Origin of the sequence: Pseudomonas rhizosphaerae (genome assembly GCF_000761155.1) — a bacterium.
GTDB lineage: Bacteria > Pseudomonadota > Gammaproteobacteria > Pseudomonadales > Pseudomonadaceae > Aquipseudomonas > Aquipseudomonas rhizosphaerae.
Map to the genome: position 1 here is coordinate 2410539 of NZ_CP009533.1, position 461373 is coordinate 2871911.

At 62.0% G+C, this 461373-nt stretch carries 399 protein-coding genes, 6 tRNA genes, 3 rRNA genes and 8 pseudogenes (2 of these 416 running past the window's edge); 212 read left to right on the forward strand and 204 right to left on the reverse strand.

Going from position 1 to position 461373, the window contains the following annotated elements; translation table 11 throughout:
• A protein-coding gene (locus LT40_RS10745) for a SulP family inorganic anion transporter (RefSeq protein ID WP_043189814.1) crosses the window boundary here: on the forward strand, positions 1 to 910 show its 3' portion. Its footprint begins 542 nt before the window's first position; the window shows 910 of its 1452 coding nt (coding positions 543-1452); its start codon lies beyond the left edge, outside the window; its stop codon occupies positions 908 to 910.
• Positions 911 to 1106: 196 nt separating this feature from the next.
• Positions 1107 to 1451, forward strand: a complete 345-nt coding sequence (locus LT40_RS10750) for a hypothetical protein (protein ID WP_052393394.1) — start codon at positions 1107 to 1109, stop codon at positions 1449 to 1451.
• A gap of 5 nt (positions 1452 to 1456) precedes the next feature.
• On the opposite strand, the gene LT40_RS10755 is transcribed toward LT40_RS10750, so the two are convergent.
• Entirely contained in the window at positions 1457 to 1837 is a 381-nt protein-coding gene (locus LT40_RS10755; protein ID WP_193385561.1) for a helix-turn-helix domain-containing protein, read from the reverse strand.
• A 303-nt stretch (positions 1838 to 2140) separates the two neighbouring features.
• Between LT40_RS10755 and LT40_RS10760 the strand changes: the two genes are divergently transcribed.
• Positions 2141 to 2401, forward strand: coding sequence for an Ogr/Delta-like zinc finger protein (locus tag LT40_RS10760; protein WP_043189819.1), 261 nt, complete (start codon positions 2141 to 2143; stop codon positions 2399 to 2401).
• 106 nt (positions 2402 to 2507) lie between these two features.
• On the opposite strand, the gene LT40_RS10765 is transcribed toward LT40_RS10760, so the two are convergent.
• The gene (locus LT40_RS10765) at positions 2508 to 3467 is read right to left on the reverse strand and encodes a 2-hydroxyacid dehydrogenase (protein WP_043189821.1); all 960 of its coding nucleotides are present in this window, start codon (positions 3465 to 3467) and stop codon (positions 2508 to 2510) included.
• A 203-nt stretch (positions 3468 to 3670) separates the two neighbouring features.
• Here LT40_RS10765 and LT40_RS10770 point away from each other — a divergent pair, with 203 nt between their 5' ends.
• Positions 3671 to 5212 carry a sensor domain-containing diguanylate cyclase gene (locus LT40_RS10770; protein WP_052393395.1) on the forward strand — a complete coding sequence of 514 codons (1542 nt, stop codon included), beginning with the start codon at positions 3671 to 3673 and terminating at the stop codon, positions 5210 to 5212.
• A gap of 7 nt (positions 5213 to 5219) precedes the next feature.
• On the opposite strand, the gene LT40_RS10775 is transcribed toward LT40_RS10770, so the two are convergent.
• The gene (locus LT40_RS10775; RefSeq protein WP_043189823.1) at positions 5220 to 5504 is read right to left on the reverse strand and encodes a hypothetical protein; all 285 of its coding nucleotides are present in this window, start codon (positions 5502 to 5504) and stop codon (positions 5220 to 5222) included.
• A 525-nt stretch (positions 5505 to 6029) separates the two neighbouring features.
• Here LT40_RS10775 and tusD point away from each other — a divergent pair.
• The 11 genes from tusD to modC all read left to right on the forward strand — a co-directional run bounded on the left by tusD (position 6030) and on the right by modC (position 13866).
• Positions 6030 to 6422, forward strand: a complete 393-nt coding sequence (gene tusD, locus LT40_RS10780) for a sulfurtransferase complex subunit TusD (protein WP_043189826.1) — start codon at positions 6030 to 6032, stop codon at positions 6420 to 6422.
• A gap of 1 nt (position 6423) precedes the next feature.
• A complete protein-coding gene (gene tusC / locus LT40_RS10785; RefSeq protein WP_043189828.1) occupies positions 6424 to 6783 on the forward strand; it encodes a sulfurtransferase complex subunit TusC in 360 nt (119 codons plus the stop codon).
• Positions 6783 to 7076: a sulfurtransferase complex subunit TusB gene (gene tusB / locus LT40_RS10790; protein ID WP_043189830.1), complete on the forward strand. Its 294-nt coding sequence runs from the start codon at positions 6783 to 6785 to the stop codon at positions 7074 to 7076. Before tusC ends, tusB begins: the two co-directional genes overlap by 1 nt.
• The gene (locus LT40_RS10795; protein ID WP_043189832.1) at positions 7073 to 7408 is read left to right on the forward strand and encodes a TusE/DsrC/DsvC family sulfur relay protein; all 336 of its coding nucleotides are present in this window, start codon (positions 7073 to 7075) and stop codon (positions 7406 to 7408) included. Before tusB ends, LT40_RS10795 begins: the two co-directional genes overlap by 4 nt.
• Positions 7405 to 8424: a glycosyl transferase family protein gene (locus tag LT40_RS10800; protein ID WP_043189835.1), complete on the forward strand. Its 1020-nt coding sequence runs from the start codon at positions 7405 to 7407 to the stop codon at positions 8422 to 8424. The genes LT40_RS10795 and LT40_RS10800 overlap by 4 nt, the downstream gene beginning before the upstream one ends.
• A gap of 262 nt (positions 8425 to 8686) precedes the next feature.
• Positions 8687 to 9694 carry a glutathione S-transferase family protein gene (locus tag LT40_RS10805; protein WP_043189837.1) on the forward strand — a complete coding sequence of 336 codons (1008 nt, stop codon included), beginning with the start codon at positions 8687 to 8689 and terminating at the stop codon, positions 9692 to 9694.
• A gap of 5 nt (positions 9695 to 9699) precedes the next feature.
• Complete coding sequence (gene alkB, locus LT40_RS10810) at positions 9700 to 10350, forward strand: DNA oxidative demethylase AlkB (RefSeq protein ID WP_043189841.1); 651 nt, start codon at positions 9700 to 9702, stop codon at positions 10348 to 10350.
• Between the two features lie 73 nt (positions 10351 to 10423).
• Positions 10424 to 11272 carry a bifunctional DNA-binding transcriptional regulator/O6-methylguanine-DNA methyltransferase Ada gene (gene ada / locus LT40_RS10815; protein WP_052393396.1) on the forward strand — a complete coding sequence of 283 codons (849 nt, stop codon included), beginning with the start codon at positions 10424 to 10426 and terminating at the stop codon, positions 11270 to 11272.
• Between the two features lie 80 nt (positions 11273 to 11352).
• A complete protein-coding gene (gene modA / locus LT40_RS10820) occupies positions 11353 to 12102 on the forward strand; it encodes a molybdate ABC transporter substrate-binding protein (protein WP_148308549.1) in 750 nt (249 codons plus the stop codon).
• Positions 12102 to 12782 carry a molybdate ABC transporter permease subunit gene (modB, locus tag LT40_RS10825; RefSeq protein WP_043189847.1) on the forward strand — a complete coding sequence of 227 codons (681 nt, stop codon included), beginning with the start codon at positions 12102 to 12104 and terminating at the stop codon, positions 12780 to 12782. Before modA ends, modB begins: the two co-directional genes overlap by 1 nt.
• A 4-nt stretch (positions 12783 to 12786) precedes the next feature.
• Complete coding sequence (modC, locus tag LT40_RS10830) at positions 12787 to 13866, forward strand: molybdenum ABC transporter ATP-binding protein (protein ID WP_043189850.1); 1080 nt, start codon at positions 12787 to 12789, stop codon at positions 13864 to 13866.
• A 422-nt stretch (positions 13867 to 14288) separates the two neighbouring features.
• Here the strand turns inward: modC and LT40_RS10835 are convergent, their stop codons facing one another.
• The 3 genes from LT40_RS10835 to LT40_RS10845 all read right to left on the reverse strand — a co-directional run bounded on the left by LT40_RS10835 (position 14289) and on the right by LT40_RS10845 (position 19838).
• Positions 14289 to 15497 (reverse strand): EAL domain-containing response regulator, encoded by a 1209-nt coding sequence (locus LT40_RS10835; RefSeq protein WP_043189853.1) that lies wholly within the window; start codon positions 15495 to 15497, stop codon positions 14289 to 14291.
• A gap of 88 nt (positions 15498 to 15585) precedes the next feature.
• The gene (locus LT40_RS10840) at positions 15586 to 19173 is read right to left on the reverse strand and encodes a transporter substrate-binding domain-containing protein (RefSeq protein WP_043189856.1); all 3588 of its coding nucleotides are present in this window, start codon (positions 19171 to 19173) and stop codon (positions 15586 to 15588) included.
• Between the two features lie 38 nt (positions 19174 to 19211).
• Positions 19212 to 19838: a response regulator transcription factor gene (locus LT40_RS10845; protein WP_043189858.1), complete on the reverse strand. Its 627-nt coding sequence runs from the start codon at positions 19836 to 19838 to the stop codon at positions 19212 to 19214.
• 434 nt (positions 19839 to 20272) lie between these two features.
• Here LT40_RS10845 and LT40_RS10850 point away from each other — a divergent pair, with 434 nt between their 5' ends.
• Together LT40_RS10850 and LT40_RS10855 are read left to right on the forward strand one after the other, a co-directional pair.
• A complete protein-coding gene (locus tag LT40_RS10850) occupies positions 20273 to 21307 on the forward strand; it encodes a DNA topoisomerase IB (RefSeq protein WP_043189860.1) in 1035 nt (344 codons plus the stop codon).
• Positions 21308 to 21378: 71 nt separating this feature from the next.
• Positions 21379 to 23883: an excinuclease ABC subunit UvrA gene (locus LT40_RS10855; RefSeq protein ID WP_043189862.1), complete on the forward strand. Its 2505-nt coding sequence runs from the start codon at positions 21379 to 21381 to the stop codon at positions 23881 to 23883.
• 46 nt (positions 23884 to 23929) lie between these two features.
• Here the strand turns inward: LT40_RS10855 and LT40_RS21745 are convergent, their stop codons facing one another.
• Positions 23930 to 24073 (reverse strand): hypothetical protein, encoded by a 144-nt coding sequence (locus LT40_RS21745; protein WP_167335525.1) that lies wholly within the window; start codon positions 24071 to 24073, stop codon positions 23930 to 23932.
• A 152-nt stretch (positions 24074 to 24225) separates the two neighbouring features.
• Between LT40_RS21745 and LT40_RS10860 the strand changes: the two genes are divergently transcribed.
• The 3 genes and pseudogenes from LT40_RS10860 (at position 24226) to csrA (LT40_RS10870) (ending at position 27290) form a co-directional block, all read left to right on the forward strand.
• Complete coding sequence (locus LT40_RS10860; protein ID WP_043189864.1) at positions 24226 to 25026, forward strand: glucose 1-dehydrogenase; 801 nt, start codon at positions 24226 to 24228, stop codon at positions 25024 to 25026.
• Positions 25019 to 26836, forward strand: a pseudogene (locus LT40_RS10865) (glycoside hydrolase family 15 protein). The gene LT40_RS10860 and the pseudogene LT40_RS10865 overlap by 8 nt, the downstream one beginning before the upstream one ends.
• A 256-nt stretch (positions 26837 to 27092) precedes the next feature.
• Entirely contained in the window at positions 27093 to 27290 is a 198-nt protein-coding gene (gene csrA, locus LT40_RS10870; RefSeq protein ID WP_043189867.1) for a carbon storage regulator CsrA, read from the forward strand.
• An 85-nt stretch (positions 27291 to 27375) separates the two neighbouring features.
• Here the strand turns inward: csrA (LT40_RS10870) and LT40_RS20950 are convergent, their stop codons facing one another.
• Positions 27376 to 27708 (reverse strand): hypothetical protein, encoded by a 333-nt coding sequence (locus LT40_RS20950; RefSeq protein ID WP_052393397.1) that lies wholly within the window; start codon positions 27706 to 27708, stop codon positions 27376 to 27378.
• A 186-nt stretch (positions 27709 to 27894) separates the two neighbouring features.
• Between LT40_RS20950 and csrA (LT40_RS10880) the strand changes: the two genes are divergently transcribed.
• Entirely contained in the window at positions 27895 to 28092 is a 198-nt protein-coding gene (gene csrA, locus LT40_RS10880) for a carbon storage regulator CsrA (RefSeq protein WP_043189870.1), read from the forward strand.
• A 40-nt stretch (positions 28093 to 28132) separates the two neighbouring features.
• Here the strand turns inward: csrA (LT40_RS10880) and LT40_RS10885 are convergent, their stop codons facing one another.
• From LT40_RS10885 to LT40_RS10895, 3 genes are all read right to left on the reverse strand, one after another.
• Complete coding sequence (locus tag LT40_RS10885) at positions 28133 to 30511, reverse strand: response regulator (RefSeq protein ID WP_043189875.1); 2379 nt, start codon at positions 30509 to 30511, stop codon at positions 28133 to 28135.
• A 105-nt stretch (positions 30512 to 30616) separates the two neighbouring features.
• Positions 30617 to 31078, reverse strand: a complete 462-nt coding sequence (locus LT40_RS10890; RefSeq protein ID WP_043189877.1) for a response regulator — start codon at positions 31076 to 31078, stop codon at positions 30617 to 30619.
• Between the two features lie 3 nt (positions 31079 to 31081).
• Entirely contained in the window at positions 31082 to 33370 is a 2289-nt protein-coding gene (locus tag LT40_RS10895) for an ATP-binding protein (protein WP_148308551.1), read from the reverse strand.
• Between the two features lie 218 nt (positions 33371 to 33588).
• On the opposite strand from LT40_RS10895, the gene LT40_RS10900 reads away from it, so the two are divergent.
• Together LT40_RS10900 and LT40_RS10905 are read left to right on the forward strand one after the other, a co-directional pair.
• Positions 33589 to 33674 (forward strand) — tRNA-Leu (locus LT40_RS10900).
• 106 nt (positions 33675 to 33780) lie between these two features.
• Positions 33781 to 34887 carry a Gfo/Idh/MocA family protein gene (locus LT40_RS10905; RefSeq protein ID WP_043189882.1) on the forward strand — a complete coding sequence of 369 codons (1107 nt, stop codon included), beginning with the start codon at positions 33781 to 33783 and terminating at the stop codon, positions 34885 to 34887.
• A gap of 55 nt (positions 34888 to 34942) precedes the next feature.
• Here LT40_RS10905 and LT40_RS10910 read toward each other — a convergent pair whose 3' ends face one another.
• The 16 genes from LT40_RS10910 to LT40_RS10985 form a co-directional block, all read right to left on the reverse strand.
• A complete protein-coding gene (locus LT40_RS10910; protein ID WP_043193589.1) occupies positions 34943 to 36340 on the reverse strand; it encodes an FAD/NAD(P)-binding protein in 1398 nt (465 codons plus the stop codon).
• Positions 36341 to 36369: 29 nt separating this feature from the next.
• Positions 36370 to 39255, reverse strand: coding sequence for a bifunctional diguanylate cyclase/phosphodiesterase (locus LT40_RS10915; protein ID WP_084139789.1), 2886 nt, complete (start codon positions 39253 to 39255; stop codon positions 36370 to 36372).
• A gap of 219 nt (positions 39256 to 39474) precedes the next feature.
• A complete protein-coding gene (locus tag LT40_RS10920) occupies positions 39475 to 41565 on the reverse strand; it encodes a putative bifunctional diguanylate cyclase/phosphodiesterase (protein ID WP_043193592.1) in 2091 nt (696 codons plus the stop codon).
• 67 nt (positions 41566 to 41632) lie between these two features.
• Positions 41633 to 43072, reverse strand: a complete 1440-nt coding sequence (locus tag LT40_RS10925) for an efflux transporter outer membrane subunit (RefSeq protein ID WP_043189884.1) — start codon at positions 43070 to 43072, stop codon at positions 41633 to 41635.
• Complete coding sequence (locus LT40_RS10930; RefSeq protein WP_043189885.1) at positions 43069 to 46176, reverse strand: efflux RND transporter permease subunit; 3108 nt, start codon at positions 46174 to 46176, stop codon at positions 43069 to 43071. Before LT40_RS10930 ends, LT40_RS10925 begins: the two co-directional genes overlap by 4 nt.
• Positions 46173 to 49328 carry an MdtB/MuxB family multidrug efflux RND transporter permease subunit gene (locus tag LT40_RS10935; protein WP_043189888.1) on the reverse strand — a complete coding sequence of 1052 codons (3156 nt, stop codon included), beginning with the start codon at positions 49326 to 49328 and terminating at the stop codon, positions 46173 to 46175. The genes LT40_RS10930 and LT40_RS10935 overlap by 4 nt, the downstream gene beginning before the upstream one ends.
• Positions 49325 to 50620 (reverse strand): MdtA/MuxA family multidrug efflux RND transporter periplasmic adaptor subunit, encoded by a 1296-nt coding sequence (locus LT40_RS10940; protein ID WP_043189890.1) that lies wholly within the window; start codon positions 50618 to 50620, stop codon positions 49325 to 49327. Before LT40_RS10940 ends, LT40_RS10935 begins: the two co-directional genes overlap by 4 nt.
• 280 nt (positions 50621 to 50900) lie before the next feature.
• On the reverse strand, positions 50901 to 51401 hold the full coding sequence (tpx, locus tag LT40_RS10945; RefSeq protein ID WP_043189892.1) for a thiol peroxidase: 501 nt from the start codon (positions 51399 to 51401) through the stop codon (positions 50901 to 50903).
• A gap of 125 nt (positions 51402 to 51526) precedes the next feature.
• Positions 51527 to 51790 (reverse strand): DUF1652 domain-containing protein, encoded by a 264-nt coding sequence (locus tag LT40_RS10950; protein WP_043189894.1) that lies wholly within the window; start codon positions 51788 to 51790, stop codon positions 51527 to 51529.
• A 298-nt stretch (positions 51791 to 52088) separates the two neighbouring features.
• Positions 52089 to 52583 (reverse strand): hypothetical protein, encoded by a 495-nt coding sequence (locus tag LT40_RS10955; protein ID WP_043189897.1) that lies wholly within the window; start codon positions 52581 to 52583, stop codon positions 52089 to 52091.
• Between the two features lie 88 nt (positions 52584 to 52671).
• The gene (locus LT40_RS10960; RefSeq protein ID WP_043189900.1) at positions 52672 to 53949 is read right to left on the reverse strand and encodes a serine/threonine transporter; all 1278 of its coding nucleotides are present in this window, start codon (positions 53947 to 53949) and stop codon (positions 52672 to 52674) included.
• 162 nt (positions 53950 to 54111) lie between these two features.
• Positions 54112 to 56073 carry a putative bifunctional diguanylate cyclase/phosphodiesterase gene (locus LT40_RS10965; RefSeq protein ID WP_052393398.1) on the reverse strand — a complete coding sequence of 654 codons (1962 nt, stop codon included), beginning with the start codon at positions 56071 to 56073 and terminating at the stop codon, positions 54112 to 54114.
• A gap of 82 nt (positions 56074 to 56155) precedes the next feature.
• Positions 56156 to 57457, reverse strand: a complete 1302-nt coding sequence (locus tag LT40_RS10970) for an NTP/NDP exchange transporter (RefSeq protein ID WP_043189903.1) — start codon at positions 57455 to 57457, stop codon at positions 56156 to 56158.
• Between the two features lie 12 nt (positions 57458 to 57469).
• Positions 57470 to 58390, reverse strand: a complete 921-nt coding sequence (locus LT40_RS10975) for an aldo/keto reductase (protein WP_043189906.1) — start codon at positions 58388 to 58390, stop codon at positions 57470 to 57472.
• A 351-nt stretch (positions 58391 to 58741) separates the two neighbouring features.
• A complete protein-coding gene (locus LT40_RS10980) occupies positions 58742 to 59680 on the reverse strand; it encodes a hypothetical protein (RefSeq protein ID WP_043189910.1) in 939 nt (312 codons plus the stop codon).
• Positions 59681 to 59911: 231 nt separating this feature from the next.
• Positions 59912 to 60241, reverse strand: a complete 330-nt coding sequence (locus LT40_RS10985; RefSeq protein ID WP_084139885.1) for a hypothetical protein — start codon at positions 60239 to 60241, stop codon at positions 59912 to 59914.
• Positions 60242 to 60352: 111 nt separating this feature from the next.
• On the opposite strand from LT40_RS10985, the gene LT40_RS10990 reads away from it, so the two are divergent.
• Positions 60353 to 60781, forward strand: a complete 429-nt coding sequence (locus tag LT40_RS10990; RefSeq protein ID WP_043189913.1) for a DUF4174 domain-containing protein — start codon at positions 60353 to 60355, stop codon at positions 60779 to 60781.
• Positions 60782 to 60790: 9 nt separating this feature from the next.
• Here LT40_RS10990 and hemB read toward each other — a convergent pair whose 3' ends face one another.
• Positions 60791 to 61765, reverse strand: a complete 975-nt coding sequence (gene hemB / locus LT40_RS10995) for a porphobilinogen synthase (protein WP_043189916.1) — start codon at positions 61763 to 61765, stop codon at positions 60791 to 60793.
• Between the two features lie 243 nt (positions 61766 to 62008).
• Between hemB and tkt the strand changes: the two genes are divergently transcribed.
• Positions 62009 to 64078, forward strand: a complete 2070-nt coding sequence (tkt, locus tag LT40_RS11000; RefSeq protein WP_043189919.1) for a transketolase — start codon at positions 62009 to 62011, stop codon at positions 64076 to 64078.
• Between the two features lie 289 nt (positions 64079 to 64367).
• Positions 64368 to 65159: a TSUP family transporter gene (locus LT40_RS11005; protein WP_043189922.1), complete on the forward strand. Its 792-nt coding sequence runs from the start codon at positions 64368 to 64370 to the stop codon at positions 65157 to 65159.
• On the opposite strand, the gene nudC is transcribed toward LT40_RS11005, so the two are convergent.
• From nudC to gnd, 5 genes are read right to left on the reverse strand one after another with little or no spacing between them, the layout of a single operon-like run.
• Entirely contained in the window at positions 65127 to 65957 is an 831-nt protein-coding gene (gene nudC, locus LT40_RS11010; RefSeq protein ID WP_043189925.1) for an NAD(+) diphosphatase, read from the reverse strand. The genes LT40_RS11005 and nudC overlap by 33 nt on opposite strands.
• 34 nt (positions 65958 to 65991) lie before the next feature.
• The gene (locus tag LT40_RS11015) at positions 65992 to 67806 is read right to left on the reverse strand and encodes a glycoside hydrolase family 15 protein (RefSeq protein ID WP_043189928.1); all 1815 of its coding nucleotides are present in this window, start codon (positions 67804 to 67806) and stop codon (positions 65992 to 65994) included.
• Positions 67807 to 67862: 56 nt separating this feature from the next.
• Positions 67863 to 68690, reverse strand: coding sequence for a Cof-type HAD-IIB family hydrolase (locus tag LT40_RS11020; protein ID WP_043189931.1), 828 nt, complete (start codon positions 68688 to 68690; stop codon positions 67863 to 67865).
• Positions 68687 to 70195, reverse strand: coding sequence for a glucose-6-phosphate dehydrogenase (gene zwf / locus LT40_RS11025; RefSeq protein ID WP_043189933.1), 1509 nt, complete (start codon positions 70193 to 70195; stop codon positions 68687 to 68689). The genes LT40_RS11020 and zwf overlap by 4 nt, the downstream gene beginning before the upstream one ends.
• Positions 70192 to 71169, reverse strand: coding sequence for a phosphogluconate dehydrogenase (NAD(+)-dependent, decarboxylating) (gene gnd / locus LT40_RS11030; RefSeq protein ID WP_043189937.1), 978 nt, complete (start codon positions 71167 to 71169; stop codon positions 70192 to 70194). The genes zwf and gnd overlap by 4 nt, the downstream gene beginning before the upstream one ends.
• Positions 71170 to 71806: 637 nt before the next feature.
• On the opposite strand from gnd, the gene glgA reads away from it, so the two are divergent.
• The 9 genes from glgA (at position 71807) to LT40_RS11075 (ending at position 85183) form a co-directional block, all read left to right on the forward strand.
• The gene (gene glgA, locus LT40_RS11035; RefSeq protein ID WP_043189940.1) at positions 71807 to 73369 is read left to right on the forward strand and encodes a glycogen synthase GlgA; all 1563 of its coding nucleotides are present in this window, start codon (positions 71807 to 71809) and stop codon (positions 73367 to 73369) included.
• Between the two features lie 39 nt (positions 73370 to 73408).
• Positions 73409 to 75199, forward strand: a complete 1791-nt coding sequence (gene treZ, locus LT40_RS11040) for a malto-oligosyltrehalose trehalohydrolase (protein WP_043189943.1) — start codon at positions 73409 to 73411, stop codon at positions 75197 to 75199.
• Positions 75196 to 77277, forward strand: coding sequence for a 4-alpha-glucanotransferase (gene malQ, locus LT40_RS11045; RefSeq protein ID WP_043189945.1), 2082 nt, complete (start codon positions 75196 to 75198; stop codon positions 77275 to 77277). The genes treZ and malQ overlap by 4 nt, the downstream gene beginning before the upstream one ends.
• Positions 77274 to 80063 (forward strand): malto-oligosyltrehalose synthase, encoded by a 2790-nt coding sequence (locus LT40_RS11050; RefSeq protein WP_043189948.1) that lies wholly within the window; start codon positions 77274 to 77276, stop codon positions 80061 to 80063. Before malQ ends, LT40_RS11050 begins: the two co-directional genes overlap by 4 nt.
• Before the next feature lie 15 nt (positions 80064 to 80078).
• Positions 80079 to 80435 carry a DUF2934 domain-containing protein gene (locus LT40_RS11055; protein WP_043189951.1) on the forward strand — a complete coding sequence of 119 codons (357 nt, stop codon included), beginning with the start codon at positions 80079 to 80081 and terminating at the stop codon, positions 80433 to 80435.
• A 221-nt stretch (positions 80436 to 80656) separates the two neighbouring features.
• Positions 80657 to 82819, forward strand: a complete 2163-nt coding sequence (gene glgX / locus LT40_RS11060; RefSeq protein WP_043189953.1) for a glycogen debranching protein GlgX — start codon at positions 80657 to 80659, stop codon at positions 82817 to 82819.
• Positions 82816 to 83823 (forward strand): acyl-CoA dehydrogenase family protein, encoded by a 1008-nt coding sequence (locus LT40_RS11065; protein ID WP_043189956.1) that lies wholly within the window; start codon positions 82816 to 82818, stop codon positions 83821 to 83823. The genes glgX (LT40_RS11060) and LT40_RS11065 overlap by 4 nt, the downstream gene beginning before the upstream one ends.
• Complete coding sequence (locus tag LT40_RS11070) at positions 83820 to 84578, forward strand: PIG-L deacetylase family protein (protein WP_043189958.1); 759 nt, start codon at positions 83820 to 83822, stop codon at positions 84576 to 84578. Before LT40_RS11065 ends, LT40_RS11070 begins: the two co-directional genes overlap by 4 nt.
• Positions 84575 to 85183, forward strand: coding sequence for a class I SAM-dependent methyltransferase (locus LT40_RS11075; RefSeq protein WP_043189960.1), 609 nt, complete (start codon positions 84575 to 84577; stop codon positions 85181 to 85183). Before LT40_RS11070 ends, LT40_RS11075 begins: the two co-directional genes overlap by 4 nt.
• Positions 85184 to 85256: 73 nt before the next feature.
• On the opposite strand, the gene glgB is transcribed toward LT40_RS11075, so the two are convergent.
• The 3 genes from glgB to LT40_RS11090 form a co-directional block, all read right to left on the reverse strand.
• The gene (gene glgB, locus LT40_RS11080) at positions 85257 to 87500 is read right to left on the reverse strand and encodes a 1,4-alpha-glucan branching protein GlgB (protein WP_043189962.1); all 2244 of its coding nucleotides are present in this window, start codon (positions 87498 to 87500) and stop codon (positions 85257 to 85259) included.
• Entirely contained in the window at positions 87497 to 90820 is a 3324-nt protein-coding gene (gene treS / locus LT40_RS11085) for a maltose alpha-D-glucosyltransferase (protein ID WP_043189966.1), read from the reverse strand. The genes glgB and treS overlap by 4 nt, the downstream gene beginning before the upstream one ends.
• Positions 90821 to 90915: 95 nt before the next feature.
• Positions 90916 to 92943, reverse strand: a complete 2028-nt coding sequence (locus tag LT40_RS11090) for an alpha-1,4-glucan--maltose-1-phosphate maltosyltransferase (protein WP_052393400.1) — start codon at positions 92941 to 92943, stop codon at positions 90916 to 90918.
• Positions 92944 to 93163: 220 nt separating this feature from the next.
• Between LT40_RS11090 and LT40_RS21750 the strand changes: the two genes are divergently transcribed.
• From LT40_RS21750 to LT40_RS11100, 3 genes are all read left to right on the forward strand, one after another.
• Positions 93164 to 93328, forward strand: coding sequence for a hypothetical protein (locus tag LT40_RS21750; RefSeq protein WP_167335526.1), 165 nt, complete (start codon positions 93164 to 93166; stop codon positions 93326 to 93328).
• 105 nt (positions 93329 to 93433) lie between these two features.
• Entirely contained in the window at positions 93434 to 94849 is a 1416-nt protein-coding gene (gene mapR / locus LT40_RS11095) for a GntR family transcriptional regulator MpaR (RefSeq protein WP_043189969.1), read from the forward strand.
• Between the two features lie 375 nt (positions 94850 to 95224).
• A complete protein-coding gene (locus tag LT40_RS11100) occupies positions 95225 to 96613 on the forward strand; it encodes an MFS transporter (RefSeq protein ID WP_043189972.1) in 1389 nt (462 codons plus the stop codon).
• A 53-nt stretch (positions 96614 to 96666) separates the two neighbouring features.
• On the opposite strand, the gene LT40_RS11105 is transcribed toward LT40_RS11100, so the two are convergent.
• Positions 96667 to 97203 carry a hypothetical protein gene (locus LT40_RS11105; RefSeq protein ID WP_043189976.1) on the reverse strand — a complete coding sequence of 179 codons (537 nt, stop codon included), beginning with the start codon at positions 97201 to 97203 and terminating at the stop codon, positions 96667 to 96669.
• Positions 97204 to 97519: 316 nt separating this feature from the next.
• Here LT40_RS11105 and LT40_RS11110 point away from each other — a divergent pair, with 316 nt between their 5' ends.
• From LT40_RS11110 to LT40_RS11120, 3 genes are all read left to right on the forward strand, one after another.
• Positions 97520 to 98815 (forward strand): Nramp family divalent metal transporter, encoded by a 1296-nt coding sequence (locus LT40_RS11110; protein WP_043189980.1) that lies wholly within the window; start codon positions 97520 to 97522, stop codon positions 98813 to 98815.
• A 145-nt stretch (positions 98816 to 98960) separates the two neighbouring features.
• On the forward strand, positions 98961 to 99296 hold the full coding sequence (locus LT40_RS11115) for a hypothetical protein (RefSeq protein WP_043189983.1): 336 nt from the start codon (positions 98961 to 98963) through the stop codon (positions 99294 to 99296).
• Between the two features lie 34 nt (positions 99297 to 99330).
• Positions 99331 to 99564, forward strand: a complete 234-nt coding sequence (locus LT40_RS11120; RefSeq protein ID WP_043189986.1) for a hypothetical protein — start codon at positions 99331 to 99333, stop codon at positions 99562 to 99564.
• Between the two features lie 30 nt (positions 99565 to 99594).
• On the opposite strand, the gene LT40_RS11125 is transcribed toward LT40_RS11120, so the two are convergent.
• From LT40_RS11125 to LT40_RS11140, 4 genes and pseudogenes are all read right to left on the reverse strand, one after another.
• Positions 99595 to 99825, reverse strand: coding sequence for a hypothetical protein (locus LT40_RS11125; protein WP_043189989.1), 231 nt, complete (start codon positions 99823 to 99825; stop codon positions 99595 to 99597).
• 160 nt (positions 99826 to 99985) lie between these two features.
• Complete coding sequence (locus tag LT40_RS11130) at positions 99986 to 101404, reverse strand: short-chain fatty acid transporter (protein ID WP_043189992.1); 1419 nt, start codon at positions 101402 to 101404, stop codon at positions 99986 to 99988.
• Between the two features lie 55 nt (positions 101405 to 101459).
• Positions 101460 to 102116: a CoA transferase subunit B gene (locus LT40_RS11135; RefSeq protein WP_043189994.1), complete on the reverse strand. Its 657-nt coding sequence runs from the start codon at positions 102114 to 102116 to the stop codon at positions 101460 to 101462.
• Between the two features lie 39 nt (positions 102117 to 102155).
• A pseudogene (locus LT40_RS11140) lies at positions 102156 to 102853 on the reverse strand (CoA transferase subunit A).
• 129 nt (positions 102854 to 102982) lie between these two features.
• Here LT40_RS11140 and LT40_RS11145 point away from each other — a divergent pair.
• On the forward strand, positions 102983 to 103876 hold the full coding sequence (locus LT40_RS11145; protein ID WP_043189996.1) for a LysR family transcriptional regulator: 894 nt from the start codon (positions 102983 to 102985) through the stop codon (positions 103874 to 103876).
• A 184-nt stretch (positions 103877 to 104060) separates the two neighbouring features.
• Positions 104061 to 104882 carry an aldo/keto reductase gene (locus LT40_RS11150; RefSeq protein WP_043189998.1) on the forward strand — a complete coding sequence of 274 codons (822 nt, stop codon included), beginning with the start codon at positions 104061 to 104063 and terminating at the stop codon, positions 104880 to 104882.
• Between the two features lie 30 nt (positions 104883 to 104912).
• Here the strand turns inward: LT40_RS11150 and LT40_RS11155 are convergent, their stop codons facing one another.
• Complete coding sequence (locus tag LT40_RS11155; protein WP_043190000.1) at positions 104913 to 105446, reverse strand: DUF4174 domain-containing protein; 534 nt, start codon at positions 105444 to 105446, stop codon at positions 104913 to 104915.
• A 34-nt stretch (positions 105447 to 105480) separates the two neighbouring features.
• Positions 105481 to 106380 (reverse strand): EamA family transporter, encoded by a 900-nt coding sequence (locus LT40_RS11160; RefSeq protein ID WP_148308552.1) that lies wholly within the window; start codon positions 106378 to 106380, stop codon positions 105481 to 105483.
• 213 nt (positions 106381 to 106593) lie between these two features.
• On the opposite strand from LT40_RS11160, the gene LT40_RS11165 reads away from it, so the two are divergent.
• From LT40_RS11165 to prpF, 10 genes are all read left to right on the forward strand, one after another.
• Complete coding sequence (locus LT40_RS11165) at positions 106594 to 107019, forward strand: hypothetical protein (protein ID WP_043190004.1); 426 nt, start codon at positions 106594 to 106596, stop codon at positions 107017 to 107019.
• Between the two features lie 52 nt (positions 107020 to 107071).
• A complete protein-coding gene (locus LT40_RS11170; RefSeq protein ID WP_043190007.1) occupies positions 107072 to 107794 on the forward strand; it encodes a GNAT family N-acetyltransferase in 723 nt (240 codons plus the stop codon).
• 75 nt (positions 107795 to 107869) lie between these two features.
• Positions 107870 to 109597, forward strand: a complete 1728-nt coding sequence (gene ggt, locus LT40_RS11175; RefSeq protein WP_043190009.1) for a gamma-glutamyltransferase — start codon at positions 107870 to 107872, stop codon at positions 109595 to 109597.
• 147 nt (positions 109598 to 109744) lie between these two features.
• Positions 109745 to 110308, forward strand: coding sequence for a type 1 glutamine amidotransferase domain-containing protein (locus LT40_RS11180; protein ID WP_043190012.1), 564 nt, complete (start codon positions 109745 to 109747; stop codon positions 110306 to 110308).
• Between the two features lie 33 nt (positions 110309 to 110341).
• Complete coding sequence (locus LT40_RS11185) at positions 110342 to 111424, forward strand: alkene reductase (RefSeq protein ID WP_043190015.1); 1083 nt, start codon at positions 110342 to 110344, stop codon at positions 111422 to 111424.
• 178 nt (positions 111425 to 111602) lie between these two features.
• On the forward strand, positions 111603 to 112304 hold the full coding sequence (locus LT40_RS11190) for a GntR family transcriptional regulator (protein WP_043190018.1): 702 nt from the start codon (positions 111603 to 111605) through the stop codon (positions 112302 to 112304).
• Positions 112301 to 113188 (forward strand): methylisocitrate lyase, encoded by an 888-nt coding sequence (gene prpB / locus LT40_RS11195; protein WP_043190021.1) that lies wholly within the window; start codon positions 112301 to 112303, stop codon positions 113186 to 113188. The genes LT40_RS11190 and prpB overlap by 4 nt, the downstream gene beginning before the upstream one ends.
• Positions 113189 to 113228: 40 nt before the next feature.
• Positions 113229 to 114356 (forward strand): bifunctional 2-methylcitrate synthase/citrate synthase, encoded by a 1128-nt coding sequence (gene prpC / locus LT40_RS11200; RefSeq protein WP_043190022.1) that lies wholly within the window; start codon positions 113229 to 113231, stop codon positions 114354 to 114356.
• Positions 114357 to 114506: 150 nt separating this feature from the next.
• Positions 114507 to 117122, forward strand: coding sequence for a Fe/S-dependent 2-methylisocitrate dehydratase AcnD (gene acnD, locus LT40_RS11205; protein WP_043190025.1), 2616 nt, complete (start codon positions 114507 to 114509; stop codon positions 117120 to 117122).
• A 10-nt stretch (positions 117123 to 117132) separates the two neighbouring features.
• Positions 117133 to 118317: a 2-methylaconitate cis-trans isomerase PrpF gene (prpF, locus tag LT40_RS11210; protein ID WP_043190026.1), complete on the forward strand. Its 1185-nt coding sequence runs from the start codon at positions 117133 to 117135 to the stop codon at positions 118315 to 118317.
• Positions 118318 to 118332: 15 nt separating this feature from the next.
• Here prpF and LT40_RS11215 read toward each other — a convergent pair whose 3' ends face one another.
• The 3 genes from LT40_RS11215 to LT40_RS11225 all read right to left on the reverse strand — a co-directional run bounded on the left by LT40_RS11215 (position 118333) and on the right by LT40_RS11225 (position 120446).
• Entirely contained in the window at positions 118333 to 119034 is a 702-nt protein-coding gene (locus LT40_RS11215; RefSeq protein WP_043190028.1) for a dihydrofolate reductase family protein, read from the reverse strand.
• A 56-nt stretch (positions 119035 to 119090) separates the two neighbouring features.
• Positions 119091 to 119561, reverse strand: a complete 471-nt coding sequence (locus LT40_RS11220; RefSeq protein ID WP_052393526.1) for a GNAT family N-acetyltransferase — start codon at positions 119559 to 119561, stop codon at positions 119091 to 119093.
• Between the two features lie 99 nt (positions 119562 to 119660).
• Positions 119661 to 120446 carry a sulfite exporter TauE/SafE family protein gene (locus tag LT40_RS11225; RefSeq protein WP_043190030.1) on the reverse strand — a complete coding sequence of 262 codons (786 nt, stop codon included), beginning with the start codon at positions 120444 to 120446 and terminating at the stop codon, positions 119661 to 119663.
• Positions 120447 to 120716: 270 nt separating this feature from the next.
• Here LT40_RS11225 and LT40_RS11230 point away from each other — a divergent pair, with 270 nt between their 5' ends.
• From LT40_RS11230 to LT40_RS11245, 4 genes are all read left to right on the forward strand, one after another.
• Entirely contained in the window at positions 120717 to 121439 is a 723-nt protein-coding gene (locus tag LT40_RS11230) for a pirin family protein (RefSeq protein WP_043190032.1), read from the forward strand.
• A 163-nt stretch (positions 121440 to 121602) separates the two neighbouring features.
• Positions 121603 to 122607 (forward strand): GTP 3',8-cyclase MoaA, encoded by a 1005-nt coding sequence (gene moaA / locus LT40_RS11235; RefSeq protein WP_043190034.1) that lies wholly within the window; start codon positions 121603 to 121605, stop codon positions 122605 to 122607.
• A gap of 186 nt (positions 122608 to 122793) precedes the next feature.
• Positions 122794 to 123975, forward strand: coding sequence for an acetyl-CoA C-acetyltransferase (locus LT40_RS11240; protein ID WP_043190036.1), 1182 nt, complete (start codon positions 122794 to 122796; stop codon positions 123973 to 123975).
• A 90-nt stretch (positions 123976 to 124065) separates the two neighbouring features.
• Positions 124066 to 124368 (forward strand): RcnB family protein, encoded by a 303-nt coding sequence (locus LT40_RS11245; RefSeq protein WP_043190038.1) that lies wholly within the window; start codon positions 124066 to 124068, stop codon positions 124366 to 124368.
• 10 nt (positions 124369 to 124378) lie between these two features.
• On the opposite strand, the gene cysG is transcribed toward LT40_RS11245, so the two are convergent.
• The 6 genes from cysG to LT40_RS11275 are packed head-to-tail and all read right to left on the reverse strand — an operon-like array spanning position 124379 to position 131982.
• Positions 124379 to 125770 (reverse strand): siroheme synthase CysG, encoded by a 1392-nt coding sequence (gene cysG / locus LT40_RS11250; RefSeq protein ID WP_043190040.1) that lies wholly within the window; start codon positions 125768 to 125770, stop codon positions 124379 to 124381.
• Positions 125771 to 127051 (reverse strand): serine--tRNA ligase, encoded by a 1281-nt coding sequence (serS, locus tag LT40_RS11255; RefSeq protein ID WP_043190044.1) that lies wholly within the window; start codon positions 127049 to 127051, stop codon positions 125771 to 125773.
• Between the two features lie 26 nt (positions 127052 to 127077).
• A complete protein-coding gene (crcB, locus tag LT40_RS11260; protein WP_043190046.1) occupies positions 127078 to 127452 on the reverse strand; it encodes a fluoride efflux transporter CrcB in 375 nt (124 codons plus the stop codon).
• Positions 127449 to 128774 (reverse strand): replication-associated recombination protein A, encoded by a 1326-nt coding sequence (locus LT40_RS11265; RefSeq protein ID WP_043190049.1) that lies wholly within the window; start codon positions 128772 to 128774, stop codon positions 127449 to 127451. The genes crcB and LT40_RS11265 overlap by 4 nt, the downstream gene beginning before the upstream one ends.
• Positions 128775 to 128795: 21 nt before the next feature.
• Positions 128796 to 129419 (reverse strand): outer membrane lipoprotein periplasmic chaperone LolA, encoded by a 624-nt coding sequence (gene lolA / locus LT40_RS11270; RefSeq protein WP_043190051.1) that lies wholly within the window; start codon positions 129417 to 129419, stop codon positions 128796 to 128798.
• 37 nt (positions 129420 to 129456) lie between these two features.
• Positions 129457 to 131982 carry a DNA translocase FtsK gene (locus tag LT40_RS11275; protein ID WP_043190052.1) on the reverse strand — a complete coding sequence of 842 codons (2526 nt, stop codon included), beginning with the start codon at positions 131980 to 131982 and terminating at the stop codon, positions 129457 to 129459.
• Positions 131983 to 132418: 436 nt separating this feature from the next.
• Between LT40_RS11275 and aat the strand changes: the two genes are divergently transcribed.
• From aat to infA, 3 genes are all read left to right on the forward strand, one after another.
• Complete coding sequence (gene aat, locus LT40_RS11280; protein WP_043190055.1) at positions 132419 to 133099, forward strand: leucyl/phenylalanyl-tRNA--protein transferase; 681 nt, start codon at positions 132419 to 132421, stop codon at positions 133097 to 133099.
• Positions 133100 to 133157: 58 nt separating this feature from the next.
• Positions 133158 to 133865, forward strand: a complete 708-nt coding sequence (locus LT40_RS11285; protein WP_043190057.1) for an arginyltransferase — start codon at positions 133158 to 133160, stop codon at positions 133863 to 133865.
• Between the two features lie 99 nt (positions 133866 to 133964).
• A complete protein-coding gene (gene infA, locus LT40_RS11290) occupies positions 133965 to 134183 on the forward strand; it encodes a translation initiation factor IF-1 (RefSeq protein ID WP_002553999.1) in 219 nt (72 codons plus the stop codon).
• A 94-nt stretch (positions 134184 to 134277) separates the two neighbouring features.
• Here infA and clpA read toward each other — a convergent pair.
• Both clpA and clpS read right to left on the reverse strand, forming a co-directional pair.
• A pseudogene (gene clpA / locus LT40_RS11295) lies at positions 134278 to 136548 on the reverse strand (ATP-dependent Clp protease ATP-binding subunit ClpA).
• A 29-nt stretch (positions 136549 to 136577) separates the two neighbouring features.
• On the reverse strand, positions 136578 to 136940 hold the full coding sequence (gene clpS, locus LT40_RS11300; RefSeq protein ID WP_043190060.1) for an ATP-dependent Clp protease adapter ClpS: 363 nt from the start codon (positions 136938 to 136940) through the stop codon (positions 136578 to 136580).
• Positions 136941 to 137168: 228 nt separating this feature from the next.
• Here clpS and cspD point away from each other — a divergent pair, with 228 nt between their 5' ends.
• From cspD to nuoN, 23 genes are all read left to right on the forward strand, one after another.
• Positions 137169 to 137438, forward strand: a complete 270-nt coding sequence (gene cspD, locus LT40_RS11305) for a cold shock domain-containing protein CspD (RefSeq protein ID WP_192091335.1) — start codon at positions 137169 to 137171, stop codon at positions 137436 to 137438.
• Positions 137439 to 137874: 436 nt separating this feature from the next.
• Positions 137875 to 140103, forward strand: a complete 2229-nt coding sequence (locus LT40_RS11310; RefSeq protein ID WP_043190065.1) for an NADP-dependent isocitrate dehydrogenase — start codon at positions 137875 to 137877, stop codon at positions 140101 to 140103.
• Positions 140104 to 140290: 187 nt separating this feature from the next.
• Positions 140291 to 140731, forward strand: coding sequence for an NUDIX hydrolase (locus LT40_RS11315; protein ID WP_043190070.1), 441 nt, complete (start codon positions 140291 to 140293; stop codon positions 140729 to 140731).
• A gap of 59 nt (positions 140732 to 140790) precedes the next feature.
• Positions 140791 to 141912, forward strand: coding sequence for a tRNA 2-thiouridine(34) synthase MnmA (mnmA, locus tag LT40_RS11320; RefSeq protein WP_043190072.1), 1122 nt, complete (start codon positions 140791 to 140793; stop codon positions 141910 to 141912).
• Positions 141909 to 142529, forward strand: coding sequence for a high frequency lysogenization protein HflD (gene hflD / locus LT40_RS11325; RefSeq protein ID WP_043190073.1), 621 nt, complete (start codon positions 141909 to 141911; stop codon positions 142527 to 142529). Before mnmA ends, hflD begins: the two co-directional genes overlap by 4 nt.
• 89 nt (positions 142530 to 142618) lie before the next feature.
• Entirely contained in the window at positions 142619 to 143989 is a 1371-nt protein-coding gene (gene purB, locus LT40_RS11330; protein ID WP_043190076.1) for an adenylosuccinate lyase, read from the forward strand.
• Positions 143990 to 144073: 84 nt separating this feature from the next.
• Positions 144074 to 145243, forward strand: a complete 1170-nt coding sequence (locus LT40_RS11335) for a ribosomal protein uL16 3-hydroxylase (RefSeq protein ID WP_043190080.1) — start codon at positions 144074 to 144076, stop codon at positions 145241 to 145243.
• Positions 145236 to 145661, forward strand: a complete 426-nt coding sequence (locus tag LT40_RS11340; RefSeq protein WP_043190082.1) for a GNAT family N-acetyltransferase — start codon at positions 145236 to 145238, stop codon at positions 145659 to 145661. The genes LT40_RS11335 and LT40_RS11340 overlap by 8 nt, the downstream gene beginning before the upstream one ends.
• 190 nt (positions 145662 to 145851) lie before the next feature.
• Positions 145852 to 146607, forward strand: a complete 756-nt coding sequence (locus tag LT40_RS11345) for a secretin N-terminal domain-containing protein (RefSeq protein WP_043193598.1) — start codon at positions 145852 to 145854, stop codon at positions 146605 to 146607.
• A gap of 236 nt (positions 146608 to 146843) precedes the next feature.
• Entirely contained in the window at positions 146844 to 148169 is a 1326-nt protein-coding gene (gene aceA / locus LT40_RS11350) for an isocitrate lyase (RefSeq protein ID WP_043190085.1), read from the forward strand.
• Positions 148170 to 148714: 545 nt separating this feature from the next.
• The gene (locus tag LT40_RS11355) at positions 148715 to 149128 is read left to right on the forward strand and encodes an NADH-quinone oxidoreductase subunit A (protein ID WP_043190089.1); all 414 of its coding nucleotides are present in this window, start codon (positions 148715 to 148717) and stop codon (positions 149126 to 149128) included.
• A 10-nt stretch (positions 149129 to 149138) separates the two neighbouring features.
• Entirely contained in the window at positions 149139 to 149813 is a 675-nt protein-coding gene (locus tag LT40_RS11360) for a NuoB/complex I 20 kDa subunit family protein (RefSeq protein ID WP_043190091.1), read from the forward strand.
• Positions 149814 to 149891: 78 nt separating this feature from the next.
• The gene (gene nuoC, locus LT40_RS11365) at positions 149892 to 151679 is read left to right on the forward strand and encodes an NADH-quinone oxidoreductase subunit C/D (protein ID WP_043190094.1); all 1788 of its coding nucleotides are present in this window, start codon (positions 149892 to 149894) and stop codon (positions 151677 to 151679) included.
• 2 nt (positions 151680 to 151681) lie between these two features.
• Complete coding sequence (nuoE, locus tag LT40_RS11370) at positions 151682 to 152179, forward strand: NADH-quinone oxidoreductase subunit NuoE (protein ID WP_043190097.1); 498 nt, start codon at positions 151682 to 151684, stop codon at positions 152177 to 152179.
• Positions 152176 to 153534, forward strand: a complete 1359-nt coding sequence (gene nuoF / locus LT40_RS11375) for an NADH-quinone oxidoreductase subunit NuoF (RefSeq protein WP_043190099.1) — start codon at positions 152176 to 152178, stop codon at positions 153532 to 153534. The genes nuoE and nuoF overlap by 4 nt, the downstream gene beginning before the upstream one ends.
• A gap of 130 nt (positions 153535 to 153664) precedes the next feature.
• Positions 153665 to 156382 (forward strand): NADH-quinone oxidoreductase subunit NuoG, encoded by a 2718-nt coding sequence (gene nuoG / locus LT40_RS11380; protein WP_043190101.1) that lies wholly within the window; start codon positions 153665 to 153667, stop codon positions 156380 to 156382.
• Entirely contained in the window at positions 156379 to 157386 is a 1008-nt protein-coding gene (gene nuoH / locus LT40_RS11385) for an NADH-quinone oxidoreductase subunit NuoH (protein ID WP_043190106.1), read from the forward strand. The genes nuoG and nuoH overlap by 4 nt, the downstream gene beginning before the upstream one ends.
• An 11-nt stretch (positions 157387 to 157397) precedes the next feature.
• Positions 157398 to 157946: an NADH-quinone oxidoreductase subunit NuoI gene (gene nuoI, locus LT40_RS11390; protein ID WP_043190109.1), complete on the forward strand. Its 549-nt coding sequence runs from the start codon at positions 157398 to 157400 to the stop codon at positions 157944 to 157946.
• A gap of 9 nt (positions 157947 to 157955) precedes the next feature.
• On the forward strand, positions 157956 to 158453 hold the full coding sequence (nuoJ, locus tag LT40_RS11395; RefSeq protein ID WP_043190112.1) for an NADH-quinone oxidoreductase subunit J: 498 nt from the start codon (positions 157956 to 157958) through the stop codon (positions 158451 to 158453).
• A 4-nt stretch (positions 158454 to 158457) separates the two neighbouring features.
• Positions 158458 to 158766, forward strand: coding sequence for an NADH-quinone oxidoreductase subunit NuoK (gene nuoK / locus LT40_RS11400; protein ID WP_043190115.1), 309 nt, complete (start codon positions 158458 to 158460; stop codon positions 158764 to 158766).
• Positions 158763 to 160616: an NADH-quinone oxidoreductase subunit L gene (nuoL, locus tag LT40_RS11405; protein WP_043190119.1), complete on the forward strand. Its 1854-nt coding sequence runs from the start codon at positions 158763 to 158765 to the stop codon at positions 160614 to 160616. The genes nuoK and nuoL overlap by 4 nt, the downstream gene beginning before the upstream one ends.
• A gap of 39 nt (positions 160617 to 160655) precedes the next feature.
• Positions 160656 to 162188 (forward strand): NADH-quinone oxidoreductase subunit M, encoded by a 1533-nt coding sequence (gene nuoM / locus LT40_RS11410; RefSeq protein ID WP_043190123.1) that lies wholly within the window; start codon positions 160656 to 160658, stop codon positions 162186 to 162188.
• Positions 162189 to 162195: 7 nt separating this feature from the next.
• Positions 162196 to 163680 (forward strand): NADH-quinone oxidoreductase subunit NuoN, encoded by a 1485-nt coding sequence (nuoN, locus tag LT40_RS11415; RefSeq protein WP_043190126.1) that lies wholly within the window; start codon positions 162196 to 162198, stop codon positions 163678 to 163680.
• A gap of 57 nt (positions 163681 to 163737) precedes the next feature.
• Here the strand turns inward: nuoN and LT40_RS11420 are convergent, their stop codons facing one another.
• The 5 genes from LT40_RS11420 to LT40_RS11440 all read right to left on the reverse strand — a co-directional run bounded on the left by LT40_RS11420 (position 163738) and on the right by LT40_RS11440 (position 171779).
• Entirely contained in the window at positions 163738 to 165987 is a 2250-nt protein-coding gene (locus tag LT40_RS11420) for an ATP-dependent DNA helicase (protein ID WP_043190130.1), read from the reverse strand.
• Complete coding sequence (locus LT40_RS11425; protein ID WP_043190133.1) at positions 165984 to 167636, reverse strand: VRR-NUC domain-containing protein; 1653 nt, start codon at positions 167634 to 167636, stop codon at positions 165984 to 165986. Before LT40_RS11425 ends, LT40_RS11420 begins: the two co-directional genes overlap by 4 nt.
• An 84-nt stretch (positions 167637 to 167720) precedes the next feature.
• Positions 167721 to 169124: an aminotransferase-like domain-containing protein gene (locus tag LT40_RS11430; RefSeq protein WP_052393402.1), complete on the reverse strand. Its 1404-nt coding sequence runs from the start codon at positions 169122 to 169124 to the stop codon at positions 167721 to 167723.
• Positions 169121 to 170434, reverse strand: a complete 1314-nt coding sequence (locus LT40_RS21695) for a hypothetical protein (RefSeq protein ID WP_158497445.1) — start codon at positions 170432 to 170434, stop codon at positions 169121 to 169123. The genes LT40_RS11430 and LT40_RS21695 overlap by 4 nt, the downstream gene beginning before the upstream one ends.
• Positions 170435 to 170765: 331 nt before the next feature.
• Positions 170766 to 171779, reverse strand: coding sequence for a zinc-dependent alcohol dehydrogenase family protein (locus LT40_RS11440; RefSeq protein ID WP_043190137.1), 1014 nt, complete (start codon positions 171777 to 171779; stop codon positions 170766 to 170768).
• A gap of 231 nt (positions 171780 to 172010) precedes the next feature.
• Between LT40_RS11440 and LT40_RS11445 the strand changes: the two genes are divergently transcribed.
• The 8 genes and pseudogenes from LT40_RS11445 to LT40_RS21945 form a co-directional block, all read left to right on the forward strand.
• Positions 172011 to 172925, forward strand: coding sequence for a LysR family transcriptional regulator (locus tag LT40_RS11445; RefSeq protein WP_043190139.1), 915 nt, complete (start codon positions 172011 to 172013; stop codon positions 172923 to 172925).
• Between the two features lie 262 nt (positions 172926 to 173187).
• Positions 173188 to 173469, forward strand: a complete 282-nt coding sequence (locus LT40_RS11450; protein ID WP_043193601.1) for a type II toxin-antitoxin system RelB/DinJ family antitoxin — start codon at positions 173188 to 173190, stop codon at positions 173467 to 173469.
• On the forward strand, positions 173441 to 173773 hold the full coding sequence (locus LT40_RS11455; protein ID WP_043190141.1) for a type II toxin-antitoxin system YafQ family toxin: 333 nt from the start codon (positions 173441 to 173443) through the stop codon (positions 173771 to 173773). Before LT40_RS11450 ends, LT40_RS11455 begins: the two co-directional genes overlap by 29 nt.
• A gap of 136 nt (positions 173774 to 173909) precedes the next feature.
• Positions 173910 to 174209 carry a His-Xaa-Ser system protein HxsD gene (hxsD, locus tag LT40_RS11460; RefSeq protein ID WP_043190142.1) on the forward strand — a complete coding sequence of 100 codons (300 nt, stop codon included), beginning with the start codon at positions 173910 to 173912 and terminating at the stop codon, positions 174207 to 174209.
• The gene (gene hxsB / locus LT40_RS11465) at positions 174206 to 175693 is read left to right on the forward strand and encodes a His-Xaa-Ser system radical SAM maturase HxsB (RefSeq protein WP_043190145.1); all 1488 of its coding nucleotides are present in this window, start codon (positions 174206 to 174208) and stop codon (positions 175691 to 175693) included. The genes hxsD and hxsB overlap by 4 nt, the downstream gene beginning before the upstream one ends.
• A complete protein-coding gene (hxsC, locus tag LT40_RS11470; RefSeq protein WP_043190148.1) occupies positions 175693 to 176928 on the forward strand; it encodes a His-Xaa-Ser system radical SAM maturase HxsC in 1236 nt (411 codons plus the stop codon). Before hxsB ends, hxsC begins: the two co-directional genes overlap by 1 nt.
• Positions 176925 to 177533 (forward strand): His-Xaa-Ser repeat protein HxsA, encoded by a 609-nt coding sequence (gene hxsA / locus LT40_RS11475; RefSeq protein ID WP_043190150.1) that lies wholly within the window; start codon positions 176925 to 176927, stop codon positions 177531 to 177533. Before hxsC ends, hxsA begins: the two co-directional genes overlap by 4 nt.
• A gap of 19 nt (positions 177534 to 177552) precedes the next feature.
• Positions 177553 to 177684: pseudogene (locus LT40_RS21945) on the forward strand (type II toxin-antitoxin system RelE/ParE family toxin); the annotation flags it as partial.
• Positions 177685 to 177703: 19 nt separating this feature from the next.
• On the opposite strand, the gene LT40_RS11480 reads toward LT40_RS21945, so the two are convergent.
• Positions 177704 to 178954, reverse strand: coding sequence for an MFS transporter (locus LT40_RS11480; RefSeq protein WP_043190151.1), 1251 nt, complete (start codon positions 178952 to 178954; stop codon positions 177704 to 177706).
• 102 nt (positions 178955 to 179056) lie between these two features.
• Between LT40_RS11480 and LT40_RS11485 the strand changes: the two genes are divergently transcribed.
• Positions 179057 to 180040, forward strand: coding sequence for an AraC family transcriptional regulator (locus LT40_RS11485; protein WP_043190154.1), 984 nt, complete (start codon positions 179057 to 179059; stop codon positions 180038 to 180040).
• 1 nt (position 180041) lies between these two features.
• Here LT40_RS11485 and LT40_RS11490 read toward each other — a convergent pair whose 3' ends face one another.
• The 3 genes and pseudogenes from LT40_RS11490 to LT40_RS11495 form a co-directional block, all read right to left on the reverse strand.
• Positions 180042 to 180803, reverse strand: a complete 762-nt coding sequence (locus LT40_RS11490; RefSeq protein WP_043190155.1) for an SDR family oxidoreductase — start codon at positions 180801 to 180803, stop codon at positions 180042 to 180044.
• 92 nt (positions 180804 to 180895) lie between these two features.
• Positions 180896 to 181105, reverse strand: a pseudogene (locus LT40_RS22045) (type II toxin-antitoxin system HipA family toxin); the annotation flags it as partial.
• 169 nt (positions 181106 to 181274) lie between these two features.
• A complete protein-coding gene (locus tag LT40_RS11495) occupies positions 181275 to 181589 on the reverse strand; it encodes a helix-turn-helix transcriptional regulator (RefSeq protein ID WP_043193603.1) in 315 nt (104 codons plus the stop codon).
• A gap of 185 nt (positions 181590 to 181774) precedes the next feature.
• Between LT40_RS11495 and LT40_RS11500 the strand changes: the two genes are divergently transcribed.
• From LT40_RS11500 to LT40_RS11525, 7 genes are all read left to right on the forward strand, one after another.
• A complete protein-coding gene (locus LT40_RS11500) occupies positions 181775 to 182638 on the forward strand; it encodes a LysR family transcriptional regulator (RefSeq protein WP_043190157.1) in 864 nt (287 codons plus the stop codon).
• Positions 182617 to 182676 carry a hypothetical protein gene (locus LT40_RS22145; protein WP_410904160.1) on the forward strand — a complete coding sequence of 20 codons (60 nt, stop codon included), beginning with the start codon at positions 182617 to 182619 and terminating at the stop codon, positions 182674 to 182676. The genes LT40_RS11500 and LT40_RS22145 overlap by 22 nt, the downstream gene beginning before the upstream one ends.
• A gap of 159 nt (positions 182677 to 182835) precedes the next feature.
• A complete protein-coding gene (locus LT40_RS11505; RefSeq protein ID WP_043190159.1) occupies positions 182836 to 183261 on the forward strand; it encodes a VOC family protein in 426 nt (141 codons plus the stop codon).
• A gap of 362 nt (positions 183262 to 183623) precedes the next feature.
• Positions 183624 to 184865 (forward strand): MFS transporter, encoded by a 1242-nt coding sequence (locus tag LT40_RS11510; protein ID WP_237749255.1) that lies wholly within the window; start codon positions 183624 to 183626, stop codon positions 184863 to 184865.
• 132 nt (positions 184866 to 184997) lie between these two features.
• Positions 184998 to 185780 (forward strand): endonuclease/exonuclease/phosphatase family protein, encoded by a 783-nt coding sequence (locus LT40_RS11515; RefSeq protein WP_043190162.1) that lies wholly within the window; start codon positions 184998 to 185000, stop codon positions 185778 to 185780.
• On the forward strand, positions 185777 to 187015 hold the full coding sequence (gene clsB / locus LT40_RS11520) for a cardiolipin synthase ClsB (RefSeq protein ID WP_043190164.1): 1239 nt from the start codon (positions 185777 to 185779) through the stop codon (positions 187013 to 187015). The genes LT40_RS11515 and clsB overlap by 4 nt, the downstream gene beginning before the upstream one ends.
• Positions 187012 to 188040, forward strand: coding sequence for a lysylphosphatidylglycerol synthase domain-containing protein (locus tag LT40_RS11525; protein ID WP_043190166.1), 1029 nt, complete (start codon positions 187012 to 187014; stop codon positions 188038 to 188040). Before clsB ends, LT40_RS11525 begins: the two co-directional genes overlap by 4 nt.
• A 9-nt stretch (positions 188041 to 188049) precedes the next feature.
• On the opposite strand, the gene LT40_RS11530 is transcribed toward LT40_RS11525, so the two are convergent.
• The 5 genes from LT40_RS11530 to LT40_RS11550 all read right to left on the reverse strand — a co-directional run bounded on the left by LT40_RS11530 (position 188050) and on the right by LT40_RS11550 (position 193730).
• Positions 188050 to 190125 carry a hybrid sensor histidine kinase/response regulator gene (locus LT40_RS11530; protein ID WP_237749256.1) on the reverse strand — a complete coding sequence of 692 codons (2076 nt, stop codon included), beginning with the start codon at positions 190123 to 190125 and terminating at the stop codon, positions 188050 to 188052.
• 39 nt (positions 190126 to 190164) lie between these two features.
• On the reverse strand, positions 190165 to 191160 hold the full coding sequence (locus LT40_RS11535; protein ID WP_043190170.1) for an aldo/keto reductase: 996 nt from the start codon (positions 191158 to 191160) through the stop codon (positions 190165 to 190167).
• A gap of 111 nt (positions 191161 to 191271) precedes the next feature.
• Complete coding sequence (locus tag LT40_RS11540) at positions 191272 to 192123, reverse strand: LysR family transcriptional regulator (RefSeq protein ID WP_043190172.1); 852 nt, start codon at positions 192121 to 192123, stop codon at positions 191272 to 191274.
• 93 nt (positions 192124 to 192216) lie between these two features.
• Complete coding sequence (locus tag LT40_RS11545; RefSeq protein ID WP_043190175.1) at positions 192217 to 193086, reverse strand: NAD(P)-binding domain-containing protein; 870 nt, start codon at positions 193084 to 193086, stop codon at positions 192217 to 192219.
• A 17-nt stretch (positions 193087 to 193103) separates the two neighbouring features.
• On the reverse strand, positions 193104 to 193730 hold the full coding sequence (locus LT40_RS11550; protein ID WP_043190178.1) for an RraA family protein: 627 nt from the start codon (positions 193728 to 193730) through the stop codon (positions 193104 to 193106).
• 98 nt (positions 193731 to 193828) lie between these two features.
• Here LT40_RS11550 and LT40_RS11555 point away from each other — a divergent pair, with 98 nt between their 5' ends.
• The gene (locus LT40_RS11555) at positions 193829 to 194728 is read left to right on the forward strand and encodes a LysR family transcriptional regulator (RefSeq protein WP_043193607.1); all 900 of its coding nucleotides are present in this window, start codon (positions 193829 to 193831) and stop codon (positions 194726 to 194728) included.
• Positions 194729 to 194755: 27 nt separating this feature from the next.
• On the opposite strand, the gene LT40_RS11560 is transcribed toward LT40_RS11555, so the two are convergent.
• Positions 194756 to 196009 (reverse strand): MFS transporter, encoded by a 1254-nt coding sequence (locus LT40_RS11560; protein WP_202807706.1) that lies wholly within the window; start codon positions 196007 to 196009, stop codon positions 194756 to 194758.
• A gap of 263 nt (positions 196010 to 196272) precedes the next feature.
• Entirely contained in the window at positions 196273 to 197196 is a 924-nt protein-coding gene (locus tag LT40_RS11565) for a LysR family transcriptional regulator (RefSeq protein ID WP_043190183.1), read from the reverse strand.
• A gap of 192 nt (positions 197197 to 197388) precedes the next feature.
• On the opposite strand from LT40_RS11565, the gene LT40_RS11570 reads away from it, so the two are divergent.
• The 4 genes from LT40_RS11570 (at position 197389) to LT40_RS20955 (ending at position 200673) form a co-directional block, all read left to right on the forward strand.
• Complete coding sequence (locus LT40_RS11570; protein WP_052393403.1) at positions 197389 to 198759, forward strand: MFS family transporter; 1371 nt, start codon at positions 197389 to 197391, stop codon at positions 198757 to 198759.
• A gap of 107 nt (positions 198760 to 198866) precedes the next feature.
• Positions 198867 to 199397: a thiamine pyrophosphate-binding protein gene (locus LT40_RS11575; protein ID WP_082223613.1), complete on the forward strand. Its 531-nt coding sequence runs from the start codon at positions 198867 to 198869 to the stop codon at positions 199395 to 199397.
• Positions 199385 to 199981, forward strand: a complete 597-nt coding sequence (locus LT40_RS11580; protein ID WP_043190188.1) for a thiamine pyrophosphate-dependent enzyme — start codon at positions 199385 to 199387, stop codon at positions 199979 to 199981. The genes LT40_RS11575 and LT40_RS11580 overlap by 13 nt, the downstream gene beginning before the upstream one ends.
• A gap of 89 nt (positions 199982 to 200070) precedes the next feature.
• Positions 200071 to 200673, forward strand: a complete 603-nt coding sequence (locus tag LT40_RS20955) for a TetR/AcrR family transcriptional regulator (protein WP_084139887.1) — start codon at positions 200071 to 200073, stop codon at positions 200671 to 200673.
• Here LT40_RS20955 and LT40_RS11590 read toward each other — a convergent pair.
• On the reverse strand, positions 200641 to 201816 hold the full coding sequence (locus LT40_RS11590; protein ID WP_084139793.1) for an MFS transporter: 1176 nt from the start codon (positions 201814 to 201816) through the stop codon (positions 200641 to 200643). The genes LT40_RS20955 and LT40_RS11590 overlap by 33 nt on opposite strands.
• 277 nt (positions 201817 to 202093) lie before the next feature.
• On the opposite strand from LT40_RS11590, the gene LT40_RS11595 reads away from it, so the two are divergent.
• From LT40_RS11595 to LT40_RS11620, 6 genes are all read left to right on the forward strand, one after another.
• Complete coding sequence (locus LT40_RS11595) at positions 202094 to 202684, forward strand: amino acid synthesis family protein (protein WP_043190191.1); 591 nt, start codon at positions 202094 to 202096, stop codon at positions 202682 to 202684.
• Between the two features lie 23 nt (positions 202685 to 202707).
• Positions 202708 to 203541, forward strand: coding sequence for an alpha/beta fold hydrolase (locus LT40_RS11600; RefSeq protein WP_043190194.1), 834 nt, complete (start codon positions 202708 to 202710; stop codon positions 203539 to 203541).
• Positions 203538 to 205019, forward strand: a complete 1482-nt coding sequence (locus tag LT40_RS11605) for an aldehyde dehydrogenase (protein WP_043190198.1) — start codon at positions 203538 to 203540, stop codon at positions 205017 to 205019. Before LT40_RS11600 ends, LT40_RS11605 begins: the two co-directional genes overlap by 4 nt.
• A gap of 11 nt (positions 205020 to 205030) precedes the next feature.
• The gene (locus LT40_RS11610) at positions 205031 to 205516 is read left to right on the forward strand and encodes a flavin reductase family protein (RefSeq protein ID WP_043190202.1); all 486 of its coding nucleotides are present in this window, start codon (positions 205031 to 205033) and stop codon (positions 205514 to 205516) included.
• A 99-nt stretch (positions 205517 to 205615) separates the two neighbouring features.
• A complete protein-coding gene (locus LT40_RS11615) occupies positions 205616 to 206368 on the forward strand; it encodes a GntR family transcriptional regulator (protein WP_043190205.1) in 753 nt (250 codons plus the stop codon).
• A 1-nt stretch (position 206369) separates the two neighbouring features.
• Positions 206370 to 206933 carry an NUDIX hydrolase gene (locus LT40_RS11620; protein WP_043190208.1) on the forward strand — a complete coding sequence of 188 codons (564 nt, stop codon included), beginning with the start codon at positions 206370 to 206372 and terminating at the stop codon, positions 206931 to 206933.
• Here LT40_RS11620 and LT40_RS11625 read toward each other — a convergent pair.
• Positions 206930 to 207232 carry a DUF1330 domain-containing protein gene (locus LT40_RS11625; RefSeq protein ID WP_043190211.1) on the reverse strand — a complete coding sequence of 101 codons (303 nt, stop codon included), beginning with the start codon at positions 207230 to 207232 and terminating at the stop codon, positions 206930 to 206932. The genes LT40_RS11620 and LT40_RS11625 overlap by 4 nt on opposite strands.
• Before the next feature lie 153 nt (positions 207233 to 207385).
• On the opposite strand from LT40_RS11625, the gene ribBA reads away from it, so the two are divergent.
• From ribBA to LT40_RS11650, 5 genes are all read left to right on the forward strand, one after another.
• Positions 207386 to 208534: a bifunctional 3,4-dihydroxy-2-butanone-4-phosphate synthase/GTP cyclohydrolase II gene (ribBA, locus tag LT40_RS11630; protein WP_052393405.1), complete on the forward strand. Its 1149-nt coding sequence runs from the start codon at positions 207386 to 207388 to the stop codon at positions 208532 to 208534.
• Positions 208535 to 208629: 95 nt separating this feature from the next.
• Positions 208630 to 209655, forward strand: a complete 1026-nt coding sequence (locus LT40_RS11635; RefSeq protein ID WP_043190215.1) for an ABC transporter substrate-binding protein — start codon at positions 208630 to 208632, stop codon at positions 209653 to 209655.
• The gene (locus LT40_RS11640) at positions 209640 to 210578 is read left to right on the forward strand and encodes an ABC transporter permease (RefSeq protein WP_043190220.1); all 939 of its coding nucleotides are present in this window, start codon (positions 209640 to 209642) and stop codon (positions 210576 to 210578) included. The genes LT40_RS11635 and LT40_RS11640 overlap by 16 nt, the downstream gene beginning before the upstream one ends.
• 6 nt (positions 210579 to 210584) lie before the next feature.
• The gene (locus LT40_RS11645) at positions 210585 to 211394 is read left to right on the forward strand and encodes an ABC transporter permease (RefSeq protein WP_043190224.1); all 810 of its coding nucleotides are present in this window, start codon (positions 210585 to 210587) and stop codon (positions 211392 to 211394) included.
• Between the two features lie 9 nt (positions 211395 to 211403).
• Complete coding sequence (locus LT40_RS11650) at positions 211404 to 212561, forward strand: ABC transporter ATP-binding protein (protein WP_043190228.1); 1158 nt, start codon at positions 211404 to 211406, stop codon at positions 212559 to 212561.
• Positions 212562 to 212649: 88 nt separating this feature from the next.
• On the opposite strand, the gene LT40_RS11655 is transcribed toward LT40_RS11650, so the two are convergent.
• Positions 212650 to 214047 (reverse strand): purine-cytosine permease family protein, encoded by a 1398-nt coding sequence (locus LT40_RS11655; RefSeq protein ID WP_043190232.1) that lies wholly within the window; start codon positions 214045 to 214047, stop codon positions 212650 to 212652.
• 237 nt (positions 214048 to 214284) lie between these two features.
• Between LT40_RS11655 and LT40_RS11660 the strand changes: the two genes are divergently transcribed.
• Positions 214285 to 214770 carry a flavin reductase family protein gene (locus LT40_RS11660; RefSeq protein WP_043190235.1) on the forward strand — a complete coding sequence of 162 codons (486 nt, stop codon included), beginning with the start codon at positions 214285 to 214287 and terminating at the stop codon, positions 214768 to 214770.
• Between the two features lie 83 nt (positions 214771 to 214853).
• Positions 214854 to 215891, forward strand: a complete 1038-nt coding sequence (locus LT40_RS11665) for an LLM class flavin-dependent oxidoreductase (protein WP_043190236.1) — start codon at positions 214854 to 214856, stop codon at positions 215889 to 215891.
• 62 nt (positions 215892 to 215953) lie between these two features.
• Here LT40_RS11665 and LT40_RS11670 read toward each other — a convergent pair whose 3' ends face one another.
• The 6 genes from LT40_RS11670 to LT40_RS11695 form a co-directional block, all read right to left on the reverse strand.
• On the reverse strand, positions 215954 to 217555 hold the full coding sequence (locus LT40_RS11670; RefSeq protein ID WP_043190237.1) for a PQQ-dependent sugar dehydrogenase: 1602 nt from the start codon (positions 217553 to 217555) through the stop codon (positions 215954 to 215956).
• Positions 217556 to 217560: 5 nt separating this feature from the next.
• Positions 217561 to 218256: a DUF4286 family protein gene (locus LT40_RS11675; protein WP_043190238.1), complete on the reverse strand. Its 696-nt coding sequence runs from the start codon at positions 218254 to 218256 to the stop codon at positions 217561 to 217563.
• Between the two features lie 21 nt (positions 218257 to 218277).
• The gene (locus LT40_RS11680) at positions 218278 to 219171 is read right to left on the reverse strand and encodes a fumarylacetoacetate hydrolase family protein (RefSeq protein WP_043190240.1); all 894 of its coding nucleotides are present in this window, start codon (positions 219169 to 219171) and stop codon (positions 218278 to 218280) included.
• A gap of 3 nt (positions 219172 to 219174) precedes the next feature.
• Complete coding sequence (locus tag LT40_RS11685) at positions 219175 to 219972, reverse strand: 2-keto-4-pentenoate hydratase (protein ID WP_052393406.1); 798 nt, start codon at positions 219970 to 219972, stop codon at positions 219175 to 219177.
• On the reverse strand, positions 219969 to 220775 hold the full coding sequence (locus LT40_RS11690; RefSeq protein ID WP_043190243.1) for an IclR family transcriptional regulator: 807 nt from the start codon (positions 220773 to 220775) through the stop codon (positions 219969 to 219971). The genes LT40_RS11685 and LT40_RS11690 overlap by 4 nt, the downstream gene beginning before the upstream one ends.
• A 257-nt stretch (positions 220776 to 221032) precedes the next feature.
• On the reverse strand, positions 221033 to 222238 hold the full coding sequence (locus LT40_RS11695) for a fumarylacetoacetate hydrolase family protein (protein ID WP_043190245.1): 1206 nt from the start codon (positions 222236 to 222238) through the stop codon (positions 221033 to 221035).
• Positions 222239 to 222360: 122 nt separating this feature from the next.
• Between LT40_RS11695 and LT40_RS11700 the strand changes: the two genes are divergently transcribed.
• From LT40_RS11700 to LT40_RS11735, 8 genes are all read left to right on the forward strand, one after another.
• Positions 222361 to 223317: a LysR family transcriptional regulator gene (locus LT40_RS11700; protein ID WP_043190247.1), complete on the forward strand. Its 957-nt coding sequence runs from the start codon at positions 222361 to 222363 to the stop codon at positions 223315 to 223317.
• Between the two features lie 155 nt (positions 223318 to 223472).
• Positions 223473 to 225020 carry a UxaA family hydrolase gene (locus tag LT40_RS11705; protein ID WP_043190251.1) on the forward strand — a complete coding sequence of 516 codons (1548 nt, stop codon included), beginning with the start codon at positions 223473 to 223475 and terminating at the stop codon, positions 225018 to 225020.
• Between the two features lie 44 nt (positions 225021 to 225064).
• Positions 225065 to 226660, forward strand: a complete 1596-nt coding sequence (locus LT40_RS11710) for an aldehyde dehydrogenase (NADP(+)) (protein ID WP_043190253.1) — start codon at positions 225065 to 225067, stop codon at positions 226658 to 226660.
• 166 nt (positions 226661 to 226826) lie between these two features.
• Complete coding sequence (locus LT40_RS11715; protein ID WP_043190257.1) at positions 226827 to 228260, forward strand: MFS transporter; 1434 nt, start codon at positions 226827 to 226829, stop codon at positions 228258 to 228260.
• A gap of 149 nt (positions 228261 to 228409) precedes the next feature.
• Entirely contained in the window at positions 228410 to 229243 is an 834-nt protein-coding gene (locus LT40_RS11720; protein ID WP_237749257.1) for a shikimate dehydrogenase family protein, read from the forward strand.
• Positions 229240 to 230289, forward strand: coding sequence for a Gfo/Idh/MocA family protein (locus tag LT40_RS11725; RefSeq protein WP_043190260.1), 1050 nt, complete (start codon positions 229240 to 229242; stop codon positions 230287 to 230289). The genes LT40_RS11720 and LT40_RS11725 overlap by 4 nt, the downstream gene beginning before the upstream one ends.
• 350 nt (positions 230290 to 230639) lie before the next feature.
• Complete coding sequence (locus LT40_RS11730; RefSeq protein ID WP_043190262.1) at positions 230640 to 231152, forward strand: acyloxyacyl hydrolase; 513 nt, start codon at positions 230640 to 230642, stop codon at positions 231150 to 231152.
• Between the two features lie 43 nt (positions 231153 to 231195).
• Positions 231196 to 231669 (forward strand): MarR family winged helix-turn-helix transcriptional regulator, encoded by a 474-nt coding sequence (locus tag LT40_RS11735; RefSeq protein ID WP_043190264.1) that lies wholly within the window; start codon positions 231196 to 231198, stop codon positions 231667 to 231669.
• Positions 231670 to 231696: 27 nt separating this feature from the next.
• Here LT40_RS11735 and LT40_RS11740 read toward each other — a convergent pair.
• A pseudogene (locus LT40_RS11740) lies at positions 231697 to 232731 on the reverse strand (DUF4113 domain-containing protein); the annotation flags it as partial.
• Between the two features lie 240 nt (positions 232732 to 232971).
• Between LT40_RS11740 and LT40_RS21255 the strand changes: the two are divergent.
• The 5 genes from LT40_RS21255 (at position 232972) to LT40_RS11755 (ending at position 237317) form a co-directional block, all read left to right on the forward strand.
• Entirely contained in the window at positions 232972 to 233073 is a 102-nt protein-coding gene (locus tag LT40_RS21255) for a pantocin A family RiPP (protein WP_084139795.1), read from the forward strand.
• 76 nt (positions 233074 to 233149) lie between these two features.
• Positions 233150 to 234274, forward strand: a complete 1125-nt coding sequence (locus LT40_RS11745; RefSeq protein WP_043190265.1) for a ThiF family adenylyltransferase — start codon at positions 233150 to 233152, stop codon at positions 234272 to 234274.
• Positions 234267 to 234932, forward strand: coding sequence for a 2OG-Fe(II) oxygenase (locus LT40_RS21260; protein ID WP_084139796.1), 666 nt, complete (start codon positions 234267 to 234269; stop codon positions 234930 to 234932). The genes LT40_RS11745 and LT40_RS21260 overlap by 8 nt, the downstream gene beginning before the upstream one ends.
• A gap of 7 nt (positions 234933 to 234939) precedes the next feature.
• Entirely contained in the window at positions 234940 to 235851 is a 912-nt protein-coding gene (locus LT40_RS11750) for a DMT family transporter (RefSeq protein ID WP_043193623.1), read from the forward strand.
• A complete protein-coding gene (locus LT40_RS11755; RefSeq protein ID WP_158497446.1) occupies positions 235848 to 237317 on the forward strand; it encodes a gluzincin family metallopeptidase in 1470 nt (489 codons plus the stop codon). The genes LT40_RS11750 and LT40_RS11755 overlap by 4 nt, the downstream gene beginning before the upstream one ends.
• 172 nt (positions 237318 to 237489) lie before the next feature.
• Here the strand turns inward: LT40_RS11755 and umuC are convergent, their stop codons facing one another.
• Positions 237490 to 238767 (reverse strand): translesion error-prone DNA polymerase V subunit UmuC, encoded by a 1278-nt coding sequence (umuC, locus tag LT40_RS11760; protein ID WP_043190266.1) that lies wholly within the window; start codon positions 238765 to 238767, stop codon positions 237490 to 237492.
• Complete coding sequence (locus LT40_RS11765) at positions 238754 to 239182, reverse strand: LexA family protein (RefSeq protein ID WP_043190267.1); 429 nt, start codon at positions 239180 to 239182, stop codon at positions 238754 to 238756. Before LT40_RS11765 ends, umuC begins: the two co-directional genes overlap by 14 nt.
• 95 nt (positions 239183 to 239277) lie before the next feature.
• On the opposite strand from LT40_RS11765, the gene LT40_RS11770 reads away from it, so the two are divergent.
• Positions 239278 to 239976 (forward strand): SOS response-associated peptidase, encoded by a 699-nt coding sequence (locus LT40_RS11770; RefSeq protein WP_043190269.1) that lies wholly within the window; start codon positions 239278 to 239280, stop codon positions 239974 to 239976.
• Between the two features lie 24 nt (positions 239977 to 240000).
• Here the strand turns inward: LT40_RS11770 and LT40_RS11775 are convergent, their stop codons facing one another.
• Both LT40_RS11775 and uvsE read right to left on the reverse strand, forming a co-directional pair.
• Positions 240001 to 242451: a glycoside hydrolase family 65 protein gene (locus LT40_RS11775; protein ID WP_237749258.1), complete on the reverse strand. Its 2451-nt coding sequence runs from the start codon at positions 242449 to 242451 to the stop codon at positions 240001 to 240003.
• A gap of 55 nt (positions 242452 to 242506) precedes the next feature.
• The gene (gene uvsE, locus LT40_RS11780) at positions 242507 to 243526 is read right to left on the reverse strand and encodes a UV DNA damage repair endonuclease UvsE (protein ID WP_043190270.1); all 1020 of its coding nucleotides are present in this window, start codon (positions 243524 to 243526) and stop codon (positions 242507 to 242509) included.
• Between the two features lie 255 nt (positions 243527 to 243781).
• Here uvsE and lldD point away from each other — a divergent pair, with 255 nt between their 5' ends.
• Complete coding sequence (gene lldD / locus LT40_RS11785; protein WP_043190271.1) at positions 243782 to 244915, forward strand: FMN-dependent L-lactate dehydrogenase LldD; 1134 nt, start codon at positions 243782 to 243784, stop codon at positions 244913 to 244915.
• A 9-nt stretch (positions 244916 to 244924) separates the two neighbouring features.
• Here the strand turns inward: lldD and LT40_RS11790 are convergent, their stop codons facing one another.
• From LT40_RS11790 to LT40_RS11805, 4 genes and pseudogenes are all read right to left on the reverse strand, one after another.
• Complete coding sequence (locus LT40_RS11790) at positions 244925 to 245383, reverse strand: metallophosphoesterase family protein (RefSeq protein ID WP_043190272.1); 459 nt, start codon at positions 245381 to 245383, stop codon at positions 244925 to 244927.
• A gap of 270 nt (positions 245384 to 245653) precedes the next feature.
• A complete protein-coding gene (locus LT40_RS11795) occupies positions 245654 to 246055 on the reverse strand; it encodes an ExbD/TolR family protein (RefSeq protein ID WP_043190274.1) in 402 nt (133 codons plus the stop codon).
• A 1-nt stretch (position 246056) separates the two neighbouring features.
• A complete protein-coding gene (locus LT40_RS11800; protein ID WP_043190276.1) occupies positions 246057 to 246782 on the reverse strand; it encodes a MotA/TolQ/ExbB proton channel family protein in 726 nt (241 codons plus the stop codon).
• Between the two features lie 82 nt (positions 246783 to 246864).
• Positions 246865 to 247679, reverse strand: a pseudogene (locus tag LT40_RS11805) (energy transducer TonB).
• Positions 247680 to 248124: 445 nt separating this feature from the next.
• On the opposite strand from LT40_RS11805, the gene LT40_RS11810 reads away from it, so the two are divergent.
• Positions 248125 to 249225, forward strand: a complete 1101-nt coding sequence (locus LT40_RS11810; protein ID WP_043190278.1) for a sigma-54 interaction domain-containing protein — start codon at positions 248125 to 248127, stop codon at positions 249223 to 249225.
• 159 nt (positions 249226 to 249384) lie between these two features.
• Here LT40_RS11810 and LT40_RS11815 read toward each other — a convergent pair whose 3' ends face one another.
• The 16 genes from LT40_RS11815 to LT40_RS11885 form a co-directional block, all read right to left on the reverse strand.
• Entirely contained in the window at positions 249385 to 250599 is a 1215-nt protein-coding gene (locus tag LT40_RS11815; protein WP_043190280.1) for an acyl-CoA dehydrogenase family protein, read from the reverse strand.
• A gap of 46 nt (positions 250600 to 250645) precedes the next feature.
• On the reverse strand, positions 250646 to 252358 hold the full coding sequence (locus LT40_RS11820; RefSeq protein WP_043190282.1) for a dipeptide ABC transporter ATP-binding protein: 1713 nt from the start codon (positions 252356 to 252358) through the stop codon (positions 250646 to 250648).
• A complete protein-coding gene (locus tag LT40_RS11825) occupies positions 252355 to 253218 on the reverse strand; it encodes an ABC transporter permease (RefSeq protein WP_043190284.1) in 864 nt (287 codons plus the stop codon). The genes LT40_RS11820 and LT40_RS11825 overlap by 4 nt, the downstream gene beginning before the upstream one ends.
• Positions 253215 to 254207: an ABC transporter permease gene (locus tag LT40_RS11830; protein WP_043190286.1), complete on the reverse strand. Its 993-nt coding sequence runs from the start codon at positions 254205 to 254207 to the stop codon at positions 253215 to 253217. The genes LT40_RS11825 and LT40_RS11830 overlap by 4 nt, the downstream gene beginning before the upstream one ends.
• Positions 254204 to 255871, reverse strand: coding sequence for an ABC transporter substrate-binding protein (locus tag LT40_RS11835; protein WP_084139799.1), 1668 nt, complete (start codon positions 255869 to 255871; stop codon positions 254204 to 254206). The genes LT40_RS11830 and LT40_RS11835 overlap by 4 nt, the downstream gene beginning before the upstream one ends.
• A 467-nt stretch (positions 255872 to 256338) precedes the next feature.
• Positions 256339 to 256794 (reverse strand): REP-associated tyrosine transposase, encoded by a 456-nt coding sequence (locus LT40_RS11840; protein ID WP_043190289.1) that lies wholly within the window; start codon positions 256792 to 256794, stop codon positions 256339 to 256341.
• Between the two features lie 317 nt (positions 256795 to 257111).
• Positions 257112 to 258935 (reverse strand): ABC transporter ATP-binding protein, encoded by a 1824-nt coding sequence (locus LT40_RS11845; RefSeq protein ID WP_237749259.1) that lies wholly within the window; start codon positions 258933 to 258935, stop codon positions 257112 to 257114.
• A 286-nt stretch (positions 258936 to 259221) separates the two neighbouring features.
• Positions 259222 to 260880 (reverse strand): dipeptide ABC transporter ATP-binding protein, encoded by a 1659-nt coding sequence (locus tag LT40_RS11850; protein ID WP_052393410.1) that lies wholly within the window; start codon positions 260878 to 260880, stop codon positions 259222 to 259224.
• The gene (locus tag LT40_RS11855; RefSeq protein WP_052393530.1) at positions 260877 to 261743 is read right to left on the reverse strand and encodes an ABC transporter permease subunit; all 867 of its coding nucleotides are present in this window, start codon (positions 261741 to 261743) and stop codon (positions 260877 to 260879) included. The genes LT40_RS11850 and LT40_RS11855 overlap by 4 nt, the downstream gene beginning before the upstream one ends.
• Before the next feature lie 52 nt (positions 261744 to 261795).
• On the reverse strand, positions 261796 to 262848 hold the full coding sequence (locus LT40_RS11860; RefSeq protein WP_043190291.1) for an NADP(H)-dependent aldo-keto reductase: 1053 nt from the start codon (positions 262846 to 262848) through the stop codon (positions 261796 to 261798).
• A 33-nt stretch (positions 262849 to 262881) separates the two neighbouring features.
• Positions 262882 to 264213 carry an LLM class flavin-dependent oxidoreductase gene (locus tag LT40_RS11865; protein WP_043190292.1) on the reverse strand — a complete coding sequence of 444 codons (1332 nt, stop codon included), beginning with the start codon at positions 264211 to 264213 and terminating at the stop codon, positions 262882 to 262884.
• Between the two features lie 20 nt (positions 264214 to 264233).
• Positions 264234 to 265520, reverse strand: coding sequence for an acyl-CoA dehydrogenase family protein (locus LT40_RS11870; protein WP_052393411.1), 1287 nt, complete (start codon positions 265518 to 265520; stop codon positions 264234 to 264236).
• Positions 265521 to 265568: 48 nt separating this feature from the next.
• Positions 265569 to 266504, reverse strand: coding sequence for an ABC transporter permease (locus LT40_RS11875; protein ID WP_043190295.1), 936 nt, complete (start codon positions 266502 to 266504; stop codon positions 265569 to 265571).
• Complete coding sequence (locus tag LT40_RS11880; protein WP_043190297.1) at positions 266501 to 268219, reverse strand: ABC transporter substrate-binding protein; 1719 nt, start codon at positions 268217 to 268219, stop codon at positions 266501 to 266503. Before LT40_RS11880 ends, LT40_RS11875 begins: the two co-directional genes overlap by 4 nt.
• A gap of 14 nt (positions 268220 to 268233) precedes the next feature.
• The gene (locus LT40_RS21700; RefSeq protein WP_158497447.1) at positions 268234 to 268398 is read right to left on the reverse strand and encodes a hypothetical protein; all 165 of its coding nucleotides are present in this window, start codon (positions 268396 to 268398) and stop codon (positions 268234 to 268236) included.
• Between the two features lie 355 nt (positions 268399 to 268753).
• On the reverse strand, positions 268754 to 270949 hold the full coding sequence (locus LT40_RS11885) for a TonB-dependent receptor family protein (RefSeq protein ID WP_148308555.1): 2196 nt from the start codon (positions 270947 to 270949) through the stop codon (positions 268754 to 268756).
• Between the two features lie 598 nt (positions 270950 to 271547).
• On the opposite strand from LT40_RS11885, the gene LT40_RS11890 reads away from it, so the two are divergent.
• On the forward strand, positions 271548 to 272222 hold the full coding sequence (locus tag LT40_RS11890) for an MgtC/SapB family protein (protein ID WP_043190299.1): 675 nt from the start codon (positions 271548 to 271550) through the stop codon (positions 272220 to 272222).
• On the opposite strand, the gene LT40_RS20960 is transcribed toward LT40_RS11890, so the two are convergent.
• Together LT40_RS20960 and LT40_RS11905 are read right to left on the reverse strand one after the other, a co-directional pair.
• Positions 272198 to 273301: a GNAT family N-acetyltransferase gene (locus tag LT40_RS20960; protein WP_052393412.1), complete on the reverse strand. Its 1104-nt coding sequence runs from the start codon at positions 273299 to 273301 to the stop codon at positions 272198 to 272200. The two genes, LT40_RS11890 and LT40_RS20960, sit on opposite strands and share 25 nt — an antisense overlap.
• A gap of 75 nt (positions 273302 to 273376) precedes the next feature.
• Positions 273377 to 275416 (reverse strand): TonB-dependent receptor family protein, encoded by a 2040-nt coding sequence (locus LT40_RS11905; RefSeq protein ID WP_237749260.1) that lies wholly within the window; start codon positions 275414 to 275416, stop codon positions 273377 to 273379.
• A gap of 316 nt (positions 275417 to 275732) precedes the next feature.
• Between LT40_RS11905 and LT40_RS11910 the strand changes: the two genes are divergently transcribed.
• Positions 275733 to 276083: a helix-turn-helix domain-containing protein gene (locus tag LT40_RS11910; protein WP_043190305.1), complete on the forward strand. Its 351-nt coding sequence runs from the start codon at positions 275733 to 275735 to the stop codon at positions 276081 to 276083.
• Positions 276084 to 276200: 117 nt separating this feature from the next.
• Here LT40_RS11910 and LT40_RS11915 read toward each other — a convergent pair whose 3' ends face one another.
• Positions 276201 to 277229, reverse strand: a complete 1029-nt coding sequence (locus LT40_RS11915; RefSeq protein WP_043190307.1) for a hypothetical protein — start codon at positions 277227 to 277229, stop codon at positions 276201 to 276203.
• A gap of 214 nt (positions 277230 to 277443) precedes the next feature.
• On the opposite strand from LT40_RS11915, the gene LT40_RS11920 reads away from it, so the two are divergent.
• Positions 277444 to 278598, forward strand: coding sequence for a MalY/PatB family protein (locus LT40_RS11920; RefSeq protein ID WP_043190309.1), 1155 nt, complete (start codon positions 277444 to 277446; stop codon positions 278596 to 278598).
• A 185-nt stretch (positions 278599 to 278783) separates the two neighbouring features.
• Here the strand turns inward: LT40_RS11920 and LT40_RS11925 are convergent, their stop codons facing one another.
• Complete coding sequence (locus LT40_RS11925; protein WP_052393413.1) at positions 278784 to 279518, reverse strand: DUF72 domain-containing protein; 735 nt, start codon at positions 279516 to 279518, stop codon at positions 278784 to 278786.
• A complete protein-coding gene (locus LT40_RS11930) occupies positions 279515 to 279940 on the reverse strand; it encodes a DNA methylase (protein ID WP_043190314.1) in 426 nt (141 codons plus the stop codon). The genes LT40_RS11925 and LT40_RS11930 overlap by 4 nt, the downstream gene beginning before the upstream one ends.
• Before the next feature lie 162 nt (positions 279941 to 280102).
• Between LT40_RS11930 and LT40_RS11935 the strand changes: the two genes are divergently transcribed.
• Both LT40_RS11935 and LT40_RS11940 read left to right on the forward strand, forming a co-directional pair.
• The gene (locus LT40_RS11935) at positions 280103 to 282100 is read left to right on the forward strand and encodes a peptidase U32 family protein (RefSeq protein WP_043193643.1); all 1998 of its coding nucleotides are present in this window, start codon (positions 280103 to 280105) and stop codon (positions 282098 to 282100) included.
• A gap of 19 nt (positions 282101 to 282119) precedes the next feature.
• Positions 282120 to 283271: an HPP family protein gene (locus tag LT40_RS11940; protein WP_043190316.1), complete on the forward strand. Its 1152-nt coding sequence runs from the start codon at positions 282120 to 282122 to the stop codon at positions 283269 to 283271.
• Here LT40_RS11940 and LT40_RS11945 read toward each other — a convergent pair.
• Positions 283268 to 283504 (reverse strand): hypothetical protein, encoded by a 237-nt coding sequence (locus tag LT40_RS11945; RefSeq protein WP_043190318.1) that lies wholly within the window; start codon positions 283502 to 283504, stop codon positions 283268 to 283270. The two genes, LT40_RS11940 and LT40_RS11945, sit on opposite strands and share 4 nt — an antisense overlap.
• A 200-nt stretch (positions 283505 to 283704) precedes the next feature.
• Between LT40_RS11945 and LT40_RS11950 the strand changes: the two genes are divergently transcribed.
• From LT40_RS11950 to LT40_RS11965, 4 genes are all read left to right on the forward strand, one after another.
• A complete protein-coding gene (locus LT40_RS11950; RefSeq protein ID WP_043190321.1) occupies positions 283705 to 284397 on the forward strand; it encodes a type 1 glutamine amidotransferase domain-containing protein in 693 nt (230 codons plus the stop codon).
• Between the two features lie 230 nt (positions 284398 to 284627).
• Entirely contained in the window at positions 284628 to 285833 is a 1206-nt protein-coding gene (locus LT40_RS11955) for an acetyltransferase domain-containing protein (protein ID WP_420329689.1), read from the forward strand.
• Positions 285834 to 286051: 218 nt separating this feature from the next.
• Positions 286052 to 288289, forward strand: coding sequence for a sensor domain-containing protein (locus LT40_RS11960; protein ID WP_052393415.1), 2238 nt, complete (start codon positions 286052 to 286054; stop codon positions 288287 to 288289).
• 115 nt (positions 288290 to 288404) lie between these two features.
• Positions 288405 to 288623 (forward strand): hypothetical protein, encoded by a 219-nt coding sequence (locus LT40_RS11965; RefSeq protein ID WP_043190324.1) that lies wholly within the window; start codon positions 288405 to 288407, stop codon positions 288621 to 288623.
• 19 nt (positions 288624 to 288642) lie between these two features.
• Here the strand turns inward: LT40_RS11965 and LT40_RS11970 are convergent, their stop codons facing one another.
• Genes LT40_RS11970 through LT40_RS11985 form a run of 4 tightly spaced genes read right to left on the reverse strand, consistent with a single transcriptional unit; the run spans position 288643 to position 291578 of the window.
• Positions 288643 to 289518, reverse strand: a complete 876-nt coding sequence (locus LT40_RS11970; RefSeq protein ID WP_043190326.1) for a transporter substrate-binding domain-containing protein — start codon at positions 289516 to 289518, stop codon at positions 288643 to 288645.
• Entirely contained in the window at positions 289515 to 290276 is a 762-nt protein-coding gene (locus tag LT40_RS11975; RefSeq protein ID WP_043190329.1) for an amino acid ABC transporter ATP-binding protein, read from the reverse strand. The genes LT40_RS11970 and LT40_RS11975 overlap by 4 nt, the downstream gene beginning before the upstream one ends.
• Positions 290273 to 290932 (reverse strand): amino acid ABC transporter permease, encoded by a 660-nt coding sequence (locus tag LT40_RS11980; protein WP_043190332.1) that lies wholly within the window; start codon positions 290930 to 290932, stop codon positions 290273 to 290275. The genes LT40_RS11975 and LT40_RS11980 overlap by 4 nt, the downstream gene beginning before the upstream one ends.
• A complete protein-coding gene (locus LT40_RS11985) occupies positions 290913 to 291578 on the reverse strand; it encodes an amino acid ABC transporter permease (protein WP_043190336.1) in 666 nt (221 codons plus the stop codon). The genes LT40_RS11980 and LT40_RS11985 overlap by 20 nt, the downstream gene beginning before the upstream one ends.
• A 397-nt stretch (positions 291579 to 291975) precedes the next feature.
• On the opposite strand from LT40_RS11985, the gene LT40_RS11990 reads away from it, so the two are divergent.
• Entirely contained in the window at positions 291976 to 294147 is a 2172-nt protein-coding gene (locus LT40_RS11990) for a TonB-dependent siderophore receptor (protein ID WP_043190338.1), read from the forward strand.
• Between the two features lie 86 nt (positions 294148 to 294233).
• Here LT40_RS11990 and LT40_RS11995 read toward each other — a convergent pair whose 3' ends face one another.
• On the reverse strand, positions 294234 to 295127 hold the full coding sequence (locus LT40_RS11995; RefSeq protein ID WP_043190340.1) for a LysR family transcriptional regulator: 894 nt from the start codon (positions 295125 to 295127) through the stop codon (positions 294234 to 294236).
• A 151-nt stretch (positions 295128 to 295278) separates the two neighbouring features.
• Between LT40_RS11995 and speB the strand changes: the two genes are divergently transcribed.
• The 6 genes from speB to LT40_RS12025 all read left to right on the forward strand — a co-directional run bounded on the left by speB (position 295279) and on the right by LT40_RS12025 (position 302932).
• Entirely contained in the window at positions 295279 to 296238 is a 960-nt protein-coding gene (gene speB, locus LT40_RS12000) for an agmatinase (RefSeq protein WP_043190342.1), read from the forward strand.
• Positions 296235 to 296624: a YybH family protein gene (locus tag LT40_RS12005; protein ID WP_043190345.1), complete on the forward strand. Its 390-nt coding sequence runs from the start codon at positions 296235 to 296237 to the stop codon at positions 296622 to 296624. The genes speB and LT40_RS12005 overlap by 4 nt, the downstream gene beginning before the upstream one ends.
• A 196-nt stretch (positions 296625 to 296820) precedes the next feature.
• Positions 296821 to 298320: a purine-cytosine permease family protein gene (locus tag LT40_RS12010; protein ID WP_043190349.1), complete on the forward strand. Its 1500-nt coding sequence runs from the start codon at positions 296821 to 296823 to the stop codon at positions 298318 to 298320.
• A gap of 71 nt (positions 298321 to 298391) precedes the next feature.
• Positions 298392 to 299771 carry a sodium:solute symporter family protein gene (locus LT40_RS12015; RefSeq protein ID WP_043190351.1) on the forward strand — a complete coding sequence of 460 codons (1380 nt, stop codon included), beginning with the start codon at positions 298392 to 298394 and terminating at the stop codon, positions 299769 to 299771.
• A 76-nt stretch (positions 299772 to 299847) separates the two neighbouring features.
• Positions 299848 to 301449 carry a 5-guanidino-2-oxopentanoate decarboxylase gene (locus LT40_RS12020; RefSeq protein ID WP_043190354.1) on the forward strand — a complete coding sequence of 534 codons (1602 nt, stop codon included), beginning with the start codon at positions 299848 to 299850 and terminating at the stop codon, positions 301447 to 301449.
• Between the two features lie 49 nt (positions 301450 to 301498).
• Positions 301499 to 302932: an aldehyde dehydrogenase family protein gene (locus LT40_RS12025; RefSeq protein ID WP_043190357.1), complete on the forward strand. Its 1434-nt coding sequence runs from the start codon at positions 301499 to 301501 to the stop codon at positions 302930 to 302932.
• Between the two features lie 193 nt (positions 302933 to 303125).
• Here LT40_RS12025 and LT40_RS12030 read toward each other — a convergent pair whose 3' ends face one another.
• The 3 genes and pseudogenes from LT40_RS12030 to LT40_RS12040 all read right to left on the reverse strand — a co-directional run.
• Positions 303126 to 303410: a type II toxin-antitoxin system RelE family toxin gene (locus LT40_RS12030; RefSeq protein ID WP_043190360.1), complete on the reverse strand. Its 285-nt coding sequence runs from the start codon at positions 303408 to 303410 to the stop codon at positions 303126 to 303128.
• A 9-nt stretch (positions 303411 to 303419) separates the two neighbouring features.
• Positions 303420 to 303593 carry a Phd-YefM gene (locus LT40_RS12035; RefSeq protein ID WP_052393416.1) on the reverse strand — a complete coding sequence of 58 codons (174 nt, stop codon included), beginning with the start codon at positions 303591 to 303593 and terminating at the stop codon, positions 303420 to 303422.
• Between the two features lie 20 nt (positions 303594 to 303613).
• A pseudogene (locus LT40_RS12040) lies at positions 303614 to 303958 on the reverse strand (site-specific integrase); the annotation flags it as partial.
• A 102-nt stretch (positions 303959 to 304060) separates the two neighbouring features.
• Between LT40_RS12040 and dusA the strand changes: the two are divergent.
• Positions 304061 to 305071, forward strand: coding sequence for a tRNA dihydrouridine(20/20a) synthase DusA (gene dusA / locus LT40_RS12045; protein ID WP_043190366.1), 1011 nt, complete (start codon positions 304061 to 304063; stop codon positions 305069 to 305071).
• Between the two features lie 176 nt (positions 305072 to 305247).
• Positions 305248 to 306177: a transaldolase gene (tal, locus tag LT40_RS12050; RefSeq protein ID WP_043190369.1), complete on the forward strand. Its 930-nt coding sequence runs from the start codon at positions 305248 to 305250 to the stop codon at positions 306175 to 306177.
• 74 nt (positions 306178 to 306251) lie between these two features.
• Here the strand turns inward: tal and rssC are convergent, their stop codons facing one another.
• Positions 306252 to 306734: an anti-sigma factor antagonist RssC gene (gene rssC / locus LT40_RS12055; RefSeq protein WP_043190372.1), complete on the reverse strand. Its 483-nt coding sequence runs from the start codon at positions 306732 to 306734 to the stop codon at positions 306252 to 306254.
• A complete protein-coding gene (gene rssB, locus LT40_RS12060) occupies positions 306731 to 307915 on the reverse strand; it encodes a two-component system response regulator RssB (RefSeq protein WP_043190375.1) in 1185 nt (394 codons plus the stop codon). The genes rssC and rssB overlap by 4 nt, the downstream gene beginning before the upstream one ends.
• A 286-nt stretch (positions 307916 to 308201) precedes the next feature.
• Here rssB and LT40_RS12065 point away from each other — a divergent pair, with 286 nt between their 5' ends.
• A complete protein-coding gene (locus LT40_RS12065; protein ID WP_043190378.1) occupies positions 308202 to 308504 on the forward strand; it encodes a PilZ domain-containing protein in 303 nt (100 codons plus the stop codon).
• A gap of 57 nt (positions 308505 to 308561) precedes the next feature.
• Here the strand turns inward: LT40_RS12065 and LT40_RS12070 are convergent, their stop codons facing one another.
• Entirely contained in the window at positions 308562 to 309263 is a 702-nt protein-coding gene (locus LT40_RS12070; RefSeq protein ID WP_043190381.1) for an MlaA family lipoprotein, read from the reverse strand.
• 270 nt (positions 309264 to 309533) lie between these two features.
• Here LT40_RS12070 and LT40_RS12075 point away from each other — a divergent pair, with 270 nt between their 5' ends.
• Positions 309534 to 309797, forward strand: coding sequence for a DUF4404 family protein (locus LT40_RS12075; protein ID WP_043190383.1), 264 nt, complete (start codon positions 309534 to 309536; stop codon positions 309795 to 309797).
• A gap of 50 nt (positions 309798 to 309847) precedes the next feature.
• Here LT40_RS12075 and queF read toward each other — a convergent pair whose 3' ends face one another.
• The 4 genes from queF to LT40_RS12095 all read right to left on the reverse strand — a co-directional run bounded on the left by queF (position 309848) and on the right by LT40_RS12095 (position 313997).
• Entirely contained in the window at positions 309848 to 310678 is an 831-nt protein-coding gene (gene queF / locus LT40_RS12080) for an NADPH-dependent 7-cyano-7-deazaguanine reductase QueF (protein WP_043190385.1), read from the reverse strand.
• A gap of 103 nt (positions 310679 to 310781) precedes the next feature.
• Positions 310782 to 312026: a lipoprotein-releasing ABC transporter permease subunit gene (locus LT40_RS12085; protein WP_043190386.1), complete on the reverse strand. Its 1245-nt coding sequence runs from the start codon at positions 312024 to 312026 to the stop codon at positions 310782 to 310784.
• A 29-nt stretch (positions 312027 to 312055) separates the two neighbouring features.
• Entirely contained in the window at positions 312056 to 312739 is a 684-nt protein-coding gene (lolD, locus tag LT40_RS12090) for a lipoprotein-releasing ABC transporter ATP-binding protein LolD (protein WP_193385562.1), read from the reverse strand.
• A 7-nt stretch (positions 312740 to 312746) separates the two neighbouring features.
• Positions 312747 to 313997 (reverse strand): lipoprotein-releasing ABC transporter permease subunit, encoded by a 1251-nt coding sequence (locus tag LT40_RS12095; protein ID WP_043190391.1) that lies wholly within the window; start codon positions 313995 to 313997, stop codon positions 312747 to 312749.
• A 95-nt stretch (positions 313998 to 314092) separates the two neighbouring features.
• Here LT40_RS12095 and LT40_RS12100 point away from each other — a divergent pair, with 95 nt between their 5' ends.
• Together LT40_RS12100 and LT40_RS12105 are read left to right on the forward strand one after the other, a co-directional pair.
• The gene (locus tag LT40_RS12100; protein ID WP_043190393.1) at positions 314093 to 314680 is read left to right on the forward strand and encodes a PilZ domain-containing protein; all 588 of its coding nucleotides are present in this window, start codon (positions 314093 to 314095) and stop codon (positions 314678 to 314680) included.
• A gap of 28 nt (positions 314681 to 314708) precedes the next feature.
• The gene (locus LT40_RS12105; RefSeq protein WP_043190395.1) at positions 314709 to 315431 is read left to right on the forward strand and encodes a glycerophosphodiester phosphodiesterase; all 723 of its coding nucleotides are present in this window, start codon (positions 314709 to 314711) and stop codon (positions 315429 to 315431) included.
• A 42-nt stretch (positions 315432 to 315473) separates the two neighbouring features.
• Here the strand turns inward: LT40_RS12105 and sthA are convergent, their stop codons facing one another.
• Together sthA and ptrR are read right to left on the reverse strand one after the other, a co-directional pair.
• Positions 315474 to 316868, reverse strand: coding sequence for a Si-specific NAD(P)(+) transhydrogenase (gene sthA, locus LT40_RS12110; RefSeq protein WP_043190397.1), 1395 nt, complete (start codon positions 316866 to 316868; stop codon positions 315474 to 315476).
• Between the two features lie 232 nt (positions 316869 to 317100).
• Positions 317101 to 318003 carry a putrescine utilization regulator PtrR gene (gene ptrR / locus LT40_RS12115; protein ID WP_043190399.1) on the reverse strand — a complete coding sequence of 301 codons (903 nt, stop codon included), beginning with the start codon at positions 318001 to 318003 and terminating at the stop codon, positions 317101 to 317103.
• 99 nt (positions 318004 to 318102) lie between these two features.
• Here ptrR and LT40_RS12120 point away from each other — a divergent pair, with 99 nt between their 5' ends.
• The 4 genes from LT40_RS12120 (at position 318103) to LT40_RS12135 (ending at position 321847) form a co-directional block, all read left to right on the forward strand.
• Positions 318103 to 319476: an aldehyde dehydrogenase family protein gene (locus LT40_RS12120; protein WP_043190401.1), complete on the forward strand. Its 1374-nt coding sequence runs from the start codon at positions 318103 to 318105 to the stop codon at positions 319474 to 319476.
• Positions 319477 to 319544: 68 nt separating this feature from the next.
• Positions 319545 to 320411 carry a pirin family protein gene (locus LT40_RS12125; protein WP_043190404.1) on the forward strand — a complete coding sequence of 289 codons (867 nt, stop codon included), beginning with the start codon at positions 319545 to 319547 and terminating at the stop codon, positions 320409 to 320411.
• Positions 320412 to 320500: 89 nt separating this feature from the next.
• A complete protein-coding gene (locus LT40_RS12130; RefSeq protein WP_043190405.1) occupies positions 320501 to 320968 on the forward strand; it encodes an Lrp/AsnC family transcriptional regulator in 468 nt (155 codons plus the stop codon).
• Between the two features lie 360 nt (positions 320969 to 321328).
• Positions 321329 to 321847: a sigma factor-like helix-turn-helix DNA-binding protein gene (locus LT40_RS12135; RefSeq protein ID WP_043190407.1), complete on the forward strand. Its 519-nt coding sequence runs from the start codon at positions 321329 to 321331 to the stop codon at positions 321845 to 321847.
• Positions 321848 to 321849: 2 nt separating this feature from the next.
• Here LT40_RS12135 and LT40_RS12140 read toward each other — a convergent pair whose 3' ends face one another.
• Positions 321850 to 324216, reverse strand: a complete 2367-nt coding sequence (locus LT40_RS12140) for a DNA polymerase II (RefSeq protein ID WP_043190409.1) — start codon at positions 324214 to 324216, stop codon at positions 321850 to 321852.
• A 156-nt stretch (positions 324217 to 324372) separates the two neighbouring features.
• Between LT40_RS12140 and LT40_RS12145 the strand changes: the two genes are divergently transcribed.
• Positions 324373 to 326274 (forward strand): DNA topoisomerase III, encoded by a 1902-nt coding sequence (locus LT40_RS12145; RefSeq protein WP_043190411.1) that lies wholly within the window; start codon positions 324373 to 324375, stop codon positions 326272 to 326274.
• A gap of 110 nt (positions 326275 to 326384) precedes the next feature.
• Positions 326385 to 326675, forward strand: coding sequence for a YkgJ family cysteine cluster protein (locus LT40_RS12150; protein WP_148308616.1), 291 nt, complete (start codon positions 326385 to 326387; stop codon positions 326673 to 326675).
• Positions 326676 to 326691: 16 nt separating this feature from the next.
• Here the strand turns inward: LT40_RS12150 and LT40_RS12155 are convergent, their stop codons facing one another.
• The 3 genes from LT40_RS12155 to LT40_RS12165 form a co-directional block, all read right to left on the reverse strand.
• Positions 326692 to 327369: an anti-sigma factor gene (locus tag LT40_RS12155; RefSeq protein WP_148308557.1), complete on the reverse strand. Its 678-nt coding sequence runs from the start codon at positions 327367 to 327369 to the stop codon at positions 326692 to 326694.
• Between the two features lie 26 nt (positions 327370 to 327395).
• Positions 327396 to 327932, reverse strand: a complete 537-nt coding sequence (locus LT40_RS12160; RefSeq protein WP_043190418.1) for a sigma-70 family RNA polymerase sigma factor — start codon at positions 327930 to 327932, stop codon at positions 327396 to 327398.
• A 113-nt stretch (positions 327933 to 328045) separates the two neighbouring features.
• Positions 328046 to 328582 carry a DUF3455 domain-containing protein gene (locus LT40_RS12165; RefSeq protein WP_043190421.1) on the reverse strand — a complete coding sequence of 179 codons (537 nt, stop codon included), beginning with the start codon at positions 328580 to 328582 and terminating at the stop codon, positions 328046 to 328048.
• A gap of 190 nt (positions 328583 to 328772) precedes the next feature.
• Here LT40_RS12165 and LT40_RS12170 point away from each other — a divergent pair, with 190 nt between their 5' ends.
• Positions 328773 to 329690: a ZIP family metal transporter gene (locus LT40_RS12170; protein ID WP_043190424.1), complete on the forward strand. Its 918-nt coding sequence runs from the start codon at positions 328773 to 328775 to the stop codon at positions 329688 to 329690.
• On the opposite strand, the gene LT40_RS12175 is transcribed toward LT40_RS12170, so the two are convergent.
• The gene (locus LT40_RS12175; RefSeq protein WP_043190427.1) at positions 329682 to 330524 is read right to left on the reverse strand and encodes an NAD-dependent protein deacetylase; all 843 of its coding nucleotides are present in this window, start codon (positions 330522 to 330524) and stop codon (positions 329682 to 329684) included. The two genes, LT40_RS12170 and LT40_RS12175, sit on opposite strands and share 9 nt — an antisense overlap.
• 66 nt (positions 330525 to 330590) lie before the next feature.
• The gene (locus LT40_RS12180; protein WP_148308558.1) at positions 330591 to 330812 is read right to left on the reverse strand and encodes a hypothetical protein; all 222 of its coding nucleotides are present in this window, start codon (positions 330810 to 330812) and stop codon (positions 330591 to 330593) included.
• Between the two features lie 242 nt (positions 330813 to 331054).
• Here LT40_RS12180 and LT40_RS12185 point away from each other — a divergent pair, with 242 nt between their 5' ends.
• Together LT40_RS12185 and LT40_RS12190 are read left to right on the forward strand one after the other, a co-directional pair.
• Positions 331055 to 331915 (forward strand): DHH family phosphoesterase, encoded by an 861-nt coding sequence (locus tag LT40_RS12185; RefSeq protein ID WP_043190433.1) that lies wholly within the window; start codon positions 331055 to 331057, stop codon positions 331913 to 331915.
• A 52-nt stretch (positions 331916 to 331967) separates the two neighbouring features.
• On the forward strand, positions 331968 to 332210 hold the full coding sequence (locus LT40_RS12190; RefSeq protein ID WP_043190436.1) for a hypothetical protein: 243 nt from the start codon (positions 331968 to 331970) through the stop codon (positions 332208 to 332210).
• 16 nt (positions 332211 to 332226) lie between these two features.
• Here LT40_RS12190 and LT40_RS12195 read toward each other — a convergent pair whose 3' ends face one another.
• From LT40_RS12195 to LT40_RS12230, 8 genes are all read right to left on the reverse strand, one after another.
• A complete protein-coding gene (locus LT40_RS12195) occupies positions 332227 to 333447 on the reverse strand; it encodes a GGDEF domain-containing protein (RefSeq protein ID WP_052393417.1) in 1221 nt (406 codons plus the stop codon).
• 140 nt (positions 333448 to 333587) lie between these two features.
• On the reverse strand, positions 333588 to 334748 hold the full coding sequence (locus tag LT40_RS12200; protein WP_043190441.1) for an acyltransferase family protein: 1161 nt from the start codon (positions 334746 to 334748) through the stop codon (positions 333588 to 333590).
• Between the two features lie 308 nt (positions 334749 to 335056).
• A tRNA-Cys gene (locus tag LT40_RS12205) sits at positions 335057 to 335130 on the reverse strand.
• 39 nt (positions 335131 to 335169) lie between these two features.
• Positions 335170 to 335245: transfer RNA gene (locus LT40_RS12210), tRNA-Gly, on the reverse strand.
• Between the two features lie 67 nt (positions 335246 to 335312).
• Positions 335313 to 335873, reverse strand: a complete 561-nt coding sequence (gene pgsA, locus LT40_RS12215) for a CDP-diacylglycerol--glycerol-3-phosphate 3-phosphatidyltransferase (protein WP_043190446.1) — start codon at positions 335871 to 335873, stop codon at positions 335313 to 335315.
• 32 nt (positions 335874 to 335905) lie between these two features.
• Positions 335906 to 337729 (reverse strand): excinuclease ABC subunit UvrC, encoded by a 1824-nt coding sequence (gene uvrC, locus LT40_RS12220; RefSeq protein ID WP_043190449.1) that lies wholly within the window; start codon positions 337727 to 337729, stop codon positions 335906 to 335908.
• Positions 337730 to 337731: 2 nt separating this feature from the next.
• A complete protein-coding gene (gene gacA / locus LT40_RS12225) occupies positions 337732 to 338376 on the reverse strand; it encodes a response regulator transcription factor GacA (RefSeq protein ID WP_043190454.1) in 645 nt (214 codons plus the stop codon).
• Between the two features lie 119 nt (positions 338377 to 338495).
• Complete coding sequence (locus tag LT40_RS12230) at positions 338496 to 338873, reverse strand: helix-turn-helix domain-containing protein (protein ID WP_043190459.1); 378 nt, start codon at positions 338871 to 338873, stop codon at positions 338496 to 338498.
• 81 nt (positions 338874 to 338954) lie between these two features.
• Between LT40_RS12230 and LT40_RS12235 the strand changes: the two genes are divergently transcribed.
• Positions 338955 to 339176, forward strand: a complete 222-nt coding sequence (locus tag LT40_RS12235; RefSeq protein ID WP_043190462.1) for a DNA-binding protein — start codon at positions 338955 to 338957, stop codon at positions 339174 to 339176.
• 24 nt (positions 339177 to 339200) lie between these two features.
• Here the strand turns inward: LT40_RS12235 and LT40_RS12240 are convergent, their stop codons facing one another.
• A complete protein-coding gene (locus LT40_RS12240; RefSeq protein WP_043190466.1) occupies positions 339201 to 339644 on the reverse strand; it encodes a GNAT family N-acetyltransferase in 444 nt (147 codons plus the stop codon).
• Between the two features lie 569 nt (positions 339645 to 340213).
• Between LT40_RS12240 and LT40_RS12245 the strand changes: the two genes are divergently transcribed.
• From LT40_RS12245 to rarD, 4 genes are all read left to right on the forward strand, one after another.
• The gene (locus LT40_RS12245) at positions 340214 to 341311 is read left to right on the forward strand and encodes a 3-deoxy-7-phosphoheptulonate synthase (RefSeq protein ID WP_043190470.1); all 1098 of its coding nucleotides are present in this window, start codon (positions 340214 to 340216) and stop codon (positions 341309 to 341311) included.
• 140 nt (positions 341312 to 341451) lie between these two features.
• On the forward strand, positions 341452 to 341604 hold the full coding sequence (locus LT40_RS21755) for a hypothetical protein (protein WP_167335527.1): 153 nt from the start codon (positions 341452 to 341454) through the stop codon (positions 341602 to 341604).
• Positions 341605 to 341691: 87 nt separating this feature from the next.
• Entirely contained in the window at positions 341692 to 343227 is a 1536-nt protein-coding gene (locus LT40_RS12250) for an EAL domain-containing protein (protein ID WP_043190473.1), read from the forward strand.
• Between the two features lie 90 nt (positions 343228 to 343317).
• Positions 343318 to 344202 carry an EamA family transporter RarD gene (gene rarD / locus LT40_RS12255; protein ID WP_043190476.1) on the forward strand — a complete coding sequence of 295 codons (885 nt, stop codon included), beginning with the start codon at positions 343318 to 343320 and terminating at the stop codon, positions 344200 to 344202.
• 7 nt (positions 344203 to 344209) lie between these two features.
• On the opposite strand, the gene LT40_RS12260 is transcribed toward rarD, so the two are convergent.
• On the reverse strand, positions 344210 to 345766 hold the full coding sequence (locus tag LT40_RS12260) for a TerC family protein (protein WP_043190478.1): 1557 nt from the start codon (positions 345764 to 345766) through the stop codon (positions 344210 to 344212).
• Positions 345767 to 346142: 376 nt separating this feature from the next.
• On the opposite strand from LT40_RS12260, the gene mexE reads away from it, so the two are divergent.
• From mexE to LT40_RS12280, 4 genes are all read left to right on the forward strand, one after another.
• Complete coding sequence (gene mexE, locus LT40_RS12265) at positions 346143 to 347372, forward strand: multidrug efflux RND transporter periplasmic adaptor subunit MexE (protein WP_043190481.1); 1230 nt, start codon at positions 346143 to 346145, stop codon at positions 347370 to 347372.
• A 12-nt stretch (positions 347373 to 347384) separates the two neighbouring features.
• Positions 347385 to 350564 carry an efflux RND transporter permease subunit gene (locus LT40_RS12270; RefSeq protein ID WP_043190485.1) on the forward strand — a complete coding sequence of 1060 codons (3180 nt, stop codon included), beginning with the start codon at positions 347385 to 347387 and terminating at the stop codon, positions 350562 to 350564.
• Positions 350561 to 351973 (forward strand): efflux transporter outer membrane subunit, encoded by a 1413-nt coding sequence (locus LT40_RS12275; RefSeq protein WP_043190488.1) that lies wholly within the window; start codon positions 350561 to 350563, stop codon positions 351971 to 351973. Before LT40_RS12270 ends, LT40_RS12275 begins: the two co-directional genes overlap by 4 nt.
• Before the next feature lie 146 nt (positions 351974 to 352119).
• The gene (locus LT40_RS12280; RefSeq protein ID WP_043190490.1) at positions 352120 to 352689 is read left to right on the forward strand and encodes a GNAT family N-acetyltransferase; all 570 of its coding nucleotides are present in this window, start codon (positions 352120 to 352122) and stop codon (positions 352687 to 352689) included.
• A 200-nt stretch (positions 352690 to 352889) separates the two neighbouring features.
• Here LT40_RS12280 and LT40_RS12285 read toward each other — a convergent pair whose 3' ends face one another.
• Positions 352890 to 353774, reverse strand: a complete 885-nt coding sequence (locus tag LT40_RS12285) for a LysR family transcriptional regulator (protein ID WP_043190493.1) — start codon at positions 353772 to 353774, stop codon at positions 352890 to 352892.
• Between the two features lie 573 nt (positions 353775 to 354347).
• Here LT40_RS12285 and egtB point away from each other — a divergent pair.
• Positions 354348 to 356495 (forward strand): ergothioneine biosynthesis protein EgtB, encoded by a 2148-nt coding sequence (gene egtB / locus LT40_RS12290; RefSeq protein WP_052393418.1) that lies wholly within the window; start codon positions 354348 to 354350, stop codon positions 356493 to 356495.
• 33 nt (positions 356496 to 356528) lie between these two features.
• Complete coding sequence (ligD, locus tag LT40_RS12295; protein ID WP_043190496.1) at positions 356529 to 359117, forward strand: DNA ligase D; 2589 nt, start codon at positions 356529 to 356531, stop codon at positions 359115 to 359117.
• 5 nt (positions 359118 to 359122) lie between these two features.
• Here the strand turns inward: ligD and uraH are convergent, their stop codons facing one another.
• Positions 359123 to 359476 (reverse strand): hydroxyisourate hydrolase, encoded by a 354-nt coding sequence (gene uraH / locus LT40_RS12300; protein ID WP_043190498.1) that lies wholly within the window; start codon positions 359474 to 359476, stop codon positions 359123 to 359125.
• A 327-nt stretch (positions 359477 to 359803) separates the two neighbouring features.
• On the opposite strand from uraH, the gene puuE reads away from it, so the two are divergent.
• The 4 genes from puuE to LT40_RS12320 all read left to right on the forward strand — a co-directional run bounded on the left by puuE (position 359804) and on the right by LT40_RS12320 (position 362881).
• Positions 359804 to 360727 carry an allantoinase PuuE gene (gene puuE / locus LT40_RS12305; RefSeq protein WP_043190502.1) on the forward strand — a complete coding sequence of 308 codons (924 nt, stop codon included), beginning with the start codon at positions 359804 to 359806 and terminating at the stop codon, positions 360725 to 360727.
• Positions 360724 to 361239 carry a 2-oxo-4-hydroxy-4-carboxy-5-ureidoimidazoline decarboxylase gene (gene uraD / locus LT40_RS12310; RefSeq protein ID WP_043190505.1) on the forward strand — a complete coding sequence of 172 codons (516 nt, stop codon included), beginning with the start codon at positions 360724 to 360726 and terminating at the stop codon, positions 361237 to 361239. The genes puuE and uraD overlap by 4 nt, the downstream gene beginning before the upstream one ends.
• A 76-nt stretch (positions 361240 to 361315) precedes the next feature.
• Complete coding sequence (gene alc / locus LT40_RS12315) at positions 361316 to 362311, forward strand: allantoicase (RefSeq protein ID WP_043190507.1); 996 nt, start codon at positions 361316 to 361318, stop codon at positions 362309 to 362311.
• Between the two features lie 63 nt (positions 362312 to 362374).
• Entirely contained in the window at positions 362375 to 362881 is a 507-nt protein-coding gene (locus tag LT40_RS12320) for an ureidoglycolate lyase (RefSeq protein ID WP_043190509.1), read from the forward strand.
• A 31-nt stretch (positions 362882 to 362912) separates the two neighbouring features.
• Here the strand turns inward: LT40_RS12320 and LT40_RS12325 are convergent, their stop codons facing one another.
• Positions 362913 to 364112, reverse strand: coding sequence for an aminotransferase-like domain-containing protein (locus tag LT40_RS12325; RefSeq protein WP_043190511.1), 1200 nt, complete (start codon positions 364110 to 364112; stop codon positions 362913 to 362915).
• Positions 364113 to 364394: 282 nt separating this feature from the next.
• On the opposite strand from LT40_RS12325, the gene LT40_RS12330 reads away from it, so the two are divergent.
• The 4 genes from LT40_RS12330 to LT40_RS12345 are packed head-to-tail and all read left to right on the forward strand — an operon-like array spanning position 364395 to position 367891.
• Positions 364395 to 365006, forward strand: a complete 612-nt coding sequence (locus LT40_RS12330) for a paraquat-inducible protein A (protein WP_043193653.1) — start codon at positions 364395 to 364397, stop codon at positions 365004 to 365006.
• The gene (locus tag LT40_RS12335) at positions 365003 to 365617 is read left to right on the forward strand and encodes a paraquat-inducible protein A (protein WP_043190513.1); all 615 of its coding nucleotides are present in this window, start codon (positions 365003 to 365005) and stop codon (positions 365615 to 365617) included. The genes LT40_RS12330 and LT40_RS12335 overlap by 4 nt, the downstream gene beginning before the upstream one ends.
• Positions 365610 to 367292, forward strand: coding sequence for a PqiB family protein (locus LT40_RS12340; protein ID WP_043190515.1), 1683 nt, complete (start codon positions 365610 to 365612; stop codon positions 367290 to 367292). Before LT40_RS12335 ends, LT40_RS12340 begins: the two co-directional genes overlap by 8 nt.
• Complete coding sequence (locus tag LT40_RS12345; RefSeq protein ID WP_043190517.1) at positions 367289 to 367891, forward strand: PqiC family protein; 603 nt, start codon at positions 367289 to 367291, stop codon at positions 367889 to 367891. The genes LT40_RS12340 and LT40_RS12345 overlap by 4 nt, the downstream gene beginning before the upstream one ends.
• Here the strand turns inward: LT40_RS12345 and LT40_RS12350 are convergent.
• The gene (locus tag LT40_RS12350; RefSeq protein ID WP_052393419.1) at positions 367884 to 368303 is read right to left on the reverse strand and encodes a response regulator; all 420 of its coding nucleotides are present in this window, start codon (positions 368301 to 368303) and stop codon (positions 367884 to 367886) included. The genes LT40_RS12345 and LT40_RS12350 overlap by 8 nt on opposite strands.
• Positions 368304 to 368466: 163 nt before the next feature.
• Positions 368467 to 370260, reverse strand: a complete 1794-nt coding sequence (phnN, locus tag LT40_RS12355) for a phosphonate metabolism protein/1,5-bisphosphokinase (PRPP-forming) PhnN (RefSeq protein WP_043190519.1) — start codon at positions 370258 to 370260, stop codon at positions 368467 to 368469.
• Positions 370261 to 370484: 224 nt separating this feature from the next.
• On the opposite strand from phnN, the gene LT40_RS12360 reads away from it, so the two are divergent.
• The 4 genes from LT40_RS12360 to LT40_RS12375 all read left to right on the forward strand — a co-directional run bounded on the left by LT40_RS12360 (position 370485) and on the right by LT40_RS12375 (position 374441).
• Positions 370485 to 371780, forward strand: a complete 1296-nt coding sequence (locus LT40_RS12360) for an MFS transporter (RefSeq protein WP_043190522.1) — start codon at positions 370485 to 370487, stop codon at positions 371778 to 371780.
• A 132-nt stretch (positions 371781 to 371912) separates the two neighbouring features.
• Positions 371913 to 372890: an aliphatic sulfonate ABC transporter substrate-binding protein gene (locus tag LT40_RS12365; RefSeq protein ID WP_084139803.1), complete on the forward strand. Its 978-nt coding sequence runs from the start codon at positions 371913 to 371915 to the stop codon at positions 372888 to 372890.
• A gap of 4 nt (positions 372891 to 372894) precedes the next feature.
• Complete coding sequence (locus tag LT40_RS12370) at positions 372895 to 373731, forward strand: ABC transporter permease (RefSeq protein WP_043190527.1); 837 nt, start codon at positions 372895 to 372897, stop codon at positions 373729 to 373731.
• Positions 373728 to 374441 carry an ABC transporter ATP-binding protein gene (locus tag LT40_RS12375; protein ID WP_043190530.1) on the forward strand — a complete coding sequence of 238 codons (714 nt, stop codon included), beginning with the start codon at positions 373728 to 373730 and terminating at the stop codon, positions 374439 to 374441. Before LT40_RS12370 ends, LT40_RS12375 begins: the two co-directional genes overlap by 4 nt.
• 117 nt (positions 374442 to 374558) lie before the next feature.
• On the opposite strand, the gene LT40_RS12380 is transcribed toward LT40_RS12375, so the two are convergent.
• The gene (locus LT40_RS12380; protein ID WP_043190532.1) at positions 374559 to 375416 is read right to left on the reverse strand and encodes an SDR family oxidoreductase; all 858 of its coding nucleotides are present in this window, start codon (positions 375414 to 375416) and stop codon (positions 374559 to 374561) included.
• Between the two features lie 254 nt (positions 375417 to 375670).
• Between LT40_RS12380 and LT40_RS12385 the strand changes: the two genes are divergently transcribed.
• Positions 375671 to 375949 carry a hypothetical protein gene (locus tag LT40_RS12385; RefSeq protein WP_043190535.1) on the forward strand — a complete coding sequence of 93 codons (279 nt, stop codon included), beginning with the start codon at positions 375671 to 375673 and terminating at the stop codon, positions 375947 to 375949.
• A gap of 99 nt (positions 375950 to 376048) precedes the next feature.
• Here LT40_RS12385 and LT40_RS12390 read toward each other — a convergent pair whose 3' ends face one another.
• The gene (locus LT40_RS12390) at positions 376049 to 376954 is read right to left on the reverse strand and encodes a polyprenyl synthetase family protein (protein ID WP_043190538.1); all 906 of its coding nucleotides are present in this window, start codon (positions 376952 to 376954) and stop codon (positions 376049 to 376051) included.
• Between the two features lie 222 nt (positions 376955 to 377176).
• On the opposite strand from LT40_RS12390, the gene fni reads away from it, so the two are divergent.
• The 5 genes from fni to LT40_RS12415 are packed head-to-tail and all read left to right on the forward strand — an operon-like array spanning position 377177 to position 383138.
• On the forward strand, positions 377177 to 378223 hold the full coding sequence (gene fni / locus LT40_RS12395; protein WP_043190541.1) for a type 2 isopentenyl-diphosphate Delta-isomerase: 1047 nt from the start codon (positions 377177 to 377179) through the stop codon (positions 378221 to 378223).
• Positions 378220 to 379494 carry a glycosyltransferase gene (locus tag LT40_RS12400; protein ID WP_043190544.1) on the forward strand — a complete coding sequence of 425 codons (1275 nt, stop codon included), beginning with the start codon at positions 378220 to 378222 and terminating at the stop codon, positions 379492 to 379494. The genes fni and LT40_RS12400 overlap by 4 nt, the downstream gene beginning before the upstream one ends.
• Positions 379491 to 380666, forward strand: coding sequence for a lycopene beta-cyclase CrtY (gene crtY / locus LT40_RS12405; RefSeq protein ID WP_043190547.1), 1176 nt, complete (start codon positions 379491 to 379493; stop codon positions 380664 to 380666). Before LT40_RS12400 ends, crtY begins: the two co-directional genes overlap by 4 nt.
• On the forward strand, positions 380653 to 382143 hold the full coding sequence (locus LT40_RS12410) for a phytoene desaturase (protein WP_043190548.1): 1491 nt from the start codon (positions 380653 to 380655) through the stop codon (positions 382141 to 382143). Before crtY ends, LT40_RS12410 begins: the two co-directional genes overlap by 14 nt.
• Positions 382140 to 383138, forward strand: coding sequence for a phytoene/squalene synthase family protein (locus LT40_RS12415; protein ID WP_052393420.1), 999 nt, complete (start codon positions 382140 to 382142; stop codon positions 383136 to 383138). The genes LT40_RS12410 and LT40_RS12415 overlap by 4 nt, the downstream gene beginning before the upstream one ends.
• Here LT40_RS12415 and LT40_RS21265 read toward each other — a convergent pair.
• The 3 genes from LT40_RS21265 to LT40_RS12430 all read right to left on the reverse strand — a co-directional run bounded on the left by LT40_RS21265 (position 383020) and on the right by LT40_RS12430 (position 386187).
• A complete protein-coding gene (locus LT40_RS21265) occupies positions 383020 to 383556 on the reverse strand; it encodes a sterol desaturase family protein (protein ID WP_084139804.1) in 537 nt (178 codons plus the stop codon). The two genes, LT40_RS12415 and LT40_RS21265, sit on opposite strands and share 119 nt — an antisense overlap.
• A gap of 78 nt (positions 383557 to 383634) precedes the next feature.
• The gene (locus LT40_RS12425; protein ID WP_084139805.1) at positions 383635 to 385830 is read right to left on the reverse strand and encodes a TonB-dependent receptor family protein; all 2196 of its coding nucleotides are present in this window, start codon (positions 385828 to 385830) and stop codon (positions 383635 to 383637) included.
• A 147-nt stretch (positions 385831 to 385977) separates the two neighbouring features.
• Entirely contained in the window at positions 385978 to 386187 is a 210-nt protein-coding gene (locus LT40_RS12430) for a hypothetical protein (protein ID WP_043190553.1), read from the reverse strand.
• A gap of 247 nt (positions 386188 to 386434) precedes the next feature.
• Between LT40_RS12430 and LT40_RS12435 the strand changes: the two genes are divergently transcribed.
• From LT40_RS12435 to LT40_RS22150, 5 genes are all read left to right on the forward strand, one after another.
• Positions 386435 to 386695 carry a hypothetical protein gene (locus LT40_RS12435; protein ID WP_052393421.1) on the forward strand — a complete coding sequence of 87 codons (261 nt, stop codon included), beginning with the start codon at positions 386435 to 386437 and terminating at the stop codon, positions 386693 to 386695.
• Positions 386696 to 386812: 117 nt separating this feature from the next.
• On the forward strand, positions 386813 to 387079 hold the full coding sequence (locus tag LT40_RS12440; RefSeq protein ID WP_043190555.1) for a DUF6555 family protein: 267 nt from the start codon (positions 386813 to 386815) through the stop codon (positions 387077 to 387079).
• Positions 387080 to 387346: 267 nt separating this feature from the next.
• The gene (locus tag LT40_RS12445; protein WP_043190557.1) at positions 387347 to 388918 is read left to right on the forward strand and encodes a sensor domain-containing diguanylate cyclase; all 1572 of its coding nucleotides are present in this window, start codon (positions 387347 to 387349) and stop codon (positions 388916 to 388918) included.
• Positions 388919 to 389032: 114 nt separating this feature from the next.
• The gene (locus LT40_RS12450) at positions 389033 to 390259 is read left to right on the forward strand and encodes a zinc-dependent alcohol dehydrogenase (protein WP_043190559.1); all 1227 of its coding nucleotides are present in this window, start codon (positions 389033 to 389035) and stop codon (positions 390257 to 390259) included.
• Between the two features lie 174 nt (positions 390260 to 390433).
• Positions 390434 to 390520 carry a small membrane protein YohP gene (locus tag LT40_RS22150; RefSeq protein ID WP_442962755.1) on the forward strand — a complete coding sequence of 29 codons (87 nt, stop codon included), beginning with the start codon at positions 390434 to 390436 and terminating at the stop codon, positions 390518 to 390520.
• A 114-nt stretch (positions 390521 to 390634) separates the two neighbouring features.
• Here LT40_RS22150 and LT40_RS12455 read toward each other — a convergent pair whose 3' ends face one another.
• Complete coding sequence (locus LT40_RS12455) at positions 390635 to 392185, reverse strand: GGDEF domain-containing protein (protein ID WP_043190561.1); 1551 nt, start codon at positions 392183 to 392185, stop codon at positions 390635 to 390637.
• Between the two features lie 249 nt (positions 392186 to 392434).
• Positions 392435 to 394609, reverse strand: coding sequence for a glycogen debranching protein GlgX (gene glgX / locus LT40_RS12460; protein ID WP_043190563.1), 2175 nt, complete (start codon positions 394607 to 394609; stop codon positions 392435 to 392437).
• Positions 394610 to 394835: 226 nt separating this feature from the next.
• Here glgX (LT40_RS12460) and LT40_RS12465 point away from each other — a divergent pair, with 226 nt between their 5' ends.
• Positions 394836 to 395276, forward strand: a complete 441-nt coding sequence (locus LT40_RS12465; protein WP_052393423.1) for a response regulator — start codon at positions 394836 to 394838, stop codon at positions 395274 to 395276.
• Positions 395269 to 396276, forward strand: a complete 1008-nt coding sequence (locus LT40_RS12470; RefSeq protein WP_043190569.1) for a sensor histidine kinase — start codon at positions 395269 to 395271, stop codon at positions 396274 to 396276. The genes LT40_RS12465 and LT40_RS12470 overlap by 8 nt, the downstream gene beginning before the upstream one ends.
• Positions 396277 to 396311: 35 nt before the next feature.
• Here LT40_RS12470 and LT40_RS12475 read toward each other — a convergent pair whose 3' ends face one another.
• From LT40_RS12475 to LT40_RS12490, 4 genes are all read right to left on the reverse strand, one after another.
• Entirely contained in the window at positions 396312 to 398621 is a 2310-nt protein-coding gene (locus LT40_RS12475) for a DUF4214 domain-containing protein (protein ID WP_193385563.1), read from the reverse strand.
• A 412-nt stretch (positions 398622 to 399033) separates the two neighbouring features.
• Positions 399034 to 400191 (reverse strand): FAD-dependent urate hydroxylase HpxO, encoded by a 1158-nt coding sequence (gene hpxO / locus LT40_RS12480; RefSeq protein WP_043190576.1) that lies wholly within the window; start codon positions 400189 to 400191, stop codon positions 399034 to 399036.
• A gap of 169 nt (positions 400192 to 400360) precedes the next feature.
• Positions 400361 to 402079, reverse strand: coding sequence for a ubiquinone-dependent pyruvate dehydrogenase (poxB, locus tag LT40_RS12485; protein WP_043190579.1), 1719 nt, complete (start codon positions 402077 to 402079; stop codon positions 400361 to 400363).
• Between the two features lie 222 nt (positions 402080 to 402301).
• Entirely contained in the window at positions 402302 to 402712 is a 411-nt protein-coding gene (locus tag LT40_RS12490) for a DUF3597 domain-containing protein (RefSeq protein WP_043190582.1), read from the reverse strand.
• A gap of 262 nt (positions 402713 to 402974) precedes the next feature.
• Here LT40_RS12490 and LT40_RS12495 point away from each other — a divergent pair, with 262 nt between their 5' ends.
• Entirely contained in the window at positions 402975 to 403343 is a 369-nt protein-coding gene (locus LT40_RS12495) for a histone-like nucleoid-structuring protein, MvaT/MvaU family (RefSeq protein ID WP_043190587.1), read from the forward strand.
• An 88-nt stretch (positions 403344 to 403431) separates the two neighbouring features.
• Positions 403432 to 403758, forward strand: a complete 327-nt coding sequence (locus LT40_RS12500) for a hypothetical protein (RefSeq protein WP_043190590.1) — start codon at positions 403432 to 403434, stop codon at positions 403756 to 403758.
• A 55-nt stretch (positions 403759 to 403813) separates the two neighbouring features.
• Here LT40_RS12500 and LT40_RS12505 read toward each other — a convergent pair whose 3' ends face one another.
• The 4 genes from LT40_RS12505 to LT40_RS12520 form a co-directional block, all read right to left on the reverse strand.
• Entirely contained in the window at positions 403814 to 406045 is a 2232-nt protein-coding gene (locus LT40_RS12505) for a xanthine dehydrogenase family protein molybdopterin-binding subunit (RefSeq protein WP_043190592.1), read from the reverse strand.
• The gene (locus tag LT40_RS12510) at positions 406042 to 407037 is read right to left on the reverse strand and encodes an FAD binding domain-containing protein (RefSeq protein WP_043190596.1); all 996 of its coding nucleotides are present in this window, start codon (positions 407035 to 407037) and stop codon (positions 406042 to 406044) included. The genes LT40_RS12505 and LT40_RS12510 overlap by 4 nt, the downstream gene beginning before the upstream one ends.
• Positions 407037 to 407612 carry a (2Fe-2S)-binding protein gene (locus LT40_RS12515; protein ID WP_237749329.1) on the reverse strand — a complete coding sequence of 192 codons (576 nt, stop codon included), beginning with the start codon at positions 407610 to 407612 and terminating at the stop codon, positions 407037 to 407039. The genes LT40_RS12510 and LT40_RS12515 overlap by 1 nt, the downstream gene beginning before the upstream one ends.
• Before the next feature lie 393 nt (positions 407613 to 408005).
• A complete protein-coding gene (locus LT40_RS12520) occupies positions 408006 to 408923 on the reverse strand; it encodes an AraC family transcriptional regulator (RefSeq protein WP_043190600.1) in 918 nt (305 codons plus the stop codon).
• A gap of 227 nt (positions 408924 to 409150) precedes the next feature.
• Between LT40_RS12520 and LT40_RS12525 the strand changes: the two genes are divergently transcribed.
• The gene (locus LT40_RS12525) at positions 409151 to 410299 is read left to right on the forward strand and encodes an MFS transporter (RefSeq protein ID WP_084139889.1); all 1149 of its coding nucleotides are present in this window, start codon (positions 409151 to 409153) and stop codon (positions 410297 to 410299) included.
• A 57-nt stretch (positions 410300 to 410356) separates the two neighbouring features.
• Here LT40_RS12525 and LT40_RS12530 read toward each other — a convergent pair.
• A tRNA-Arg gene (locus LT40_RS12530) sits at positions 410357 to 410433 on the reverse strand.
• A gap of 314 nt (positions 410434 to 410747) precedes the next feature.
• Between LT40_RS12530 and LT40_RS12535 the strand changes: the two genes are divergently transcribed.
• The 3 genes from LT40_RS12535 to LT40_RS12545 all read left to right on the forward strand — a co-directional run bounded on the left by LT40_RS12535 (position 410748) and on the right by LT40_RS12545 (position 411880).
• Positions 410748 to 410975, forward strand: coding sequence for a hypothetical protein (locus tag LT40_RS12535; protein WP_043190607.1), 228 nt, complete (start codon positions 410748 to 410750; stop codon positions 410973 to 410975).
• Between the two features lie 10 nt (positions 410976 to 410985).
• Positions 410986 to 411171 carry a PA3371 family protein gene (locus LT40_RS12540; RefSeq protein ID WP_043190610.1) on the forward strand — a complete coding sequence of 62 codons (186 nt, stop codon included), beginning with the start codon at positions 410986 to 410988 and terminating at the stop codon, positions 411169 to 411171.
• Between the two features lie 382 nt (positions 411172 to 411553).
• Positions 411554 to 411880: an Arc family DNA-binding protein gene (locus LT40_RS12545; protein ID WP_043190613.1), complete on the forward strand. Its 327-nt coding sequence runs from the start codon at positions 411554 to 411556 to the stop codon at positions 411878 to 411880.
• A gap of 61 nt (positions 411881 to 411941) precedes the next feature.
• Here LT40_RS12545 and brnQ read toward each other — a convergent pair whose 3' ends face one another.
• The 11 genes from brnQ to sdhC all read right to left on the reverse strand — a co-directional run bounded on the left by brnQ (position 411942) and on the right by sdhC (position 427032).
• Complete coding sequence (brnQ, locus tag LT40_RS12550) at positions 411942 to 413255, reverse strand: branched-chain amino acid transport system II carrier protein (protein WP_043190615.1); 1314 nt, start codon at positions 413253 to 413255, stop codon at positions 411942 to 411944.
• Between the two features lie 273 nt (positions 413256 to 413528).
• Positions 413529 to 415181 (reverse strand): malate dehydrogenase (quinone), encoded by a 1653-nt coding sequence (mqo, locus tag LT40_RS12555; RefSeq protein ID WP_043190618.1) that lies wholly within the window; start codon positions 415179 to 415181, stop codon positions 413529 to 413531.
• Between the two features lie 491 nt (positions 415182 to 415672).
• Positions 415673 to 416554, reverse strand: a complete 882-nt coding sequence (gene sucD / locus LT40_RS12560) for a succinate--CoA ligase subunit alpha (protein ID WP_043190621.1) — start codon at positions 416552 to 416554, stop codon at positions 415673 to 415675.
• Positions 416554 to 417720 carry an ADP-forming succinate--CoA ligase subunit beta gene (sucC, locus tag LT40_RS12565; RefSeq protein ID WP_043190625.1) on the reverse strand — a complete coding sequence of 389 codons (1167 nt, stop codon included), beginning with the start codon at positions 417718 to 417720 and terminating at the stop codon, positions 416554 to 416556. The genes sucD and sucC overlap by 1 nt, the downstream gene beginning before the upstream one ends.
• A gap of 178 nt (positions 417721 to 417898) precedes the next feature.
• On the reverse strand, positions 417899 to 419332 hold the full coding sequence (gene lpdA, locus LT40_RS12570) for a dihydrolipoyl dehydrogenase (protein WP_043190628.1): 1434 nt from the start codon (positions 419330 to 419332) through the stop codon (positions 417899 to 417901).
• A 100-nt stretch (positions 419333 to 419432) separates the two neighbouring features.
• Positions 419433 to 420671: a 2-oxoglutarate dehydrogenase complex dihydrolipoyllysine-residue succinyltransferase gene (odhB, locus tag LT40_RS12575; protein ID WP_043190631.1), complete on the reverse strand. Its 1239-nt coding sequence runs from the start codon at positions 420669 to 420671 to the stop codon at positions 419433 to 419435.
• 42 nt (positions 420672 to 420713) lie between these two features.
• Positions 420714 to 423545, reverse strand: coding sequence for a 2-oxoglutarate dehydrogenase E1 component (locus LT40_RS12580; RefSeq protein ID WP_043190634.1), 2832 nt, complete (start codon positions 423543 to 423545; stop codon positions 420714 to 420716).
• 246 nt (positions 423546 to 423791) lie between these two features.
• Positions 423792 to 424496, reverse strand: a complete 705-nt coding sequence (locus LT40_RS12585; RefSeq protein ID WP_043193659.1) for a succinate dehydrogenase iron-sulfur subunit — start codon at positions 424494 to 424496, stop codon at positions 423792 to 423794.
• 11 nt (positions 424497 to 424507) lie between these two features.
• The gene (gene sdhA / locus LT40_RS12590; RefSeq protein WP_043190637.1) at positions 424508 to 426280 is read right to left on the reverse strand and encodes a succinate dehydrogenase flavoprotein subunit; all 1773 of its coding nucleotides are present in this window, start codon (positions 426278 to 426280) and stop codon (positions 424508 to 424510) included.
• A 3-nt stretch (positions 426281 to 426283) separates the two neighbouring features.
• The gene (gene sdhD, locus LT40_RS12595) at positions 426284 to 426652 is read right to left on the reverse strand and encodes a succinate dehydrogenase, hydrophobic membrane anchor protein (RefSeq protein WP_043190640.1); all 369 of its coding nucleotides are present in this window, start codon (positions 426650 to 426652) and stop codon (positions 426284 to 426286) included.
• Complete coding sequence (sdhC, locus tag LT40_RS12600; protein ID WP_192091002.1) at positions 426646 to 427032, reverse strand: succinate dehydrogenase, cytochrome b556 subunit; 387 nt, start codon at positions 427030 to 427032, stop codon at positions 426646 to 426648. The genes sdhD and sdhC overlap by 7 nt, the downstream gene beginning before the upstream one ends.
• Positions 427033 to 427382: 350 nt before the next feature.
• Here sdhC and gltA point away from each other — a divergent pair, with 350 nt between their 5' ends.
• Entirely contained in the window at positions 427383 to 428672 is a 1290-nt protein-coding gene (gltA, locus tag LT40_RS12605) for a citrate synthase (protein ID WP_043190646.1), read from the forward strand.
• A gap of 48 nt (positions 428673 to 428720) precedes the next feature.
• Here the strand turns inward: gltA and LT40_RS12610 are convergent, their stop codons facing one another.
• The 9 genes from LT40_RS12610 to LT40_RS12650 form a co-directional block, all read right to left on the reverse strand.
• A complete protein-coding gene (locus LT40_RS12610) occupies positions 428721 to 429323 on the reverse strand; it encodes an START domain-containing protein (protein WP_043190649.1) in 603 nt (200 codons plus the stop codon).
• Between the two features lie 37 nt (positions 429324 to 429360).
• Positions 429361 to 429612, reverse strand: coding sequence for a YkgJ family cysteine cluster protein (locus LT40_RS12615; protein WP_043190651.1), 252 nt, complete (start codon positions 429610 to 429612; stop codon positions 429361 to 429363).
• A gap of 140 nt (positions 429613 to 429752) precedes the next feature.
• Complete coding sequence (locus LT40_RS12620) at positions 429753 to 430256, reverse strand: translation initiation factor 2 (protein WP_237749261.1); 504 nt, start codon at positions 430254 to 430256, stop codon at positions 429753 to 429755.
• An 82-nt stretch (positions 430257 to 430338) separates the two neighbouring features.
• On the reverse strand, positions 430339 to 431778 hold the full coding sequence (locus LT40_RS12625; protein ID WP_043190654.1) for an aminotransferase-like domain-containing protein: 1440 nt from the start codon (positions 431776 to 431778) through the stop codon (positions 430339 to 430341).
• Between the two features lie 112 nt (positions 431779 to 431890).
• Positions 431891 to 432691, reverse strand: coding sequence for an OmpA family protein (locus tag LT40_RS12630; protein ID WP_043190656.1), 801 nt, complete (start codon positions 432689 to 432691; stop codon positions 431891 to 431893).
• 14 nt (positions 432692 to 432705) lie between these two features.
• On the reverse strand, positions 432706 to 433059 hold the full coding sequence (locus LT40_RS12635; RefSeq protein ID WP_043190658.1) for a DUF4398 domain-containing protein: 354 nt from the start codon (positions 433057 to 433059) through the stop codon (positions 432706 to 432708).
• Between the two features lie 9 nt (positions 433060 to 433068).
• Positions 433069 to 433896 (reverse strand): substrate-binding periplasmic protein, encoded by an 828-nt coding sequence (locus tag LT40_RS12640; protein ID WP_052393424.1) that lies wholly within the window; start codon positions 433894 to 433896, stop codon positions 433069 to 433071.
• A gap of 111 nt (positions 433897 to 434007) precedes the next feature.
• Positions 434008 to 434952, reverse strand: coding sequence for an electron transfer flavoprotein subunit alpha/FixB family protein (locus tag LT40_RS12645; RefSeq protein ID WP_043190662.1), 945 nt, complete (start codon positions 434950 to 434952; stop codon positions 434008 to 434010).
• Positions 434952 to 435701 (reverse strand): electron transfer flavoprotein subunit beta/FixA family protein, encoded by a 750-nt coding sequence (locus LT40_RS12650; RefSeq protein ID WP_043190663.1) that lies wholly within the window; start codon positions 435699 to 435701, stop codon positions 434952 to 434954. Before LT40_RS12650 ends, LT40_RS12645 begins: the two co-directional genes overlap by 1 nt.
• A gap of 608 nt (positions 435702 to 436309) precedes the next feature.
• Between LT40_RS12650 and LT40_RS12655 the strand changes: the two genes are divergently transcribed.
• Entirely contained in the window at positions 436310 to 437974 is a 1665-nt protein-coding gene (locus LT40_RS12655) for an electron transfer flavoprotein-ubiquinone oxidoreductase (RefSeq protein WP_043190665.1), read from the forward strand.
• A 25-nt stretch (positions 437975 to 437999) separates the two neighbouring features.
• The gene (locus tag LT40_RS12660; protein WP_043190668.1) at positions 438000 to 438767 is read left to right on the forward strand and encodes an SDR family oxidoreductase; all 768 of its coding nucleotides are present in this window, start codon (positions 438000 to 438002) and stop codon (positions 438765 to 438767) included.
• A 5-nt stretch (positions 438768 to 438772) separates the two neighbouring features.
• Here LT40_RS12660 and mrdA read toward each other — a convergent pair whose 3' ends face one another.
• The 6 genes from mrdA to LT40_RS12690 form a co-directional block, all read right to left on the reverse strand.
• Positions 438773 to 440665, reverse strand: coding sequence for a penicillin-binding protein 2 (mrdA, locus tag LT40_RS12665; RefSeq protein WP_043190670.1), 1893 nt, complete (start codon positions 440663 to 440665; stop codon positions 438773 to 438775).
• Positions 440666 to 440763: 98 nt separating this feature from the next.
• A complete protein-coding gene (locus LT40_RS12670; protein ID WP_043190673.1) occupies positions 440764 to 441837 on the reverse strand; it encodes an AI-2E family transporter in 1074 nt (357 codons plus the stop codon).
• A 99-nt stretch (positions 441838 to 441936) separates the two neighbouring features.
• Positions 441937 to 443253: an ATP-binding protein gene (locus LT40_RS12675; protein ID WP_043190675.1), complete on the reverse strand. Its 1317-nt coding sequence runs from the start codon at positions 443251 to 443253 to the stop codon at positions 441937 to 441939.
• Entirely contained in the window at positions 443250 to 443918 is a 669-nt protein-coding gene (locus tag LT40_RS12680) for a response regulator transcription factor (protein WP_043190679.1), read from the reverse strand. Before LT40_RS12680 ends, LT40_RS12675 begins: the two co-directional genes overlap by 4 nt.
• Positions 443918 to 444229, reverse strand: coding sequence for a PepSY domain-containing protein (locus tag LT40_RS12685; protein WP_043190681.1), 312 nt, complete (start codon positions 444227 to 444229; stop codon positions 443918 to 443920). The genes LT40_RS12680 and LT40_RS12685 overlap by 1 nt, the downstream gene beginning before the upstream one ends.
• Complete coding sequence (locus tag LT40_RS12690) at positions 444229 to 444537, reverse strand: PepSY domain-containing protein (RefSeq protein WP_043190683.1); 309 nt, start codon at positions 444535 to 444537, stop codon at positions 444229 to 444231. Before LT40_RS12690 ends, LT40_RS12685 begins: the two co-directional genes overlap by 1 nt.
• Positions 444538 to 444791: 254 nt before the next feature.
• Between LT40_RS12690 and queD the strand changes: the two genes are divergently transcribed.
• The gene (gene queD, locus LT40_RS12695; RefSeq protein ID WP_043190686.1) at positions 444792 to 445148 is read left to right on the forward strand and encodes a 6-carboxytetrahydropterin synthase QueD; all 357 of its coding nucleotides are present in this window, start codon (positions 444792 to 444794) and stop codon (positions 445146 to 445148) included.
• A 120-nt stretch (positions 445149 to 445268) separates the two neighbouring features.
• Here the strand turns inward: queD and rrf are convergent.
• From rrf to LT40_RS12750, 11 genes are all read right to left on the reverse strand, one after another.
• Positions 445269 to 445384: ribosomal RNA gene (rrf, locus tag LT40_RS12700) — 5S ribosomal RNA — on the reverse strand.
• Between the two features lie 147 nt (positions 445385 to 445531).
• Positions 445532 to 448424: ribosomal RNA gene (locus LT40_RS12705) — 23S ribosomal RNA — on the reverse strand.
• A 248-nt stretch (positions 448425 to 448672) separates the two neighbouring features.
• A tRNA-Ala gene (locus LT40_RS12710) sits at positions 448673 to 448748 on the reverse strand.
• A 5-nt stretch (positions 448749 to 448753) separates the two neighbouring features.
• A tRNA-Ile gene (locus LT40_RS12715) sits at positions 448754 to 448830 on the reverse strand.
• Positions 448831 to 448895: 65 nt separating this feature from the next.
• Positions 448896 to 450432, reverse strand: a 16S ribosomal RNA gene (locus LT40_RS12720).
• Together the 16S, 23S and 5S rRNA genes with 2 tRNA genes alongside form the textbook arrangement of a ribosomal RNA operon.
• Positions 450433 to 450942: 510 nt before the next feature.
• Positions 450943 to 451563 carry a protein-methionine-sulfoxide reductase heme-binding subunit MsrQ gene (gene msrQ, locus LT40_RS12725; protein WP_043190688.1) on the reverse strand — a complete coding sequence of 207 codons (621 nt, stop codon included), beginning with the start codon at positions 451561 to 451563 and terminating at the stop codon, positions 450943 to 450945.
• Positions 451563 to 452576 (reverse strand): protein-methionine-sulfoxide reductase catalytic subunit MsrP, encoded by a 1014-nt coding sequence (msrP, locus tag LT40_RS12730; protein ID WP_043190691.1) that lies wholly within the window; start codon positions 452574 to 452576, stop codon positions 451563 to 451565. The genes msrQ and msrP overlap by 1 nt, the downstream gene beginning before the upstream one ends.
• Before the next feature lie 64 nt (positions 452577 to 452640).
• On the reverse strand, positions 452641 to 453489 hold the full coding sequence (gene pssA, locus LT40_RS12735) for a CDP-diacylglycerol--serine O-phosphatidyltransferase (RefSeq protein WP_043190694.1): 849 nt from the start codon (positions 453487 to 453489) through the stop codon (positions 452641 to 452643).
• 146 nt (positions 453490 to 453635) lie between these two features.
• Entirely contained in the window at positions 453636 to 454652 is a 1017-nt protein-coding gene (gene ilvC / locus LT40_RS12740; protein WP_043190697.1) for a ketol-acid reductoisomerase, read from the reverse strand.
• Between the two features lie 47 nt (positions 454653 to 454699).
• Complete coding sequence (ilvN, locus tag LT40_RS12745) at positions 454700 to 455191, reverse strand: acetolactate synthase small subunit (protein ID WP_043190700.1); 492 nt, start codon at positions 455189 to 455191, stop codon at positions 454700 to 454702.
• 2 nt (positions 455192 to 455193) lie between these two features.
• Positions 455194 to 456918, reverse strand: a complete 1725-nt coding sequence (locus LT40_RS12750; protein ID WP_043193660.1) for an acetolactate synthase 3 large subunit — start codon at positions 456916 to 456918, stop codon at positions 455194 to 455196.
• A 395-nt stretch (positions 456919 to 457313) separates the two neighbouring features.
• Between LT40_RS12750 and LT40_RS12755 the strand changes: the two genes are divergently transcribed.
• Entirely contained in the window at positions 457314 to 457748 is a 435-nt protein-coding gene (locus tag LT40_RS12755; RefSeq protein WP_043190703.1) for a DUF4124 domain-containing protein, read from the forward strand.
• A 4-nt stretch (positions 457749 to 457752) separates the two neighbouring features.
• On the opposite strand, the gene LT40_RS12760 is transcribed toward LT40_RS12755, so the two are convergent.
• Genes LT40_RS12760 through mrcB form a run of 3 tightly spaced genes read right to left on the reverse strand, consistent with a single transcriptional unit; the run spans position 457753 to position 461204 of the window.
• On the reverse strand, positions 457753 to 458082 hold the full coding sequence (locus LT40_RS12760; RefSeq protein ID WP_043190705.1) for a YqcC family protein: 330 nt from the start codon (positions 458080 to 458082) through the stop codon (positions 457753 to 457755).
• A complete protein-coding gene (locus LT40_RS12765; RefSeq protein WP_043190708.1) occupies positions 458082 to 458864 on the reverse strand; it encodes a tetratricopeptide repeat protein in 783 nt (260 codons plus the stop codon). The genes LT40_RS12760 and LT40_RS12765 overlap by 1 nt, the downstream gene beginning before the upstream one ends.
• 15 nt (positions 458865 to 458879) lie before the next feature.
• A complete protein-coding gene (gene mrcB / locus LT40_RS12770; protein WP_043190710.1) occupies positions 458880 to 461204 on the reverse strand; it encodes a penicillin-binding protein 1B in 2325 nt (774 codons plus the stop codon).
• A 119-nt stretch (positions 461205 to 461323) separates the two neighbouring features.
• On the opposite strand from mrcB, the gene LT40_RS12775 reads away from it, so the two are divergent.
• Positions 461324 to 461373, forward strand: the 5' end (the start) of a protein-coding gene (locus tag LT40_RS12775) for a bifunctional aminoglycoside phosphotransferase/ATP-binding protein (RefSeq protein ID WP_043190712.1). It continues 1495 nt past the right edge of the window; 50 of the gene's 1545 nt are visible here — the first part of the coding sequence; it begins with the start codon at positions 461324 to 461326; its stop codon lies off the right edge, out of view.

Here is a 461373-nt window from a genome sequence, read left to right on the forward strand (position 1 = left end):
GCTGGTGCAGTGGCTGCACCTGCCCACGCGCACCCTGGCCGACATGGCGGCCATCGCCGGCGGCTTGCCCAGCTTCGCGTGGCCAAGCGTGCCGCTGGACCTGGCGACGCTGAAAATCATCGCGCCCTATGCGGCGCTGATGGCCATGGTCGGGCTGCTGGAAACCTTGCTGACTTTCAACCTCACCGACGAGATCACCGAGACCCGTGGTCAGCCCAACCGCGAGTGCGTGGCGCTGGGCGTGGCCAATATCACTTCGGGCCTGTTCGGTGGCATGGGTGGTTGCGCAATGATCGGGCAGACCGTGATCAACCTGAGCTCCGGTGGCCGTGGACGGCTGTCCGGGGTGGTCAGCGGGGTGATGATCCTGCTGTTCATCCTGTTCCTGTCACCGCTGATCGAGCGCATTCCGCTGGCTGCGCTGGCCGGGGTGATGTTCGTGGTGGCCCAGCAGACCTTCGCCTGGGGCTCGGTGCGGGTACTGGGCAAGGTGCCCGGCAACGATGCCGTGGTGATCGTCGCGGTGACTGTCATCACCGTGTTCACCGACCTGGCCACCGCCGTGTTCTGCGGCATCCTCATCGCCGCGCTGGCGTTCGCCTGGCAGCATTCGCGCGACATGCGCAGCGATGTCCACGACAGCGACGAGGCACGCGTGTACACCCCCCATGGCACGCTGTTCTTCGCCTCGACCACGCATTTCCAGGCGCTGTTCGATCCGCAGAACGATCCTGACCAGGTCTACATCGACTGCCGGTACCTGCACATGGTCGATCATTCGGCCATCGCCGCCCTGGAAAACCTCGCCGCGCGCTACGGCAAGTTCGGCAAGCAGCTGCAACTTCGCCAATTGTCTGCGCGCAACCAACGCCTGCTGGAAAAGGCCCACGCGGCCGTCACCATCGCCTGAGTACACCGCGGGCGCCTCTGTCCGGCTTTCCTACAAGGCCTCACCCTTGAGCCTTGAGAGTCGCCGAGTGACGATGGTTTCAGTGCCGCCGTTCGCGGCTCGAGACCTGGGAGAGGTGCCATGCGCTTGAAGAATACGGAACGTTCCATTGCCATGGGTCATCGGCCCGAAGGCTCGACGCGCGAGCGGTCGGATCATGAATCATGAGACGCTGGCCGCCGGCGCCGCGGCGGTGTCGGACCTCGCCCTCGGCGCATCCTGGCTGACGTACGGTGACCTGGTCGGCGCAGTACTGGGTGCCTGCCTGGTAGTGAGCCAGCGGCCGGCGCGCAATAACGGCCGCAAGTTGTGCAATCTGTTGCTGGCCATCGGTGTGGGCCTGCTTTTTGCGCCAATGGCGGAGGCCCAGTTACCCCAACTTACCCACGGCATTGCCGCCTTTGGATGCGCATTGCTGGTGATTCCACTGAGCATGAAGTTGAGAAACTGGGTGGGGCAACTGGACATCGAACAGATCCTGCGCCGCTTCAGGGGCCCCTGAGTCATTTAATTGGGTGTACGCAGACGGACAACTTCTTGCTGAAGTTCGCGCAGCAACTTTCGATCCAGTGCAACACGATGAACATGCTCCTGATCTTTGGCATCGAGCCCTTGCAGCGTCGCCAGGATGGCAACGACCGACTCATCGGCCAGTAATGCATGAGGTTCGGGAAGCATGGCACCGCGACCCAGTAGCAGCCAGTCCAGGGAAATGCCGTCGGTGCGGGCCAGGTTCATGCACAGGCCATAGGGAATGCTGGCGCGAGCACGCCAGCTGCCCAGGGTTTGCGGGCTGATGCCCAGTGCCTTGGCCAACGCGGCGTCATTGGGCGCTGCCAATAATTGTTTGAGCCGATCCAGGACTTCAGTTGCTTCTGAGGTACGCACGTAGGGAACTTCCGCTTGACCCACTCAATTTGAGTGTATTAATTTATTCGAAATGCATATAAATATTAACCCTAGTTCATAAATCAAGGATATCCAAGATGCAGTCCTACAACTTACATCCATCGTAACGAATTTTCCTACACAGCGCAGGTACCTGGACCCAGTCCTTTTATCCGCTGACTGTGCAGAGGCAAGACGCAGGCAGCAATAGCAATGCACTCAAGGAAGACTTACTTAAAATTTTGTAGTTGACCCCCGGTGTCTCAGTGTCACGAGCACGGCACGGGTCATAAGGTTTGAAGAATGAGCACTTACAAGATGGTATGCCCTCACTGCAAGAACAGAATGCGCATACGCACCAGCGAGGGCACGCATGTGTTCCTGCGCGTGGCCTACCTGCAATGCACGAACGAAATCTGCGGCTGGTCGGTGCGGGCGGAGTTCGAGATGACTCACGAATTGTCACCCAGTGGCGTGGCCAATCCGGACATTCATCTGCCCAGCGCGCCGATTGCCTTGCGCCGTGCGGCGAGCAAGCCGACCGAGACGGCAGGCGCCGCCTGATCTGCCGCCGCGCTCGACGCAGGCGCCGAGTACGGGGGCCTGCGTCGAGCACAAGCATGTTGCGGCAGGTAACGTTGCGTGCCTGCCGGTGCGTTCGGGGTGAGTCTCAGCCTACGGGCGTCAGCACCTTGCGGCTGTCGTGGAAGTAGGCCTGAATGTTGCTCCACACCAGGTCGCCCATGGCCTGACGCGTCTCATGGGTACCGCTGGCCAGATGGGGCAGCAGCACCACGTTGTGCAGGTCGATCAGTGCCTGTGGCACGTTGGGCTCGTCCTCGTAGACATCCAGACCGGCACCGGCAATGCGGCCGTCGCTTAGCGCTTGGATCAAGGCCGACTGATCGACCACACTGCCACGGGCGATATTGACCAGGAAACCCTTGCTGCCCAGCAAGTCGATGCGCTTGGCATCGATCAGCCCTTCCGTCGACTTGCCACCGGGTACGGCCAGTACCAGCACGTCGCAGTCGGTGATCATCGCATCCAGGTCGGCGTAGTACTGGTAGGCGACGCCGGGCTTGGGTTTGCGGTTGTGGTAAAGCACGTGCATGTCGAACGCAGCGGCGCGCTTGGCAATGGACTCGCCGATGTTGCCCAGGCCGACGATACCGATCTTCTTGCCGCCAATCTTGCTGGCGAGGGGAAACTTGCCTTGGGTCCACTTGCCTGCGCGCACGAAGCGATCAGCTTCGCTGTAGCGACGCATGACATCCAGGGTCAGTGCCATGGCGGTATCGGCGACGCAATCGTCCAGCACCGCTGGGGTATTGGTGACGACGATGCCACGGTCACGGGCGGCGTCCACGGCGATCGAGTCGTAGCCGACGCCGAAGCTGAAAATCGCTTCCAGGTTGGGCAGTTTGCCGATGACTTCGCTGCTGGCGCCCAGGGCACCCGATGTGACGATGGCCTTGATGCGGTCGCCGTGCTGCGCCAGCCAGGCGTTCTGATCCGGCAGCTCCCAGAAACGGGTGGCATCGAAATGGGTTTCCACGGCCTCCTGCAGGCTGGGCAGCAGTGCCCCGATGATCAAGACGGATACGTCGCGGGTCGATGGCTGTGTCATGAAACCTCCTGTTTGCATCGTTGGTATTGTTATCGTAACGCCCCGTGGCACAACGACGCCACGCAGCCAGTCGCATTACTGCTCGAAGTCATCGTACAACTTGCTTCCGCGCACTGACAACCACTGGCCTGCGACGCAGACGGCGGTTGTATGCTGAGCGTAACCCACTAGACTGCACCTACACGCCGACGAAGAAGCCGCCAATGGCAGACGACGCACAGTATCGAACCGCCTTGAAGTCCGACAGCTCGGCTCAGCGCATGGCTATTCTGTTCGTGGCCCTGGTGGTGTTATCACTCATCGTACTGGATGTCTGGCAAACGCTGACGGCGCGCGCACAAGCGATGCGGGTCAGTGAGATTACCACCTCCAACCTGGCCCGCTCGCTGGCCCAGCATGCCGAAGACACCATCAAGCAGTCGGACACCGTATTGCTGGGCCTTATCGAACGCATCCAGGTCGACGGCACTGCACCGCCCGAGGTGCAGCGCCTGCGCAACCTGATGCAGGGCTGGACACGCTCCATGGAGCAGTTGCAAGGCTTGTTCATCTACGACAGCCAAGGACGCTGGGTAGCCAGTTCCAATGCCATCGACCCGCCAGGGGTCAACAATGCCGACCGCGAGTACTTCCGCTACCACCGCAACAGCCCGGACGCTGGCGTGCATGTCGGGCCGGTGATCCGCAGCCGTTCCACCAACGCTTTGGTGATTCCCGTGTCCAGGCGCCTGACCGGGGCCGATGGCCGCTTCGCCGGCGTCGTGCTGGCCACTTTGAAAGTGGACTACTTCAACCGGTTCTACGCCGGCTTCGACCTGGATGAGCACGGCGTGATCGCCTTGCTGCTCAGGGACGGTACCCTCCTGCTGCGGCGACCGTTCGATGAAAACGTGATCGGCAGCAGCGTCGCCAAGGGCAAGATCTTCAGCGAGATGTTGCCTCAGGCCGAGCACGGCACCCTGATGCAGCGCTCGCTGGTCGACGATGTCGAGCGCATGTACAGCTACCATGCCCTGGGCAATTACCCGCTGGTGCTGGAAACCGCCGAATCGAAGGCATCGCTTTTGGCGAGCTGGTACGAGAACCTGCTGCGTTCCATGGCTTTCGTGCTGGTGGTAGGCGTGGCGCTGGGGCTGTGTGCGATGACCCTGATTCGGCAGATCCGTCATGGCCTGCGCACCGAAGCGGAGTTGCGCAATGCCCACGCCGCGCTGCAGAAACTGGCGATGCAGGACGGCTTGACCGGGCTGGCCAACCGGCGCCAACTGGACGCGGCGCTGCCCGACGAGATCGGTCGGGCACGGCGCAACGCGCGCCCGCTTGGCGTGATCATGCTCGACATCGACTATTTCAAACGCTTCAACGACCTCTATGGCCACCCCGCGGGGGATGACTGCATCAAGGCGGTGGGCCTGGCGGTACTGGGCTGCGTAGGCCGCTCCGGAGATCTGGTCGTGCGCTATGGGGGCGAGGAAATTCTGGTGCTGTTGCCCGAGAGCGACGAAACCGGGGCATGGCAGGTTGCCGACAAGGTATTGCTGGCGGTGCGCGCGCCGGCCATTGCCCATGCCGGCAGCGACCTGGGCATCGTGACCATCAGCGCCGGCGTGCATGTGTGGCGCAACAGCGACCCGGACGTACGCGCGCAAAGCCTGATCGAGGCCGCAGACCAGGCGCTTTACCGGGCCAAGACCTCGGGTCGCAACCGTGTCTACCCCTTGCAACCGCTCAGGGTGGAGGCCTGATCCGGCTTCAGAGCATCTGTTGGTTGGCGGCCATCGATTCGATGACCATGCTCTTCTGGTCTTCGGACAGCGTGTCCCAGATGTGCACCTTGGCGTAGAAACCCAGACTGCCAAGGATATAGAAGCTCAATACGGCGATGGTCAGCAACGTCAGCCACGACCAGCGTCCGCCTTCCTCGGCTTCATCGAAAGTGGAATAACCATTGTCGATGCGCTGGTCGCGCATGGACGCCAGGCTGGTGGTGACGCGTTTGTAGCAATAGGACAGCAACAACAGAAACAGGCGCAGCATGGAAATAAGGCCTCGAATGGATAGCGGGTGGCGAAAGGCGCACGCCAGAAACGCAAAAAGCCCGTCTTTGACGGGCTTTTCTTATAAATAGCGTGCTGCTGACCGGACCGATCGCCACGCTTGCGGTGAATTTTAGGTAGCTTGGCGAACGCTGTAAACCTTGCTACAGCGCAGAGGTATGACAACTTCACCTGCGAAAGCGCGCAATCACGCGGCCCAGAGCATCGCGTGGCGTGGCTGCGGCACGCTGTCACACCGCTGCTGGAGCCACAGCCACCTGTGGGAGCGGGCTCTGCCCGCGAAGGCGCTCCGAAGGCCTCGTGCAATGGCAGATACACTGCATTGCCCCATTCGCGGGCAGAGCCCGCTCCCACACGGTCGTTTCCACGAATTCCTCTGGCCTTACAGGACCTCCCTCAAGATCCGGGGGGTCGCGCACTCCTTGATACCCCGCACGGCGCGTGCGACTAGGCTTTTTGCCGAAGCAGCCTTTATCATGGCCACAGTTCCAGACCAGAGCCGCCCATGAAGTTTGCCATCGCTGTCTACTCGCCCGCTCACTCGCCGGCCTCACGGCGCGCATTGCTGTTCGCCCAAGCCGTCTTGGCCCAGGGCCATCAACTGCTGCGGGTGTTCTTTTATCAGGACGGCGTGCATACCGCCTCGAGCAATGTCGTTACCGCCCAGGACGAAACCGACACGGCCGCTCAGTGGCGCGCTTTCATCGTCGAGCACCAGGTGGACGCCGTGGTCTGCATCGCCGCCGCCCTGCGCCGCGGGGTTCTGAACGATGAAGAAGCGCGCCGCTACCAACGCCCGGCTGCCAACCTGACCGAGCCTTGGCAACTGTCCGGCCTGGGCCAGTTGCACGAAGCCGCCCAGCAAGCCGACCGGCTCGTCAGCTTCGGAGGTCACTGAGATGGCCAAATCCATGTTGATCGTCAGCCGCCAACCGCCGTGGGCCGGCCCTGCCGCACGCGAGGCGCTGGACATCGCCCTCGCCGGCGGTGCCTACGACCTGCCGGTGGCCATGCTGTTTCTCGATGACGGTGTCTACCAGTTGCTGGACGCCCAGGCACCAGACGCCGTGCAGCAGAAGAACCTCGCCGCCAACCTGCAGGCCCTGCCGTTGTTCGGTGTCGATGAGCTGTTCGTCTGCACGACCAGTCTGGCCCTGCGTGGCTTGGCCGACGCCAGCCTGGCAATCGCCGCGCAGCCACTGACGGACGCGCAATTGCGCGAGCTGCTGCCGCGCTTCGACCTTGTGGTGACCCTGTAATGAGTACCCTTCACGTACTGTCCCATTCGCCGTTCAGCGACCAGCGGCTGCACAGCTGCCTGCGCCTGTTGGGCAGCGACGACGCCATCGTGCTCAGCGGCGATGCGGTCTATGCCCTTACCCCTGGCAGCCAGCCTTGGGCGTCCCTGGCCAGCGCCGGGGTTGCCGTTTTCGCCTTGTTCGAAGACGCCCAGGCGCGCGCCCTGCCCAGCAACCCTGCGGTGGAACTGCTCGACTACCCGGCCTTCGTCGAGTTGACCCTGGCCTACGACAAGGTCAACAGCTGGTTATGAATACGCTGATCGTCGCCGAGCGCGACATTGCGCTGGATGCAGACGGCTACCTGCAGTCGCTCGACGACTGGAGCCCGGAAGTCGCTGATGCCCTGGCCGCCGCCGAAGGCCTTGCGCTGACCGCCGACCACTGGCAGATCATCGAGCTGCTGCGCCGTTTCCATGCGCAGTACCAGCTTTCGCCTGCCACCCGGCCGCTGATCAAATACGTCGCGCAGCAACTGGGCGCCGACAAGGGCAACAGTCTGCATCTCAATCGCCTGTTCAACGGCACTCCTGCCAAACTCGCTGCCAAGCTGGCGGGCCTGCCCAAACCGACCAATTGCATATGACCCACTACCCTGCACTGACGCTCGAAACACCCGAAGAGCACCCGTTCGCCCAGTTCGTGCGGGCGCTGGGCAAAGGCAAGCGCGGTGCGCGCAACCTCACTGCCGAGGAAGCCCGCGAAGCCATGGGCATGTTGCTCGACGGCCGCGTGGAAGAAGCGCAACTGGGCGCGTTCCTCATGCTGCTGCGGCACAAGGAAGAAAGCCCCGAAGAATTGGCCGGTTTCACCCTTGCCCTGCGCGATCGGCTGCAGGCGCCGGCGCTGGCCGTCGACCTGGACTGGCCGACCTATGCCGGCAAGAAGCGTCACCTGCCCTGGTACCTGCTCGCGGCCAAATGCCTGGGCGGCAGCGGGCGGCGCATCTTCATGCATGGCGCTGGCGCCCATACCGCCGGACGACTGTACAGCGAGCAATTGCTCGGCACCTTGAACATTGCCCTGTGCCGGGACTGGAATGCCGTCGGCGAGGCACTCGAGCGACAAGGGCTGGCGTTTTCGCCACTGGTGGACTGGGCCGCGCCGCTGCAACGCATGATCGACCTGCGCAACATTCTGGGGCTACGCTCGCCCATCCATTCGCTGGCGCGGATTCTCAACCCGCTCGGCGCCCGTTGCGGCCTGCAGAGTATCTTCCATCCCGGTTACCAGGCCGTGCACCGCGACGCCAGCGGGCTGCTTGGCGACGTTGCCATCGTGGTCAAGGGCGACGGGGGCGAGATCGAGATCAACCCGGACAGCGCCAGCCACTTGTACGGCACCCGCGACCACCTGCCCTGGGACGAAGAGTGGCCCGCCCTCGCCGCCCAGCGCCACGTCAAACCGCCCAGTCTTGAGCCTGGGCACCTGGTCGAATTCTGGCAGGGCGAGCGCCAGGACAGCTACGGCGAACTGGCGCTGATCTCCACCATGGCCCTGGCTTTGCGCGGATTGGGCAGCACCCGCGAGCAAGCCTTCGACGAAGCCCGCGCCCTCTGGGCCTCGCGCGACCTGGCAGCCTGTACCCCGCCCCGTCCGTAGCCGCGAAACCAATACCGTGGGAGCGGTCAGCGGCCGCGAAAAGGCCTCCGCGGATTGACTGACGTACCGTGGTGCCCAGTTCGCGGCCAAAGACCGCTCCCACAGAACATCGACAGGGCATTACACCGCCTGTAGCAGCGGCGCGAGCCGCGTCGGCGGTGCATGCGGCCTGCCTGGATGAACGCGTCGGAGCCGGACGCGGCTCGCGCCGCTGCTACGGGACAGCGTGATACAGTTCGTCGACACGCATCGGGAGACGAACATGGGGTTGCTGATCGAAGGGCGCTGGCATGACCAGTGGTATGAAAGCAGCGAGGACGGCGCCTTTCAGCGCGAAGACTCGCAACGCCGCAGTTGGGTCACGGCCGATGGTTCACCGGGGCCTTCCGGTGACGGCGGTTTCAAAGCCGAAGCGGGTCGCTATCACCTGTACGTATCGCTGGCGTGCCCATGGGCTCACCGAACCTTGATCGTGCGCAAACTCAAGGGGCTGGAACAGCTGATCGACATGTCGGTGGTGAGCTGGCACATGGGCGAGCACGGCTGGACGTTCGACACCCAGACCGGTTCGAGCGGCGATCACCTGGACCCGCTGCAGTACCTGCACGAACGCTACACCCGCGACGATCCCCGCTACACCGGCCGAGTCACGGTGCCGGTGCTGTGGGACAAGCAGCAGAACCGCATCGTCAGCAACGAGTCGGCCGAGATCATTCGCATGTTCAACACCGCCTTCGATGCCATCACCGGCAACCGCCTGGACCTTTACCCCCAGCCCCTGCACTCGGCCATCGACCGCATCAACGAAGCGGTCTACCCGAACGTGAACAACGGCGTCTACCGCGCCGGTTTCGCCACCTCGCAGCAGGCCTACGCAAGTGCCTTCGACGATGTCTTCGCCGAACTCGACCGCCTTGAAGCAACGCTCGACACCCAGCGCTACCTGACCGGCGAGTACCTGACCGAAGCCGATTGGCGGCTGTTCACCAGCCTGATCCGTTTCGACGCCGTCTACCACGGGCATTTCAAGTGCAACCTGCGACGCATCGTGGACTATCCTAACCTGTCCAATTGGCTGCGTGAGCTGTATCAGTGGCCCGGGATCGCTCAGACGGTCGACTTCCAGCACATCAAGGGCCATTACTACACCAGCCACCCGACCATCAACCCGACTGGCATCGTACCCAAGGGGCCGTTGCAGGACTTCGACGCCGCCCATGACCGAGAGCGCCTCGAGGGCAAGGGCGTCTGGCAGCGCGGCGAAGGCTGAGCGCGATGCAGTCCTCGTTGTTCGATGAGCCACAACAGCCCAACCGCCGCGAGGCACTGGGGGAGCAGACCTTCGTCCTGCGCGGGTTCGCCTTGCGCTGGCTGGACGACATCCTGCCGGCCCTGCGCGAAGTGCTCAAGGCGGCCCCGTTCCGGCGCATGCAGACGCCCGGTGGACACACCATGTCGGTCGCCCTGAGCAACTGCGGGCAGTTCGGCTGGAGCACCGACACACGGGGCTATCGCTACGTGAGCGACGACCCCCTTACCGGCCAACCCTGGCCAGCGCTGCCCGAGGTCCTGCTGACACTGGCGCGGGAAGCCGCGGCGGCTGCCGGTTTCGATGATTTCGTACCCGATGCCTGCCTGCTCAACCGCTACGTGCCTGGCGCCAAGATGTCCCTGCATCAGGACCGCGACGAGCGCGACTACGGTGCGCCCATCGTTTCGGTTTCCCTGGGCCTTGCGGCGATGTTCCAGCTCGGTGGTCTGCAGCGCAGCGACCGACCGCTGCGCGTGCCCTTGCTGCACGGGGATGTGATGGTCTGGGGCGGCGTCGATCGGCTGCGATTTCACGGCGTGTTGCCGCTCAAGGAAGGCATGCACCCAGTGATGGGGCCGCAACGGATCAACTTCACCCTGCGCAAGGCTGGCTGAGCGCAAGCAACGGAGTGCCAGTGCTCGCATCAGGGGCTAACATGGCCGCCTCGACGATCGATGGAATCGCGCCATGCCCAGCCAAACTGCCCAGCACATCCAAATGGTTGCCGCCGCCTGCCGCCGGATCGAAGCCAGCGATGGGCTGCCCGAACTGGGCGAACTGGCCGAGCACGCCGGCCTGAGCCCATGGCACTTTCACCGCGTCTTCAAGGCCGTGACCGGCCTGACCCCGCGCGGCTATGCCAGCGCCCGGCGAGCGGAAAAAGTGCGCGCCCAGCTTCATCAAGGCAAATCCGTCACCGATACGCTGTACGCCAGTGGATTCAATTCGTCCGGGCGCTTCTACGAGGCGGCCGACGGCATGCTCGGCATGACCCCGGCGGCCTTCCGCGAAGGGGGCAGCCGTGCCTCGATACACTTCGCCCTCGCCCAGTGCAGCCTTGGCGCGGTGCTGGTGGCCTGCAGCGAACGCGGCGTGTGCGCGATCCTGTTGGGTGACGAGCCTCAGGCCTTGCTCGACGATCTGCAGCGACGCTTCCCCAAGGCCGCGCTGGTTGGCGCCGACGCGGATTTCGAGGCCATCGTGGCCAAAGTGCTCGGCTTCATCGAATCGCCCGGGTCGGGCCTCGATCTGCCGCTGGACATCCGCGGCACGGTGTTCCAGCAGCGGGTGTGGCAGGCGCTGGGCAAGATCGAACCGGGCACCACGGCCAGCTACGCCCAGGTTGCGGCCAGCATCGGCGCGCCCAATGCGGTACGCGCGGTGGCTGGAGCTTGCGCAGCGAATGCCTTGGCGGTAGCGGTGCCCTGTCACCGCGTGGTGCGCACCGACGGCGGGCTTTCTGGATACCGTTGGGGCATCGAGCGCAAACGCGAGCTGCTCGAGCGTGAGCGCAAGCTCCACCAACCCTCGCCCTGAAGCGAAGTCCGACGGCCTGCTGGCGCTGCGCTATATATTTTGCTATACGACGGTATCGTTCGTTCATCAGAGTCCATTCCATGAAGTTCATCCCTACCCTGCTCGCCCTCGGCGCCGCCCTGGCCTTCAACACTGCGCAGGCCGATGAAGTGCAGGTGGCTGTCGCGGCCAACTTCACCGCACCGATCCAGGCCATCGCCAAGGCATTCGAAACCGACACAGGGCACAAGCTGGTGGCCGCCTACGGGTCGACCGGCCAGTTCTACACCCAGATCAAGAACGGTGCGCCGTTCGAAGTGTTCCTGGCCGCCGACGACACCACACCGGCCAAGCTGGAAAGCGAGAAAGAAACCGTAGCCGGTTCACGCTTTACCTACGCCACCGGCACCCTGGCGCTGTGGTCGGCCAAGCCCAGCTACGTTGACGCCAACGGCGCGGTGCTCAAGAAAAACGAGTACCAGCATCTGTCGATCGCCAATCCTAAGGCAGCGCCCTATGGCCTGGCGGCTACCCAGGTGCTGGACAAGTTGGGCCTGACCCAGGCCACTCAGGCCAAGCTGGTCGAAGGCCAGAACATCACCCAGGCGTTCCAGTTCGTCTCCACCGGCAATGCCGAGCTGGGCTTCGTGGCGCTGTCGCAGATCTACAAGGATGGCAAGGTGTCCAGCGGGTCAGCTTGGATCGTTCCGGCGCAGCTGCACGATCCGATCAAGCAGGACGCGGTCATCCTCAACAAAGGCCGTGACAGTGAAGCCGCCAAGGCGCTGATGCAGTACCTGAAAAGCCCGGCTGCTGCCGCCATCATCAAATCGTACGGCTACCAGATCTGATGCCGCTGGATGCCAGCGACCTCAGCGCGATCTGGCTGACCATCAAGCTGGCCGGCCTGACCACGCTGATTCTGTTGCTGATCGGCACACCGATCGCCTGGTGGCTGGCACGCACCGCTTCACCCTGGCGTGGCCCTGTCGGTGCCGTGGTCGCCCTGCCCCTGGTGCTGCCGCCCACGGTGATCGGCTTCTATCTGTTGCTGGCGCTCGGGCCCCACGGTTTCATCGGCCAGGCGACGCAGGCCCTGGGCCTGGGCTCGGTGGTGTTCAGTTTCAGCGGGCTGGTGATCGGCTCGGTGATCTACTCCATGCCGTTCGTGGTGCAGCCCCTGCAGAACGCGTTCAACGCCATTGGCGAACGACCTCTGGAAGTCGCGGCGACCCTGCGCGCCAGCCCCTGGGACTGTTTTTTCAGCGTCGTACTGCCCCAGGCCAAACCTGGATTCGTGACGGCCAGCATCCTGGGGTTCGCCCACACGGTGGGTGAATTCGGCGTGGTGCTGATGATCGGCGGCAACATACCGGACAAGACGCGGGTGGTGTCGGTGCAGATCTTCGATCACGTCGAAGCCATGGAATACGCCCAGGCCCATTGGCTTGCCGGGGCCATGGTGGTGTTTTCCTTCATGGTGCTGCTGTTGCTGTACCGCAGCCGCCAGACGCGCTCGACGTGGAGCTGATGGAATGATCCGTGCCCGTATCGACATGACCTACGAAGCGTTCTCGCTGGACGTCGATCTGCAACTGCCGGGGCGCGGGGTCAGTGCGCTGTTCGGCGATTCCGGCTCCGGCAAGACCACCTGCCTGCGCTGCCTGGCAGGGCTTTCGAAGGCACCGAACGCCTACATCGAAGTCAACGGCGAGGTCTGGCAGGACAGCGCGCGGGGGATTTTCGTGGCGCCGCACCAGCGCGCGCTGGGCTATGTTTTTCAGGAGGCGAGCTTGTTCGCGCATCTTTCGGTACGCGGCAATCTCGAATACGGGTGGCGCCGGATTCCGGCTGCGCGGCGCAAGGTCGCGCTGGATCACGCATGCAGCCTGCTGGGCATCGAACATCTGCTGGAGCGCCAGCCGGCGCACTTGTCCGGCGGTGAACGCCAGCGGGTCGGCATTGCTCGGGCGCTGTTGACCAGCCCCGGGCTGCTGCTGATGGACGAACCACTGGCCGCGCTGGACAGCCGGCGCAAGGACGAGATCCTGCCGTACCTGGAAAGACTGCACGACGAGCTGGAGATTCCAGTCGTGTACGTCAGCCATGCCCAGGACGAGGTGGCGCGCCTGGCCGACCATCTGGTGGTGCTGGAACACGGTCGGGTGCTGGCCAGCGGTCCATTGGGGCCGACCCTGGCGCGGCTGGATCTGCCCATGGCGTTGGAAGCCGACGCCGGCGTCGTGGTGCAGGCCAGGGTCGAGGGCTACGATCCTGCTTACCAGCTGCTGTCGCTGCAATTGCCCGGTGCGGTCGAGCCCTTGCGCGTTGCCCATGGCCTGCGGGCGGTTGGCGACGAAGTGCGGATCAAGATCCAGGCCCGGGATGTCAGCCTCAGCCTGAGCCAGGACGACACCAGCAGCATTCTCAATCGCTTCGCCGTCACCGTCGAGCAGGTGTCGGCGGCGCACCATCCGGCCCATGTGCAGCTCAGCCTGCGCGCGGGAGAGACGCTGATCCTGGCGCGTATCACGCGTTTCTCGGCGGATCAGTTGGGCGTGGCGGCGGGTTTGCAGGCCTGGGCGCAGATCAAGGCGGTCGCGGTATTGGCCTAGTACAGGCATGGAAAGCACCGCGGGGTGCCTGGGAAATCGCAATGCCCGCCGACGCGGCTCGCGCCGCTGCTACAGGAATCCCGATCCGGCTCGAACACCGCGGTGCGTCCTTCGCGGCCGATGACCGCTCCCACGGGTCGCGCCTGGACGCACCGCGGTGGATTTACCGCGTCCAATCCCCGCCCACCCACGGGCCGCGTTCGGCTGCGCCCCGGTGCGTCCTTCGCGGTCGATGACCGCTCCCACGGGCCCCGCCTGGGCGCACCACGGTGTGTTTACCACGTCCGATGACCGCTGCCACCAGAAGCCGCGTCCGGGCGCGGCGCGGTGCCTGGTGTGCGATCGACGAGCGCTCACGCAAGCCCCTGTAGCAGCGGCGCGAGCCGCGTCCGGGTGCACCGCCGGGTGTCTGTCATACGCGGCTAGTCCCGGCGTATCGGTTGCAGCGCCTTGGGTTGCTTGAGCCGCGCGTGGAGCGCTTCGGCGCTCATGGGCGCGGCGAAGTAGTCGCCCTGCCCGCGCAGGCAACCCAGGTCGAACAGCAGCAGATGGTGCACGGCGCTTTGCACCCCGGTCACGGTCAGCTCGATACCCAAGGTGCGCGCCGCCACCGACATGTGCTGGACCACGGCCAGGTGACGCGACTGATGCGGCGCTTCGAGCAGAAAGGGCGAGGCCAGGCGCAACTGGTTGATCGGCCACTGACACAGCCGCTGCAACGACGCCCCGCCGAAACCGAAACCCTGCATGCCCAAGTCACAACCCATCAGCCGAACCCGCAACAGGGTTTCCAGGTATTCGGCCTTGGGCCGGGCCAGGCCGACATGGCTGAGCTCCAGCGCCACCCGGTGCTTGCCCGACAGGTGCCCGCGCAAGATGCCGAGCAGCTCGTTCATCAGCGGTCCATGCCCAAGCTGTTCGAGCCGTATGCCCAGGCTCAGGCCCACCTGCAACCCGGCACGGGCAAGTTGCTGCTGCACGTCGACCGCCTGCTCGGCCATGTACAGCAGCAGCGCATTGCCCAGCCCGGCCCGCTCCACCGCCGGGCAGAACTGCTGCATCGCCAGCAGACCGTGCCGTGGGTGCTGCCAGCTCAACTGAGCGTCGACGCTGCGGATACGCCCGTCGGCCACTGTGCAGCGTGGCAGGAAGCGGGTGTCGAACTGACCGTCGGCGATCCCCGCCTGCACTTCGGCGCGGCCGATGCGCACCGTCCCGGGCATCGACACGGTCGCCTCACGAGGCGTGTTCAACGCCTCGAAAAAACGTTGCAGCCTGTCGAAGTCCAACGGGCTGCCAGCGTCCACCAGATATTCCAGGCCCAGCATCGATACCCACTGGTACAGCCCGGTGCGCACTTCCGGATCCAGTCCGCCACCGATCAGCACGGCGCGCACGCGCTTGCGGGTGACCGCCTCCTGGATGATCCTCAACGCGCCCACACCCAGGACATCGACGTTGCACACCAGCACATCGATGGGCTGGTGCTCGCGCAGCAATTGCACTGCCTGCTCGCTGGTCTGCGCCTGATACACGCACGAGCAACCCAGCTGGCTGAGCATCTGCACGGCGATCGCACGCTGGAACCCATGACTTTCGACAAGTAACACCGTTGGCTTGATGTCTGACACGATTACTTCCCCTGTTTCTTCATGCCTATGTTCAACTCCGTGCCATGATCGGGATGCAGGCAATTTCCTAATACGTACCGGAAAATTCCTACGCCTCGCCGGATCTGTCATGCCGTACCAGGTACTCGTCCAGACTGACCATGGCGGCTGCCAGGTCGTCGACTCCACGGCGCATCCTCTCGGTCGAAGGGTTTGCCGTGCAGGCGTGTTCAAGCGCTTCGCAGGCCGCGAGCAGGCGCCGGGCGCGGACGATGCGGGCGCCGCCCTTGATCCGGTGCACCAGGTCGGCCACTTCGCTGGTCACGTAGGGTTGCGACAGCGCGTGCAGGCGCTTGAGGTCTTGCAGGTTGCTGTCGGCCAGATCGTCGAGCAGGCGCGCCAGGGAACTCGCATCACCGCCGGTCAGTTGGTCGAGGCTGCCCAGGTCGACTTCGTCGTCCTGGGTCTCGAGCACGCGCCGGGCGCTGCGCGGGTCAAGGTGCAGCGCCAGGCTTTCCAGGCTCAGTGGCTTGAACAGGCAGTCGTCCATGCCCTGCTGCAGGCAACGACGGCGCTCCTGGATCTGCGCGTTCGCCGTGCAGCCGAGGAACAGGCACGGCTCAAGGTGCTTGCGCCGTTCGTGCTCGCGCACCGCCTTGACCAACTGGTAACCGTTGATACCCGGCATGTTGCAGTCGCTGATCACCACGTCGTACGCCCCGCGCAACCAGGCGCGCAGCCCAGCGGCGCCGTGTTCGGCCACGGTCACGCGGTGGCCGAGAAAGGTCAGCTGGCGCTCCAGCAGCACGCGGTTGGCCGGATAGTCGTCGACCACCAGCACCTGCAGGGCCGGCAGGGTGCGGCGCGAAGCCTCGCGAACGGTCTTCAACGGGGCGACCGCCCCGGGTACGGATTCGAACTGCACCTGCACCCGCGTGCCGCAGCCCAGCACGCTGTGCAGATCGAGCGTGCCGCCCATCAAGTCGGCCAGGCTGCGGCAGATGCTCAAGCCCAGGCCGGCGCCGACACGGCTGCCACGCCCTCCGGCGGCCTGCCGATACGGGGCGCCCAGACGATCCAGATCGGCCTGGGCGATGCCCTGCCCGGTGTCTTCCACGCTCAACTCGACCCGCGCGCCACGCAACTGCGGCCAGACCCCGAGCACCACGGTGACCTGGCCCTCGCGGGTGAACTTGATGGCATTGCTGAGCAAATTGGCGATGACCTGCTTGAAGCGCACGGGGTCGACGCTCAGCCAGGTGTCGGGCGCACCGAGCACTTCCAGCTTGAGCCGCAGGTGCTTCTCCCGGGCCTGGGCCTGGAACAACCCGACGGTTTCGCTCGCCAGCTGTCCCAACTGGCATGGCGCCGGCTGCAGTTCGAGCCGGCCGGCCTCGATGCGGGTGACGTCGAGAATATCGCCGATCAGCGCCAGCAGACCGTTGGCCGACTGCGAGGCGACTTCCAGGGCCGGCTTGTCGAGCATGCCCTGCTCGGCCTTTTTCAAGGCCAGCTCGAGCATGCCCAGCACGGCGTTCATGGGTGTGCGGATCTCGTGGCTCATGGTGGCCAGAAAAGTGGTCTTGGCCTGGTTGGCTGCTTCTGCCTGGGCCTGTGCATCGCGGTACGCCTCGCACAGGCGCTGACGCTCGGTGATGTCGACCCACCCCGCAATCAGGCCCTGGATGCAACCGTCGACGCCCCGGTAAGGCAGCATCCAGTGATGAATGGTCAGTACCTCGCCCGACTGCAGGCGCAGCGTGCGATCCTCGACCACAGGCTTGCCGCACTCCATGACTTGCAGGTAGGTGTCCTGAGCCACCTGCGCGTGCGCTTCCTCGAGCAGGCCGTAACCGGTCAGCGGCTTGTTCAGGATGGCTTCGCGGGTTACGCCCAAGGCCTGCAGGTAGCTGGTGTTGCAGTTGATCAGGCGCGCCTTGCGGTCGCGGATGTAGATCGGATGGGGAGTACCGTCGATCATCACCCGCATGAACTCCAGCTGGGTGGTCAGGGCTTGCTCGGCAAACGCGCGCTGGCGGATCAGACGCTTGAGGTAGCTGATCCACCCCAGCGCCAGCAGCAACAACAGCATGGCCGCAGCGAACCCCTGCATGATGGCCCAGCGGTAGCGTTGCCACAGGCCATCGGCGACCATCATTTCGGTGCGCCAATGACGCGTCAGCTCACTCATGTGCGACGGCGGAATGTCCTGCAGGGCACTGTCCAGGATCGATTGCAACACCTGCGCCTGGGGTGCGACGGCGAAAGCGAAATGCACCGGGGCCAGCGGTAGCGCCACACTGATGCGCAGCCGCCCACGGTACTGTCGCGCGATCATGTAGCGCGCGGCAATCAGCGGCAGCACCGCCGCGTCGGCCTGGCCGCGGTCGAGCATGTCCAGGGCTTGGGCGGAACTCGCCGCCTCCAGGCGGGTGATCGAGGGGTAATGCTCCTGCAGCCACTCATGCACTCGGCTGCCCTGTACCAACACCACGCGCTTGCCGCTGGACTGTTCCAGTGAAAACCGCTCCCGCCCGCCCTCGCGCGTGACCAGCACCGGCGAGCTGCTGAGAAAGCCACGGCTGAACGCCAGGCGCGTCTGCCGCTCGGCGCTGGGAATCATCGCCGCGATCAGATCGGCCTCGCCGCGCTCGATCATCTCGCTCATCCGCGCCAGCGAAGTGGCCTCGATCACCTCGATGCCCAGCCCGGTCCGTCGCGCGATCTGTTGCAGGACGTCGGCGGCCACTCCGGCGAAGCGGCCTTGATCGTCGCGGTAGCTGACCGGCACGAACCGCGGATCCATATGCACCCGCAGTTCGCTGCGCCCGGCCAGCCACTGGCGCTGGATGTCGGTCAACGGCAATGCGGCAGGTTCCGCCACGTCCGGACGCTCGATGCTCCAACGCCGCAGGATCGCCGCTCGGGCCTCCTCGGGCACCACTGCCAGGGCCTTGTCGATCAATCGCAACAGGCGCGCATCGCGGGGATCGACGGCAAAGCCGAAGCCATGGCCGTCCATGCTTTCGACCGCCTGCAGGCGCAGCGCAGGCAACTGACTGCCGTCGGCCTGATAGAACACCGCCAGCGCGCCGCCGACGAACAGGTCCGCCTGCTGGTAAGCCACCGCCGCCATGGCGTTCAAGGGGGTGGGGTGAAATTGCAGCTGGGCCCCAGGGAAGCGTTCCCGCACCTCGCTGGCCGGGATATGGTCTCGCACCAGAGCGATGCGCCGAGGCACGGCCGAATCCACATCCAGCGGCGGGTCGCGACGCATGGCCAGCACTGGACGATCCTGCACATAGGGCGCAGAGAGCAGCAACCCATGGCGCAACGCGTCCCGGCGACTGGTCGTGCCGAGCATCTGCACCTCGCCGGCCTTGAGCGCGGCAACCGCCAGTTCGCGGGAAGGATAGGCCTGTACCTGGACCTCCAGCTCAAGCAGCCGCGCCAGCAGAGCCAGGTAATCGGCGCTGATGCCCTCGTAGGTCCCGCCATTGGCGGACAGGTCGAAAGGCGCGTAGTCCGGACGGCTCACGCCGACCCTCAATACGCGCCGCGCGCGCAGCCACTGCCGGTCGCGGTCTGCCAGCTGCATCTGCAGGCGCTCGGACCAGGCAGGCTCGGGCTGCGAGCGGCCGTGCAATGGCAGGGTCTGGGCGTCAGCCAGCGCGGTACAGGCCAGCCACAGGAGCATCCAGCGAACACAGTGGCCGATTATTGCCTGCAGGCCCATCACACCAGGAAGTTGCGTTTGGCGAGCTCGGCCAGTTCCACCAGCGAGCCCATCTGCAGCTTGTCCATCAGCCGAAACTTGTAGGTACTCACGGTCTTGTTGCTCAGCAGCATCAGCTCACCGATGGCCTTGTTGCTCAACCCACGGGCCAGGTGCTGGAGAATGGTCAGCTCGCGGTTGGTCAGGCGAGCAATGGATTCGGCCTCGCTGATCAGACCATCGCTGTTGCGCACCGAGCTGAAGGCCACCACCGGGAAATAGGTGAACCCGGTGCCGATGGCGGTTACCGCCTTGCGCAGCTCGTTGAGGTCATCGCGCTTGGACACATAGCCCATGGCGCCCAGCTTCATGCAGCGCAGGGAAAAATGCTCGGCGGCCTGGGACGTGAGGATCACGATCCGGCTCCCGGTGCCCAGTTCCTTGATCCGGGCGATGACGCTCATGCCGTCAAGCCCGGGCAGGGAAATGTCGAGGACGATCAGGTCGGGCTGGTGAGTCTTGGCCATCAAGACTCCATCGATACCGTCCTGCGCCTCCGCCACCACGCTGAATCTTTCCTGCTTGAGCAACAGTTTGACGCTGGACCGAATGAACGGGTGATCGTCGATGATCAGTGCTGTACGCATGTCTATCTCCTGATTGCGCGAATGCCGGACGGCGCTTGCATGCCCGGCGCGGGCTTCCTTTGCAGCGTTCTGCATCGCCTCTGTTGGTTCTGGATCAGGGAACAGCGGTCAAGCGCAGGACGAGGCCACCTGCCGTAGGAGTGTTCCGCAAACAGCGGTCGACGTCGGTCGCCTTATTCCGATTTCGCTATGGGAAGATTCCGGGATAGTTGAGTGAAATTTTCCCGTGCTATGTAGGACGCCTATGCCCATAAAGTCCCCCTTGTCCGGCGGCGTCAGTATTGCCGCGACGGGCTGACACGGAAGCCGGATAATTCCCAAGCTTTCCGCGAAAACTCCTACGAATTCTTGCAAGCACCTGCGTGAATGTGGCGAACGGGACTTCCGCGTGCAGCCGTGGTCCATTGCAGACACAGGCCATGGTTTTTGCGCAAATGTCCGACCTTCTCGAAATCGAACTCCCCGCCGATCTGCATTACGTTGACGACACCCTGCCCGGCTTGCGCCGCAAGAAAGTGCGTGGCCACTTCGCCTATTTCACGGCCGATGGCGAGCGCATTCGCGACGAGGCACAAATCAAGCGCATCAATGCGCTGGTGATTCCGCCGGCCTACACCGACGTGTGGATCTGCGCCGATCCGCAGGGTCATCTGCAGGCCACCGGGCGTGATGCTCGCGGGCGCAAGCAGTACCGCTATCATCCGCGCTGGCGGGAGGTGCGGGACGAAGACAAGTATTCGCGCATGATCGAATTCGGCAAGATGCTGCCCAAGGTGCGTCGGCAACTCGAAGCCCACCTGGCCGCGCCTGGGCTGGACCGCAACAAGGTGATGGCGGCGGTGGTCTCGTTGCTCGACAACACGCTGATTCGGGTCGGCAACACCCAGTACGCCCGCGACAACAAGTCCTACGGGCTGACGACGCTGCGCAACAAGCACGTCGAGGTCAAGGGACATACCATCGCCTTCCAGTTCCGCGGCAAGAGCGGTGTCGAGCACGCGGTAACGGTCAAGGACCGCCGGCTGGCGACCATCGTCAAGCGCTGCATGGAGTTGCCGGGGCAAAACCTGTTCCAGTACCTGGATGAAGACGGCGAACGCCACAGCGTCAGCTCCCACGACGTGAACGCCTACCTGCACCAGATCACCGGCGCGCATTTCACCGCCAAGGACTACCGCACCTGGGCCGGCAGCGCGCTGGCCCTGGCGATGCTCCGCGAGCTGCACTGGCAGCCCGAACCCGACGCCAAGCAGCACATCGTCAACATGGTCAAGGCCGTGGCCAAGCAGTTGGGCAATACTCCGACGGTATGCCGCAAATGCTACATCCACCCCAAAGTGCTGGAGCACTTCGTGATGGGCGAGTTGGCCAAGCTGCCCAAGCCACGTCAGCGCAAGGGGCTGCGCCTGGAAGAAGTCGCTCTGGCGACGTTTCTCGAGCGTCTGGTAGCGGCGACCGAGAAGACATGACGAGGCTGGTCTGAATTGTACGTAACGAGTGCGGTCGGTTATAGCACTGTTCATCCATTCCAAGGCTTTTCATGAAACCTACCGCTCCCAGCGGCTTCGTCCAGGTGCGCGGCGCACGCGAACACAACCTGAAGAACGTCGATGTCGATATCCCACGCGATGCCCTGGTGGTGTTCACCGGGGTATCGGGTTCGGGCAAGTCATCATTGGCATTCGGCACCCTGTACGCCGAGGCGCAACGGCGCTATTTCGAATCGGTCGCACCCTACGCCCGGCGCTTGATCGACCAGGTCGGCGTGCCCGATGTCGACAGCATCGAAGGGTTGCCACCTGCCGTGGCGCTGCAACAGCAACGCGGCACCCCCAGCACGCGGTCGTCGGTGGGCAGCGTCACCACCCTGGGTAGCCTGGTGCGTATGCTCTACTCCCGGGCAGGTGCCTACCCGCCGGGCCAGGCCATGCTCTACGCCGAAGACTTTTCGCCCAATACTCCGCAAGGCGCTTGTCCCCACTGCCATGGCCTGGGCCGGGTGTACGAGGTCACCGAGAAAACCATGGTGCCCGACGACAGCCTGACCATTCGCCAACGCGCCGTGGCCTCCTGGCCGCCGGCATGGCAGGGCCAGAACCAGCGCGACATCCTCGTCACCCTGGGTTACGACGTCGACGTGCCCTGGCGTGACCTGCCGAAAAAGCAACGGGACTGGATACTGTTCACCGAAGAGACGCCGACCGTGCCGGTCTACGGCGGGTTTACGCCGGCGCAGACCCGCGACGCGCTCAAGCGCAAGCTGGAGCCCAGCTATCAGGGTACCTTCACTGGCGCCCGCCGCTATGTACTGCACACCTTTACCCACTCGCAAAGCGCGTTGATGAAAAAGCGCGTCAGCCAGTTCATGATCGGCGCGGCGTGTGAAGTCTGTGCTGGCAAGCGGCTCAAGCGCGAAGCGCTGAGCGTTACGTTCGCCGGCCTGGACATCGGCGAATTCTCCCAGTTGCCGCTCAACCAATTGGCAGAAAAGCTCAAGCCTGTTGCCGAGGGCAAGCAGGTGGGCAAGAAGCTCAGCGAAGAAAAACGCCTGGCCGCCCAGCAACTCGCGCAAAACCTGCTGGGCCGCTTGCACACCCTGATCGATCTGGGCCTGGGTTATCTGTCCCTGGAGCGCAGCACGCCGACGTTGTCGTCCGGTGAACTGCAACGCCTGCGCCTGGCGACGCAACTGGGCTCGCAGCTGTTCGGCGTCGTCTATGTGCTGGACGAGCCGACCGCAGGCTTGCATCCGGCCGATGGCGAATCGTTGCACGCGGCGCTGCAAGGCTTGAAGGCGGCTGGCAATTCCCTGTTCGTCGTCGAGCATGATCTGGACACCATGGGCCGCGCGGACTGGGTCGTCGATGTCGGGCCGCTGGCCGGCGAACAAGGTGGCCAGGTGCTGTACAGCGGGCCGCCCCAGGGCCTGGCCAAAATCGACGCTTCGCAGACCCGCGCCTATCTGTATGGCGGCGCCGTACCTCTGCCACGTCCGCGCCGTGAGACCGCCCGTTGGCTCAAGCTGGCCGACGTCACCCGCAACAACCTGCACAAGGTTGCGGCAGACTTCCCGCTGCAATGCTTCACGGCGGTCACCGGCATTTCTGGTTCGGGTAAATCGAGCCTGGTCAGCCAGGTGCTGCTGGAACTGGTGGGCGAGCACCTGGGACAGGCACGGGAAGAGGTCGAGGACGTGCTGGAAGACGTCGCGCCGCAGACCGAGTCAGGGCATATCGCCGAAGGCATGGACAGCATCAAGCGCCTGGTGCAAGTCGACCAGAAGCCCATCGGACGCACGCCGCGCTCCAACCTGGCCACCTACACCGGCCTGTTCGACCACGTACGTAAACTGTTCGCGGCCACCGCCGATGCACGGCGCCACGGTTTCGACGCCGGTCAGTTTTCCTTCAACGTGGCCAAGGGTCGCTGCCCCGAATGTGAAGGCGAAGGCTTCGTCAGCGTCGAACTGCTGTTCATGCCCAGCGTGTTCAGCCCGTGCCCGACATGTCACGGCGCACGCTACAGCCCCAAGACCCTGACAGTGAAATGGCAGGGCCGGACCATCGCCGAGGTGTTGCAGCTGACGGTGGCCGAGGCCTGCGACGTGTTCACCGAGCAAACGGCGATCCTGCGCCCACTCACCGTACTGCGCGACATCGGCTTGGGCTACCTGCGCCTGGGCCAGCCGGCCACCGAGCTGTCGGGCGGCGAAGCGCAACGCATCAAGCTGGCCACCGAGCTGCAACGCACTCAGCGCGGCGCTACCCTGTACGTGCTCGATGAGCCGACCACCGGGCTGCACCCCAGCGACGTCGATCGGCTGATGCAGCAACTCAACCATCTGGTCGACGCCGGCAACAGCGTGGTCGTGGTGGAACACGACATGCGCGTGGTAGCCCAGGCCGACTGGGTCATCGACATCGGACCCAAGGCTGGGGATCAGGGTGGCAAGGTCGTGGCGGCCGGACGGCCCGAAGATGTAGCCAAGGTCAGCGCCAGCCGTACTGCGGCCTATCTGCAGAGCGCCCTGGCGGAAACTGTGTAGCACGCGCGCAAGCGGCCCGGGCGTACCGGGGCCGCTTGATCACCGCTCAACCGACGGGCTTACTCTGGCCTTCGTCGGATGGGGTGCGCTCCTTTTCTCCCTGCTGATTGGCGCGCTTGTGCTCTTCACCGACCTTGCCGGCGTTCTCCGGCTTGTGGTCGAGGTCTTCACGATCGGATTCTTTGTCCACGGTGTTCTCCTGGCAGTGCTCGAACGGCGCATTGGGCCGTCATGCTGGTTAGGCATCCCGCTTCGGCATTCGTGCCCAAACGTTTCCAGGCTGAACTCCCACACTGGGTTGCCAGTCAGCATTGAAACGCCATTATCGGAGGATCATCCCGAATGCAGATTTCACTGGATAAACAGGTTGCCCTGGTCACTGGCGCCAGTTCTGGACTGGGTGCCGCAGCCGCGAAGGCTCTGGCCGCAGCGGGTGCCAGCGTCGTGGTCAACTACAATTCCCACGCCGAGCCTGCCGAGCAGTTGGTGGCACAGATCCGTGAAGCAGGTGGTCAGGCCATTGCGGTGGGCGCTGACGTATCGAAGGAAGACGACGTCGAGCGTTTGTTCGCCGCCGCGATCGATACCTATGGCGCACTGGACATCCTGGTCGCCAACTCGGGCCTGCAGCGCGATGCCGCCACGGTCGACATGACCCTGGCCGACTGGAACAAAGTCATCGAGGTCAACCTCACCGGCCAGTTCCTCTGCGCCCGCGCTGCGCTGCGACAGTTCCGCGAGCAAGCCTCGCGATCCGAAGTGTCGCGGGCGGTCGGCAAGATCATCCACATGAGTTCCGTGCACCAGCTGATTCCGTGGGCCGGCCACGTCAACTATGCCGCTTCCAAAGGCGGTATCGACCTGCTGATGCGCAGCATCGCCCAGGAGGTGGGTGAGCAGCGCATTCGCGTCAACTCCATCGCGCCGGGTGCCATCCGCACCGCCATCAACGAAGAGAACACCCAGGGCGACGCCGAGAAGAAATTGCTCGAGTTGATCCCCTATGGCCGCGTCGGCGAAGCGGACGATGTCGCCAATGCGGTGGTCTGGCTGGCGTCCGATCTGAGTGATTACGTGCATGGCACCACGCTGTTCATCGATGGCGGCATGAGCTTGTATCCGGGGTTCCGAGACAATGGCTGAAGACGTCTGCAGTACCTCGCAAAGCCCTATCGAAGCCCACGGCATCATCGGTGACATGCGCAGCGCTGCCTTGATCGCCGACAACGGCAGTATCGATTTCTGTTGCTGGCCCGAATTCGACAGCCCTTCCATATTCACCGCACTGCTCGACTGCGACCGCGCAGGTGTCTTCGAACTGGCACCCGACCTGCCCAGCGCGCGCCGCCAGCAGATCTACCTGCCCGACAGCAACGTGTTGCAGACTCGCTGGATCGACCATGACGCCGTGGTTGAGATCACCGATCTGATGCCCGTAGCCGCAGCCGCCGATGCCCTGCCCCGGCTCATCCGCCGGGTCGAGATGCGCAACGGCACGGCGACCATTCGCCTGCGCTGCCGGGTCCGCCATGACTACAGCCGCGCCGACACCCAAGCCTACGCCAGTGGCGAGGACGTCTGCTTCAAAGCCGAAGGACAACCCACCCTGCGGTTGTCGGCGACCCAGGCGATGGACATCGATACGCACAGCGCAGTTGCCGTATTCGAACTCAAGGAAGGCGAATGCGCCGAGTTCATCCTGGGTGGCGACGAAGACCCCATGGTGCGTGCAGGCGCAGGCCAGACGTGCCTGGAAGAAACCTTGGCGTTCTGGCGCAACTGGATCGGCCATTCCAACTACAAGGGCCGCTGGCGGGAAATGGTCGACCGCTCGGCGCTGGCCTTGAAGCTGCTGACATCGCGCCGCCACGGCGGGATCATCGCCGCCGCCACCTTCGGCCTGCCGGAAGCACCGGGTGGCGTGCGCAACTGGGACTACCGCTACACCTGGATTCGCGATGCATCGTTCACCGTGTATGCGTTCATGCGGCTGGGGTTCACCACCGAAGCCAACGACTACATGCGTTGGGTCCGCGATCGGGTAGGCGAATGCTGCGACGAGCCCGCTCGACTGGGCGTGGTGTATGGCCTGGACGGCCGCGAAGAATTGCCGGAATCGGAGCTCGACCACTTGAGCGGGCACGGCGGCGCGCGTCCCGTGCTGGTGGGCAACGGCGCCCACGATCAGGTCCAGCTAGACATCTAAGGTGAGCTGCTGGACGCGGTGTACCTGGCCAACAAGTACGGCGAGGCCATTTCTCGCGAAGGCTGGAAACACGTCACCCATATCGTCGACAAGGTGTGCAGCAGTTGGCATCAGAAAGACGTCGGTATCTGGGAAATGCGCAACCCGCCCGAGCACTACCTGCATTCGCGACTGATGTGCTGGGTGGCCATCGACCGTGCCCTGCGTCTGGCCGAGAAACGTTCGCTGCCGGCCCCGTTCGAACGCTGGGACCGCGAGCGCCAGGCGATCCACGATGATATCTGGGACAACTTCTGGAACGCCGAGGCCGGGCACTTCGTGCAGAAATTGGGCAGCGTGGAACTTGACGGCTCGATGCTGCTGATGCCACTGGTGCGCTTCGTCGGTGCCAGCGACCCACAATGGCTGAGCACGCTGGAAGCGATCGAGCGCACTCTGGTGCGTGATGGCATGGTCTATCGCTACCGCCAGGATGACGGTTTGCCGGGCGATGAAGGTGCCTTTACGGCCTGTTCGTTCTGGTACGTGGAATGCCTGGCCCGGGCCGGCCAAGTGGAAAAAGCGCACCTGGAATTCCAGCAATTGCTGCGTTACGCCAACCCTCTGGGCTTGTTCGCCGAGGAGTTCGACCGGCATGGCCATCACTTGGGCAATACTCCGCAGGGATTGAGCCATTTGGCACTGATCAGCGCCGCCAGCTTTCTTGATCGGAAGCTGAGTGGTCAGCGCACACAATGGCAACCGTAGCACGATCCGCAGGGGATAGTGGCAAGAGTGCCACTATCACCTCCATAAACCAAACGTAATGCCAATCTGCTAGGCGCCCGTTGAGAACCACGCCATACTGACGCCTGTTACCACTCGTTGCGCCGTGGCTGCCGGGTATCAATAAACCCGGCGCTTCGAGGGAATTAAATTTGTCATGTTGCGCTCCTATTCAGGTAGCAATGGACACACTTCAAACACCGGATAAATTCTAAGCAAGGGAATCAAGGAGCCGTTCATGCTGATACTCACCCGCAAGGTAGGCGAAAGCATCGTCATTCATGACGACATCAAGATCACTATCCTTGGCGTGAAAGGGATGCAGGTGCGAATCGGCATCGATGCGCCGAAGGACGTACAGGTACACCGCGAAGAAATCTTCAAGCGCATCCAGGCAGGTAGCCCTGCACCGGAGAAGGGAGATGGCAAGGCCTGACAGGCCACCTGCCGCCGTCTTGTGAGCGCCGCGTTGCGTCTGGCCCAAGCCAGCCCGCACCGTGGCGCAAAGTCAGAATCGACCGTTAGATGGGTGTTGCCTGGTGATGATTGTCATCCGGAGCCCCTGCCCCACCGCCTGCATGACGTTTCGCCTTGTCGATGGCGAAGTCCAGAGCGTCTTTAGCGCAGGTCAGCCCGTCGCGTATCTCGGTCTGTTCCTTGATCACACCCCCGTCTACCCCGTACGTCCCGAAGAACACCGATACCTTGTCGTCAGCGATCTTGCGTGCGCGAGCAACGATGTGGCAGCCGTTCTTGAGGGTTTCCTCATGGCGGGCTTGCTCGTCCAGAAAATTCTCTGATGATTTGTCCCACTCTTTGAAGCGAGCAGTGGTTTCCAATTCTACGTCTGTCATATGCCTACCTCTGGTGGGTAATTAAGGCGATGCCTTATGTAACCGACCTTCTCGCGGCGGCGTGGTTCAGTACGACGCTGCTGAAAGAAAGGCCACGACTGTCGATCGGCTATTAAAAGGAATTATTCCTACAGACTATACGTCACTAATCAGACATGCCTTGCACTCGAGCACAAGGACACCATCATGCTGATTCTGACCCGCAACACCGATGAAAGCATCGTGATTGAAGAAGATATCCGTATCACCATCATCGATATCAAAGGCGGCCAGGTCCGTCTGGGCATCGATGCGCCTCGGCATGTCGCCGTGCATCGGCAGGAAATCTACGAGCGCATCAAGGCAGGTGTGCCGTTGGTGCCAAAGGCCACCGGACTACCTTAGACGCATGGCCGCTGAGCACAGCGCCGGCGTACCTTGGTCATCAAACCCCAAAGGCAGCGTTGAGCTTGCTGGCGAGATCCTGCTCGCGGAAAGGTTTCTTGACCAGCAGGTAGTGCTCGGAATCCAGGCCGTCCAGTTCGGCGTAGCCGCTGATGAACACGATCGGCAAACGCGGGTGACGGCGACGGATCATGTGCGCAAGCTCACCGCCGCTGGTGCCAGGCATCGCGAAGTCGGTCAGCACCAGGTCGACGCTGGGGTCCAGCTTGTTCAGCGCCTGCTCGGCACTGTCGGCCTCGACCACGCTGTAGCCCAGGCCTTGCAGCATGGTAGCCGTCACTTCGCGCACGTCATGGTCGTCGTCCACCAACAAAATGGTAGGCCGCTCACCTTCGGCTTGAGCGGCCGCGATGTAGGCTGGCTCGTCCTTGTCTGCGAGCGGTCGATCCGGCACGCCTGGCAGGTAGACCTTGACAGTGGTGCCGTACCCAGGCGAAGTCATGATGGCCACGCCCCCGCCCGACTGCTTGGCGAACCCGAACACCTGCGCCAGGCCCAGGCCCGACCCCTTGCCCACCTCCTTGGTGGTGAAGAACGGCTCAAAGGCCTTGGCCAGTACCTGCTGGCTCATGCCCGTTCCCGAATCCTGGATCGACAGCACCACATAGTCGCCAGGCTCCGGGTCTTCCGGACGCTGCGCCGCCATGCTGACCGTTTCGTTGGCCGTGGACAGGCGCAAGGTGCCGCCGCCGGGCATGGCATCGCGCGAATTGATGGCCAGGTTGAGGATGATCATCTCGGTCTGGGTCGGGTCCACCAAAGCGTTCCACAAATCCGGCGCGGTGTCGGTCTCGATCCAGATGCTGCCGCCCAGCGTGCGCTGCAACAGTTCGATCATGCCTTCCACGGTGCCGTTGAGGTTCACCGCAACCGGCTCCAGCCGCTGTCGACGTGAGAACGCCAGCAACTGACCGGTGAGCTTGGCGCCGCGCTCGCCCGCTTCCTTGATGTTCTGCAGGCGGCCTTGAATGCGCTCGGTCTTGCCCTTCTCGAAATCTCTGGCAATGAACGTAGTGCTGGCCAGGATCACCGTCAAAAGGTTGTTGAAGTCGTGCGCGACACCGGCCGTCAGCTGGCCCACCGCTTCCAGGCGCTGCAACTGGTGCAGCGTGGCCTCGATGCGCTGGCGCTCGGCGATCTGTTCGCGCAGCTGGTGGTTGGCACCGGCCAGTTCGTCCAGTACCTCTCGCTCGCCGGTGATGTCACGCACGGCCGCGTACATCAGCCCCTCGTCCGGCACGATGGTCCACGACAACCAGCGGTAGTCACCATCGGCATGACGCATGCGGTTGACGAAGCGCGTCGAGACGTTGCCGTTGGCGATGTTGTCGGTTTCGCGGCGGGTTGCAGCCAGATCGTCCGGGTGGATGATCTCCCACAACTGCATGTTGCCCAGTTGCTCACGGGTCCAGCCCAGCGTCGACTCCCACGCCGGGTTGAGCGATACCGGCGACATGTCGAAGCGCATTACCCCCAGCAACTCGCGAGACAGCTCCCAGGTGCGGTCGCGCTCGCGGGTGCGCTTGACCACGCGTTCGCCGAGCATCTCGTTGAGCTGTTCGAGCGCCTGGGTCGCTTGCTTCTGCTCGGTGATATCGTGAATGACGCCGGTGAACCGCACGCACACGCCGTCTTCGAAGAAGGCCTGGCCATGGCTGGCGATCCAGCGCAGGACCCCACTGGCCAACAGCACGCGATACTCGATCTGAAACCGGTGTCCGTCGTCCACCCCAAGGGCGGCGGCCATGCGCTCCTGCACCAGCGGCAGGTCGTCGCGGTGGCAGTGGTCGAGGAACAACTGGAGGTTGACCTCGGTGTCGGGTTGCAACTCGTACAGCTCCCGGCAACGCTCGTCCCACAGCAGCGTTCCGCTGAGCGGCGCGTAGTCCCAGACGCCCATGCGCGCAGCATTGGTCGCGATATGTGCGCGCACTTCGGCGTGCTGCAACGACCGCTCGGCGTTGCGTCGGCGCCGACGTTCGTGGACCTCGTCCATCGCGCGCTGAACGGCGCGGGGCAGCAGGCTCAGGTTCTGCTTGAGCACGTAGTCGATGGCGCCTTGGCGCATCATCTCGACCGCGTGCTCTTCACCGTAGACGCCGGAAAGGAAGATGAACGGCGTCAGCGGCGCCAGGCGCTGCGCCGCTTGCAGCACCAGCGGCCCCGACGAGCCCGGCAGCATGTAGTCACACAGAATCAGGTCGAAGGCGCCACCAGCCAGCGCCTTCTCCACGCCTTGATGGTTGAACACCAGCGTCGACTCGACGGCCAGGCCGGCACGCTCTAGCGTCAGCAGCGCCAGTTCGGCATCGAGGGTACTGTCTTCCACGAACAGCAATTGCAAGGGCTTGGGCGGCATAGAATTCCGAAAACGTGACTGGAGTGTGATGCGCTCTGCGCCGTCCGTGCGCCGTGAGTGCGCTGCGTGCGGTAGGTCGGGGCCGTCACGCAACGCAGGCCGAACTCAGGAGCCGGGACGACGAACGATGCGCGACGAGCCCGGTGGTGGCTCGTTCAAGACCGCCCAGAAAATCCCCAGATCGGAAATGGCAGAAACAAATTCCTTGAATTCGACCGGCTTGACCACGTAAGCGTTCACTCCCAATGAGTAGGCGCGCTCAAGATCGGGTTCTTCCTTGGACGAGGTCAGCATGACCGTGGGGATACTGCGCAACTCGTTGGTCTCGCGTACCACCTTGAGCACTTCCAGGCCGTCGACCTTCGGCAACTTCAGGTCTAGCAGCAAGACCGCCGGGTTGCCTTCTGCGCGCGCGGCATGAGTACCGCGGCGCAGCAGATAGTCCAGCGCTTCGGCGCCGTCACGCATGACGATCACTTCGTTCGCCAGCTGGCTGCGCTCCAGCGCCACCAGTGTCAGCTCCAGGTCTTTGGGATTGTCTTCGACCAGAAGAATGGGTTTGAGCATTGCTTACCTCGAAAGATTCGTACTGGCGGAATGTGCGCGCTTGGGCAACGCCATATAAAAGGTGGCACCCTGGTCCACGGCGCCTTCGGCCCAGACTCGGCCGTCATGCCGTTCGATGATGCGGCGCACGCTGGCCAGGCCGATGCCGGTGCCCTCGAACTCTTCCATCCGGTGCAGGCGCTGGAATACCCCGAACAGCTTGCCGGCGTAGGCCATGTCGAAGCCAACGCCATTGTCGCGCACGAATATGATCGTTTCGGCGTCCTGCTGGTAGGCGCCCACTTCGATCACGGCGTGCTCGCGGGTGCGGCTGTATTTGATGGCGTTGGACAACAGGTTGCGCAGCGCCAGGTGCACGAAGGCCGCGTCCGCCACCAGCCGCGGCAATGGCCCGACTTGCCAGTGCAGTTCGCGGCCCTCGTAGTCAGGCTGCATTTCCAGACGGATTGACTCCACCAGCGCACTGAGGTCGACATCGGTGAAGCGCAGGGCTGAACGGCCCATCTGGGAGAAGCTCAGCAGGTTGTCCACCAGCGTACCGGCAAAGCGCGCCGACTCGCCGATGTGCTCGAGAAAGCGCAGGCCTCGTTCGGACAGCTTGGGCCCTTCGAAGTCGGTCAACAGTTCAGCGTAGCCGGCGATATGCCGCAGGGGCGCGCGCAGGTCATGGGACACACTGTAGGAGAAAGCTTCGAGCTCCTTGTTGGACTTCTTCAGTTCACCAGCCAGCTGCGCCAACTCTTCGGCCTTGCGCAGGACGATGCCCAGCACGGCGGTACGCAGCTCGTGCACGCCTTCGATTTCGAGTGCATCCCAAGGGCTGGAAAAACCACTGACTTCCTGCTGCCAGCTTTCGAAACTGGCCCGCGGGTTGAGCACCCCCGAACTGTCCAGGCTCTTTTCCGCTCGCCCCGCCCAGGTCACCGTGCGGGATTGCTCGGGCTTGAACCAGATGAGGTAGTGGGAATGGATTTCGGAAATGGCCACGGCCAGCACACCGCCGCAGTAGCGAGCCAGCTCCGGCAGTTCTGCCAGGTCACGGCCAACGTTGTCGCTGTGGAAGATTTCCTGGCCACCGCGCTCGGCCAGCCACAATGCCAGGGCGTCGACCACCGCTTGCGGCGGCGTGTCGCCGAGCAGCTCGCAACGAGCTTCGGCAATGATCGCCGCACCGCTGGCACGGGCAAAACCCAGGAAGGTGTCGGGTAGCCTGAGCAGGCCGGCGCGCACGCTGTCACTGTCGGCCATGGCCGACAGCAGCTGGACGATGTGCCGACGCAATTCGAGCATGCGCTCGTTCTGCGCATGGGCGGTTTTGGTTTCGATCTGCAGGGACAACACACTGCCCAGCAACTCGCAAGCCGTACGGGTCTGGAAACCCACCGCGTGGGGCTGGTCGTGGTGACAGGAAATGAGGCCCCAGAGATGACCATCGACCACGATGGAAATCGACATCGACGCCATCGTCTGCATGTTGCGCATGTATTGCAGATGCACCGGGGAGACGCTGCGCAGGGCAGCCAGGCTCAGGTCCAGCGGCGCGCCGGTGACGGGGTTGTGGGCTGGCACCAGGGCCGAGGCCTGGTAGTTCGCATCTTCGATCACCCGAATGCGGTTGCTGCAGTACAACTCTCGGGCCTGGGCCGGAATATCGGAGGCCGGGAAGCACAGACCCAGGTAGCTGGGGTAGCCGTCATCCCGTACTTCGGCCAGCACCGTGCCATTGCCGAGGGCATCGAAGCTGTAGGCTTTGACCCGACCGAAGCCCGTTACGCGCTTGACCTCGATCACCGAGCGCTGGCAGAGCTCGATGATGTCTGCAGCATTGTGCAGTTGGCTGATGAACGTCCGCACCAGCGGGTACAGCGCGCCATAGGCATGCGTGTCGTCGGCGGCGGGCTCGAACTCGGCGATGATTACGCCGTCGGCGCGATGCACCATCATCGCCATGCTGCTCTTGTGGCCGCCTTGCGCAAAGCGGACATCGGCGAAATGGAACGGCTGTCGCTCCTCGCCGGGCCAGGCAGCCAGGCGTGCGGAGAGGTTGTCGCCCTGCTCGAGCAAACTGGCCACGGGGGTTTCCAGCACCTGTGCAGGCTCGACTTGCAGCCAGTGACGTACGTTGTCGCTGACCTGCAGCACGCGCTGGGCAGCAGCATCGAGTACCATCATGAAGCCTTGCGGCTGGATGCTGCCGGGTGTACGGATGGGTTCACGCGCGCATTGCTCGAGCGCCGCGGCGAGCAGAACAGAGGTCTGGCCTGATGTCACAGAGTATCTCCTGGCGGCCATCAGCGCAGCGCTGCAAGCCAGTGCATGGTCGCCAACCGTGGCATATGAAAAACGACTTTCAATCGGCGACCACTTTAGCAAAGAAGTAAGAGTTCCGGGGGGTTGTTCAGTAATAATGGCAAATTGATCAGCTCCCTCTGAAGCCGTTGCAACCGGCATTGCCCACAAGCCATTAGCACATGACATTTCTCAGCCATATCAGTATGATGCGCGACTATGCGAGGTTGGCGAAATTGGTAGACGCATCAGACTTAAAATCTGACGACCTTTGGTTGTGCGGGTTCGATTCCCGCACCTCGCACCACTCCCATCTGCCTTCCCTTCCCAATCTTCGGGAACTCCTGCCCCCTCAGCTTGCCGACTTCCTATACGCCACGCACTTCGCCTGGTGACACAAGGAGGCCCAACCCATGCCTGATGCTCAGGGTAAGATTCGTTACGCCGTAGTTGCCGGTGGCTGGATTTCGCAAGGCGCATTCATGCCCGGTGTGGATCAGACCAGCAATTCGGTAATGACCGCACTGGTGACCGGTGACCCAATCAAGGCCGATGAATTGGCTGCGCTGTACGATCTCAAGAGCTACAGCTACGAACAGTTCCCCGAATTGCTGGCGTCCGGCGAGATCGACGCGATCTACCTGGCCACGCCCAATTTCCGCCATCGTGAATTCGCCGTCCCCGCGCTGGAAGCCGGCATCCATGTGCTGCTGGAGAAACCCATGGCGGCCAGCGAAGAGGACTGCCTGGCCATCAACGCCGCCGCCGAGCGGGGCAATGCCAAGCTGATGATTGCCTACCGCCTGCACTGCGAGCCGGGCACCGTGGAAATGGTCCAGCGCGTGCGCAAAGGTGACGTAGGCGAGCCTCGCTTGTTCACCGCCACCTTCACCCAGCACACCGACGCCGAAAATCATCGGATGAAAAGTGGGTTCTGGGCCGGTCCCGCAGCGGACATGGGCCCCTACCCGCTCAATGCCGTGCGCAACCTGTTCGGCGGCGAGCCGTTGGAAGTACACGCCGTGGGCGCACAGACGCCCGGCCGACCCATCAATACGCCGGACACGGTCAGTGTGACGTTGCGTTTCGCCGAGCAGCGCCAGGCCACCTTCACAGTCAGCTTCAGCCTGCCGGCAACCGAGCGCTTTCAGTTGATCGGCACCCAAGGTGAGTTCGAAGCATCGCCGTGTTTTGGATTCGGCGAGGGCGTCGCCATCGCCTATCGCTCGATCATCGACGGTGAAGAACAGGAGCACACATTTCCGGTCGTCGATCAGTTCGGTGGTGAAACCGAATACTTCTCCCAGTGCATTCTGGAAGATCGCCAACCAGAGGCCGACGGCGACGAAGGTTGGCGCGACGTGCGGGTGCTGGCAGCCATCGAGCGCTCGCTGCAAACCGGCGAGGTGCAGACACTGGACCCGCTACCTCCGCGCAAGGGGATCCAGGCCGACCAGGCACGTCAGTTGCCACTGGCCAAGGTGCCGCCGTACGTCAACACCACCGAACCCAACGACTGAGGGTCGCCTGATGCGGTGGCGCCAGGCACCACCGCATGCGCTGCTGTCCAGGCGCTCAGGCGTGCTGGGCCAGCGTTGCTGCCAGGCGCTTCGCTTGGGCGGCAACGTCGGTGACCGCGGTGCTTTCCCACCACATCCCCCGCAACGGCGGCCCCATGGCGAACAATCGCTGTGCGGTGACACCGTCCGCATCGATCAGCGCGCCGTCGGCGTCGGCTTGCAGACCCAACGCCAGCGGCCCTGGCGTGATCAGTCCGCACGCCAGGAGTTGGCGCGGCAGTGGCTTGTCGACACGTCGCCAGTCGTATTCGATGCCGCTGGAATTGATCAGGACGTCACCCTGCAGCTGCACAGGCACTGATTCGCCCCGGCGACGGATGGTCAGGGTCGTGCCTTCGGCGCTCTGATAACAGGCAGCCTGCAGAGTGAGCCGGCCTTCGGCGATCGCTTTTTGCAGCAGCGCGTCACTGGGGGGTGGTGAGCGGTGGTGATGGCTTTCCCACCAGGGACGAACATGGCGAACGAACTGCCGTTTCTGCCGCTCGCTGGCCTGGCTCCAGAGCCGTGCGATGTGAACTCGCACGGTGTCCAGTGGCGCCTGCCAGTCCACCCCTTCCCCCATGGCCTGGCGGCATTGACTGCGCACCTCGGCCATGAGTTCGCGGGGGCTGCGCAGCTCGCTCGCCGTCGCCAGAAAGTCTGGCCAGCTCGGCGGCTGGCGGCGCACATGGGGCCACAGCCCGTGCCGCGAGATGACCGTGATCGGCCCACGGTGACCGGCCCGATCGAGGGAAACCACTGCATCGACCATGGTCAGTCCCGAGCCGATGATGAGCACCCGGGCCTGGGGATCGAGGCCACGCATGGCCTGCACGTCCCAGGGGTCGATGGCCGCAGCGTTCAATCCGCCGGGCGCTTTCACGGCGGTGCGTGCTGCGGGAAACATGCCGGTGGCGAGCACCGCCTGACGCGCGGACCACCTTTGGCCATCGCTCAGGGTGACTTCGACGTGCTCGTCATGGGTTTGCAGGTCGACCGCTTCGGCGCGCACGTGCTCCGCCGTGGACCCGAAGCGCGCACCCAGGGCACGTGCTTCGGCCAGGCGTTGCTGGGCATAGAGGCCGAAGATGCCGCGCGGCGGGAACAGCTCGGCCACCGGCAGGGACTGCTCGGCCGACTCAGGCCAACCGCCATTGTCGATGAACTGGGTAAGCCACTGGGTCAAGTCGTCGGCATTGTCGGGGTCGACGCTCATGCGCGCCGCGTTGCCATTGAGGGTATGGCCCAGTTCGGTGGCGCTGTAGGCTTCGCCGCGGCCAAGTTCCGCGCGCGGTTCGATGATGGCGATCCGCCGCGGGTGGGGCTGCTTGAGCAATTGCACGGCCAGCAGGGTTCCGCTCAAGCCGCCACCGATGATCACTATGTCGGCGTGCCTGAAAACAACATCGGTCATGGCTGATTTCTCAAGGACGGTTTCGTCGATCATACGTCATGCAGCGCGCCGGGCCGTTGCGATGCCGTCACCACATTGCGGCAGCCGCTCAGATCCAGATCCTGCAGCGCAGCGGGCTTGGCAAAGTAATAGCCCTGGGCCTGGGACGCACCCATCTCGCGCAACAGCTGCAACGTGGCGAGATCTTCCACACCTTCGGCGACGACGGTCAAACCCAGCGATTCGGCCATGCGCACGATGGCGCGGACGATGGCCCGGCTGCGGGCGCTGCTGGTCAATTCAAGAATGAACGACTTGTCGATCTTCAAGCCGTTGAACTGGTACTGGTGTACGTAGCTGAGCGATGAGAAGCCTGCACCGAAGTCGTCCAGCACCACGCTCATGCCGTGCTCGGCCAACTGCTGCATGGTCCGCTGGGCCATCGCCGGCTCGGCGACCAGCGCGCCTTCGGTCAATTCCAGGCAGATCCGCGAGGCTGCCACCTGATGGCGTGCCAGCACGGCGAGCACTTCATCGGCGAAACCGCTGCGGGTGATGCTGTAGCTGGAGCAGTTCACATGCACCGGCGGCCAGTGCGCGTGGGCCGGCTGGGCCAGAATCTGCGCGACATGGGTCAGCATGTAGAGGTCCAGGCGTCCGATCAGGCGCAGGCCTTCGAGCGCAGGCAAAAAGTGCCCAGGCGCGACGATGCGCCCGTCCGGTTGGTGCCAGCGGATCAACGCCTCCAACGCCAGCACCTCGCCGCTCTGCACATCGACGATCGGCTGGAAGTACGGCAGCAGCTCATCGCTGCGCTTGAGCGCATTGCGCAGCGCGCCTTCCTGCTCGACCTGGTCGGACACCTCGCGGCGCAGCGCCTGGTTGAACACCGCATAGCTGTCGCGACCGGCACTCTTGACCCGGTACATGGCCTTGTCGGCATCGCGCAACAGGTCGGCTGGTTCGCTGTGGAACTGGCTGTCGGCGCCGACGATGCCGATGCTGCACGAGGAAAACACTTCATGGCCGTTGATGAAAAACGGCCGGTCGAACGCCACAAGAATGCGTTCGGCGATCTCCACCGCCGCCTCCAGGCTTGAACCCGGAGCCAGCACGGCAAACTCGTCGCCGCCCAGGCGCGCCAACAGATCGTCCTCGCGCAGACAGCTACGCAGACGGGCTCCTGCCTCCATGAGCAATTGGTCGCCGAAGTGATGGCCAAAACTGTCGTTGACCATCTTGAAGCGGTCCAGATCGATGAACATCACCACCAGTTCGCGACCGTCGGTCTGGTACTGGCTCCAGGCGTGGGCCAGACGCTGCTGCAGGTGGATGCGATTGGGTAACGCCGTCAGTGCGTCGTGGGCGTTCTCGTATTGCAGCTTGGCGTTGGCGTGGTCGAGTTCGCGCGTTCGACTCTGTACGCGCGCTTCCAGGCGCAGGTTGGCTTCGTAGATGGCTTCGGCAGCGCTGCGACGCGACAGCGCGGTGTCGATGTGACGCGAGACGAAGGTCAGCAGGTCCTGGTCGCGCAGGGTGTAGTGCACGTCGCTGGCGTAGCTCTGTACCACCAGCACGCCGCGCACGCGGTCGTCATCGAACAAGGGCACGCCGAGCCAGGATTGCGAGCGGATCGGCTCGCGGCTGTCGTCGATTTCGCCTTGGATCATCAGCCGCGTGGCGGCATCGAAGTCGATCAGGCAGGCAGCACGCTGGCGAATCACGTACTCGGTCAGGCCACGCCGACCACGGCGCGGTTGCGGGCGGCCGGTGAGTTGTTCATCGACGTAATAGGGAAAGCTGACCTCGCCGCTGGCGCCGTCGAAGATCGCGATATAGAAATTACGCGCGTACAGCAGATCGCCGACGATCACGTGCAGGCTGTGATAGAGGCCATCGAGTTCGCCGGGCTTGCTCGACAACTCGGCAATCTGGAACAGTGCCACTTGCAGGTGCTCGGCGCGCTTGCGCTCGGAGACTTCCAGGCGTAGCGCGGCGTTGAGCTGGGACAGCTCCTGCGTGCGACGCGACACCGTCTCTTCCAGGTCGGCGCGGTGCAGGATGCGGTCCAGGGCCATGGCCACGTGCCGGGCGACAACCAGGAACAGGGCACGGTCTTCGGCGCTGTAGGCGCGCTCCACGTCGTAGACCTGCATGGCAATCATGCCGAACACCTCGTCGCGGGCGTTCTTGAGCGGCGAACCCATCCAGAATTCGGGAATGTGCCCGACGCAATGGAAACGCCCCTGCCGCCCCGCCAGGGCGATGCCCTTGGCGTCGATCAGCAGGGGCTGGCCACTGGTCAGCACCTGACCGGTCAGCGACAGGTGCTCGGGAGTCAGATACTCGTAGTTTTCCGCTTCCAAGGCCTCGACGTCGATGACGTCGACGTAATAGGGGTAGGTGATCTTGCCGCTTTGCGCATCGTAGAGCGCCAGGTAGAAGTTTTCCGCGTCGATCAGGGTGGCCAGGAGTTTGTGTACGCCCACGAGGAACACGCCGCGGTCGCGGGTGGAACTGGCCAGGTAGGTAATTTCGTACAGCACGCGTTGCGTGATCTGCGCACGGGCCAGGGCGTCGGTCTGGACCTGACGACCGATGGCGGCGGCAAGGTCCGCCAGAGCGCCGTCGTGGGGAACATGTACCGGTGCCATCAGCCAGCCAAGTACCGCTTCGCCCTGCCCGGTTGGCCAGAACTGCAGTCCGCAGCTCTCGCAGAACCGCTCCAGCTCGTGGTTGGCCAACACCAGCGGCCAGTGGCGCTGAAGGTCGCCCTGGCCTTCCAGATGCAACTGCTCACCGGCCCGGTACCACGCCCAGGCGGTGCTGTGCGGCCATTCACGGGCCTGCAGCAGAATCGCTTCCAGCGAGGCGGCATCAAGCACGGGCGTAGAGCCCTTGCCGAACTTGGCAAAGGTCGGGGGATCGGAACTCATAGACGCTCCATGCCAGAAAACCAACGGCCTCCATCTTCGAGCTTATGGCCATCTAATGGCAAGCCCTGTGAGCAGCCCTGACGCTTACGTCAAACCCTTGTGTCGCAATCCCCCTGCCTACCGCGTCGACCCTTTCGCGGCCGATGACCGCTCCTACAGGAGGACAGGCGCTGCGGTCGTCCCTCCTGGGCGCCGTGCGATGAATGGAAATCATCGGATTCAGGCCGGGCTGACGCTCTTGGTGTGCCTGGCCGCCTGTATGTCATGCATGAATCGCTCGGCCGGCAGTGGATGCCCGAGCAGGTAGCCTTGCAGGGAATCGCATCCCAGCCGAGTCAGGAAGGCCTGCTGGTTGCTGGTTTCCACACCCTCGGCGACGATCCGCAAACCCAGTGCCTGACCCAGCGCGACGATCGCCGAGACGATCGCAGCGTCGTCACCGTCCTGCTCCAGGTCGCGAACGAAGCCGCGATCGATCTTCAGCTCGTTGGCCGGCAGGCGCTTGAGGTACATGAGGCTGGAATAGCCTGTACCGAAATCGTCGATGGACAGATCGACGCCCATGTCCGACAGCTGCTGCAGCACCGTCATGCTGGCATCGGCGTCGCTCATGGCGGTGCTCTCGGTGATTTCCAGGGTCAGGTTGGCAGCCGCCAGCCCGTGCCGCGCCAGTGTGACGGCCACGCTGCGCACCAGTGCGGCGTGGCCGAACTGCAAGGCCGACAGGTTGACCGCTACGCGCCAGTCATGGAAGCCCATCTCGACCCACTCGCGCATCTGCCGACAGGCCTCGTCAAGCACCCAGTGGCCGATGTCGATGATCAACCCGGTCGTCTCCGCCAGGTCGATGAACGCCGCAGGCGCCAGCAGGCCCATGCGTGGGTGCTCCCAGCGCAACAGCGCCTCGGCGCCGACCGGTTTACCGCTGCGGGCATCGAACTTGGGCTGGTAGAACAGGCGCAACTGGCGCTCGGCCACCGCCAGACGCAATTCCTGCAGAAGCTGCAAGCGCTTGCGGGCATTGGTGTTCATCGAGCTTTCGAAGAAGCTGTAGCCGTTCTTGCCAATGCTCTTGGCATGGTACATGGCCGCATCGGCATTCATCAGCAGCTCGTTCTGATCGATGCCGTTGCCAGGGTACAGGGCGATACCGATGCTGGCGGAAATATGCAGGCTGTGTCCGGCGACTTCGAACGTCTGGCCGATCAGGTGAACCTGGCGCGCGGCGATACCCTTGGCGTAGGCCGCTGCTTCGAGGCTTACCAGCAGGACGAACTCGTCGCCACCGATTCGGGCCAGGGTGTCCTGGCCGTGCAGGCTGGTGCGCAGGCGCGAGGCGACGGCGCGCAGCAGCTGGTCGCCCATGTGATGGCCAAAGGCGTCGTTGACCGGCTTGAAACCATCCAGATCGATGAACATCACCGCCAGACAACCGCCGACCGCATCGATCTGGCTGATCGCCTGGCCGATGCGGTCGGCCAGGAGAATACGGTTGGGCAAGCCGGTCAGGTTGTCGTGCAGGGCCAGTTGAGTCAGCTCCTGGTTGGCCAGGGTCAATGAATTGGCCAGCGCCGCGGTGCGCGACTCCAGGCGCGCATCGAGCACCGACGTCAGCAAGGTCATGCCCAGCACCGCCAGGGTCGTGACCAGCACCAGGTAATCGAGACCATCCCCGGTAAGGCCGTCGAGGGCGCCACCACACACGCTGCCCTCGGGAAATTTGGCCGCGGCCATGCCGGTGTAGTGCATGCCGACGATGGCCAGGCCCATCAGCACCGACGCGCCGGCTCGGGCCAGTCGCACGTTCGGCCGGTTGCGCCGCAGGCGGAAGGCGATCCACAGCGCTGCGCCGGAAGCGCCCCCGGCGATGGCCAGAGAGGCGACGAACAGCACGGGGTCGTAGACGATGCCAGGCTGCATCTCCAACGCCGCCATGCCGGTGTAGTGCATGCTGCCGATGCCTGCGCCCATGATCACCGCGCCCCCGGCCAATTGCGGCCAAGGCAGCAGCGGCTGGCTGACCAGCCACAGGGCAAACCCTGAGCTCAGGACGGCGATGAGCAGCGAAGCGGCGGTCAGGCCCAGGTCATAGCCCAGTTGTATAGGCAGTTCGAAGGCGAGCATGCCGATGAAGTGCATCGACCACACGCCGATACCCAAGGCCAGCGCACCGCCGCTCATCCACAGATAGATCGCCCGGCCCTGCGCCGTAGCGATGCGCCCGACCAGATCGAGTGCGGTATAGGACGCCAGGATGGCGACACACAGCGATACGGCCACGAGGGCGGAGGAATAGGTACCAATCAGCATCGATATCTTGACCAGGGCGTGCGGGGTTTCAGAGGTGGTACGAAACACGGTTGCCGACGCGGCTGGCCTATTGTGCCGGTTCCTGCCAGCCGCCGCCCAGCGCCGCGATCAACTGCACGCTGGCGACCAGGCGACTCTGCATCAGGGTCAACACGCTGCGCTCGTTGCTCAACGCCGTTGCCTGCACGTTGACCACGTCAAGATAGCCAATAAGCCCGGCCTTGTATTGGTTGGACGTGAGGCGCAACGACTCGCGGGCCGCCTGCAGCGCCTCGTTGCGCACCAACGCTTCCTCGTCGAACACCTTCAACTGGCTCATGTAGTCTTCGACTTCACGGAACCCGTCGAGCACGGTCTGACGATACTGCGCGACGGTCTGGTCGTAAGCCGCTTCACTGCGGTCCACTTCAGCGGCGCGCTGGCCGCCATCGAACAGGGTCATCGCCAACTGCGGGCCAACCGACCAGAAACGGTTGGGCAACGACACCCAATTGCTGAAACTGCTACTGCTGTAGCCGCCGGCCAGGCTCAAGGTCAGGTCGGGATAATAGGCTGTCTTGGCCACGCCGATTTCCGCGTTGGCGGCCATCATCGAGCGTTCGGCGGCGGCGATGTCGGGTCGTCGCTCGAGCAATTGCGAAGGCACCGCCAGAGGGATTGCCGGCAACGCCGGAATCTCGGTGCTGGCGGCCAGGCTGAATTCGGCCGGTGCCATGCCAATGAGCACGGCGATGGCATTTTCCAGCTGCGCCCGCTGCCAGACCAGATCGATCAGGTCGGCCTGGGTGGTCTTCAACTGGGTCTGCGCCAGGAACACCGCATCCTTGCCGGAAATGCCCGCGCGGTACTGATTCTGGGTCAGGTCGAGCGAGCGCTGATAGGCCTGGACGGTCGCTTCGAGGAGGCGCTTCTGCTCGTCGATCACCCGCAGTTGCAGATAGTTCTGCACCAGCTCCGATTGCAGGCTCAGGCGCATCGCCGCCAAATCCGCCAGGCTCGCCTGCGCACTGGCGCGATCCGCCTCAAGCCCACGGCGCAGCTTGCCCCAGATATCGGCTTCCCAGCTCACGCCCAGCTGCGTGTTGTAGGTGTCGCGTATGCCACTGCTGGATTGGCTCAGGCTCGAACCGCTGCTGCCGGTGCCCTGGCTGGAGCGGGTCTTGCCAGCGCTCAGATCGACAGTCGGAAAGAGCGCGCCGCGGGTGCTGCGCACCAGTGCCTGGGCCTGCCGGTACTGCGCTTCGTACTGGGCGACGGTCTGGTTGGACCGGTTGAGCCTGAGCACCAGGGCGTCGAGCTGGCGGTCGCCGTACAGCTCCCACCAGGCGCCGCGCGCCAAGGCGTCGCTGGGGTTGGCTTGGCGCCAGCCCTCGGCCTGCTTGAATTGCACCGGCGTGGCGATCGTCGGACGCTGGTAGTCCGGGCCCAGGGTACAGGCACCCAGCATCAGGCTGCACAACGCCAGGCTGGCCAGGCGCGAAGCGCGGGGTAAAACGGAATCGGTCATAGCGCAGTGTCCAGAGCGGCATCGGTACGCACGCCGCGCCATTTATTGAAACGGTGGCGCAGGCGGTCCAGATAGAGGTAAACCACCGGGGTGGTGTAGAGCGTGAGGATCTGGCTGAACACCAACCCGCCAATGATGGTTAGGCCCAGCGGGCGGCGCATCTCGGCGCCTGCGGCGGTACTGAACATCAACGGCAGCGCACCCAGGATGGCCGCCATGGTGGTCATCAGGATGGGCCGCAAGCGCAACAGACAGGCCTGCCGAATGGATTCGGTCGGGCCCAGCCCTTCATTGCGTTCGAGTTGCAGCGCCAGGTCGATCATCATGATCGCGTTCTTTTTCACCACCCCAATCAGCAGAAACAGGCCCAGCAGCGAGATCAGGCTGAACTGGCCACCGGTCAGGTAGATGCTCAGCAAGGCCCCTACGCCGGCCGACGGCAAGGTCGAGAGAATGGTAAGCGGGTGAATGTAGCTTTCATAGAGAATCCCCAGCACCAGGTAAACCGCCACCAGCGCACCGAGTATCATAAATGGCTGGCTCTTCTGCGCCGCCGCGAAGGCGTCGCCGGTACCGGCCACCTTGACGATGATGTCTTCCGGCAGGCCGACCCGCACCAGCGCTCGCTCGATCAGCGGCGTAGCCACGTCCAGGGTCACGCCAGTGGCCAGGTCGAAGGAAATGGATTCGGAGGCGAACTGGCCCTCGTGGCTGACGCTGTCGTCGGCCAGGCTGTTCTCGTAATGCGCGATGCTCGACAGCGGCACACGCTTGTCGTCCATGGTGATCACCTGGACCTGCTCAAGGGTGATCGGGTCCTGGGCATACCGGGGGTTGATCTCCATCACCACCTTGTATTGGTTGAGGCTGTCGTAGATGGTGGAAATCTGCCGCTGGCTGTAGGCGTTGTTGAGCACCGAGGTCACGGTGCTCATGTCGATGCCCAGGCGCTTGGCCTTGTCGCGGTCGACGATCAAGGTCACCTGCGCGGCGCCGCGACCTTCGCGGGCATCGATGGCGGTCAGTTCCGGCAGCGCGCGGAACGCCGCGACGATTTTCGGGTACCAGGTGCGCAAGGCCGATAGATCGCCGCTCTGGATGATGTACGAATATTGCGCAGTGCTCTGCTCGCGTGCGCCGCCGAATTGCAGGTCCTGGTCGGCCATCAGCATCAGGCGGCCGCCGGGTACCTTGGGCAGTTCCTTGCGCAGCCGTTCGATCACCTGCTGCGCGTTGATCTTGCGTTCTTCGATGGGCTTCAAGCGCACCAGGATGGTCGCGTTGTTGCTGCCGTTGTTGCCGCCGATGAAGCCGGCCACGCTGTCGACCGCCGGGTCGGCGAGCAGCGCGCGCCGATAGGTTTCCATCTTCGGCTGCATGACCGAGAACGACAGGCCGTCGTCGCCGCGCACGAAGCCGATCAACTGGCCGGTGTCCTGCTGCGGCATGAAGGTCTTGGGCACGACCACGTACAGCGCCACGTTGCCGACGATGGTCAGCAACAGGCTGAGCAGGGTTAGCCGGCGATGCCGCAGGACCCAGCCCAGGCTACGGTCGTAGGCTGCGACCATGCGCTGATTGACGCTGTGACTGAAGCGTTGCAGGCGGTTGTCCTGTTCGGGCCGATGCGGCGTCAGCCAGCGCGCGCAGAGCATGGGCGTCAGGGTCAGCGAGACGAACAGCGAGACGACGATGGCCACCGCCAGCGTGATCGAAAATTCACGGAACAGGCTTTCGATGATGCCGCCGATGAACAGGATCGAAAGGAACACCGCCACCAGCGAGACGTTCATCGACAGCAGGGTGAAGCCGACCTCCTGGGTGCCCAGGTACGCAGCGCGCAGGGGCGGCACACCGTTGTCGATGTGCCGGGAAATGTTCTCCAGCACCACGATGGCATCGTCCACCACCAGCCCGGTCGCCAGGATCAGCGCCATCAGCGACAGGTTGTTGAGCGAGAACCCCCACAGGTACATGATCGCGAACGTCCCCACCAGCGACACCGGCACGGCCAGGGTGGGAATCAGCGATGCGCGGAAATTGCCGAGGAACAGGAAAACCACCAGCACCACCAGCACCACGGCGATGAGCAGCGTCATCTCGGCCTCGTGCAGGGTGGCGGTGATCACCGGTGAGCGGTCCATGGCGATGTTCAGCTCGACACTGGCCGGCAGCAGTGCTTCCAGGGCCGGCAGTTGTTCCTTGATCTGGCTGACAGTCTGGATGATGTTGGCCCCGGCCTGGCGGTTGATCACCAGCAGCACGGCCGAGTTGTCGTTGTAGAAGCCGCTGTTGTAGCGGTCTTCCACCCCGTCGGTGACCTTGGCGACGTCACTCAGGCGCAGTACCGAGCCGTCCTGATAGCGGATGATCAGCGGCTTGTAGTCGTCGGCCTTGTCCAGCTGGTCGTTGGCCTGCACCTGCCACTGGCGCTCGCCGTCCTCGACGAAACCGATGGGCCGCCGCACGTTGGTGCCGTCGATGGTGGTGCGCACGTCGTCGAGCGACACGTTGTACTGGTTGAGCAACTGCGGCTCGAGTTCGATGCGCACCGCTGGCAGGGAGCTGCCGCCGATCTGCACTTCGCCCACCCCCGGCACCTGGGACAGGCTCTGCGACAGGATGGTCGAGGCCAAATCGTACAGCTGGCCCTTTTCCAGCACCTCGGAGGTCAGCGACAGGACCATCACCGGGGCCTGGGAGGGGTTGATCTTCTTGTAGGTCGGCATGCTGCGCATGCCGCTGGGCAGCAGGTTGCGCGATGCGTTGATCGCCGCCTGTACCTCGCGGGCCGCACCGTTGATGTCGCGGTCCAGGTCGAACTGCAAAATGACCCTGGTCGAGCCCTGGCTGGAACGGCTGCTCATGGTGGTCACGCCCGGAATGGCGCCGAACGATCGCTCCAGCGGCGTGGCCACGGTCGAGGCCATGACCTCGGGGCTGGCCCCAGAGAGGTTGGCCGACACCACGATCACCGGAAAATCCATGCTGGGCAGCGGCGACACCGGCAGCAGGCTGAAACTGACCCCGCCCAGCAGCATGATCGCCACGCTCATCAGGAAGGTCGCCACCGGGCGACGGATGAAAGGTCCGGACAGGTTCATGATTCAGCCTGTTCCACGGCGGCTGGTTGGCGCCCCCAGCGTCGGCCCAGGCGGTCGAAGTACAGGTAGATGACTGGCGTGGTGAACAGCGTCAGCACCTGGCTCACCAGCAGCCCGCCAACCATCACCAGGCCCAGCGGCTGGCGCAGTTCCGCGCCCGAGCCGCTGGCAAGCATCAGCGGCACCGCGCCGAACAGCGCGGCCATGGTGGTCATCAGGATCGGCCGGAAACGCAGCAGCGCCGCCTGGTAGATCGCCGTCTCGGGGTCCAGGCCCTGGTTGCGCTCGGCCTCCAGGGCGAAGTCGATCATCATGATCGCGTTCTTCTTGACGATACCGATCAACAGGATGATGCCGATGATCGCGATCATGCCCAGGTCGTTGCCGCTGATCAGCAGCGCCAGCAAGGCCCCCACCGCCGCCGAGGGCAAGGTCGAGAGAATGGTGATGGGGTGGATATAGCTCTCGTACAGAACGCCCAGCACGATGTACATGGTGACGATCGCCGCGAGCACCAGCAGCAAGGTGCTTTGCAACGACGCCTGGAAGGCCTCCGCCGCACCCTGGAATTGGGTCTGCACGCCCAGCGGCATGCCGATGTCGCGCTGCACCTGCTCGATGACATCGACTGCCTTGCCCAGCGCCACCCCATCGGCCAGGTTGAACGACATCATCACCGCCGGAAACTGGCCGATGTGGGCAATCGCCAACTGCGCCTGGCGTTGCTCGATGTGGGCCAGGCTCGACAGGCGCACCTGGGTGCCACTGGTGGCGGTGGTGTCGCTGTCGGCCGTCTGATTGGTGGTGCCCGTGCCGTTGACGCTGGCCTTGACGTAGATCTGTTCCAGCGCCTGCGGCCCCAGGGTGCTGACGTCGGTGGCTTGCAGCACCACTCGGTACTGGCTGGACTGGGTGTAGATGGTGGAGATCTGCCGCTGGCCGAAGGCGTCGTACAGCGCATCGGTAATGTCGGCGACATCCACCCCGACCCGCTTGGCCGCATCGCGATCGATCACCAGGTACACCTGCAGGCCCTTGTCCTGCAGGTCGCTGGCCACATCGGTGAGTTCGGGGCGTTGCTTCAGAGCGTCCACCAAGCGAGCGCTCCAGGTGGCGAGCAGGTCCGCATCCGGCGACGACAGGCTGAACTGGTACTGGGTACGGCTGACCCGGTCCTCGATGGTCAGGTCCTGCACGGGCTGCATGAACAGGCGCATACCCAGCAGCTTGTCGACCTCCGGCTGCAGCCGGGCAATGATCTGGCTGGCGGTGAGGTCGCGTTCGCTGTGGGGCTTGAGGTTGATCAGCAGCCGGCCACTGTTGAGCGTGGCGTTGTCACCGTCCACGCCGATGTACGAAGACAGGCTGGAGACCGCTGGATCCTGCAGGATGATCTTCGCCAGAGCCTGCTGTCGCTCGCTCATGGCCTTGAAGGAAATCGACTGCGGCGCTTCGGAAATGCCCTGGATGACCCCAGTATCCTGCACCGGGAAGAAGCCTTTGGGCACTACCAGGTATAGCAGCACGGTCAGGCCCAGGGTGGCGACGGCGACCAGCAGGGTCAGCGGCTGGTGGCGCAGCACCCAGCGCAGGCCGCCGCCGTAGCGCTCGATCAGCCAGTCGATCCAGGCGCCACTGGCCTTGTAGAAACGGCCCTGCTCTTCTTCCTTGGGTTCGCGCTTGAGCAGGCGTGCGCACATCATCGGGGTCAGGGTCAGCGAGACCACCAGCGAAATGAGGATGGCCACCGCCAGTGTGATGGCGAACTCGCGGAACAGGCGGCCGACCACGTCGGCCATGAACAGCAACGGGATCAACACCGCGATCAGCGAGAAGGTCAGCGACAGCAGGGTGAAGCTGATCTGCCGCGCGCCCTTGAGCGCGGCCTGCATCGGCGTCTCCCCTTCCTCGATGTGCCGCGAGATGTTCTCCAGCATGACGATGGCGTCGTCGACCACGAAACCGGTGGCCACGGTTAGGGCCATCAAGGTCAGGTTATTGATCGAAAAACCGGCCAGGTACATGACGCCGAAAGTGCCCACCAGCGACAGCGGTACCGCGATGGACGGAATCAGGGTGGCGCTGAAGCGACGCAGGAACAGGAACGTGACCATGACCACCAGGGCGATGGCGATCAGCAGTTCGTGCTGGACGTCGGTTACCGAGGCGCGGATGGTCTGGGTGCGGTCGGTCAGCACCGTGACGTCGAGCCCGGCCGGCATGGTGTCGGTAATCGAGGGCAGCAGCGCCTTGATCCTGTCGACCACGTCGATGACGTTGGCGCCCGGCTGGCGTTGGATATTGAGCAACACTGCCTGGTTCTGGTTGGCCCAGGCCGCCAGACGCTCGTTCTCCGCGCCGTCGACGATCTGTGCAACGTCGCGCAGGCGCAGCGGCCCGCCGTTGTTGTACGCCAGAATCAGGTTGGCGTATTCCTCGGGAGAACGCAGCTGGTCGTTGGCGTCGAGCATCGACACCCGCGTGGGGCCGTCGAAGTTGCCCTTGGGCTGGTTGACGTTGGACGCGCCGATCAAGGTGCGCACATCGGACAGGTTCAGGCCATTGGCGGCCAGCGCTTCGGGGTTGACCTTGATGCGCACGGCCTGGCGCTGACCGCCGGCGATGCTGACCATGCCCACGCCGCTGATCTGGGCGAGCTTTTGCGCCATGCGCGTGTCGACTAGGTCATTGAGCTTGGGCAGCGGCATGGTTTTGGAGCTGATGGCGATGGTCAGCACCGGGGTGTCGGCCGGATTGACCTTGTTGTACACCGGCGGCGCGGGCAGGTCCGAGGGCAGCAGGTTGCTGGCGGCATTGATCGCCGCCTGCACCTGCTGCTCGGCGACGTCCATGTTGATCTCGAGGCTGAAGCGCAGCGTCAACACCGAGGCGCCGCCCGAACTGGTCGAGGCCATCTGGGTCAGCCCCGGCATCTGCCCGAACTGGCGCTCCAGGGGTGCGGTCACCGCGCTGGTCATCACCTGGGGGCTGGCGCCGGGGTACAGCGTCATCACCCGGATCGTCGGATAGTCGACCTGCGGCAGCGCCGAGACCGGCAGCAATCGATAGGCGAGCACGCCCGCCAGAACGATCGCGAGCATGGTCAGCGTCGTTGCGACAGGGCGCAGGATGAACAGCCGCGAGATATTCATGCGCCGTTCTTGCCCGTCTCACCGGGCACACTGGCACCCTCCTGGCCCTGCAGGTGTTGCCCAGGCGTGGTCGGCACCTTGGCGCTGTCCTCGACCACTTCGACCCGGCTGCCGTCGCGCAGGCGGTCGGTGCCTTCGAGCACGACCCGATCACCCTGAGTCAGGCCCTGCTCGACGACCGTCCGGCTGCCGTCGGTGGCGCCGACCTTGAGCTGACGGATCTTGACCTTGTCGGTGCCGTCCATCGCGTAGACGAACGTACCGTCGACGCCATACTGAACGGCGGCCGAGGGCACCAGCACCACACCCTTGAGCGTGTCCGAGAGCAGGCGCACGTTGACGAACTGATTGGGGAACAGCGCTTCGTCCTGGTTTTCGAAGCGTGCCTTGAACTTCAGGGTGCCGGTAGTGGTGTCGATCTGGTTGTCCAGGCTGCCCAGCACACCGGTGGCCTGCTTGCGCGTATCGCCTCGGTCCCAGGCTTCCACGGTCAGCTTGGCGCCGCTGCGGTAGCGCGCCAGTACCGGCGTGAGTTCGCTCTCGGGCAGGGTGAAGGCCACGGTGATCGGCTGCACCTGGGTGATCACCACCAGCGCGCTGGTGTCGTTGGCAGCCACCAGGTTGCCGATGTCCAGCTGGCGCAGGCCGAGGCGTCCGGCAATGGGTGCGCGGATGCGGGTGAAGTCCAGGTTGAGCTTGGCGTCGTTGACAGCGGCCTGGTTGGTCTGGATGGTGCCTTGGTACTGCCCTACCAGCGCCTGCTGGGTGTCCAGGGTCTGGCGGGCGATGCTGTCTTCGGCGAACAGGCCTTTGTAGCGCTGCAGGTCGAGCTGGGCGTTCTTCAGCTGTGCCTGGTTCTGCGCCAGCGTGCCTTGAGCCTGCTGCAAGGCGATTTCGTAGGTGCGCGGGTCGATTTCCGCCAGCAGGTCGCCAGCCTTGACCCGTTGTCCCTCCTGGAAATTGACCTTGATCAGTTCACCGGCCACCCGGCTGCGCACATTCACGGTGTTGGTCGCCGTCACCGTGCCCAGGGCCTTGTAGTACACCGGGAAGTCACCGGTGACCACATCAGCCACCCGGACCGGCGTAGGCTCGGCCGAACCGCCGAAGCCGGGGCGCGCCGAGCCTGCGTTGCGCCCAGCGGTGGCGGGTGCAGAGGCACCGTTTTCCGCGGTTTTCTTGGCAGGCCAGAACCACCAGCACAACACGGCGACAACCAGCACCATCAACAGGCCGAACAGCCAGCGACGCGATTTACGGGGACCTGGGGACTGCATTGAATGATCGACCATTGTGCGGGTGAGCTTCTACTTTGAGGAGGCTGAACGATAAGGAGTCGGCAGGCATAAGCAAAGCGCCTTTACGGGCAATTTACCTTGGCCGGGGATCAAGCGGATGTTCTACACGATCGACCTGTAGCAGCGGCGCGAGCCGCGTCACGAGGCACCGCGGAGTATCTGACAACACACGGCGCCCCGGACGCGGCTTGCGCCGCTGCTACATAGATATCATACCCTTGTAGCAGCGGCGCGAGCCGCGTCATGGGGCGCGCGCCGCTGCGACGGGGAGAGGTTACTTGAGGACAGCGAGGGCAGCGGCGTAGTCGGGTTCCTGGCCGATTTCCGGAACCAGTTCGCTGTGCAGCACTTTATCGTGCTCGTCGAGGACGACCACGGCGCGCGCCGTCAGGCCCTTGAGCGCGCCTTCGGCGATGTCGACGCCGTAGGCGCGGTGGAAATCATGGGCACGGAAGGTCGACAGGTTCTGCACGTTCTCCAGGCCTTCGGCGCCGCAGAAACGGGCCTGGGCGAACGGCAGGTCGGCGGAGATGCACAGGATGGCGGTATTGGCCACGTCGTTGGCCTGGGCATTGAACTTGCGTACGGAAGTGGCGCAAGTCGGGGTGTCGATGCTCGGGAAAATGTTCAGCACCTTGCGCTTGCCGGCCAGGCTTTGCAGCGATACCTCGGCCAGACCCGCGCCGACCAGCGTGAACGCCGGGCCCTGGGCACCAACCTGAGGAAGCTCGCCATCGACCTTGATCGCGTTGCCTTTATGCGTCACTTGAGCCATGAGCCTTGTCCTTCATCGGATTGAGAAAGGGCAAAGTTAAGCATGAAACAAGGCATACGGCCTATGCGTCGGCGAAAAATAAGTGCTCGACTCAGGCTCAGGTTCAGGCCGGCTATGAAAACCCCTCAACCGGCTCTGGCCTGCGTCTCTCGCGCAGCCGTTGGCTGCTGCCCTCGCAGCTCCAGCACCAGCCTGGCGCGTTCCCGCGCGCTGGTCACACGGTCGAGCGGGATGTCCGCCTTGAACAACTCGACCTCGTCGGTCTGCAGATTCAAGAGCTTCACGCACAGCGATTGATCGCTGGTCAACGTGCACACGCATTTCTGCGGCAGAAACGCCTGTTCGACGATGCTGCGCAGTTCCAGTGCGCTGAGTCCGGGGGGAAGCATGGTGTATCTCCTGTAGGGCCTTTGATCGGCGTCCTACCCGGAACGCCTGGGCGTCGGGACTGCAGAACGTGGCAGCACGATGCGCGACAGTCCGGAACGGTTCGAATCAGTTCAGAACGGTTCGCACTTCAAGGTATATACCCGCCCGATGGCACGTGCAATGGAAGTTTGCATCGTGCCGAAAAAGCCCTGTAAGCCTATGAAAAGCCAAGAGATACGACAGTTGTACAGAATGTCGGAAGAAGCGTTTCAGCACCGCAGGACCTGTACAACGTTCCTTTTAACGGTGCACACGCGATCAGTCGCGCGACTTGGGAATCAGCCCCTGCAGCTGCTGAGCGAAGAAGTGAGCGTCCAGTACGGTGGATTCAGGATCCTTGCTGCCGCGCTCCTTGCGCCAGTACCAGGCGCCATCGGTCGAGTCCTTGACGATGGAGATACTGCCGTGACGATCCGAGGTCAGGCCCGCCACGGCGATGACCATCGCCCCACCCTGCCCCATGACCTGCGGCACCAGCTCCACTCGGCGCTGAGCCAGGATGATCGCCAGGGATTCACTGATGAACGGCGAATGCTCGCTGGGGTAGGTGCTGCTGGTGGCTACCCAGGGCGAACGCTCGATCGCCAGCAGTTGTCGTTCGGTGAGCGCCGCCAGCCAGGTCTCGATCTGACCGAACAGCGTCTGGATGCTGTCTTGCCAATGCTGGCACTGGTCCTTGAACGACTGTTGCAGGCGTTGCTGGGTTGCAGCATGTTGCTGGAGCATGTCAGCCAGTTGCTGTACTTCATCCATCGCGACCACCTCGGTGCGCGCCCGGACTGGGCATGCCGCAAATCGGCGGCCGCAGATCGGGCATCGACGGCCAGTGTAACAGGCTTGCTCAAGCGCTCAGCGAATAGACGATCGCCGAAATGGCCACCAGGCCGACCAGCGTCACGAATACGTTGGACATGTGCCCGGCATACTTGCGCATGGCCGGCACGCGACGGATCGCGTACATCGGCATGAGGAACAGCAAGGCGGCGATGACCGGCCCGCCGAAGCTCTCGATCATGCGGACGATGTTCGGGTTCAGCGTGGCGACCAGCCAGCACACCAGCAGCATGAACAGCGCCGTGAAGCGGTCCAGGGCCTTGGCGTTGGGGCGGCGACCGGACTTCAGGATCAGGCCCTTGATGCCTTCGCTGGCACCGATGTAGTGCCCCAGGAACGACTTGGCGATGGCCACGATCGCGATCAGCGGCGCGGCAAAGGCGATCACCGGGTTGCTGAAGTGGTTGGCCAGGTAGGACAGGATCGACAGGTTCTGCGCCTTGGCCTCGGCCAGTTGCTCGGGCGACAACGTCAATACGCAGCTGAACACGAAGAACAGCACCAGCACCACCATCAAGCCGTGGGCGCGTGCCAGGATCTGGCTGCTGCGCTGGTCGGCGTACTCGCCGTAGCGACGCTTCTGGTCCACGGCGAAGGCCGAGATGATCGGTGAATGGTTGAACGAGAACACCATCACCGGAATGGCCAGCCACAGGGTATGGATCAACGCACTGGGCGCGGGCACATCGCCTGCGGTGGCCAGGATGCCGCCGTTCCAGTGGGGAATCAGGTACAGCGCCAGCAGCACCAGCGCGACGATGAATGGATAGACCATCAGGCTCATTGCCTTGACGATGAACTGCTCGCCACACCGCACCACGATCAACAGGCCCAGGATCAGCACCAGCGCCAGCACCGCCCGGGGCGGGGTCTGCATGCCCAGTTGATGTTCCATGAAACTGCCCACGGTGTTGGTCAAGCCCACGCTGTAGATCAACAGGATCGGGAAAATCGCAAAGAAGTAGAGCAGCGTGATCAAGGCCCCGGCCTTGATACCGAAATGCTCTTCCACTACGTCGGTGATGTCGGTACCCGCACGACCGGAAAGCACGAAGCGGGTCAGGCCCTGGTGCGCGTAATAGGTCATGGGAAACGCCAGCGCCGCGAGAATCATCAGCGGCCAGAAGCCGCCCAGGCCCGCGTTGATCGGCAGAAACAGCGTGCCTGCGCCGATTGCGGTGCCGAACAGGCCCAGCATCCACGTGGTGTCGTGGCGGTTCCAGGGCGTCAGCGTGGCGGGCGCCTCGGCGTATCGTGGGTCAAGGCTGTTGGCCTGCTCGTTCATTCGTTCGAATCTCCGCGTGCCTGCGTTCAATCGATGGCCGGAAGCGGGAAAAACGTGCAGCTGGCAGCGCCCCGGCCTTGAAAAGGGGCGTGATTGTCCAAGATTGTGCAAGGAAAGCAAAGGGTTACTCGAGCAACGGGGCGCAAATGCGGCCTTGGCAGCTTATTTCACTGACGTATGGTCCAGCGCCAGCCAGCTCTGCGTATCCCCTGCGGACATGGGGCGGGCGAAGTAGTAACCCTGCACGAAACGGCAGCCGAGAGCCACGAGCGCCTGCGCCTCCTCCAACGTTTCCACGCCTTCGAAGATGCAGTCCAGGTCCATGTCCTGGGTCAATGCGAGCAGGGATTTGACGATCTTGTAGCTGGCCGGTTTTTCGTGCAGGCGAGCGACGAAGCTGCGGTCGACCTTGAGTTTGGTCAATGCCAGCGCATGCAGGTGGGTGAGGCTCGAATAGCCGGTTCCGAAATCGTCGAGGGAGATACCGCAGCCCAGCGCGCGCAGGGTGGCGATAGCTTCCTGGACCAGATCCAGATCCTGGAGGGTGGCCGTCTCGGTGATTTCCAGGTCGACCCGGCTCGGGTCGAACACACCGCTCGCCAGCAGCTTGACGATGGCCTGCACGGCCTCGGGAGAACCGCAATCGTGGGCCGAGAGGTTGAACGACAGGCGGATCGGCGCCGGCCAGGCGGCCGCACCCTGCAAGGCTTTGCCCAGCAGTGGCAGGGTCAGGCGGTTGATCATGCCACTGCGCTCGGCAACGGGAATGAACTGACCCGGCGGCACCGGCCCCAACTCCACGCTCTGCCAGCGAGCCAGGGCTTCGAACGCCACGGTGGCGCCGGTCTGCAGCTCGACGATGGGCTGGAAAACGACATGAAACTCGCGCTCCAGATCCGCCCGGCGCAACGCCTGTTCGGTCAGGACCGCGCTCTGCAGCTGCTTTCTGTGCACCGCCGAGAACAGCGACATATGGCCAACGAAATGGTGTTTGCTTTGGTACAGCGCGTAATCGGCGTACTCGAACAATTCGTGGGCATCGCGGGCCAGGTCGGGAAAGGTCGCCAGGCCCATCGAGGCGCCGACCTGGATCGGCACGTCGACCAGCAGGTAAGGCTTGCTCAGCTCCACGCAGATGCGTTCGGCGAACAGGGAGACCTGCAGGTTGTCGCCACAGTCGGGCAGGATCAAGGCAAATTCGTCGCCACCCAGGCGGGCAAGGTGAACGGTGTCGGGAAGCAACGTGGCCAGGCGGGCACCGACTTCGGCCAGCAGGCGGTCGCCAACGCTATGCCCGTACAGGTCGTTGACCGGCTTGAAGCCGTCGAGGTCGAGAATACCGACACCCAGCCGCCGCTCCCCCTCACCCGCCTCGGCCAGGCAGGTATCCAGGCAGTTGAAGAACCAGCGGCGATTGGGCAGCCCGGTCAGGCTGTCCTTGTTGGCCAGCAGCAGGTTCTCGTCGCTCAGGGCTTCACTGCGCGCCTGGGCGTTCACCAGCCCGGTGAAGTTGCGGTAGTTGTTCTGCAGCACCACCAGCATGATGCCCGTGACCAGCAACACGTTGATGCTGGTGGCGATGAAGGTCGGGTTGTCGGTGGACGCAAAGAAAGCGACGAAGGCGACGTTGACCACTACGGCCGTCATCAGCGCGGCGGAGCGCAGGTGCATCAAGCAGAAGATGCAGCCGATCACCGTGATGGCCATGTAGAAGGCGACGTGCGCCTTGGCATAACTATCGCCGTAGGGGAACAGCGCCAGGGCCCAGACGGTGAAACCGACGGCCACGACGCAGCAGATGCGGTTGGTGCGCGCAAGCGCCTGGGCGACTTCGATATCGTCGGGCTGCTGCTGCCAGCCGCGCCGCCAGGCCACGGCCCGTACCAGGCTGATGATGGTCAAAACCAGGGGGATGTGCACGGTCATCCACACCGGCGAGCTGGCCATGTGGGTGAAGGCCAACGCCCAGCTGTTGATCAGCAGGATGAAGTACATCAAGGGGATCTGCCTGGCCAGCGCCTTGTACTGGGCCGCGAGCAAACGGGAATTGCCCTGAGGTACGCTGCACAGCCGTTTGATCAGAGCGAACAGGCCGGTGCAGGAATAGCGTCTGGTCGTAGACATCGTGTCCGAACATATAGGTGCAATCAGAGGTTGTCGGCCGAACTTGGTTTTACTGTAGCCAAGCGCAGGCCGTCGAGGCGGATTATTTGCGCGGCTCGACGTGCCGGGCGCTGGCCGCATCGGCTCTGCCACCCAGGTACCAACCTACCGCCCCCCACAGGGCTGCGCACGCCGCGCCCACCAGCGCGATCAACACCACGCCCTGGCCCAGCAGGTCGAGCAGGCTCTTGACCCAGCCGCTGAAGGCGTCGCCGCCGCGGTAGACCACGGTATCGATGAAGTTCTTCGCCTTGTACTTGGTTTCAGCGTCCAGCGGCGCGAACAGCATCTCGCGGCCCGGACGCACGAAAGCATATTCACCAATCCGCCGGGCGATCATCAGCCCCGCCAGCATGGCGAAGCTCGGCGCCAGGGCCAGCCCGATGAAACCCAGGCAGACCAGTGCCGGCACCAGCGCCAGCAAGGTCTTCACCCCCAGCCGCTGGGCCAGCCGGCCGGTGATGAACAGCTGGGCGGTCAGCGCGCCGGCCTGCACGACGAAGTCGATGATGCCGAATACGCGTACCTGTTCCTCGCGACTGGGGAACCGTTCGGCCACCAGGCGAGCCTGCTCGAAATACAGGAAGGTGCTGACCGTGGCCAACAATACGACGAAGGCGCAGATACCCAGCAGATAGCGCGAGTGAAGAACCCGAGTCAGCCCGCTGAACGGATTGCCCGCCACCGGTCGACGTGGATTTTCGGTGCGCACGGCACCCGGCCGCCCTGCTCCATGCACCTCACGCCAGCCCATCAAACGGTGCTTGAGGAAAATGGCGATGCCGAGCAAAGCCGCCGCCAGTATCGCCAGCCCACTGGCACCCAGGGTGCCGACCAGCACCGCACTCAGCGCCGGACCGGCGAGGCCGCCGACACTGGCCCCAGCCGCAATGAAGGCGAACAGGCGCTTGGCCTGGGCGCCGTCGAAGACGTCGGCCATCAAGCTCCAGGCGACCGAAATGACGAACAGGTTGTAGACCGAGATCCACACGTAGAAGACGCGCGCCAGCCAGATGCCCTGTTCGGCGGCGGCAAAGGCGGCAGCGAATGCCAGCAGGTTGCAGCCGAAGAAGCCATAGACCCAATCGATATAGTGCAGCCGGGCCACTTTGGAGTTGAGCCAAGCGAACAACGGCACGGCCACCAGCATGGCGACGAACGTGGCAGTGAACAGCCATTGCAGATTCTCCACGCCGCCCTGGATACCCATGGACTCGCGGATGGGCCGCAACATGAAGTAGCCGCAGAACAGGCAGAAGAACAACGCAAATCCGTTCAGCGCCGCCCGCCCCTCCCCAGGCCGGGCGTTGATCGCCCGGCTCAGGCGCGCACCGACGCCGGTCATGGGCGGCGCACCTCAGGCGAACTCGGCGGCGATGCGCTCGAGTTGCCGGGCATCGGGCAAGCGGCCCTGGCCAGCCAGCAGATTGTCGAGCATGTAGCGCGGCTGCGAGGTCGCAGGAATCACGGTGGTCACCGCCGGGTTGGCGAGAACGAACTTGAGCATCAACTGGGCCCAGGAGGTGGCGTCGAGCTCGGCGGTCGCCCATTCGGGCACCGCGCGGCCCTTGACCTTGGCGAACAACCGACCCGCCTCGAACGTGCGATTGATCAGGGTGGCAATACCGTGTTCGGCGCAGTACGGCAGCAGGCTGCGTTCGGCGTTGCGCGCGCCGATCGAGTAGTTGACCTGGACGAAGTCCACCGGCTCCTTCTTCAGCACCGCCAGCAATTCGTCGTGGGCCGACTCTACATAGTGCGTCACGCCGATGTAGCGGATGCGTCCCTGCGCCTTGAGCTCACGCAGCAATGCCAGCTGGGTGTGGGTGTCCTGAAGGTTATGGACCTGAATCAGATCGATGGTATCGGTGCGCAACGCCTTGAAGCTGGCTTCGATCTGGCTCATGCCGGCTTCACGACCGGTCGACGACACCTTCGTTGCCAGGAACACCTTGCCATGTGCGCCGGCCTGGCTGACCAGATCACCCGTCACCCGCTCGGCCCGACGGTAACTGGGCGCGGTGTCGATGAGCTTGGCGCCGCCTTCGACGAATGCCTTGAGCACCTCGTACAATGGCGCCATGTCGGTCGAGGCAGGGTCCACGTCGAATGTCTGCGAAGTGCCCAGACCGATCACTGGCAGCAGCTCGCCCGTTGCCGGGATCTTGCGCTGCAGCAAGGGCTGTGCGGCTAACGCCAGTGGGGCCATGAGCGAACCACAGCTGGCTGCAGCGCCGAGCATGGCGGTGTATTGGACGAACTGGCGGCGGGTCGGCATGGAGCGATTCCTCACGGTGATTCACACGAGCCTGGAAGACATTTCTTACGGATGACGCCTCTAGGCAACCCTAGGCAGAACCCAGTATGGCCAAGCCTGTGCGACTCGTGGCCCTGAAGGTGGCAAATGAAACATGAGGACAACAATTTGCAGCGGGACAGGCAGGGAGCACCGCACAAACGACACGCCCCCGGGCAATGGAATTGCGCCGGGGGCGTGGGATTGCAAAGCGACCGTTTCAGGTGATCGCTGCATCAAAACTCAGTGCATGAACAACGCGATCAGGATGATGATCGGGATCGGCACGCCGAGGAAAAACAAGAGAATCGAGCGCATGGTAGTACTCCTTGATCAGCGAATCGAAGTGGGTGCATGGGTGCGGGTACGGTCGCGCTCGTGCCAGACCACGGCATCGCGGCTACGGCCACCGAAGGTTGCGGCGAAGCTGGCGAAGAATGCACCGCACAGCAGGGCCACGAAGGTCCACAGAGCGGTCGCGGCAGCGACTTTCTTGGCGGTATCGGCAGCTTGACGTGCGGCCATCTCGGCATCTTCGACCGATTTCAACGCCTGACCATAGACCTGATCGACACGCTGTTCGGCCTGGGCCTGAGTCAGGTTGGTACGCTGACTGACCAATTGCGCCAGGTAGGCGCGGTCTTCGCCGGCCAGTTGACCGTCGTTGCTCACGGTACGGGCAAAAATCCGCGTGACCACGGCATGGGCTGCGTCATCGCTGACCGCCACCGGGCGATTGTCGCGAAACAGCATGTCGACGAAATAGCCATAGGGATCGCTGGCGTTGTCATTGCTGGACGTCGCGGCCGCCACAGCTGCGCCGGAAGTCACACTGGCACCGGCCTGGACGCCACTGCCAATCGCGCTACCCAATGAGCCCAGGACCAGCATGGCAGTGACCAGCGACGCCACGGCCCACGCCAGGAAGCCATGAGCGGTGTCGCGAAAATACACTTCGTCGCCATGCATGTTGGCCCATTTGACCCGCAGGCGACCGGCGAGGTAGCCACCCATGCCCGAGGCGACGATTTGCGTGAAGGTGAGCCACAGGACCGTGGAAACCCCAAGAGTCGTGGCACTCACGCCCTTGTCTGCCCACGGCGATACGGCTGAGAAGCCAAGGCCGAAGCCCAGCACTACAAGAATCATGGACAACGCGGCAGCGCCCGCGGCGCCAGCGAAGATCGCCGCCCAGGAGACGCCGGAGTGATTGGAGCTGTCCGCAGAAGCGGATGGCGCGGCAGGAGGTAGGTGATCGGCAGGTGTCATCATTATTGTCGTGCTCCTAGCAGGTTCAACGTTTGTGATCGCTCACGTAATGCTTGCCAGGTTGACGGTGCACACGGCATGCCATGATCCCAATAAAAAACTACGTTTGAAATCAAAGAATTGAATGCGAAAGCTAGAAGCAGACTCATGCAATATGCCCGATCCGTCAAAAGACGACCGGGCTTTGTGCATTGTTTTGAAACTCAAATTGCGTTGACTATTCCGACACAGTCATTAGGGCGCAGTGGTGTTTTTCTGCTCGGCCGGATAGAACTCCCCTTCCATGTTCTGTTTCTCCAGCGCGGCACGTAGCAATCCTTCGGCAGCCCTTACCTCGACGTCATCGGTAACATCGTTCACCACCAGCCATAACCTTTGTACATTCTGCTCGTGGGTACCCTCACTGAGCATGTCGTGACTGACGGCGGGCCGTCCGCGCCAAAAGCACAGGGTATCGACCTCGCTTTCGACGTCATATGTGCAGGCTGGACCTGCCAGCCAGATTTCGCTGACGGTGCGCAGGTTCGCTCGTTCGATGTCTTGTTGCTGAATTCTGAGTGGCATTGCATGACCCATTGCGAAGAAGCGGTCAAGCTTTGAACCCACCGGCCGTGCGCAAGTTCTACCCAGAACGTCACTGCCTGGCGAAATCTGCTTATTGGAAGGAGACCGGATATGAATGCCTTGATCGCTGCACTGAGCCTGGGTTTGGGTCTGTCGAGTGCCCAAGCCAGTGACGGTAACCCCTTGCTCGCCGAACGCTGGCAGAGCCGGCCTTTGATCGTCATCGTCCCTGACGCTCAGGACAGCACACTGCTGGGCCTGCGCACGGCGTTGGCCGCACCGGGCAGCCGCGAAGCATTTGTCGAACGGGAGATGGTGCTCTACGAGGTCATTGCAGGCCAAGCGAGCCGCAATGGCCAGCCGCTGGATGCCGGTGCCAGTGCGGCGCTGTTGCAAGCGGTCGGGCATTCGGCCGACGCTGGGCCTCGAGTGGTACTGGTGGGCAAGGACGGTGGGATCAAGGTGGACCAGCCGGGGCCGGTCGATCCTCACGCACTGTTCACCACCATCGACCGCATGCCCATGCGCCAAGGCCAGTGAACCGAGGCCTCAGATACCTTCGCGGGCGATGTCCATGGCGAAGTAGGTGAAGATCAGGTCGGCGCCGGCACGTTTGATCGCACCCAGGCTTTCACGAACGATGCGCTGCTCATCCACTGCGCCCGCCTGGCCTGCGAACTTGATCATGGCGTATTCGCCACTGACCTGGTAGGCCGCCAAGGGCAGTCGCGACGCTTCGCGGATATCGCGGATGATGTCCAGGTAGGCCCCTGCCGGTTTGACCATCAAGGCATCCGCACCCTCCTGCTCGTCGAGCAGCGATTCACGCACGGCCTCGCGGCGGTTCATGGGGTTCATCTGATAGGTCTTGCGGTCGCCCTTGAGCGCAGTGCCACCGGCCTCGCGGAACGGCCCGTAGAACGAGGAGGCGAACTTGGTCGAATAAGCCATGATCGAGGTATCGAAGAAGCCGGCTTCGTCCAGCGCGCCACGAATCGCCTGCACCTGACCGTCCATGGCCGCTGACGGCGAAATGAAGTCGGCACCGGCCCGGGCCGCGACCACGGCCTGCTTGCCCAGGTTGATCAATGTGGCATCGTTGTCGACGTGATCGCCGTGCAGGACCCCGCAGTGCCCATGGGACGTGTATTCGCAGAAACAGGTGTCGGCCATGACCACCATTTCCGGGACGGTGTCCTTGCAGATGCGTGCGATACGCGACACCAGGCCGTTTTCGTTCCAGGTATCGCTGCCGTCGGCGTCCAGATGGTGGGACACGCCGAAGGTCATCACCGACTTGATACCGGCGCGGGCGTAGCGCTCGATCTCGCCGGCCAGCTTCGACTCGGGAATGCGCATGACTCCCGGCATGCTGTTGATCGGGACGAAATCATCGATCTCTTCTTCGACGAAAATCGGCAGCACCAGGTCGCCTAGATTGAATTCGGCTTCCTGAAACAGATCGCGGAAAGAAGCGTTGCGGCGCAGGCGGCGTGGCCTGGCGGAAGGAAACTGGCTGGGCATCATGGATTCCACTGGTAAGGGCATACGGCATCGAACGGCCAAGCTTAGGCCGGGACGCTGGCGCGGGGCAAACCGGATTTCGATAAAGCTGCGTTGCATGCCGGGTAACAATTGCGGCTCGAGGAATGCTTGAACACGAGGCCAGGCATGCTTGCAACGCAACTTACTCAGCCGCAGGAGGGTCAACCCTGACGACATCTTCACCGCGATTTCCTCGCGAACTCAATGTGGGATCGAATCGATATGCCTAATCAAGTTTCCAATCCAGCCGTCTCCAATGCCACCGATCAGTTGTGCATCAATACCCTGCGCACCCTGGCCATGGATGCGGTGCAGAAAGCCAATTCGGGCCATCCGGGCACGCCCATGGCCCTGGCGCCAGTCGGCTACACCCTGTGGAGCCGCTTCCTGCGCTACCACCCCCAGCACCCCGACTGGCCCAACCGCGACCGCTTCGTGCTCTCCGCCGGGCACGCGTCCATGCTGCTCTACGGCCTGCTGCACCTGGCCGGTGTCGAGGAAATCGACGAGAACGGGACCAAGACCGGCCAGCCTGCGGTCAGCCTCGACGACATCAAGCAGTTTCGCCAGATGGAATCCAAGACCCCGGGGCATCCCGAGTATCGCTTCACAACGGGTGTCGAGACGACCACCGGGCCATTGGGGCAAGGCTGCGCCAACAGCGTGGGCATGGCCATGGCTCAGCATTGGCTGGCCTCGCGCTTCAACCGCGACGACCTGAAGCTGTTCGACTACAACGTTTATGCGATCTGCGGCGACGGCGACATGATGGAAGGCGTCAGCAGTGAAGCGGCGTCCATGGCCGGGCACCTGAAGCTGTCGAACCTGTGCTGGATCTACGACAACAACACCATCAGCATCGAAGGTCACACCGAGCTGGCTTTCAGCGAAGACGTCATGACCCGCTTCAAGGGCTACGGCTGGAACACCCTGCACGTCACCGACGCCAACGACACTCAGGCGCTGGCCAAGGCCTTCGAGCAATTCACCCAGACCCGCGACGCGCCCACTCTGATCATGGTCGACAGCGTGATCGGCTACGGCGCGCCGAACAAGCAGAACACGGCGGCTGCCCACGGTGAAGCACTGGGGGACGATGAGATCAAGCTGGCCAAGAAAGCCTACGGCTGGGACGAAAACAGCAGCTTCTCGGTACCCGAGGCTGCCGCTCATCATCTGCGCGATACGCTGTTGAGCAGTCACGGCGAGCGCTATGAGCAGTGGCAACGCCAGCTGCAGACTCTCACCGAACGCGAACCGGAACTTGCCGAACAATTGCGGCGCATGCGCGCCGGCGAAATGCCAGAAGACTGGGAAGCCGAACTGGAAGCTTTCGACACCGATGCCAAGGGGCTGGCGACACGGGCTGCCGGTGGCAAGGTGCTGAACGCCTTTGCCAAGAAGATCCCCTGGCTGCTGGGCGGCTCGGCCGACTTGTCGCCGTCGACCAAGACCAATCTGACCTTCGATGGGGCTGGCAGCTTTTCGGCCGCTGACTACGGTGGTCGCAACCTGCACTTCGGTATCCGCGAACATGCCATGGGCGCCATCGCCAACGGCTTGGCATTGTGCTACATCCGCCCCTACACCTCGACCTTCCTGGTGTTCAGCGATTACATGAAGCCGCCGATTCGCCTGGCATCGATCATGGAGCTGCCGGTGGTGTTCGTGTTCACCCACGACTCGATCGGCGTGGGCGAAGACGGCCCCACTCATCAACCCATCGAGCACCTGACCCAGTTGCGTGCCACGCCAGGGCTGCTGACGCTGCGTCCGGGCGACGCCAACGAAACCACCCAGGCCTGGAAGATTGCCTTGGCCCAGACGGATCGGCCATCGTGCATCGTGTTGTCGCGCCAGCCCATGGCGACTCTGGACCGCGAGCGGTTTGGCAGTGCCGAAGGTGTGGCACGGGGTGGGTATGTGCTGGCTGACAGCAAAGATCCTGAGGTGATCCTGATCGCCACGGGCAGCGAGGTCGGCTTGGCGGTTCAGGCCTACGAGCAGTTGCAGCAGGAAGGTATCGCGGCCCGTGTCGTCAGCCTGCCGTGCTGGGAGCTGTTCGAAGAGCAGGATGCCGAGTACCGCGAGCAGGTGCTGCCTGCGGCCGTGACCTCGCGCGTGGCCATCGAGCAGGCCGGCCCACTGGGATGGGATCGCTACGTGGGCTCGACAGGGGCGAAGGTGGTCATGAACAGCTTCGGTGCCTCTGCACCGATCGACAAGTTGCAGGCCAAGTTCGGCTTTACCGTGGACAACGTCGTCAAGCTGGCCAAGCAGCAGATAGGCTAAACGGTCGTTGTAGCAGCGGCGCGAGCCGCGCCGGCGGTGGATGCGGTCTGCCTGGATGAATGCGGCGTGGCCGGACGCGGCTCGCGCCGCTGCTACAGGGGCTTTGCAACGTGCCCGGATGAATGCGGTGCGGCCTTCGTAGCAGCGGCGCGAGCCGCGTCGGCGGTGTGTGCGGTGTAACTGATTGATCGACACAGGGCCGAATACGGTTTGCGGTGTCGCACGCGGCGGCTAAAATGACGGCTTTCGCGTGCGCTCTTCGTACGCACCCTGCCGTGAAGCCGACGACATGCCCTTCGACCTGCTGTCCAACCTCAGCGTCACGCCGAGCGTTCTGCTTATTCTTGTGCTGGTGGCGTTCGTCGCCGGCTTCATCGATGCCATCGCTGGCGGTGGCGGCCTGCTCACTACCCCTGCCCTGCTCACTGCCGGCCTGCCGCCCCACCTGGTGCTGGGCACCAACAAGCTCAGTTCCACGTTCGGCTCCGCAACCGCAGGCTATACGTTCTATCGCCGTAAGCTGTTTCACCCTCGCCAGTGGAAAAATGCCCTGCTGGGCACCTTGGTCGGCGCCTTCGCCGGTGCCGGGGCGGCGCACTACATGCCGGCCGAGTGGCTCAACAAAATGCTGCCAGTGATCGTCTTCGCCTGTGGTTTGTACCTGCTGTTCGGTGGTACACCCAAGGCGCCGCTGGACAGCCATGCACCGATCAAGCGCAAATGGCAACTGCGTCAAGGTCTGACGCTGGGTTTCTACGACGGCGTGGCGGGCCCCGGTACCGGCGCCTTCTGGACCGTCAGCACATTGCTGCTGTACCCGCTGGACCTGGTGCGTGCCAGCGGCGTGGCACGCAGCATGAACTTCGTCAGCAACATCGCCGCGCTGACCGTGTTCATCGCCAGCGGCCAGGTCGACTGGTTGATCGGCCTAAGCATGGGCCTGGCAGTCATGGTCGGTGCCTTCTTCGGCGCACGCACGGCGATTGGCGGCGGCGCCAGGTTCATTCGTCCGGTGTTCATTACCATCGTCCTGGCGCTGACCGTGCGCCTAGCCTGGCAGCACTGGTTCGGGCAGGCCTGAACGGCGCGCCACGTACAGATCGATCAGGTGCCGGGCAATCGAACGCCCGGCGGGAAGGGCCGGCAGCGCGTCGATGTGGAACCACTGCGCGTCCTCGATCTCGTCCAGTTGCGGGACGATGTCGCCGGAGGCGTATTCGGCGTGGAAGCCGAGCATCATCGAGTGGGGAAACGGCCAGCACTGGCTGCCGATGTACTGGATATTGCGCACACTGACCTGCACCTCTTCCATCACTTCGCGGCGCAGGCAATCCTCGGCCGATTCGCCCGGCTCGGCAAAGCCTGCGAGGGTGCTGTAGACCCCCGGCACGAACCGCGGCGAACGCGCCAGCAGTACTTCGTCGCCACGGGTAACCAAGACGATCATGCTCGGCGAAATACGCGGATAGCTGCGCAGCTCGCAACGCGCGCAGTGCATGGCACGCTCGCCATGAACTTGCTGCATGGCACCGCCACAACTGCCGCAGAACCGATGCTCGCGCGCCCAGGTGCCGATCTGCGCCGCATAGCCGAGCATGCGATAGACCTGAAAGTCGCCTTCGAGCATGAACTGACGCAAGCCTTGCCAGCGGCAGTCATCGGGGGTGTCGGGGCTGCGCAATTCGAGCAGGTACACGGGCTGGCCATCGAAATGACCGATGCCATGTTCGGCCAGCACATCCAGGGGTTGCTGCTTGAGCCAGTCGCGCTCGAACAGCACGCCTTGCGCGTTGCAGAGAAATCCCTGGCTGCTGCGTGCAACGGCCCAGCCACCCGGTAGCGCGGTATCGAGCACCGCTGTAGTCCAGCGTTCACTCATCGAATCCAATCCTCGTTCGGCCACGGCCGCTCCATCATTCCACGCACGTGCCCGCCACGGCGGTAGCGCGGGCCTGGGCGGGGTTCTGCGCGCGGTACAGATTGAGCGCGGTGTTGATGATGCCCAATTGACTGAACGCCTGGGGAAAATTGCCCAGCATGCGCCCAGCCTGTGGGTCGTACTGCTCGGCCAATAGGCCGACGTCGTTGCACAGGCCGGCCAACCGCTCGAACAGGCGTTGAGCGTCAGCCATGCGGCCTTGTAGCACATAGACATCGGCGAGCCAGAAAGAGCACACCAGAAAAGTCCCTTCGCCAGGGTCGAGGCCATCGACGCCATGCGCCGTGTCGTAACGCAGCAGCAGACCGTCGCGCATCAAGGTGCTTTCGATACGGGCCACGGTCGCCACCACACGTGGGTCGTCGGGTGGCAGGAACCCGGTCAGGGCGATCTGCAGCAAGCTGGCGTCGGTGTGGGTCGAGCCATAGGCCTGGACGAAATGGCCGTGCTCGGTGTCGATACCCCGGCTGCAGACCTGAGCGTGAATCCTATCGGCCACGGCGCGATAGTGCTGGGCCTGCGCCCGGCCCTCTTCGGTCGGCTCGGCGAGGGTTGCCGCGCGATCGAAAGCCACCCAGGCCATAACCTTGGAGTGCGTGAAATGCTGCGGTTCGCCGCGAATTTCCCAGATGCCTTCGTCCGGCTGCTCCCAGATGCTTTCCAGGTACGGCAGGATGACCCGAAAGATCGCGGCACCGCGCGGATGACGTGGCAGGCCGGCGCGAATGGCCTGGCTCATGGCATCGGCAACTTCGCCGTAGACATCCAGCTGGCGCTGGGTTGCGGCGCCGTTGCCGATGCGCACCGGGGCCGAACCTTCATAGCCTGTCAGCCAGGGCAAGGTCTGCTCGGGCAAGCGTCGTTCGCCGGCCAGCCCGTACATGATCTGCATCTGCTCGGGATTGCCGGCCACCGAGCGCATCAGCCACTTGCGCCAGGCCGCGGCTTCCTCGTAATAGCCCAGGTTCATGAAGGCCAGCAAGGTCATGGTCGCATCGCGCAGCCAGCAGTAGCGATAATCCCAGTTGCGCTCGCCGCCCAATTGTTCGGGGAGCGAGGTGGTGACGGCGGCGACGATACCGCCGGTGGGCGCGTAGGTCATGGCCTTGAGGGTCAGCAGCGAACGCTTGACCAGCGGCGTCCAGCCCCCCACGTCCGGGCAACGCTCGGCGAAGGTGCGCCAGTAATGTTCCGTTTCGGCCAGCGATAGTTCGGCATCCACGGCAGGCTGCAACGGCAGATGGGAAGGCTGGAAGCTCAGCCGGTAGCAAAGACGCTCGCCGGCCTTCACCGTGAAGCGGCTGCCGGTGCGATGGTCGACCGCGTGCAGGTCGGTGGCACTGCGAAGCACCAGCATGTCGGGACCGGCCACGGCGGTCAGCGTACGAGGCTGGGCCTGCTCGACCCAAGGAACACTGCTGCCATAGTCGAAGCGCATGACCAGTTCCATGTCGAACTCGACCTGTCCGCTCAGGCCGACCACCGTGCGCACCACGCAATCCTGCTCGCCGACCGGCATCCAGTCGACGAGCATGGCGCTGCCCTGCTCGGTATGGAACACCGTCTCCAGGATCATCGTGCTGTCGCGGTAACGTCGCTCGGTGCCGGTCAACGGCTGGCTGGGACAGATACGCCAGCGGCCGTTGTCGCTGCTGCCCAGCAAGGCGGAGAAGCAGGCGGGGGAATCGAATCGGGGAAAGCACAGCCAGTCCAGTGATCCGGACCGGTCGACCAAGGCAGCGGTACGGCAGTTGCCCAACAGGGCGTAGTCTTCGATCAGCGCCGGCATGGAACCCTCATGACCACTGGCGCGGACCGGTAGCGGTGCCGCGCCTGGAATCTACATCAACGTTGTGCGCGCGGCAGGATCAGCTCGTGAATGGCCTGAGCCACCCCATCCGCCGCATTGCTGGCGGTGACCGCGTCGGCCTGGTCGCGCACGACCTGCTCGCCCTGGCCCATGGCCACGGAAAACCCCGCACGTTTGAACATCGCCACGTCGTTGCCACCGTCGCCCAGCACCGCCGTGTTGGCCAGATCGATGCCCAGGCGACCGGCCAGGGTCGCCAACGCTTCACCCTTGTTGGCCAGCACTGCGGTGATGTCCAGGTAGTACTGCTGCGAGCGGGCCGCGATGGCCTTGCCATGCAACGGCCCTTGTAGCTGCTGTTCGAGATCGATCAGCAATGGGAAGTCGGCGGACGTGGCGACCATCTTGTGCACGCGATCCAGATACGGGGCAAAGTCATCGACGATCAGCGGTTCATAGCCCAGCGCGTGCAATTCTTTCGCAAAATAGTGAGCTTCACGGTCACGAGCGAGCCATTGATCGTCGGCGAATACCCAGACGTCCAGCTCGTGTTCGGCAAACAACGCCAGGCAGATGTCGACGGCCTCGCGGTCGACCCAGTGGGATTGCAGTTCGCTGCCATCGGCATTGATCAGCACACCGCCGTTGAACGCGGCGGTCGGCAGATCGATGCCCAGGGTCTGGATCTGCTGACGCATGGCTCGCGGCGGACGACTGCTGGCCAGGGTGAACTGAACCCCGGCCGCGCGAAGTTGCGCAACCGCCTCGATGACCGCAGGACTCAAGCTGTGGTCGGGCATCAACAGGGTACCGTCCATGTCGCTGAGGACGAATTGGATGAGGTGATTCGAGGCGCTACTCATCCGAGCCGATGCCAGTGATGACCATCGCGCGCCAACAGCTCGTCGGCCGCTTCCGGGCCGTCCTCACCCGCTGCGTAGGTGGCGATGCTGCCACCTTCGCGCCAGGCATCGAGGAATGGTTGCACGGCGCGCCAGCCGTTCTCGATGTTGTCGGCCCGCTGGAACAGGGTCTGGTCGCCGATCAGGCAATCGTAGATCAGGGTTTCATAACCCGTGGACGGCTGCATCTGAAAGAAGTCCTTGTAGGCGAAGCCCAGCTTGACGTTTTCCAGTTCCATGGCCGGCCCGGGACGCTTGGCCTGCAGGTCGAACCACATGCCCTCGTCGGGCTGGATCTGGATCTTCAGGTAGTTGGACTTGAGCCGGTCCACTTCGGTGTCACGGAACTGCGCGTAGGGCGCCGGCTTGAAGCAGATGGCGATCTCGGTGTCGCGCACGCTCATGCGCTTGCCGGTACGCAGGTAGAACGGCACACCGACCCAACGCCAATTGTCGACCATCACCTTGAGCGCCACGTAGGTTTCGGTAGTGCTCTGCGGGTCGACCTTGGGTTCTTCGCGATAGCCAGGCTTGTCGCCCTGCCCTGCGGTGTATTGGCCGCGCACCGAATTCTTCAGGGCATCGGCCTTGGACCAGGGGCGGATGGCACCGATGACCTTGGCCTTCTCGCCGCGAACCGCGTCCGCGCCGAACGCCGCAGGCGGTTCCATGGCGATCATGGCCAGCAGCTGGAACAGGTGATTGGGCACCATGTCGCGCAAAGCGCCGGTCTGGTCATAGAAGTTGCCACGCGTCTCGACCCCCACCGTTTCGGCGGCGGTGATCTGCACGTGGTCGATGTAGTGGTTGTTCCAGAACGCCTCGAAGATCCCGTTGGAGAAACGGCTGACCAGAATGTTCTGCACCGTCTCCTTGCCCAGGTAATGGTCGATGCGGTAGATCTGCTTCTCGCTCATCACGCCCAAGAGGCAGGCGTTGAGCGCTTCGGCGGAGGCCAGGTCGTGACCGAAAGGTTTTTCGATCACCACACGGCGGAAGGCGTCGGGCTGCTCCTTGAGCAACCCGCTGCTGCCCAGCCGCTGCGCCACTTCACTGAAGAAGCGCGGCGAAGTGGCCAGGTAGAACATTGCATTGCCGGTACCGTTGACCTCGATACGCTCGGCGATGGCCTGGTAGGTGGCATCGTCGAGGAAGTCTCCGGAAATGTAGCTGATGCGCTTGCGCAACTTGGCCCAAAGCGCGGGATCGAGCACTTTTTCCGGCTCGTCCACACCCTTGGCACGGGCCTGCTCGATGATGAACGCTTCGAGCTTGGCGGCGAAGTCCGCATCGCTGACTTCGTTATGGTCGACCCCGACGATGTGCAGGCCGTTGTCCAGCAGTCCGTCCCGGCTCAGGTTGTACAAGGCCGGCATCAGCAAGCGTTTGACAAGGTCGCCATGGGCGCCGAACAGGAACAGTGTTGACGGTGGAGCGGCATCTACTTTCGAGGTCGCTCTACTCATTTGGGAACCTCGACGTGGCCGCCGAAGCCGAAGCGCATCGCCGAGAGGATCTTGTCGCCGTAGGTGGCGTCCTGACGGGAGCGGAAGCGGGCAAACAGTGCGCTGGACAATACCGGCACCGGTACCGCCTGCTCGACGGCAGCGTCGATGGTCCAGCGGCCTTCACCGCTATCGGAGACCACACCGGAGTACTGGGTCAGCTGCTGGTCGCTGGCCAAGGCATCGGCCGTGAGGTCGAGCAGCCAGGACGAGACCACGCTGCCACGACGCCAGACTTCGGCGATGTCGGCCAGATTCAGGTCGAAACGCTGGTCTTCGGGCAGCTCGCTGCTGGATTTGGTCTTGAGGATGTCGAAGCCTTCGGCGAAGGCCTGCATCATGCCGTACTCGATGCCGTTGTGGATCATCTTGACGAAGTGGCCGGAACCGGCCGGGCCTGCGTGGATGTAGCCACGCTCGGCACGATCGTCCGCGCTGTTGCGGTCGCGGGTGCGCGGGATATCGCCCATGCCGGGCGCCAGGCAGTCGAACAACGGGTCAAGGCGCTCGAAGATCTCCCGCTCGCCGCCGATCATCATGCAATAGCCGCGGTCCAGGCCCCACACGCCGCCGGAGGTGCCGACGTCGACGTAGTGCAACTGGCGCGCAGCCAGGTCGCGGGCACGGCGAATGTCGTCCTTGTAGAAGGTATTGCCGCCATCGATGATCACATCGTCGGGTTCGAGCAGCTCACTGAGCTGAGCAATGGTCGCCTCGGTTGGCGCACCGGCGGGGAGCATGACCCAGACCGCGCGCGGCGTGTCCATCTTGCTGACCAGATCGGCGAGATCGGCGGCACCGACAGCGCCCTCACCGGCCAGGCCATGCACCGAATCCTGATTGCGATCGAAGACCACCGCTTGATGACCAGCGCGCATCAGCCTTCTGGCGATGTTACCGCCCATGCGGCCCAGCCCAATGATTCCCAGTTGCATGCGAGAGCTCCACTCTATGTTGCTTGAAGAAGGTATTTCTTGAACGGTGTTGTCCAGAAAGCCTGTGGGGATATTGCCCGAACCAGCTTCCAAGTTAGTCCCGGACGATACCGGTAAGTTTCCGAGTATACCTTTGGTCGGTCGCGGCGCTGGCCAAAAAACTTGGATTTTTACCGATTTCATCAAGGACAGCATCCGAGCGGGGACACAAATCGCAACGGTTTTGTTCGGGTGCGACTCACAGCCCATGAAGCGACCTCCAGCCACCGGCCAATCGGCCAGAGGCCGCTGCGGGCAAGGCCTGTAGTACGCGTGTGCCAATAATAATCGGCCGTCAGTCGCGCGCCTGCCCCAAAAAAATGGCGGATCTCCTACACTCAAGCCACAGGCGATGTATCGCTTGGAAATTGGACGCAAAAAACTCGAACTTTTTGCAAATCAGACAGGTCAGGATAGGGAGCAGGTTATTTGATGTTTCTTGTCCGCCAAACCTGCTATCCCGTGAATCATTGCAGCCTGCGGCAGGATAGCCGGAGTCTGCAGCGCCTGTGCGTGTGTCAGCGGGAAGCGCTAATCGATCAGCGCTTTTTCAGAGTCAGGATCTGCCATACAAGTACGTAATGCACGGGAGAGAACAATGATCAGTGCCGCTGTCGAAAACCACGGAGAGCGTTTCAACAGGCAAGCGGCGGAACCCGCCCACTTGCAGGTTCCCACGCCTACCAGCAAAGCACTGCAGATGCCGTCTGGCGTCAACAAGCAAAAAGTTCTTTTCGTGACCTCGGAAATTGCCGACCTGGTCAAGACCGGTGGGCTGGGTGACGTGTCGGCTGCGCTGCCACGCGCCATGAGCCAGGTACACGACGTCCGTGTGCTCATTCCTGGTTATCCGCAAGTGCTCAACAGTGACAACCCGATTCATGTCGTCGGTGAGCTCGGCGGCCATGCCGCCCTGCCACCCTGCAAGATCGGGCGTATGGACATGCCCGACGGGCTGGTCATCTATGTGCTGCTGTGCCCCGAACTGTACGAACGCGACGGCACCCCCTACGGCGCCAACAACGGCCGCGACTGGCCGGACAACCATATTCGCTTCGCCCGCCTGGGCCTGGCCGCTGCGGACATCGCCGCAGGCCAGGGCATGGTCCACTGGAAGCCCGACCTGGTTCACGCCCACGACTGGCCTGCTGGCCTGGCGCCTGCCTACATGCATTGGCGCGGGCTGCGTACACCTACCCTGTTCACCATCCACAACCTGGCTTACCAGGGTGTGTTCAGCCGTGGTTGCTGCCCCGAGCTGGGCGTTCCCAGCCACGCGATGCAGCAGGATGGCATGGAGTTTTTTGGCAAGCTGTCGTTTCTCAAGGCCGGCATGGCCTACGCGAACCACATCACCACGGTGAGTGCGACCTACGCCGAAGAAATCACCACGCCGGAATTTGGTTGCGGTCTGGAAGGCTTTCTCAGCAGCAAGGCGCAACAAGGCAAACTCAGCGGCATTCCCAATGGCATCGACGCCAGCTGGGAATCGGCCACCGATCCGCACCTGGTGTGCCCGTTCAGCCTGAACGACTGGGAAGGCAAGGCGGTCAATGCCGCCCATGTACGCAAGCTGTTCGAAATCGACGAATCCGAGGGCCCGCTGTTCGCCGTCGTGTCCCGCTTGGTGTACCAGAAAGGCCTCGATCTCACCGAGGGTGTTACCCAGTTCATCGTGGAGAACGGTGGCCAGGTCATCATCATCGGTCGCGGTGAGCCTGAAGAAGAGCAAGCCATGCGCGAGCTGGCCCTGCGCTTCCCTGGCCGGGTGGGCGTACGCATCGGCTTCAACGAGACCGACGCACGGCGCATGTTCGCCGGCAGCGATTTCCTGCTGATGCCATCGCGCTACGAACCCTGCGGTCTGAGCCAGATGTATGCACAGCGTTTCGGTTCACTGCCGGTGGCCCGCAATACCGGTGGCCTGGCCGACACCATCGAAGACGGCGTGACCGGCTTCCTGTTCGGCGAATCCACCATCGAAAGCTACCAGGCTGCGTTGGCGCGCGCCTTCTATGTGTTCAGCAAGCCCGATCTGTTGAACGCCATGCGCTGCCGCGCCATGACTCAGCCATTCAACTGGAGCGAAGCGGTCGAGCCCTATGCCGACCTGTACAAGACGCTGGTGCAAGGCAGCAAGCGCTCGGCAACTCATCAATAACGGCAATCAATCATCACGATAACGGAAGAGGTTTCATCGATGCCTTCACGGAAAACTGAAACCTGGTCCCACGGTGCGGTAATGCAGGACTCCGGGCTCACCCACTTTGCACTATGGGCCCCGGACGCTTTTTCGGTTGGGTTGCAGATCGCTGACGACGCGTCTCTGCCGATGGTCGCTCGCAACGATGGCTGGTTCACGTTGGAGCACAAGTGCCCAGCGGGCACGGCCTACCGTTTCGATATCGATGGCGAACTGGCCGTGCCGGACCCCGCGTCCCGCGCTCAGCAGCAGGACGTGCATTCGCCAAGCGTAGTGGTCGATCCGCTGGCCTACGAGTGGCAGAACACCCGTTGGCTGGGCCGTCCCTGGTCCCAGGCCGTTATCTATGAACTGCACGTTGGTGCTCTGGGCGGCTACGCGGGTGTCGAATCCCATCTGGCCCGCTTGGCTGGCCTGGGCGTCACGGCCATCGAGCTGATGCCGATCGCCGAGTTCCCCGGTGAGCGCAACTGGGGCTATGACGGTGTCCTGCCTTATGCCCCTGAAGCGTCCTATGGCACGCCCGAGCAGCTCAAGCACCTGATCGACTGCGCCCACGGTCATGGCCTGATGGTGATCCTCGACGTGGTCTACAACCACTTCGGCCCGGACGGTAACTACCTTGGCCGCTACGCCAAGGGTTTCTTCCGTCACGACAAGAAAACCCCTTGGGGCGACGCGATCGACTTCCGCCGCGATGAAGTGCGCAGCTTCTTCATCGACAACGCAGCAATGTGGTTGCTCGAGTACCGCTTCGACGGCCTGCGTTTCGACGCCGTGCATGCGATTCAGGATCCGACGTTCTTGCAAGAGATGGCTGCCACTCTGCGCAAGCAGGTCGGTGCCGATCGGCACGTATGGCTGATGCTTGAGAACGAGCACAACCAGGCTCACCTGCTCGAGCAGGGCTACGATGCCCAGTGGAACGACGATGGCCACAACGTCCTGCACGCGCTGCTGACCGGTGAAAGCGAAGCGTACTACGCCGACTTCAGTGAACAGTCCACCGAAAAACTGGCGCGTTGCCTCAGCCAGGGCTTCATCTATCAGGGCGATACTAACCAGAAAGGCGAATCGCGCGGTGAGCCGAGCGGTCATTTGCCGCCCAGCGCGTTCGTGCTGTTCCTGCAGAATCACGACCAGATCGGCAACCGCGCCATGGGCGAGCGTCTGAATCTGCTGTGTAGCGAGCCGGCGCTGCGGGCTGCGACGGTGTTGCTGTTGCTGTCGCCAATGATCCCGATGCTGTTCATGGGCGATGAGTGGGCCGCTGACGAGCCCTTCCTGTTCTTCACCGACCATCACGGTGAGCTGGCCGAAGCGGTTCGTGAAGGCCGTCGAGCTGAATTTGCCGCCTTCGACTCGTTTGCCAACGAAGCGACCCGCGCCAAGATTCCCGACCCGAATGCGGCAAGCACGTTCGAATCGTCATGCCCAAATTTTGCTGAGTTCGAGTTCCGCAAGGACGGTGCCTGGGTGCAGCTGTATCGCCAACTGTTGGCCTTGCGCAGCGCCGAAATCGTACCGCGCCTCGATGGCGCCCAGTCGTTGGGTGCTCATGTGCTGGCGGAAAAGGCGGTAACGGCCAAGTGGCGCATGAGCGACGGCAGTGTCCTGCGCATCGACTTGAACCTGAGCGAGGCCACGGTGCCCGTTCAAGTGCCTACCGAGCACCTGTTGTTCGACAGTCGTCCACACGGTGACAAAGCAGCTCTGAGCCAAGGATTGCCTGCCCTGACCGCTCTGGTCAGCCTGACCCCGGCAGGTGCTGCGGAGAAACCGGCATGAGTGAAGCAAAACTGCACGAGCTTGCCGAGCAGGCCGGTATTGCCGTCGATTGGACCGATGCCAACGGCAAGCCGCAGACGGTATCCGACAGCGTCTTGCGCAAAGTGCTGCGCGGCCTCGGCCACCCGGCCGACACGGCCGAAGAGCTTGAAGAAAGCCTGGACGCCGTGGGCAAGGCGGCGCAGTCCCATCGCCTGCCCCCGTTGCTGACGGTCGAGCACGGTCAGCCGCTGGATCTTGGCAAGTTCTTCGAGCCCGGCACGGCCTGCGAGGTCCAGCTGGAGGACGGCAGTACGCTGTCCATCAGCCTGGACAAGCACGCAGCCTTGCCCGGCCTCTTGCCCGTGGGCTATCAGGACGTGCACATTCAGCAACAGCACTTCACCTTGGCCGTGGCGCCGCAACGTTGCTACAGCGTGGCAGATGCCTATGGCCAGGAAACCGCCCATGCCTGGGGGTTGGGCGTCCAGTTGTACGCGGTGCGCCGCAGCGGCGACGGCGGTTTCGGCGATACCCAGGCCCTGGAAACGCTGGTGCGCAGCGCCGGCGAGCGCGGTGCCGATGCATTGGCCATCAGCCCGATGCATGCCATGAGCAGCAGTGACAACACGCGCTACAGTCCCTATTCGCCGTCGAGCCGGCTTTTCCTCAACAGCTTGTACGCAGCACCTGCCGCGGTACTGGGTGAAGATACCGTACGCACGGCCATCGAGGATTCGGGGCTGAGCGAGACCCTGCAATCGCTGGAAGCGCTGCCCCTGGTCGACTGGCCCGCTGCTGCTGGCGCCAAGCAGCGCCTGATGCGTGCGCTGTACGACAACTTTCGTCAGACCGAACATGCACTCAATGGGGATTTCAGCGCATTCCGCCACGCCGGTGGGGAAGCCCTGGAAAACCACTGCCGCTACGAAGCCCTGCAGGCAGACTTCAAGGCCCGTGGTGAGAGCCTGGACTGGCGCCAATGGCCCCAGCAATGGCACGACCCGCGCGGCAGCGCCGTCGCCGAGTTCGCCGAAGCCCAGGCAGAAGAGATCGCCTTTCATGCATTCTGCCAGTGGCTGATCGACCGGTGCCTGGCCAAGGTGCAGAAATCGGCGCGTGACAGCGGCATGAAAATCGGCCTGATCGCCGACCTCGCGGTGGGCGCCGACGGTGCCGGCAGCCAGGCCTGGAGTCGCCAGGACGAATTGCTCGCCGACCTGACCGTGGGCGCGCCACCGGACATCCTCAACCGCTCGGGGCAGAGCTGGGGCATCTCGGCATTCTCCCCCGAGGGCTTGAAGCGCAACGGCTTTCGGGCATTCATTGAAATGCTGCGGGCCAACTTCGCTCACGCCGGTGGCCTGCGTATCGACCACATCATGGGCCTGCAACGCCTGTGGCTGATTCCAGCCGATGCCAAGCCTGGCGAAGGCGCCTACCTGCAGTTCCCCATCGACGACATGCTGCGCCTGCTCGCCCTTGAATCCCATCGCCACCAGGCAGTGGTGCTCGGCGAAGACCTTGGCACAGTGCCCGATGGACTGCGCGAGAAACTGGCGGCCAAGCAGATGCTCGGTATGCGCGTATTGCTGTTCGAGCAGAACGACGGGGAATTTACCGACCATCAAGCGTGGCCGGACAACGCCCTTGCGACTTCCACCACCCACGACCTGCCAACCCTCAACGGCTGGTGGCATGGGCGCGACATCGACTGGAATCGCGACCTGGAGCTGATCGACGAGCCGACCGAGAAACAGTGGCGTGTGACCCGTGAGCACGAACGTCGCGCACTTCGCAAGGTGCTCTCCCCCGAATTGCAACACAGCGAGAGTGAAGGCATCGAGGATATCGACGCCATCATCGACGCAAGCACGCGTTTCCTTGGCCTGACCCCTGCCCCGCTGGTGTTGCTGCCCATCGACGATGCCCTGGGCATCGAAGAGCAGGCCAACCTGCCGGGCACCATAGACAGCCATCCCAATTGGCGCCGTCGCTACAGCGCCCATGCCCAGAATCTTCTCGACGATGAAGACGCTGCCAGACGCCTAGAGCTGCTGGCCTGCGCCCGCCAACAAGCCAGTGAGCGTTACCGATGAAAAAAATGACGGCCAGCGTTCGGCTGCAGTTGCACAAAGATTTCACCCTGGATGATGCCGCTCGCCTCGTGCCTTATTTTTCCCGGCTCGGCATCAGTCATGTGTACGCATCGCCCATCCTCAAGGCACGGCCCGGCTCCATGCACGGCTACGACGTGGTCGATCCTACCCAGGTCAACCCCGAACTGGGTGGCCAGCCTGCACTCGAGCGATTGATTGCGGCCTTGCGCGAGCATGACATGGGCTTCATCCTGGACATTGTCTCCAACCACATGGCTGTGGGCGGCGCGCACAACCCCTGGTGGCTGGACCTGCTCGAATGGGGCCGTCGCAGCCCGTACTCGGAGTTCTTCGATATTCAGTGGCACTCCCCGGACCCGTTGCTCGAAGGCCAGCTGCTGCTGCCATTTCTGGGCAGCGACTATGGCGCGGCCTTGCAGGGCGGTGAGTTGGTGCTCAAGTTCGATGCCGACCAGGGCAGCTTCTATGTCGAGCACTACGAGCACCGTTTCCCGATCTGCCCTATCGATTACCCGCACATCCTGGCGGCCTCGGGCAATGCGCCAGTCAGCGAACTGGGCGCACGCTTTGCCAATCTGCACGGCAGCGACGATGCCTACGCCCAGGCGCGAGCGCTGCAAACCGACCTGGCCGCTCATGCCGCCGGCACCGGTTTGAACGACGCCATCCAGGCCTCGCTTGCGCAGTTCGACGCCACCAACGATGAAGGCTTCAAGCGCCTGCATGAGCTGCTGGAGCGCCAGTCCTACCGCCTGGCCAGCTGGCGCACCGCTGGCGACGACATCAACTGGCGGCGATTCTTCGACGTTAACGAGCTTGGCGGCCTGCGCGTCGAACGCCCTGCCGTGTTCGAAGCCACCCACGCGAAGATATTCGAGTTGATCGCAGCGGGCCTGGTGGATGGTCTGCGTATCGACCACATCGACGGCCTGGCCGATCCGCGCGGTTACTCGCGTAAACTGCGGCGCCGCGTCGAAGGCCTGTTGCAGCAACGTCCTGAATCGGCGCGCATCGATCATGTGCCGATCTATGTCGAGAAGATCCTCGGCGCGGGCGAATCGCTGCACCGTGACTGGCAGGTCGACGGCACCACCGGTTATGAATTCATGAACCAGGTGTCGCTGCTCCAGCACGATCCAGCCGGCGAGCAGCCGCTGGGCGAACTCTGGAGCCGTATCAGCGGACGCCCCAGCGAGTTCATCGAAGAGGCCCACGTGGCCCGCAACCTGGTGCTCAATGGCTCGCTGGCCGGTGACTTCGAGTCCGTCGCCCAGGCCCTGCTGCAGGTGGCCCGAGGTGATCTGATGAGCCGCGACCTGACCCTGGGCGCCATCCGCCGGGCACTTCAGGAGCTGATCGTGCATTTCCCGGTGTACCGTACCTACATCAACCCGTGCGGGCGTCCTGCCGAAGACGAGGCCTTCTTCCAGAAAGCCATGGAAGGTGCTCGCAGTACTCTGGGTGAAGCCGATTGGCCGGTGCTCGACTACCTGGAGCGCTGGTTGGGCGGCCAATCGTGGCGTGCCCTGCCGCTGGGACGCCCGCGCAAGCTGATCCGTCATGCCTGCGTGCGCTTCCAACAGCTGACTTCGCCGTCGGCGGCGAAGGCCGTAGAAGACACCGCGTTCTACCGCTCTGCCGTGCTGCTCTCGCGCAACGACGTGGGCTTTGAGACCGAACTGTTCGCCGGCACCCCGCAAGCGTTCGACGAGGCTTGCCAACAGCGCCTGAAGCACTTCCCGGACAACCTGCTGGCCACCGCGACCCACGACCACAAGCGGGGCGAAGACACCCGTACCCGTCTGGCCGTGCTCAGCGAGCGCGCGTCGTGGTATGTCGAGCAGGTCGAACAGTGGCTGGAGCTGGCCGCGCCCCTGCGCAGTGCCTTCGGCGACGGCCATGCACCGACCGGTGGCGACGAGCTGATGCTGTATCAGGCGCTGCTCGGCAGCTGGCCATTGGACTTGCGCAGCGACGACGTCGAAGGCCTCACTGCCTACGCCGAGCGTTTGTACCAGTGGCAGCAAAAAGCCTTGCGTGAAGCCAAGCTGATCAGCAGCTGGAGCGCGCCGAACGAAGCGTACGAAAAAGCCTGCCGCGAGTTCCTCGAGCAACTGCTGTTGAGCGAACAGGGCCGCCCGCTGCGCGATGCCATCGCCTCGGCCAGCCGTGCCATTGCGCCCAGCGGCGCCTTGGACAGCCTGGTGCAGACGCTGCTGCGCATGACCGTGCCCGGCATCCCCGACCTGTACCAGGGTGCCGAGTACTGGGATTTCAGCCTGGTCGATCCGGACAACCGCCGTCCAGTCGACTACGCCGCCAGGGAGCGATCGCTCGATGCTAGCCCCGCCGTCACCGAGCTTGTGCACAACTGGCACGATGGTCGCATCAAGCAAGCCATGATCCAGCGCACGCTCCAAGCGCGTGCCGCCCATCCACAGCTGTTCCGCGAAGGTAGCTACGACAAACTCGAGGTCCGGGGCGCACAGGCCGATCGCATTCATGCGTTCGCCCGCGTACTGGATGGCACGACGGCCGTGGTCATCGTGCCGCGTCTGGCCAGCGGACTGCTGGCCGATGCACAGACGCCGTTGATCGACGCCAGCGCCTGGGGCGATACCCGCGTCGTTTTGCCGTCGGCAAAATCCGGGACTACATTGAAGGGACTTTTCTCCGACCACGCAGTCATAGCAGAGAAGGAATTGCTGGTGAGCACTGCGCTGAAAGAGTTTCCCGTCAATCTCTTCCTACAAAGTGAGCTGTAATTAAGGAGCGTTGAAATGAGTGCCGACGACAAACGAGTTCGCGAATTCGCCTATCAGATCTGGGAATCCGAAGGCCAGCCCGACGGCCAGGGTGAGCGCCACTGGGAAATGGCGCGCAAGTTGGCCGAAGCCGAAGCGCTGGCGCCTTCCAAGCCGGCCAAGGGCAAGGCACCTGCCAAGCCAAAGGCAGCCGCCCAGCCCAAGCCCAAGCCTGCAGACGCTGGCCCCGCTGCCAAGCCCAAGGCCCCTGGCAAGGCTGCCGACAAGGCCGCTGCAGCGCCCGATTCAGCCGACAAGGCCAACGCCGACGGCAAGCCTGCGGCGCCGGCACCGAAAAAACCTCGTGCGCCGAAAAAGCCTGCTGCAAAGTGACACCCGCCCGCGTACCACCCTTACATGGCACGCGGGCTCACATTTTCCAGATCCAGCCCTATGGCTGGATTACTGCGTTTGCCCATGCTCACGCGCTCGTCAACCGGCCAGCGTGTTGACCTACCCGTTACAGCCCCCTGTAGACCCGACTCTGTAGACACCGAAGATGCCGTGACATCTGCCTGCGCCCTACGCGTGCAAACCAAGAGCAAGGATCGACCATGAGTCCGCAAAAAAAAGCTGCACCCGCGCCAGAACCCACCGAACCGTCGCGCATCCGTGAAGGCCTGCCCTTCCCACTGGGTGCGACCTGGGATGGACTGGGCGTCAACTTTGCCTTGTTTTCGGCCAACGCCACCAAGGTCGAGCTGTGCATCTTCGATGCCAGTGGCGAAGAGGAAATCGAGCGCATCGAGTTACCCGAATACACCGATGAGATCTACCACGGCTACTTGCCCGACGCCCATCCAGGGCTGATCTACGGCTACCGTGTGTATGGCCCCTACGACCCGGAGAACGGCCACCGCTTCAACCACCACAAGTTGCTGATCGACCCCTATGCCAAGCAATTGGTGGGGGAGCTGAAGTGGTCCGAAGCCTTGTTCGGCTACACCATCGGCCACCCCGACGGCGACCTCAGTTTCGACGAACGCGACAGCGCGCCTTTCGTGCCCAAGAGCAAGGTCATCGACCCGGCCTACACCTGGGGCCGAGATCATCGCGTCAGCGTGCCGTGGGACAAGACCATTTTCTATGAGGCCCACGTCCGCGGCCTGACCATGCAACACCCGGCCGTCCCTGAAGCATTGCGTGGGACCTTTGCCGGTCTTGCCGTGCCGGAAGTGGTCGAGCATCTGAAAAAGCTGGGCGTCACCTCGATCGAGCTGCTGCCCATCCACGGATTCGTCAACGACCAGCATCTGCTGCAGAAAGGCCTCAACAACTATTGGGGCTACAACAGCATTGCCTTTTTCGCCCCGCATTCGCGCTACATCGCCAGCGGCAAGATCGCCGAGTTCAAGGAGATGATCGCGCACCTGCACGACGCGGGCCTGGAAGTGATCCTCGACGTGGTCTACAACCACACCGCCGAAGGCAACGAGCAAGGCCCGACGCTGTCGATGCGCGGCATCGACAACGCCTCCTACTATCGCCTGATGCCGGAGAACAAGCGCTACTACATCAATGACTCCGGCACCGGCAACACCCTGGACCTGAGCCACCCCTGCGTGCTGCAGATGGTCACCGATTCGCTGCGCTACTGGGCTTCGGAAATGCACGTCGATGGTTTCCGCTTCGACCTGGCAACCATCCTCGGCCGTTACCACGACGGCTTTTCGGAACGCCACAGCTTCCTGGTCGCCTGCCGTCAGGACCCGGTGCTGCGCACGGTCAAACTCATCGCCGAACCCTGGGACTGCGGCCCCGGCGGCTATCAAGTCGGCGGTTTCGCCCCTGGCTGGGCTGAATGGAACGATCGCTTCCGCGATACCGTGCGGGCCTTCTGGAAAGGCGACGACGGTCAGTTGGCCGACTTCGCCGCACGGATGACCGGCTCGGGCGACATGTTCAACCAGCGTGGCCGCCGGCCGTATTCCTCGGTGAACTTCATCACCGCACATGACGGCTTCACCTTGCGCGACCTGGTGTCGTACAACGACAAGCACAACGAAGAGAACGAAGAAGACAACCAGGACGGCACCAGCAACAACGTCTCCTGGAACCACGGTGTCGAAGGCCCCAGTGACGATCCGGAAATCATCGAGCTGCGGCTGCGCCAGATGCGCAACTTCTTCACCACCCTGCTGTTCTCCCAGGGCACGCCGATGATCGTCGCCGGCGACGAATTTTCGCGCACCCAGGGCGGCAACAACAACGCCTACTGCCAGGACAGCGAGATCGGCTGGATCAACTGGGAACTCGACGAGGAAGGCAAAGGCCTGCTGCGTTTCGTCAAGCGCCTGGTGAAGCTGCGCAACAGCTACCCGATCCTGCGCCGCAATCGTTTTCTGGTCGGCGAGTACAACGAGGCCATCGGCGTCAAGGATGTCACCTGGCTTGACCCGCTGGGCAACGAGATGACCGCCGAGCAGTGGGAAGACGCCAACGGTCGCTGCCTGGGCATGATGCTCGATGGCCGTGCGCAACCCAGCGGCATTCGCAAGCCAGGGGCCGATGCCACCTTGCTGCTGATCGTCAATGCCCACCACGACGTGGTCAATTTCACCTTGCCCGAGGTGCCGGAGGGCGAGTACTGGAACTGTCGCATCGACACCAACCGTCCAGAACTGGGTGAGCATGAGCGCCTGGAATTCGGTAGCGAGTTCCTGGTGACCGGCCGCTCGATGCTGATGTTCGAACTGCACCGGGATGTCGAAGAATGAAACCAACACTGACCGAAGCGCTGACCTGGCCGGCGCCGGGCTACGCCGACACGGCGGCCCTGGGCAAGGAGCTGCGTCGGCTGTGTGCAGCCGGCCTGGACAGCCTGCCGCTGCCGGCCGGTGGCGACACCTTGCAACGCTGGCAGTGCCTGGCCGCCGTGGCCGGGCACGATCTGGGCCTGTGCAAGCTCTACGAGGGGCACACCGATGCCCTGGCGATCATGCAGGAGCTGAACGCCGGGCCGGTGCCGCAAGGCTCGATCTGGGGCACCTGGGCCTCCGAGCCACCCCAGGCGAGGGTCATGGTGCGCATGGAAGGCGGCCGGGCGGTGCTCAGCGGTCGCAAGGCCTGGTGCTCGGGCGCCAGCGTGGTCACCCATGGCCTGCTGACCGCCTGGGATGACGATGGCGAACAGCAGCTGGTCGCCGTGCCGATGGACCAGCCCAACCTGTGCGTTACCGATGACGGCTGGAATGCGGTGGGCATGGCTAACACTGGCAGCGTCGAAATCTTGCTGGAGAACGCTGAAGGCTGGTACGTCGGACCGGCGGGCGGTTACTTGAGCCGTCCGGGTTTCTGGCTGGGCGGCATCGGTATCGCCGCCTGCTGGTTCGGCGCTGCTCGCGAGCTTGGCCGCCATCTGGCCCAGCACTGCCATAACCGGCCCGAAGCCCACGCCTTGGCTCACCTGGGCGGAGTGGACCGGGCACTCGGCGCCTGCATGGCCGTGCTGCGCCAGGCGGCCAGCGCGGCAGATCAACAGCCCGACGGCCCGTTCGAACACTCGGCGCGGCTGTGCCGTGCGGTGGCCGAAGAGACCGCTGAAACCGTCATCAGTCACGTCGGCCGTGCGTTGGGCGCTGGCCCCTATTGCAAAGACCCCCACTTCGCCCGGTTGATCGCCGATCTGCCGGTGTACCTGCGACAGAGCCACGCCGAGCGCGACCTTGCCGCGCTTGGCCAACTTCTGGGCGCCCCCACCACGCGGACCTGGAGTTTATGAAAGAAAATCCCATCGTAGGCCAGGGTACGCCCCTGCAGGCCTGGCGCGGCTCACGGCGCCTTGCCGAGCTGCCGTTGATCGAAGCTCAGACACTGGTGCCCACCGGTTCGCGAGCGGTGATCATCGCCCCGCATCCAGACGATGAAGTGCTCGGCTGTGGCGGATTGCTGCAGTTGCTTGCAGGGCTGGATCGACAGATCCTGATCATTTCCGTAACCGACGGCAGCGCCAGTCATCCAGGGTCGCAGACCTGGCCGGCCGAACGCCTGAGCGCGGTGCGTCCACAGGAAAGCGCCGAAGCCTTGCACCGGCTGGGTCTGCCACTGCACAGCCTGCAGTGGATTCGTGGCGGTTTTGCCGACAGCGGCGTGGCCAACCAGGAACACCGGCTGACCGAGTTCATCCAGCGCTACCTCAAGCCCACCGATGTGGTGTTCAGCACCTGGAGCAACGACGGCCATACCGACCACGAAGCCGTGGGTCGCGCGGGCGCCAGCGCAGCTGCAGCGGCCGGTGCGACGCACCATGAGTTGCCGATCTGGACCTGGCACTGGGCAACGCCCGAAGACGACCGAATCCCTTGGGAACGCGCACGCAAGCTGCCGCTGGACAAGGCCATGGTGGCGCGCAAGAGCCACGCCGTGCACGCCTTCGCCAGCCAGCTGGAAGGTGACCCTCAGATCGGTCTGGCGCCCGTACTGCCCCCCTATGTATTGGAACGGCTGCTGCAGCCGTTCGAGGTCGTTTTTCTATGAGCGGACAAAGCGTCGACAATCAGTACTTCGACAAGCTTTACGAAGGTAACGACGACCCCTGGGCCATGCGTCATCGCTGGTACGAGCGACGCAAGCGCGCCTTGCTGCTGGCGTGCCTGCCCCAGGAGCACTATGGCTCCATCTTCGAGCCGGGATGTGCCAACGGCGAAACCAGCCTGGCCCTGGCCACGCGCTGCGACGCTTTGCTCAGCTGTGACATGAACAGCCGCGCAGTCGGCCTGACCCAGGCGCGCCTGAGCGAGATCGCCCACGCCCAGGCGCGGCAGGCTGCCTTGCCCGCCGACTGGCCAAGCGAGCGCTTCGACCTGATCGTGCTCAACGAACTGGGTTATTACCTGAATCGAGCTGACTTCAGCAAAGTCATCGAACATGTGCGCCTGTCCCTGAATTCGGGCGGCCAATTGGTGGCCTGTCATTGGCTGGCCACCATCGACGGCGCACCGCAGACGGCTGAACAGGTGCATGCGCAGCTGCAAGCGGAACTGGGCATGCACAAACTGGTGGAGCACAGGGAAGGTGATTTTCTGCTGGAACTGTGGAGCCGCGAGCCGACGACGGTCGCTCAGCACGAAGGGCTGCACTGATCGGCGCCATGTGAAGGGTAAAAAAAGGGGCTCCACGAAGGAGCCCTTTTTTGTTGGCGCAAGCTCAGGGATATCAGCCCTGGGTATCGGCCCGGGTAGGACGCAGAATCAGCACACCCAGAGGTGGCAGGTTGAGGTTGATAGCGTGCGGCTGGCCGTGGCTGCCCTCCTCGCTGGCAAACACCTTGCCGCCGTTACCGAAGTTGGAGCCCGCATACTGCTCGGCGTCGCTGTTGAGCAGCTCTTCCCACTCACCACCGAACGGCACGCCGACGGTGTAAGCCTCGCGTGGCACCGGTGTGAAGTTGGCAACCACCAGCACCGGCTCGTTATCAGCGCTCCAGCGCAGCCAGGCGAACACGCTGTTGGTGGCGTCGTCACCGATTACCCACTGGAAGCCTTCGGGCTGGCAGTCCTGTTGATGCAAGGCCGGCACGTCTCGGTACAGGCGGTTCAAGTCGGCGACCAATTGCTGCACGCCCGAGTGTTCGGAGTACTGCGTCAGGTACCAATCCAACTGATGGTCGTGGTTCCACTCGCGCCACTGGCCGAACTCGCAGCCCATGAACAGCAGCTTCTTACCTGGATGCGTCCACATGAAGGTCAGGTAGGCACGCAGGTTGGCGAATTGCTGCCAGCGGTCACCCGGCATCTTGTCGATCAGCGAGTGCTTGCCGTGCACCACTTCGTCGTGGGAAATCGGCAGGACGAAGTTTTCGGAATAGGCGTACACCAGACCGAAGCTGAGTTCGCTGTGGTGATGATTGCGATGGATCGGGTCATTCTGGATGTAGTTGAGGGTGTCGTGCATCCAGCCCATGTTCCACTTGTAGTCGAAGCCCAGGCCGCCTTCCTGCGTAGGCTGGGTCACGCCCGGCCAGGCAGTGGATTCCTCGGCGATGACCATGGCCCCCGGTGCTTCCTGTTTCACTACGTCGTTGAGGTGACGCAGGAACGCGATGGTTTCCAGGTTCTCTCTGCCACCGTACTCGTTAGGCACCCATTCGCCAGCCTTGCGCGAATAGTCGCGGTACAGCATCGAGGCCACGGCATCCACACGCAGGCCATCGATGTGGAACTGCTTGAGCCAGTGCACAGCGGAGGCAATCATGAAGCCGTGCACCTCGGTGCGGCCCAGGTTGTAGATCAAGGTGTTCCAGTCCTGGTGAAAGCCTTCCAGTGGGTTGTGGTACTCGTACAGCGCTGTGCCGTCGAAGTTCGCCAAGCCGTGCTCATCGGTCGGGAAATGCGCAGGCACCCAATCCAGGATCACACCGATATTGGCTTTGTGGCAGGCATTGACGAACGCCGCGAAGTCTTCCGGCGTGCCATAGCGAGCCGATGGCGCGAACTGCGACAGCGGCTGGTAGCCCCACGAACCACCGAAGGGGTGTTCCATGATCGGCAGCAGCTCGATGTGGGTGAAGCCCATCTTCTGCACGTAGGGGATCAGGCGCTCGGCCAGCTCGTGCCAGTTGTACGGGCGAACGACTTCACCTGCTTCGTCCAACTCGCACATCCACGAACCGGCGTGCAGCTCGTAGATCGATTGCGGTGCACCGACGGCGTGACGCTCGCCGCGGGTGTTCAACCAGGCATCGTCGTCCCAGGCGAACTGCATGGGCTTGGCCACGCGCGAAGCAGTAGAAGGCGGCAGTTCGGTGCACAGGGCGATGGGGTCGGCCTTCAGTGGCAGGATGCCGTGCTGACCAAGAATTTCGTACTTGTAGGGTTCACCGGGCTGCAGGCCGGGAATGAACAGCTCCCAGACACCGGAAGGAGTACGGTGACGCATGGGGTGACGACGGCCGTCCCAGACGTTGAAATCGCCGACCACCGAAACGCGTTTGGCGTTGGGCGCCCAGACCGCAAAACGCGTACCTTGTACGCCTTCCATCTCGATGAACTGTGCACCGAAGACGGTGCCGAGGTTGCGATGCTTGCCCTCGGCGAACAGGTAGATGTCCGTTTCGCCCAGCAGGTTGCCGTAGCTGTAGGGGTCTTCGCTGACCTGAACGCCACCGGCCCACTGCACACGCAGCAGATAAGGTTGCGCTTGCTCGATGTGGCCGGTAAATATCCCGGGTACGTCACCCTGGTCCAGCATGGTCAAGGGATGGCCCCCGTCCTTGGCCAATACCTGCACGCTCAAAGCCGTCGGCAGATAGGCGCGGATATAGCTGCCCGTGCCACCGTCGCTGTGGGCGCCCAGAACCGAGAACGGATCGGCATGGTCGGCACGGACCAGCGCCTCGATATCGGCTTTTGCCAGCAACGCGCCGGAATCACGCTTGCCCTGTTCGCTGTGCGCACTCATTGTTTATTCTCCCTCGTACTCAAGAGCCCGAACAGTCCGTGCAAGGGCACGGCCAACCAGCTCGGGCGATTCTCCGCTTCATAAGCAATCTCGTAGGCAGCCTTTTCCAGGCTGAACAGATCCAGTGCAGCGCGGGCGCCGTCGGCGGCCTGCCACTGATGGGGCACGGCCTGGGTCGCCAGGTCATACGCCGTGATGAAAGCCTGCCGGGCTTGCGCCAGGTAACGCTTGGCCACGCGCTGGCGCGCCGCCGTCGCTTCTTCGGATGCATCGGTGCTTTGCACATTGCGGACCGCCATGGCGGCCGCGTAATCGAACGAGCGCAGCACCCCGCCGACGTCTTTGTAGGGGCTGTATTTGGCCCGGCGCTCTTCGAGGGGCCTTGCAGGCTCGCCCTCGAAATCGATCAGGTAGGCATCGCCTTGCACCACCAGCATCTGGCCCAGGTGCAGGTCGCCGTGCACACGCATGATCAAGCCACCGACCGCCTGTTTGCTCAACTGCTCGACATGGGCCAGCAGCGTGTCACGCTCGCTGAGCAGTTCGGCAACCAGCGCCTGGTCCTGCTCGGCGAAATCGGCGCGGCGCTGCTCGAGCAGGCCCAGGGCCCGCTCGACCTGGCTGCAGATGCTGTCGGTCCAGGCTTGGGCGTCTTTCTCGGTGCTGACGCGAGCCAGGAAGTCGGCCTGCGCACCCGGCGCGGCCAGGGCCACATGCATTTCGCCCAGCCGCTGGCCGAGCATACCGGCAAAGTCAGCCAGTTCACCCAGGGCGTCGTAGCGCTGGCCCTGTTCGGAATGGGCGAACGCCATTTCATCGCGAATGGCGCGCTCGAGGTTGTTCTGGGTCCACTCCCAGGCATCGCCCTGATTGTTCAGGTAGCCCTGGGCGATCATCAGCAGATGAGGCGTGCCACTGGCATCCACGCGGCTGACCGAGCCCATCAGCGGCGAAATGTTGGCGTAACCAGCCGCGGTCAGGTAAGCCCCCATTTCCAGCTCCGGGTGAATCCCGCCACTGACCCGGCGAATCATTTTTAGTACCAGGCTGCCGCCGATCACGACCGAGCTGTTGGACTGCTCGGCCGACAGGTAGCGGATGACCGAGGTCTCGTTCAGGTTCAAGCCAGCCAGATGATCGGTGGCCTTGAAATGGATCTCACCTTCACCCGTTGCCAGAGTCTGGTCGGCCTGCAGGCCATCGATGACCGAGTGGATGAAGCTTTCCAGCACGAAGGCATCGGTGATCAGGCCGACTTCACGACCACGTCGGACCCGTGACAGTGCCAGCTGCAAGGGCAGCGGCGAACCGCTGTGTTCTTCGGGGATGAAGCCGAACGGGAACTGGTAGCGGCTGGTCTGCCCACCGGCCGTGACTTCCAGCTCGCTGAGCAGCACCGGGTTCGTCTTCGTGCCGAAGCGCACGCCATAGGCGATACGCAGGTTGTCGATGGCTACGTCCTTGCCGCCGAACCATCGCCGCTTGGGCAGGTACTGCATCAGGGAAGTGTGTTCCAGAGTGCTGCGCGACGGCTCGTCGAGCAGCTCCTCCATCCGTTGTTTCAAAACCAGGGTCTGGAAGTCAGGCATGCTTTGGGCCGGTTCGACGTGCCAACTCGGCATCTGGGTTTCACTGGCGAGCAGGAACCAATAGAAGCCGTAAGGAGGCAGGGTCAGCAGAAAATTCAGCTGACCGATGGGTGGGAAGGCGCTGCCGCCGAGCATTTCCACCGGCACCATGCCGGCGTACGGGGACAGATCCAATTCAGCCGCTTGGGCGGCACGCGAGACGTTGGCGACACACAACACGATCTCGGTCTTGCCATCGCTACCGGTGTATTCGCGCACATAGGCCAGAATGCGCCGGTTGGTCGGCGTGAGCATGGTCAGGCTGCCGCGGCCGAAGGCCTTCTGCTGGCGACGCACGGCGAGCATGCGCCGGGTCCAGTTGAGCAGCGAGTGCGGGTCGTTGGCCTGGGTCTCGACGTTGACCGATTGGTAGCCGTACAGCGGATCCATGATCGGCGGCAGCACCAGGCTGGCTGGGTCGGCGCGAGAAAAGCCGCCGTTGCGGTCGATCGACCACTGCATGGGCGTGCGTACGCCGTCGCGGTCGCCCAGGTAGATGTTGTCGCCCATGCCGATCTCGTCACCGTAATACAGGGTCGGTGTACCGGGCATGGACAACAGCAGGCTGTTCAGCAGCTCGACCCGGCGACGGTCGCGCTCGAGCAGCGGCGCCAGGCGGCGACGAATGCCGAGGTTGATGCGCGCGCGGCTGTCGGCGGCGTAGTAATTCCACAGGTAATCGCGCTCACGGTCGGTGACCATTTCCAGGGTCAGTTCATCGTGGTTGCGCAGAAAGATCGCCCACTGGCAATTGGCCGGGATCGCCGGGGTCTGGCGCAGGATGTCGGTGACCGGGAAGCGGTCTTCCTGGGCCAGTGCCATGTACATGCGCGGCATCAACGGGAAGTGGAAGGCCATGTGGCATTCGTCGCCGTTGTCGCCCTTGGCATCGCCGAAATACAGCTGGGTGTCCTCGGGCCATTGGTTGGCTTCGGCCAACAGCATGCGGTCCGGGTAGTTGGCATCGATCTCGGCACGGATCTGCTTGAGCACCTGGTGCGTCTCGGTCAGGTTCTCGTTGTTGGTGCCGTCGCGTTCGATCAGGTACGGAATGGCGTCCAGGCGCAGGCCGTCGATGCCCATGTCCAGCCAATAGCGCATGACATCGATGACCGCCTTCATCACCTGCGGGTTATCGAAATTCAGGTCGGGCTGGTGGGAATAGAAACGGTGCCAGAAATACTGGCCGGCCACCGGGTCCCAGGTCCAGTTGGATTTCTCGGTGTCGAGGAAAATGATCCGTGTGCCGTCGTACTTCTCGTCGGTGTCGGACCACACGTAGAAATCGCGCGCCTTGGAGCCTTTCTTGGCTTTGCGCGCCCGCTGAAACCAGGGGTGCTGGTCGGAGGTGTGGTTGATCACCAGTTCGGTGATCACCCGCAGGCCACGCTTGTGCGCTTCGTTGATGAAGCGCCGGGCATCGGCCAATGTCCCGTAGTCGGGATGTACCGCCTTGTACTCGGCAATGTCGTAGCCGTCGTCGCGACGCGGCGAGGGATAGAACGGCAACAGCCAAATGGTATTCACGCCCAGGTCGGCAATGTAGTCGAGTTTGGCGATCAACCCCGGAAAGTCACCGATCCCGTCGTTGTCGGAGTCAAAGAACGACTTGACGTGGACTTGGTAGATCACCGCGTCCTTGTACCAGAGCGGGTCATCGATGAACGCTTGTGACCGGGGCTTTTTCGCCATTGTCGTTTCCTTGTCTTGAGCGGCTAGGCAACATTGAGTGCAGGTACGACGTGGTGTGCAGCGTAGTGGTGTAGCGCACAGGGCAGAGCCCTGCGCTAGGGTTGTACGCGGGTGATCCTCCAGATGCCGAACGGTTGGTAACCCGGGTCGATACGCATGAACTGGGTCTTGCCGTGCCACGTCCAGCGGTGCCCGGTCATCAGGTCCTCGCCATTGGTAGCGGCATCGTCATCCAGGCCCAGCTCCCACAATGGCAGTTCGAAATGCGCTTCCTGCACATTGCGCGGGTCCAGGTTGACCGCGACCAGAACATAGTTGCTGCGGTCGGCGGTGCGCTTGCCGAAATACAGGATGTTGTCGTTGTAGCACTGAAAGAACTCGACGCCCAGATGAGTTTGCAGGGCCGGGTTCTGCCGACGGATACGATTGAGCTGGGCGATCTCGGCAATGATGTTGCCCGGCGCCGTGTAGTCCCGCGGACGGATCTCGTATTTCTCCGAGTCCAGGTACTCTTCCTTGCCGGGAATGGGCGCCGATTCGCACAGTTCGAAACCTGAATACATACCCCACAGGCCAGAGCCCATGGTGGCTAGCGCAGCACGAATCAGGAACCCGGCGCGGCCGCTGTCGTGCAGGAAGAACGGGTTGATGTCCGGCGTGTTGACGAAAAAGTTCGGCCGGTAGCAGTGTGCCCAAGGAGCCTGGTTCAACTGCGTGAAATAGGTGGTCAGCTCAGGCTTGGTGTTGCGCCAGGTGAAGTAGGTGTAGCTCTGCGAGTAACCGACCTTGCCCAAGCGCGCCATCATCGCAGGCTTGGTGAAGGCTTCGGCAAGGAACATCACGCTGGGGTCCTTGCTACGGATATCGGCGATCAACCATTGCCAGAACGGCAGCGGCTTGGTGTGCGGATTGTCGACGCGGAAAATCTTCACGCCCTCTTCGACCCAACCCCAGACAACGTCACGCAGCTCGGTCCATAGGCCTGGCACCGCGTCGGCCGCGTAGAAATCGACGTTGACGATGTCCTGGTATTTCTTCGGCGGGTTTTCCGCATAGCGGATGGTGCCATCCGGGCGCCAGCTGAACCAGCCCGGATGCTCCTTGAGCCACAGGTGATCCTGCGAGCACTGGATGGCGAAATCCAGGGCGATTTCCAGACCGTGCTCGGCCGCTGCGGCCACCAGGTTGCGGAAATCCTCGCGGGTGCCCAGTTGTGGGTGAATGGCGTCGTGGCCACCCTCGGCGCTGCCGATGGCGTAAGGGCTGCCGGGATCGTCCGGGCCTGCCGTGAGGGAGTTGTTCGGGCCCTTGCGGTGCGCCCGTCCGATCGGATGGATCGGCGGGAAATACAGCACGTCGAAATTCATGTCGCGAATCATCGGCAGGCGGCTGTGCACGTCATTGAAGGTGCCGTGGCGCGCCTTGTCGTCGGTGATCGAGCGAGGGAACAGCTCATACCAACTAGCGAACTGGGCCAGCTCGCGTTCCACGTCCAGGGCGTACTCGATGCTGGAGCACAGAAACGCACGATGATCGGCCAACGACATCAGGGCCTGGGTGTCACGCTGCAACAGCAGCGCAACCTTGGCGTCCTGATCCAGCCCCTGCAATTCATCGTGCAACTGACGCAGCTGCCGTGCCAGGGTGTCCTGACTGCGGGCGGCGGCTTGTTCGAGGTGAACGCGGCCCTCTTCCAGCTCCAATTCGATGGTCACGCCAGCGGCGTACTTCTTTTCCAATTCGTAGCGGTAACTGGCGAACTGGTCGATCCAGGCGTCGATGCAGTAGGCGTGGGTGCCCACGCTGTCGATGACCAGCTCGGCTTCCCAGCTGTCGTTGCCCAGTTCGCGCATGCTCGTGCTGTGCCAGGTGTCGGAGCCCGCCTCGTGCCAGCGCAGGACCACGGCCATCTTGTCGTGGCCGTCGGCATAGACCTTGGTGCTGACCGTGATGCTCTGGCCAACGATGGCCTTGACGGCGAACTGGCCACCGTCGATGGCAGGCTGTGTGTCTTCGATCACGATCCGTGGCAACAGCAGCGCCTGGGACAGGCTCAGCACGTGGTCTGGAGTCTGTGCGTCGGTCGCGTTCTGGTCCGCTTGGATAGTTTGATCAGCCGTCATCGAGCCTCGCTCCTGTGCGTCACCTGGACGCTGTTGTGCTTGTGCAAGCGGTGAAGTGAACCGGGTTTGTCTATCGCTTAGGTTCGGAGCCGGGGCGGCAGGGAAAGTTCATATGCCTTTGCAGCGTGCAACAGCCTTTCATGGAGCCAAATGGGCTTCTGCGCTGTCCACCGCAGGCACTACTCTTCCTCATAGTCTTCCACCCTGCCGAGGTAGCGCCATGAACCTTCCGCTTCCACCCGGAACACCGGATCCCAACATCGACCAGCCCAACCTGCCACCGCCGGTGCCTCAGGACGAACCTGAAGGTGTGCCGGTGCAGCCGACGGTACCGCCCACTCCCGTGGGCGACCCGCCCATCGACCCGGCGCCGATCCAGGCCTGAGGGCAGCGCACACAGCCGGCCTACTGCACGCATGCGGTCTGTCGGCTGTCCGCGAAGCGGTCCGGCTGGCATAGTGCAGGCCTTGCCGATGAAACCAGGCCGGTCATGAAACGCTACGAGAAATTTGCCCACCACATTGCCGAGCTCATTCGCACCGGCGTGCTCAAGCCTGATGAGCGCGTCCCCTCGGTGCGCCACGCCAGCCAGACCCACGGCGTGAGCCCCTCGACGGTGTTCCAGGCCTACTACCTGCTGGAGCGGCGTGGCTTGATCCGCGCCCGACCGCGCTCCGGTTACTACGTCAACGCGCTGGCCGAGCGTGCGCTGGCCGAACCTCTGGTGGAAACCCAGGCACTGGCCGAATCGACCGATGTCGACGTCAGTGAACTGGTGTTCTCCATTCTCGATTCGATCAAAGACCCCAACACGGTAGCACTGGGTTCGGCTTTTCCCAGCCCCGAGTTGTTTCCCCTGCCCCGCCTGGCACGCTCGCTGGCCAGCACCAGCCGCGCCATGCACCCGCGCGAGACGGTGACCGACCTGTCTCCTGGCAGCCCCGAGCTGCGTCGGCAGATCGCCTTGCGCTACAACATTGCCGGGGTAAACCTGCCGGTCGATGAACTGCTGATCACCAATGGCGCGCTGGAAGCACTGAACCTGTGCCTGCAGGCGGTGACCGAACCGGGTGACATGGTGGCCATCGAGGCGCCGGCCTTCTATGCCTGCCTGCAAGTATTGGAGCGGCTCAAGCTCAAGGCGGTGGAGATTCCCACCCATCCGCGCGACGGGCTGGACGTGGATGCGCTGGCCAACGCGCTGCAGCGGCTACCGATCAAGGCATGCTGGTGCATGCCCAATTTTCAGAATCCGATCGGTGCGAGCATGCCCGACGCGCGCAAGCGCCAGTTGGTGGCGCTGTTGCACCAGCACCAGGTGCCCTTGATAGAGGACGATGTGTACGCCGAACTGTATTTCGGCCAGCACGCGCCGCGTCCGGCCAAGGCCTACGACAGCGAGGGTTGGGTGCTGCACTGCGGCTCGTTTGCCAAGAGCCTGGCACCGGGCTACCGCATCGGCTGGGTGGCGGCCGGGCGCTTCGCGCAGAAGGTCGAGCGGCTGAAGATCATGACGTCGATCTGCGCGTCGGTACCCGGCCAGGCGGCGATTGCCGATTACCTGCAGCACGGCGGCTACGATCGCCATCTGCATCGGCTGCGGGATGCATTGCAGGGTCAACAGCACGCGATGATGGCAGCGATCGCGCGGTGTTTTCCCGAAGAGACTCGGGTGAGTCGCCCCGAGGGCGGTTATTTCCTGTGGCTGGAGCTACCGGCTCGCGTGGATTCGCTGCAATTGTTCCGCCTGGCACTGGCGCAGGGCATCAGCATCGCGCCGGGACCGATTTTTTCCGCCAGTGGGCGTTTTAGCAATTGCATTCGTTTGAATTACGGCACGCCCATGGACAAGGTGCAGCTGGCAGCCATGCAGACATTGGGCAATCTGGTGCGTGATCTGGCCTGATCCACAGCACTGGCCGCCGACGCGGCCCGGGCAGCGTATAGACCTCCAACAAATGTGTGCGATCAGCGGCTAGAATAGCAAGCTAGCTAGGCAATGAGGCAGAGCGGTATCGTCCTGACGGGCCGCGGCGCAACCGCTCTAGAACGCTGCTTGCAGTTGAAACCCGAACACACTTGGGGCAGTCTTGCAGGCAGAACGGCCAGGTGATCCATGCAACCCGGCTGTGCGTCCGTATTGACACTGATTCAGCACCACTGCTAAACATTAACTACCCAGTTAGTTTTGCTCTTCTCCCCCGCATGCAACCTTGCCTGCACGGGTCGAAACGAAGCCAACGGTTCCAATGCTTCATAATAAAAACAACGGAGACACAGCATGGCGCATGCTCAGTCAGAATCGCACGGCTCGAAGCAAACCAAGAAGGCCACCGCCAGCGGGTGGGTCGGTTCCGCCCTGGAATACTACGACTTCTTCATCTATGCCCAGGCCGCGGCGCTGATTTTCCCACAGATATTCTTTCCCAACACCGACCCCAAGGTCGCCATCGTCGCCTCCCTGGCCACCTACGGCGTGGGCTACGTTGCCCGCCCCATCGGTGCGTTTTTCCTGGGTCACTGGGGTGACACCCGCGGCCGCAAGAACGTCTTGCTGCTGTGCATGTTCCTCATGGGCTTCGCGACCATGGCCGTGGGCCTGCTGCCCACCTACAGCCAGGTCGGCCTGTGGGCACCGGCCATGCTGGTGGTGCTGCGCCTGATCCAGGGCTTCGCGGTGGCCGGGGAGATTTCCGGGGCCAGTTCGATGATCCTTGAACATGCGCCCTTCGGCAGACGGGGCTACTACGCCAGCTTTACCCTGCAAGGCGTGCAGGCTGGGCAGATCTTCGCAGCGGCGATCTTCCTGCCACTGGCCTACTTCATGCCGGAAGAAGCGTTCAACTCGTGGGGCTGGCGGATTCCGTTCCTGCTCAGCGCCGTGGTGCTGATCGCCGGCTACATCATCCGCCGCGAGGTCAACGAAACCCCGGCCTTCGAAACCGAGGGCGCACGCGCTGCCATCCCGAAATCCCCGGTCCTCGAAGCGTTCAAGCACAGCTGGCGCAACATGGGCCTGGTCATGTGCATGGCACTGATGAACGTGATTCCAGTGGTTGCCACCATCTTCGGCGCCGCCTACGCGGTGCAACCGGCCTACGGTGTCGGTTTCGCCAAGAGCGTGTACCTGTGGATTCCGGTAGTCGGCAACCTGGTAGCGGTGTGCATCATCCCCTTCGTCGGCAACCTCTCCGACCGAATCGGCAGACGTCCGATGATCATCGGCGGCGCCCTCAGCTCCGGCATCCTGTCGTTCTTCTACCTGTATGCGATCAGCATCCACAACGTGCCGCTGGCCTTCGGTATGTCGATCCTGATGTGGGGCGTGTTCTACCAGGGCTACAACGCCGTGTTCCCAAGCTTCTACCCCGAGCTGTTCGAAACTCGCTACCGCGTATCGGCCATGGCCATCTCGCAGAACGTGGGTACCTTGATCACTGCCCTGCTACCGGCACTGTTCGCCGCCATGGCACCGCCCGGCTCCACCAACATTCCGATGGTCGTCGGTTCGCTGGCCCTGGGCGTGTGCTGCATCGCAGCCCTGGCAGCGTTCACCGCCAAGGAGACCTACCGTATCCCCATGGCCGATCTGGGTAAGCCCGATGCCGCGGCGGTCGATTCTCAGGAATACGAGCGCAGTCGCCAGCAGGCAATGAGCTCGGTACGTTGATCCGCTAACCTGCCACACCCGAAGGCCCCTGCATCTGCAGGGGCCTTCTGCATTCAGCCGCCTGGATTGGTGTATTGCGCATACACCGCAAAAACGCCGAGTATCGCCCACAGCACACTGAACAGAAACGGTGACCTCATGGAGAACATCAACGCTCCGCGCCAGCGCTTCTCGTTCGATTCGCGCTCGCTGAACAGCGGCGATTCATCGTAGGCTGCACCCATCGCCGGCTCGCTGTCGAGCAACTGGCTCTGCTTGAAGTGCCAGTGATCGATGATGTCGTAGGCCGAACGGATGCCCGGCCAGGCATGCAGCGAACTCACCAGACCGAACAACGCCAGTAGCGGCGGAACGACCAGGGTGAACAGCTTGCCCCACTCCGGGTTGAGATTGGCCATGGACGAGGCATAGGCGATGACCAGAAACGACTGCGCGGACAGGTAGGCGTCGGTACGGTTGGATAGGATGGAGGTTTCGTACTGGATTTCCTTGCGGTAGAAATCCAGGCGGTCCTTGGGGGTACCGAACATGAGCACGTCGGCCTTGGCATTGGCCGGGGGCGTTATGTCATCGACGATGATCTTCGACATGGCTGCATTCCTTTTGCGGTAAGGCTCATAAGAAGGCCATTCACCCGGTTGGTTCAGCCGCGTGCGTTTTCTGTAGCAGCGGCGCGAGCCGCGTCCGGCGTCACCGCATTCCATCAGGCACATTGCGTGCATCGCCGACGCGGCTTGCGCCGCTGCTACAGGGATTGCGCACGCTTGCCGGGGATGGAACAAAACGCCCTTCCCGGCGAGAAACATCCACTTACACCTTTTGCAACTTGTCAGGTCATATGACATCCTAACTCATGCTTGAATAACCCCCTGTTCCATCCACAAAAACAACAAAGGGAATTCACCCATGACGAGTACCCACTCGCTCGAAAAGAAGGCGGCCGCCCCCACGACTCGCCTGGGCAGGCTCGCCAAGATCGTCGGACCGGGCATCATCGCCGTCCTGTCATGGCTGGGCGCCGGCGATTTGATCACCTCCTCCGTGGCCGGTGCCAACTATGGCTACGCCATGATGTGGGTGCTGGCCGTGTCGCTGCTGCTCCGGTTCCTCATCGTCAACATCATTGCCCGCTTCCAGCTCTGCAACAACCAAGGCATGACCATCCTGCAGGGCTATGCGCAGCTGCATCCCTTTTTCGCCTGGTTCATGTTGGGCTACGCGCTGATCATGGGTCACCTGACCAACGCCTACATGATCAAAGGTGCCGGTGAAGCATTGGCAACCCTGCTGCACATCGATTATCCGCTGTTGGCTTCCTTTGCCGTGGTGCTGGGTGTGTGGCTGCTGGTAGGTCGCAACATCTACTCGCTGATCGAAGGCGTGATGAAAGGCTTGCTGGCCTTGATGACCCTGGCGTTCATGGCACTGGCGATCATGTCCAAACCGGACGTCGGCGGCATCCTGGCAGGTACCATCGGTTTCAGCATACCGCCTGACGAGGGCGTGCACGGTGCGCTGCTGGTAGCGGTGTCGGTGATCGGTGCGGTGGCCGGTTCCATCGCCAACTTCGTCCATCCCTACGTCATGCGCCAGAAAGGCTGGGTTGGCCCGGAGCACAAGCGCATTCAGCGTAACGATCTGCTGTTTGCAGTATTCGTCGGTATCATCATCAACCTGGCGATCTGGGTCGTCGGCGCGGAAATCCTGCGTCCCAACGGCATCGAAGTGAAAACCCTGGATGACCTGGGTGCGGCGCTGCAGATGTTCTTCGGCACCGGCGGCTGGTTGATCTTCTTCGTTGGCGTGTTCGCGACCCTGTTCGCCAGTATCGCCGGCAAGACCACGGCGTTCCCGATGCTGATCACCGATGCCTTCCAGCACATTCGTCCCGAGCGCCGCGAGAAGTATGGCAAGGAATTCCACCATGACCCGATGCACAAGTGGTTCATGCTGTTCATTCTGGTCACGCCGCTGGTGTGGTCGCTGCCGGGCATGCCCGACTTCGTGACCCTGACCATCGGTGTGAATGCGCTGAACATCATTGGCCTGCCAGTGATCTCCCTTGGCTTGCTGATCATGTCCAACCAGAAGAAGCTGCTCGGCAACTACCGCAACAACTGGTTCGAAAACATCGCACTGGGCTTTGCCACCATCCTGGCAGTCTGGGTCGCATTCCAACTCGGCACGCAACTGCTCGCCTGATCCTGCTGCTGCGGTATGTCCCCATACCGCAGCCCTTTCTCCGCTCCCAGCCCATCCTTTACAGACACCGTTCGTCGGCACGTGGGCACCACTGGCCGCAGCGCATAGCCCAATGCATGAAGCATTCACGAACAAGGAGAGCTCCATGAAAAGCCTGAAACGCATCAACGCCGCCCTGCTGGCAGGTCTATTGGCCGCAGCCGCCCTGCCCGCCTTGGCCGACAACAGCACCGGGCCGACCAACCCGGCCGCCAAGGGCACCGTACCTTCGGCAGTCGGCGTACCATCCGGTACCGGTACCAACATGTCCAATGGCAACACCGATGGCTCGGCCGCCCCGCGCGACGGCACCAGCACCCAGATCAAGCCGCAGAATACTGGCAACCCCGAAGGCAGCTCCATGGGCGGTGCAGTGACCAAGCCAGAATCGGGCAGCCACGACATGGGTGACGGCACTGGCTCCGAAGGCGGCAAGCACTGATTGGTCATGCACTCTTGAGCATCGGGAGAATGAGATGAGCGAACACACACCCGCGCCGAACGACGTCGATCGCCATACAGGCGACGCCGCGAACGCCACGCCCAATGATCCAGCGCTGGATCCGCAGGCTAGCCCGGATGCCAACGACCCGACCACGGCCGAAGGCAATCGCTTCAGCCCGGATTTCAAGTCCGAGCCAGAAGTCGACCCCGACGCACCTGCGGAGGCTGAAAATACTGACGCCGACATCGACACCGCTGGCGGCTGACCGCCATTTCAATGCCGGCAACAAGACCGCTCAGCGGCTGATGCGACTGCGCTCGTTGCGCACGTCGAAGATCAGTTGCCGAGCGACCTCGGAGCTGACCAGGCCTTGTTCCCTGAAGGCCTCGACCTTCCCTATGATCTGCACCGCTGCCTGATCCAAATCTCGGAAAGCGGCGGTATGCAGATTGCGGATTTCCTCGGCGATAACCCGACTCACCTGTTCGTTCTGGTCCGGACCGCCGCCCGCGCCGTTATCAAGCATTTCAATATCTCCCTACATCGGTTCACGATAGGTGGGCTTCCAGCCTGTCCCCATTCAACCTAGATGTGTACCCCGAGGGCGGGTTGCTGCGCAATAGCCACTACTGAATCAGTGGCTCGGCGGGGAGATATTCCCGATCAACGTAGCGCGGGCTGCTTGGTCAGGGTGCAATGGGCGGGGTATAGGCCAGTGTCGTGCCCAATGCCCAAAGCAGAAAGAGTACCAGCGGCGCGTGCACCAACAGCTGCACGAACGAAAACCCGATCAGGTCCCGCGCCTTCAACCCCAACACGCCCAGCAACGGCAGCATGTAGAACGGATTGATCAGGTTCGGCAGCGCCTCGGCGGCGTTGTAGATCTGCACTGCCCATCCCAGGTGGTATTGCAGTTCGTTGGCGACCTGCATGACGTAGGGCGCCTCGATGATCCATTTGCCCCCGCCCGATGGAATGAAGAACCCCAGCACCGCCGAATAGACGCCCATCAGTACCGCGTAAGTATCGTGCGAGGCGATCTGTACGAAGAAGGTCGAGATATGGTGGGCCAGAGTCTGTGCGTCGCCACCCTTGACCGTGGTCATGATCGCGGCGATCGAACCGTAGAGGGGAAACTGGATCAACACGCCAGTGGTCGTTGGCACTGCCCGGGCCACCGCGTCGAGAAAGCTGCGCGGGCGCCAGTGCAGCAACAGGCCCAGCATGATGAACAGGAAGTTATAGGTATTGAGCCCCGAAATGGCGGTGATGGCAGGCTTGGTGGAGAACTCGTGGAACAGCCACCCTGCGGCCAGCAGCACCAGGAAGATGGTGATCAGCGGGCTGTATTCCAGCCACTCGCCGGGCCGGCTGCGCTTGTTCAGTGGCGGCAGGCTGAAGGCCGGATCGATGCCGCAGGCCTGGGCATCACGGGCCGAGTTGGGGCCTGGTGCAGTGGCGTAGGCGACCACCAGGGACACCAGCACCAGTGCCAGCAACAGCACGCCCGATTGCCAGAGGAAGATCGTCTGGGTGAACGGAATCACTCCGGTAATGGAGAGAATCGACGGTGGCAGGCTGGCAGGGTTGGCCTGCAACTGCGCCGCCGAAGACGACAGGCCCAGAGCCCATACGGCGCCCAGCCCCAAGTAAGCCGCCGCACCGGCGGCGCGATAGTCCATGCGCAGGTCGGTGCGCCGCGCCAGTGCGCGCACCAGCAACCCGCCGAACACCAGCGACAGCCCCCAGTTGAGCAAAGACGCGACCATGGATATCAGCGCCACCCAGGCAACGGCCGAGCGACCGTTGCGCGGGATGCGCGCCAGCCGATCGATCAGCTTCACGGCCGGCGGTGAGCTGGCTACGACGTAGCCGCCGATCACCACGAACGCCATCTGCATGGTGAACGGGATCAGGCTCCAGAATCCATCGCCGAACGCGGTTGCCGTGGCCGTCGGAGTGCCGCCGATGGCCAGCGCCCCCAGCGCCACCAGCAACACCGCTACCGCGGCGAAGACGTAGGAGTCGGGGAACCAGCGCTCGGCCCAGCCCGAACAGCGCAGGGCGAAGCGAGCGTAGCGGCTCTCTTCCAGTTGTGCGGACATGGTGGTGTTTCCTTGTTGTTATAGGTAGAGAGCTGCAGGGGTTGGCAGAAAGTTGTCAGAAACGCATTTCGATCACGTCGTCGGCGATGATCAACTTGCCTGCCGTCTTCGCCTTGATCTCGTCGATGCTGACGCCCGGTGCCCGTTCCTTGAGGATGAACGCACCGTCCTCGATTTCCAGGTAGGCCAGGTCGGTCAGCACCTTGCGAATGCAGCCGGCGCCGGTCAGTGGCAGGCTGCACAGGGGCAACAGTTTCGACTCGCCGTCCTTGGATGCGTGAGTCATGGTCACGATGATGTTCTCCGCGCCCGCCACCAGGTCCATGGCCCCGCCCATGCCCTTGACCAGCTTGCCGGGGATCATCCACGAGGCAATGTTGCCCTGCACGTCCACCTCGAAGGCACCGAGCACGGTGAGGTCGACGTGGCCGCCGCGAATCATCGCGAACGACTGCGCCGAATCGAAGATAGAAGCGCCCTGGCGGGCGGTCACGGTCTGCTTGCCGGCATTGATCATGTCGGCATCGACGGTTTCCTCTGTGGGGAATTCGCCCATGCCCAGCAGGCCATTTTCCGATTGCAGCATCACATCGATGCCGTCCGGCACGTAGTTGGCCACCAGGGTCGGGATGCCGATGCCAAGGTTTACGTAGTAACCGTCTTGCAGTTCGCGCGCTACGCGCTGGGCCATTTGTTCGCGGGTCAGTGCCATGATGAAAACCTCGTGTGAAACAGGGCGAATGGGGACGATTCAGGCCTTGAGCGTGCGCTTCTCGATGCGCTTCTCGAAGGTGCCCTGGATCACCCGGTCAACGTAGATGCCGGGCGTATGGATGTGCTCTGGCAGCAGCACACCCGGCTCGACGATCTCCTCGACCTCGACCACGGTGATGCGCCCGGCGCTCGCGGCCAGCGGGTTGAAGTTCTGTGCGGTATGACGATAGACGACGTTGCCGAAATGGTCGGCCTTCCAGCCTTTGACGATGGCGAAATCACCCGTGATGGCCTGCTCCAGAATGTAGTGGCGGCCGTTGAATTCGCGCACTTCCTTGCCTTCGGCAATCGGTGTGCCGTAGCCGGTGGCCGTGAAAAACGCGGAGATGCCAGCGCCGCCGGCGCGCATCTTCTCGGCCAACGTGCCTTGGGGGTCAGTTCGACCTCGAGTTCGCCATCGAGCAGCTGCCGCTCGAACAGCGCGTTTTCGCCCACGTAGGAGGCGATCATCTTGCGGATCTGCCGGTCTTCGAGCAGTACGCCCAGGCCGAAGCCATCGACGCCACAGTTGTTGGACACCACCGTGAGGTCGCGCACGCCGAGCCGCTTGATCTCGGCAATGAGGTTTTCCGGGATGCCGCACAGGCCGAACCCGCCGGCCAGTACCGTCATGCCATCGCGCAGGCCATCGAGCGCCTGTGCGTAGGTTGCCACTCGCTTATCGAGTCCAGCCATGATCGTTCGCCTTTTATTGTTTGTCATGGCGCCGTCCGTGCCGCGACGGCGTGGGTGCAGGTATCTTCTCCCCGCACGGCTAATTTGTTAATTTTGTTTTTCTTCGGTATTGATTGGTTTTCCAAATAGATGAACGTCAAACAGCTCCGCGCCTTTCTCGCCGTGGCCCAGGCCCTGAGCTTTGCCCAGGCGGGCGAAAAATTGCACCTGTCCCAGCCTGCGCTGAGCCTGACCATCAAGGGCCTGGAAGAAGACCTGGGCGGCGCGCTGCTGATCCGTACCACGCGCAGCGTCAGCCTCACGCCCGAAGGCGAAGCCCTGCTGCCGCTGGCCCGGCGCCTCCTGGCGGATTGGGACAACACCGAGGAGCTGCTGCGCCAGCACTTCACCCTGCAATTGGGCAAGGTGTCCATCGCGGCCATGCCGTCGTTCGCCGGCAACCTGTTGCCCGGGGCACTGCGGATCTTTCGCGACCGCTACCCACGGGTCAACGTCGCCGTGCATGATGTGATCAACGAGCAGGTGGTGGAGATGGTTCGCCATCGCCGGGTCGAACTGGGCATCGGCTTCGAGCCTGAAAGCACGTCTTCGCTGGTGTTCACGCCCTTCTACACCGATCGGTTCGTGGCCGTTGTGCCGGCCGACTCGCCCCTGGCTGAGCAAGCGGCGGTCACTTGGCAGACCCTGCTGGCCTATGACTTCATTGCCCTGCAGCGACCTTCAGCGGTGCGCCTGCTGCTGGAAAGCGCCGTCAGCGAGGAGCACGGCAAGCTGGCGGTGGCGTTCGAAAGTCACCAGTTGAGCACCATCGGGCGCATGGTCGCCCATGGCCTGGGCGTCAGCGCGGTACCGGCCCTGTGCATCGAGCAGATGCACGAACTGGGGGCGCGCTGCGTGCCGCTGGAGTCGCCCAGCGTCGAGCGTCGAATCGGCCTGATGCGTCTGCCGGACCACAAGCTTTCGGCCGCCGCACACGCGCTGATGGAAGTGCTGCTGGAGCACACGGCCCACCGTCGCCAATGACCCTGTCACCCGACGGTTTGAACCGCAGCCCGATGACACTGCCCAACCCACAGGCCCCTTGTAGCAGCGGCGCAAGCCGCGTCAGCGGTCCCCGCGGTATTCTGACCCACCGCGTCGAGGCCGGACGCGGCTTGCGCCGCTGCTACAGGGGAGCTCAATTCCTTTTCCATCGAGGAGCATTGTGATGAGCAGCATCGATCTCGCCGGCAGGCCGGTTCCACGGATTGGCCAGGGCACCTGGCGTATGGGCGAGGATCCGGCTCGTGCCAAGCAGGAAATTGCCGCATTGCAGGAAGGCATCGACCTGAGCCTGACCTTGCTCGACACCGCTGAAATGTACGGCGAAGGCGGTGCCGAGAAAATCGTCGGCCAGGCCATCCAGGGCCGCCGGGACCAGGTCATGCTGGTCAGCAAGGTCTACCCCCATAACGCCAGCCTCCGGGGCGTGGCGCAAGCCTGCGAGCGCAGCCTGCAGCGCATGCAGGTGGAGCACATCGACCTGTACCTGCTGCACTGGCGTGGTCAGTACCCGCTGAGCGAAACGGTGGAAGCCTTCGAGCGTCTGCGTGAGCAGGGCAAGATCGGCGCCTGGGGCGTGTCGAATTTCGATGTCGATGACATGATCGAGCTGAACGATGAACGCTGTGCGACCAACCAGGTGCTGTACAACCTGGAAGAGCGCGGCATCGAGTTCGACCTGCTGCCCTGGTGTGCCGAGCGGGCAATGCCGGTGATGGCCTACTGTCCGATTGCCCAGGGCGGCCGCTTGCTCGACCAACCGGCATTACGCCAGGTTGCGCAGCGCCACGGCGTCACGCCGGCGCAAGCCTGCCTGGCCTGGGTCATTCGCCGTGAAGGGGTGATCGCCATCCCCAAAGCCTCCACGGCCGAACATGTGCGCCTGAACGCCGCCGCCCTGCACGTCAAACTCGATGCCGAAGACTTCGCCGCGTTGGATCGAGCCTACCCGGCACCACAACGCAAGCAGCGGCTCAACATGGTCTGAAGCCGCCGCGTGCCGCCGACCGAGGCGCCGTCAATCGTCCAGCGGTTGCGGCGCCTTGCTCGGTTTCGCGGCCTTGGCGGGCTTGTTCGTCGGCTCCTGCGCGGCGGCTGCGACCGGGGCTGGCGCATTGGCCTCCTTCTCGGCTGCGGGCAATTGATCGATGGTACTGAACAGCTGCGCAGGCTCCACGTAGCCCGCCTGTTCGAGCTTTTTCTCGCCATCCTTGCCCAGCAGCACGAACTTCTGACTGGAGCCGGCGCCCAGCTTGAGGTCGCGGATCAGGGACATGGTCGCCTGTGGATCGAGGTCCTTGCCGTCGCGCTGGCCAATGGTGTTGATCACGGTGTAAAGCACCATGCCGCGTTGCTTGAATCCATCGCGGTTGGCCGGCTCTTCCAGCGCCTTGCGCAGCTTGAGCAGGTTGGGATCCACCGAGCTCGGTGCGATCACCACCAGCGGCCGCAGCCGCCCGCGGTCCTGGGCCAGTGGGCTGTCGCCATCGGCGGCCAGCAGGGGCGCGGCGAATGCGAACAGTGTGGCGAGGGTCAGCGACCGGATCATCATGCTCCATCTCCTTGACGTATCGATGCCCTCATCATTACAGAGATTTGGCCCTCGTGCGAGCCGGGGCCAGACGGCCGAACAGGCTGCTGCCGAACACATTGATCAACAGCCCGATCATGACCAGCGCGCCGCCCCACCACTGCAAGGCGCCCAGCCGCTCACCAAGAATCCACGCCGAAGAACTCAAGCCCACCACCGGCACCAGCAGCGAAAATGGCGCCACCTTGCCGGCCGGATAGCGCGACAGCAACGTGCTCCACAGGCTGTAGCCGAGCACAGTGGCCACGGCCGCCAGATAGACCAGGCTGCCGATAGACTTCCAGCCGATGCCCAACAGCGACTGCTGGATCAGCGCCGGCCCTTCCAGCCACAACGACAACGCGAAGAACGGCAACGGCGGGATCAGTGCGCCCCAGATCACCAGCGCGACCAGGTCGATGTCACCGAAGCGACGGGTGATGATGTTGCCCATCGCCCACATCGACGCGGCGCACAGGGTCAGCAGCACGGCCACCAGCGGCGTCGCCTGATCGCTTTCCAAACCGATCATCGCCAGACCGCCGGCGGCGACCAGCAGCCCCACCACACTGGCTGCGCGCAGACGCTCGCCAATGAACAGCGCGGCGAAGAACAAGGTGAAAAACGCCTGGGACTGCAGCACCAGCGAAGCCAGACCTGCTGGCATACCATTGGCCATCGCCTCGAACAGAAACGCGAACTGGCCCAGGGAAATGGTCGCGCCATAGGCGATCAGCCAGCGCAGCGGCAGGTTCGGACGGCGGATGAAGAACACTGCCGGAATCGCTACCAAGGTGAAACGCAGGCCGCCCAGCAGCATTGGCGGCAGGCCGTCCAGCCCGTAGCGAATCACCACGAAATTCAGGCCCCAGACGACAATCACGATCAGGGCCAACATCAGGTCTCTCGGTGCCACGGTACCTCCACAGGTTCAGGTCAGTCCGTACGGGCAGCGGCCCCTTCCATGGGAGGGCGACTGCGCTGATCAGCCCGATCATTCTTGCCTATCCCGGACCTGCGCGGGAACCTGTTTCAAAACTTTTCTGAAATGGCTCACCAGGCCGAACGTTCCGTCCCGGCCCACGCTTGAGCTAGAGTGCACGCACAGTGCCATTTCGGGAGTCGAACGATGCGTGTGTTCTGGGTAATGCTGGTTGCGGTGGGCTTGTCGGGTTGCACTTCGTTCCGCGCCGACACGGAACACCTGAAGGCGGTACCGGCCGAGCGCCTGTCAGCCTGGCAACAGACGCTGGCGACCTCGAGCGAGCTGGTGGTGGACCGCGACATCGGCATCATGGGCGGCGGCTGCTACGTCGCCTTGATGATCGACCGCGAGCCTGCGGCGCTCATGGCCGTGGGCGAGGTCGCAACCTTCCACCTGCCGCCTGGCGAACACATCGTCGGCATTACCACCGACAAACAGGGCGGCATGCTGTGCAGCAAGGGCCGCCTGGACCGCGAGTTGCGCTTGCAGACAAGCGCTGGCCAGCGCCAGCACCTGCGTATCGTCAGCGAAGCCAAGAGCGGCTTCGGCATCGTGCTGGATCCGCGCTGAGTCTGCCGCGCCTGCTTGCCTTTCCCCATCGTTCACCTCACCAGGAGTCGCCATGCCCAGCCAGGCTCAGCAGTACAACACGCACCAGCAGCCGATCGGCCACACCTTGCCAGACTGGACTGCACGCCCTCGCCCGGCCCATGAAGTCATCGAGGGTCGCTACTGCCGCCTCGAACCCTTGAACGCGACCGCCCACGCCGAAGACTTGTACAGCGGCTATTGCCAGCAGACCGACGGCAGCGACTGGACCTACCTGCCGGTCGGCCCGTTCGCCGACCTCGACAGCTATCGCCTGCATGTGCAGAACGCTGCAGCCAGCCAGGACCCGCAGCACTGGGCAGTGATCGACCTGCGTACCCAACGTGCGGTGGGCACCCTGGCGTTGATGCGCATGGACCCCACAAACGGCGTTATCGAAGTGGGCCACGTGGCGTTCTCGCCGCTGATGAAACGCACGCCGATTTCAACCGAGGCCCAGTACCTGTTGATGCGGCTGGTGTTCGACGAACTGGGCTACCGCCGCTACGAATGGAAATGCGATGCCCTCAACGCACCGTCGCGCAAGGCCGCCGAGCGACTGGGCTTCAGCTTCGAAGGCATCTTTCGTCAGGCATTGGTGTACAAGGGGCGCAACCGCGACACTGCCTGGTTTTCCATCATCGACGGCGAATGGCCTGCGCTGCGCGGCGCGTTCGAGCGCTGGCTGGCCATGGAAAACTTCGACGACGCGGGCCAGCAGTTGACGGCCTTGACCGCCTGTCGCCAGCAGGATTGAGAAACACGGCTATCCTTGCGGATGGCGAAGCGATTCGCCTGTGTGCTCCCCATCCACCGCATAAGAGAGCTGCCCTTGAAACTCGAACACCTGCCCAAGTCACTGATTGCCATCACCTTCGCGCTGGTACCTGTCGTTGGATTCGCCGCCTCCCCGGCCCCCGTCGCCGCCCAGAACGGCATGGTCGTCACCGCGCAGCAACTGGCCACCCACATTGGCGTGGACGTGCTCAAGGACGGCGGCAATGCCGTCGACGCTGCGGTGGCCGTAGCCTACGCCCTGGCCGTGGTCTACCCGGCTGCGGGCAACATCGGCGGTGGTGGTTTCATGACCCTGCAGATGGCCGACGGCCGCAAGACCTTTCTCGACTTCCGCGAGAAGGCGCCATTGGCCGCCACCCCGGACATGTACCTGGACAAGGCCGGCAACGTCATCGAAGGGCTGAGCACCGACGGCCACCTGTCGGTGGGCATTCCAGGCACCGTCTCGGGCATGGAGCTGGCCTTGCAGAAGTACGGCACCTTCAAGCGTGCCGACCTGCTCGCACCGGCCATCAAGCTGGCGGACGAGGGCTTTACCCTTGGCCAGGGCGACGTTGATCTGCTGGAAACCGCCACCGAGGACTTCCGCAAGGACAGCCAGGACTCGGCGAAGATCTTCCTCAACCAGGGCCAGCCGTTCAAGGCCGGTGACAAACTGGTGCAGAAAGACCTGGCGCGCACCCTGCGGGAAATCGCCGACAAGGGCAACGCCGGCTTCTATCAGGGCTGGGTGGCCAAGGCCATCGTCGATTCGAGCCGGGCCGGCAAGGGCATCATCACCCAGGCCGACCTCGACAAGTACAAGACTCGCGAGCTGGACCCCATCGAGTGCGACTACCGCGGCTACCATGTAATTTCCGCGCCACCACCCAGCTCGGGCGGTGTGGTCATCTGCCAGATCATGAACATCCTGCAGGGCTACCCGATGGCCGAGCTGGGCTACGGCTCGGCACAGGGCATGCACTACCAGATCGAAGCCATGCGCCACGCCTACGTGGACCGCAACAGCTACCTGGGCGACCCGGACTTCGTCAAGAACCCCATCGCCCACCTGCTCGACGCTAACTACGCAACCAAAATCCGCAACAGCATCGAGCCGAACAAGGCCGGCGTTTCGGCCGAGATCAAACCCGGCGTGGCGCCCCATGAAGGCAGCAACACCACTCACTACTCCATCGTCGATCAGTGGGGCAATGCCGTTTCGGTGACCTACACCCTCAACGGCTGGTTCGGCGCGCGGGTCATGGCCAGCGGCACCGGCATCCTGCTCAACGACGAGATGGACGACTTCACTTCAAAGGTCGGCGTGGCCAACATGTATGGCTTGGTGCAGGGCGAAGCCAACGCCATCGCCCCCTACAAGACGCCGCTGTCGTCCATGAGCCCGACCATCGTCACCAAGGACGGCAAGCCGGTCATGGTACTCGGCACGCCCGGTGGCAGCCGGATCATCACCGCGACCTTGCTGACCATGCTCAACGTCATCGACTATGGCATGGACATCCAGCAGGCGGTCAATGCGCCGCGCTTCCATCAACAGTGGATGCCCGACGTCACCAACCTGGAACACTTCGCTATCAGCCCGGATACGCGCAAGATTCTCGAAAGCTGGGGGCACAAGTTCGGTGAGCCACAGGATGCCAATCACCTGGCCGCAATCCTGGTCGGCGCGCCTTCACTAGGTGGCAAGCCCGTTGCCAACAACCGTTTCTACGGTGCCAACGATCCACGCCGTAACACCGGCCTTGCCGAAGGCTACTGAGCCTATTAACACGCGGTCAGGCCAGTGCATGGGCCTGACCGCGCGCACCACCGGTGAACGATCCACCTGAACTTTCCATTTTCCCCCGCGCTCAGATTTTTTGATTGCCTGGCACGCCAGGCCTTAACTGACCCGAGGAAAATACACATGGCTACCCAACTGCAAGGCAAGAAAGTCCTGTTCATCACCGCCAACACCGGTATCGAGCGTGACGAATTGCTCAAGCCCGTTGAAGCATTGCGCGCAGCCGGCGCCACCGTGACCCACGCCTCCAGCGAAGGCGGCACCGTGCAGACCTTCCAACAGGACACCGAAAAAGACCGCACCGTCGAATCCGACGGCAAGATCCAGGGCCTCAACGCCAGCGACTTCGATGCACTGGTAATCCCAGGCGGTACCGTCAACGCCGACACCCTGCGTCAGGACACCGATGCCCAGCAACTGGTCAAGGCCTTCGCCGATGCAGGCAAAGTGGTCGCTGCCATCTGCCACGGCCCATGGCTGCTGATCAATGCCGGCGTCATTCCCGGCAAGACCCTGACCTCCTACCCCAGCGTCAGCCTCGACCTGACCAACGCCAAGGCCGCGGGCTGGGTCGACCAGGAAGTCATGCAGTGTGGTGCCAATGGCTGGACCCTGATCACCTCGCGTACACCTGACGATATCCCTGCGTTCAACGACGCCATCATCAAGGCCCTCGGCGCAGCCTGAGCAGCCCTTCCACTTACAGATAAGGGAGCCTAGATGCCTTCTCTATTCGATTCGATCCAGATTGGCGAGCAGCAGTTGCCCAACCGGATGCTGATGGCCCCGCTGACACGCGGCCGCGCCACTCGCAATCACGTACCCACCGACCTGATGATCGAGTACTACACCCAGCGCGCCAGCGCTGGGCTGATCATCACCGAAGCGACCGGCATTACCCAGGAAGGCCTGGGTTGGCCCTACGCGCCAGGCATCTGGAGCGATGAGCAGGTCGAAGGCTGGAAGAAGATCACCGCTGCCGTACATGAGGCCGGCGGCCGCATCGACTTGCAGCTCTGGCACATGGGCCGCATCGTTCACCCCAGCTTCCTCGGCGGTGCACAGCCGGTGTCGTCTTCGGCGACGACTGCACCAGGCCACACCCATACCTATGACGGCAAGCAACCCTACGTGGAAGCGCGCCCCCTGGGTATTCACGAGATTCCAAGGCTGCTGGACGATTACGAGCACGCCGCGAAAAACGCCATGCGCGCCGGCTTCGATGGCGTGCAGATCCATGCCGCCAACGGCTACCTGATCGACCAGTTCCTGCGCGACAACAGCAACTTCCGCGACGACGCCTACGGTGGCTCGGTGGAAAACCGCATTCGCCTGTTGACCGAGGTCACCCAGCGGGTCGTCGACACCATCGGTGCCGAACGCACCGGTGTGCGCCTATCGCCCAACGGCGATTCGCAGGGCGTCAACGACAGTGATCCGGAAACCCTGTTCTCCGCTGCAGCGGCTGCGCTGGACAGGATCGGCATCGCTTATCTCGAACTGCGTGAACCGCCGTTCGATGGCACCTTCGGCAAAGCCGATCGGCCACCGGTGCACCCGGTGATCCGCAAGGCGTTCAGCCGTACGCTGGTGCTCAATTCCGACTACACCCACGAAAAAGCGCAGGCTGCGCTGGACGCCGGTGAAGCCGATGCGATCGCTTTCGGTCGCCCGTTCCTGGCCAACCCGGATTTGCCTCATCGGTTCGCCAAAGGCCTGCCGTTGAACAAGGATGTCATGGAAACCTGGTACAGCCAGGGTCCAGAAGGCTATGTGGACTACCCCACAGCCGAAGAAAAGTAAAACGGAACCGGGGGCCAAGCGCCCCCGATCTCACCACTGATTGTCGACACTTTCGTTTGCATGTATTGACTGAATCGCTGAACAGGACTATTTTTTTGTCACTACCTGTCCAGGTGTCGACAATATGTCCCTTACCGCTGTTTCGCCTTCATCCCTCTCCGATCTGGACCTCGCGTCCATGCCCACTGCCGTTCCGGTCGAAACCGAAACGCTGTCGGAAAGTGTCTTCCGCCGTATCCAGGCGGCGATCATCAGCGGTGAAATAGCCCCTGGCAGCAAGATTTCAGAACCTGAACTGGCGCGCACCTATGGCATCAGCCGCGGCCCGCTGCGCGAAGCCATCCACCGTCTAGAAGGCCAGCGCCTGCTCGTTCGAATCCCCCATGTGGGCGCCCGGGTGGTATCGCTGAACCACGCCGAACTCATCGAACTCTACGAAATCCGCGAGTCTCTCGAAGGCATGGCCTGTCGATTGGCCGCCGAACGCATGAGCCAGGCGCAGATCGACGAGTTGCGCGAGGTGTTGGCCACCCATGAACGCGATGCTGCGTTTCAGGCGGGCGTCGGCTACTACCAGCAGGAAGGCGATTTCGATTTCCACTACCGAATCATCCAGGGCAGCGGCAACAGCACGCTGGTGCAGATGCTCTGCGACGACCTGTACCAACTGGTGCGCATGTATCGCATCCAGTTCTCCGCCACGCCCAATCGTCCGCATCAGGCTTTCGCCGAACACCACCGTATCCTCGACGCCATCGCCGAGCGCGACGGTGAACTGGCCGAGTTGCTCATGCGCAGGCACATCGCTGCCTCCAAACGCAACGTCGAACGCCACTACCTGGAACCCAACCAGAACAACACCCCAGGAGCCAAACCATGAGTCAGCCCCACAGCCCCGGCCAACGCTTTCGCCAGGCACTCGCCGAGGAGTCGCCCTTGCAGGTGGTCGGCACCATCAATGCCAACCATGCCCTGCTTGCCCAACGGGCCGGCTTCAAGGCCATCTATCTGTCCGGTGGCGGCGTCGCAGCTGGCTCGCTGGGCTTGCCCGACCTGGGCATCACCGGCCTGGACGATGTGCTGACCGATGTGCGCCGCATCACTGACGTGTGCGAACTGCCGCTGCTGGTCGACGTCGACACCGGCTTCGGCTCTTCGGCTTTCAACGTCGCCCGCACCGTCAAGTCGATGATCAAGTTCGGTGCTGCGGCCATGCACATCGAAGACCAGGTGGGCGCCAAGCGCTGCGGCCACCGGCCGAACAAGGAGATCGTTTCCCAGCAGGAAATGGTCGACCGTATCAAGGCCGCCGTGGATGCCCGCACCGATGACAGCTTCGTGATCATGGCGCGTACCGATGCCCTGGCGGTGGAGGGCCTTGAGTCGGCCCTGGACCGTGCTGCGGCGTGCATCGAGGCAGGTGCGGACATGGTCTTCCCCGAAGCCATCACCGAACTGCAGATGTACCAGCTGTTCGCCAGCCGCGTGAAAGCGCCGATTCTGGCCAACATCACCGAGTTCGGCGCTACCCCGCTGTTCACCACCGAACAGCTCGGTGGCGTGGGCGTGGGCCTGGTGCTCTACCCACTCTCCGCATTCCGCGCCATGAACAAGGCCGCCGAGAATGTCTACACGGCGATCCGCCGCGACGGCACCCAACAGAACGTGGTCGACACCATGCAGACACGTATGGAGTTGTACGAGGCCATCGACTACCACGAGTTCGAACGCAAACTCGATGCGCTGTTCGCCCAGAAAAAGTAATCGCTGCATTCCTACAACAATTCCAAGATCGGAGAAAACCATGGCCGAAGCAAAAGTACTCAGTGGCGCTGGCTTGCGTGGCCAGGTGGCCGGACAAACCGCGTTGTCGACCGTCGGCATGCCCGGTGCCGGGCTGACCTATCGCGGCTATGACGTACGCGAACTGGCCGAACACGCCCTGTTCGAAGAAGTCGCCTACCTGCTGCTGCACGGCGAGCTGCCCACCCACGACGAGCTGGCCGCCTACCAGGGCAAGCTGCGCAGCCTGCGTGATCTTCCGCAGCCCTTGAAGGAAGTGCTCGAACGCATTCCGTCCAATACCCACCCGATGGATGTGATGCGCACCGGCGCCTCCTTCCTCGGCACCCTGGAGCCGGAGCGCACCTTCGGTCAGCAGGAGCACGTCACTGACCGCCTGCTGGCGGCCTTCCCGGCAATCATGTGCTACTGGTATCGCTACAGTCACCACGGCGTTCGGATCGCTTGCACCAGCGACGAAGACACCTTCGCCGGGCACTTCCTGTACCTGCTGCATGGCAAATCGCCGAGCGAGTTGCACAGCAAGGTGATGGACGTTTCGCTGATCCTCTACGCCGAGCACGAATTCAACGCCTCGACCTTCACTGCCCGCGTGTGCGCCTCGACCCTGTCGGACATGTACTCCTGCGTGACCGCCGCCATCGGCTCGCTGCGCGGTCCGCTGCACGGCGGGGCCAACGAAGCGGCCATGGCCATGATCCAGAAGTTCGCGTCGCCCGAAGAAGCGGTGCGCGGCACCTTGGCCATGCTCGAGCGCAAGGACAAGATCATGGGCTTCGGCCATGCCGTGTACAAAGACAACGATCCGCGCAACGAAGTGATCAAGGGCTGGGCCAGGAAGCTGGCTGACGAGGCCGGCGACAAGGTTCTCTATCCGGTCTCCGAAGCCATCGACAAGACCATGTGGGAGCAGAAGAAGCTGTTTCCCAACGCCGATTTCTACCACGCCTCGGCGTACCACTTCATGGGCATCGCCACCGAGCTGTTCACGCCGATTTTCGTCTGCTCGCGGGTGACCGGCTGGGCAGCCCATGTGTTCGAGCAGCGGGCCAACAACCGAATCATTCGCCCCAGCGCCGAATACGTCGGCGTGGAGCAGCGTGCATTCGTGCCCCTGGATCGCCGCTGACCGGACGGACCCCTTCGCGGGCAGATGGCTCGCCGCCCGCCCCGCTCCCACATTCCCATAGTGCTCAAGACGTACGGGTCCATGTGGGAGCGGGTTCTACCCGCGAAGGCCGCCCCGCCGAACTTTTGCCTTGCACCGTGAGCCGACCTGATGAACACACAACACCGCAAGTCGCTACCCAACTCGCCGCTGGACTATTACGACGCCCAAGACGCCGTCGAAGCCCTCCAGCCCGGCGCCTATGCCACCCTGCCCTACACTTCCCGCGTACTGGCGGAAAACCTGGTGCGCCGCTGTGACCCCGCCACTCTGGACGCCTCGCTGCGCCAACTGATCGAACGCAAACGCGACCTGGACTTTCCCTGGTACCCGGCGCGGGTGGTGTGCCACGACATCCTCGGCCAGACCGCCCTGGTCGACCTGGCCGGCCTGCGTGACGCCATCGCGTCCCAGGGCGGCGACCCGGCCCTGGTCAACCCAGTGGTGCCCACCCAACTGATCGTCGATCACTCGCTGGCCGTGGAAAGCGCCGGCTTCGATCCGCAGGCGTTCGAGAAAAACCGCGCCATCGAAGACCGTCGCAACGAAGACCGCTTCCACTTCATCGACTGGACGCGCAAGGCCTTCAAGAACGTCGACGTCATCCCGCCCGGCAACGGCATCATGCACCAGATCAATCTGGAGAAGATGTCGCCGGTGATCCAGGTTCGCGAAGGCGTTGCCTTTCCCGACACCTGTGTCGGCACCGACAGCCACACGCCCCATGTCGACGCGCTGGGCGTGGTCGCCATCGGCGTGGGTGGTCTGGAAGCCGAAAGCGTGATGCTCGGCCGCGCCTCGTGGATGCGCCTGCCCGAGATCGTCGGGGTCGAGCTGGCCGGGCAGCTGCAACCGGGCATCACCGCCACTGACATGGTCCTGGCGCTGACCCAGTACCTGCGCCAGCAGAAAGTCGTGGGTGCCTATCTGGAGTTCTTCGGTGAAGGCGCGCGGGCGCTGACCCTGGGCGACCGCGCCACCATCTCCAATATGGCGCCGGAATACGGCGCCACGGCCGCGATGTTCGCGATCGACCAGCAGACCATCGACTACCTGCGCCTGACCGGTCGCGAAGAGCAGCAAGTGCAACTGGTGGAAGACTATGCACGCCTGACCGGCCTGTGGGCCGACAGCCTGGACGCGGTCGTCTATGAACGCGACCTGCGTTTCGATCTGTCCAGTGTGGTGCGCAACATGGCCGGCCCCAGCAATCCGCACGCACGGGTCGCGACCAGCGACCTGGCCGCCGAGGGCATCGCAGGCCCCTGGACAGACGTGCCTGGGCAGATGCCGGACGGCGCGGTGATCATCGCGGCCATCACCAGTTGCACCAACACCAGCAACCCGCGCAACGTCATCGCTGCCGGCCTGCTGGCGCGCAACGCCAACCGCCTGGGCCTGACCCGCAAGCCCTGGGTCAAATCGTCCTTGGCGCCCGGCTCGAAAACCGTGGCCCTGTACCTGGACGAAGCCGGTCTGACCGACGAGCTGGAAACCCTGGGCTTCGGCATCGTGGCGTTTGCCTGCACCACCTGCAACGGCATGTCCGGCGCCCTTGACCCGGTGATTCAGCAAGAGATCATCCAGCGTGACCTGTACGCCACTGCGGTGCTCTCGGGCAACCGCAACTTCGATGGACGTATCCACCCCTATGCGCGTCAGGCCTTTCTGGCTTCGCCGCCGCTGGTGGTGGCGTATGCGATTGCCGGCACTATTCGTTTCGACATCGAAAAAGACGTGCTCGGCCTCGACCCGCAGGGTCAGCCCATCCGTCTCAAGGACATCTGGCCCAGCGATGAGGAAGTCAACGCGGTGGTCAAATCGTCGGTGAAGCCGGAGCAGTTTCGCCAGGTGTACATCCCCATGTTCGCCATCCACGAGGATACCGGCCCGAAAGTCGCACCGCTCTATGACTGGCGGCCGGCCAGCACCTACATCCGCCGTCCGCCGTACTGGGAAGGCGCCCTGGCCGGCGAGCGCACGCTCAAGGGCATGCGCCCCCTGGCCGTGCTGCCGGACAACATCACCACCGACCACCTGTCGCCGTCCAACGCGATCATGCTCGACAGCGCCGCCGGTGAGTACCTGGCGAAAATGGGCTTGCCCGAAGAAGACTTCAACTCCTACGCCACCCATCGCGGCGATCACCTGACCGCGCAACGGGCGACGTTCGCCAACCCCAAGCTGTTCAACGAAATGGTGGTGGAAAACGGTAAGGTCCGCCAAGGCTCGCTGGCGCGCCTGGAACCCGAGGGCCAAGTCATGCGCATGTGGGAAGCCATCGAGATCTACATGCAGCGCAAGCAACCGTTGATCATCATTGCCGGCGCCGACTACGGCCAGGGTTCATCGCGCGACTGGGCGGCCAAAGGTGTGCGCCTGGCCGGGGTCGAGGCCATTGCCGCCGAGGGCTTCGAGCGTATCCATCGCACCAACCTGGTGGGCATGGGCGTGCTGCCGCTGCAGTTCGATTCCGGCACCGACCGCAAGACCCTGGGCATCGACGGCACCGAGGTGTTCGACGTGGTCGGTCGATTGACGCCACAGGCGCGCCTGACCCTGATCATCGAACGGCGTGACGGCGAGCGTGTGGAAGTACCGGTGACCTGCCGCCTGGACACTGCTGAAGAAGTATCGATCTACGAAGCTGGCGGCGTGCTGCAACGCTTCGCGCAGGACTTTTTGCAGGCAACTGCACCCACCCACGCCGCGGCCGACGCCTACTGAGGATTGCCCCATGACCCAGCTTCGCATCCCCGCCACCTACCTGCGCGGTGGCACCAGCAAAGGCGTGTTCTTCAACCTTGCCAACCTGCCCGAACCGGCGCGCCGGCCGGGCCCGGCGCGCGATGCCCTGCTGCTGCGGGTAATCGGCAGCCCCGACCCCTATGGCAAACAGATCGACGGCATGGGTGGCGCCACGTCGAGCACCAGCAAGACGGTGATCGTCAGCCCCAGCAGCCAGCCGGGGCATGACATCGACTACCTGTTCGGTCAGGTCTCCATCGACAGCGCTTTCGTCGACTGGAGCGGCAACTGCGGCAACTTGTCGGCAGCGGTCGGTCCGTTTGCCATCAGCCAGGGCCTGATCGATCCTGCTCGCGTACCCCACGACGGCATCGCCACGGTGCGCGTCTGGCAGGCCAACATCGGCAAGACCATCATCGCCCACGTGCCCATGAGCGATGGCGAGGTTCAGGAGACCGGCGATTTCGAACTGGACGGCGTGACCTTCCCTGCTGCCGAAGTGCAACTCGAGTTTCTTGATCCAGCGGCCGAGGCCGAAGGCGCGGCCGGGGCAATGTTCCCCACCGGCAATCTCATCGACGAGTTGGACGTCCCCGGCGTGGGCCGCTTCCAAGCCACGCTGATCAATGCCGGGATCCCGACCATCTTCATCGACGCTGCGGCGCTGGGCTACAGCGGTTGCGAGTTGCAGGAGGCAATCAACGGCGATCCGCAGGCGTTGGCACGGCTGGAGGCCATCCGCGCCCACGGCGCGTTGCGCATGGGTTTGATCACCCGTGTGGAAGAGGCGCAAACCCGCCAGCACACGCCCAAAGTCGCCTTCGTCGCACCACCGGCCGATTATCTTGCCTCCAGTGGCAAGCCCGTGGCGGCGGCCGATATCGACTTGACCGTGCGGGCGGTGTCCATGGGCAAGCTGCACCACGCCATGATGGGCACTGCAGCGGTGGCCATCGGCACGGCTGCAGCCATCCCCGGCACGCTGGTCAACCGCGCGGCCGGCGGCGGCCTGCGCAACACGGTGTGCTTCGGCCATCCCTCGGGCACCCTACGCGTGGGCGCTGAGGCCAACGAGGTCGCTGGCCAGTGGCAGGTGACCAAGGCCATCATGAGCCGCAGCGCTCGGGTATTGATGGAGGGTTGGGTGCGAGTCCCGGCGCAGACCCTCACCTGACCCCGTGCACCGGGCTCAGGCCGTCGGCTGCGCCTGCTGCCGATAGCGCAGCCACACCGCGCCGCCTTCCTGGACTTCGGCACTGTCGAGTGTCAGGTAGGTCGGCTGCTGCCACTGCTGGGCATCGATTTCGAACGACGCCGGGTGCTCACCGCGGCCATCCACCAACGGCAAGAGCAGGACGCTGATCTCGTCGACCAGTCCTGCGTTGACGAACGAACCACTGACGTGGGGCCCGCCCTCGACCACCAGGCGCTTGATGCCCAACTCGCGGCTCAGAATATCGAGCACCTGGTGCAGGTCGAGCGAGTCCTTGCCGGCGAAAATGTAGGACACCTGAATCGACTGCAGATAGGCCAGGTAATCGTCGCTGACCGCTTCGGTGAGCACCTCGACGATGTGCGAGTCCAGGGCCATGTTGGTTTTCCAGCCAACCTTGCCTTTGGGGTCGATGGAAATGGCGTAGGCGCTTGCCGCGCGATCGGCAAAATGGTGAGTCCGCGCGATAGGCCCCGTGGCCAGGCCGGACGGATAACCTTCGTCGTGGGCAATTTCCTGCATCGTCACTCGCCCGCAGGCCCAGGCATCGAAGTCGAATTGCTTGGCCAAGCGTTCGTACAGTTCGCCAGCCGCGTTCTTGAACGGCCGGGCCCAACCGTCGGTCAAGGCATGACCATCGACGGAGGACATCATGTGGCAGATAACATAGGGCTTCATGGGAGCTCCTTGGCTGTCGGTGTGTCTATCACCGACCGGCGCCCATGGCCGTTGGTTCAGCTTGAAGCGAGCGTGGGCCGGCTCGACGCTGCTTCGAGATCGAGGCGCATGTGCGTCGTCTGCCAGACGGGATCGGACTCGATGTCGAGCACCTCGAAGCCCTGTTTCTGCCAGAACGCGATCGCGCCGGGCAGGAACGGATGGGTATGCAGGTACAGGGTACCGACACCCGCCCGAAGCGCCTGCGCCAGCAGCGCCGCATACAGCGCCTTGGCCACGCCTGCACCCCGGCAGCTCGGCGAGACGAACAGCCGGACCACTTCGACGGTGTCCGTGCCCGGCAGCCGCAACTGGCTGAAGCGCCGGTCATAGGGCAAGTAGCCGATGGCGCCGACGATCTGACTGTCCTGCCAGGCGAGCAGGAAACACCCTCGGCCATCCCCCAGATACACCTCGTCGAAGCGGGCCAGATCGTCCGGCACCTTAGTGGTATCCAGCTGCGGAAAGATCGAGGCGCGTGCGGCCATGACGTAATCGACGATGGCGGGTACCTGGCCCGGCTCTGCCGGACGTATGGCGATGGCGTTCACAGGGCCTGTTCTCCACAGTGGCCTGCGTCTGCGGAATCAGAACGCAAGCTTGTAACCGATCAACAGCAGCATGACCGCGAGGAGTGGCCGCAAGACATCGTCCGACACCCGCCCGGACAGGTGACTGCCCAGGTAGATGCCCGGCAGCGAGCCCAGCAGCAAGTGCCCCAGCAGTGACCAGTCCATGTTGCCCATGCTGGCGTGACCCATGCCGGCCACCAGGGTCAAGGGCACGGCATGGGCAATCTCGGTGCCGACCAGGCGCCGAGTCGCCAGGAACGGATACAGCATGAACAGCGCGACGGTCCCCAGCGCACCGGCGCCAATGGAAGTCAACGAGACCATCACGCCGAGCACCACGCCCGTCACCACGGTCAAGCCATTGAGAGTCCTGGGGCTGAGATTGTAGCGATCGCCGGCATGACGGCTGGCCAAGGCCTGCAAGCGTTTCTTGAACAGAATCGCCATTGCGGTCAAGAACAACACGGCCGCCAGGGCCTGTTTGATCACCGCGCCCATGGCCTGCGGTTCGGCGTTCAGGCTTTTCAGGTACAAAAGCACGATCGCGGCAGCTGGCACGCTGCCCAACGCCAGCCATCCCGTGATCTTCCAGTCGATGTTCTTGTTGCGGCCATGGACCCAGACGCCACTGGCCTTGGTGATGGCGGCGTACAACAGGTCGGTGCCAACGGCTGTCGCGGGATTGATGCCAAACCAGAGCAAAATGGGCGTCATCAGCGAGCCGCCGCCTACGCCCGTCATGCCGACAATGAAGCCGACTACCAATCCGGCTACGGTGAAACCCCAGGTACCTACTTCCATTCTTACGTCCTACACATCAGATTCAGCATCGCGGGAGCGGTAGCCGGGCGGCAGGATAACAATTTCTGATATAGCCAATTATAACTATGCAGCATTAGCTTATAACTGACCTAGCAGGACTCGTTTTTCCTCTCTGACGGATCACTGTCAACCTGAAGGTGACAGTCCTGCCCAGGGCAGCCAATTTATCCCGATGTGCCAAACGCATAGTCTTTACCCATCGCACCGCATATCCATCGCCGTGCACCTACAGTCGATCGGGAGAACATCATGCTCGCACTTCGTAAAGCATCGGACCGCGGCCTTGCCAACCATGGCTGGTTGCAATCCTTCCATACCTTTTCCTTCGGTCATTACCGCAACCCGCAGGAACAGGGCTTCTCCGACCTTCTGGTGATCAACGACGACCGAGTCGGCGCCGGCAAGGGCTTCGGCCAGCACCCGCACCGCGACATGGAGATCTTCTCCTATGTGCTGGAAGGCGCGCTGGCGCACAAGGACACATTGGGCACCGGTTCGGTCATTCGCCCCGGCGATGTACAGCTGATGAGCGCTGGCCATGGGGTCGCCCACAGCGAGTTCAACCACAGCGAAGTCGATCCCGTGCACTTCCTGCAGATCTGGATCGTGCCCCAGGAAGCGGGTGCTGAGCCGCGCTATCAGCAAGAGCACTTCTCCACCGAACAGAAACGCGGTCGGCTGCAGTTGATCATCTCGCCCGACGGCGCGGAAGGCTCCCTTCATGTGCGGCAGGATGCGCGGGTCTACGCTGGACTGTTCGACGGTCAGGAGCAAGCGACCCTGACGCTGGCAGCGAACCGCTACGCCTACGTACACGTCGCCACCGGCAGCATCGAACTCAATGGCCAGCAATTGAGCGAAGGCGACGGCGTTCGCCTGCGTGAGGAAACCGTGCTGCAATTGGCCAATGGTGCCAACGCCGAGGTGCTTGTCTTCGACCTGCGTCCCAACGAGTTGCCACGGATGCCTTGATCGGTACTTGCAGCCGATGCGCTCATCGACCCTGTCGATGAGCGCATTGAAAAAAGCGATTGGCTTGACCCCGGTGTGGCGCGTACCTTCGAGAACTGCATTCTTTTGCAACGCCGCATGGCGTTGGCAGTCGAACTGGTCATGCCCTTTACTGGTACCCCCGATGCACACCCCTGAGCGTACCCTGCACGATGGCTTCGCCCGCAAAGTCGATTACCTGAGACTGTCGGTCACCGATCGCTGCGATTTTCGCTGTGTGTATTGCATGGCCGAAGACATGACGTTTCTGCCACGCCAACAGATTCTCAGCCTCGAAGAACTCGAGCAGGTGGCCGCCAGCTTCGTCGCCCTGGGCACGCGCAAGATCCGCCTGACCGGAGGCGAACCCCTGGTGCGTTCGGGCATCGTCGACCTGTGCCGACGCATCGCCACCCTGCCCGGCCTGCAGGAACTGTGCATGACCACCAACGGCTCGCAACTGGCGACGCTGGCCCAGCCGCTGTTCGACGCCGGCCTCAAGCGCTTGAACATCAGCCTGGACAGCCTGGATCCGGCGCGCTTTCGCGAACTCACCCGTACCGGTGACCTGAACAAGGTCATTGCTGGCATCGATGCGGCCAACGCGGCTGGCTTCCGCCATACCAAGCTCAACTGCGTGGTCATGCAGGGCCGCAACGATGACGAAGTCGTCGATCTGGTGGCCTTCGCCATCGACCGTGGCCTGGACATCTCCTTCATTGAAGAGATGCCGCTGGGCACGATCAGCGAACACAGCCGTGCCGAGTCTTTCTACTCGAGCGAGCAGGTTCGTGCACGTTTGGCCGAACGCTACGAGTTGCTACCTTCCACTGATTCCACCCAGGGGCCGTCGCGCTACTGGCGCATTCCGCAGGCACCGGGCACGCGCATCGGTTTCATCTCGCCCCACAGCCACAACTTCTGCGCGACCTGCAATCGGGTACGCCTGACGGTCGAAGGGCGCCTGCTGCTGTGCCTGGGTAACGAACATTCGGCGGACCTCAAGCAGGTTTTGCGCGAGCATCCTGGCCAGCCGGAAGTGCTCGAACAGGCAATCATCAAGGCCATGCAGCTCAAGCCATGGAGCCACAACTTTCGCCTCGATGATGATGTGCAGGTGGTGCGCTTCATGAACATGACCGGCGGCTGAGTCTCAGCGCTGATCATTGGTATTGTTCCGGTTTTCTTATAGACCCGTTTGAAAAAGCAATTTATCAAATCAATCCACAGGGCCGACAATCGACCTGTGCCGTCGTAGTGCTCCCGGTACGTTTCGCGGTGCCATCCGCTTCCCACAAGAACAAGGCCACTGGCCCACCTGCCGAGGACTCTTTCCATGCAAGACGTCGTTATCGTTGCCGCCACTCGCACCGCCGTTGGCAGTTTCCAGGGGGCGCTGGCAAACGTGCCTGCCGTCGACCTGGGTGCCACGGTCATTCGCCGATTGCTGGCGCAGACTCGCCTGGATCCCGCGCAGGTCGACGAAGTCATCCTGGGGCAGGTCCTCACGGCCGGTGCCGGACAGAACCCGGCGCGCCAGGCGGCGATCTTCGCCGGGCTGCCGAGTGCGGTGCCGGCCATGACCCTGAACAAGGTCTGCGGCTCGGGGCTCAAGGCCGTCCACCTGGCCGCCCAGGCCATCCGCTGCGGCGACGCCGAGGTGGTCATCGCCGGCGGCATGGAGAACATGAGCCTGGCGCCCTACGTACTGCCAGCTGCCCGTACCGGGTTGCGCATGGGCAACGCAGCGCTGGTCGACAGCATGATCAAGGACGGCCTGTGGGATGCCTTCAACGACTACCACATGGGCATCACGGCCGAAAACCTCGCCGATCGATACGGCATCAGCCGTGCAGCCCAGGATGCATTCGCGGCGCAGTCCCAGCAAAAGGCCATCGCGGCCATCGAAGCAGGTCGCTTCGCCGATGAAATCACACCCGTTGCCGTGCCCCAGCGCAAAGGCGAACCCCTGCAGTTCGCGATCGACGAGCAACCCCGCGCCGACACCACCGAGCAAAGCCTGGGCAAACTAAAACCGGCCTTCAAGGCCGACGGCAGCGTGACCGCCGGCAATGCGTCGTCGCTGAACGACGGCGCGGCATCGGTCATGCTCATGAGCGCAGCCAAGGCGCAGACCCTGGGCCTGCCGGTGCTGGCGCGCATTGCGGCCTATGCCAATGCCGGGGTCGATCCCGCAGTCATGGGCATCGCCCCGGTGTCGGCCACACGCCGCTGCCTGGAAAAAGCTGGCTGGAGCCTCGAGCAATTGGACCTTATCGAGGCCAATGAAGCGTTTGCGGCTCAGGCATTGTCGGTAGGCCAAGAGCTGGGCTGGGACGCCAGCAAGGTCAACGTCAACGGCGGTGCCATCGCCCTGGGTCACCCCATCGGCGCCTCGGGCTGCCGTGTGCTGGTCACGCTGCTGCACGAGATGCTGCGCCGCGATGCCCGCAAGGGGCTGGCGACCCTCTGCATCGGTGGCGGGCAAGGTGTGGCCCTGGCCCTGGCGCGGGACTGACCGCTTCCGTTCGCCGCGCACTGGCCGTGCGTGGCGAATGGATGGACAATGGCACGCCAAGGCCATCGCCACTTATCCAGGAGTCTACCCATGAGCCGCACGCTGTTCGCTTCGCTGTGCATCACCGGCGCGCTGTTGTCGGCCGCTTCCACGACAGCCCGGGCCATCGACGTGCTCCGCGCACCCGTCAACGATGCCGAACCGATGTCGCTGGGCAAGGGTGATCGTGTTCCGCCAACCTACGCCCAGCCAGAATCAGCCTTTGCCGGATGGAAAGCCGCTCGCCTCAAGCAACCCGACCTGGACAGCCAGTGGGTGCAGATCGGCGACAACTTCGTGCTGATCCGCCGCAGCAACGCGGTGATCCAGGATATTCAGCCCATTCCCAAGTGAAGGCCGGTGGTCAACGGTATTGGGCACCGTCGAACCACGCCAGTTTCTCCCGCAGCACCACTACTTCACCCACGATCACCAGGGTCGGCGCATGCACCTCGTGTTCGGCGACCATTCGCGGCAGGTCCGCCAGGGTGCCAGTGAACACACGCTGGTTCACCGTCGTGCCCTGCTGGATCAACGCTGCGGGCGTGTCGGCACCACGCCCGTGGCGAATCAGCTCTTCACAGATGATCGGTAAGCCAATCAGGCCCATGTAGAACACCAGCGTCTGCCCAGGTGACACCAGATCGTGCCAGGGCAGGTCGCTGGTGTTGTTCTTGAGGTGACCGGTGACGAAGCGAACCGACTGCGCGTAGTCACGGTGGGTCAGCGGAATGCCGGCATACGCCGCACAGCCACTGGCTGCCGTAATGCCCGGCACTACCTGGAACGGAATGCCGTGGGCCGCCAGCTCCTCGATCTCTTCACCGCCCCGGCCGAAGATGAACGGATCACCGCCTTTCAGGCGCAGCACGCGCTTGCCCTGCTTGGCCAGGGCCACCAACTGCTGGTTGATCTGGTCTTGTGGCAAGGCGTGCTCGGCGCGGCGCTTGCCGACGTACACGCGCTCGGCGTCACGGCGGCACAGGTCGAGAATCGCCGGCGCGACCAGGCGGTCGTAGAGCACCACATCGGCTTGCTGCATCAAGCGCAGCGCACGGAAGGTCAGCAGGTCCGGATCGCCGGGCCCGGCGCCCACCAGGTACACCTCACCGGGTGCATGGGGCGGAGCGCCGTCGACCTTGGCCTGGAGCATGCGCTCGGCCTCGGCACCCTGCCCAGCCAACTGTCGATCGGCGATCGGACCCTGGAACACTTCTTCCCAGAACGCGCGGCGCTGGGTGACATCCGGATACAGGGCCTTGACCTTCTGCCGAAAGCGCGCCGCCAGGCCGGCCAGCTCGCCATAGGTGGACGGAATCCAGGTTTCCAGCTTGGCGCGGATCAGACGCGCCAACACCGGCGCATCTCCACCGCTGGAGACGGCCACCACCAGCGGCGATCGATCGACGATGGCCGGGAAGATCACCGTACACAACGCCGGTGCGTCGACCACGTTGACCGGCACGCAGCGAGCACGGGCGTCGGCCGACACCTGGGCATTGAGCGGTTCGTCGTCGGTGGCGGCGATCACCAACTGGCAGCCGTCCAGATCATGACTCAGGTAGCCCCGGTCGAGCATCTCCCCACCGCTGCCGCGCACCAGCTCGGCGAGTTGCGGATCGATGCTCGGCGCGACCACGCGCAGCACCGCGCCAGCTTCGGCCAGCAGGCGTGACTTGCGCAGGGCGATCTCGCCCCCGCCCACCACCAGGACCTGGCTGTCGCGCAATTTGTGGAACAGCGGCAGGAACTCCATTTAGCCGATGACCTCGAGGCCGCCCATGTAGGGCTTGAGGACCTCCGGCACACGGATCGTACCGTCGGCCTGCTGATAGTTTTCCAGCACCGCCACCAGGGTACGACCGACCGCCAGGCCCGAGCCGTTCAAGGTGTGCACCAGTTCAGGCTTGCCGGTTTCCGGGTTGCGGAAGCGGGCCTGCATGCGGCGCGCCTGGAAGTCACCGGTGTTGGAGCACGAAGAAATCTCGCGGTACTTGTCCTGGCTCGGCACCCAGACTTCCAGGTCGTAGGTTTTCACGGCACTGAAGCCCATGTCGCCCGTGCACAGGGCCAGTACGCGGTACGGCAGCTCCAGGGCCTGCAACACCCGTTCGGCGTTGGCGGTCAGGCTTTCCAGCGCTTCCATGGACTTGGTGGGCTCGACCACCTGGACCATCTCGACCTTGTCGAACTGGTGCTGACGGATCATGCCGCGGGTATCGCGCCCGGACGCACCGGCCTCGCTGCGGAAGCACGGCGTGTGAGCGACGAACTTGAGTGGCAGCTGCTTGGCGTCGAGAATCTCGCCAGCGACGATGTTGGTCAGCGACACTTCGGCCGTGGGAATCAGGTACAGGTCCGCCTCACCCTCGCGGCTGATCTTGAACAGGTCTTCCTCGAACTTGGGCAACTGGCCGGTACCCTGCAAGGCGGGCGCCTGGACCAGGTACGGCGTGTAGGCCTCTTCGTAGCCATGCTCGCCGACGTGCAGGTTGATCATGAACTGCGCCAGGGCGCGGTGCAGGCGGGCAATCGGGCCGCGCATGATGGCAAAGCGTGCGCCCGATAGCTTGGCAGCCGTTTCAAAATCCAGGCCACCCGACTTGCCACCCAGTGCCACGTGGTCCTGGACCGGAAAGTCGAACGTGGTCGGCGTGCCCCAGCGGCGCACCTCGACGTTGCCGTCTTCGTCTTCGCCGACCGGCACCGATACGTCGGGCAGGTTGGGGATACCCAAAGCAATACTTTCAAGCTCGCCCTGCAGACGCTCCAGTTCGACCTTGCCGCGCGCGAATTCCTCGGCGATGGACTCGACCTGCGCCTTCAGCGCGTCGACGTCGCCGCCGCTCTTCATGACCTGCCCAATGGACTTGGACAACGCATTGCGTTCGGCCTGCAACTGCTCGGTGCGGGTCTGCACGGTCTTGCGCTGGGCTTCCAGCGCCTCGAGGCGTGTCACATCCAGGACATAGCCACGGCTGGCAAGGCGGTCCGCTACGTCCTGAGGCTGGCTACGTAACAGTTTGGAATCGAGCATGTCGGTCTCTCGTTTATCAGTATTGGTCAGATTTTAGTCAGTGCCAGGCCGGCCCAGGTGGCCAGCAGGCCACCGAATACGCTCACTGCGCAGTAGCCCATGGCAACCAGTCCCTGGCCGCTTTCGAGCAAGCGCACGGTGTCCAGCGAGAAAGAAGAAAAAGTGGTCAGGCCACCCACGAACCCCACCATCAATCCCGAACGGACCTCGACCGGAATGTCCGGGCGAATCATGAACAAGCCGTACAGGTAGCCGATGATCAGGCAGCCGATGATATTGACGGCCAGCGTACCGGTATAGAACAAGCGTGGCCAGTTCGCATTGATGTAGGTCGCGGTGAAGAAGCGCAGCAAGGTGCCGACTACCCCGCCCAGGGACACGGCGATGAGGGTCGGAATCACTCGGTTCTCCGCCGTCTTGGACTGTTGTCGTCCAGGGTGGACAGGTGCTTGAGCTTCTCGCCGATCTTCAATTCCAGGCCACGGGGCACAGGTCGGTAGTAGTGGCGCGGGCTCAGTTGTTCGGGGAAATAGTCTTCGCCGGCCGCGTAGGCGTCAGGTTCGTCATGGGCATAGCGATACTCGTCGCCATAGCCCAGCTGCTTCATCAACTTGGTCGGAGCATTGCGCAGATGCAGCGGCACTTCGAGCGAGCCGTGCTCGGCCGCCTCGCGCATCGCCGCCTTGAAGCCCATGTATACCGCGTTGCTCTTCGGTGCGCAGGCAAGGTAGACAATCGCCTGCGCCACCGCCAGCTCGCCTTCCGGGCTGCCCAGGCGTTCCTGCACGTCCCACGCCGACAGGCACAACGGCAGGGCGCGCGGATCGGCGTTGCCGATGTCCTCGCTGGCCATGCGCACCACGCGCCGCGCCAGATAGAGCGGGTCGCAGCCGCCATCGAGCATGCGCGCGAACCAGTACAGCGACGCATCCGGGTTGGAACCGCGTACCGATTTGTGCAGGGCCGATATCTGGTCGTAGAACGCCTCGCCGCCCTTGTCGAAACGTCGACGGGTGTCGCCCAGCAGGCTTTGCAACAGGTCGGTGCTGATTTCCTCGCCGTCCTCGGCGAGGTCCGACGCGTTCTCCAGCAGGTTGAGAATCCGGCGCCCGTCACCGTCGGCGGCCGCCATGAGCATCGCGAAGGCTTCGTCACCCAGGCTCAACTGGCGCTTGCCCAGCCCGCGCTCTTCGTTCAGCGCGCGGTCGACCAGGCGCCGCAGCGCCGCCTCGTCCAGGCTTTTCAGCACGTAAACCCGGGCCCGCGAAAGCAAGGCGTTGTTGAGTTCGAACGAAGGGTTTTCAGTGGTGGCACCAATGAAGATCAGCGTGCCATCTTCCACATAGGGCAGGAACGCATCCTGCTGGGACTTGTTGAAGCGATGCACTTCGTCGACGAACAGAATCGTGCGGCGGCCGTACTGACCGGCCTGCTGCTTGGCCACCTCGACCGCCTGGCGAATCTCCTTGACCCCGGCCAGCACCGCCGAAACGGTTTCGAAGTGCGCGTCCGAGACTTTCGCCAACAGCCGCGCCAGGGTGGTCTTGCCCACCCCCGGTGGGCCCCAGAAGATCATCGAGTGCAGGGCGCCCTGCTCCAACGCTTCGCGCAGCGGCTTGCCGCGGGCGAGCAGATGCTCCTGGCCGACGTATTCGTCCAAGTTGCTGGCGCGCAGGCGCGCGGCGAGCGGCTGGGCAATGGGATCACTGCGAAACAGGTCCATGGGGCGGCAATCGACCTCGACTTATTCCTGGATCACGTCCGCCCCTTTGGGGATGTCGAACTTGAAGGTGCTTGCGGCGATCGGCTCGTTGGCCTTGACGTTCATGAACAGGATATTGGTGCGTTGGCCCACGCTGTCGATCAGCTGCATGTCGTTGATCACGCCCTTGCGGAACGACAGGCGCAGCGAGTCGAACAAGGTGTCGCGGGTCTTGGGCTTGAGCACGAAATCGATCACGTCACCGGCTTCCTTGGCGCTGATGTCGAAGCTCTGGCTGATTTTCGACACGTCACCGGACAACAGCAGTGCCGGGGTCTGGGTCAAACGCTGGTCGAGGGTCTTGATGGTGACCTGCTCCAGGTCCGGGTCCCACAGCGATACCTTCTTGCCATCGGAGACCATTAGCTGTTCCTGGGGTGCATCGGTGTGCCAGTTGAACAGGCCAGGGCGCTGCAAGGCCATCTGCCCGGCCGTCTCCTGCAGCTGGGTACCGCTGCCGTCCAGGGTCAGCTGAGAAAAACGTGCCGTCAGCGTCTGGGATTTCTCCAGCAGTTGCGTCAAGCGTGCCACATCCTTGCCGTCGGCATGCACCGACAGGCTGGACAAGGCCAAAGCAGAAACCAACAGCATGCGAATCAGGCGCATGGGAATCCTCGTTCTAGGGTAAGGCGCGAGCGTTGCATCAATCGCGCATCGGGCCCGGCGCGATCACTTCGCGCGAGCCATTGGTGTTCATCGGCGTAACCACACCGGCCATTTCCATGGACTCGATCATCCGCGCCGCACGGTTGTATCCAATCTTGAGCTTGCGCTGCACCGCCGAAATGGACGCCCGACGGCTTTCCAGCACGAAGTTCACCGCTTCGTCGTAGAGCGCATCGCTTTCGCTGTCGTCGCCGTCACCGCCGCCGCTGCTGCCCTCGAAGCCACTGCCGGCTTCTTCGACGCCAGCCAGGATGTCCTCGTTGTAATCCGGCACGCCACGCTGCTTCCAGGCTTCGACCACGCGATGCACCTCTTCGTCGGACACGAAGGCACCGTGCACGCGAATCGGCAGGCTGGTGCCTGGCGGCATGTAGAGCATGTCACCGTGGCCCAGCAGCTGCTCGGCGCCGCCTTGGTCGATGATGGTGCGCGAGTCGATCTTGCTCGACACCTGAAACGCCATCCGCGTTGGGATGTTGGCCTTGATCAGGCCGGTGATGACGTCCACCGATGGGCGCTGGGTGGCGAGAATCAAGTGGATACCGGCAGCACGGGCCTTCTGGGCGATACGCGCAATCAGCTCTTCGACCTTCTTGCCGACGATCATCATCATGTCGGCGAACTCGTCCACCACCACCACGATGGTCGGTAGCGTCTTGAGCAGCGGCGCCTCGTCGTGAATGCTTTCGCGCTTGTACAGCGGGTCGGTCAACGGCGTACCGGCCTCCTCGGCATCCTTGATCTTGCGGTTGAAGCCCGCCAGGTTGCGCACGCCCATGGCTGCCATCAGCTTGTAGCGGCGCTCCATTTCGGCAACGCTCCAACGCAGGGCGTTGGCCGCATCCTTCATGTCGGTGACCACCGGGCACAGCAGGTGCGGAATGCCTTCGTAGATCGACAGCTCGAGCATCTTGGGGTCGATCATGATCAACTTGGCGTCTTCGGGGCCCGACTTGAACAGGATCGAGAGAATCATTGCGTTGACGCCCACCGACTTACCCGAACCGGTGGTACCGGCGACCAGCAGGTGAGGCATCTTGGCCAGGTCGGTGATCACCGGCTTGCCACCGATATCGTGGCCCAGCGCCATTGTCACGGGCGAGGTGGCCTGGTCGTACTGCGGTGAAGACAGCACTTCGGAGAAGCGCACGATCTGCCGGTCCTCGTTGGGAATCTCGATACCCACGGTGGTCTTGCCGGGGATCACTTCGACCACCCGGACACTCAATACCGCCAGCGAACGCGCCAGGTCCTTGGCCAGGTTGGAGATGCGGCTGACCTTGACGCCGGCCGCGGGCTGGATCTCGTAGCGGGTGATCACCGGACCCGGATGGATGGAATCGACGGTCACTTCCACGCCGAATTCCTTGAGCTTGACCTCGAGCAACTGCCCCACCGCCGCCAGCGATTCGGGCGAGTAGTTGACCTTCTTCTGCTCGGCGGGATCGAGAATGGAGATCGGCGGCAAGGTGCCCTGCACGGCGCTGTCGAGGAACAACGCAGCCTGTTTTTCCCTTTGCACTCGTGCGCTCTGTTCCGCAGGCTTGGCGTCGGACGCCCCCAGGCTGCTTTCTTCGCTCAACGGCTTGATCGGCACGGCAGTCCGGATGGGCTGGCTCGGCGCGACATGGGCAGGTGCGGCAGCCGCCGCGACCGACGCGGCAGGCATGATCGGCGCCACGGGACGCGGCTGCGGGCTCGGCTGGCTTGGCTGGCTCGACAGGGTCGGCTCCACAGGCATGGGCCGCGCCGGCTTCGGCTTGGCCACATCGCGTGGCTCGCTCATCCGCGGTGCGGCGTAGGCTGGCTCGTCCACTTCGCGCAACTGGGCAACCAGTTGCTTGCGCTCGGCACGCGCTGCCCACCAACGGCTGGCCGAGCCCTGCATCAGCTCGAGAAGATCGAGGGTGATCTTGCCGGTCATGTCCATCACCTTGAACCAGGACAGATCTGTGAACACGGTCAGGCCAAACAGGAACAGCGCGATGAACAGCAAGGTACTGCCCTGGATATTCAGGGCATTGAGCGCCAGGTTGCCCAGGCTTTCGCCCAGCGCACCTCCAGCGGACGCCGGCAGGCTGCCAGCGGAATGGAAATGGATGTGGGCCAGCGCTGCACCCGACAGAATCAGGAACACCAGGCCGATCAGGCGCCAGGAAAACAACCAGCCGCTCCACTGCCAGGGCTCGTGGCGCTGACGGAAGATCTGCCAGGTCTTGACAGCCAGCAGCAGGGGGAAAATGTAGGCGAAATAGCCCAGCACCATGAACAGGATATCGGCAGCGAATGCGCCCGCCCGGCCAGCGGCGTTCTGGACTTGGTCCATGTTGCTGCTGGTGTGGCTCCAACCAGGGTCGGCCTGGTCGTAGGTCAACAACGCCATCCACAGATACAGGCACAGTGCGCCCATGGCGATCAGGGCACCTTCCTTGAGACGATAATGCATCTGCTGGCGCCAGACGGGCACCGGTGCGGGAGCGGACGAGGCAGTGGATTTCTTCAAAACGCTTGATTTCCTGCGCCTGCTAAAGCGCGCAACTGATGAATGACAAAAAATACAGCAAATGGCCAGTGTCGGTTGGGAACGGGCCCTGCAAAGATCGCATTGTACGGGTTTGTCTGCAATTCGCGAATCCGCAATATAAGCGCTTGTCACCTGGCAACGATCCAGGCTGTGCTTACCCACGATCACAGACGATCCGATCGCGCATTGTGTTTGCAGACAAGCGCTTACGAGTGGTTCTTGAAGAACAGTCACCTCCGACTGCAAACACCGGGAAAAGTTACATGAAAGCCTGGCCATCTGCACGGCATCGGTTCGTACCCCCTGCGGATATCCCTGGCACATGGCACCTGCCACGCATTGGCGGGCCGATCAGATCATGGCAGGATGAACCATTGCCCACCCGTACCGCCCTCCCCTGCCGTAGCGAACACTCATGCTGACTTGGCTCAAACGAAACGAACTGGTTTTCCCACCGCTGAGCAAGGCCATGCGCGAACCCAATGGCCTGCTCGCCGCTGGCGGCGACCTCAGCCCCGAGCGCCTGGTCCAGGCCTACCGGCATGGCTGCTTTCCCTGGTTCGAGCAAGGCCAGCCGATTCTGTGGTGGTCGCCTGACCCACGTACCGTGCTGCTGCCCTGCGAGCTGCATGTTTCGCGCAGTCTGCGCAAGGTCCTGCGCCAAGGCCGCTTCACCGTGACGTTCGACCATGACTTCGCTGCCGTCATCGCCGCGTGCGCCGGGCCGCGCGACTACACTGACGGTACTTGGATCACGGACGACATGCAGCGCGCCTACCTTGCACTGCATGAACAAGGGCACGCGCACTCGGTCGAGGTCTGGGACGCCGACACGCTGGTGGGCGGCCTCTACGGCTTGGCCATGGGCCGGCTGTTTTTCGGCGAATCGATGTTCAGCCGCGCCGACAATGCCTCCAAGGTCGGCTTCGTGACGCTGGTCGAGCACCTGCAGCAGGCCGGATTCGTGCTGATCGACTGCCAGATGCCCACCGAGCACCTGCACAACCTGGGCGCCCGCAGCATCGCCCGAGAGGAATTCGCCGGCTATCTGAGCCAATACCTGGATCAGCCCAACAGCGCGACGTGGCGGCGCTAGGCGAGTTATCCGGCGCTGGCATACACTTGATGCAATGGTTTCATTCCGAGGGTTCATCATGACTGAGTTGGCGCGCTTGAAGTTCTATGCCACTCAACCCCATTCGTGCAGCTATTTGCCCGACGAGCAAGCCACGACCTTGTTTCTCGATCCGAGCCAGCCGATGGACGTGAATGTCTATGCCGACCTCTCGGAAATGGGTTTCCGCCGCAGCGGCGACCACCTCTACCGCCCACATTGCCAGCGCTGCAGTGCCTGCGTGCCCGCGCGCATCCCGACAGCCGGCTTCACGCCCTCACGCCAGCAGAAACGCATCCTCAAGCGCAACCAAGACGTACAGGTGACCTCTACCACCCCGCGCTTCACTGAAGAGTATTTCGATCTGTACCAGCGTTACATCGAGCAGCGGCATGCCGATGGCGACATGTTCCCGCCCAGTCGCGATCAGTTTTCGACCTTCCTGGTCCGCGATCTTCCATTCTCGCGCTTCTACGAATTCCGCCTGGACGGGCAACTGCTTGCAGTGGCGGTGACCGACCTGCTGCCCAATGGCCTTTCTGCGGTCTATACCTTCTACGAACTGAGCCAGGAACGCCGCAGCCTGGGCCGCCTGGCTATCCTGTGGCAGATCGAGGAAGCACGGCGATTGAATCTGGATGCGGTGTACTTGGGGTACTGGATCAAGAACTGCCAAAAGATGAGCTACAAGACCCAATATCGCCCAATCGAGCTGCTTATCAACCAGAGATGGGTGACTCTTAACTGAACCCCTTGGCTTGAGACCCCTTTTTCGGGCACAATGCACGCCGCTTTTGCCTGGCGCAGTTGCACCGGGCCATCAACTGGATACCGAGGGTTTTACTGCATGTCGAAAGAAGACAGCTTCGAAATGGAAGGCACTGTCGTCGACACCCTGCCCAACACCATGTTTCGCGTGGAGTTGGAAAACGGGCACGTCGTAACCGCGCATATCTCCGGCAAGATGCGCAAGAACTACATTCGTATTCTGACCGGTGACAAGGTGCGTGTTGAACTGACGCCCTATGATTTGAGCAAAGGGCGCATCACCTACCGCGCTCGTTGAACCGAGACACATGAAAACGCCCGGCATTGCCGGGCGTTTTTGTTTGTGTTGGATTTGGAGCCCTTGTAGCAGCGGCGCAAGCCGCGTCAGGCCGTTATGCCATCTCCGCCGTGGTCTCGAAATCGAAGGTCAGCTCGCCGTCCTTGATGTCGATGTGCACCACACCGCCGTGCTCGGCCAACTCGCCGAACAGGATCTCTTCAGCCAACGGCCGCTTGATCTTGTCCTGGATCAAACGCGCCATCGGCCTTGCACCCATCTGCACGTCGTAGCCGCTCGCTGCCAGCCAGCCACGCGCCGCATCGGTGACTTCGAGCTGGACACGCTTGTCTTCCAGCTGCGCCTGAAGTTCGGTGAGGAACTTGTCGACCACGCTCTTGATGACTTCGTGGCTCAGACGACCGAACTGGATGATGGTGTCCAGGCGGTTGCGGAATTCCGGTGTGAAGCTCTTCTTGATCACTTCCATGGCGTCCGAAGAGTGGTCCTGATGGGTAAACCCGATCGAGGCCCGCGCAGCGGTTTCGGCACCGGCGTTGGTGGTCATGATGAGAATCACGTTGCGGAAATCTGCCTTGCGCCCGTTGTTGTCGGTCAGCGTCCCGTGGTCCATGACCTGCAGCAGCAGGTTGAAGACCTCGGGGTGAGCCTTCTCGATTTCATCGAGCAACAGCACGCAGTGCGGTTGCTTGGTGATCGCTTCGGTCAGCAAACCGCCCTGGTCGAAACCGACGTAGCCGGGCGGCGCACCGATCAGACGCGAAACGGTGTGACGCTCCATGTACTCGGACATGTCGAAACGCACCAGTTCCACACCCAGCGCCTTGGCCAATTGCCGCGCAGCCTCGGTCTTGCCCACACCGGTGGGACCGGCGAACAAGAACGAGCCGACTGGCTTGTCCGGTGCCTTGAGGCCAGCACGGGACAGCTTGATGGCCGTGGCCAGCGAATCGATGGCAGCGTCCTGGCCGAACACCGTGAGCTTGAGGTCGCGCTCCAGGTTACGCAGCAGCTCCTTGTCCGAGCTGGTCACGTGCTTTGGCGGAATCCGCGCGATCTTGGCCACGATGTCCTCGACCTGAGGCACCTCGATGCGCTTGACGCGGTTGGCCTCCGGCTGCAGACGCTGGTAGGCACCGGCTTCGTCGATGACGTCGATGGCCTTGTCGGGCATGTGCCGGTCATTGATATAGCGCGACGCTAACTCGGCCGCCGCTCGCAGGGCCTCGTCGCTGTACTCGATATTGTGGTGCTGCTCGAACCGCCCCTTGAGGCCGCGCAGGATACCGATGGTGTCTTCCACCGAGGGCTCGGACACATCCACTTTCTGGAAGCGCCGTGCCAGGGCACGGTCCTTCTCGAAGATGCCGCGGAATTCCTGGAACGTGGTCGAACCGATGCAACGGATGTCCCCGGAGGACAGCAGCGGCTTGAGCAGGTTGGACGCGTCCATCACCCCACCCGACGCAGCACCGGCACCGATGATGGTGTGGATCTCGTCGATGAACAGAATGGCTTGCGGACGCTTCTTCAGCTCGCCGAGCAACGCCTTGAAGCGCTTCTCGAAATCGCCGCGGTACTTGGTGCCGGCCAGCAGTGCGCCCAGGTCGAGGGAATACACGACGCTGTTGGCGAGCAGATCGGGCACCTGACTGTCGACGATGCGCTTGGCCAGACCTTCGGCGATGGCCGTCTTGCCCACGCCCGCCTCACCGACCAGCAACGGGTTGTTCTTGCGCCGACGGGCGAGAATCTGCGCAACGCGCTCGACTTCGCTCTCGCGACCTACCAGCGGATCGATACGGCCCTGTCGAGCCAGCTCGTTGAGGTTGCTGGCATAGGCGTCCAGCGGGTTGCTCGACGAGGACGTGTCACCACCTTCCTCATCCTGCATCTCCTGCTCGCCTTCGGAACTGTCGCCGTGTCCCGGAACCTTGGAAATGCCATGGGCGATGTAGTTGACCACATCGATTCGCGCCACGCTCTGCTGCTTGAGCAGAAACACGGCCTGGCTTTCCTGTTCGCTGAAGATGGCCACCAGCACATTGGCTCCGGTGACTTCTCACTTGCCCGAGCTTTGTACATGGAACACGGCACGCTGCAGCACACGCTGGAAGCCCAGGGTCGGCTGGGTCTCGCGATCCTCGTCATGCACGGGAATCAACGGCGTGGTGGAGTCGATGAACTCCTGCAGGTCGTGTTTTAACTTGTCGAGATTGGCGCCGCACGCCCGCAATACGGTGGCGGCTGCCTCGTTGTCCAATAGCGCCAGCAGAAGGTGTTCCACGGTCATGAATTCATGACGCTTGGAGCGCGCTTCCTTGAAGGCAAGATTGAGCGTGACTTCGAGCTCGCGGTTTAACATAGCTTCACCTCATACCCAAGTGGTCGGCGTTAACCGTCCTTCTCGATTTCACAGAGTAGCGGATGCTGGCTTTCCCTGGCGTACTGGTTGACCTGCATGGCCTTGGTTTCGGCGATGTCTCGGGTAAACAATCCGCATACTGCCCGCCCTTCGGTGTGGACGGCCAGCATGACCTTGGTCGCCAGCTCACGATTCAGATTGAAAAAAACCTCGAGGATTTCGACGACGAAATCCATCGGGGTGTAGTCGTCGTTGAATAGAACCACCTTATACATCGGTGGGGCCTGCAATGCAGGCTTGGATTCCTGGACGGCAATGCCTGCCGAATCGTCCTCGTGCGACTGCGGGCGGTCTTGATTGAAGGTTAGTCGAATCTGACTGAATGCATGCATGGAAAGAAGATTCATCGTTGAGCGAATAGAAGTGGTGGGTTGACCTTGTGACCGAATTTTGACTCGGCCGCCGCATGACCTTGACTATCGGCAAAACGGTGTTACAAACAGTAGAACCCACATTGGGGAAGAAAGGTCCGCGCAGTCAACCAAATTTTTTCAATCGTTTGATTGCGCATGAAGTGGATGATACTCCAGAGCTGGAGTCCTTTGCAGAGGGATATGGGTATGCGCAGTGGTAAAGTCAAGTGGTTCAACAACGCCAAGGGCTACGGCTTCATCATCGAAGACGGTCAGACCGAAGATCTATTCGCCCATTTCTCCGCCATCACCATGGGTGGCTACAAGACCCTGAAGGCGGGTCAGGCGGTAGTCTTCGATATTGTCCAGGGCCCTAAAGGCCTGCATGCGGTAAGTATCGAGCCAGCGTCGGTCGAAGCACCCGAAACCAGTGTCACACCGGTCGACAATGCAGCCAAGGAATCTGCGGACGCGTGATCGCGGCGCCAGTACAGTGATCGCAGGCAAGCGTTCCTCGGGTGCATCCGGTGTCACATGAGCGCTTGCTCGCCGTCATTGCTTCACGGTCGTACCTGGACAGGCCATCCGAACGGATGGCCTGTCTCGTTTCCGGCATGCCCCCAGCGGTGCAGCTTTGTAGGCCCTACACAGTATTCATCGCCACGACCAGTGGTATACTGCCGCAGTGACCACAGGGTCACGCTGGTCGGATCGGTCCGCCCGTACGAGTGGTCTCCAGGCTACTTGCGGGGCGATTGTCGTCGGTCGACCGCTTGACGCTCTACTGATGCATCCCACATCACCGCGACGAATGCTCGACGTTTCGCCTCATTGATGACAACCGGCGAAAGCGCCTATCCTGCGCATCTCGAGATTCTGTGCACGCTCAGCAAAGAAGAGAGTTAATTCGATTATGCCCACCCGCTCAAAGATCATTTATACCTTCACCGACGAAGCGCCAGCCCTGGCCACCTATTCGCTGCTGCCGATCATCGAAGCCTTCACCGCTTCCTCGGACATCGCCGTCGAAACCCGCGACATTTCCCTGGCGGCACGTATCCTTTCGAGCTTCCCCGAGCGTCTGCAGGCCGGCAAACCCGTGCCGGACGATCTCGCCGAACTGGGCACCCTGGCCACCACGCCTGAAGCCAACATCATCAAGCTGCCGAACATCAGCGCTTCGGTGCCGCAACTCAAGGCGGCCATCAAGGAGCTGCAGGATCAGGGCTTCGACCTGCCCGACTACCCGGACACCGCCGAGTCCGATGCCGACAAGGACACCCGCGCCCGCTACGACAAGGTCAAAGGCAGCGCCGTGAACCCGGTCCTGCGCGAAGGCAACTCCGACCGCCGCGCACCGCTGTCGGTCAAGAATTACGCGCGCAAGCACCCGCACAAGATGGGCGCCTGGGCCGCCGACTCCAAGTCTCACGTCGCGCACATGAGCAGCGGTGATTTCTACGGCAGCGAGAAAAGCGCCCTGATCGACGCCGACGGCAGCGTCAAGATCGAACTGGTCGGCAGCGACGGCAGCACCACCGTCCTGAAGGAAAAGACCAAGGTCCTGGCCGGCGAGATCATCGACTGCGCCGCACTGAGCAAGAAAGCCCTGCGCGCCTTCGTGGCCGCCGAGATCGAAGACGCCAAGAAGCAGGGCGTTCTGTTCTCCGTACACCTCAAGGCCACCATGATGAAGGTCTCCGACCCGATCATGTTCGGCCAGATCGTCGCCGAGTTCTATCAGCAGGCGCTGGACAAGCACGCCGACGTGCTGGAACAGGTTGGCTTCAACCTGAACAACGGCATTGGTGATCTGTACGCACGCATCAAGTCGCTGCCCGCTGAGCAGCAGGCGCAGATCGAAGCCGACGTCCAGGCCGTCTACGCCACTCGTCCTGCCCTGGCCATGGTCAACTCCGACAAGGGCATCACCAACCTGCACGTGCCGAGCGACGTCATCGTCGACGCTTCGATGCCGGCCATGATCCGCGACTCGGGCAAGATGTGGAACGCCGAAGGCGTGCTGCAGGACACCAAGGCCCTGATTCCGGACCGTTGCTACGCCAGCATCTACCAGGCGGCCATCGAGGACTGCAAGAAGCACGGCGCCTTCGATCCGACCACCATGGGCAGCGTTCCCAACGTCGGCCTGATGGCGCAGAAAGCCGAAGAGTACGGCTCCCACGACAAGACCTTCCAGATTGCCGCCGACGGCGTGGTTCGCGTCAGCGACAGTAATGGCCGTGTGCTCATGGAGCAGAAGGTCGAGGCCGGCGACGTGTTCCGCATGTGCCAGACCAAGGACGCGCCGATCCAGGACTGGGTCAAGCTCGCCGTCAACCGCGCTCGTGCCAGCAGCACCCCAGCCGTGTTCTGGCTCGACCCGGCGCGTGCCCACGACGCCGTGATGATCGAAAAGGTGCAGAAGTACCTGAAAGACCACGACACCAATGGCCTGGACATCCAGATCATGTCGCCGGTCGACGCCATGGCCTTCTCGCTCAAGCGCATTCGCGCCGGGCAGGACACCATTTCCGTTACCGGCAACGTGTTGCGCGACTACCTGACCGACCTGTTCCCGATCATGGAGCTGGGCACCAGCGCCAAGATGCTGTCGATCGTCCCGCTGATGAACGGCGGTGGCCTGTTCGAAACCGGCGCGGGCGGCTCGGCCCCCAAGCACGTTCAGCAACTCGTCGAAGAAAACTTCCTGCGCTGGGATTCGCTGGGTGAGTTCCTGGCCCTGGCCGCCTCGCTCGAGCACCTGGGCAGCACCTACGACAACCCCAAGGCGCTGGTACTGGCTGCAACACTGGACAAGGCCACCGGCCAGTTCCTCGACAACAACAAGTCGCCGTCGCGCAAGGTCGGCAACATCGACAACCGCGGCAGCCACTTCTATCTGGCACTGTACTGGGCGCAGGCCCTGGCCGAGCAGAACGACGATGCCGCCCTCAAGGCGCAGTTCGCACCGCTGGCCAAGACCCTGGCCGAGAACGAGGCGAAGATCGTCGCCGAGCTCAACGCCGTTCAGGGCAAGCCAGTGGACATCGGTGGCTATTACCACGCCGATTCCGAGCTGACCCGCAAGGCCATGCGGCCTAGCGAAACCCTGAACGCCGCGATCGCATCGCTCGTGTAAGGCTTGCAACGGCAACACCCCCAGCCCTGGCCTCGTGCCGGGGCTGACTTTTTCTGGCACCTGAGATCTCTCGTAGGAGCGGTCATCGGCCGCGAAAAGGACAACGCGAATTGGCTGATGCACCGCGGTGCCTGGTTCGCGGCCACGGACCGCTCCTACGAGGGGTTCATCAATAGGAGATTCCATCATGACCTGGCAACCTCATATCACCGTCGCCACCGTTATCGAAGACAACGGGCGCTTCCTGTTCGTCGAGGAAATGAAAGGCGGACGCCTGGTACTCAACCAGCCCGCCGGCCATCTGGAACCCGACGAAACTCTGCTGCAGGCAGCGCTGCGTGAAACGCTGGAGGAAACCGCCTGGGAAGTGGAGCTGACCGGTGTGGTCGGCATCTACCTCTATACCGCGCCGAGCAACGGCGTGACCTACCAGCGCGTCTGCTTCAGCGCGCGGCCCGTGCACTTGAACCCGGAGCTTGAGCTGGATCCGGACATCAGCGGTACGACCTGGCTGACGCGTGACGAACTGGCGTCCCAAGGCCATCGACTGCGCAGCGAGCTGGTCATGCAATGCCTGGACGACTACCTGAGCGGACCGTTGCACAGCCTCGAGCTGATTCGCACCTGAGCGTTTTGCAGCGCACCCTGTTAGAATCGCGTCCTTTTCAGAGACCCCATCGAATCCCTATGCGTGAGCCAGCTCCCCGCCACTGTGCAAAGCAGCGCGTCATCGTCGGCATGTCCGGCGGCGTCGACTCGTCCGTGTCCGCCCTTCTGCTGATGGAGCAGGGTTACCACGTGGAAGGCCTGTTCATGAAGAACTGGGAAGAAGACGACGGAACCGAATACTGCACGGCGCGCGAGGACCTGGCGGACGCCCAGGCCGTCTGCGACAAGCTGGGCATCAAGCTGCACACCGCCAACTTCGCGGCCGAATACTGGGACAACGTCTTCGAGCACTTTCTCGAGGAGTACAAAGCCGGACGCACGCCGAACCCGGATATCCTGTGCAACCGCGAGATCAAGTTCAAGGCGTTCCTGGATTACGCACTGATGCTGGGCGCCGACCTTATCGCCACCGGCCACTACGTGCGTCGCCGCGACATCGACGGGCAGACCCAACTGCTCAAGGGTCTGGATCCAAACAAGGACCAGAGCTACTTCCTGCACGCCGTGGGTGGCGAGCAGATCGCCCGTACGCTGTTTCCCGTGGGCGAGCTGGAAAAGCCCGAAGTGCGCGCGATCGCCGAGATGCATGGCCTGGCGACCGCCAAGAAGAAGGACTCCACTGGCATCTGCTTTATCGGCGAGCGACGCTTCAGCGACTTTCTCAAGCAGTACCTGCCCGCCCAGCCAGGCGAGATCAAGACCACCGAGGGCGACGTCATCGGGCGCCATCACGGCTTGATGTACCACACCATCGGCCAGCGCCAGGGCCTGGGGATCGGCGGCCTGAAGGACGCCGGTGACGACCCTTGGTATGTGCTGATCAAGGACCTGACCCACAACGAACTGATCGTCGGCCAGGGCAACGCGCACCCGCTGCTGTTTTCCCGCGCCCTGCTCGCCTCGGAAATCTACTGGGTCAACCCGGTGGACCTGGCCGAGCCGCGGCGCCTGACGGCCAAGGTCCGCTATCGCCAGGGCGACCAGGCGTGCACGCTGGAACACACTGCCCAAGGCTATCGCGCCGTGTTCGACGAGCCACAACGGGCCGTCACGCCGGGTCAGTCGGTAGTGCTCTACGACGGCGAGATCTGCCTGGGCGGCGGGGTTATCGAAGTCGCCGAGCCCTGGAGTCAGTCATGAACAACCTGCAGGAGCAACTGGTAGCGCTGGGCGCGGTGTTCCAGGCTGCGGTGCTGGTCGACCGCATCGCCAAGACCGGTTCAGCAGCCGAGGCCGATGTCGCCTGCCTGCTGGGCAGCCTGCTGGTGGTCGACCCCAAGGATACCCTGCAGGTGTTCGGCGGCGACGACAGCCACCTGCACGAAGGCTATGGCGCCCTGTCCAGCGCCCTGGAGCGCGACCCTGGCAGCCTGCAGCGCGAGCCGTTGCGCTATGCGCTGTCGATGCTGGGCCTGGAGCGACAACTGGCCAAACGCGGCGAAATGCTCGAAATCATCGGCAAGCGCATCCCGCAGATCCAGAACCAGGTCGAGCATTTCGGCCAAGGCCATGAAAACGTCATCGCGGCCACCGGCGCGCTCTACCAGGACACGCTCAGCACCCTGCGCCAGCGCATTCAGGTACACGGCGATACGCGCCACCTCCAGCAACCCAACAACGCCTCGAAGATCCGCGCCCTGCTGTTGGCCGGCATTCGCGCCGCGCGCCTGTGGCGACAGCTGGGCGGCCATCGCTGGCAGCTGGTGATCAGCCGCCGCAAACTGTTGCGAGAGCTGTACCCCATGATGCGCGGATGAGTGGCCGAACGGTCGGCCTGCGCCGCCCAACCGGCTTTTTTCATGTATAATTCGCGCCCTTTTCAAAGCCCGACTGTCCGAGAATACCCATGCAGCTTTCTTCGCTCACTGCGGTTTCCCCTGTAGACGGCCGCTACGCCGGCAAAACCCAGGCCCTTCGTACCATCTTCAGCGAGTACGGCCTGATTCGCTTTCGCGCTCTGGTCGAGGTGCGCTGGTTGCAGCGCCTGGCCGCGCATCCGCAAATCGCCGAAGTACCGGCTTTCTCGGCAGAGGCCAACGCCGTGCTGGACGTGCTGGCCAGTGATTTCGCCCTGGAGCACGCCGAGCGCGTCAAGGAAATCGAGCGCACCACCAACCACGACGTCAAGGCCATCGAGTACCTGCTCAAGGAGCAGGCCGCCAAGCTCCCGGAGCTGGCCAAGGTCAGCGAGTTCATCCACTTCGCCTGCACCAGCGAGGACATCAACAACCTGTCCCACGCCCTGATGCTGCGCGAAGGCCGTGATGACGTCATGCTGCCGCTGATGCGCCAGATTGCCGAGTCGATCCGTGAGCTGGCCCACCGCTTCGCCGACGTGCCGATGCTCTCGCGCACCCACGGCCAGCCGGCTTCGCCCACCACCCTGGGCAAGGAACTGGCGAACGTGGTGTACCGCCTCGAGCGACAGATCGCTCAAGTGGCCGCCGTGCCGCTGCTGGGCAAGATCAACGGCGCGGTGGGCAACTACAACGCCCACCTGTCCGCCTATCCGCAGATCGACTGGGAGGCCAATGCACGCGCCTTCATCGAAGACGAGCTGGGCCTGGGCTTCAACCCCTACACCACGCAGATCGAGCCGCATGACTACATCGCCGAGCTGTTCGACGCGATCGCCCGTTTCAACACCATCCTGATCGACTTCGATCGCGATATCTGGGGTTACATCTCCCTGGGCTATTTCAAGCAGCGCACCATTGCCGGTGAAATCGGTTCCTCGACCATGCCGCACAAGGTCAACCCGATCGACTTCGAGAACTCGGAAGGCAACCTGGGCATCGCCAACGCACTGTTCCAGCACCTGGCCAGCAAGCTGCCAATCTCGCGCTGGCAGCGCGACCTGACCGACTCCACCGTACTGCGCAACCTGGGCGTAGGTTTCGCCCACAGCGTCATTGCCTACGAGGCAAGTCTCAAGGGAATCAGCAAGTTAGAGATCAATACTCAACGCATTGCTGAAGATCTGGATGCTTGCTGGGAAGTGCTGGCCGAGCCGATCCAGACGGTCATGCGCCGCTACGACATCGAGAACCCGTACGAGAAGCTCAAGGAGCTGACCCGCGGCAAGGGCATCAGCCCCGAAGCCCTGCAGACCTTCATCGATGGCCTGGACATGCCCGACCAGGCCAAGGCCGAGCTCAAGCAGTTGACGCCGGCGAACTACATCGGCAATGCGGCCGCTCAGGCCAAACGCGTCTGACACCCGCCATCGACGCTTTGACGCCCGGCTTAGCCGGGCGTTTTTATTCCGGCTATAAAAGCAATATTATTCAGCAGGTTACACATGAAATCTAATACTCCACTTCAAATCCTGGGCGGCCTGACTGCCGCTGAATTCCTTCGCGATTACTGGCAGAAGAAGCCTCTGTTGGTGCGCCAGGCTTTCACCGATTTCGAAAACCCGTTGAGCGCCGACGAACTGGCCGGCCTGGCTCTGGAAGAAGAAGTTGAATCGCGGATCGTCATCGAGCACGGCGCCCAGCCGTGGGAAATGCGTCGCGGACCGTTCGCCGAAGATGAATTCAGCAAATTGCCGGAAACCGAATGGACCCTGCTGGTCCAGGCCGTTGACCAGTTCGTGCCGGAAGTGGCCGAGCTGCTCGAGCACTTCCGCTTTCTGCCGAGCTGGCGTATCGACGATGTGATGATCAGCTTTGCTGCACCAGGCGGTGGAGTCGGCCCACACTTCGACAACTACGACGTATTCCTGCTGCAAGGCCTGGGCAAGCGCAACTGGAAGGTCGGGCAGATGTGCGACTCCCAGAGCCCGCTGCTCGATCATCCGGATCTGCGCATCCTGGCCGATTTCCAGCAAAGCGAAGAGTGGACCCTGGAACCGGGCGACATGCTCTACCTGCCGCCACGCCTGGCCCACTGCGGTGTAGCCGTGGACGACTGCATGACCTACTCGGTTGGCTTCCGTGCACCGAGCGCGGCCGAGGTGCTGACCCACTTCACCGACTTCCTCAGCCAGTTCCTGCCGGACGAAGAGCGCTACAGCGATGCCGACGCGGTGCCGGCAGCCGACCCTCACCAGATTCAGCACGACGCGCTGGATCGCCTCAAGCGCCTGTTGGCCGAGCACATGAGCGATGAGCGCCTGCTGCTGACCTGGTTCGGCCAGTTCATGACCGAGCCGCGTTACCCGGAGCTGGTCGCCGGCGAAGACATGGCCGAGGCCGATCTGCTCGCCGAGCTTGAACAGGGCGCCTTGCTGGTCCGTAACCCTAGCGCGCGCCTGGCCTGGTCGGAAGTCGACGAAGACCTGCTGCTGTTCGCCAGCGGCCAGAGCCGCCTGTTGCCGGGCGAACTGCGCGACCTGCTGAAGCTGATCTGCGCGGCCGACGCCTTGCACATCGACAACCTGGGCCCCTGGATGAACGACGAGCAGGGTCGCGCGTTGCTGTGCGAGCTGGTGAAGCAAGGGAGCTTGGGGTTCGCCATCGATGAATAGCGTCGAAGTGCGCGTGGCCGATTGGCACAAGGACAACCGAGACATCCGGCGCATTCGCGAGGCGGTGTTCATCGCCGAGCAATCGATTCCTGCCGAGCTCGAGTGGGATGAAGAGGACCTGAGTGCGGTCCACTTCCTGGCCGTCGAAGGCGACTACGCGGTGGGCACGGCCCGCCTGCTCGCCGACGGTGAGATCGGCCGCGTGTCGGTGCTCAAGGATTGGCGTGGGCTGCGGGTGGGCGACAAACTGCTGCAAGCGGTCATCGCCCATGCCAACGCTTTGGGTCTGCATCAGCAGAAGCTCAGTGCCCAGGTGCACGCCACGGCGTTCTACGAACACCATGGATTTCGCATCGTCAGCGGCGAGTTCCTGGAAGCCGGCCTGCCCCATGTAGACATGGTCCGCACACAGGATTGATCGCGCTGCGGTCTGCCCGACAGACCGTAGCGCACCGTTCGCGGCCACGGACCGCTCCCACAAAAGACGGTGGTGACTTCGTGGGAGCGGTCATCGGCCGCGAACAGGCGCTGCGGGTTGTCTGATGCACCGCGGCCACCCGCTCCAGCGTGCCATACTTGTCCGCACACTCAATGCGGAGATCATGGATATGCCGCTGCACCTTCTGTTCGTCAGCCTGCTGTTGTGCCTCGCTACCGGGGCCAACGCCGCTACACAAGTCATGCCCCTTCACTATCGCACCAGCGCCGATATCCTGCCCATCGCCCAACAACTCGTGGGCCGTGAAGGCACCGTCGCGGCCTATGGAAACCAATTGGTGGTCAACGCCGAGCCGGACAAGCTGGACGAGCTTACCGCCCTGCTCGAGCAACTGGATAAACCGGCACGGCGCCTGCTCATCAGCGTCGATACCAGCGACAGCAACACGGCCAACCAGCGTGGTTATCGGGTCAACGGTGGCGGCACCACGCGCATCATCCAGTACGGTACCGACAACCGCAGCGGCGGCGTGCAGCAGGTGCAGGCCAGCGAAGGCAGCCCTGCACTCATCCAGATCGGCCAAAGCGTTCCGCTGACCACGGCCGGCACCGACGCCTACGGTCGCCTGCAGGCCCAGACCGACTACCGCGATGTCACTCAAGGCTTCTACGTCACGGCCAGCCTGACGGGCGATGTAGTGCATCTCAACATCGCTACAAACAACGACCGCCCGAGCCAGGAGCGAGCCGACGTCGTCAACCTGCAAAGCACCCAGTCGACCCTCAGTGGCCGGCTGGGCGAATGGATCACGGTGGCCGGGACGAACCAGCATTCGAGTATCAATCAGCAAGGCATAGCCCGCCAATACAGCACTCAGGGCCGCAACGACACCACCGTGCGAGTGAAGGTCGATACCTTGGATTGAGCCGATCTCAGCCCTCGCCGTCTCAACGAGTGCGCCGGAGACTGCAGCCTCGGAAACTGACTCGCCGGTCGCCATTTTCATCGAAATGTAGTGCTTTTAATTTTTCACTACAAAACGTTTGACGTGCTGAAAATCCATGGGGCATGATGGCCTCGCCTTCACCGATCACGTGTTCGGCTCAAGCAGCGCCTGGCGCAGCAACCCCATCATCGAACCTATGCACGAGGTTTATCTCCATGGCACTGACACGCGAACAACAAGAAGCGGCCCTTGCAAAAGACTGGGCTGAAAACCCGCGCTGGAAAGGTGTGACGCGCAACTACTCGCCCGCCGACGTGGTTCGCCTGCGTGGCTCGGTACAACCGGAACACACGCTCGCTCGCCTGGGTGCGGAGAAGCTCTGGAACCTGGTGACCCAGGGCGCCAAACCTTCATTCCGCCCCGACAAGGACTTCGTCAACTGCATGGGCGCGCTTACCGGCGGCCAAGCGGTTCAGCAGGTCAAGGCCGGCATCCAGGCCATCTACCTGTCAGGCTGGCAGGTCGCGGCGGACAACAACTCCGCCGAATCGATGTACCCCGACCAGTCGCTGTACCCGGTCGACTCGGTGCCCACCGTGGTCAAGCGCATCAACAACTCGTTCCGACGCGCCGACCAGATCCAGTGGAAAGCCGGCAAGAATCCAGGCGACCAGGGCTACATCGACTACTTCGCACCGATCGTGGCCGACGCCGAGGCCGGGTTCGGTGGCGTACTCAACGCCTATGAGCTGATGAAGAACATGATCGAAGCGGGCGCTGCAGGCGTGCACTTCGAAGACCAGCTGGCGTCCGTGAAAAAGTGCGGGCACATGGGCGGCAAGGTGCTGGTGCCGACCCAGGAAGCCGTACAGAAACTGACTGCCGCACGCCTGGCTGCGGACGTCGCCGGTGTACCGACAATCATCCTTGCGCGCACCGATGCGAACGCTGCCGACCTGCTGACCTCGGACTGCGACCCCTACGACCAGCCGTTCGTAACGGGCACCCGTACGCCCGAGGGCTTCTACAAAGTGCGCGCAGGTCTGGACCAGGCGATCGCCCGTGGCCTGGCGTACGCGCCCTATGCCGATCTCATCTGGTGCGAAACCGCCAAGCCGGATCTGGACGAGGCACGTCGCTTCGCCGAGGCCATCAAGCGCGAGTACCCGGACCAGCTGCTTTCTTACAACTGCTCGCCGTCCTTCAACTGGAAGAAGAACCTGGACGACGCGACCATCGCCAAATTCCAGCGCGAGCTGTCGGCAATGGGCTACAAGCATCAGTTCATCACCCTGGCCGGGATCCACAACATGTGGCACGGCATGTTCAGCCTGGCCCACGACTACGCGCGCAACGATATGACGGCCTATGTGAAACTGCAGGAGCAGGAATTTGCCGATGCCGAAAAAGGCTACACCTTCGTGGCGCACCAGCAGGAAGTGGGCACTGGCTACTTCGACGACATGACCACGGTGATTCAAGGTGGCGCTTCATCGGTCACCGCACTCACCGGCTCCACCGAGGAAGAGCAGTTCCACTGATCTCCCAGCCAGACTGCTTCCCTCTGGGGCAGATATCTCTGTGGGAGCGGGCTCTGCCCGCGAAGCGTTCGGCGCGGTGTAACTGCCAGACCGTAGCGTGGCCTTCGCGGGTAGAACCCGCTCCCACAAGAGAGGGTTATCTGGTTTGGAGCCGCCGCGGCGATAGCCCGGCGGTTTTTTTTGCAATCGATTGATCTGGCGCAATGCCGGCAATCGAATAACCCAGTAAAACACTCTGCGGACTTAGTTATCCGAACTTGGACCATAGAACTCAGCCGTAAATGATATTAATTATCATTAAGGTGTGAGTATGGCAGTGGTAAAAGTCTGTCACCATTGATAATTCTTCATTAATCCACCCAAAACCCCAGCATGAGCTACATTGACTAAGCCTATGTGCGTAATGATACGAATTAATTTGCGATCCGAAATTTACTTGCCCGGCTTTTACCCATAAAATCAGCGCGATCGATTCTGCTGCGACATATCGTCACTGCGACACTTCATTCAATTCAGCGGCCCAGGCCCCTGCCAAGGAAACCAGCATGCCCGATTCGACAGGACTCATCGCCCACAACTGGGGCTTTGCCATCTTCCTTCTCGGTGTTGCCGGTCTGTGCGCGTTCATGCTCGGGCTCTCCAGCCTGCTGGGCAGCAAAGCCTTCGGACGCAGCAAGAACGAACCTTTCGAATCCGGCATGCTGCCGGTCGGCAGCGCCCGCCTGCGCCTTTCCGCCAAATTCTATCTGGTCGCGATGCTGTTCGTGATCTTCGATATCGAAGCCCTTTTTCTCTTTGCCTGGTCTGTGTCCGTCCGCGAAAGCGGCTGGACCGGATTCGTCGAAGCTCTCGTTTTCATAGCAATTCTGTTGGCAGGTCTTGTCTACCTGTTCCGAGTGGGCGCCCTTGACTGGGCTCCGGAAGCTCGTCGCAAGCGGCAGGCGAAGCTGAAACAATGAGGCTTTGGCAATGCAATACAATCTCACCCGGATCGACCCCGATGCTCCCAACGAGCAGTATCCCATCGGCACCAGGGAAACTGTTTCCGACCCCCTAGAAGATCAGGTTCACAAGAACATCTTCATGGGCAAACTCGAAGACGTCCTCAGCGGCGCGGTCAACTGGGGTCGCAAGAACTCCCTGTGGCCGTACAACTTCGGTCTCTCGTGCTGCTACGTGGAAATGACCACGGCCTTCACGGCGCCCCACGACATCGCCCGCTTCGGCGCCGAAGTCATCCGGGCATCGCCGCGTCAGGCCGACTTCATGGTCATCGCCGGCACCTGCTTCATCAAGATGGCGCCGATCATCCAGCGCCTCTACGAGCAGATGCTCGAACCCAAGTGGGTCATCTCCATGGGTTCGTGCGCCAACTCCGGCGGCATGTACGACATCTACTCGGTGGTCCAGGGGGTCGACAAATTCCTCCCCGTGGACGTCTATGTGCCGGGCTGCCCGCCGCGCCCTGAAGCTTTCCTGCAAGGCCTGATGCTGTTGCAGGAGTCGATTGGCCAAGAGCGTCGCCCGCTGTCCTGGGTCGTCGGTGATCAGGGCGTGTACCGCGCCGAGATGCCGTCGCAGAAGGAACAGCGCCGCGAACAGCGTATTGCGGTAACCAACCTGCGCAGCCCCGACGAAGTCTGATCCAGCGCTTGTCACGCCTGCAGCGACAGGCCGAGAACCCTGGCTTCATACCGTAGTTGACCGATAGCGACCGAGACCATGACAACAGCGGACACCGCTCTGTATATCCCGCCCTACAAGGCTGACGACCAAGACGTGGTCGCCGAACTGAACCAGCGCTTTGGCCCCGAGGCGTTTCTTGCCCAGGAAACCCGTACCGGCATGCCTGTATTGTGGGTAGCCCGTGCCAAGCTGGTCGAGATCCTCACGTTCCTGCGCAACGTGCCCAAGCCCTACAGCATGCTGTACGACCTGCATGCCGTGGACGAGCGTCTGCGCACCCATCGCCGCGCGATCCCCAGCGCCGGCGACTTTACCGTGTTCTACCACCTGCTGTCGGTCGAACGTAACAGCGACGTCATGCTCAAGGTGGCCTTGAACGAAGGCGATCTGAACCTGCCGACCATCACCGGTATCTGGCCCAATGCCAATTGGTACGAGCGTGAAGTCTGGGACATGTTCGGCATCGATTTCGCCGGTCACCCGCACCTGTCGCGCATCATGATGCCGCCGACCTGGGAAGGCCACCCGTTGCGCAAGGACTACCCGGCGCGGGCGACCGAATTCGACCCCTACAGCCTGACCCTGGCCAAGCAGCAGCTGGAAGAGGAAGCCGCGCGTTTCAAGCCCGAGGACTGGGGCATGAAGCGGTCGGGCACCAACGAGGACTACATGTTCCTCAACCTGGGCCCGAACCACCCTTCGGCGCACGGTGCGTTCCGCATCATTCTGCAGCTGGACGGTGAAGAGATCGTCGACTGCGTGCCCGACATCGGCTACCACCACCGTGGTGCCGAGAAAATGGCCGAGCGCCAGTCGTGGCACAGCTTCATCCCCTACACCGACCGCATCGACTACCTGGGCGGGGTGATGAACAACCTGCCCTACGTGTTGGCGGTCGAGAAGCTGGCCGGCATCAAGGTGCCGCAGAAGGTCGACACCATCCGCATCATGATGGCCGAGTTCTTCCGCATCACCAGCCACCTGCTGTTCCTGGGTACCTATATCCAGGACGTCGGCGCCATGACCCCGGTGTTCTTCACCTTCACCGACCGGCAGAAGGCCTACACGGTGATCGAAGCCATCACCGGTTTCCGCCTGCATCCGGCCTGGTACCGCATCGGCGGCGTCGCCCACGACCTGCCGCGCGGCTGGGAAAAGCTGGTCAAGGACTTCATCGAATGGATGCCCAAGCGCCTCGACGAATACACCAAGGCCGCCCTGCAGAACAGCATCCTCAAGGGCCGCACCATCGGTGTCGCCGCGTACAACACCAAGGAAGCCCTGGAATGGGGCGTCACCGGTGCCGGGCTGCGCTCGACCGGTTGCGATTTCGACCTGCGCAAGGCGCGTCCGTACTCGGGCTACGAAAACTTCGAGTTCGAAGTGCCGCTGGCGCACAACGGTGACGCCTACGATCGCTGCATGGTGCGCGTGGAAGAGATGCGCCAGAGCCTGAAGATCATCGAACAATGCATGCGCAACATGCCCGAAGGCCCGTACAAGGCGGATCACCCGCTGACCACGCCGCCGCCCAAGGAGCGCACGCTGCAGCACATCGAAACCTTGATCACGCACTTCCTGCAAGTCTCGTGGGGCCCGGTGATGCCGGCCAACGAATCCTTCCAGATGATCGAAGCGACCAAGGGCATCAACAGCTATTACCTGACGAGCGACGGCGGCACCATGAGCTACCGTACCCGCATACGCACCCCAAGCTACCCGCACCTGCAGCAGATCCCTTCGGTGATCAAAGGCAGCATGGTCGCGGACTTGATCGCGTACCTGGGTAGTATCGACTTCGTTATGGCCGACGTGGACCGCTAAGCATGAACAGCACGCTCATCCAGACAGACCGTTTCGCCTTGAGCGAAACCGAGCGCTCGGCCATCGAGCACGAGCTGCACCACTACGAAGACCCGCGCGCGGCGTCCATCGAAGCCTTGAAGATCGTTCAGAAGGAACGCGGCTGGGTCCCGGACGGCGCGCTCTACGCGATCGGCGAGATGCTCGGCATTCCGGCCAGCGACGTCGAAGGCGTGGCCACCTTCTATAGCCAGATCTTCCGCCAGCCGGTGGGCCGTCACATCATTCGCGTGTGCGACTCGATGGTCTGCTACATCGGTGGCCACGAGTCGGTGGTCAGCGAAATCCAGAGCAAGCTGGGCATCGGCCTGGGCCAGACCACCGCCGACGGCCGCTTCACCCTGCTGCCGGTGTGCTGCCTGGGCAACTGCGACAAGGCCCCGGCGCTGATGATCGACGACGATACCTTTGGCGATGTCCAGCCCGCTGGCGTGGCCCAACTGCTGGAGGGCTACGTATGAAGCTCACCTCGTTCGGCCCGGCCAACACCATTGCCCGCGCCGCAGAAACCCATCCGCTGACCTGGCGCCTGCGCGACGACGGCGAGCCGATCTGGCTCGACGAGTACCAGGCCAAGGACGGCTACGCCGCCGCGCGCAAGGCGTTCGCCGACATGTCGCAGGACGACATCGTGCAGACGGTGAAGGACTCGGGCCTCAAGGGTCGTGGCGGTGCGGGCTTCCCCACCGGCGTCAAATGGGGCCTGATGCCCAAAGACGAATCCATGAACATCCGCTACCTGCTGTGCAATGCGGATGAAATGGAACCCAACACCTGGAAAGACCGCATGCTCATGGAGCAGCAGCCTCATCTGCTGATCGAAGGCATGCTGATTTCCGCCCGCGCGCTGAAAGCCTATCGTGGCTACATCTTCCTGCGGGGCGAGTACACCACGGCTGCCAAGCACCTGAACCGCGCGGTGCAGGAAGCCAAGGCCGCCGGCCTGCTGGGCAAGAACATCCTGGGGTCGGGCTTCGACTTCGAGCTGTTCGTGCACACCGGCGCCGGGCGCTACATCTGCGGTGAAGAAACCGCACTGATCAACTCCCTGGAAGGCCGTCGCGCCAACCCGCGCTCCAAGCCGCCCTTTCCTGCCGCCGTCGGCGTGTGGGGCAAGCCGACCTGCGTGAACAACGTGGAAACCCTGTGCAACGTGCCGGCCATCGTCGGCAACGGCATCGACTGGTACAAGTCGCTGGCCCGTGAAGGCAGCGAAGACCACGGCACCAAGCTGATGGGCTTCTCCGGCAAGGTCAAGAACCCTGGCCTGTGGGAGCTGCCGTTCGGCATCACCGCGCGTGAGCTGTTCGAGGACTACGCCGGTGGCATGCGCGACGGCTTCACCCTCAAGTGCTGGCAGCCAGGCGGCGCCGGTACCGGTTTTCTGTTGCCCGAGCATCTCGACGCGCAAATGTACGCCGGCGGCATCGGCAAGGTCGGCACCCGGATGGGCACCGGCCTGGCCATGGCCGTGGACGACAGCGTCAACATGGTTTCGCTGCTGCGCAACATGGAAGAATTCTTCGCCCGCGAGTCCTGTGGCTTCTGCACCCCGTGCCGCGACGGCTTGCCATGGAGCGTCAAGCTGCTGCGCGCCATCGAGACCGGCAACGGCCAGCCAGGGGACATCGAAACCCTGCTGGGCCTGGTCGGTTTCCTCGGCCCTGGCAAGACTTTCTGTGCCCACGCCCCCGGCGCCGTGGAGCCCTTGGGCAGCGCGATCAAATATTTCCGTGCCGAGTTCGAGGCGGGCATCAAGCCGGTCACGCCGGGCAGCCTGACCCAGGTGGCCACCGCCACCATGGCCGGCGCCTGACTCGATGCACGCCCGGCGGCCCGTGCCGCCGGTATCGCCCGTTGACGCGCCATCGCTGGCTGCGCCGGGCGAATAACAAGATTTCCATTAGCCACGCCCGCTGACAACGGGCCAACGAAGAACTTGAACCATGGCCACTATCCACGTAGACGGCAAAGCGCTCGAGGTCGATGGCGCAGACAACCTGTTACAGGCCTGTCTGTCGCTGGGCCTCGACATCCCGTATTTCTGCTGGCACCCGGCGCTGGGCAGCGTCGGCGCCTGCCGCCAATGCGCAGTCAAGCAATACACCGACGAGAACGACACCCGTGGTCGCATCGTCATGTCGTGCATGACCCCTGCCACCGACAACACCTGGATCTCCATCGAAGACGAAGAATCCAAGGCGTTCCGCGCCAGTGTCGTCGAATGGCTGATGACCAACCACCCGCACGACTGCCCGGTGTGCGAGGAAGGTGGTCACTGCCACCTGCAGGACATGACCGTGATGACCGGTCACAACGAGCGTCGCTATCGTTTCAGCAAGCGCACCCACCAGAATCAGGAACTCGGCCCGTTCATCGCACACGAGATGAACCGCTGCATCGCCTGCTATCGCTGCGTGCGCTTCTATAAAGACTATGCCGGCGGCACCGACCTGGGCGTGTTCGGCGCCCACGACAACGTCTATTTCGGACGGGTCGAAGACGGCACCCTGGAAAGCGAGTTTTCCGGCAACCTCACCGAGGTCTGCCCGACCGGTGTGTTCACCGACAAGACTCACTCCGAGCGCTACAACCGCAAGTGGGACATGCAGTTCGCCCCAAGCATCTGCCACGGCTGCTCCAGTGGCTGCAACATCAGCCCGGGCGAGCGCTACGGTGAGCTGCGCCGTATCGAGAACCGCTACAACGGTTCGGTGAACCACTATTTCCTGTGCGACCGCGGCCGCTTCGGTTATGGCTACGTCAACCGCAGCGATCGTCCACGCCAGCCGCTGCTGGCCGAAGGCAGCCGCAAGCTGAGCCTCGATGAAGCGCTGGACAAGGCGGCTGACCTGCTGCGCGGCCGCAACATCGTCGGCATCGGCTCGCCCCGCGCTAGCCTGGAAAGCAACTACGCCCTGCTCGAGCTGGTCGGTGCCAAGCACTTCTACAGCGGTATCGAAGCCGGCGAACTGTCGCGCATTCGTCTGGCGCTGCAAGTGCTGCAGAACAGCCCACTGCCGATCCCCAGCCTGCGCGAGGTCGAAGACCATGACGCGGTGTTCGTGCTGGGTGAAGACCTGACCCAGACTGCAGCGCGCATGGCACTGGCGCTGCGTCAGTCGGTGAAAGGCAAGGCCGAGGCGATGGCCGAGGCCATGCGCGTGCAGCCTTGGCTCGACGCCGCCGTGAAGAACATCGGCCAGCACGAGCTGAACCCGCTGTTCATCGCCAGCCTGACCGAGACCAAGCTCGACGACGTCGCCGAGGAATGCGTCCACGCCGCGCCGGAAGATCTGGCACGTATCGGCTTCGCCGTGGCCCACGCGATCGATGCCAGCGCACCGGTCGTGGTCGGTCTGGACAGCGAAGCCCTGGAGCTGGCGCAGCGTATCGCCGATGCCCTGGTGGCCGCCAAGCGTCCGCTGATCGTCAGCGGCACTTCGCTGGGTTGCAACGCCCTGATCGAAGCCGCAGGCAACATCGCCAAGGCCTTGAAGGGTCGCGACAAGGCCGGCTCGCTCAGCCTGATCGTGCCGGAAGCCAACAGCATGGGCCTGGCGATGCTCGGCGGCGACTCGGTCGACGACGCGCTGCAAGCCGTGATCGATGGCCACGCCGACGCACTGGTGATCCTGGAAAACGACCTGTATACCCGTGTCGATGCTGCCAAGGTTGACGCTGCACTGAAGGCCGCCAAGATGGTCATCGTTGCCGATCACCAGCACACCCGCACCGTGGAGCGTGCCCACTTGGTATTGCCAGCCGCCAGTTTCGCCGAAGGCGACGGTACGTTGGTCAGCCAGGAAGGCCGCGCTCAGCGTTTCTTCCAGGTGTTCGATCCGGTCTACCTGGATTCCAGCATCCTGATCCATGAAGGCTGGCGCTGGCTGCACGCGCTGCGCAGCACCCTGCTGAACAAGCCGGTGGACTGGACTCAGCTCGACCACGTGACCGCCGCGGTGGCCAACAGCGCACCGCAACTGGCGCGCATCGTCGATGCCGCGCCGTCGGCCTCGTTCCGTATCAAGGGCCTGAAGCTGGCGCGCGAGCCACTGCGTTACAGCGGTCGTACCGCCATGCGCGCCAACATCAGCGTGCATGAGCCGCGGACACCGCAAGATACCGACACGGCGTTCTCGTTTTCCATGGAAGGCTACTCGGGTTCCGCCGAGCCGCGTCAGCAGGTGCCGTTCGCCTGGTCGCCGGGCTGGAACTCGCCACAGGCCTGGAACAAGTTCCAGGACGAAGTGGGGGGCCATCTGCGTGCCGGTGACCCGGGCACACGCCTGATCGAAAGCACCGGCGACGGCCTGGGCTGGTTCGCCAGCGTACCCGCTGCGTTCTCCCCGGCACGTGGTACCTGGCAGGCCGTGCCCTTCTATCACCTGTTCGGCAGCGAGGAAACCTCTTCGCGCGCGGCACCGGTGCAGGAGCGCATCCCCCAGGCCTACGTGGCCCTGGCCAAATCCGAGGCCGACCGCCTTGGCGTCAATGACGGTGCCCTGCTCAACCTGACCGTGGCTGGCCAGGCCCTGCGTCTGCCGCTGCGCATCAGCGAGGAACTGGGCGCAGGCCTGGTGGGCTTGCCCGCTGGCCTGGCAGGCATTCCACCGGCGTTCGCCGGCGCGTCCGTCGAAGGCCTGCAGGAGGCAGCACAATGACCTGGTTCACCCCTGAAGTGATCGACATCATCATCGGTGTGGTCAAGGCGTTGGTCATCATGCTGGCCGTGGTCATCTGCGGCGCGCTGCTCAGCTTCGTCGAGCGTCGTCTGCTGGGCTGGTGGCAGGACCGCTACGGTCCGAACCGGGTCGGTCCGTTCGGCATGTTCCAGATCGCCGCCGACATGCTGAAGATGTTCTTCAAGGAAGACTGGAACCCGCCCTTCGTCGACAAGGTGATCTTCACCCTGGCGCCGGTGGTGGCCATGAGTGCCTTGCTGATCGCCTTCGCCATCATCCCGATCACCCCCACCTGGGGCGTGGCCGACCTGAACATCGGCTTGCTGTTCTTCTTTGCCATGGCCGGCCTGTCGGTGTATGCCGTGCTGTTCGCCGGTTGGGCGAGCAACAACAAGTACGCCCTGCTGGGCAGCTTGCGGGCTTCGGCGCAGACCGTGTCGTACGAGGTGTTCATGGGCCTGTCGCTGATGGGCATCGTGATCCAGGCCGGTTCCTTCAACATGCGCGACATCGTCGAGTACCAGGCGCAGAACCTGTGGTTCATCATTCCGCAGTTCTTCGGCTTCTGTACCTTCTTCGTCGCAGGCGTGGCGGTCACTCACCGCCACCCGTTCGACCAACCCGAGGCCGAGCAGGAACTGGCCGACGGCTACCACATCGAATACGCCGGCATGAAATGGGGCATGTTCTTCGTCGGTGAATACATCGGCATCATCCTGATCTCGGCCCTGCTGGTGACGCTGTTCTTCGGCGGCTGGCACGGTCCGTTCGGCATTCTGCCGCAACTGTCGTTCGTCTGGTTCGCACTGAAAACCGCGTTCTTCATCATGCTGTTCGTCCTGCTGCGCGCTTCCATCCCGCGCCCTCGGTACGACCAGGTAATGGATTTCAGCTGGAAGTTCTGCCTGCCACTGACCCTGATCAACATGCTGGTGACCGCCGCGATCGTGTTGTTGAACACGCCCGCCGGCACGGTTCAGTGAGGAATTGACCCATGTTCAAATATATCGGTGACATCGTAAAAGGAACGGGCACGCAGCTGCGCAGCCTGATCATGGTGTTCGGCCACGGTTTCCGTAAGCGCGACACCCTGCAATACCCCGAGCAGGCCGTGTACCTGCCGCCGCGCTATCGCGGCCGCATCGTCCTGACCCGCGATCCCGACGGTGAAGAGCGCTGCGTGGCTTGCAACCTGTGCGCGGTGGCCTGCCCGGTGGGCTGCATCTCGTTGCAGAAGGCTGAAACCGAAGACGGTCGCTGGTACCCGGACTTCTTCCGCATCAACTTCTCGCGCTGCATCTTCTGTGGCCTGTGCGAAGAAGCCTGCCCGACCACGGCGATCCAGCTCACGCCGGATTTCGAGATGGCTGAGTTCAAGCGTCAGGATCTGGTCTATGAAAAGGAAGATCTGCTGATCTCCGGACCTGGCAAGAACCCTGACTACAACTTCTACCGCGTCGCCGGCATGGCCGTCGCTGGCAAGCCCAAGGGCGCCGCGCAGAACGAAGCCCAGCCGATCAACGTGAAGAGCTTGCTCCCTTAAGGAAGAAAGATGGAATTCGCTTTCTATTTCGCGTCGGGTATCGCGGTGGTGTCCACCCTCAGGGTGATCACCAATACCAACCCCATACACGCCCTGCTCTATCTGATCATCTCGTTGATCGCCGTGGCCATGACCTTCTTCGCCCTAGGCGCACCGTTCGCCGGCGTGCTCGAAGTGATCGCCTACGCGGGCGCCATCATGGTGCTGTTCGTCTTCGTGGTGATGATGCTCAACCTGGGCCCAGCCTCGGTGCAGCAAGAGCGGGTGTGGCTCAAGCCCGGTATCTGGGCAGGTCCGGTGTTCCTCGGCGCACTGCTGCTGCTCGAACTGCTGTACGTGCTGTTCGCCAACCCCAGCGCTGCAGGCATCGGCCAGACCACGGTCGACGCCAAGGCCGTCGGCATCAGCCTGTTCGGGCCTTATCTGCTGGTGGTTGAACTGGCGTCGATGCTGCTGCTGGCTGCAGCCGTGACGGCGTTCCACCTCGGCCGTACGGAAAAGGAGTAAACAGATGCCCGCTATCCCTCTCGAGCATGGCCTGGCAGTTGCCGGCATCCTGTTCACCCTCGGTCTGGTCGGCCTGATGGTCCGCCGTAACATTCTTTTCGTGTTGATGAGTCTGGAAATCATGATGAACGCCTCTGCCCTGGCGTTCATCGTGGCCGGCGCGCGCTGGGGTCAGCCCGATGGACAGATCATGTTCATCCTGGTGATCACCCTGGCGGCGGCCGAGGCCTCCATTGGCCTGGCGATCCTGATGCAGCTGTATCGCCGCTTCCACACGCTCGACATCGACGCTGCCAGTGAGATGCGCGGATGAACCTGATCTTTCTGACCTTCGTATTCCCGCTGATCGGCTTTCTGCTGCTGTCGTTCTCCCGCGGGCGCTTCTCGGAAAACCTTTCGGCGCTGATCGGCGTGGGCTCCATCGGCCTGTCGGCGATCGTTGCTGCCTATGTGATCTGGCAATTCAACGTCGCGCCGCCCGAGGGTGGCGTGTACACCCAACTGCTGTGGCGCTGGATGGCGGTGGACGGCTTCGAGCCCAACTTCACCCTGTACCTGGACGGCTTGTCGATCACCATGCTCGGCGTGGTGGTGGGCGTGGGTTTCCTGATCCACCTGTTCGCGTCCTGGTACATGCGCGGTGAAGAGGGCTACTCGCGCTTCTTCGCCTACACCAACCTGTTCATTGCCAGCATGTTGTTCCTGATTCTGGGCGACAACCTGCTGTTCATCTACTTCGGTTGGGAAGGCGTAGGCCTGTGCTCGTACTTGTTGATCGGTTTCTACTACGGCAACCGCAACAACGGCAACGCAGCGCTCAAGGCCTTCATCGTCACCCGTATCGGCGACGTGTTCATGGCCATCGGCCTGTTCATCCTGTTCCAGCAACTGGGTACGCTCAACATCCAGGAACTGCTCGTGCGGGCGCCAGAGCACTTCAAGGTCGGTGACTTCTGGATCGTCCTGGCCACGCTGATGCTGCTCGGTGGCGCCGTGGGTAAATCCGCACAGCTGCCGCTGCAGACCTGGCTGGCGGACGCCATGGCCGGTCCTACTCCGGTGTCGGCACTGATCCACGCGGCGACCATGGTCACCGCAGGCGTCTACCTGATCGCCCGGACCCACGGCCTGTTCGCCCTGGCCCCGGACATTCTGCATCTGGTGGGCGTGGTCGGTGGTGTCACCCTGGTGCTGGCCGGCTTCGCCGCGCTGGTACAGACCGACATCAAGCGCATCCTGGCCTATTCGACCATGAGCCAGATCGGCTACATGTTCCTGGCCCTGGGCGTCGGCGCCTGGGACGGCGCGATCTTCCACCTGATGACCCACGCCTTCTTCAAGGCGCTGCTGTTCCTCGCCTCCGGTGCAGTGATCGTCGCCTGCCACCACGAGCAGAACATCTTCAAGATGGGCGGCCTGTGGAAGAAGCTGCCGCTGGCCTACGCCAGCTTCATCGTCGGCGGTTCGGCCCTGGCGGCCCTGCCATTGCTGACGGCTGGCTTCTACTCCAAGGACGAGATCCTCTGGGAAGCCTTCGCCAGTGGCAACAACGGCTTGCTGTACGCCGGTCTGGTGGGTGCGTTCATGACCTCGCTGTACACCTTCCGTCTGATCTTCATCACCTTCCACGGCGAAGCCAAGACCGACGCCCATGCCGGCCACGGGGTTGCCCACTGGCTGCCGCTGGGCGTGCTGATCGTGCTGTCGACCTTCATCGGTGCCTGGATCCATCCGCCGTTGGCAGGCGTGCTGCCGCAGAGCGTCGGCCATGCTGGCGGTGAAGCCAAGCACAGCCTGGAAATTGCTTCGGGCGCCATCGCCCTGGCCGGTATCCTGCTGGCGGCCATGCTGTTCCTCGGCAAGCGGCGCTTCGCCACGGCCGTAGCCAACAGCGGCATTGGCCGGATGCTGTCGGCCTGGTGGTTCGCCGCGTGGGGCTTCGACTGGATCTACGACAAGCTGTTCGTCAAACCCTACCTGATGATCAGCCACCTGTTGCGCAAAGACCCTGTTGACCAGGTGATTGGCTTGATCCCGCGTACGGCCAAGGGCGGCAACAGCGCCATGAGCCGTACCGAGACCGGTCAGTTGCGCTGGTATGCCGCTTCGATGGCTGCGGGCGCCGTGCTGGTGCTCGGCGCCGTCGTGCTGGCGGCGGTCTGATATGAATCCTGTGACTTTGCGAAAGGAAACGAGCCCGTCATGATTTTGCCCTGGCTGATCCTGATCCCCTTCATCGGCGGCCTTCTGTGCTGGGTAGCGGAGCGCAGCAGCGCTACCCTGCCCCGCTGGATCGCGTTGCTGACCATGTCCCTGGAACTCGCTCTCGGCCTCTGGCTATGGGCCCATGGCGACTACACCCTGGCACCGGCACCTGGCGCGGAGCCGGCCTGGGCCTATGAGTTCAAGCTCAACTGGATCCAGCGCTTCGGCATCAGCGTGCACTTGGCGCTGGATGGCCTGTCGCTGCTGATGATTCTGCTGACCGGCCTGCTGGGGATTCTCTCGGTGCTGTGTTCGTGGAAAGAGATCCAGCGCCACGTCGGCTTCTTCCACCTCAACCTGATGTGGATCCTGGGCGGTGTGGTCGGTGTGTTCCTGGCACTGGACCTGTTCCTGTTTTTCTTCTTCTGGGAAATGATGCTGGTGCCGATGTATTTCCTCATCGCGCTCTGGGGTCACAGCTCCTCGGACGGCAAGAAGACCCGGATCTACGCGGCCACCAAGTTCTTCATCTTCACCCAGGCCAGCGGCCTGATCATGCTGGTGGCGATCCTGGGCCTGGTGCTGTTCAACTACAGCAACACCGGTGTGATGACGTTCAACTACAGCGACCTGCTCAAGGCGAAGTTGCCCGAGCATGTCGAATACCTGTTGATGCTGGGTTTCTTCATCGCCTTCGCGGTGAAGCTGCCGGTGGTGCCGTTCCACTCCTGGTTGCCTGATGCCCATGCCCAGGCGCCAACCGCCGGTTCCGTGGACCTGGCGGGTATCCTGCTGAAAACCGCCGCCTACGGCATCCTGCGCTTTGCCTTGCCACTGTTCCCGAATGCCTCGGCGGAATTCGCGCCGATCGCCATGACCCTGGGTCTGGTGGGTATCTTCTACGGTGCCTTCCTGGCCTTCGCGCAGAGCGACATCAAGCGCCTGATCGCCTTCTCCAGCGTCTCGCACATGGGCTTCGTGCTGATCGGTATCTACTCCGGTACCCAGCAGGCCCTGCAAGGCGCGGTGATCCAGATGCTCGCCCACGGCCTGTCGGCGGCTGCGCTGTTCATCCTCAGCGGCCAGTTGTACGAGCGTCTGCACACCCGTGACATGCGCGAAATGGGCGGCCTGTGGTCGCGCATCGCCTACCTGCCGGCGATCAGCCTGTTCTTTGCGGCCGCATCGCTGGGCCTGCCGGGTACCGGCAACTTCGTCGGCGAGTTCCTGATCCTGTTGGGCAGCTTCACCGTCGCGCCGTGGATCACTGCCATCGCTACCTCCGGCCTGGTGTTCGGCTCGGTGTACTCGCTGATCATGATTCACCGTGCCTACTTCGGGCCTTCCAAGTCGGATGCGGTACTGGCCGGCATGGACAACCGCGAACTGATCATGGTGCTGGGCCTTGCGGGCCTGCTGATTCTGCTTGGCGTCTACCCGCAGCCCTTCCTCGACACTTCCGCGGCCACCATGACCGGTGTGCAGCAGTGGTTCGGCACCGCCTTCACTCAACTCGCTTCGGCCCGGTAAGAGCGCTATGGACCTGACGATTCAACACTTTATTGCGCTTGCGCCGCTGCTGATCACCACCGTCACCGTCGTTGCGGTGATGCTGGCGATCGCCTGGCGGCGCAACCATTCGCAAACCTTCCTGCTCTCGTGCGCGGGGTTGAACCTGGCGCTGCTGTCGATCCTGCCGGTGCTCAAGCTCACGCCCATCACCGTCACACCGCTGCTGCAGGTAGACAATTTCGCCGCGCTGTACATGGCGCTGATCCTGGTGGCGACGCTGGCCTGCGTGACCCTGGCCCACGCCTACCTGGGCGATGGTTCCTCGGGCTACCCGGGCAACCGCGAAGAGCTTTACCTGCTGATCCTGATGGCGGCCCTGGGTGGTCTGGTGCTGGTCTGCGCGCAGCACCTCGCCGGCCTGTTCATCGGCCTTGAATTGCTATCGGTGCCCACCTACGGATTGATCGCCTACGCCTTCTTCAACAAGCGTTCGCTGGAAGGCGGCATCAAGTACATGGTGCTGTCGGCTGCCGGCTCGGCGTTCCTGCTGTTCGGCATGGCGCTGCTGTACGCCGATGCCGGCAGCCTGAGCTTCTCGGGCATCGGCCTGGCGCTGGCCGCCACAGGTGTACCAAGTGCGCTGGCGCAGTTGGGCCTGGCCATGATGTTGGTCGGCCTGGCGTTCAAACTGTCGCTGGTGCCCTTCCACCTGTGGACGCCGGACGTGTACGAAGGCGCGCCTGCGCCTGTCGCTGCCTTCCTGGCGACAGCCAGCAAGGTCGCGGTGTTCGCCGTGGTGGTGCGTCTGTTCCAGCTCTCGCCCGCTGCCAGCAGTGGCGTGCTGAGCGATGTGCTGGCGGTGATTGCGGTGGCGTCGATCCTGATCGGCAACCTGCTCGCGGTGACCCAGAGCAACCTCAAGCGCCTGCTGGGTTATTCGTCCATCGCCCACTTCGGTTACCTGTTGATCGCGCTGGTCGCCAGCAAGGGCCTGGCTCTGGAAGCCATCGGCGTGTATCTGGTGACCTACGTGATCACCAGCCTGGGTGCGTTCGGCGTGATCACCCTGATGTCGTCGCCTTACAACGGCCGCGACGCCGACGCGCTGTACGAGTACCGCGGGCTGTTCTGGCGCCGTCCGTACCTCACGGCGGTGCTGACCGTGATGATGCTGTCGCTGGCGGGCATTCCGCTCACGGCCGGTTTCATCGGCAAGTTCTACATCATCGCAACCGGTGTCGAATCACAACTGTGGTGGCTGACCGGCGCGCTGGTGATCGGTAGCGCCATCGGCGTGTTCTATTACCTGCGGGTGATGGTGACCTTGTTCCTGATGGAGAAGAACCTGCGTCGCACCGATGCTCCGCTGAAGTGGGAACAGCGTACCGGCGGCGTGATGCTGCTGGCGATCGCTGCCCTGGCGTTCATTCTTGGCGTGTACCCGCAACCGTTGCTGGAGCTGGTGCAACACGCCGGCTTCCAGTTGGGTTCGGTGGTTGTGAAAGGCTGAAAACTGGCTGCATGAAAAAACCCGCTTCGGCGGGTTTTTTTGTGGGCTATGCCAGCCCTAAACGTGCCACCACCGCGGAAACAAACTCTTGACCCTGGCCTCGGCAAAACGGTCATCGATGAGCACCACCACTCCCCGATCCTCCTGACCACGAATCACCCTTCCCGCCGCCTGCACCACCTTGCACAGCCCTGGATACAGATAGGTGTAGTCATAACCTGCACCGAACAGCGTGTTCATGCGGCCCTTGATCTGCTCGTTCACCGGATTGAACTGGGCCAACCCCAGGGTAGCGATGAACGCTCCAATCAAACGGTCACCGGGCAAATCGATGCCTTCCCCGAACGCACCGCCCAGCACCGCAAAACCCACACCGCGACTGGTGGAGGTGAAACGGGCAAGAAAGTCCCGCCGCGCGCCTTCATCCATCTTGCGTGCCTGGGCCCACTGCTCGATGTCTGGGTAACGCTCAGCCAGCAAGGCCTCGACCTGCTGCAGATAGTCGAAGCTGCTGAAAAACGCCAGGTAGTTGCCTGGCCGAGCCTGGTACTGTTTGGCGATCAATTCCACGATGGGCCCCAGCGACGCTTGCCGATGGTTGAAGCGCGTGGAGATGTTGTCGACGATGCGCACTTCCAGTTGTTCGGCGCTGAACGGCGATTGCACATCGATCCAGGCGTGATCCTTGGGCAGGCCGAGCAGGTCGGCATAATACCGGCGCGGGCTGAGCGTGGCCGAAAACAGGATGGCACTGCGCGCCGCCGCGATGCGCGGACCGAGCAAGGGCGCCGGAACGATATTGCGCAGGCACAGCTGCGACTGCGTACGCTTGCCTGGGCCGTCGCGGCGGCTGACATCGAACACATAGTGTTCGTCGAACAACTCCGCCACGCGGGTGAACTGCAGCGCCTGGAAATAAAAGTCCAGCAGTAGCGGATCGATACCCTGTGGTTTTGCGTTCATCTCGTCGCCGATCAAGCTGATGCAGCGCAGCAGGGCCAGGATCAATTTGTCCGGCAACCGTGCGTGCGCCTGATACGGTGCAAGCTGATCGGCATGCAGGGCGTTCCATTCCCGGTTCAGGCGCTGCAACGGGCTCTTGAGCTTGCTCGGCGGCGCAGCGCGCACTGCCTGCAAAGTGCGTTGGTCGAGGGTGGCGCTGTACATGCCGCGTGCCCGCTCGACCAGATTGTGTGATTCGTCGACCAGCACCGCGATGCGCCACTGTCGCTCCTGCGCCAGGCCGAACAGCAGGGCATTGAGGTCGAAATAGTAGTTGTAGTCGCCGATGACGATGTCGGCCCAGCGCGCCAGTTCCTGGCTCAGGTAATACGGGCAGACCTGGTGCGCCAGGGCCGTCTGGCGAACCTGGGCCTGATCGAGAATTTGCAGGCGCACGGCGTCTTCGCGCGCCGCAGGCAAGCGGTCGTAGAAGCCCTTTGCCAAAGGGCAGGATTCGCCGTGGCAGGCTTTGTCCGGATGTTCGCAGGCCTTGCTCCGCGCCACCATTTCCAGCGTACGCAGCGGCAAGCCGGGTTGGCGATGCAGCTGCGCCACGGCCTCCAGGGCCAGGGCGCGGCCGGGGCTCTTGGCGCTGAGGAAGAAGATCTTGTCCAGTTGCTGCGGGACCATCGCCTTGAGCAACGGAAACAGGGTCGCCAGGGTCTTGCCGATACCGGTGGTGGCCTGAGCCATGAGGCAGCGCCCGGTGCTGACAGCCTTGTACACGGTCTCCGCCAACTCGCGCTGGCCGACGCGAAAGTCGGCATGGGGGAAGGTCAACGCGCGCAAGGCCGCGTCCCGCTCGGCGCTGCGAGCCAGTTCCTGACGCGCCCAGTTCAGGAAGCGCGAGCACAGCCGTTCGAAATGCGCTTCCAGGTCCTGCGCCTGACACTGCTGGCTGAACACCGTCTGCTTGTCGTAATCGACATCGAAATACACCAGGGCCACATCCATGCGCGTCAGCTGCAATTGCTGGCACATCAGCCAGGCATAGACCTTGGCCTGGGCCCAATGCAGTTGACGATGGTTGTCAGGCTGCAGATCGAGGTCGCCGCGATGGGTCTTGATCTCTTCCAGGCGGTTGAGCACCGGGTCATAGCCGTCGGCACGGCCGCGCACCAGCAGTTCGTGGTACTGACCGCTGAGGGTGACTTCGCTCTGGTAGCCGGCATCGCGGCCCTGGGTGACCCGGCGGTGGCCAAGCATGCCTTCCTGGGCCGACGGCGATGGCGTGAAGCGCAGGTCCAGGTCGCCGACCTTGGCCGTGAACTCGCATAAGGCCCGGACGGCCACGGTATAGCTCACGCGGGCTGTCCTGCCCACTCCACGTAGCAGACCTGCACCGGCAATCCATGGCGAGCGCAGAACTCCAGCCAGCGCAGTTGGTTGTCCTGCAAGCGGTCGCCGGGCCCTTTGACCTCGATCATCAGGTAGCGACCTTCGGCGGGCCAGAATTGGATGAGGTCGGGCATGCCGGTACGGTTGGCCTTGACGTCTTCCAGCACGCGGTCGAAGCAGTGCTTGAGGTGCTGCGCCGGAATGCAGCCCAAGGCCAGCTCCAGCAGGGTTTCGTCGAGCATGCCCCAATGCACGAAGGGCGACTGCAAGCCCCGCTTCTCTTGCCAGGTCTGGCGGATGGTGTGCTTGTAGCGGCCGTCGTCCAGCTCGCCCAGGCACGCGTCGAACAGCGCACTGCGGCGTTGGCGGAAGTCGGGCTGGTGCAGGTCGGCCGGACCGTTCTGGAACGGGTGAAAAAACGCCCCGGGCAACGGTGCGAAAATCGCCTTCCAGCACAGCAGGCCGAACAAGGCATTGAACAAGGTGTTCTCGACGTAATGCACCGGAGCATCTTCGCTGTGCAGCGAGGCCGCCACGCGGCGCTCGACACTCAAGCGTTGTTCGCACAGCACCAGCGTCAGGTCCAAGCGTGCGACCTTGGCGGCGTGGCGCTTGGGTTGGGCCGGCAAACCCAGGTGCCGGCGCAAGCGCGGCAGCATGCGTGGCAGTTGCTGCGCCTCGGCCGGGTTCAGCGGCGCCAGGCTGGCCTGCTCGGCCAACGCCAGCGCCTGGGCGTATTCGCCACACAGCTCGAGCACGCGAATGATCCGCGCCCGTGCCTGGGCGAACTCGCAGCTGCGATACACCACAAGAGCCTGCTGCAGATCCTGCTGACGCTCGCAGGCGTACCCTAGCCGGAACAACAGCTTCTGCCGACGGCTCTGCAACCAGGACTTTTCAGTGGTCACGGCGAGCAGTTGGCGATGAATGTCTTCACAAGGCAGGCCGGCCTCCATCGCTTCGCTGCAGGCGTGCAGGGCCAGCCCGGCGGCGACATCGTCGCGGTGGGTCAGCCCGCGGGACTCGGGCGCCAATTGCACCGACTCGTAGCGGTACACGCCCAGGTCGGCCAACACGAATTCGGTCCAGCCCTGATGCAGGTTGCCGAAAAACAGCAAGCGCAGCCGGTCGCAGAGCGCCTGCACGGTCAGGCAATAGAGCGTGTCGGCCAACGTAGGGCACCATGCCTGGAAGGGCTGCGCCGGCCATTGGTGTTCGGCGAGGGCCAGCAGCAACTGCGGCTTGGGCAATGACGACTTGGTGATGTGGGCCGAAAAGCAGGTGACGATTTCCGGCTTGAGCAACACCTCGCCCACCTGCTCCAACGTCAAGGGCGCCTGATCCATCAGGTAACCGCTGGCCAACAGCGGACCCGCCGCCTCGTGCGGGCAGCCGATCTCTGCGTAGTCGAGGCGACTGGCGCGAAACATTTCACCCTTGCGCATGATCATGCGCACCAGCAGCGCCTGGGACGGCTGCGGCAGCGTCTCGAAACGCTGGATGAAACCCAGCTCCTCGGTATCCAGCACGTCCAGGTAGCGTTGTTCGAGCCACGCCAGCACGCGACGGAAATTGGCCAGGTAGTAGAAAGGGTCTTCAAGCGGTGCAAATGCCACGTTGTCGCCAAACCAGAGTCGTGAAAGTCACTGGTTATACATACAGAAAAAAGCCAAGGCAATCGGAAATGGACCGATGGTGCCCTACACCCCGTGTGCCTCCAACGCTGCTGACAGCGCCGTGGCGCAGCGCTCCCACTGCTCGGTCGAATGCCCGCAACCATTGAGGCGCAGGTGTTGATGGCAATGGCCCTGCAGGCTGAAGATGCCTCCTGGAGCGATCAACAGGCGCTGCCTGCGCAGGTCTTCGAAAACGCTGCGCATGTCGACCGGGACGCGTGACCGCGCCCACACGCAGGCTCCCCCTGCCGTGCTCGCCAGCTGCAACCGCTCGTGCAGACGGGCGTGCAGCACGGTGATGAAAGCACTCACCTGGCGTTGCAGGGCTTCGCGTTGCAGGCCCAGACAGTCGTCGTAGCTGCCACCGCTGATGAACCGTGCCAGAACCTTGTGCCGCAAGGGTGGTGCTACGGTCGTGCGTTGCAGGCAGTACTGCTGCAGGCGGACCTGCCAATGCCGCGACAGCAGGTAGGCGAACGGTGCCTCGGCGCCCACGAGGTGGTGCAGGGATCCGAAGATCAACAAGCGTTGCGGCGCAACCAGATCGCGAAAACGCAGTGTCCCCTGGAAACACAAGTCGCCCTCGGTATCGTCTTCGGCCACCCATACGCCGTGTCGGTCCAGCAGGCTGGCAATGGTGCGCTTGTCCGCGTCATCGATGCAGGTCCCGTGGGGCGCGTGGAACGATGCGCCGAGCACCATGAGGCGGACTTGATGCCCAGCGAGCACCTCCTGCAAACGCTGCAGCGGCACCCTGCCCTGCGCATCGAGGGCCAGCTCCACCACCCGCGCGCCGGCCTGCTGCAAGGTTCGCAGAATGCGCCAACCGCATGGCACCAGCACGACGACCACGGCGCCTTGCAGTTGCATCGCGTTCCAGGCCATGTGCAGCACGTTCAGCAGATCGCTGCCGATGTAAACGTCGTCGGCGCACCAGTGATCGTCCAGGCAACGGGTATAGCGCGTGGCCACTGCGTGACGCAGCTCCAGCTCCCCACAGGGCTGGACGACACCGCACAGCCCTGCCGGATACCGCCTGGCCAACTCGACCTCGAACCTGAGCAGCGCCTTCAAGGCATCGGCGCGGGGTACGGGTGCCGCACGACCGAACACGTCCATATCGGACTGGCAGGCACCGGCCAGCACACGCTGGAGCAGATCGGGGCTGGCCAGCGCGGGTCCGAATACCGTGGAGCCACGCGCGTAGTAGCCGGACTTGGCAATCGGCTCGATCCGACCTTCGGCTTCGAGCATCCCATAGGCAGCCTGTACGGTCGAAACCGAAACATCCAGGGTTCGGCCCAGCGCCCGTAAAGACGGCAACTTGGTGCGCGCCCCTGGCTCGATTCCGTCGATCAGACGCAGCAGGTAACGGTAGACCCCTTGGTAGGCAAATGCGCCGGCCTTGTCCTTGGCAGCGCCGTTCATGGCAACCTGGGCCGTTGATAGAGCCCTTGCAGCGTGGCCAGCGGCAGGCCACTGACCGACTCCAGCCACTGCACCACCTGCGCTGGAACCCTGGACCCGCGCAACACTCGGTGCAGATAGGGCATGGTTACCTGCATCCCGGGATGGCATGTCGACAGGAACGCCTCCAGGCATGCCCCGCGCTCGGTGAACGGGGCGTACACGGCGCAGCTCACCTGTGCCGGATCCATCCCGTACCATGTGGACAGGCGATTCTGCATCTGGTCACCGGCGCTGCGTGTGACCGCGCCAGACCGATGGGTTATTGCCCCTGTCAGGTCAGGACCTGCGCGTGCGACGTCGGCGCGGAACGCATCCAGCCCCTGTTCGAAGGTGCCCCCGTGCAGGCGCTGGCTGCGCAGGCCATACAGGTAAGCCACGCAGGCAAGTTGCGGGCAGCGGTTTTCCAGCGGCTCGAACAGCGATGGCACGGGCTCGCAGCCGAGAAATTGCCACAAGGCGGCGTCCGCCACCGACGGTTCGCCGAGCAGATCGTCCACACCGAGCAATCGCACCCCAACGGGCAGACCGGAACGTTGACCACGCGGCACGACAGCGTCTCCTGCATTCACTGCCTGCAAGCAACCACTGCTCTGCCAATGGTCGCGGGGCATGCGCGCCCCACCTGCGCGCCGCCGCTCGCGTAGGGCCCAGGCGACGAAGCGTCGGCGCTGCAACCGCGGTTGGTCGAGCAGGATGGCGTCCGCCGGGGCCTGGTAGCCCAGCAAGCGCTGATAAACCCGTGCCATGGCGCGATAACCCTGACTTTGTAACGCCGTGGGCGCGGACGTGTCGAGCCCATGAGCTGCGGTCAACAGTTCGGTGCGCAGGTTCATGCGCCGTTGATTGATGCTCGCGTGGCGGTACTCATAGGGTTGCAGGGCCTCGTCGTCGAAGGCCAGCAGCTCGACGCGCGGATCATCGTGCAGGAACAGCGCATTGCAGGCCCGCTGCACGTTGCCGTTGCGCACATCGTCGAGCAGCGCCTGGCTGCTGACGGCGGCGCGGATTGAGAACGTCGGTTGATGACGGGCGGCCAACGTCAATTGTGCCGCCCGCAGCAACGCCAGGCTCCCATGGCCTGCGGCGCTGCCGCAGAGCCTGTACACGATTCGATAGCTGCCCAGACGCTGCGCGCCCCCGGCGGCCGTCATCAGACGCTGGATCAGGGGCTGTACCGCCATCCGCCGCGCGGGCGAAAAGGAGCCGAGCAAACGCGACAGCACCTGCTGGTAAACATGGTTCATGGCTTGCTGGTGCATTGCGCTCATTGCTGGTTTCCGAGTTCTGCCAGGAACCCGCCGGACGACTGCCACGCTTCGAAACGTGCTTGCCAAGCCCCGGAGACGGGCATAGAGCGCGCATTATGAAGAGCCGCCTACTGATTAAAAGATACAGAAAGTCGGCGAAAGGCAGTGCAGATCAGCGGGCGTACGGCAAGACCGTACGAGCACCATGAGGCGCCCATGCCCGCGCGGAGCGCAATCGGAGGGTTCTGAAAAATGAGCGGAAACGTCCTACAAATGAGGGCGAATCAGGCGGGAAGCAGCGTTGAAAACACGGCGTTCCAAGCAGGAACGCCGTGCCAGCCAACCGGGTCGGTTACAGCTGCAGCGCGATGCGGCCGCCGCAGGGGCATTCGTCCATGGCCTTGTGTGCCTCGACGAACTGATCGAACGGATACACCTTGGCAATCTGCGGCACCAGGACGCGGTCTGCCGTCATCTGGTTGATATCACGCAAGGCGCGCTGCAGGGCCTCGGCATCCTGGATGATCCCCAGTTCCGGCTTGCCAAGGAAGTTGCCCAGGCAATGCACATGGAACTGGATGTTCTTCTGGAACGCGGCACAGGCCGGGAACGGCGTCTGGTTGCCGCCCTGCAAGCCATACAGGATCAGGCTGCCACGGGGCGCCAATACGTCACCCAGGACCGACATCTGTGGCCCACCCAGACCGTCCAGCACCATGTCCACGCCACGGTTGCCGGTGAACTTGTCGATCTGCATGAGCAGGTCCTGTTCCTCGGTCACCACCACTTTCTCGGCGCCCAGCGACAACAGGTAGTCGCGCTCGGCGGGATTGCGCGTGGCGGCGATCACCTTCAGGCCCAGGGCCTTGCCCAACTGCACGAACGAGGGTCCGGCGCAGTGGCTGGCATCGGTCACCAATGCGGTCTGCCCTGGTTTGGCACGGGCGAGTTCGGCGTACGCGAAATACGCGATCAGCAACGGCGTGTAATGCACCGCCGCCTCGATTGGCGAAAGGATGTCCGGGTAGCGGGTCAGGGCCGTGGCGGGCAGCAGCACCGCCTCGCCATAGACCGGGTATTCATTGGGGCTTTGCGCAGGAAAACTGGCAACCTTGTCGCCCACCGCAAAACCTTCGACACCCTCGCCCAGCGCGGTGACCACACCCGCCATCTCCTGACCGAGGCCCGCCGGCAAGCGTGCTTGCGACGGCGCCAGGTTCTGCCGCCAGAGCACGTCATACCAGCTGATACCGATCGCCTCGACACGTACCTGAACTTCGCCCGGAGCGGGCGATGCCACTGCGTGCTCTTCGCACGTCAAGACTTGCGCCGGGCCAAATTTATGAAAACGGATCGTGCGGGACATCGCAAACCTCGCCTTGTAAACCTCTAATGCCCTGAACTTTATCTGGGCATTCGCGCATAAGCTATCAGCGCCTGTTAATAGTCGACATGCTCGCCATCGATTCGACCCGGCGACCGCTCTGCGGCGCGGGCACGAGGATGGCACAAACCGAAATTTTCCGGTGCAGGGTAGCAGCCTTTGCCCTTAAGATTCACGCCAGCACCTCTTCTTCATGTTCCAGCGGGCCTATAGATGAACCGTAACGACCTGCGTCGCGTCGACCTGAACCTGTTGATCGTGTTCGAAACCCTGATGCATGAACGCAGTGTCACCCGCGCGGCCGAAAAGCTCTTTCTCGGCCAGCCGGCCATCAGCGCGGCACTGTCGCGCCTGCGCGGCTTGTTCGACGACCCTTTGTTCGTGCGCACCGGACGCAGCATGGAGCCTTCGGCGCGGGCCATGGAGATCTTCGCCCTGCTCTCGCCGGCGCTGGACTCCATCTCCACGGCCGTCAGCCGCGCCGCCGAGTTCGACCCGGCCACCAGCACCGCGGTATTCCGCATCGGCCTGTCCGACGACGTCGAGTTCGCCCTGCTGCCCATGCTGCTCAAGCGCATCCGCGCCGAAGCGCCAGGCATCGTGCTGGTGATCCGCCGCGCCAACTACATCCTCATGCCGGCCCTGCTTGCCTCCGGGGAAATCTCCATCGGCGTCAGCTACACCGACGACCTGCCGGCCAACGCCAAACGCAAGGTGCTGCGACGCAACCGCCCCATGCTGCTGCGCGCCGACACCAAGCCGGGCAACCTGACCCTCGACGAGTTCTGCGCCCGCCCCCACGCGCTGGTGTCGTTCGCCGGCGACCTGAGCGGCTTCATCGACGAAGAACTGAAGAAACACGGCCGCACCCGTCACGTGGTGCTCGCCGTGCCGCAATTCAACGGCCTGAGCACCCTGCTCGCCGGCACCGACATCGTCGCCACCGTACCCGACTACACCGCCGACTCCCTCACCGCCGCCGGCGGCGTGCGCGCAGAGCCGCTGCCGCTGGACACGCCTTCGTTCGAGCTGCATCTGGCTTGGCGGGGGTCGCAGGATAATGATCCGGGGGAGCGGTGGTTGCGGTCGCGGATTCAGATGTTTTTTGGGGATCCTGAGAGTCTTTAGGCGTTGTCGGAGGTGCTTGTAGGCGTGGATAACGCACTGCTTGCCCCAGGATTTTCAGAGTCAACTGCAGTCTAGTATCGCCCGCAGGTTGACATGCAGACCTGCTCTGAAAAGACGGTGGATGCTCCGTCCTCCTCCGACTCATGTGCGTCGGTCATGAGACGTAAAATGTCAAGCTATGGCTAAAGGCTCATTCCATCAGCAACCACTTGCCTCGTATCTCAATTGCGATACACTGCTTGCCATCATTCAGGAGGTCGTTATGGCTACCCAAACATCCATGCTGCATGTCCGTGTCGATGATGACATCAAGGCTCAGGCCAACGCTGCTCTCGGCCATATGGGTATGAGCATGTCTGAAGCTGTTCGGATCTTTTTGCACCGTATTGCGGTTGATCAGGCTTTTCCACTAGAGCTAAAAGTTCCCAATGCGAAGACCCGCTTGGCTATGTCCGAAGCGGAAGAGATCGTGCGAGATAAAAAGGCACGCTTTGAATCACTAGACGAGTTGTTCGATGACTTCAAGAAAAACAGCGGCGAGTAAACGTGCGACGTTACCTCGCGTGTCTGACTACGCGAGGACCTTCCTGAAAGATTGGGAGCGACTTTCCCGCTCCGGTCGTTTTGATCTCAACCGACTCAAGGAAGTCATGATGCTGTTGGTCTCCAATAAAGGAGCTTTGGCGCCTGAATGGTTAGATCATCCATTGAAAGGAGACTGGGCTGGCTTTCGGGAATGTCATGTCGGCGGGGATTTCCTGTTGATTTACCGCTTGGCTGCAGAAAGCAAACAAGATCAAATCGTATTCGTTCGAGCAGGAACCCACGCTGACCTCTTTGAAGACTAATGAAAACACTGGCGTTTTAGCTTATATCTGCTATGCGCTGCGACACTCGTGAGCGATTGTAAAAAAGATGATGGCATAACGCCCTGGCAACCGGCAGAATCCACATGTTCTCAACGGATTTGAAGGACCGGTTCCGATGACATGGCCAGTCACGCTGAAACTTGACAGCGCAGCCTACCCGCTCAGCGTTGTGCAACGCACTGCTTATTCCCTGGCCGACGCCGTCGCGATCCAGGTCGGTATTGAAGCCACTCAGATTAGCATCACGGCCCGCCCCGCTGAAGCAAGGCTAACCCTTTCCCCAGAGCAGGCTCGCTCGCTGATCCTCCAGCATCTGAACGACTTCGCCCTACGCGACCATATCAACCACGAAACAGCAGGGTTGCGCGTAGTCCTGGCCCGAGCCGCGCTCGCCGGATGTGGGGTTTCGCAGTGACCCTGATTGCGACAGACGCCAAGCACTACCGCTTGCTGCCTTTTCGATTCATGCGCATGAACACGGGACGTGACCGTGACATTCTGCTCACCTCCGATACCGGTGAGTATATGCACGTGAGTGACGCGCAGTTACGAGCCCTCAGTTACTTCGACGTGCAACCCAGTACGCCTTTTTACAAGGACCTGCTGGCCCGCCACTTCATTTACGAACCGGACCGCCACGACCCGTTTCCGGAAATGGCTGCGCAGTATCGCAGCCGCAAGGACTTCCTCTTCCAAGGCCCTACACTGCACTTGTTCGTAGTTACATTGCGCTGCAACCACACCTGCCAGTATTGCCAAGTATCGCGGGCGCCTCTGGGAGGATCTGGGCATGATCTATCAGAAGCGGATGCGCAGGCGGCGGTCCATCGTCTGTTCGAGTCGAACGCTTCCGCCCTGACTGTGGAGTTTCAGGGTGGCGAGCCGCTTCTAGCCTTCGAACGCATCCGCCAGATTGTCGAATGGATCGTTGAACGGAATGTGGTCGAACAACGGGACATCCAGTTCGTTATCACCACCACACTGCACCACCTGACAGAAGAGATACTCGACTTCGCAGAGCAAAATCACATCCAGTTTTCGACCTCACTGGATGGGCCGGCGCCCTTGCATAATGCCAACCGCCCTACGCCGTCACGAGACTCCTACGAACGTACTGTAAAAGGCATCCAGTGGGTCCGTGAGCGCCTTGGACATGATGCAGTTTCCGCGCTAACCACGCTGACCTCAAGAAGCCTCGAACAACCTGAAGCGATCATCGATGAGTATGTAAGCCAGGGCTTCTCCAGCATTTCGCTTCGGCCTCTTAGCCCTTATGGGTTTGCCACCAAAAGTGCTCATCGACTTGATTACCCTATTGAGCGATACCTGGCTTTCTACAAGAAGGCACTGGCCTATTTGTTGGATATCAACCAACAGGGTGTATACCTCTCGGAGAGTTATGCGAGCCTGTTGCTGAAGAATATCCTGACACCCTTCTCCTCCGGCTATGTAGACCTGCGTTCCCCTGCTGGCGCAGGTACTGCGGCGCTGGTCTACAACTATGACGGTTACGTCTATCCCTCGGACGAAGCCCGAATGTTGCTGGAGATGGGTGAAGACGGATTGAGGCTCGGCACCGTCCAGCAACCCTTGTCCGAATTACTCGCATCGCCCGTTATGAATGCGTTGCTCGCCAGTGGCGTAGCAGAGGCGCTGCCGGGCTGCTCCGATTGCGCACTTGTCCCGTACTGCGGTGCTGACCCCATCGAACACTATGCACGTCAAGCTGACCCGATCGGGCACCGAGTGTTCAGCAGCTTCTGCAAGAAGAACATGGGGCTGCTGAAGCATCTCTTCGGCCTGCTTTGCGATGGCGACGACAACGTACAGAGAGTACTGCTGTCCTGGTTGAACAGGCGCTCCTACAACGATGTCCAGTTCCCCGGTTACGGGGGCTGATGGCGATGCTGCGCAAAGAGACCCACTTCGAAATCCATCACCTGAATGAGCCGAAGCTGCTCAAGGTTATTACTCTGGATGAGTTCATCGAACAAGGTCTGGCGGTTTGTGCGGGAAGCGCTGAGTTCGGTGACCTGCTGCTTTGGCTGCCAAACGAAGAGCGGCTACGGAGCCCGCATCTGCTCTCATTACCAGTAGGTGGTTTTCTGATCCCGGAGCCATTGATCGGCGACTTCGACAGCGCGCGGCCACACCTGCACACGCCCAAAGATGCGGATGTCGTGCAGCCCGGCGATGTCATTGCTATCACACCCGGTAACCCATTGGTGCGAGTGCTCTATCGACGAGGCTCGGACAGCAACCTGCTGTTCATGACCGATCGTTGCAACAGCCTCTGTTTGATGTGTTCGCAGCCGCCCAAAGATATCGATGACCGCTGGCATACCGAGGAGAACCTACGGCTGATCGACCTGATGGACCGAGTCGAGGAAAATCTGGGAATCAGCGGCGGAGAACCAACGCTTTATCGCGACGGCCTGCTCGAAATTCTGGCGAAATGCAAAGCTGTTCTGCCGCAGAAATCCATTCACGTGCTCAGCAACGGGCGTCTGTTCCAAGATCCGAGCTGGATCGCGGCGCTCTCTGCCATAGGACACCCTCAGCTGAGCTGGGGTATCCCGCTGTATGCCGACAATGCTGAAGACCATGACCATGTGGTGCAGGCACCAGGCGCGTTCAGCGAAACCCTGCAAGGTCTTTACAATCTGGCGCGCGCCAACCAGATCATCGAGATACGCGTGGTGCTCAATCGCCTGACCACGCCACGCTTGCCAGAACTCGCCCACTACGTGTTCAGAAACCTGCCCTTCGTGCGACATGTTGCGCTGATGGGGATCGAGAGTACCGGCCTGGCCAGGAAGAACTACGGAGAATTGTGGATTGACCCGCTGGACTATCAAAAACCGTTGAGCGAGGCCGTGTATTTCCTGTTCAACCGAGGAGTACCGGTTTCAATCTACAACTTGCCCTTATGCGTGATCCCGGCCCATCTCTCGCGTTTCGCCCGCCAAAGTATCTCGGATTGGAAGAACTTGTTCATCGATACCTGCCAGCAATGCGCTGCCGTCAAACATTGCTCTGGTTTCTTCAAATCCCACACCGACCGTTGGCAAAGCCGCGGTGTACAACGACTATCGACCGAGGCCTTCAGCGCCCGTGCAAGGAGTGCACAGTGAAATTGCTCGACCGCTGGAAAGTCCTGATCAGTGGGATAAGCCTGCTGCCAATGGCGGGTACCACCCTTGCGCAGGCGGGCCATCTGTCGCTCGCCGATGCGAACTGGCAACCCAACGACAAGCTACAGCCCCCGGTATTCGCCGATACGCTCAATGCGCCAGACGCCGTCAACATCTATGCGGCACATCGCTCGCACAGTTCTCACCGGTCTCATAGTTCGCACAGCTCTCACTACAGCGGCTCGGGTGGCTATAGCGCACCTCGCTATTACAGCCCGCCCGCTACCAGCACCCAAAGCTACAGCGCGCCGAGTGCTTCAAGCAGCACCCCAAGCCGCAATAACCTCTATCAATCGTCTGACACTACTAACGAGACAAGTTCGAGCACTTCGAAGAGCCGCGCGACCAATGAGCAGAAAAACGACCTGGTCACCCGGGTGCAAACCGCGCTCATGGTCCGCCAGTATTACCAAGGCCCCATTGATGGGGTGATGGGCAAAGCGACACGTGGTGCATTGATGGCCTTTCAGATGGACAGTGGGCTGACCATAAACGGCCGGATGGATACACCATCGTTGAATGCGTTGGGTATCAAGATTCCATAAGGCGCTTCAGGTACTAAGCATGCAGCAGTATCGGTTTTTTAACCCGGTGCGTGCCGACATTGTCGACATCCTCAGGTTCTCCCAGACGCCGTTCGGCGATCAAGCGCGCCTACGCTACCAGGCGCTGATCCTCACGGCGCTGCAAGCGCTCACCGAACGAGTGATCACAATCACAGATGCAACGCAGGCTTCGGCTCGCCAACCCCACGACCTAAAGGAACGCGCACCCTCACCGCAATCAACAGCGCCGCCAGCAGCATCAGCACCGCCGCCGCAACGAACACACCCGCGCTGCCACCAAGGCTGAACATCGCTCCCCCGGCAGCGGCGCCGGTGGCAATGGCGGACTGCACCGATGCCACCACCATACCCCCAGCACTTTCCGCCTGGTCAGGCACCGCGTTGGCCACCCAGTTCGACCACGCCACCGGTACGCCACCAAAGGCCAGGCCCCAGATCGCCAGCAGTACCGCCTGCCCCGGCACCGAGGCCGGAAGCAGCACCAACGCCAGTGCTGCGACACCGACCAGCGCGGGCATCAATACGAGAGTGGCCAACGGATGACGCTCCAGCAGCTTCCCGGCCAATAGCGTGCCGGCGAAGTTCGCCACACCGAAACCCAGCAGCATCAGCGACAGCCCTTGCGCGCCGATGCCGGTAGTCCCTTCAAGAAACGGCCGAACATAGGTGAACATGGCAAAGTGGCCGCTGTGCACCAGCACGCAACCGAACATTCCCATGGCGATGCCTGGCCGCTGCAGCACCTCGAGTACGGTACGCAGGCGTGCCGGCCGACGTGGCGCAAGCCGCGGCAGAGTGAACGACTGGAACGCCAGGGTCACCATGCCAACCGCCGCCGCGGCAAAGAATGCGCTGCGCCAGCCATACAGACCGCCCAGATAGCTGCCCAGCGGCACGGCAACGACCGTACCGATGGCAATGCCGCTGAAAATGATCGACAACGCCCGGGGCAACAGCGCGCTCGGCACCAGGCGCATCGCTACCGCCGCCGCCATGCTCCAGAATCCGCCAAGGGCGATACCCAGCAGGATGCGCATCAGCAGCAGCACGGTGAAGCTGGAGGACACGGCGACCAGCAGATTGGAGGCGACCATCAGCGTGGAGAAACCCAACAACACCCAACGTCGGTCGATGCTGCGGGTCAAGCCAGGCACCAGTAAACCGGCGAACAGCGCCACTACGGCGGTCACGGTTACCGCCTGGCCAGCCAGCGCTTCGGAGACGCCCAGGTCAGTCGCCATCAGCGTGAGCAAACTGGCCGGAAGATACTCAGCAGTCAGTAATCCGAAGACGCCCATTGCCAGTGAGAAGACGGCCATCCACGCGGGTGTCGCGGGCGCCTCGTTCGCGCTGTCGCCAGCATGAGGGTCGGATGGGGCATTGCATACACAGTCAGTCATTACTCGGATCTCCCAATTTTCATTGCGAGCCGCAGTCTAGGCGCCGAAAGCTGGATGATCTATGATCGAAAAACCTTCATTTTTGACCAAAGCACCTGAACCATGTCGGTAGAACAGTTCGCTCTGTCCTCGGATCTCATCAACGAGTTGTTGCAGGGCATGCGTCTGCGGGGCGTCGAGTACCGGCGTATCAACGCGGGTCCACGCTTCGGTCTGGGTTTCGCGGCAAAACCGGGGCACGCCTGGTTCCACTTCATGGCCGTTGGCAATGCGGTGCTGCACATGGAGGACGGCACCACCTATGAGCTGTCTGCCGGCAACGCTGTGTTCATCTCCCATGGTGCGGGTCATGAGCTGCTTTCCCACCCCGATGTGCCGGTTCAGGACATTAACCGTCTGGATGGAGCTACCCTCGGGGATACCGTCAGCGCCGTGGATATCGGAACCGATGCCAGCCCCACGCCCAGCGCCCTTCTGTTCAGTGGTTGTATGGAATTCGAGCTGGGCAGTATCCATGGCCTCGGCCAGCTGATGCCGGGCCTGATGCTGATCGATGCCGGTGGCCAGCGCTATCCCGGGCTGATGCCTATCCTGAGCACCATGGAACGCGAGGTCAGTGCTGCACGTGTTGGCTTCGCCGGTATTCTTGCGCGGCTGGCCGATGTGGTGGCTGCCATGATCGTTCGCGGCTGGGTGGAGTGCGCCTGCGGGAACGCTTCTGGCCTCGTCGCCGCCTTGCGCGATCCACGCCTGGCTGGCGCACTGCTTGCGCTGCATCAACAACCCGGCCGCGACTGGACGGTTGCGCAACTGGCAGAGCACTGCCATACCTCACGTTCGGTGTTCGCAGATCGCTTTCAAGTGACGATCGGCATGTCCCCGCTGCGCTATGTCACCGAACTGCGGATGCGGCTTGCGACCCAGTGGCTGACACTTGAGCGGCTGCCGATCGAAGAGGTGGCGCAGCGCCTGGGCTATACCTCGCAGGCCGCCTTCAGCCGTGCATTCAAGCGCATCACGGGCAAGACACCGGGTTTGAGCCGCAAGGCGAGGCAGCCTGCTGTTCCCCAGAATCCATACCCCTGACTCACTTGCCGCCCGTTACATCGAGGAATGTACCGGTAACGAACGATGCCTCCTCGCTGGCCAGCCACAGAATCGCGCGTGCCACTTCCTCCGGCTGACCGCCCCGCCCCATGGGGATCGAGTCCTTGACACGATCGACCCGTCCCGGCTCACCGCCACTGGCGTGCATTTCGGTGTAGATATGTCCGGGGCGAATACAGTTGACGCGTATACCTTCCCGAGCCACCTCCTTTGCAAAGCCGATGGTGAACGTCTCCAAGGCACCCTTCGACGCCGCGTAGTCGACGTACTCGTTCGGGCTGCCAAGGCGCGCCGAGGCCGAAGAGACGTTGATCACCACGCCACCCGGACCGTTGTGGCGGGTGGACATGCGCTTCACTGCCTGCTGGGCACAGAGTATTGGCCCAATGGCATTGACGGCAAAGATGCGCTGCATCCGCTCGTAACCCAGGTCCTCCAGGCGTGACTGAGGCGCCAGCACGCCCGCGTTATTGACCAGTACGTCGATGCGCCCGAATGTGCGATCGATGGCGGCGAACAACTCGGCCACCTCTTGGGGGTCCGCACTGTCGGCCCGCATTGCCAGCGCCTTGCGCCCCAATGCTTCCACATCCGCCGCCACGGCCAGCGCTGCGGACTCGTTGGCCACGTAGCTGATAGCCACGTCATAACCTCTGGCCGCGGCCAGCCGGGCGGTTGCCGCGCCCACTCCACGACTGCCTCCCGTAATGAGAATCAGCGGTGCCTGCGAGACGTTGACCATTGGACATAGCTCCTGAGCCGTTGGCTGTATCAGTCGATAAAGAAAGTACCGCTGGCGATCACGCAGGCGAGCACCCCCGCGACATCACGCTTTCAGGGATGCGTAGGACCACCCTGTAACCGACCCACGTTCTCATCGATGCGATGCTGAATCATCCGCAAAGTGTCTCGAGTGATAACGCCTGGATACAAATCCTCGGCAAGGGTTGCAAACCTACTAGCCACACCACAGATACGGTCGATCATTCTGCCTGCAATATCCGGGAGGATTTCGGCTTCCTCGGCAAGTCGCAGCATCTGAGAATGGCGATCGACAGCGTTTAAACCCCAGTGATCAAACCACCCGTTCACAAAAGCTGTCTGCCCATCTGGCAGACTGAATTACTCTGTGTCGGGTGTTTCCATACCACGTCGCGCAGACACGCGACGTAGACCATTCCGAATATCCATACCTCAGCATGCTTTTCCTTGTTCAGGTTCTACGCGCCTTTCCTCTACAGCGAAGACGCTTCGCGCTGTTTTCATAGCGCCGGATATCATCGATGCTGTCAATCTTGGGCAGAAACAAGCTTTCAAGCTCCTGGGTTCGGCCAAGGACCATAGCTACCCTGATCACGTTCTCGAACCCGACGTTACGTCCGGCTTCAAGATTAGATACAGTATTGGTGCCGATACCGGCACGCCCGGCCAAGTCGGCTTGGGTCATGTTCAGCGCCAGACGTTCTGTACGCAATCGTTCACAAACGCGCTCAACGATCTCACTCGGCTTGCTGAAATTCAGTTCCAAATTCGTATTCACCTATCTTATTTTTAAATCCCTGATCTTGTGCCTTATCCTCAAAAAGACTCGTTAAACCACAGCCTCTTGGATTTAAGCATTATCCAATATCCAGCACATCAAACCAGATGAGCACGTCAATGGAAATGCCCTCGCCTGCCGCGTGAACACCTCATAACAACCCAAGGCACCCCATGATCCGAGAACTCAAGACATTCATCTGCGTTGCGCAACGCGGTACCTTCGCGGCGGCCGGGCAGCAGGTGGGGCTGACGCAGTCGGCGGTCAGTGCGCAGATCAAGAGTCTTGAGCAGACCCTGGGTGTCAGGCTGTTCGATCGGACCGGGCGTGCGGCGACCATCAATGCTGCCGGGCAGCGGGCCATTCCGCTGGCTGAAGAAATTCTGCGGCTTTTCGAGCGTATGGGCGCGGCGGACAGTGGCAATGATTTTCACGGTTCGCTGCGCATTGGCGCTATCGGCACGGTGCAGACCGGGATTCTGCCGCAAGCGTTGGTGGCGTTGAGAAAGCAGGCGCCTTTTATCGAAACTCACCTGGTGCCGGGTGTGTCGTTGAACCTGCTCAGCCAGGTGGACGCAGGCGACTTGGACCTGGCCATCATGATCAAGCCGCCGTTTGCGCTGCCCAAGGACCTGCATGCCGAAGTCATCGCGCGCGAGGCCTTCGTCCTGATCGCGGCGAAGAACGTCCCAGGCGACGACCCGCTGGCGATCCTGTCGCAACAGCCTTTTGTCCGGTATGACCGCGGCTCGTTCGGGGGGCGCCTGGTCACCCAGTTTCTCAAGGAACAGAAGCTCCATGTGCGGCAGGCACTGGAGCTGGACGAGCTGGACGCCATTGTCAAAATGGTCCGCAGTGGGCTGGGTGTCTCGTTGGTGCCCAAGGCAGGTCTGTGGCTGGAGCATTCGGCGGACGTGAGGGTGCTGGAGCTGCACGAGCTGACGTTTTTCCGGGAGATCGTATTGGTGTCGAAGTACCGGCAAAAGCACTCGGCGCTTTTCAACATCTTCAGAAGCTGCGTTCTGAAGGCCGTGTAATGAAAGCTGACGACAAATGGTTTACGGCAGAGAAATGAACCATTGCGGGGCAGTATGAACAATCATGGTGCAAAATCCTGATCGAATGCAGAATCAATCGAAATTTTCCGTGCTCAGAACACAGGATTTACGCTTTTATCTCACGCATTCACGGACAAGAATGGCTTCAGATCAAAACAAAGCCATAGGAAACCACCGTGAGCCTTTCTCCTTTTCATCTCGCAATACCTGTCTACGACCTGGCGGCCACACGTCATTTCTACGGTGAAGTGTTCGGGCTCTCCGAAGGCCGCTCGAGTGCGCAGTGGGTCGACTTCGATTTCTACGGCCATCAACTGGTTATTCACGAGCACCCCAAGACGGCTTCCCAGGAAAGCGTGCACAGCAACCCCGTGGACGGTCACGATGTACCGGTCCCGCACTTCGGCATCATTCTGGAGTGGGCGCAGTGGGAGGCATTGGCCGAACGGCTGAAGGCGCGCGGTACCCAGTTCGTCATCGAACCCTATATTCGTTTCCAGGGCCAGGTGGGTGAACAGGCCACCATGTTCCTCTTCGACCCGTGCGGCAACGCACTGGAGTTCAAGGCGTTCAAGGACATGAGTCAGCTGTTCGCCAAGTAATCCGTTACGCAGCGACCGTCGCCAGCAGAGCGACGGCGCACCCAGGCCTCCTCCTCTTCCCCGATTCAATTGCCAACCTCCCCTTGCAGCCGCCGCAGTGGCTTCGCAGTAAGGACGTTGCGCTTCGAACAAAGGCATCAGGGCATCCGCATGCAGTGCGCGGATGGACGGTGCACTGCCGGTTTTTTGTTACGCCTTTTCAGGCAGCATTTTCTGCCATCCAATTTCCTGGCCTCGAGCCAAAGCGGGAGGTATTCATGTCCGGTGTTCTTTCTGAAAGTAGCCCAATGCGGCGCACTGACGTCGAGGCAAGCGTCACCCAGGGCTCAGAGCATTCAGCCGTGGTTGCCAAGCGTGCAGCCATGGCTTCGGCGACTGGCACTGCGGTGGAATATTACGAGTTCAGCATCTACGGCTACATGGCGACCATCATCGCGCCCCTGTTCTTTCCCGGTGACAATCCGGCTGCGGCCCTGCTTGCCACCCTGGCGGTGTTCGGCATCGCCTTCGTCATACGCCCGATCGGTGGCGTACTGCTGGGCCGTCTGGCCGACCGTATCGGACGACGTCGGGTGCTGCTCAGTACCGTGATCGGCATGGGCACCGCCACGGCGCTGATTGGGGTGCTGCCCACCACCGCGCAGATCGGCCTCGCCGCCCCTGTGTTGCTGGTGCTGTTGCGCTTGTCCCAAGGTTTCTTCGCCGGCGGCGAAGTGGTGGGGGCTGCGGCGTTCGTGGCGGAGTCTTCGCCCAATGGCCGCCGTGGTTTCTTCGGCGCGTTCACCCCGCTGGGGGTCGCCGTCGGCGGGGCGCTGGGGGCGATCGTCTGCGGTATCACCACCGGGCTACTCAGCGCCGAGCAGTTGCAGGCCTGGGGCTGGCGCATTCCGTTCTTTCTGTCCATCCCGCTGGTGATCTTCTCGTTCCATATGCGTCACAACGTCGAAGAAACGCCGGAGTTCAAGGCCTTCCTGGCCAAGGACAAGCCGCCGGTTGCGCCGGTTAGGGAAGTGTTCGGCAAGAATCTGCCGGCGCTGTTACGGGTCATCGTGTTCGCTTCTGCGCAGAATGCCGGCTATTTCATCGGAATGGTGTTCATGAACATCTACCTGACCACCTACCTGCATTTCGACAAGTCCAAGGTCTACTGGGTGATTGCAGTGATCAGCCTGTGCATGGCGGCGATGATGCCGTTCTGGGGCGGCTTGTCGGATCGTATCGGTCGGCGCAAGGCCTTGGCCATCGGTTTCGTCGGCTACGCCGTGCTGGTGGTGCCGATGATGATGCTGATGGACAGCGGCAGCCTGTGGATCGCGGCGCTGGCGATGTTTGTCGCCACCCTGCCCATGCCGATCGTGCAATCGGTGGGGTACCCCACCTACGCCGAGCAATTCCCGACTCGCGTGCGCTACACGGCGATGGCGATCAGCATCAACCTGGGTGCGATCCTGGGAGGCGGGATCACACCCTATGTGGTGACCTCGATCATCACCCGGACCGGCAATCTGCTGGTACCGGGCTACTTCATGGCGGGCGCGGCAGTGTGTGCGCTGCTGGCCATCCTGACCTTGCGGGAAACGTCCAAGGGCAATCTGCTCAGATAGCCGCGGCAGCGGGAAACATCTGGTGTGCCTTTATCGCCAGGGACGATAAGGGCGCCGTTGAACCTTCACAATCGCTTCCGAGTCGGACCATATGGGCCAAAGTGCCCCTGTCGTCCCCTCAGGAGCTTCAGAATGACCACCCCCAATCCTCAGCCGTTACCCCAGGACGCTGTGGCGGTAACCTCCCTGCATATTCTGACGGTGAATACCCACAAGGGCTTCAGCCCGCTGAACCGGCGCTTCGTGCTGCCCGAGTTGCGCGAGGCCGTGCGGACGCTGGGCGCCGATGTCGTGTTCCTGCAGGAAGTGCTCGGGATGCATCGCTCCCATGGCCAGCGCTACGACAACTGGTCGGACGTTCCCCAATACGAGTTCCTGGCCGACAGCATGTGGCCGGTGTACGCCTACGGCCGCAATGCGGTGTACCCCGATGGCGATCACGGCAATGCGCTGCTGTCGAAATTCCCCATCGTGCGCCACGAGAACCTCGACGTCAGCGTCACCGGAACCGAGGAACGTGGTCTGCTGCATTCGGTTCTCGACGTGCCCGGGCACGGCGAAGTGCACACCATCTGCGTGCACCTGGGGCTGCGTGAGAGCCAGCGCCAGCAGCAGCTGACATTGCTGTGCCGCTTGCTCGACAGCCTCGACCCCGCCGCGGCCGTCATCGTTGCCGGCGATTTCAACGACTGGCGCGTGCGCGCCGACGAAGCCCTGGCCGGCTGCCACATGACCGAAGTGTTCGTCGAAGCCTTCGGCAGCGCGGCCAAGACGTTCCCGGCGCGGCTGCCGCTGCTCAGGCTCGACCGTATCTACATTCGCAACGCGACGGCCCACATGCCCAAGGTGCTGTCGCGCAAACCCTGGTCCCATCTTTCCGATCATGTGCCCCTCGCAGTGGAGGTTCGCCTATGAGCGAGCAATGGCGTGACAACAACGAAATCCAGCTGCTGATCAATGGCGAGGAGTTCTTCCCGGCCGTTTTCGAGGCCATTGCCCAGGCCCGCGAAGAGGTGTTGATCGAAACCTTCATCCTCTACGAGGACGAAGTGGGCAAGAATCTTCAACAAGTACTGATCGAGGCAGCGCAACGCGGCGTGCGCGTGGAAGTGCTGGTAGACGGTTATGGCACGGCCGAGCTGAGCACACAGTTCCTGCGCGAACTGGCCGACGCCGGCGTGCAATTGCTGGCGTTCGACCCGCAGCCGCGGGTGATGGGTGTGCGGACCAACCTGTTTCGCCGCCTGCATCGCAAGATCGCCGTCATCGACGGGGAAATCGGTTTCGTTGGCGGCATCAACTACAGCTCCGATCACTTGGCCGACTCCGGCGAGCCGATGGCCAAGCAGGATTACGCGGTGCGCGTCCGTGGCCCCATCGTGGCGGATCTGCACCGGGCCACCTTGGCCCTGCTCGATCGCACCAGCAAGGTCGTGCGCAGCCGCGCGCCCTGGCGCTCGCGCAGTCCTTCGCCGGACGCCGACAGCGCCAGTGCGCGGATGATGCTGAGCATCCGCGACAACGACCAGCACACTACCGACATCGAGGAGCAGTACCTCAAGGCCATTCGTGGCGCACGCGAACGCATCATCATTGCCAACGCCTATTTCTTCCCCGGCTACCGCTTCCTGCGCGAACTGCGCAACGCGGCCCGCCGCGGCGTGGACGTGACGCTGATCCTGCAGGGCATGCCCGACATGCCGCTGGTACGCCTGTGCTCGCGGCTGCTCTATAACTACCTGCTGCGCGACGGCGTGGTCATCCGCGAATACTGCCAGCGGCCGCTGCATGGCAAGGTCGCGGTGATCGACCGGGAATGGTCGACGGTGGGTTCCAGCAACCTGGACCCGCTGAGCCTGTCGTTGAACCTGGAAGGCAACCTGATCATCAAGGACCGCCGCTTCAACGAACGTCTGCACGATCACCTGGAGGAACTGGCGAGCAGCACCTGCAAGTCGATCAGTCTGCAACGCGTACTGCGCGGCTACTGGTGGCGTGCGCCGATCATCTTTCTCACCTTCCACTTCCTGCGTCACTTTCCGGCGATGGTCGGGTTCATTCCGGCGCATTCGCCCAAGCTGGTGCCGTTGATCGATGTCGAGCCGCAGCATTGCCAGGCGCCGCTGCTGGATCGCAAGGAGACGGTATGACGACTACCTCGCAGAGCGCACCGGAAGCTTCGCCAAACTCGAAGTCGAAGTCGAAGTCGAAATCGAAATCGAGCAAATGGGTGTGGGCCAAGCGCGGCATGACCGTGTTGTGCTTCATTCTGGTCCCGGTGCTGGTGTTCATGCTGGTGAAGAACCTCGACTGGCAGGAGGTGAAGCACGCGCTCGGTTCCTACAAGATGAGCACCTTGCTGATCGGGGCCGGTATCGTCGCGGCGAGTTACCTGACCTTCGCCAGCTATGACGTGCTGGCCAAGCGTTACATCGGCCACGACGTGCCCAATCGGCAGGTGCTGCCACTGGCATTTGTCTGCTACGCGTTCAATCTCAACTTGGGTTCATGGGTGGGCGGGATCGCCTTGCGTTACCGGCTGTACTCCAAGCTGGGCCTGGATGCCACGGCGATTACCAAGATCGTAAGCCTGTGCCTGATCACCAACTGGCTGGGCTACCTGTTCGTTGCCGGTACGCTGTTCGCCATGGGCCTGCCGGCACTTCCCGAGGGCTTCAAGATCGGTAGCACCGGGCTGCAGATTATCGGCGTGGTGATCATCCTGCTGGGGCTGGCGTACCTGGCGGCCTGCCGCTTTTCGAAGAAGCGCACTTGGACCATTCGCAAGCAGGAGATCCTTCTACCCTCGTTCAAAATGGCGCTGACCCAGGCCTGCCTGGGTGCGTTGAACTGGAGTTTGATGGGTCTGCTGGTGTGGTCGTTGCTGCCGGATAAAGTGGGTTACCCGACCATTCTCGCAATCCTGCTGATCAGCAGCATCGCCGGAGTCATCACGCACATTCCAGCGGGCTTGGGTGTGCTCGAAACCATCTTCATCACCTTGTTGCAGGGCCAGTACTCCAAGGGTGCGCTGCTGGCGGCATTGATCGCTTATCGCGCGCTGTACTTCCTCCTGCCGCTGGCGATTGCCTGCGTGGTGTACTTGATATTGGAAAAGAAGACACGGTCGATCGAAAAACACCGGGAAGCGGATGCGAGCAACGATACCCCGTAGCGAGCTTGGCTAACGCCTGGTCAACATCGAGCGGACGGTGTAGGACAGGTGCTCCAGGGTAAACGGCTTGGTCAGCACGTGGGACCCGGCGGTGGGCAGCGTATCGGTGTCCACCGCCTGATCTGCATAGCCAGTGATGAACAACACCTTCAAGTTCGGCTCGATCGACCAGGCGGCATCCGCGACCTGGCGGCCGTCCAGCCCGCCCGGCAAGCCGATGTCGGTGATCAGCAGGTCGGCCTTCACCCCGCCCTGCACCAGCGACAAGCCTTCGACGCCATTCGCTGCCTCCAGCACTCGATAGCCTTTTTCCCGCAGCGCCTCGCCGACCATTTGCCGCAGCGTGCCTTCGTCGTCGATCAGCACGATGGTTTCACCTGTGGCTTCGGTATCCAGCACAGGTCCACTCACTACAGGCAACGCGGTGACCTGTTGGCCTTCGTGTCGTGGCAGGAACAGATGCATGGCCGTGCCCTGCCCAGGCGTGGAGTCGACGCGGATCTGCCCGCCGGACTGGCGCACGAAGCCGTAGACCATCGACAAGCCCAGCCCCGTGCCCTGCCCCAATGGCTTGGTGGTGAAGAACGGATCGAACACCCGTGCCACGGTCTGCGGGTCCATACCGGTGCCGCTGTCGGTCACGCTCAGGCACACGTACTGACCCGGTTGCAAATCGTTCTCGGTGCGCGCCCGAGCGAACTGATGGTGATTGCGCGCACGCAACCATAGGCTGCCGCCCTCGGGCATGGCATCGCGAGCGTTGATGCACAGGTTGAGCAGTGCACTTTCCAGCTGGTTGGCGTCCACTCGGACCCACCACACATCGTCGTCGCTCTGGGCAGTGAATTCGATGCTCGGGCCCAGGGTCTGGCGGATCAGGTCTTCGAGGTCGGCGATCAGCACCCTGGGTTCGACGGCACGCGGCGCCAGCGTCTGCCGGCGCGAGAAGGCCAGCAGGCGATGGGTCAGGGTCGCAGCCCGGGCAGAGGCTCCCTGCGCGGCGTCGATGTAGCGCTTGAGCTCGCCGATACGGCCCTGTTCGACGCGTTGGCGGAGCAACTCCAGGCTGGCACTGATGCCGGTCAGCAGGTTGTTGAAGTCGTGGGCCAGGCCGCCGGTCAACTGCCCGACCGCTTCCATCTTGAGGCTGTGGCGCAACTGCTCTTCGACCTGCTGCAACATCAGCGCGCGTTCGCGCTCCTCGGTGACGTCGCGTCCAACGGAGTGAAACGAATCATCGGTGGGCACCGCCGCCCAGGCAATCCAGCGATAACTGCCATCACGGTGGCGCAACCGGCAAGTCATGTCATGCAGGCGCTCGCCGTGAAACAGCGGCACCATCGCCAACGCTACCGAATCGTGGTCGTCGGGGTGGATCAGATCGACGGCGTGGCGGCCGAGCAGCTCTTCGGTGTTCCAGCCCAGTACTCTCGACCAGGCAGGGTTGATGGCAGTGACTTCCAGCCTGCGGCTGGTCACCAGCATGATGTCGGACGAGAGGTCCCAGAATCGGTTGCGTTCGGCCGTACGTGCCATGGCTTCACGTTCGAAATCTTCGGCGGCCTGTTCGGCTTTTTCCCTGGCTTGCACGGTGCCAGTGGTTTCGATGACGGTGTCGAGCATACCGACGATGGTGCCGTGCTCGTCGCGCACCGGGCTGTAGCAGAACGTAAAATACGCCTGCTCGGCTTTGTCGTTGCGCTCGATGACCAGGGGGAAGTTCTCGATGTAGGTCGCTTCACCTTCGAAGGCTCGCGCCAGGATCGGTTCGATCTCGTCCCACACTTCGCTCCAGACGATGTGCAGCGCAACCCCCAGCGCCGGCGACTTGCCGGTCAGCAGGGGCGCGAACGCATCGTTGTACAGCATGATGCGCTCGGGTCCCCACGCCAGGCAGCCAGGAAAGCGCGAGGCCAGCAACATGTCGACGGCGATGCGCAGGGCGGCGGGCCAGCTGGGGATCGGCCCCAGCGGTGTCGCAGCCCAGTCGTGGCAGCGCACTTGCTCGCTCATGCCACCGCGGGAAAAGGGAAACGGGTCGGTCATCTTCAACTCAGGCAGTGGATCGCGCAGCAACGATAGCATCCGCACGGGTCTGCGGCGACCCACCTGTGCCCTTGCCGTTCAGGAAAACCCGGTCACCGCATGGGGTACATAGGGCTGTTCCAGCCGCGCCGTTTCCTCTTCGCTCAACGACAGCTGCAACGCGGCCAGGGCATCGTCCAGCTGCGCAGCCTTGGAAGCACCGACGATCGGCGCCGATACGCCGCGCTTGTTCAACACCCAGGCCAGCGCAACCTGGGCCATGGGCACGCCACGCTCCTGGGCGATCTGCTCGACCATATCGATGACCTTGCCATCCTCGGCCTCGGTGGCGGCATAGAACGACTGGCCGGAAATGTCGGTACGGGTGCGTTCGGTTTGCACGCCGTGCGGACGGGTCAACCTGCCGCGTGCCATCGGGCTCCAGGGCATCAGGCCCACGCCCTGGTCCAGGCACAGCGGAATCATCTCGCGCTCTTCTTCGCGATAGATCAGGTTGAGGTAGTTCTGCATCGAGACGAAGCGGCTCCAGCCGTGGCTGGCCGCGACCTGCTGGGCCTTGGCGAACTGCCAGGCGTACATCGACGAGGCACCGATGTAGCGCGCCTTGCCGGCTTTGACCACGTCGTGCAGTGCTTCCATGGTCTCTTCGATCGGCGTGTGGTAGTCCCAGCGGTGAATCTGGTACAGGTCGACGTAGTCGGTGCCCAGGCGCTGCAGGCTGGCATCGATGCTGGCCATGATTGCCTTGCGCGACAGGCCCTGTTCGTTGGGCTTGTTCGAGCCCTCCCACATGTTGGCCGGGAAGAACACCTTGGTGGCGATCACGGTTTCTTCGCGGCGAGTGAACTCCTTGAGCAACTTGCCGACAATGACCTCGGACGTACCGGCCGAGTAACTGTTGGCCGTGTCGAAGAAGTTGATGCCCTGCTCCACCGCGTGCTTGATGATCGGCCGGCTGGCGTCTTCGCCCAGGGTCCAGGGGTGGGTACCGGCGTCGGGCTCGCCGAAGGTCATGCAGCCCAGGCACAAGCGGGAGATGTCCAGGCCGGTGTTGCCCAGCTTGACGTATTTCATGGAGAGGCTCCTGCGGTGGACCGCGCGACATGCCGATCCGATGCCCGTTACCTTAGCCCTCACTGGAAAACGACATAACCCCCAGGCGTCGCACCTGAGCTATGCAGAAATTCACAAGCGCGGCAGCACGGCCATGCAGGTGCGCACGAATTCGCCGACCGCCTGGATGCGTGGCGTGGCGCGCACGTCTTCGTGGAACGCCATCCAGACTTCGATGTTCAAGGTGTCCGCCTCAGGGTCGACCCGTTGCAGGCCATGTTCGGCGGCGATGAACGCCGGCAGGCAGACGATACCCGCCGCGCCGGCAGCAGCCAGCGCCTGCACGCGCAGGTCATTGCTGCACAGCACGAAGTCACCACCCTTGGCCTGCTCCACCAGCCAGCGATGCTGGATGGATTTGGCTTGCGAAGCGTCGTAGCCGATGAACCGCGGCTTCGCTGCCTGCGCCAAGTAGGCAGGGCTAGCGTACAGCGCATAATCCAGGTGCCCGAGCAGACTGGCCACCAGCGTCGACTCCAGCGGCCGCGCCAGGCTGACCGCCACGTCCGCCTCCCGGCGCGCCAGCGAGGTCCGCGACTTGGTGCCCACCAAACGCAGCGACAGCGCCGGGTGCTGCACCAGCAAGGTACCGGCATGGGGCGCAATCAGGCTGCCCAGCAACACCGGCGGCGCCGACAGCACCACTTCGCCCTGCACGTCCGGTTGATCGGCGCCGGCGTAGTGCTCCAGGGCAAACGAAGAAGCGCTCATCTGCTCGGCGAACTCGGCAATCCGCAGGCCCTGGTGCGTCAGCACGTACGCGCGAGACCGACGATCGACCAGTTTGAGGTTGAGCGCGCTTTCCAGTGAAGCAATACGCCGGGCCACGGTGGCATGGTCCACCGCCAGCGCCTTGGCCGCCGACGCCAGCGAGCCAGCTCGCACGAAGGCCGCAAAGTGCCTCAGATCTTCCCAGTCGAACATGGATACCCTCGTCAGTGAGAGGGCATGATACCCATGGATCTGTGCAAACACCTGTACCGGCTGCACAAGCCGCGTGCGACCCCGTTGTTGTTGCTACCTGGATACGTCGTTGACTTTGAACAGCCACTCGAAGGCCTGCGGCAAGGTAGGGGAAGCGCTGTCGATCGGCTGCACGGCGATCTGGTCAGCGGTACGTTTGAACAACGCCTTCACGCCCGGCAACACAGCGACTGGCATGTCTGCGGCCAGCAGTTGCCGCTCCGCTTCCTCGACCTCCTTCAAACGCCGCGGTGCATGCAGTACGTGGGTGCGGATCAGGGCGCCGAGGAAATCACGCAGGCTTGCCTGGTCGATATCGCTCAATGCATCGTGCAGCTTCTCGCTGACACCCTGTTTCTCCGCCGCCATGAAACATTCGATGGTCAAGGCTTCCAAACCCTTGGTGAACACGCTTCTGAGGATCTTCAGCGCCGCAGCATCGCCGGCCGCGCCCTCCTCGACCGGTTTGAGCGGTGCGTCAATGCCTGAGAACAACGTCAGCGCCCGATCGATACCCGTACCCGCACCCAGCAGATTGGTCTTTGCGTGAGTCAGGGCGATGGCCCCAAGGATCGCCACATCAACGTAACCGATACCACGCTGCGCGGCAGAGTCGGCGGCGGTTCTGATCAGGGCGGGATCGGCGGTGGTCATATCCACGTAAAGCGTATCCCTGGCCATGTGTGCAAGGGCCTGCTCGGCCACGACCAGCGAGACGGTGCCGAACACACACGACACCACGACATCGCAGTCCGGCGCGAGCTCGGCCACCGATGCGCGGATGTCCTGGCCTGACTGTTCTGCAAACGCTGTCGCGGCAGTGGATGGCTTCAAGTCGCACAGGACCACTTCATGTCCGGCCGCAGCCCAGGGACGTGCATAGGTCAGCCCGACTTCGCCCGCACCGATTATTCCAATTCTCATTTCCTCATCATCCCGATTCAGTGAGCGGCGTAGGCGCCCTTGTAGGTTCCTGCAGCGATCTGCGCCAGCATTTCAGCTTCTTTGCGTTCAGTCGCATGGCAGTCGCGCAACAGCGCTGCGGCGCGAGAAGGGGCGAAAGCGACGATACCGTCGTGGTCACCCACCACGAAGTCACCTGGCGATACGATCATCCCGTCGATGCTGACCGGAACGTTTATGTCACCCGGTCCGTTCTTGTACGGGCCCAAGTGGATACCGGCTCGCGCGAACATGGGAAATGAACCTTTGCCCAAGGTTGCCAGGTCACGGATCGCACCGTCGACCACCACCCCGGCAGCACCTCGTTTTTCGGCAATTGCGGCCATGATGTCGCCCATCAAGGCACGGCTGATGTCGCCACCACCATCGACCACCAGCACGTGGCCCGGCTCGAGCAACTCCAGGGCCTGATGAATCGCACGGTTATCGCCTTGAGCGACTTTCACCGTCAGCGCAATGCCGGCCATGGTGCCTTCGATCCTGTGGAAAGGCCTCAAGGCTGCGCCGGGCAGGCGATCCAGGCAGTCACTGATGATCGAGGTCGAGGTTCGAGCAAACGCGGTGACCAGTTCGTCACGTTCGGATGTAACAAGTACTGCGGTCATAGACCTTCCTCCGATGGCAGATGGAATGAGCATAAACCTGTCGACGAATAGAAAAAGCGATATTATGCAATGCATAAACATTCTATTTGGGAATGATCATGATCACATTGCGTCAACTGCTTGCCTTGCACTGGATCGAGCGTCTGGGTACGTTCGAGCGCGCTGCTGACCATTTGAGCACGACTCAATCGGCCATCTCCAAACGTGTCCAGGAGCTCGAGGCTTCGACGGGTATGCAGCTGTTCGATCGCTCGCAACGCGGCGCCAGGTTGACCAGCGCTGGCGAGGAGCTGCTGGTGATAGCGCGAGAAATGCTCAACCTTGCCGAGCGTATCGACTCGCTCAAGGAAGGCACGCAAGTGGTCAACCGACGGCTGAGGCTGGGTGTCACCGAACTCACGGCATGGACCTGGCTGCCGCGACTGATCACCCGATTGGTGGAGGATTTTCCCGGTCTCACCATCGAACCGGAAGTCGACATGAGCCGCAACCTCCATGAAAGACTCATGGACGACATGATCGACTTGATCATCATCCCCGACACCTTCACGGCGCCGGAGGTAAGCTCAATCGCGCTGGGCAAGGTCGAGAATGCGTGGATGGCCGCGCCGGGTCTGATTGCCCACGAGGGGGTGCTTGACCTGGCCGAACTGGCCAAATACCCCATGCTGGTCCAAGGCAAGAAATCAGGATCGGGCTTGTTCGTGAACAAATGGCTTCGCACCTTAGGTATCGATCTGCCCAAGACACTTTCGTCAGACAGCCTTACGGCCATGCTCGGCCTGACCGCAGCGGGGCTCGGGGTGACCTATCTGCCACTGGAATGCTTTCGACCGCTGGTGGATGAAGGCAAATTGACCATCATCCGTACCAACCCTGAGCTGCCACCGGTGCCGTACATGGCCATGTATCGCAATGATCGTCCTTCTGCGTTCATGACCGAGGTGGCGGCACTGGCGGTGGAGCTGTGTGACTTCACTCGGCAATTGCAGCGCTGAACCAGCGGCGCAGCCCGCCCACCCGCTTCACCCCGCGGCAGGCTCGGCCGTATCGGCCGGCTCCGCGATGGTCAGCACGAATGCCAGCGCGGCAAGCGAACACACCCCAAGGAAAATGAACACGGCGGTCCAGCTGTAGCTGTCCAGCAGAAAACCGGTCACCAAGGGCGCTATCGCACCGCCCGCCTGCCCGGCGCTGTTGACCAGCGAAGCGGCCACCGGGTAAGTGCTGCGGCTGGTAAGGCCCATGGAGTACACCGAGAAAGACGAGTAGCCGATGTTCAACAGGAAACCGGTGCCGAACAAAAGCAAGCTCACCGCCAACAGGCCATTGGGGGCGTAGACCAGTGCCACCATCATCACGCACGTGGCGACCGCGCTGATCATCATGGTCGGTTTGCGACGACGGTCCAGAATCCGATCGGAGAACCAGCCGCCGACGATGTTGCCCAACACGCCACCTGCGAACGGCAGAGCGGCGATGAAACCGACCTGCATCAATTCGAAATGCTTCACTTCGCTCAGGTATTTGGGCAACCAGGCCAGCAGCACATTGACCACGCCGGTCATCAGCAGGTAGCCCAGGCCGCAGCCCCAGATGTTCCATGAGGCGAACACCGATTTCGAAGAAGCCAACGGTGCCACGCGCTGGTAGCGCAGCACCTTGTCCAACGCACCGAAGTCTCTCTGCCTGCGCTTGGGCCCACTTTCGGCCGGTGTCTGATCCTCGATGTGGTCGGCTTCCGCGCCGTTGACCCGTTTGCAGGCACGCGGGTCATTGGGCACCGTCCACCACCAGATCAATGCCAACAGCAGGCCGGGAATGGCGAACACGATGAACATTGTGCGCCAGTCGTAGAGCATGATGATTGCAGCGCCGACAGGGGGAGCGATCACGGCGCCCATTTTGGCGGCCGAAAGAAAAGCGCCCGTGGCCAGGCCTTTCTCACCCGCGGGAAACCAGCGGTTGATGGTGCTGAGCATCGACAGCGGAAGTGCCGCCTCTGCAATACCCAAGGCTGATCGATAGATCTTGATCATGCCGAAGTTATGCGCGGTCCCAATCAACAGTGTCACGATGGAGGTCAATGTGATCGACACCGGCGCAACGAGACGAACGCCCAGGCGACTGATAATGAAGCCCGCTGGAATCTGCCCCAATGAATAAAACAGGAAAAAGGCGCTGACCAGCATGCCCGCCTGGGCATTGCTGGCGCCGAACTCTTTCTGGATGTAGGGCAAGGCAATGCCAATGTTGGCACGATCCGCGGCTGCCAGCATGTACACCACGACGATGACGGACAGAACTATCCAACGATACTTCGACCTGGCCGACCGAACGGCGGCTGCGGAGTGGGCTAATTCGACCATGAGTGTTCCTTTATTATGGTTGTTCGATGGCCGAATCTTGGTCAGTACGCACAAATAGAAAAAGCGATAAATAAGCACAACGAATCATTCCATGCTGGCATGGCAGGCGACAATCAGCGTGCCGGACTTAAGCCATCGACGACCCACACTGATCGCTCTCGAACAGCTCACTACTAGAGCATGTGCCCAGTCCAGATGCCCTGCGCGACCAACTGCGAGGCCAGTTCGACGAAGGTTTCGCTCACGTGCCGAGCTGCAGGACTGACCTGACGATCAGCAGGCGACACCATCACCAGCTTGCGCATCGGCGTCGGGTCCACCAAAGGTGCCGCGCACAGCGTACCGTTCTGCAAATGACCGTAGATCGACGCCAGAGGCAAGGCGGTGAAGCCGAAGTCGTGTCGTACCAGCTCGATCATCGCCCCCAGCGAATCTGCTTCTACACTGGCGCAGATCGTGAAGCCGGCCTCTGCGGCACACTGATCCATGATCTTGCGCAAACCGTGGCGCGGGCTGGGCAAAATCATCTGCTCAGGCGCCAGCGTGGAAAACCGTACCGGCGTATGCATCGACAATCCGGCAGCGGGCGGACCTACCAGCACCAGATTCTCCATCATCACCGGCACGATGCGCAGGGTATGCAAGGGCGCCAGGTCGTAGGAGATGGCCAGCTCCAGCTCGCCGCGCTGCAACCAGTCCATCAGATAGCCGCTGAACGCGGAAGAGAAACGAATCGATAGATCCGGGTTGGCTTCGCGTATTCGCTTGACCAGGCGCACGGTCACGATTTCGGCAATGGTCGGGGTGGTACCGATGGCCACCGACCCACGGAATGACAGGTGCTCGCCTGCCACCGAGGTGCGTATGGCGGCGAGCTCGGCCATGATCCGAGTGGCGTGCTGAAGCACTTCACTGCCTGCTGCAGTGATGATCATGCCGCGCCCATGCCGTTCGAACAGATAAACGCCGAGTTCTTTTTCCAGCAACCGAATCTGTCGGCTGAGCGCCGGTTGCGCGATGTGCAGTCGATCCGCTGCCTTGCTCAAGCTACCCAGCTCGGCAACGTGTATGAGGGTCTTGAGCTGAACGACATCCATGGACAGGCCGTGACGCAAAGAGGAACACAGGCGGCAGTCTAGACCGCGGTCGATGCCGGAGCTAGACAATCTGGGCATATCAGTTAGTAGCCTGCTGCCCTTATTGAATCGCGCGCCCTGGAGTAGTTTGAACTGCAGGTCGCCATCACCGTAGCGGCCCCATGACAACAATAAGATCAGAGGGTCTGCATCATGCCCAAACCATTGCTTCATATCGATCAAGCTGTCGACAGTACCCGCCCGCCCAATCGGATCAGGGCGATCGTAGGTGCCTGCTCGGGCAATCTCGTGGAGTGGTACGACTTTTTTATCTACGCCTATACCGCCATTTACTTCGCGGCGTCGTTCTTTCCCAAAGGCGATACCACCACGCAGTTGCTGGCCACAGCAGGTGTATTTGCGGTCGGCTTCTTCATGCGCCCGCTGGGCGGTTGGATTTTTGGCTGGGTCGCCGATACGCGAGGGCGCAAGGTTTCGATGATCATTTCGGTCTTCATGATGTGTGGCGGCTCCTTGCTGATCGCCGTGATGCCGACTTATGAAACGGCAGGCATTGCAGCACCGGTCATGCTAGTGGTGGCTCGCCTGATCCAGGGGTTGTCGGTGGGAGCCGAGTACGGCACGGGTGCGACCTACATCAGCGAGATCGCTACGCCGGGGCGACTCTGCTTCTATGGGTCATTTCAGTATTTCACCATTATTGCCGGGCAGTTGCTGGCGCTCTTCACCGTGGTGATCCTGCAGCAAACGCTCAGTGATGAGCAACTGCGCGACTGGGGCTGGCGCATTCCCTTCTTCATAGGTGCCGCCAGCGCCGTGGTGGTGGTCTACCTGCGTCGTTCGATGCACGAAACCGCTACGCACAAGGACATGCATCGCAAGGGCGCAGGCTCACTGCGCGGCCTGTTCAAGCACAAGCGCGCGGTCGCGCTGGTCATTGCGTTCACCATAGGTGGATCGCTGTATTTTTACACCTTCACTACCTACATGCAGAAATTCCTCGTCATCTCGGCGGGATTCGATGCAGCCACAGTCAGCTTCATCATGACCTGTGCACTGATCGGTTTCATGCTGTGCCAACCGCTGTTCGGTCTGCTGGCGGACCGCATCGGGATCAAGGCTCACATGCTGATGTTTTCAGGTCTCGGGATCCTGCTGGTGATTCCACTGCTCATGGCGATCCGTTCGACTCACGATCCGTTTGTGGCTTTCGCTCTGGTGTTCGCCGGTCTGGTCATCGCTTCGCTCTACACACCCATCGCAGGCATCGTCAAGGCCGAACTGTTTCCCCCAGCGGTACGCGCCCTTGGCGTCGGTTTCCCGTATGCGATCGGCAATGCTGCATTTGGTGGCACTGCGGAATACGTGGCGCTGTCGTTTCGCGCCGAGGGGGCGGAAACCTACTTTTTCTTCTACGTTGCGGCCGTGCTCTGCGTGACATTCATCGCCTCGCTTCTGATGCCCCATCTGGGTCGTCACGGGTACATCAGCGGCGACGGCAACATCGAGGAAAACACGGGTAGACATCCACGCGAGGCGCAGGCCGCCAAGGCATCGACTTGATCGCGAGCTATGCCGCCGCGGCATATCTCAAAGAGAAAAACGGTAGTCGTCATGCCCTGTGAGTGGCGCCATGATCCATAAAAACAAAAGCAGCAATGGAGACAATCATGTCATCGAAAGAAGCTGAAAATGGCTGGCAGGAAGACGTCTTTCGCATCCTCAAGGCTCATGACGTCAAGCACGTCGTGTTCGTTCCGGATGCCGGTCACTCGGCGGCGATCCGTATGTCCTATGCCGATCCCGATATCAATGCGGTGGTGTTGACGACCGAAGAGGAAGGTATTGGCTACCTTGCCGGGGCCTGGCTGGGCGGCGAACGAGGGGCATTGTTGATGCAGTCCAGCGGTGTCGGAAACTGCATCAACACCTTGGCGCTGCAGAATTGCGCGGGGTTCCCACTGCTGATGGTGGTGACCCTGCGCGGTGACTGGGCCGAGTTCAACGCGTGGCAGAACCCCATGGGGCAGGCTACCGAAGCCTCACTGCGATTGATGAACGTCATGACCTGGCGCGCCGATGTCGCCGAAGACGTCGCACCGCTGCTTCACGGTGCTGCCACCATGGCGTTCAACGGCGATGCCGCCACTGCGCTGCTGCTGGGCCAGCGTCTGATTGGAGAGAAAAAATGGATCAAGTAAGCGCCACTCATACGCTGTGCCGCCGTGAGGTGGTGCGCACACTTCTTGCCGATCGTCAGGACTTGTTGGTGGTGACCGGGCTGGGCTCGGCGTCCTACGATGTCATGGCCGCAGGTGACGACCACGGCAACTATTATCTATGGGCCGCCATGGGCAGTGCGATCACCGTGGGCCTTGGGCTTGCCAAGGCTCAACCGGAAAAGTCGGTGGTGGTCGTTACGGGTGACGGCGAATTGCTGATGGGCCTGGGGGCGTTGGCTACCGTTGCCCTGCAAAGGCCGGCCAACTTGACCGTTGTGGTACTGGACAACGGCCACTTCGGCGAAACCGGAATGCAGGTCAGTCATGCCGGATTTGGCCTCAAACTTGATCAGGTAGCCCAAAGCTGCGGCTTCGCCTGGACCACGGAGATCCGCGAGATCACCGGCATACACGACCTGCGCGAGCGCATGGGCACACGCGAAGGCGTGAAACTGGCAACGGTGAAGATCAAGGCGGAAAATCCGCCAAGGGTCCTGCCCCCACGTGATGGCCACTACATCAAGAACCGCTTCCGCGCGGCGCTTGGCCTGCAACCGATCTGAGCGTTCCCCATGCCCTCGCGGGCCGCCGCTCCAATGCCCCCACCGCGCGTACGCGGCGGGGGCCTACCACGACCACCGAGATGACACGCATGCATACCTCTACGCTGGAAAGCGCGCAGGTGCCCGACGCTGCGAGCAAGGTCCTGCTCGCCGCCCGCGCGCTGTTCGTCGAAGAAGGTTACACAGCCACGAGCATGCGCCAGTTGGCGGCGCGTGTCGGCGTGCAACCCGGCAGCCTGTACCACCACGTCGCCAGCAAACAGGATCTGCTACTCGACGTGCTGATGGACATCGCGACCACTCGGCTGGACGCCTGGAGGTACGGCGCCTACACCCGCAACGTAGTGGGCTATCTGCGTTTTCGAATGGATCGTCAGGCGGCTCATCCAGACGAAGAGGCCTTGTTACGGTACGAATCACGCCACCTTACCCGCGAGCAACGCTTGTATCTGGAGACAGCCCTGGCTCAATTGCAGCAACCGTTACGCGACTTTCTGGCGAAGGATCGTCGACCGGGACGTTTCGTGGCGCAAGACCAGGCGCGATCGTTCGAAGCCCTGCTGGCGCTGATCGACGCTGCCAACGACATGCGCCGTCGACCCGTGCCGGTCGAGGCGTCCTGGATTCGGGGCTGGATCGAACAAACCAGCCGGGCTCTGCTAGACAGACGCAGAGTGGCGAACGAAGGGTAGTACCGAGAGCACCAGAATCAGGCTGATCAAGGCCAGTACACACAGTGCCGACAGCACGCCCATTGCGCCAAAATGCTGCTGCAGGTAGCCACAGGCCAAGGGGGTAATTGCCTGACCGATCAGCGAAGGCCGCGACATCTTGCCCATCATGGCCACGTACTGTGCCGGTGGCATCAACGCCAGCGGCAAAAGTCCACGCACGATCGCGCGCAGCCCGTTGCCCAACCCGAACAGCACCAGCCCGACGGCGGTAGCGCCTGGCGCACAGGCGACCAGAAACAAGCCCACGGCGATCAGCACGACGGAAATCAGTGCCGTCCAGATCGGATGGCGCTTGCCTGCCAGCATCAGCAGGATCCTTGACGACACCTGACTGGGCCCCAGCAGCGCCGCCAACGCAATGGCGCTGGCGAGCGAATGACCCAGACCCTGCAGCACCACCACCAGTTGCACCGAGACGGCGGTCATGATGATCGCGCCTAGGGCGAAGATCCAGATCAGGGGCAGGTACAGCCGCCGATCCAGGCTACTACTGTCGCCTGGGGCCGGGACTGCGCGCACCTCGAGTCGGCGTACCTGAGGCAGCACCTTGAGGTACAACGGTGTGGCCAGCACCAGCAAGATCGCATAGCCGATACAGGTATAGCGCCAGCCAACCTGTTCGATGAGCCACGCGACGGCCGGCCAGGTGAGGGTCGTGGCAAATCCCGAAATCAGGGTAATGCCGGTGATGGCCCTGCCGGCACGCTCGGCATAGAGCGCGCCCAGGGTGGCAAACAATGCCTCGTAGAGGCCTGCAGCCATGCCGACGCCAATCACGACCCAGGCCAGCATGAACACCGGCAATGTTTGACTGGCCGCCATGATCGCCAGGCCGGCGGCAACGATCATGCCGCTGCCGGCAAGCTGGACACGACCACCATGGCGTGAGACCAGGCGACTCGACAGCGGGGCCAGCAACGCGCTGGTCATCAGGCCCAGAGACAGCGCGCCATACACCCAGTGACTGCCCCAGCCGGTTTCGCGCGCGATAGGCTCGCCCATGACCGCGAGCAGGAAGAACGACCCACCCCATACCAGAATCTGCAGCGCGCCCAGGCAGAAGATGCCAGGCGTGGTAGGAAGAGGAATTTGAGCTTGCACGGGAAACCTTCGAGATGACGGGGCTAGCGGGAGGGCGCGCGGCGAGCCCTGCACGAGTCGATGCGAGATCCATTGAATCTGACGCGCTTGGCCATTCTAGAGCGCTCGCTCAGCAGTCGCTAAACAATGTCGTTATAACAGCTAGCGGGCGATTGGATCGGTGCGTGTTGCATCAGGCACAAAGCGCCCGTTCTCGATGTGGAGAAAAAACGCTTGCCGAAGCCTGTTCTTGGTATACCATAATACCAGATACACACCCTCCAAGAAGGAAACAGGCATGAGCTTCGAGATCCGCAAAATCGTCACCTACTCCGAAGAGACCCGCATCGAAGGCGGCAAGGCCACCGACACTCCGGTGACCATGGTCGGCCTGGCGGTCGTCATCAAGAATCCCTGGTTGGGCCGCGGCTTCGTGGATGACTTGAAGCCGGAGATCAAGGCCAACTGCTCGGACCTCGGGGCTCTGATGGTCGAGCGTCTGGTGGCCAGCATCGGTGGTGCCGACAAGATCGAGGCTTACGGCAAAGCCGCCGTGGTCGGTGCCGATGGCGAGATCGAGCACGCTTCGGCCGTGATCCATACCCTGCGTTTCGGCAACCACTACCGCGAGGCGGTGCAAGCCAAGAGCTACCTGAGCTTCACCAACAAGCGCGGCGGGCCCGGCACCTCGATCCAGATCCCGATGATGCACAAGGACGACGAAGGCCTGCGCTCCCATTACGTCACCCTGGAAATGCAGATCGAAGACGCGCCACGGGCCGACGAGATCGTCGTGGTCCTGGGCTGCGCCAACGGCGGGCGCCTGCACCCGCGCATCGGCAACCGCTACATCGACCTGGAAGAGCTGGCTGCCGAAAAGGCTCAGTGACCCATTTGACTCAGGAGCGCTCCATGATTCGGCTTACCCCTGAACGCACTGCGGCCGGTACCAGTTACCTTGCTGCCGGTGACGGCCCGCCCGTGGTGTTCATCCATGGCGTGGGCTTGAACAAGGAAATGTGGGGAGGCCAGTTCGTCGGGCTGATGCCGCACTATCGGGTCATTGCCTACGACATGCTCGGACATGGTGCCAGCGCGTTGCCTGCGCCAGGCACGGCGCTGCTGGGTTATGCCGATCAACTGCTCGAGCTGCTGGAACACCTGCAGTTGCCTGCGGCAACGGTGATCGGTTTCTCGATGGGCGGGCTGGTGGCGCGGGCATTCGCCCTGCACTATCCCGAACGACTGCAGGCCCTGGTGGTGCTCAACAGCGTGTTCAACCGCAGCGCCGAACAGCGTGCGGGGGTGATAGCGCGCACTGGCCAGGCTGCCGAACATGGCCCCGATGCCAACGCCGAAGCCGCGCTGTCGCGCTGGTTCAGCCGCGAGTACCAGGCAGCCAACCCGGCGCAGATCGCCGCGCTGCGCGAGACCCTGGCCAGCAACGACCCCCAGGGCTACCTGACCACCTACGAGCTGTTCGCGACCCAGGACATGTACCGGGCGGACGACCTGGGCAGTATCCAGGCCCCGGCGTTGATCGCGACGGGTGAACTCGATCCGGGTTCCACGCCGCAGATGGCCCGTGAAATGGCCGAGCGCATTCCCCATGCCGAAGTGGCGATACTTCACGAACAACGGCACATGATGCCCGTGGAATCGCCCCGGCTGGTCAACCAGATGTTGTTGAATTTCCTTACCCAGGCCCGGCGCCTGGACAATCAGGCACAGGGGATCGTCGCATGACCCTTTCACGCTTTCAGATGTGCATCGACGGCCAGTGGGTCGATGCGCTGTCCGGCAAGACCTTCGAAAGTCACAACCCGGCCCTCGCTCAACCCTGGGCTTTGCTGCCCGATGCCGACGAAGCGGATGTCGACCGCGCCGTGCAGGCCGCACAGCGGGCATTCGAATCGCCGGCCTGGCGCGGCCTCACCGCCACGGCGCGGGGCAAGCTGCTGCGTCGGCTGGGCGACCTGATTGCCGACAACAAAGAGGCGCTGGCTCAACTGGAGAGCCGCGACAACGGCAAGCTGATTCGCGAAACCCGCGGCCAGGTGGGTTACCTGCCCGAGTTCTTCCACTACACCGCAGGCCTGGCCGACAAGCTGGAAGGCGGCACGCTGCCGTTGGACAAGCCCGACCTGTTCGCCTACACGGTGCATGAACCCATCGGCGTGGTGGCCGGGATCATTCCCTGGAACAGCCCGCTGTACCTGACCGCGATCAAGCTGGCACCGGCCCTGGCCGCCGGCAATACCATCGTTCTCAAGCCGTCCGAGCATGCCAGCGCGACCTTGCTGGAGCTGGCACGCCTGGCCCTCGAAGCAGGCATTCCGCCGGGCGTGGTCAACGTCGTCACCGGTTATGGCCCGAGCACCGGCGCCGCCCTCACCCGCCACCCGCTGGTGCGCAAGATCGCCTTCACCGGCGGTGCCGCCACCGCGCGCCATGTAGTGCGCAGCAGCGCCGAGAACTTCGCCAAGCTGTCACTGGAGCTGGGCGGCAAGTCGCCGAACATCATTTTCGCCGATGCCGACCTGGACAGTGCCATCAATGGCGTGGTGGCCGGCATCTACGCAGCCTCCGGGCAAAGCTGCGTGGCCGGCTCGCGCCTGCTGGTGCAGGATGAGATCTACGACGAGTTCGTCGAGCGCCTGGTGGAACGCGCCCAACGCATCAAGATCGGCAACCCGCAGGACGAGGCCAGCGAGATGGGCCCGATGGCCACCGCCCAGCAATTGGCCGTGGTCGAACATCTGGTCGCGCAAGCCGTGCAAGAAGGCGCTACCCTGCGCATGGGTGGCCAGCGCGCGCAGACCGACAGCGACGGCTGGTACTACCAACCGACCCTGTTCGAGTGCGACAGCCATTCCATGAAGATCATGCAGGAAGAAGTGTTCGGTCCGGTGGCATCGGTGATTCGGTTTTCCACCGAAGCCCAGGCGCTGGCGATGGCCAACGACTCGCAGTTCGGCCTCGCAGCCGGCATCTGGACCCGCGACCTGGGCCGTGCCCATCGCCTGGCCCGTGACGTGCGCTCCGGGATCATCTGGGTCAACACCTACCGTGCGGTATCGGCCATGGCACCGATCGGTGGCTTCAAGAACAGTGGCTATGGCCGTGAAAGCGGGATCGATTCGGTGCTGGCCTACACAGAACTCAAAACGGTATGGATCAACCTGTCCCAGGCGCCCATGCCCGACCCATTCGTGATGCGTTGAGGTAATTTGAAATGATCGAGCCCGGCATCTACAAAGAAGTGATGGCCTCCTTTCCCTCCGGCGTGACCGTGGTCACCACGCTGGACCCAGACGGTGGCATCGTCGGTATCACCGCCAGCGCATTCAGTGCGCTGTCGATCGACCCGCCGTTGGTGCTGTTCTGCCCCAACTACCAGTCGGACACCTACCCGATCCTGCGTGACAGCAAGCGCTTCGCGATTCACTTGCTGTCGGCCGATCAGCAGGCCGAGGCCTATGCCTTCGCCGGCAAGGGCAAGGACAAGGCCCGGGCAATCGCCTGGCACCTCAGCGAGCTGGGCAACCCGCTGCTGGAAAAAGCCACGGCCATCATCGAGTGCGAACTGTGGCGTGAATACGACGGCGGCGATCACGCCATCATCGTCGGCGCGGTGAAGAACCTGATCCTGCCCAGCGAGCCACTGACGCCCATGCTCTACCATCGCGGCAAACTGGGCGCGCTGCCCACACTGGGCTGAGTGCGCGAGCATGGACAATCCGCTGCCGCAGGTCGGCAGCGCCGAGGGGTGGCGTGTTAGACTCGCCGATGTTTTTTTGCCTTCAACAGAGCGGACCCGATGAAACGCCTGCCCCTCGACGACAGCTTCAAGGTCAATCGCAACCCGGTCACCCTGCGCGAGATCGTGCTCGACAAGTTGCGCAGCGCCATCATGAATTTTCAGCTCCTGCCCGGCGACCGCCTGGTGGAACGCGATCTGTGCGAACGTTTGGGCGTTAGCCGCACCTCGGTGCGCGAAGCCCTGCGCCATCTGGAATCCGAAGGCCTGGTGGAGTTCGCCGACGCCAAGGGTCCGCGGGTGGCGATCATTACGCTGGAAGACGCCCGCGACATCTATGAGCTGCGCTGCGTGCTCGAAGGCCTGATCGTCCAGCTGTTCACCCTCAATGCCAAGGCCAAGGACATCCGCGCCCTGGAAAAGGCGTTGGCGGTCAACCGCAAGGCCCTTGAGGAACGGGCGCTGTCGGACGTGCTCAGTTCCGTTCAAGGCTTCTACGACGTACTGCTCGAAGGCTCGGGCAACCAGGTCGCCGCGACCCAGTTGCGCCAGCTGCAAGCGCGTATCAGCTACCTGCGTGCCACCTCGGTGTCACAGGAAAACCGCCGTGGCGTGAGCAGCGACGAAATGGAACGCATGGTTGCCGCGATCAAGAGCGGTGACCCGATGGCGGCGCACCAGGCGTCGGTCGATCATGTACGCGCCGCTGCCAAGGTGGCCCTGGAATCGTTGCGTCAACAGCGCAACGACGACCACAAGGTCCGCGACATCGCCGCGCCCATCGCCCTCAAAGAACCGCGCATCGGACACTGACATGGCCACTCTACGGTTTTGCCCACATTGCGGTGCCAACGGCCTGAGCCTCGGCATCCCGGCGGGCGATACTCACGAGCGGACCTTCTGCGGCGGTTGCGGCCACGTGCACTACGTCAACCCCAAGGTCATCACCGGCTGCATCGTCGAAGCCGACGGCAAGTACCTGCTGTGCCAGCGGGCGATCCCGCCGCGGCCCGGCACCTGGACCCTGCCCGCAGGCTTCATGGAAAGCGGCGAAACCACCGAGGAAGGCGCCCTGCGCGAGCTGTGGGAAGAAGCCGGCGTCCGCGCCGAGATCATCTCGCCGTACTCGATCTTCAGCGTGCCGCGCATCAGCGAGGTGTACATCATCTTCCGCGCCATGGCCCTGGAAGTGACGGACGCTTTCGGACCGGAAACCGCCGCGCGGCAGTTCTTCGCGCCGGCGGACATTCCGTGGGACAGCATCTACTATCCTGCCATCCGGCAGATCCTGGAACGCTACATCCAGGAACGCGAGACCGGCACCTACGGCATCTACATGGGTAACGACGACACCGGTCGCATCCACTTCATGCGCTAGCCCGTCACCGCCTCGCAACCCTCCACGATGATCACCTCGGCCCTAGCCGCGCCTGCACGCAGCCCGGCTGCCTGCTGGTATTCGCGCGATTGATAACAGGCTTGCGCCTGGGCGTACGAATCGAACTCGATCACCACGCTGCGCTGCGGCGTTGCCCGGCCTTCCATGGCTTGCGAGCGCCCGCCCCTGGCCAGCAGGCGCCCGCCATACTGGGCGAAAACCGCCGGCGCACTCTGGGTGTAGAGCACGTACTGGGCAGGATCGGTGACGTCTACATGAGCAATCCAATAAGCCTTCATTTTCACCTCGACAGGGGGATAATTTACGTATTATGGTATACCACGATTTAGTGAATTCTCCCAAGTGGTCAGCCATGATTGGCTTGCCAGGATCAGTCAGCAAAATCAGTTTGCCAAGATCCGTTATTCAAGGTTATTCGAGAGAGTGCAGGCATGGCGTTCGACAGCATCGAAGAAATCATCGAGGACTTTCGCCAAGGCAAGATGGTGTTGCTGGTGGACGACGAAGACCGCGAGAACGAGGGTGATCTGCTGCTTGCCGCCGATTGCTGCACAGCCGAGGCCATCAGCTTCATGGCCCGCGAAGCGCGCGGGCTGATCTGCCTCACGCTCACCGATGAACGCTGCCAACGCCTGGGGCTGGAGCAGATGGTGCCCAGCAATGGCAGCGGCTTCGGTACCGCGTTCACGGTTTCCATCGAAGCGGCCAGCGGCGTCACCACCGGCATTTCCGCCGCCGACCGGGCGCGCACCGTTGCCGCCGCAGTGGCACCCCAGGCCAGCGCCGCCGACCTGGTACAACCGGGCCACATTTTCCCCCTGCGCGCCCGCGAAGGCGGTGTGCTGACCCGCGCCGGACATACCGAAGCCGGCTGCGACCTGGCGCGCCTGGCCGGGTTCACCCCCGCCGCCGTGATCGTCGAAGTGATGAAGGACGACGGCACCATGGCCCGCCGTCCGGACCTGGAACTGTTCGCGACCCGCCACGGCATCAAGATCGGCACCATCGCCGACCTCATCCACTACCGCCTGAGCAACGAGCACACGGTGACGCGCATGGGCGAGCGCGACTTGCCCACGGTGCACGGCACGTTCCGCCTGGTCAGCTATGAAGACCGCATTCAGGGCGGCGTGCACATGGCCATGGTCATGGGCGACATTCGTCGCGAGCAACCGACCCTGGTGCGGGTCCACGTCATCGACCCGCTGCGCGACCTGGTCGGCGCCGAGTACACCGGCCCGGCCAACTGGACCCTGTGGGCGGCGCTGCAGAAAGTCGCCGAGCACGGCACCGGCGTGGTGGTGGTGCTGGCCAATCACGAATCGTCCCAGGCCCTGCTCGAGCGGGTCCCGCACCTGACTCAACCCGTGCGCCCCTATTCACGCACGCAGACACGTATCTATTCGGAAGTCGGCACCGGCGCGCAGATCCTGCAGGACCTGGGCGTCGGCAAACTGCGCCACCTGGGCCCGCCGCTCAAGTACGCAGGCCTGACCGGCTACGACCTCGAAGTGGTCGAAAGCATCGCGTTTCAAGCACCAACCTCGCAGGCCGGCGCCACGGACGATATCGGCCTCTGAAGCAACCGATCCACCAGGTCGCCTTGACCTGACTGCTCCCGATACGCGGGTGTGGAACCAGCCCGCTCAAACAATGACAAATGAGGGCGTACACGATGGTATTCAAAAAACGTGCGATAGCAGCGTTGGCTGCGGCGACCCTGGCATTCACGGCGGGCACTGCCGTGGCGGCCGAGCCGTTGAGTTTCGTCAGCTGGGGCGGCACTACCCAGGACGCACAGAAGTCGTCATGGGCCGATCCGTTCAGCAAGAGCAGCGGCACTGCGGTGGTCATGGATGGCCCGACCGACTACGGCAAGCTCAAAGCCATGGTCGAAAGCGGCAACGTGCAGTGGGATGTGGTCGACGTGGAAGCCGACTTCGCCCTGCGCGCGGCCAGCGAAGGCCTGCTCGAACCCATGGACTTCAAGGTCATCGACCGCAGCAAGCTCGATCCTCGGTTCGTTTCGGACTACGGCGTAGGCTCGTTCTATTTCTCCTTCGTGCTGGGCTACAACGAAGGCAAGGTCGCCGCCGGCAAGCCGCAGGACTGGACCGCGCTGTTCGACACCAAGACCTATCCCGGCAAACGCGCGCTGTACAAATGGCCCAGCCCGGGCGTGCTGGAAATCGCCCTGCTGGCCGACGGCGTCGCGGCCGACAAGCTCTATCCGCTGGACCTGGACCGCGCCTTCAAGAAGCTCGACTCGATCAAGAAGGACATCGTCTGGTGGGGCGGCGGCGCGCAGTCGCAGCAACTGCTGGCCTCCGGTGAAGTCGCCATGGGCCAGTTCTGGAACGGTCGCGTCTACGCCCTGCAACAGGACGGTGCGCCGGTCGGCGTGAGCTGGAAGCAGAACCTGGCGATGGCCGACTTCCTCGTCGTGCCCAAGGGTTCGAAGAACAAGGAGGCTGCCATGCGCTTCGTGGCCAACGCCACCAGTGCCAAGGGCCAGGCCGACTTCTCCAACCTGACGGCCTACGCGCCGGTCAACACCGAAAGCGTACAGCGCCTGGACTCGGTCCTGGCGCCCAACCTGTCGACCGCGCACGTCGACGACCAGATCACTCTGGACTTCGCCTACTGGGCCAAGAACGGCCCCTCTATCGCGACACGGTGGAACGAATGGCTGGTCAAGTGAAGCTGTCCTCGCCCTCCGCGCTGGGCAGCACCGGGGGCGCCGCCGGCGGCCCCGGTGCGCTGCGTGCCGCCCAGCCACGACCCGGCCTGATCCAGCGCTGGCGGGGTTCGGGCAACCTGCTGCCGGCGCTGCTGTTTCTCGGTCTGTTCTTCTTCGCTCCGCTGATCGGCCTGTTGCTGCGCGGCGTGCTGGAACCCACGCCGGGGCTGGACAACTACCGTGAACTGTTCGCCAACTCGGCCTACGCCAGGGTGTTGTTCAACACCTTCTCGGTGGCCGGGCTGGTAACGCTGTTCAGCGTGTTGCTGGGCTTTCCCCTGGCGTGGGTGATCACCCTGGTCCCGCGCGGCTGGGGTCGGTGGATCTTCAGCATCGTGCTGCTGTCGATGTGGACCAGCCTGCTGGCGCGCACCTATTCCTGGCTGGTGTTGCTGCAGGCGTCGGGGGTGGTCAACAAGCTGCTCATGGCCCTGAGCATCATCGACCAGCCGCTGGAAATGGTGCACAACCTCACCGGCGTGGTAATCGGCATGAGCTACATCATGATCCCGTTCATCGTGTTGCCGTTGCAGGCGACCATGCAAGCGATCGACCCCATGGTGCTGCAGGCTGGTGCTATCTGCGGCGCCAGCCCCTGGACCAACTTCTTCCGGGTGTTCCTGCCACTGTGCCGCTCGGGGCTGTTCTCCGGCGCCTTGATGGTGTTCGTCATGTCCCTGGGCTACTACGTCACCCCGGCCCTGCTGGGCGGTGCGCAGAACATGATGCTGCCCGAGTTCATCGTGCAACAGGTGCAATCGTTCCTTAATTGGGGGCTGGCCAGTGCGGCCGCAGCGCTGTTGGTGCTGATCACCCTGGTGCTGTTCTATTTCTATCTGAAGCTGCAACCGGAATCCCCGGTTGGCGCCAGCAATTCGAGGTAAGTCATCATGCTCCTTACCCCCAATGCCATGAGCCGGCGCCTGCGCGTGGGCTTGTACCTCACCACGGGATCGATCGGCGTGTTCCTGCTGTTGCCGATCGTCTTCATCGTCCTGCTGTCGTTCGGCTCGTCCCAGTGGCTGGTGTTCCCACCACCGGGCTGGACCACCAAATGGTACCTGCAATTCTTCGCCAACCCCGAGTGGATGGCGGCAGCCTGGTCGAGCCTGAAAGTCGCCGCGCTCACCACCGTGTTCGCCGTGCTGCTGGGCCTGCCTACGGCCTTTGCACTGGTGCGCGGCAAGTTTCCCGGCCGCGAATTGCTGTACGCGGTGTTCACCTTGCCGATGATCGTACCGTTGGTGATCATCGCCGTGGCCGTGTATGCGCTGTTTCTCAAGTTGGGCTACACCGGCACGCTGTTCTCTTTCGTGGTCAGCCACGTGATCGTCGCCCTGCCCTTCACCATCATCTCGATCATCAATTCGCTGAAGCTGTTCGACCAGTCCATCGAGGATGCCGCGGTGATCTGCGGCGCGTCACGCCTGCAGGCGATCTTCAAAGTCACCTTCCCGGCGATTCGTCCGGGCATGGTCGCCGGCGGCCTGTTCGCCTTCCTGGTCTCGTGGGATGAAGTGGTGCTCAGCGTGATGATGGCCAGCCCGACCCTGCAGACCCTGCCCGTGAAAATGTGGACCACCCTGCGCCAGGACCTGACGCCGGTGATCGCCGTCGCCTCGACGCTGCTTATCGCCCTGTCGGTACTGGTCATGGTGGTTGCCGAAATCGTTCGTCGCCGTAACCCTGCCAACGTTTAGGAGCTGGACATGAGTGCTGTGATCAAACAACAACAGGCCGTGCAGGCCGGCGACACCCTGGTCAGCCTGCGCGGCTTGAACCGTCATTACGGCGATTTCGCCGCGGTGGACAACATCGACCTGGACATCAAGGACGGTGAATTCCTGACGTTCCTGGGCTCCAGCGGCTCGGGCAAGAGCACCACGCTGTCGATGCTGGCAGGCTTCGAGACGCCCAGTTCCGGCGAGATCCTGGTCGGTGGTCAGTCACTGGTGAACGTACCGCCGCACAAGCGTGGTATCGGCATGGTATTCCAGCGCTACTCGCTGTTTCCCCACCTGTCGGTACGCGACAACGTTGCCTTCCCTCTGGACATTCGCAAACTGGGCCGCGCCGAGCGTGACCGCAAGGTCGATGCGATGCTCAAGCTGGTGCAGCTCGAAGCGTTCGCCCACCGTCGACCTTCGCAACTGTCCGGTGGCCAGCAGCAGCGCGTGGCCATCGCCCGCGCGCTGGTCTACGAACCACGCATCCTGTTGATGGACGAGCCGCTGGGCGCCCTGGACAAGAAGCTGCGCGAAGATCTGCAGGACGAGCTGCGGCAGTTGCACAGGCGCCTGGGCATCACCATCGTCTACGTGACCCACGACCAGGAAGAAGCCATGCGCCTGTCGCAACGCATCGCCATCTTCAGCCACGGCAAGATCGTCGGCCTGGGCAGCGGCTACGACCTTTACCAGAACCCGCCCAATGCCTTCGTGGCATCGTTCCTGGGCAACTCCAACTTCCTCAAGCTGACCACCACCAGCAACGGTTCGGCCAGTTTCGAAGGCGCCAGCCTGGGCATGCGCCTGACCCCTGGTGCCAACGCGGGCCAGCAGGTGCTGTTGATGGTGCGCCCGGAGAAAGCCCAAGCCCTGAGCGTCGTACAAGCGGCAGAGCAACCCCTGCTGCCCGGCTGGAACCAGATCGCGGCCACCGTCACCGAGACCCTGTTCTTGGGTGAAAGCCAGACCTGCAGCGTGGTCACCAGCGGCGGCACGGCGATGACGGTCAAGGCCTTGTCAGCGGCCGGTATGCCCCTGCAGGCCGGTGAGCAGGTCCAGGTGCGCTGGGCAGCGGCAGACGCTTGCGTGTACACGCACTGGGAAGACGGCGACCTGAACAAGGCGGCCGGGACGCACTGATTTCTCGACGCGGACCGCAACCTCCGCGAAACGAAAGGCCCCGATTGATCGGGGCCTTTTCGCATCAGTGCGTGGGTACCTGTTCGAGCTACTTGGCGTATCCGGCCCGCAGCCGTTCGGCACGTTGCTGCTTGCGGGTCGCCAGACAGTAGAACAGCGGACAGGTGACCACGATGCCCACCAGCCAGGACAAGTCGGCGCCTTCGACCAGATGGGCGTAAGGCCCTACGTAGAGCGCAGTGTTGGCGAACGGCAGCTGCACGGCGATGCCACAGGCGTAGGCGATGATCGCGTGCCAGTTGAAGCGCCCGTATTGCCCGCCGTCGGCGGCGAAAATCGACTCGATGTCGTAGTCACCGTACTTGATCAGGTAGAAGTCGATCAGGTTGATCGAAGCCCACGGCACCAGTACCAGCAACAGGGCCAGGATCAAGCCGATGAAGTCCTGAATGAAGTCACCCGAAGCGCCCACCGCCACCAGGCAGCAGCCACTCAACACCAAGGCCGACAGCACGATGCGCACTTTCACGCTGGGCGTCCAGTGGGCAATGAACGTCTGCACCGCAGTGACGATGGCCAGTACCGCACCGTACAGGTTCAGAGCGTTGTGGCTGATGATGTTGAGCAGGAACAGCAGCATCAACAACGGCCCGAGGGCACCGGTGGCCTGTTCGACGGCCGTCATCGCCTCGGTACCGGGCGGGGTCGCGAGCACCACGACCGCGCCGAAACTGAACGACAGGATGGTCCCCAGGGTGGCGCCGGCGTAGGTGGCCCAGAACGGTTTGGCAATGCCGATATCACTGGGCAGGTAGCGGGAATAGTCCGACACATAGGGTGAAAAGCTGACCTGCCAGATCACGCCCAGGGACACCGTGGCGATGAACCCTGCCAGGGTGAACCCGCCTCGGGTAAGAAAGTCGACCGGCAGCGGCTGGCTGAACACGAACGCGGCCAGCAGCGCACCCCCCATGACCCAGGTGCCGATGCGGTTCAAGGTATGGATGAAGCGGTAGCCGAGCACGCCGATGGCAGTCGCCGCCAGGGCGCCGATCAGGCTGCCGACGGGCAGCGAGATCGGCTCGACCATGGCATGGATCGACTTGCCGGCCAGGACGATGTTGGAGATGAAGAAACCCACGTAGATCAGCGCGGCGAAGAACACGATCAACAGCGCGCCGAACCGGCCGAACTGTCCTCGACTCTGCACCATCTGCGGTATGCCCAGGCGCGGCCCCTGAGCCGAGGACAGGGCGATGACCACGCCACCCAGGCAATGCCCGAGCACAATGGCCAGCAGCCCCCAGGCGAGGTTGAGGTTGAAGACCTGGACCACCATGGCGCCGGTGACGATCGGCAGTGGCGCGATGTTGGTGCTGAACCACAGCGTGAACAGGTCCCGAGCCCGCCCATGGCGCTCGGTACGGGGAACCTGCTCGACGGTGTAGCTCTCGATCAAAGGGTCTTGCGATGAACGCTCGGACATGGTCTTTCACTCAAGGCTGTTGTTGTTCTTGTAGGAATCCGTCTCACAAAAAGTGAGCCGCTTCTGATGAACAAACCATATTACGGTATACCAAGAAAACGCAAGCGGATCGCTCGGCGAGGGCATTTCCAGGGCGTAACGGCGTGTGTATCTCGACACTGAAAATCAGGGTTGCACAACGATTTTTTTGGTATACCATCGACCAACAAATATTCGAATAAACGAGAGGTGCCTTTGATGATCGATGCCGAAATCTACAAACAAGTCATGGGCTCGTTTCCCTCTGGCGTGACCGTGATCACCACCCTTGACGATGACGGCCAACTGGTCGGCATGACCGCCAGCGCTTTCAGCTCCTTGTCGATCGATCCGGCCCTCGTGCTGTTCTGCCCCAATTACAAAGCCGACTCCTACCCCCACCTGATTCGCAGCAAGCGCTTCGCCATCCATCTGCTGGCCAGCGACCAGCAGGCCGAAGCCTATGCCTTCGCCAGCAAGGGCAAGAACAAGGCCGACGGCATCGAGTGGAGCCTGAGCGCGCTGGGCAATCCGGTACTCAAGAACGCCATCGCGGTCATCGAGTGCGAACTGTGGCGCGAATACGAAGGCGGTGATCACGCGATCATGGTCGGTGCGGTGAAGAACCTGCTGGTGCCCTGTGCCGCGCAAAGCCCGCTGGTCTACTGCCGCGGGAAGATGGGCGCCCTGCCCGCTTTCGCCTGACATTTCTCACGCTATTGAATGTCCAGGCCACGGCATGCCGTTGGCCGGGATGAATCACGGTCAACAGATCCGAGGTAGGCAAGATGAAATTTTCGCTGTTCGTGCACATGGAACGCTGGGACGAGAAAACCAGCCACCGCCAGCTTTTCGAAGACCTGACCGAACTGACCCTGATGGCCGAAAAAGGCGGGTTCAGCACGGTGTGGATTGGCGAGCACCACGCCATGGAATACACCATCTCCCCCAGCCCCATGCCGCTGCTGGCCTACCTGGCCGGCAAGACCACCACCATCCACCTGGGCGCCGGCACCATCATCGCGCCGTTCTGGCATCCGCTGCGGGTCGCCGGCGAATGCGCCCTGCTGGACGTGATCAGCAACGGCCGCATGGAGGTCGGCCTGGCCCGCGGCGCTTATCAGGTGGAGTTCGACCGCATGGCCGGTGGCATGCCGGCCAGCAGCGGTGGCAATGCCCTGCGCGAAATGGTGCCGGTGGTGCGCAAGCTGTGGGAAGGCGACTACGCCCATGACGGCGAGATCTGGAAATTCCCCACCTCCACCAGCGTGCCGAAACCGGTGAAGACGCCGCCCATGTGGATCGCCGCGCGCGACCCCGATTCGCACAACTTCGCCGTCGCCAACGGCTGCAACGTCATGGTCACGCCGCTGATGAAGGGTGACGAGGAAGTGGTCGATCTGAAGAACAAGTTCGAAGCGGCCCTGGCCAACAACCCGACCGTACCGCGGCCGCAGTTGATGGTGCTGCGTCATACACACGTTCATGGCAAGGACGACCCCGAAGGCTGGAAAGTCGGCGCCACGGCGATTTCGCGGTTCTACCGCACCTTCGATGCCTGGTTCGGCAACAAGACCACCCCGGTTAACGGCTTCCTGGAACCCAGCCCGGAATCCAAGTTCGCCGAGCGCCCTGAGTTCGAGCTGGAGAACATCCGCAAGAACACCATGATCGGCACCCCTGAGCAGATCATCGCGCGCATCCAGTACTACCAAGAACTGGGCGTCGACGAGTTCAGCTTCTGGTGCGACAACAGCCTGCCCCATGCCGAGAAAAAGAAGTCGCTGGAACTGTTCATCAACGAAGTGGTGCCGGCGTTTCAATAAGCTTGGCCAGCAGCGATAAAAAACCGGGCGCCAGCCCGGTTTTTCATGTGCGGCCAATACGTTCAGCCTTCGCGAGCAACCGGCGTCAACCTCAGCAGCTTGGCATCGACCCCATCGGTGAGCACGTAGATCGAGCCGTCCGGTGCCACCTTGACGTCACGCATGCGCTCGTCCAGTTCGCCCAGCAGCAGTTGCTGACCCACGATCTTCTGGCCGTCGCGCAGCACGCGGCGCACCGTGCGTTCCTTGAGCGCAGGCACCAGCAGGTCTCCCTGCCAGTCCGCAAACAGCGCGCCGCTGTAGACCGCCAGGCCGGACGGCGCAATCGAAGGCGTCCACTCCAGGAGCGCGTCGCGATATTCGGGGAGTTGCCGAAACGGCGTCACTGTCGCGAACGGGTAATCGATACCCGCCGTCACCACAGGCCATCCGTAGTTGCCGCCCGGGACGATATGGTTGATCTCGTCACCCCCTCGCGCACCGTGCTCGGTCACCAGCAGATCCCCTGTGGCCGGATCGACGGCGATGCCTTGGACGTTGCGATGGCCCAGGCTGTAGATCTCCGGCGCAACGCCAGGTCGCTGGATGAACGGGTTGTCCGCCGGCGGCCGACCCTCGCGGTCAAGCCTGACCACGGTGCCCAGATGATTGGCCAGATTCTGCGCTTCTTCGCGCCGCTCGCTGCCATCCCCCAGCGACAGCACCAGGGTGCCGTCACCCAGAAACGCCAGACGCCCACCGTTGTTGCCCACCCGCGCCTTGAGCGTGGAACTGAACAGCACGCGCACCTCTTCGATTCTGTCGTGCGCCCATTTGGCTCGCACCAGCTGCGTGCCGTTGGCCTTGGTATCGCCGTAGGCCATGGTCAGGTAGATCCAGCCGTTCTGCTCGAACTGCGGGTCCAGCGCTACCTCCATCAGCCCGGCGGTGCCGCCGCGCTGAAACAGCGGCGGCAGCCCATCCAGCCTGACGGGCGAAGAGGCACCATCGCGATCGATGACCAGCAATCGACCGCCCATCTCGGTGACCAGCGTGCGGCCGTCTGGCAGAAAGGCGATCGACCAAGGGCGGTTCAACCCTTTCGCAATCGTCTGGACCGCATAGCTTGCAGGGTCGACCACCGCTGGCTTGCTGCCAGCGCCTGGCGCCATGACGAAAAACAGCACGACAGGTGCGATCAAAAGCATCGCTACGGCCCCTGCACCACGCCAAAGGACGACTGCGCCGTTGGGTTTGCTCAACCGCGCATAGAGCGCTCCGCCCAAGCCACCTGTCAGCGACATCAGCACATGGCCCGCTGACGTCCTTGTGCCCGGTAGCGCCGGCATGGGAATCACCGAGCGCATCAGCCAGAACACGAAACCCAACCCACATACACCCGATACGATGAAGACGCACCTGCGCCCGGTCAACGGGCTGAATCGCAGCGCCAGGTGCCCGGCACCCACCGCGAGCACAAGCGCTCCGGCTGCGATGCCGGCCATGACCGGCCCGAACCGGGCGAGGTCTTCCAGAGTGGTCCAGACGCGAACGGACGCCGTGACCGGCGCCCCAAGGTCGACAAGCTCGCCCAGATTGAGCTGGGTCTGAACGATGCTGGCGATGGCGCCCGTTGCCAGGGCGGCAACGAGCAACGCTGTGAGATGCCGGGTGATCGCCGCCATTCGGCTCAGCCCGCAGTGCCCGGTGTTTTGCAACGGGTGTACTCCAATTGGTACAGCGTGGTGTCGAGCAGGCCAGGCTGGCTGTCCAGCAACTGCTGCAACTCTGCCACGCAGGCATTGCCGGCGTCACGCACATAATCGGCGGCACAGCCTTCGATGATGATGATCCAGGCAGGTATCTGCGTCCCTTCGGCCCGCGCCTTCTTCTCTGCTGTTTCGACCTTGCTGACAGCCTCGTCCGCTACGCAAAGGTGCACGCCAGTGATTCCCTGTCCATGGACAAACCCGGGAAGCACACGTTGGCGCAGAGCGTTCGACACGAGAGCATGGTGTTGCTCGATGACATCGAAGCGGATTGTCATCAGATACGCGCCCTGACCGACGCCATCGGAATAGGTCACGTCGCAGATGGAACGGGCGACGTTGCGATACGACTTCACCGATTGCTGCGTCCATGGCGTAGGCGTGTTGAGACGCGACAGGTAATCCTGCCCTCCCAGGACTTGCACGTTGTCCGCCTCATAAAGGTTGAAATAGGTCGGACCTGCCTCCAGCGCCAAGTACCGGCGGCCGCGCAGGAAACCTGGAATAGCGGCCCGCTCTGGCATGTGCTCCCGGTTATGCCACTCATAGAACTCATCGCGTGCCTCGGGCAAAAGATCGTGCCAGATCGCGACTACACCTGTTCCTGCAAAGCTCATAGCGGTTTACTCCAGCAGTGTTCAGTCAACATTGGGATGACGACCAGCGACCCATGCGCTGCCCATTTCGGCAACGTAGGGAACGACAGTCTGGAATTGCTCGCCCAGCCCCTGGCCGCCTACACGCATGGTGTCGCCTGCTTTGAGAAACACGGGCGGCTTCTGGCCAAGCCCTACACCCGGAGGAGTGCCTGTGATGATGACGTCACCCGCCATCAACGGCATGAAGCGACTGAGGTAGGCCACGATGTGTGCAACGCTGAAAATCATCGTGCGTGTGTTGCCGGTCTGCAGGCGCTTACCATTGACGTCGAGCCAGAGATCGAGGGTCTGCGGGTCGGAAATCTCGTCGCGGGTAACCAGCCACGGCCCGAGCGGCGCGAAGGAAAACCCGCTTTTGCCTTTGGTCCACTGGCCTTCGTATTCGAGCTGGTAGGCGCGCTCGGACACATCGTTGGCCAGGCAGTACCCCGCAACATGATCCAGGGCCTGGGACTCATCGATCTGCCAGGCAGGCGTACCGATGACGATGGCCAGTTCCACTTCCCAATCGAGTTTTTCCGCGCCCGTTGGCAGAATGACCGGATCATTGGGGCCGCTGATGGATGCCGTGTGCTTGTTGAAGACCACGGGTTGGCTTGGAATCGGCGTATTCGTCTCGGCAGCATGATCGGAATAATTGAGTCCGATGCAGATGAGGTTTGGAACGCTACCCACACACGGACCCAGCCGCGTACCAGGTGCCACCACTGGCAGTTTCTCGATCTCGATCGTGCGCAGTTTTTCCAGCACGACCGGCGTTATCGCCGAGGCGTCGATGTCATCGACGATGCCGGAAAGATCGCGGACGTGACCTTGTGAATCCAGGACACCCGGTTGTTCCTGCCCCGGCAAACCAAAACGGACTAAGCGCATTTGCTACTCCTCAAACGTTGAAAAATTGACAGACAACGAGCCTGCGTTACCGAACTGAACACACAGTGGTTGATTGATGGGCACATCGAGCACACCGGCGTAAGAACCAGTGATGATCACCTGCCCGGCTTGCAGCCCTATGCTCTGTGCAGAGAGGAAATTGGCCAGCCACACAATGGGCAACAACGGGTTCCCGTCCGGATGGCGGCCTTTGAGAGTGGCGCGATCTGCTGTTGCATCGTGCACAGTGATATTCAGCTCCGACGGCATGTCCGAGGCACGCACCGAGATCGATGGTCCGAGTACCAGGCCATGGTTGAACAGCCCATCGGCCAGCAGGTGCTCGAACGGCAGCGATTGCGGGTCCGTATAACGACAGTCGATGACTTCGAGGGCCAAGTGCACCGAGCCGATCGCCGCAACGATGTCCTGCGCTGTATAGGGCTCGCCACGGGCAGGCAAACCATCCGCCAGGACACAGGCCAATTCGGGTTCGATCCGCGCACCGGTGGCGTCGCCTGGCAGCCGGTATTGTCCATCCTCAACGATGGCGTCCTCGTAGAGGGGGGCCACGATCCACTTGCCCGAGGGTGGCAATGCACATTTCCAGCCGCCCACGAATTTGCCGGCCAAGGGCCCTACGCGTTGCTGAATGGCAAACCCCTGCGCAAGGGTAAGTGGCACGCTCGTCTCGGGCAGACACGCCAGGCGAACACCCTGCTGTCGAGCATGGGCCAGCGCCATGGCGGCCAATTCCAGCTCAGCTGTGACTTCGGCCACTGTCCCCAACGACAAGCTCATGCACGCTCCTTATGCACATTGTTATGACGGGGCCAGATCGTACCCAGCTTGTTGGCGGCATCCTTCAGCAGAGCGTGCAGCGCTTCATGTCGCTCGGGCTGCATGCGCATGACAGGGCCTGCAATGCTCATGGTGCCTACCACAGGGCCGGTCGGCACCAGTTTCACCGCGACGGCGATGGCCCAGACCCCGGCTTCGGCCTCTTCGACGACCAGGCCGTATCCACGCTGGCGCGTCACTGCCAGATCGGCCAGCAGTGATTCGATGCTGCTGATTGCCTTGGGCCCCTGCCCCGAGTGAGCGTCTGACTTGCCCAAACCACTTTGCAGGGCGAGTTCGATGGCCAATTCGTCAGGCATCGACGCCAGCCAGGCTTTGCCATTGGCAGTGGCGTAGAGATTGATCGGGCGATCCATCGCGGGTGAGTAGACCAACCCCGGTGCAGCCCCCTGCGCCGACGACAGCCAGGACAGCGTGCCTTCGTTGACTACCGTCAGCCGTACCAATTCGTGGCATTGGACAGCCACCTGTTCAATGATCGGCTGGACCAATTCAGGCAAGCCGATTCCGTGCAGGTAACGCTGACCCAGGAGTGCCAGTTTCAGCGTCAGGCGATAGTGCGACGTGGCCTCGTCCTGCTCTGCCCACCCTTGCTCGACCAACTGGGCGAGCACCCGATGTGCGGGCCCTTTTTCCAGGCCCAATTCAGCAGCGATATCCGACATCCGCATCCAGCGGGCTTCGCGAGCCAACAGCTCGATAGCCTCCAGACAGCGGTCGACAGCACCTTTGACGACTCTCATATTGTTCTCGACTGGTCTTTGACTTCACGGTGAATTTGATCGACATTATTCGTACTGGAACAGTGTTCCAATAGTATGCAGGCAGTGTTCGATAAGTCAAACCTACGCCGGACTGGTGCCCTTCGATGAAAACCGAGTCAAACACGCGGCTTGATCACCACTTCCCACCAGGCAATTGGCAGATGACCAGCCCAGCCCACCCGGTGTCGACGTGGCATCCAAGTGCCTGCGCCTTTCGCAACAAGCCGGGAGCCCGATCAATGTATTTCTCGATCGGCCGTCGCCTGCAAAAGCCCGCGAGCGGCAAGGTTGCGCATCATTGCCCCCAAGCCAAACGTCCAAGGCAGCGCTTCGTGGCTGTAGGTCACCGTGTTGCGCAGCACGCCGAGCAACGGACTGCCGATGCTGACCTCATCACCCCGTTTATGAGTGAATCCGCTACCCGGCTTGTCACGATCCTGGGTAGGTGCGAACAGCGTGCCGAGGAAAAGCATGAAGCCATCGGGGTATTGATGATCACCGTTGACGGTCTGAGCCACCAGATCCAAGGGATCCCGGCTGATCAATGCCATCGAGCTGCTGCCCTCGAGCACGAACCCGTCCACACCCCGAACATGCAGGTTGACGACACAGTTGCGAACGTCGTCGAGCGTGAAGGTCTCATCGAACAACCGGATGAAGGGACCGATGGCGCACGACGCGTTGTTATCCTTGGCTTTACTCAACAGCAGCGCACTGCGGCCCTCGAAATCGCGCAGGTTCACGTCGTTGCCCAAGGTGACGCCATGCACATCGCCACGGCTGTTCACCGCCAGGACGATTTCAGGCTCAGGATTGTTCCATTCGGACTTGTGGTGGATGCCGATATCGCTGCCACTGCCCACTGCCGCCAGAACGGGCGCCTTGGTGAATATCTCCGCATCCGGACCAATCCCCACTTCAAGGTACTGCGACCACATGCCTTGCTCGATCAGCACAGCCTTGAGACGCATGGCGGCCGGCGAGCCAGGTTCGATTGCACGCAGGTTGTCGCCTATCGCTTCTTGCACCAGCCGGCGCACGCCTTCAGCCGCGCCAGCGTCGCCCCGCGCCTGCTCCTCGATCACTCGCTCGATCATGCTCGATGCGAACGTCACGCCTGCGGCCTTGATGACCTGAAAATCGGCCGGCGGCAGCAGCGATGGCTTGGCAGGATCGAAATCGCCGCCTGTATTGGCCAGCAGCTCCTCGACCGTGCCGATGTACCTGCCGGTCGCTTTACGAACTGCCCACAGCGGCGAGTCCTGCTCCAGCAGCGCACTTACGGTGGAAAAGCTCGCAGAAAGATCGAACACGCCATCGTCACGCAGTACCACGGGCGAAGGTCCCGCTATTGCACCAGGGACCCAGGCACGGCCAATCAACGTTCCAGCCACGTCATCCGCAGGCAGAGTGTTTTGGCGCGTCAGTTTCAAATGTGCCATGGGCGGTTCCATTTCAGTCGGCTGTCAGAGCCGTGAAAGTAATGAACCCCGACCGAAAATCCCAATGACAGATTCTCACCAGTCAATGCTGTTTCGTTATCGATGGACAGAGGCCTATCCACATGCAAAGCGATCAAATCACTTTTGCCAGCGTCACCCGATGGCTGAAGATCAAACATTTGGTACTGGTCGATAGCTTGGCCAAGACCCGAAACATGCATCAAACCGCAGAGCAGATGAATGTTACGCAGCCAGCCATCAGCAAGTTGCTTCGTGATTTGGAAGAACTGCTTGGATTCCCGTTGTTCGAGCGACAGACGCGCAATCTGGTTCTGACGGAACTGGGCATATTCGTGGCCCGGTATGCGCGTATCACACTGGAAGACACCGAATCGTTCGTCGATCAAGTCAACAAACTGCGCAAGGGCGGGCATGGGCATTTGAAGATCGGCACCATCTTCGCTGCCACCTCATTGGTATTGCCCGAAGCCATCGCAAGCATCAAGCGCATACGCCCGCTGCTCTCCATCGAAGTGATCGAGCAAACCAGCAACCACTTGCTCGAAATGCTCGATCAGAAAAAGCTGGACTTGATCATTGCCCGCTTCACCCACGAAGACTGCCAGTCATTCGAGTTCACTGCGCTTGGGCCTGAGCCCTTTTGTCTGGTCGCCAACAACCGGCATCCGCTGTGCCAACTCGAAGAGGTGCCTACTGCAGCGCTGAGTGAATGGCCGTGGGTCATGTACCCCTTCAACACACCGATTCGGCGACGCATGGAACGGGCATTTGCCATGTTCAAGATCCCATCGCCGACCAACACGGTCGAGACCATCTCGATGCAGACCTTCCTGCAATTGCTTCAGTCAGGTCCGATGCTCGCGATGCTGCCTGAATCGATGGTGCAGTCGCAGCTGCAGAATGGGCAACTTCGGGTGCTCGACACCCCGTTCAGAGTCGAGTCTCAGGATTACGGCGTTATCACGCGAAAGGACGAACCGCTTTCCGAGCCGACGCAGACATTCATCAGCACGTTACTGGAGTTCGCCAGACAGAAACGCTTGGCTGCGGAAACGTGAGATCGGCGTGTTCGCGAAATGCACCGATGAGACAAAGTTATCGAGCAATCGAAAGCTCTCATTAGGCAGCCATTTCGCCAAATCCTATAGTGCCGGCACAAGAATGCGGCGCACACCCTGCGACCGCGCACTAGCCTGCAGCCCGTGAGGATGCGATGGAACTGATCATGAAAGTTGGCCCAGCCGCCGTGCTGCGCTTGAACCCACTGGACGATGTGCTGATTGCACGAAGACCGCTGGTTGCTGGCGAACTGCTCGAGCACGAAGGCGTAACGGTCCGTGAAGCGATCGTCGCGGGTCACAAAGTTGCTTCTCGACGCATCGAAGCTGGTCAGCCGGTCAGGCGTTATGGGCAGATCATAGGGTTTGCCGTCGCCGACATAGAGGCGGGCGAGCATGTTCATGTACACAACCTGGCGATGGGCGAATTCGCTCGCGACTACGCATTCGGCGTCGACGTGAAGCCCGATTCCGCACCCGGCGAAAGTCCTACGTTCATGGGGATCGTGCGCCCAGATGGGCGGGTCGCAACGCGAAACTACATTGGCATCCTTACCTCGGTGAACTGCTCGGCCACCGTCGCTCGGGCCGTGGCCGACCACTTCCGTCGGGACATCAACCCCGGCGCCCTGCAAGCGTACCCAAACGTGGACGCAGTCGTTGCCCTTACCCATTCGGCCGGCTGCGCGGTCGATCCTGCGGGCGACGGCCTGGCCATGCTGCGCCGGACACTGGCCGGCTACGCGACCCATCCCAACTTCGCGGCGGTTCTCGTCATCGGGCTGGGCTGCGAGACCAATCAGATCGATTCGTTGCTCTCTACCCAAGGGCTGACACGCAGCGACACCCTGCGCACGTTCAGTATCCAGGACACCGGCGGTACATCCAGGTCCATCTCCAGTGGCATCAGCCAGGTGAAAGAACTGCTGGCCGAAGCCAACCGCATTCACCGCGAACCGGTCAGTGCCCGACACCTTACCGTCGGGCTTCAATGCGGCGGCTCCGATGGTTATTCGGGGATCACGGCCAACCCAGCGCTGGGCAACGCGGTCGATCGTCTGGTGGCCTGTGGCGGCACTGCAATTCTCTCGGAAACCCCAGAAATCTATGGCGCCGAGCATTTGCTAACACGAAGGGCCGTCAGCCGCGAGGTGGGCGAAAAACTCATCGCTCGCATTCACTGGTGGGAGCGCTACTGCGAGCGGATGGGCGCCGAGCTGAACAATAACCCCTCTGCAGGCAACAAGGCAGGAGGCTTGACCACCATTCTGGAAAAGTCACTGGGGGCTGTCGCCAAGGCCGGCTCGAGCAACCTGACGGATGTCTATGAGTACGCCCAGGCGGTCACTGCCAAGGGCCTCGTGTTCATGGATACCCCTGGGTATGACCCGGTGTCCGCCACAGGTCAGGTGGCAGGCGGTGCCAACCTCATTGCCTTCACCACCGGCCGCGGATCGGCCTATGGCTGCGCGCCGGCTCCTTCCATCAAATTGGCGACCAACAGCGCCCTGTGGGCCCGTCAGCGTGAAGACATGGACATCAACTGTGGCGAGATTGCAGAGGACACCTTGACCATTTCAGCCTGCGGCGCCGCGATCTTCGAGGCAATGCTGCGCATCGCCTCAGGCGAACGCAGCATGAGCGAACAACATGGCTACGGACAAAACGAGTTCGTGCCGTGGCAAATCGGCGCCGTCACTTGAACCCTTGCCCACCCAACACTCGCATTTACAGCCTGGAGACCACGATGTCACTCATCACCGGCCATAATTTCATCGGCGGGCAACGTAGCGCTGCCGGCACTGTCATCGTCAAGAGCGTGGATGCCAGCACCGGAGAGGATCTGCCCTATGACTTCCAGCAGGCCACTGCGCAGGAAGTCGATGACGCCAGCCAGGCAGCCCACACGGCGTTTCTCGGTTACCGCACGCTGAGTGCACCGAGAAAAGCCGAATTTCTGGAGGCTATCGCTGAAGAGCTGGAGGCGCTGGACGATGAATTCATCGGGCTGGTTTGCCGTGAAACTGCGTTGCCGGCTGCACGTATCCAAGGCGAACGCGCACGTACCAGCGGGCAGATGCGCTTGTTTGCAGAGGTATTGCGACGGGGTGACTTCTACGGCGCTCGTATCGACCGGGCATTGCCGCTGCGCCAACCCCTGCCTCGTCCGGACCTTCGCCAATACCGCACTGCCATCGGCCCGGTCGCGGTGTTCGGAGCCAGCAACTTTCCGTTGGCGTTTTCTACTGCCGGCGGCGATACCGCTTCTGCACTCGCCGCCGGATGCCCGGTGGTATTCAAGGCGCACAGTGGTCATATGGCAACCGCCGAACAGGTCGCCAATGCGATCATCCGCGCTGCGCAGCGTACGGGCATGCCGGCTGGTGTCTTCAACATGATCTATGGCAGTGGCGTAGGGGAAGCGTTGGTGAAACACCCGCTCATCAAGGCCGTGGGCTTCACCGGTTCGCTCAAAGGCGGTCGCGCGCTGTGCGATATGGCCGCTGCGCGGCCCGAGCCCATTCCTGTCTTTGCCGAGATGTCGAGCATCAATCCGGTCGTGATCCTGCCCCGGGCGCTTTCGCTGCGGGCAGACAGCATTGCGACACAGCTCGCTGCATCGGTGGTTCAGGGGTGCGGGCAGTTCTGTACCAATCCAGGCTTGGTAGTCGGCATCCACTCGGATGCGTTTACAGCCTTTCAGGCCGAAGTGGCGCGCTTGATCGACGACCAGCCGGCGCAGACGATGCTCAATGCGGGCACCCTGCGCAGCTATGCAGCCGGCCTGCAGCACCTTCACGCCCATCCCGGCATCCATCATCTGGCTGGAAGTGATCAACAAGGGCGCCAAGCCCAGCCACAGCTGTTCAAGGCAGACGTGACCCTCTTGCTGGAAGGCGACAAGGTTCTGCAGGAGGAAGTCTTCGGCCCGAACTCGATTTTCATCGAGGTTGCCGACCCAGAGCAGTTGAACGCTGCAATCGCCGCGCTTCATGGTCAACTGACCGCGACCTTGATTGGTGAGCTCGAAGATCTGGAGACCTTTGCGCAGTTGACCCCACTGTTGGAAACCAAAGTCGGGCGCATTCTCGTCAATGGCTATCCCACAGGCGTGGAGGTCTGTGATGCGATGGTCCATGGCGGCCCTTATCCAGCGACCTCCGACAGTCGAGGCACCTCGGTCGGGACCTTGTCCATCGACCGCTTCTTACGCCCCGTGTGCTTCCAGAATTATCCAGATGCGTTGCTTCCCGACGCGCTCAAGAACGCCAACCCACTCAACATCACACGCCTCGTCGACGGCTGCCACACCCGTGACAGCGTGCGGATCCCCGACGCCTGAGCCCTGCCCCGGCTGTCCTGTAAAGCCCCTTTTTGCATAGACGAACACCGCACTGCAATAACCCTGTCGGCTCGGGAAGGATTCCTTGACAGCCGACGATTTCGCAGAACAAAATTACTGATGGAACGACGTTACAATAACAACGAACAAGAAATCGGAGACACCTATGAACCAGAGCATACCGATCGACGCTCGCTCCAAAACTCAGTCACGCAAAGCCGCAGCCAGCGGTTGGATCGGCTCGGCGTTGGAGTACTACGACTTTTTCATCTACGCCACGGCGGCGGCCCTGTTGTTTCCGAAGCTGTTTTTCCCTTCGGACAACCCCGCAGTCGGCATCATCGTGTCCTTGGCAAGCTTCGGTGTCGGTTACATCGCCCGCCCAATAGGAGCTGTCGTTCTCGGGCATCTGGGCGATCGCCACGGTCGCAAGAAAGTGCTGGTGTACTGCATGTTCCTGATGGGCGTGTCGACCATGTGCATTGGTCTTCTGCCCACCTATGCCCAGATCGGCATCTGGGCGCCGGTACTCTTGGTGACGATGCGCTTGATTCAAGGATTCGCCGTCGCTGGAGAAATATCCTGCGCCAGCTCCATGATTCTCGAACACGCCCCATCGGGCCGGCGTGGTTACTTCGCCAGCTTTACCCTGCAGGGCGTTCAAGCCGGCCAACTGCTTGCGGCGGCGGTCTTCCTGCCTCTGGCCCATTTCATGCCTGAAGACCAATTTACCTCTTGGGGCTGGCGAATTCCGTTTCTGCTCAGCGTCGTCGTGGTGATCATGGGCTACATCATCCGCCGCCAGGTCGACGAAACTCCGGCGTTCGCCGAACAGGAAAAGAAAGGCCAGCCCTCTGTCCTGCCTGTGGTCGAAGTGGTACGCCAAAGCTGGCGCGATCTGCTTCGCGTGATGTGCATGGCGCTCTCGGCGGTGATCGCGATCGTTGCCTCGGTATTTGGCGCGACCTATGCGGTCCAGCCAGCCTACGGGATCGGTTTTCCCGCCGGTGTCTACTTGTGGATTCCGCTGCTGGGCAACCTGTGCGCAGTCATATTGATCCCCTTCGTAGGCAACCTGTCAGACAAGATCGGCCGCAGGCCGCCGCTGATCGTCGGCATGCTCTGCGCCGGACTGCTGTCGTACGCCTACCTCTACGCCATCAGTATCCACAACCTGTGGCTTTCCCTGGTACTTTCCGTACTCATGTGGGGCGTGGCCTATCAAGGCTATAACGCAATATTTCCGAGCATGTTCCCTGAACTGTTCCGCACTCGGGTGCGTGTCACCGGCATGGCGATAGGTCAAAATATCGGGACCGCCATGACGGCCTTTCTTCCGGCGCTTTTCGTGAGCGTGGCACCCCCAGGCTCGGAAAATATCCCACTGAAAATCGGCTCTCTCACCTTGGGTATCTGCCTCATCGCGGTGATCGCCGCGGTAACGACACGGGAAACTTACCGGATCCGCCTTGCCGATCTTGGCAAGCGCGACGCCGTGCCCATTGGCCAGGATGAATACGATCAGATGCGCGCCGATGCGAGGAAAAACAAGACGAAGACGGCCGAGACAACCGAGCTGCCAAACCAGGTTCGATCCTGATGGCGTTTGAACGCGCGGGTACAACTGACGCTTTTTCGTACTTTCAATAAGCTGGACGGATACAGCCGTATCACGCGCAAGCGGGAGCGGCTCTCTGCGACGTTATCGGGCAGGTAATCATGGCCTCACATATAAAAGGGTCGACACAGGTGTATGGATTGGTCGGCCATCCGCTGGTAGCAGCCAAATCCCCAGAGTTGTTCAACCCGCTCTTCATGGCTCGGGGTGCCGACGCCGTGTGTGTACCATTGCAGGTCCAGGCCAACGACCTGCCCAGCTTCGTAACGGGTGCCAGGGTATTGAACAACCTCGCTGGCTTGCTGGTCACGATGCCCCATAAACAAAGCATGCTTGCACTGGTCGACGAGCTTCATCCAACGGCCCGTCAGGTCGGCGCTATCAACGTCGTTCGATGCGGCAGCGACGGTCGCTGGATCGGCGCCATATTTGACGGCCTTGGCTGTGTGCTTGGGATGCAGTGGGAGGGTTACGACCCTGCCAACAAAAGCATTCTGCTGATGGGTGCGGGCGGCGCCGGACGGGCAATCGCCTTTGCGATCGCATCGGCCGGCGCAAGGTCCCTGACGGTTTGCGATGCCGACCTACAGCGGGCCCAGAGACTGGCTGAATCGGTTGCCAGCGAAACAGGTTGCGCAACGCGTGCGGGGCCGCCTGACCCTCACGGCCATGACATCGTTATCAATGCCACGCCGCTGGGCATGAGTGCCCACGATCCCATGCCTGTGGATCCCGAGCGGCTCGAGCCCGGCACTTTGGTTGTCGACATCATCAACTCGCCGAACCCTACCGCGCTCTGCGCCGCAGCCCGCCAACGCGGTTGTCGTACTCAAGATGGAGGTCCGATGCATAGAGCTCAGGCCCTGCTGGCTCTGCGTTTCTTGGGTTTTGATTACCAGGACGACATCGACCTTGCGCCGAGCGACGGTTCGCATACTCACTATGCCGAGAGCAAATCTTCATGAAAGTTGCACTACTGGAAGTCAGTCATTGGCACGTGCCGCTGTACTTGAACGCACTGGAGACTCCGGGAGTCGAGGTAGTGGCTGTATCGGACTCCGAGCATGTCAAAGGCCAGGCCATTGCCGAGCGATTCAATTGCCCGTTGTACAGTTCTTCCTACGAACTGCTGGAGCGTGAGCAGATCGATTTCGCATTTGTGTTCGGCAGACATTCGGAAATGCCGTCGCTGGCCGAAGCCGTGATTGCACGAAACATCCCGTTTGCCCTGGAGAAGCCTTGCGGCATCAACATGGCCCAGGTCACTCGGCTGCGCGAGCTCGCCGAACGCGCGAACCTCTATTGCGCTGTCCCGCTGATCTTCCGTATGAGCGACCTGCTTCACGTCCTGCGCGAAGCCGAGGGAAACCAGACACCCGACTTCAATTACATGTCCTTCCGGTTCATCGTAGGCCCACCCGCCCGCTATCCGACCGCAGGTTCAGCCTGGGTCATCGATCCGGTTTTTTCCGGGGGCGGCTCCACAATCAATGTGGCGACGCACTTCATAGACTTTTTCAGGCTACTGACTGGGAAGGAGGTTGCCCGCGTCTCGGCCGTCATGAATTCCCGCACCCACAAGGGTGACGTCGAGGACTATTCGTTGTTGACCTTGCAAACAGACGACGGCGTTACCGGGGTCGTGGAAACCGGATACAGCTTCCCCAGTACGGCGGATGAGCAGCGTGAGTTCTCTTTTACGTTTTCGTCGGATCGGATGTACGCCAAGTCCGGACCTGATCGAATTGAAATAAGGGATCGCCAGAACATCGCCGCCGGTACTCGAAGCCGTCGCTTGCAGCTGGACACAGACGCCTACTACCCAGTATTCGTTCGGCAAGTACTTGCCGAATGCCGCAATGGGCAAAAGCCGATTGCATCGTTGCGCGATGCCGAAGCAATCATGCAGGTCATGGACGCTGCCTACACTTCAGCGCGTGAGGGCGGTACTCTGATTCATCTACCCTCGGCCCTAAAGAGTCCTGTTACTCGTAGCCATATTGATAGTTGATCTGACAGCTCAGTACGGTTGGGCGGTCTCAGTGCTGCGCTGCATGAGCGCCGCGACCGCCCGCCCTGCATCTGCCAAGTCTCAAATAACGCTGCCGCATTCCTGATCCCCACCGACACGCTTCGAAGCAAATCGCGTTTTCCCTTCCGAATCATGGTCAAAAACCGCCCAGACCACTCGTTCAAATAGCGCGCAACTATATAGTGCGCTATACAGATAAGTAATCTATGCTTCCCTGATCGACGTGTGAGCAATCCACAGGTCACCCCGCCTCGCCTGTTTGCGCATTTCTTCCTGGCAACCGGCATTGAACCCACGAACCCTCAACGACTTCTGTTTGGATAAACGATATGAAGAGAACACTTGCTGCCATCACGCTGTTGTCCCTGGCATCCTTCGGCGCGAGCGCCGCAGAACTTTCCGGAGCCTTGGGCGCGACCAGTCAGGGTGGCCTGACCGCGCGCACGGCCATTGGCTTCAACTGGGACAAGTCCTGGTGGGAGACTGACACCGGTAAGCTCACCGGCTACTGGGACCTTGGCTACACGTATTGGGAAGCGGGCGACGAAGCCGGTGGCCGGCATTCGGTCTCTTTTTCCCCAGTGTTCGTGTATGAGTTCGGCAGCGGCCACATCAAGCCGTTCGTCGAGGCAGGTATTGGTGTTGCCATGTTCACCGGCACCACGGCCGGTGATCAGAAGTTCGGCTCCTCGTTCAACTTCGAAGACCGCATCGGTGCGGGCCTGAAGATAGGCGACGATCAAAAGGTGGGCATCCGGGCGATCCACTATTCCAATGCCGGGATCAAGGAACCCAACGACGGGATCGAGTCTTACTCGTTGTTCTATAGCCATTCCATCTAAAGGTGGCACCGGCTCAATTTCACTGCATTGATCTCAGAGCTTTATGAAATCCGACGCTTCAAACACTGTCGACCCTCACTTCACCTGCGCCAGGGATGGCGCAGGCAAAGAATTGTCCTTCGCGCTGTATGGCGCAGCCAACCGCCTGGTGCGGCTGCACAAACCCTTTCTGGAGCCACTCGAGCTGACATTCCCGCAATACCTCGTGCTGTTGGAACTGTTCGCTGCTGCACCGCGTACCGTCGGCGAGCTTGGCGCCAAATTGAGTATGGAAACGGGCACGCTCACCCCCTTGCTCAAACGCCTCGAGGTATCAGGCAAGATCACCCGAACGCGTGATGCGGCGGACGAACGGCGTGTTCACGTGGCGCTCACTCCCCATGGCGAGGCGCTGCGTGCCGACACGCTGGCGGTCAGCGGACAAATTAAGTGCGCCTGCAATCTGGATGAGCGAGGGATCGTCGACTTGAAGAACGTACTTGATGCCCTCGGCTGGCCAGAGGACAAGGACAGTTGAAACCGTCTCGCCTTGCAAAAAAGATGCTCAGGGCACAGGCGTGATTTTCGGCACGGACACCGTGCCAACCTGCCACAGCTGTTCCAGCTGCGTCGTATAACTCTGGCTCATCATCTCCCGACGCATGCTCCAGTCCGGATCGGTCGGCACCGCCGCTGGCCGCAGCGTCCCCCTGCCCCAGCGGCCGTTGACCGCGTCGAGCACCTGCATCAGGCGCTCGGCAGCGGCGGGTTGGGCGCTGGCGAAAAGGTCGTCGGTGAACTCGCCGCGCTGGCACAGGCCCAGCAGGAGTATTTCGGCCTTGCTGTAGGTGAAACCGCTGCGAAAGATGAATTCCAGGCCCTGCACCGCTGCCTTGGTCAGCAAGCGCACATCGTCGGTGGGGTACGGCAGTTGTACCACTACGCCATTGGCGTACTTGGCTTCCAGCGGGTTGAGCATGCCGGTGCGAATGCTCACACGCAGCTGGCGACACAGCGAATGCTGCGCCCGCAGCTTTTCCGAGGCCCGCATTACATAGCTGGCCACGGCTTCGCGAATCGGCGCGATCTCGGTCAGGCGCTTGCCGAACATGCGGCTGCAGCAGATTTCCTGCTTGGGCGGATCGGGATCTTCGAGCGCCAGGCACGGCGTGCCGCCCAGCTCGCGGGCGGTCTTTTCGATCACAACGCTGAAGCGGCTGCGCAGCAGGGCCGGATCGGCGCAGCTCAAGTCCCAGGCGGTGGCGATGTTCATGCCTTGCAGGTGGGCGCTCATCTTCCGCCCGATGCCCCAGACATCGCTCACCGGGGTGACCTTCAACAGGCGATCACGGCGACCGGCTTCGCGCAGGTCCAGTACCCCGCCCAACTGTTTGTGCCATTTCTTCGCGGCGTGGTTGGCCAGCTTGGCCAAGGTCTTGGTGCCGGCAATGCCGACCCCCACCGGTATGCCAGTGCGCTGGTAGACCTTCTCGCGAATGTCGCGGCCCAGTGCGTCGTGATCCTGATGCATACCGGTGAGGTCGACGAACGCTTCGTCGATGCTGTACACCTCAAGCATGGTGCGCTTTGACAAGTGTCCATCGCTGAGCATCAGTCGGGGCGTTGCAAGTTCGTGTCGGTATTTTGCGAAAAATAAAACTAGACAAGCTTTCCTCTTTAAATCAGTGACTTAGTAAAAAGCACGAACAGACCCTAGTGCAAAGAGAAATAATTTGATGCAAAGCAAAATCGCGAAGTATCGACCCACACTCTATAAATACCAACGCGTCACAAACGCGACATTTGAACAAAATCAAACTGAAAACTATTGAGGTGAACCATGCAAAACGTACAATTCGAAGAACTTGAAGAGCGCATATCGACCATCTCTGAGGAGAAGGCCATGTATTCTGAAGGCGAAGAGATCGAGCTGGAAAACTAATTCAGTCACCGTTCTCGGTGAGGGGGTGCTTAGCGCAGCCCCTTTCTTTGTGCTAAAACATGACAGTGAGCCTGATATGAACACTAACACCAAACCTCTTATTAAGCGATCACATCACATCATACAGGCTGACGATGGTGATATTTGTATCGGAGAGATCCCGGGAGTATCTAAGATCCTTGTCGCACCGCCAGAGTGGGTGAAAGACGTTCTCAAGAAGCTGGATGGCACCCGCACAGTGCCGCGGATTGCCAAAGAGCTAGCCCATCAAGGCGTTGAGGTAACAGAGGATGATGTCATTGCTTTTATTTCAGCACTTCAAAAAATGAATTTACTAGAAGATAACGCTCACTTTTCTAATGCATTGACCAGTGAAGAAGTCGAGCGATACGATCGCCAAATGCTGCAATTTTCGCTGATCGATAAAGCGTGTGTCCATTCTCACGTTTATCAGGAGCGCCTAAAGTCCAGCACTGTCGTTATGTTTGGCATGGGAGGCTGGGGAACTTGGTGCTCTCTGCTGCTTGCACTGGCCGGTATTGGAAAGCTGCGCTTGGTTGACGGCGACAATGTCGAACTATCAAACATAAACCGACAAGTCCTTTATACCACTTCAGATATTGGAAAAGAAAAAGTCATAGCGGCCAAGGAAAGGATTCACGAGTATAACCCTAATGTAAAAGTAGAAACATTTTGTGAATTCGCCACCCCAGATCCAAAGCAAATCAGCGAACTGTTACAGGGCGTGGATTTCATAGTGCTTGCATGGGCAAGCTTAGGTTATTACCGAAAACACACACCGGAAGAAATGATCCACACCTTGGCTAGGGAGCATGGAGTTCCGGTAATGGAACTAGGAGGAGACCCACTTGAAATATCTATTGGGCCATTATTTCTAAATGATGGGTCGCACAAGTCTTTTAAAGACGTGAAGAAATCTGCGCGGCAGACGTATTACAGCAACAATGTCAATATCGAGAAATTCCAACGGGCTCGGCTGAAACACGATTTTCTGGACGGAGATCGGACTGTTAATGCCTGGCAAAGTGCTCCTTCTTTGTCAGCAATGGCTGGATTGGCATGTGATCAAATTGTTAAATGCATCACTGGCTACGATCGACCGGTGGTAGTCGGAAAGAGGATTTATCTATCAATGCAAACCCTAAATAAACGAGCAGAGACCGTCTTCGAATATGAATAAAGCATCAAAGTACTTTAGAGAGCACGGCTACTGTTCAATTGATCTGTTTTTACGTATTCCAGATCTTGTGCAAAAGTGTAAAGACGCGTGCGACAGTATTGAGGAACACGACTGGACCTACATCATCCACAACTCTACTGAGGAAATCGATCTGCCATACAATGTGCCTCCAGCACGCTTAAAACAGGTCAAAGCCGGCGCACTTAAAGTTTACCAAGAAGGAGGTTTTGCTTTTAGTTTTCGACGACTGACAGACTTAGAGGGTGTACCAATTCATCCCGCCATGAAACTCTTCGACGATTACCTTACGAGAGAAGACTTCTTGGGTTTATTGTCGACGCTCTCCGGACGACTCATCGGAGCAATGGAAGTTCGCTATATCAATCGTTTCGACCAAGGTGACTTTCTAACAACTCATCGTGATCCAGGCTCAAATCTCGGAATAGCATTAAACCTAACTTCGCAGTGGAACCTAAATTTCGGCGGGTTAACTTTCATCTTAAACGAATCACAATCCTCAGTTCATGACATACTGACGCCTTCTTATGGCCGGCTATTCATATTTGATACTTCGCAACGAACAGTCCCGCATTTTGTATCAATGGTAACGGCGCCTCCAGCTCAGAACCGGATTGCCCTCATTGCTCGCTATGGTTAATCTAATAATGTCTCCACTTCAAAAAAGCTTGCTCCTTATAGTAGTCATGGCCCTGATTTGGGGCGCAGGGTTGCCAGTTTCCAAGATAGGTGTGCAGACTCTGGGCGCTTGGCCATTCCGACTAGCATGCGCTTTTATCAGCGTTCTTTTCCTCTACGCAGTATTTTGGAAGCCGGTAAATAACCTCAGCACAACTTTAGATCCAATTCTTTATCTGAAGCTCTTCATCATCGCTATTCCAAATGTTTTCCTCGTTCCGGTCTTAAACAATATAGCGCTGGAACGTCTAAGCATTTCCGATTCAACTTCCTTGATCTATACAATGCCTTGCTTCACCTCTTTTTTTGTGATGATACTCAACCGAAAGCTCGACAGCTTTTCTATTGCCTCGTTGACTTTCTGTTTAATAGGCGTCTGGTTGATTATCGGAAGCTTTCAATTCTCTTCAAGCCACTTAATTATCTTGTCAAGCGCTGTCTCTTGGTCGATCGGCTCCATAATTGCACAGAGATTAGAGACAAATATTGATTTCCGGGTGAAAGTATTTTGGCAGGTAACCTTCGGTTGTGTTTGCGCCTTCTTGGTATCCCCCCTGTTTTTAGATTGGCCCACCGAAATTGTAAAGTTCCGTAATGACTTATCATTACCTGCCGCTGTGTCGGTTTTATTTATGGGGATTGTTGGCGGTGCGGTCGTTTTTTATATTTGGTTCTATCTAATCAAGCTTCAAAGTGCGGAATACGCCAGCTACGCAACGTTATTCTCACCAATCATCTCTATTACGTTAGCCATAACATACTTTGATGAAAATCCTTCAGCTAGCACAATGATTGGCTTTGGTTTAATTCTAATAAGTGCGCTGACCGTGAATATCTTGCGGCCTGCATGGACGTCAAGAATCCATCGAGGCACTGCATGACTAATCCTAATGAAATTATTGCACTAATCAACCAACATTTTGAGAAGGATTACCAATTACGGCATGCGGTTAGGCTAGCCGAATGGGATCAATCACTTTATGTAAAATCTGCGTCGCTGGCTGCGCGAACTCAGTCGGTGGCAGCTTTAAACGCTTTGCGTCGAGATAATCTGGTCGATTTGATGAAGTCGTGCGATTTGCCTGCTGCACTTCGCTGTGCAACAACACACGACGAGTCGCGCTTCAGGGAGGTAGATCGGTATCTCCGCTGTCACACTACGGTACCTGCTGAATTGCAGGACCGCAAGACTCGAGCAACGTCCAGAGCTGAGAGTATCTGGGCTGATTGCAGGACGAGGAATGATTGGGAAAGGTATGCTCCAGCTTTATCGGCTGTTGTTGAGGTTATCCGATTGGAAGCCCAGTGTCGCGCAGAGGCTACCGGCCTAGAGCTTTACGACAGTTTGCTGGATATTCATGAGCCTGGTCTTCGCCTAGCTCAACTAAAGCCTGCGTTTGATGAGTTGAAAGCATGGGCAATTGATATTCTCGCCAACTCTAAACACGCTTCGACAGCAGTTGCTCAGCGCCAACCTTTTACGATCGATGACAAGGAAAAGCTTTTCTTAGATATTTCTTGCGTTTTTGGGTTTGACCTCACAAGGGGTCGGATAGATTTTGGCGAGCATCCGTTTTGTGCTGGCGTACCTGAGGATACGCGGCTCATACTAAAAAAAGACTCTTCAATTCTTAATGGACTGCTTGAGGTCATCCATGAAACGGGACATGCATGTTACGAGCAGAATTTGCCTACCTCCCCTCGTGGGCACCCGATCAACCTGCCCCGGTCAGTAGGCGTGCATGAGTCTCAAAGCCTTTTTTTCGAAACCATGATCGGCCGGCATCCCGCTTTTTTGACTTACTTATCGAGGATTTTATCGGATAAGCACAAACTTCCAATTTCAGCTGACGAACTTAACCTCCACTACAACCAAACCAACCTCGGACTTATAAGAACTGACTCGGACGAGATATCTTATATTCTCCATATAATTTTACGCTTTGAGCTAGAGCTAAAACTACTAAACCGAGAAATTGAGGTGTCTGATCTTCCAAAACACTGGAACGTACTGAGCATTGATTATTTAGGGCTATCAGCGGGGAACGATTTTCGGCTTGGCTGCATGCAAGATATTCATTGGTCTCTCGGTCTTTTTGGGTATTTTCCTTGCTATATCTTAGGCCAGATCTACGCTGCACATTTATTTAACCAGTTCACAGCCAGCCACCCAGAATATCCAAGCGATTTCTGCAACGGCAACATACGCCCTGCTTTTAATTGGTTGAAGGAACATATCTGGAGCCGTGGCAGCCATGACAAGGAACTTAGCGTTTTTATGAGCCATGAAAAAAAATTAGATACGAGGCTTTTGAGATATCTTTTAGAAAACCGTTACAAGACTTAGGGACATTACTGTACCGAAAAATTCGGTGTTGCAATCGGTTTCTGCGACCACCAAGCCTACAAAATAGTAATAAGCCACTTTGCGACTGCGTTCGTGCAGCCGTTTTCACATGAGCTCGCTGCTCATCGCAGCGATAAGGATGTGCCCATGCTAGGCCCCGACGATGGGACGCTCACCCCTTGACCGTCCACAACTGCTCAATCTGCGTCGTATAACTCTGGCTCATCATCTCCCGACGCATGCCCCAGTCCGGATCGGTCGGCACCGCCGCCGGCCGCAATGTCCCCCTGCCCCAGCGACCGTTGACCGCGTCGAGCACCTGCATCAGGCGCTCGGCAGCGGCGGGTTGGGCGCTGGCGAAGAGGTCGTCGGTGAACTCGCCGCGCTGGCACAGGCCCAGCAGGAGTATTTCGGCCTTGCTGTAGGTGAAGCCGCTGCGAAAGATGAATTCCAGGCCCTGCACCGCTGCCTTGGTCAGCAAGCGCACATCGTCGGTGGGGTACGGCAGTTGTACCACTACGCCATTGGCGTACTTGGCTTCCAGCGGGTTGAGCATGCCGGTGCGAATGCTCACACGCAGCTGGCGACACAGCGAATGCTGCGCCCGCAGCTTTTCCGAGGCCCGCATTACATAGCTGGCGACGGCTTCGCGAATCGGCGCGATTTCGGTCAGGCGCTTGCCGAACATGCGGCTGCAGCAGATTTCCTGCTTGGGTGGATCGGGATCTTCGAGCGCCAGGCACGGCGTGCCGCCCAGCTCGCGGGCGGTCTTCTCGATCACCACGCTGAAGCGGCTGCGCAACAGGGCCGGATCGGCGCAGCTCAGGTCCCAGGCGGTGGCGATGTTCATGCCTTGCAGGTGGGCGCTCATCTTGCGCCCGATGCCCCAGACATCGCTCACCGGGGTGACCTTCAACAGGCGATCGCGGCGACCGGCTTCGCGCAGGTCCAGCACTCCGCCCAACTGCTTGTGCCATTTCTTCGCGGCGTGGTTGGCCAGCTTGGCCAAGGTCTTGGTGCCGGCAATGCCGACCCCCACCGGTATGCCAGTGCGCTGGTAGACCTTCTCGCGAATGTCGCGGCCCAGTGCGTCGAGGTCCTGATGCATACCGGTGAGGTCGGCGAACGCTTCGTCGATGCTGTACACCTCAAGGGCAGGCACCATGGACTCGATGATGCACATCACCCTTTCGCTGATGTCGCCGTACAAGGCGTAGTTGGAAGAGAATGCCACGATGCCGTGCTCGCGCAGCAGGTCCTTGATCTGGAAATACGGCGAGGCCATCTTCACCAGTGCCTTGGCCTCGGCCGACCGGGCGATCACGCAGCCATCGTTGTTGGACAGCACCACGATCGGCGTCTTCGCCAGGTCCGGGCGAAACACCCGTTCGCAACTGGCGTAGAAGCTGTTGCAATCGATCAGGGCGAAGACCGGCTCATTCTTTTTCATGGGCACGTACGCTGAAGGTCACTACGCCCCAGATCAACAGCTCGTCGCCCTCCATGATGTAGCGCGGCGGGTAATCGCGGTTGGCCGATTTGAGGATCACCTCGCGACCGCGCTTGTGCAGGCGCTTGCACACCGGTTCGCTGTTTACTGCGGCGATGACGACATGGCCATGCTCGGCCTCGATCGAGCGGTCCACGATCACCAGATCACCACAGAAAATCCCGGCGCCCTGCATGCTGTCGCCCTGGATGCGCACCAGGTAAATGTGCGGCGCGCGGATCTCCAGCAGCTCGTCCAGCGAAATGCGCTGTTCAATGTGGTCGGCCGCCGGCGAGGGGAAACCGGCCGGCACCTTGAACGAATACAGTGGATGCGCGGTGCTGCCCTGAGCGAGTGGGCCGAGAATGGTGATCATGGGATTGCCTAGTATTGATACTGTACGAATATACAGTTAACTTTGTACGACCTTGGAGGTCAACAAGAGACCGCGACAATCTGACGGAGAACACCATGTGTGGTCGCTACTCGATGTACGAAGCGATGGACGTCTATCTGCGTGAATTGGCCCCGCGTCAGCAGGTCATCAGTTATGTCGACCCGCAGCCGCAGGCGCGCTACAACATCGCGCCGACGCAGCGGGCCATGGTGTTGCAGGGCACCGAGCAGGGCCTGTCGATCGATTCGGTGAAGTGGGGCTGGGCGCCGTTCTGGGCCCAGGGCAAGCGCCCTGCCCCGATCAACGCGCGGGTCGAGACGGTCGCGACCGGAAAGTTCTTCAAGCAGCTGTGGCCCAATGGGCGCGTGCTGATACCGGCCAACGGCTGGTATGAGTGGGTCAAGGACGCCGATGACCCGAAGAAGAAACAACCCTGGTTCATTCATCTTGCGGACGACAAGCCGATGTTCTTCGCCGCCCTCGCCCAGGTCACGCCGGGGCTTGAGCCCGGTGAAGGGGACGGGTTCGTGATCATCACCGACGCCAGCAACGAGGGCATGGTCGATATCCATGACCGCCGCCCGGTGGTGCTGGCGCCAGAGCAGGCGCAGGAATGGCTGGAAACCGGCCTGAGCCCCGAACGCAGCATCGAAATCGCCCAGCACGAAGGCCGGCCGGTGGCCGACTTTCGATGGCACCCAGTGAGCAAGGCGGTTGGCAATGTGCGCAATCAAGGTGCCGAATTGATTGCGCCCGTCGATGAGGCGTCCTGAACCAGCACCCGCTGCCGGTTGAACCTAACCGCTGACGTTCACCGAAGATCCAGGCTCCAACCGTTCTGTGCCCAGCGCATGAATCAGCGTGATCGGCTGGCTCGACAACGCCCGCAAGTGCACGGTGATCACGTCATCGATCCGCGTCACGTCCACCCACTGCCCGTGAAACTGCACGGCCAGGCAGACATCGCCAAGGCCGGGCGGTGGCGCCGGGAACACTCGCAACCCTTCCACGGCTGGACACACGCCCAGGTAATGCCGCTGCATCACGTCCAGCGCGCCGGACATGGCCGCCAGGTGCACGCCCTCGCGCACGCCGCTGTCGGACTTGGCGTCCAGATCCGTGCGCAGGCAATGCTGGTAGTACATCCACGAAGCATCGCTGTCGGTATGGGCCAGCGCACCGGCGCAGACGGTTTTCGACAGGCTGGATTCGTGGAAGACGTGGCCCAGGTGATAGTCCATGGTCCGCCGCGCAATGTCGCCGTCGAACGGATAGCGCAAGCGGTCGAACAGCGCCTGCAACTGGTCCTGTGACAGCAGGTAGAAGAGCATCAAGGTGTCGGCCTGCTTGCTCACCTGATAGTGGTCGCAGTGATCGCCCCGGGCTTCGAGCATCCAGTCCAGGCGCGGATTGTCTTCGCGCTTCCACTCGTCCGGCGCGGGCTGCAGGCGGTCGAAGCCTTCGAACTGGTCGAGCACGCCATCGGCGGTGAACGGCAGGAACATGTTGCGGCTGACATGCTCCCAGTGCGAGGCCTCGTCGGGGCGCAGCGCCAAGCGCTCGACCAGATCCTCGCGCAGCGCCGTGGGCAACCGTTGCAGCACGTCCAGCGCGCGGCACAGTGTCCACACTGCCATGAGGTTGGTGTAGGCGTTGTTGTCCAGGCCCGGCTGCTCGGCATGGGGGTAGGCGTTGTGGTACTCATCGGGACCGATCACGCCTTCGATGACATAGCGCTGCCGGGATTCGTCGTAACGGGCCGCACTGGCCCAATAACGCGCGACTTCGATGATCAGGTCACCGATCTTGCCGGCCAGTTGCTGCTCGTCGCCGGTGGCCAGGTAGAGCGTCCAGGCGTCGTAGGCCACGGCCGAGCCGATGTGGCGCTGCAAGTGCGTCGGGTCGGGCACCCAGTGGCCGGAAAGCGGGTAGTACTGGAACGGCTGGGTCTGCTCTTCGCCGTCGTGGGCGCTGCGCCAGGGAAACATGGCACCGCCGTAGCCCAATCGGGCCGCTCGACGCCGCGCGGCCGGCAGGCGTGTGTGGCGGTAGTCGAGCAGTGAACTGGCCAGCTCCGGACGGTGCGTGGCGAACAGTGGAAAAGCAAACAGCTCGTCCCAGAACACCTGGCCGAAGTAGCCTTCTTGCCAGCCTCGGGCGGGAAACCCGAGGTCATGGCGCATGCTCAATGGGGAAACGGTTTGTTGGATATGCCAGCCGGCGAACTGCAGCGGATGATCGACCGCCGGATCGGCGACGCGAATGCGCCCGTACTCCCAAGTGTCCTTCCAGGCCTGTTCATGGGCAGCCAGCAATTCGACGTAGGTGGCGTTGGGCAGCGCCGCCATGCTGCTGGACAGTCCGTAGAATTCGTCGTCGACCTGCACGATGACACGCTTTTCCAGCACCAGCGGGCCCTGCTCGGGCCATTCCACGACGCCGTCCTGCACCAGGCGATCATCCGCCACCTGGCCCTGCCATTGGCAAGGCGCGCAGGTCTGCACTGCCACCGCCACCTTGCGCGAAGTGTCTTCCAGCGTTGCCACTACCCCTGCCCGGCCATCGGGCAGGTGCTCCCAACGGTGGCTGCGCAAACGGCGCCCCTCGTAGTCGCGGTCACGCTCGATCAAGAAGTTGCCGCGGCTGTTGTCCAGCGTTGCACGTACGCGCAGGCCCGTCAGCGCCTTGTGCGCGTGCAGCTCCCAGCGCAGCACCGCCAGTTGTGCATTGGCCAGGCTGACGAAGCGGGTTTCCACCAACTCCACTGGTGTTCCAGCCAGCACGAACGACAGCCTGCGGGTCAGTACACCACGCTGCATGTCGACCTGTTGGCGATAGGTGTGCAGGGTGTCGTCGCGAAGCTCGAACCACGGCTGGTCGTCCAGCGAAAAGGTCAGACCAAAGGGGTCGGGCAGGTTCACCAGCGCCGCAGTGTGGGTGATGGTGCCGTTGACCTGGCGTGCGGCATCGTCGTACCAGCCGGCCCGGTACAGGCCAGGGTAATGCCCTTGCGGGCGCGGCACGGCGCAGGCTTCGGGCGAGCAGGCACGCCACGAGATCACCCCGTTGGCCAAGGTGAACAGCGCTTCGCGGCGTTGTTCGTCGTTGAGCTCGAAATGGTCGAAGGCCAGCGAATGCGTCGATCGATCCGTCATCGGCGTGACTCGCAAGCGTGCGGCAGGCAAAGAGCGGTAACGGGCGTGGGCGTCATGCAAGAATTCCTCGAGTGTGCAACCGTCGATAGTCATCAATGCAGACCCATGCAGCCGCTCTGGGTTCGGCCTCCTGGGGGGTGCGCAGTGGTTACATCATGTAACGCCGGTAGAACTCCAAGGTTGCCTGATTCTTGTGCTTGGCCTCGAACATGATGTCGAAGCGCTCGAGAAACTGCAGCGCGTAGACGTTGGTCCAGTGGTTCCACATCAGCTCGCTGTGGCCGTAGAGATCGCGCTTGGAAACCACTTGCAGCAGCGCGTCCATTTCCAGTTTCTGCTCGGCGGTGAAACCCAGTTCCTGCAGGCGCTCCTGGGGCTGGGAGTAATGCATGACCGGCCGCACGCCGCGCCAGCTGTCGACGATGCGATCTACGCGAGGGTCGTCCATGGCGATGTAGTCGTTCTCGTTGATCCAGCAGTGGTGAATGTCGAGCACCACGGGTGCCAGGTCGGCGAGTTGCAGGCAGTCGTCGACGCCGTAGGTTTTTTCTTCGTTCTCGAAGGTGATGCAGTTTCGCGCCACCTGCGACAGGCGCGGCCAGATCGCGCGGGTGCCTTCGGCGCCCAGACGACCGGCGATGTGCACGTTGCATTTGAAATCCTGGAACTGCACACCGTAGCCCATCATGCGGATCATGTCGGCGTGGTACTCGAACTCCGCCAGGCTGTTCTCCACCACGGGTGGTTTGTCCGAGCCCAGCACGCAAAATTGCCCGGGGTGAAAAGACAGGCGGATGCCGGAATCGCGCGCCAATTGCCCCATGGCCGCGAAACGCTCGGCCAGCCACGCCTGACGCTCGGGCTCCTGGTAGAAAGCCGCAACCTGAGGGTGGCTGTAAAACGGTAGCAGGTCGCTGCTCAGGCGCAGCATGCGCATGGCTTCGGGCAGTTGGGCCACGTAGTCGAGCAACTGCATTTGGGCCTGCAGATTATGGGTGATGACCTCTTGCAGTTTCTCGTGCGCCACCTGGGTGGCGACGCTGTTCATCCAGCGCAAGGTAGTGGTCCGCGGGTTGTAGGCACCCTCGATGAGCTTCAGCTCGGCAAGGGTCAGGGCACGAATCGAGTGTCGGTATTGGCAGGCGAAGCCGATGCGGGGAGTGATCATTGGGATGAAGGCCAGGCGTTCAGATAGATAGCCGATAGACAACCGCAGCGTGCAATCCTCTCGCAGCAGGCCTGCGCAACTGGCCAAATTGACAGACCCCCTGCCCGACTCTTAATCTGTAGCCCGCGCATTGTAAATTGGTCTTACCAATTCAAGCACCCTCATGGCAGACCTCCAACAACAATCAGGGACTACACCCATGCCGACGAAACGCCTGGCCCTCGCTGCCCTCCACGTCCGGGAGATGGCGCGCCCATGATCATTTCAGCGTCCACCGATTACCGCGCGGCTGCACAACGTCGCCTGCCGCCTTTTCTGTTCCACTACATCGACGGCGGCGCCTACGCCGAGCATACGCTGCGGCGCAATGTCAGCGACCTGGCCGACATCGCCCTGCGCCAACGGGTGCTGCGCAACATGTCCGAGTTGAATCTGGAAACGCAGCTGTTTGGCGAGACCTTGGCCATGCCGGTGGCACTGGCACCCATCGGACTGTGCGGCATGTTCGCCCGTCGCGGGGAGGTGCAGGCGGCCAAGGCGGCAGATGCCAAGGGTATTCCGTTCACGCTGTCGACGGTGTCGGTCTGCCCGATCGAGGAAGTTGCTCCGGCGATTTCCCGGCCGATGTGGTTCCAGCTGTACGTGCTCAAGGACCGTGGCTTCATGAAGAACGCCTTAGAGCGCGCCCGCGCTGCCGGCGTGAAGACGCTGATTTTCACCGTGGACATGCCGGTGCCCGGTGCTCGCTACCGGGATGCGCATTCGGGCATGAGCGGCGCCAACGGGCCGATGCGGCGCATGTGGCAGGCCGTGACCCATCCGGCCTGGGCCTGGGACGTGGGCCTGCACGGTCGTCCCCATGATCTGGGCAATATCTCCACCTACCGTGGCAACCCTACCGGGCTGGCCGACTACATCGGCTGGCTGGGCAACAATTTCGATCCGTCGATTTCCTGGAAAGACCTGGAATGGATTCGTGAGTTCTGGGATGGGCCGATGATCATCAAGGGCATCCTCGACCCCCAGGATGCGCGCGACGCGGTGAGTTTCGGTGCCGATGGCATCGTGGTGTCCAACCATGGCGGGCGTCAGCTCGATGGTGTGTTGTCCAGTGCTCGAGCCTTGCCGGCGATTGCCGACGCGGTGAAGGGCGATCTGGCGATACTGGCCGATTCGGGTATACGCAGCGGGCTGGATGTGGTGCGCATGATCGCCCTTGGCTCCGACACGGTGCTGCTGGGGCGGGCATTCATCTACGCCTTGGCGGTGGCCGGCGGCGCAGGCGTCAGCAACCTGCTGGGGTTGATCGAGAAAGAGATGCGCGTGGCCATGGTGTTGACCGGAGCCAAGTCCATCAGCGAGATCGGTTCGGATTCGCTGGTGCGTTGAGCGGCGGTTTCAGGGCACCAGGTGAATCAATTCTGGTTGCAGGGCTTTAGGCTGGACGTCGAGCAAGACCAGCGTAACCGGCAGCTTGAAACGGCGGCGGCCTGCACTGCCGGGGTTGATGTAGAGGCAGTCGCGGCGCCACTGGATCAGTGGCTTGTGCGAGTGGCCGGTGATGACCAGGCGCGTGTCGCTGCGCAAGGCGGCCGGTACGTCGGCGATGTCGTGGACCAGCAAGGTGGGCCAGCCTTCGAGGTCGAAATGCAGCACGTCCGCCACCGAATCGGCCCATGGCATGCCGACATCGTTGTTGCCCGAAACCACCTGCACCGGAGCGATGGCAGACACGTGCTGGACGATGTCACCCTTGCCGATGTCACCGGCGTGAATGATCCGTTCGCAGCCCTGGAGCGCTGCCACGGCTTCAGGCCGCAGCAGGCCATGGGTGTCGGAAATGATGCCTACTTTCACGGCGTGGTTCCCTGTGTGCGTGGTGCAGATCTGGACTGCCTCGCACAGGGGTGGGTTCCATGCTGCCACATTGGATCGGCGTCCATGTATGGTCGCGGGCTGCTTGCGTTAAGAACACCGCAGTGTTTCAGGTAGTGTGCGGTGAAGCCTTCGCGGGCAGAGCCCGCTCCCACAGTGTGGGAGTGAATTTTGTGGGAGCGGGTCTCTGCCCGCGAAGTGACTCCGCATCGCTGCCTTCGCGGGCGGCCCGTTCTCACATCAAATCGGCTGCTACTTGGCGGTGATCACCGCCAGTTTGGTGATGCCTGCCTTTTCGATGGAGGCCATGGCGCGGGCTACTTCGCCGTAGTTGACGCCGTCATCGGCCTGCAGTTGTACGCGCACATCGGGGTCTTTCTGCCTGGCGCTTTGCAGGTTGGTCTGAAGCAGGTCCGGCTGGATTTCGTCCTTGTTGATGAACAGCTTGCCTTGCTCGTCGATGCTCACCACCAGCGGGTCCTTCTGCTCGGCAGGTGCCACCGCTTCGGTCTTGGGCAGGTTGATCGGGATCGAATTGGTCAGCAACGGCGCGGTGACGATGAACACCACCAGCAGCACCAGCATGACGTCTACCAGAGGCGTCACGTTGATCTCGCTGAGCACCTCGTCCGTGTCTTGAGTGGAAAAGGCCATGTCAGGACGCCTCCTTCACTTTGTGGCCCGAAGCCGCAGCACCGCTGCGAGTCAGCGCCGGATGTTGCAGGACACGAAAGGAATGCTTCTGCGCCAGGCTATAGAAGTCGTGGGCGAAATCGTCGAGGTCAGCTGCGGTCAGCTTCAGGCGACGCAGGAAATAGTTGTAGACCAGCACCGCTGGCACCGCGACGGCGATCCCCACACCAGTGGCCACCAGCGCCGCGCCGATTGGCCCGGCTACGGTTTCCAGGCTGGCCGAGCCGGCCGCGCTGATGCCCTTGAGGGCCGACATGATCCCCCAGACCGTCCCGAACAGGCCGATGAAAGGCGAGGTACTGCCGATACTGGCCAGCACCGCCAGCCCCGTTTCCAATGAGCGTCGCTCACGCACGATCTGCTGGCGCAGGGCGCGTTCGAGGCGATCCTGATGATTGATCGACTGGCTCAAATCGGTTTGCGCCTGGTCGTTGACCTGGATGGCCGCGTAGCCCGACTGCGCGACCCGAGCCGCTGCACCGGGTTGTTCCTGGGCCAGATGGGCGGCCGAATCCAGGCTCGAGGCCGCCCAGAACTGCTTGTGAAACTTGCGATCCTGCCCTTTGAGCCGAGCGAACTGCAGGCCTTTGAGCAGCGCGAGCCCCCAAGTGGCAACGGAAAACAGGATGAGCAGCCAGATGACCGAGTGCTCGACGGAGGTGAAGGGAGATTCTGTCAGAAGATTCATGGTGAGGCTCTCTGTAGCAAGGCGTTAGGTAGTGCGATGCGCCTTTTGTCAGGTAGCCCGCTTCATGCAGTAAAAAAGTCGATCAGCGCAATTTGAAATCGATCGGCACGCTGACCCAGCCGTCGACCGGGTCGGCACCGCGTTTGGCCGGAACGAAGCTCCAGCGTTTCACTGCTGCCAGTGCGGCGTCATCAAGCTGACTGCGACCGCTGCTGGTCTGGACCTGGATTTCACTGGGCTTGCCGCTGGCTAGCACGTGAACCCGCAACAGCACGCTCCCTTCCCAGTTGCGACGCATGGCCAGGGCAGGATATTCGGGCGCTGGATTGTGCAGGTAGCCGGCATTGGCCGAAGCCGGTGTCACCGGTTGCGGCGCAGGCGGTGCCGGTGGCGCGGGGGTGTTGGCGGCGTCGGTAATGCCACGGGTTGCGGTGGCGCAGGCGGTTGCACTACGGGTTTGGGCACAGGCTTGGGTGCCTGCTGCTTGACCACAGGCTTGGGTTTGGGTGGTGGCGGCGGCGCTGGCTTGGCCGCCAGTTCATCCTCGATGGGCGGTGGTGGCTCCACAACCGGTGCGACCGGCTCGGGCGGCGGTGGTGGCGTCTCTGCTACGGGTGGCGGTGCCGGTTGCGCGAATTCGATCGTCATCGGCGGAATTTCCGGGGGCACCACGGGCAGCACGGGCGCCGGTGCCTGGCTGATCCAGTAAATGACCGCGCCATGCAGTACCAGCGCAAACACGCCCAGCAGTGCAGCTTCGCGGCGACCGAGAATCCGCTTCGGCGCACGTTGCAGGCGCAGCTCGCCCAAGGGCTGGCGGAACACCCGGCCCAGGTCGAGCAATTCGCCGGGTACCGGTTGCCACCGCACCTCCAGAGCGGCCTTCAGGTTGTTCATCAGTTGCTCCTGTTGACGGGTAAACATGAAGGGGCGAGTCCAATCGGCCTCTTCGGCGGGCGAATGATGTTCAAACTCTGCTAGTTCGAAAAGTAATTGTTTGTTATTCCAAGCTTTCAATCCGGCATAAGGGCAAGTCGGTGATCGACTGAGCTGAAATTGCTGTTTGCCTGTGAACACTTCGCCAACTTGACTGTTGCGCAGGCAACACTACACAAGGTGCGGTGTCGCGAATTTCCCTAGGCAAATTATCGAGTTGCAGCGTTTGCAAAAACAGACCAAGGAGTGATTTACGACACTGCTGCGCGCGCACTCGTTATGCAACACGACATAAGCTAATGCTCATTAGGTATTTAACGATCGTTTTTTATATCCATTAGTATCGCCTTCATTCCGTGTCTCACCGCTCGATTCATTTTTTCCTCCGCATCTTGAAGGCGCCGCCATGCAGCTTTTGACACTCCCCCCATCGCCCGCCCTCGCTACCTCCATCCGTGCCACTGCCCAGGTGTTCGAAGACCCGAAATCCAAGGCGTTGCTGGCCCATCTCGAACAGGTCGCACCCAGCGAAGCCAGTGTGCTGATCATCGGCGAAACCGGCACCGGCAAGGAGCTGGTCGCGCGTCATATCCACAACCTCAGCGCACGGCGCAACAAGCCGTTCGTGGCCGTCAACTGCGGGGCATTTTCCGAGTCACTGGTGGAAGCCGAACTGTTCGGCCATGAAAAAGGCGCCTTCACCGGTGCCCTGGCGGCCAAGGCCGGGTGGTTCGAGGAAGCCAACGGCGGCACCTTGTTTCTCGATGAGATCGGCGACCTGCCGATGCCCATTCAGGTCAAGCTGCTGCGCGTGCTGCAGGAGCGCGAAGTGGTACGCCTGGGTTCGCGCAAGAGCATTCCGATCAATGTGCGAGTACTGGCTGCAACCAATGTCTTGCTGGAGAAGGCGATCAATGCCGGCCATTTCCGCGAAGACCTCTATTACCGGCTGGATGTGGTCAGTCTGGAACTGGTGCCGCTGCGCGAACGGCCTGGCGATATCATTCCGCTGACCCGGCACTTCCTCGAGGTGTATTGCAAACGCCTGGGTTACGAACGCGCCACGCTGTCGGCCGACGCCGAGCACAAGCTGCGTCACTACAGCTGGCCGGGCAACATTCGCGAACTGGAAAACGTCATTCATCACACCTTGCTGATCTGCCGCAACGGCGTGATCGAGCGCGATGACCTGCGCCTGTCGAACATGCGCATCGAGCGCGCCGATGACAGTCCGGCGGTGGACGATTCGGTGGAGGCTTCACTGGATCGGCTGTTCCAACGGCTGTTCGACGAGCAGGTCGGCGACCTGCACGAGAAGGTCGAGGATGCCCTGCTGCGTTCGGCCTATCGGTTCAGCCATTGCAACCAGGTGCACACCGCCAACCTGCTCGGCCTGAGCCGCAACGTGACCCGCACGCGGCTGATCAAGATGGGCGAGCTGGCGGTGAACAAAAGGCGCTCGGTGGCGGATCAACCAGAGGTGCGGGCTCTCCGGTTGTCGATCTGAGGGTTTTGTAGGGACCGTGTGATAAGTGGATGACTGGGCAGACGCGAACTTGTGGGAGCGGGTCTCTGCCCGCGAAGAAATCGCTGCGGTGGTTCAGGAATACCGCGGTGGATTCTTCGCGGGCAGAGACCCGCTCCCACAGGGGGGGTTTGTATACACTCAAAAAAGGCCGGAGGTCGGGGGCGGGGTGCCCTTGAGCTGCCAGGTGCCCACTGCTGCGGCTTTCCAGTCGCGGGGGTTGTGATTGGCTACGGTGCGGGCGTTGCGCCAGTGCCGGTCCAGGTTATGGCCGCGCCCGGTCGTGGAGGCGCCGCCCACATCGAACACCCGTTCCGCCGCCTTGAGCGCACATTCGGCGGCGATGTATTGCGCCTGCGCCACTTCGATCGCGGCCTCGTCCACAGCCGCCGGATCGAGCCCAGCGGCCCAGGCGCGATCGATCGCTTCGGCGGCCTTGAGCACCACCGCTTCCGCGGTGTAGGCACGCGCCGAGATATCGCCCACGCTCAACGCTACATAGGGATCATCCACCGATTGCTCGGCGCTGCTGTGCTTGATCGGACGGGCATGATGGCGTGCGAACGCCACCGCGTCGTTCAACGCATTGCGGGCGATTCCGGCCTGCACCGACGCCAGGAACACCTGCAGGAATGGCGTCACCAGTGTGCGCTTGCCCTCCTCCACCGTGCGCGTGCGGACCTCGTGGGCATAGACCTGCACGTTGTCCAGCCGCGTCGTGCCACTGGCCGTGAGGCGTTGGCCCATGGCGTCGAAATCATCCAGCAGCACCAGCCCTTCGCGGTCGCGGGGCAGGATGAACGACAGCGGCTGGTCGTGTTCGTCCAGCGCCACCGCGCTGATCCAGTCGGCGTACAGCGAGCCGGTGCTGTAGAACTTGCTGCCGTTGGCCCGGTAGTGATCACCTTCGCGCACGATGCGGGCGCTGATGGCACCGTTGGCACCGCCGACTTCCCAACCGGCGTTGCCCAGCACCGCGCCTTGCAGGTAACGGGCGAACCAGAGCTGACGCTCCTGCTCGGCGCCTTCGGCGCGGGACACCAACAGCCCCTCGATGAAACCGAAGCCGGGGCGCAAGGCCTGGGCGACATTGGAATCCACCGACGCAATGCGCACCAGCAGGCCAATGACGTCCTTCACCGAACCGCCAGGGCCGCCATAGCGGGTGGGAATGCGCAGGGTGTAGAGCGACGCGGCCGCAATCTGTGCGACGGCCTCAAAGGGTAGTTGGCGCTCGCGCTCGCGCGCGGCGGCGCCGGCAGCGATCACAGGAAGCAATTGCTCGGCCCGTTCCAGCAGCTGTTCTACGGTGAGCCGGGTTTTAGGTAGAGAAGGCACTGCAGCAGCGTGAGTCATGAAGTGTTCCTGTCTGTAAAAAGGTGGAAAGAGCAGCGAAACGCCTTCAAATGGCGATCTTCCACAAGCGGGATTCGTCGAACAGCAGCACGGCGTTTTCCGGCTCCAGGGGCGGTACCTGCAACGGCACGCCAGCGCTGGGCAGGCGTGGCACGGCACCGAGCAGGCGTTGGGTGTACGGGTGCTGCGGCGACTCGAACAACTGCTCGACCGGCGCGCGCTCGACCACCTGACCATGGCGCATCACCAGCACCTCGTCGCTGACATGACGGATGACGCCCAGGTCGTGGGAAATGAACAGGTAAGCCAGGCCCAGTTCGGCTTGCAGGTCGGCGAGCAAGTCCAGCACCTGGGCCTGGACCGAGACATCCAGTGCCGATACCGGCTCGTCGCAGACGATGACCTTAGGGTTGCTGGCAATGGCCCGGGCAATCGCCACCCGCTGGCGCTGGCCACCGGAGAGTTGCAGGGGCCGCCGCGCCGCCAACTCGGCAGGCAAACGCACCTGCTGCAGCAAACTGCGAATGCGTGGCGCCTGTTCGGGCGGCGCAATGCCGGCCACGTCCAGCGCATCGGCTAGAATCTGCCCGACGCTCCAGCGCGGGTCGAACGAACTGAGCGGGTCCTGATAGATCACGCTGATGTCGCGCCGCAACGCCCGACGCTGGCTTTCGGCGACCCGTGTATTGGCGCTGCCGTTCCAGGGTTGATCGAGAAAGCACACTTGCCCGTCGTCCGTCTCGAGCAGTCCCAGGGCCATACGCGCCACAGTGGTCTTGCCCGAACCGGATTCACCGACGATGCCCAGGGTCTGGCCGGCGCGCAGTTCGAAATCGACACCGTCGACCACCTGGCGCACCTGCTGATCAGGCCCGACATAGCGCTTGCCCAGGCCACGGGCGTGCAACAGCACGGGCTGATCGAGCCGTGGTGCGCGGGCGAGCGTGGCGGTGCGTTGACCTGGGCTGAGCCGGGTACCACGTTCATGCTCGGCCGGAACCGCATCGAGCAGGCTGCGGGTGTAGGGATGGCGCGGCGCGGTCAGCACCTGGTGCATGCTGCCCTGCTCCACCACTTCACCGTGCTGCAACACCAGCACCTCGTCGGCCAGTTGCGCGACCACCGCCAGATCGTGACTGATGATCAACAACGAACTGCCCTGGGCTTTGATTTCCTGCAATACGCCGAGAATCTGCGCCTGCACGGTGGCGTCCAGTGCGGTGGTCGGCTCGTCGGCGATCACCAGGCCCGGATCCAGGGCCAGCGCGCTGGCGATCAACGCACGCTGACGCAATCCGCCGGACAATTCGCCCGAGCGCTGCCGGGCGCGCAGGGCCGGTTCCGGCACCCCGACCCGTTCCAGCAATTGCAGCACGCGCGCGGCACGGGAAGCACGGTCGCCCCAACCATGGGTCCGCAGCACTTCGAGGATTTCCTTGCCGACCGGCCGCAGCGGGTCGAGCGAAACCAGGGCGTCCTGCAGCACGAAACCGATGTCCTTGCCGCGCACTCGACGCCACTGGCGGTCGCTCAAGGCGAGCAGGTCGAGATCACCGTATTGCAGGCGCCGTGCACGCACTTGTGCACCCTCTCCGGCCAGGCCGATCAGGCTGCGCGCAGTGACGCTCTTGCCCGAGCCGGACTCGCCGACCAAGGCCAGGGTCTTGCCCGGCTCCAAGGTGAACGACAGGTTGCGCACCACGCGTTGCCCGGCGAACTCCACGCTCAGGCCTTCGACGATCAGCGTCTTGTGGCTCATGTCAGGCGGCCCTCCAGGCGTTGTTGCAGATAGCGACCGGCGACGGTGGTCGACAAGGTGGTGAGTACGATGAACAACCCCGGAAAAAACGTCAGCCACCAGGCGTTGGCAATGAAGTCGCGACCCATGGACAGCATGGTGCCCCACTCCGGCGTGGGCGGCCGCGCGCCCAGGCCGAGGAAGCTCAGCGCCGAGGCCCAGACGATGGCCTGCCCCACACCCATGGTCAGAGTGACGATCAGCGGGCGCATGGCGTTGGGCAGCAGCTGTCGCCAGATGATGCGTCGCGTGGGGTGGCCCAGGGCGCGCGCCGCTTCGATGTAACCGGCGTTGCGCACCGCCAGCACCTGCCCGCGGACCATCCGCGCATACCCCGGCGCGGCGCCCAGGCCAGTGGCGATGATCAGCGGGCCGATGCCACTGCCGAAGATGGCCACGAACAGCAACGCCAGAACCAGGCTGGGAAAGGCGAACAGGACTTCCAGCAACCAGCCCACACCGCGGTCGGTGCGCAGCCCTCCCAGGCCGCCGAGCAGGCCGAGAACAATGGCGATGCTCATCGCCAGCGCCGTCGCCGCCAAACCGACGAACAGCGACAGGCGCGCGCCGTGGATCACCCGTGAGTAGATGTCGCGACCCGATTGATCGGTGCCGAACCAGTGTGCCCAACCGGGCGGATGAAAGGCGTCGCGCGGAACGATGGCCAGCGGGTCGCCGTGCGCGAACAGCTGCGGTGCCACCGCGGCCACGATCACCAGCGTCAGGAAACCGATCGCCAGGCTCGCGCCTAGACGGATCCGACGGGGTCGACGTTGAGTGCGCAGCGGTAACGCCGGGCTTTCCAGAATCAGATCGCTCATGCCAGGGTTTCCTTCTGCCGTGGGTCGATCCACTGGTACACCAGGTCGACCAGAATGTTGGCCAGCACATACCCGGCCGCGACCACCAGGCTGATGCCGATGGTCAACGGCAAGTCCTGCAGCTGCACCGCTTGATACAACTGACGGCCCAGGCCCCTGCGGGAAAAGATCACTTCGATCACCACGGCGCCGCTGATCAGCGCGCCGATTGCCCAGCCGGACAGCGACACACCGGGGAGCACGGCATGCCGCAGCGCGTGTTTGAAGCGCACCGCCGCGTCGCTCAGGCCACGGGTGCGCGCGGTCAGCACGAAGGGCTGGTCCAGGGTCAGTTCCAGTGATTCGCGGGTCACCTGGCCAATGAAGCCGGCCAGCGGCACTGCCAGCGCGACCGTCGGCAGCACCAAGGTCCGCCAGCCGTCGCTGCCCGCCGGTGGAAACAGGCGCAGGCCGAAGGCGAACACCGCCAGCAGCACGATGCCCAGCCAGAAATGCGGTAGGGCCGCGCACAGGGTTTCAGCCAGGGACGCCAGGCGCCCGACCCAGCTGCGGCGGCCAGCGGTGAACACGGTCAAGGCCAGCACCAGCAGCCAGGCCAGCACCAGTGCGCTCAAGGTCAGCTCCAGGGTCGGCCCGGCCTGCTCGGCCAGTACCCGCGTAACCGGCATGTGTTGGGAATAGGAAACCCCCAGGTCGCCCTGCACCAGGCGCACCAGGTACAGCCCGTACTGGACCGCCAGGGGCCGATCCAGGCCGTACTCGCGGGTGACCTCGGCGACGGTCTCGGGGGTCGGGTTGCCGCTGGGTCCACCCAGGATGGCCTGTACCGGATCGCCCGGCATCAGGCGCAGGGCGAAGAAGGTCAGCGTGGCGACGGCCCACAACACCAGCAGCCCTCCGCCCAGGCGCACGGCGGCGCGGCGGCCCAGGCGAATCAAGCGCTGGCGGCGGGGGTCCGGCGACGAAACAGTTACAGGTGTCGTGGTCATTTGTTCACCCAGGCGTCATAAAGGTAGGTCACCGCCAGCGAGGTTTCCAGACGAACCCCCTGGGTCGTTTTGTAGATGCCCAACCGGGTGCTCTGCGGGTAGGTGGTCAGTTGCAGATACTGGCTGGAGGCTACGGCCTGCGCCTGGTGGTACAACGCCTGGCGTTGGCTGGGGTCCTGCGTGGCCAGGGCCCGTTGCACCAGCTCGTCGAACTGTGGATCGCTGAAGCCTGCGGTGTTCTGGTGATAGCCGCCCACCCCAGCAGGCTGGATGAACGCGCTGCTGAAGATGATCCGCAGCACGTCGGCGGTGTTGGTGTTCCAGTAGCCGACGCGGATGTCGTAGTCCCAATCGGCCTGGCGCTTGGTCGCCTGGACGTCGCTCATCTGCTCCATGATTAGCTCGATGCCAGCTTGCCGCGTGGTGGCCTGCACCTGCTCCCACAGGGTGAATTCCGACGGCGGTGTGCGATTGCCCAGCACCACTGTCACCTGCAGGCGCTTGCCGTCCTTGAGGCGATAGCCCTCCTCGTCACGGCCGGTCCAGCCGGCCTCGTCAAGCAGTTGGGCGGCGCGCGCCGGGTCGTAATCCTGGGCGTGTTCGAAGTCGGGGCTGTAGAAGCGGGTGGCTTTGCTCAACGGACCACCGGCGCGAGGAAACTCGCCGAAGTAGACGCTTTTCAAGGCACCGTCGATGTCGGCGCTGCGCACGAAGGCTTCACGCACCTTGATATCGTTGAACGGCGCGCGGCGGATATTCAGCGTGCCGTTGGTAGGGTTGCCGGGGCGCTGGGCAATGATCAGTTGCAGGTCCGGGTTGCGGCGTGCCGCTTCGTGGGATTCGGGCGGCAGGACTTCGATCACGTCCACTTCACCGGCCTGCAGTGACGCGAACCGCACGGAAGGCTCCTGAATGAACTTCCAGACGATGCGATCCAGATACGCAGGCCCCTGATGCTGGGCCGTGGGCGGCGCCGAGTTGTAGTGCGGGTTGCGTTCGAGCACCACCTGGCTTTGCCGGTCCCAGCGCGCCACCTTGAACGGGCCGGTGCCGACCGGGCTTTCGCAGTTGACGTCGCGCGGACGCAGCAGCGCTCGGGGCGATTCGATACCGAGGAAGCCCTGGGCCAGCACTTCCAGAAACGCCGCGTAGGGTGTAGCCAGGTGCACCTGAGCGGTATAGGTGTCGAGCACATCGGTGCGCTGGTACTGACGGATGTAGCCGCCGGCGGTGCTCGATTGGGTCTTGGGGTTGGCCATGTGGTCGAGGTTGGCCTTGACCGCGGCGGCGTTGAACGGCGTGCCATCGGTGAAGCGCACGTCGTCGCGCAGGTGGAAGGTGTAGGTCAGGCCATCGGGCGAAATGTCCCAGCTTTTTGCCAGCCAGGGTCCGATACGTCCGTCGGCGTCCATCGACACCAGCGAGTCGAGGACTTGCTGGGCGAGAAACACTTGCGGCATGTCGCCGGCCACGTGCGGGTCCAGGCAGGTCGGTTCGCGGTCGGTGGCATAGATGAGCGTGCCGCCGCTGACCGGGGTGTCCGTGCGTGCCGCAGCGGTGGGATTGTTGTCGCAACCGCTTAGCAGCAAGCTGACGGCCAACAAACTGGCCCAGGCGATACCGCCGTGGGGTGTTGCAGAGGAACGCGGATGAATGTCTGGCATGGGTCGGGCTGCGCCTTGTGTCGATGCTGAAGCTCACAAGGGGTGATTGCACAAGCCATGCCGACCGCCCCGCCTCGCTGTTTCGGGGCTTTGCGGGTTTTGCTGGATGAACTGGCGGGGCAGTTTGTTGAAAGGGTGTTGGCTGGCGGACAGTTGTTGGGGAGAAGCTTTCTCTGTGTTGCAGATCCGGTTTTATCGGTGAATCGAAAACCGTATTCGCGGGCAGAGACCCGCTCCCACAGTGCTGCGGATGAGTTTCGTCCTGTGAGATCAGGGCGGGCGGCGAACCCTCTGCCCGCGAAAGAGCCTAGCCTTTTCCACCTAGGCAGGGCGTACTCATACCAATGTGGGAGCGGGTCTCTGCCCGCGAAAGGGCCTGGCCTTTTCCACCTAGGTAGGGCGTACTCATACCAATGTGGGAGCGGGTCTCTGCCCGCGAAGGGGCCTGGCCTGCCTGCCACGTTTACTCAGACCCACACAGCATCCCAGAGCGGATAGTCGCCCAAACGCTTAACGAGTCCAGCGCGCAACGGATTGGCCACCACATACCGCGCAGCGGCCACGACGCTCTCTTCGCGCCGCAATGCGCGGTCATGGAAACTCGTTTGCCAGAGTGGTCCGGTACGGCCGGTGTGCCGGTTGAAAGACCTCGCAGAGCGAGATTTCACCTCGCGGATAACGTTCGCCAGCGAGCTGGAGTGCAACTCGATCAGCCAGTGCAAGTGGTCGGGCATCAGTACCCATGCCAGCGAGGTTACACGCCCACTGGCCTGTGCCCGCCGCAGTTCGGTGACAACGTGCCGACCCAATGACCAGTCGAGGAAAACAGGCTGGCGTGCGAGCACGACGGTGGTGAGAAGGTACGGACGTCCAGGCTCGGAATATCGGCCAAAACGCAGGCTTTTCGAGGTGTAGTTCGGCATGCCAGGCTCTTTGAAGAAAACCAGGAATGTATAAGGTTAGTGATGCTCGGGAACGAGTTGATAATCACTAGATGTGTCGTGGCCGAGGACGCTTTCGCGGGCAGAGACCCGCTCCCACATGGGCTGGGCGCGATGCATAGGGTATGGCTGTGGGATGCAAGGTAATGGCTACTGGATGTGTCGTGGCCGAGGACGCTTTCGCGGGCAGAGGGCTCGCCGCCCGCCCCGCTCCCACATGGGTGCAGGGGAGTTTCGTCTCTGTGGGAGCGGGTCTCTGCCCGCGAAGGGGCCTGGCCTGCTTAAGGCGTTTCCACAGACTACGCCAACGCCAGCTCCTCGTCGTACGGGTTCTGGGCCTGGCGGCTCCAGAGGCGGAAGTACTGGCCTTGACGTGCCAGCAGGTCGTCGTGGGAGCCGTCTTCGATGATGCGGCCGTCTTCGAACACCAGGATGCGGTCCAGGTGGGCGACCGTCGACAGCCGGTGGGCGACGACGATCACGGTCTTGTCCTGCATGATTTCGTCGAGTTTCTCCTGGATGAACCGTTCGGTGATCGAGTCCAGCGCCGAAGTTGCCTCGTCCATCACCAGAATGGGCGCGTTCTTGAGCAATACCCTGGCGATGGCGATGCGTTGGCGTTGGCCCCCGGAAAGCTTCACGCCACGTTCACCCACCAGCGACTCGGCGCCCTGGTCCATGCCTTCGATGAACGCGCTCGCACCGGCGCGGTGGATGGCCTGGGCCAGCTCGTGGGGGCTGGCATCCAGACGACCGTAGTTGATGTTTTCGGCGATGCTGCGGTGAAACAACCCAGGCTCCTGAGGGATCAGGCCGATCTGCTGATGCAGTGAATGCTGGGTCACCCTGCGCACATCCTGGCCATCGATCAACACCTGCCCTTGATTGACGTCGTACAGACGCAAAAGCAGGTTGAGCAGCGACGACTTGCCCGAGCCGGAAGTACCGACCAGGCCAACCCGTTGTCCCGCCGGGATGGACAACTGCAGGTGCTCGAACACCGGCTTCTGCGGCGAATAGCCAAAGCTCACATCACGAAACTCGATGGCCCCGCGCACGGCGGCGAGCGGCTGTGCATCGGGCTCGTCCACCACTTCATGGGGGCGGATCAAGGTGCGCACGCCGTTGGCGATGTTGCCGGTGGCCTCGAAAAAATCCAGGAAGCGCCGCGACAGGTTGGCGACGTCGGTGATGATCAACAGCGACAAGCTGGTGGCCATCACAAAGGTCGCGATGTCGATGCTGCCCAGGCGCCAGAGGTACAGGGCGATCAGGAGCATGCCGACCTTGAGTGACATTCCGCAGATCGACTGGAACCAGCGGATCTTCTCCATGTAGCCGAACGAGCGGCCAGCGGCCTTCAGCTCGCGGTCCAGGTAATCGCCCAGGTAGCGATGTTCGAACGAATGCCGGGCGAACAGGCGGATGTTGGTCAGGTTGGACACCGCATCCACCACCTTGCCGTTGCTGGTACTGCGCGCCGCCGAGTATTGCTGGGACAACGGATGACTGCGCTTGGCCAGGAAATAGCACACGGTGATGAACGCCACCGACCAGCCGAGCATGAACAGCGCCAGCCAGACCGACGCTGTGGCCAATACCGCAACGGCCAGGGTCAGGGTGACCAGCAGCGGAATCAGGTCGAACAGCAACAGCGCCAGCGCCTGGCCCACGCCCATGGAGACTTCGGAGATCTTGTGCGCCAGGGCACCGGCGAACTCGCTGCTGACGAAGCGATGGGAGTGGCGCTGCAGGTAGGCGTACACCGCGTGAGTGACCGTGCGCCGTTGCAGTGGCAAGACCCGGATATGCGCGCCCGTCGCGCCGCGGGTACACAGCACTTCGAGCACCAGCAGGCCGGCGAACAGCAACAGTGGCTTGCTCAAGGTCTGCCAGTTGAGGTTGTCCCCACTGGCGGTGCTGACCACGCGGGTGATCTGCCCCAGTACCCATGGCACCAGCACCGTGCAGGTCACCGCCACCACCTGCAACAGCAGGATCGCCAGGTACCAGCCACGGAAATGGTCGACGAAGAAGCGAGCGAAGGCAAAGGGAGTGTCCGGCAGCGACTGGATGTTCCAGCTGCGCAGGGCATGTTGACGTTCCTTGTACGAGGGTTTCAAACGGTAGTCTCCAAGTGTCAGCGGCGCGAGCCGCGTCAGGCGTGTTGCGTTTCTACTGGTGCACCGCGTATACCGCCGACGCGGCTTGCGCCGCTGCTACAGAGGAACGCGTGGACCGTGCGTCCGGTGTTGCGAGCGGATCGTGTAGCAGCGGCGCGAGCCGCGTCCGTTGTTGCAAGCGGACCGTGTAGCAGCGGCACAAGCCGCGTCCGTTGTTGCAAGCGGACCCTGTAGCAGCGGCGCGAGCCGCGTCCGGTATTGCGAGCGGACCGTTTAGGGGCTCGGCTCAGATCGCCAGGGGCAGATAGGTGAGCGCGCGCAGGGCGCCCGTCTGCAAGGTCGGTACGGCGTTGAGCAAGGCTTGGGTGTAAGGGTGTTGTGGGCGATCCAGCACTTGCCGCACCGCGCCCGCCTCCACCACCTCGCCATCCTTCATCACCAGTACATGGTCACTGACGTGGTTGATCACCCCCAGGTCGTGGGAAATGAACAGGCACGCCAGCCCCAGCCGATTCTTGAGGTCGTCGAGCAATTCCAGAATCTGCGCCTGCACCGACACGTCCAGCGCCGACACCGGCTCGTCGCACACCAGAATCTGCGGTTCGGCCGCCAGCGCGCGGGCAATCGCGATGCGCTGGCGTTGCCCTCCAGACAACTCGATGGGTCGCCGATCGAGTACCGCAGCGTCCATCTTCACCAGCGCCAGCAAGCGCCCGGCCCGGCTCTCCCACATTGCACGAGGATGACCCGCCACCTGCAACGCTTCGAACAGCACCTTTTGCACCGTATAGCGCGGATCGAACGAGCTCAGCGGATCCTGGAACACCACCTGAATGCTGTGTCGCGCGCGAGCCTGCTGCGCCTTGTCGAGATCGGACCAGCGCTGGCCGTTGATCCACACCTGGCCGCTGTCGGGACGCTCCAGCCCCAGGATCATGCGCGTAAGAGTCGTCTTGCCCGAGCCGGATTCGCCGACGACACCCAAGGTCCGACCGCGCTCCAGACGCAGGGACACGTCCGCGACAACCTTGCGCAGACGCCCGTCCGGCCCTTCGAACGATTTGCTCAGGTGCTCGGCGCGAAGCAGAACTTCGCCGGTTCGAGGTACCTCGGCAATGGCCGCGGAGTCACCGTAGGCGCGGCGAAAATGCACGGCGGTACCGGCTGCCAGCAGACTCTGGGTATAGGGATGGCGAGGGTCGCGCAGAATCTGGTCGACACTGCCCTGCTCCACGATCACCCCCTGATGCATCACCGCAATGCGTGTGGCCAGGCGTGCGACCACCGCCAGGTCATGGCTGACGATGAGCATGGCGGTGTCTGCGCCGCGCAGCGATTCGAGCAGGCTCATGACCTGCGCCTGAACGGTGGCGTCCAGCGCCGTGGTGGGCTCGTCGGCGATCAGCAGGCGCGGAGTGCAGGCGATGGCCGAGGCGATCAAGGCACGCTGGCGCAAGCCTCCCGACAACTGGCCCGGATGCTGGCGCGCACGCAGTTCCGGCTCGGGAACACCGACCGAGCGCAACAGCTCGATGACCCGCACATCGCGCTGCTGGCGCTTCAGGTCGGTGTGCAGGCGCAGCGGCTCGGCGATCTCCTGGCCGACCCGCCGCAGCGGGTCCAGGGAACCCAGCGCATCCTGCATGACGAAGCCCAACTGGGCGCCGCGCAGTTGCAGCCAGTCCTTCTCGCGCAGCGTGCGCAGATCCCGCCCGGCGAATGACAAGCGCTCGGCGCGAACCTGAGCATGCGCTCCAGTCAGCCCAGCCAAGGTACGCGAGGTCACGCTCTTGCCCGAACCGGACTCGCCCACCAGCGCCAGGCATTCACCGGCATGCAGCTGGAAACTGATCCCGCGGATCACCGGCTGCGCCTGGCCAGCAAAGGCAACGTGCAGATCCTGTACATCGAGGACCGGCAACGGTGGCTGGATGAGGGTATTCATAAGCGCTTCCCTTCGCTGCGACGCAGCAGTTCACGGCCGATGGCGGTGATCGAAATGACGGTGAAGGTGATCGCCAGCGCCGGCCAGGCGACCAGCCACCAGGCGTTGGCGAGGAAGTTGCGGCCGATGGCGAGCATGGTCCCCCACTCCGGCGCAGGCGGCGGCGAACCAAAACCGAGGAAGCTCAACGCCGCGCCTGCGGTGATGTTGCTGCCAATGCCGATGGTGGCCAGGATCAACACCGGCTTGATCGCATTGGGCAGCACATGTCGGCCGATCACCGCCGCGCGCCCCAGGCCCAGGGTGGTGGCGGCTTCCACATAGCCTGCGCCGCGCACCACCTGGGTCTGCGCACGCACCAGGCGGGCGTAGCGCGGCACGCTGGCGATGCCGACGGCGATGATCAGGTTCAAGGTGCCCTGGCCGAAGAAGGTGATGATCACCAGCGCCAGCAGCAGATCGGGGAACGCCAGCAGCACGTCCACGCTGCGCATGACCGCAGCGTCCAGCCAGCGTGGACCCAAGCCTGCGACCACGCCCAGCAAGGTGCCCAGTGCCAGCCCCATGGCCGTGGCCGCCAGGCCCAGCAGCAGCGAGGGCCGCACGCCGTGAATCAGGCGGCTGAGTACATCGCGGCCATTCTCGTCGGTGCCCAGCCAATGCAGCGCATCGGGCGCGCGATACGCTTGGCGCGCCACGGCATCGAGCGGGTCGATAGAGGTCAACAGGCCTGGGGCGATGGCCGCCACCACCAGCAGCAGCACGAAGGCGCCGGCCAGCACCAGGCCTGGGCGCAACCGGGTGCGGGCGCGCCGACGACCGATGCCGGCGTCCAGTGTGCCCGCCGGGACTGGGCCCAGCATCGTGGGCGATGAACTGATTGCCATGGACGATTCTCCGTACGGCAAGCGCCGATCAAGGCGCCGGGTTGGGGGTCGCGCGATGGATCTCGGCGATCTTGTCCAGCAAGGTCGGGGTGAATTCGATGTCCAGCGCACTGAGGTTGTCCTGCAACTGCGCCTCGCTCGTTTGCCCGGTCAGCACGCTGCTGACGAACGGCTGCCGGGCGACGAAGCCCAGGGCCAGTTGGGCAGGCGTATAGCCGTAGTCCTTGGCCAGTTGCACGTAGGCGGCGATGGCGCGGCTGGCCGACTCGCTGTCGTAGCGGTTGAAGGTGCGGTATACCGAGGTCAAACGCGAACCCTGCGGTCGCGCGCCGTTCAGGTATTTGCCGGTGAGGGTGCCGAACGCCAGTGGCGAATAGGCCAGCAACCCTACCCCTTCGCGATGGCTGAACTCCGACAGCCCGCCTTCGTACAACCGGTTCAACAGGCTGTAGGGGTTCTGCACACTGGCAATGCGCGGCAGCCCGCGTTGCTCGGCCTGTTGGAGAAAGCGCGCCACGCCCCAGGGCGTCTCGTTGGAGACACCGATGTGACGGATCTTGCCGGCCTTGACCAGTTCGCCGAGCACCTCCAGGGTTTCTTCGATGGCAACGCTGCCACTGTCGTCGACATAGGGGTATTCACGTTGACCGAAGATATTGGTGGTGCGATCGGGCCAATGCAGCTGGTAGAGGTCCAGGTAATCGGTGTGCAGACGCTTGAGGCTGCCTTCCAGCGCGGCGGTGATGTTGGCACGGTCGTGGCGGGTCAAGCCGTCGCGGATGTGGCCGCCAGTGCCCGGCTCGCGCGGTGGGCCGATGATCTTGCTGGCCAGCACGATGTCGGCACGACGCCCGTTGCGTTGCAGCCAGGTGCCGATGAAACGCTCGGTACTGCCCCAGGTATCGGCATGGGTGGGAGTGGGATACATCTCTGCGGTGTCGAGCAGGTTGACGCCGTGCGCCAAGGCCAGGTCCAGTTGCCGATGGGCGTCCTGCTCGCTGTTCTGATGCCCCCAGGTCATGGTGCCCAGGCCGAGCAGGCTGACGTTGAGGTCGGTGTTGCCAAGGGTGCGATATTTCATGGTTCGAATCGGTCCGTTGCAGGCGAGAGAGGTTCAGGCGCTGTGTGCGTACTGGCTGGCCGGATACGGCAGGCCCAGGTGATCGCGCAGGGTGTGGCCGCTGTATTCGTGGCGGAACACGCCGCGCTGGCGCAGCAGCGGCACCACTTCATCGACGAAGATCTCGACGCCGGAGGGAAACATGTCCGGCATGATGTTGAAGCCGTCGGCGGCACCGGCCAGAAACCAGTGCTCCAGGGTGTCGGCGACCTGTTCCGCGGTGCCCACCAGCAGGCGGTGGCCGACCAGAATGCGCCGCGACAGTTGGCGAATGCTGAGGTTTTCCCGACGCGCCAGGTTCAGCTGGGCTTCTAGAAACCCGTGCGAGCCGCGTTCGAACGAGGCCACCGGGCCGATCTTGTCCCAAGGCAAGGGTGCGTCGGGGTCCAGCTCGGCCACGCTCAGGCCGACGCGCGCAGCCACCTGATACAGCAAGCCTTCTTCGCCGTGGAAATCGTTGAGCCGATCGAAGCGCGCGTGGGCTTCGGCTTCGGTACTGCCGATCACCGTCGACAGGCCCGGCATGATCTTCAGGTGCGCCGGATCGCGCCCCCACTGCCGGGCGCGGTGTTTCATTTCCTGATAGAAACCCTGGCCGTCTTCCAGGGTGGTCTGGGTGGTGAAGATCGCATCGGCGTAGCGCGAGCCCAGCGCCTTGCCGCCTTCGGAGGAGCCGGCCTGCACCAGCACCGGTCGGCCCTGGGGCGAGCGCGGCAGGTTGAGCGGGCCCTTGACCGAAAAGTGCTCGCCGACGAAGTTGGGGGTGTGCACCTTGGCCGGGTCGGCAAAACGGCCGCTGACGGCATCACCGATGATCGCGTCGTCTTCCCAGCTGTCCCACAGCTTGAGGGTGATGTCGATGAATTCGTCGGCGCGGGCGTAGCGGTCCACGTGCAGCGGCGCGCCGGCCAGGCCGAAGTTCTGCGCAGCGGCATCGCCGGCGTTGGTCACCACGTTCCAGGCCGCCCGGCCGCCGCTGATGTGGTCCAGCGAAGAAAAGCGCCGCGCCAGGTTGAACGGATCGTTGTAGGTGCTGGACGCAGTGGCGATCACCCCGATGCGTTGCGTGGCCAGCGCCACGGCGGTCAGCAGTACCGTGGGCTCCAGGCGACCGGCCGGGTGCTGCGCCACGTCGCCGCCCAGCGCCGGACCGTCGGCGAGGAAGATCGCATCCAGCGTGCCGCGTTCGGAGATGCGCGCGATGTTGCAGTAATACTCGGCGTCCAGATAGGCATTGGCCGGCACCTCGCCCACCCGCCAGGCAGCAGAATGCGAGCCGAAGCCGAGGATGTTCATACCGATGCTCATTTGCGGTTTGGAGCTCATGGCGGTTCCTTGAAAACGATTCAGACGGCGCTGGCTTCGTCGTGCAGCGCAGCGACAGGTTCGGACTGGGCGGCGTCGTGCGCGGCCTGCGAGGCGCGCCAGGCAGCATTCGGGCTGATGCCGTTGAGGTAGTAGTTGCCCAGTGCGCGTTCGCGGTAGATCGCGGGGTTATGCGAGGCCAGCGTGCGCGCGTTGCGCCAGTGCCGGTCCAGGCGCCGCGACTGGCTGGTGGCCGAGGCACCGCCAACTTCGAACAACAGCGTGGTGGCCTCCAGCACCTGCTCCAGCACGATCTGCTGAGCCTGAAAGGCGCGCACTTCGGCCTCGGTGTAATGGGCTTCACTGGCCTGCCCGGCGCGTTCGGCCTCGTAGACGTTCTGCAACACCTGGGCGACCGCCAGCACCTGGGTCTGCGCGGCATAAGCCAGGCTCGAGAGGCGACCGACGACGCGCTGTACGAGTGGATCTTCCTTGGGGCTGGACTGGCCTGGCACGCCAAAAGCGCGGGTACGGCCTTGGACGAATTCGCTGGCATCGCGCAGCACCGCCCGGGCGATCCCGGCCAGGGTCGCCAGGTGAAACAGCTGATAAAACGCCGAAATGTACGACTCGGGACGCTGCTCGCCGGCCGCATAGCGACGCAACACGTACTCGGACGGCACCGGGACATTGTCGAAACGCGTGGTGCCGCTGCCCGACAGGCGCTGGCCGAAGCCGTCCCAGTCGTCATCGCGGGTCACGCCGGGCGCGTTGGTCGGCACCGAGACGCTGACGAAGTCCTCGCCGGTCAGCGCCGACACGGCGATCCAGTCGGCGTACAGGGTGCCGGTGCAGTAAAACTTCTTGCCGTCCAGACGCCAGCGCTGCTCACCTTCGGGCGTCAGGGTCACGCTCTGCTTGCTGGTGTCGGTACGCTCGGCCATGGCGGCGCCCCACAGATCACCGGCAACCACCTTGCCCAGCCAGTACGCCTGGGACTCGGCTTCGTCGCGGGACAGGCGGCCTTCGACGAAGCCGAAATGCGCGCGCAGGATGTGCGGCAGATTAGAGTCGGCCTCGGCCAGCTCGATCAGCAGCTCGAACAATTGCGGCAGGCTGGCGCCACCGCCGCCCTGCTCGCGAGGCACGCGCAGCGCCCCGAAGCCGGCCTCACGCAGCCAGTTCACCGCATCGAAGGCCAGCTCGCGCTGCTGCTCGCGGGCCAGCGCAGTGTCCTCGATGCGCGTGAAGATCTCGGCAAAGGGGGCCCGCAGACGGGCGTAGTCGGAAGCCAGCGGAAAACCGCCGGTACGCTGTTCAACACTCATGATCATTCCTTGCGTCATCGGGCTGCCGAGCAGCCATGAAAATTTGGGTCATGCGGACTTCACTCGCGGGTCGACCCAGTGGTTGATCAGGTCCACCACCAGGTTCACCGCCACATAGATCGCCGCCGCCAACAGGGTGATGCCCAAGACCATGGGCACGTCCTTGGCATTGGCGGCATCGAGCATCAGCCGGCCGATGCCTTGGCGGGAAAACAGCAACTCCACGATCACCGCCCCGCCCAGCAGGCTGGCGAACACGAAGCCGGCCAGGGTCACCAGTGGCACCAGCGCATGGCGCAGGGCATGGCGCAGGCGCACGCCGGTTTCGGACATGCCCCGGGCGCGCGCCATGGCGATGAAGGGTTGGTCGAGGATGTCTTCCAGTTCCTGACGCAGCACCTGGGTCAGTACGGCGGCGAGTGGTAGGGCCAGGGCCAGGGTCGGCAGGATCAGCGACTGCCAACTGCCCGATCCGGAAGGCGGCAGTACATGCCAGTGAAAGGCGAACACCAGCAGCAACAGGATGCCGATGACGAACGAAGGCGCCGACGACAGCACCAGCTCGGTCCCCGACACCAGCGAGCGCACCCACGGGCTGCGCTTGGCCGTGGTGATCGCGCTGATGACCGACAGCAGCACGGCCACCAGCGCCGCGCAGATCGACAGCTGCACCGTGGCGCCGATCTGTGCGCCAATCGCCCGCGTGACCGGAATGCGCAGGCGATAGGACTCGCCCAGATCGCCCTGGACCAGGCGAGCGATGTAGTGGCCGTACTGCACGATCAGCGGCTGATCGAGGCCATACTCGGCGCGCACCCGCACGATCATCTCCGGGGTCGGCATGGATTCCGGGCCGCCGAGAATGGCCAGTGCGGGGTCGCCACCGCTGAGGTTGATGGCCAGAAAGGTCAGGCTGGCCGCGCCCCACAGCACTCCGGCACCGGCCAGTAGCCGCCAGAAAATCCTGATCGCGATACTGTTCATTCAGCCTCCTTTTGCAGCCACAGGCTGGGCAGGAAAACGGTGTTGTGGGAGGTGTCGAAAATCACCCCGGCAAGGCGTTTGGAATACGCCACCAGCACATGGCTCTCGAACGACGGCACCACCGGCACTAACTCGGCCAGACGCTGCTGTGCCTTGCTGTACAGCGGTTGCAACTGCGCCGGATCGTGACTGCGCCGCGCCGCGGCCAACAGTCGATCCAGCTCGGCATCGCGAAAGCGACCGGCGTTCTGGCCGATGCGTTTTTCCGAGGTGATGGAGTCGCTGTGGTAGAGGATGTACAGGCCGTCCGGTGTATTGGTGTGCCAGTAACCGCCGCCAATCATCTGGAAATCGCCGGCATAGCGGCGGTCGGTCGCCTGCGCCACCGGCAGCAGTTCGATGCGCAGCTGGAAACCGAGCTTTTTCAGGTCCGCCTGAATCGCTACCGCCACGGCGCTGGAGAAGCTCGGGCTCTCGGTGGCCAACAACGTCGCTCCCAGCCGCTGGCCGTTGCGGGTGCGATACCCCCCAGGGTCACGCGCGGTCCAGCCCGCCTCGTCGAGGGCAGCGTTGGCCGCCTTGGGGTCGTAGGCCAGCACGTCCTTGTAGGCCGGGTCGTAATAGCGCGTATTGGCGGCGAGGAAATCAGCCTTGGGCCGGAACTCGCCAAAACCGATGATCCAGGCCAGGCCCTCGCGGTCGATGCCCTTGGCCACCGCACGACGCACGCGCACATCGTCGAACGGCGCCTTTTCCACGTTGAAGGTCAGGCTGCGAAACGGATTGCCCTTGCGAATGCGGCTGCGCAGGGTCAGCGCCGTCGACTCGCGAATGCCCTTGGCATTCTGCGGCGGCGCATCCAGGGTCAGGTCGGACTGTCCGGCCTCCAGTGAGGTGAAGCGGATCATCGCCTCGGGCACGAAACTCAGCTCGATGCGGTCGAGGTAGGCTTCGCCCTGGTGGCGTGTGACTGGCGGGGACCAGTCATAGCCTTCGCGGCGCACGAACACCGCGCCCTGGTCGCGGGTGTAGCTGTGCAGCACGAACGGTCCGGAGCCGACCGGATGCTCGGCTATCGATTTCGGCGCCTCGAGAATCTGCTTCGGCGAGATCATCCCCAGCCAGGACTGCGCCAGCACGTCGAGAAACGGCGAGTAGGGTTCGCGCAAGGTGGCCTCGAAGGTGTACTCGTCGAGCACTCGCCCCTGCACGTAGGGCGCAATGTAAGCCGCAGCCAGCGGTGATTTGGTGGCCGGATCGCGCATGTGCTCGAGGTTGATCTTCACTGCCTGGGCGTTGAAGAGCTCGCCATCGCTGAATGTCACGCCCTCGCGCAGGTGGAAGGTATAGGTCAGGCCGTCGTCCGACACCTCCCACGATTTGGCCAGCCAGGGCGAGACGTTGCCCTGTTCGTCCTGATAGACCAGGCAGTCGTAGAGCACCCGCCCCAGCCACTGCACGTTGCCATGGGAAATGGAATGCACATCGAAGGTGCCGGTGTCGGCCGCGGTGGTCACCCGCAGGGTACCGCCGCGCTTGCCCGGCCCGGCTTCGTGGTAGTCGCTGGCGGGATAGCTGATCAGGTCGCCGTCGACGATGCCATCGGTACTCGGCGCGCGGGTGACCGGCGTACTGGTGACTTCGGTGCCGGGTGAGCACGCCGAAAGCACGAGCATGGCGCCGACCAGTGCTGTTCTGATAAACACGAACGTCATGAGCCGGGCAGCCATCAGAAGTTGTAGGTCACACCGGTGAACGCGCCGAAGCCATCCCCCGGATAGAGCGCGGCCGTGTCAACCCGGGCTTGTTCGATGAGGCCAGAAGTAAATCCGGTATAGCGAAAAGCACTGCTGCGCCGACTGTTCAGTGACAGCGTAAAGGCATTTAACTTCAACTGTGTTGCTCCCACCCAATGAATATAAGGCGAGCTTCTATTGGTATAGTCGGACTCGGGTGATGAAGTCTGCGACGTCATCGATAAAGTTGTGGATTGCAGTGTTCGTGCCAATCGCCAAGTGCCCTGAACAGGGAACTTTATTGATATCAGGTAGCGGCTGGATGTTTAAAATGGCCGCAACTGCTTAGTGACTGCTGCCCCAGCAACAGTTGTGAGAGATAGCCCCCCGTAGGAGCGGTCCGTGGCCGCGAAGGGCGCAATGCGGTCTGCCTGATACACCGCGGTGCCCTCTTCGCGGCCAATGACCGCTCCCACGGTAGGTACGATGATCGCTCCTACGGTAGGCATTGAATTACCGGAAGCTGTACTGCACCCCCGCATACGCACCTATACCATCCCCCGGAATGATCGCCCTGACATCGTTGCCGTTGGCATTGAACGTCGGGCTGATGGAGGCGGCGTACTTCTCGTCGGTCAGATTGCGCAGGTCCAGATAGACATTCCAATCCTTCTTCGGCGAATCCCAGCCCAGTATCGCGCCCCACAGGTTGTAAGAACCGGCGTCCTTGGTGTTGGCAAAATCCACCGGTGTCTTGGAGGCGTAGTAAGTGTTCACGCCCACATAAACGCCATTGCTGAAGTCATAACGCAGTTCAGCCTGGTAATTGTGTTTGGGAATGCCGGGCAACCGATTGCTGCCGAACTGCTCATCATCGCGGTAGAAAAAGTCGCTGTAGGTATAGGACTGACGCAGGTGCAACGAATCACCATCGTTCTGGTACAGCAGAGAATCCAGACCCAGTTCCACACCCTGGTGAATGGTCTTACTGGCGTTGTATTCGGAGGTCAGCGCATCGGCGGTGGAAGTGGCCTCTCTGATGATCACCGAGAGCAGCTCATCCTGCACGTGGGACCGATAGAACGTCAGGTCCCAGTTGTTGTTGCCGAACTGCCCACGGGTGCCGAATTCCAACGTATCGGCAATCTGCGGTTCAAGCTTCTGTCCACCGGAATTGAGCCCGGTAGCCGGCCCGGACGTGAACACCTGCGCACCGGATACATAAGCCCACGATTGCTGGGCCTCGACCGTTCGACTGAGGTTGCCGAACAGCTGCCAGTTGGGGTTGATCTGATAACGCACGCCCACCCTGGGGGCAAACTCCCAGTCGTTCTTCTCGATGGGGTTGTTGGGGTTGTCGGCCTCGCCACCCACCGGATACGACACCTTGGCTTTGCGCTGGAACTCCACGGCGGAAAGGCCTGCGCTCAACCACAGTGTGTTGTCGATCCACTCGGTTTCATTGCTGGCGCTCAACACGGTATCGGAGCCTTCGTACTCAGCCTTGCGCACCAATGCGCCGGACGGCAGGTTGGCCGTGATACCGGAAGGAATCCGCACCTTGGTTTTAGCGTAAGCATTCAAATGCTCGGTCCGCAGGGCGTTGAAACGCGTGATGCTGTTCTTGCCGAACAGGGTATCCAGTCGGTCGTACTTCAAACTGGCGGAGTAATCGCTGAAGCCCCAGGTCGTGCGGTTGACGCCCTGTCGCGCGTCGATCGGATAGTCGTGGTAGACCAATCCCACTTCCAGGTTGGAATCGTCATCGAAGGTGTATTGGGTCTTGCTCGCTACCCAGGTCGAACCTGGCTGTTTGCGATGGGCGCGCACGTTCACACTGGCCGGGTTGGCCTGCTCGGGATCGTCCTTGAGTTGCGCGCGGGTGATGTAACCGGGCGTCTCGTTATCGGTGGTGCGGTAACGGTAGTAGAGACGGGATTTCAACTGCGGCGAAAACTGGTAGCCGACGTTGCCGGCAAATCCGGCACTCTTGCCTTGGGTCTGGTCCTGAAAACCGTCCGACGCCGAGTCGGTGAGGCTGACGTAATAGTCGAGCGCACCCAGCACTTGCCCTGAACTGATCTGACGCTTTTGATAACCGTAGCTACCGGCTTCGTAGCGTACTTGCAAGGGCGCGGAATTGTAGCCGGTCTTGGTCACGTAGTTGATCGCACCGCCCAGATACAACGAGCCGATATCGAAAGCATTGCCGCCGCGCAGCACTTCGGTATGGCTCAGGCCCAGCGGCTCGAACAGTTCGTAGGGGGTACCACCGGGCCCGGACACCGGCAGGCCGTCGAACAGGTAGAAGATGCCGGCGCGGAAATAACCCACGCCCTTGTTGATACCCGACCCACGAATGGAAATCCGTGTGCCGTCGTTGCTGCCGCCGCCCTGCGTGGCGATTACACCGGGCTGCAGAGCGAAGATATCGGTACTGGTCGACACGCGCCCCTTTTCGATGGTCGCCGAATCGACATAGTTGACCCCGCCTGCCACTTCCTTCAAAGCCGTTTCGGCGCGTTGGTTCTCGTCCAGCCTGGCACCCTGAACAACTACGGTACTGAGTTGACTGGTCGGCTTCTGCTCGGCCGACTCGCTTACTTGTGCGGCATGAAGTTGGCCGATAAACAGCAATGTCGCCCCAGCGCCCAGCGCCGACGGCAAGCGACTGCGTGCCGTCGTTGTTGCATTGACTTCCCCGTTCATTCCCTGCTCCTGCTTGACTCATATAACACCGACCTGAAAAAAGACGGTGCTTATTTATTGGCAACAGGGTGATAGCAGAGAGCGTGCCAGCTATTGAGCGGCTGAAACTCGTCGAAACAGCACGTTAGAGCGGCCAAGTGGCTGCCAGCACACACTTGCTGATGGATAACTGCCTTGATTCGAACACTTGAAACTTTCACTACAGCCCTGTCAACAAACACCTGATATCGATTATCCGTGGGAGCGGTCATCGGCCGCGAAGGCTTCACCGCAACTTGCCTGACACACCGCAGCGACCCTTTCGCGGCCACGGACCGCTCCTACAAAAAATCCAACCGTACTCATCCGTGGGAGCGGTCATCGGCCGCGAAGGCTTCACCGCAACTTGCCTGACACATCGCAGCGATCCTTTCGCGGCCGCGGACCGCTCCTACAGAAAATACAATCGCACTCATCCGTGGGCGTGATCATCGTCCGCGAAGAATTCTTCACCTATTTATCGTGAACAATAACCGCCTGAAGTCGTCAGCATGCCTATCGTCAATCTGGAGCCTCGCGCCGCCGACGGCGGGCTTCACCCTTACCAAGGAGGTCAACCATGCTCACCGACTGGGAAATGTGCATTCGCCTACTGCTGGCTGCCCTGCTCGGCAGCCTGATCGGGCTCGAACGCGAGCGGCTGTTGTGGGCCGCAGGCCTGCGTACTCACATGCTGGTCTGCGTGGGTTCGTGCCTGCTCATGATCGTATCGTCGTTCGGCTTTCAGGATGCCCTGGCCATGGCGCACACCGAACTCGACCCCTCGCGGGTGGCGGCGCAGGTGGTCTCGGGCATCGGTTTCCTGGGCGCCGGCTCGATCCTGCTGCGCGGCGAAGTGATTCGCGGACTCACCACGGCGGCCAGCCTCTGGACGGTCGCCGCCATCGGCCTGTCGGTAGGCGGTGGGCTGTACGTGGTCAGCACCGCCGCCACCTTTATCATTCTGGTGATCCTGATCGCCATAAAACCTATGGAGCGGGTCTACCGCAACCGCGTGCAGGTCCATGTCATCAAACTGATCGCCCCATCGCAGACGCTTTCCCTGAAAAAGGTCAACGAAGTGATGGGCAACCGCGCGGGCAAGGTCAGACAGTTCATCGTCGAAAAAGGCAATCGTGACGACACCGACAGCATCACCATCGAACTCAAACGCACTTCAGGCGCGCAGGCCAAGCAGATACTGGAGCAACTGCTGACCATCGACGGGGTTCAGGAGGATGCTTCCAGCCAGTGAGCGTCGCCGAGCTTGAACACCAGCGTGTCACACACCCCGAAGACATCGGATCGACGATCACCGACCAAGGTACGAACCAGGCGAAACCCGACCGACTCCGCAAGCTTGCGGCTGGCGGTGTTGGCTGAAGACGTCGTCAGGTACAAACGTGTTTCAGGCAACTGGGCAATCAGCGCCGTCAATCCTTCGCCCATCAACCCCCGGCTCTGAAATGATTGGTTCGCCCAATAGCCTATTTCGTGGGAGCCATCGGCCTTGGGGGTGAAGCCGATACACCCCACCAGTTGCTGCGGGTGTTCGCGAGTCAGCAGGAAGAACTTTTTCTCCGCATCGTGGCGGACGAAATCGCTCTGCGCCCGCTGCAGGGTGTCCAGCGTATCGGTCAGTTCCCAGCGTGGCCGGCTCCAAACCAGAAACAGACGATGGGTTTCGTAACTCGCGTTCAAGGCGTCCGCCAAGAGCTGTGCCAGGGCAACATTCGGGGCGACTATTTCAAGACGAGGCGTCAGCAGCGGCGTCTGCACCAGAGGCGGGATCAACTGGGTGCGATAACGCACCAGCGACAGAGATTCCCCATCCTCAACCACCGTTCGCTCGCTGCCAGGTTCGCGGACGAACCCAATGGCCTGATAGAACCCGATTGCCCGCTCGTTCCCCGCCAATACCCACGCGGTCACGTCGGTGTAGCCGTCGCGCGTGAGGTTTTCTTGGATGACCTGCCACAACTGGCGACCCAGACCTTGCGACCAGACCTCGGGCAGCAGATTGATAGCGCGCAGTTCGGCCGTAGCCGAACCCGCCTCAGCATCCCTGCTGGGCCCGAAAGAGGCCCAACCCAGGGCTTGCCCGCTTCGCTCGATCACCCACAACGACATTGTCCGGTGAAGGATCGCTTCGCGTAGCACGTTTGCCCGCTGCTCCAGCTTGTCTTCAAGCGCCAGCAGGTAGGACGGTGAAAGAAGGTTTCGGTAGGCCGCCTGCCAGGCGGCCAGATGAACATGTGCGAGTTGTTGTGCATCCCCCATTTGCGCCGCTCGCAGACGAATCGTGCTCGAGTCACCAGTGCGTTGTTCGTGCATGTGTCACATCCTTGTAGTTACTAGTGTACCCATGCGAAACCATACCTGGGTTGAGCGTACAGGCCAACGCACCGATCAAAACCGAAACGCAACGCCAGTCGTGACATTGAACGCATCCCCCGGATAGAAGTTGGCCGAATCCTGCCCGCGGGCGTCGTAGGTGGTGTTGGCTGCGGTGGCGTAGCGTTCGTCGGTCAGGTTGCGCATGTCCAGGAACACGTCCCAGCGCTTGCTCGGGGCTTCGAAGCCTATGCGGGCGCCAAGGATGGTGTAGGACGGCGCGCTGAAACTGTTGGCGTAGTCGATGAAGTAACTGGAGGCCGAACGCAGGTTGAGTTGGGCGTAGAAGCCTCCGGCCTGCTGGTACTGAAGCTCGGCCTGGTACACGTGGCGTGGCAGGCTGGGCAGTTCGTTGCCGCCGAAGGTGTTGTCGTGGCGATAGTAGAAATCGTTGAAGGTGTAGGCTTGGCGCAGGTTCAGCGTGTCGCCGTTCTCCCCTTCCCACAGCAGCGCATTCAGGCCCGCCTCGATCCCTTGGTGAATGGTTGGGCTGGCGTTGGACGAAGCCACCAGTTGGTCTTGATTGGCCGAGGCCTGACGCACCACCACGGACAGAATCTCGTCATCGATCCAGGAGCGATAGAACGTCAGGCTGCCATCGAAAATCCCAGCACTGGCACGTACGCCCAGCTCGGCCGTGGTGGCTTTCTGAGGTTTCACGTCGCGTATGAACGGCGAGCCGGTGCTGCCCAGCTGCCAGGTCACGGGCGGGTCGATGGAGCGGCTGACGTTGCCGAACAGCTGGATGTCCGGCGTCAGTTCATACCGCAAGCCCAGCCGCGGCGCGGTGTCCCATTCGGAGTAGTTCACGCCATCGGGAAACTCGCTGGTGTTCACCCCAGTGGTGTATTCGATCTCGGCCCTACGCTTGATGTTGATGAAAGAAAGCCCGGTGGACAGCCAGATTCTGTCGTTGAGCTGCAACTCGTTGCCCAGCGCCAGCACGCTGTCGCGCGAGCCGGTGTACTTTGTGTACTGCAACAGTTGGCCGGTGCTGCGGCTATGGGATTTGACATCGCCCAGGTAGGCCAGCGTATTGCTGAAGGTGATGCTGCTGTCGCTGGGCAGGCCGAACAGTTCGTCGTGGGCGCGGCGATAGCGCAGCACCACGCTGGTGTCCTTGGAGCGCCAGTCCTGTGGCGAAACCGAATACCGCCAGCCGTTGAGCAACGGGTAGTCGTTGTACCCCAGGCCCACTTCCAGGGTCGAGTCGTCGTCGAACCTGTAGGTGGTGTTGCTGCCCAGCAAGGTAGTGCCGTCCTTCTTGCGACCAGTGGGGACGTCGTTGCTGCGCGGATCGTGCTTGAGCTGGGCTCGAGTCAGGGTGTTGCCATTGGTGAGCTGTTCTTCGCGGTAGCGCAGGAAGAAGCGCGTTTCCAGTTTGGGGCTGAACACATGACCGAAGTTGGCAATCAGGTCGCGGCCCTTGTTGGCCGTGTTGTCCTGATAGCCGTCGCGTTCATTGTGCAGCACGCTGACGTAGTAATCGCTGTCGCCGACCACGCCACCGGTGCTCAGTTGCTGTTTGCGGTAGCCGAAACTGCCGATTTCGAACCGTGCGTAGTTGCCTGGGGACGTGCGTCCGGTGCGGCTGACGAAGTTGATCGCGCCACCCAGCGACAGCGCCGTGTGCTTGAAGGCATTGGCGCCGTACAGCACTTCGGTGTGATCGACCGCGGCCATGTTCAGCAGGTCTTCCTGAGTCCCGCCCGGCCCGGTGATCGGGAGCCCGTCGTAGAGGAATTTGATGCCCAGCGCATAGCCTTGATAGAAGGTATTCAAACCCGAACCGCGAATCGAAATCTTGTTGGCACCGGTGCCGCTGGTGGCCTGCGCGAACACCCCCGGTTGTAGCGCAAGTACGTCTTCGGCGTTGGAAGCGCGGCCTTTTTCGACTTCTTTCATATCGACGACTGCGGTGGTACCGGGAGTCTTGTCCAGTTCGACCTTGGCCTTTTGCGCCTCGCTGCGCGCCGCGCCCGTCACCACCACCGTGGACAGCTGCGTATCCTCGGCGTGCGCCAGGCCCAAACTGGTGGCAGCAAACAATGCCATGCTGCTCGATACAAAAGCGCGATATGAACCACTGGGCTTGCGGCCCGATGTTGAACCCATGAATGAAGCTCCTGAACGCTACGAAAAGATAAGGAGCCTCTATTCGTATAGTCGCGCTCGCAGGGGCTTGAGCAGCTATCGTGCCAAGGGTGAAACACCATAGGCAGGGCATTTGGCAGCAAAGGAGCGATCGTTATGATGCAACCTGTCGCTCCGCTGTTGGCTCAGCGACAGTACATGAGCTTCAATTATTCGCATGGGTTAAGTTCATTGGCACTCATGCCCAGTATGACCAGATCGACGTGGAGACCATCTGATGAATCTCAAACCCATCCGTAACGAGACAGACCTTCACAACGCATTCGGTCGCATGGAAGAGTTGTGGGGTGCGCACCCTGGTACTGCTCGTGCCGATGAATTGGAAGTTCTCGCGATACTCATCGAGAAATACGAAGACCAGCATTATCCTATCGGTCCGTCCGATCCTATCGAGGCGATAAAATTTCGAATGGACCAGCAAGGCTTGAGCATGCGTGATCTGGAGCCCTTCATCGGCTCGAGTGGGCGTGTGTCTGAGGTATTGAACGCCAAACGCTCCTTGAGTCTTGCGATGATCAAGCGCCTGCATGTCGGGATGAACATTCCCTACGAAAGCTTGCTGGGCTGAGCCTTACTTTGATCGAATGTCATAGGCTTCGAATCGCACAATCGTAGCCAAAGAAAAAGCCCACGCTGACCTGATCAGCGTGGGCTTTTCTACAACCGTGTTGCGTGTGCGGATCGGTTAGACCGCAGCAACGACCTTGGCAGGTGGCTGAGTGCGACGACCCAGTACACCGGCACCGGCGGCTACCAGACCCGAGATCACCAAAGTGATCAACAGGATCCATGCGCCTTGCGAAACGCGCTTGGCGGCCACTTCGGCAGCTTCACGGGCTTTCTGCTCGGCCTGAGCTTTCAGCTCTTGATACTTGGCATAAGCCTGACGGTAGCTGGCTTGAGCCTGATCGACGATCTGGTTGGCTTCGGCGTCAGTCTTGTTGCCACGAGCCTTAATCAGGTTAACCAGTGCTTCACGGTCGGCAGCATCCCAAGCCTGGTCGCCCTTGGCTTTGATGCGGTCCAACAGACCACCCAGTTGGGTGTCGGCTTGCTGAGGGTTCTCGGCGCTGCGCTGAGCAGTGTTCTGCGCATCTTGCTGAGTCGCCTGAGCTTCCTGCTTGACGTTATCAGGGTTCAGTTCAGCCTTGCCGGTTTGACGCATGGCCAGTTCCAATTCGCCCTGGATATCGTCCAGGTTGAAGTCGATGCCTTGCTGACGCAGTTGATCCTGAATCTTGTCACCCAGTGCGGGAGCGACTTGAGCAATGCCACTGCCCAGCGCCGACATGCCGCTGCCGGCCAGGTTCAGACCGCCACGGACGACGCCGGTGACTGCACTGGAAACCAGGTAGACGGTGATCAGCGAAACACTCGCCCATACCAGCAGACCGTGGAACGCGCCTTCGCGCTGTGCCAGACGGCCAGCAGCCCAACCACCCACGAACAGCGAGATTACCGCGCTGACCACTACCCAGATGCCAGCGCCGGTGCCGATACCCGACAATGGGTTGGCTTCCTGCATTGGATCGATGGTGGCAGTACCGATGGCGGTACCCAGCAGGTTGAGCAACAGCGATACCACCATAGCCAGTACCACACCGGCGAGAATTGCACTCCACGAAATTCGCTTTAGCAACGGCGCAGTCGTGGCATGGTCATGGTAGACCGGGGTGGTGTAGCCGTCTGAAGCGATACGGTCATCGCGGATCATGATTGTAGTCCTTTGGGTCAGTGGCAGAACGAGTAGGTGAACTCGCTTACTGGAATGACCAAAGGGCTTATGAAAAAGTTTGAAAAAAACGTTAAAAATCTTTTTACAGCCCGGTGTGCAGGTGTGATCGGCGCGACTGGCCGGACGCTCACGCGCTGGTTACTATGCTCGCACAAGCCCTTCAAATTTCACGCTTTACAGCCACGAGCAGACGATGAGCATAGACCTGGATACGCTGTTCGACCGCACCGGTACCGGCAGCACCAAATGGAGCCGCTACCCTGACGACGTATTGCCGATGTGGGTGGCCGATATGGACTTCGCTGCACCGCCAGCGGTCATCGAACGTCTGCAAGCGCGTCTGACCCATCCGGTCCTGGGCTACAGCGTGCCCTCGGACGAACTGCGTCAGGTGCTGGTCGATTACCTGCGCGAGCACTATGACTGGCAGGTGCAGAAGCAGGACATCGTGGTCCTGCCGGGTGTGGTGCCTGGGGTCAACATGGCACTGCACGGTCTGGTAGCCGAAGGCGATGGCGTGGTGGTGCATACTCCCAACTATCCGCCGCTGCGCCAGGCAGCCGGGCACTGGAAGATGCGCAGCATCGAGGTGGCGTTGCAGGCCGACGAGCAAGGTGAATGGTCGTGCGACCCGCAGCGCCTGCAGCAGGCATTGGCCGACAGTTCGGCGTACCTGCTGAGCAATCCGCACAACCCGATCGGCAAGACCTATAGCCGCGACGAACTGCGCACGATCGGCGAAATTTGCGTGGCGCAGGATGTGTTGATCATCAGCGACGAGATCCACGCGGACCTGCAGTTCGATGGACGTCGGCATATCCCTGTCGCGTCGCTGTCGCCGGAAGTGGCGCAGCGCACCATCACCCTCATGTCCGCAAGCAAGACGTACAACGTCGCGGGGCTGAAAACGGCTTTTGCGGTGATCCAGAATCCGGCGTTGCGCGCACGCTTCGACGCGGCGCGGGTGGGCATGGTCGACAGCGTCAATCCACTGGGGATGGAAGCCACCCATGCCGCCTATGCGCAGCCGGGCGAGTGGTTGGAACAGCTGAAAGCCTATCTGCAAGGCAACCGTGACTACTTGCTGGAAACGATTCGTACGCGGCTGCCGGGTATCGTGGTCCATGCGCCGCAAAGCACTTACCTGGCCTGGCTGGATTGCTCGGCTTTGGGTCTGGACAATCCGCAGAGGTTTTTTCTTGAAGAGGCTCGAGTGGGCCTGAGCGCCGGCCCGGAGTTCGGAGAAGGTCTGGAGCAATTCGTCCGCCTGAATTTCGGCTGCCCGCGCGCACTGCTGACCGAAGGCCTCACCCGCATCGAACGCAGCCTGCAACACCGCACCCCGTAGCAGCGGCGCAAGCCGCGTCCGGGTTTGACGCGTTCGTCCAGATACACCGCGGACGCCCCCGACGCAGCTTGCGCAGCTGAGTCCGGCCTCACCGCATTCCCTGTAGCAGCGGCGCGAGCCGCGTCCGGGTTCGATGCGTTCGTCCAGATACACCGCGGGTACCGTCAACGCCGCTTGCGCAGCTGCTACAGGGGTGGATTTTCTGGAGGAGCGATGGTGCGCAGCGCGTCGCCTGTCGCGGCGCCGGAGGCGGTGTTGTCGAATATGCACCATACCTCGGCGTCGGAGGCGGCTTGGGCCAGGAGCAGGCGCAAGTGTGCTAGATATTCAGCGCCGTACGCGTCGTGATAGATGCGAGGTGAACCGTGCAACCGCCAATAGCGAAAGCCGCGCCAGCCTCCAGGGGTGATATCGGTGGCGATGCGCGAAGGATCGACAGCCGCCCGGGCAATGCGATGTGTCAGCAGGATCGGCTCGGCCTCGACCCAGGAAGCATGGCGCGGTTCGAGCACCACATGGCCTACAAATCGCTCGCGCAAGCAACGGAAGAAATCCTCGGCAACCTGCTCTTCGAAAGCGAGAGACGGCGGCAACTGCACCAGCAGGCACCCGAGCTTGTCGCCCAGTTGGCCACATTGCGCCAGGAATTCATCGAGAGCCGCTGCGCAGTCGCGCAGGCGCTGCACATGGGTGATCTGCTTCGGCACCTTGATCGAGAAGCGGAAATCGTCTGGCACCGATGCAGCCCAGCGAGCGTAGGTCTGCGGCCGGTGCGGGCGATAGAACGAACTGTTGATCTCCACGCAGCTCAGCCGGGAAGCATAGCGTTGCAAGTGCGTGCCTTGAGCCGCGAAATCGTCGGCATATTCGCGTGGCAGGCTCCAGCCCGCACAGCCAACGCGCACCACGTGACCGTTCAAAACAGGGCCTCGCGCGCTTCGCGCATGAAAATCTCGACGGTTTTGGGGCCTATGCCATCGAACGCTGCCAACCTGCTTTCGAATTCATGCCGGTCTGCACTCATCTCGCGCATCCGCTCGATCGTACCGTCGTAGTCGGTGTCGAGCTTTTTCACCAGGGCACTCAGCCGCGTGGCTGTGCTTTCGTCGTAGCGCACGTAGTGCGCCTCGCCCAGCATGGACACCAGTTCGCGATGCGTGCAGTGGCCCAACTTGCGTGGTGTGTCGCGTCCATGCTTGTGGACCACCACCCGGTAGGCCTCCACCGCAATATCCGCTTGAATGCGCTTGCCCATCAGAAAGCTGGCTACCAACCACTTGAACAGGCCATGCTGCTCATGGATGTCGATCCCCAGATCCTCGGCGGTAATGTGCTTGTTCATCGGCGGTATCCTTGATTGGCGGCTGCGCGGTAGACGCCAGTCCCATCCGCCGGTTCGATCCGTCTTCCTGCAACAACGGTGCTGCGACACGCGGGCCGTGCCGTTCCTGCCATTCGCCGCTACAATGGCGACCTTGACCGTGATGACTCAGACCAGAAAAACATGTCCCTGCCCAAGCACCACCTCGAACTGCTCAGCCCCGCACGCGACGTAGCCATCGCCCGTGAGGCCATCCTGCATGGCGCCGACGCCATCTACATCGGCGGGCCCAGCTTCGGCGCGCGTCACAACGCCAGCAACGAGCTGAGCGACATCGCCGAGTTGGTGACCTTCGCTCGCCGCTATCACGCGCGGGTGTTCACCACGCTCAACACCATCCTGCACGACAACGAACTGGAACCGGCGCGCAAGCTGATCCACCAGTTGTACGACGCTGGCGTGGATGCCTTGATCGTGCAGGACCTGGGGGTCATGGAGCTGGATATTCCGCCGATCGAGCTGCACGCCAGCACCCAGACCGACATCCGCACCCTGGCACGGGCCAAATTCCTCGACCAGGCCGGCTTCTCCCAGCTGGTGCTGGCGCGGGAGCTGGATCTGGGCGAGATCCGCGCCATTGCCGCAGAAACCGATGCAGCCATCGAGTTCTTCATTCACGGTGCGTTGTGCGTGGCGTTTTCCGGTCAGTGCAACATCTCCCACGCGCAGACCGGGCGCAGTGCCAACCGCGGCGACTGCTCCCAGGCCTGCCGCCTGCCCTATACCCTCAAGGATGACCAGGGCCGCGTCGTGGCCTACGAGAAACACCTGCTGTCCATGAAGGACAACAACCAGAGCGCCAACATCCGTGCGCTGGTCGAGGCAGGCGTGCGTTCGTTCAAGATCGAAGGCCGTTACAAGGACATGGGCTATGTGAAAAACATCACCGCCTATTACCGCCAGCGCCTGGACGACGTACTGGAAGACCGGCCCGATCTGGCCCGGGCCTCCAGCGGTCGCACCGCACACTTCTTCGTGCCGGACCCGGACAAGACCTTTCACCGCGGCAGCACCGACTATTTCGTCAGCGAGCGAAAGGTCGACATCGGCGCGTTCGACTCGCCGACCTTCACCGGTCTGCCGGTTGGCCGAGTGGAAAAAGTCGCCAAGCGCGACATGCTGGTGGTCAGCGAGCAGCCGCTGTCCAACGGCGATGGCCTGAACGTGCTGGTCAAGCGCGAAGTTGTGGGTTTTCGCGCCAACATCGCCGAGCTCAAGGGCGAGTTCGACGAAGACGGTCAGAAGCGCTACCGCTATCGGGTCGAACCCAACGAGATGCCGGCGGGGCTGTTCCAGCTGCGCCCCAACCATCCGCTCAATCGCAATCTGGACCACAACTGGCAGCAGGCGCTGCAGAAGACTTCCGCCGAGCGCCGGGTCGGCGTGGCCTGGCTCGCACAACTCAGCGAGCAGCGCTTGCAGTTGACCGCCACCAGCGAAGAAGGCGTGCGTGTGGACGTTGCGCTGGAAGGTCCATTCGGCCCGGCCAACAAGCCCGAGCAGGCCCTGGACCAACTGCGCGATCTGTTGGGGCAACTGGGCACCACCCAGTACCATGCGACGGCCATCGAACTGGATGCGCCGCAGGCGTTTTTCATTCCCAACTCGCAGCTCAAGGCGTTGCGTCGCGAGGCCATCGAAGCGCTGACCGCTGCACGCGTGCAGGCTCATCCGCGCGGCAGTCGCAAGGCCGAGACGAGCCCGCCACCGGTGTACCCGGAATCGCACCTGTCGTTCCTGGCCAACGTGTACAACCAGAAGGCTCGCGATTTCTACCACCGGCACGGGGTCAAGTTGATTGATGCCGCGTACGAGGCTCATGAAGAGCCGGGCGAAGTGCCGGTGATGATCACCAAGCATTGCCTGCGTTTCTCGTTCAACCTGTGCCCCAAGCAGGCCAAGGGTGTGACCGGGGTGAAAACCAAGGTTGCGCCCATGCAGTTGATTCATGGCGATGAAGTGTTGACGCTCAAGTTCGACTGCAAGCCGTGCGAGATGCATGTCATCGGCAAGATGAAGGGGCATATCCTCGACCTGCCGCTGCCTGGCAGCGGCGTCAATGTGGTCGGTCAGATCAGCCCGCAGGATCTGCTGAAAACCATCCGCCGCGCACCGCACTGATACCTGGCGCACACCGCAGATGGATATCTTCACCCGCCTGCTCCAAACCGGAACCGCTTGGCTGCGGGCATTGTGGCCCAACCGCCAACCGATCAATGCCCGGGAAAAATGGCGAGCCTGCATCGGCGCCGCCCTGGGCGTGCTCGTGGTCTGCGCCGTTGCGGCGCTGGGCCTGCAGGGGCACTGGGCCGCTGAGCACGGTGCCTTGGGGTTGGCCATCGTCGCGCCCATCGGCGCCAGCGCGGTCCTGGTGTTCGCCCTCCCCGCAAGCCCCCTGGCGCAGCCCTGGTCGGTGGCAGGCGGCAACACCTTGAGCGCTTTGGTGGGCATCGCCTGCACCAAATGGATTCCCGATCCAACCCTGGCTGCCGCGCTTGCCGTTGGCTTGGCCATCGCATTGATGCTCGCCGCCCGCTGCCTGCACCCACCCGGTGGCGCGGCAGCACTGCTGATGGTGGTCATGGGTTGCGAACAGTTCACCTACGCCGCGAATCCGGTGCTGATCGACTCACTGCTGCTGGTGGCCGCCGGGCTGATCTACAACAACCTGACGCGCCGGCCCTGGCCCCATGTGCCTGCCGCCAGCCCATCGCCCAGCCCCAGCCGCTTCAGTCGCGCCGACCTGGACGCCGCACTGCTGCACTACAACCAGGTGCTGGACGTCGACCGCAACGACCTGCAAGCACTGCTCGAACATGCCGAGGCATCGGCCTACCAGCGCAACATGGGCGAGTTGCGCTGCGCGCAAATCATGAGCCAGGAACCGATCACCGCACGCCAGGAGATGCCGCTGCGCGAGGCCTGGGCGCTGATGCGCAGGCACAAGATCAAAGCCCTGCCCGTGATCGATCGCCAGCGCCACCTGGTGGGCATCGTCACCGTGGCCGATTTCATGCAACAACTGGATCTGGACGCCCATGACGGCGTGGCCTGGCACCTGCGCGCCCTCTTGCGACCTGGTCGCAACCAGCCGACGACAAGCACCGTCGGGCAGATCATGACCCGCTCGGTGCGCGTGGCCAGCGCAGACCGGTTGCTGACCGAACTGGTGCCGGTGTTCTCGGAGAACGGTCACCGACACATCCCCATCATCGACAGCGAACGCCGCCTGGTGGGCATCATCACCCAGTCCGACCTGATCCGCGCGCTGTACAGAGCCGTCAGCGCCTAGCGCGCGGAGCCGCCGTCCACTTGGATATCGGTCAGGCCCATGCGTGCCGCCTGCTCCAGAACCTGGTCGTCGGTATCCTCCGCGGTGGGCATCACCAAGCTGTTCTCGCCGTCGCCGAAATGCAGTTGCAGCAGGTGCATCACGATGCCGTGAAGACCCGGCTCGATCTGGGCGGGCGATGTCCAGGTACGGGGCTCGCCATTGAAGCGGTATCGAACGGTTGCAGCGGTCATTGGCCAAATCCTCTTTGCAATGGGAAGGCGCTCAAGTACGACTCCTGCTGAAACTGACTGGGGTGATGGGTCAGCGTTCCCCTCGGCGCGGCAAGGCTGGCTGTACCCGATTACCTTGAACGTCTGCGCCCAACTGCTTTCTCAACAGGGAACCGGGCAATGCCGCCCATGGCATCCCCCCACCTGCAGGAGAAGTTTGCATGAAGATCTTGATGGTTCTCACGTCCCACGACCAGTTGGGCGATACCGGCAAGAAAACCGGCTTCTGGTTGGAAGAATTCGCGGCACCTTACTACGCCTTTATCGATGCGGGCGCTGACGTGACCCTCGTTTCGCCCAAGGGCGGCCAGCCACCGCTGGACCCCAAGAGCGACGAGCCGGACGCGCAGACCGACGCCACGCGCCGCTTCGCTCAGGACACCCAGGCCCAGTCGGCCCTGGCCGACACCTTTCCACTGGGTGAAGTCGACCCGTACGATTTCGATGCAGTGTTCTACCCAGGCGGGCACGGACCGCTATGGGACCTGGCTGAGGACGTCGATTCGAAGACCATCATCGAGGCCTTCTACGCGGCCAACAAACCTGTAGCCGCCGTGTGCCACGCGCCTGGTGTGTTCAAGAACGTCAAGTCGCCGGACGGCGATTCCATCGTCAAGGGGAAGAAAGTCACCGGTTTCACCAACTCCGAAGAAGAGGCGGTCGGGCTGACGGATGTGGTGCCGTTTCTGGTTGAAGACATGCTCAAGGCCAATGGCGGTGAGTACTCCAAAGGTCCGGACTGGGGCAGCTATGTGGTCGAGGACGGTCACCTGATCACTGGGCAGAACCCTGCGTCCTCGGAAGCTGCGGCTGAAGCCTTGATCAAGCGCCTGCAGCAGGAAGAGAGTGCCTGATACACGGTGTCGTTCCCTTCGCGGCCACAGACCGCTCCCACTGAAAGACTGCATTCTTTCCATCCGTGGGAGCGGTCAGTGGCCGCGAAGGATTTCCCCGGATGTTACTGACCTACCTCGGCGCCTGTTCAGGTTTGGTGGTCAATCCAGAAAAATGAGCGCGTCAGCAAAAAAATTTTAAAGTATCACGTTATATCGTAACATACGCATCCCGATTCACTCTTGGATGCATTCCCATGGCCGACGCCGCCGCTTCACCACCCTTCCCCGGCTCGCTTGCCACTGCCTCGTCCCAAGCGGTGTCACGCACCCGCATGCTCACGATCGACGCATTGCGCGGCCTGGTCATGCTGTTCATGCTGGTAGACCATGTTCGCGAGACCTTCTTCCTGCACGTTCAGGTCAGCGACCCCATGGACCCGGTGAATACGCCCCCCGAGCTGTTCTTCACGCGTATCAGCAGCATGGTCTGCGCCCCGGTATTCGTTTTCCTGACTGGCCTCTCCGCCTGGCTGTACGGGCAATCCCACAGTCCGCGGGAGGTCTCGATATTTCTCCTCAAGCGCGGATTGTTTCTGGTCTTTCTCGAACTCACCCTGGTCAACTTCGCCTGGAACGCAACCCTGGTGCCTACCACCCTGTGGCTGCAGGTAATCTGGGCCATCGGCCTGAGCATGATCGCGCTGGCGGCACTCATTCACATGCCGCGCACCGCCCTGGCGATCGTGGGCGCAGTCATCGTCGCCGGGCACAACCTGCTGGACGGCATCGTCCTGACCGCCGACTCGCCCTTCTTCGAAATCTGGTCGATCCTGCACCAGCGCTCCTTCCTTGAAATCACCGAGCACACCCGCGCGCGCACCACCTACCCGATCCTGCCGTGGATCGGCCTGATCGCGCTGGGCTACTGCGCCGGCCCGTGGTTCGCCCGTGATGCGGACCCCACACGGCGGCTGCGTCTGCTGCTGAACTGGGGCGTCGGCCTGCTGCTGGGTTTCGTTGCGATTCGCTATCTCAACGGCTACGGCGAAAAGCCATGGAGTGTGCTGGACGATAACGTGCGCACGTTCATGAGTTTCATGTCGTTGACCAAATACCCACCGTCGCTTCTGTACCTGATGCCCACCATGGGTGCAGGCCTGCTGCTGCTCGCCTTGTTCCAGCGTCTGGAAGGCCGGCCAGTGCTCGAGGTGCTCTCTCGTTACGGCGGCGCGCCCATGTTCTTCTATGTGCTGCACCTGCTGGTGCTCAAGGCGATGTACCTGGTCGCCGTGCAGATCTGGGGCTTGAACCAGGGCAAATACTACGGTTTCGACAGCCTGGCCGGGATCTGGCTGTGGACCGTCGCATTGGCCTTCATCCTGTACTTTCCCACCCGCTGGTTCGCGCAGCTCAAGCAGCGTCGGCGCGACATCGGCTGGTTGAAGTACTTTTGAGCAGAACCGAGAGCTGCCACGCACAACCGTTGGCGTCAGAAGGATGACCGTTGATCGCTGCATGCCTCAGCATGCAGCGATATGGCGAGTACTCACGCAATTTAAGTGTCGACCCAGAGTCCGACCGGTAGGCGTAGTGCTAATCTCACAGTGATGTCAAAATGACATTGTGTGACAGGAGGTCGCCGCTCCCCGTCGTCCTTGCTTGGGTCCTTCACATGCTCGCAGCTGTCCCTGATAAAAATACATCGCACACCGCTCTACAAGGTCTGGTTCAGGCAGCAGCGGCCATCACTCAGTGTTGCGGTGGTCTGCTCATCGAAGGTGCGCCTGGCGCGTGGCGCGTGACGGCGGCCTATGGCACGACCCGCGAAGTGCCCGTGGACGCGGCCACCGAGTCCTGGCTGCGCATGCTGATGTCCTACGGGGACGTGGTCGACATCGGCGACGGTTCGCCTTTCATCCATTCGGTCCCGGATTTTCTCGGCTCCCTGGCAGACACCTACCGCGTGTGCATCGCCGTCAAGGACCACACCGACGCCCTCGCCGGTATCGTCCTGTTGGCACAGACGCCACCGTTCAAGTTGCTCAGCGCCGCGCAGATCTACGCCCTCAAGACCCACTCGGTCGCCCTCTATCACGCCGCGCCCTTGGCCCCGGTACGCAATGGCCCCGAAGGCGTGATCGAGCGGTTGCGCCTGCTGGAATCGGTCGTCGTGCATGCCAAGGACGCTATCCTGATCACCGAGGCCGAGCCCATCGACCTGCCCGGCCCGCGCATCGTCTACTGCAATCCGGCGTTCCTGGAGACCACCGGGTTCAGTCTCGAAGAGATCGTCGGAAAGACGCCACGCATCCTGCAGTGCGAGGAAACCGATCGCAGTACCCTGGACCAGATCCGCAGTGCGCTGTCGAAATGGCAACCGGTGGAAGTCGAACTGATCAACACACGCCGCGACGGCACCCGCTTCTGGGTCCAGTTGAGCATCGTGCCCGTGGCCAACGAAAAAGGCTGGTTCACGCATTGGGTGTCTGTGCAACGTGACATCACCGAACGCAAGGAAGCCGAACAGAGCCTCAAGCAAGCTCAGATCGACCGCGAGGAACAGGTAGCCCTGCGCTCCCGCCTGGTGGAACGCGAACGCATCCAGGAAGAGCTGACCTACGCTGCCTTCCACGACGACCTGACCCGACTGAAGAACCGCGCCTATTTCATGGCGCAGATTCAGGAAGTCTTCAACCTGGCCCAAGCGGAACGCGAAGCGGCCGTGTTGTACATGGACCTGGATCGTTTCAAATACATCAATGACGGCATGGGCCACCGGGCTGGCGATATTCTTTTGCAGATCGTGGCGCAGCGGCTCCAATCCTGCCTGACCGGCAATGCCGTGCTCGCGCGTATCGGTGGCGATGAATTCGCCATCCTGCATACCGGCGATGCCTCCAAGCAGGCCGCCGTCGACACGGCGCGGCGCGTGATCCAGGCGCTCGGCGTGGCCGTCGAGGTCGAGGGCCAGGCGATCTTCACTTCGTGCAGTGTCGGCATCGTCACACTCGATGCCGCGCACACCAGCGCCGAGGACCTGGTCCGCGATGCCGACGTCGCCATGTACGCCGCAAAAAAACAGGGCCAGGGCAAGTGGGCGCTGTTCGACCTGTCCATGCGCCAGGCGGCGGTCGACCTGCTGTTGATGCGCAACGCACTCAAGCATGCCCTGGCGCGCGAAGAGTTCTACCTGGTCTACCAGCCCATCTTCGCCGCACGCTCGCGCCGCATCGAAGGAGTCGAAGCACTCGTGCGCTGGCAGCACCCGGTACTGGGCAACGTACCGCCCGACGTATTCATCGCCGTGGCGGAAGACATCGGTATCATTCACGAAATGGGTCGTTGGGTCATGCAGACGGCCTGTGCCGAGATCAAGCGCTGGAACGCTGACCCTGCCTCCACACTGCGGCTCAACGTCAACGTCTCGGGTGCTGAACTCAACCACGTGGGCTTTGTGGCGAAGGTTGCGGAAATCCTGCAGGGTACGTCGTTCAGCGCACACGACCTGCAGATCGAGATCACCGAATCGGTCTTCCTCAACGAACCGGAAACCGTAGCCATCGCCCTTGCCGACCTGCGCGAATTGGGCGTGCGCATTGCACTTGACGACTTCGGCACCGGCTACAGCTCGCTGGGGTACATCGACCGCTATCCCATTGACTCGATCAAGATCGATCGCTCGTTCGTTACCCGCATGATGACCCACCGGCGCACCATCGCGATCGTCACCAGCATCCTGTCCCTGGGCAGCGCGCTGGATGTCGACATCGTCGCCGAAGGCGTGGAAACCCAGGACCAATTGGACCGGCTGCAAGCATTGGGCTGCCCGTTCGTCCAGGGTTACCTGCTCAGCCCGCCGCTGCGGGGCGAGGAAATGAAGCAGTTGCTGGCAGCGCGCAACGAGAACTGAAAGCTGCCGCGCGCCTGATCACACCCGGCGCGCGGCGGCGAAGGCATGTTCGGAGGTGGATAGCTTTTGAAGACGCATCGAGGCTAAGCTGCGCGCTCTACGGAAGGAGTCTGGAATGAAAACACTGTCTGCACTATTGATCCTGGGCGTACTGAGCGGCTGCGCCTCCTACAGCGACCGGGGCACCGGCGAAGGCGGCCGCGAGATCGGCAGCAAAGGCTACACGGTGCGCTGTGACGCAACGCCCGCCAATCAACCTGGCTGCTATTCTCCGCCGCCCTCCTATTCGTGGAACTTCATGAAAAACTTCCACTTCAAGCTCGGGCAGAATTGATACGCAAGATCGGCCGCCTTCATGGCTTCCAGCGACCACCCTCTACGATGACCAGATTGGGATCGGTGTCCGCTGGCAAGTCCTTGCGTACGTACTGGTCATAAAGCTTGAGCAGGGCTTTCTCTTCACCCAGCTTGGCCAATTCGTCGTTCACCCAATCGCGCAGCTCGGTGTTGCCCTTCTTCACGGCCGGTGCGATAGGCGCTTCATCGCCCAGCTTCTGGGCAAGTACGCGGTAGCCGGGGTTCTGCTTGGCCCAATTGAACGGCACCAGGTTGTCCTGGGCATAGGCGTCGCCGCGGCCGCTGGCCAGGGCTTGCAGTGATTCGGAGTTCTTTTCGAACTTCAGCAACTTCCAGTCCGGGTGGTTCTTGGTCAACCACAGATCGGCCGTCGTGCCGGTGGTGACGATGGTGGTCTTGTCGGCCAGGTCATCGAGCTTCTGGACGCTGCTGCCATCGGCCACCAATGCTTGCACGGCCACCCGCAGGTTGGGATTGGTGAAGTCCACCGCCTGGCTGCGCTCGGGTGTCACGGTCATGTTGGCCAGGATCAGGTCGACCTTGTCGCTTTGCAGAAACGGTATGCGGCTGGCGGGCTCGACGCTGACGAACTCGATTTTCTTCTCGTCACCCAGCAGGTCCTTGGCGAAGCGCTTGCCCAGGTCGGTGTCGAACCCGACGTATTCACCTTGCTCGTTGACGAAACCAAAGGGCGGCTTGTCGCTGAACACCCCGATGATCAGCTTGTCGCGGGCCTTGATGGTTTCCAGATAGCTGGTGGCAGGCTTCGCCGTCGTAGCTGGGGTGGTGGCCTTGGGTTCGGTCGGTTTGTCGCAACCGGCCAGCAGTCCAAGGGCGAGTACGGGTAGAACCAGGGCAGATTTGAAGTTCACGATGCTTTCCTTTTCGGCATGTTTTCTACGTAGGAAAACCTTTCCAGAAACTGCTGCGCGCGTGCGGTCTGCGGGGCGCTGAAGAAGGTTTCGGGATCGTTCTGTTCCGCGATACGGCCGCGGTCCATGAACAGAATGCGGTCGGCCACCGCCCGGGCGAAGGCCATTTCGTGGGTAACGATGAGCATGGTCATACCGCCCTGCGCCAGATCGAGGATCACCTCCAGGACCTCCTTGACCATTTCTGGATCCAGCGCGGCGGTGACTTCGTCGAACAGCATGACCTTGGGGTTCATGCAAAGCGCCCGCACAATGGCGATTCGCTGCTGCTGGCCGCCCGACAGCTCCCGGGGATAGGCGTTGGCGCGCTCGGCCAGGCCAACCCGAGCCAGCAGCGCCTCGGCCTGCTGCCGCGCCTCCCGGGCATCGCGCTTCTGTACCTGCAGTGGCCCCAGCAGCACGTTCTGCAACACGGTCATGTGCGGAAACAGGTGATAGCTCTGGAACACCATGCCGATCTGCTGACGCACCCGGCGCCAGTCGGCATTGGCTAGCAGCAACTGCCCATCGAAAGTGAAGGTACCGCTGTGACCCAGCTCCAGGCCGTTCAGGCAGCGCAGCAAGGTACTCTTGCCACACCCGCTGGGGCCAAGAATCACCACCACTTCGCCTTCGCTCACGCGCAGATCGATGTCGGTCAACACTGATGTGTCGGCGAATTTCTTGCTGAAGCTTGCGAGTTCGATCAATGCGCTCATGCGTGATTCCAGCGCCGTTCGAGCACGCGGGAGGCGGCCGACAGCGGATAGCAAACGATAAAGAAGAAGACGAACAGAAAGCCGTAGATCAGCACCGACTCGTAGGTGCGCTCGATGATCTGCTGGCCGACCTTGGTGATGTCGACAACGCCGATCAGTACCGCCAGCGAGCTGGTCTTGAGCAAACGGGTGCAGACGTTGATGACCGGCGGGGTAAGGCGCTTGAGCGCCTGGGGCAACAATACCCGGCCGTACAACTGGCCCAGGCCCAGGCCGATGGCCAGTCCCGCTTCGCGCTGCCCGCGAGGTATGGAGCGCAGCGCACCACGCACGACTTCGCCAATCTCACTGGCGCCCCACAGCGATAGCACCAGCACTGCGCACCAGAACGCAGGCAAGCTGACGCCGAAGAAGATCGGCAGGCCGAAGAAGAACAGGTACAACCAGACCAGTACCGGAATGGCACGAAACAGCTCCAGGTAAATCCTCAGCGGTACGTCCAGCCAGCGTTTGCCCAGGCTGCGCAGCACGCCATAGAGCAGGCCGCCGATACTGCTAAACAGGATCGCCAGTGCGGAAATACCCAAGGTGCGACCGGCCCCGGTGAGCAGTTGCGGTGCCGATGCCCAGAGCAACTCAAGACCCGAACTGGCCATGTTGGAGCCTCCTTTCCAGCAGACCCAGCAGCAACGACAGTGGCAAGAACAACAGCACACACAACCCGGTCATCACTGTCAGCATCTCGTAGGTCTTGTAATACAGGGCGATATAGCTCTTGGTGGTGTAGAGAATTTCCGGCACGGCAACGGCCGACACCACCGTGGTCTCCTTGAGCAGGAACACGAAGTTGGCGAACAGCGCAGGCAAGCTGAGAATGCCTGCCTGGGGCAGCACCACATGACGCAACAACTGCCAGCGCGACAGACCGATGGACAGCCCCGACTCGATCTGCGCCTTCGGCACCGCTTCGATACCGGCGCGCAGGATCTCGGTCAGGTACGCCCCGCCCATGAACGTCATGGCGATGACGGCGGCCGCGAAACCGGAAATACGCACGCCCAGGGCGGGCAAGGCGAAATAGATGAAGAACAGCTGAATGAGCAACGGCGTGTTCCGCGCGAGCTCGACGTACAACGGCACGAGCCGATGCAGCACTGGGACCCGGAACGTGGCGATGGCCGCGTTGACCACCGCGACGGCGAGTGAGCTCAGGATGGCGATCAAGCCAACTTGCAAAGTGACCCCCACGGCCCGCACAAAAGCGGGAATCGTGGACAACGCGAACACGTAGTCGAAGGTCATCGGTCGACCTCCAGATGTCTCGAAATAGATAAAGCGAACATCGGAAAGCGCCTGCATCTGGCTTGCGGTCGCTGAGTGTAATCGACCGTTTCTGATCCAATTAATACTGAATAAACATAAGCTTAGACAATGATCGTCAAGCAGCTCTTGCGTGGCAAGGTTGACCGTTGCGTTCGCCGCTGGCGCTTGTGCTGACAGTTCAAGAAGGGGCGATGCAAGGCGCCCTGCCCCTCGGGTCGAGCATCAAGGAGGTCTAGCTTTCCAGCAGACTTTTGCAACAAAACATGAATAATAACCATTCCCATTTGTTACAGTCCTGTTTGCGCTGATCGTCGAGACGGAAGCGCGGCCTGATTTCATCCTTCAGGCAAACAACGTTGAACGCACAGGAGCCCTCATGCCGGCAAAAAAAATCTTTGCCTATCACCCGCTGACACTGGCGATTCTACTCAGTGGCCTGCCACTGAGCGCGGCCTACGCCGCCGACAGCGCCAGCGCCGCCACATCCAACGCCACGCTGGAGCTGCAGGAAATCACCATCGATGCCCAGGCCCTGGAGAACCCAACTGGCCAGACCCGCGGGCCCGTGGCGACTCGCAGCACCAGCGCTAGCAAGACCGACTCGGCGATCAAGGATATTCCGCAGTCGATTTCGGTCATTACCCGCGACGAGATGGACAACCGCAAGACCGACACCTTGGCCGAGGCCTTGAGCTATACGCCAGGCGTGATCGCGCAGCCAGGCGGGTTCAGCCGTGTAGCCGACGACTTCGTGATCCGTGGCTTCAACGTGGGTTCAGGCACCGGCGGCATTCTGCGCGACGGGATGAAACTGCAAGGCAGCGTGTATGACGGCGGCATCGAGCCCTACGGCCTGGAGCGCGTGGAAGTGGTCAAGGGCGCGTCTTCGGTGCTGTACGGACAACTGTCGCCGGGCGGTCTGCTCAACACCATCACCAAGCGCCCGACCGACACGCCGCTGCATGAAGTCAACGTCGAGTACGGCAGCCATGCGCGCAAACAGTACAGCTTCGACCTGGGCGGCCCGATCGACGACGCCGGACAGTTCTCCTATCGCCTCACCGGCCTGTGGCGCGACAGCGGCACCCAGACCACCGATACCGACGACGACCGCCGCTACATCGCACCGGCCTTCACCTGGCGTCCGAACGACAGCACCTCCCTGACGGTCCTGGCCAACTACCAGGAAACCCGTACCGGCTTTGCAACACCGTTGGATTTCGACCTGACCACCTCGTCCAGCACACGCTACCCCAAGGTCGACCGCGACCTGTTCACCGGCGAGCGCGGCTTCGATCACTACAACAACTACTCGACCAGCCTCGGCTACCTGTTCGGACACGACTTCACCCCCGACCTGAAAATCCGCCACTCGCTCCGCCACTTCGAGGCGGACCTGAGCTGGGACTACATGCAGGTCGCCGATACCGGCAGCGCCGCCCTGCGCAACCGAGGCCAGCTGGCGCGCCGACCTAGCATCCGCCGCGAGCGCTCCGAAGGCTGGACCAGCGACAACAACGTGCAATGGACCCTCGACAGCGGCCGCTGGCAGCACACCCTGCTGGCGGGCGTGGACTACTACCACAAGACCTACGACTCCCATCGCTTCGCCGGCGCCAACTCCATTTTCAACCCGGCCAACCCGGTGTATGGCGTGCCGACCAACGCCACAACTGCCAATACCGGCTCGGATCTGCACAGCGCCCAGGCCGGGGTCTACCTGCAAGACCAGATCAAGTTCGACGACAAGTGGATTCTGCTGCTGGGCGGTCGCCAGGACTGGGCCGAAAGCCGCACCTATAACTTCGCCAGCGGCGCCCGTACGCCACGCGATGACAAGAAAGCCACCGGCCGTGTCGGCCTGGTCTACCAGGCGGACAACGGCCTGGCGCCGTATGTCAGCTGGAGCCAGTCGTTCCTGCCGGCCAACGTCTTCAACGCCAACGCCAACACCTCGTTCGATCCGACCGAGGGCGAGCAGTACGAGATCGGCGTGCGCTACACCCCGCCCGGTACCACGGCGCTGCTGAGCGCCGCGGTCTACGACCTCAAGCAGAAAAACTCGCTGAGCACCGACCTCACCGGCAACACCGTGCAGTTCGGCGAAACCCGCGCGCGGGGTGTGGAGCTTGAGGCCAAAGCGGAGATCACCGCGCACCTGAGCGCCACTGCATCGTACACCTACACCGACGCGAAGATCACAGACGATGCCGTGTCTTCCCGCGTAGGCACCCGCATCGATGGCGTCCCCTACCACATGGCCAGCCTGTGGACCGACTACCGCCTGACGACCCTGGGCCTGCCCCAGATCGTGGTCGGCGGCGGCGCCCGCTACATGGGTACCAGCCGCACGTCCAGTTCGGACACCAACGAGAAGGTGTCCGCCTACACCCTGTTCGACGCGAAAGTGACCTATGAAGTCGACAGGAACTGGACCGTGGCCATGAAGGCGCAGAACCTGGCCAACGAGAAGTACCTGTTCTGCAACGTCTCATGCCGCTACGGCGACGAGCGAGCGTTGATCGGTTCGGTCAACTATCGCTGGTGAGGGTCGCTTGGGGACATGACCTGAAGAAATGCCTATGCGAACCGAGAACCCCCGTCTTCGAGGCCAGGCAAGCCGGATAGTGCAGGCTAGCTGGGGTTCAGCTGGGCCTTGAGGCGGTCGCGGAAGCTCTGGATCAGGGGTTCGCGCGAGCGACCGCGGCGCAGGGCCAGGGTGAAGGGGGCTTGGTAACCGAAGGTGGTCGGCAGTAGCACTTTCAGTCGTTTCTGATCCACCCACTGCTGCGCGTGGTGCTCCGGTAGGTAGCCGATGTAGGCGCCGGACAGCACCAGAATCAGTTGCGCCTCCATCGATTCCACCGTTGCGGCGCTGTGCTTGAAGCCGTGGCGGGCCAGTTCGGCCTGGCTCCAGTAGCCACGGCCAACCATGCGCTGCTGAGTGATCACTTCGGCAGGAATCCGTCGCTGGTCGTAAAGCGGATGCCGGTCGCTGCAGTACAGCCAGTGCTGCTCGCGGTGCAGCGCCTGATAGACCAACCCATTGGTGCGCACAGAGAAGGCACCGATGGCAAGATCCAGACGATTCTCCAGCACGCCCAGCTGCAGCTCGGCGGGGCTGAGCACCGCCAGGTGCAGGTGCACGGCAGGGTGTTCCTCGCTGTAGGCACCGATCACCTCGGCCAGCGGCAAGGCCGGGTCGCTGACGGTGGAGTCCAGCACGCCGAGGTTCAGGGTGCCGCGCAGCTCGCCTTTGAGCGCTGCGGAATAACGCTCGAAGCCTTCTAGCTCGGCCAGCAGTCGCAAGGTTTCCTGATGGAATAGTTCACCTTTGCTGGTCAGGCTGAAACCGCCCCGTCCCCGGTGACAGAGGACGATACCGAGCAGCGCCTCCAACTGGCTCATGTAGGTGCTGATCGCCGAAGTGGAGAGGTTCAGCTCCTGCTGAGCGGCCGCGAAACCCTGATTGCGTACAACACAGGCGAAGATGCGCAGCAGTTTGAGATCGGGCAAGGCGGACGTCATGCACAGGCTCCGGCAGATTCATCGAAGCGGCCAGTCTACCGCCGATAGTTTAGAAATCTCTGAACTGATTATTTGTCCACAGGGATTTGTCGTACACCCTTCCCTGAACAGAATCGCCTCACGAAAACCACAAGAAAGAGTGAGGCCCACCGTGGACAACGTTCTCCACCAGCCCTTGGGCGGTAACGAAATGCCCCGTTTCGGCGGAATCGCCACCATGCTGCGGCTGCCCCACGTGCAGACGCCTGAAGAGCTGAACAAGCTGGACGCCGCCTTCATTGGCATTCCCCTCGATATCGGTACCTCGCTGCGCTCAGGTACCCGCTTCGGGCCTCGGCAGATCCGCGCCGAGTCCGTGATGATCCGCCCCTACAACATGGCCACCGGCGCCGCGCCCTTCGACTCCCTGAACGTGGCAGACATCGGCGATGTAGCCATCAACACCTTCAATCTGCTGGATACGGTGCGCATCATCGAAGCGCACTACGACGCCGTGCTCGAACAGGGCATCATCCCCCTGACCCTCGGTGGCGACCACACCCTGACCCTACCGATTCTGCGGGCCATGAAGAAGAAGTACGGCAAAGTCGGCCTGGTCCACGTCGACGCCCATGCCGACGTCAACGATCACATGTTCGGCGAAAAGATCGCCCATGGCACCACCTTCCGCCGCGCCCAGGAGGAAGGCTTGCTCGACAGCGGGCGCGTGGTGCAGATCGGCCTGCGTGCCCAGGGCTACACCGCCGACGACTTCAACTGGAGCCGCCGTCAGGGCTTTCGCGTGGTGCAGGCCGAAGAATGCTGGCACCAGTCGCTGGCACCGCTGATGGAAGAAGTACGCGCCAAGGTCGACGGTGGCCCGGTGTACCTCTCCTTTGACATCGACGGCATAGACCCGGCCTGGGCGCCCGGCACCGGAACCCCCGAAGTCGGCGGGTTGACCACTATCCAGGCGCTCGAGATCATCCGTGGCTGCCAGGGTCTGAACCTGATCGGCTGCGATCTGGTCGAGGTGTCACCGCCCTACGATACCACCGGTAATACCGCACTGCTCGGTGCCAACCTGCTTTACGAAATGCTCTGCGTGCTGCCCGGCGTGGTGCGCCGATGAGCCGCGCGGCCGAGGTGCGCGCGGCCGTTGCCGAGCTGGTCGATGCTTTTGCCAGTAACGACACAGCGCGCTACTTCGCGTGCTTCAGCGAGGACGCCATCTTCGTTTTCCACACCCTGGCCCAGCCGCTGCAGTCCCGTAAGGCCTATCAGACGCTGTGGCAACAATGGCAGGCGGAGGGTTTCGTGGTGCTCAATTGTAGCTCCAGCAATGCCCACGTCAGCCTTCAGAGTGAAGTGGCTATCTTCATCCATGACGTCGCTACGCACCTGCGGGTGGGCGGAGAAGAACTGCACTTGAGCGAACGGGAAACCATCGTGCTTCGTCGCGAAGAAGAGCGCTGGCTGGCTTGCCACGAGCATTTGTCTGCCTTAAGCGCCAGCTGAAAACAAACGGACACCAGCGAGCCATCCGAAGCTCGCTGTGCCCGATACACCCTTTCGGGTTTGGAGCCCTGTCGGCTCCACGCGGCCTCGCCGCACTGCCAATGCACCGCCACCCGATGACTGTCGGGGGGTGAATAACGGGGTCAGCGTGCCTGCGCCGCCCTAATAAAAATCGTGACAGGCGCTGGAGAAACACATGAGCCAATCGACGCGTATCGAAACCTTCGGTGTCGAACAAATTCCCGACAACCAACGCGGCGCAACCCCCATCGATCTGTTCCGTCTGATCTTCGGCGGCGCAAACACTTTCGCCACGGCGGTACTGGGCAGCTTTCCGGTGCTATTCGGCCTGTCGTTCCAGGCCGGTGTGTGGGCGATCATCCTCGGCGTAGCGGTAGGCGGAGTGATTCTCGCGCCCATGGGCCTGTTCGGCGCACTGAACGGCACCAACAATGCCGTATCCTCCGGTGCTCATTTTGGCGTGCACGGGCGCATCGTCGGCTCCTTCCTATCGCTGCTCACCGCCGTGGCCTTCTTCTCGCTGTCGGTGTGGAGTTCCGGCGACGCTTTGGTCGGCGGCGCCAAACGGCTGATAGGCCTGCCCGAAACCAACCTGACCCTGGGCCTGGCTTACGGACTGTTCGCAGTATTGGTGTTGGTGGTGTGCATCTACGGTTTCCGCTTCATGCTGTGGGTCAACAAGATCGCAGTGTGGGCGTCGAGCCTGCTGTTCCTGCTCGGCCTCTTCGCCTTCGCCGGGCCCTTCGATGCGGGCTATGCCGGTGCTGTCAGCTTCGAACAACCGGGCTTCTGGGCTGCGTTCATCGGCGCCGCGCTGCTGGCAATGAGCAACCCGGTGTCCTTCGGCGCCTTTCTCGGCGACTGGTCGCGCTACATTCCGCGGCACACGCCCAAGCGGCGCATCATGCTGGCTGTGCTCGCCGCCCAGGTCGGCACCTTGATTCCCTTCCTGTTCGGCCTGTGTACCGCAACGCTTGTGGCCACCCAAACGCCGCAGTACATCGAAGCCAATAATTACGTCGGCGGCCTGCTGGCTATTTCGCCGACCTGGTTCTTCCTGCCGGTGTGCCTGATCGCCGTGATCGGTGGCATGTCCACCGGCACCACGGCGCTCTATGGCACTGGCCTGGATATGTCGAGCCTTTTCCCACGATTGATGAGCCGCGCGGCCGCCACCCTGCTGATCGGCGTGGTGGCCATCGCCTTTATCTTCATCGGCCGCTTTTCCTTCAACTTGGTGCAGAGCGTATCGACCTTTGCCGTGCTGATCGTCACCTGCACCAGCCCGTGGATGGTGATCATGATCCTCGGCCTGATCGTGCGGCGCGGCTTCTATCACCCCGATGACTTGCAAGTGTTCACCCGCGGCGAGCGTGGTGGTCGTTACTGGTTCCAGCACGGCTGGAACTGGCGCGGCCTCGGCGCATGGATTCCTAGCGCGGCAGTAGGCCTGTGCTTCGTCAACCTGCCTGGCCAGTTCGTCGGCCCCATGGGCGAGCTGGCGGGTGGCATCGACGTTAGCCTGCCGATCACACTGAGCATGGCGGCCATGCTCTACCTCGCCCTGCTCCATCTGTTCCCCGAGCCGGCCAGCGTCTATGGCTCCGCCGGCCCGCGCTGGATACGTCTGAAAAGCGACGCTGCGCCCGCCCTGAACGATGCCAGAATCGCCTGAGCGCGCCCTATCGCTTCGCACACCGGGCGCCACGCGCCCGGAATACCGCCAAGAAAAACGAGAACACAACCATGATCCTGGATATAGCGGTAGTCATCGTTTACGCCGCCGGCATGCTGCTGCTCGGTTGGTACGGCATGCGCCGGGCGCGCAGTCAGGAAGATTACCTTGTGGCCGGACGCAACCTGGGACCGGCCTTCTACATGGGCACCATGGCCGCCACGGTACTTGGCGGCGCTGCCACCGTGGGCACCGTGCGCCTGGGGTACGTGCATGGCATTTCCGGGTTCTGGCTATGCGCCGCCCTGGGTGCGGGCATCATCGTGCTCAACCTGTTTCTCGCCAAGCCGCTGCTCAAGCTGCGCATCTTCACCGTCACCCAGATCCTCGAACGCCGCTACACGCCCATGGCAAGGCAGGCCAGTGCAGTGGTGATGTTCGCCTATGCGCTGATGATCGCCGTGGTCTCTACCCTGGCCAGCGGAACCGTGCTGCAGGTGTTGTTCGACCTGCCCTTCTGGGTCGCCATCCTCCTTTCCGGCGGCGTGGTGGTGATCTATTCAAGTATCGGCGGCATGTGGTCGCTGACCCTCACCGATATCGTCCAGTTTGTAATCAAGACGGTCGGCCTGATGTTAGTGCTACTGCCGATCTGCCTGCACCGGGTCGGCGGCTGGGACGCGCTGGTGGCGAAGCTACCAGACACCGCCTTCAGCCTCACCACCATCGGCTACGACACCATCCTCACCTACTTCCTGATCTACTTCTTCGGCATCCTCATCGGCCAAGACATCTGGCAGCGCGTGTTCACCGCGCGCAGCGAGAACGTGGCCCGGGTGGCCGGCAGCCTGGCAGGCGTGTACTGCGTGATCTACGGCCTGGTCGGTGCCCTGATCGGCATGTGCGCCAAGGTCCTGCTGCCCGACCTGGCCAACGCCAACAACGCCTTCGCCTCAATCGTGCAAAGCGCTTTGCCCGATGGCATTCGCGGCCTGGTAATCGCCGCCGCACTGGCCGCGATGATGTCCACTGCCAGCGCCGGCCTGCTTGCCGCCTCCACCACGGTGACCGAAGACCTGCTGCCGAAGCTGCGTGGCGGTCGCCCGTCCACCTTGGGCATGGCGCGCACCTTCACCTTTCTCACCGGGCTGGTAGTGCTGGTCATCGCACTGATCGTCAGTGACGTGATCGGCGCCCTGACCCTGGCCTACAACCTGTTGGTCGGCGGCATTCTGATTCCTATGCTCGGCGCCATCTACTGGAAACGCGCCACCACCACCGGCGCAATCGCCAGCATGGTGCTGGGCTGCGGCACGGCACTGGTGTTCATGTTCCGCGATGGGCTGGAAGCCAATACGCCGATCTACTACAGCCTGAGCATCGGCCTGCTCGCCTTCGTGGTGGGCAGCCTGCTGACCCGGCCACAGGCGCGAGCCACGCGCATCGCCTGATGCCTGTCATCGACTTCATGCCAGCGTGCCGGCTCGCAGCAGCCGACACGTCAATATTCAGTAAAAGGAAATTGCCATGACCACTTGTGGAGAATTCCTCGTCGAGCAATTGCAGGCTTGGGGTGTCGACACTGTCTTCGGCATTCCCGGCGTGCATACGGTCGAGCTCTATCGCGGCCTGTCGGGCAGCGGTATTCGCCACGTCACCCCGCGCCACGAACAGGGCGCCGGCTTCATGGCCGACGGCTATGCGCGGGTGAGCGGCAAGCCCGGCGTGTGCTTCATCATCACCGGGCCGGGCATGACCAACATCGCCACCGCCATGGGCCAGGCCTATGCCGACTCCATCCCTATGCTGGTAATCTCCAGCGTCAACGAGCGCGAGCGCCTCGGCTTGGGCCACGGCTACCTGCACGAGTTGCCGAACCAGCGCGCGCTGGTGGCCGGGGTGGCCGCGTTCAGCCATACCCTGATGAGCGTCGAGGAACTGCCCGACGTGCTCGCCCGCGCCTTTGCGGTGTTCGATGGCCAGCGCCCGCGACCGGTACACATCGAATTACCTCTGGACGTGATCACCGCGCCAGCCGACCACCTGAGCGTGCAACCCCGGCCGATCGCTTCACGCCCCGCCCCACCACCCGCACTGATCCAGCAGGCCGCAAACCGTGTGCGCCAGGCGCAAAACCCGCTGTTGCTGATCGGCGGGGGCTGCGTGGAGCAGCCCGAGGCGATACGCCGGCTGGCCGAGGCGCTCGATGCTCCCACCGCACTGACCATCAATGCCAAGGGCCTGCTGCCTTCCGAGCACCCACTGCTGCTTGGCAGCAACCAGTCGCTGCCGCCGGTACGCCAACTGGCACTGAACGCTGATGTGGTACTGGCCATCGGCACCGAGCTGGGCGAGACCGATTACGACGTGGTGTTCGACGGCAACTTCCGCATCGGCGGCGAGCTGATCCGTATCGACATCGACGCCGACCAACTGACTCGGAACCACCAGCCGGCGCTGGCGATCCACAGCGACGCCGGCCTGGCCATCGAGGCGCTGCTCAGCGAACTGCCGCAGCGCATCGACGATGGGCAGAGCCCAGGTGCACAGCGAGCAAGCACGGTTCGCCAGCAACTCGCCGAGCATTTCAGCGGCTGGGCCCACTACCGCCGCCTGTTCGATTGCATCCTTGAGGTATTGCCAACAGCGCGCTTCGTCGGTGACTCGACGCAAACCGTGTACAGCGGCAACCACGTGGTCGAACTGGACGGCCCGCGGCGCTGGTTCAACTCCTCAACCGGCTACGGCACTTTGGGCTACGGCCTGCCAGCGGCGATTGGCGCCAGGCTGGCAGAACCTACACGCCCGGTGATCAGCCTGATGGGCGACGGCGGCATCCAGTTCACCCTGCCTGAGCTGGCCAGCGCTGTAGAGGCGCGGGTCGGCATTGTCGTACTGCTGTGGAACAACCAGGGCTACGGCGAGATCAAGCGCTACATGGAGCGCCGCGACATCACCCCGGTAGGTGTGGATATCTACACACCGGACTTCCTGACCATCGCCCGCGGCTTTGGCTGCCTGGCTGAGCGCGCCCGCGACCACGCACACCTGCAAGCCCTGCTGCGCGAAGCACCGGATGACCGACCGCTGCTCATCGAGCTCGCCGAAGCGCCGCCTTTTGCCCCCTGAATCACTCAGCTTTTCCACCGCGCCCACGCGCGGCCACCGGAGCATGACCATGAACACACCGCATTACATCGCTGGCCGATGGGCCGCTGGCGAAGGCACTGACGTGCTTAGCGTTGCTGACCCGTCCCTTGCCCAGCCTTTCGCCGAACTGCGTGCCGCCAGCACGGCTCAGGTCGACCAGGCCGTGGCTGCCGCCCGTAAGGCGCTGCCCGCCTGGAAAAACAGTTCAGCGGTCGAGCGCGCCCGCTACCTGCGTGGTTTCGCCGAAGCCCTAGCCGAACGGCGCGATGTGCTGATCAAGTTGCAGATGCGCAACAACGGCAAACCGCGCCACGAGGCCGAAGTGGACATCGATGACGCCGTGGCAACCTTCGTCTACTACGCCGATCTCGCCGCAGGCCTGGCAGACCAGCAGAACCGTCCGGTTGCCTTGGCAGCAACGGGCTTCAGCTCACACACACGCCTGGAAGCCATCGGCGTGGTCGGTCTGATCGTGCCTTGGAACTTTCCCTTGGTAACCAGCGCTTGGAAGATCGCCCCGGCCCTGGCAGCCGGTTGCACCCTGGTGCTGAAACCCTCGGAGGTCACCCCGTTGATTGAGCTGGTCTACGGCCAGATCGCCGGAGAACTGGGCTTGCCTGCGGGCGTGCTGAACATTGTCGGCGGCAAGGCAGAGGTTGGCGCAACACTGAGCGCCCATCCTGGGCTGGACAAACTCTCGTTCACCGGCAGCAATGCCGTAGGCAGCCGCGTCATGCACAGCGCTGCCGAACATTGCCGACCGGTGACGCTGGAACTGGGAGGCAAGTCGGCGATCATCGTGTTCGACGACTGCGATATCGACCAGGCCATCGAATGGATCATCGCCGGCATTTGCTGGAACAGCGGGCAGATGTGTTCGGCGACGTCACGCTTGCTGATCCAGAATGGCATCGCCGGTGCACTTCTGCCGCGCCTCGCCGACGCGCTGAATGCCCTGCGCATCGGCAGCCCGCTCGACGAAGAGATCGACATGGGCCCACTGAGCAGCGAAGCACAGTGGCACAAGGTCGGCGAGTACTTCGCCATCGGCCAGCAGGAGCAACTCAACTGCCTTGCGGGCGGCAAGGCCCTGGCGAGACAGGGCTGGTTCGTAGCGCCGACGCTGTATGTCGATGTGCCCACCGACAGCCGTCTCTGGAACGAGGAAATCTTCGGCCCGGTGCTCTGCGCCCGGCGCTTCGATAACGAAGCGCACGCCATCGCTCTGGCCAACGACAGTCGCTTTGGCCTGGTCGCCACCGTGGCCAGCGCCGACCTGCAGCGTGCCGAGCGAGTCGCCGCGGGGCTTGAGGTCGGCCACGTGTGGATCAACTCGATCCAGGCGGTGTTCGTGGAGACCTCTTGGGGGGGTACCAAAGGCAGCGGCATCGGCCGAGAACTCGGTCCCTGGGGACTCGCCGCCTATCAGTCGGTCAAACACGTAACCCGCCGTTTCAGCTGAGCCTCTGCAACCTTCTCGCGGACGAAGGTCTGGCTCTCCGTGTAAACGTGCGCCCTATTTTTTTGATTCGTACGTGAGCTGCGAGGATGGCCAGGTGCCCCGCAATTCCCGGAGAGCCAACGTCGGCCTGTGTTACCCACATGGCTAGCTGATGATGAGGCGTAAAAAAACCCCGCCGAAGCAGGGTTTTCGTTTACACCTTTTTTACTGCTGCGTCGTAGACCTCGTCATCACGCCGGGCGCCTACGCACACGAGGATGATTTCGGTGCTGTTGATGCGGTAGACGATACGTACATCGCCTGTACAAATCCGGCGGTAACCGGCCAGCGGTCCGCGCAAGGCCTTGCTGATCTTGTCGGGCTCACCCTCGGCAATACGCTCGCGTATGACCTTCAGGACTCTTTTGGCTTCAGCACTGCCCAGCATTTTGAGGTCTGTCTCTACCAGTGAATGAAACCGAACAGTCCAGTTCTTCATCGTCATTGCCTATTTGAACCGGGCCTCCATGTCTTCGAGGCTCACGGTAACGTTGTTGTCGAGGCTGGGCGGGCGCTCGATGGCAAGCAGTTCAGAACGCAGATCTTCGAGCTCGTCCTGCAGGGCTTGGTAGGTCTCGATGCCAACCAGCACGGCGGCCGGCTCGTTGTCTTTGAAGATCACCAGGTGCGAGATGTCGCCGCTAGAGCCTGGGTATTGGGGTCGGTATCACTCAGTCTGCCGAAATGCGAATGGCTGATCGCAGTCAGCGTGCCCCGCTTGGTCTTGCCCAGATGCCGGGCCTTTTCGACTTCGATCAGGTAGCGATCGATCATGTCTTTGACGCGGACACCTGTGCGGCAGAGACGCTCGATGGCGCCAGATTGATCCAGCTTTGATTCACGCTTCCGAATCCAAGCCCGCGCAGCCTGTTTTCGCACGAACGACTGGGTCTCTTGATAGACTTGCACCCCGTCACGTTTTATACGGATCTGAGCGGTGTAGCGAACGCTTCCGTCCGCCCGTTTTCGCACTCGAATAGTGGCCATGGCTAAAGTGGTAAAAGTCATTGATGAGGTGGTAAAACTTACCACTCACTTTGCGAAAACGGCTGAAAACGCCCATAAATGGTAAGAAATACGTAAGCCAAAATGTTACCGAAATCAGCCTCAAACCCGCGCAGCACAAGCCCTGAGCCCTCCCGCCGCTTCAGCGTTGCCCCCATGATGGATTGGACCGACCGCCACTGTCGCTACTTCCTGCGTCTGCTCTCGCGCCACACCCTGCTCTATACCGAAATGGTCACCACCGGCGCCCTGCTCAACGGCGATCACGAGCGCTTCCTACGCTACGACGACGCCGAGCACCCGATTGCGCTGCAGCTGGGCGGCAGCACACCGGCGGATCTGGCGGCGTGCGCGCGTATGGCGCAGACGCACGGTTACGACGAGGTCAACCTGAACGTGGGCTGCCCCAGCGACCGCGTGCAGAACAACATGATCGGTGCCTGCCTGATGGCGCACCCGGCGCTGGTGGCTGATTGCGTCAAGGCAATGCGCGATGCGGTGTCCATTCCGGTCACGGTCAAGCACCGCATTGGTATCAATGGCCGCGACAGCTATGACGAGTTATGCGATTTCGTTGGGCAGGTGCAGGAGGCTGGCTGCCGCAGTTTCACCGTGCACGCGCGGATCGCCATCCTCGAAGGCCTGTCGCCCAAGGAAAACCGTGACATTCCGCCGTTGCGCTATGACATAGCCGAGCGCCTGAAGGGGGATTTTCCCGACCTGGAAGTCATACTCAATGGCGGCATCAAGACCTTGGACGCCTGCGCCGAGCATTTGCAGACCTTCGACGGTGTAATGCTGGGCCGCGAGGCCTATCACAACCCCTACCTTTTGGCGCAGGTGGACCAGCAGTTGTTCGGCAGCGACGCGCCAGTGATCAGTCGCTTCGATGCCTTGCGCCAGATGCGTCCGTACATTGCTGCGCATATTGCTTCTGGGGGTGCCATGCACCATGTCACGCGGCACATGCTCGGGTTGGGTACGGGCTTTCCCGGTGCGCGCAAGTTTCGCCAGCTGCTGTCGGTGGACATACACAAGACCGATGATCCGCTGGCCTTGCTCGACCAGGCCGGTGCATTGCTTGAAGGGCGCTGATCGCCCAACGGTGCGCCCATGCCTCGCATGAGGCGCATACTGACTCCATTGAACCGTCGTGCGGCGCGGCACTCGAACGTAGGTCTCCCCCGCCGCCCCCTGCTGCATCCCTTGGCCCTTGAGCCAGACGCAGCGCTCGGGTAACGTCATCCATTCGCACAGGACAGAGCACGCACATGACTTCCAAGCTGGAACAACTCAAGCAAATGACCACAGTCGTCGCCGACACCGGCGACTTCGACGCAATCTCCAAGCTCAAGCCAGTCGATGCCACCACCAACCCGTCGCTGCTACTCAAGGCGGCGTCGCTGGAAGGCTACAAGGACATGCTGCGCAAGACCATCAGCGACAGCAAAGGCGATGTCGGCCTGGCATCGGACACGTTCTCGGTCGCCGTGGGCACCGGCATCCTCAAGGCCATCCCAGGCCGCATCTCCACCGAAGTGGACGCGCGTTTGTCTTTCGATGAGCAGGCGTTGCTAGCCAAAGCCAGCCAGATCATCGATCTGTACGAAAAAGCCGGCGTAGGCCGCGACCGCGTATTGATCAAGCTGGCATCCACCTGGGAAGGCATCCGTGCCGCCGAGAAACTGGAAAAGGCTGGCATCCAGTGCAACCTGACGCTGCTGTTTTCTTTCGCCCAAGCTCAGGCATGCGCCGATGCCGGCGTGTTCCTGATCTCGCCGTTCGTAGGCCGCATCTACGACTGGTACAAGAAGTCCACCGGCGAGGAATACATCGGTTCCGATGATCCGGGCGTGCAGTCGGTGACGCGCATCTACAACTACTACAAGGCCAACGGCTACGACACCGTGGTCATGGGTGCCAGCTTCCGCAACATCAATCAGATCGAACAACTAGCCGGCTGCGATCGCCTGACCATCAGCCCAGAGTTGCTGCACAAGCTGGCGGAAGACCAGGGCACCTTGGAGCGCAAGCTCCAGCCAGGCAACGCTGGAGAGCCAAAGCAAATCTTGACCGAAGCTCAGTTCCGCTGGGCCTCCAACGAAGACGCAATGGCCACTGAGAAGCTGGCCGAAGGTATTCGTCAGTTCGCTCGCGATCAGGAAAAGCTCGAGATCCTGCTCACCGACAAAGTGTCCTGATTCAAAATCGGCTGTAAACGAAAAAGGCGACCAATAGGTCGCCTTTTTTGCTGCCGCAGCAATCGTTCGGAACGTCAGCTGCGCTCGAGTGCGTTGACCAGATCGTGGAAAGCTTCGCGGTTGGACTCGTTCAAGCCCATGAGAATCTTGTGCGCTTCCAGCACTTTGGACCTGACCACGTCTTCGGAAAGATCCTGCGATGGCAGATCGGTCAGGCAGTCAGGACACGGGATCGGACGGCCGACGATATTGAACACCTGGTCGAAACCCATGGACTGCAGCAGGCGCGTGATGTCTTCGTGGGTCGTGACCACGGTGGGCAGCAAACCGACTTTTTGACGGGACATGATCGACAGTTTGGCCAGCAGGCCGAGGGTGGTGCTGTCGATGCTGCGGGTCTCGGTCAGGTCGATGACGATGGCCGAAAAATCCAGGGCAGTGAAGATCCGCTCGATAGTCGCATCCAACGCCGAGCAGAGCGTCAGGCGCACCTCGCCCACGAATTTCAACACGAACGTGCCGCTTTGTTCAGCAAACTGGATTCTACCAGTACTCATGCAAGGTTCCTGCTCAGCACCATCAGGGCGATATCATCCGGCATCTCCCCGAGTGTGGCCAGTCCAAACTTTTGCTGCAAGCCTTCCAGGCTGCCGCCCGCTGCACTGACGATTTCAGGCAATGCAGCTTCTTTTTCCTTCAACGTCTCACCGGGCAGCAGGTCCAGTATCCCGTCTGAAAACAGGGTAAGGCTGAATCGCTCCGGTAACGCCATGACATGATCGGTGTAGGTGGCTTCGTTGAACAGGCCCACCGGCAGCCCACGCCCTTGCAGGTAGTGCGTCTGCTCGGGGGTGTACAACACGGGGAGCGGCAGATGCCCGCCGATGCTGTAGGTCAGCAGCCCTGTGTGCTCATCGATCACGCCGCCAACCATGGTGACATGCTTGCCCAGACGGGTGTTGATCAAACCACGATTGATATGGCCCAACACGTCCGATGGCTTGAACTCAGGCATCGAACCACCCCGTCTTGATTCGAACATGAGGCGGGTGGTCATGAATTTCAACAGCACGGTCACGAATGCCGATGAAGCGCCGTGACCGGATACGTCGGCCAGGTAAAACGCCACACGGTGCTCATCGACCCTGAAGTAGTCGACGAAATCGCCCGACAGGTACAGCGACGGAATGATCTGGTGTTCGAAACTGAAACCGTCGGTGCTCCATGGGCTCTGCGGCAGCATGTTCATCTGCACCTGCCGACCGGCAGTCTGGTCCTCCTGCAGCAAGTGCAGGCTGGCTTCGAGCTCACGGTTCGCCGTTTCCAGCTTCTCGCGGTAGCGACGGTTCTCCAACAGCAGCCGCGAGCGATCCAGGGCACGGCGCACCGAGTGCTCCAGAACGGCCAGGTCTTCGAGGGGCTTTATCAGGTAGTCGGCGGCGCCCAGGCGCAGCGCCTCGACGGCATCGTTCATCACCCCGGCACCCGACAGCACGATGACCGGAATATCGGGGGACAACTCGGTCACCTGGCGAATCAACTCGAGGCCGCCCACTTGCGGCATGCGCAGGTCGCAGATGACCAGATCGGGCTGTTGTTGCTCGAATACCTGGAGACCCTGCAGACCATTGTTGGCCTGCAGCACGCTGAAGCTGCTGTCTTCGAGGTAGGCCGCAAGGCTTGCGCGTACCACATCGTCGTCATCGATGATCAGCAGCGTTGCACTGGTTTTCTGCATGTGGGCAAACGGCGCCAGAAATTGGTTGTCGTAAGTAGGTCAGCAAAGTAAACCTGGCGAAGACAGCAATGGATCGCCTACCTTTACTTCTAGCCTCTCGCAGAGGCGAATACAAGCGCTGGGTGCCCTGTGCATGCGGATGCAGAGGTGCCTTGTAAGGCGCAGACGGTACTCCCATCCGGCAAGCGTTTCAAGGGTGTTGCGACACGGGCTAGCATGGGCCGTCCAGCAAATTACCCCAGGTTATAAGAACGTCAACCATAGCAACCAGATCGAAGGACTAACCATGAGCCACAGTGATCGTGACTACAGTGAGAAACGTGATTTCATCCGCATGACCGTGGATGCGAAAGTCGACCTGCGGGTTGGCGACGTTGTTGTTCCCGCCGTATGCAAGGATCTTTCGAGCACCGGTATGCAGTTGGAAGCCCGAACCCAGTTGCAGGTTGGGGACCAGGTCGGCGTCCATTTGCCTTCGAACCACCCTACGCTCAGCGACCTGAACGTTCAGGCCGAGGTGATACGGGTGGAGCATTCGGAGCAGGACGGCATGCAGATAGTAGGGCTTCATACGCTCAGCATGGATTGAACGCAGAGCATGAAAAAGGGCGACCCTCGGGTCGCCCTTTTTCATGCCTGGTTACAATTAAAAATCGTCTTCAACTTCACCGTCTTTGACGCGGAATTCACGGTTCTGCAGATAGGCGTTACGCAGGAAGATGTACTTGTCGCCGTTGATGAGCTTCTCGGCCGACAGCAAGCTGGCACGAGTGTCGATCACGTTCACGCCCAGCGTCGTGTTGCGGGTCGGTACATGGTCGATGTAGCGGTAAGGCGAGGTGTAGGTGTCAGGGTACTTGGCGAAGGCATCGCGGACGGTGCTTGGGCCAAGCAGTGGTAGAACCACGTAAGGTCCGCTGCTCACGCCCCAGTAGCCCAGCGTCTGACCAAAGTCTTCGTCGCTGCGCTGCAGGCCCATTTTGGTGCCCACATCGAAGAAGCCGAACAACCCGAACGTGGTATTGAAAATCAACCGCGCCGTGTCGGTGCCCGCTGCCGCCGGTTTGAGCTGCATGACGTTGTTGGCCAGGTTGCCGACGTCGCCGATGTTGCTGAACACGTTATGGATGCCGTCTTCCAGAAACTGCGGCGTGACCCATTGGTAGCCTTGGGCCAAGGGCTTCAGCGCGTAAGTATCCAAGGTATCGTTGACCCGGAAGATCGCACGGTTGACCGGCTCCCATGGATCTTCTTCGGCGGCCTGGGCAACCACGGGTGCTACGGCAAGTCCCAGGAGCAGACAGGCTCCAGCCACTCGGTCGATCACAGCTGAACCGGTCAGACGCATACACGTTACTCCTTGAGATACGATTCGGCCGCATGCGACCGCCCACAAAATGTGGCCCAGTATAAAGCGTCCAGGCCGGATTAGGCAGTACGGGTATATCGCAGGCCTGCCGCTCGACGCTGAACGTACCCATGCCAGACTTCCTGGCGGGCCCCAAGTTCATTCATCGGCGTGTTCGCACCCACATCGAGCATGAATCCACCGGGGCGATACGGACCTTTGATCACCCCCTGCGGTCCATGTAAGTGCCTATCACTCAAGGAGAACGTCATGCCAGCCCGCGAACTGCAAGAACAGCTCGATCAACTGAGCGAGCAACTGGAAAAGAACCAGACGCTGTCGCTCGAGGAGCGCGAAGACATGCGCGCTTTGATGGAACAGATCAAGGCGCGCATGGAATTGGAGAACGCCACGGCTGACCCTTCGGTCGCCGACAGCGTCAACCTGGCCGTGGAGCGCTTCGAAGTGGATCATCCTGGCGTTGCCGGAGCCTTGCGCAACATCGTGCAGACCCTCGGCAATATCGGCATCTGATGAATGCACGGTTGCAGCCGCGTACACCTGCGGCTGCCAGATTGGCCGGCCTACTGCCGCACGAGCCGATCGTTGGCGATGTGCATCGCTTCGGTACTGCGATACGGGTTGATGTCCAGGCCGCCCCGCCGTACATAGCGGGCAAACACCGTCAGTTTTTCAGGCTGTACGAGCCGCTGCAGGTCCGTGAAAATCCGTTCCACGCATTGCTCGTGGAAGTCCGAGTGCTGGCGGAAGCTGACCAGGTAGGCCAGCACACTGGCATGGTCCAGCGCCGCGCCGCTGTAGGTGATGCATACGCTGCCCCAGTCAGGCTGGCTGGTGACCGGACAATTTGACCGCAGCAGGTGACTGTGCAAAGTCTCGTTCACCGCCTTGGCTGGATCGCAGCGCAGCAGCTCGGGCTGCGGGTGATCGTAACTGCTGACCGTGATATCCAAATCATCGATGCATACCCCCGGCAGCCTGACCACGCCCTCGGCCTCCACCTCCTCCAGCCGGCGCACCCTGACGCCCACCGGTTTGCCCGCTGCGCCGGAAAGGTCCTGCACCAACACCGCCTGAAGATCGTCCACCGAGGCAAACGCTGTCTGATTCAGCGAGTTGAGGTACAGCTTGAACGACTTGGACTCGATGATGTTCGGCGAGTCCGCCGGAATGGTGAATTCGCCGATGGCCACCACTGGCTTGCCTGAAGGCAGCAGCCAGGACAGCTCGAAGCAGTTCCAGACGTCCACACCGGTGTAGGGCAGTGTCTCGGCGCTCAAGCCCAGCTCGGCCCATTTCGCGGCGCGGGGAATGGGGAACAGCAAGGAAGGTGTGTAGGTGGAAACGTACTCGCTGGACTTGCCCAGGGGAGAATGTTCGGCTGCGGGATGCATGAAATAAACCTGACTGAATGAACGTCGCCAGTCTAGCGAATTTGCCGCCGCCCTGCATGGCAACGGCCGCACGGTCGCAAAACCGTACGGCGGTCGCCTGGGGTCACTCGTAGCGCAGTGCGTGGGCAGGTTCGATCTGCGAAGCCCGATACGCCGGGTAGATCGTTGCGAGGAAGCTTAGCACCAGCCCCGCCCCGCAGATCAGCATCACATCGCCCGCCTGCAACTCGGAGGGCAAATTGCTGATGAAGTACACATCCGAAGTGAAGATGTGCTGGCCGCTGATTCGCTCCACCCAACCGACGATGGCGCTAACGTTGATTGCGGCGATTACGCCCAGTACCCCGCCGATCACGGTGCCGGCCACGCCGATCACGGTACCCTGGACCATGAAGATGCCCATGATCTGCCGGGGCGTGGCGCCAATGGTGCGCAGGATGGCGATATCGGCGCCCTTGTCGTTCACTACCATGATCAAGGTGGCGATGATGTTGAACGCCGCCACCGCGACGATCATCAGCAACAGCAGGCCGATCATGGTCTTTTCCATTTTCATGGCGCTGAACAGGCTGCCCTGGGTATGGGTCCAGTCGTCCGCCTTGTAGCCTGCGCCCAGGTCTCGGACGATGGCGGCACTGACTTCAGGCGCGGTGTAGAGGTCCTTGAGCTTGAGACGCACGCTCTGCACCTGACCCGGCTGCCAGCGCTGCATCTCGGCTGCATCCGCGGCGTTGATCAGACCCATGGAGCCATCGAGTTCGGCGCCGACCTTGAACACACCGACCACGTTCAGGCGCTGCATGCGCGGGGTGATGCCACCCGGCGCAGTGCTGACTTCCGGAACGATGAGGGTGATCTTGTCGCCTACGTTCAGGCGGAAGCGTCTGGCCGTGATCTCACCGACGACCACGCCGAACTCGCCGGGCTTGAGGTCGTCCAGGCGCCCCTGAACGATGTGATCGGCGACGATAGACACTTCACCTTCGCGCGCCGGATCGACACCGCTGATCTGGATCGGCTGCATCATGCCCTTGTACGAGAGCATGCCGTCGAGCTCGGTGAACGGCACGGCCGCCAGCACCTCGGGGTTTTTCATGGCGGCGGCAGCCACCGGCCGCCAGTCGTCCAGCGGTTTCACGCCCTGGATCATGGCATGGGGCACCATGCCCAGAATGCGTGAGCTCATTTCGCGCTGGAAGCCGTTCATTACCGACAACACCACGATCATCGCCAGCACGCCCAGGGCAAGGCCGATCATCGACGTCATGGAGATGAACGAAATGAAGTTCTTGCGCCGCTTGGCGCGGGTATAGCGCAAGCCGACGAAGATTGACAAGGGTCTGAACATGCAGAGGTAACCCGTTAGAAAAAAAGAAGCTAGATCGGTACCAGGCGCCCGTCTTCCAGGCGCAGCACGCGGTCCATCTGTCGTGCCAGATTCAGGTCGTGGGTGACCACCAGAAACGCCGTACGCAGCGACACGCTGAGCTCGAGCATCAGGTCCTGAATGCCTTGCGCCGTATGATGGTCGAGGTTGCCGGTGGGTTCGTCGAGCATCACCAGGCCTGGCGTGTTCACCAAGGCACGGGCAATCGCCACGCGCTGGCGTTCGCCGCCCGACAGCTCGGCCGGTTTGTGCTGCAGCCGATGGCCAAGCCCCACGCGCTCGAGCAGCGCAGTGGCGCGTTGCTTGGCTTCGGGAATTGCAGTCTTGCCGATCAGCAGCGGCATGCAGACGTTTTCCAGCGCCGTGAATTCCGGCAGCAGGTGGTGGAACTGGTAGACAAAACCCAGCGCGCGATTGCGCAACAGGCCGCGGGCTCGTTCGTTCAACGCCGAAAGCTCTTCACCCGCCAGCCATACGCTACCGCGGCTGGGCGTATCGAGCCCGCCCAGCATGTTGAGCAGGGTGCTTTTGCCCGAACCGGAACTGCCTACGATAGCGACGCGCTCACCGGCGTGCAGCTCCAGTTGCAGGTTGTCCAGCACGACCACGGACTCCGGGCCCTCCTCGTAGGACTTGCCCAGGTTGCGACAGCTCAATACTGCTTGTTCACTCATGCCCGACTCACTCATAACGTAACGCCTCCGCCGGCTGGGTACGCGCAGCGCGCCAGGCCGGATACAGGGTGGCGAGAAAACTCAGGACCAACGCCGCGCCGCAGACCATGAACACATCGTTGGCCATGAGCTGGGACGGCAGGTAATCGATGAAGTAGACATCGGCGTTGAGAAACTTGTGGCCAATGGCCTTTTCCAGCAAGGCAATCGCGGCGCTCACGTTCAACGCGGCGAGAATGCCGACCACGGCGCCGATCAACGTGCCGACCACGCCGATGACCGTGCCCTGGACCATGAAGATGCGCATGATCTGCCCAGGCGTCGAGCCCAGGGTGCGCAGAATGGCGATGTCGCCCTTCTTGTCGTTGACCACCATCACCAGCGTGGAAATGATGTTGAATGCAGCCACGGCGACGATCAGCAGCAACAACAGGCCGATCATGGCTTTTTCCATGCCGATGGCTTGATAGAGGTTGCCGTGGGTACGGGTCCAGTCGCGCGCATAGTAGGTCTGGTCGCCCAGCTGCTTGGCGATCTGCCAGGAAACCCGTGGTGCCTGGAACAGGTCTTCGAACTTCAAGCGCAAGCCTTGCACCTCGCCGGCCTTCCAGCGGTGCAGCTTGCCCAGGTCTTCGAGGTTGGCCAGGCCCAAGTAGCCGTCGAGCTCGCCAGCGCCCACATGGAAAATGCCGGTCACGGTGAAGCGCTTCATGCGCGGAAACATGCCGGCCGGCGTGACCGTGACTTCCGGTGCCACGAAGGTGACCTTGTCGCCCACGCCCACACCCAGCTTGGTCGCGGCCTTGTCGCCGATCATCAGGCCGAATTCCCCAGCCTTGAGGTCGTCGACCTTGCCCTGCTTGACGAACGCATCGATGATCGAGACGTTGTGTTCCTGCGCAGGATCGATGCCATTGAGCAGGATCTTCTGGACCTGCCCGGCATGGGTCAGCAAGCCCTGCATCTGGGTGAACGGCGCGACCGCCGCCACCTGCGGGTTCTGCCGGACCTGCGCAGCCAGGGCTGGCCAGTCGGCGATGGGTTGGCCGGATTCGACGGTGGCGTGGGGCACCATGCCCAGCACGCGGGTACGCATCTCGTGATCGAAGCCGTTCATGACCGACAGCACGACGATCATTACGACCACGCCAAGAGCGAGTCCGATCATCGAGGTCAGGGAGATGAACGACACGAAATGATTGCGTCGCTTGGCACGGGTGTAGCGCGCGCCAATGAAAACGAAAAGAGGTCTGAACATGTCGGGGCTTGTTCGGGTGAAAGAGGAGACGTCCTGCTGGCAGGGCGTGACGAGCAGCTTTACACTCGGACCATCGCCTCTACCCCGGGTTCGTCATGACGACATCAGATGAAGAAGATCGCCGCGAATACTATCGCATCGATGACCGCATCGCACTGGAAATCACCATACTCCCGGTAGGCGAGACGTCAGGTGAAGACATGTTGCAGGATGCGTCGCCGCTGTTCGACCTGCTGGGCGAAATGCACCTGGCCGAGTTCGAAACCCAGCACCTGCTTCGCCAGCTCGGCGAAGCCAACCGCGCCGTGGAAGCCGTGCTCAAGGCGCAGAACAAGCGCATCGATCTGCTGAGCCAGTTGGTTGCGCAGACACTTCTGGAACGCATCGGCGAGCCTCGCCCGGTGGTGCTGTCCGAAGGGGGGCTGGCCTTCTTCCAGCAAGAACCGATGGCCGAGCACACCCGTCTGGCACTGAGGATCGCGCTGATGCCGCAAGGACTTGGCCTGTCGCTCAAGGCGAGCGTGACCAACTGCATCGCGCTGGGCGATGATCAGTTCGAGATCGGCACTCAATTCGTCGACATCAGCGATGCCCAGCGTCAGTTGCTGGCCCGCCACATCCTGCACAGGCAGCAGCTGCAACGCCGTCAGGCGCGCGAGCGGCAGAATGCGGCAACCGATTGACCCCTACACTTTTCTTCAAGGAGCGAACGTGACGCTTATCTATGGCCATCGTGGTGCCAAGGGCGAAGCCCCGGAAAACACCCTTGCAAGCTTCAAGCACTGCCTGGACCACGGCGTGCGCCGATGCGAGCTGGACCTGCATCTGTCCAGGGACGGCGAACTGATGGTCATCCATGACCCGACCCTCAAGCGCACCACTGGGCGTGGCGGCAAGGTCGTCGAGCACGATGCTCAGGCGCTGGTCACCTATGACGCGCGCAAGGGCGGACCGGGCTGGGTATCGCCCTGCCCCATTCCACAACTGGAGGAACTGTTTCAGGAGTGCGCCTTCGATCATTGGCAGCTGGAGGTCAAGAGCGCGTCACGCACCCGCGCGGCCACCACTGTGCTGGCCATCCGCGAACTGGCGCAGCGCATGAACCTGCTGGACAAGGTCACCATCACCTCAAGCTCCCGTGAAGTGCTGCGCGCGGCCCTGGAATTGACTCCCGACGTGGCGCGCGGGCTGGTGGCCGAATATGCCTGGCTCGACCCGATCAAGGTCGCGCAGAGCTATGGTTGCGAAATGCTCGCACTGAACTGGACACTGTGCACCCCCGAGCGCCTGCTCAAGGCACAGCGCCAGGGTTTGCATGTGTCGGTATGGACGGTCAACGAGCCGGCGCTGATGCGCAGGCTCGCCGACTTCGGCGTGGACAGCCTGATCACAGACTTTCCCGGTTTGGCCAGCGCCACCCTCGGGAATCGCTGAAATCGGTCTCCCCGGCCGGCTCAGGCCACCGGCCGGAGCCGCTCAAAAAAGCCGGTTCAGACCATCATAGGCGGCAACCCGGTAGGCCTCGGCCATGGTCGGGTAGTTGAACGTGGTGTTGACGAAATACTTCAGGGTGTTCAGCTCACCGGGCTGGTTCATGATCGCCTGGCCGATGTGGACGATCTCCGAAGCCTGGTCGCCGAAGCAATGCACGCCCAGCACCTGCAGGGTTTCGCGGTGGAACAGGATCTTCAGCATGCCCACCGGCTCGCCGGAGATCTGCGCCCGGGCCATGCCCTTGAAGAACGCCTTGCCCACTTCGTAGGGCACCTTGGCCTGGGTCAGCTCGTGCTCGTTCTTGCCGATCGAGCTGATCTCGGGAATGGTGTAGATACCGGTCGGCACATCGTTGACGAAGCGCCAGCTGCCGTTGTCAACCACGCTGCCAGCCGCCGAACGGCCCTGGTCATGGGCGGCACTGGCCAGGCTTGGCCAGCCGATCACATCGCCTGCGCCGTAGATCGTCGGCACCGAGGTGCGATAGGCCTCGTCGACGCTGATCTGACCGCGGCCGTTGACCTTGATGCCGATGTTTTCCAGCCCCAGGCGGTCGGTGTTGCCGGTGCGGCCGTTACACCAGAGCAAGGCGTCGGCCTTGATCTTCTTGCCGGACTTGAGGTGCAGCACAACGCCGTTTTCCAGGCCCTCGACCTTTTCGTATTCCTCGTTGTGGCGCACCATCACGTTGTTGTTGCTGAAGTGATAGCTCAAGCCCTGGGATATCTCGGCGTCGAGGAAGCTGAGCAGTTGCTCGCGGTTGTCGATCAACTCGACCAGCACGCCCAGGCCGCTGAAGATCGATGCGTACTCGCAACCGATGACGCCGGCGCCGTAGATGATCAGCTTGCGCGGGGTGTGAGTGATGCTCAGCACGGTGTCGCTGTCGTAGATGCGCGAATGGCTGAAATCAATATCGGCCGGACGATAAGGCCGCGATCCGGTGGCGATGATGACGCTCTTGGCGATGAGCTTTTCCTGGGCACCGTTCGGACAGATCACCTCGATCGTCTGCTCGTCGGAGAAGCTGCCGGTGCCGAAGAACACATCGACACGGTTGCGTGCATAGTAACTGGTGCGCGATGCCACCTGCTTGGCGATTACCCGCTCAGCGCTTTTAAGCACGTCCGGGAATGAGAACCAGCGCGGTTCGCCAATGGCGCGAAACATCGGGTTGGTATTGAACTGGATGATCTGCTTGACCGAATGGCGCAGCGCCTTGGAAGGAATGGTACCCAGGTGGGTACAGTTGCCGCCGACCTGGCGCCGACTGTCGACCATGGCCACCTTGCGCCCGGCCTTGGCGGCGTTCATCGCCGCCCCCTCTCCGGCGGGGCCGGAACCCAGCACCACTACGTCGTAGTTGTAGACAGCCATGCGTACTCCTTCAAATCTGGCCGGGCGCCACGGCGGCGCCTGCGGCTGGCGTGCCCTCATCAGGCATCGAAAAACATGCGGTGCATTCTATAGGAAGCCTTGGCACCGCGGATGTTCACCCTTAGTCGGCGCGTAGCCTATTTTCCGTGGCCCGCAACGTCAACGATTGCCTGCGACATTTTGCCACTCAAGCACAGTGGCAGGGCTTGATCTGGTCATACGTCTAGGCAAGTTATGCATTGGATTCCAAGATGCTGGAGGCGGTGGTGGTCGCCAGGGCACTTTCATCGAGCAGTTCGAGCATGGCCGCCAGGTTCGGCGAGCCGGCGCCACGGCGCCAGATCAGCCAGGTGTGCAGCCAGCGAAAATCCTCGGCCAAGGTCCAGACGCTGACGTTGCTGCTGCCCGGCATGCTCTCCAGCATGCTGCGCGGCATCAACGCCAAGCCTGCCCCGGCACTAACGCAAGCGAGCATGCCGTGATAGGACTCCATCTCGAAGATCTTGCCCGGCGCGGCGCCGTCGGCGACGAACCAGTTCTCGAAATGCCGACGGTAGGAGCAATTGGCGCGAAAGGCATAAATGGTTTCGCCATTCACGTCCTGAGGTCGTGACACCGGCGCATGGCTGCGGGCGCTGACCAAGACCATCTCTTCGTCGAACACCACCCGTCCGTCGAGCAATGGATGGCGCAACGGCCCGTCGACGAAGGCTGCAGCCAGACGCCCGCTGAGCACGCTGTCGAGCATGTCGCCCGACGGCCCGGTGGACAGGTCCAGCTCGACCTTGGGATAGCGATGGTGGTAGGCCGCCAGCAACGGCGGAATGCGCACTGCGGCCGTGCTTTCCAGCGAACCCAGCGCGAACGAACCCTGCGGCTCGGTACCGGACACCGCCTGGCGCGCCTCTTCGACCAGGTCGAGGATGCGCCGGGTGTAATCCAGAAAGCTCCAGCCATTGGGCGATAAGCGCAAACGCAGCTTCTCGCGGATGAACAGATCCACACCCAACTCGCTTTCCAGTTGCTTGATCCGCGTGGTCAGATTGGACGGCACGCGATGCACCCGTTGCGCCGCAGCGGCGATGCTGCCCTCCTCGGCCACCGCACGAAACAGCTCGAGCTGGGTAAGATCCATACATTCTCCTGGCGAGATGGTTTCGCTTATTATTATTCACTTTTAATGAATTAACCATCCCCGTACCGTGGCTGCATATTCCTTCGACAGGTGAACGCCATGACTCACGCCATCTCCATGAACCCCGCCACCGGCGCCGAGCTGCAGCGCTATCCCTTCGACAACGAAGCCCAGCTCGAGCACACCCTGGCTGGCAGTTTTGCGGCTTTCGAGCAATGGCGCTACGTTGCGCTCGATGAACGTGCCGCCGTCATCGAACGCATGGGCGACGTCCTGCGCCAGATGAGCGAACCCCTTGCACAGATGATCACCCAGGAAATGGGCAAGCCCATCACCCAGGCCCGTGCCGAGGTCGAGAAATGCGCCGGCCTGTGCCATTGGTACGCCGAACACGGCCCGGCGATGCTGACGGCCGAAGCCACACAAGTGCCTGGGCAGAAGGCACGCATCGAATACCGTCCGCTGGGGCCGGTGCTGGCGGTGATGCCGTGGAATTTCCCCCTCTGGCAAGTCCTGCGCGGCGCCATTCCCGTACTGTTGGCGGGCAATGGCTATCTGCTCAAGCACGCGCCGAACGTCATGGGCAGCGCCACCCTGCTGCGTGAGGCGTTCGACCAGGCAGGGCTGCCCCAGGGCCTGTTCGGTGTACTCAACGTCGAGCCAGCCGGCGTATCCCGGGCCATCGCCGATCCGCGTGTGGCAGCCGTCACCGTAACCGGCAGTGTCGGCGCAGGCTCGGCCATCGCCGCTCAAGCGGGCGCTGCGTTGAAGAAATGCGTACTGGAGCTGGGCGGTTGCGATCCGTTCATCGTGCTGGCCGATGCCGATCTGGACGAAGCCGTCAATGCAGCCCTGCTCGGTCGTTTCCAGAACACTGGCCAGGTCTGCGCTGCGGCCAAGCGGTTGATCGTGGAGTCCAGCATTCTGCCGGCGTTTACCGAACGCTTCCTGGCTGCCACCCGTGCGCTGAAGGTCGGCGATCCGCAGCTCGACGACACCTACATCGGCCCCATGGCGCGTTACGACCTGCGCGACGAGCTCGATGGCCAGGTCCAGGCCTCCCTCGAGCAAGGTGCCGAACTGCTGCTGGGCGGGCACAAGCTGGAGGGCGATGGCAATTTCTACGCACCGACGGTGCTTGGCAACGTGCAGCCCGGCATGACCGCCTTCGATCAGGAACTGTTCGGTCCCGTGGCGTCCATCATCGAGGCGCGCGACGCGCAGCACGCGCTGGCACTGGCCAACGACAGTGAGTTCGGGCTGTCGGCAACGGTGTGGACGGCCGATACGGCAATGATCGAATACTTCACGCAACGTCTGGAAACCGGTGCCATCTTCATCAACGGCTACGGTGCGTCGGATGCCCGTGTGGGCTTCGGTGGCATCAAGAAGAGCGGCTTCGGACGCGAGCTTTCACACTTCGGTGTGCGCGAGTTCTGCAACGCCCAGACGGTCTGGCTCGATCGCCGCTGAGCTGTTCAGGCAGCGGGGTTGTGCGGCATAGTCATGCACTGCATCGTCTATCCACGCGCCGAGGCCCCATGACCCGCACCGTCCTCAAGCAGTTTCCCGCGCAGCGCGACGACATCGGTGACCTGATCACTCGTCGCCCGCTGCCGGGCCCTGGGATCGAGCAACTCGATCCCTTCCTGTTTCTCAATCATCACGGCCCGCAGACCTATCCGCGCAACAATCAAGGGCTGCCATTCGGCCCCCATCCCCATCGCGGCTTCGAAACCGTCACGTTTATCCTGCAAGGCGAGCTGTCGCATCTGGACAGTGGCGGCCACGAGAGCATCATCGGTGCCGGTGGCGTGCAATGGATGACTGCAGGTTCCGGCCTGGTCCATGCCGAGCTTTCGCCGCAGTCGTTCAAGCGAGAGGGCGGCCCGCTGGAGATCCTTCAGTTGTGGGTCAACCTGCCTGCACGCCTGAAGATGACTAAACCGGCCTATGTCGGCCTGCAAGGCGCGGACATCCCCACGATCACCGAACCGCTGGCCGAAGTCCGCCTGATTTCCGGTGACTATGTTTCCAGTGCACAGCGTTCTGAGCGCGGGCCGATCGACTCGTTGACGGGTTTGTGTTTGATGACCGTGCACCTGCAACCTGGCGCCCGGCTCTCGCTGCCAGCGCCGGTGGGCCATAACGTCTTTCTGTATGTGGTTGACGGCCAAGCCAGCATCGCGGGTAACGCGCTGCGGTGCCATCACTTGGTCAAACTCAGCGACACGCACGACAGCGTAACCGTCAAGGCCACTGGCTCCGCCACACTGCTCTACGGCCACGGCGCACCGCTGGGCGAGCCAGTGGCCAGTTACGGACCCTTCGTGATGAACACCCGCGAAGAGATCCAGCAGGCGTTCGCCGATTATCAGGCCGGCAAGTTCGGTCACATTCAGGGCTGAGTTCATAGCAGTTGACTGGAGCAAAACCTCAGGAACACGCCATACTCTGCATGAAGTCGACCCGATAACCATAAAAAACGGACTCATTCATGCAGAACAGCCTCAGCCCGATCGATCGGCGCATCCTGCGCCTGCTCCAGCACGACGCCGACCTCTCGGCGGCCCAGGTCGCCGAACGCGTGGAGTTGTCCCAATCGCCGTGCTGGCGGCGCATCCACCGCATGCAGGAAGAAGGACTGATCGAACGCAAGGTCGCCCTGCTCAACCCGAAAAAGCTCGGCCTGAGCATGACCATCTTCGTCAGCATCAAGCTCTCGGGACACGGCAGGCGGCACTTGACCGAATTCGAGGAAGCCATCATTGGCTACCCACAAGTGCTGGAGTGCTACACGATGGCGGGCGGCATGGACTTCATGCTCAAGGTCGTAGCCAAGGACATCGCCAGCTACGAGCGGTTTCTACGCGATCACTTGTTGCAGAAGCCTCATGTACAGGAAGCCTATTCGAACATCGCCATGAGCGAAGTCAAGCGCACGACCGAGCTGCCACTGGAGTGAGGGCTGGAGAGAGAAAGAAGAAAACGCAGACAAATCATTTGACATGCAAATGATAACGATTATTATTGAGCTCAACCGGTCGAGAGATCGGTTGGATAATCCGAAGGGCCTTAGGTCGGACCTTCAGATTATCTCCTCATCAGGCTAATCACGGTTTTTGACCCGGCTTTTTGCCGGGTCTTTTTTTTGGCTCTTCAGGCTAATGAAGAGTGTTGCACGCCGTCGGTTTTGAACATCGCCGACTTGAAGGCGCCACTGCAAAGATGGCGCGCATGATATCAAAAGAACATCGGAAAACGGAAGTCCGAACTCGCCCGCTCTCTACAGATGACCAGGATTCGCGCAAAAGGAGGTGTCGCCATGACCCCACTGCTCACACCCTCTCATGATCTGTTGGACCTCATTCACGGTCAGCCCCACTGCCAGCGTCTGTATCGACGGTTGCGCGGCCTGCCGCGCCGTACGCAGCAAGTGCTGCTCTACAGCCGGCTCGACGAACTTTCCTACCCGGCCATCGCTCAGCGGCTGCACATGACCGTGGGCGATGTCGAGCACCGGATGCAGGGCGCGATGCGCGCCTGCTGCAAGCCGCTACGGCCAGGCCAGAGCCTGGCCATCCACTGGTACGTCAAACTACAAAACCCCGCCACTACGGCCAGCGAGCGCATCGACTTTCGCCGTTGGCTCGACAGCGACAGCGCGCACCTGGCCGCCTTTCATGCCACCGAGTTGCAATGGCGCCAATTGCTCGCCCCAGCCACGCTGTTGGGTCACGACCGCTGGCATCACAAGGGCCGGCAAGGGTTGGGTCTGCGCGGCTGGATCACGGCGGGCCTGGCCATAGGGCTGGCCCTGGAGCTGATCAGTCAGAGCTTGTGACCCTACTGGAACAAACCAAGCTGGCCGCCGATCAGCGTGTTGAAATCATCGTTGACGAACGGCAGGATCGCATCGGCGATGGGCTGCAGCTGCCGAGTCAGGTAATGGTCATAGTCGATGGGTGAATGGCGCGCTTCCAAAGGCTCAGGCCCTGCCACCGTCATCACGTAGCTGATCCAGCCACCGCGTTGATACTGCAACGGCCGCCCGGTCGAGCGGTTGTGTTCATCGGCAATGCGCGCCGCTCGGACGTGAGGAGGAACGTTGCGCTCATAGTCGTGCAAGGGCCGACGCAGTCGCTTGCGGTAGACCAGCAGCCTGTCCAACTCGCCCGCCAGGGTTCGCTCGACGTAGTCACGCACATACGCCTGATAGCCCTGATGCCGGAAAATTTTCGAGTACAGCGCCTGCTGGAACTCGCGCGCCAGCGGCGACCAGTCGGTACGCACGCTCTCCAGACCCTTGTAGATCATCTCGTCCTGGCCATCGGCACGCCTGACCAAACCGGCGTAGCGCTTCTTGCTGCCCTCTTCCGCGCCGCGAATGGTCGGCATCAGGAAGCGCCGGAAGTGGCTCTCGAACTGCAGTTCCAGGGCGCTGCTCAATCCATATTCCTCTTGCAGATGCCGACGCCACCACAGATTGACCTCGGCGACCAGGTCCTGGCCGATACGCGTCGCTTCGCCCTCGTCGTGCGCGCCGCCCAGCCAGACGAACGTGGAATCGGTGTCGCCGTAGATCACCTGATAGCCACGCGCCTCGATCAACTCGCGGGTACGGCCCATGATCTCGTGGCCGCGCAGGGTGATCGACGAAGCCAGTCGCGTGTCGAAAAAGCGGCAACCGCTGGAACCCAGCACGCCGTAGAACGCATTCATGATGATCTTCAACGCCTGCGACAACGGCGCGTTGCCCTGCGCCTTGGCCGCTTCGCGCCCTTCCCAGACACTGGAGACGATCGCCGGCAGGCAATGTTTGCCGCGTGAAAAGCGCCCGCCGCGAAAGCCTGGCACCGAGTGCTCATCGTCGGGGTTGGCCAAGCCTTCGGCCAGACCTACCGGGTCAATCAGGAAAGTGCGGATGATCGACGGATACAGGCTCTTGTAATCCAGCACCAGCACCGACTCGTACAGCCCCGGTCGCGACTCCATGACGAAGCCGCCCGGGCTGGCCTCTGGCGGACGTCGACCAACGTTGGGCGCAACGAACCCCTGGCGGTGCATTGCCGGCAGATACAGGTGGGTAAAAGCCGCGATCGAGCCGCCGCTGCGGTCGGCCGGCAAACCGGTGACGCTGGCGCGCTCCAGCAGAAAAGCGAGTAACTGCGTTTTGGCGAAGATCCGCGTAACCAGTACGCAATCCTTGATGTTGTAGCGCGCCAGTGCCGGCTTGTCCTCGGCGAACATGCGGTTGATCTCGTCCATGCGCTGGTACGGGGTGGAAATGTCCTTGCCCTCGCCCAGCAATGTCTGGGAGACGTTCTCGAGGCTGAACGAAGGAAAATTCCAGGTTGCGGACCGTAATGCCTCGACGCCGTCGATGATCAATCGACCGGGCGCGCCGGCAAAATAGTGGTCGCTGCCGCTGCCGTGCTCGCGCCAGGTCATCTCGGCACCGCCACGGCCCAGCAGCAAGGGTACGTTCAGGCGCCTGGCGTGTTCGTGCAGGACACGCAAGTCGAACTGCACGACATTCCAGCCAATGATCACGTCCGGGTCGTATTCGGCGAACCAGGTATTCAAGCTTTGCAGCAGCTCTACCCGGCTTTGGCGGTAATGCAGGGCAAAGTCCATTTCGCGAGTATCGCCATTGGGCGGGCCCAGCATGAACACGTCGCGCTGTCCGCAGCCCTCGATGCCGATGCAGTACAGCTCGCCCTGGGCGGTGGTTTCGATATCCAGCGATGCCAGCCGCAACTGTGGACGGTAGCCCGGCGTCGGTTTGAGCTTGACCTCATGGTATTGGCCATCGGCCTGCAACTGGCCGTCGAAGGCTACGCCGGCGGTGATGAAGCGTTCCATCAGGTAGCGTTCATGGGGACGAATGTCGGCCTCGAACACTTCTATCCCAGCCTGCCTGAGCACCGTTTCGATACGCTGTAACTGGCCGTACTGCCGACAGTACAGGCCGGACACCGGACGCTGGTCGAAATCGCGCAGGGCCAACGGCTTGAGCTCCACGCCTGCCTCGCCTTCAAGGAGGCGTTGCGCCTGCTCGTGGTGCTGCGTGGGCAGGAACGCGACCGAGGTCTGCAGGGGAAGACGCACATGGCGCGGCCCGGCATCGGTTGCCAGCCACAGCTCGACCTGGGTGCCTTCGGCGGTATCGCGCCAATGTCGCGTCAGGATGAAGCCCTGTTGTTGGGTCACGGCGGCAGGCCTTTGGCGGAGGAAGGTAGCCGCAGCAACAGCCCGCGCGGCTCATATGAGGCAACATCATAAACTGTACATCCATACACATAAAGCTTGCCTGTGTCGGTACGTCTGGCATGCTACGGCTCTGCACCGCTTTCCCGTCAGGTACTTATGCAGCTGTTTCTCTGTGAAAAACCCTCCCAGGCAAAAGACATCGCCAAGGTCCTGGGGGCCACGCGCCGTGGCGATGGCTGCTGGATCGGCAACGCCGTGACGGTTACCTGGTGCATCGGCCATCTGCTCGAAACCGCACCGCCCGACGCCTACGACGCACGCTACAAGCGCTGGGTGCTCACAGACCTGCCGATCATCCCGCAGCAATGGAAGATGCAGGTCAAGCGCAAGACGGCCAGCCAGTTCAAGGCGGTCAAGCGCTTGCTGGGTGAAGCTCGCGAGCTGGTCATCGCGACGGACGCGGACCGCGAAGGCGAAATGATCGCCCGCGAGCTCGTCGATCACTGTCGCTACCGTGGCCCGGTGCAGCGCCTGTGGCTCTCGGCCCTGGACGACGCGTCGATCCGCAAGGCGCTGGGCGCGCTCAAGCCGGGGGCCGAGACATCCTCTCTTTATCACAGCGCACTGGGCCGCTCGCGGGCCGACTGGCTGATCGGCATGAACATGAGCCGGCTGTTCACCCTGCTCGGGCGCCAGGCTGGCTACCAGGGCGTGCTGCCTGTGGGGCGAGTGCAGACCCCGACCCTGCGCCTGGTGGTGGACCGCGATCGCAGCATCGCCGACTTCGTCCCCGCTGCCTATTGGGCCATCGACGTGCAACTGCTCGGCGACCACACCGAATTCACGGCGCAATGGCTACCGCCAGCGGACAGCTGCGACGACCAGGGGCGCTGCCTGAACCAGGCTCTGGCGCAACAGGCCGCTGCAGCGATGAAGCAGGCAAACCAGGCGACGCTGACCAAGCTGCGCACCGAACGCATGAAAGAGGCCGCTCCCCTGCCCTTCGATCTGGGTACGTTGCAGGAGGTCTGCTCGAAGAAGCTCGGGCTCGGCGCCCAGGAAACCCTGGACGTGGCCCAGGCGCTGTACGAAACCCACAAGGTCATCACCTACCCTCGTAGTGACTGCGGCTATCTGCCGCTCAGCCAGCACGGTGATGCCAAGGCCATCATCGCCGCCTTGGGCCGCGCCGATGCCGGACTCGCGCCTTTGCTTCCTCACCTGGACGCGCAGCGCCGCTCGCGCGCCTGGAACGACGCCAAGGTCGGGGCCCACCACGGCATCATCCCGACCGCTGTCGCCGCGACCCCCGACAAACTGCAAGGCAAGTACCGTGCGGTCTACAGCCTGATTCGTGCCCGCTACCTGGCGCAGTTCCTGCCCAATCACGAATACGACCGCACCCAGGCCGACTTCGACTGCGCTGGCCACGCATTGCGTGCGGTGGGCAAACAAGTGGTCGAGCCCGGCTGGAAACGCGCCATCCCGCAGGCGCTCGGTACAACCAAAGGTCGCGAAGCGCCCGCCCCGCAGCCGTTGCCGCAGCTCATCCAGGGCCAGACCTGCGCAGTGCGCGACGTAAAACTCAAGGACCTGTGGTCCCAGCCGCCCAAACCCTTCACCGAAGGCGACCTGATCAAGGCAATGAAAAACGTCGCCAAGCTGGTCGAAGATCCGCGCCTGAAGCAGAAACTCAAGGACACCACCGGAATCGGCACCGAGGCCACCCGTGCCGGAATCATTCAGGGCCTTCTGGACCGCGGCTACCTGACCAAACAGGGCAAGGCTCTGGCCGCCGCACCGGCTGCCTTCAGCCTGATCGACGCGGTACCTCGGGCCATTGCCGACCCAGGCACCACCGCCATCTGGGAGCAGGCGCTGGACATGGTGCAGAGCGGTGAGATGTCGCTGGAGACTTTCGTCGCCAAGCAATCGGCGTGGATGAGCAAGCTGGTGGAGCGCTGCGCTGGCTTGCGCATGGTCATCAGCGGCCCGGCGCCCAAAGGCTCCACACCATGGAAAAACAAGCGCAAACGCAAATCGTCCAAGGCGGCCTGACCTGCAACCCGTCGCCTAACATCACTCTGTGCACAGCTTGTTTTGTGAAATAACCCAACTACCGGTACGCTGCCCCGATCATTTTCTGCCAGGCATTGCCCTTGATCGTGCTGCATGACATCGCTGTATCCAGCGACTTCGACCCCACCATCAGCTGTGACCGCTGCGCCGCCAAATGCTGCCGGCTGGAAGTCATGCTGATCACCGACACAGGTGTGCCGGAGCGTTTCATCGAAGTGGATGAGTGGGGTTCGGAAACCATGTCGCGCCTCGATGACGGCTGGTGCGCAGCACTGGACCGACGCTCCATGAGTTGCAGCATCTACCTGAACCGACCGTTGATCTGCCGTGAGTTCGACATGGGCGGCCCGGACTGCCAGGAAGAACGACTGCGCCCTTGATAGGCCGGTTTACGCCTCAGATCACCTTGACCGCACGACCGATGAACTGAATGGGCCCCGTCGGCCTGCCTGTCGTCGACCCTGACTTGGGCTCGAGCGTCAGCTCGAACAGCTGGTTGTTTTCCAGCGGTGGCAGCTTGTCCAGGGGCACATGCACGCTCTGCCCCGGCTCCACCAGTCCCAGCGAGACGGGTCCCTGCCAGCTGTCGGCCTTGGTCCAGAACTGCAGGGCCCTGTCTGCCGGCACCGTGGCATCGTTCAGAGGAATGAGCTGCACTTCCTTCGAGTCGCTGGCTTGCACGACCCAACCCGGTGCCTTGTCTTGCGGCGCGATGAGCACCACCACATAGGCCGGTCCCGGCACCGGCGCGCGGACATTGAACAGCAACCCGCCGAGCACCAGGCTTGCCGCGAGTCCGGCGCCTGCCAGGCCACGCCAGACACCCAGACGATTCCACCAGATCGGTGTCGGCTGCGCCCCTGCGCTGTCCAGGCTGCGCTGAATGCGAGGCCACAACGTCGCAGGCGTCGGCACTGGCGTGATGCGTTCAGCCAACGGCAGCAGGCGCGCTTCCCAGGCATCGACGGCCGTGCGCAACTCCAGGTCCACAGGCAAGCGTCGCTCGACCTCTGCCCGTCGTTCTGCATCAAGGGTGCCCAGCACGTACTCGCTGGCCAGTTCTTCAGTATTCATGGGCTCTACCTGCTCACTTCGTTCGCTCATCCCATGCACTCGCGCAGCGCAGCCAGGCTGCGCTTGATCCAGGCCTTCACCGTGCCGAGCGGGGTCTGCAGGCGCTGGGCAATTTCAGCATGTGAATAGCCGTCCAGATAGGCGTGGTACAGGCACTGCCTTCGCTGCGGATCGAGCTGTTCCAGGCATCCGTCGATCCGCGCGCCGCCCAACGCAACCTCCGAGGGCTCGTCGGTCGTCAAAGACGCCAGATCTTCATCGCTCAAGGCTCGCAAGCGGGTGTGGCTGCGAATATGGTCAAGGGCAAGGTGCCGGGTGATGGTGAACATCCACCCACGCGCCGAACCGCGCCTGGCGTCGAAACTGGCAGCTTGAGTCCAGATCCGCACGAATGCGTCGTGGACGATGTCCTCCGCCAGCGCCCGGTCGCCGACAATGCGCAGGGCCACGCCCAACAGACGCCCGCCTTCACGCTCATACAAGCCATGCAGTGCCCGCCGATCGCCAGCGGCGCAGCCGTGCAAGGCCACTTCATAATCGAATGGATTTTCCGGCAAGGACAAGAAAGACCGCCATGGCAAGTGGAAGAATAAAGCTCGCTGGGAGTGTAGACCAGACGCGCGGACTTGCCGTTCCGCGCGCCAGCGCTACGCAACTTTCACGTGGCGAAGCAACGTTACTTGGCAGACCAGAAAATGTAGTCGGCCTGGTATTTGACCGTTTCTTTCTGGCCCTTCTGCGCGGTGGTGCAGGCGCTGGTAGGGGCAACGCCACCCTTGAGCGCGGTGCGCTGGATGTACGTCACACCCTGCATGGCGCCCTTGCCTTCGGCAGGGTTGGCCTTGACCAATTGGTACGGCAGATTGCCGTCGCCTGCAGGTGCAACGGCGACCTGGGTGCCAGTCACCTTGGAACCGTCTGCCGCCTGCCACGTGGCGGGCGGGCCGAAATAAGTCCCTACCTGCTTGCCGGAGCGATCGTTCAGAACGGCTTTGGGCCCCACGAATGCCCACTCGGTCTGACCTGCGGCATTGGCCTTGTCGCGGCATTCGTAGGTGATGTCGCCCATGCCGACGGTTTCCATTGCGACCTTGTTGCCTGCCGGCACCTGAACCGGTGCAGGCAGATCCATTTGCGCGTGGGCAGTGGTCGCCAGGGCGAAAGTGGCGGCAAAAACAACGTTGGCCAAGCAGAAACGGTGTGTGCTGTTCATCTCGTAAGCTCCATAAGAGTGATCGAACCGGCAGCGCCTTGTGTAGCTGCTGTAGGTACTACGCATCTGCCGGGCATTTGGATGCACTGCAAAAAAAAGAATTTTCCTATGGCGTCCATTCACATGGAGCGCAACCCCTGCGGCTTATTTGGGTCCATGCTTAAGCCTGCCGCAATTTCCCGAGAGCCCTATGCCTTCCAACACCGCCGCCAGCGACAGCTGGCCACAGCGTTTTCGCGACAAACCCTGGTTATGGACCCTGACCGGCGTGCTTCTGGCCGTCAGTGCCGTGGTGATGGTGTGGAGCATCGTCAACGCCCTGATGCATGCCGACCGGCAACACGCCTGGTACGCCCTGCTCGGCGGTACCGGCGGCTTCGCGGCAACGGCATTGGGTGCGTTGATTGCCTTGGCGCTGCGGGAAATATCCTCGAAGGTGCAGGACGTCATGCTTGGCTTCGCCGGTGGCATGATGCTGGCGGCCAGTACGTTCTCCCTGTTGCTGCCGGGCCTGGCCGCCGCCAATACCCACACCGACAGCCCTGCGGTAGCGGCACTGGTGGTGATCCTGGGCCTGGGGCTTGGCGTCGGTCTGATGCTGGCGCTGGACAAGGTGATTCCCCACGAACATGAGAACGCCGGCAGACACGGCCCGAACGCAGAGCGGATTCACCGGGTATGGCTCTTCGTGTTGGCCATCACGTTGCACAACCTGCCCGAGGGCATGGCCATTGGCGTCAGCCTGTCCGATGGCAACCTGGCCGTCGGTATCCCGCTGACCAGCGCGATCCTGCTGCAGGATATTCCCGAAGGCCTGGCGGTGGCCATGTCGCTGCGCGCAACCGGGCTGAGCGCCGGCAAGGCAGCGTTGGTGGCAATGGGTTCCGGACTGATGGAGCCATTGGGGGCAATGGTCGGCCTGGGGCTGTCCAGCGGCTTCGCACTCTCCTATCCGATCAGCATGGGCCTGGCTGCAGGCGCCATGATCTTCGTGGTGTCCCACGAGGTGATTCCGGAAACCCACCGCAACGGGCACCAAACCCCGGCCACGCTGGGCCTGATGCTGGGCTTTGCGGTGATGATGTTCATGGACACTGCACTAGGTTGATGGCCGACTGCCCTGGATCAGCCGTTGCGCTATCTGGGGCATGACCTGTTCGCAGGGCTGCATGACTTTGATGCTCAGCAATCCATCCGCACGGGTACGGCCAAGGTTGACGGCCAACAGGCGTTTGCCTTGGCGTGACATCTCTTGGCACAGGCGAAAGCTCGAGTAGGCCATCAGCGAGGAGCCGATGATCAGCATGCCCGGCGCTGCTTCCACGGCTTTCCAGGCCGCTGCGGCGTGCGCCGGCTCGACGCCACCGCCGAAAAACACCACGTCGGGCTTGAGCATATCGCTGCCACAGCATGGGCAATGGGGCGTGCGGAAGGCTTCCAGAAAACGCGCCGCCAGTTGCGCATCGCCGTCAGGCGCGAGCACGGCATGGACATCCTGCAGATAGGGATTCTGCTCTTCCAGCAGCGACTGCACGTCATCGCGCTGCAAACGCATGCCACAGTCCAGACAGACCACGCGATGCAGGTTCCCGTGCAGTTCGACGACGTTGCGGCTGCCCGCGGCGTCGTGCAATCCGTCGACGTTTTGGGTGATCACGCCACTGATCAGCCCTTGGCTCTGCAACGCCGCCAACGCCTGATGAGCCGCGTTCGGCGACGCTTGATGGACACCACGCCAGCCCACCATGGCACGGGCCCAATAGCGTTTGCGAGTGGCAGCGCTTGCGATGAAATCCTGGTGCATGATGGGCGCATTGCCACGCCGGACGCCCTCGGTGTCGCGGTAGTCGGGAATACCGGACGCCGTACTGATGCCCGCCCCGGTCAATACCAGAAAAGGCGCCTGCGCCATGTGCTGGTACAAGGTATCGAGTTCGACCATGGCTACATGCACCTCTGGTTAGGATTCGTCACGCCCCCTGCCGTTCGCGTTCAGGCAGGCAAGGATTCAGGCTTGCACGGGCGCGACCTGGCCCAGCAGCTCATCCACCGCTTTAGCGCACTGGACGCGATAGTCCGCGTGCAACAGGCATAGCTCCGGGCTGCCTAGCAGCCGCAGCTTGGCAGCCTCCGCCACGGCCTGCAGGTCGACACCGCGCAATGCGAACTCTTCGAGCAAGGCCTGCATTGCATGCTGCCGCTGATCTGGACTGGATGTTGAAATAGACACGGTTTTTTCCATAAAGAAGTGCCCCGATGAAATGACCCTTCGCGATTCGAGCCTTGCGACAAGAACGCCCCGGTCGGTTTGAGAGGTTCCCATGACAATGACTGTCCGCTTTCGCCAAATGCTTCGCCATGGCGATGGACGGTTGCCTGACGGACGCCGGCCAGGCTTTCGCAATCGCACGCATGGCCTTGTAATCGCTTAGAATAGCCGACCCGCCCTACCCGCCGATTTCGGAGCTCTACATGATCGCAGACCCCACGAACACGCTTTGCATCTACCACGGAAACTGCGCCGATGGCTTTGGCGCAGCCTGGGTAGTGCGCAAGGCACTCGGGCCTGAAGTGGAGTTTCACGCAGCCGGCCATGGCCAGCCGGCGCCCGATGTCACCGGCCGGCGCGTATTGATCGTGGATTTTGCATACGACTACGAAACGCTCATGGCCATGGCGGCGCAGGCCTTGTCGATCCTGGTGCTCGATCACCACAAGACCGCCCAGGCCGATCTGCTCCGGGTGCCAACGGCCGGCGCCCTGGGTGAACCGGTCGAAGGCGGCAACGTGCATGCCCTGTTCGACATGGGCCGCTCGGGTGCGGGCCTGGCCTGGGATTACTTCTTCGCCGGCCAACCGCGCCCTGCCCTGATCGACCATATCGAAGACCGTGACCTGTGGCGGTTCAACCTGCCGGGTACGCGCGAGGTCCTGTCCAACCTGTTCAGCTACCCGCAGGACTTTGCCGTGTGGGATGAGCTGCTGGCAGCGCCCGTAGAAGCGCTGCTGGCCGATGGCATAGCGATCGAACGGCAGCGACAGAAAACCGTGGCCGATCTGTTGCGCTCCACCGCGCGCCGGATGACCATCGGTGGCCATGATGTGCCCGTAGCCAACATCCCCTCGCTGTTCGCCAGCGATGCCGGCAACATCATGACCCAGGGCGAGTTGTTTGCCGCCTGTTACTCCGATGGCCCCAAGGGCCGCTCCTTTTCGCTGCGCAGCACGGACGAAGGCATGGACGTGTCCGAAGTCGCCAAGCAATTCGGCGGCGGCGGCCATCGCAATGCGTCGGGCTTCCGCGTACCGTATGGCCACGAATTGACGCGTTGAGGCGCAGGTGGAATGACCACCGCCCCCCCTTTGTTTTGCTGGAGAGCGTCACATGCCGCAGGAACGACTGGATCTACTGAAACTGCCCAAGGACGTGCGAAACTCGGTCAATGGCCTGGTCCGCGCTCTGAACGCTGCGAGCACCAAAGCAGATGTAGAGCGCGAAGGCGCGCTCGAAATCGCGCTGATTCTTGGGCTCGAACAATCGCGCAAGCTCAAGCCTGCCGACATCGAAGCCCTGTACATGATTTTCGATGACGCCAAGGAAGCAAGGCTGCAAGCTCTGCAAAGCTAACTCTCAAAGCCGGACTTCACGCAGCCGCGCTGCCCTCGAAGGGCGCTTGACGCAGGCAATTGCGCCCGGCGTTCTTGGCGGCATACAGGGCCTGGTCGGCGGCCCCGATCAAGGTGTGCGCCGAAACGTAAGGCGCGATCCCCATTGCGATGCCCACGCTGATGGTCACGTGTGCGCCCTGCCCCAGCGCTGGGTGCTCGAGGCGCAGGTCCGACACCGCCGTGCACAGGTCCTGCCCCAACTGCCTGGCCTGCTGGCCGTCGGCGCCCGTCAGCAACACCAGCATTTCCTCGCCCCCGAAACGGAACGACATGGCGTTGGCTTGCGCGGACAAGCGCTTGATGGTTGCACTGATCTGCTTGAGGCAGCTGTCGCCCTGAAGGTGCCCATAGCTGTCGTTGTAAAGCTTGAAATGATCGATATCGATGAGGATCGCGGTGACACAGGTCGGCTCGGCACTCGCCGCTTGCCACACCTGGGCCATCACCTCGCCCTGATGCCGACGGTTGAACAACTGGGTCAGCGGGTCGGTGCGGGCCATCTCGGTCAATTGCACCTCGAGCAAGCGCCCGCGCAAGGCATACAGATAGCTCAAGCGGCTGCCGCGCTCCAGGAAATAGGACGCCATGAGCAGCAGCACCACCGTGGAGCCATACAGGAAAGCATTGGCGCGCCAGGTCACCGGGTCCATGAATCCGGCGATGTGGGTGGTCACCAACTGGATAACCAGCATGCAGGCCATGGCAGCCGCGGCAAAGCGCAGGGGCAGCTGCTGGATCATCGTGCAGTAGACCATCAGCAGCAGCATGCCCAGCTGATAGTGCAGGCGATAGGGACTGTCGCTGTAGATCATCACCACCAGCGGCATCAGCGAAGACAGTACCGTAGCCGTTGCAGAGACAGTCTCCAGCGCCCGGCGTGAAGTCAGGCGCTTCGCCAGCAGCAGGATAACCACGATCATCGGCGTGATCAGCAGCAGGCGCCCCATGGCTACATAGGCGAACACGTCCTTCAGGGCAAGCCAGTCGCTGATCAGAAACAGGTTGTAGATGATCGCGCCGCATATGCCTGTGGACGTCAGAAACTGCAGCCGTTGACGCTGGGTGTCGGTCTCGTAGCGCCGCTCAAGTTCACGGTCGAACGCCAGGCCACCCACGCCGCTGGCAATCGCCTGCTCGACCAGTGCCATGGTGTGCGGCTCGGGAGAATGGGCCGGTTGAGCTTGAACGGCTTGCATGGGACACCGGGATAAAGGGTTCAGAATTCTACTAGACTGCGTAATGATATCTTAGTGCCATTACTCAATGGCCCTAGTTTGGCGTTAATGGAATGAACGGTAGTAGCAGCGTATGAACGGTAGCGAATGCACGATGGAGCTTACTGCGCGGCGCCCTGAAGGTTAGGGCCAGGCGTTGAGCCTTTGCGGCGAGTCAGTCGCTTGCCCAATTGCACGCCCGGCATCTCGACGTACTTGTAGGTCAATGTCGAGACCAGCAGTACTGCCGCCAACTGCAAGACGACGATGCCGTTGTCGAGCCAGACGCTGTGGGTCGAAATGTACTTGACCATGTTGGGCATGTCATGGCCTTGCAAGGTCTCCGTCAGGTCTGTGTGCAGCACTTTCGACAGGACGATGACGGCGCTCTTGAACACAAACAGAATGGCCGCGTGGGTCAGGTAGATGGAGAACGACAAGGCCCCCAGCCAGACGAAGAAGCGGTGATGCAGCAGCCGCGAAACCACGCCGCGTTCGAGCGAAAATACCAGGATCAGGACACAGAACAGTAGGCTGGCATAAACGCCCTTGTGATCGATGTCCGATACCAGGAGGCGATAGCTGCCCAGGACCAAGGCGATCTCCAGCAGGTTGAAGTCCACGGCGTCCAGGTCCAGGTCCTTGATGCGATCGTAGAGCACGTATAGGCAGGCACCGGCGAAGAAGCACGAAACACCGCGGAAGATTTCCAGCTTCAGCCAGGATTCACCGTTCCACAGGGTGATGAATGCCGCCAGGGAAACCATTGCGAAGACCTTGACCTTGCTGGTGCGCGCCAGCACTGCCATGACGCCGAATATCAAGTACAGGTAGTACTCGATGCTGATGCTCCAGGCAGGGTAATTGAACGAGCCGGTCATGGCGCTGTTCAGCCAGGATTGCAGCAGAAGCAGATTGGGCAGGAATTCGTGCATCGAAGTGGCGCCACTGAATGCCGGCTCGTTGAAACTGAACCCTTTCTTCTCAGCCAACGAGCGCCCCAGTTCCAGTGCCAGGTAAACGCCCAACATGGTCAGGTGCAGGGGATAAAGGCGAGCCGTGCGACTGATGAAGAAATCTTTATAATCCGTCGCGTTGTTCAAACGCTGGCCGTAGGTGTGAAACAACACGAAACCACTGAGAATAAAAAAGAACTCCACGAACAAAAAGGCGTTCTTGAAAAACTCGAGCTCGGCGATGCTTTGAACCACGTACGTGTGGAACAGCACGACGGCCACAGCACAGAGGCCGCGGAAACTATCGAGCACGACGAATCTTTTCATGGTTAATCCCAGGCTGTTTTAATTGTTGCCACCCCGTGCCATACCGAAGAGGCATGGCCCGTTGCCATTACGCGTGGCAAGCTAAAGCAATTTTTCGGTAGGCACAAGCGCGATTGGTCGCCTGGTACTCGCAGCGAGGCTGGCTTGGTCACGGAAAACCGCGGGAGTAAGCCATTCCAGACAAACGACCACCAAGAAGGTTTACGGCTGTGATCGCGCTGCGTTGGAGGTGAGGAGTTCTGGACACGTGCCTTTTCTGCCGCCCAAAGAAAAACCCCGCAGACTTTAATCTGCGGGGTTCTCAATGATGGAGGCCGAGGTCGGAATCGAACCGGCGTAGGCGGATTTGCAATCCGCAGCATAACCACTTTGCTACTCGGCCCCAAAACGTGAAGCAAGAAACTGCTGCACGCAAACAAACTGGAGCGGGAAACGAGACTCGAACTCGCGACCCCGACCTTGGCAAGGTCGTGCTCTACCAACTGAGCTATTCCCGCGTCGTGTTGACGGGCGCCATTCTATCTAATCGGCGACACCCGTCAAGCCTTTGATTCAAAAATAGTTTTATTTTTTCTCAGCGGTCGTGCGCAGGTGCGGCCAGGCCGCGCGCAGGTATTGCAGCATTGACCACAAGGTCAACGCGGCGGCGACGATCAAAAGCGCGTAGCCAACAATGACCCAGAAGGTCGCAGCCTTGGGGTTGGCCAACAGAATGACCAACGCCACCATTTGCGCGGCCGTCTTCCATTTGCCCATGTTGGACACCGCCACCTGGGCCCGCGCGCCGATCTCGGCCATCCACTCGCGCAGCGCCGAGACGACGATTTCGCGGCCGATGATGATCGCTGCAGGCAGGGTCAGCCAGAAGTTGGCGTGTTCCTGTACCAACAGCACCAAAGCCACCGCCACCATGAGCTTGTCGGCCACCGGGTCGAGGAACGCGCCGAACGGCGTGCTTTGCTCCCAGCGGCGGGCCAGATAGCCATCCAGCCAGTCGGTTGCCGCCGCTATTGCGAATACGGTGCTCGCTGCCATGTAGCTCCAATGGTAGGGCAGGTAGAACAGCAATATGAAGAACGGGATCAGCAGGACGCGCAGTACGGTAAGCAGGTTAGGGATATTCATCGGCACAACTGGCTGCAAGGTGAGATGGCATTCTACTCGCTGTGCAGGTTCGCATAAATCGACTCTGCCAGCTTTTTACTGATTCCCGGCGCCTTGGCGATTTCCTCGACGCTGGCTCGGGCGATTTCCTGCAGGCCACCGAAATGCTTGAGCAGTTCACGGCGGCGCTTGGGGCCTACGCCCGCTACGCCTTCAAGGGTCGAGGTGCGTCGCGTCTTGCCACGCCGTGCACGGTGCCCGGTGATTGCAAAACGGTGGGCTTCGTCGCGGATCTGCTGGATCAGGTGCAAGGCCGGCGAATCGCCCTTGAGCGTGAACTCGTGGGCCACGTCGTTGAGGTAGAGCGTTTCGAAGCCGGCCTTGCGAGTGGTGCCCTTGGCCACGCCGAGCAGGATCAGGTCGGGAATGGCCAGTTCGTTCAACACTTCACGGGCCATGTTCAACTGACCCTTGCCGCCGTCCACCAGCAGTACGTCCGGCAGCTTGCCCTCGCCTGCCTTGATCTTGCTGAAGCGGCGCATCAACGCCTGATGCATGGCTGCGTAGTCGTCGCCAGCCGTGACACCTTCGATGTTGTAGCGGCGGTAATCCGACTTGATCGGGCCTTCCGGACCGAACACCACGCAGGACGCCACGGTGGCTTCGCCGCTGGAATGGCTGATGTCGTAGCACTCGAGCCGCTGCGGCGGCTCGTCCAGGTTCAGTACTTCGGCCAGCGCATCGAAACGCGCAGCCACGTGCTGGCGATTGGCGAGGCGTGCGCCCAGCGCCTGCTCGGCGTTGGTCACGGCCAGTTGCTGCCAGCGAGCACGGGTGCCACGTACCCGATGGCTCAGGCTCAGCTCACGCCCGCGCAAGGTATCGAGTGCGTCGAGCAACGCCTCGTGGTCTTCGGGGATGACGTTGACGATCAGCTCGCTGGGCAGGTCGCGCTCGGAACTGCCCAGGTAGTATTGCGAGAGGAACGCCGACATGACCTCGGCGACCTCCTCTTCGATACCCACCTGGGGAAAGAAATTCTTGCTGCCCAGGACCCTGCCACTGCGCACGGTGATGAGGTGCACGCAGGCGCCGCCCGGGTTGACGAAAGCTGCAATGACATCGACGTCGCCGCTGCCGCCCTCCATGCTCTGCTGGTCCTGCACGCGACGCAGCAGGCCGATCTGGTCGCGCAGCTGCGCGGCTTCCTCGAACTGCAGGTCCATTGCCGCCTTCTCCATGCTTGTGGAGAGCTCATTGGTCAGCTGGTTGCTGCGCCCTTCCAGGAACATTACCGAATGACGCACATCCTCGGCGTATTCGGGAACTTCCACCAGGCGCACGCATGGGGCCTTGCAGCGTTTGATCTGGTGCTGCAGGCAAGGCCGCGTACGATTCTTGAAGTAGCTGTCCTCGCACTGGCGCACGAAGAAGGTTTTCTGCAGCAAGCTCAGGCTTTCGCGGATCGCCCCGGCGCTCGGATACGGCCCGAAATACCGACCCTTGGCTTTCTTGGCGCCGCGATGAATGCTCAGCCGTGGAAACTCACCGTCGGACAGAAACACGTACGGGTAGGACTTATCGTCACGCAGCAGAATGTTGTAGGGCGGCCGCCATTCCTTGATCAGGGTCTGCTCGAGCAGCAGTGCCTCGGTCTCGTTGGCAGTGATGGTGGTTTCGATCTGCTGGATCTTGCCCACCAGGGCGGCGGTCTTGGGCGCCTGGCCAGTCTTGCGAAAATAACTGGCCAGGCGCTTCTTGAGGTTCTTGGCCTTGCCCACATACAGCAGGCGCATGGCGTCGTCGAACATCCGGTACACGCCCGGACGTCCGCTGCAGGTGGCAAGAAAGGCACTGGGGTCGAATGGAGCGGTCATGGTCAAAGGTTGGTGTCTACCATGCCATGCCGGACCGCCAGCAAGGTCAACTCCACGTCGCTGGTCACCGAGAGCTTCTCGAAGATCCGGTAGCGGTAGGTGTTGACCGTTTTGGGCGACAGGCACAGCTTATCGGAGATGATCTGGACTTTCTGGCAGCCGACGATCATCAAGGCAATCTGGATTTCCCGCTCGGACAATAAGTCGAACGGCGAATGGCTGGTCTGTGGCTGAAATGACTTCAGCGCCAGCTGTTGGGCAATCTGAGGGCTGATGTAGCGCTGACCGGCAAACACCAGGCGAATCGCCTGGACCATTTCCGCCAGCCCTGCGCCCTTGGTCAGGTACCCCGCCGCGCCGGCTTGCAGCAGGCGCGTGGGGAATGGATCTTCCTCGCAGACGGTCACGGCTACCACCTTGATGTCCGGGTGGCTGCGCAACAGTTTGCGCGTGGCTTCCAGACCACCGATGCCGGGCATCTTGACGTCCATCAGGACCACGTCAGGCTTGAGATCGCGGGCATACTGCAGCGCCCCTTCGCCCGACTCCGCCTGGCCCACGACCTGCAAGTCGTCGATATCGGCGAGCATGCGGGTGATACCGGTACGGACAAGGTCGTGATCGTCGACTACCAGAACCCGAATCAAACGGACACCTCGTAATAGTGGTCTCGGGGAATGCCACCACATTAGCAAACAATGCCGCCTTGGACCTAGCTCAAAGCGTCATGAATATGGCGTTGTACGTCGGCGCAAACGATTCGACTCTAGTTCTTGCCTGCTAGCGGCTTTCGCTGGACTCGGGGTCGAGTGGAATAGTTTGCGGCCATCTCGGCCATGCTGTTGGCCAGATTGCTCAATGCGGCCTGACCAGATGTAGGAAGTATCCGATATGTCTCTAGGACTTTTTCCTCCCCGCCGCTCAGGGCCTGTTCCGCAAGCGGAGTACGGCGGCCGAGTACCACATAGAGAACGTCGACGCCTATCGTCGAAACGGCCGCCAAGTAGTCAGCCCTGGGGGATCTTTCGCCATTTTCGTACTTGCCTTGAGCGTTGGGTTCGACGCCGCCTACTTGGCCAAACTCTCGTTGCGTGAGCTCCAGACGCTCGCGCTCTTCCCTTAGCCGGGGACCGATTCCAGTCATTTGAATGTATAATCCTTTATCGAAACACCCGAAACGGTGCGAAACAAAACTACTTTGAATCATCTAAAACGGACTTGAACTATGCATGGTATACGGACTGCCGCACAAGCCAGGGCCTGGCTCGATCAGCAAGGGAAATCGGTACAAGAGTTTGCGCGTGAGCATGGCGTGGACGCCGCCACCACCTATCAGGTGCTGGCGGGACGCAAGAAAGGACGGCGCGGCGAGGCGCACAAGGTTGCCGTGCTGCTGGGCATGAAACAGGGCACCATCACCGCGCCCCCGGAGCACGGCCAGCGCTGAGCGAAGCCTGCGGCTGTAATACCGTCAACGGCCGAGAGCGGACAGGACATGCTCCATGCGCAGGAAGCTGTCCTGCTCGCCCACCACTTCGAAACCATGGCGGCTGTAGAGGCGCTGCGCGGGATTGTCCTTGAACACCATCAGCCGTATTCGCGGCAAGCGCTCGCTACGTGCTTGCAGCGCCACTTGCTCGAGCACCCACTGCCCCACGCCTTGGCCGCGATGCGCTGGCAGCAGATGCAACTCGCGGATGAACAAGGCATGGGCATCCCTGGAGAGGCTGATATAGCCCAGCGGCAGCGTATCACGGCAGATCATTCGGTTGTCGCGCCAGTGCCAGGCCTGGTCGAAACCGGCGTCCAGCCACAGCAGGTCGTGCCGGGCGTAGTAAGGCAACATTGCCTGCCGAGTGAGGTCCCGGGCAAAGCGCAGATCCAGGTCGGCTGCCGGCCGCAGGTGCAATGTCATAAGATCGTGGTCATCGAATCGTCTCCACCTCAACAATGGGCTTGAATCCTTCACCACGGCTGAAGTAAGCTCCAGCCATCTATCGGAGACGCTCAATGTCGCACAACACTTTCAGCCCTGCATCCTTGCCTGCGACCTGCGCAGCAATGACGGCTGTGTGTGCACCGGTAAACTTCTATTTTGGGTATTGGTTTAGCCACTGGCGCGCCTGATACCCATCTCGGCGCCCATTTCGTAGGGGTCGCCTGACAGAGAATTCTCAACCCCCGGTCGGCTCCCCGACCGGGGGTTTTTGCTTTTCAGGGTTTCACGCTTTACCGCACATGATTTTTTTACCGGCACTTTCGCCACGAATCGAGGAACGCTTCATGAACAGCTTCACTTATTACCGTTTCGACACTTGCGACTTCTGGCGATTTAGCAACCTCCGCTCGGGCCAGCCTGCCGCCTCCGACCGGTCGTTCATGGGTGGCATGACCCTCAATCCAGATTCCCCGACGCCTTGTCGAACACCTCGATAGGACAGCGCAAGCGGGCAACCACCCCCGCCGCTGTCCAGGACCTTGATCATGAACAACAGCCTGACCGCTCTGCACCGCACCACCCTCGTCCAGCCTCGCGCAGTGAAGGACGCCGCCAACACATCGGCAAGCCACCGCCTGCCCAGCCATTTCGCTCTCAAGCAGCAACTGCCCGTACCCGACCATTTGGCCGCACAGGTACACAGCCATCGCCAGGCCATCCGCGCGATCCTCGAAGGACGCGATCCACGCTTGTTGGTCGTGGTCGGCCCCTGCTCCCTGCACGACCCCAAATCCGCGCTCGAATACGCACGCAACCTGAGCCAGTTGGCGCAAGAGCTTGAGGGCGAGATGCTGCTGGTGATGCGCGCCTACGTGGAAAAACCACGTACCACCGTGGGTTGGAAAGGCCTGGCGTATGACCCGTACCTGGACGGCACCGATGACATGGCAGGTGGCCTGACGCTGTGCCGCGACCTGATGCGCGAAATGCTGAGCCTGGGCCTGCCGCTGGCCAGCGAAGTGCTGCAACCCATGGCCTCGGGCTATTTCGACGATCTGTTGAGCTGGGTGGCCATTGGTGCACGGACGACCGAATCGCAGATCCATCGCGAACTGGCCAGCGGGCTCGGCATACCGGTCGGCTTCAAGAACGGTACCGACGGCGGCGTCGGCGTGGCCTGCGATGCCATGCGCAGCGCGGCCCACGCTCATCGCCATTTCGGTGTCGATCCGCAGGGGCATCCGGCGATGATCGACACGACCGGCAACCCAGACACTCACCTGGTGTTGCGTGGCGGGCACCGGGGCCCCAACTACGACCGGCAGAGCGTTGCCCAGGTGCACCACGACCTGGCCAAGGCAGGCGTCAAGGCGCGGATCATGGTCGACTGCAGCCATGCCAACAGCGGCAAGGACCCTTTGCGTCAGCCGGCAGTGTTCGACGACGTGCTGCAACAGCGCCTGGACGGTGATCGTTCGCTGGTGGCAGTCATGTTGGAAAGCCACTTGCAGGAAGGCAGCCAGCCGATCAGCGGGCACATGCGCTATGGCGTATCGGTCACCGATGGCTGCCTGGGCTGGGCGGCAACCGAGCAGTTGCTGCGCCAGGGCGCCGGACGCCTGCGCGGCGCTGCCGAAGTTTGACGCGCCACCGCCTGCGTCCGAGTGCGCCGACCTGAACCCAGATCGGCGCGCGAACGGCCCGCCAAGGCAACCAAACGGATACGGTCGAGTCCAACCTGCACGCTTCGAACCTCTGCCCGCCTCGAATATTGGAGAACACCATGAAACTCGTCCCCTACGCTGGCCTTGTGCTGTGCCTGGCGCTGCTGCAAGGCTGCTTCGACAGCGCCGACAAGAGCACCACCAAAGGCAACAACGACGGCACACCGTCCTCGGTACAGATGCAGAAGCCGGATCAATCCAAGGATAAATAAGCGCCAGCGCCTGCCCTGCGCAGTGCTTTCGTGAAATGATGGGGGCTTTCCCGTTCGTGCTTCCCGCGCACAAGGACTGGCGCCCTCATGCCATTGCAACTCGCTGCTTCCAAACGAAGATTTTCGCGTCGACTGCTGCCCTGGCTGGCCGCTGCGGTTCCGCTCGTCTGCGGCGTGCTGATCCTGGGCTGGGAGGCCGATCGCTCGCTGAACCTGGCGGCCAAGCGCACCAGTCAATTGGCGATGGAACAGTTCGAGCTCATCCTCGATAACGTGGCGGCGGCTGCCGATACAGTGCTGCCATTGGCCGGACAACCTTGTACCCAAGTGCAACCGGCGCTGTTGGATCAGGTGACCCGCCGGCCCTTCGTGCGTTCGGTGAACCTGATCCAGGCAGATACCCTGTATTGCAGTTCACTTTCGGGTGAGGTGAGCGAGGTGGTCGACCCGCGCGATTACGTCGATGGCCAACTGTGGCTGCTGGCCGGCAACCCGGTGACGCCAGACCGGGGCCTATTGATCTATCGCAAGGTCCGTGACCAAGGCAGCGTGCTGAGCACGGTCGACGGCTATCACCTCTCCAATGCCTTGCGGATGATGGGCTCGGCCCAGGCGATCACGCTGCAGGTGGGTCCGAACTGGATCGAGGCCAATGGCAAGGTCCACCCAGGCGCCCCACCGGCTGCTGCCGTGGCCTACACGCAACTGAAGTCCGCGCGCTACCCGTTCAGTGTCGCCAGTGGGTTTGCAGCCGGAGCGCGCTGGAGCCTGATGGCTGAGCAATACACCGGGATGTTCGGCTTGTTGCTGCTGATATCGGCGGTTGCGGGTGGGCTCTGCCATTGGGCGATGGGCCGTTCCGGGTCACGCTATCAGGAACTGCAGCGCGCTCTGGATGCGGAAGAGTTCGTGCCCTTCTATCAGCCCGTGGTACTCAGCCAGGGCGGCGGCTGGGCCGGCGTCGAGGTGCTGATGCGCTGGCAGCATCCGCGCGAGGGCCTGGTGCGTCCGGACCTGTTCATTCCCTACGCCGAGGACTGCGGGCTGATCGTGCCCATGACCCGGCTGTTGATGAAGCGCACCGCACAGCAACTGGGCGCATGCCTGGATCGGCTGCCGAACGGCTTCCACGTCGGCGTCAACATCACCGCGCGACATTGCCAGGACCCTGCCCTGTTCGATGACTGCAAGGCGTTCCTCGACGCATTCCCGCCAGGCCGGATCGCCTTGACCCTGGAGTTGACCGAGCGCGAGCTGATCCAGCCGTGCGCCGAAATCCACGGGCTGTTCGACCGTCTGCGCGGGCTTGGCGTGAGCATCGCCATCGACGATTTCGGGACCGGGCAGTCGAGCCTGAGCTACTTGCAGCAATTCAAGGTCGATTTCCTCAAGATCGATCAGAGCTTCGTCGCCATGATCGGCGTCAATACGCTTTCGCGGCATGTGCTGGACAGCATCATCGAGCTGTCGGCCAAGCTGGAACTGCAAGTGGTGGCCGAAGGCGTGGAAACCGAGGAGCAACGTGCCTACCTCGCCGCGCGCAACGTGAAGTACCTGCAGGGTTATCTGTTCGCCAGGCCCATGCCGGCGGTGGATTTCGAGCAGGCACTGTTGCGGCTCTGAGAGCACCGGTTCCAAACGCCAGTTGTACCCTGCCCGCCTGCCTGAGATCATTGTCGGCTCAGTCAGGTTTTTCTGCGTTTCGAGGCTCCCTTGTCCAAAGGCATCATCACATCCGTCACGGCGTCCACCCTGTTCGCCGTGATGTATTTCTATACCTCGCTGTTGGCGCCCTTGAGCGGCGAAGAGATGTTCGGCTGGCGCATGCTGCTGACCTTGCCCTGCGTGACCCTGTTCATGTGGCTCAGCCGCGATCTGCATCTGGTTGGCAGGGTCTGGCGCGCCATCGCCCAGCGCCCGGCGCTGCTGCTCGGCTCGATCGGTACCTCGGCACTGATGGGCGTGCAGCTGTGGCTGTTCCTCTGGGCACCGCTGCACGGGCGCAGCCTGGAAGTGTCGTTGGGGTATTTCCTGCTGCCGCTGACCATGGTGCTGACCGGTCGGCTGGTGTATGGCGAACAGCTTTCGCATCTGCAGAAGCTGGCGGTGTTCTGCGCCGCGTGTGGTGTAGGCCACGAGCTGTTTCAGCATGGCCGCTTTGCCTGGGAAACATTGCTGGTGGCGGCCGGCTACCCGGTGTATTTCGTGCTGCGCCGCGCCTGCCGCAACGATCACCTGGGCGGGCTGTGGACGGACATGTGCCTGATGCTGCCTGCTGCGCTGCTGTTCATCGTCCAAGGGCAACTGTCGTCGGCCGACATGGACGCGCGACCGCTGCTGTACGTGTTGATCCCGGTGCTGGGGGTGATCAGCGCCTCGGCATTAATCTGCTACGTGATGGCCAGCCGCTTGCTGCCGTTCAGCCTGTTCGGGCTGCTCAGCTACGTGGAGCCGGTGTTGTTGGTGGGTGTGGCATTGTTGCTGGGCGAGAGCATCGCGCCAGACCAGTGGCTGACCTACTTGCCGATCTGGCTGGCGGTGCTGGTGTTGATGTTCGAGGGGGCCAAGCATCTGGCCCGCTCGCGTCGCGCGGTGTGATACCGGGCTAGACGTCTACCGACTGCTTGCGCAGGAGCACCTGCTTGACCCGACGTTCCTCGACGGCGAGCACGGTCAGGCTCCAGTGCTCCCATTGCAACGTGTCGCCTTGCTTGGGCAGGCGGTCGAGCAGGCTCATGACCATGCCTGCCAGGGTCTGGTAGTCGTTGGTCGGCGGCGCATCGAAACCGATACGCGTCTGGATCTGCCTGAGGTCCAGCGCTGCGCTGACGCGGTAGCCATCTTCCTGCTCGACGATGTCCGGCGCCTGCACTTCACTGGCATCGGGCAATTCACCGGCAATCGATTCGAGAATGTCGGTCATCGTCAGGATGCCGATGAATCCGCCGAACTCGTTGACCACGAACGCGATGTGCGTGGACTGCGCGCGCATCTGTTCCAGGGCGTTGAGAATGCTGAAGCTCTCGAGCAGGTTGATGGGCTGCCGAGCCAGGCTGGCCAGGTCCGGTGTTTCACCGGCCAGCAGTTGCTTGAGCAGCTCTTTCTTGTGGACGAAACCCAGCGGCTCGTCGACTTGACCCTGCGCGATCAATGGCAGGCGCGAGTAGGACGACTGCATCAGCACCTGCTCGGTGATGTCCCGCGACGCGTCGAGGTCCAGGCAGTCGACCTGGGCACGCACGGTCATGATGCTGCGGATCGGCTTTTCGGCCAGGTTCAGTACCCCGCTGATCATCACCCGCTCGCGTCGGTCGAACAGCGCTTCGCTCGGTTCCTCCCCTACCAGGTCTTCGATTTCCTCGTCCATGGCTTCGCTGGGCTGACGGCGGCCGCCGAGCAGGCGCAACACGGCGTGGGCGGTGCGCTCGCGCATTGGTCGGTCTTGATGCTTGTGCTTGCGGCGGGCCCGCGCGATCTGGTTGAACACCTCGATCAGGATCGAGAAGCCGATGGCGGCGTACAGGTAGCCCTTGGGGATGTGGAAGCCCAGACCTTCGGCGGTCAGCGCGAAGCCGATCATCATCAGGAAGCCCAGACACAGCATGATCACGGTCGGGTGGCTGTTGACGAAGCGCGTCAGCGGCTTGCTGGCGACGATCATCAGGCCGATGGAGAAGATCACCGCGATCATCATGATCGACAGCTCGTCGACCATGCCCACGGCAGTGATCACCGCATCCAGCGAGAACACCGCGTCGAGCACGACGATCTGCGCGACGATCGGCCAGAACAGCGCGTAGGTCTTCACGCCGGTGTGCTGCGCGACATGCCCTTCGAGCCGTTCGTGCAATTCCATGGTGGCCTTGAACAGCAGGAAGACACCGCCGAACAGCATGATCAGGTCGCGCCCGGAGAAGGTCTTGCCGAACACTTCGAACAGCGGCTCGGTCAGGGTCACCATCCAGGAAATGCTGGCCAGCAGGCCCAAGCGCATGATCAGCGCCAGGGACAGGCCGATCACCCGCGCGCGGTCGCGCTGATGGGGCGGCAGCTTGTCGGCGAGAATCGCGATGAACACCAGGTTGTCGATGCCCAGAACCAGCTCCAGGACGATCAGGGTCGCCAGGCCGAGCCAGGCCGTGGGGTCGGCTAGCCATTCCATGGAAGGTTACTCGTCAGGCAGGGGAAGGATGTTGCGTGGAGCGCGGGACTGTAAGGTTCCGGTAGGGGGGGCAGGTTCATGGAGGTCTTGAGTAGTTTCGGAATCTGATCCTACCGTTGCTAGAACAAATTCCTACAGCGGGAAAGTATTTCAAAGATTGTATAAACGTGCCGTCCTCGACCTAGTCGCCGTCGTGCCTGTATCGACAAGATCGATAGCAAGCTTAGTAACTTCCTGAAAATCAAGCACTTCGAGCGCTGTTCATCATTCACACTGATAGTTACCTTCGAACCATTCGATTCGTCGATTGTCGCGCCCGCGCCGCATCATCCGCCCCATCGTTAATGCTCCCTTAACTCACTTGGCGGATCTGCACATGCACCAGTCACTCACTCCGTTGCGTTTTCCGTTGGCGGCCCTCGCGCTGATGGTGATCAGCGCCTGCGGCAAAACGCCAGACGTTGCCCAGGCGCCGCCCGCTCCAAAAGTTACCGTGGCGCAGGTGCTGGAACAGCCGGTCAATGAATGGGATGAGTTCACCGGACGGCTGGAAGCACCGGAAACCGTGGAGATTCGCCCACGCGTGTCGGGCCAGATTGACCAGGTAGCCTTCACCGAGGGCGCCCTGGTGAACAAGGGCGACCTGCTGTTCCAGATCGATCCGCGGCCGTTCCAGGCCGAAGTACGGCGCCTGGAAGCGCAGCTGCAACAGGCCCGCGCCAATTCCGTGCGCAGCGATAACGAGGCGCAGCGTGGCCAGCGCCTGCAGGCGAGCAACGCTATCTCCGCCGAGCTGGCCGAGACCCGCAGCAGCGCCGCCCAGGAATCGCGCGCCGCGCTGGCTGGTATCCAGGCGCAACTGGACCTGGCCCGGCTGAACCTGAGTTTCACCCGCGTGACGGCGCCGATCGCCGGCCGCGTCAGCCGCGCCGAGATCACCGCAGGCAATATCGTCACCGCCGACGTGACGCCGCTCACCAGCGTGGTCTCCACCGACAAGGTGTACGCCTACTTCGATGCCGACGAGCGGGTGTACCTCAAGTACACCCAACTGGCCCGGCAAGGCCAGCGTGGCCAGACCACCCCGGTCTACCTGGGCCTCTCCAACGAGCCTGGCAACCCGCACCTGGGGCACATGAACTTCGTCGACAACCAGGTCAACCCCAAGACCGGCACCATCCGAGGTCGCGCGGTGTTCGACAATAAAGACGGCAGTTTCACCCCTGGTCTTTACGCTCGCCTGAAGCTGGTGGGCAGCGCCACCTACTCGGCCGTGCTGATCAAGGACGAAGCGGTCGGCACCGACCTGGGCAAGAAATTCGTGCTGGTGATGGACCCGGACAACAAGGCCGCCTACCGCAGCATCGAGCTGGGGCCCAAATTGGAAGGCCTGCGCATCGTGCGCAGCGGCCTGAACAAGGGTGACCGCATCGTCATCAATGGCCTGCAGCGCGTCCGGCCCGGTGCCCAGGTCGATCCCGAGGTTGCCCAGATGGCCAGCCCCGCGACCCTCGCCGCCCTGGCCGAACAGCGCCAGGCCCTGGAAGCCAGCAACACGCCCGCAACGCCGGTCAAGGTTGCCAGCGTTTCGACTCCACGCGGTTAAGAGATCACTGCGATGAACTTCTCTCAATTCTTCATCAAGCGGCCGATCTTCGCCGCCGTGCTGTCGCTGATCATTCTGATTGCCGGCGCCATCTCGCTGTTCCAGCTGCCAATCAGCGAGTACCCCGAAGTGGTGCCGCCGACCGTGGTGGTGCGTGCCAGCTTCCCCGGTGCCAACCCCAAGGTCATCGGTGAAACGGTGGCTGCGCCTCTGGAGCAGGCCATCACCGGTGTGGAGAACATGCTGTACATGTCTTCGCAGTCCACCGCCGACGGCAAGCTGACCCTGACCCTGACCTTCGCCCTGGGCACCGACCTGGACAACGCCCAGGTCCAGGTGCAGAACCGTGTGACGCGGACCCAGCCCAAGTTGCCTGAAGAGGTGACCCGGATCGGCATCACCGTGGACAAGGCCTCGCCGGACCTGACCATGGTGGTCCACCTGACCTCTCCCGACCAGCGTTACGACATGCTCTACCTGTCCAACTACGCCACCTTGAACATCAAGGACGAACTGGCCAGGCTCAACGGCATCGGCGACGTGCAGTTGTTCGGCATGGGCGACTATTCGCTGCGGGTCTGGCTGGACCCGAACAAGACCGCTTCGCGCAACCTGACGGCCACCGACGTGGTCACTGCCATTCGCGAACAGAACCGCCAGGTCGCTGCCGGCCAGCTGGGCGCGCCACCTGCGCCCAATGCCAGCAGTTTCCAGCTGTCAGTCAACACCCAGGGCCGCCTGGTCACCGAGGAAGAATTCGAGAACATCGTGGTGCGCGCCGCCGACGACGGCGAGATCACTCGCCTCAAGGACATCGCCCGGGTGGAGCTGGGCTCCAGCCAATACGCCCTGCGTTCGCTGTTGAACAACCAGCCGGCGGTGGCCCTGCCAATCTTCCAGCGGCCGGGTTCCAACGCCATCGACGTGTCCAATCAGGTTCGGGCCAAGATGGCCGAACTGAAACAGTCGTTCCCCGAAGGGATGGACTACAGCATCGTCTACGACCCGACCATTTTCGTGCGCGGTTCGATCGAAGCGGTGGTGCATACTCTGTTCGAAGCGCTGATCCTGGTCGTGCTGGTGGTGATCCTGTTCCTGCAGACCTGGCGGGCGTCGATCATTCCGTTGGTGGCGGTGCCGGTGTCGCTGATCGGCACCTTCGCGGTGATGCACATGTTCGGCTTCTCGCTCAACGCGTTGTCGCTGTTCGGCCTGGTGCTGGCCATCGGTATCGTGGTGGACGACGCCATCGTGGTGGTGGAGAACGTCGAGCGTAACATCGAGCTGGGGCTGGAGCCGGTCGCTGCGACCGAGCGGGCCATGCGTGAAGTGACCGGACCGATCATCGCTACCGCCCTGGTGCTGTGCGCGGTGTTCGTGCCGGCCGCATTCATCTCCGGTCTTACCGGGCAGTTCTACAAGCAGTTCGCCCTGACCATCGCCATTTCCACAGTGATCTCGGCGTTCAACTCGCTGACCTTGTCGCCGGCACTGGCGGCGGTGCTGCTCAAGGGGCACGACGCGCCCAAGGACCGCTTCTCCCGGTTCCTCGACAAACTGCTGGGTGGCTGGCTGTTCCGACCCTTCAACCGCTTCTTCGAAAAAGCCAGCCATGGCTATGTCGGCACCGTCGCACGGGTCATCCGCAGCAGCGGTATCGCCATGCTGCTGTACGCAGGCTTCATGGTGCTGACCTGGGTCGGTTTCGCCAACACCCCGACCGGCTTCGTGCCCTCGCAGGACAAACAGTACCTGGTCGCCTTCGCCCAGTTGCCGGACGCCGCTAGCCTGGACCGCACCGAAGACGTGATCAAGCGCATGTCGGACATCGCGTTGAAGCAGCCCGGTGTGGAGAACGCCATCGCCTTCCCGGGGCTGTCGATCAACGGCTTCACCAACAGCCCTAACAACGGCATCGTCTTCGTCGCGCTCAAGGACTTCGATCAGCGCAAGGACGCCAGCCTGTCGGCCAATGCCATTGCTGCCGAGCTCAACGGCAAGTTTGCCGGTATCCAGGACGCCTACATGGCGATCTTTCCACCGCCTCCGGTGATGGGCCTGGGCACCATCGGCGGCTTCCGCCTGCAGATCGAAGACCGCGGCAACCTGGGTTATGACGAGTTGTACAAGCAGACCCAGAACATCATCGCCAAGAGCCGCAGCGTGCCGGAGCTGGCCGGGCTGTTCACCAGCTACACGGTGAACGTGCCCCAGGTAGATGCAGCGATCGATCGGGAAAAGGCCAAGACCCACGGCGTGGCCATCAGCGATATCTTCGACACCTTGCAGGTGTACCTGGGCTCGCTGTATGCCAACGACTTCAACCGCTTCGGGCGCACCTATCAGGTCAACGTCCAGGCCGAGCAGCAGTTCCGCCTGGAAGCCGAGCAGATCGGCCAGCTCAAGGTGCGCAACGATCGGGGCGAGATGATCCCGCTGGCGACCTTCATCAAGGTCAGCGACACCGCCGGCCCGGACCGGGTGATGCACTACAATGGTTTCGTCACGGCCGAGATCAATGGTGCCGCGGCGCCGGGCTACAGCTCGGGCCAGGCCCAGGCGGCGGTGGAGAAGCTGCTCAAGGAAGAGTTGCCCAACGGCATGGCCTATGAATGGACCGAGCTGACCTACCAGCAGATTCTGGCGGGCAACACTGCGCTGTTCGTGTTCCCGCTGTGCGTGCTGCTGGCCTTCCTGGTGCTGGCCGCGCAGTACGAAAGCTGGAGCCTGCCGCTGGCGGTGATCCTGATCGTGCCCATGACCCTGCTCTCGGCCATTGCCGGGGTGATGATCGCGGGCAGCGACAACAACATCTTCACCCAGATCGGCTTGATCGTGCTGGTCGGGCTGGCCTGCAAGAACGCCATCCTGATCGTCGAGTTCGCCAAGGACAAGCAGGAGGAAGGCCTGGATCCGCTGGCTGCGGTGCTGGAGGCGTGCCGCTTGCGGCTGCGGCCGATCCTGATGACTTCGTTCGCCTTCATCATGGGCGTGGTGCCCCTGGTGCTGTCGTCCGGCGCCGGCGCCGAAATGCGTCATGCCATGGGCGTGGCGGTGTTCTCCGGCATGTTGGGGGTGACCTTCTTCGGCTTGCTGCTGACGCCGGTGTTCTTCGTGCTGATTCGTCGCCATGTCGAGCGTCGCCAGGCCCGCAAGGCGGACCGCGCGCTCACGCTTGAGGTACAACCATGAGTCATTTGAAACCCCTTCTGCCCAGCTTGCTGGTACTGGCCCTGGCCGCGTGCGCGGTGGGTCCGGACTATCGCGCCCCGCAGGATCTGCAGGCGAGCGTGGCGGCGGCCCAGGACACTCGCTACTACCGCGCCGAGGCGTTCGATGCGGTGTGGTGGCAGCAGTTCGACGACCCGACGCTTAACCGCCTGGTCAACGAGTCGCTGCAGGGCAACCGTGAGCTGCGAGTGGCCTTCGCCCGCCTCAAGGCAGCCCGGGCCATCCGCGACGACGTGGCCAATGACCGCTTTCCGGTGGTGACCAGCCGCGCCAGCAGCGAGATCGGCAAGAGCCAGATTCCCGGCCAGACCAGTGACCGGGTCAATACCGAACGCTACGATTTGGGCCTGGACATGGCTTGGGAAATCGACCTGTTCGGGCGCATCCAGCGTCAGTTGGAGGTTAGTGACGCGCAGCAAGGCGAAGCCGCAGCCGACCTGCAGCAGTTGCAGGTCACTTTGATCGCCGACCTGGTGGATGCCTACGGGCAACTGCGCGGCGCTCAATTGCGCGAGAAGATCGCCCTGGCCAATCTCAAGAACCAGCAGGATTCGCGGGGCATCACCCGTAGCCTGCAGGAAGCCGGTGTGGGCAATCAGCTGGACGTGGTGCGTGCCGACGCGCGGCTCGCGGCGGTCGAGGCGACCGTGCCGCAGTTGCAGGCCGAACAGGTGCGTGCGCGCAACCGTATCGCCACCCTGCTCGGCCAGCGGCCGGACCAATTGAGTGTGGACCTGAGCCCGGCGCAGTTGCCGGCCATTGCCAAGGCGTTGCCAATCGGTGATCCAACGCAGTTGCTGCGGCGCCGGCCGGACATCCGCAGTGCCGAACGCCGGTTGGCGGCCTCCACCGCGCAGATTGGCGTGGCCACGGCCGATCTGTTTCCACGGGTCAGCCTCAGCGGCTTCCTGGGCTTCACGGCGGCCCGCGGTTCGCAGATCGGCTCATCCGCCGCCAATGCCTGGGGACTGGGGCCAAGCATCACTTGGGCCGCGTTCGACCTGGGCAGCGTGCGGGCGCAGATCCGCGCAGCCAACGCCGATGCCGAAGGCGCGCTGGCCAGCTATGAACAGGATGTGTTGCTGGCACTGGAAGAATCGGAAAACGCCTTCAGTGACTACGGCAAACGCCAGCAGCGCGTGCAGGCCTTGATGCGCCAGAGCGATTCGAGTCGCGCGGCAGCAGCGCTGGCCTCGATCCAGTACCGCGAGGGCACGGCGGATTACCTGGTGCTGCTCGACGCCGAGCGTGAACGCTTGAGCGCCGAAGACGCCCAGGCCCAGGGCGAGACCGAGTTGTATCGCGGCATCGTGGCGATCTACAAGGCCCTGGGCGGCGGCTGGCAGCCCGACACGCTGGCACAGCGGTAACCACGGGCAGCACGCCTGCGCCGCAGGAAAAACCCTCGCGCCGGATGATAGGATAGGCGCCGTCCCGGTCTCACGGGGCGGTTGCCTGGCCTGTGTGCAGAGCGAACGCCTTCGGCAGGCCGATCCTGATCCGCAGCGAGCGCCCCATGATCACCATTCGCCCCATGACCCCCTCCGATTTCGACCGTTTCTGGCCCACCTTCAACGCGGTGGTCCAGGGCCAGCAGACCTACGCCTACGATCCGGCCATGGGCCGCGAAGCCGCTGAACACACTTGGCTGCAGCTACCCTTGCACACTTTGGTTGCCGAAGACGAACAGGGCCAGCTGTTGGGTAGCTACTACCTGAAGGCCAATGCCGCAGGCCCTGGCAACCATGTGTGCAACTGCGGCTACATGGTGACCGAGGCGGCACGCGGTCGCGGCGTGGCGCGACTGATGTGCGAGCACTCGCAGCAATTGGCGCGCGACAGCGGTTTTCTGGCCATGCAGTTCAATTCGGTGGTGGCCAGCAACGAAGTGGCGGTGGCCCTGTGGCACAAGTTGGGGTTCGAGACCGTGGGGCGTCTGCCGCGTGCCTATCGGCATGCGCAACTGGGGCTGGTCGATTGCCTGGTGATGTACAAGTGGCTGGCCGAAGAGCCCGCAGCGCCGACTCAGTTGATCGGGCGCAAGAACATCGAGTCGGTGGTGTCCCGTCCGCGGCGCAAGGGCTGAATCGTTAGTTGCATCACGGAAGTCGATGATGGTTATCGAAAAACGGAATTTTTCCTGAGCGGGCGGGATCAGCACTATAGGTCCCATTATTACCCCCCAGGATTTCGCACCGATGAATATCAACCTTACCCTGTGCTGCATGATCGTCGTTTCGTTCGGTATTGCTTTGAGCCACGTCTGATTATTGGTGACGCACTGATTTAAAGGTTGCCCAGGTGCTCGCGCAGAAAATCGATCAACACCTGCACCGGTCGTGATGTCTGCCGATGCTGTGGGTACACCGCCGACAGTGCCAGCGGCTCGGTGATGAAGTCGTCCAGCACGGTCTGCAACTGTCCCGACGCCAGCGCCTGCTGCACGATAAAGCGCGGCAAGTAGGCGATGCCCATGCCGGCCACCGCCGCTTCGCACAGGAGCTCCCCGTTGTTGGCGCGCATGCGCCCGCTTACACCGATCACCAGCGGTTTGCCGTCTACCTGGAAGCGCCACTGCACTTGGCGCGCGTGGCCATAGGGCAAGCAGTCGTGGGCAGCCAGCTCTTGCGGTGCCGCCGGAGTGCCGCGCGCGGCGAGGTAGCTCGGGCTGGCGCAATAAACTCGGGCGATCGAAGCAATGCGACGGGCGATCAGCGACGAGTCTTCCAGCACGCCGATCCGCAGGACCAGATCGTAGCCTTCGCCCAGCAGGTCGACCGGTCGGTCGCTGAGGTCGATTTCGACTTGGACCTGGGGGTAGCGCTGGAGAAAGCGCGGCATGAGCGCACTCAGTTGCGCCATGGCGAACGAGAGCGGTGCGCTCACGCGCAAAGTGCCGCGAGGTTCGGCGGCCTGACCGGCGATGCCCTGCTCGACCTGTTCCACTTCGGCTAGCAACCGCACCGCCGAGTCGTAATAGCTCTGGCCCAGGGCCGTGACGTCCAGGCGCCGCGTTGAGCGATTGAGCAGGCGTGCACCCAAGCGGTTTTCCAGCTGCATCAGGCGGCGGCTGATGTATTGCTTGGAAATTCCCAGTTGTTCGGCAGCAGCCGTGAAGCTGCGGGAATCCAACACCTGAACGAAAAGCCGCATGTCTTCGAAAGCGTTCATCGTCACTCCTTGGTTGACAATGCATTGTGGGTCAGCCGTAGCGCTCCTACAACCGCAGCGCCGCTGCTACAGGGACCGCATTGCGCCTTTAGGAACATCGCAGTGGCACAGTGGCAATCCGCATCCAAGCACACCCCATTGGCACCACCGCAGTCCGCGTTTGGGCACACCGCATTGGCACCACCGCAATCCGCGTCCGGGCACACCGCATTGGCACCATGGCAATCCGCGTCCGGGCACACCCATTGGCACCACCGCAATCCGCATCCGGGCACACCCATTGGCACCACTGCAATCCGCGTCCCCGGAACACTGCAAGAAACCCTGTAGCAGCGGCGCGAGCCGCGTCGGCGGGCACCGCGGTGGGCCTGGAAAAACGAGCCAGACAAAGGGTGACACGGTGCATCAGGCGCAAGGATTTCGATCAGCGGGCGAACCTGCTCGGGGTTGCACAGTCACACCCTTTAGTCCGGCGCTGAAGCTCACCGTCGGTCGTGCGGTAAGCGATAGAAAAGCGCTTCTGCCCCCGTTTCCCATCGTCGCCCTCGCCGAAGCCGTCGGAGCAGCCTCTTGATGAACAGTCTTTCCCAGCAGGCCGTGCCTGTTACCCCTACGCACGACCTGCTGCAGCGCTTCCAAGCAGTGCGCCGCCATAGCGAGCATCTGGCCAGCCCGCTCAGTGCCGAAGACATGGGTGCGCAGTCGATGCCCGACGCGAGCCCGGCCAAGTGGCACCTGGCTCACACCAGCTGGTTTTTCGAGACCTTCCTGCTGGCTGAGCAACTGCCGCACTACACGCCGTTCGACCCGGACTTCTGCTACCTCTTCAACTCCTATTACGAAGCAGTCGGCCCACGCCAGCCGCGTCCTCAGCGCGGTTTGATGACGCGTCCAGGACTGGACCGCGTGCTAGCCTATCGCGCCCATGTCGACCAGCACATGCAAGCGCTGCTGGCGGGCGACCTGGACACTGAAGCCCAATCGCTTATCGAATTGGGTCTGTCCCACGAGCAACAGCATCAGGAGCTGTTGCTGATGGACATCCTGCACCTGTTCAGCGTGTCGGCGCTCAAGCCGGCGTACGACCCGGCATGGCCAGCCGACACGGCTGGTCGCCGCGGCCGTTTCATTGGTCAGGCCGGCGGTCTGGTTGAGATCGGCCATGACGGCCAAGGCTTCGCCTTCGACAACGAAGGCCCGCGACACAAAGTATTCGCGCAAGCATTCGAAATCGCCGATCGTCTGGTCACCAATGGTGAGTGGCTGGAATTCATCGAAGCAGGCGGTTACACCCAGGCCGGCCTGTGGCTGGCCGACGGCTGGGCCACAGTGCAGGCCGAAAGCTGGTATGCCCCGTTCTACTGGCAGCAGGACCGCGCTGGTAATTGGCACGAGATGAGCCTGCGCGGGCTGCAACCGCTGCAACTCGACGCGCCCGTGGTGCACATCAGTTACTACGAAGCAGCTGCCTTCGCTCAATGGGCGGGTGCCCGCCTGCCCACCGAGGCGGAATGGGAAATCGCCGCCGGCAGCGGGCAACTGCAACAACTCGACGATGTGGCCTGGCAATGGACGCAAAGCGCCTACAGCGCCTACCCCGGTTTTCAGCCGGCGGTCAGTGCGGTGGGTGAATACAACGGCAAGTTCATGATCAACCAGATGGTCCTGCGCGGCGGCGCCAGTGTCACTCCGGTCGGACACTCGCGCCCCACTTACCGCAATTTCTTCGGCCCTGGTTGCCGCTGGATGTTTTCCGGTGTGCGCCTGGCCCGCGACGTGACGCCCTACAGCGCCCGCAATGACGGCAGCGATGAGTTCGCGCGCGATGTGGTCACTGGGCTTTCGGCAGTGCAGAAATCCATCTCGCCGAAGTACTTCTACGATGCCGAGGGCTCGCAACTGTTCGAAGCCATCTGCACGCTTCTCGAGTACTACCCAACCCGTGCCGAAACGGCGCTGCTGACCGAAATCGCGCCGCAGTTGGCCGAGCTGATCGCCACCGATGCGGCGCTGGTCGAGTTCGGCGCTGGAGCCTGCGACAAGGTGCGTCTGTTGCTGGATGCCGTGCCGCAGATTGCGCTGTACGTGCCCATCGATATCTGCAGCAACGCACTGGAAAGCGCCGGCGCACGGCTGCGCGAGCGCTACCCTGCCCTGCGCATCGCGCCGCTGGTGGATGATTTTACCCGGGCCCTGCACCTGCCCGATGAGACCCAGGGCCATCCGCGCGTCGGCTTCTTTCCGGGCTCGACTTTGGGCAACTTCACCCGACCCCAGGCCGTGCGCTTTTTGCGCTCGGCCCGTGGTCTGCTGGGGCCCGATGCGCGCTTCATCATCGGCGTGGACATGGTCAAGGATGTGGCGACCCTGGAAGCTGCCTATGACGACGCTGCCGGGGTCACCGCACGCTTCAACAAGAACCTGCTGACGCGCATGAACCGCGACCTCGACGGCGACTTCGACGAGGCAGCCTTCGACCATTTGGCGCTGTGGAACCCCGAGTACGAGCGAATCGAGATGCACCTCGTCAGCCAAAAGGCCCAACAGGTGCGCGTGGCCGGCCGCACTTTCGCGTTCAAACCCGGGGAGCGGCTGCACACCGAGAACTCGCACAAGTTCACCGTGCAGTCCTTCACCGAACTGGCGGCTGCTGCCGGCTGGGACGTCAGCCACCAGTGGATAGGCGAAGCCCCGCAGGTGGCGCTGTTCTGCCTGAGCTGACCCATCGGCAGCGCATCATGAGTGAGGAACACCATGACCAAGGCTCTGGAGGAATACAACCGCAAGCGTGACTTCGACGCCACCTCGGAGCCTTCTGGCACCGCACGCGTCGGCAAGCGCGGCAAGGCCACGAAGGCCCTACAGTTTTGCATTCAGAAGCATGATGCCAGCCACCTGCACTATGATTTCCGCCTGGAACTCGACGGCACCCTCAAGAGCTGGGCGGTGCCGAAGGGTCCCTCGCTCGACCCCCAGGCTCGGCGGCTGGCCGTGCATGTCGAGGACCATCCGCTGGACTATGCGAGCTTCGAGGGCAACATTCCCGACGGGCACTACGGCGCCGGTGACGTCATTGTCTGGGATCGTGGTATCTGGATTCCCGAAGGCGATCCTCGCCAGGCCTATGAAAAAGGCAAGCTCAAGTTCGTCCTGCAGGGCGAGAAGCTGAGCGGCACCTGGAACCTGGTCAAGACTCACATGCCCGGCAAGCGTGAGCAGTGGTTTCTGATCAAATCCAAGGACGATGCCGCACGCCCGTTGGCCGAGTACGACGTGCTCGTCGCCGAACCCGACAGCGTCATCAGCGAACGCACCCTGGTGCCGCGCAAGCGCGCCACGAAAGCCGCCGCGAAACCGGTGAACAAACCTGCAGCCAAGCCCACGCCCAAGCGCGCAAAAGGCAAAGGCATCCAACTGGAAGGCGCCAAGGCGGCTGACTTGCCTGCCACTTTGAAACCCGAACTGGCAACCTTGGTGGACAGCGCGCCCGAAGGCGACTGGTGCTACGAGATCAAGTTCGACGGCTACCGCATCGTCGCTCGCATCGACGGCGATCAGGTCAGCCTGTTCACCCGCAACGGCCACGACTGGACCGCGAAGATGCCGCGCCAGGCCAAAGCACTGGCTGACCTGGGTTTGCAGTCGGCATGGCTGGACGGCGAAGTGGTAGTGGCCAACGAAGAGGGCGTACCGGATTTCCAGGCCTTGCAGAATGCGTTCGAAGACGAGCGCAGTGACAAGATCGTGTTCTACCTGTTCGATCTGCCCTACCTCAACGGCATGGACCTGCGCGCCGTGCCTTTGGAGCAACGTCGCGGTGCCTTGGCCAAGGTGTTGGAAACCAACACGGAGGACGCGCTGAAGTTCTCCGACGACCTCGCAGGTTCGGCTGAATCGCTGCTCGACAGCGCTTGCCAGATGAACATGGAAGGCCTGATCGGCAAGCGTGTCGGCAGCCCTTATGTCTCGCGGCGCAGCAGCGACTGGATCAAGCTCAAGTGCAAACGCCGGCAGGAGTTCGTCATCGCAGGCTACACCGAGCCCAAGGGCAGCCGCAGTGGCTTCGGCGCCCTGTTGCTGGGCTTGCATGATGCCGACAGTGGCGAGTTGCGCTTCGCCGGCAAGGTCGGTACCGGCTTCAGCGAATCCACCTTGCGCACCCTGCTCGCCCAGCTGCAGGCACTGGAAACCGACCGCCCGGCGCTCGCCAATCCGCCCAAGGGCGCCCAGGCCCGTGGCGTGCATTGGCTCAAGCCCACGCTGTTGGCGGAAGTGGCCTATGCCGAAATGACCCGCGACGGCGCTGTCCGCCACGCGGTTTTCCACGGCTTGCGCACCGACAAGCTCGCCAAGGAGATCACGTCCGAAATGCCAGCGGCCAAATCCAGCACGTCCGCCAAACCGGCAGGCAAGCCAGCAAAGAAGCCGCGCAAGGCAGCCACCAAGGCCGACGACGCCGACCTGGTCGGGCAGGTGCGCATTACCCATCCGGAGCGGGTGATCAATGCCTCCAGCGGTACCACCAAGATGCAGCTGGCCGAATACTACGGACGCATTTCACCCTGGTTGCTACCGCATCTGAAACAGCGTCCCGTGGCGCTGGTACGGGCGCCCGACGGGGTGGGCGGCGAGCTGTTTTTCCAGAAGCACGCCGGCCACCTGGCGATCCCGCACATCCTTACTTTCGACAAGGAACAGGCAGGCCAGGCCGCCATGGTCATCAACGATGGTCAGGCACTGCTGGGCGCGGTGCAAATGGGCACCGTGGAACTGCACACCTGGAACGCAACCACCAAGGATTTTCAGCACCCCGACCGGTTCGTGCTCGACCTCGACCCGGATCCAGCCCTGCCCTGGAAAAGCATGGTCGAAGCCACCCAACTGACGCAGACCCTGCTCGACGAACTGGGCCTTGCATCGTTTCTCAAAACCAGCGGCGGCAAGGGTATGCACGTGGTGGTGCCGATTACCCGCAAGCTAGGCTGGGACGAGGTCAAAGCGTTCAGCCGCGCCGTGGTCGAACACATGGCCAAGCTGATGCCGGAGCGCTTCACGGCTGTCTCCGGCCCGAAAAACCGGGTCGGCCGGATCTTCATCGACTACCTGCGCAACGGTCTGGGCGCGACCACCGCCTGCGCCTATGCGGCGCGGGCTCGGGATGGCTTGCCGGTGTCGGTGCCGGTTACCCGGGAGGAAGTGGCCCAGATCAAGGGTGGTGATCAGTGGGACATCGACAGCGTGCTCGAACGCCTCGCCGAGCTGGAAGAAGATCCCTGGGCAGATTTCTTCAGCACTCGCCAGAGCATCACCGTCGCCATGCGCAAGAAGCTCGGGCTCAAATGAACCGGTCAACTGCCGCGGTAGGTGGAGTAGCTGTACGGTGAAAGCAACAGGGGCACGTGGTAGTGCTCCTGGGCCGCGTCAATACCAAAGCGCAACACGATCTCGTCCAGAAACGCCGGAGTGGTCATGGGCGTGCCGCGTGCACGGTAGTAGTCGCCCCCGGCGAAATGCAGCTGATACACCCCGGACCGATAGTGCTCACCTTCGAGCAAGGGCACATCGCAGCGTCCGTCAGAATTGGTCACGGCTGTCACCAACAATTCCAGCTGTTCGCCATCAACCTGGTACAGACGCACTCGAATGCCGTTACCGGGACACCCATGTGCGGCGTCCAATACGTGTGTGGTCAAGCGTCCCATGGTCGATTTTACCTGTTCAAGGGGTGCGCCATCGGCGCACCGTGGTGGAGCGCAAGCGTGCGGTACGCGCCGCATTGGGGCATGGCACCTGGCACGTTGCAAAAGCGAAAGCCGCAAAACACGCGTCGATGCAGATTGCTGACCGATTGGGCAGGTTCTTTGCAAGCGTCTGCATCATAGCGTGTGCAAGGATGCGGCCATCCGACGGCTCAAAACTTGAGCTTACAAATTGTCCACGCCGTTGTATACAATCGATTCAAGCCCGAAACTGCCCTCCCACTGGCACCTTTTCGAGCGCGTACTGCCACGTATAAAAGGAAATCTTCGGTGAGTCTCGACTACCCCCGCGACCTGATCGGCTACGGTGACCAACCGCCCCATCCGCACTGGCCGGGCAATGCCCGTATCGCCCTGTCGTTCGTGCTGAACTATGAAGAAGGCGGCGAGCGCAACGTGCTGCACGGCGACAGCGAGTCCGAGGCGTTCCTATCGGAGATGGTGGCGGCGCAGCCGTTGCAGGGCCAGCGCAACATGAGCATGGAATCGCTGTACGAATACGGCAGCCGGGCCGGTGTGTGGCGCATTCTGAAGTTGTTTCGCCAAGCCGGTATTCCCTTGACGGTCTTCGCAGTGGCCATGGCTGCGCAGCGACACCCCGAGGCGATCCGGGCCATGGTCGCCGACGGCCATGAAATCTGCAGCCATGGCTACCGCTGGATCGACTATCAGAACGTCGATGAAGCGGTGGAGCGCGAGCACCTGCTCGATGCTATTCGCATCCTCACCGACATCACCGGCCAGCGGCCATTTGGCTGGTACACCGGGCGCACCGGGCCCAACACCCGACGCCTGGTGATGGAGGAAGGCGGCTTTCTTTACGACAGCGACGCCTACGATGACGACCTGCCCTACTGGCAACCTGGCGCGGATCGCCCCCACCTGGTGATCCCCTACACGCTGGACACCAACGACATGCGTTTCACCCAGGTGCAGGGCTTTAACAAAGGTGACGATTTCTTCGACTACCTCAAGGACGCTTTCGACGTGTTGTATGCCGAAGGCGCGGAGGCACCGAAGATGCTTTCCATTGGCCTGCATTGCCGACTCATCGGCCGGCCCGGACGCCTGGCGTCGCTAAAGCGCTTCATCGAGTATGTACAGGGCCACGAGCAGGTGTGGTTCGCGCGCCGAGTCGATATCGCCAGGCATTGGCAGCAGGTTCATCCTTTCCCAGGTAGCGCGCGCCCATGAGCCACTTTCATACCCGGCAGCCTTCGCAGCTCAATCGCGCCGAGTTCGTCGCAGTGTTGGGTGATATCTACGAGCATTCGCCGTGGGTGGCCGAACAGGCATTCGAGCGGCTGGCGCCGGATCAGCGCGACGACATCGAGGCAGTGCATGCCTGCATGAGCCGAGTGGTCGCCGACGCCGACCGCACTACCCTGTTGGCATTGATCAATGCCCACCCCGACCTGGCCGGCAAAGCTGCGGTGCGCGGCGAGCTCACCGCCGCGAGCACCCAGGAACAGGCCGGCGCCGGCATCAGCCAGTGCACGCCCGAGGAGTTCCAGCGCTTCACCCAGCTCAATGATGCGTACCGAGCCCGCTTTGGCTTTCCCTTCATCATGGCGGTCAAGGGCAGCGACCGAGGGCAGATCCTGGCGGCGTTCGAGACGCGCATCGGCCATTCGCCCGAGGACGAATTCGCCTGCGCGCTGCGCGAGATCGACAAGATCGCCCTGTTTCGCCTGCAAGCGCTCTAGAGTTCTATCCCCGTAGCCGCGTTACCGGCTACGGATCGACCTTTCATTCACCACCGTTCAAGGCAGACCCGCATTCATGAAAGCCTACGCCGCACCGTTCCAGAAGTACGTCAACCTGGCGGATGCCCGCCTCGGTACCCGGGCCATTTCGGTGACCGACGATTGGTTCGCCGACGTCAACCGGCTGTTCCAGCCCACTCCGGCGGTGTGGAAGGAAGGCGTCTTCGACGACAACGGCAAGTGGATGGACGGTTGGGAGTCGCGGCGCAAGCGCTTCGAAGGCTATGACACGGCGGTGATCTGCCTCGGCGCACCGGGCTCGATCAAGGGCGTGGACATCGATACCTCGTTCTTCACCGGCAACTTCCCGCCTTCGGCGTCGCTGGAGGCGTGTTTCCTCAGCGAAGGCGAACCCGACGAGCAGACCCAGTGGGTCGAGATCCTCGGTGCGGTGGAGCTGCAGGGCAACAGCCACCACTACCACGCCATCGACAACGACAGCGCGTTCAGCCACCTGCGCTTCAACATCTACCCCGACGGCGGCGTAGCGCGTCTGCGCGTGTATGGCGTGCCGTTCCGCAGCTGGTCGAGCGTCAGCGACGAAGAACCGCTCGACCTGGCCAGCGCGCTCAACGGTGGGCGGGCACTGGCTTGCTCGGACGAGCACTACGGCAGCATGAGCAACCTGCTCAATCCGGGCCGCGGGGTCAACATGGGCGATGGCTGGGAAACTGCACGGCGCCGCACGCCGGGCAACGACTGGGTCATCGTCGCGTTGGGTCATGCCGGTGTGGTGCGGCAGGTGATCGTCGATACACTCCACTTCAAAGGCAACTACCCGGACAGTTGCTCGATCCAGGGCGCGTTCGTCAAAGGCGGGACAGACGGCCAGATCGAAACCCAAAGCCTGTTCTGGCGAGAACTGCTGCCCAGCCAAAAGCTGCAGATGCACCAGGAGCACAGCTTCGCCGAGCAGATCAAGGCGCTGGGGCCGATCACCCATATTCGACTCAATGTGTTTCCCGACGGTGGCGTGAGTCGTCTGCGGGTGCTGGGCACGCTGGCTCGATAGTCGCCTGCCTTCTGCCCGGTGCATTCTCCCACTCGATAGCGTCCATCCCAGACAAGGCCCAGCATGCGAACATTGACGATCGAACCCTTGACCAAGGCCGCGTTTGCCCCTTTTGGCGACGTGATCGAAACTCAAGGGAGCGCGCATTTCCTGATCAACAACGGCTCCACCCAGCGCTTCGATCGGCTGGCGGACGTGCAGTTGGCAACCGCGCAGGATCAAGCGGTCATCAGTATATTCCGTGCGCAGGCGTTACCCATGCCGTTGACCGTGCGCATGCTGGAGCGTCATCCGCTGGGCAGCCAGGCGTTCATCCCGCTGCTGGGCAAGGCGTTCCTGATCGTGGTCGCCCCGGCCGGCGACGTCCCAGGCAGTGGCGAGGTTCGCGCGTTTCTCAGTGATGGGCAGCAAGGCATCAATTACCATCGGGGCGTCTGGCATCATCCGATATTGGCCCTGCATGATGACGATGGCTTTCTGGTGGTGGACCGCAAGGGGCCAGGCAACAATTGCGACGAGTTCTTTTTCGAAGAGCACGACCTTTTGTTGCTTGCACCGCGGCCTTGCTGATGCACGGTGGCGAAGGGGCGCGGCGCCAGCCTTATTGCTCGAACGCTCGACGCAATCGCTGCAGACCTTCGTCGATGTCGGCAAGGCCCGGTGCGGCGAACGACAGGCGAATGCTGCTCGGGTCTGGGTGCTGCCCATAGAACGCGCTGCCGGGCACGAACAGCACCTTCTGCTCGATCGCCCGCGGCAGCAATGCCTTGGCGTCGAGCCCACGAAGGCAACGACCCCAGACGAACATGCCGCCTGCCGGCGCGCTGACCTCAAGATGCTCGGCCAATGGCTGCAACCCCGCCAGCATGCGCTCGCACTTCTCCCGATAGCTCTTCGCCAGACCCGGCAGCGCCCGCTCCAACGCCCCCGCCGCAAGATAATTAGCCGCAATGCGCTGCGCCCAGGGCGAAGTGCACAGGTCCACGGTCTGCTTGGCCACCAGGCAGCGTTGACGAATGGCTGCCGGCGCTACCATCCAGCCCACGCGCAACCCTGGCGCCAGAACCTTGGACAAGCTGGACAAATGCACCACCCGCCCCTCTGCGCCGTGGACCTGCCGACTCAACGCCAGCAGCGACGGCACTTCCTCGCCAGCGAAGCGCAACGCACCGTACGGATCGTCTTCGACCACCAGGAAATCATGCTCGACCGCCAGTTTCAACAGCGCCACACGCCGCGCCAACGGCAGACAGGCCCCGGTAGGGTTGGCGAAAGTCGGCACGCAATAGAGCATCGCTACATCGCCGCGAACACGCCCTGCCAGTTGTTGCGCCAAGGCATCGGTGTCCAGGCCGTCGGCATCGGTCGCCGCGCTGAGCACCTGCGCCCCGGCCAGGCGCAGCGCCTGCAGCGCCGCTGGATAGGTCGGGCATTCCACCAGCACCGTGGAACCAGGCGCCAGCAACACCTTGAGTAGCAGGTCGAAACCTTGCTGCGAGCCGGTCGTCACCACCATGTCATCGGCCTGGACTTCAACGCCGCGACGCGCCATCAGGCCTGCCAGTTGTTCGAGCAAAGCTGGCAACCCTTCAGTGGCGGCGTACTGCAAACAGTCCAGCGGCGTCTCGCGCATCGCTTGCTCGGCCGCGTCCCGCAAGCCCGCCTGGTCGAAGAACGCCGACGCCGGGTAGCCACCGGCGAAGGAAATCATCCCCGGCACCGACAGGTACTTGAACAGCTCGCGTATGGCCGAGCCGGTGGGGTTTTCGAAGGCAGGCGTGAATCGATAGTCCAGGGCCATGACAGTGCTCGACGGCGAATGTGCCGAAAGTATCGAGGCTGGCGAATGCCCCTCACAAGCGAAGATATTTCCAGATGTCATGCCATTGGGTGCTGACCGGGTCTACGTCCAAAAACCACAGGCCGCGGAGGGTCTGGCTTTCACAGCTATCGCCAGACGGAACGCACACCACTATCATGACTCAGATACTCATGGCACCGCGCCACTGGACTAGACAGGTCGTGTCGAATCTGGAGAAATGCGCAGCCCTGACCACAGGCCTTTATGCATGCCCATCGCCGAATGAACACCTCTTCCCGCTCAATCATCTGTGAACACTGCGATTCGCTGTTCGAATCGGTGCCGCTGGCCCACAGCCAGAAGGCCGAATGCACGCGCTGTGGCGCGGTGCTCGAACGTGGCCAGCGCTTGAGCATACAGGCCCTGTTCGCCCTCGCCTTGACCGCTGCCATGCTGTTCATGCTGGCCAACGCCTTTCCGGTGATCAGCATCAGCATGGAAGGGCTGAGCAACCAGGCCACCCTGCTCGCCTCGGTCGAGGCCCTGGCGCAAGGTCGCATCACGCCCATGGCCGCAGTCACCGGGCTGACCATCATTCTCGCGCCGCTGTTGCAGATCTGCCTGCTGTGCTGGCTGCTCGGCTTCGCCACCGCCGGTCGCGCGGCACCGGGCTTTCGCACCTGCATGCGCGCGCTGGAACACTTGCGCCCCTGGAGCATGCTCGAAGTCTGCCTGCTGGGCATTCTGGTCGCGATCGTCAAACTGGCTGGCATGCTCGATGTGCACCCCGGCATCGGTCTATGGGCACTGGGCATGGTCACGGTGCTGTTGATCCTGATCTCGGGCAAAGGTATCCGCCGGCTCTGGGACGACCTGGAAGGACAGCTGCAATGACCGAGCCCGTCTACGCGCGGCAACGGGGCCTGGTGCTTTGCCATACCTGCGGCCATGTCTGCCAGGCCGGCGAGCATCATTGCCCGCGGTGTCACTCCACCGTTCATGCGCGCAAGCCCAACAGCATCGCCCGTACCTGGGCGCTGCTCATCGCCGCGCTGATCCTGTACATCCCGGCCAACGTGCTGCCGGTGATGCGCACCAACATGTTCGGCAATGCCAGCGAAAACACCATCATGAGCGGCGTTGTCGAGTTCTGGCATGGCGGCTCCTGGGACATCGCCATGCTGATCTTCATCGCCAGTGTGGTCGTGCCCTGCATGAAGTTCCTGATCCTGGGCACGCTGCTGGTAACCTGTCAGCGCAAGAGCCACTGGGCCATGCGCGAGCGAGCCCGTCTGTATCGTTTCATCGAGTTGATCGGCTATTGGTCGATGCTCGACGTGCTGGTGGTGGCGCTGGTGGCCGCGCTGGTGCAGTTCCGTTCGCTGAGTTCCATCGACCCGTTGCTGGGTATCGTGTTTTTCGGTCTGGTGGTGGTACTCACCATGCTGGCCGCCATGAGTTTCGATCCCCGGCTCATCTGGGATGTAGAGGTTGAAGATGTCTGATCGTCCAGGTTCCACTCCCGCGTCACCTGCCGCCACGCCTGCGGTCAAGACGCGTCGTTTCAACGTCTCGCTGGTGTGGATCGTGCCGATCATCGCCGCGCTGGTGGGGGCCTCGATGCTGATCAGCAACGGCCTCAATGCCGGGCCGCAGATCGAGATCAGCTTCGAGACCGCCATGGGCCTGGAAGCCAACAAGACCCAAGTCAAATACAAGAATGTGGTGATCGGACAGGTGACCGCCATCGCGCTCAGCGACGACCGCAGCCACGTGGTCGCCACCGTCGACCTGAACAAGTCCGCCGAAGGCTTCACCGCGGAGGATTCGGTATTCTGGGTGGTGCGGCCACGCATCGGCGCCAACGGCATCTCCGGCGTGGATACTCTGCTCTCCGGTGCGTTCATCGGCGCCGACGCCGGCAGTTCCGAAGAGCGCAAGAAGGAATTCGTCGGCAAGGAGACACCGCCGGCAATCACCTACGGCGAGCAAGGCAAGCGCTTCACCCTGCACACCGAGGATCTGGGTTCGCTGGACATCGGCTCGCCGGTCTACTATCGGCGCATCGAAGTGGGCCAGGTGGTGTCCTACCAACTGGCCGAGGATGGCAAGGGCGTCGACGTGGAAATCTTCGTCCATGCCCCCAACGACAAGTACGTGACCACCGACACGCGTTTCTGGAATGCCAGCGGCATCGACCTGACCGTGGGCGCCAGCGGCCTGAAGGTCAACACCGAATCGCTGTCGACCATTCTGGCCGGCGGCGTGGCTTTCGTCGAACCCAAGTACAGCCCCAACGCAACCCCGGCCACCGAGCGCTCGCGCTTCGACCTGTTCGCCGACCAGGAAACCGCGCTGGCGCCGCCCGACGGCGAACCGCGCTATATCAGCATGAGCTTCAACCAGTCGCTGCGCGGCCTGGCAGTCAATGCACCGGTGGAATTTCTGGGCGTGAACATCGGCCGCGTGGTTTCGGTCAACCTAGACTACGACGCCAAGACCAAGAACTTCCCCAGCGTCGTCGGCGCGGTGATCTATCCGGACCGTTTGGGCAAGGCCCATGAAAAACTGCTCAAGGAAATGGGCACCGAGGACGATGAGCGTTCGGCGAAGCTGATGTCGGCATTCGTCAAACAAGGCCTGCGAGCCCAGGCTCGCAGTGCCAACCTGATCACCGGACAGTTGTACATTTCCCTGAGCTTCCTGCCCAATGCCGCACCGGTGGCCTTCGATGTAGCCGCCCGCCCGCTGCGCATCCCCACCGTGCCCGGCAGCCTGGACAAGGTGCAGGAGCAGCTGCAGGGCGTGGTCGACAAGATCAGCAAGTTGCCGCTGGACGAAATTGCCAACAACCTCAACGGCAGTCTCAGCGAGATGCAGAAGACCTTGCGCCAGGTCAACGCCGAGGTCCTGCCGCAGATGCGCGGCACCTTGCAGCAGACCCAGAAGACACTGGCTGCGGCCAATTCCACCTTCGCCGAGGACTCCCCCGAGCGTCAGCAGTTGAGCCAGGCCATGGACGAAGTCCAGCGCACTGCCCGTTCGGTCCGGGTGCTGACCGACTTCCTCAGCCGCAACCCCGAAGCGCTGATCCGTGGCCGCACCAAACAGGGTGAACCGGATGCTTTCCGTAGCCCGGGCAATACTTCTCGTGAAATTCAATCGGACGCCCAACCATGATCAAACGCAGCCTGATACTAGCCGCCGGCCTGGGCCTGAGCGCCTGCAGCTCGCCGGTCACCCACTACTACACACTGCAGGACACCGCGCCAAGCGCGCCGACGCGCTTGGCCGCACCGTCGTTTCAGTTCGAAATGCTGAGCGTGCGCATGCCGGTGCAGGTCGACCAGCCGCAACTGGTGGTGCGTCAGGACCGAGGCAATCTGGCGATTCTGGAAAACGATCGCTGGAGCGCACCACTGGCCGATGAGTTTCACGACGCGCTGACGGATCGCCTCGAGCGTCAGTTGGGTACGCGTGATCTGGCTGGATTGCCCAAGGATTCGCAACGACCGGTGCTGTCGTTGCAGACCGACGTGCGTCGCTTCGACTCGCTACCGGGGCAGTACGCGTTGGTCGACGTGGTGTGGAGCCTGGGTATGCGCGGTGGGGCGCAGCCGCGCCGTACATTGACCTGTGCTAGCCAAATTCGTGAAACGGCGGGAGTAGAACTGAGCAGCCTGGTGGTGGCACATCAGCGGGTGATCGATCAATTGGCGAAGCAGATCGCAACGACCGCTCGCCAATGGGCGCAGGGCAGCGGCGCCTGTCCTAGCTGATAGCGCGCGGCACGGTGGCCAGAGCTTTTTCGACACCGTCGAGCAACTGGCCTAGCGTCCACGGCTTGCGCACGAAACTGACGGGGATAGTCACGCCGGAGCTTTCTGGCGTTTCGTGCCCCGACATGATCATGATCGGGATCTCCGGCCAGGTCTGTGCCGTGTAATTGGCCAAGCCTGCGCCGTTCATGCTGCCGGGCATGAGGATATCCGTCAGCAACAAATTAACTTTGTTGGAATTCTGGTTTAAGTACTCAAGGGCTTGATCCGCAGATTCGACACCCGCGGTCTTCCAACCCTCCTCGCCCAGCAGTTCGCAGACGAACTCGCGAATCAGCGCTTCGTCTTCCACCACCAGAACCAGGTTCGCTTCTTTGTTGGAAGCACCGTCGATGCGCGGCGAATCAGTCATTGCCAAATCCTTCTGTGTACTTGAATTAATTGAGGAAAGTTACCGCCGCGATGGCGACTTCCACACTCAGGTTAGGAGAGCGGAAAAGCTTACGAATTCCATTTGTCGAGGTTGCGCCGACGAACGGTAAAGGGTCTACCTGTGCCGGATGGGTGAGCGGAGTTCAATCCACTCCACTGAGCAGGATTCCGCTCTCGTCTTCGGCCAGTACAACGGCCCGTTCCAGGTCTTCGGCGCTTGTGCCATGGATGTGGTAAAGCACGTCGCCCTGCACCACCTTCGTCCCCCTGCCGACCCAGAGGTCAATGCCTGCACCCTTGTCCCGGGGCGCTCCGGCGCGGCGGGCGATTTCTGCCAGTCGCCAGCCGTCGAGCTGCGCGACTCGGCCGTCGCAAGGTGCGCGTACGGCCCAGGTCAGCGGGCTGGGCAGGACGGGCGCCTTGCGGCCCTGGGCATCGATGATGCGCTCGAACGCGACCAGGGCATGGCCTTCGTCCAGCAGGTGCTCGGCGCGTTGCCGGCCTGCCTCGACACTGCCGACCCGCGGATCCCAGGCGAGAATGCGCGCGGCGAACAGCAGGGCTTTTTCGCGCAGGTCGGCAGGGGCCTCGACGGCTCCCTCGAGTACCCGACGGACATCGCGCACTTCCAGCGCTGGTCCGATGCCCCGCCCGACCGGCTGCGAGCCATCAGTGACAATCGCTTCGACGGTCAGCCCTAGCAAAGCGCCGACCTGCTCGAACAGCTCGCCGAGAACCTGCGCCTGCTCGCGGGTCGCCAGCTTGGTGCGAGGACCGAACGGCAGATCGACGATGACGTGGGTCGAGCCAGCGGTGAGTTTCTTGGACAGAATAGAAGCGACTGCCCACCGCGTGGAATCGATGTTCAGCGGTCGCGTGATGGCGTTCATCACTTCGTCCAGATGTGAATGGTTGAGACGGCCGTTCCAGGCGATGCAAGCGCCCGTCACAGCAACACAGTGGCGCACCTGCTCCGGACTCAGTTCCACTTCGGCCAGGACCTCCATGGCGTCGGCCGTGCCAGCCGCCGAGGTGATCGCCCGCGAGGAGGTCTTGGGCATGAGCAAGCCCTGCGCCGCGATGATCGGCACCACGATCAAGGTGATTCGGCTACCGGGGACGCCGCCCATCGAGTGCTTGTCGACCACGATGGGGCGATCCCAGCGCAGGGTCGGCGAAAACCGCGTACGCACCCTGGCCAACGCTACCACTTCGGCATCCGACAGGTGCTGGCTGGCACTCACCAGAAACGCGCTGATCTGGTGGTCGCGATAGCCCCCGGCGATGATGTCGCGCAGCACCTGCTCGTACTGCGCTTCGTCCAGCTCGTGCCCCTCGAGCTTGCGCTGCAGCAGCGGATGACTGGCCGGCATAGGGGCATGGCGCTGGGTGACGGTCTCGACGGCTTCGATGAAACGTGCAATGCCCTCGGCCAGGGTGCCGTCGTTATCGACTTGCAGGGTTTCGATGTCCGCAGGCAGCGGGTCAACCTGACGCAAGACCCGGGCACTGGCCTGCTCGGCGCTCTCTCGACCGCGTCCCAGGATGCGTGCAGCAAGCACGTGCGGCGAGGCGCTGACCTCGACCACCAGCAGATGCGGGACCAGGGTCGCAACTTCGCGAATCATCCTGCGCGAGCCGTTGGCGATCACGTGACGGCCGGCCTCCAGCGCGTGCAGTAGATCGACGGACAACCCGTAACTCAGACCGTGAGCATGCCAGCTGAGCAGGAACTCGCCGGCCGCCAGGCTGGCCTGGAACTGCTCGGGGCTCACGCCGGTGTGATCTTCACCCGGCGCTCCACTGGGGCGAGTGATGGTGCGACGGGCGAACAGGTACTGGCCGCCGTTGCCCAGGCGGGCACGGGCGCCTTCGATGAGCGAGTCCTTGCCCGCCCCGCTCGGCCCCACCACAAAGAAGAAAATGCCCTGCACCATGAATATGCTCCGCCTGCCCGTCGACGCCGGCAGTCTACGCCATTATTTGCACCCCAGGCTGGCACCCATGCTGCAAGCATGGAGCACAGCGATTATCATCCCCCGCGAACGGGACGCTGTGGTGTGTCAGATCAACCGCGGTGCAGCTTTCGCGGCCACGGACCGCTCCCACGGGGCTCGTGGTGGGCCATCAACCTATTTATCACTGTTGCAGGAGTGCTTGCATGTCCCCCACCTCCGGCCTGCCCGAGCAGGCAAGCGCCGACACGTACCGCAAGATCGTCTGGCGGTTGATCCCGTTCCTGTGCTTCTGCTACCTCGCCTCGTACCTGGACCGTATCAATGTCGGCTTTGCCAAACTGCAGATGCTCGACACGCTGCACATGAGCGAAACCGCCTACGGGCTGGGCGCCGGTCTGTTCTTCGCCGGCTACATCCTGTTCGAGGTGCCCAGCAACCTGGTGCTGCAAAAAGTCGGCGCACGGCTGTGGATCGCCCGCATCATGATCAGCTGGGGCGTGCTCTCCGGGTTGACCATGTTCGTCACCACCGAGTGGCACTTCTACGTGCTGCGCTTTTTGCTCGGCGCCGCCGAGGCCGGGTTTCTGCCGGGGGTGCTGTTCTACCTCAGCCAATGGTTTCCCTCGTACCGACGCAGTCGCATCATCGCCCTGTTCATGATTGGCCTGCCCTTGTCGAGCCTGCTCGGCGGGCCGTTGTCGGGCTGGATCATGGGCAATTTCGACGGCGTCAGCGGCCTGCACAACTGGCAATGGTTGTTTCTCCTCGAAGCCATACCGACAGTGGTGCTGGGGGTGCTGTGCCTGGCCATTCTGCCCAACGGCATTGCCGATGCGGCCTGGCTGAGCGAGCGTGAGAAAATACAACTGCAGGCCGTGCTGGCCAAGGACGACAGCGAGCACCAGGGTGGCCAGTCATTTCGCGCAGGCTTTTTCGACATCAAGGTGTGGATGCTCGGCGGCATCGACTTCTCGATTCTGCTGAGCGCCTATGCCATGGGCTTCTGGCTGCCCACTTTCATCCGCAACGCCGGGGTCGCCAATGTCAGCGACATCGGCCTGCTGGTGGCCATTCCCAGCCTGGCCGGGCTGATCGGCATGTTGGCCATCGGCGCCAGTTCGGACCGGCACCGCGAGCGGCGCTGGCACATCATCGTGCCGTTCATCGTCGGCGCAGCCGCCATGTTCCTCAGCACCTTCTTCACCCAGAACGTGGCGATCACCGTGTTGCTGTTCTCGGTGGCCTCACTGGCCATCATCGGGGCGGTGCCGGTGTTCTTCAGCCTGCCGGCCACCTTCCTCAAGGGTACTGCGGCGGCTACCGGTTTTGCCCTGGCCTGCTCGCTGGCCAACATTGCCGGCCTGGTCAGCAACTCGCTGATGGGCGTGGTGATGGACCGTTTCCACAGCCCGCAGATTGCCCTGTGGATTTTCGCCGCCTGCTTGCTGCTCAGTTGTCTGCTGGTGCTGGCGCTGCCGGCCAAAACCGTCAATCGTTGAAACGCCCAGTGCAGGCACCCATGGGCCATGTCTAAGCTAAGATCCAAAAGGTATTTATAGTTAGTTTTTTAGATCATTTAGGATTGGGATCCGGCGTGCCAGCCGGTTCTCCCTTGCCGAGGAATGATCTTCATGACCCTGTTTTCCCGCCTGTCCAAACCGTTGCTGGCCGCCACCGTGCTGCTGGCCAGCTTTGCCAGCGTCGCCCAGGCAGCAAGCCCTGCCGAGGTTCGCCTGGACTATGCCTACTACTCGCCCACCAGCCTGGTCCTGCGCCATTTCGGCTGGCTGGAAAAAGCCCTGCCCGGCACCAAGGTCGACTGGGTGCTCAGCCAGGGCAGCAACCGCTCGCTGGAATACCTGAATGGCGGCAGCATCGACTTCGCCTCAACGGCGGGCCTTGCGGCGGTACTGAGCCGCGCCAACGGCAGCCCGATCAAGACCGTGTACGTCGCCAGCCGGCCGGAATGGACGGCCTTGGCAGTGCGCAAGGATTCGCCGATCAAGACCGTGGCCGACCTCAAGGGCAAGAAGATTGCAGCCACCAAAGGCACTGACCCCTTCCTGTTCACCCTGCGCAGCCTGCAACAAGCCGGGTTGAGCAAGGACGACGTGGAGCTGGTTCACCTGCAGCATGCCGACGGCCGCACGGCGCTGGAGCGCGGCGATGTCGATGCATGGGCCGGGCTTGATCCGCTGCTGGCAGCCAGCCAGTTGCAGGCTGGCTCGCAGTTGCTGTACCGCAACATCGAGTTCAACAGTTATGGGGTGATCAGCGTCACGGAAAAATTCGCCGCCGAACACGCCGACACCGTCGTTCAGGTCATCCAGGCCTACGAGCAGGCCCGAAGCTGGGCGCGGGAACACCCGGACGATCTGGCCGCCCTGTTGGCCAAGGAATCGGGGCTACCGTTGGACGTGGCCAAGCTGCAACTCTCGCGTACCGATTTCAGCGACTCGCAGCCGGGCCCCAAGCAGATTCAAGCCCTCAAGGCCGCCGCGCCGATCCTGACCGCCGAAGGCCTGGTGCGCAAAGGCGTGGACGTCAACGAGGTCGTCGACCGCCTGATCGAACCACGCTTCGGCGCCCAAGTCATCGGGAAACAGTGACGCCATGAGCGCCTCGGAAAACACCCTGCCCAAGGCAGCACCGGCCGCGCGACCTGTTTCACCGGCCTGGCGTCGCGCGGCCAAGGGCTGGCTGCTGCCGTGCCTGATCGTTGCGGTGCTGGAAGTCGTGGTCAGGGCTGGCTGGATCCCGGCCTACCAGATGCCGGCGCCCAGCGATGTCGCAGTGACACTGGTCGAGCTGGCGCAAGGTGCGCTCGGCAAGCATGTGCTTGCCAGCGTCGGCCGCGTGCTCGCCGGTTTCGTCATCGGTGCGTCCCTGGCCTTGGTGTTCGCCGCATGGGTGGGCTTGAGCCGGGAAGCCGAAGCTTATCTTGAGCCGACCTTCGCCGGTCTGCGGGCGATACCGAGTTTGGCCTGGGTGCCATTGCTGCTGTTGTGGCTGGGCATCGACGAGACGTCCAAGGTCGTGCTGATCGCCATCGGCGCGTTCTTTCCGGTGTACGTCAACGGCGTGGCCGCCATACGCAACATCGACCGCAAGCTGGTCGAGGTCGGTCAGATGTATGGCTTCAATGCACGCCGGCTGACGCTGCGCATTCTGCTCCCGGCAGCCATGCCAGGGCTGTTCACGGGGCTGCGCAGCGGGCTGAGCATGGCCTGGATGTTTCTAGTGGCTGCCGAATTGATCGCCGCCACCAAAGGCCTGGGTTACCTGCTCAGCGATGGCCGCGAAACCTCGCGACCCGATATCGTGCTGGCGGCCATCCTGGCCTTGGCGGTATTGGGCAAGCTCAGCGACGGCGTGCTCGCAGCCGTCGAAAGACGTTGCGTCAGCTGGCGCGACACCTTCACCGGCGAAGCCATGGGGAACCGATCATGAGCGATGCCTTGCTGAGCATTCACGTGCGGCGCAAGACGTTCGGCGAGACCCTGGTGCTCAAGGACGTGGAGTTGCAGTTGCAACCCGGCGAGGTCGTCAGCCTGCTGGGTCCCAGCGGTTGCGGCAAAAGCACCCTGCTGCGCATCGCTGCGGGCCTGGATCGGGACTACAGCGGCGAGCTGAGCAGTGCAGGCGAGTCGGTGGCATTCGTTTTTCAGGAGCCGCGGCTGATGCCTTGGTTGAGCGTGGCGCGCAACATCGGCTTTCACGATGATGGGCACTATGACCAGGCCTGGGTACGGCAGCTGATCGAGGAAGTGGGCCTGAGCGGATTTGCCGAGGCGCTGCCCAAGGCATTGTCAGGCGGCATGGCACAGCGGGTGGCGATTGCGCGGGGCCTTTATTCCAGGCCAAAGGTGCTGCTGCTGGACGAGCCGTTCAGTGCAGTGGATGCATTTACCCGGATGAAGCTGCAGGATTTGTTGCTGGATTTAGCACGGCGGCATGACATTGCGCTGCTGTTGGTCACCCATGATGTGGACGAGGCGCTGTACCTGAGTGACCGGGTGTTGGTGATGGGACATCGGGCCAGTGGGATAGGCGGTGGGATCGATGTGGATCTGGCGCAGCCGAGGGACCGGCGGAATCCGGTGTTGGCTGAGCTGAGAACACAGACCCTGACTCAGCTGAAGTCAGCGCATGTGGTTTGATCTTTGTGCATGGCTTGAGTGCCTCTTCGCGGGCAGAGCCCGCTCCCACAGGGTATCCCAACACACACTGGATCTTTTGTGGGAGCGGGCTCTGCCCGCGAAGAGGCCGCCACTGCCTTACAGAATAGGCTTGCCCCCAGTCACCGCATAGCGTGAACCCGAGATATAGCTGCTCTCATCCGACCCCAGCAGCACATAGATCGGCGACACCTCGACCGGCTGGCCTGGACGGCCCAGCGGTGTCTCCTCGCCAAACGTTTTCACCGCTTCGGGCGGCATGGTTGCGGGAATCAGCGGCGTCCAGATCGGACCCGGTGCCACGCTGTTCACCCGAATGTTCTTCTTGCCCAGCAACTGCGCCAGGCCAGCGGTGAAGTTGGCAATCGCGCCCTTGGTGGTCGCATACGGCAGCAAGGTCGGCTTGGGCATGTCCGAGTTGACCGAACTGGTGTTGATGATCGAGCCACCCGATGGCATGTGCGGCACCGCAGCCTTGCAGATACGAAACATCGCGGTGATGTTGATATCGAAGGTGCGCACCCATTCCTCGTCCGGAATTTCGTCCAGAGTCTCGTGGCTCATCTGGAACGCGGCGTTGTTGACCAGTACATCGATGCGACCAAAACGCTCGACCGTCTTCTCGACGATGGCCAGGCACTGTTCACGCTCAGCCAGGTCGCCCGGCAGCAGCAGGCACTGTCGCCCTGCTTCCTCGACATAACGCGCCGTGTCCTTGGCATCCTCATGTTCGTCCAGGTAGGAAATCACCACGTCCGCACCTTCGCGAGCGTAGGCAATTGCCACGGCGCGACCGATGCCGCTGTCACCCCCGGTAATCAGGGCGACCTTGTTGGCCATCCGGCCCGAACCCTTGTAGCTGGTTTCGCCACAATCGGGCACTGGATTCATCTTCGACTGCGTGCCAGGCACCGACTGTTGCTGCGGCTCGAACGGCGGAGTTGGATAGTTGGCCATGTGTACCTCAAAGGTTGACGAAAGAAGACTGGCTTGATCGGTGAGCGCAAAACGCCTGCACCGAAAAAGATTCACTGTGCAAAGTCGACTTCCCTGCCGGCGCAAAAGTTTGAATTTTCTGCCCAGCCGATTCGTTGGCGTCCATGTCGCCATCCCTGTCACCGGCAATGAAGACGCAAGGAATCTCTCGCGTCACGCCGAGTCACAACCCTGTAACCGATGCATTTTTCCATCAAGCAGCCAGAGAGGCATTCATGAGCAACGTCGAACTTGAGCACGAAGTACTCACCCGTTTGCTGCACGCCCATCCCCATGGCCTGGGCAAGGAAATCCTCGACAACTATCGGGGTGAAAAGGCTGTCGCCGGCATGATCAAGACTCTCCAGGAACGAGGGCTGATACAAGGCAAGCCAGTCACGGTCGAAGACCATGAGCCTGCACTCGAATACCCGATCAAGCTGAGCAGCTCCGGGGTCGAAGCCGCGAAGAAACACGACGCCGAAAAAGGCGCCAACCCGCACGCCGCCTCGTAGGGCCGTGCAGGTGCATAGGGGCATCAAGTCAGCTTGATGCCCTTTTTTTGTCGGAAAACGAATGCCTTGAAACAGCGGGTCAACTGAGAAAAACAAGACTCAGGCGCAGGTGACGGCCTTGACGAATATCAGTTGCAGAAAGCGGCTGATGTAATCGTCCTGCGCATAGGCATCGGCCAGACAAGCGCGCGCCTTGTCCAGGTGCTCCTGCAAGCGCCGCTTCACTTCATCTTCACCACACAACGCCATGAAGGTCGACTTGCCATCGTCCTTGCCTTGATCCTTGGCCGTGCCTGGGCTGTGGTCGTGAAGATCGTCGTACAGCTGGAAAGCCTGCCCCAGCTCCAGGGCGAAGCATTGCAGCACAGCGCGCGTAGGGGGCGGTGCATCGCTGATCAGATAGGCCATGTCCATGATCGCGCTGAACAACACCCCGGTCTTGAGGTTGTTGGTGGCGGCGATTTCTTCGGCGGTGCGTGGATGCAGGCCGTCGCGCAGGTCCTGCAACTGACCACGGGCCAGGCCATGAGCGCCGATGGCATTCGCCATGATTTCGACCAGTTGGGTACGGATCGAGGGCTTGAGCCCCTCGATACCCGCCACCACCGCAAACGCTCGGGACAACAGCGCCACCGCCGCCAGAATGGCAACGTCCTCGCCATAGGCCAGGTGCGTGGTGACACGACCGCGACGCAGCTTGGCGTTGTCCATGCACGGCATGTCGTCGAGCACCAGGGAGGCGGCGTGCACCATTTCCACCGCACAGCCCAGGTCCAGCGCAGCCTGATCACTGGCGCCCAGGCCGTTCGAGGCCAGGATCAACAGGATCGGACGCATCCGCTTGCCCGGTGCCAGGGCACCGTCGCGCATCGCCGTGGCCACCAGGTCGCGCTCGTTGCTCGCTACCGGCAGCAAGGCGTCCAGACGCGACTCGATGGTGTGCCGCAGCAAAGCCATGTGCTCGGTGAAACCGGTATCGCTGGTCGCGGGCGTATCAGCTGTCATCGTTCCCTCTGTTCTTGTTTCGAGTCCTGCGGCGGCCGGAGACGAGGTTTCGGCAGGATCGGGCACGGGTGCAGACATTCGCAAACAAGGAACGACTGCGCACCGCCGGTGCCTGAGCCTGTGAAGATGGACATACGTTATGCGAATATGAACGCGCCGTACAACTCTCTACCATGGACAGACCGCAGGCGGCCGTAAATGATCCTGAGCAATGGAGCTGACATGAAGCACGACGAGTTGAGTCGACGCAAGGATGACCATTTGGACATCGTTCTGGACCCACTCAGAGCCGGTACGCGAGCAAGCGCCGGCTGGGACGCCGTGCAGTTCGAACACTGTGCCTTGCCTGAACTCGACCTGGCCGACATCGACTTGCGCAGCTCGTTGCTCGGCATCGCCTTGCAGGCCCCGCTGCTGATCAGCTCCATGACCGGCGGTGCAGCGCGCGCCGTGGCGATCAATCACCACTTGGCCGAAGCGGCGCAGGCCCTGGGCATCGCCATGGGCGTAGGTTCGCAGCGTGTAAGTCTGCAAACCGGCAACGACCAGGGGCTCACCCGTGAGCTGCGGCGCATCGCCCCGGACATCCCCCTGCTGGCCAACATCGGCGCGGCGCAGTTGCTTGAAAAAGACGGCATGGACCTGGCCCACCGCGCGGTCGACACCCTGGAAGCCAACGGCTTGATCATTCATCTCAACCCGCTGCAGGAAGCGGTGCAGCCCGAAGGCGACCGACACTGGCGAGGCGTGCTGGCGCAGATTGCCCGTGCGGTGACCGTGCTCAAGGTGCCGGTGGTGATCAAGGAAGTCGGCGCGGGGCTTTCGGCCAGCGTGGCGCAGACTTTGGTCGAAGCCGGTGTGCAGGTCATCGATGTGGCGGGCGCAGGCGGGACCAGTTGGGCCGCGGTGGAAGGCGAACGCGCCACCCGGGCGGCCGACCGCGCGGTGGCCATGGCCTTCGCCGGCTGGGGCATTCCTACCGCCACCTGCGTGCAGACGGTCCGTCAGGCGCTGCCCGATGTACGCTTGATCGCTTCGGGCGGCGTGCGCGATGGCGTCGATGCGGCCAAGGCCATCCGCCTGGGCGCCGACCTCGTCGGTCAGGCCGCCAGTGTGTTGCCGGGCGCTACGCTGTCCACGGAAGCGGTGATCGAACACTTCGAAGTGGTCATCCGCCAGCTTCGCGTAGCCTGTTTCTGCACCGGTTCGGCCAATCTGGCAGGGCTGCGTCATGCCCGTCTGCTCGATTCGCGGGCCTTGCCTCGATGAGTCATTTCGGCGTCGTCGCGCCCGCCTATTACAGTCATTTCCACGCGTTGCAGGCGCTGGCCCAGGAGCTCATGCAGCGCGGTCATCGAGTCACCTTTTTTCACCAGGCCGACGCGGCGCGTTGGGTCACGGCCCCGGGCATCGGCTATTGCGTGCTGGGCGCCGCCAGCCACCCGCCCGGCAGCCTGCAACGCAGTCTGCGCCTGGCGGCCAGCCCCGGCACACCCTGGGGTCTGCGGCAGATCATCGAGCAGTTGGCCGCCACCACCCGCATGTTCTGCAACGAGCTACCGGCTGCCCTGGAGCAGCACGGTGTCGACGCGCTGCTGTGCGATCAAATGGAAGCGGGCGGTGGCCTGGTCGCGGAAAGCCTGGGGCTGCCCTTCGTCTCGATCGCCTGCGCCCTGCCGGTCAACCGCGAGCCGGGCCTGCCGCTGCCAGTGATGCCGTTCGCCTACGGCACCGACGAGCGCAGCCTGCACATGTACCGCGGCAGTACGCAGGTCTACGACTGGCTGATGAAGCCCCATGCACGCGCCATCCAGGACGCCGCGAAAGCCCTCGGACTAGCGCCGCGCAGTGCCCTGCACGAGTGCCTTTCGCCGTTGGCGCAAATCAGCCAGACCCTGGCGGGCTTCGACTTCCCGCGCCAGGCCGCCCCAGCGCATCTGCACGCGGTCGGTCCGCTGCGCAACGCTTCCACAACCGCTCAAGGCAGTTGGCCGATCGACCCGCACCGCCCGTTCATCTTCGCCAGCCTGGGCACCTTGCAGGGCCAGCGCCTGGGCATGTTCGAGCAGATCGCCAAGGCCTGTCGGCAACTGGATGCGCAACTGCTGATCGCCCACTGCGGGCTGCTCGATGCAGCGGCCGAAAAACGCTTGTGCGCGCTTGGCGCCACTTGGGTCACAGACTTTGCTCCCCAGCAATGGGCACTCGAACACGCCGACGCAGTGGTCACCCACGGCGGCCTGAACACCGTGATGGACGCCATCGCCAGCGCCACTCCGATGCTGGTGATGCCGATTGCCTTCGACCAGCCCGGCGTAGCCGCGCGGGTCCGCCATCATGGCCTGGGCCTGCAATTGCATCGCCGCGCCCGCTCGCCGCGCATCGCCCAGACGCTGCGTGAGGTCCTGGACCTGTCGACCCAGCCCTTTGCCCGCTTGAGCGGGGAACTGTCCAGCGCAGGTGGCACGCTGAAGGCAGCCGACATCGTCGAAACCGCAATAAACACACGACAGCCCGTATTGGCCGGAGCCTTGGCATGACGTACGACCTGATACTGGCCGGCGCCGGCCTGGCCAATGGCCTGATCGCCTGGCGCTTGCACCAGGCGCGTCCGGAGCTGAACATCCTGTGCATCGATGCGCAGCAGAGTCTGGGGGGCAACCATACCTGGTCCTTTCACGACGGCGACCTGACCGCCGAACAGCATCACTGGATCGAGCCGCTGGTGGTCAAGCGCTGGCCCAGTTACCAGGTGCATTTCCCCCAGGTCTCTCGGGTGCTCGACAGTGGCTACGCCAGCATCACCAGCGAGCGCTTCGCCGAGGTCGTTACCCAGGCGTTGGGCGACCGACTGCGCCTGGGTGAAACCATCACCGAACTGGGCCCGCGTCACGTACGCCTGGCCAGCGGCGAAACGTTGCAGGCCCGCGCGGTCATCGACGGGCGCGGGGTGCGGCCCAGCCCACACCTCGTGCTCGGCCAGCAGGCGTTCGTCGGTCAATTGCTGCGCCTGGAGCAGCCGCACGGGTTGCTCGGTCCGATCATCATGGATGCCCGGGTGGATCAGGGTGATGGCTACCGTTTCGTCTATGTGCTGCCCTTTTCGGCCGATACCGTGCTGGTGGAAGACACTCACTATGTGGATCGCCATACCCTGAGCACCGAGCAGTTGCGCGAGCACATCGCCGAGTACGTGCGTTGGCAAGGCTGGACAGTCGCCCAGTGCCTGCGCGAAGAACAAGGCGTGCTGCCGATCACCCTGGCCGGCGACTTCCAGGCCTTCTGGCAGGAAGCCGCCGGCCAACCGCTCAGCGGCCTGCGCGCGGGCCTGTTTCACTGCACCACCGGTTATTCGCTACCCCATGCCGTACGCCTGGCCCACTGGCTGGCACAACAGCCGGTCATGGACGCCGATAGCCTGTTCACAGGCATCCGCGACCACGCCCGCCAGCAGTGGAACGACCAAGGTTTTTACCGTCTGCTCAACCGCATGCTGTTCCTGGCCGGCAAGCCCGAGAACCGCTGGCGGGTGATGCAGCGCTTCTACCGTTTGTCGCCCGCATTGATCAGCCGTTTCTACGCAGGCCAAAACCACTGGCGTGACCGCGCCCGCATTCTCGTCGGCAAGCCGCCCGTGCCCGTCGACGAGGCCGTGCGCGCCGCCCTCAGATTTTCTCCCCGGCAGTTCGAGAACCCACATGAATCCAGCTAAAACCGCCATCGTCATCGGCGCAGGCTTCGGCGGCCTGGCCCTGGCGATCCGTCTGCAAGCCGCGGGCATCCACACCACCTTGCTGGAGAAACGCGACCAGCCCGGGGGCCGAGCCTATGTCTATCGCGACCAGGGCTTCACCTTCGATGCCGGCCCGACCGTGATTACCGATCCCACGGCCATCGAAGAGCTGTTCACCCTCAGCGGCAAGCGCATGGCCGACTACGTCGATCTGCTGCCGGTCAAGCCCTTCTACCGCCTCTGCTGGGAAGACGGCACGAAGTTCGACTATGCCAACGACCAGGCCGAACTGGACCGCCAGATCCATGCCCTGAACCCACCGGACGTGGCCGGCTACCAGCGCTTCCTGGCCTACTCCCAGGCGGTGTTCAAGGAAGGCTACCTCAAGCTGGGCGCGGTACCGTTCCTGTCGTTCCGCGACATGCTCCAGGCCGGCCCGCAGTTGGCGCGTCTGCAGGCCTGGCGCAGCGTCTATTCGATGGTGTCCAGCTTCATCGAGCACGACCAACTGCGCCAGGCGTTCTCGTTCCACTCGCTGCTGGTGGGTGGCAACCCGTTCGCCACCTCGTCGATCTATACCCTGATCCATGCCCTGGAGCGCGAATGGGGCGTGTGGTTTCCCAAAGGCGGTACCGGGGCACTGGTGCAAGGCATGGTCAAGTTGTTCCAGGACCTGGGCGGGACGCTGGAGTTGAACGCGGAAGTAGCCGGCATCGATGTCGAGAACGATCGCGCCACGGCGGTGCATGCCCGCGACGGTCGAAGCTGGCGCGCCGACTGCCTGGCCTCCAACGCCGACGTGGTGCACACCTACGCCGACCTGCTGGGCAAACACCCTCGCGGTAAACGCGAGGGCAAACGCCTCAAGGGCAAGCGTTTCAGCAACTCGTTGTTCGTCATCCATTTCGGCCTGAAACGCCCGCAGCCGCAGTTGCAGCACCACACCGTGTGCTTCGGTGCGCGCTACCAGGCGCTGATCCACGAAATCTTCAACGGCGCCGAACTGGCCTCGGACTTCTCCCTGTACCTGCACGCGCCCTGCGTGACCGACCCGAGCCTGGCGCCACCGGGCTGTTCCAGCCACTACGTGTTGTCGCCAGTGCCGCACCTGGGCAACGCCGCCATCGACTGGTCGGTGCAGGGGCCGCTGTACCGCGACCGCATTTTCGAATACCTGGAAGAGCACTACATTCCCGGCCTGCGCGAGGACCTGGTGACCTGCCGTATCTTCACCCCGGATGATTTTCAGACCGAGCTCAACGCGCATCTTGGCTCGGCGTTCTCCCTGGAGCCGGTGCTGCAGCAGAGCGCCTGGTTCCGCCCGCACAACCGCGATGCGCAGTTGAACAATGTCTACCTGGTGGGCGCTGGCACCCATCCCGGGGCCGGTGTGCCGGGTGTGATCGGTTCGGCCAAGGCAACGGCCGGGCTGATGATCGCGGACCTGAATCCATGACTACACCGGCGCCGGATCCGGCGCTGCGCGAGCATGCCGAACAGAGCATCGCCGTGGGCTCGAAAAGCTTCGCCGCCGCTGCCAAGCTGTTCGACGAACGCACGCGGCGCAGCGCGGTGATGCTGTACGCCTGGTGCCGCCACTGCGACGACGTGATCGATGGCCAGCAGGCCGGTCACGACGCCGTGCCTATCACCCCGCAGGAGGCACAGCGTCGACTGGCGCTGCTGCAGGCCCAGACCCATGCGGTCTATGCAGGTGTGCCCGCGAGCGAACCGGCCTTCGCCGCGTTCGCCGAGGTGGTGCGCGAACATGACATTCCCGAGCACAATGCCCTGGAGCATCTGGCTGGTTTCGAAATGGACGTGCTGGACCGCCGCTATCACACCCAGGATGACACGCTGCAGTACTGCTACCACGTAGCGGGCGTCGTCGGTCTGATGATGGCGCGGGTCATGGGCACCCACGAGCCGCGCACCCTGGATCGCGCTTGCGACCTGGGGCTGGCGTTCCAGTTGACCAACATCGCCCGCGACATCGTCGAGGATGCCCGCATCGGTCGCTGCTACCTGCCGGCGCAGTGGTTGGAAGAATTGAACATACCGCTGCAGGACCTGGCAGCGCCCGAGCATCGGCCGGCGGTGGCGGTGCTGGCGCGACGTCTGGTCGACCTGGCCGAGCCCTACTACGCCAGCGCCCAGGCGGGACTGGCCGCCCTGCCCTGGCGCTCGGCCTGGGCCGTGGCGACTGCGGCGGCCGTGTACCGGCAGATCGGGGTCAAGGTGGTTGCGGCAGGCAGTCATGCCTGGGATACCCGTGTCTCGACCTCCAAGGCCGAAAAGCTGGCGGCGGTCAGTCAAGGCTGGTGGCGTGCCGTCAGCGCTCGCTGGCAGCGGTGGCCGACGCGCTCGCCGCAGCTGTGGAATCGGCCTCGTCCGCCTTGCGCAGAGGCCCTTGGTGCAGCGTCCGCAACTGAGCGCGCAGGCGCGTCGTAGAGGGCGCGAACAGGAAGCCGAAAGACACGCAGCGGTCCTTGCCCTCGACCGCGTGGTGCATCAGGTGCGCCTGGTAGAGGCGCTTGAGGTAACCGCGGCGCGGCACCAGATGGAATGGCCAGCGCCGATGCACCAGGCCATCGTGGACGACGAAGTACAACGCGCCGTAGGCGGTCATGCCAGCGCCGATCCATTCCAGCGGATGCAGGCCCTGAGTGCCCAGGGCAATCAGCACGATCGCCAGCCCCGCGAACACCACCGCATACAGGTCGTTCTTCTCGAACCAGCCGGTGCGCGGCTCGTGGTGGGAACGGTGCCAGCCCCAGCCCCAACCATGCATGAGGTATTTGTGGGCCAGGTAGGCAACGCCTTCCATGGCCGCCAGCGTGATGAAGAAAACCAGACTATTGAGGATCACTGCTGCGCTCTGCCAAGACGGGTGTAGACCGCCATCTTAACGCAACCGGCACGGCCATGCCGGTTGCTCATCGGCTGGTCAGCGCAGCGTCCACGAGACGCCGGCATAGACACCCAGGCCATCGCCCGGGGTCGAGCGCGCCACGTCGCGGCCCTGATCGTCGTAGCCAGGGGTTACCGTGCTCGCATAGCGCTTGTTGGTGAGGTTGCGCACGTCCAGCCAGGTCTGCCACGTGTCATCGGGCGCGGCGTAGCCAAGGCTGGCGCCGAACAGCGTATAAGGCGCCGCATGATAGGAGTTGGCGTAGTCCACGGCGATGCGCGAGGCATGCTGCACATTGAGGCCGGTGTAGACGCCGCTCGGGTGGTCGTAGCGCAGTTCGGCCTGGTAGTAGTGCTCGGGCAGACCCGGCAGGCGGTTATCGCCGAAGCGCGCGTCGTCACGGTAGTGAAAATCGCTGTAGGTGTAGGTCTGTCGCAGGCCCAGGCGACCGGCCTGGTGGCCGTCCCACAAGGGGCTGTCCAACGCCAGTTCCACGCCCTGGTGAACCGTCGGGCTGGCATTCGCCTCGCCGATCACCTGCGAAGTGGTGGCCGTGGCCGCTTGTGTCTCGACGCTGAGCAGTTCGTGGCGGACTTGCGAGTAATACCAGGCCAGGTCCCATTTCCCGAACCAGGCGTCCCCTCGCCCTCCCAGCTCCAGGGTGGTTGCACTCTGGTTGTCGAGCTCGACCCCGTTGCTCTGCAAGCCAGTGGCCGCGCCGCTGCCGGGTGCGAAGTAACGGTTGGAGCCCCAGATCATCGACCACGGATGGGGCGGCTCCACTGAACGGCTGAGGTTGCCGAACACCTGCAACTGCTCGCTATAGTCGTAGCGCAGGCCCAAGCGTGGCGCGTAGTCCCAGGCATGCTGGCTGACTCGGTCGTTGGTCACCGGGTAGCTGACTTCCGTCTCGCGACGTGTGTACAGCGCGGCCAGGCCGGTGGTCAGCCAAAGGTCCGGCACCAGCTCCAGCTCGTTGCTGACATACACCGTATGGTCAGAGCCTTGATAGCTGTAGTCGCGGGTACGCGTGCCAGGGGCATACCCGGCCGTGTTGCCGACCGGCACGCGGACGAACTCCGACACCCCGGAGTTGGGCAACGCCTGGGTGCTGCGCCAACCCAGGGTAGTCTTGCTGGCGTGGCCGAACAGGATATCCTGACGCACGTAGTTCAAGGTGCCACTGACGTCCGTGTAGGCGACCTTCATGCGGTTGGTGCCTTCGCGCAGGTCCATCGGGTAATCGTGATAGACCAGACCGGCTTCCAGGCGGGCGTCGTCGTCCAGGTGCCAGGTGGTCTTGTTGGCCAGCCAGATACTGCCCGGCTGGATGCGCTTGGAGTCGCGCGCCAGGTTCAGGACGTTTGCCGCACGTGGGTCGTGGGCGATCTGCGCGCGGGTCAATCGGCCCGGCGTGTCGTTGTCGGTTTCGCGATAGCGGAAATAGAAGCGCGTTTCCAGTTGCGGACTGAACCGGTAACCGAAGTTGCCCGCAGCCCCTCGGCTGCCCCCGGCGCTTTGGTCCTGAAAACCGTCGTAGCTGGAATCGGTCACGCTGAAGTAGTAATCGGCATCGCCCAGCACCTGGCCAGAGCTGATCTGTCGCTTGCTGTAGCCATGGCTGCCGACCTCGTAGCGCAGCTGCAACTTGGCCGCATCGTAGCCGGTGTGGGTGACATAGTTGATGGCGCCGCCCAGGGCCAGCGCGCCGCGATCGAAACCATTGGCTCCGCGCAGCACTTCCACCCGGCTCAGCCACAGCGGTTCGAGCAGTTCATAAGGTGTGCCGCCGGGACCGGTCAGCGGCAGCCCATCGAACATCTGGTACAGCCCCGACGAATGCGCCCCCGGCCCGCGGTTGATACCCGAGCCACGGATGGAAATCTTCGCACCTTCGTTATTGGCGGCGCGGGCATAGATGCCCGCCTGGTTGCTGAACAGATCCTCGTTGCCAGACAGCCGCCTGCGCCCGGTCGTGGCGGTGTCGATCACATTGGTGGCACCCGGTACCGAGCGCAATGCCAGGCTGGCTTCGTCCAGCTCGGTCAGGCGCGCCTCGTTGACTTCCACGGCCTGCAACTCCATGACCTGTGCGGCCTGGGCGCCGGAGGGCACACCGAACAGCGCGGCCAGGCTCAGTGCAGGCCAACCCAGGGAACGCGGCGCGGGGCAGAAAGCGAGGCAGTACAGACGGCCCCGGACGCGAAGACGGAGCGCAGACAGTTGCGGCATGAAACAAATCCTTGAAGAGCGGGACGCTCCGGGTGGCGCTCCGGAGGCTGACTTATAGCGTGGCCGTACGTGTGCGAGGCCATTGGGGAGGATTGACGCTCGTGATGGCTCATTGAGCACATGATCAGGCGAAAAGGTTCGCGCCGGTCACGGCTCGCTGCGCAGCGCTGCAAGGTAGCTGTTGCCCTTGACCGTCAGGGCCAGCCGCGTGCGCCCATCGCCGGTCACGGTGGTGACGATGTAGCCGACCAGCAGCAGGGCGCGCAGGGCAAAGCCGTCCTCGCTGGTGAACGCTTGCCATTGGCCGCTTTCTATCAGCGTCAGCAACCGCTTGTAGTTGGCCTGGTCTTCCGTCATCAGTGCCTGTCCTCTGTTGCATCCGTTGCAAGTGCCGCCAGCTTACTCAAAAGCTTTGGCCTGGGCACAGGAAAAAGCGCTCGTGGCCACCGCATGCAGGTCCAGGGCAGTTCATGGGAAGCCTGGAAAAACTAATCGCAATGAGCAGGCGGTTTCGGTCAACATCAGCTATAGCTTGTACAGCCCCGGACGTTTATGCCGGTTCTCCTGCCCCTACTTCTTCAACATGACCGTCAACGGTGACTCCATGGCTTCCATCGAAGCGGTACTGGCAGGGCTCGACCCGCCCCTGAAACATGAAACCCAACTGAGCGACGGGCTGCTCAAACTGACGCTGATCGACCCCAACGTTCCAGCACACGTGGAGCGCAGTCTTTCGCCGCGAGAGTACGAGGACATCATTCTGTTTCGCCTGCTGGTGTTGCATGCGGTCAATGAAATTCGCGGAAAGGGTTCCCATGCGCCACTGGAAGTTATGCCCGAGGTCGAATGGAAGTCGCGCACCTGATTGCAGAGGGCTTGCAGAAAGCCTTCCAGGCATGCGGCAACTCGTCGCCGCCCTGCACATTTTCTGAATTATTCCTGCGTATCACAACTCAATGATGAGTCAACGCAGGAGATCACCATGCCGAACCCAACGCTGTACATCATTGACTACCGGCTCCATGGAGCGGAAAAGTCGTTCATCATTCGTTTACCCACCCTGAACAATGCCGATGCCTGGCATTGGGCGAGCTGCGACGCGGGAGTCGGTGTCATTCCCAAGTTCGGCCGCGAGCGGGTGCAGAAAGTCAGTAAGCCCAAAGCCGAGCAGTATGGGATTACCGATGTGCGCTGGAGGCCGTCCGGGCAACAGGCGCGTGAAGAACTGGGGATTGAAGCCGCGCATTGAATCGCATGATCTCCGCTTCACCCTGTTGCCGTTTCAGTTGACGGTATACGGCAATGCAGGGGTCGCCCATGCGACCCCTGCAATCCTCCCGCATCGACCCTATCGCGCCCGGCGTCGCACCCTTTTTACCGGCATTGAACTGCCGGGTCTTGTGCACCCTCGATACGACTGAGCAACTCTGCTGCGCAGAAGCACATTCGCCGTATCGTCGAAAATGCTTTACAAGGACACCTCGCGCCTCGTCACGGCGCTGCCATGAGGCTTTCCATGCCAGGACGCAACCCTACAAACGCCACGAGCGATACATCCGGCGAGCCGCTGTCGCCACGCTCTGGGCGCAGTACTGCCCTCTTTCGCCTTACCGTCACGTTCATCGTGCTGGTCATCTTCACGTTCACCAGCGTCGAAGGCTGGCGCGCCTGGCGCGACTACCAGCAGGCCTTCGCCAGCGCCCGCGACTCGGCCACCAACCTGGCACGCGCCACTGCCCAGCATGCCGAAGACGCCATCCGCCAGGTCGACGTGCTTACCGATGCACTGGCCGAGCGGGTCCAGGGCGATGGCCTGGAGAACATGAACGTACCGCGCATTCACACGCTGATGCAGCAACAGGCGCGCATCATGCCGCAGTTGCATGGGCTGTTCATCTACGATGCCACCGGACAATGGGTGGTCACCGACAAGACCGGTACGCCGGAGGCAGCCAACAATGCCGACCGCGACTATTTCAACTACCACCGCACTCACACCGATCCGAACGTGCGCATCAGCGATGTGGTGCGCAGCCGCTCCACGGACGAATACATCCTGCCCATCTCGCGCCGTCTGAACAACCCCGACGGCAGTTTCGCCGGGGTGCTGCTGGGCACGATTCGGGTCAGCTACTTCGTCGATTATTACGGCGATTTCAAGATCGACGATCGCGGCGCCCTGGTGCTGGCTTTGCGCAACGGACGGATCCTGGTGCGTCGGCCGTTTCTCGCGCAGGTCCTGGGCAAATCCCTGGAAGACAGCGAAATCTTCAAGCGCTATCTACCGGTTGCCGACGAAGGCGTAGCCGAGGTCAAGGCAGTGGTCGACGACACCTATCGTCTGTATGCCTACCGGGCGCTGAGCAGTTACCCGTTGGTGGTGGAAGCCGGCTTGTCGCGTGAATCCTACATCGGCCCCTGGCGCCGGGACTTGTTCAAAACCGGTCTGGTGCTGCTGGTGCTGATTGCCGGCCTGACGGGCTTCGGCATCATCGTGCTCAGGCAATTGCGCGAACGCATCGCCATCGAAGAAGAACTGCGCCAGGCGCACCAGGCCATGCGTGACATGGCCCTGACCGACAGCCTCAGCGGACTGGGCAATCGGCGTCGGCTGGACATGAGCCTGGGCGACGAGATCGGTCGGGCTCGACGCCAGCGCAGTTGGGTAGCGCTGATCATGCTCGATGTCGACTACTTCAAGCGTTACAACGACCGCTATGGCCATGCCGCCGGCGACCGTTGCCTGCGCCAGGTGGCGGACGCGATCGTCCAGGTGCTCAAGCGCCCCACCGACCTAGCCGTGCGCTACGGCGGCGAAGAATTCACGGTGCTGCTGCCTGGTACCGACCTGGACGGTGCGAGTGTGGTCGCCGAGGCGATTCTGCAGACCCTGCGCGACCTCGACATCGAACACCTCGACCATCCGGCCGGACACGTCACCGTCAGTGCCGGCGTCACCGCTGCACAACCCGCGGTGGAGTGGGTCACAGCAGCGCAGATGCTCATCACCGCCGACGCCTGCCTGTACACCGCCAAGCACAAAGGACGCGATCGGTGGCATGCCTGCGCCACTCAGAGTGGAATGTGACGGCCGTCTTCTCGAATTCATCATGCCCGTTAAGCAATCGACTTGAACTTCGCCGATTTCGTATCCCTCTGCTACTTACACCCCCCCGATTGCGAACAAGAGGCTACGCGAACAATGAGAGCACTTACCTACCACGGCGCTCACGACGTCAAAGTCGACACGGTTCCCGATCCAGAGCTTCAGGACGCCGACGACATCATCCTGCGCGTCACCGCCACCGCCATCTGCGGCTCGGACCTGCACTTGTACCGAGGCAAGATCCCCACGGTCGAACACGGCGACATCTTCGGCCATGAATTCATGGGCGTCGTCGAGGAAGTCGGTACCGGCGTCACCGCAGTCAGCCCGGGCGACCGTGTAGTGATCCCGTTCGTCATCGCCTGCGGCAGCTGCTTCTTCTGCAACATCGATTTGTTCGCCGCGTGCGAGACCACCAACACCGGCCGCGGCGCGATCCTGAACAAGAAATCGATTCCGGCAGGCGCGGCGTTGTTCGGCTTCAGCCACCTGTATGGCGGTGTCCCCGGCGGGCAGGCCGAGTACGTGCGCGTGCCCAAGGCCAACACCGGCCCGTTCAAAGTACCAGGCACCCTGTCGGATGAAAAAGTGCTGTTTCTGTCGGACATTCTGCCCACTGCCTTCCAGGCCGTGAAGAACACCGAGATCGGCAAAGGTTCGAGCATCGCCATCTACGGTGCCGGCCCAGTCGGTCTGTTGTGCGCCGCCGTGGCACGGATGCTGGGCGCCGAGCGCATCTTCATGGTCGATCACCATCCCTACCGTCTGGCCTACGCACAACAGGCCTACGGGGTGATCCCGATCAACTTCGATGAAGACGACGACCCGGCCGACACCATCATCCGCCAGACCCCAGGTTCGCGCGGTGTGGATGGCGTGGTGGATGCGGTTGGTTTCGAAGCCAAGGGCAGCACCACCGAAACCGTGCTGGCCGCACTGAAGCTCGAAGGCAGCAGCGGCAAGGCACTGCGCCAGTGCATCGCAGCCGTGCGCCGTGGCGGCGTGGTCAGCGTGCCCGGCGTGTACGCCGGTTTCATCCATGGCTTCCTGTTTGGCGATGCGTTCGACAAGGGCCTGACCTTCCGCATGGGCCAGACCCACGTCCAGCGCTACCTGCCAGAGCTGCTCGAACACATCGAAGCGGGCCGCCTGACGCCCGAGACGATCATCACCCACCGCATGTCGCTGGAGCAGGCAGCCGAAGGCTACAAGATCTTCGACAAGAAGCAGGAGGACTGCCGCAAGGTCATTCTCACCCCAGGCTCGCCGACCATCGAAGCGCCGGTCATCGAAACGACCGCAGGGGTCATTCCCGCGCTCTGAACCCATGCTCCTCGAGGCCGAGCAATGCTCGGCCTTCTTTTTTTGGTAGAAGGCACACGACCTTCATGCTGCCCCACTGGACGCTACACAAGATACCGGCGTTCACATGGAATGAAACGAGCGCTGCAAGCCGTGGTCTAGAGCTGTAACAACCCCAAAACGTGAGTTATCGCTATGTTGAAGTTTCTTGGCAGCACCGTCGGCATTATCTTCCTGATCGGCCTGGTCGTGGTCATCGGCCTGTTCAAGCTGGTTTTCTGATTTGCCGCGGGGCGCTCATCGAGCGCTCTGCCCTGTACTGCATAATCCTGCCCTGGTCATGCCCAGACCGCCCGCTTCGCACTTCGCATGCCGTTATTGTTTCATGGGCCCCAATCAGACCGCGCCAGCCATGGCCACGCCTTGACGACCTTCCAGCTTGACCTGATACATCGCCTGATCGGCCGCCTTGAGCAGCGTGTCGAGGTCTTCGCCGTGCACGGGGCATAGAGAAATGCCGATGCTGCCCGACAGCGACAACGGACCTACGCTGGTCGTGATCGGCTGCTGGATTGACTTCAGCAACTGCTGCGCCTTGAGTATCACGCTGTCCGGATTGGCCAGGTCCGAGACCAGTGCCACGAACTCGTCGCCGCCGTACCGCGCCACGGTGTCGTAGTCCCGGACAGTCTCGCGCATGCGTCTGGCCAAGGTCTGCAAGACCTGATCACCCACCGCATGACCTCGTTCATCGTTGATCTGCTTGAAGTGGTCGAGGTCGATCAACATCACCGCAAAGGGAATGCCCTGCTCGGTCCATTGGCTCAGCGCCTGGACGAAGCGATCCGCTAGCAGGTAGCGGTTGGGCAGTTGCGTCAATACATCGTGGGTAGCCAGGAACGCCGAGCGCTCGTGTTCGAGCGCGGCCGCGTCGATCGCCGAGAAGTGCCTGACCAGTACCAGCGGTACCAGCACCAGACTCCCCAGCAGCACCACCAGGATCACCAGCACCTCCGGACCCAGCACGTCACTGAGGCCCAGCTGCCGCTGGAAGGTCAACGACACAGGTTGCGTCGGACTGTTCACGAACACGCTGTCGCTCAGCCGCGGCAAGAGCAACTCGTCCCACCAACGGCTTTGCACCGCCTCCATCGCTTCGACCTGAGTGTCGCGATCATCGCTGTGCAGTTGCGCGGTCACCGCTACGCGCGAGTCGCTGTTATGCCGCACGATCGCGCCCAGCAGTGCGTCGGTCTTGATCACCAGCATGGCGACCATGGTACTGCCGAAAAAGTTCGGCAGCGCGTGCTGGCTGTCTTCTTCGGGCCGCGATACCGACTTCATCAGAATGTAGGCATTGCCACCTTCATGCAGCGCAAAAACCGGCGTTACTACCGGCAATGGGCTCTGATGAATACGCATCAAAGCGTTACTCAGATACGGGACGGTTTCCAGCCTCACGCCATAGATCACATTGGCCTCCGGCACCTGTGGCGACATGAAGAGGATCGGCCACGTGTCACTCAGCCCCTTCTGGGCGTTATCGACGATGGGTGCCGGTGGCGAGAAATCCTTCAGCTGGAAATCCGGTAGCCAGGTGCGCCGCAGCAATGCTGCAAAGTCGCACTGTTCGTCCTGCGGCACACTGCGCGCCACTTCCAGCATGTAGATATGCGGATAGGCGGCCAGCACCGCAGCACCGTAACGCGCGGCTGCATCGGTGTCGCTCTGCTTGACTGCCTGAAGAAACGCGGCGAAGCCGGCCAGCACCGCATCGTTGGTGTCGAGCTGGTTGCGCACGTTGCTGGCGATGCTTTGCACGTATTCCGAAAAGCGGGTTTCCTGTCGCTGGATTTCCGAGCGCAGCAGCGAAAACGCCGAAAATGCGATCAAACCGAGCGCCAGGCCGATGAACCCTGCAAGCGATGGTCGGCGTTTGATCAACATCGTGGTGATATCCAACGCGCGGGCGTGCACAGGCAATCAGGGATAGAATCGTCGAGTCGACTACTGATGAATGAAAAAGAGTTTCGACGACGTGCATAGAGGTGCCAACCGCATAAACACGTGGCGCCCACGCAGAAAGCTAGCAAATTGCCATCTCAGCGTCTACAGCGACGTCTTATCCGCGCGCAACGAAAAACGCCCCGATTCGGTCAGCAATTGACCGAATCGGGGCGTCTGGCTACAACGCTGTTAGCGGCGCTTCTTGGCCACAGGCTTGGCCAGTTCGAACATCAACACCGAACGCCCAGTCACTGCGTACTCAGTGCCGAAGTCAAACGACTCGCCGGCTTCGAAGTCGGTCTGGTTGGTATCCAGTTGCAGAATCCAACGCTTGCCTTCCGGTACTTCCGGCAGGGTGAAGCCGACCACGTCATGGTGCGCGTTGACCACGATCAACAACGAATGATCGACGCCGGCGCGACGAATACCGCTGGACTGGGTGCGGCCATCGAGCAGGATACCCATGCAGCGGTTGCTGCCGTCCTGCCACTGCTCCACACCCATTTCGCTGCCGTTGGGCTGGATCCAGCTGACATCCTTGATGCCCAGGCTTTCGTCGTAGGCACCCGTGAAGAAGCGGTTGCGACGCAGCAATGGGTAGCGGTTGCGCAACTCGATCAGGTACTTGACGAAGTCCTGCAGCTCGCCGCTCTGCTCGCTGATGTTCCAGTCCACCCAGCCAATCTCGCTGTCCTGGCAATACGCATTGTTGCTGCCACCCTGGGTACGAGCGAATTCGTCGCCGGCCAGCAGCATCGGCGTGCCCTGGGCCAGGAACAGCGTGGCCAGCAGGTTGCGCATCTGCCGGTAGCGCAGCGCGACGATTTCCGGATCATCGGTCGGGCCTTCGACACCACAGTTCCACGAACGGTTGTCCGAGTGTCCATCACGGTTGTCTTCACCGTTGGCTTCGTTGTGCTTCTCGTTGTACGACACCAGGTCGTTCAAGGTGAAGCCGTCGTGTGCGGTGATGAAGTTGACCGAAGAAGCCGGCTTGCGACCGCGACGGTTGAACTGGTCGCCCGAGCCCAGGAAGATCTTCGCGAAGTCGCCGAGCATCTCGTCGTCGCCCTTCCAGAAGGCGCGGGAGATGTCGCGGAACTTGTCGTTCCATTCCATCCAGCCCGGTGGGAAATTGCCCACCTGGTAGCCGCCCGGACCGCAGTCCCACGGCTCGGCGACCAACTTGACCTTGGCCAGCACCGGGTCCTGACGGCAGGCATCGAGGAAACCGCCGCCTTCGCTGAAACCATGGGCTTCGCGGCCCAGAATGGTCGCCAGGTCGAAGCGGAAACCGTCCACGCCCATTTCCGAACTCCAATAACGCAAGGAGTCGGTGACCATCTGCAGTACGCAGGGGTGGCTCATGTTCAGCGTGTTACCGGTGCCGGTGTCGTTGATGTAGTAACGCGCATCGTCGGGCATCAGGCGGTAGTAGTTGGCGTTGTCGATACCCTTGAGCGACAGGGTGGGACCCATCTCGTTGCCTTCGGCAGTGTGGTTGTAGACCACGTCGAGAATCACTTCCAGGCCAGCCTTGTGGAAGCGCGAGACCATGACCTTGAATTCGCCGATCGACGAACCCGCCATGTAGCGCGCATGGGGCGCAAAGAAGCCCAGGGTGTTATAGCCCCAGAAGTTGTGCAGGCCTTTTTCCAGCAGATGATTGTCATCCAGGAAATAGTGGACCGGCATCAGCTCGACCGAGGTCACACCCAGGGTACGAATGTATTCGACCACGTCGTTTTCGTGGAACGCCGCAAAGGTGCCGCGCTCGGATTCACGTACCGACGGGTGACGCATGGTGAAGCCGCGCACGTGGGTTTCGTAGAATATGGTCTTTTCCCATGGCACGTTCGGCTTGGCCGTACTGCCCCAGGTGAAGGCCGGGTCGATCACGCGGCAGCGTGGCATGAACGGCGCACTGTCGCGCTCGTCGAACGACAGATCGCCGTCTTCGTGGCCGACGATGTAGCCGAACAGCGCGTCGTCCCACTTCAGCTCGCCCGAAATCTGCTTGGCGTAGGGGTCGATCAGCAGCTTGTTGGCATTGAAACGGTGGCCGTTGGCAGGATCGTACGGACCATGCACACGGTAGCCATACAACGTGCCCGGGCGCGCATCGGGCAGATAGCCGTGCCAGATCTCGTTGGTGAACTCAGGCAACGCGATGCGCTCGAGTTCTTCGACGCCATCGGCATCGAACAGGCACAGCTCAACCTTGGTAGCGTTGGCGGAAAAAATTGCAAAGTTGACGCCCGACCCATCCCAGGTCGCGCCCAACGGGTACGGCAAGCCCTCGCTCACACGGCTGGCGGGACGTTCCTGGCTCGACGCACTGTCATTCATTGATTGATCAGACATGATCAAACACTCCGGAAATAGGTTGAGCCTGAGCTCTTGGGTAGACGACCAAAACGGTCTACTGATAGAAGCGCACGCAGCCGAACAGTTCAGGATATTTTTCAGCCGTCACTGCAAGTCGTGCTTCGAACCTCGACGACTGATTGAACGCATGGCGGTATCGAGGCTCTTAGAACAAGCTTTGCAAGAAGAGCGCAAGCGCCCTTGAAGAGAATGAGTTAACTCAATGCGTATCCTGCTGATAGAAGACGATCCAATCCTGGCGCTACTGGCCGAGATAGCTCTGGAGGAAGATGGCCATGAGATCATCGGCCCTGCGTATGACGTGGCTGGAGCGCTGTTGCTCGCGCAAAACCATGGCATCGACATTGCATTCGTCGACATCAACCTGGATGGCCATGATGAAGGCGTAGGCCTGGCGCAGACGCTTTACGAGCAGTTCAACATTCATTCGCTGTTCGTCAGTGGCCAGATCGACGTTGCCAAGGCCAACAGCGGCTATGCGCTTGGGCTACTGTCCAAGCCCTACAGCCCCAATGACCTGTCACGCAGCGCGCATATCGTGCATGCTCTGGTCCAAGGTGAACTGCCCTTGAACCGGCCGCTGCCAGTGCCCTTGAAGCTCTTCACAGAATCGCGCGGCCTATATGGAAAGAAACATGAGTGAACCCACGGATCTCCTGCGCCCGGGAGCGGGACTTGGTGAAGCCGAGTTCCGCGAGTTGGCCGACAACGCACCTGTGCTGATCTGGCGTGCGGGCATCGACAAGCAGTGCGACTGGTTCAACAAGCCCTGGCTCGACTTCACCGGCAAGACCCAGAAGCAACTCTGTGGCTATGGTTGGGGCGACGACGTTCACCCGGACGACCTGGACCTGTGCACGCGCAACTACGAGCAGGCCTTCGACGCCCGGACCTCGTTCAGTACCCCGTATCGCCTGCGTCGCCATGACGGCATCTACCGCTGGTTCCTTGACCACGGCGCACCGTTCTATCGCCAGGGCGAGTTTGCCGGGTACTTCGGCAGTTGCACCGACATCACCGCCCAGAAAGAACTCGAGGCGCACCAGGACGTGCTGGTGTCCGAGCTTAATCATCGGGTCAAGAACAACCTGCAGCTGATCATCGCTTTCCTGCAGATGTCGAAGTTGCGCGCCCAGGGCGAGGAAGCGCGGCAGTTGCTCGAATCGGCCATCGCCCGTATCCAGGGCGTAGGCACGGTGCAGGCTGAACTCTATCGCAGCGCTTCCGGGACCGTTGACCTGGCGCACTACCTGCCGCACCTGATCCGCGCCTCGATCGAAGCCGAACGCGATGACAGCATTCATCTGAGCGTCGACGCCGACACGGCCTATGCGCCCTTCAAGCTGGCCTCCGATCTTGGTCTGATCGTCAACGAGTTGGTCGCCAATGCCATTCGCCATGGAAACCAGCGCACGACCCAGATCCATTTTTCGCTCAAACGCCTGGCAACCGGCGAGCTGCAGTTGACGGTGAGCGACCGTGGACAAGGCTTTACCGCCACGCAACTGACCAATGCTGGCGCCGCAGGCTCCAAGCTGAGCGGCCAGGGCTTGATCGGTGCGCTGGCCAAGCGCTGCGGTGCTGCGCTCAACCGCAGTAACGCCGACGGCGCGGTGGTCACCCTGACCTTGCCGCATCCCTAGCCTGCGCCGTTGACCTCCTCATGATGCTTGGTGATTTACACCCAATCAGCATGACCGACCAGGTGAATGAATCCGGCATCGCCTTGAGTCAATGCAGCAGACTCCGCGGAGTTGGCGATACTGAATGCGACCTGTCCACGGCTCGTACCTGTGTCCATCAAGTGGACCCAATTGGCAAGGCCTTCAGCGTCGCTGCCTCTGTCCAGGACATTGTGATACAGCTTCTCGACAAAGACTGCATTGCTGGCATCGGCCAGGCTTTGGGAAAATTCGGCAGATTGCACAAAACCATCCGCAAGCTGGGCACCGGCTCCGCCTGCGGCGCCCTGGGAAAGCCAGGACTTCAGGCCTTCGATATCGGGGGCACGATCCAGAATGGTGTACAGGCGACCAATGCTTGCCTGCGCCGAGTCGAGAACGAACAGTTCGCGATCTGCGAAATCGAGCACATTGAAGCCACTCAGTTCGAATGTCGCCGCAGCTCCCGCGGCACGACTGACCGATAGCGTGTCGGTATCGAGCGCGCTGATCGCGTAGGCGGATGCAGCGTCGTTAAACATAAACGTATCGATACCGGCCTTGCCGGCCAAATGCGAAACCGCAGTGCTGTCAAGCCTGACTTCCTGCTCACTGATCTGATCATCACCCGCCGTACCGGTGGCCACACCCTTGCCCACTACCATATCCAGATTGTTCCAGGCGTTATGAGCCACGATCCTGATGAACCCAGTCTCGCCTTCCGAGAGGTCACGGCTCTCGCGCGAATTCAGGAAGCCATCAGCGACCGTAGCTCGACTCACACCCGCCTGCAGCAGAGTGTTCCAGGCCGACACGCCTGATTCCTCGCCTGTGCGATGCAATACGGTCTGATAGAGATCACGGACAAAGTCCTTATCACCCAGCACGCTGTAGCGCTGCACCGCTTCAGTGGAATTCAGAAAGGCATCGCGAATCCCTGCATCCGAACTGCCCATCGCCTGCTGCGTCAGCCAGTGATTCAAACCCTGATAATCGGGCGTCCGACCGAACAGTGAGTAGAGCCTGGCAACGTCCGCCTGATCCTCGGTGAGCGCGATGTGATGTGTATCCATCCCAAAACTCAACGAAACAGTGGCGTCGCTTTCGGCGTTGAAGGCGCCATACCGGCTGCGAAAGGCCATGAGCAGTTCGTCAAGATTGGCATTGCTGTCGCTGAAAGCCAGCTTTTCGACGCTTGAAAGCGTGTCCACATCGGACGTCCGCGCATCATGAACGCTCAGGGTGCCATCACTCACGAGCGCGGCATCGTAGGTTGCAAAGTAGCGCGCGCCCGCTTGGGCATACAAAGCGGTGTCGACGCCGTTGCCGCCCTTGAGGATGTCCGAGCCCGCCCCTCCCATCAGCCGATCGTCGCCATCGCCGCCCTGCAACTGGTCATTGCCTGCGCCCGCATCGAGAACGTTGTCACTGGCATTGCCAATCAGCGTATCCGCACCTGCACCGGTGACGGCGCTTTCGATGACCGTACCGCGCGCGATGGCAACATTCGATAAACCGCCGTATACGCTAGAAAACGCTTCACTTCTCAAATCGACAGTCTGAGCCCCGCCATAGGCGCTGACGTCGATCCGGTCGTTGCCGCCTGAATCGTAGATCGTACCCACCAACCCAGGCACGAAGACGGTTCCGGCCTTGATGTCAGCGTTGTTCAAACGGTAGGTATCGTCACCCGTGCGGGTAACGGCGGTGCCATACAGCGACTGGATGGCGACGATATCCGCCAGCATGGGCGTGACGACATAGCCGAAAGAGGCATTGGAATAGGTATTCTGGTCCTGACTGAAGTAGGACATCACCGAGTATTTCCAGCTGTCCTCTTGATAGAAGGCATTGTTGGAAAAGGTCGCGCTGCCGTTGTAATTGCCCGCATGGCCCAACCCCAGCGCGTGGCCGACTTCATGGATGTAGGTTTGCACATAGTACCAACCGTAGTTCACCCAGTCGGAAGCGATGTTGACGCTGCTGTCCGAGATGATGCTCCCTGCATAATTGGAATTGGCGTACGCACCGCTTTTGTTTTCGCTGAAATTGATCGCACCAGCAGCGGTGGTTTCCACAAACTTGAGGCCACTGACGTTGGTCCAGGTTTGCAGCGCGTATTTGGCAACGGTCTGAGCGTTTGCGCTCAAGCGGGTCAGGTTGACGGTGAGCGAGCCACCAGCGTGGACATCGAAATGGTGCTGGGAGCTGCCGTAGGCGTCGTACCAGAAGCCATCGGTCAGGTAGTTGGCCTGCTGGTCCAGCGTCAGCTGCCCAAGTTTCGCCTGGCTGGTGGCTGTCTGTTTGCCCACCTCTTGGCCGATCACTCCTTGGCCCCAGAGTTGGGTGAGTGAATCGCACATCGAACACATTTGGAAACTCCGGGGCGAGGCAGGCCTGGCCAAGTCAATGACACAAGAATCGGGTATGAATGGGTGATGAGTTCAAACCGCCGGGCAAGCTTCGAAAGCAGGCGTCATGGGCTTCACGCGCGCCCGACCCGCCTTGGCCTGGACGATAAAGCTGCTCTTCGAGAAGGCACGGCAGGGCAAGGTCGAAGACCTTAAGTGCCCATTCCTGACGACGTTATCGGCATGTTTTCCGGCGACTGAAGCGGTTTTCCCAAGAGTCGACCAAATACACCAGGAAGAGGCTTGTGGAAGCGCCCTGACTGATCGCGCGTTGTCTGCAGGCTGGGCCGGGAGCTGTCACGCCCCCTTTTCTCTTAGTACCGCGGCCCTACAGCGGGCTGCCTTCGTCGGTCTTGATGAGCCCGGTCAAAATGTCGCTGCCATCGCTCTCCGCAAGCTGTTCATACCATTCCCGGGTTTCATCAGGCATTTCCCCGTGGATGATCGCCGCCCGTTTCCGCGCCTTGGTCACCAGGCTCGCCACCCGATCCGCTCGCGCCGACTCATAGGCTGCCAGGGCAGCCGCGGGCGTGCGTTCGCGTTCGATACAGCGGGCCAGCACCCAGGCATCCTCCATGGCCTGGCAACCGCCCTGCCCGATGTTCGGCGTCATGGCATGGGCCGCGTCGCCCAACAGCGCGACCCGTGTACTGACCAAGTGGGGTACTCGCGCGGTGTCGTGGATTTCCACGCGGGCCACGGCCGTTGGGTCCAGGCGCTGCAAAAGACGCTGAACCGGCTCGGGCCAATGCGCGAAATGCTGCTCCAGTTCCGCGCGATAGTGCTCACGGACGTTCGGCGTCCCTGCCGGCAACGGCACGTCGAAGAAGAAATACAACTCATCGTTGCCCATGGGCATCAACGACACCCGTTTGTGCTCGCCCACGTACTGAACCCATTCATCGGCGGGCGCCAGGTCCGGCGCCGCCTTGATCCGTCCGTTCCAGTTGACGTAGCCACAATAGCGTCGGGGAACCGGTTCCCCGGCAATGGTATCGCGCAGCAACGAATGGGTGCCGTTGGCGGCAATCAACAGATCGGCCGTTACCGTTTCACCCGTCGACAGCACGACCTGCACGTGCGTCTCGCTTTCCTCATAGTCCACGCACGCCACGCCCAGGGTCACGTTGTGGACACCCACTGCTTCCAGCAAAATGTTTTGCAGACGCGCCCGGGCGATGGGAAACGCCCTGCGTCGAGCGTGGTTGTACAACGGCTGGAGATCGAACCGCGTGAGCAAGCGACCCTGATGATCGCTGTAGCTCATGCTCTGCATGTGCCCGCCAGCTTGCTCGATGGCGTTGCCCAGGCCCAGCGCATCCAGCACGCGGACGCCATTGGGCCAAATGGAAATCGCTGCGCCGACAGGGGCGAGTTCTGCCGCGCGCTCGTAGAGGTGCACTCGATGACCAGCCTGCTGAAGGGCTGCAGCGGCGGTCAGTCCACCCATGCCGGCGCCGGCGATCACGATGTTCAAGGGTTCCATGGTCTCTCCGCTGAGATCGGGTTTTCCAATCACCGTGCAAAAAGCTGACCAATTGATCAAGAACCGTCAACAGCTAGGGCGCCGCCCGCTTGTGCTGCAAGCCCAACCCGCTACGAGCTTCAAACCAGTGCGGCATCATCTGGTGCGCACCGGTTTGCAGCACCTGGATTCAACGCAGAAGATTGTGCTTGGCCAGGTTGACCAGTTCCTTGGCCCGGCCGTCCAGCACCGCGCGCATCATGAACAGGCCGAAACCCTTGACGTTGGCGGCGGTGATTTCCGGCGGCATGATCAGCTCCTGACGCTCGCTGACCACATCCACCAGTACCGGCCCATCGTGCGCGAACGCCTCAATCAAAGCGGCCTTTAGATCCTGCGGTTTCTCCACACGAATACCCTTCACGCCCATGCTTTGCGCGAAGGTGGCAAAGTTCGGATTCTTCAGCTCGCAGCCAACGTCCACCAAGCCACTGGCTTTCATCTCCATCTCGACGAAGCCCAGGGTGCCGTTGTTGAGCACGATCACCTTCACCGGCAGGTTGGCCTGGCTCAGCGTCAGAAAGTCACCCATCATCATGCTGAAACCACCGTCACCGGACATCGAGACAACCTGGCGCTCAGGGTACGCAGCCTGCGCACCGATGGCCTGCAACATGGCGTTGGCCATCGAACCGTGGTTGAACGAGCCGATCAGACGACGCTTGCCGTTCATCTTCAGGTAGCGGGCGGCCCAGGCAGTGGGCGTGCCCACGTCACAAGTGAAGACCGCATCGTCGGCCGCCAGCTCGCTGACCAGTCGGCTGACGTATTGCGGGTGGATGATCGTGCTGTTCGGACCACTCTCGGCGAGGTCGTCGAGGCCCTTGCGCGCACTGTCGTAGTCCGCCAGCGCCTTGTTCAAGTGCATGGTGTCGGTGCGCTCTTCGAGGCGTGGCAGCAGCTGCTGCACGGTGTGCTTGATATCACCGATCAAGCCGATGGCCAGCGGGCAGCGGTTGCCCAAGGCTTCAGGTTGCAAGTCAATCTGGGCAATGCGTGAGTGTTCGGGAAAGAACTGTCGATAAGGGAAATTGGTGCCCAGCATCAATAGCGTGTCGCATTCTTTCATGGCATTGAAGCCGGATGCGAAGCCGATCAGACCGGTCATGCCCACATCGTAGGGGTTGTCGTACTCCAGATGTTCCTTGCCGCGCAGGGCATGCACGATCGGCGCCTTGAGCTGCTTGGCCAGGGCCACCACTTCACTGTGGGCACCGGCACAGCCGGCACCGCACAGCAGCGTGACACGCTTGCCAGCGTTGAGAAACTGGGCGAGCTCGTCCAGCTGCGCCGGTTCGGGCACCACAACCGGTGGCTGTGGCGCGAACCACTGGCTGACCGGGGCATCGAGCGAACTCAGGGCGACGTCGCCTGGAATGACCACCACCGCGACACCGCGACGACTGATGGCAACCCGCATGGCGCGCTCTAGAATCTGCGGCAACTGTTCGGGCCGCGAGACCAGCTCCACGTAATGGCTGCAATCCTTGAACAGTGACTCCGGGTGGGTCGCCTGAAAATAGTCGATGCCGATTTCGCTGCTGGGAATGTGCGCGGCAATCGCCAGCACCGGCACGCCGCTGCGATGGCAGTCGAACAGCCCGTTGATCAAGTGCAGGTTGCCCGGTCCGCAACTGCCCGCGCACACCGCCAGTTCACCGGTCAGATGAGCCTCGCCACCGGCAGCGAATGCCCCGGCTTCTTCGTTGCGCATGTGTATCCAATCCAGCCCGCCCAGCCGACGCATGGAATCGGTAAGACCATTCAAGGAATCGCCCACTACGCCATAGACGCGTTGGACGCCGGCTTGCTTGAGTGTATTGACCATGAAATCGGCTGCAGTTGGCATTCGGCGCTCCGTTGGAAATATAAGTTCAAGGGTCTGAGTCGCACCAGGCCAGCGGTGTTCCACCCGATTTATTAACAAAAATTATAGAATCGGCAGAGGCCTTCTTCAGCGAACGCGTTTTAAGCGCTGCGACCGTCAGGCACCCGCCGGGTATCACAAGGCAAAAAAAAGCCCGACGATGTCGGGCCTTCTTATAAGCAGTGCCGGAAGCTGAACGAACTATCAGTTCAGCAATTCAGCCGGCACTGTGCCGCCGTTTTCGGCCAGTTTCTTCAACACGGCCGAATGCAACCAGGTGTTCATGGCGGCAGAGTCATCGGTCGAACCGGTGTAATGCAGTTCTTCGGCAAGTTCCTTGCGCGAAGTCAGGCTGCTGTCCAGGCCCAGCAGTTTAAGCAGATCGACGATCGAAGTGCGCCAGTTGAGCGTCTCCCCATGACTGGCCGCCAAGGCGTCGAGCTTCTGAGCCACATCCACCTGGGTAATCGGTGCAGCCGAGGGCTGATTGGTGACGGTGGTCGTTGGCGATGCACCAGGCGCAGGAGCGACAGGAGTAGTGGTAGAAGCGTCTGCGTCCGGAACAGCGTGCTTGCCGATACCCAGTTTCTCGAGGATGCTGCTAAAAAAGCTCATTTCGTATCTCCAGATTTCTTGGCTGCTGCCGTGGATTCGACAGCCTACTTAGGACCTGACCTGCCCGGGCGCTGAAAAGTTTTATCGGATCGGCCAGATTCCTGCTTCACCCCTTCCCATAATGTCGCTGACAATGTTGCTTAAAGTGTTAACGCACGTTATTTAGTTGTGGCGTCAATGCGCATACTGAGCCAGAATCGTACCTCGATACCTTTACCTTTCTTATCCACGATCCACTTACGATCCATGCCTGGGGATACCAATGTCCAAACTTGCTGAATACCGTCAACTCGAGCGTCATCTGGCCGAACAACTTGCTGCACTCGAAGCCATGAAAGGCGACAAGGGCCTGGAACAGGAAATCGAATTCGAGACCAAGTTGCGCGCGCTGCTGGGCGAGTACAATAAAAGCCTCAAGGACATCGTTTCCATTCTCGACCCGCAGAGCGGCGGCAAAACAGTCAAGGCCCCTGCGGCACCCGAGAAAGCCACTCGCAAGCCGCGCTCGTTGAAGACCTACAAAAACCCCCATTCGGGTGAAGTTGTCGAAACCAAAGGCGGCAACCACAAGACATTGAAAGAATGGAAAGCCGAATACGGTTCCGACACCGTTGAAAGCTGGTTGAGCTAAGTCCTGCAGATCGGCAAGCGGCGACACTCGTTCCGCTTGCCGGATCGCCTTACCCCTCCCCTCGATACTCCCTTCCCGAAGATCACCGATGTACCCCACCACGCCCGATGGACGCTATTTCGTAGTCAAAGGTCGGCTCTGGCGCTGCAGCAATCCTGCACTGTCCGAAGACGTGCGCAAGCACTGGGTCAACGTCCTGATGGATGCCCGGCGAGCCGTCAAGTCAGCCAAGCGCGTGGAAGATTCCGAAGCCCTCAAGCAAGCTCGCGCGCAGGTCGACGCAGCCAAGCAGGCTCTGGGCGAACGTGGAGAGGTGTGGTGGAACGACGGCAGCGCCGACGTCAACCGACGCATGGTGCGCAATACCGACTATGCGGACTGGTATGCGGGGCTGGATGAAGCGTCGCTGAAGTAATCCAGGCCTTCATCGCCCAACCGCGCCGGGAGGACCCCGACGCGGCATCCTGCGATCAAACGCTGACGGTAGGCACCCCATCCATCAGCTTTTCAAGGCTGATCGGCAGGTCACGCACACGCTTGCCGGTGGCATGGTAAACCGCGTTGGCCACTGCAGCCGCCAGCCCGGTTACACCAATCTCGCCCACGCCGCGCGCGCCGTATTCGTTGAGGTTGTAGTCGGGGTAATCGAGCAGGATCACATCGATGTCCGGCTGGTCGGCATGCACCGGCACTACATACTCTGCATAGTTGTTGTTCACCGGCATGGCGTTGCGCTCGTCGTAGTCGGTCGACTCGAACAAAGCCATGCCGATAGCCATGACGATGGCCCCTTCCACCTGATTGCGTGCCGTTTTCGCGTTGATGATCTTGCCAACGTCGATGGCGCTGACCACCCGCGAGACGCGCAGGCGAGAGATGCCCGGATCCCAGCGAACCTCGACGAAATGCGCCCCGAACGAGCTGAAGGCGTGCTTCTTGGTGTCCGCCATACCCGTGTGGGCTTCGCCCTCGGCGCTGGCGATCTTCAGCTTCTTGAGTACTTCGGCAAATTCCAGGCTGGTCGCGCCGTCCTGCAAACGGCCGTTGTTCACCGTGATCGCTTCCGCCTTGGCATTGGGCAGACCGCCCTCCTCCGACGCTGCAAAGCTCTTGAGTTGCGTGAGCGCGGCGCGTGTTGCCTCGGCCACGGCGGGCAAGACGCTGGCGGTCATCCACGAGCCGCCCGATACCGGCGCCGGTGGATAGGACGAGTTGCCCAGCTCCACGACGATCCTTTCCAGAGGCAGGCCGGTGATATCGCTCACGCACTGGGCGATCACCGTGTAGGTGCCGGTACCGATATCCTGGGCACCGCAATACACCACGGCGCGGCCATCGGCGGTCAAGGTCACGCGTGCTTCACAAGGCGTACGGAAGGCATCCCAGTTGCACTGCGCCATGCCGTAGCCAATGATCTCATGACCATCACGCATGCTGCCGACACCGGGCTTGCGATTGGCCCAGCCAAAGCGCTCGGCGCCTTGAGCCAGCGCTTCACGCAAGTGATTGCCCGACCACGGCAGATTCTCTTGCTCGTTCTGCTCGGCCCAATTCAACTGGCGAAATGCGAGTGGGTCCATCTTGCAGCGATCGGCCAGCTCATCGATGGCGGATTCCAGCGCGAACAGGCCAGGTGCAGCACCCGGTGCCCGCATTGACGTTGGCGCGCCACGGTTGACCTGCACCGTGCCGTGGGTGACCTCGACATTGGCGCACGAATACAGGCTGGCACTCATGCCACCGCAGTTCTCGACGTACTGGTCGCCAATACCGGTGGTGTTGAGCGACTCATGGCGCAAGGAGACCAGCTTGCCCTTGCCATCGGCGGCCAGGCGCATGCGCTGCCGAGTTTCCGGACGATGCCCTACCGTAGTGAACATCTGCGCCCGGGGCACTACAAGTTGCACCGGTCGACCCACGACCTTGGCCGCGGCACAGGCTGCGATCGAGTGCGGCCAGATCCACAGCTTGCCGCCGAAACCCGAACCAATGAACGGCGCCCGGACTTCGACGCGCTCGGTTGGCAAGCCGAAAATCTGCGCCAGCGTATTACGATGAACCACGACCGATTGAGTGGATTCGTACACCACCAACTTGCCGTTGTCCCACATGGCCACGGTGGCATGCATCTCCATCGGGTTATGGGTTTCCACCGGCGTCGTATAGGTGGCATCGACCGTCTGCGCACCACCGTCGAACGCGCCAGCCGGATCGCCACGCTTGTGACCCTGCCCACCATCGGCAGCCGCCTTGCGCTTGAGGCCCTGCTCCAGATTGGCCGCAGCAGCGCTCTCGTTGTAGCTGACCTTGACCTTGTAGGCCGCCTCGCGGGCGTGCTCGAACGTGTCGGCCACCACCAGCGCAACGAACTGACCGGCATAACGCACCACGTTGTCTTCGAAAGGCAGCCTTTTTTCGTCCGTGCGCGATCCCGACAGCACGCCAGCCAATGAAAACGGCACGGGCGAGGTATGGAAGGCCTGAGGAAAGTTGCCGTGGTGCAGGATCTCCAGTACACCAGGCGAACGACGCGCCGCCTCGATGTCCAGGGATTTGACCGAACCGCTTGCTACGGTGCTGTAGACACCATAGGCGAACACCATGTTCTTGGGCTGATGGTCGGCGGCATAGTGCGCAGCGCCGGTGACCTTCAGGCGACCGTCGATGCGGCGTGGGGATGCCCCCATGATTGACTCGCTCATGCGATGGCTCCTGTACCCAGTGTGGTGAGGTTGCGCACGATGGCCTGCTGCCCCAGGGGAATCTTGTAGGCATTGTGCGCATACGGTTTGGCGCCTTGCAGGGCGATGGCTGCGGCCTTGGCAAAGTTCTCTGGAGTCGCGGCTGCGCCACGTAGCGCACGCTCCGCCTCGAGGGCTCGCCACGGCTTGGTGCCGACGCCGCCCAGCGCAATGCGCGCCTCACGGATGACCTGGCCGTCCATCACCAGAATGACCGCACTGGAAGCCAGGGCGAACTGGTAGGAGGCACGGTCACGCAGCTTCAGGTAGGCGGACTTGCCGCCGGGCAGAGGCGCGTTCAACGTCACGTGGGTGATCAACTCATCAGGTTGCAAGGCGTGTTCTTTCCAAGGCGTCGCCCCAGGCAGCAGATGAAAATCCTGGAAGTCGATGTCGCGCTTGCCGTTGGGGCCCTGCACCTGGACGCTCGCGCCGATGGCCGCCATGGCCACGCACATGTCCGAGGGATGGGTGGCAATGCACTGGTCGCTGGTGCCCAGCACGGCGTGCACGCTGCGGTTGTGTCCGCCAATGGCAGCGCAGCCTGATCCGGGCGTACGCTTGTTGCAGGCAGAAACGCCATCGCGGAAATAGTTGCAACGCACTCGCTGCATGACATTGCCGGCCGTAGTGGCCTTGTTGCGCAACTGCGTGGTCGCCCCGGACAGAAGCGCCTGGGACAACACCGCATAATCACTCTTGATGCGCGGGTGGTTGGCCAACCCGGTATTGGTGACCATGGCGCCAATGCGGGTCCGGCCATCACTCAAGGTCTCGACCTGATCCAGCGCCAAGGCGTGCACATCGATGACCCGATCGGGCTGCATGATGTCGATCTTGACCAGGTCCAGCAGGGTCGTACCACCGGCTAGAAACGCCGTGGCTTCATTGCGGGCATGGGTGGCAACGGCCTGCTCGGGGCTGGTTGCGCGCGTATATTCCAAAGCTCTCATCAGCTGGCTCCCTGTACTTTGCCACGGGCATCCTGCACAGCGGCGAGGATGTTCTTGTACGCGCCACACCGGCAGATGTTGCCGCTCATGGCCTCGCGCACGCTGGCGTCGTCGGCACCGATGTTCGGGTCCTTGATGATCGCCGCGGCAGTCATCATCTGGCCCGAGGTGCAGTAACCACACTGGAACGCGTCATGAGCCCAGAAGGCTTCCTGGATGGGATGCAGTTGACCGTTGCGCTCCAGCCCTTCGATGGTGGTGATTTCATCACCCTGGTGCATGGCTGCCAGGGACAGGCAGCTGTTCACCGGCTGACCATTGATGTGCAAAGTGCAAGCGCCGCACTGGCCATGGTCACAGCCCTTCTTGGTGCCGGTCAGTTTCAGACGGTCGCGCAACACGTCGAGCAGCACGGCGTTGCCGGGCACATTGAGCGTATGCGGCTGACCATTGACCTTGAGCGTGATCCGCTGCTCGCCCTTGGCCAGCGGCTTCTCGCTGTCGTCGATGGGCGCCAGTTGCGCGGCCTGGGCCCAGACCGGCGCGGTCGCAGCCGCCATGCCCGATATGCCCATGGTCCGCAGAAAATTGCGGCGCGACGGCGTGGTCAGCTCCTTGAACAGCTCGCTTGCGCCTTCAGGATCTGAGGAAGTCTTTTCGGTCGGATCGGTCATGTAGCGGTCCTCATCTATTTTTTTATGTCACGAATCACGGTCTTGCTGTGCCTAGTGCAGACATCTGCAGGGCACCATTGGTTGATGTCGTACGTCAGGTCGGTCTGCGCTTTGGTTTCAAAGCGTGTCGCACGTCACGCACTGCCGAGGGGACCACGCCTGTCACAGGCCTGCGAACGCAATCAGCACAAAGACCTTCAGTATGCATTCGGCCACAACAAGGCCCTTGCCCAATCGAAGCGCGTTCTTGCCTATTCCAATGAAAGGAAGCAGCGATACTCGCGCAGCGCCGGGCTAGCCCTCGCCACGCAGGACAGCGATGTCACGCTTGGGCGGCGCGCCGAACAGACGTCGGTATTCACGACTGAACTGTGATGGACTCTCATAGCCGACCTTGAACGCCGCGCTTGATACATCCTGATGTTCATTGAGCATCAAACGCTTGGCTTCGTTGAGTCGCAGCCATTTTTGATACTGCAACGGACTCATCAAGGTAAGTTGCCGGAAATGATGGTGAAAGGTCGGGGTGCTCATCTGGACCCTTGCCGCCAGGTCGTCGACACGCAGCGGCGAGGTATAGTTGAGTTTCAACCAATCGATGGCCTTGCCGATTCGATACCCCTGCCCATCCACCGAAGTGATCTGCCTGAGCCTTCCGGTTTGATCGCTCTGCAGCAGGCGGTAGTGGATTTCGCGTTGTATCAACGGTGCGAGTACCGCAGTGGATTCGGGTTCATCGAGCAACGCCAGCAAACGCTCCAGCGAACCGAGCATCTGCACGGTCACCGACCCGATACCCACGCCCCTGACCCGGGTCCGATCGCGGGCCGCAGGCAGATCGCTCAGCGCGATCAGCTCGGCGAGCATGCGCACATCGAGCCTCAACGTCAGCCCCAGGCACGGCTTGTCGGGGCTTGCGACGAGCACTTCGGAGTTGGCCGGCAGATCCAGAGACGTGATCAAGAACCTCGACGTACTGTATTCGTAACCCTCGCCGCCCACCCACAGACGCTTCTCGCCCTGCGCCACCAGGATGATGCTCGGCTCCACCATGCAGGTCACCGGCGGTGCGGGATGATCACGCCTGAAAAGCCCGAGGCCGGCAATGTCCGTGGGGTAATCACCTGGGCTGGCGATGCGTGAAGCGATCATGCGGGCCAGCCTTTCTGGCGCCGATGCCGGCTGGAAAACTGTGTCGACTGTGTGGGTCATATGCACCTCGGGCTCCTGCAGCGACTTTAACCCGCCCTCGACTGTCCGTCCTGCCCCGCCCTGAACACTCATCGAATCAGGCAAGTAATCCAGTGAAATGCGCTACAGACCGTCTCATGAGCACAGGAGAATGCACATCCCAACACTCATTGGAGAGGCAACATCGGATGGAAAGGTCTTTGACACCTGTCACCGAGCCCCCTCAATCCTGGGGCGCGGTATTCGCCATGTCGCTGGCTGCCTTCGTACTGGTAGCTTCGGAATTCATGCCCGTCAGCCTGCTCACCCCCATCGCCTCGGACCTGCACATCACCGAGGGCCAGGCGGGTCAGGGCATTTCCGTATCGGGGCTGTTTGCCCTGTTCACCAGCCTCTTGATCGCATCGGTCGCCGCACGGGTGGACCGCAGACCACTGCTGGTTGCCCTCACCGTGCTGATGATCGTCTCCGGCGCAGTGGTGGCGTTCGCCCCCAACTATTGGGTGTTCATGATTGGCCGGGGCGTGATCGGCGTCGCGATTGGCGGATTCTGGTCCTTGTCGGCAGCCACTGCCATGCGCCTGGTGCCTGAAGAGCAGATCACTCGGGCCATGGCCATCGTCAACGGTGGCAACGCGCTGGCAACCGTAGTCGCAGCCCCTTTGGGCAGCTTTCTTGGGGCCCTGATCGGCTGGCGCGGCGCGTTCCTGTCGCTGCTCCCCATTGCGGTCATGGCCTGCGCATGGCTGCTGGCAAGCCTTCCCTCCATGAAACCGCAAGGCGGATCGAACGGCAGCAATGTGTTCATCTTGCTGAAAACTGCACCCGTCGCCTTGGGCATGCTCGCGATCAGCGTGTTTTTCATGGGCCAGTTCATGCTGTTCACCTACCTGCGTCCGTTTCTGGAAACGGTCACGCACGTCAGCGTTTCCACTCTCTCATTGATGCTCCTGGTGCTGGGCCTGGCCGGGTTGGCCGGAACATTCCTGATCGAAGCCTTCCTGAAGCATGGGCTGCACCGCACGCTGATCGTCATTCCCCTGCTGATGTCAGCGGTGGCCCTGGCGCTGGTTGCCTTCGGCAGCTCAACGACGGTGACCGCTGTACTGCTGGGTTTTTGGGGACTGGTGGCGACGGCCGCACCAGTGGGCTGGTGGACCTGGCTCGCAAGGACACTGCCGAACGACGCCGATGCCGGCGGTGGCCTGATGGTTGCGATCATCCAGTTCGCCATCGCCTCTGGCGCCATCGTCGGAGGGCTGGTTTTCGACACCAAAGGCTATCAGGCGACCTTCGAGTCAAGCGCCGGATTGCTCGGGCTGGCCGCGATTCTCGCCGCTCTGGCGGGGCGAGTGGCTATTCGTGCATCGGCGCTCCAAATATCGGCCACGAAATAAGCGCGCCGGTTTGGCAGGCTCCGGACAGTGCATCCAGATAGCCGTGAAATGCAATAATGGTGTCCCAGGCGGGGTTCGAACCTGCAACCTTCCCCTTAGGAGGGGGATGCTCTATCCAATTGAGCTACTGAGACACACAGCGCCTTGCCAGGCGGCACGACGAACGGCCTGCATGTTACCCAGCCAAAGTCGATTTGTCATGCCCGGCCCAAGGTTTTCTCCGCGCGAAACACAGCAATAGCCCGACGCGCAACGTCGGGCATTTTGCAATGGGAAAAGAATGCAAGAAGTGCAGAATGCAATATCAAATTGCCTTACATCTTTTTTATGTGACTGAAAACAAAGGGTTTTGAAGAGAATCACAACTTGGCACGCGCTCTGCTATAACCAAGGCTGAACAACGTTCCGATCAGCCAACTGCGCAGCCCTGCCAATGAGGATTTCTCCAATGAACACCGTCCTCGTGATGCTCAACGCTGTGGTATTGGTCATCTTCATTGGTTTTCAGTTCCACACTCAAGTCGACGATCCTGCACTTGTTCACATCGATACAGCTCGGTTCGTGCCGTCGCCCGTCGCTCGCGTAGCTTCAGCCAATGCTCATGAGCCAGTGCTGGCTGCGCAAGAGGTCAACGAAAACGCTACGCCCCAGCGAACCGAACGTTACATTTTTTGAGGAGTTGCAGATGTCGAGATATGCCCTGGCATTCATGCTGATAGCCCTAGCGTGCTGGGCCAGTACGTTCATGATCGGGCAAAGCGCATCTGGCACAGGCATCGCGCTGCAAATCGCAGGCGGTGTCAGCAGCATTGCGTTCCTGCTGGCGCTGATCAAAGGACGCAGGATCAAATTCGATCCGCTGTTGCGCTGATTTTTCGATCAATTAATCCACGGTAGAAATCAATGCTAGCAAATGGCCCAAATGTCACTATGCTAGCCCAAGGGTAGCTCGCACGTGCTGTGCGCGGTGTGCACAAGACAAGTCAGAGCACCTCTTGAAGAAATCCATGACCTTTTCGAATCGGGTTATCGCAAATGGGTATCAGTCTTGTAGAATACAGACTACTGGGGACTGGCCAAATGCCACGATTCGGATCATTATTTGTCACAGATTTGGCGTCAAGACTATGTCGCAACTAGGGCATCATAGCGCGGCATCGGCAGGCTGGAACAATTTGCCGATCGGCGTGTCCTAACCGACATCCTGCGGCCTACTTCGAGAACCGCTCCCCCTGAACTTATCGGTCATCACTATGCGCCCACTCAAACAGGCTGTTTACTCCAGCCGCACGGCTGACAAATTTGTAGTACGTCTTCCCGACGGGATGCGTGAGCAGATTGCTGAGGTGGCTCGTAACCATCACCGAAGCATGAACTCCGAGATCATCGCACGCCTGGAACAGAGCCTGATCCAGGAAGGTGCCTTGGGTGAAGAGTTGAGCATGAAGATGGACAGCCCGGAACTGTCGTTGCATGAGCGCGAGTTGCTGCAGCGTTTCCGTCAGTTGTCTCACCGACAGCAGAATGCGCTGGTGTCCCTGATTGCCCATGACGTCGAGGCCGCAGCCGAAGCGTCATGAACAACACCGCCGCGCAAAAAAGCCAGCTCTAGAGCTGGCTTTTTTGTGGGTGTGGTACGGCTCAAGCCGCTGCGTGAGCGCGAGCCCCCAGCATGCGATCGATCACCACGGCCACCAACAGCATCGCCACCGATGGTACCAGCCAGGCCAGACCTTGCTCGCTCAGCGGAAGGTCGAGCAAGGACGTCGGCAACCAGTGCGCGAAACCCGCGCCCTTGATCGCATCGATAAGGCCGAACAACAACGAGACGAACATTACGGGTCCCAGGATGCGCGACTGCGAATGCCAAAGCCCTGCGCAGAAGCTCAAGGCTACCAATACGATGCACGGCGGGTAGATGGCCGTCAGCACCGGAATGGAAAATGCGATCAGCTTGGTCAAGCCCAGGTTGGAGACCAGCAACGAGAATAATGCCAACAACAGTACCAGTGTCCTATAGGACAATGGCAGCACTCGGCTGAAATATTCCGCACAGGCGCAGGTCAGGCCCACCGCGGTCACCAGGCACGCCAGCGATATCAGCACGGCGAGAAAACCACTGCCCAGGCTGCCGAAGGTGTGCTGAACGTAGGCATGCAGAACCGCCGCGCCGTTGGTAGCACCTGCCGCAACCGCATGGCTGCCCGAGCCCAGCCGGAACAGGCTGACATATACCAGAGCCAGACCTACGCCTGCGATCAAGCCCGCGATAATCGCATAACGCGTGATCAGCTTGGGCGACTCCACACCTCTGGAACGGATGGCATTGACGATGACGATGCCGAACACCAGCGCGCCCAGCGTATCCATGGTCAGGTAACCATTGATGAACCCCAGGGAGAACGGCGCGGCAACGTACTCGGGAACCGCATCGCCGCTTGGACCTACTGGCAAGGCAAACGCGGCAATACCCAACACGGCCAGCGCAATGATTTTCAGCGGCGCCAGAAACCGCCCTACCGTATCGAGCAGGCGACCTGGGTACAGCGAAACGAAAAACACTAGCAGGAAGTACACCGCACTGTAGAGGAACAGCGCGAGCGGCGTTTCGCCAGTCAGCGGTGCCATGCCTACGGCGAACGAAACGGTAGCCGTGCGCGGCGTAGCGAACAACGGCCCCACGGCCAAGTAGCACACAGCAGCAAGCAGACCACCCGCCACTTTGCCGATCGGGCTGCTCAGCGCATCCATCGAACCGCCAACCCGTGCCAGCGCTACCACTGTGATCACTGGCAGGCCGACCGCCGTCACCAGAAAACCCAACGCCGCCATCCATACGTTCGGCCCTGCTTGCAGGCCAACGAAGGGTGGAAAGATGATATTGCCCGCGCCTACGAACAAGGCGAACGTCATGAAACCAAGTGCCAGAATATCCTGGCCTTTAAGCACTTTCATTGGAAGGAAACCACGTCAATAGATGGGAATTGAGAGAGGTTTTCCTCATGGATTGAGGGAAACACGGCCAACCGGATGAGGCTGGACTGGATGCGCAAGCATTGGCCTTGTGGGCGAGCCTGGCAAAATGGCGCGTAGAGTATATGAAATCCAGCGCCCCTCGCACTGTTGCAGTGCGAAGTGTCCGCTGAGTGCACCTGAGTGTCGCATCAGTGCAAGGCTCAGCGGAAACGGTACAGCTATAGCCAGATGCCCCAGGGCCGGGGCCCGGGCTTACAGCGCCATATCGGCCGCTGGATTGCTTTCAGCCTTCGGAGCAGCCTGGCCCTCGATCGGGTTGGCAGCGGCAGCGGCCTGGTCGATCACGGGAGGAGCAACGGCCAACTGCAGGATCTTGGCAGTGTAGTTCCACTCTTTCTGCACAGCTTCCGGCGAGCCGTTCAACGCAGTACCGTAGCTAGGCACGATCTGACGCAGCTTGGCTTGCCACTCGGGCGTCGCGACCTTGTCCTTGAACGCCTTTTCCAGCACGTTGATCATGATCGGTGCAGCCGTCGATGCGCCTGGCGATGCGCCCAGCAAACCGGCAATGCTGTTGTCCTTGGAGACGACGATTTCAGTACCCAGCTTCAACACGCCGCCCTTGTCTGCGTCACGCTTGATGATCTGCACACGTTGGCCAGCCTGCCACAGGCGCCAGTCTTCTTTCTTGGCGTTGGGGAAGTACTGCTTCAGCGCTTCGTAGCGATCGTCATCCGACAGCATGACCTGACCGGCCAGATATTCGATCAGCGGGTACTGCTCGATACCGACCTTGGTCATTGGCCATACGTTGTGCAGGTTGGTGCTGGTCAGCAGATCCAGGTACGAACCGTTCTTCAGGAATTTGGTCGAGAAGGTGGCGAATGGGCCAAACAGGACCACGCGCTTGCCGTCCAGAACACGGGTGTCCAGGTGCGGAACCGACATGGGCGGCGCGCCGGTCGACGCAATGCCGTACGCCTTGGCCATATGCTGCATGGCCACGGTTGGATTCTCGGTCACCAGGAACGAGCCACCCACCGGGAAGCCGCCGTATTCCTTGGCTTCAGGAATACCCGAATCCTGCAGCAAGTGCAGCGCCGCACCACCCGCGCCGATGAACACGAATTTGGCATCGGTTTCGGTCTTGGTGCCGTCTTTCAAATTCTTGTAGCTCACGCGCCACGAACCATCGGCATTGCGCGTGATGTCTTCAACTTCGCTGGACAGCTTCAGATCGAAGCCCTTCTGGCCTTTCAAGTGGCCGACATATTGACGAGTGATCTCGCCGAAGTTCATGTCGGTACCCAGCGGGCTCCAGGTGACGGCCAGCTTCTGATTGGGGTCGCGACCCTCCATCATCAACGGTACCCACTTCTTGATCTGCTCGTGGTCCTGGGAGAACTGCATGCCGGCGAACAGCGGGCTCGCCTTCAGCGCTTCATAGCGCTTCTTCAGGAACTCGATGTTGTTGTCGCCCCAGACGAAGCTCATGTGCGGCGTGGAATTGATGAACGTGCGCGGGTTCTTCAACACACCGGCCGTGACCTGGTGGGCCCAGAACTGACGGGAAATCTGGAACGCTTCGTTGATCTCGATCGCCTTGGCGATCTGGACCTTGCCGTCCTTGTCTTCCGGGGTGTAGTTCAACTCGGCCAGGGCGGAGTGACCGGTACCTGCGTTGTTCCATCCATTGGAGCTTTCTTCGGCGACAGCGTCCAGGCGCTCGACCATTTCCATCGACCAGCTCGGCTCGAGCTCGTTGAGCAGCACGCCCAGCGTGGCGCTCATGACACCGCCGCCAATCAGCAGGACGTCGACTTTCTTCGCTTCGGCCGCTTGTGCCGACACCATCCCAATGGACAGAGCCAGACCCAGCAGCGCTGTGTTCGCTTTCTTCAACATACAGAAATTCCTAGGATAGAACGTCATCCATCCGTAGTCGCGACTCCGAACTGCCAACATGCAGTAGCAAGTGCAGCGTACACGGGCATTCAGAGGGACTGACGGGCAGACATACAAGGCCGTACGACAGTGCTCGGCCTCACTTTCATGTCTCTCCTGCGCTGACTTCTTGTTGTTGAATATTGTTTTCAGCTACTTGAGCGACGCTGAACCCTGCAATTGCCAAAGCAACGATCTGCAAGATTCCACTAACTTGACGCAGATGCCAGCAACACTTCAACGATACGGTTAACCGTTTCAGCGAGCTGCGACAATCTGGCGGGTCGACATAGTACATGAGGCTCGCTAGCGCAACCATCCCAAAGTCGCAGAAAGACTGTACTGCCCTTGCAACAATCGCTTCGAGCCGTTGCCGCCGAGAACTGTTCTTCCAGAAACACAAAAGCCACCCGAAGGTGGCTTTTGCGACTACGCGTGCAGGTAAGCGAAGCTTACTTGACCGCCCAGCCAGTCAGCTCGGCCAAGGCCTTGCCGATGTCGGCCAGCGAACGCACGGTTTTTACACCAGCGTCCTGCAGGGCAGCGAACTTCTCGTCTGCAGTACCCTTGCCGCCCGAGATGATTGCGCCAGCATGGCCCATGCGCTTGCCCGGAGGAGCAGTCACACCTGCGATGTAGGAAACAACCGGCTTGGTCACGTGTGCCTTGATGTAGGCAGCGGCCTCTTCTTCGGCAGAACCACCGATCTCGCCGATCATGACGATCGCTTCGGTTTGTGGGTCTTCCTGGAACAGCTTCAGGATATCGATGAAGTTCGAGCCTGGGATCGGGTCACCGCCGATGCCGACGCAGGTCGACTGGCCGAAACCGGCGTCGGTGGTCTGCTTCACGGCTTCATAGGTCAGGGTGCCGGAACGCGACACGATACCGACCTTGCCTGGCAAGTGGATGTGGCCTGGCATGATGCCGATCTTGCACTCGCCCGGAGTGATCACGCCTGGGCAGTTAGGGCCGATCAGGATGACACCCAGCTCGTCGCACTTGACCTTGGCTTCGAGCATGTCGATGGTCGGGATGCCTTCGGTGATGCAGACGATCAGCTTGATACCGCCCAGCGCCGCTTCAAGGATGGAATCCTTGCAGAAAGGAGCCGGTACGTAGATGACCGAGGCGGTAGCGCCGGTGGTTTCTACGGCTTCTTTCACGGTGTTGAACACAGGCAGGTTCAGGTGGGTAGTGCCACCCTTGCCTGGGGTCACGCCGCCAACCATCTTGGTGCCGTAGGCGATGGCCTGTTCGGAGTGGAACGTGCCCTGCGAGCCAGTGAAGCCCTGGCAGATGACTTTGGTGTCTTTATTGATCAGGACGCTCATTACTTGCCCTCCGCAGCTTTGACAACTTGTTGAGCAGCGTCGGTCAGGCTGGTGGCTGCGATGATGTTCAGACCGCTTTCCGCCAGTACTTTAGCGCCCAGTTCAGCGTTGTTGCCTTCAAGGCGCACAACCACCGGGATTTTCACGCCGACTTCTTTCACGGCGCCAATGATGCCTTCGGCAATCATGTCGCAACGAACGATGCCACCGAAGATGTTGACCAGTACGGCCGCGACATTGGTGTCGGACAGAATGATCTTGAACGCTTCGGTCACACGTTCCTTGGTAGCACCACCGCCTACGTCGAGGAAGTTGGCTGGCTTGCCGCCATGCAGGTTGACGATGTCCATGGTACCCATGGCCAGGCCAGCACCGTTGACCATGCAACCGATGTTGCCTTCCAGGGCCACGTAGTTCAGTTCGAACTTGGCAGCGTGCGCTTCACGCGGGTCATCCTGCGAAGGATCGTGGAAGCCCTTCAGTTTAGGCTGACGGTACATGGCGTTGGCGTCGATGTTGATCTTGGCATCGAGGCAATGCAGATCGCCATCAGCCTTGATGACCAACGGGTTGACTTCCAGCAGGGCCAGGTCGTGGTCCTGGAACAGCTTGGCCAGGCCAACGAAGATCTTGGCGAACTGAGCAACCTGCTTGCCTTCCAGACCCAGCTGGAATGCCAGCTCGCGGCCCTGGAACGGCTGTGCGCCGACCAATGGATCGATGGTCGACTTGAGGATCTTCTCGGGAGTGTCGTGAGCGATCTTCTCGATGTCCACGCCACCTTCGGTGGAAGCCATGAACACGATGCGACGGCTGGAACGGTCCACTACGGCGCCCAGATACAGCTCTTTGGCGATATCGGTGCAGGACTCGACCAGGATCTTGGTGACCGGCTGACCGTTTGCGTCAGTCTGGTAGGTCACCAGACGCTTGCCCAGCCACTGCTGAGCGAAAGCCTTGGCGTCTTCCTTGCTGCGAACCAGTTTCACACCGCCGGCCTTGCCGCGGCCACCTGCGTGGACCTGGGCCTTGACGACCCACTCGGTGCCGCCGATCTTGTCGCAGGCTTCTGCGGCTTCTTCGGGAGTGTCTACCGCGTAACCTTTGGATACTGGCAGGCCGTATTCAGCGAACAGCTGCTTACCCTGATACTCGTGAAGATTCATGCTTATTACCGTCTTCGTTAGGTACTGCGTTTTTCGGCGCTGCGCTTCGTGATTGAAGTGCCGCGCCACCTGTGACTGCTACTTGCCGGTTGACCGGCAAGGTGAGTCCGGTGGACGTTCCGCGGCAGACCCTGCTGGCAGGGCATGCGACGGGCAGGCCACCGTGGTTTCTTATTGTTTAACGCTTCTTGCGGTTGGCGATGTGGATGGCGCCGCCATTCACGGCCAGGGCCGCTTCGTGCAGGGCTTCCGACAGGGTCGGATGCGAGAACACCATCATGCCCAGGTCTTCGGCGCTGGTGCCGAATTCCATGGCGATAGCGCCCTGCTGAACCAATTCTGCAGCGCTCGGGCCGATCACGTGGACGCCCAGCACGCGGTCGGTCTTGGCATCGGCGATGACCTTGACGAAACCACCGGTGTCGTTGGCTGCCATGGCACGACCACTGGCTGCGAACGGGAAGCTGCCGACATTGACTTCAATGCCTTCGGCCTTCAGCGCCTGCTCGGTCTTGCCAACCCACGCGATCTCCGGATGGGTGTAGATGACAGAAGGGATCAGGTCGTAGTTCATCACGGCCTTGTGGCCCTTGATGCGCTCGACGACCATGATGCCTTCCTCGGACGCCTTGTGCGCCAGCATCAGGCCACGCACCACGTCGCCGATGGCGTAGACGCCCGGAACGCTGGTGGCGCAGTAGTCATCGACATAGATGAAGCCGCGCTCGTCGATGTCCACGCCGCTGTCCGAAGCCAGCAGGTCGGTGGTCACTGGGCGACGACCGACGGCAACGATCAGCTTGTCGAAGGTGATGGTCTGCTCGCCATTGGCGTCGGTGTACTTGACAAGGACTTCTTCGCCCTGAACTTCGGAGCCGGTCACGCGAGCGCCGAGCTTGATGTCCAGACCTTGCTTGGTCAGGGTCTTCAGGGCTTCCTTGGACACCGCGGTGTCGGCAGCCATGAGAAAGGTGTCCAGCGCTTCGAGCACGGTGACTTCAGCGCCCAGGCGCGACCACACCGAACCCAGTTCCAGACCGATCACGCCGGCACCGATAACGCCGAGACGCTTGGGCACCTGCTGGAATTCCAGCGCGCCGGTGGAGTCGACGATGATCTTCTGGTCGACGGGCGCCGGTGGAATATCGATCGGACGCGAGCCGGAGGCCAGGATGACGTTGTCGGCCTCGACGATTTCGACGCCGTTGGGGCCGGTGACTTCGACCTTCTTGCCAGCCAGCAGCTTGCCATGGCCTTGCAGCACGGTCACGCCATTGGACTTGAACAGGCCGGCAACGCCGCCGGTGAGGTTCTTGACGATGTTGGCCTTGCGACCAATCATCGCCGGAACGTCCATGGTCACGCCGGCGTGGTTGATGCCGTGGATGGCAAAGCCGTCCTGCGCTTCATGGAATTTCCACGAGCTGTCCAGCAGGGCCTTGGAAGGGATGCAACCTACGTTCAGGCAGGTACCGCCGAGGGCCAGCTTGCCCTCGCCGTCTTGATACTTCTCGATGCAGGCAGTCTTGAGGCCCAGTTGTGCGGCCTTGATGGCAGCGACGTAGCCACCGGGGCCTGCGCCAATCACTACCACGTCGAATTTCTGAGTCATAAAACAATTCCTATTAGCGGCAAGCTTGAAGCCCAGGTGCCGGGTGCCGGATCAAGCTGCGTGGGCTCGATGGCGGCTCCCGGATCCTGTGGCTGCCTTATCAGATATCCAGCAACAGACGGGCTGGATCTTCCAGCAGGTTCTTGATGGTCACCAGGAACGTTACGGCTTCCTTGCCATCGATCAGGCGATGGTCATACGACAGCGCCAGGTACATCATCGGACGAATGACCACCTGGCCGTTGATCGCCATCGGGCGCTGCAGAATGTTGTGCATGCCCAGGATAGCCGCTTGCGGCGGGTTGACGATCGGGGTCGACATCATCGAACCGAAGGTACCACCGTTGGTGATGGTAAAGGTACCCCCGGTCATTTCGTCCATCGACAGCTTGCCGTCGCGCGCCTTCTTGCCGAAGGTGGCAATGCCGCCCTCGATCTCGGCCAGGCTCATCGCCTCGGCATTGCGCAGTACCGGAACCACCAGGCCGCGATCGCTGGAGACCGCAACACCGACGTCGGCGTAGCCGTGGTAGACGATGTCCGAACCGTCGATCGAGGCGTTGACGGCCGGGAAGCGCTTGAGCGCCTCGGTGGCCGCCTTGACGAAGAACGACATGAAGCCCAGGCGTACGCCGTTGTGCGACTTCTCGAACAGGTCCTTGTACTTGGAGCGCAAGGCCATGACTTCGGTCATGTCGACTTCGTTGAACGTGGTCAGCATGGCCATGTTCGACTGCGCTTCGACCAGACGCTCGGCAACCTTGGCGCGCAGACGCGTCATCGGCACACGCTTCTCGGTACGCTCGCCAGTGGTCTGGACCACGGCAGCCGCAGCGGCAGGCATGGCAGGCTTGGCGGCCGGCGCGGACTTCTTGGCCTCGATGGCGGCGACCAGGTCTTCCTTGGTGACACGACCGTCTTTGCCGGTGCCCTTCACGCTGTTCAGGTTGATGCCGTTCTCTTCGGCCAGCTTGCGTGCAGCCGGACCACCAATGGCGTCATCGTCGCCGGCAGCCGGAGCTGCCTGAGGCGCGGCGGCTTGAGGTGCGGCAGCTTGCGGTGCAGCGGCAGCAGCGGCAGCAGCGGGCGCGGCGGCGGCACCGCCCTCCTCGATGGAGCCCAGGACTTCGTCCGACAGAACGGTGTCGCCTTCGTTCTTGACGATTGCGCCCAGCACGCCATCAGCAGTGGCCAGTACTTCCAGGACGACCTTGTCGGTCTCGATGTCCACGATCAGCTCATCGCGCTTGACCGCTTCGCCCGGCTGCTTGTGCCAGGTCGCAACGGTGCCGTCGGCGACCGATTCCGGGAAGGTAGGGGCTTTGATCTCGATAGCCATTATCAGTAATTCCTTAAATTCGGTTTCAGGTGCGCGTTGGCATTAAACGGTGAAGGCATCTTGCAGCAGTTTGGCCTGCTGCTCGGCATGCATCGAAGCGTAACCACAAGCCGGTGCAGCCGATGCGTCACGGCCGGCATACTCGAGGACCAGGGTCTTCTTGTGATTGCTCATGCTGCGGCGCAAATGATGCTGACTGCTGTACCAGGCACCTTGGTTCATCGGCTCTTCCTGACACCAGACCACGTGCTCCAGGTTGGTGTAGGCAGCGATCGCTTCCATCAAGTCGTCTTCAGGGAACGGATACAGCTGCTCGATACGCACGATGGCGACATCTTCGCGGCCTTCGGCACGGCGCTTCTCCAGCAGGTCGTAGTAGACCTTGCCGCTGCACAGCACCAGACGCGTCACCTTGGCGGCGTCCAGGGTATCGATTTCCGGGATGACGGTCTGGAACGAGCCTTCGGCCAAGTCTTCCAGGGTCGAAACCGCGAGCTTGTGACGCAGCAACGACTTGGGGGTCAACACGATCAGCGGCTTGCGCAGCGGACGGATCACCTGGCGACGCAGCAGATGGTAGATCTGCGCGGGCGTGGTCGGTACGCACACCTGGATGTTGTGCTCGGCGCACAACTGCAGGTAACGCTCCAGACGCGCCGAGGAGTGCTCCGGGCCCTGCCCTTCGTAACCGTGCGGCAGCAGCATGGTCAGACCGCACAGACGGCCCCACTTGTGCTCACCGCTGGTGATGAACTGGTCAACCACGACCTGTGCACCGTTGGCGAAGTCACCGAACTGCGCTTCCCAGATCACCAACGCATTGGGCGAAGTGGTCGAGTAGCCGTATTCGAATGCCAGTACCGCTTCCTCGGAGAGGAAGGAGTCATACAGGTCGAAACGTGGCTGGCCGCTGTAAAGGTTCTGCAGCGGGATGTAGGTCGCTGCATCCTTCTGGTTGTGCAGCACCGCGTGGCGGTGAGAGAAGGTGCCACGGCCGATGTCCTGGCCGGTCATGCGGATCGGATGGCCTTCGAACGCCAAGGTGGCATACGCCATGGTCTCGGCATAGCCCCAGTTGATCGGCAAGCCACCGGCCTGCATCTTCTGGCGATCCTCGTAGATCTTGGCAACCTGACGCTGCACCACGAAGCCTTCTGGAATTTCCAGCAGCTTGGCGGACAGCTCCTGCAGGGTCTTGAGGTCGAAACGCGTGTCGTGACGTGCCGTCCAGGCATGGCCCAGGTAAGGACGCCAGTCGACGAACAGCTCCTTGTTCGGCTCCTTGACCAGGCTTTTCACCACGTGCAGGCCGTTATCCAGCGCATTGCGGTATTCGTCGATCTGGCTCTGCACGCTGCTTTCGTCGAGCACGCCGGCCTTGATCAGGCTTTCGGCATACAGCTCGCGCGTAGTGCGCTGCTTGGCGATCTGCTGGTACATCAGCGGCTGGGTACCGCTTGGCTCGTCGGCCTCGTTGTGACCGCGACGACGGTAGCAGAACAGGTCGATGACCACATCGCGCTTGAACTGCATGCGGTAGTCGATGGCCAGCTGGGTGACGAACACCACGGCTTCCGGATCATCGCCGTTCACGTGCAGGATCGGCGCCTGGATCATCTTGGCCACGTCGGTCGCGTACTCGGTGGAGCGCGCATCGTACGGGTTGCTGATGGTGAAACCGACCTGGTTGTTGATCACGATGTGGACAGTGCCGCCGGTCTTGAAACCGCGGGTCTGCGACATCTGGAAGGTTTCCATGACCACGCCCTGGCCGGCGAACGCAGCGTCGCCGTGCAGCGAGATCGGCAGAACCTTGTCGCCGACCGCATCGTTGCGACGGTCCTGGCGAGCACGCACCGAACCCTCGACCACCGGAGACACGATCTCCAGGTGGGACGGGTTGAACGCCATGGCCAGGTGCACTTCGCCGCCTGTGGTCATCACGTTGGACGAGAACCCCTGGTGATACTTGACGTCACCGGAGCCCAGCTCGACCTTCTTCTTGCCTTCGAACTCGTCGAACAGGTCGCGAGGGTTCTTGCCGAAGGTATTGACCAGCACGTTGAGGCGGCCGCGGTGGGCCATGCCGATCACGACTTCCTTGGTCCCGTAGGAGCCCGAACGCTGGATCAGCTCGTCCAGCATCGGAATCAGGCTTTCGCCACCTTCCAGGCCGAAACGCTTGGTGCCTGGGTATTTGGTGCCCAGGTATTTTTCCAGGCCCTCGGCAGCCGTCACGCGCTCGAGCACATGGCTGCGGCTTTCGGCTGACATCGATGGCCGGCCACGCACGCTTTCCAGACGCTGCTGGAACCAGCTGCGCTGCTCCGAATCGGTGATATGGGTGAACTCGGCGCCAATGGTGCGGCAATATGTCTGCTGCAAAGCCTCGAGTATTTCACGTAGGCTCGCCTCCTCTTTGCCGATGAACAGGTCGCCGGCACGGAAGGTCGTATCCAGATCGGCATTGGTCATGCCGTAATGGTTGATTGACAGGTCTGCCGGAGCAGGCCGTTGCCACAGCCCCAACGGGTCCAGTTGGGCTGCCTGGTGGCCGCGCATCCGGTAGGCCTGAATCAATCGCAGCACTTCCACCTGCTTCTTTTCGTGCTCGCTGCTCACGCTACCGGCGGAAACCGGTTGGGCACGGCGCTGGTTTTTGGCCAGCAGGACGAAATGATCACGGATGGTGGAGTGTGCTACGTCGGTGGCAGTGCTGCCTTCGGCAGGCAACTTCTGAAAGTAGGTGCGCCATTCCTCTGGCACAGCGTTAGGGTCGTGCAGGTAAAGCTCATAGAGCTCTTCCACATAGGCAGCGTTACCACCGGATAGGTGGGCGCTGTTCCACATGCGCTGCATCACGCTTTCTTGCATGCTTGGTCACCCTCGGTTAGGGGACACCACCGGCGCTCACACCAGGGGCGTATTGACGCGGTCCGTGTACAGCGACCGTGCAAGCCACCTCAGAGTTGTACGCTGGTAGTCCGGGTACCAGCCCGGAGCCCCTGCTGGTCTTGTATCTTCGAAAGTAAAAGCGGAGCCATACGCAGCCACGCTCGGGTTTTCGTTGCAGCGCAGGATCGATCCCGCGCTGCAACGGCTTGCGGTGTAGCAGGTGAATCAGACGCCGTTGGACAACAGCATGTTCCGCACGTGGCCGATGGCCTTGGTGGGGTTCAAGCCTTTCGGGCAGACGCTGACGCAATTCATGATGCCGCGGCAGCGGAATACGCTGAACGGATCATCCATGGACGCCAGACGCTCGCTGGTCCGGGTATCACGGCTGTCGGCCAGGAAACGGTATGCCTGCAGCAATGCTGCCGGGCCCAGGAACTTGTCCGGGTTCCACCAGAACGACGGGCAGGAAGTCGAGCAGCAAGCACACAGAATGCACTCGTACAGACCGTCCAGCTTTTCACGCTCTTCCGGTGTTTGCAGGCGCTCGATGGCCGGAGCCGGCGTATCGTTCTGCAAGAACGGCTTAACCTTCTCGTACTGCTTGTAGAAGATGCTCATATCCACGACCAGGTCACGGATAACCGGCAACCCTGGCAGCGGACGGACGATCAACTTGTTACCTTTTACGACAGCGGACAGCGGCGTGATGCACGCCAGGCCGTTCTTGCCGTTGATGTTCATGCCATCGGAACCACACACGCCTTCGCGGCAGGAGCGGCGATAGGAGAACCCTTCGTCCTGTTCCTTGATCAGGGCCAGCACGTCCAGCACCATCACATCCTTGCCACCGGTGTCGACCTGGAATTCCTGCATGGACGGCGCAGCGTCCTGGTCCGGGTTATAGCGATAAACACTGACTTGCAACATGGCGGCCACCCTCAGTAAGTCCGGATCTTCGGTTCCATGGTAGGAACCGTTTTCGGCGAGAAGTTCACGGCGCGTTTGGCAACACGTTTTTCACCCGGGAAATACAGGGTGTGGCACAGCCAATTTTCGTCGTCGCGATCTTCGAAGTCTTCACGGGCGTGAGCGCCGCGAGACTCTTTGCGATGCTCTGCAGCAATCGCAGTGGCTTCCGCCACTTCCAGCAGGTTCTGCAATTCCAGCGCTTCGATCCGGGCGGTGTTGAAGCCCTGGCTCTTGTCGTTGATCTTGACGTTGGCAATGCGCTCACGCAGGCCAGCGAGCTGGTCGATACCTTTCTGCATGTACTCACCGGTGCGGAACACACCGAAGTAGTTCTGCATGCAGCTCTGCAGTTCTTTGCGCAGGCTGGCGACATCTTCGCCGGTAGTCCGCGCGTTAAGGCCGTCCAGACGCGCCAGGGCGACTTCCAGATCGGTGTCGCTGGCACGGCGGTAGTCGATGCCTTCGCTCAGCGCCTGCTCCAGGTGCAGGCCCGCAGCACGACCGAACACCACCAGGTCGAGCAGCGAGTTGCCACCCAGGCGGTTGGCGCCGTGTACGGACACGCAGGCCACTTCGCCCACGGCGAACAGACCCGGAATGATCGCGTCGTTGCCATTGGCATCCTGAGTGATTGCCTGACCGTGGATGTTGGTAGCGACACCCCCCATCATGTAATGACAAGTTGGCACGACAGGAATCGGCGCAACGGCCGGATCGACGTGGGCGAAGGTCTTGGACAGCTCCATGATACCCGGCAGGCGGCTGTGCAGCACTTCCTCGCCGAGGTGATCGAGCTTGAGCATCACATGGTCGCCATCCGGACCACAGCCGTTGCCGGCGATGATTTCCTTGACCATGGAACGTGCGACCACGTCACGACCGGCAAGGTCCTTGGCGTTGGGCGCATAGCGCTCCATGAAACGCTCGCCGTGCTTGTTGATCAGGTAACCGCCTTCACCGCGGCAACCTTCTGTAACCAGTACACCTGCGCCGGCAATGCCGGTTGGGTGGAACTGCCACATTTCGATGTCCTGTACCGGCACACCTGCACGCAGGGCCATGCCGACGCCGTCACCGGTGTTGATCAGGGCATTGGTGGTGGACGAATAGATACGTCCGGCACCGCCGGTGGCCAATACCGTAGCGTTGGCACGGATATAGGAGGTTTCACCGGTTTCGATGCAGATGGCGATCACGCCAACGATGGCACCGTCCTGGTTCTTCACCAAATCGACCGCATAGTATTCGTTGAGGAATACAGTGCCGGCCTTCAGGTTGGCCTGGTACAGGGTGTGCAGCAACGCGTGGCCGGTACGGTCGGCGGCAGCACAGGTACGTGCAGCCTGGCCGCCCTTGCCGAAGTCCTTGGACTGGCCGCCGAACGGACGCTGGTAGATGCGGCCCTGCTCGGTACGCGAGAACGGCAGACCCATGTGCTCGAGTTCGAAGACCGCTTCAGGGCCTACGGAACACATGTATTCAATAGCGTCCTGGTCGCCGATGTAGTCGGAACCCTTGACGGTATCGTACATGTGCCAGCGCCAATCGTCGTTCGGGTCGGCCGAAGCGATGGCGCAGGTGATGCCGCCCTGCGCCGACACGGTGTGCGAGCGAGTCGGGAAGACCTTGGTGACAACGGCGGTCTTGTGACCGCCCTGGGCCAGCTGCAGCGCTGCGCGCATGCCAGCACCGCCGCCACCGATGATGATGGCGTCGAAGGAAAGCGTACTAATGTTAGCCATGAATCAGATACCCCAAAGAATCTGCACACCCCAGACGAAGTACGCGAACATCGCGACGCCGCATACCGCCTGGAACAGGAAGCGTATAGCCGTGGCCGACTTGCCGAACGCCATTGGCGTGAGGTAGTCGGTGGCGATGGTCCACATGCCGACCCAGGCGTGGGCGCCTAGGGCGACCAGGGCCAGGAGGCTGAAGATGCGCATCCAGTTGCTGCTGAACAGCGAGTGCCATTGGGTGTACTCGATGCCTGGGTTGGCAACGATGTAACCGATCAGAAACAGAAAATAAGCCGCGAGAACGACCGCAGACACGCGCTGTGCCATCCAGTCATAGAGGCCCGAACGCGAAAGGTTCGTAACGTTGGTTACCATACCCAAACTCCTGCCAGAACGATCAGCACCACCGAAATGATGAGAACGATTTTGGAGCCCAGCTTACCGCCTTCCAGCGTCTCGCCGATGCCCATGTCCATGATCAGGTGGCGCACACCGGCCACCAGGTGATACAGCAAGGCGGACAGCAGGGCCCAGATCACAAGCTTGGCCAGCGGGCTGGTCAAATACGCCTTCACCTCGCCGAAGCCTTCCTCGGAGCCCAGGGATTTGCCCAATGCGTACAGCATGAGAGCGATGCCCAGGAACAGGATGACACCGGATATACGATGGAGAATGGACGTGTAAGCAGTGACAGGGAGTTTGATGGTCCTTAGGTCTAGGTTTACAGGTCGTTGGCTATTCACGGCTTTTTTCACACTGAAGAGCCCCTAGCAAGCAGGGCAAGTTGTAGGGAAGTGTACTGGTCAGGTACTCACCACCCAGGGAGTGACGACCCCGTCGAAATGGCTCGGAAAAGCCCCCGGCGGTCGGCTGCCGAGTATAGACAGTTAGGATACTAATGACAACGCACCCGCGGGCCCCGGACAGCGGATTGCGCAAGCATGGCAAAAGGTTTGAACAGGACGGAATTTCGCGAAAAAAGCCTGCTGGAAGCCCTCTGGGGCCCTACTTTAAGCAAATTGACATTCGAATTTATCTCACTATAGTGGTGCGGGCCCTGCGTGGGGGGTCTGTCTGATGATTCCAAGCATTAATAGGAGGCCACATGGCTGACAAAAAAGCGCAGTTGATCATCGAGGGCGCAGCCCCCGTCGAGCTGCCGATTTTAACCGGCACCGTTGGTCCCGATGTAATCGACGTCAGGAGCTTGACTGCCACGGGCCGCTTCACTTTCGACCCAGGCTTCATGTCGACCGCCTCGTGCGAGTCGAAGATCACCTACATCGACGGTGACGCCGGAATCCTGCTGCATCGCGGCTATCCGATCGAGCAACTCGCCGAACAATCCGACTATCTCGAAACCTGCTATCTGCTGCTCAATGGCGAATTGCCTACGGCCGAACAGAAGGCGAAGTTCGTCGGCAACATCAAGAACCACACCATGGTTCACGAGCAGTTGAAGACCTTCTTCAACGGCTTCCGCCGCGATGCCCACCCCATGGCCATCATGTGCGGCGTGGTCGGTGCGCTGTCCGCGTTCTACCACGACTCGCTCGACATCAATAATCCGCAGCACCGTGAGATCTCGGCAGTACGCCTGGTGGCGAAGATGCCGACCTTGGCCGCCATGGTTTACAAGTACTCCATGGGCCAGCCCATGATGTACCCGCGCAACGACCTCTCGTATGCGGAAAACTTCCTGCACATGATGTTCAACACCCCGTGCGAGATCAAACCGATCAGCCCGGTGCTGGCCAAGGCCATGGATCGTATCTTCATCCTGCACGCCGACCACGAGCAGAACGCGTCCACCTCGACCGTACGCCTGGCAGGCTCGTCGGGCGCCAACCCGTTCGCCTGTATCGCTGCCGGCATCGCCGCCCTCTGGGGCCCTGCCCACGGTGGTGCCAACGAAGCCGTGCTGACCATGCTCGATGAAATCGGCGATGTGTCCAACATCGACACCTTCATCGCCAAGGCCAAGGACAAGAACGATCCGTTCAAGCTGATGGGCTTCGGCCACCGTGTCTACAAGAACCGCGACCCACGGGCCACGGTCATGAAGCAGACGTGCGACGAAGTGTTGAAGGAACTGGGCATCAAGAACGATCCGCAGCTCGAACTGGCCATGCGCCTGGAAGAGATCGCCTTGACCGACCCGTACTTCATCGAGCGCTCGCTGTACCCGAACGTCGATTTCTATTCGGGCATCATCCTCAAGGCCATTGGCATTCCAACCAGCATGTTCACGGTGATCTTCGCCCTCGCGCGTACCGTTGGCTGGATTTCGCACTGGAAGGAAATGCTCTCGAGCCCCTACAAGATTGGCCGCCCACGCCAGCTGTACACCGGCGAGAAAAGCCGCGATGTAACCGCGCTGGACGATCGCACCTAAGCCTTCGTTCCGCAACGAAAGGCCGCCCTCGGGCGGCCTTTTGCATGTCTACTGTTCGGCTTTGCTGCGCAGCGCCTTCAATGTATTGAACGGGGCGTCCACGACGAACTTGTTGGCCAGCCAGGAAGGCACGCTACCACCGGGCTCGGTATGAACCTGGTAGATCACCTGGGTCTGATTGGGGCCCTGAGGCACCATCTTCCAGAACCCCTTGACCTGAGCCACGCGCACGAAGCCTTTCTCCTGCGGCACATAGTCAGGAGCTGCCGCGAGGTTGCGGGTAACGCTGCCGTCACTGCCATCCACCGTGGTGATGTGCAGCACCGAGTCCCTCGGGGTGACCGGCCAAGGCGTATTGAACTGGCTGTAGGTCCAGGTCTGGTCGCCTTGATGCTTGAGCAGCTTCTGCGACTTGCACTCGTGGATCCAGCTACAGGCGCCCGCAACGTCTTCCTGCATCGCCCGCAGCTTGGCCACGCTGGCCTTGATGGTGGTCTCGCCGCGATAGGCCTTGTACTTGGAGCCTGGAACCTCACTCAGGGAGACCTTGATCCCCTCCTCGTCCTTGGCCACGTCCCACTGCTCAGCATGGGCAGACACGTGGACACTGCCCAGCAGGGCTACCAGCGCTATACGATGCATCGCTCTCATTGTTGTTATTCCTTGTTGTCGAGGATCGAGCCCTTGTCTATGCGGTCATCTGTTCCCACCAACCCAGAATGCGCACGGCATCCTGATCGCTGTCACCGCACACCTCGGGATCGGCATTGAACGCTGCGCATACTGCCGGCCTTTCGGGAAGACCGAACAGGGCACACAGATTGTCCAGGGACAGCTGCACACAGCGCTGCCCAGCCGGCTTGCCAAAGGGCATACCAGGAATGGGCGAACTGATGGAGGGGGCAATACAGCAGGCGCCACAGCCTTCGCGGCATATCATGACGTCATGACCTCACAGGCACGGAGTGTTGAAGAGCCTCCATGGTAGTGACCCAACGAGCGTTTGAAAATGCCCATATCGATAATTCGGTCGGCCACTCTGTAACGGTCGACACAACTACCCGTCCCGCTCGTCAGTATTCATTGCTTGAAATTGAAGTCCAGCGCGGCGCCCTCGACTTCACGGCCGTCACTGCGCCGCTGCAACTGCATCTCGTTGTTCAGCAAACGGCCATTGAGTTGGAAATCCTCGCTGCCCTTGTCGCTGAAAAAAGCCGGAAGAATGGGTTTGGGCGCAGGTTCGGCAAGCGGCGTCGGTTGCACCGCAGCGTTGACCGGCTGTGTCGGCGGCTTGAGGTCCTTGACCATATCCTTGGGCAGGCTCAGGTCCAGGTTGGCCTTGGGCACGGGTGTGGCGATGACATCCGATTCCTTGCGCGAGCGGCTCTTGGCGGCTTTTTTACGCACGGCCGGTTTTTTCGCAGCAGGCTTTTTCGCCGCAGCGACGGCCTTGGTAGCGGGCTCTCCAGCACCCGCCGCGCGCGTGGCAGCAGACGCTAGAGAGTCCGACGTCTGCGCCTGAACGCCGGGCACTGCAAAGACGCCCAGATTCAAGCAGAAGACCAGCAATGCAAGACGACGCATGATGTTCATAGAGACACGCAGACAACCAGGAAAACCCTATGCTCTCCGCTCGGCGTCAAGCTGACAAGCCCTTTGAGCAGTTTCAATAGGAAACCCCAGACTCCTGGCACAATTGCCGGGCCAGGACACCAAGCGTCGCCAGCGCGCGTTCGGCCTCGCGGTTCCACGGCACACCGCAGTTGAGCCGAACGCAGTGGTTGAACTGCTCTGTATTGCTGAAGATCAGCCCAGGCGCAATGCTGATGCCCTGCTCCAACGCACGCACATGCAGCTCTTGGGTATTGACCCGTCCCGGCAGGCTGACCCACAGAATGAAACCGCCCGTAGGCCGCGTGATCTGCGTGCCCTCAGGAAAGTGCTGCTGCACGGCCAGCTGAAAGGCACTGAGATTCTTGCGGTATTCCTGCCGGATGTAACGCAGGTGCCGGTCGTAGCCACCGTTCTCGAGGTAGCTGGCAACGCCCATCTGCGTGACGCTGCAGGCCGAGTGCGTACTGAACGTCTGCAGCCGCTGGACCTCCGCCTGGTACTTGCCGGCGATCATCCAGCCGATCCGCACACCGGGCGACAATGTCTTGGAGAAGCTGGAGCAGTAGATGACGTGACCCAATCGATCGAACGCCTTCAGCGCCTTGCTCTTGCCCTGCTCGAACATCAATTCGCCATAGATATCGTCTTCGACGATCTGGATATCGAAATCCGAAGACAGCCGCAACAGCTGCTTCATACGCTCTTCAGGCATGGTCCCACCCAAGGGATTGCTCAACCGCGGCGTCAGTACCAGCGCCTTGATCGACCACTGGTTGGCAGCCAGCTGCAGCGCTTCCAGGCTGATGCCGGTGAACGGGTCGCTGGGGATCTCGATGACCTTGAGCCCGAGCAGGTCTGCCAGTTGCAACAAGCCATAGTAGGTGGGCGACTCGGCCGCGATGAGGTCGCCGGGCCGAGTGAGTACGCGCAGGCTCATCTGCAACGCATCCACGCAACCGTGGGTAATCACGATTTCCGAGGGGTCGACCACCACCCCTGCATCACGCATACGGATTGCCACTTGCCGGCGCAACGGTTCGAACCCTGGGCTGAACATGTAGCTGAAAGCCCGCGGGCTCTGGAAGCGGGTGACTTTGGCCAACTGCTGATGTAGCGCCCGCACCGGCAGGAATTCGACATGGGGCACCGCTGCCCCGAGCGGAAACACGCCCTCGCGACGGGACTCGTCCAATACCTGCTGGATGATGCTGCTGCGCGTGACCAACCCGGGCCGCTCCACCCTGGCAATGTCTGGCGTCGGTGCGGTCAGCGCAGGCGTTTGATGCACGTAGTAGCCAGACTGCGGCCGCGCCCTGATCAACCCCTGGTCCTCGAGGTTGGCGTAGGCCTGCAACACCGTGGCATGGCTGACATTGAGCTGGGCGCTCATCTTGCGTACCGAGGGCACGCGCTCACCTGGCTGATAGACGCCTCGACGGATGTCATCGGCCAATTGCTGGGCGATACGCTGGTAAAGCAAGAGGTTGGTCATGGCGGGACCTTCGGTGTGCCAGAAGACCCCTACAGATGCGAACTGTACGGGGACAGCTAGCAGGATAGCAGAGCTGATCGCGCAACTGCACTGGGCAGTTGCAACCCTATCCTCAACCCCGTGGCAGTGCCATTTCACCTTTGGCGTTGGAAAAGACGATCTCGACCCGTCGGTTCTGCGCCCTGCCGCGTTCCGAGGCATTCGCGTCCACCGGATAGGCGTCGCCATAACCCTGTACCTGGATACGCGACTCATCGATCCCAAGGTCGACCAGTGTGTCGGCCACCGACTGTGCTCGCTCGGTCGATAGCTGCAGGTTGAAGGCCTTCTCGCCGGTGTTATCGGTATAGCCTTCGATACGCACCACGCGCTTGGGATTGAGCTGCAGGAACTGCACGAGCTTGAGAATCGTGCGATTGGCCTGCGGCTTGAGCTGCGCTTCACCCGTATCGAACAACACATCGCGCAACGTCATCACCAGCCCGCGGTCGGACTCGACGTTGGCCAGCGCCAGAATCTGTTCTTCCAGCCATTTGCCCTGCTGCTGCACGCTTTCCAGTTTGGAGTCACGCAGTGCCAATTGCAGGCGCTGCAGGTCCATCTGCATTTTGGTCAGGCGTTGCTGGTTCAGCATCTGCTCACTGCGCTCGCGAGCGATCTCGCTGTAGCGCTCGCTCAGATAGGCATAATGCTGGGCGTCGCTGCCGGTACCCCAATAGCTGGACAGTCGCTCGGCGCGGGCCAGTGATTCGCCCGCACGAATGACGTCCTTGGGCGCGCTGCGCAGCACGCTGGAATCATCGCGCACCGCCTGGAAAGCGGTTTCGGCACGCTGCACTGCCTCGCTGTTGGCACGTTGAGTGGAGCAGCCCACCGTCATCAAGCCGGCGGCCAGTACCAACCCAATGCGCATTCCCGTCACCTGCTTCACTGCATGTCTCCCAATTGTTTGCGCAAGCGCTGGATGCGCGCATCCAGCGCCTTGATCTGTTCTTGCCCCTTGGCGGTCAATAATTGATCCTCGGCCAGGCGAGCATCCAGTTCGGCCTGTTCGGTGTTGAGCCGAGCGCCCTTGAAGTTTCCATTGGCCATTTGCGCACGGGCCTGGGCGAGTTTGTCGATCGCCAGTTTCATGGCCTGATTGTCATCTGTGGCACCGACGGCGCGTGCCTGCTCGACGGTCTGATCGGCCAGGCGCAATTGCTGCGTGGGCGCCGGGTCAGCGGCGCAACCGGCAAGCAGCAAGAGCAGCGAGCCTGCGGTCATAGCTTGAATGTTCACGAAAGATTCCTACTGTGTGGGTACTGCAGGCGCAGGCGGCTGCTGGGCTTTCCAACGCTCGACATTGCGCGAAAACACTTCGGCCGGAACACCTGAAGCGGTCAATTCTGTCATTTTTTTAGCCAGCTGTCCGCGCAGCCAGGGATCGTTGCAGGCGGAGTCGTGAGACAGCGCCAGGTACAAGCCGGGGCGGTCGACAGGCAGTTCGCTGCTCTGCAGTTGCTCGTCCAGACCTTGCGCCTGTGCCATTGCCGCACCGGAATAGCGTCCGGCAATCACGTATTCGACCTGGCGCCGCGCGAGCTTGCTGAAAGCCTGTTGCAAATTTTCGGTGTGGGTGAGCTTCAAGTGCTCGGCGGCCAACGTTGCGAACGCCTGGGTTGGTCGTGCCTTGGCCGAGATCGCCCCGGTGTGGCCGTGCAGGTCGGCCAGGCTGCGGTAGGTTAATGGCACCGAACGCAGGGTCCATATCAGGTAATCGTTCGGGACCAGTGCCGGATGCACATAGTCCAGAGATTCAAGTTCAGCCACGGCCAATGGCGCATCCACCAGCAGATCCATGCGCCCGCTACGCACTTCCTCCAGCGCCTGCGAACGCTTGCCCGCATAGAGAATGTCGACCTTGATGCCTATCTGGCCCGCTACCTGCTGCAGCAGGTCGGCGTTGACCCCGATCAAACGCTCGGGGTCCTGGGAGTCCCGCCACAGATAGGGTGGTGCGTCAGGGCTGCCACTGGCCACCAGTCGCTCGCACTTCCCGGCCCCCTGTGCCACCAGCGGCAGCAGCACCGCGACCATACACAGGCCCGCGCGGCGAAGTTTGCCTTGTCCGGTCATGCTCAACCCCTTCAGACCCTGTTACATGCAAAAAAGCCCGGTCGCGACCCGCTGCCCAATGGGCAACGGACCGCGACCGGGCCTGAATCAACCGCAGCGCGAAGCGCTGGGTCAGACCAGTTTTTCAAGCTCCGGAACGGCTTCGAACAAGTCCGCTACCAGGCCGTAATCGGCAACCTGGAAGATTGGCGCTTCCTCGTCCTTGTTGATCGCAACGATCACCTTGGAGTCCTTCATGCCTGCCAGATGCTGGATGGCCCCGGAAATACCCACGGCAATATACAGCTGCGGCGCGACGATCTTGCCCGTCTGCCCAACCTGCATGTCGTTGGGCACGAAGCCGGCATCTACCGCCGCACGCGACGCACCCACGGCAGCGCCCAGCTTGTCGGCCAGGGTGTAGAGGTGCTTGAAGTTGTCACCGTTCTGCATGCCACGACCACCGGACACGACGATCTTGGCAGCAGTCAGTTCGGGACGATCGGACTTGGCCAGCTCTTCGCCGACGAAGCTCGACTTGCCGGTATCGTGCGCCGCACCTACCGCTTCGACGGAGGCAGAACCCCCTTCGGCAGCCACGGCATCGAAGCCGGTGGCACGCACGGTGATGACCTTGATCGCAGCGCTCGACTGCACGGTGGCAATCGCGTTGCCTGCATAGATCGGACGCTTGAAGGTGTCCGGCGACTCGACCGAGATGATCTCGGAAATCTGGTCCACATCCAATGCAGCAGCCACGCGCGGGAGAATGTTCTTGCCATTGGCGGTCGCGGCGGACAGCACATGGGTGTAACCCGATGCCAGCTCGACGATCAGCGGCGCGACGTTCTCAGGCAACTGGTGCGCATAGGCCGCGTTGTCCGCCACCAGCACCTTGCTCACGCCCGCGATCTTGGCCGCGGCTTCGGCGACACTGGCGACCTGCACGCCGGCGACCAGCACATGGATGTCGCCGCCGATTTTCTGCGCAGCGGCCACGGTGTTCAGGGTCGAAGGCGCAACACCGGTGTTGACCTGACCTTCGGTTACATAATCAGCGATAACCAGGATAGTCATTAGATTACCTTCGCCTCGTTCTTCAGTTTTTCGACCAGTTCGGCTACCGACTTGACCTTGACGCCGGCACTGCGAGTCGCCGGAGCCTCGACCTTGAGGGTCGTGTTGGTGGAAGTCACGGATACACCGAGCGCCTCGGGCGTGAGCGACTCGAGCGGCTTCTTCTTGGCCTTCATGATGTTGGGCAAGGACGCGTAGCGCGGCTCGTTCAGGCGCAGGTCGGTGGTGACGATGGCCGGCAGGGTCAGGCCGACGGTTTGCAGCCCGTCGTCGACTTCACGGGTGACGTTGAGCTTGTCGCCCGCCACTTCGACCTTGGACGCGAAAGTGCCCTGTGCGTAGCCACTCAGCGCAGCCAGCATCTGGCCAGTCTGGTTGTTGTCGCTGTCGATCGCCTGCTTGCCCAGGATCACCAGTTGCGGCTGCTCCTTGTCGACGACCGCCTTGAGCAGCTTGGCCACTGCCAGCGCGTTCAGCTCCTCGGCATGCTCGACCAGAATGGCGCGGTCGGCGCCCAGGGCCAGCGCAGTGCGCAGTTGCTCCTGGGCCGTGGCCGGGCCGATGGTGACCACGACGATCTCGCTGGCGATGCCCTTCTCTTTCAGGCGAACGGCTTCTTCAACAGCGATTTCGCAGAACGGATTCATCGACATCTTGACGTTGGCAAGATCAACGCCGGAGTTGTCCGCCTTGACGCGAACCTTGACGTTATAGTCGACCACTCGTTTGACAGCTACAAGAACCTTCATGGATTCCTCGTTACTCTCCGGTGAAAAGAATGTCGCCCAGGCAGACCGGACGATGACGTGGGCGCAAGGGCACCATCGAAACGTTTGCAGCATTGCGCAGCGCTGGCAAAAACCTGATTTTTCAAGACCTTGACCAACACAACGGGGCAGCCTTCAACAAGTATGACGTGTAAACTCGACCCGGTGTTCGTCCGACATGCGCGAACGGCTCGGACCGGGTCGAGATCCGGTGCATCCGGTAATGCGCTGCAGATCTGCACCAGACATCAAGCTGGCCGTATCTTGACCGCTGAGCCTTGACCGGTCAATACGTGGAACTCACCGGTCACGCCCCCTGGCCACCTTGATTTTACTGGGCTGCAGCAGATTCAAACAAACGTTTGTATTGGACCTGGCAAGTGGTGTAGATATACTGCAACACATAACATGCTGTTGCCTGTAGCCATCGAGACGCAGCACTACACAGGCGGAACATGGATCGACACGTTTGATGTGCATACCAGCGCAACACACCGGATGACCGTTCCGGCAGCATTACCCAGATAGAGCAACCCAGTAGCGCAGCACCCATTAGAAAAGCCTGATGAGCCCTGAGTAGGAGAGAACCCGTGGAACGCGAATACATGGAATTCGACGTCGTCGTCGTCGGCGCAGGCCCAGCGGGCCTGTCCGCTGCATGCCGACTGAAGCAGAAAGCCGCCGACGCCGGACAGGAAATCAGCGTCTGCGTGGTTGAAAAAGGCTCCGAAGTCGGTGCTCACATCTTGTCCGGCGCTGTGTTCGAACCGCGAGCGCTCACCGAGCTGTTCCCGGACTGGAAAGCCTTGGGTGCACCCCTGAATACCCCTGTCACGCGCGACGATATCTTCGTACTGAAGAACGCCGACAGCGGCACCAAAATTCCCAATGCCCTCGTGCCCCAGACCATGCACAACGAAGGCAACTACATCATCTCCCTGGGCAACCTGTGCCGCTGGCTCGCCCAGCAGGCCGAAAACCTGGGTGTCGAGATCTATCCGGGGTTTGCCGCCCAAGAGGCGCTCATCGACGAAACAGGCGTCGTACGCGGCATCATCACCGGCGACCTGGGTGTCGATCGCGAAGGCAAGCCCAAGGACGGCCTGTATACCCCGGGCATGGAATTGCGCGCCAAATACACCTTGTTCGCCGAAGGCTGCCGTGGGCACATCGGCAAGCAACTGATCGAGCGTTTCAAACTCGACCGCGATGCCGACGCGCAGCATTACGGGATCGGGTTGAAAGAGATCTGGGAGATCGATCCCGCCAAACATCAGCCTGGTCTGGTCGTACACACCGCCGGCTGGCCATTGGACGTCATGGGCACCGAGAACACCGGCGGCTCGTTCCTCTATCACGTGGAGAACAATCAGGTGGTGGTTGGCCTGATCGTCGATCTGTCCTACGCCAACCCGTTCCTGTCTCCGTTCGACGAGTTCCAGCGCCTCAAGCATCACCCGGTCCTCAAGCAATACCTGGAAGGCGGCAAGCGCGTCAGCTACGGCGCCCGCGCTATCTGCAAGGGCGGCTTCAACTCGCTGCCCAAGATGGTCTTCGCCGGCGGCGCCCTGATCGGCTGCGACCTGGGCACCATGAACTTCTCCAAGATCAAGGGCAGCCACACCGCCATGAAGTCCGGCATGCTCGCCGCCGAAGCGGTGGCCGACGCGCTGTTCAAGGGCTCGGAGGGCGGAGACGTGCTCGACGGCTACGTGTCCGGCTTCAAGGCCAGCTGGCTCTACGAAGAGCTGTTCGCCAGCCGCAACTTCGGCGCGGCCATTCATAAATGGGGCGCCATCGTTGGCGGCGCGTTCAACTTCGTCGACCAGAACCTGTTCAAGGGCAAGATGCCCTTCACCCTGCACGACAACAAGCCTGACTACGCCTGCATGAAGCTGGCAGCGGACAGCAAGCGCATCGACTACCCCAAGCCTGATGGCAAGTTGAGCTTCGACAAACTCAGTTCGGTGTTCATCTCAGGCACCAACCATGAAGAAGAGCAGCCGTGCCACCTCAAGCTCAAGGATCCGAGCATTCCCATCGGCAAGAACCTGCCGCTGTACGACGAGCCCGCTCAGCGCTACTGTCCCGCCGGTGTCTATGAAGTGGTCACCCAGGAAGACGGTGCCAAGCGCTTCCAGATCAACGCGCAGAACTGCGTGCACTGCAAGACGTGCGACATCAAGGATCCTTCGCAGAACATCGTTTGGGTAGCACCCGAAGGCTCGGGCGGACCGACCTACCCGAACATGTAACTTCTCACCTACGGCAGGAGCACCTATGCCCAAGACCACGATGTTCGACCTCGACGGCAGAATAGCGCTGGTCTCCGGCGCCAGCCGCGGGATCGGCGAGTCCATCGCTCGGCTGCTGGCGCAGCAGGGCGCGCATGTCATCGTCGTCAGTCGCAAGCTGGAAGGCTGCCAGCGCGTCGCCGACAGCATCAATGCAAGCGGCGACCAGGCTACCGCGATAGCCTGCCACATTGGCGAAACCGAGCAGATTCAGGACTTGTTCGCGCGCATCCGCACACTGTTTGGTCGGCTGGACATTCTGGTCAACAACGCCGCCACCAATCCCCAATTCGGCAGCGTCCTGGACGTCGACCTGGGCGCCTTTCAGAAGACCGTGGACGTCAACGTCCGCGGTTATTTCTTCATGTCGGTCGAAGCCGGCAAGTTGATGCGCGAACACGGTGGTGGCAGCATCATCAACGTGGCATCTATCAACGGCGTGTCACCTGGGGTGTTCCAGGGCGTCTACTCCATGACCAAGGCCGCGGTGATCAACATGACCAAGGCGTTCGCCAAGGAATGCGCCGGCTTCAACATCCGCTGCAACGCCTTGCTGCCAGGCCTGACCGATACCCGCTTCGCTTCTGCCCTGGTCGGGAACCAGGCCATCCTCAAGACCGCCCTCGCGCAGATTCCGCTCAATCGTGTTGCCCAACCGGACGAAATGGCCGGAGCGGTGCTGTACCTGGCCAGCTCGGCGTCCAGCTACACCACAGGTACGGTACTGAACGTGGACGGTGGCTTTCTCTGCTGAAACACTCAGACCTTGGGGTCCGCAGGCGCTTTGGTAGGCGCTGCGTATTTGGGCTTCAGATGCCCTTCGCCATCCAATAGCCAGGCATCCATGATCTCCCGTACCACGGGGCCTGCCACACGCCCGCCGGCCTCGCCGTTCTCGATCATCACCGCCACCACGATCTTCGGCCGATCGGCCGGCGCAAAGCCCACGAACAAGGCATTGTCGCGGTTGCGCTCCAGGGTCTTGAGGCGGTTGTAACGTTCGCCCTGCTTGATCGCCACCACTTGCGCCGTACCCGACTTGCCAGCAATGCGATATTGCGCACCGGCTGCCGCCTGACGGGCGATGCCGCGCGGATCGTGCATGACCAATTGCATGCCGTGGTTGACCTGATCCCATTCGCGGTTGTCACGCAGCACGATATTGGGGATCGGGTTGTCGTCCACCGGCGCCAGCCCGCCTACGGTTTCAGCCAGGTGCGGCCGACGCCACACGCCCTTGCTGGCGATCAGCGTGGTGGCCTGGGCCAGTTGCAACGGTGTGACCTGCATGTAGCCCTGGCCAATACCAAGGATCAGCGTCTCGCCGGGGAACCACGCCTGACGTCGGGTCGCGCGCTTCCACTGCTGTGACGGCATCAAGCCAGGCGCTTCCTCGAACATGTCCAGCGACACCTTCTGGCCCAGGCCGAAGCGCGTCATGTAATCGTGCATGCGGTCCACACCGAGCTTGTGCGCCAGGTCATAGAAATAGGTGTCGTTGGAACGCATGATGGCAGCATCCATGTCCACCCATCCATCGCCGCTGCGGTTCCAGTTGCGGTATTTGTGCTCGTAGTTGGGCAGTTCGTAGTAGCCAGGGTCGAACACTCGCGATTGGGGCGTGACCGCACCGGTGTCCAAGCCGGCGATCGCCACTTCCGGCTTGATGGTCGAGCCGGGTGCGTAAAGGCCCCGCAGCACGCGGTTGAACAGTGGGCGGTCGATGGAATCGCGCAGTGCTGCGTATTCCTTGAAGCTGATACCCGTCACGAACAGGTTGGGGTCGAAGCTCGGCTTGCTGACCATGGCCAGTACGTCGCCGGTTTCCGGATCGATGCACACCACCGCCCCGCGCCGGTCACCCAGCGCCTTCTCGGCAGCCTCCTGCAAATGCACATCGAGGCTGAGCACGATGTTCTTGCCCGGCACCGGATCATGGTGGTTGAGCACCCGCATGACCCGGCCTTGAGCATTGGTCTCGACCTCTTCATAGCCTACCTGGCCATGCAACTGGCTTTCGTAGAACTTCTCGACACCGGTCTTGCCCACCGACTGCGTGCCACGGTATTGCGTCTGGTCGAGGGTCTTGGATTCCCTTTCGTTGATCCGCCCCACGTAGCCCACCGAATGGGCGAAGTGTTCCTTGCGCGGATACTCACGCACGAACTGAGGTTCGACATCGATGCCCGGCAGCAGGAATTGATTCACCGCGATCCGTGCAATCTGGTTCTCGTTCAATTCATACATCAAGGTGACGGGTTCGAACGGATGGCGCGCTCGCTTGAGATCCTTGTCGAACTGCTTGCGTGTCTCATCGCTCAGCTCCAGCACCTTCACCACCTCATCGAGCACTTCAGGCGTGTTGCCAGCGCGCTCGCGCGTCAGGGTCAGGTTGAAACTGGGCCTGTTATCGGCCAATACCACGCCATTGCGATCGTAGATCACACCGCGTTCGGGAGGGATGGGCAGCACATGCACCCGGTTGTTTTCGGACACCGTGGAGTTGTAGGCGAACTCGATGACCTGCAGGAAATACAGACGCCCAACCAGAGCAAGGCTCAATGCCAATACCAGCAATGCGCAGGCAAGCAGCCGACGATTGACCAGGCCTTGTTCCTTGCCATGGTCTTTGAGAGGAATGGGTTGGGGCATGCGGACCGCTCTGAAAAAGCGCCGATGGTAACCAAGCAGGCCCCTGCCCTCAAGCGCCAACGTCCCTGGGCTGACCAAGGGAGTCGGCCGACGCTACGTCAGGTGCGGTCCTGAGGCAGACGCACCTGGCGCTTGGTGCTGACGAAGATGCCCCAGCTGGACATGAACAATGCCGCGATCAATGGGCCGATCACGAAACCATTGAGTCCGAAGACTGCCAGGCCACCCAAGGTCGATACCAGAATCAGGTAATCCGGCATCTTCGTGTCCTTGCCCACCAGCAGCGGACGCAACACGTTGTCGACCATGCCGATGACCAGGATACCGAACAGTGTCAGCGTTACCCCCTGCCAGATGTAACCGCTCAACAGGAAGTAGGCCGCCACTGGCGCCCAGACAATACCGGCCCCGACCGCTGGCAGCAGCGACAGGAATGCCATGAGTACGGCCCACAGCAACGCACTGGGGATATCCAGAAACCAGAAAATCACGCCGCCCAAGGCACCTTGCGTGACCGCAACCAGCAGATTGCCCTTCACCGTGGCGCGCACCACGCGATTGAACTTCAATTGCAAACGACGCTTCTGTTGCTCGGCCAGTGGGATCGCCGTGCGGATCTTGCGCGACAGTTCAGGGCCATCACGCAGGAAGAAGAACAGCAGGTACAGCATGATGCCGAAGCTGACCACGAAATCCAGCGTACCCTGGCCAAAGCTGAAAGCCTGTGTCGCGAAGTACTGGCTACCCTGCATGGCACCCTTGGCAACTTTGTCGCGCACCCCTTCCAGATCACCCATGCCCATGCGATCGAGCAGTTGTTGTCCGGATGCCGGAAGCAACTGCTTGAACTGGTCGATATAGCCAGCCACGTCCAGCTGTCCGCTTTCGATATTCTTGTAGAGTATCGCGCCTTCTTGTACCAGCAATGCGCTGATGATGATCACCGGCAAGATCGCGATCAGCAAAGCCGTTGTCAACGTAACCAGCGAGCTGATGTTCCGACGTCGGTTGAACTTCATCATGACCAGCCGCTGCAATGGCGCAAATACGATACCCAGAATCACCGCCCAGAAGACCGCGCCGTAATAAGGCAAAAGAATCCAGATGAAAGCGATAGTGACGAGGATCAACAGTAACAACAGCGTTTTGTTTTGCAGGTTGGTTTCGTTCATGTTCAATCCATGTCGATAAGCTACAGAACCGTCATTCGGTCCTGTGGGTTAGTCCTCCCAGTCGCGTGCGAGTTTAGTCACCAGCAAGATAAATCCGCGTCAGACGCGTTTATCCAGTTCGATGGCAACGCGCAGCCCGCCCAGAGGGCTTTCCGACAGCTGCAAGCGGGCGGACCAGCTTTCGACGATGTCACGAACGATGCCCAGGCCCAGGCCGTGGCCGTCGACCTGTTCGTCCAGCCGGGAACCGCGATCCAGCACCGCCTGACGCGCGGCCTCGGGAATCCCCGGGCCGTCGTCGTCGACCCAGATACTGTACCCCTGCTCGTGCTCGACAATGGTCAGGCAGACCTGCGCATCCGCCCACTTGCAGGCGTTGTCGAGCAGATTGCCCAGTAGCTCCAGCACGTCCTCACGGTCCCAGGGCAGGCGTACGTCCGTCGCCACCTCGTAGCTCAGGTTCAGGTGACCGCCATGGATCATCTCCAGGGTCGCGAACAAACCTGGAATCTCCCCTGCACAGTCGAACTGAACACCCGGCAGCGCATCGCCTGCCAGACGTGCGCGGTTGAGCTCACGGCTCAGACGAAGCTGGATGTGTTCAAGCTGCTCACGCAACAGGCGACTGACCTCCGGTTGGTCACGTAGCCGCTCGCTGCCTGCCAGACTCAATAGCACCGCCATAGGTGTTTTCAGTGCATGCCCCAGATTGCCCAGTGCATTGCGCGAACGCTTGAGGCTGTCTTCGGTGTGCAACAACAGGTGATTGATCTGAGCTACCAACGGTTCAAGCTCTGCTGGCACTTCGCTGTCCAGTTGCGACCGCTGACCCAACTGCAGTTGTGCGATTTGCTCGCGAGTACGCTCCAGCGGTTTGAGCGAACGCTTGACCGTGATGCGTTGCAGCACCAGGACCGCAATCAAAGCGGCCAGGCCCATGCCCAGGCCAATCTGGCGTACCCGCTGGAAACTGGCACGCACCGGCGTGTAGTCCTGGGCCACGATGATCGACAAAGGCTGGCCCAATCGGCGGTAATCGGCACGCAGGACCAGCAGCAGCTGGCCCTCGGGCCCCAGCTTCAACCCCGAATACAATCCCGACTGCTCGGGCACCGGTAGCTCGAGATCCCACAACGAGCGCGAGCGCCAGTGACCATCGGGAAAGTCTATGCGGAAGTAATGCCCTGAGAACGGGCGCTCGTAGGCAGGGGAAATGCGGTGTTGATCCAACTGCAAACCCTGAGGTCCCCGTTGCATAGCAACCAGAAGGTTTTCGCTTTCATTACGCAGGCCGGCTTCCAAGTAGCGCTGCAGGCCCATTTCGAACAACCACAGGCTCAACTGCGCGAGCACCAGACCCACGACCACCAGCACACTGATCAGCCCGACGCTCAATCGCGCCTGGATGGATCTCACTGCACGACTCCAGCAAACCGGTAGCCCTGCCCTCGCCGCGTCTCGATCACGCTACGACCCAACTTGCGGCGCAAGTGGTTGACGTGAACTTCCAGCACGTTCGAATCCCGCTCGGTTTCGCCGTCGTACAAATGATCGGCCAAGTGGCCTTTGGAAAGAATCTGGTCCGGGTGCAGCATGAAATAACGCAGCAGGCGAAACTCAGCGGCTGTCAGCTGAATATCGACCCCAGCCTGCAACACGCATTGACGGCCTTCGTCCAGATGCAAACCTGCAGCTTCCAGACGCGGCATGTTCGACAAGCCACGGGCCCGCCGCACCAATGCCTGTGCACGCAACTGAAGCTCTTCAGGATGGAAAGGCTTGGTCAGATAGTCATCGGCCCCTGCTTTCAAACCCTCAATGCGCTCCGCCCAGGAACCGCGCGCAGTCAGAATGAGTACAGGAGTGGAAAGATTTGCAGCCCGCCACTGAGCCAGTACATCGAGCCCTGGCAGACCAGGCAATCCCAGGTCTAGGATGATTAGATCGTAAGGTTCGGACTGCCCCTGATACACCGCATCTCGCCCATCCGCCAACCAGTCCACGGCATACCCCTGGCGACTGAGGCTGGCACTCAGCTCATCGGCCAGGGGCACGTTGTCTTCCACCAACAACAAGCGCATCAGTCATCTTCCTCGTCTTTGAGCAAATCGCCTGTGGCCGCATCCAGCTTTATCTCGCGAACTACACCTGCCGTGGTCAGCAACTCGACTTCATACACCAGCTTCTGTTGTTTTTCCTCAAGCTCCGCCTCTAGCAGACGTGCACCCGGGTATCGGGCCATGGCCTGACCGAGCAGCTGTTCAAGGGGCAGGATCACGCCTTCCTGCCTGAGTCGCAGGGCTTCATCCTGGTCAAGATCCCGAGCCACTGCCAGGGAACAGAATGCCAGCAACCCGACCACTATTGCGCGACCTGCTGGCAATATGTTCATTAGGTATCCTGATGGTCTTTAAGCACTTGGCCAGTGGTCGCATCGAGCTCGACGTCCCACTCGACGCCCTTGCTGTCGCGCAGTTCGACCTGATAGATGTATTTGCCGTATTCCTCTTCCAGCTCGGTCTCGTGGATCGTACCGCCTGGATGTTTGGCCAAAGCTGCAGCATTGAGTTTCTCGAAGGACTGGATGGTACCAGCATCGCGCAAGCGAAGCGCTTCGTCCGGCCCAAGATCTTTGGCCTGGGCACTGATGGCAACGAAACTCATGGATGAAGCCAACAGCAGAGCAGTCAGGGTTTTCATTCGGTTCACCTTAGGTATGTGTGAAATATGTCTGGGGTATGTAGGGTCTACGGAAGACACAATACCGAAGATGACTTAATTCAAACTTAATGGCACAACGCTAGCTTGCATCCATCACAGCGTGTAACGCCTTTTCGGCCTACCGTGCGCAAGCTTGCTGGCCAGATCCCGCCACACCCGCCCAAGCGCACTTACCGTCTCGGTTGGACACCTGATAAACTGCACCCTTGCCCTGTCTACAAATTGGAACACACGTGGAAATTTTCAAGGAATTCACTTTCGAGTCTGCCCATCGGCTTCCTCATGTACCCGAGGGACATAAGTGCGGTCGCTTGCATGGCCATTCCTTCAAGGTCGCTATCTATCTGAAGGGCGATGTTGATCCTCACACCGGCTGGATACGTGATTTCTCCGAAATCAAATCGATATTCAAGCCGCTTTATGAACGCCTCGACCACAACTACCTGAATGACATTTCCGGTCTCGAGAATCCTACCAGCGAGAACCTTGCGAAATGGATCTGGCAAGAGCTCAAGCCGCTCTTGCCTGAGCTGTCCAAGATCCGCATCCACGAAACATGCACAAGCGGCTGCGAGTACGTCGGCGACTGACAGGCGCACCAAGAAAAACCACCCAGACGGGTGGTTTTTTTGTGCGTGCCAATCGGTATTTTTGCCTTTAGAAAGACAAAACCCCTACCTGCTCGCGCAGATAGGGGTTTCGGAATTGAATCTTGACGATGACCTACTCTCACATGGGGAAACCCCACACTACCATCGGCGATGCATCGTTTCACTGCTGAGTTCGGGATGGGATCAGGTGGTTCCAATGCTCTATGGTCGTCAAGAAATTCTGTAGCCGGGATGCCCTTGGGAGGCACTCCAGCGAATCGGGTATGTGATGTTCGTGGGTTGTCTTGCTGCGAACTTTCGGTTCGTGTCATCTCCACAGTCACCGCAATCTGGTCATTCGACGCAAATTGCTTGGGTGTTATATGGTCAAGCCTCACGGGCAATTAGTATGGGTTAGCTCAACGCCTCACAGCGCTTACACACCCCACCTATCAACGTCGTAGTCTTCGACGGCCCTTCAGGGAACTCAAGGTTCCAGTGAGATCTCATCTTGAGGCAAGTTTCCCGCTTAGATGCTTTCAGCGGTTATCTTTTCCGAACATAGCTACCCGGCAATGCCACTGGCGTGACAACCGGAACACCAGAGGTTCGTCCACTCCGGTCCTCTCGTACTAGGAGCAGCCCCTCTCAAATCTCAAACGTCCACGGCAGATAGGGACCGAACTGTCTCACGACGTTCTAAACCCAGCTCGCGTACCACTTTAAATGGCGAACAGCCATACCCTTGGGACCGGCTTCAGCCCCAGGATGTGATGAGCCGACATCGAGGTGCCAAACACCGCCGTCGATATGAACTCTTGGGCGGTATCAGCCTGTTATCCCCGGAGTACCTTTTATCCGTTGAGCGATGGCCCTTCCATACAGAACCACCGGATCACTAAGACCTACTTTCGTACCTGCTCGACGTGTCTGTCTCGCAGTCAAGCGCGCTTTTGCCTTTATACTCTACGACCGATTTCCGACCGGTCTGAGCGCACCTTCGTACTCCTCCGTTACTCTTTAGGAGGAGACCGCCCCAGTCAAACTACCCACCATACACTGTCCTCGATCCGGATGACGGACCTGAGTTAGAACCTCAAAGTTGCCAGGGTGGTATTTCAAGGTTGGCTCCACGCAGACTGGCGTCCACGCTTCAAAGCCTCCCACCTATCCTACACAAGCAAATTCAAAGTCCAGTGCAAAGCTATAGTAAAGGTTCACGGGGTCTTTCCGTCTAGCCGCGGATACACTGCATCTTCACAGCGATTTCAATTTCACTGAGTCTCGGGTGGAGACAGCGCCGCCATCGTTACGCCATTCGTGCAGGTCGGAACTTACCCGACAAGGAATTTCGCTACCTTAGGACCGTTATAGTTACGGCCGCCGTTTACCGGGGCTTCGATCAAGAGCTTCGCTTGCGCTAACCCCATCAATTAACCTTCCGGCACCGGGCAGGCGTCACACCCTATACGTCCACTTTCGTGTTTGCAGAGTGCTGTGTTTTTAATAAACAGTCGCAGCGGCCTGGTATCTTCGACCGGCATGAGCTTACGGAGCAAGTCCTTCACCCTCACCGGCGCACCTTCTCCCGAAGTTACGGTGCCATTTTGCCTAGTTCCTTCACCCGAGTTCTCTCAAGCGCCTTGGTATTCTCTACCCAACCACCTGTGTCGGTTTGGGGTACGGTTCCTGGTTACCTGAAGCTTAGAAGCTTTTCTTGGAAGCATGGCATCAACCACTTCGTCGTCTGAAAGACAACTCGTCATCAGCTCTCGGCCTTGAGATCCCGGATTTACCTAAGATCTCAGCCTACCACCTTAAACTTGGACAACCAACGCCAAGCTGGCCTAGCCTTCTCCGTCCCTCCATCGCAATAACCAGAAGTACAGGAATATTAACCTGTTTTCCATCGACTACGCTTTTCAGCCTCGCCTTAGGGACCGACTAACCCTGCGTCGATTAACGTTGCGCAGGAAACCTTGGTCTTTCGGCGTGGGTGTTTTTCACACCCATTGTCGTTACTCATGTCAGCATTCGCACTTCTGATACCTCCAGCAAGCTTCTCAACTCACCTTCACAGGCTTACAGAACGCTCCTCTACCGCATCACCAAAAGGTGATACCCGTAGCTTCGGTACCTGGTTTGAGCCCCGTTACATCTTCCGCGCAGGCCGACTCGACTAGTGAGCTATTACGCTTTCTTTAAAGGGTGGCTGCTTCTAAGCCAACCTCCTAGCTGTCTAAGCCTTCCCACATCGTTTCCCACTTAACCAGGATTTTGGGACCTTAGCTGACGGTCTGGGTTGTTTCCCTTTTCACGACGGACGTTAGCACCCGCCGTGTGTCTCCCATGCTCGGCACTTGTAGGTATTCGGAGTTTGCATCGGTTTGGTAAGTCGGGATGACCCCCTAGCCGAAACAGTGCTCTACCCCCTACAGTGATACATGAGGCGCTACCTAAATAGCTTTCGAGGAGAACCAGCTATCTCCGAGCTTGATTAGCCTTTCACTCCGATCCACAGGTCATCCGCTAACTTTTCAACGGTAGTCGGTTCGGTCCTCCAGTCAGTGTTACCTAACCTTCAACCTGCCCATGGATAGATCGCCCGGTTTCGGGTCTATACCCAGCGACTAAACGCCCTATTAAGACTCGCTTTCGCTACGCCTCCCCTATTCGGTTAAGCTCGCCACTGAATATAAGTCGCTGACCCATTATACAAAAGGTACGCAGTCACAGAACAAGTCTGCTCCCACTGCTTGTACGCATACGGTTTCAGGATCTATTTCACTCCCCTCTCCGGGGTTCTTTTCGCCTTTCCCTCACGGTACTAGTTCACTATCGGTCAGTCAGTAGTATTTAGCCTTGGAGGATGGTCCCCCCATATTCAGACAAGGTTTCTCGTGCCCCGTCCTACTCGATTTCATTGACAAGAGATTTTCGCGTACAGGGCTATCACCCACTATGGCCGCACTTTCCAGAGCGTTCCGCTAATCTCAAACCAACTTAAGGGCTGGTCCCCGTTCGCTCGCCACTACTAAGGGAATCTCGGTTGATTTCTTTTCCTCAGGGTACTTAGATGTTTCAGTTCCCCTGGTTCGCTTCTCATGCCTATGTATTCAGCATGAGATAACTGTCTTATGACAGCTGGGTTCCCCCATTCAGACATCTCCGGATCACAGTCTGTTTGCCGACTCCCCGAAGCTTTTCGCAGGCTACCACGTCTTTCATCGCCTCTGACTGCCAAGGCATCCACCGTATGCGCTTCTTCACTTGACCATATAACCCCAAGCAATCTGGTTATACTGTGAAGACGACATTCGCCGAAAATTCGCATTTACTCTAAGAGCAACTCACAAATTTTACCTTAGCCTGAACAACACCAGTGAAAGTGCTGTCCAGTCTATCTTTCTATCACATACCCAAATTTTTAAAGAACGATTCTGAAAAAGATCAGAAATCAGCATTCAACCATCACTCGATGGAATGCTCATTTCTAAGCTTTGACAACGATGGAGCACCAAAAGTGGTGGAGCCAAGCGGGATCGAACCGCTGACCTCCTGCGTGCAAGGCAGGCGCTCTCCCAGCTGAGCTATGGCCCCATAATTGGTGGGTCTGGGCAGATTCGAACTGCCGACCTCACCCTTATCAGGGGTGCGCTCTAACCAACTGAGCTACAGACCCAATCGTCTTCTTCAATGAATCAAGCAATTCGTGTGGGAGCTCATGAGCCAGCTGTTGTCGTCGATTAAGGAGGTGATCCAGCCGCAGGTTCCCCTACGGCTACCTTGTTACGACTTCACCCCAGTCATGAATCACACCGTGGTAACCGTCCTCCCGAAGGTTAGACTAGCTACTTCTGGTGCAACCCACTCCCATGGTGTGACGGGCGGTGTGTACAAGGCCCGGGAACGTATTCACCGCGACATTCTGATTCGCGATTACTAGCGATTCCGACTTCACGCAGTCGAGTTGCAGACTGCGATCCGGACTACGATCGGTTTTGTGAGATTAGCTCCACCTCGCGGTTTGGCGACCCTCTGTACCGACCATTGTAGCACGTGTGTAGCCCAGGCCGTAAGGGCCATGATGACTTGACGTCATCCCCACCTTCCTCCGGTTTGTCACCGGCAGTCTCCTTAGAGTGCCCACCATAACGTGCTGGTAACTAAGGACAAGGGTTGCGCTCGTTACGGGACTTAACCCAACATCTCACGACACGAGCTGACGACAGCCATGCAGCACCTGTCTCAATGTTCCCGAAGGCACCAATCCATCTCTGGAAAGTTCATTGGATGTCAAGGCCTGGTAAGGTTCTTCGCGTTGCTTCGAATTAAACCACATGCTCCACCGCTTGTGCGGGCCCCCGTCAATTCATTTGAGTTTTAACCTTGCGGCCGTACTCCCCAGGCGGTCAACTTAATGCGTTAGCTGCGCCACTAAGAGTTCAAGACTCCCAACGGCTAGTTGACATCGTTTACGGCGTGGACTACCAGGGTATCTAATCCTGTTTGCTCCCCACGCTTTCGCACCTCAGTGTCAGTATGAGCCCAGGTGGTCGCCTTCGCCACTGGTGTTCCTTCCTATATCTACGCATTTCACCGCTACACAGGAAATTCCACCACCCTCTGCTCTACTCTAGCTTGCCAGTTTTGGATGCAGTTCCCAGGTTGAGCCCGGGGATTTCACATCCAACTTAACAAACCACCTACGCGCGCTTTACGCCCAGTAATTCCGATTAACGCTTGCACCCTCTGTATTACCGCGGCTGCTGGCACAGAGTTAGCCGGTGCTTATTCTGTCGGTAACGTCAAAACAGCAAGGTATTCGCTTACTGCCCTTCCTCCCAACTTAAAGTGCTTTACAATCCGAAGACCTTCTTCACACACGCGGCATGGCTGGATCAGGCTTTCGCCCATTGTCCAATATTCCCCACTGCTGCCTCCCGTAGGAGTCTGGACCGTGTCTCAGTTCCAGTGTGACTGATCATCCTCTCAGACCAGTTACGGATCGTCGCCTTGGTGAGCCATTACCTCACCAACTAGCTAATCCGACCTAGGCTCATCTGATAGCGCAAGGCCCGAAGGTCCCCTGCTTTCTCCCGTAGGACGTATGCGGTATTAGCGTTCCTTTCGAAACGTTGTCCCCCACTACCAGGCAGATTCCTAGGCATTACTCACCCGTCCGCCGCTGAATCAGGAAGCAAGCTTCCATCAACCGCTCGACTTGCATGTGTTAGGCCTGCCGCCAGCGTTCAATCTGAGCCATGATCAAACTCTTCAGTTCAATACTGCAATTAGGTTTTGAGAAAACCTTATAAACTTGGCTCAGCAATCGCAAACTCGAGCCCGAAGGATCGAGGTAACTCTTTGATTTCTCGCGGAGTCCTTGTGATGCTGATAATCTTGTTGACTAACAGTCTTAACTCACAAGCACCCACACGAATTGCTTGATTCAATTGTTAAAGAGCGGTGGGTTGATTCTTTCGTCTCAACCGAGGCGCGCATTCTACGCCAGCCTCACATCCTGTCAAGCGTTTATTTCGAAGTATTTTTCCAGAAACCTGAACAACTTCAAACACTTGACTCGCTTCGATCACTCGTCAGCGGGAGGCGAATTCTACAGCGTTTCAAACCGCTGTCAACCACCTTTTCTCACCGCTTCCGACCTGCAAGATCGAAGCACCTCCTCACTGCCTGAACGACTAACTCGTTGATTAACAAGGCGTTTATCGTTTCGGCTGCGCCGGAAGTGGGGCGAATTATAGACAGATCTGGAGGGGCGTCAACCACTTATTCAGATCTTTTTTGGAGTGACTGGTTTTCGCCCAATCAAACGCGGAATACGCCGCGCTACGGCGGGCACCCTAAGCAACATCAGGAACACCCCAGCTGCCGCGTATATGGACCACTCTTCCAGGTCGGCGCGAACGATCCAGAGAAAGTGCAGCAGTCCCAAGCCCAATACGACATACACGAGCCGATGCAGTTGCTTCCAACGGCGACCCAGCCGACGCTGACTGTAGCGGTTGGAGGTTATGGCCAGTGCCAACAGACAGAGGAATGCCAGGCTACCCACGATGATGTAGGGGCGTTTGATCAATTCGACGCCAAGCTGACTCCAGTCCAATCCCAGAATGAAGAAGAGATAGGCCGCAAGATGCAGGCATACATAGGCAAAGCACCATAGGCCCAACTGCCGGCGTACTGCTATCCACCCAGGCCAGCCGGACAACTTTTGCAGGGGCGTCATGCACAGGGTGATCAACACCAGCACCAGGGTACCCAAGCCCAAGCGGTCCACCAGCACTTTGCCTGGATCGGGCCCCAGGGCAAATATCCACGCCTGGTAGAGCCATAACAATGGCCATATGCAGGCGACCACGAACACACTCAAACGCCAGAACGGGTAACGCATCAGTAGTTTTTCCGCAGATCCATGCCGGTGTAGAGGGATGCCACTTCCTCGCCGTAGCCATTGAACATTGCCGTCTCGCGGACATTGGGGCTGAACAGCCCGCTGGGCAGACGACGTTCACGCGCCTGAGTCCAGCGCGGGTGATCGACTTCGGGGTTCACGTTGGCATAGAAGCCATACTCGCTGGGCGCGATGTTTTCCCAGGTCGTGGCAGGCTGCTCGCTGACCAGGCTGATACGGACGATGGATTTGACACTTTTAAACCCGTATTTCCATGGCACCACCAGGCGCAGGGGTGCGCCGTTCTGGTTGGGCAGTTCACGGCCATACATGCCGACGCCAAGAATCGCGAGGGGATTCATGGCTTCGTCCAGGCGCAGGCCTTCTACATAGGGCCAGTTGATCAAGGCAAAGCCGGAACGCTGGCCTGGCATGCTCTTGGGATCCTGCAAGGTTTCGAAGCGGATGAACTTGGCTTTCGAAGTGGGCTCGACCTGCTTGAGCAGGGCCGAGATGGGAAAGCCGATCCAGGGAATGACCATGGACCATGCCTCGACGCAACGCAGCCGATAGATGCGCTCTTCAAGCTGATAGGGCTTCATGAAGTCTTCGAGGGCATAGCGCCCAGGCTTGCCGACCTCGCCATCTATCACGACCGACCAGGGTTCGGTTTTCAGTGAGCCAGCGTTGGCCGCCGGATCGCCTTTGCCGGTGCCGAACTCATAGAAGTTGTTGTAGTGGGTGGCATCCTTGAAAGGCGTGATCGGCTCGCCTTGCACGGTGACCGCGCCCCAGCGTGTTTGACCAAGCTTGTCGTTCAGCCAGGCAGGAGCGCTGCCAGCTTCGACACCTTCATAGCGAGAGGGATCGGCAGCGGATGCCCAGGAAGGAAGTGCCGAGACGGCCAAGGCTGACGCGGTGACGCCCATGAGCGAGCGGCGAGAGAGATAGATCGGTTCGGGGGTGACTTCGGACTCTTTGCAGTCCGAAGCACGTGAGAGCTTGATGAGCATGATGCCTCCGTAGCCTTGGCGTGTTTACCTACCAAGAGACTACGGATTATGCGGGAAATTGAATTTACTCGGCCTTTTTGTGACGACGCATGCGTAACAAATACTGTACCGGGCCGGACGCCGCGTAAGCGAGGAAGATCAACAGCAGGATACGAGGCGGATCACTGAACACCACGGCGAACACCAATACCACCGCCAGGATCGCCACGAAGGGAACGCGACCCTTGAGGTCAAGCTCCTTGAAGCTGTTGTACTTGATGTTGCTGACCATCAGCATGCCGGCGGCCGCCACCAACAGGGCTACCAGGAAGGACATCTTCGAGCCCTGGATGCCGTAGTCGCTGAACGCCCATACCAGACCGGCCACCACACCAGCAGCGGCCGGGCTGGCCAGACCGATGAAGTAGCGTTTGTCGGCCGTGCCGACCTGGGTGTTGAAACGGGCCAGGCGCAGTGCAGCGCCGGCGACGTAGATGAAGGCCACCATCCAGCCGACCTTGCCCATGTCACCCAGCGCCCAACCAAAGGCCAGCAGCGCGGGTGCAACACCGAATGCGACCATGTCGGACAGTGAGTCGTATTCTGCGCCAAAGGCGCTCTGGGTGTTGGTCATGCGCGCAACGCGGCCATCGAGGCTGTCGAGCACCATGGCGACGAAGATTGCAATGGCTGCATAGGCGAAATACTTGCTGGCTTCGGCGGCATTGCCGGCGCTCTGGGCACTGATCGAGTTGATGATCGAGTAGAAACCCGCAAACAGGTTCGCCGTGGTGAACAGGTTGGGCAGGAGATAGATGCCGCGGTGCCGGACTTTGCGTCCTTCGGCGTCATGCCCTTCTTCGACATGCTCATCGATCGGCAGGAGGCTTTCGGCGTCAGGAGCCTTGTTTGGCTCTTCGGGACGTTCGCTCATGGACAATACCTTGCAACGGTGTGGAAAGTTTCGACAGGCGTCTGGGTCGAGGGTTCGACCGCAAAACGTTGCAGCTTTATACCAGAAGCTTGCCACCATAACGAAAAAACGCGGCCTGGGCCGCGTTTTCATCGCTTGGAACTGTATCAGTTCTTGGCTTTGTCGACGATCTTGTTGGCGGCGATCCACGGCATCATGGAGCGCAGTTGCTCGCCGATGACTTCGATGCCGTGAGCGGCGTTGTTGCGACGCTTGGCGGTCATCGACGGGTAGTTGGTGGCGCCTTCGTTGATGAACATCTTGGCGTACTCGCCGTCCTGGATGCGCTTGAGTGCATTGCGCATGGCCTGACGCGATTCGGCGTTGATAACTTCCGGGCCGGTCACGTACTCGCCGTATTCGGCGTTGTTGGAGATCGAGTAGTTCATGTTGGCGATACCGCCTTCGTACATGAGGTCGACGATCAGCTTGAGCTCGTGCAGGCACTCGAAGTAGGCCATTTCTGGTGCATAACCAGCTTCGACCAGGGTTTCGAAACCGGCCTTGACCAGCTCGACGGTACCGCCGCACAGAACGGCCTGCTCGCCGAACAGGTCGGTTTCGGTCTCGTCCTTGAACGTGGTTTCGATGATGCCGGTACGGCCGCCGCCTACGCCCGAAGCGTACGACAATGCGACGTTCTTGGCGTTGCCCGAGGCGTCCTGGTAGATGGCGATCAGGTCAGGAATACCGCCGCCTTTGACGAACTCGGTACGCACGGTGTGGCCTGGTGCCTTGGGTGCGATCATGATCACGTCCAGATCGGCACGTGGCACGACCTGATTGTAGTGAATGGCGAAGCCGTGGGAGAACGCCAGGGTCGCGCCCTGCTTGATGTTGGGTTCGACTTCGTTCTTGTACAGCTGGGACTGGAACTCGTCCGGGGTCAGGATCATGACCAGATCGGCACCGGCGACGGCAGTGGCGACGTCGGCTACTTTCAAGCCATGAGCTTCAGCCTTGGCGACAGTAGCCGAACCCTTGCGCAGGCCCACGGTGACGTCGACGCCCGAATCCTTCAGGTTGCACGCCTGGGCGTGGCCCTGGGAGCCGTAACCGATGATGGCTACTTTCTTGCCCTGGATGATCGAGAGGTCGCAATCTTTGTCGTAGTAAACTTTCATTGAATATCACCTGTTATCTAGGCCGTTTCGGCCAGTCGCTAATTGAGTTAGATGCTCAGCACTTTGTCGCCGCGAGCGATACCGGTCACGCCACTGCGCACGGTTTCGAGGATCGAGGCGGTGCCGATAGACTGCAGGAAGCTATCCAGCTTGTCGCTGGTGCCCGTCAGCTGAACGGTGTAGACGCTACTGCTGACATCAACGATCTGCCCACGGAAGATGTCCGTGGTGCGTTTGATCTCGGCGCGTTGGGCGCCAGTGGCCTTGACCTTGACCAGCATCAGTTCGCGTTCGATGTGAGCGCTTTCGGACAGGTCTACCAGCTTGACCACCTCGATCAACTTGTTGAGGTTCTTCGTGATCTGTTCGATCACTTCATCCTGCCCTACCGTGGTCAACGTCAGGCGCGACAGGGTCGGGTCTTCGGTGGGGGCCACGGTCAGGCTTTCGATGTTGTAGTTGCGCTGCGAGAACAGCCCTACCACGCGCGACAGGGCGCCGGGTTCGTTCTCGAGCAAAAGCGAAATGATGTGCCGCATGATTAGGTCCGCTCCGTCTTGCTGAGCCACATGTCGCGCATCGAGCCGTCCTTGATCTGCATCGGGTAGACGTGCTCGCCGACGTCGACCTGGATGTCGAGGAAGACCAGGCGGTCGGTCATGGCGAAGGCTTCTTCCATTTTCGGCTTGAGGTCCGCAAGGTCAGTGATGCGCATGCCGACGTGACCATACGCTTCGACCAGCTTGACGAAGTCGGGCAGCGATTCGACGTAGGAATGCGAGTGACGACCGCCGTAGCTCATGTCCTGCCACTGGCGCACCATGCCAAGTACCCCGTTGTTGAGCAGGATGATCTTGACCGGTAGGCCGTACTGCAGACAGGTGGACAACTCCTGAATGTTCATCTGGATACTGCCCTCCCCGGTCACGCAGGCAACGTGAGCATCGGGAAAGCTCATCTTGACGCCCATGGCCGCCGGGAAGCCGAAGCCCATGGTGCCAAGGCCACCGGAGTTGATCCAGCGGTTGGGTTTGTTGAACAGGTAGTACTGCGCCGCGAACATCTGGTGCTGGCCGACATCCGAAGTGACGTAGGCGTCGCCCTGAGTGACCTCGCAAAGCGTCTCGATGACCTTCTGCGGCTTGATCTTGGAGCCATCGCCCTTGTCGTAGGGGAACAGGCCGTTCTCGCCACGCCATTCTTCGACCTGCTTCCACCAACTGGCAACGGTGTCCTTGTTCGGGGTTTCGCCGATGTCCTTGAGGGTTGCGAGCATTTCGGTCAGGACACTGTCCACCGGACCCACGATCGGTACGTCGGCCTTGATGGTCTTGGAAATCGAGGCCGGGTCGATATCGATGTGGATGATCTTGGCATTGGGGCAGAACTTGGCCGCGCCGTTGATCACACGGTCGTCGAAGCGGGCACCCACGGCCAGGATCACGTCGGCGTGGTGCATGGCCAGGTTGGCGGTGTAGCTGCCGTGCATGCCGAGCATGCCGACGAACTGACGGTCCATGCCAGGGTAGGCCCCCAGGCCCATCAGGGTGTTGGTCACCGGCAGGTCGAGGATCTGCGCCAGCTCGGTCAGGGCCGTGGAGGCGCCGCCGAGAATGACACCGCCGCCGGCGTACATGACCGGACGCTTGGCGGCCAGGAGCATCTCAACGGCCTTGCGGATCTGGCCGGAATGACCACGAACCGCCGGGCTGTAGGAGCGCAGCTTGGCCTTCTTGGGATAGACGTACTCGAACTTGTCGGCCGGGTTGGTCATGTCCTTGGGGATGTCGACCACCACAGGGCCGGGACGACCGGACTGCGCCAGGTAGAAGGCCTTCTTCAGGACTTCGGGGATCTCCGAGGCGTGCTTGATCATGAAGCTGTGCTTCACGATGGGACGGGAGATACCGATCATGTCGGTTTCCTGGAACGCGTCGGTGCCGACCAGGGTGCTGGCCACCTGGCCCGAGAGGATCACCATCGGAATGGAGTCCATGTAGGCAGTGGCGATACCGGTAATGGCGTTGGTGGCACCCGGGCCGGACGTCACCAGTACCACGCCGGCCTTGCCGGTCGCGCGGGCATAGCCATCGGCCATGTGAGTTGCGGCCTGCTCGTGCCGGACCAGCACGTGCTCGACTGCGGGTTCCTTGAACAGGGCGTCATAGACATGCAGGAGGGCACCACCGGGGTACCCGTAGATGTGCTTAACGCCTTCGTCGCGCAGGAAGCGGACGACCATTTCAGCGCCAGATAAAAGCTCCACGTTGTTCACCTCTAAAACGCCAGAATACCGCTCCATGGGAACGGGTCTTAATAGGTTTACTGCCAGCAGAGCATGAGCGACGGTGGTCGCCGACGTACGTCAGCACTGACTGAGCAAGTATTGGGAGCACCCAAGTGTCACGGGCTTTCCCACCCAGCGCGAGGTAACGCGTTGCGGGTATTACGGGTCGGCGCTGGTGTGCGCCTGTGCTCTGCTGTGTGGGTCTGCTTCTGGCAGTCCCTGTACAGCGGACTTTGGATTGTTGTGATTCGTCTGCTGCAAGTCAAGTGATGCGTGCATTTTATTGCGCACCTGCACCCAAACAGCGCAATAAACCCTGCCTGGCCACTGAGCTATGGTAGTTTCATGCTTAACCAACCCTCAGAGAAGGCGCCATGCGTTCAACCGTTGCCGCAAGTTTCCTGCTGCTTGCCCTGTGTCCATTGGCCATGGCCGGGCAAATCTACAAATGGGTCGACAGCCAAGGCGTGACGCATTTTGATGCACAGCCGCCCAACGGCGTTCAGGCAACCGCTGTGGAAGGCGTGAAGCCGGTGACCCCGCCCGAGCCGATCTCCAACGAAGCCGTGATGAAAGCCAGTGGTGAGGCGGAGCAACGCCGTATCGACCGCAAGGTGAAGTCGCAGGTGGCCGACGAGACGTCGCGGCGCAACGAGTTCTGTACGGGGGTCAGGACCAACCTGGCGCAGCTCAAGAACAACCCGCGCGTGCTTCAGCAGGTCAATGGCGAGGTCAAGCGCCTGACCGAGCAGGAGCGTCAGGCGAGGATCGAAGAGGTGCGCAAGGTGATCGACGAGCAGTGCACGTGAACGCCTAGCGCACCTGGCCGATCAGCTCGTCGAAGCGCGCCAGGCTGGCACGCAGGCCGCGGCTCTGCTGTGGGCGATCGGCATAGACCATATCGGCCATGGCCAGGATGCCCGAGGCATTGGGCAATGGCAGGTCCTGCTCGATGATGGTCTTCATGCGTGGCAGGAAAATCCATTGCAACCACTGGTCGAAATCCAGGGTGTCGACGCTGAAGGGTTCGACGCTGGCCAGGGCTTCGGCGCTGGGCGGCTCGTCCTGCCACCAGCCCTGTTGGCGCAGTTCGCGCTCGATGAGCAACAGGTGCTCGGCGATCGCCAGGAAACGACCATCCATCAAGAGGCGCTCTTGGCTTTCTGGCGAGCCAGGTTGGCGCCAGCGGCATCACCCTGTTTGTCGCGGGACTGGGCGATGATGTTCCACAGGCTGGCCTGTAGATCAGGACGGCCATTGGCATAGGTCAGCGCGCGGCGGGCCAGTTGCTCGGCCTGGGCGGCGTCGCCCTGGGCCAGACGCACCTGCGCCAGCTTGTACAGGACCTGGGGTTCGCGCGGGGCAATTCGTTGTGCGCGCTCAAGACTCGAGGAAGCACCGTTCAGATCGCCACCGCCTTGCTGTTGCTGAGCCGTGGTCAACAGCGCAAGGACCGGACCGTCCAGTTGTTCGTCGGCAGACAAGCCGCCGCTGTTGCCGCTGGCACGCGGAATCCCGCTGGGGGCGCTGGCCGGCATGTTGTAGGTCGTGCTTGGCGCCGCTGGAGTATAGGCCGGCGCCTGGCTGACGGGCGCCGAGCTGCTGGGCCCAGGCACGATCGGGCCGGGCGTGATCGGCCCGGTGCTGATCGGTGCGTTGTTGCCCGGCGCGGGGAAGCTCTGGATCGGCTGCGAGCCCGCTCCCTGCGGCACCATGACGACCACGCCGGAATCTTCGGTGATCGCCTGGGCCTGAGCCTTGGGACGGACCACGGTGGTCTGGCGGAAACCGCCGGTGCGTGACACACGCTCGCCATTGGTGACCGCAGAGCCGGAATCGACCACGGGAATGGAGCCACGCTCCACGCTGGCACAGCCGTTGAGCAAAGCCAATGCCGTCAAGGCAGGAAACCACCACTTGTTCACTTCATTCCCCTTCGCTTAGTTCAACCAGCCTTTGACCCAGTCCATCACCGAATCGTCGGTGGCCGGATTGGCGCCGCCGCATGCGGTGCCTGGAGTCGGTTCGCTGCCGCGAATATACGGCATCTGCACGGCGTTGGGGCAGCTTGCGTCAGAGCCCTGTCCGGTCTTGGCGTCGACCCAGGCTTGCACGATGTTTTCCGGCACCGGTGTATCCAACGGCAGCGGATCGGCTTTCTTCATGAAGCTGGTCCAGACCTGCAACGCACCGGTGGCGCCGGTGAACGGTGTCTTGCCGTTGTCGTCACGGCCCAGCCAGACCACGGCCAGCACGTCCTGACTGAAGCCGGCAAACCAGCTGTCGCGCGAGTCGTTACTGGTACCGGTCTTGCCGGCCAGGTTCAGGTTGCTCGGCAGCACGCTGTAGACCGAACGCCCGGTACCTTCGCGCATCACCCGCTGCATGGCGTTCTGGATCAGGTAGATGGAGGCCGGATCGAAGCGCTGCTGGATCTGGAACGGGTAGCGCTTGAGCGGTTCACCTTCGGCTGTCAGCACACTGCGGATACCCCGCATCGGCGTGTTGAAACCGCCATTGGCCAGGGTCTGATACATGGTTGCCACCTGCATGGGTGCCAGGCCGCCCGCCCCCAGCAACATCGATGGGTAAGCCGGCCAATCGACCTGTACACCCAGCTTGCCGAGGGTCTTCAGCACGTTGGGCACGCCCAGGTCCAGGCCCAAACGGGCCGTCGACAGGTTGTAGGAATGGGCAAGGCCCTGGTAGAGGAACACCGTGCCGTTGGAGTTGCGTTCGTAGTTCTGCGGCTTCCAGATCTGGCCGTCTGCGCCCTTGACCGAGAACGGCACGTCCTGCACCCAACTGGTCAGGGTGTATTTGCTCGGTTGCTCCAGCGCGGTCAGGTACACCGCTGGCTTGATCAGCGAGCCGATCGGGCGCACCGCATCGAGTGCTCGGTTGAAACCGGCGAAGCCCGGTACACGACTGCCGACCAAGGCCTGCACTTCACCGCTTTCGGGGTTGGTGACGACCATGGCCGCCTCGACCTCGTCCGAGCCCTTGCGTCCGGCCAGGCGCTTGAAGGTGTCGGTAACCGACGACTCGGCTTTCATCTGCAGGATAGGGTCGAAGCTGGTGAAGATGCGCAGGCCTTCTTCGGTCAAGTCTTCATCGCGATAGTCGTCGCGCAGCTGGCGCTTGACCAGATCAAGGAAGCCGGGGAACGAGCTGTCTGCCAGGCTGCCCCGCTTGGTCACGCCCAGCGGCATCTTCTTGGCCGCGTCAACCGCCTCCTGGGTTGCCACACCCTGCTGGGCCAGCAGGTCGAGAACGAGGTTGCGGCGTTCCATCGCCCGCTCCGGATTGCGGCGCGGGTTATAGGAAGACGGCCCCTTCACCATGCCCACCAACAACGCAACCTGGTGCAGCTTGAGCTCGGACAGCGGCTGGCTGAAGAAGAACTGGCTGGCCAGACCGAAGCCGTGCACGGCGCGCTGGCCGTCCTGGCCGACGAAGACCTCGTTGAGGTAGGCCTCGAGGATTTCACCTTTGTCGTAGTGCAGTTCCAGCAGCACCGCCATCATCGCTTCAGTCAACTTGCGAGTCAGGCTGCGCTCGTTGGTCAGGTAGAAGTTCTTGACCAACTGCTGGGTCAAGGTGCTGCCACCCTGGCGCATGGCCCCGGACGAGGTATTGACCCAGACGGCGCGGGCGATGGACTTGGGCGAGACGCCGAAGTGGTGGTAGAAGTCGCGGTCCTCGACGGTCACCAGGGTGTCGAGCAGGTACGGCGGCACCTGGTCGAGCTTGATCAGGATGCGGTCCTCGAGGTTTTTCGGATAAAGACCGCCGATCAGCAGCGGCTCGAGACGCACCACGGCAACCTTCTTGCCACCACTGCCGCTGAGTTCCGAGACATAGTCGCCGGAAAACTTCACGCGCACGGCCTGGGGTTGTTCAAGGCCCTCGTAGAACTGGAAGCCGCGGGTATTGAGGTCGACCGTATTGCCGTTGACCGAGTCGGTGCCCGGACCATCGACACTGGTTTGCCGACGGTAGCCAAGCGCGTCGAGTTCGGTCAGGAAATCATTCTTGGCCAGTTTCTGGCCGACGAACAGCTCGAGCGGGCGGGCGTACACCTTGGCGGGAATGGTCCAGCGCTTGCCGGAGAATTTCTCCTGGACCACGGCGTCCAGGTAGACGGCAAAGCCGGCCAGGATCACCAGGCCTACCAAGCCCAGCTTGAGGCCCCAGCCAAGCCAGGTGCGCAGGCCGCCTGAAGGCGATTTTTTGGGGGTACGGGAAGATCGGGTTCGAGTCATGGCGGCGGATTATACGCACTTTGAATTGTCGCGGGCAGGGACCGTTGGCGGTTTGCATCACCCGAGACAGTGGCCATAATGACGACCTTGAAACCATCCCTGTCTATGAAGGATCGCCTGTGAGCCAGACCCTGATCGCTGCCCTGCAAAACCCGGCCCTGTACCCGCA

Excerpts from the sequence above, each read along its gene's own strand:
- LT40_RS10750 (WP_052393394.1), top strand. The coding sequence starts at position 1,107 with ATGAATCATGAGACGCTGGCCGCCGGCGCCGCGGCGGTGTCGGACCTC.
- LT40_RS10760 (WP_043189819.1), top strand. The coding sequence starts at position 2,141 with ATGAGCACTTACAAGATGGTATGCCCTCACTGCAAGAACAGAATGCGC.
- LT40_RS10765 (WP_043189821.1), bottom strand. The coding sequence starts at position 3,467 with ATGACACAGCCATCGACCCGCGACGTATCCGTCTTGATCATCGGGGCA.
- LT40_RS10770 (WP_052393395.1), top strand. The coding sequence starts at position 3,671 with ATGGCAGACGACGCACAGTATCGAACCGCCTTGAAGTCCGACAGCTCG.
- LT40_RS10775 (WP_043189823.1), bottom strand. The coding sequence starts at position 5,504 with ATGCTGCGCCTGTTTCTGTTGTTGCTGTCCTATTGCTACAAACGCGTC.
- tusD (WP_043189826.1), top strand. The coding sequence starts at position 6,030 with ATGAAGTTTGCCATCGCTGTCTACTCGCCCGCTCACTCGCCGGCCTCA.
- tusC (WP_043189828.1), top strand. The coding sequence starts at position 6,424 with ATGGCCAAATCCATGTTGATCGTCAGCCGCCAACCGCCGTGGGCCGGC.
- tusB (WP_043189830.1), top strand. The coding sequence starts at position 6,783 with ATGAGTACCCTTCACGTACTGTCCCATTCGCCGTTCAGCGACCAGCGG.
- LT40_RS10795 (WP_043189832.1), top strand. The coding sequence starts at position 7,073 with ATGAATACGCTGATCGTCGCCGAGCGCGACATTGCGCTGGATGCAGAC.
- LT40_RS10800 (WP_043189835.1), top strand. The coding sequence starts at position 7,405 with ATGACCCACTACCCTGCACTGACGCTCGAAACACCCGAAGAGCACCCG.
- LT40_RS10805 (WP_043189837.1), top strand. The coding sequence starts at position 8,687 with ATGGGGTTGCTGATCGAAGGGCGCTGGCATGACCAGTGGTATGAAAGC.
- alkB (WP_043189841.1), top strand. The coding sequence starts at position 9,700 with ATGCAGTCCTCGTTGTTCGATGAGCCACAACAGCCCAACCGCCGCGAG.
- ada (WP_052393396.1), top strand. The coding sequence starts at position 10,424 with ATGCCCAGCCAAACTGCCCAGCACATCCAAATGGTTGCCGCCGCCTGC.
- modA (WP_148308549.1), top strand. The coding sequence starts at position 11,353 with ATGAAGTTCATCCCTACCCTGCTCGCCCTCGGCGCCGCCCTGGCCTTC.
- modB (WP_043189847.1), top strand. The coding sequence starts at position 12,102 with ATGCCGCTGGATGCCAGCGACCTCAGCGCGATCTGGCTGACCATCAAG.
- modC (WP_043189850.1), top strand. The coding sequence starts at position 12,787 with ATGATCCGTGCCCGTATCGACATGACCTACGAAGCGTTCTCGCTGGAC.
- LT40_RS10840 (WP_043189856.1), bottom strand. The coding sequence starts at position 19,173 with ATGCTCCTGTGGCTGGCCTGTACCGCGCTGGCTGACGCCCAGACCCTG.
- LT40_RS10845 (WP_043189858.1), bottom strand. The coding sequence starts at position 19,838 with ATGCGTACAGCACTGATCATCGACGATCACCCGTTCATTCGGTCCAGC.
- LT40_RS10850 (WP_043189860.1), top strand. The coding sequence starts at position 20,273 with ATGTCCGACCTTCTCGAAATCGAACTCCCCGCCGATCTGCATTACGTT.
- LT40_RS10855 (WP_043189862.1), top strand. The coding sequence starts at position 21,379 with ATGAAACCTACCGCTCCCAGCGGCTTCGTCCAGGTGCGCGGCGCACGC.
- LT40_RS10860 (WP_043189864.1), top strand. The coding sequence starts at position 24,226 with ATGCAGATTTCACTGGATAAACAGGTTGCCCTGGTCACTGGCGCCAGT.
- csrA (WP_043189867.1), top strand. The coding sequence starts at position 27,093 with ATGCTGATACTCACCCGCAAGGTAGGCGAAAGCATCGTCATTCATGAC.
- LT40_RS20950 (WP_052393397.1), bottom strand. The coding sequence starts at position 27,708 with ATGACAGACGTAGAATTGGAAACCACTGCTCGCTTCAAAGAGTGGGAC.
- csrA (WP_043189870.1), top strand. The coding sequence starts at position 27,895 with ATGCTGATTCTGACCCGCAACACCGATGAAAGCATCGTGATTGAAGAA.
- LT40_RS10885 (WP_043189875.1), bottom strand. The coding sequence starts at position 30,511 with ATGCCGCCCAAGCCCTTGCAATTGCTGTTCGTGGAAGACAGTACCCTC.
- LT40_RS10890 (WP_043189877.1), bottom strand. The coding sequence starts at position 31,078 with ATGCTCAAACCCATTCTTCTGGTCGAAGACAATCCCAAAGACCTGGAG.
- LT40_RS10895 (WP_148308551.1), bottom strand. The coding sequence starts at position 33,370 with ATGGCCGCCAGGAGATACTCTGTGACATCAGGCCAGACCTCTGTTCTG.
- LT40_RS10905 (WP_043189882.1), top strand. The coding sequence starts at position 33,781 with ATGCCTGATGCTCAGGGTAAGATTCGTTACGCCGTAGTTGCCGGTGGC.
- LT40_RS10910 (WP_043193589.1), bottom strand. The coding sequence starts at position 36,340 with ATGACCGATGTTGTTTTCAGGCACGCCGACATAGTGATCATCGGTGGC.
- LT40_RS10915 (WP_084139789.1), bottom strand. The coding sequence starts at position 39,255 with ATGAGTTCCGATCCCCCGACCTTTGCCAAGTTCGGCAAGGGCTCTACG.
- LT40_RS10920 (WP_043193592.1), bottom strand. The coding sequence starts at position 41,565 with ATGCTGATTGGTACCTATTCCTCCGCCCTCGTGGCCGTATCGCTGTGT.
- LT40_RS10925 (WP_043189884.1), bottom strand. The coding sequence starts at position 43,072 with ATGACCGATTCCGTTTTACCCCGCGCTTCGCGCCTGGCCAGCCTGGCG.
- LT40_RS10930 (WP_043189885.1), bottom strand. The coding sequence starts at position 46,176 with ATGAACCTGTCCGGACCTTTCATCCGTCGCCCGGTGGCGACCTTCCTG.
- LT40_RS10935 (WP_043189888.1), bottom strand. The coding sequence starts at position 49,328 with ATGAATATCTCGCGGCTGTTCATCCTGCGCCCTGTCGCAACGACGCTG.
- LT40_RS10940 (WP_043189890.1), bottom strand. The coding sequence starts at position 50,620 with ATGGTCGATCATTCAATGCAGTCCCCAGGTCCCCGTAAATCGCGTCGC.
- tpx (WP_043189892.1), bottom strand. The coding sequence starts at position 51,401 with ATGGCTCAAGTGACGCATAAAGGCAACGCGATCAAGGTCGATGGCGAG.
- LT40_RS10950 (WP_043189894.1), bottom strand. The coding sequence starts at position 51,790 with ATGCTTCCCCCCGGACTCAGCGCACTGGAACTGCGCAGCATCGTCGAA.
- LT40_RS10955 (WP_043189897.1), bottom strand. The coding sequence starts at position 52,583 with ATGGATGAAGTACAGCAACTGGCTGACATGCTCCAGCAACATGCTGCA.
- LT40_RS10960 (WP_043189900.1), bottom strand. The coding sequence starts at position 53,949 with ATGAACGAGCAGGCCAACAGCCTTGACCCACGATACGCCGAGGCGCCC.
- LT40_RS10965 (WP_052393398.1), bottom strand. The coding sequence starts at position 56,073 with ATGTCTACGACCAGACGCTATTCCTGCACCGGCCTGTTCGCTCTGATC.
- LT40_RS10970 (WP_043189903.1), bottom strand. The coding sequence starts at position 57,457 with ATGACCGGCGTCGGTGCGCGCCTGAGCCGGGCGATCAACGCCCGGCCT.
- LT40_RS10975 (WP_043189906.1), bottom strand. The coding sequence starts at position 58,390 with ATGCCGACCCGCCGCCAGTTCGTCCAATACACCGCCATGCTCGGCGCT.
- LT40_RS10980 (WP_043189910.1), bottom strand. The coding sequence starts at position 59,680 with ATGATGACACCTGCCGATCACCTACCTCCTGCCGCGCCATCCGCTTCT.
- LT40_RS10985 (WP_084139885.1), bottom strand. The coding sequence starts at position 60,241 with ATGCCACTCAGAATTCAGCAACAAGACATCGAACGAGCGAACCTGCGC.
- LT40_RS10990 (WP_043189913.1), top strand. The coding sequence starts at position 60,353 with ATGAATGCCTTGATCGCTGCACTGAGCCTGGGTTTGGGTCTGTCGAGT.
- hemB (WP_043189916.1), bottom strand. The coding sequence starts at position 61,765 with ATGCCCAGCCAGTTTCCTTCCGCCAGGCCACGCCGCCTGCGCCGCAAC.
- tkt (WP_043189919.1), top strand. The coding sequence starts at position 62,009 with ATGCCTAATCAAGTTTCCAATCCAGCCGTCTCCAATGCCACCGATCAG.
- LT40_RS11005 (WP_043189922.1), top strand. The coding sequence starts at position 64,368 with ATGCCCTTCGACCTGCTGTCCAACCTCAGCGTCACGCCGAGCGTTCTG.
- nudC (WP_043189925.1), bottom strand. The coding sequence starts at position 65,957 with ATGAGTGAACGCTGGACTACAGCGGTGCTCGATACCGCGCTACCGGGT.
- LT40_RS11015 (WP_043189928.1), bottom strand. The coding sequence starts at position 67,806 with ATGCCGGCGCTGATCGAAGACTACGCCCTGTTGGGCAACTGCCGTACC.
- LT40_RS11020 (WP_043189931.1), bottom strand. The coding sequence starts at position 68,690 with ATGAGTAGCGCCTCGAATCACCTCATCCAATTCGTCCTCAGCGACATG.
- zwf (WP_043189933.1), bottom strand. The coding sequence starts at position 70,195 with ATGAGTAGAGCGACCTCGAAAGTAGATGCCGCTCCACCGTCAACACTG.
- gnd (WP_043189937.1), bottom strand. The coding sequence starts at position 71,169 with ATGCAACTGGGAATCATTGGGCTGGGCCGCATGGGCGGTAACATCGCC.
- glgA (WP_043189940.1), top strand. The coding sequence starts at position 71,807 with ATGATCAGTGCCGCTGTCGAAAACCACGGAGAGCGTTTCAACAGGCAA.
- treZ (WP_043189943.1), top strand. The coding sequence starts at position 73,409 with ATGCCTTCACGGAAAACTGAAACCTGGTCCCACGGTGCGGTAATGCAG.
- malQ (WP_043189945.1), top strand. The coding sequence starts at position 75,196 with ATGAGTGAAGCAAAACTGCACGAGCTTGCCGAGCAGGCCGGTATTGCC.
- LT40_RS11050 (WP_043189948.1), top strand. The coding sequence starts at position 77,274 with ATGAAAAAAATGACGGCCAGCGTTCGGCTGCAGTTGCACAAAGATTTC.
- LT40_RS11055 (WP_043189951.1), top strand. The coding sequence starts at position 80,079 with ATGAGTGCCGACGACAAACGAGTTCGCGAATTCGCCTATCAGATCTGG.
- glgX (WP_043189953.1), top strand. The coding sequence starts at position 80,657 with ATGAGTCCGCAAAAAAAAGCTGCACCCGCGCCAGAACCCACCGAACCG.
- LT40_RS11065 (WP_043189956.1), top strand. The coding sequence starts at position 82,816 with ATGAAACCAACACTGACCGAAGCGCTGACCTGGCCGGCGCCGGGCTAC.
- LT40_RS11070 (WP_043189958.1), top strand. The coding sequence starts at position 83,820 with ATGAAAGAAAATCCCATCGTAGGCCAGGGTACGCCCCTGCAGGCCTGG.
- LT40_RS11075 (WP_043189960.1), top strand. The coding sequence starts at position 84,575 with ATGAGCGGACAAAGCGTCGACAATCAGTACTTCGACAAGCTTTACGAA.
- glgB (WP_043189962.1), bottom strand. The coding sequence starts at position 87,500 with ATGAGTGCGCACAGCGAACAGGGCAAGCGTGATTCCGGCGCGTTGCTG.
- treS (WP_043189966.1), bottom strand. The coding sequence starts at position 90,820 with ATGGCGAAAAAGCCCCGGTCACAAGCGTTCATCGATGACCCGCTCTGG.
- LT40_RS11090 (WP_052393400.1), bottom strand. The coding sequence starts at position 92,943 with ATGACGGCTGATCAAACTATCCAAGCGGACCAGAACGCGACCGACGCA.
- LT40_RS21750 (WP_167335526.1), top strand. The coding sequence starts at position 93,164 with ATGAACCTTCCGCTTCCACCCGGAACACCGGATCCCAACATCGACCAG.
- mapR (WP_043189969.1), top strand. The coding sequence starts at position 93,434 with ATGAAACGCTACGAGAAATTTGCCCACCACATTGCCGAGCTCATTCGC.
- LT40_RS11100 (WP_043189972.1), top strand. The coding sequence starts at position 95,225 with ATGGCGCATGCTCAGTCAGAATCGCACGGCTCGAAGCAAACCAAGAAG.
- LT40_RS11105 (WP_043189976.1), bottom strand. The coding sequence starts at position 97,203 with ATGTCGAAGATCATCGTCGATGACATAACGCCCCCGGCCAATGCCAAG.
- LT40_RS11110 (WP_043189980.1), top strand. The coding sequence starts at position 97,520 with ATGACGAGTACCCACTCGCTCGAAAAGAAGGCGGCCGCCCCCACGACT.
- LT40_RS11115 (WP_043189983.1), top strand. The coding sequence starts at position 98,961 with ATGAAAAGCCTGAAACGCATCAACGCCGCCCTGCTGGCAGGTCTATTG.
- LT40_RS11120 (WP_043189986.1), top strand. The coding sequence starts at position 99,331 with ATGAGCGAACACACACCCGCGCCGAACGACGTCGATCGCCATACAGGC.
- LT40_RS11125 (WP_043189989.1), bottom strand. The coding sequence starts at position 99,825 with ATGCTTGATAACGGCGCGGGCGGCGGTCCGGACCAGAACGAACAGGTG.
- LT40_RS11130 (WP_043189992.1), bottom strand. The coding sequence starts at position 101,404 with ATGTCCGCACAACTGGAAGAGAGCCGCTACGCTCGCTTCGCCCTGCGC.
- LT40_RS11135 (WP_043189994.1), bottom strand. The coding sequence starts at position 102,116 with ATGGCACTGACCCGCGAACAAATGGCCCAGCGCGTAGCGCGCGAACTG.
- LT40_RS11145 (WP_043189996.1), top strand. The coding sequence starts at position 102,983 with ATGAACGTCAAACAGCTCCGCGCCTTTCTCGCCGTGGCCCAGGCCCTG.
- LT40_RS11150 (WP_043189998.1), top strand. The coding sequence starts at position 104,061 with ATGAGCAGCATCGATCTCGCCGGCAGGCCGGTTCCACGGATTGGCCAG.
- LT40_RS11155 (WP_043190000.1), bottom strand. The coding sequence starts at position 105,446 with ATGATGATCCGGTCGCTGACCCTCGCCACACTGTTCGCATTCGCCGCG.
- LT40_RS11165 (WP_043190004.1), top strand. The coding sequence starts at position 106,594 with ATGCGTGTGTTCTGGGTAATGCTGGTTGCGGTGGGCTTGTCGGGTTGC.
- LT40_RS11170 (WP_043190007.1), top strand. The coding sequence starts at position 107,072 with ATGCCCAGCCAGGCTCAGCAGTACAACACGCACCAGCAGCCGATCGGC.
- LT40_RS11180 (WP_043190012.1), top strand. The coding sequence starts at position 109,745 with ATGGCTACCCAACTGCAAGGCAAGAAAGTCCTGTTCATCACCGCCAAC.
- LT40_RS11185 (WP_043190015.1), top strand. The coding sequence starts at position 110,342 with ATGCCTTCTCTATTCGATTCGATCCAGATTGGCGAGCAGCAGTTGCCC.
- LT40_RS11190 (WP_043190018.1), top strand. The coding sequence starts at position 111,603 with ATGCCCACTGCCGTTCCGGTCGAAACCGAAACGCTGTCGGAAAGTGTC.
- prpB (WP_043190021.1), top strand. The coding sequence starts at position 112,301 with ATGAGTCAGCCCCACAGCCCCGGCCAACGCTTTCGCCAGGCACTCGCC.
- prpC (WP_043190022.1), top strand. The coding sequence starts at position 113,229 with ATGGCCGAAGCAAAAGTACTCAGTGGCGCTGGCTTGCGTGGCCAGGTG.
- acnD (WP_043190025.1), top strand. The coding sequence starts at position 114,507 with ATGAACACACAACACCGCAAGTCGCTACCCAACTCGCCGCTGGACTAT.
- prpF (WP_043190026.1), top strand. The coding sequence starts at position 117,133 with ATGACCCAGCTTCGCATCCCCGCCACCTACCTGCGCGGTGGCACCAGC.
- LT40_RS11215 (WP_043190028.1), bottom strand. The coding sequence starts at position 119,034 with ATGAAGCCCTATGTTATCTGCCACATGATGTCCTCCGTCGATGGTCAT.
- LT40_RS11220 (WP_052393526.1), bottom strand. The coding sequence starts at position 119,561 with ATGGCCGCACGCGCCTCGATCTTTCCGCAGCTGGATACCACTAAGGTG.
- LT40_RS11225 (WP_043190030.1), bottom strand. The coding sequence starts at position 120,446 with ATGGAAGTAGGTACCTGGGGTTTCACCGTAGCCGGATTGGTAGTCGGC.
- LT40_RS11230 (WP_043190032.1), top strand. The coding sequence starts at position 120,717 with ATGCTCGCACTTCGTAAAGCATCGGACCGCGGCCTTGCCAACCATGGC.
- moaA (WP_043190034.1), top strand. The coding sequence starts at position 121,603 with ATGCACACCCCTGAGCGTACCCTGCACGATGGCTTCGCCCGCAAAGTC.
- LT40_RS11240 (WP_043190036.1), top strand. The coding sequence starts at position 122,794 with ATGCAAGACGTCGTTATCGTTGCCGCCACTCGCACCGCCGTTGGCAGT.
- LT40_RS11245 (WP_043190038.1), top strand. The coding sequence starts at position 124,066 with ATGAGCCGCACGCTGTTCGCTTCGCTGTGCATCACCGGCGCGCTGTTG.
- cysG (WP_043190040.1), bottom strand. The coding sequence starts at position 125,770 with ATGGAGTTCCTGCCGCTGTTCCACAAATTGCGCGACAGCCAGGTCCTG.
- serS (WP_043190044.1), bottom strand. The coding sequence starts at position 127,051 with ATGCTCGATTCCAAACTGTTACGTAGCCAGCCTCAGGACGTAGCGGAC.
- LT40_RS11265 (WP_043190049.1), bottom strand. The coding sequence starts at position 128,774 with ATGGACCTGTTTCGCAGTGATCCCATTGCCCAGCCGCTCGCCGCGCGC.
- lolA (WP_043190051.1), bottom strand. The coding sequence starts at position 129,419 with ATGCGCCTGATTCGCATGCTGTTGGTTTCTGCTTTGGCCTTGTCCAGC.
- aat (WP_043190055.1), top strand. The coding sequence starts at position 132,419 with ATGCTGACTTGGCTCAAACGAAACGAACTGGTTTTCCCACCGCTGAGC.
- LT40_RS11285 (WP_043190057.1), top strand. The coding sequence starts at position 133,158 with ATGACTGAGTTGGCGCGCTTGAAGTTCTATGCCACTCAACCCCATTCG.
- infA (WP_002553999.1), top strand. The coding sequence starts at position 133,965 with ATGTCGAAAGAAGACAGCTTCGAAATGGAAGGCACTGTCGTCGACACC.
- clpS (WP_043190060.1), bottom strand. The coding sequence starts at position 136,940 with ATGCATGCATTCAGTCAGATTCGACTAACCTTCAATCAAGACCGCCCG.
- cspD (WP_192091335.1), top strand. The coding sequence starts at position 137,169 with ATGCGCAGTGGTAAAGTCAAGTGGTTCAACAACGCCAAGGGCTACGGC.
- LT40_RS11310 (WP_043190065.1), top strand. The coding sequence starts at position 137,875 with ATGCCCACCCGCTCAAAGATCATTTATACCTTCACCGACGAAGCGCCA.
- LT40_RS11315 (WP_043190070.1), top strand. The coding sequence starts at position 140,291 with ATGACCTGGCAACCTCATATCACCGTCGCCACCGTTATCGAAGACAAC.
- mnmA (WP_043190072.1), top strand. The coding sequence starts at position 140,791 with ATGCGTGAGCCAGCTCCCCGCCACTGTGCAAAGCAGCGCGTCATCGTC.
- hflD (WP_043190073.1), top strand. The coding sequence starts at position 141,909 with ATGAACAACCTGCAGGAGCAACTGGTAGCGCTGGGCGCGGTGTTCCAG.
- purB (WP_043190076.1), top strand. The coding sequence starts at position 142,619 with ATGCAGCTTTCTTCGCTCACTGCGGTTTCCCCTGTAGACGGCCGCTAC.
- LT40_RS11335 (WP_043190080.1), top strand. The coding sequence starts at position 144,074 with ATGAAATCTAATACTCCACTTCAAATCCTGGGCGGCCTGACTGCCGCT.
- LT40_RS11340 (WP_043190082.1), top strand. The coding sequence starts at position 145,236 with ATGAATAGCGTCGAAGTGCGCGTGGCCGATTGGCACAAGGACAACCGA.
- LT40_RS11345 (WP_043193598.1), top strand. The coding sequence starts at position 145,852 with ATGCCGCTGCACCTTCTGTTCGTCAGCCTGCTGTTGTGCCTCGCTACC.
- aceA (WP_043190085.1), top strand. The coding sequence starts at position 146,844 with ATGGCACTGACACGCGAACAACAAGAAGCGGCCCTTGCAAAAGACTGG.
- LT40_RS11355 (WP_043190089.1), top strand. The coding sequence starts at position 148,715 with ATGCCCGATTCGACAGGACTCATCGCCCACAACTGGGGCTTTGCCATC.
- LT40_RS11360 (WP_043190091.1), top strand. The coding sequence starts at position 149,139 with ATGCAATACAATCTCACCCGGATCGACCCCGATGCTCCCAACGAGCAG.
- nuoC (WP_043190094.1), top strand. The coding sequence starts at position 149,892 with ATGACAACAGCGGACACCGCTCTGTATATCCCGCCCTACAAGGCTGAC.
- nuoE (WP_043190097.1), top strand. The coding sequence starts at position 151,682 with ATGAACAGCACGCTCATCCAGACAGACCGTTTCGCCTTGAGCGAAACC.
- nuoF (WP_043190099.1), top strand. The coding sequence starts at position 152,176 with ATGAAGCTCACCTCGTTCGGCCCGGCCAACACCATTGCCCGCGCCGCA.
- nuoG (WP_043190101.1), top strand. The coding sequence starts at position 153,665 with ATGGCCACTATCCACGTAGACGGCAAAGCGCTCGAGGTCGATGGCGCA.
- nuoH (WP_043190106.1), top strand. The coding sequence starts at position 156,379 with ATGACCTGGTTCACCCCTGAAGTGATCGACATCATCATCGGTGTGGTC.
- nuoI (WP_043190109.1), top strand. The coding sequence starts at position 157,398 with ATGTTCAAATATATCGGTGACATCGTAAAAGGAACGGGCACGCAGCTG.
- nuoJ (WP_043190112.1), top strand. The coding sequence starts at position 157,956 with ATGGAATTCGCTTTCTATTTCGCGTCGGGTATCGCGGTGGTGTCCACC.
- nuoK (WP_043190115.1), top strand. The coding sequence starts at position 158,458 with ATGCCCGCTATCCCTCTCGAGCATGGCCTGGCAGTTGCCGGCATCCTG.
- nuoL (WP_043190119.1), top strand. The coding sequence starts at position 158,763 with ATGAACCTGATCTTTCTGACCTTCGTATTCCCGCTGATCGGCTTTCTG.
- nuoM (WP_043190123.1), top strand. The coding sequence starts at position 160,656 with ATGATTTTGCCCTGGCTGATCCTGATCCCCTTCATCGGCGGCCTTCTG.
- nuoN (WP_043190126.1), top strand. The coding sequence starts at position 162,196 with ATGGACCTGACGATTCAACACTTTATTGCGCTTGCGCCGCTGCTGATC.
- LT40_RS11430 (WP_052393402.1), bottom strand. The coding sequence starts at position 169,124 with ATGAACGGCGCTGCCAAGGACAAGGCCGGCGCATTTGCCTACCAAGGG.
- LT40_RS21695 (WP_158497445.1), bottom strand. The coding sequence starts at position 170,434 with ATGAGCGCAATGCACCAGCAAGCCATGAACCATGTTTACCAGCAGGTG.
- LT40_RS11440 (WP_043190137.1), bottom strand. The coding sequence starts at position 171,779 with ATGTCCCGCACGATCCGTTTTCATAAATTTGGCCCGGCGCAAGTCTTG.
- LT40_RS11445 (WP_043190139.1), top strand. The coding sequence starts at position 172,011 with ATGAACCGTAACGACCTGCGTCGCGTCGACCTGAACCTGTTGATCGTG.
- LT40_RS11450 (WP_043193601.1), top strand. The coding sequence starts at position 173,188 with ATGGCTACCCAAACATCCATGCTGCATGTCCGTGTCGATGATGACATC.
- LT40_RS11455 (WP_043190141.1), top strand. The coding sequence starts at position 173,441 with ATGACTTCAAGAAAAACAGCGGCGAGTAAACGTGCGACGTTACCTCGC.
- hxsD (WP_043190142.1), top strand. The coding sequence starts at position 173,910 with ATGACATGGCCAGTCACGCTGAAACTTGACAGCGCAGCCTACCCGCTC.
- hxsC (WP_043190148.1), top strand. The coding sequence starts at position 175,693 with ATGGCGATGCTGCGCAAAGAGACCCACTTCGAAATCCATCACCTGAAT.
- LT40_RS11480 (WP_043190151.1), bottom strand. The coding sequence starts at position 178,954 with ATGACTGACTGTGTATGCAATGCCCCATCCGACCCTCATGCTGGCGAC.
- LT40_RS11485 (WP_043190154.1), top strand. The coding sequence starts at position 179,057 with ATGTCGGTAGAACAGTTCGCTCTGTCCTCGGATCTCATCAACGAGTTG.
- LT40_RS11490 (WP_043190155.1), bottom strand. The coding sequence starts at position 180,803 with ATGGTCAACGTCTCGCAGGCACCGCTGATTCTCATTACGGGAGGCAGT.
- LT40_RS11500 (WP_043190157.1), top strand. The coding sequence starts at position 181,775 with ATGATCCGAGAACTCAAGACATTCATCTGCGTTGCGCAACGCGGTACC.
- LT40_RS11510 (WP_237749255.1), top strand. The coding sequence starts at position 183,624 with ATGGCTTCGGCGACTGGCACTGCGGTGGAATATTACGAGTTCAGCATC.
- LT40_RS11515 (WP_043190162.1), top strand. The coding sequence starts at position 184,998 with ATGACCACCCCCAATCCTCAGCCGTTACCCCAGGACGCTGTGGCGGTA.
- clsB (WP_043190164.1), top strand. The coding sequence starts at position 185,777 with ATGAGCGAGCAATGGCGTGACAACAACGAAATCCAGCTGCTGATCAAT.
- LT40_RS11525 (WP_043190166.1), top strand. The coding sequence starts at position 187,012 with ATGACGACTACCTCGCAGAGCGCACCGGAAGCTTCGCCAAACTCGAAG.
- LT40_RS11530 (WP_237749256.1), bottom strand. The coding sequence starts at position 190,125 with ATGCTATCGTTGCTGCGCGATCCACTGCCTGAGTTGAAGATGACCGAC.
- LT40_RS11535 (WP_043190170.1), bottom strand. The coding sequence starts at position 191,160 with ATGAAATACGTCAAGCTGGGCAACACCGGCCTGGACATCTCCCGCTTG.
- LT40_RS11540 (WP_043190172.1), bottom strand. The coding sequence starts at position 192,123 with ATGTTCGACTGGGAAGATCTGAGGCACTTTGCGGCCTTCGTGCGAGCT.
- LT40_RS11545 (WP_043190175.1), bottom strand. The coding sequence starts at position 193,086 with ATGAGAATTGGAATAATCGGTGCGGGCGAAGTCGGGCTGACCTATGCA.
- LT40_RS11550 (WP_043190178.1), bottom strand. The coding sequence starts at position 193,730 with ATGACCGCAGTACTTGTTACATCCGAACGTGACGAACTGGTCACCGCG.
- LT40_RS11555 (WP_043193607.1), top strand. The coding sequence starts at position 193,829 with ATGATCACATTGCGTCAACTGCTTGCCTTGCACTGGATCGAGCGTCTG.
- LT40_RS11560 (WP_202807706.1), bottom strand. The coding sequence starts at position 196,009 with ATGCTGGCAGCCGCGGATCGTGCCAACATTGGCATTGCCTTGCCCTAC.
- LT40_RS11565 (WP_043190183.1), bottom strand. The coding sequence starts at position 197,196 with ATGGATGTCGTTCAGCTCAAGACCCTCATACACGTTGCCGAGCTGGGT.
- LT40_RS11570 (WP_052393403.1), top strand. The coding sequence starts at position 197,389 with ATGCCCAAACCATTGCTTCATATCGATCAAGCTGTCGACAGTACCCGC.
- LT40_RS11575 (WP_082223613.1), top strand. The coding sequence starts at position 198,867 with ATGTCATCGAAAGAAGCTGAAAATGGCTGGCAGGAAGACGTCTTTCGC.
- LT40_RS11580 (WP_043190188.1), top strand. The coding sequence starts at position 199,385 with ATGGATCAAGTAAGCGCCACTCATACGCTGTGCCGCCGTGAGGTGGTG.
- LT40_RS20955 (WP_084139887.1), top strand. The coding sequence starts at position 200,071 with ATGCATACCTCTACGCTGGAAAGCGCGCAGGTGCCCGACGCTGCGAGC.
- LT40_RS11595 (WP_043190191.1), top strand. The coding sequence starts at position 202,094 with ATGAGCTTCGAGATCCGCAAAATCGTCACCTACTCCGAAGAGACCCGC.
- LT40_RS11600 (WP_043190194.1), top strand. The coding sequence starts at position 202,708 with ATGATTCGGCTTACCCCTGAACGCACTGCGGCCGGTACCAGTTACCTT.
- LT40_RS11605 (WP_043190198.1), top strand. The coding sequence starts at position 203,538 with ATGACCCTTTCACGCTTTCAGATGTGCATCGACGGCCAGTGGGTCGAT.
- LT40_RS11610 (WP_043190202.1), top strand. The coding sequence starts at position 205,031 with ATGATCGAGCCCGGCATCTACAAAGAAGTGATGGCCTCCTTTCCCTCC.
- LT40_RS11615 (WP_043190205.1), top strand. The coding sequence starts at position 205,616 with ATGAAACGCCTGCCCCTCGACGACAGCTTCAAGGTCAATCGCAACCCG.
- LT40_RS11620 (WP_043190208.1), top strand. The coding sequence starts at position 206,370 with ATGGCCACTCTACGGTTTTGCCCACATTGCGGTGCCAACGGCCTGAGC.
- LT40_RS11625 (WP_043190211.1), bottom strand. The coding sequence starts at position 207,232 with ATGAAGGCTTATTGGATTGCTCATGTAGACGTCACCGATCCTGCCCAG.
- ribBA (WP_052393405.1), top strand. The coding sequence starts at position 207,386 with ATGGCGTTCGACAGCATCGAAGAAATCATCGAGGACTTTCGCCAAGGC.
- LT40_RS11635 (WP_043190215.1), top strand. The coding sequence starts at position 208,630 with ATGGTATTCAAAAAACGTGCGATAGCAGCGTTGGCTGCGGCGACCCTG.
- LT40_RS11640 (WP_043190220.1), top strand. The coding sequence starts at position 209,640 with ATGGCTGGTCAAGTGAAGCTGTCCTCGCCCTCCGCGCTGGGCAGCACC.
- LT40_RS11645 (WP_043190224.1), top strand. The coding sequence starts at position 210,585 with ATGCTCCTTACCCCCAATGCCATGAGCCGGCGCCTGCGCGTGGGCTTG.
- LT40_RS11650 (WP_043190228.1), top strand. The coding sequence starts at position 211,404 with ATGAGTGCTGTGATCAAACAACAACAGGCCGTGCAGGCCGGCGACACC.
- LT40_RS11655 (WP_043190232.1), bottom strand. The coding sequence starts at position 214,047 with ATGTCCGAGCGTTCATCGCAAGACCCTTTGATCGAGAGCTACACCGTC.
- LT40_RS11660 (WP_043190235.1), top strand. The coding sequence starts at position 214,285 with ATGATCGATGCCGAAATCTACAAACAAGTCATGGGCTCGTTTCCCTCT.
- LT40_RS11665 (WP_043190236.1), top strand. The coding sequence starts at position 214,854 with ATGAAATTTTCGCTGTTCGTGCACATGGAACGCTGGGACGAGAAAACC.
- LT40_RS11670 (WP_043190237.1), bottom strand. The coding sequence starts at position 217,555 with ATGGCGGCGATCACCCGGCATCTCACAGCGTTGCTCGTTGCCGCCCTG.
- LT40_RS11675 (WP_043190238.1), bottom strand. The coding sequence starts at position 218,256 with ATGAGCTTTGCAGGAACAGGTGTAGTCGCGATCTGGCACGATCTTTTG.
- LT40_RS11680 (WP_043190240.1), bottom strand. The coding sequence starts at position 219,171 with ATGCGCTTAGTCCGTTTTGGTTTGCCGGGGCAGGAACAACCGGGTGTC.
- LT40_RS11685 (WP_052393406.1), bottom strand. The coding sequence starts at position 219,972 with ATGAGCTTGTCGTTGGGGACAGTGGCCGAAGTCACAGCTGAGCTGGAA.
- LT40_RS11690 (WP_043190243.1), bottom strand. The coding sequence starts at position 220,775 with ATGAGAGTCGTCAAAGGTGCTGTCGACCGCTGTCTGGAGGCTATCGAG.
- LT40_RS11695 (WP_043190245.1), bottom strand. The coding sequence starts at position 222,238 with ATGGCACATTTGAAACTGACGCGCCAAAACACTCTGCCTGCGGATGAC.
- LT40_RS11700 (WP_043190247.1), top strand. The coding sequence starts at position 222,361 with ATGCAAAGCGATCAAATCACTTTTGCCAGCGTCACCCGATGGCTGAAG.
- LT40_RS11705 (WP_043190251.1), top strand. The coding sequence starts at position 223,473 with ATGGAACTGATCATGAAAGTTGGCCCAGCCGCCGTGCTGCGCTTGAAC.
- LT40_RS11710 (WP_043190253.1), top strand. The coding sequence starts at position 225,065 with ATGTCACTCATCACCGGCCATAATTTCATCGGCGGGCAACGTAGCGCT.
- LT40_RS11715 (WP_043190257.1), top strand. The coding sequence starts at position 226,827 with ATGAACCAGAGCATACCGATCGACGCTCGCTCCAAAACTCAGTCACGC.
- LT40_RS11725 (WP_043190260.1), top strand. The coding sequence starts at position 229,240 with ATGAAAGTTGCACTACTGGAAGTCAGTCATTGGCACGTGCCGCTGTAC.
- LT40_RS11730 (WP_043190262.1), top strand. The coding sequence starts at position 230,640 with ATGAAGAGAACACTTGCTGCCATCACGCTGTTGTCCCTGGCATCCTTC.
- LT40_RS11735 (WP_043190264.1), top strand. The coding sequence starts at position 231,196 with ATGAAATCCGACGCTTCAAACACTGTCGACCCTCACTTCACCTGCGCC.
- LT40_RS21255 (WP_084139795.1), top strand. The coding sequence starts at position 232,972 with ATGCAAAACGTACAATTCGAAGAACTTGAAGAGCGCATATCGACCATC.
- LT40_RS11745 (WP_043190265.1), top strand. The coding sequence starts at position 233,150 with ATGAACACTAACACCAAACCTCTTATTAAGCGATCACATCACATCATA.
- LT40_RS21260 (WP_084139796.1), top strand. The coding sequence starts at position 234,267 with ATGAATAAAGCATCAAAGTACTTTAGAGAGCACGGCTACTGTTCAATT.
- LT40_RS11750 (WP_043193623.1), top strand. The coding sequence starts at position 234,940 with ATGTCTCCACTTCAAAAAAGCTTGCTCCTTATAGTAGTCATGGCCCTG.
- LT40_RS11755 (WP_158497446.1), top strand. The coding sequence starts at position 235,848 with ATGACTAATCCTAATGAAATTATTGCACTAATCAACCAACATTTTGAG.
- umuC (WP_043190266.1), bottom strand. The coding sequence starts at position 238,767 with ATGAAAAAGAATGAGCCGGTCTTCGCCCTGATCGATTGCAACAGCTTC.
- LT40_RS11765 (WP_043190267.1), bottom strand. The coding sequence starts at position 239,182 with ATGATCACCATTCTCGGCCCACTCGCTCAGGGCAGCACCGCGCATCCA.
- LT40_RS11770 (WP_043190269.1), top strand. The coding sequence starts at position 239,278 with ATGTGTGGTCGCTACTCGATGTACGAAGCGATGGACGTCTATCTGCGT.
- LT40_RS11775 (WP_237749258.1), bottom strand. The coding sequence starts at position 242,451 with ATGACTATCGACGGTTGCACACTCGAGGAATTCTTGCATGACGCCCAC.
- uvsE (WP_043190270.1), bottom strand. The coding sequence starts at position 243,526 with ATGATCACTCCCCGCATCGGCTTCGCCTGCCAATACCGACACTCGATT.
- lldD (WP_043190271.1), top strand. The coding sequence starts at position 243,782 with ATGATCATTTCAGCGTCCACCGATTACCGCGCGGCTGCACAACGTCGC.
- LT40_RS11795 (WP_043190274.1), bottom strand. The coding sequence starts at position 246,055 with ATGGCCTTTTCCACTCAAGACACGGACGAGGTGCTCAGCGAGATCAAC.
- LT40_RS11800 (WP_043190276.1), bottom strand. The coding sequence starts at position 246,782 with ATGAATCTTCTGACAGAATCTCCCTTCACCTCCGTCGAGCACTCGGTC.
- LT40_RS11810 (WP_043190278.1), top strand. The coding sequence starts at position 248,125 with ATGCAGCTTTTGACACTCCCCCCATCGCCCGCCCTCGCTACCTCCATC.
- LT40_RS11815 (WP_043190280.1), bottom strand. The coding sequence starts at position 250,599 with ATGACTCACGCTGCTGCAGTGCCTTCTCTACCTAAAACCCGGCTCACC.
- LT40_RS11820 (WP_043190282.1), bottom strand. The coding sequence starts at position 252,358 with ATGAGCCACAAGACGCTGATCGTCGAAGGCCTGAGCGTGGAGTTCGCC.
- LT40_RS11825 (WP_043190284.1), bottom strand. The coding sequence starts at position 253,218 with ATGAGCGATCTGATTCTGGAAAGCCCGGCGTTACCGCTGCGCACTCAA.
- LT40_RS11830 (WP_043190286.1), bottom strand. The coding sequence starts at position 254,207 with ATGACCACGACACCTGTAACTGTTTCGTCGCCGGACCCCCGCCGCCAG.
- LT40_RS11835 (WP_084139799.1), bottom strand. The coding sequence starts at position 255,871 with ATGCCAGACATTCATCCGCGTTCCTCTGCAACACCCCACGGCGGTATC.
- LT40_RS11840 (WP_043190289.1), bottom strand. The coding sequence starts at position 256,794 with ATGCCGAACTACACCTCGAAAAGCCTGCGTTTTGGCCGATATTCCGAG.
- LT40_RS11850 (WP_052393410.1), bottom strand. The coding sequence starts at position 260,880 with ATGAATACCCTCATCCAGCCACCGTTGCCGGTCCTCGATGTACAGGAT.
- LT40_RS11855 (WP_052393530.1), bottom strand. The coding sequence starts at position 261,743 with ATGCTGGGCCCAGTCCCGGCGGGCACACTGGACGCCGGCATCGGTCGT.
- LT40_RS11860 (WP_043190291.1), bottom strand. The coding sequence starts at position 262,848 with ATGAAATATCGCACCCTTGGCAACACCGACCTCAACGTCAGCCTGCTC.
- LT40_RS11865 (WP_043190292.1), bottom strand. The coding sequence starts at position 264,213 with ATGAGCTCCAAACCGCAAATGAGCATCGGTATGAACATCCTCGGCTTC.
- LT40_RS11870 (WP_052393411.1), bottom strand. The coding sequence starts at position 265,520 with ATGAGTGTTGAACAGCGTACCGGCGGTTTTCCGCTGGCTTCCGACTAC.
- LT40_RS11875 (WP_043190295.1), bottom strand. The coding sequence starts at position 266,504 with ATGAACAGTATCGCGATCAGGATTTTCTGGCGGCTACTGGCCGGTGCC.
- LT40_RS11880 (WP_043190297.1), bottom strand. The coding sequence starts at position 268,219 with ATGACGTTCGTGTTTATCAGAACAGCACTGGTCGGCGCCATGCTCGTG.
- LT40_RS11885 (WP_148308555.1), bottom strand. The coding sequence starts at position 270,949 with ATGAACGGGGAAGTCAATGCAACAACGACGGCACGCAGTCGCTTGCCG.
- LT40_RS11890 (WP_043190299.1), top strand. The coding sequence starts at position 271,548 with ATGCTCACCGACTGGGAAATGTGCATTCGCCTACTGCTGGCTGCCCTG.
- LT40_RS20960 (WP_052393412.1), bottom strand. The coding sequence starts at position 273,301 with ATGCACGAACAACGCACTGGTGACTCGAGCACGATTCGTCTGCGAGCG.
- LT40_RS11905 (WP_237749260.1), bottom strand. The coding sequence starts at position 275,416 with ATGGCATTGTTTGCTGCCACCAGTTTGGGCCTGGCGCACGCCGAGGAT.
- LT40_RS11910 (WP_043190305.1), top strand. The coding sequence starts at position 275,733 with ATGAATCTCAAACCCATCCGTAACGAGACAGACCTTCACAACGCATTC.
- LT40_RS11915 (WP_043190307.1), bottom strand. The coding sequence starts at position 277,229 with ATGATCCGCGATGACCGTATCGCTTCAGACGGCTACACCACCCCGGTC.
- LT40_RS11920 (WP_043190309.1), top strand. The coding sequence starts at position 277,444 with ATGAGCATAGACCTGGATACGCTGTTCGACCGCACCGGTACCGGCAGC.
- LT40_RS11930 (WP_043190314.1), bottom strand. The coding sequence starts at position 279,940 with ATGAACAAGCACATTACCGCCGAGGATCTGGGGATCGACATCCATGAG.
- LT40_RS11935 (WP_043193643.1), top strand. The coding sequence starts at position 280,103 with ATGTCCCTGCCCAAGCACCACCTCGAACTGCTCAGCCCCGCACGCGAC.
- LT40_RS11940 (WP_043190316.1), top strand. The coding sequence starts at position 282,120 with ATGGATATCTTCACCCGCCTGCTCCAAACCGGAACCGCTTGGCTGCGG.
- LT40_RS11945 (WP_043190318.1), bottom strand. The coding sequence starts at position 283,504 with ATGACCGCTGCAACCGTTCGATACCGCTTCAATGGCGAGCCCCGTACC.
- LT40_RS11950 (WP_043190321.1), top strand. The coding sequence starts at position 283,705 with ATGAAGATCTTGATGGTTCTCACGTCCCACGACCAGTTGGGCGATACC.
- LT40_RS11960 (WP_052393415.1), top strand. The coding sequence starts at position 286,052 with ATGCTCGCAGCTGTCCCTGATAAAAATACATCGCACACCGCTCTACAA.
- LT40_RS11965 (WP_043190324.1), top strand. The coding sequence starts at position 288,405 with ATGAAAACACTGTCTGCACTATTGATCCTGGGCGTACTGAGCGGCTGC.
- LT40_RS11975 (WP_043190329.1), bottom strand. The coding sequence starts at position 290,276 with ATGAGCGCATTGATCGAACTCGCAAGCTTCAGCAAGAAATTCGCCGAC.
- LT40_RS11980 (WP_043190332.1), bottom strand. The coding sequence starts at position 290,932 with ATGGCCAGTTCGGGTCTTGAGTTGCTCTGGGCATCGGCACCGCAACTG.
- LT40_RS11985 (WP_043190336.1), bottom strand. The coding sequence starts at position 291,578 with ATGACCTTCGACTACGTGTTCGCGTTGTCCACGATTCCCGCTTTTGTG.
- LT40_RS11990 (WP_043190338.1), top strand. The coding sequence starts at position 291,976 with ATGCCGGCAAAAAAAATCTTTGCCTATCACCCGCTGACACTGGCGATT.
- LT40_RS11995 (WP_043190340.1), bottom strand. The coding sequence starts at position 295,127 with ATGACGTCCGCCTTGCCCGATCTCAAACTGCTGCGCATCTTCGCCTGT.
- LT40_RS12005 (WP_043190345.1), top strand. The coding sequence starts at position 296,235 with ATGAGCCGCGCGGCCGAGGTGCGCGCGGCCGTTGCCGAGCTGGTCGAT.
- LT40_RS12010 (WP_043190349.1), top strand. The coding sequence starts at position 296,821 with ATGAGCCAATCGACGCGTATCGAAACCTTCGGTGTCGAACAAATTCCC.
- LT40_RS12015 (WP_043190351.1), top strand. The coding sequence starts at position 298,392 with ATGATCCTGGATATAGCGGTAGTCATCGTTTACGCCGCCGGCATGCTG.
- LT40_RS12020 (WP_043190354.1), top strand. The coding sequence starts at position 299,848 with ATGACCACTTGTGGAGAATTCCTCGTCGAGCAATTGCAGGCTTGGGGT.
- LT40_RS12025 (WP_043190357.1), top strand. The coding sequence starts at position 301,499 with ATGAACACACCGCATTACATCGCTGGCCGATGGGCCGCTGGCGAAGGC.
- LT40_RS12030 (WP_043190360.1), bottom strand. The coding sequence starts at position 303,410 with ATGAAGAACTGGACTGTTCGGTTTCATTCACTGGTAGAGACAGACCTC.
- dusA (WP_043190366.1), top strand. The coding sequence starts at position 304,061 with ATGTTACCGAAATCAGCCTCAAACCCGCGCAGCACAAGCCCTGAGCCC.
- tal (WP_043190369.1), top strand. The coding sequence starts at position 305,248 with ATGACTTCCAAGCTGGAACAACTCAAGCAAATGACCACAGTCGTCGCC.
- rssC (WP_043190372.1), bottom strand. The coding sequence starts at position 306,734 with ATGAGTACTGGTAGAATCCAGTTTGCTGAACAAAGCGGCACGTTCGTG.
- rssB (WP_043190375.1), bottom strand. The coding sequence starts at position 307,915 with ATGCAGAAAACCAGTGCAACGCTGCTGATCATCGATGACGACGATGTG.
- LT40_RS12065 (WP_043190378.1), top strand. The coding sequence starts at position 308,202 with ATGAGCCACAGTGATCGTGACTACAGTGAGAAACGTGATTTCATCCGC.
- LT40_RS12070 (WP_043190381.1), bottom strand. The coding sequence starts at position 309,263 with ATGCGTCTGACCGGTTCAGCTGTGATCGACCGAGTGGCTGGAGCCTGT.
- LT40_RS12075 (WP_043190383.1), top strand. The coding sequence starts at position 309,534 with ATGCCAGCCCGCGAACTGCAAGAACAGCTCGATCAACTGAGCGAGCAA.
- queF (WP_043190385.1), bottom strand. The coding sequence starts at position 310,678 with ATGCATCCCGCAGCCGAACATTCTCCCCTGGGCAAGTCCAGCGAGTAC.
- LT40_RS12085 (WP_043190386.1), bottom strand. The coding sequence starts at position 312,026 with ATGTTCAGACCCTTGTCAATCTTCGTCGGCTTGCGCTATACCCGCGCC.
- lolD (WP_193385562.1), bottom strand. The coding sequence starts at position 312,739 with ATGAGTGAACAAGCAGTATTGAGCTGTCGCAACCTGGGCAAGTCCTAC.
- LT40_RS12095 (WP_043190391.1), bottom strand. The coding sequence starts at position 313,997 with ATGTTCAGACCTCTTTTCGTTTTCATTGGCGCGCGCTACACCCGTGCC.
- LT40_RS12100 (WP_043190393.1), top strand. The coding sequence starts at position 314,093 with ATGACGACATCAGATGAAGAAGATCGCCGCGAATACTATCGCATCGAT.
- sthA (WP_043190397.1), bottom strand. The coding sequence starts at position 316,868 with ATGGCTGTCTACAACTACGACGTAGTGGTGCTGGGTTCCGGCCCCGCC.
- ptrR (WP_043190399.1), bottom strand. The coding sequence starts at position 318,003 with ATGGATCTTACCCAGCTCGAGCTGTTTCGTGCGGTGGCCGAGGAGGGC.
- LT40_RS12120 (WP_043190401.1), top strand. The coding sequence starts at position 318,103 with ATGACTCACGCCATCTCCATGAACCCCGCCACCGGCGCCGAGCTGCAG.
- LT40_RS12125 (WP_043190404.1), top strand. The coding sequence starts at position 319,545 with ATGACCCGCACCGTCCTCAAGCAGTTTCCCGCGCAGCGCGACGACATC.
- LT40_RS12130 (WP_043190405.1), top strand. The coding sequence starts at position 320,501 with ATGCAGAACAGCCTCAGCCCGATCGATCGGCGCATCCTGCGCCTGCTC.
- LT40_RS12135 (WP_043190407.1), top strand. The coding sequence starts at position 321,329 with ATGACCCCACTGCTCACACCCTCTCATGATCTGTTGGACCTCATTCAC.
- LT40_RS12145 (WP_043190411.1), top strand. The coding sequence starts at position 324,373 with ATGCAGCTGTTTCTCTGTGAAAAACCCTCCCAGGCAAAAGACATCGCC.
- LT40_RS12155 (WP_148308557.1), bottom strand. The coding sequence starts at position 327,369 with ATGAATACTGAAGAACTGGCCAGCGAGTACGTGCTGGGCACCCTTGAT.
- LT40_RS12165 (WP_043190421.1), bottom strand. The coding sequence starts at position 328,582 with ATGAACAGCACACACCGTTTCTGCTTGGCCAACGTTGTTTTTGCCGCC.
- LT40_RS12170 (WP_043190424.1), top strand. The coding sequence starts at position 328,773 with ATGCCTTCCAACACCGCCGCCAGCGACAGCTGGCCACAGCGTTTTCGC.
- LT40_RS12175 (WP_043190427.1), bottom strand. The coding sequence starts at position 330,524 with ATGGTCGAACTCGATACCTTGTACCAGCACATGGCGCAGGCGCCTTTT.
- LT40_RS12185 (WP_043190433.1), top strand. The coding sequence starts at position 331,055 with ATGATCGCAGACCCCACGAACACGCTTTGCATCTACCACGGAAACTGC.
- LT40_RS12190 (WP_043190436.1), top strand. The coding sequence starts at position 331,968 with ATGCCGCAGGAACGACTGGATCTACTGAAACTGCCCAAGGACGTGCGA.
- LT40_RS12195 (WP_052393417.1), bottom strand. The coding sequence starts at position 333,447 with ATGCAAGCCGTTCAAGCTCAACCGGCCCATTCTCCCGAGCCGCACACC.
- LT40_RS12200 (WP_043190441.1), bottom strand. The coding sequence starts at position 334,748 with ATGAAAAGATTCGTCGTGCTCGATAGTTTCCGCGGCCTCTGTGCTGTG.
- pgsA (WP_043190446.1), bottom strand. The coding sequence starts at position 335,873 with ATGAATATCCCTAACCTGCTTACCGTACTGCGCGTCCTGCTGATCCCG.
- uvrC (WP_043190449.1), bottom strand. The coding sequence starts at position 337,729 with ATGACCGCTCCATTCGACCCCAGTGCCTTTCTTGCCACCTGCAGCGGA.
- LT40_RS12230 (WP_043190459.1), bottom strand. The coding sequence starts at position 338,873 with ATGACTGGAATCGGTCCCCGGCTAAGGGAAGAGCGCGAGCGTCTGGAG.
- LT40_RS12235 (WP_043190462.1), top strand. The coding sequence starts at position 338,955 with ATGCATGGTATACGGACTGCCGCACAAGCCAGGGCCTGGCTCGATCAG.
- LT40_RS12240 (WP_043190466.1), bottom strand. The coding sequence starts at position 339,644 with ATGACATTGCACCTGCGGCCGGCAGCCGACCTGGATCTGCGCTTTGCC.
- LT40_RS12245 (WP_043190470.1), top strand. The coding sequence starts at position 340,214 with ATGAACAACAGCCTGACCGCTCTGCACCGCACCACCCTCGTCCAGCCT.
- LT40_RS21755 (WP_167335527.1), top strand. The coding sequence starts at position 341,452 with ATGAAACTCGTCCCCTACGCTGGCCTTGTGCTGTGCCTGGCGCTGCTG.
- LT40_RS12250 (WP_043190473.1), top strand. The coding sequence starts at position 341,692 with ATGCCATTGCAACTCGCTGCTTCCAAACGAAGATTTTCGCGTCGACTG.
- LT40_RS12260 (WP_043190478.1), bottom strand. The coding sequence starts at position 345,766 with ATGGAATGGCTAGCCGACCCCACGGCCTGGCTCGGCCTGGCGACCCTG.
- mexE (WP_043190481.1), top strand. The coding sequence starts at position 346,143 with ATGCACCAGTCACTCACTCCGTTGCGTTTTCCGTTGGCGGCCCTCGCG.
- LT40_RS12270 (WP_043190485.1), top strand. The coding sequence starts at position 347,385 with ATGAACTTCTCTCAATTCTTCATCAAGCGGCCGATCTTCGCCGCCGTG.
- LT40_RS12275 (WP_043190488.1), top strand. The coding sequence starts at position 350,561 with ATGAGTCATTTGAAACCCCTTCTGCCCAGCTTGCTGGTACTGGCCCTG.
- LT40_RS12280 (WP_043190490.1), top strand. The coding sequence starts at position 352,120 with ATGATCACCATTCGCCCCATGACCCCCTCCGATTTCGACCGTTTCTGG.
- LT40_RS12285 (WP_043190493.1), bottom strand. The coding sequence starts at position 353,774 with ATGAACGCTTTCGAAGACATGCGGCTTTTCGTTCAGGTGTTGGATTCC.
- egtB (WP_052393418.1), top strand. The coding sequence starts at position 354,348 with ATGAACAGTCTTTCCCAGCAGGCCGTGCCTGTTACCCCTACGCACGAC.
- ligD (WP_043190496.1), top strand. The coding sequence starts at position 356,529 with ATGACCAAGGCTCTGGAGGAATACAACCGCAAGCGTGACTTCGACGCC.
- uraH (WP_043190498.1), bottom strand. The coding sequence starts at position 359,476 with ATGGGACGCTTGACCACACACGTATTGGACGCCGCACATGGGTGTCCC.
- uraD (WP_043190505.1), top strand. The coding sequence starts at position 360,724 with ATGAGCCACTTTCATACCCGGCAGCCTTCGCAGCTCAATCGCGCCGAG.
- alc (WP_043190507.1), top strand. The coding sequence starts at position 361,316 with ATGAAAGCCTACGCCGCACCGTTCCAGAAGTACGTCAACCTGGCGGAT.
- LT40_RS12320 (WP_043190509.1), top strand. The coding sequence starts at position 362,375 with ATGCGAACATTGACGATCGAACCCTTGACCAAGGCCGCGTTTGCCCCT.
- LT40_RS12325 (WP_043190511.1), bottom strand. The coding sequence starts at position 364,112 with ATGGCCCTGGACTATCGATTCACGCCTGCCTTCGAAAACCCCACCGGC.
- LT40_RS12330 (WP_043193653.1), top strand. The coding sequence starts at position 364,395 with ATGAACACCTCTTCCCGCTCAATCATCTGTGAACACTGCGATTCGCTG.
- LT40_RS12335 (WP_043190513.1), top strand. The coding sequence starts at position 365,003 with ATGACCGAGCCCGTCTACGCGCGGCAACGGGGCCTGGTGCTTTGCCAT.
- LT40_RS12340 (WP_043190515.1), top strand. The coding sequence starts at position 365,610 with ATGTCTGATCGTCCAGGTTCCACTCCCGCGTCACCTGCCGCCACGCCT.
- LT40_RS12345 (WP_043190517.1), top strand. The coding sequence starts at position 367,289 with ATGATCAAACGCAGCCTGATACTAGCCGCCGGCCTGGGCCTGAGCGCC.
- LT40_RS12350 (WP_052393419.1), bottom strand. The coding sequence starts at position 368,303 with ATGACTGATTCGCCGCGCATCGACGGTGCTTCCAACAAAGAAGCGAAC.
- phnN (WP_043190519.1), bottom strand. The coding sequence starts at position 370,260 with ATGGTGCAGGGCATTTTCTTCTTTGTGGTGGGGCCGAGCGGGGCGGGC.
- LT40_RS12360 (WP_043190522.1), top strand. The coding sequence starts at position 370,485 with ATGTCCCCCACCTCCGGCCTGCCCGAGCAGGCAAGCGCCGACACGTAC.
- LT40_RS12365 (WP_084139803.1), top strand. The coding sequence starts at position 371,913 with ATGACCCTGTTTTCCCGCCTGTCCAAACCGTTGCTGGCCGCCACCGTG.
- LT40_RS12370 (WP_043190527.1), top strand. The coding sequence starts at position 372,895 with ATGAGCGCCTCGGAAAACACCCTGCCCAAGGCAGCACCGGCCGCGCGA.
- LT40_RS12375 (WP_043190530.1), top strand. The coding sequence starts at position 373,728 with ATGAGCGATGCCTTGCTGAGCATTCACGTGCGGCGCAAGACGTTCGGC.
- LT40_RS12380 (WP_043190532.1), bottom strand. The coding sequence starts at position 375,416 with ATGGCCAACTATCCAACTCCGCCGTTCGAGCCGCAGCAACAGTCGGTG.
- LT40_RS12385 (WP_043190535.1), top strand. The coding sequence starts at position 375,671 with ATGAGCAACGTCGAACTTGAGCACGAAGTACTCACCCGTTTGCTGCAC.
- LT40_RS12390 (WP_043190538.1), bottom strand. The coding sequence starts at position 376,954 with ATGACAGCTGATACGCCCGCGACCAGCGATACCGGTTTCACCGAGCAC.
- fni (WP_043190541.1), top strand. The coding sequence starts at position 377,177 with ATGAAGCACGACGAGTTGAGTCGACGCAAGGATGACCATTTGGACATC.
- LT40_RS12400 (WP_043190544.1), top strand. The coding sequence starts at position 378,220 with ATGAGTCATTTCGGCGTCGTCGCGCCCGCCTATTACAGTCATTTCCAC.
- crtY (WP_043190547.1), top strand. The coding sequence starts at position 379,491 with ATGACGTACGACCTGATACTGGCCGGCGCCGGCCTGGCCAATGGCCTG.
- LT40_RS12410 (WP_043190548.1), top strand. The coding sequence starts at position 380,653 with ATGAATCCAGCTAAAACCGCCATCGTCATCGGCGCAGGCTTCGGCGGC.
- LT40_RS12415 (WP_052393420.1), top strand. The coding sequence starts at position 382,140 with ATGACTACACCGGCGCCGGATCCGGCGCTGCGCGAGCATGCCGAACAG.
- LT40_RS12425 (WP_084139805.1), bottom strand. The coding sequence starts at position 385,830 with ATGCCGCAACTGTCTGCGCTCCGTCTTCGCGTCCGGGGCCGTCTGTAC.
- LT40_RS12430 (WP_043190553.1), bottom strand. The coding sequence starts at position 386,187 with ATGACGGAAGACCAGGCCAACTACAAGCGGTTGCTGACGCTGATAGAA.
- LT40_RS12435 (WP_052393421.1), top strand. The coding sequence starts at position 386,435 with ATGGCTTCCATCGAAGCGGTACTGGCAGGGCTCGACCCGCCCCTGAAA.
- LT40_RS12440 (WP_043190555.1), top strand. The coding sequence starts at position 386,813 with ATGCCGAACCCAACGCTGTACATCATTGACTACCGGCTCCATGGAGCG.
- LT40_RS12445 (WP_043190557.1), top strand. The coding sequence starts at position 387,347 with ATGCCAGGACGCAACCCTACAAACGCCACGAGCGATACATCCGGCGAG.
- LT40_RS12450 (WP_043190559.1), top strand. The coding sequence starts at position 389,033 with ATGAGAGCACTTACCTACCACGGCGCTCACGACGTCAAAGTCGACACG.
- LT40_RS22150 (WP_442962755.1), top strand. The coding sequence starts at position 390,434 with ATGTTGAAGTTTCTTGGCAGCACCGTCGGCATTATCTTCCTGATCGGC.
- LT40_RS12455 (WP_043190561.1), bottom strand. The coding sequence starts at position 392,185 with ATGTTGATCAAACGCCGACCATCGCTTGCAGGGTTCATCGGCCTGGCG.
- glgX (WP_043190563.1), bottom strand. The coding sequence starts at position 394,609 with ATGTCTGATCAATCAATGAATGACAGTGCGTCGAGCCAGGAACGTCCC.
- LT40_RS12465 (WP_052393423.1), top strand. The coding sequence starts at position 394,836 with ATGCGTATCCTGCTGATAGAAGACGATCCAATCCTGGCGCTACTGGCC.
- LT40_RS12470 (WP_043190569.1), top strand. The coding sequence starts at position 395,269 with ATGAGTGAACCCACGGATCTCCTGCGCCCGGGAGCGGGACTTGGTGAA.
- hpxO (WP_043190576.1), bottom strand. The coding sequence starts at position 400,191 with ATGGAACCCTTGAACATCGTGATCGCCGGCGCCGGCATGGGTGGACTG.
- poxB (WP_043190579.1), bottom strand. The coding sequence starts at position 402,079 with ATGCCAACTGCAGCCGATTTCATGGTCAATACACTCAAGCAAGCCGGC.
- LT40_RS12490 (WP_043190582.1), bottom strand. The coding sequence starts at position 402,712 with ATGAGCTTTTTTAGCAGCATCCTCGAGAAACTGGGTATCGGCAAGCAC.
- LT40_RS12495 (WP_043190587.1), top strand. The coding sequence starts at position 402,975 with ATGTCCAAACTTGCTGAATACCGTCAACTCGAGCGTCATCTGGCCGAA.
- LT40_RS12500 (WP_043190590.1), top strand. The coding sequence starts at position 403,432 with ATGTACCCCACCACGCCCGATGGACGCTATTTCGTAGTCAAAGGTCGG.
- LT40_RS12505 (WP_043190592.1), bottom strand. The coding sequence starts at position 406,045 with ATGAGCGAGTCAATCATGGGGGCATCCCCACGCCGCATCGACGGTCGC.
- LT40_RS12510 (WP_043190596.1), bottom strand. The coding sequence starts at position 407,037 with ATGAGAGCTTTGGAATATACGCGCGCAACCAGCCCCGAGCAGGCCGTT.
- LT40_RS12515 (WP_237749329.1), bottom strand. The coding sequence starts at position 407,612 with ATGGGCATATCGGGCATGGCGGCTGCGACCGCGCCGGTCTGGGCCCAG.
- LT40_RS12520 (WP_043190600.1), bottom strand. The coding sequence starts at position 408,923 with ATGACCCACACAGTCGACACAGTTTTCCAGCCGGCATCGGCGCCAGAA.
- LT40_RS12525 (WP_084139889.1), top strand. The coding sequence starts at position 409,151 with ATGTCGCTGGCTGCCTTCGTACTGGTAGCTTCGGAATTCATGCCCGTC.
- LT40_RS12535 (WP_043190607.1), top strand. The coding sequence starts at position 410,748 with ATGAACACCGTCCTCGTGATGCTCAACGCTGTGGTATTGGTCATCTTC.
- LT40_RS12540 (WP_043190610.1), top strand. The coding sequence starts at position 410,986 with ATGTCGAGATATGCCCTGGCATTCATGCTGATAGCCCTAGCGTGCTGG.
- LT40_RS12545 (WP_043190613.1), top strand. The coding sequence starts at position 411,554 with ATGCGCCCACTCAAACAGGCTGTTTACTCCAGCCGCACGGCTGACAAA.
- brnQ (WP_043190615.1), bottom strand. The coding sequence starts at position 413,255 with ATGAAAGTGCTTAAAGGCCAGGATATTCTGGCACTTGGTTTCATGACG.
- mqo (WP_043190618.1), bottom strand. The coding sequence starts at position 415,181 with ATGTTGAAGAAAGCGAACACAGCGCTGCTGGGTCTGGCTCTGTCCATT.
- sucD (WP_043190621.1), bottom strand. The coding sequence starts at position 416,554 with ATGAGCGTCCTGATCAATAAAGACACCAAAGTCATCTGCCAGGGCTTC.
- sucC (WP_043190625.1), bottom strand. The coding sequence starts at position 417,720 with ATGAATCTTCACGAGTATCAGGGTAAGCAGCTGTTCGCTGAATACGGC.
- lpdA (WP_043190628.1), bottom strand. The coding sequence starts at position 419,332 with ATGACTCAGAAATTCGACGTGGTAGTGATTGGCGCAGGCCCCGGTGGC.
- odhB (WP_043190631.1), bottom strand. The coding sequence starts at position 420,671 with ATGGCTATCGAGATCAAAGCCCCTACCTTCCCGGAATCGGTCGCCGAC.
- LT40_RS12580 (WP_043190634.1), bottom strand. The coding sequence starts at position 423,545 with ATGCAAGAAAGCGTGATGCAGCGCATGTGGAACAGCGCCCACCTATCC.
- LT40_RS12585 (WP_043193659.1), bottom strand. The coding sequence starts at position 424,496 with ATGTTGCAAGTCAGTGTTTATCGCTATAACCCGGACCAGGACGCTGCG.
- sdhA (WP_043190637.1), bottom strand. The coding sequence starts at position 426,280 with ATGGCTAACATTAGTACGCTTTCCTTCGACGCCATCATCATCGGTGGC.
- sdhD (WP_043190640.1), bottom strand. The coding sequence starts at position 426,652 with ATGGTAACCAACGTTACGAACCTTTCGCGTTCGGGCCTCTATGACTGG.
- gltA (WP_043190646.1), top strand. The coding sequence starts at position 427,383 with ATGGCTGACAAAAAAGCGCAGTTGATCATCGAGGGCGCAGCCCCCGTC.
- LT40_RS12610 (WP_043190649.1), bottom strand. The coding sequence starts at position 429,323 with ATGAGAGCGATGCATCGTATAGCGCTGGTAGCCCTGCTGGGCAGTGTC.
- LT40_RS12615 (WP_043190651.1), bottom strand. The coding sequence starts at position 429,612 with ATGATATGCCGCGAAGGCTGTGGCGCCTGCTGTATTGCCCCCTCCATC.
- LT40_RS12620 (WP_237749261.1), bottom strand. The coding sequence starts at position 430,256 with ATGCGTCGTCTTGCATTGCTGGTCTTCTGCTTGAATCTGGGCGTCTTT.
- LT40_RS12625 (WP_043190654.1), bottom strand. The coding sequence starts at position 431,778 with ATGACCAACCTCTTGCTTTACCAGCGTATCGCCCAGCAATTGGCCGAT.
- LT40_RS12630 (WP_043190656.1), bottom strand. The coding sequence starts at position 432,691 with ATGCGCATTGGGTTGGTACTGGCCGCCGGCTTGATGACGGTGGGCTGC.
- LT40_RS12640 (WP_052393424.1), bottom strand. The coding sequence starts at position 433,896 with ATGACCGGACAAGGCAAACTTCGCCGCGCGGGCCTGTGTATGGTCGCG.
- LT40_RS12645 (WP_043190662.1), bottom strand. The coding sequence starts at position 434,952 with ATGACTATCCTGGTTATCGCTGATTATGTAACCGAAGGTCAGGTCAAC.
- LT40_RS12650 (WP_043190663.1), bottom strand. The coding sequence starts at position 435,701 with ATGAAGGTTCTTGTAGCTGTCAAACGAGTGGTCGACTATAACGTCAAG.
- LT40_RS12660 (WP_043190668.1), top strand. The coding sequence starts at position 438,000 with ATGCCCAAGACCACGATGTTCGACCTCGACGGCAGAATAGCGCTGGTC.
- mrdA (WP_043190670.1), bottom strand. The coding sequence starts at position 440,665 with ATGCCCCAACCCATTCCTCTCAAAGACCATGGCAAGGAACAAGGCCTG.
- LT40_RS12670 (WP_043190673.1), bottom strand. The coding sequence starts at position 441,837 with ATGAACGAAACCAACCTGCAAAACAAAACGCTGTTGTTACTGTTGATC.
- LT40_RS12680 (WP_043190679.1), bottom strand. The coding sequence starts at position 443,918 with ATGCGCTTGTTGTTGGTGGAAGACAACGTGCCCCTGGCCGATGAGCTG.
- LT40_RS12685 (WP_043190681.1), bottom strand. The coding sequence starts at position 444,229 with ATGAACATATTGCCAGCAGGTCGCGCAATAGTGGTCGGGTTGCTGGCA.
- LT40_RS12690 (WP_043190683.1), bottom strand. The coding sequence starts at position 444,537 with ATGAAAACCCTGACTGCTCTGCTGTTGGCTTCATCCATGAGTTTCGTT.
- msrQ (WP_043190688.1), bottom strand. The coding sequence starts at position 451,563 with ATGCGTTACCCGTTCTGGCGTTTGAGTGTGTTCGTGGTCGCCTGCATA.
- msrP (WP_043190691.1), bottom strand. The coding sequence starts at position 452,576 with ATGCTCATCAAGCTCTCACGTGCTTCGGACTGCAAAGAGTCCGAAGTC.
- pssA (WP_043190694.1), bottom strand. The coding sequence starts at position 453,489 with ATGAGCGAACGTCCCGAAGAGCCAAACAAGGCTCCTGACGCCGAAAGC.
- ilvC (WP_043190697.1), bottom strand. The coding sequence starts at position 454,652 with ATGAAAGTTTACTACGACAAAGATTGCGACCTCTCGATCATCCAGGGC.
- ilvN (WP_043190700.1), bottom strand. The coding sequence starts at position 455,191 with ATGCGGCACATCATTTCGCTTTTGCTCGAGAACGAACCCGGCGCCCTG.
- LT40_RS12755 (WP_043190703.1), top strand. The coding sequence starts at position 457,314 with ATGCGTTCAACCGTTGCCGCAAGTTTCCTGCTGCTTGCCCTGTGTCCA.
- LT40_RS12760 (WP_043190705.1), bottom strand. The coding sequence starts at position 458,082 with ATGGATGGTCGTTTCCTGGCGATCGCCGAGCACCTGTTGCTCATCGAG.
- mrcB (WP_043190710.1), bottom strand. The coding sequence starts at position 461,204 with ATGACTCGAACCCGATCTTCCCGTACCCCCAAAAAATCGCCTTCAGGC.